Genomic DNA, 459001 nt, shown 5'->3' with positions numbered 1-459001 from the left:
GGAGGCGGCCTTCGTCGACATCGGGCGCGGCCGCAACGCCGTCCTGTACGCGGGCGAGGTCAACTGGGACACCACCGGCCTGGAGGGGCGGGCCCGGTCCATCGAGCAGGCCCTGCGCTCCGGCGACTCGGTGCTGGTGCAGGTCACCAAGGACCCGATCGGGCACAAGGGGGCCCGGCTGACCAGCCACATCGCGCTCTCCGGCCGGCACCTGGTCTACGTGCCGAACGGCAACGCCTCCGGCATCAGCCGCAAGCTGCCCGACACCGAGCGCAAGCGGCTGCGCGACGCGCTCAAGAAGCTGGTCCCGGACGGCGCGGGCGTGATCGTCCGTACGGCCGCCGAGGGGGCGAGCGAGGACGAGCTGGCCCGCGACGTCAAGCGCCTCCAGGCCCAGTGGGAGGACATCCAGGCCAAGGCCGCCTCCGGTGGCGCGCCGGTGCTGCTCTACGAGGAGCCGGACCTGGTCATCCGGGTCGTGCGGGACCTGTTCAACGAGGACTTCCGCGAGCTGGTGATCGAGGGCGACGAGTCGTACGGGATGGTCGAGTCGTACCTCTCGCACGTCTCCCCGGACCTGGTCGACCGGGTGCGCCGGCACGCCGGCACGGCCGACGTGTTCGCCACCTACCGGATCGACGAGCAGATCCTCAAGGGCCTGGACCGGAAGGTCTTCCTGCCCTCCGGCGGCTCGCTGGTCATCGACCGCACCGAGGCGATGACCGTCATCGACGTCAACACCGGCAAGTACACCGGCTCCGGCGGGAACCTGGAGGAGACGGTCACCCGGAACAACCTGGAGGCGGCCGAGGAGATCGTCCGCCAGCTCCGGTTGCGCGACATCGGCGGCATCGTGGTGATCGACTTCATCGACATGGTGCTGGAGTCGAACCGTGAGCTGGTGCTGCGCCGGCTCACGGAGTGCCTCGGCCGGGACCGCACGAAGCACCAGGTCACCGAGATCACCTCGCTCGGCCTGGTGCAGATGACCCGTAAGCGCATCGGCGCGGGGCTGCTGGAGGCGTTCAGCGAGCCCTGCGAGTGCTGCAAGGGCCGGGGCCTGATCATCCACACCGAGCCGGTGCCGGAGAAGCCGCGTTCGGGCGGTGGCGCGGGGGAGAAGGTCAAGGCGGTCGCCTCGGCGGCCCCCGCTCCCGCCGCCGCCCCGGCTCCGGCCGAGCCGGTCGGCGGGGCGTCGTCGCGACGCCGGGCGCGCAAGAGCGCGGCCCCGGAGCGCACGGTCGTCGAGGTGGTCGAGGCCCCGGCCGACACCGACACCGACTACCACGACACGATGGGCTACGACCTGTCCCGGTACGAGGCGGACACCGCCGCCGCGCCGGCCGTGGCGGACAGCCAGCAGGGTGAGTCCGCCCGGCTGGCGGGCGCCGACGACCCGGACGCGCTCGGCGACGACGACGGCGACGGCGACGGCGGCGACACGGGCGGGGGCCGGCGGCGGTCCCGCCGGGGCGGCGCCCGGCGGCGTACCCGCCCGTGACCGGCTGACCGGCCGCGCGTTTCGCAGGACCCCTGCCCGGGTGACAGCACCGGGGCGGGGGTCCTGTCGCGTGCCCGACCCCGGTTAGGATCGGCCACCCCCGGTCAGGAGAAGAAGAATGCGTCGTCTGCTCGCCCTCACCGTCGCCGCGGTCGTCCTGTCGGCCACGGCGGCCTGTTCCGCCGGGCGTTCCGGCTCCGACCCCGCCGACGGGCCGGGCGGCTCCTCCCCGGCCCCGGCCGGCGGGGCCACCCCGGGCGGTGGGGGCGCGGCGCCGGGCGGGCCGCCCGCCGCGAGCGGCGCGGCCGGGGGGAACGCCCCGGAGGTCTGCGCCGCCGCCCAGCAGGCCAGCGGCACGGCGGTCCGCACGTACGTGGCGGAGCTGGGCCGGATGATCGGGGCGGTCGGCGCGAGCGACAGCGCCACGGCGGAGGTCGCCCGCAAGCGGGCGGAGGCGGCGCTGACCGGCTGGCGCACGGCGCTGCGGGAGCAGTCGACCCGGGCGACCGACCCGCAGCTGCGGACGCTCCTGGCCGATCTCGCCACCGAGGTGGGGATGCTCGGCACCGACGTGGACGCGATCGACGAGGAGGAGCTGGACGAGCTCCAGCAGCGCCTCGACCAGCTCTGCGCCCGCTGACCGGCCCGGTGCGGGTGGGCGGGGTGGCGCACCCCGGTTTGGGTGTCGCCCCGCCGATGGCGTACGCTATCTTGCGGCGCACTTTGGTGTGCCGAGTTCCCGCGTGCCCGCGCCGCCGCGCTTCTGCTACCCGGCGAGCCGCCGAGGGAACGACCGCCAGCAGCCTCAACGACAGGGAGTCCGCCTCCGATGTACGCGATCGTCAAGACCGGCGGCAAGCAGTACAAGGTCGCCGAGGGCGACGTGATCGAGGTCGAGAAGCTCGCCGGTGCCCCCGGCGACGCGGTGAAGCTCACCGCGGTGCTCCTCGTCGACGGTGACGACCTGGTGACCGACGCGGCGAAGCTTGCCGAGGTCGCGGTGTCCGGCGAGATCGCCGCGCACACCAAGGGCCCGAAGATCAAGATCCACAAGTTCAAGAACAAGACCGGCTACCACAAGCGCCAGGGTCACCGCCAGCCGCTGACCCAGGTCAAGGTGACCGGCATCTCCAGCGGGAAGTAGGTCGTCCTCAGATGGCTCACAAAAAGGGTGCGTCCAGCTCGCGTAACGGCCGTGACTCCGCGGCCCAGCGGCTCGGCGTGAAGCGCTTCGGTGGTCAGGTCGTCAGCGCGGGTGAGATCCTCATCCGGCAGCGTGGCACCAAGTTCCACCCCGGTGACCTGGTCGGCCGTGGCGGCGACGACACGCTCTTCGCGCTGGCCGCCGGCTCGGTCCTGTTCGGCACCAAGCGCGGTCGCAAGACCGTCAGCATCGTGCCGCAGCAGTAACTTCGACGCGTCGCGGGCCGCGGACCGGTTGGTCCCGGCCCGCTTCGCTTTTCTCGTACGTGCGGGGCGTCTCCCGCTGGAAGGATTGACGACGTGACGATGTTCGTGGACCGGGTCGTCCTGCACCTGCAGGCCGGCGACGGCGGGCACGGCTGTGTCTCGATCCACCGGGAGAAGTTCAAGCCGTTCGGCGGCCCCGACGGCGGCAACGGCGGGCACGGCGGCAGCGTGACGCTGGTCGTCGACCCGCAGGTGCACACCCTGCTCGACTTCCACTTCCACCCGCACGTCAAGGGCGAGAACGGCAAGGGCGGCGCGGGCTCGAACCGGGACGGCGCGAACGGGCGCGGCCTGGTGCTGAAGGTGCCCAACGGCACGGTCGTGCAGACCCCCGGCGGTGAGGTGCTGGCCGACATGGTCGGCGCCGGCACCACGTTCGAGGTGGCCCGGGGCGGCCGGGGCGGCCGGGGCAACGCCTCGCTGGCCAACGCCCGGCGCAAGGCGCCCGGCTTCGCCGAGCTCGGCGAGCCCGGCGAGCAGCTCGACGTGGTGCTGGAGCTCAAGAGCGTCGCCGACGTGGGCCTGGTCGGCTTCCCGTCGGCCGGCAAGTCGTCGCTGATCTCGGTCATCTCCGCGGCCAAGCCGAAGATCGCCGACTACCCCTTCACCACCCTCGTGCCGAACCTGGGCGTGGTCCGGGTCGACAACCACACCTTCACCGTGGCCGACGTGCCCGGCCTCATTCCCGGCGCGGCCACCGGCAAGGGCCTCGGGCTGGAGTTCCTCCGGCACGTCGAGCGCTGCGCGGTGCTGGTGCACGTGATCGACACGGCGACGCTGGAGCCGGGCCGGGATCCACTGGCCGACATCGACGCCATCGAGTCGGAGCTGAGCCAGTACGGCGGGCTGGCCGACCGGCCCCGCCTCGTCGCCCTCAACAAGATCGACGTGCCGGACGGCCGGGACCTCGCCGAGATCGTCCGCGCCGACCTGGAGGCCCGTGGCCTGCGGGTGTTCGAGGTCTCCGCGGCGACCCGCGAGGGCCTCAAGGAGCTGATGTTCGCCATGGCGGAGCTGGTCGAGAAGGCCCGCGCCGCCGCCCCGCCGGCCGAGCCGACCCGCATCGTCATCCGCCCGAGGGCGGTCGACGACACCGGGTTCACCATCACCGCCGAGCCGGACGGCTCGTTCACCGTGCGGGGCGACCGGCCGGAGCGCTGGGTGCGGCAGACCAACTTCGACAACGACGAGGCGGTGGGCTACCTGGCCGACCGGCTGGCCCGCCTCGGCGTCGAGGACAAGCTGGCCAAGGCCGGGGCCAACCCGGGCGACCTGGTGCGGATCGGCGAGCGCGAGTTCGACTGGCAGCCCACCCTCTACGCGGGCGTCGACTTCGTCCCCGGCAACCGGGGCACCGACGTGCGGCTGGAGGAGAAGTCGAGCCGCCCCTCGGCCGCCGAGCGGCTCGCCGCGCGCAAGGCCCGCCGGGTGCGGCCCGCCGACGAGCTGGGGGCCGACGTCAGCGACGACGAGCCGACCGCCGACGCGGACCCCGACGACGACCTCGACGACGAGAGGTAGGCCGGCGGGCGCGGGCAGGCCGGCGACGGGGACCGGCACGCCCGCGCGACCACGACCGCCCGCGGGGCCTCCGCCGGCGGGTCGCCCGCCGGAAACCTGCCGGAAATCCGCCGCGCCTAGCTTGACGGAATGCTGATCGAATCGCGGCCCACGACCGACCCGGAGATCGCCACCCTGGTCGTGGCGCAGCAGCGTGAGCTGCGCGAGGCCGACGGTGGGCTGGACGGGCAGGCGACCCTCACCCACGACGACATCCGCTACCTCGCCGTCGTCGACGCCGGCCGGGTCGTCGCGTGCGGCGGCATCCAGGAGCTGGACCCCCACACCGGCGAGCTGAAGCGGATGTACGTCCGGCCCGCCCACCGGGGGCGGGGGATCGCCCGCCAGCTGCTGGCCGCCCTGGAGGACCTGGCTTTCCAGCAGGGGTACGCCGAGCTGCGGCTGGAGACCGGCAGCTACCTGCCGGCGGCCATCGGCCTCTACACCTCCTGCGGGTACGCCCCCATCCCCGTGTACGGCGAGTACGTCGACAACCCGTACAGCCGCTGCTTCGCCAAGCGCCTCCCGGTGGCCGCCTGAGCGGGCAGGGGCGCGCCGGCCGGTCGGGCGGCCCGGTCAGGGGCGGTCGATCGGGTCGTCCAGCCGCCCGCCCGTGCCCACCCCGTTCGACAGCAACAGGCCCAGCGCGAGCATGCCGAGGCCGAGCAGCAGGTGCAGGAAGTCGTCCGCGCCGTTGAGCGGGATGAAGTTGGCCGCGCCCTGCTCGTTCTCGGCGAACTTGACGAACAGCCCGTAGAGGCAGAGGCCGAGGTAGAGCGCGCCGCCCCCGGCCAGGAAGAGCCGCGCCCCCGCGACGCTGCGGGCCAGGGCCAGCCCGGCCAGCCCGAAGAGCAGGTGCAGGGCGTTGTGCAGGACCGAGACCTGGAACAGCCCCATCAGCTTGGCGCCCGAGTGGTGCCCGGCGAAGGTCAGGTCGTCGTATCCGGTGGTGACGCCGGGGACGAAGCCGAGGACCCCGAGCAGGAGGAAGAGCGCGGCCACCGTGACGGCGGCCACCTGCACCCGGGCCCGTGGGCGGTGCCGGTCATGCGCCATCGGCGTCACCTCCGTGGATCAGCAGCCCTAGACGATCCTCCATTTTGGGTGCGCGGCGACACGCTCCGCAGCGAAACCGGGAATCAGGTGTGGGCCGCCGGAGCCAGGGTAGGTCAAAAGACGCCGGCCGGATTAACGCTGGCGAATCCCATGAATTGACTACCGCTACGACTTTACGAGCGGAAGGGACATCATGACCTACGATCTCTCCCCCACGACGTCCACGTACGGGCCGGAGTCGAGCAACGGCCACGGCGTACGCGATCAGGCCCGCCAGGTGGGCGCGGAGGCCGCGCACGCGGGCGGCGCGGTCGCGCAGACGGCCAGGGAGCAGGGCCGGGAGGTCGTCGACGAGGCGGCGCGGCAGGCCCGCAACCTCTACGGCGAGGCCCGCGACCAGCTCGCCGGGCAGGCCGGGGAGCAGCAGCGCCGGGCGGCCGGCGGGCTGCGCTCGCTGGCCGACGAGATGCGCGCCATGGCGCAGAACGGCGGCCGCTCCGGGCCGGTGACCGAGCTGGCCCACCAGGCCGCCGAGCGGGCCGACGGCGTGGCCGGCTGGCTGGAACAGCGGCAGCCCGGCGACATCCTCACCGAGGTCAAGGACTACGCCCGCCGCAACCCGGGCACCTTCCTCGTCGGCGCCGCCGTGCTCGGCGTGCTCGCCGGCCGGCTCACCCGGGGCCTGTCCGCGGCGTCCGACGCCACCGGCGGCGGCTCGACCGGGGCGGACGACCCGGAGCGCACCGCCGTCATCCCGACACCGCCTGCCCCGCGCGCCGTGCCGGACCAGATTCCCCCGGGCGGCTACCTCGACCCGACCCCCGAAGCCGGCCACACCGGCCAGGGCGCGGCCTACCCCGACCCCGGCACCACCACCGGCTACGCCGACCCGGCGGGCGGCACCGGAACGCCGCTGCCCCCGGTGACCCAGACCGACCCGCTGCCGGGCATGCCGTCCAGCGGCGCAGCCCGCCCGTGAGCCGCCGCGCCAGCCGAAGGGAGGCGACGGAATGACCGCGCCGACGCAGGATCCCGGACTGGACGCCGGGTACGACCCCACAGGTGCCCCGCACACCGCCGACGAGGTCAGGAGCAGCTCGGTGGGGGAGCTGCTGCGCCAGGTGACCACCGACCTGTCCACGCTGCTGCGTCAGGAGGTGGAGCTGGCCAAGGCCGAGATCCGCCAGGAGGGCAGGAAGGCGGGCAGGGCCGCCGGGCTGTTCGGCGGCGCCGGCTTCGGCGGGTACATGGTGGCGCTGTTCCTGTCCCTCGCGCTCTGGGCCGGGCTGTCCAACGTGCTGGACGCCGGCTGGGCCGCGCTGATCGTCGCCGTGCTCTGGGGCGCGCTCACCGCCGTCCTCTACTCCCTGGCCAAGCAGCACGCCCGGCGCGTCCGGGGCCTCAGGCAGACCAACGACAGCGTGCAGCGCATCCCCGACGCGCTCAAGCCCCACCCGGAGGGAGTCACCCGATGAGCACCGATCCCGACCAGATCCGCCGGGAGATCGAGGCCACCCGCAACAGCCTCAGCAGCGACGTGGACGCCCTGGCGTACAAGGTCAGCCCCGGCCGCATCGTCGACGACCGCAAGCAGCGGGCGCGCACCGCGCTCCAGAATGTGAGGGACAAGGTCATGGGCACCGCTTCCGACTACGGCCACAGCACCGGACACGCCGCCCACGCGGTCGCCGACCGGGCCTCGTCGGCCGCGTCCACGGTGAGCGACAAGGCGCACTCGGCGGCCACCACCGTCGGCGACGCCGCCCAGCGCGCGCCGCACGTGCTGCGGGAGAAGTCCGAGGGCAACCCGCTGGCCGCCGGCCTGATCGCCTTCGGCGTCGGCATGCTGGTCTCCTCCCTGATTCCGGCGAGCCGCCGCGAGCAGCAGGTGGCCACCCAGGTCAGGGAGCGGGCCGGCGCGCACGTCGGCGCGGTGCAGGAGAAGCTCGGCGAGGTCGCCGGCGAGCTGCGGGAGGAGCTGCGCGAGCCGGCGCAGCACGCGGGCGAGTCGGTGCGGGCCACCGCCCAGGACGCCGTGCACGCCGTCCGCGACGACACCCGGTCGGCCGCCCACGACGTGCGGGACCACGCCCAGCAGGCCAGAGAGCAGGCCCGGCACTGACGGGACACCCGGTGACGGCGTGGCCGCCCGCGTCGGGAGCGCCGCCCGTGTCGGGAGCGTTAGGAAGGGCCCCCTGTGCAACAGAATGCGTTAACGGGGGGCCCTTCCTTGCGCAGTCGTCAGGCGGTGCGGCGCACGTCGGTGACGACGAGGCCGCTCGGCGGCAGGGCGGGCATCCGCCGCAGGTCGATCGCGAGGTCCTGCGGCGGCACCTCGTAGCGGATGGTCGTGGTCAGGTTGGTGACGGCCCGCTTGAGCAGCTCGATCGTGATCCACTCGCCGGCGCAGCGGTGCCCGGTCAGGTGTTCGCCGCCGCCCTGCGGCACCAGCGCGAACGGGTCGCCGCGCCAGCCGGCGAAGCGCTCCGGGCGGAACCGCTCCGGCTCGGGCCAGAGCGCCTCGTGGTGGTTGGTGCCGTACAGGTCGAGCAGCACCCGCCGCCCCTGCGGGAAGTGGTGCCCCTGCCAGTCGAAGGAGCGCCGCACCCGGGCGGCGGCGACCGGGAAGAACGGGTAGTAGCGGCGGACCTCCTGCACGAAGCACTCGGTGGCGTCGTCGTCGCCGCGTACCTGGTCGCGCCACTGCGGGTGGTCGTGCAGGGCGAGCGCGGCGAAGACCACGAAACGGTCGACGGCGACGGTGGGGCGCAGCACGTTGAGCAGCTCCACGGCGGCGATCCGGCGGGGCAGCAGCCGCCCCTGGCCGTCCCGGTGTTCGGCGATCGCCCGCAGCGCGCTGCCGGGCGGGGCCGGCAGGACGCCCACCCGGGCGCGCTCGACGACCTCCCCGAGCCACCGCTCGCCGCGGCGGCGGCCGATCCGGCCCCGCCAGTGCCGGGGGCCGAACGCGGTGGGCCCCTCGATCATCGACCGCATCACCGCGGTGCGCCGGGGCACCTCGGCGTCGGCCAGCGGCACGCCCGCCCAGGCGCAGACGGCCCGGGTGAGCAGCGGGGCCACCTCGTCGTGCAGCACCACCCGGCCGGCGCGCTCCCAGACCGGCACCCGGGCCCGCCACTCGTCGTCGAAGAGCTGGCCGAGCTGCCGGACCGCCGACGGCGTCATGATCGACATGAACATGGCCTTGCGCTCGTGGTGGGCCGTCCCGTCGAGGCCCTGCACCCCGCCCACGCCGGTGAGGGTCCGCTGCATCCGCTTCGGCGCCGCGCCCGCCCGGACGAACCGCTCGGGGTCGTAGAAGAGCGCCGCCGCCGGTCGGCCGCGCAGGCAGATGGTCGGTTCGAGCAGCAGCCGGGTCTGGAAGATGTCCGTGCCGTACCGGTCGCAGCGGTCGCCGATGAACCGGTAGCCCTCGCGCAGCAGGGCCAGGGTGCTGTCCGGGCTGCGGTCGGCCGGCATGCTGGCCATCGGACCCCTCCTGGTGTTCCCCGCCCGGCGGCACCGCGCGGTGGGGGTTCGTCTACCCATCTCGCGGCGGCCGAATCCCCGCCGCCCCTGTCGAGCCCGGTCGAGGCCGGCGGCGTGGCGTCCGTCCGTGCGGCGCGCGCCGGCTGGCCCCTCCCAGGGCGGCGGGAACCTGGTTGGCTTGAGCGCACGGGCCGGCGACCGGTCGGCCCGGGGCGCTCAGGCCGCCGGTGGCGGGAGCGTCGGGTGATCACGACGGGGAGGGCACATGCGGGAGAACGCGTCGCGCTACTGGCGACAGCGGCGGGCGGTCGACGCGCTGGGCGCGGGCCGGGCCGGCGGCGGGGAGCCGCCGGGGCCGCTGCTCGCCCGGCCCCGCCGGGAGCAGCGGCCGCCGCGCTGGTTCACCGTGCATCTCGGCTTCGCCGCCGCCGGGCCCGACGCGGCCCGCGAGCTCGCCGTGACGTACGCCGAGGGGCTGAGCGTGCTCCGCCCCGAGCTGGCCCTCGGGGCCGCCGCGCTTTCCCCGGCCGACGCCTGGCACCAGGCCGAGCGGCTGTTCTGCGGGGCGGTCGGCCCCGACGGCGAGCGCTGCGCCGACGTGGCCGGTCACCCCGGCTTCCACCACGCCCCGGGGCCCGGCGGCCTCGGCTGGGGCGACGGCGACTGACGGGCGGTTCGGGGCCGGGCCGGGACCGTCTGCTGCCCGGGGAAGGCGCACGTCGCGCCCCGTCCCCGGGGGTGGCAGGCGGTCCCGGCCCGGCGGCCCGTCGGCTCAGTCCAGGTCGAACTCGCCGTCCTGGGCCCCGGCGACGAACGCGTCCCACTCGGCCTGGGTGAAGACGAGCACCGGGCCGTCCGGCTCGGCGGAGTTGCGCATGCCGATCAGGTCGTCGACGAAGGCCACCTCGACAGCGCCTTCCGAGGTGTCGCCCTCGGCCCGCTGCCAGACCGCCCGGGACAGGTCGAAGTCGCCCTTGGGGTGCTGACCCATTGTTGCTTCCTCCATCGCATGCCGTGACGGGAAACGAGTGTGCTTCCCCATCGGGCAGGATAAGCGGATGCCGAGCCTGAGCCGTGTAGAGGCGACCGCGCGTGGCGCGTTGATTACCGTCGAGTCCTACCACGTGGACCTCGACCTGACCGCAGGCGACGAGCGGTTCCGCTCGCACGCCACGATCCGTTTCCGGGCGACCCCCGGCGCGGAGACCTTCGTCGAGGTGCTGCCCGCGCGGCTGCTGGGGGCGCGCCTGAACGGGCGACCGCTCGACCCGGCGACGCTCGCCGGCAACCGGCTGCCGCTGACCGGCCTCGCCGAGGCCAACACGCTGGTGGTCGAGGCCGAGATGGCCTACTCGAACACCGGCGAGGGGCTGCACCGGTTCGTCGACCCCGCCGACGGCGAGACCTACCTCTACGCGATGTCCTTCCTGGACAACGCGCAGCGCATCTTCGCCGCCTTCGACCAGCCCGACCTGAAGGCCCCGGTCCGGCTCGCCGTGACCGCCCCGCCGCGGTGGACGGTCGCCGCCAACGGCGCGCTGGCCGCCACGCCCCGGCCAGGGCGTTGGGAGTTCGCCCAGACGGCCCCGTTGGCACCGTACTTCGTCACGCTGATCGCCGGGCCGTGGCACGTGCGCCGTGCCGAGCACGACGGCGTCCCGCTGGGCGTCTGGTGCCGGCGCTCCCTCGCCGCCCACCTGGACGCCGACGTCGAGGAGATCCTCACCGTCACCCGGCAGTGCCTGGACCGGTTCCACGAGCTGTTCGCCGAGCGTTACCCCTTCGGCAAGTACGACCAGGCGTTCGTGCCGGAGTTCAACGCCGGCGCGATGGAGAACCCGGGCCTGGTCACCTTCCGCGACGACCTCGTGTTCCGCTCGGCGGTCACCGACACCCAGCGCGAGCTGCGGGCCACCACGATCGCTCACGAGATGGCCCACATGTGGTTCGGCGACCTGGTCACCATGCGCTGGTGGGACGACCTGTGGCTCAACGAGTCGTTCGCGGAGTACCTGGGGACCCGGGTCACCGCCGAGGCGACCCGGTTCGACCGCGCGTGGACGACGTTCGCGCTGCGCCGCAAGGGCTGGGGGTACGCGGCCGACCAGCGCCCCTCCACCCACCCCGTCGCGCCGGAGGAGGTCGCCGACGCCGCCCTGGCGCTGCTCAACTTCGACGGCATCTCGTACGCCAAGGGGGCCAGCGTCCTGCGCCAGCTCGTCGCCTGGCTCGGCGACGACACGTTCCTGGCCGGGCTGAACGCCCACTTCGCGGCGCACCGGTTCGGCAACGCCACCCTCGCCGACCTGCTCGGCGCGCTCTCCGCCGCCGCCGGGCGGGACCTGTCGGGCTGGGCCGAGCGCTGGCTGCGTTCGGCCCAGGTCAACACGCTGCGGGTCGACGTCACGCTCGACGCCGACGGGCGGTACGCGGACGCGGCGATCGTGCAGACCGCCCCGGTCGGTCACCCGGTGCTGCGCCCGCACCGCGTCGGCGTCGCCCGGTACGCCGCCGACGGCACCGTCACCCACGACGAGGTCGACCTCGACCCGGACGCCGACGGCGGCCGGACGGTCCTCGCCGGGCTGCGCGGGCAGCCGGCCGCCCGGCTGCTGCTGCCCAACGCCGGTGACCTCACCTTCGCCAAGATCCGTCTCGACCCCGCCTCCGTCGACGCGGTGCCGCTGGTGCTGCCGACGCTGGCCGACCCGCTGGCCCGGGCCCTGCTGTGGGGCGAGGCGCTGGACGCGGCCACCGACGGCGAGCGCCCCGTCGCCGCCCTGGTGGAGCTGGTCGCCACCGCGCTGCCCGGCGAGACCGAAGTGATCATCGTGGAGGACGTGCTGCGCAGCGTCCGGCCGCTGGTCGACCAGCACCTCGACCCCCTCGCCCGGGACGCGGCGCTGCTCCGGCTCGCCGACGCCTGCCAACGGCTGCTCGCCGCCGCCGAGCCGGGCGGGTCGCGGCAGCTCGCCGCCGCCCGGGGCCTGATCGGCGCGAGCACCGACGCCGACCTGCTCGCCGGCTGGCTGGCCGGCAAGGACGTCCCCGCCGGGCTGGCCGTGGACACCGAGCTGCGCTGGACGCTGCTCGGCCGGCTCGTCGTGCTCGGCGCGGCCGGGGCGGCCGAGATCGCCGCCGAGGCGGCGACCGACCCGAGCGCCACCGGCGCCGAGCGGGCCGCCCGGTGCCGGGCCGCGCTGCCCGACCCGGCCGCGAAGGAGGCGGCGTGGGAGGTCGTGGTGCGCAACACCGAGCTGTCCAACCGGCTGGTCGAGGCCGCCGCGCAGGGGTTCTGGCAGCCGGAGCAGGCCGAGCTGACCCGGCCGTACGTCGAGCGGTACTTCGCCGACATGCCGGCGGCGGCGCGCCGGCGTACCCCCTGGGTCGCCGACCAGGTCGCGGCCGACGCCTACCCCCGCTACGCGGTGGCGCAGCCCACCCGGGAGCTGGCCGCGGCGCTGCTGGCCCGCGACGACCTCACGCCCGGCCTGCGCCGGGTGGTCACCGACGCCGACGACGACTTGCGCCGCGCCCTGGTGGCCCGCACCGCCGTGGCCGCCGCCTCGGCCTGATCCGCCGCAGCCCGGGCCCGGAAAGCTCGTATCCGTCACGTTTTCGGCCGTCCCCCGGCCCTGGTCGCGTCCCGTGACCGGGGCCGGGGGAGGGGCCGCGCCCCGGGCCGGAGGCACCGCCGCGCGCGGCCCGCATACGATCGGCGGGTGCGGGAAGACATCCGGCGGGTCGGGATCATGGGCGGCACGTTCGACCCGATCCACCACGGTCACCTGGTCGCGGCCAGCGAGGTGGCCGACCGGTTCGGGCTGGACGAGGTCGTCTTCGTGCCGACCGGGCAGCCGTGGCAGAAGGCGGACCAGCCGGTCACCCCGGCCGAGGACCGCTACCTGATGACGGTGATCGCCACCGCGTCCAACCCCCGGTTCCAGGTCAGCCGGGTCGACATCGACCGGGGCGGGCCGACGTACACCGTCGACACGCTGCGCGACCTGCACGCCGAGCACGGGCCCGAGGTGCAGCTCTACTTCATCACCGGGGCGGACGCGCTGGAGCGGATCCTGTCCTGGAAGGACCTCGACGAGATCTTCGCGCTGGCCCACTTCATCGGGGTCACCCGCCCCGGCTTCGAGCTGACCGACGAGCACGTGCCCGCCGACACGGTGAGCCTGGTGCAGGTGCCTGCGATGGCCATCTCGTCGACGGACTGCCGCGCCCGGGTGGCCCGGGGCGAACCGGTCTGGTATCTGGTGCCCGACGGTGTGGTGCAGTACATCGCGAAACGGCGGCTCTATCAGCGGTGACCGCGCCGGATATGCGGTCGTTCGTCCCCGAAACCGGCCAGAACCGACAGGTCGTCACGTCAGCGGGTGTGAGACGCTTGGAGGGTCGCACGGTTGATCGAAGGAGAACGGTGACAGTTTCCGAACGCGCTCACGAGCTGGCGATGGCCGCCGCCCAGGCCGCGGCCGACAAGAAGGCGCAGGACATCGTCATCATCGACGTGGGTGACCAGCTCGCCATCACCGACGCGTTCCTGCTCGCCGCCGCCCCCAACGAGCGTCAGGTGCTGGCCATCGTCGACGCCATCGAGGAGCGGCTGCTGGAGCTGCCGGAGAAGGCCAAGCCGGTCCGGCGCGAGGGCGAGCGGGGCGGCCGCTGGGTGCTGCTCGACTACGTCGACATGGTGGTGCACGTCCAGCACACCGAGGAGCGCGAGTTCTACGCCCTCGACCGGCTCTGGAAGGACTGCCCGCAGATCCCGTTCGTCGACCGGGACCTGGTCGAGGCCGAGGCCGCCGCCGGCACCGCACCGGCCGAATGACCCGACTGATCGTCTGGCGGCACGGCAACACCGACTGGAACGCCGCGAGCCGGGTGCAGGGCCAGACCGACGTACCCCTCAACGACCTCGGCCGCGAGCAGGCCGCCGCCGCCGCGCCGCTGCTCGCGGCGCTGCGCCCCGACGCGATCGTGGCCAGCGACCTGCGCCGCGCCGCCGACACGGCCGCCGCCCTCGCCGCGCTCACCGGCCTGCCGGTGCGCCCCGACGCCCGGCTGCGCGAGCGGCACTTCGGGCGGTGGCAGGGGCTGGAGCTCGCCGAGGCGGCGCGGCTCTACCCCGACGAGCACGCCCGGTGGCGGGCCGGCGACCCCGACCCGGGCGCCGACATCGAGAGCCTCGACGACCTCGGCAAGCGGGTCGGCGCCGCCCTCCAGGAGGCGGCCGACGCCGGGCCCGGCGCGACGATCGTGATCGCCACCCACGGCGGCGCGGCCCGGCAGGGCTGTGGGCACCTGCTCGGCTGGGACCACGCGGTGCTGCGGGCCATCGGCTCGCTGCGCAACTGCCACTGGACCGAGCTGCGCGACAGCGGCACGCGCGGCTGGCACCTGCGGGCGCACAACGTCGGCGTGCTGACCACCACGGCGGCGGCCGAGGCGGTCTGACCCGACGCCCCCGGTTCACGGCTTCCCGGGCCGTGTCCTTCCAGGCCAGGGTCCCCGGGCGGCCGGTCGCGGGCCACCGCCTCCGGGTGGCCTTTCCGGGGCGGCCGGGTCGGGCGGCCACGGCGGTCCGGGCCCGGATCGGCTACGGTGCCGGAATGCCCGTCGCGGTCGTCACCGACTCCACCGCCTACCTCCCGCCCGAGCTGGTGCGCCGACACCGACTCACCGTCGTGCCGCTGACCGTGGTGCTCAACGGCGCGGAGGGGCTGGAGGGCGTCGAGATGTTCCCCGGCGACGCCACCCGGGCGCTCGGCGGCCGGCGGGTCACCGTCAGCACCTCCCGGCCGGCACCGGAGCAGTTCGCGCGGACGTACCGTGAGCTGCTCGACGCCGGCGCGGACGCGGTGGTCTCGGTGCACCTGTCGGCCGAGCTGTCCGGCACCGTCGAGGCCGCCCGGCTGGCCGCCGCGCAGGTCGGCGGCGACCGGGTCGCGGTCGTCGACAGCCGCTCCACCGGCATGGGCCTCGGCTTCCCCGCGCTCGCTGCCGCCATGGCCGCCGCCGACGGCGCCGACCTTCCGGGGGTACGCCGCGCGGCGGCCGACGCGATCGACCGCACCACGATCTACTTCTACGTCGACACGCTGGAGTTCCTGCGCCGGGGTGGCCGGATCGGGGCCGCCGAGGCGCTGCTCGGCACCGCCCTGTCGGTCAAGCCGATCATGCACATGCCGGACGGGGCGATCGTGCTCCGGGACAAGGTGCGCACCGCCAGCCGGGGCGTGGCCCGCCTGGTCGACCTTGCCGTCGAGGCGGCCGGCGACGCCGACGTCGACCTCGCCGTGCACCACCTCGCCGCCCCGCAACGCGCCGGGCACCTCCTCGCGGCGCTCACCGAGCGGCTCGGCGGCCGGGTGCGCTCGACGTACGTCACCGAGGCCGGCGCGGTGGTCGCCGCGCACGCCGGCCCGGGCCTGGCCTGCGTCGTCGTGCACCGCCGCCCCGGCCCGGCCGAGGCGGGTTCCGGCGCGGGCAGGGCCGGCGTGGACCCGCCCGGTGCGGCTTCGGCCGGCCTGGCTTCGGTCGATGAGCCGGAGGTCCGCTGACATCCTGCTGCGTAGGGAGCTGAGTCGAACACGACATCACCAGACCTGGCAGCAGCCAACGCCGACACCGCTCCCCACGGGCACGCCCCTGGCCCGTCGATCAAGAGAAGGCGGCAGAGTTGATCTCTGCGATGACGCAGACCTCTTGACCACCGGGCGGGGTGGGGCGGGCATATAGCACATGGTGGGCATGATCAGGTGATTGTCCACAGAGGCTTTCGTTGTCCACAGGTGGCGGCCGGTGGGCCCCGGAGGGACCTGTCGCCGGCCTAACCTCGCGCCGTGTCAGACGACGAGGAGACGGTCGTACGGCGGCGGCTGCGATGGTTGGCGGGTGGACCGCCGGCGACCACGCCCCCGGTACGCCCAGCTGTGCCGGCAGCGCCGGCCGAACCGGTCGCGCCACCGACAACCGGGTGGCCCGAGGCGGCCGGGCCGCCGCCGGGGCCGATGGGCGGGCCTGCTGTCGGGCGGGCCCTCGTGGTGCCGCCGGAGGACCGGTGGCCGCTCGCCGGCGAGCGGCTGGCCGAGCGGCCGGTGCCCTGGCCGGGGGAGCGGCATCCCGGCTCGGGCCGACGGGTCGCCCGCGCGTCGTCTCCCGTCCCGGGCTCGCTCGGGGGCGGTGGCCTGGGCCGGGCTGGCGCGCTCGGAGATGACGGTCTGGGGCGCGTCGGCCTGCCCGGGGGCGAGGGTCTGGGGCGCGACGGTCCGCTCGGGGGCGACGATCCGGGGCGTACCGGTGGGTCGACATTCGGCCCCGACGGCGAGCCGGCGTCCGGGTGGTCGTCGCGGCTGCCGGGGCCCGGCGCGTTCGACCCCGGCCGGCGGGGCGTGCGGGCGTTGGCGGCGGTCGCCGTCGCGGTGGTGCTCGGTGCCGGCTTCTGGGCGTGGCGCTCCCGCCCGCAGGCCGAACCGGTCCGGGCCGGGCCGTCCGCCGCCGCCGGCTTCGACGCGGCGCCGGAGGCGGGAGCGCCGGCCGCCGCCCCGACGCCGGGCGGCGAGCTGGTGGTGGCGGTAGCCGGAAAGGTGCGCCGCCCCGGGCTGGTCCGGGTGCCGGCGGGCGCGCGGGTCGGCGACGCCGTGCAGGCGGCCGGCGGCGCGTTGCCCGGTGTCGACGTGGCGTTGCTCAACCCGGCCCGCAAGGTCGCCGACGGCGAGCTGATCCTGGTCGGCGTCACCGCCCCGCCGGGCCAGCCCGGTGCCGCCCCGGCCGCCCCCGGGCAGCCGGCCGGCGGGGGTCCGGCGGCTCCCGCCGGGCTGGTCAACCTGAACACGGCCACCCTCGCCCAGCTCGACACGCTGCCCGGGGTGGGGCCGGTGCTGGCCCAGCGCATCCTCGACCACCGCGACCGCACCGGCGGGTTCCGTTCGGTGGGCGACCTGCGCCAGGTGGAGGGCATCGGCGATTCCCGGTACGAGCAGCTCAAGGAACTGGTGACGGTGTGAGCGCAAGCGCGGGGCCGCCGGCGGCGGGCGCGTCGCCGGGCCACGGCGGCGCGGTCGTCACCGCCCCCGGTGCCCCGGCCGGGGTCGGCACGGCGGGCGATGCGCCGGCCGAGCGGGCCGCCGGCGCCGTGGACGGGCCCGACCTGCGGCTGGCCGGGCTGGCCGTGGCCGCCTGGCTGGCCGCGCTGGTGAGCCTGCACCTGAGCGCCCGCGCGGCGGCGCTGCTCGCCGCCGGGGCGGCCGGGCTGGCCGCGCTCGTCGCGGCGCACCTGCTCGGTCGGTGGGGACGCCCGGCGGGCCCCGTCCGGCGGCACGGATGGATCGCCGTGGCCGTGCTGCTCGGCGTGGTGTGCGGGGCGACGGCGACGGCCGCCAGGCTCGGCGTGCGGGACGCCCCCGCCGTCCGCGCGCTCGTCGACGACCGGGCCACGGTCGGCGTCGACCTGATCGTCCGGGCCGACCCCCGTCCGGTCCGGGGCGTCGCCGGCCGGCCCGCCACCCTGCTGGTCCGGGCCGAGCTGGTCGCCCTGACCGGCCCCGACGGCGTCCGGGTCGGCGCGCCGCTGCGGGTCCTGCTGCTCGCCACCGACCCGGCCTGGCGGGCGGTGCTCCCCGGGCAGCGGCTCAGCGCCGAGGGGCGGCTCGGCGCGCCGCGCGGCGGCGACCTGACCGCTGCGGTGCTCACGGTGCGCGGCCCGCCGACGCCGCACGGGCCGCCCCCGTGGGCGCAGCGGGCCGCCGGCACCCTCCGGGCCGGCCTGCAACGCGTCTGCGAGCCGCTGCCCGACGAGCAGGGCGGGCTGCTGCCCGGCCTCGTGGTGGGCGACACCAGCCGACTGCTGCCGGCCGTGGAGGAGGACTTCCGCACGACCGGGATGACCCACCTGAACGCCGTCTCGGGCTCCAACGTGGCGATCGTCGTCGGCGCGGTGCTGCTGCTGGCCCGGTGGTCCAGGGCCGGCCCCCGGGTGGCCGCCGGGCTGTGTGTGCTGGCCCTGGTCGGGTTCGTCATCCTGGTCCGCCCCTCGCCGAGCGTGGTGCGCGCCGCGACCATGGGCGCGATCGGGTTGGCGGCGCTCGCCGCCGGCCGGCCCCGGGCCGCCCTGCCGGCGCTCGCCGCGGCGGTGGCCGCGCTGGTGCTGTTCGACCCGGACCTGGCCGGCGACCCGGGGTTCGCCCTGTCCGTGCTGGCCACGGCCGGGCTGCTGCTGCTCGCCCCGGGCTGGCGCGACGGGCTGCGCCGGCGGGGCGTGCCACCCGGGTTCGCCGAGGCGCTGGCCGTGCCGGCCGCCGCGCAGCTCGCCTGCGGCCCGGTGGTCGCCGGGATCTCCGGCACGGTGAGCCTGGTGGCGGTCCCGGCGAACCTGCTGGCCGTCCCGGCGATCGCGCCCGCCACGGTGCTCGGCGTGGCGGCGGCGGTGCTCTCCCCGGTCTGGCCCTCCGGCGCGGGGTTGGCGGCCTGGTTGGCGAGTTGGCCGGCCTGGTGGCTGGTCACCGTCGCCCGGTACGGTGCCCGGCTGCCGGCCGGCACGCTGCCCTGGCCGGACGGCGCGCCGGGCGCGCTGCTGCTGGCCGGGCTGACCGTGGCGCTGCTGGTCGCCACCCGGCGGCCGGTGGTGCGCCGGCTGGTGGCGGTGGTCGCCGTCGCGGTGGTCGCCGGCACCCTGCCGGTCCGCCTCGTCGCCGGCGGCTGGCCGCCCGAGGGCTGGGTGGCGGCGGCGTGCGCGGTGGGCCAGGGCGACGCGCTGGTGCTGCCGGTGGCGGTCGGCCGGGCGGTGGTGGTCGACGCCGGTCCCGACCCGGCGGCGGTGGACGGCTGCCTGCGGCGGCTGGGCGTACGGGAGGTGCCGCTGCTGCTGTTCAGCCACTTCCACGCCGACCACACCGGTGGGGTCGCCGGGGTGTTCCGGGGCCGCCGGGTCGCGGCGGTACGCACCCCGCAGTGGCCCGAGCCCGCCGCCGGGCGGGACCTGGTGCGGGCCGTCGCAGCGGCGGGCGGGGCGGCGGTGGCCCCGGCGGGGGCCGGGTGGGCGTACCGGGGCGGCGGGGCGGAACTGGTCGTGCTCGGGCCGCCGTATCCGCTGCGGGGCACCCGGTCGGACCCGAACAACAACTCGCTGGTGCTGCGCGCCACGGTCGCCGGAGTGCGGATCCTGCTCGCCGGGGACGCCGAGACGGAGGAGCAGCGGGCGCTGCTGGACCACACGGCGGCCGGTGGCCTCCGGGCCGACGTGCTGAAGGTCGCCCATCACGGGTCGGCCTACCAGGATCCGGCGTTCCTGGACGCCGTCCGGCCGAGCGTGGCGCTGGTGCCGGTCGGGGCCGGCAACTCGTACGGGCACCCGAACGCCGCCGTGCTCGCCCGGCTGGCGCGGGGCGGAGCCCGGGTGCTGCGCACGGACACCGACGGGGACGTGGCGGTGGTGCGCGGCGGCGGCGACCGGATGGCCGTGGTGGTCAGGGGCGTGCCGGCCGGGAGCCGCCCGTGAGGACCCTGGGCATTGGCGGCATTGATGGTGGAGAGAGTTGAATGTCTAGATTTGCGTTGAGTGCGGGGTCTGCCGTCACGGGGCTCGACGAGCAGGCACGCGCGGCGGAGCGGACGTGCGAACATGGGCGGCGTGACCGCGCCCGACCTTGCCCCCATTCTGCTGGTCCTCGGCGACGAGGAGCTGCTCGCCACGCGCGCGGTGACCGAAGCGGTGACCCGGGTCCGCGCCGTCGACGCGGGCGTGGACGTCCGGGAATACCAGGCCGGCACACTGGCCGTCGGCGAGATCGCCGAGATGCTCAGCCCGTCGCTGTTCGGCGGCCGGCGGGTGCTGGTCCTGCGCTCCGGTCAGGACGCCCGCAAGGACCTGGTCGCCGCCCTGCTGGCGTACGCGAAGAACCCCGACCCCGAGGTCCACCTCGTGGTGCTGCACCTCGGGGCGGCCAAGGGCAAGGCGTTCGCGGACGGGCTGCGGGCGGCCGGCGCGACCGTGGTGCCGGCGGCGAAGCTCAAGGGGCACCGCGAGCGGGTGGCCTTCGTCCGCGACGAGGTCCGCCGGGCCGGCGGCAAATGCACCGACGACGCGGCGGAGGCGCTCATCGCGGCGGTCGGCACCGACCTGCGCGAGCTGGCCGCCGCGTGCTCCCAACTGGTCGCCGACACCGACGGCCGGATCGGCGCGGACACCGTGGCCCGCTACTACAAGGGGCGGGTGGAGGTGAGCGGCTTCACCGTCGCCGACGCCACCATGGTCGGCGACGTGCCGGCGGCGCTGGAGGCGCTGCGCTGGGCGTTGCATGTCGGCGTGGACCCGGTCCCGATCGCCGACGCGCTCGCCGACGGCGTGCGCACCGTCGCCCGGGTCGCGGCGGCGGGGCGGGGTGACCCGTACCAGCTGGCGAGCAGCCTCGGCATGCCGGCGTGGAAGGTCAGGAGCGCCCAGCAGCGGGCCCGGGGCTGGACCCCGGAGGGGCTGGTGCGGGCGATGCAGGCGGCCGCCGAGTGCAACGCGGCGGTCAAGGGCGGCTCGGACGACCGGGCGTACGCCCTGGAGCGGGCGGTCTTCTCGGTCGCGGCGGCCCGGCAGGGCGGCGCCCGGTGACCCGGCCGGTCCGGGCGTCGTGGGCGACAGTGCCCACCGAGGAGGAGCGCTACCGTCCCCTCTACGCCCGGGCCCTGGGCCTCCGGTTCGTCAACCCCGGCGGGGTGCTCTGCTTCCTCTTCTTCGAGGGGGCCGTCTCGCTGGCCGCCCTGCTCGCCCTGGCCGAGCTGGTGACCTGGTGGGCGGTGCTGGTCCTGCCCGCCGCCGTGGCCGTGATGGTCAAGCTCAACGACATGGTCGCCGAGTTGGTGGTCCGGACGGCCGCCCTGGTGCCCGAGCAGGAGCGGGACCGCTTCCGCCGGCAGCTGGCACCTGTCGTCGGCCGCGCCACGGTGCGGAGCGCGGCGGCAGCGCCGTTCGGCAGCCCGGGTGCCTCTTTCGGCGACCCCGCTGCGTCGGCCCGGAACGTCGGTGTGACCGTGCCCGGTGCCGGCGGCCACGCTGGTGCGGCCGGCGCGGCAGGCGCCCGGGGCCGGGTCGCCATCAGCGGCATGCGGTCCGGCGGACCGCCCGTGACTCCGGGCGTGGGCACCGACTCCCGGTTCGCCGGCTCCGAGTTCGCCGGGTTCGGGCCGGCACCCTGGGTGGAGGAGACCCGACCCGACCGGTGATCCGACTCCCGGTCCGGGAAGCGGGATCCTCCGGAGATGCGCGATCCTCCAGGACGGGCGATCCGCTGGACGCACGATCCCGCGCTGGGCCGGTGGCGGACTGAGGTGATCGACTCCATGTCGCCGACATGGTGGTATCAGCGCCGCCGGAAGGCCCCATGTCGCCGACATGGCAGTGCCGGCGCCGTCGGGAAGGCCCCGCGCGTCCGGAGGGCCCCGCGCGTCCGGAGGGCCGGCACGCGGAAAGCCGGAAGCCCCGGTGATCCCGGGGCTTCCGGCTCAGGTCCGTGTTCGCCGCGTCAGGCGGAGAGCGAGACCACGCGCTTGGCGATCGCCGACTTGCGGTTGGCCGCCTGGTTGGAGTGGATCACGCCCTTGCTGACCGCCTTGTCCAGCTTGCGCGAGGCATCCCGCATGAGAACGGCAGCCTTCTCGGCGTCGCCAGCCTCAGCGGCCTCGTGGAACTTCCGGATGGCGGTCTTCAGCGACGACTTGACCGACTTGTTACGCAGCCGGCGCTTCTCGTTCTGCCGGTTGCGCTTGATCTGGGACTTGATGTTCGCCACGCGACAGCCTCGTCTTGATAGCTCGGGTTGGTCTGCTTGTGCGCGCGACGAGCATGCGTCATCGCTGCGCGAAGAGCCAGGTTACCAGGTCCGTCGGGACGAGCCAAAACGGCCCCGTCGCGCCCCGCCGGACAGGGTGCCGCGGGCCGGTCGGGGCCGGGCGGCGCCGTCCCGGCCCGGTGGCCGGCGTCGCACGTCGCCGGGTGGCGAGATCCCCACCCCGTCCGGTGGGGCGTCGCAGGTGGTCAGGCGGGGAGGTCCGGGCCCCGTCAGGTGGCGAGGTCCCAGCCCTGGCGGGCGGCGAGCCAGCCGAGGGCCTGCTCGCCGCTCCAGCGCTGGTGGGCCCGCAGGTGCGGGGACGCGTCGGTCGGTCCGGCGGCCGCCGAGGTGAGCAGGTATCCCGAGAGCGCGGCGAGGGTGACGTCGAGGGCGTCCGCGGGCGCCCCGGCCGTCGCCGGGTGCCCCGCGAAGCGCGCGTCGGCGTCGAGGCCGCCGGCGTGGGCGGTGATCAGCAGGCTGACCAGGTCGAACCAGGCCGGCCCGTGGCAGAGCCAGTTCCAGTCGCAGAACCAGGCCCGCCCGGCCGGGTCGACGAGGACGTTGTCCAGGCGCAGGTCGCCGTGGGCGAGGCCGCCGCGGGCGGCGTAGTCGGGGAGGTGGGACTCCAGCGCGACCAGGTCGGGCAGCCGCCGCCGCGCCCCGGGCGGCAGGTCCGGGGCCGGCTCCCGGCCGGCGGCCACCTCGCCCCACCAGAGGATGTCCTCCCGGGCCAGGTCGGCCAGCCGGGGCAGGCCGAGCGCGACCAGGCCGGGCGGCGGGTCGGCCAGGGCCGCCGCCACCTCGGCGTAGCCGGCCAGGGCGGCGTCGAGGTCGGCGCGCGCCCAGGGCAACGTGGGCGTCCGCCCGTCGATGGCGTCCAGGCCGAGGGCGTACCAGCCGGCCGCCGCGACCGTCCAGCGCGGGCGGGGGACCGGCAGGCCGGCGGGGAGCCGGTCGAGCACGGCGGCCTCCCGGGCGTACCAGTCGACGAGGTGACGCTGCTCGGTGAGCGACGCCGCCTTGACGAACACGCGCCGGCCGTCGGCCCCCGCCACCACGGCGGCGAAGCCCCGGGTGAACCCGGCGCCGGCCACCTTCACCTCCGACACGGGCGCGCCCAGCCGGGCGGTCACCGCCGCCCGCAGCCCCGCCGGCAGGTCGGCCCAGGAGGGCCGCTGGGCGGTCGCGTCGTACGACACCGGGGGGAGCGCGCTCGGGGTCACCAGCCCATGCTGCCCCACCCCGCCCACTCCCGCCGTACCGTGTCGCCCGCCGGCGTCGGACGGCTCTGCCAGACTGCCTGACCATGAGGACCGACGACTTCTGGCAGTTGATCGACCAGGCCCGGGCCGGCGGGGGCGGCGCGGCCGGCGCGGTCGCCGCCCGGGCGGTCGCGCTGCTGGCCGAGCGCGACGCCGCCGACATCATCGGGTACGCGCGGCACCAGCGCCGGGTGATGGCGGCCTCCTACCGGGCCGAGCTCTGGGGCGCGGCCTACCTGATCAACGGCGGCGCGTCCGACGACGGGTTCGAGTACTTCCGGGGTTGGCTGATGACCCAGGGCCGGCAGGTCTTCGCCCGTGCCGTGGCCGACCCGGACTCGCTGGCCGAGCTGCCGAAGATCCGTCAGGCGGCGCTCACCGGGGAGGAGTTCGAGGCGGAGGCGATGCTGACGGTCGCGGAGGAGGCGTACCGGAAGGCGACCGCCGCAGAGCTGCCGCCGGTGGAGGACGTCCCCTACCCGGAGTTGGGCGAGTTCTGGGACTTCGACGACGAGGACGAGGCCCGCCGCCAGTTGCCGAAGCTCGCCGCCCTGTTCGTGGAGGCCCCGGCGGAGTGAGCCAGGGCGTCGGGAGGAGTGATCCGACCGCCCCCGGGGCGACGTGGGAGCATAGAGCGGGCTGGCGTCCGCGCCGGCCCGCTCACGTCAGCCGACCAGAACGGACCGCTGTGCCACCGACGCTCGATTCCGGCGCGAACGCTCCTGGTGCCACCGACCCGGCGCGCATCCGGAACTTCTGCATCATCGCCCACATCGACCATGGGAAGTCGACCCTGGCCGACCGGATGTTGCAGCTCACCGGTGTGGTCGACCCCCGGCAGATGCGCGCGCAGTACCTGGACCGGATGGACATCGAGCGCGAGCGCGGCATCACCATCAAGAGCCAGGCCGTGCGGATGCCGTGGACGATCCGGGAGGGCGACCGGGCCGGCGAGCAGGCCGTCCTCAACATGATCGACACCCCGGGGCACGTCGACTTCACGTACGAGGTGTCCCGGTCCCTGGCCGCCTGCGAGGGCGCGCTGCTGCTGGTGGACGCCGCGCAGGGCATCGAGGCGCAGACCCTGGCGAACCTCTACCTGGCGCTCGAGAACGATCTGAAGATCATTCCGGTGCTCAACAAGATCGACCTGCCGGCCGCCCAGCCCGAGAAGTACGCCGAGGAGCTGGCCCACCTGATCGGCGGCGACCCGGCGGACTGCATCCGGGTCTCCGGCAAGACCGGCGACGGGGTGCCGTACCTGCTCGACGAGATCGTCCGGCAGTTCGTCCCGCCGGTCGGCGACGCCGCCGCGCCCGCCCGCGCGATGATCTTCGACTCGGTGTACGACGTCTACCGGGGCGTGGTCACCTACGTCCGGGTGATCGACGGTCGGATCAGCGCCCGGGACCGGATCAAGATGATGTCGACCGGCGCGGTCCACGAGCTGCTGGAGATCGGCGTCATCTCCCCGGAGATGGTGAAGGCCGACGCGCTCGGCGTCGGCGAGGTGGGTTACCTGATCACCGGCGTGAAGGACGTCCGCCAGTCCCGGGTCGGTGACACCGTCACCATCAACGGCAGGCCCGCGACCCAGGCCCTCGGCGGCTACAAGGACCCGAAGCCGATGGTCTACTCCGGCCTCTACCCGATCGACGGGTCCGACTACCCCAACCTGCGCGAGGCGCTGGACAAGCTCAAGCTCAACGACGCCGCGCTGGACTACGAGCCGGAGACCTCGGGCGCGCTCGGGTTCGGCTTCCGCTGCGGCTTCCTCGGCCTGCTGCATCTGGAGATCATCCGGGAGCGGCTGGAGCGGGAGTACAACCTCGACCTGATCTCCACCGCCCCGAACGTGGTCTACCGGGCCATCACCGAGGACGGCCAGGAGCTGGTGGTGACCAACCCGAGCGAGTACCCCACCGGCAGGATCGCCGAGGTGTACGAGCCGGTGGTGCGGGCCACGGTCCTGACCCCGAACGACTACGTCGGCGCGGTCATGGAGCTGTGCCAGGGCCGCCGGGGCAGCCTGCTCGGCATGGACTACCTTTCGACCGACCGCGTCGAGCTGCGCTACACCCTGCCCCTGGCCGAGATCATCTTCGACTTCTTCGACCAGCTCAAGAGCCGCACCAAGGGCTACGCCTCGCTGGACTACGAGCCCTCCGGCGAGCAGGCGTCCGACCTGGTGAAGGTGGACATCCTGCTGCACGGCGAGCCGGTGGACGCGTTCAGCGCCATCGTGCACAAGGACAAGGCGTACAACTACGGCGTCACCATCGCCGCGAAGCTGCGCAACCTGATCCCGCGCCAGCAGTTCGAGGTGCCGATCCAGGCGGCTATCGGCAGCCGGGTGATCGCCCGGGAGACCATCCGGGCGATCCGCAAGGACGTGCTCGCCAAGTGCTACGGCGGCGACATCAGCCGCAAGCGCAAGCTGCTGGAGAAGCAGAAGGAGGGCAAGAAGCGGATGAAGATGGTGGGCCGGGTCGAGGTCCCCCAGGAGGCGTTCATCGCCGCCCTCTCGTCCGACGCCGGCGACGGCAAGGCCGCCGGCAAGAAGTGAGTGGTGTCGCCACTGCGCGACACCGACCCGGCCGGGGCGCGACGCCCCGGCCGGGTTTGGGATTTCGGGCCCCCGGGAACTTAGCGGTCACGACAGCTTCAACACACCGTTGTGACACTTCCTGAGGAGGAGGACGACCGTGGAGCTCACCGTTTGGGGCATCATCACCGCCATCGTCGTTGGTCTCATCGTCGGCGCGCTGGGCCGCCTGGTCGTCCCGGGTCGGCAGAACATGCCGATCTGGCTGCACATGCTGATCGGCATCGGCGCGGCCCTGCTCGGCACCGTGCTCGCCCGGGCGATGGGCATCGCCACCGAGACCGCCGGCGTGGACTGGGGCGAGCTGCTGGTCCAGGTCGTCCTGGCCGCCATCGCCGTGGCCCTGGTCGCCGGGGTGGGCCGCCGCCGCAGCGTCACCCACCGGTAACGACACATCGCTTGGCCCGACGGGCGTCCGACCATTCCGGTCGGGCGCCCGTCCGCATTCCGGTCGGTGCCTGCGGCCGGCGCAGGCGCGCCGCGACGACGCCTTGCCAAATACATCCCGCGATGACGGGTTTGAATTTCCGGCGGCCCGGGAACTTGATGGTCGCGACAGTGAACAAGCCTTTCTGAGCTTTCTGAGGAGAACGACCATGACCGTTGTCGGAATCATCACCGCGCTCATCGTCGGTCTGATCGTGGGCGCGCTGGGCCGCCTGGTCGTCCCGGGTCGGCAGAACATGCCGATCTGGCTGCACATGCTGATCGGCGTGGGCGCGGCCCTGCTCGGCACCGTGCTCGCCCGGGCGGTGGGCATCGCCACCGAGACCGCCGGCATCGACTGGGCCGAGCTGCTCGTGCAGGTCGTGGTCGCCGCCATCGCGGTCGCGGTCGTGGCCGGGGTCGGCGGTCGCCGCAGCGTCACCCACCGGTAAGCATCCCACAGCGCACGAACGGGCGTCCGGCCTCCGGGTCGGACGCCCGTTCGCGTGCGTACGCCCGGCTTTGCCCCCTTGTTGGGCTGCCCTCGACCGCCTGGCCTGCGGTACGGTCGCCTCGCCCCCGCCCGCCCCCTGTCGTAAAGGAATTTTACCTACTAGGGTGCGGCAGAGAAGGTTAGTGCCAGGACGGCGCGAGGGAGATGTGGCGTGAACAGGTGGAAACGGCTGGCCCCGGTCACCGCCGTGGTGGCGTCGGCCGCGATGGTGCTCGCCGGCTGCGGCGGCTCGGGCGACGACGAGGCCGCCGACGGCGGCAAGCTGACCGTCTGGATGATGGGCGAGGGCAGCGAGGCGCAGACGGCGTTCCTCGACGGCGTCGAGGCCGAGTTCCAGAAGAAGCACCCCGACACCGACGTCGTCGTCCAGTACATCCCCTGGCTCGAGGCGCCCAAGAAGTTCCAGGCGGCGCTCGCCGGCGGCGAAGGCCCCGACGTGACCGAGCTCGGCAACACCGAGACCCAGGGCTGGGCCGCCCAGGAGGCGCTCGCCGACGTCACCGCCAAGTTCGCCGCCTGGCCCGAGGGCAAGGACATCCTGCCCGACCTCGTCCGCAACGCCCAGCTCGACGGCAAGCAGTACGGCGTGCCGTGGTACGCCGGCGTCCGCGCCCTCTACTACCGCACCGACTGGTTCGCCGAGGCCGGCGTCAAGCCGCCGACGAACTGGGACGAGCTGGTCGCCGCCGCCAAGGCCGTGCAGGCCAAGAAGCCGGGCACCTACGGCATCGCGCTGCCGGGCAACTCGGAGCTGCCCTTCTACTCCTTCCTCTGGGGCGCGGGCGGCGAGATCGCCACCCGGCAGGGGGACGCCTGGAAGTCCGGCTACACCAGCCCGCAGGCCCAGCAGGCGGTCAAGTTCTGGACCGACCTCGTCACCGTGCACAAGGTCGCCCCGCCCGCCGCCGCCGGGTGGAACGAGATCGACGCCCGCACCCAGTTCGCCACCGGCAAGGCGGCGATGGCCTTCGCCGGCAGCTGGCAGGCCGGCGCCATCAAGAAGGACAACCCCGAGATCGAGAAGGTCTGGGGCACCTTCCCCGTCCCCGGCCCGGACGGCAAGCCGGCCCCGGCCTTCGCCGGCGGCTCGGACGTCGCCCTGTGGCAGGACAGCAAGAAGCAGGACCTCGCCTGGGACTACCTGACCGCGCTGCTGAGCAAGCAGAAGGACAAGGAGTTCGCCAGCAGCCTCGGCTTCTTTCCGGTCTACTCCGACCTCGTCGGCGGCGGCGAGTACGCCAACGACAAGATCATGGCCGCGTTCGCCACCTCGTTGCAGAACACCAGGCTGACCCCGCTCACCCCGAAGTGGGTCGAGGTCAGCCGCACCAAGACGGTGACCCAGGCTATGAACAGCTCGGTCATCAAGGGTCAGAAGACGGTCGAACAGGCCACCGCCGACGCGGCCGCCGAGATGGAAAGCATCCTCAACGCGAAGTGACCACGCTGACCCAGACGCCGGAGACGCCCGCCGCGCGGGAGACCCCCGCGCGGCGGCGTCGCCGGGTCGACCGCCTGCCCTACCTGCTGCTCCTGCCCTGCCTGGCGATCATCGGCGTCCTGCTGCTGTGGCCGCTCGGCCAGGTCGTGACGATGTCCTTCTTCCGGCTCGACAACGTCCGGCAACTGCGCGGCGACCGGGACTGGCCGTGGGTCGGGCTCGGCAACTACGCCGAGATCCTCGGCGACCCGTTCTTCCGCACCGTGCTGCGCAACACGGTGCTCTTCGCCGCGGCCAACGTCGCCCTCACGATGGTCCTCGGCACGCTGGTCGGGCTGCTGCTCAACCGGCTCGGCCGGCGGATGGCCACCTTCGTCGGGAGTTGCGTGATGCTGGCCTGGGCCACCCCGGCGCTGACCGGCACCATCGTGTGGAAGTGGCTGTTCGACGACACCTCGGGCCTGGTGACCTGGCTGTTCAACGCCCTGCCCGACGGGCTGTCGAACGCGCTGTTCGGCCGCGCCGACTGGACCGGGTACGGCTGGTTCAACTCGCCGCTGATGTTCTTCTCGATCCTCACCCTCGTGGTGGTCTGGCACTCGTTCCCGTTCATCGCGGTGAGCGTGCTGGCGGGGCTCAAGAGCGTGCCGAGCGAGCTGCACGAGGCCGCCCGGGTCGACGGGGCCGGCCCGTGGAAGGTCTTCTGGAAGATCACCTTCCCGCTGCTGCGGCCCGTCTTCGGCATCCTGGTGGTGCTCTCCACGATCTGGGACTTCAAGGTGTTCACCCAGCAGTTCGTGCTGGCCGGGGGCACCCAGGACCGGCCGACGTTCATGCTGTCGATCTACTCGTACGCCGAGGCGTTCTCCCCGCCACCCAAGTACGGCCTCGGCGCGGCGATCGCCGTCATCCTCACGCTGATCCTGCTGGTGGTGACCGGCCTCTACGTGCGGATGGTGCTCAAGCAGGAGGAGGACGCGTGAAGCGCGGCGCGGTGGTGAAGCGGATCGCCCTCAACGGGGCGGGCCTGCTGGTGGCGCTCTTCGCGGCGTTCCCCGTCTACTGGATGGTCGCGACGTCGCTCAAGCCCAACCGGGAGATCTTCTCGGCCACGCCCCGGCCGGTGCCGACCGCGCCGACGCTGGAGCACTACCGGGAGATCCTCACCGGCAACCTCATCCCCGGCGTGACGTTCCTGGACTTCTTCCTCAACTCCGTGCTCGTGGCGGTGTCGACCGTGGTGCTCAGCGGCCTCGTCGCGCTGCTCGCCGCGACGGCGGTGGCCCGGTTCCGGTTCAAGCTGCGCACCAGCTTCCTGATCATGCTGCTGGTGGTGCAGATGATCCCGCTGGAGGCGCTGGTCATCCCGCTGTTCCTGATGATCCAGCGGCTCGGCCTCTACAACACGCTGCCCAGCCTCGTCCTGACGTACCTCGGGTTCTCGCTGCCGTTCGCGGTCTGGATGCTGCGCGGGTTCGTGGCCGCGGTGCCCAAGGAACTGGAGGAGGCCGCGGCGATCGACGGCGCGAGCCGCGCCCAGACCTTCCGCCGCGTCCTGTTCCCGCTGGTCGCGCCGGGCCTGGTGGCCACCAGCATCTTCTCCTTCATCACCGCCTGGAACGAGCTGATCTTCGCGCTGACCTTCGTCAACGACCAGGACCGCTACACCCTGCCGGTGGCGATGACGTTCTTCTTCGGCCGCGACGACACCGCCTGGGGGCCGGTGATGGCCGCCTCGACGCTGTTCACCCTGCCGGTGATCGTCTTCTTCCTGCTGGTGCAACGCCGGATTGTCTCCGGCCTGGTGGCGGGCGCCGTCAAGGGCTGAGGTGCAAGGAAGGGCCCCTTGTTAACGCATTCTGTCGAGAAGGGTCCCCTTCTCACGCCCCGTCGGGCGGACGGGCCGCGTCGGGCGGGGATCGGCGGGCCGCGATGCCGCCGTAGGCTGTCGCCATGACGGGCAGGCTGGTGACGGTGAACCTCGGCGCGGCGACCGAGGCGGAGTGGGCGGGCGACGCGAGCGGCCGCAGCGGCATCGACAAGCGGCCTGCGGACGGGCCGGTGCTGCTGCGCGTCGACGGGGTGGCCGGCGACTTCATCGGCGAGCGGGCGCACCACGGCGGGCCCGACCAGACGGTCTACGCGTACGCCGAGGAGGACGCCGCGTGGTGGGCGGTCGAGCTGGGCCGCGACATCCCGCCGGGGGCCTTCGGCGAGAACCTGACGACGTACGCGGTGGACGTGACCGGCGCGGTCGTCGGCGAGCGGTGGCAGGTCGGGTCGGCCCTGCTGGAGGTGACCAAGCCGCGCACGCCGTGCCGGACGTTCGCCGGGTTCTGGGGCGTGCCGGATCTGATCAGGCGGTTCACGGCGCGCGCCGCCCCCGGGGCGTACCTGCGGGTGCTGCGGGAGGGCGAGGTCGGCGCGGGCGACCCGGTGGAGGTGGTGGAGCGGCCGGAGCACGGCGTGACCGTCGGCGAGGTGTTCCGGGCGACCACGCTCGAACCGGAGCTGCTGCCCCGGCTGCTCGACGTGCCCGAGCTGCCCGAGTCGCTGCGGCGGAAGGTCGAACGCAGGCTCGCCACGCCCGACGCCTGAGGGTCCCGGCGGCCCCAGGGGCGCCGCGCCCGAGCGCCGCTCGCCGCGCCCGCCCCGCCGCCGATCGCCGTGCCCAGGCGTTAACAAGGGCCCCCTGCTATGCGGAATGCGTTAACAGGGGGCCCTTCCTTACACCGTCAGCGGAGCCAGGGGATGCTGCGGTCGAGCAGGCCGCGCTCCTTGAGCTCCTTGCGCAGCGGGATCTCGTCGTCGATGTACCCGTTCCAGTTGATGCCCCAGTAGTTGGCGGTGTGGGTGCCCTCGCCGCAGAGCTGGCGCTGCACCGGCGTGCGGTTGGCCCACCACTCGCCGTCGGTGTCGATGTGCAGCTCGTCCAGCGGGCGGATCCACCGGTAGGTGTAGCCGACGAAGAGCATCTTGCGGGTGATGTTCGACAGGTTCGTCGACCGGGAGTGCCACTGGCGGCGGTCGAAGATGAACGCGTCGCCCGGGTTCGCGGTGATCTCCACCGTGCCCTCCGGGTCCGGGTTGTGCACCGTCAGGTCCGCCGGGCGGGGCAGCGAGTTCCACAGGTGGCTGCCCGGGATCACCTTGGTCGCGCCGCGGCCGGTCTCCGACAGGTCGGAGAGCACGTACGCCACCTTCAGCGAGAACATCGGCCGGGGCAGGTTCGGGTCCATCGTCTCCGGGTCGGAGTTCTGCCGGTAGCCGTCCTGGTGCCACCCCCAGTACGGCTTCTCCGGCTCCAGCGCCGGCGGGGTGACGTCGAGGTGGTTGTGGTGGGTGTAGATGTTCCACCCGGCCAGGCCCCACATGTACGGGAAGGCGATCGGGTGGGTCAGCAGCTGGCCGAAGAGCTCGTCGCGCTCCAGGAAGCCCAGCAGGTGCAGGGTGCCGTCCTTGGTGGTGTTGCCCTTGGCCTTCTCCTCCGCGTACACGCGGTCGACGGCCTCCTCCAGGGCGGCCCGGTGGTCCTCCGTCAGCACGTTCCGCAGCAGGAGGAAGCCCTGCTCGTGGAACTCCTTGCGGTCGGTGTCGCTGATCGGTTCGTAGCCGGTCCGGCCGTCGTAATCGAACACCGCGTAGTACCCCTCCCCATGAGGTGAAACCATTTCTGGCACAGGACGCCGATGCTACTGCGCCCCTTCAGGGGGGTGCGGAGCGCGCCCGACGGTGTGGGGGAGTGCTCGGACCGTTGGCACCCGGTTGGGTGCGGAGAGTGAGAATGGGTGTTTGTTCGGCGGCTTTCGCCGGATATGGAGGATTGTGCGGTAACCGTCGGTGTGGAGAATCGCGACCGCTCAGGCGTCGGCGAAGACCTCGGCGAGCACCTCGCCGTCGTTCGCCGTCGCGTCGCCCACCCGGCCCCAGGTGCCGGCCTTCGCGGTCCACTCCAGGCCGGCGAAGCGCACCCGCTTCACGCCGTGGTCGGAGGCGTGCGAGACCAGCCAGTGCGCGTACCGCCAGCCGTCGCGCCGGTCGTCGGCCGGCACCGCGACGCCGGTCAGCTCGGCCGGGGACGCGGCCTCCGGCAGCCCCCAGTCCAGGCGCAGGCCCCGGGTCAGCGCGGCTGCGGCGGCCGCGCCCCGCATCACCGGCGTCGCGCCGACCGTGCAGGCCACCGCGCCGGTCGCCTCGCCGAGCAGCGCCCGTGTCAGCACCTCCGACTCGTCCGCCCACTTCTGGTACGCCTCGGGGAACGCCGAGCGCTGCACCTTCTGCGCCGCGTCGGTGACCCGCATCTTCTCCCAGCCGCGTACCCGCTTGAGGGCGGCGTAGAACTTCCTGGTCGAATACCGGGGGTCGGCGATCTGCGCCTCGGTGCCCCAGCCCTGGCTCGGCCGCTGCTGGAACAGGCCCAGCGAGTCCCGGTCGCCGCCGGAGAGGTTGCGCAGCCCGGACTCCTGGTAGGCCGTGGCGAGGGCGACCACCACCGCCCGCTCGGGCATCTTCCGCTGGACGCCGATGGCGGCGATCGTGGCGGCGTTGGCCATCTGGTCGGCGTCCAGCCGCACCTGGCCGTCGGCCTGCACCGTGCAGGTGCGGCTGGCCAGGGACAACGGCAGGCGTAGCTGCCCGCCGGCCTGGCGGACGACGAGCCAGATCCCCACCGCGGCGATCACGGCGACGACGACACCGGTCGCGACGACTGCCCGACTTCGCACCCGCACCCCCTGTTCGACGGCGTCCGCCAAGAGTACGTCTCCGCCGCCGCCGTCCGGCCCGTCCGACCGGTTCGCTCCGTTCCGTGGCGGGTCGGCCGCGAGGCGTGTCCGCCTTCCCGGTGCTCCGGCCCGGAAACCGCCAGCCAGTCGGCCGGCCGGCCCGGACACCACCAAGCGGCCCGGACACCACCAAGCGGCCCGGAAACCGTCAGGCGGCAAGGAAACCGTCAGCCGGCCCGGGGCCGGTCAGTCCGTCGGCACCCAGCTCGCGTCGCGCTTCTCCCGGAACGCCAGCACGCCCTCGCGCCCCTCGTCGGAGAGGAAGAACCCGGTCGACAGGGCGGCCAGCTCGGCGGTCCCGGCCCGCAGGTCGGCCGCCGGCGGGCGGCGCAGCAGCGCCTTCGCCCCGGCCAGCGCGTTCGGCGCGCCCCGCACCAGCGAGGCGCAGGCCCGTGCCACCGCCGCGTCCAGCGCGTCCGCGGGCACCGCCGTGCTGACCAGGCCGATCTCGGCGGCCCGCCGCCCGTCGAAGGTGTCGCCGGTGAGGTACAGCTCGGCGGCGGCCCGGGACGTCAGCCGGGGCAGCACGGTCGCCGAGATCACCGCCGGGATCACCCCGATCCGCACCTCGGTGAACGCGAACGTCGCCTCCTGCGCGCAGATCGCCAGGTCGGCCGCCGCGATCAGGCCCAGCCCGCCGGCCCGCGCCGGCCCGGCGACCCGGGCCACCACCGGCTTCGGGCACTCCCAGACCGCCGCGAGCACGTCGCCGAGCAGCCCGGCCGGGACCGTCCCGCTGGCGTACGCGGCGGCGGTCTCCTTCAGGTCCGCGCCGGAGCAGAAGACGGGGCCGGCGTGGTCGAGCACCACCACCCGGACCGCGTCGTCGGCCACGGCGGCGGCCAGCCCGGCCAGCAGCTCGGTCATCAGCGGCGTGGAGAGCGCGTTGCGGTTGTGCGGGCTGTCCAGGGTGAGGGTGGTCACCCCACGGGCCGTGGCGACCCGCACGAGCGCGGCGGTGGAGGTCATGCCGGGCACACTAGTGGCCATGCCCGGCGTCCTTCCAGAAGGCGAGCCCGTCCCGGCCGACGGCTCGCTGCCCGCCACCGCGACCCGCGCCGTCGGCGCGCGCGGCTTCGGCGTGTACGTGCACGTGCCGTTCTGCGCCAGCCGCTGCGGCTACTGCGACTTCAACACCTACACCGCCGACGAGCTGGGCGGCGGGGCGAGCCGCGAGGCGTACGCCGACACGGTGCTCGCCGAGCTGGCGCTGGCCGCCCGGGTGCTCGGCGACGCCCCGCCGCCCCGGGTCGACACCGTCTTCGTCGGCGGCGGCACCCCCACCCTGCTGCCCGCCGACGACCTGGCCCGCATCCTCGACGGCATCGACCGCGCCTGGGGGCTGGCCGCCGACGCGGAGGTGACCACCGAGGCCAACCCCGAGTCGGTGACGCCGGAGTCGCTGAAGACCCTGCGGTCCGCCGGGTACACCCGGATCTCGCTGGGCATGCAGTCGGCCGCGCCGGGGGTGCTGGCGATCCTCGACCGCCGGCACCGCGCCGGCCGGGCCACCGAGGCCGCCCGGGAGGCCCGCGACGCCGGGTTCGACCACGTCAACCTCGACCTGATCTACGGTACGCCGGGGGAGAACGCCGACGACTTCGCCGCGTCCCTGGCGCAGGTGGTGGCCGCCGGGGTGGACCACGTCAGCGCGTACGCCCTGATCGTGGAGGACGGCACCCGGCTGGCCGCGCGGATGCGGCGCGGCGAGCTGCCGTACCCCTCCGACGACGTGGCGGCGGACCGCTACCTGGCCGCGGAGGCGGCCCTCGACGCGGCCGGCTTCTCCTGGTACGAGGTGTCCAACTGGGCCCGCACGCCGGCCGGCCGGTGCCGGCACAACCTGCTCTACTGGACCGGCGGCGACTGGTGGGGCCTCGGGCCGGGGGCGCACAGCCACGTCGGCGGGGTGCGCTGGTGGAACGTCAAGCACCCGGCCGCGTACGCGAAGCGCCTCGCGGCGGGGGAGTCGCCCGGCCTGGCCCGGGAGGTGCTCACGCCCGACGAGGCCCACACGGAGGACGTGATGCTGCGGCTGCGGCTCGCCTCGGGGCTGCCCCTGGCCGTGCTGGACGACGCGGGCCGCGCCGCGGCCCGGCGGGCCCTCGCAGACGGCCTGCTCGACCCGGCGGGGCACGCGGAGGGCCGGGCGGTGCTCACGCTGCGCGGCCGGCTGCTGGCCGACGCGGTCGTGAGAGACCTGCTGCCCTGACGGGGGTGGCCCCGACCGGCCGGGGGAGCGGCCGGTCGGGGTCACGTGACCAGCGGGGTCACTTGATCAGGTTGACGGTCATCGGGTAGCGGTAGGGGCTGCCCTCGTTCGCCTTGATGCCGGCGACGATGCCGAAGATGATGCCCACGATCATCGCGCCGAACCCGATCAGGAGCCCCACCAGGATGCAGGTGAGGATCCAGCCGATCAGGGCGATGACCGACCAGAGGAGCTGGAAGTTCAGCGCCGCCACCGCGTGCGCGCGGACCGTCGGCGACTGGTTGCCCCGGGCGAGCAGGGCGATCAGCGGCGCGAGCCAGCCGAGCACGCCGCCGCCGAGGAACATCCCCGCCGCGCCGCCGAAGTGGGCCACCAGGACCCAGGTCTTGTCCTCGTTGTTGGCGTAGCCGCCGGAGGGCGGGCCGTACGCGCCGCCGGTCGGGTAGCCGCCACCGGGCGGGGGGAAGCCGCCCGCCCCGGGCGGCGGGTAGCCGGCCGACGGCGGCTGGTCGCCGGTGGGCGGCGGATAGCCACCGGGCGGGGGATAGCCGCCCGTCCCGGGCGCGCCGGACAGTGGTGCGGTGGGCTCGTGCCCCGGCGAGCCGTACGGTGCCGACGGGTTCGGCTCCGGCGGGTAGCCGCCGGGGTCGCCCGATCCGGGAGGGCGAGGTGGTTCAGTCATGCACGTCACGGTAGGGGTTGCGGGCAAGTCGGCACCAGTGCGACACCAGCTCGGCGGGGCGGATCCTCGGCCCGCGTGCGCAGGTGACGGCCCGCGCCGGGCGGCCGTCGACCGGTCGGCACGCGCCCGCGCGGCGGCCACCGCACGCACGGTCCGTCGTTGATCTTACCCAGGACGGGGCAGCCGACGTAGACTGGCACTCGTTACAGTCGAGTGCCAGGCGTCGACGCGCCGGCGGAGCGCCGACCTGCGGTGCCGCCGCGCCGCCGGGCCCGACATGCGACAGGAGGTGGCAGGGTGGGTCTGGACGACCGCAAGCTCGCCGTGCTCCGCGCGATCGTCGAGGACTACGTCGCCACCCAGGAGCCGGTCGGCAGCAAGGCGCTGGTCGAGCGGCACCAGCTCGGCGTCTCCCCCGCGACGGTCCGCAACGACATGGCGGTGCTGGAGGAGGAGGGCTACATCCGGCAGCCGCACACCAGCGCCGGCCGGGTCCCCACCGACCGGGGCTACCGCCTCTTCGTCGACCGGCTGTCCCGGGTCAAGCCGCTCAGCCCGGCCGAGCGCCGGGCGATCGAGCGCTTCCTGGTCGGCGCGGTCGACCTCGACGACGTGGTGCACCGCACGGTGCGGCTGCTGGCGCAGCTCACCCGGCAGGTCGCCGTGGTGCAGTATCCCTCGCTGGCCCGCTCGTCGGTGCGGCACCTGGAGCTGGTGCCGATCTCCACCACCCGGCTGATGCTGGTGATGATCGCCGACACGGGCCGGGTCGAGCAGCGGCTGGTCGAGCTGCCCGCGCCGGTGAGCGCCGACGACGTCACCGACCTGCGTCGGCTGGTCAACGAGAAGCTCGTCGGCAGCCGGCTGTCGGAGACCCCGCCGCTGGTGCAGGCGCTGGTCGAGGAGGTGACCCCGCGCCTGCGCGGCGCGATGACCACGCTCTCCACCGTGCTGCTGGAGACGCTGGTCGAGCGGCACGAGGAGCGCATCGCGCTGGCCGGCACCGCCAACCTGACCCGGGGCGGCCTGCTCGACTTCCAGGGGTCCCTGCGGCCCATCCTGGAGGCGCTGGAGGAGGAGGTGGTGATGCTCAAGCTCATCGGCGAGGCCGAGTCGACCACCACCCGCGTGCTGATCGGCGACGAGAACGAGATCGACAACCTGCGGGCCGCCTCGGTGGTCAGCACCGGCTACGGCCCGGGGGCGACCGCGCTCGGCGGACTGGGCGTGGTCGGCCCCACCCGGATGGACTACCCCGGCACCATCGCCACGGTGCGGGCCGTGGCACGCTACGTGGGCGAGCTGCTGGCCCAGAACTGACCAGTCAGGGCCGACGGCCGGCTCCGGCCGACGACCGGCGCAACGCGACAAGAACATGAGGACACGGGACGCAGTGGCCAGGGACTACTACGGCATCCTCGGCGTGAGCCGGGAGGCCTCCGACGACGAGATCAAGCGCGCCTACCGCAAGCTGGCGCGGCAGTTCCACCCGGACGTCAATCCGGACCCGGAGGCACAGGAGAAGTTCAAGGACATCAACGCCGCGTACGAGGTCCTCTCGGACGACCGGAAACGGCAGATCGTCGACCTCGGCGGCGACCCCCTCGCCCCCGGCGGCGGTGGCATGGGCGGCCCGGGCGGGCCCGGCGGGGCCGGCCCGTTCGTCGGCTTCCAGGACATCATGGACGCCTTCTTCGGCGGGGCGGCCGGCGGCTCCCGGGGCCCGCGCCCGCGCACCCGGCCCGGCGCGGACGCGATCCTGCGCCTGGAGCTGGACCTGCACGAGACGGCGTTCGGCGTCGAGGCCCCGATCACCGTCGACACGGCGGTGCTCTGCACCACCTGCTCCGGGGCGGGCACGGCGGCCGGCACCCACCTGGCCACCTGCGAGGCGTGCGGCGGCCGGGGCGAGGTCCAGTCGGTGCAGCGCACCTTCCTCGGCCAGGTGGTCTCCGCCCGGCCGTGCACGGTCTGCCAGGGCTACGGCACCACCATCCCGCACCCCTGCCCGACCTGCACCGGCGACGGTCGGGTGCGCACCCGCCGCTCGCTGACCGTCAAGATCCCCGCCGGGGTCGAGGACGGCATGCGCATCCGGCTCGCCCAGCAGGGCGAGGTCGGCCCGGGCGGCGGCACCGCCGGCGACCTCTACGTCGAGATCCACGAGCGCCCGCACGACGTCTACTCCCGCAAGGGCGACGACCTGCACTGCCGGGTCACCGTCCCGATGACCGCCGCCGCGCTCGGCACCCGGCTGACCATCAAGACCCTCGACAGCGAGGAGACGGTCGACGTCAAGGCCGGCACCCAGCCGGGCAGCACCCTGCGGCTGCGCGCCCGGGGCGTGCCGCACCTGCGCGGCACCGGCCGGGGCGACCTCTACGTCCACCTCGACGTGCGCACCCCGACCAAGCTCGACGCCGACCAGGAGAAGATGCTGCGCGACTTCGCCAAGACCCGGGGCGAGGAGGTCGCCGAGCTGAGCAAGCAGGGCGGCTTCTTCTCCCGGATGCGCGACGCCTTCAACGGGCACGCCTGAGGTGTCGGCGCCGCTGTTCCTGGTCGACGCGCTGCCCACCGGCGACTCGCTGACCCTCGGCGGCCCGGAGGGGCACCACGCGGCCACCGTGCAGCGGCTGCGCGCCGGCGAGGAACTGCTGCTGGCCGACGGCCGGGGCGGCACGGCCACCGCCGTGGTCACCGCCGTCGGCCGGGGCGCCCTCGACCTGCGGGTCACCTCCCGGGGGTACGTCGACGCGCCCGTCCCCCGGCTCGTCGTGGCGCAGGGCATCGCCAAGGGCGACCGGGGCGAACTGGCCGTGCAGGCGATGACCGAGGTCGGGGTCGACGAGATCGTGCCCTGGGCGGCGGCCCGCTCCGTGGCGCAGTGGCGCGGCGACCGGGGCGTACGGGCCCGGGAGAAGTGGGCGGCGACCGCCCGGGAGGCGGCGAAGCAGGCCCGCCGGGCGTGGCTGCCCGTGGTGGCCGGCGCCCCCGACGAGTCCACGGCCACGGTGGCCCGCCGGATCGCGGGGGCCGCCGCCGCGTTCGTCCTGCACGAGGAGGCGCAGGAGCCGCTGACCGCCGCCGCGCTGCCCGCCACGGGCGAGATCGTGCTGGTCGTCGGCCCTGAGGGCGGCATCACCGACGCGGAGGTGACCGCGTTCACCCAGGCCGGCGCCCGCCCGGTGCGCCTCGGCCCGTACGTGCTGCGCACCTCCACGGCGGGCGTCGCCGCCCTCTGCGTCCTGGCGACCCGCCTGTCCCGCTGGTGACCCGCCTGTCCTGTCGGTGACCTGCCTGTCCCGCCGGCGATCCGCCTGTCCCGTCGGGGACCTGCCTGTCCCGCTGCTGAACCCCGGCCGGGTCAGGTGCGCAGGTAGGACGCGCCGTTGAGGTCGACGACCGTGCCGGAGGCCCACTCCGCCTCCGCCGACGCGAGCCAGTGGACCGCCGCCGCGATCTCCTCCGGGCGGGCCACCCGGCCGAACGGGCTCTGCGCCCGGATCGCCGCGCCGCCCTCGCCGGCCAGGTGCTCGGTGGTCATGTCCGTCTCCACGAAGCCGGGGGCCACCGTCGCGACCGCGATGCCGTACGGGGCCAGCGCCACCGCGAGGGACTGGCCGAGCGCGTTGAGCCCCGCCTTGCTCGCCCCGTACGCCGGCTGCTCCGGCTCGCCCCGGAACGCGCCCCGCGACGACACGTTGACGACCCGGCCGCCCCGCCCCCGCATGTGCTGGGCCGCGCACCAGGTCACGTTGGCCGCCCCCGTCAGGTTGGTCTCCAGCACCAGCCGCCAGCGCCGCTGCCAGTCGGCGTAGGACGTGCCGAACACCGGGTGCGGCGCGTTCCGCTCGCCGTACACCCCGGCGTTGTTGACCAGCACGTCGAGCCCGCCGAGGCGGGCCGCCGCGTCGTCGACCATCACCCGTACCGCCTCGGGGTCGGCCAGGTCCGCGCGGACCACGACGTGACCGTCGCCCGGCAGCTCCGCGCGCAGCCGCTCGGCCAGCTCCCCGGAGCCCCGGTGGTGGATCGCCACCCGGTCCCCGCCGGCCGCGAACCGCGTCGCCACCGCGCGCCCGATGCCCCGCGAGGCCCCCGTCACCAGCACCGCCCGTGAAGTCACGCGGCCATCATGCCCCAGCCGCCCGGCACCACTTACCATGCCCCGATGGGATCCGACTGCCTGTTCTGCCGCATCGTCGCCGGGGAGATTCCGGCCACCGTCGTCCGGGAGACCGCCACCACCCTCGCCTTCCGCGACATCGACCCGAAGGCCCCGGTGCACGTGCTGGTCATCCCCAAGGAGCACTACGCCGACGTGGCGACCCTCGGCCAGGGCGACCCGGCGCTCGCCGGCGAGCTGCTGGCCACGGCCGCCGCCGTCGCCGAGGACGAGGGGCTGCTCGGCGACGGCTTCCGGCTGATGTTCAACACCGGGGCGTACGGCGGCCAGGAGGTCTTCCACGTGCACGCGCACCTGCTCGGCGGCGCGCCGCTGGGCCCGATGCTCTGCCGCTGAGGGAGCGGGCGCGCCCGTCGCGGAGGCGTCCGTCGCGGACGCGCCCCGCGCCGAGGTGTTAGGAAGGGGCCCTTCCTATGCAGAATGCGTTAACAAGGGGCCCCTCCTTACACTGCGGGCGTGGGTGGAATCGGCGAGCGGCTCGGGCGGATGGTGCGGCGGGTCCAGGCCGAGGGGCGGGTGCCGGCGGTCGCCGCGGCCCTGCACCGGGCGGACCGCCCGCTCTGGACCGGCGAGGCCGGCGGCACCGGCAACGACACCGCGCTCGGCCCGCAGACGCTGTTCCGGATCGGCTCGGTCACCAAGACGTTCACCGCCGTGCTGGTCATGCAGTGCCGTGACGCCGGCCTGCTCGACCTCGACGACCCCGTCGGCGCGCACCTCGACGTGCCCGCGCACGGCGAGCTGACCGTGCGCCGGCTGCTGTCGCACACCGCCGGCCTGCAACGGGAGCCGCACGGCGACGTCTGGGACACCCTGCGCGCCCCCGGGGCGGACGAGCTGCTGGCCGACCTGGCCCGCGCCGAGCGGGTCCTGCCGCCGGCCCGCCGCTTCCACTACTCCAACCTGGGCCTGGCGGTGCTCGGCCAGCTCGTCGCCCGGCTGCGCGGCGGCACCTGGGCCGAGGTGCTCGCCGACCGGGTGCTCGCCCCCCTCGCCCTGACCGCCACCACCGACCGGCCGGGCCCGGCGGCGGCCACCGGGTTCCTCGTCGACGCGTACTCCGACGAGGCGCACCCGGAGCCGCCGACCGACTTCGGCGCGGTCGGCCCGGCCGCCCAGCTCTGGAGCACCGCCGCCGACATGGCCCGCTGGGCGGCGTTCCTGGCCGACCCGGCGGCGCTCGACCCCACCGGCGCGGTGCTCGCCCCGGCGACGCTCGACGAGATGCGCTGGCCGCTGACCGTCACCGACGAGACGTCCTGGGGCGCCGGCTTCGGGCTGGGGCTGATCCTGCTGCCGCAGGGCGGTCGGGTGGTGCACGTCGGCCACGACGGGGCGATGCCCGGCTTCCTCGCCGCCGTCTACGGCCGCCGGGGCGGCGACGGCACCCCCGGCGCGATGGGCGCGGCGGTGCTCGGCTCGTCCGGGACCGGCGTGGACGTGATCGACCTGCCGCACCGGCTGCTCGCCGCCGCCGTCGAGCACGACCCGGCCGACGTCGTGCCGTGGCGGCCGGGCCCGCCGGCCCCGCCGCACCTGCGCGGCATGCTGGGCCACTGGTGGGGCGAGGGCTTCGCGTACGTCTTCACCTGGCACGACGGCACCCTGCGGGCCCGGGGCGTCGACGACCCGGCCGGCAAGCCCCCGGCGGTCTTCGCCCCGCTGCCGGACCGGCCCGACGTGTTCCGCACCGTCTCCGGGCGGGAGACCGGCGAGCTGCTGCGGCTGACCCGGGACGCGACCGGGGCGGTGGTCCGGCTGCACTGGGCGACCTACCGCTTCACCCGGGGCCAGGAGACCTTCGACGGGTACGACTTCCGGCGCTGACCCCCGCCCCCGCCGCCCGCCGCCGGCCGGGGGAAATGGGCGAGGTGCCGCCGGGCGGGAAACGTTACGATGGGGGGTAACGTCCGACCGCCGCGCCAGCAGGGCCCGGCGCCGAGATCGAGAGCAGGTGCGCAGGGCCCCTCGGCCCGACCCATGACCGGCACCCCACCTCCCGGCCCGCCCCGGGTGCAGACCAGGATCACCGTCCCCGACTCGAAGATCATGGTCAACCTGCTGGGCGCGGGCGACGAGATCCTGCGACTCGTCGAGCGTTCGGTCGACAGCGACGTGCACGTCCGCGGCAACGAGATCACCATCACCGGTGCCCCGGCGGACAACGCCATCGCCGAGCGCCTCTTCAGCGAGCTGCTCGAACTGATCGAGAAAGGCGAGACCCTGACCACTGACGCCGTGCGGCGCACCGTCGGGATGCTGGAGCAGGGCGGCACCGAGCGGCCCGCCGAGGTCCTGACGCTCAACATCCTCTCCCGGCGCGGGCGCACCATCCGCCCCAAGACGCTCGGGCAGAAGAAGTACGTCGACGCGATCGACGCGCACACCATCGTCTTCGGCATCGGCCCCGCCGGCACCGGCAAGACCTACCTGGCGATGGCGAAGGCGGTCCAGGCGCTCCAGGCCAAGCAGGTCAACCGGATCATCCTGACCCGGCCGGCGGTCGAGGCGGGGGAGCGGCTGGGCTTCCTGCCCGGCACGCTCAACGAGAAGATCGACCCCTACCTGCGCCCGCTCTACGACGCGCTGCACGACATGCTCGACCCGGAGACGATCCCGAAGCTGATGGCGGCCGGGACGATCGAGGTCGCGCCCCTGGCATACATGAGGGGGCGTACCTTGAATGATGCGTTCATCATCCTCGACGAGGCGCAGAACACCACGCCCGAGCAGATGAAGATGTTCCTCACCCGGCTCGGCTTCGGTTCCAAGATCGTGGTCACCGGCGACGTCACCCAGGTGGACCTTCCGGGCGGGACGACCAGCGGCCTGCGGGTGGTCCGGGAGATCCTGGAGAACGTGGAGGACGTGCACTTCGCGCAGTTGTCCAGCTCCGACGTGGTGCGGCACCGGCTGGTCGGGGAGATCGTCGACGCGTACGCCCGCTGGGACGCCGAGCGGGAGAACCAGCAGGCGCAGGGCGTGCACGCCGTGCCGGGGCGCACCGCCCAGGGCGGCCGGGCCGGCCGGCGCCGTCAGACCTAGGGAACCCAGTTGTCCATCGAGATCGCCAACGAGTCCGGTGTCGACGTCGACACCGACGCCGTGCTCGCCGTCGCCCGGCACGCCCTCGACGAGATGGGGGTCAACCCCCTCGCCGAGCTGTCCGTGCTGCTGGTCGACATCGACTACATGACCGAGCTGAACCACCGCTGGATGGGCGGCGACGGCCCGACCGACGTGCTCGCCTTCCCCATGGACGAGGGCAGCGTCGACCACGGGCCGGGCGAGTCCACCGCGGCCGGCGGCGAGCCGGCGCTGCTGGGCGACATCGTGCTCTGCCCGGAGGTGGCGGCCAAGCAGGCCGCGACGGCCGGTCACTCCTCGGCCGACGAGCTGCACCTGCTCACCGTGCACGGGGTGCTGCACCTGCTCGGTTACGACCACGCCGAGCCGGAGGAGGAGCGGGAGATGTTCGAGCTCCAGGCCCGGCTGCTGGCCAGCTGGCGGTCGACCCGGTCCGCGTGATGCCCCTCCAGGTGTCGGCTGCCGGCGCGGCCGCCGGCCTGCCCGACCTGCAACTGCTCGTCTTCGCGGCCGGGCTGGTGGTGCTCGCCGGCCTGATCGCGATGACCGAGGCGGCGCTGGCCGCCGTGTCACCGGCCCGCGCGGCCGAGCTGGCCCGCGACGGGGCCCGGGGCGCGCGCACGCTCCAGGCCGTCGCCGGTGACGTGGTCCGCCACCTCAACCTGCTGCTGCTGTTGCGGCTGCTGGCCGAGCTGACCGCCACCACGCTGGTCGCCCTGGTGGCGGTCGACACGTTCGGCGCGGGCTGGCGGGCGGCGCTGGTCACCGCCGGCGCGATGACCGTGATCAGCTTCGTGGTGGTCGGGGTCGGGCCGCGCACCCTCGGCCGGCAGCACGCGTACGCGGTCGGCCGGGCCGTCGCGCCGCTGGTGCGCTGGCTGGGCCGGGCGCTCAACCCGCTGGCTTCCCTGCTGATCCTGATCGGCAACGCGGTAACCCCGGGGCGCGGCTTCCGGGAGGGGCCGTTCGCCACCCAGGTGGAGCTGCGCGAGCTGGTCGACCTGGCCGAGCAGCGGGGCGTCGTCGAGCACGGCGAGCGGCAGATGATCCACTCGGTGTTCGCGCTCGGCGACACCATCGCCCGCGAGGTGATGGTGCCGCGCACCGAGATGGTGTGGATCGAGGAGAGCAAGACCCTCTCGCAGGCCCTCGCCCTGTTCCTGCGTTCCGGGTTCTCCCGCATCCCGGTGATCGGGGAGAGCGTCGACGACGTGCTCGGCGTGCTCTACCTCAAGGACCTGATCCGCCGCACCCAGGGCGGCGACCCGGCGGCGTCCCGGCTGCCGGTGGCGGAGCTGATGCGCCCGGCGACGTTCGTCCCGGAGTCCAAGCCGGTCGACGACCTGCTGTCGGAGATGCAGGCCGCGCGCAACCACCTGGTCATCGTCGTCGACGAGTACGGCGGCACCGGCGGCCTCGTCACGATCGAGGACATCCTGGAGGAGATCGTCGGCGAGATCACCGACGAGTACGATGTCGAACGCCCGCCGGTCGAGCGGCTGGCGGACGGCGCGGTGCGGGTCACCGCCCGGCTGCCCGTCGAGACCCTCGGCGAGCTGTTCGACGTCGAGCTGCCCGCCGACGAGGTCGAGACGGTCGGCGGCCTGCTCGCGCAGGCCCTCGGCCGGGTCCCGATCCCCGGCGCGGAGGCCGAGGTGGCCGGGCTGCGCCTGGTCGCCGAGGGCACCACGGGCCGGCGCAACCGGATCGACACCGTGCTGGTGAGCCGGGTCGAGCCGACCGACCACCCCGACCCGACCCCCGGGCGCGGCGAGCCCGCCGAGGCCCGGGGCACCCAGAACCGAGCCGAGGAGAGGCAACCCGCCGATGCCTGAGTCACCCGCCGCGCCCGCCGCGCTACCCACCCCGTCCGCGCCGGTCGAGCTGAGCGCCGAGGACGGCAAGCTGGTCATCCTCGCCCGGGGGGCCCGGGGCCGGGTGGGCGCCGTGGAGGGCGCCGCGGTACGCGACCAGGACGGCCGGACGTACGCGGCGGCGAGCGTGTCGCTGCCCTCGCTGACCCTCACCGCCCTCCAGCTCGCGGTGGCCTCCGCCGTGGCGGCCGGGGCGACCCGGCTGGAGGCCGCCGTCGTGGTGACGGAGGCGTCGACCCTGGACGGGGCGGGGCACGCCGCCGTCCGTGACCTCGCCGCCGACGCGCCGATCCACGTGGCCGCGCCGGACGGCGCCGTCCTCGGCACGGTGGTCGAGTGAGCGACGTGCGGAGTGGCCGGCCGGGCGACGCCGGCGTCGGCGGGGCGCGTCCCTACCGGGCGGGGTTCGCCTGCTTCGTGGGCCGTCCGAACGCCGGCAAGTCGACGCTGACCAACGCGATCGTCGGCACGAAGATCGCGATCACCTCGAACAAGCCGCAGACCACCCGGCACGTCATCCGGGCCGTGCTGCACCGGCCGGAGTCGCAGCTCGTGCTGGTCGACACCCCCGGGCTGCACCGCCCGCGTACGCTGCTCGGCGAGCGCCTCAACGACCTGGTCCGCTCCACCTGGAGCGAGGTCGACGTGATCGGCCTGTGCATCCCGGCCGACGAGCCGGTCGGCCGGGGCGACCGGTTCATCACCGGGGAGCTGGCCGAGCTGAAGGCGACCGTGCTGGCGGTGGTGACCAAGACGGACCTGGTCGACAAGAAGCGGCTGGCGGAGCAGCTGCTGGCGGTCAGCGAGCTGGGCGAGTTCGCCGCCGTGGTGCCGGTCAGCGCGGTCTCCGGGCACCAGCTCGACACGCTGGTCGACGTGATGACCGGCTACCTGCCCGAGTCGCCGCAGCTCTACCCGGACGACATGCTCACCGACGACCCGGAGCAGGTGCTGGTCGCCGAGCTGATCCGGGAGGCGGCCCTGGAGGGGGTCCGCGACGAGCTGCCGCACTCCATCGCCGTGGTGGTGGAGGAGATGATCCCCGAGGGCAACCTCATGAAGATCTACGCCGACGTGTACGTCGAGCGGCCCAGCCAGAAGGCCATCGTGATCGGCCACCGGGCGAGCCGGCTCAAGGAGGTCGGCACCACCGCCCGCCGGCAGATCGAGGAGCTGCTCGGCACCCGCATCTACCTGGACCTGCACGTCCGGGTGGCCAAGGACTGGCAACGCGACCCCAGACAACTCCGCAAACTGGGCTTCTGACCCCGCCCACCCCACCCCGCCCCATCCTCCCCCCATCGCACGCCGCTCCGTCCGGCCCCGGGCCGGTCACCGGGGTGGGTGGGGAGGATGGGGTTTCTCACTTTCGGGGTGGTTTGCTGGCCGTTTTGCGGGGGAGGGCCGGAGGGTAGGTAGCCATTGCCCCCTTTGCTCCCGACCGGAAGCCGGCTGATGCGAAACCGGTACCTGGATCTGCTCCGTGCCCTGGCGATCGTCCGTGTCGTCGTCTACCACGTGACCGGTTGGGCCACGCTGACCCTGGTCTTCCCGGCCATGTCGGTGATGTTCGCGCTCGCCGGGTCGCTGATGGCGGCGTCGCTGGACCGGTCCGGCCCGTCGGCGGTCGGCCGGCGGCTGCGCCGCCTGCTGCCCTCGCTGTGGGTGCTGGCCGCGATCTTCGTCCCCGCCATGCTGCTCACCGGGCTGCCGCTGACGCCGAAGGTGCTGCTGTGGGCGTTCCCGGTCGCCGACCCGCCCGCCAACTACTGGGGGGCGCTGGCGCTCAGCGTGATCTGGTACCTGCGCGACTACCTGTGGTTCGTGTTCGCCTCGCCCGTCGCGCTGTGGCTGTTCCGGCGGGCCCCGTGGCCCACCCTGCTCGCCCCGTACGCGCTGCTGACCACCATCGAGTTCGGACTGTTGCCCGCCGCGCCCACCGTGCTGCGGGAGTTCGGCCTCTACTTCGGCGCGTGGCTGCTCGGCTTCGCCCACCACGACGGGCTGCTGCGGCGTACGGCCAATCGGGTGCTGGTCCCGGCGGCGCTGGCCCTCGGCGTCGCCGGGGCGGCGTGGATCGTCACCCACCCCGGCCCGCGCGGGTACGACCTGAACGACATCCCGCTGGGCAACGCGCTCTGGTCGGCGGCGTTCATCCTGGTGGCGATCGGCCGGGCCCCGGCGTCGGCGGCCTGGGTGGACCGTTCCGCCGTGGCGGGCCGGGCGGTGACGGTGCTGAACCGGCGGGCGCTCACCGTCTACCTGTGGCACATGCCGTTCGTGGTGGCGCTCACCCCGCTGGTCGACGTGGTCGGTTGGTCCCATCAGGACCCGGTGGGCCTGGCGATCCGGGTGGTGCTGGTCTTCGCGCTGGTCGGCGCGGTCACCGTGCTGGTCGGCTGGGTGGAGGACGTCGCGGCCCGCCGGCCCCCGGAGCTGTTCCCCGGGGAGGCCCGCCCCGTGCCGGCCCGAGGGGTCGCCGCCGGCCGCCCCGTGCCGGCCGGCGGCGCCCCCGTGCCCGTCAGCCCCGCGCCGGCCGGGTCCGGCCGGGCAGCGCTGCCCGCGCCCCGCGCCCCCGAGGAGCACACGCTCAAGCTCAGCGCGCGGTGACCGCCACGTCGCCGCTGTCGGCGGCCAGGTCGAGCAGCAGCGACGCGCCCGGATCGTCCACGATGCCCAGCTCGGTCTCGCCGGAGCCGACGTCCGAGCGCACCCGGTACCGGCCCGCGGGCACGACGACCTGCACGTCGCCGCTGCCGGCGTGCGCCCGCACCGAGGCCGGGGCGGACAGTTCGACGGTGACGTCGCCGGAGTCGGTCTCGGCGTCCACCTGGCCGCCCAGGCGGCTGCCCGTGACGTTGCCCGACCCGGCGCGCAGGGTGGCCGGGCCGCGGACGTCGTCGACCTCGACGTTGCCGGAGTCGGTCTCGGCGCGTACGGGGCCCGTCGCCCGGGTGATCTCCAGGTTCCCGGAGCCGAGCCGCACGTCCACCACGCCGACCCGGCTCAGCACGACGTTGCCCGACCCGGTCTCGCCGCTCACGGCGATGCCCTCCGGGGCGGTCACCTCGTAGGAGATCGAGCAGCGGTCACCGCAGTCGGAGTCGAGCACCAGCTCGTCGCCCCGGATCTCGTACCGGGCCCCGGGCTGGTCGCCGTGGTAGCGCAGCACCCGCTTGATCCGGACCTGGCCGGCGGGGCCGCTGCCGACGACCGTCACGTCGCCCGAGCCCGGCAGCACGGTGACCCGGGCGATCCGCGTCGACTCGACGTCGTCGAAGTCCAGCCGGCGCAGCGACAGGTTGTCGCAGCCGGCGAGGAGGACCAGGGTGGCGGCCGCCCCGACGGCGACGGCGCGGGTGGGGAGGGCGGGGCGCGTGGCGTGGACGGTCCGGTGCGAGGCCATGATCGGCACGCTACGGCCGTCCCGGCCCGCCGCGCATCGGGGATCACCCGCCGGGCACCCCGATTCGACCCTGATTCCGCCCGTCGGGGGAGAATGATCGGATGGCCGGGTACCGCCGACAGCTCTACCGCGACGACGCGGTGGTCCTGCGCGTGCAGAAGCTCGGCGAGTCCGACCGGATCATCACCCTGCTGACCCGCCGGCACGGGCGGCTGCGCGCGGTGGCCCGGGGGGTCCGCCGCACCACCAGCAAGTTCGGCGCGCGGCTGGAGCCGTTCGGCCACGTCGACGTGCAGCTCGCCGGCGACCCGAAGGGCAACATCGGCAGCTCGCTGCACAGCGTCAGCCAGGTCGAGGGGATCGACCTGTACGGCAAGCGGTTCCTCGGCGACTATCCGCGCTACACGGCGGCCAGCGCGATCGCCGAGACCGCCGAGCGGCTCACCCCGGTCGAGCGGGAGCCGTCGCTGCGGCTGTTCCAGCTCACCCTCGGCGCGCTCAAGTCGCTCGCCCGGGGCGAGCACGCCACCACGCTGGTGCTCGACGCGTACCTGCTGCGGGGGATGGCCCTGGCGGGCTGGGCCCCCGCGCTGACGGCCTGCGCGGTCTGCGGCACCCCGGGCCGGCACCGGGCGTTCTCCGTGCCGGCCGGCGGCGCGGTCTGCCCGGACTGCCGGCCCCCCGGCGCGGCCCACCCGGCCCCGGCGACCGTCGACCTGATGTCCGCGCTCACCACCGGCGACTGGGTGCTCGCCGACGCCACCGAGACCGGCGTACGCCGGGAGTGCAGCGGCCTGGTCGCGGCGCACCTGCAGTGGCACCTGGAGCGCGCGCTACGCTCGCTGCCGCTGGTCGACCGGGGCGGCCCGACGGCCGGCGGTGCCGCCGCCGTGGACAGGGGGAAGACCGAGTGATCCGTTCGATGAGGGCCGGCCGGCGCGAGCCGGTGCCGCCGACTCCGCACCCGTCGGGCGCCCGGCCCCCGGCGCTGCCGGGCGACGCGCTGCCGAAGCACGTCGCGATCGTCATGGACGGCAACGGCCGGTGGGCCAAGGAGCGGGGGCTGCCCCGCACGAAGGGCCACGAGCAGGGCGAGCACAGCCTCTTCGACACCGTCGAGGGCGCGATCGAGCTGGGCATCCCCTACCTGTCGGCGTACGCGTTCTCCACCGAGAACTGGCGGCGCTCCCCGGACGAGGTCCGGTTCCTGATGGGCTTCAACCGGGACGTCATCCGTCGCCGCCGCGACCAGCTCGTCGACCTGGGCGTGCGGGTCGTCTGGTCGGGCCGGGCCGGCCGGCTGTGGAAGAGCGTCATCTCCGAGTTGCAGACCGCCGAGGAGATGTCGCGCGGCAACTCGACGCTGACGCTGCAGTTCTGCGTCAACTACGGCGGGCAGGCCGAGATCGCCGACGCGGCCGCCGCGATCGCCCGCGACGTGGCGGCGGGCCGGCTCGACCCGGGCAAGGTCACCGAGAAGACCGTGGCGAAGTACCTCTACCACCCGGAGGTCCCCGACGTGGACCTCTTCCTCCGCCCGTCCGGCGAGGAGCGGATCTCCAACTTCCTGCTCTGGCAGACCGCGTACGCGGAGCTGGTGTTCCTCGACACCCTCTGGCCCGACTTCGACCGCCGGCACCTGTGGTACGCGTGCGAGCTGTACGCCCAGCGGGACCGCCGGTTCGGCGGGGCGCTGCCCAACCCGGTCGCCCCGCCGCAGCCCTGACCCGCCGTAGCCCTGACCCGCCGCAGCCCGAGTCCTGCCGACCGAACCCGATTGCGCCGACCCGACCGCGCCGGTGCCGCCCCCGAACCCTGGGGGCGGCACCGGCGCGGTGGCGTCGCGGCTCAGGCCTCCACTTCGGCGCGGCCCTCGGTGGCCCACAGGGTGTGGAACGAGCCGTCCCGGTCCACCCGGCGGTAGGTGTGCGCGCCGAAGTTGTCCCGCAGCCCCTGCAACAGCGCGGCGGGCAGCCGCTCGGCGCGCAGCCCGTCGAAGTACGCCAGCGACGACGAGAACGCCGGCGTCGGCACCCCGGCCCGCGCCGCGTCGACGACGACCCGCCGCCAGCTCGGCACGCCCGCGCTGACCGCCTCGGCGAAGTACGGCGCGACCAGCAGCGACGGCAGCTCCGGCTCGGCGTCGTACGCCTCCTTGATCCGGTCCAGGAAGCGGGCCCGGATGATGCAGCCGCCCCGCCAGATCGTGGCGGTGCCGCCCAGGTCGATGTCCCAGTCGTACTCGCTGCTGCCGGCGCGGATGTGGTCGAAGCCCTGCGCGTACGCGACGATCTTGCTGGCCAGCAGCGCGCGCCGTACGTCCTCGACGAAGGTGTCGCGGTCCTCGACCTGCCACTTCTCCCCGGCGTCGCCGAAGGCGCGGCGGGCGGCCTCGCGCTGGCCGGCGTGCCCGGACAGCGACCGGGCGAACGTCGCCTCGGCGATGCCGGTGATCGGGATGCCCAGGTCGAGCGCGCTCTGCACCGTCCAGCGGCCGGTGCCCTTCTGCTCGGCCTGGTCGAGCACCACGTCCACGAAGGCCCGGCCGGTCGCCGCGTCGGTGTGCCCGAGGACCTCGGCGGTGATCTCGATGAGGAACGACTCCAGCTCGCCGGTGTTCCACTCCCGGAAGATCTCCGCGATCTCCGCCGGGCTCGCCGACAGCCCCGCCCGCAGCAGGTCGTACGCCTCGGCGATGAGCTGCATGTCGGCGTACTCGATGCCGTTGTGGACCATCTTGACGAAGTGGCCGGCGCCGTCGGGGCCGATGTGCCGGCAGCACGAGGTGCCGTCCACCTGCGCGGCGATCTTCTCGAACATCGGGCCGAGCTTCGCGTACGACTCGGCGGAGCCGCCCGGCATGATGCTGGGCCCGAGCAGCGCGCCCTCCTCGCCGCCGGACACGCCGGTGCCGGAGAAGTGCAGCCCCTTGGCGCGCAGCGCCTCCTCCCGCCGCCGCGTGTCGGCGAAGTGGGCGTTGCCGCAGTCGACGATGATGTCGCCCTCGTCGAGCAGCGGCACCAGCTCGTCGATCACCGCGTCGGTCGGTGCGCCCGCCTTGACCATGATGATCACGGCGCGGGGGCGTTCCAGCGAGCCGACGAAGTCCGCCAGGGACTCGGACGGCACGAACGTCCCCTCGTCACCGTGCTCGGCGACCAGGCTGCGGGTCCGCTCCGGCGACCGGTTGTGCACCGCCACCGTGAACCCGTTCCGGGCCAGGTTCCGGGCCAGGTTCCGGCCCATCACCGCCAGCCCCGTCACGCCGATCTGCGCCGTCGCCTGTTGCGTCATCCGTACCCGCCACCTCTCGCGTCGCCTGTAGTGCTGCGACGGTATCGCGCCGCCGGGCGGACCGGGACCGGTGGGCGACGCGGTGTCACAGTGTGGTGGCGTCCGCGCCGTGGCCGCCGCGCTGACCTGCGGGTCAGCCGATCAGCGGGCGGAACGTGCCCAGGGCGACGCTGACCGCCAGCGCCGCGCCGGCCAGCGCCGCCGCCCCGGCGACCAGCAGCCCGTCGGCGGGGCCGAACCGCTGCCGCCGGGCGACCGTGCGGGGCGTGGCCGCGTCGAAGCCCCGGGCGTCCATCGCCACGGCCAGCCGGGTGCCCCGCCGGATCGCGCCGACCAGCAGCGCGAACGCGGTCGAGACGAACAGCCGCAGCCGGGCCACCGGGTTGCGGCCGGCGTCCACCCCGCGCGCCCGCCGGGCCATGCTGATCATCTGCCACTCCTGGCCGAGCAGCGGCACCAGCCGGAACGCCGCCAGCGCCCCGATCGCGAAGCGGGCCGGGGCCCTCGCGTTCTGCACCAGCGCGTCGGCCAGGTCGGTCGGGTCGGTGGTGGCGAAGACCATCACCCCGGGCAGCGCCACCGCGAGCATGCGCAGGGCCAGCCCGAGCGCGGTCAGCAGCACCCCGCTGGTGACCGCCACCGGCCCCGCCTCGACCAGCGTCCGGCCGGTGCGCTCGGCGGCGAACAGGACCAGGGTCACCACGATGCCGGCGGCGCTGAGCAGCAGCGGCGCGGCCCGCCGGGCGAGCACCCCGTAGCGGATGCCGAACAGCGGCAGCACGGCCAGCTCCACGCCGATGGCGACGGCCGGCGCGACCGGGTCGAGGGTGGCGAGCAGGGTGAACGAGAAGACCAGCGCGGCGGCGACCTTCGCCACGGGGTTGCGCCGGGCCAGCGGGGCGCCGGGCACGGCCACCGGAGAGATGCTGATCACGCCGCCACCGCCCGTCGCCGGCCCGCGCCGCGGCCGGTGCCGGTCACGCCGCCACCGCCGCCGGGTCGCGGGTGAGGGTGAGCCGCCGGTCGGCCAGGGCCGCCACGAAGTCCGCGTCGTGGGTGACGGCGACGACGCCGTGCCCGTCGTCGCGCAGCTCGGCGAACAGGTCCACCAGCTCCAGCCAGGTGCGCCGGTCCTGGCCGAAGGTGGGTTCGTCGCAGACCAGCAGGCGGGGCGCGGTGGCCAGGGCCGTCGCCACGCTCAGCCGCCGCGCCTCCCCACCCGAGAGGGTGTACGGGTTCGCGCGCGCCAACCGCGCCAGGCGCAGCCGGTCCAGCAGCCCGTCCACGGTGGCCCGGACGGCGGCCTCGCCGTGGCCGGTGCGGCGCGGGCCGAGGGCCAGCTCGTCGTAGACCGTGCCGGTGACGAACTGGTGCTCCGGGTCCTGGAACACCGACCCGATCCGGCGGGCCAGGGCGGGCGCCCGCCAGCGGTGCGGCGCGGTGGCGGCGTCCCGCCCGGCCAGCTCCCGGGTCGCCGCCACCCGCCCCGCCCCGGGCCGCAGCAGGCCGCCCAGCAGCAGCGCCAGCGTCGACTTGCCCGCCCCGTTCGGGCCGAGGACGGCGAGCGCCTCGCCGGCGCGTACCGCCAGGTCGGTCGGGGCGAGGCGGGGCGGCAGGGCGGCCCCGTCGGCGGTGAGCAGCGCCGCGCCGGGGGCGGCGGCGGCCCGCCGGGGCGGCACCGTCCGGCCGGGCACCCAGACCCCCTCGGCGGCGAGCGCGTCGCCGTGGGCGGCGAAGACGGCCTCCGGCGGCCCGTCGGCGCGCACGCCGCCGCCCGGCTCCAGCATTACCACCCGGTCGACCAGCGGCAGCGCCTCGGTGACCCGGTGCTCGACCAGGACCAGCGCGGTGTCGGCGGTGACGGCGTCGGCCACGGCCCGGCGGACCAGCGCCGCGCCGGCCGGGTCGAGGTTGGCGGTCGGCTCGTCGAGCAGCAGCAGCCCCGGCCGCGGGGCGAGCGCCCCGGCCAGCGCGAGCCGCTGCTGCTCGCCGCCGGAGAGGGCGGCGGTCGCGCGGTCCCGGTGGTAGGGGAAGCCGACCCGGCGCAGCGTCTCGTCCACCCGGGGCCAGATCTCGCCGGCGGGCACGCCCCGGTTCTCCAGCCCGAACGCGACGTCGTCGCCGCAGCGGGCCATCACGAGCTGGCTCTCCGGGTCCTGGAAGACGATGCCGACCCGGTCCCGGTCGGCGCGGGGGTCGACGCCGTCGACCTCGACGGTGCCCTCCTGCTCGCCCGAGTCGGCGGAGAGCAGCCCGGCCAGGGCGGCCAGCAGCGTGCTCTTGCCGGCCCCGGAGGGCCCCAGCAGCAGCACCCGCTCGCCGGCCCCGACGCTCAGGTCGACCCCGCGCACCGCCCAGGCCCGCCGCCCGGCGTGCCGCCACCCGAACCCCCGCACCACCACCCGCGCCGTCACCCGTCCCCCTCCCCGGTCGGCATGTGGATCGATCGCGCTAGATCGGGGTGCGGGTGCGGGCGGCGGGGAAGCGGTCCAGGACGCCCGTGGTGAGCAGGGCGCGCAGGAGGGCCCACGCGCCCGCGCCCGCGATGACCGTGGCGCTGACCACGGTGAGCAGGGCGTACGGGAGTCGGTAGCCGGTCAGGTCGTACTCGGCGTTCCACACGAGGAAGTCGAACAGGGCGGCGCCCACGCCGGTGAGCGCCCCGGCGAGCAGCGCGGTCGGCAGCCGGAACGAGCGGTAGCGGAACGCGGCGAACGCCAGCTCCGCGCCGAGGCCCTGGACCATGCCCTGCGGGATCACCGTGCCGGCCCACTGGCTGCCCAGCAGGGCGGACAGGACGGCGGCGACGGTCTCGCAGTACAGGGCCGCGCCCGGCTTGCGGATCACCAGGCCGCCGAGCACGGCCGGCATCAGCCAGACGCCGTAGAGCAGGGTCTGCGCGGGCGGGAAGAACGCGAACGCCCCCTCGGTGGCGCTCCAGACCAGGCCCCAGGCCCAGAAGATGACGCCGAAGGCGACGGCGATCACCGAGGCGACCACGATGTCGATCGTGCGCCAGCGGTTGCTGTCGGTGTGGTTCATGGTGGCTCCCAGTCCTTGACGAACCAGGAGAAGACGCACGCCGCGCCCGGTGGCACCGGACGTCGACGCGGCTGGAGGTCGACCGAACTCCCTGCGCTGGCATTACCCAGATCAGGTTCGAGGGTCTGCGGGCGGTGCCCGCACTCTCAGCGCTGTGCGCTCCCCTGTCGGATGTGAAGTTGTCTTCCCGACGCTAACACCCGGGAAGATCACCGGGCAAAGTGATCTTTCCGCAGCTCACGAGGGAGGATCGGCGGAACCCGGTCACCGCCGTTCCGGCGTCGTCCGTCGACCCGGCCCGCCGGGCGCGATAGTGTCGCGCCGCCGGACCTCACCCGCCTCCAGGGAGCAGACCGTGGCGTCGACGACCGACAGCTCCGCGCCGCCCGCCGGCCCCGACGGGCGGGCCCCGGCGACGGGGCCGGGCGGCGGGGACCGGCCGGACGTACCGGAGCGGGAGGCGGCGTCGGGCGGGCCGCGACGGCCGGTCGGCGGCCGGATCGGCTCGGTCGAGGTGCTGGCCGCGCTGCTGGTCCTGCTGATCGTGTTCCGCGCGCCGCTGGCCGGCGCGCTGTCCGCGCCCCGGTTGCAGACCTGGACGACGGTCTTCGTCTCGGTGCTGGTGCAGGCCGTGCCCTTCCTCGTCTTCGGGGTGCTGCTCTCGGCGGTGATCGCGGTCTTCGTGCCGCGCTCGTTCTGGGCCCGGGCGCTGCCCCGGCACCCCGCCCTCGCGGTGCCGGTGGCCAGCGCCGCCGGCGTGGTGCTGCCCGGCTGCGAGTGCGGCTCGGTGCCGATCGCCGGGTCGCTGATCCGGCGCGGCGTCACCCCGGCGGCGGCCCTGGCGTTCCTGCTCGCCGCCCCGGCGGTCAACCCGGTCGTGCTCGCCGCCACCGCCGTCGCCTTCCCCGGCGCGCCGGAGATGGTGCTCGGCCGGGCGGTCGCCAGCCTGGTCGTCGCCATGGTCATGGGGTGGCTCTGGCTGCGGCTCGGCCGCGCCGACTGGATCCGGCTGCCGCGCCGGCCCGAGCTCGACGGCGCGTCGCGGGGCGCGGCCTTCTGGGCGGCCGTGCGGCACGACGTCGTGCATGCCGGGGGCTTCCTGGTCGTCGGCGCGATGGCCGCCGCCAGCATCAACGTGCTGGTGCCGGAGCGCTGGTTGCAGACCCTGGCCGACTCCCCGGTGCTGTCGGTGCTCGCCCTGGCCGTGCTCGCCGTGCTGCTGTCCATCTGCTCGGAGGCCGACGCCTTCGTCGCGGCGTCGCTGTCGCAGTTCTCCCTCACCTCCCGGCTCGTCTTCCTGGTGGTCGGTCCGATGGTCGATCTCAAGCTGATCTCCATGCAGGCCGGCGTCTTCGGCCGCCGGTTCGCGGTCCGGTTCGCCCCGGCGACGTTCGTGGTCGCCGTCGGCGTGGCCGGCCTCGCCGGGGCGGTGCTGCTGTGAACCGGCAGGCGCAGGCCGTCGTCCTGCTGCTGCTCGGCGGCGCGGTGGTCCGGGCCAGCGTCACCGACCTCTACCTGCGCTACGTCAAGGAGGGGCTGCGGCCGTTCCTGATCGCCGCCGGGCTCGTGCTGGTCGCCGCCGCGGTCATGACCCTGTGGTACGACCTGCGCCCCGCCCCGCGCGGCGACGCCCACGGCGCCGACGACGGGCCCGCGTCCGGCTCCGGGCCCGGCGGGCACCCGGCCGACGACGACGGGCACGGGCACGGCCACCACGGGCCGCGCGTCGGCTGGCTGCTCCTGCTGCCGGTGCTCGGGCTGCTGCTGGTCGCCCCGCCGGCCCTCGGCTCGTACGCGGTGGGCCAGTCCGGCACCGCGCTCGCCGGCCAGCAGCAGTCGGACTACCCGCCGCTGCCGCCGGGCGACCCGGCCCCGGTCACCGTCCTCGACTACGCGTCCCGCGCCCTGTTCGAGCGGGGCGCGTCGATCGGCGAGCGGCGGGTCCGGCTCACCGGGTTCGTCGCGCCCGGCCCCGACGGTCAGCCGATCCTGGCCCGCATGGTGCTCTCCTGCTGCGCCGCCGACGGCCGCCCCGTCAAGCTGGGGATGACCGGCGACGTGCCCCAGGGGCTGCCGCCCGACACCTGGGTCGAGGTCACCGGCCGCTACAGCGACCGGGTCGGGCGGGACCCGGTCAACGACGCCGAGATCCCCTACCTCGCGGTGGAGTCCTGGCGGGAGGTGCCCACCCCGAGGAACCCGTACGAATGACCCACCCCGCCCTGGGTAGGCTGCCGATCATGCGGATCGATGCGCGAGGGCTGACGTTCGAGGTGCGCACGGGCGGGCCGGCCGACGGCGAGCCGGTGCTGCTGCTGCACGGTTTCCCCCAGCACAGCGGCGAGTGGGACGAGGTCACCCCGGCGCTGCACGCCGCCGGGCTGCGCACGTACGCGCTCGACCAGCGTGGCTACTCGCCCGGTGCCCGGCCGGCGGAGGTCGAGGCGTACCGCATCCCGGAGCCGGTCGCCGACGCGGCGGCGGTGCTCGACGCGCTGGGCGTCGACGCGGCCCACGTGGTCGGGCACGACTGGGGCGCGATCGTCGCCTGGGGGCTGGCCGCCGCCCACCCCGACCGGGTGCGCACCCTCACCGCCGTGTCGGTCCCGCACCCCGCCGCGATGGCGCACGCGCTGGCCACCGACGCCCGGCAGAAGGCCCGCTCGTCGTACATGGCGTTGTTCCGCAAGCCCGGCACGGCCGAGCGGGTGCTGCTGGCGTTCCGGGCCGCCGCCCTGCGCCGGCTGCTCGGCGACGTCGGCGACGCCACCCGGGTCGCCCGGTACGCCGACCCGATGCGCGCCCCGGGCGCGCTGACCGCCGCGCTGAACTGGTACCGCGCGATGTCCGGGAGGGACCTGGCGGCGGTCGGGCCGGTGCCGGTGCCGACCACCTACGTGTGGAGCGACCGCGACTCGGCGGTCGGCCGGGCCGCCGCCGGGGCCTGCGCCGCCCACGTCACCGGCGACTACCGCATGGTCACGCTGGCCGGGGTGTCGCACTGGATCCCCGACGCCGCACCCGGTCCGCTGGCCGAGGCGATCCTGGCCCGCGTGGCCACGGCCCGATGACGCCGAGGCCGGCCGCCCGGCCGCACACCCGCGCCTCGCTCGCCGCGCAGCTCACCGACCTGGGGGTACGCCCCGGCGCGGTGCTCCTCGTGCACGCCGGGCTGAAGGCGCTCGGGTTCGTCTGCGGCGGCGCGCAGGCGGTGGCCCTCGCCCTGCGCGACGCGCTCGGCGAGCGGGGCACGGTCGTGGTGCCCACCCACACGCCGGAGAACAGCGACCCGGCCGAATGGACCAACCCGCCGGTGCCGGCGCAGTGGTGGCCGGTGATCCGGGCCGAGACGCCCGGCTTCGACCCGGCGGTCACCCCGAGCCGGTTCATGGGGGCGCTGGCCGAGACCGTCCGGGGCTGGCCGGGTGCCCGGCGCAGCGACCACCCGCAGGTCTCCTTCGCCGCCCTCGGGCCCGCCGCCGGGCGGATCGTGGCCGGGCACCCGCTGGCCGGGATGCTCGGCGAGGACTCCCCGCTGGGCCGGCTCTACGCCGCCGACGCCGACGTGCTGCTGCTCGGCGTCGGCCACGACTCGAACACGTCGCTGCACCTGGCCGAATACCGGCAGCCCGCCCCGCCGACCCGGCGGGAGGGCGCGGCGGTGCGCACCCCGGACGGCGGCCGGCGCTGGGCGCGGTGGGACGACGTCGTGCTCGACGAGAGCGACTTCCCCCGGCTCGGGGCCGACCTGGAGGCGACCGGCGCGGTTCGGGTCGGCCCGGTCGGCGACGGGACGGGGCGGCTGATGCGCCAGCGGGCCGCGGTCGACTTCGCGGTCGACTGGCTGGCCCGCCACCGGGCAACGGCGGCCGGCGGCCGGGGAAGGACCGACGCTACCGGCGGGACGGCGGACGGCAGCCGAGGGACGGAGGACGCATGACGGTCAGCGCCGAGGACTACCTGGCGGTGGTGACGGAGACGGTCGGCCGGGTGTCGGCCAGCCAACGGGAGGCGGTGGGCCGGGCGGCCGACCTGATCGCCGACGCGCTGCGCGCCGACGGGGTGGTCCACGCGTTCGGCACGGGCCACTCCGAGGCCCTCGCCATGGAGATCGCCGGCCGGGCCGGCGGCCTGGTGCCGACCAACCGGATCGCGCTGCGCGACGTGGTGCTGCGCGGCGGGGCGTCGGCCGACGTCCTGGGCCCGCGGCTGGAGCGGGACCCGGCGGTGGCCCACCGCCTCTACGAGCTGGCCCCGGTCCACCCGTCCGACGTGTTCGTGGTGGCCTCCAACTCCGGGGTCAACGGGGCGGTCGTGGAGTTCGCGGCGCTGGTGACCGGGCGGGGGCACCGGCTGGTCGCCATCACGTCGGCGCAGCACTCGGCGCGGATGGCGTCCCGGCACCCGTCGGGGCGCAAGCTGGCCGACTTCGCCGACGTGGTGCTGGACAACGGCGCGCCGTACGGCGACGCGACCCTGCCGCTGCCCGGCGGCGGCGCGGTCGGCGCGGTCTCCTCGATCACGGCGGCCCTGCTCGCGCAGCAGATCACGGTCGAGGTGGTGGCCCGGATGCTCGCGGCGGGGGAGCCGCCCCCGGTCTACCTGTCGGCCAACATCGCCGGCGGCGACGCGCACAACGACGCCCTGGAGGCCCGGTACGCGGGCCGGATCCGCCGGGGGGCGTGACCGCTTCCGATCGGGCCCGACCGCGCCCCGCCGTCGCGCGTGGGCCGGGTGTGAACGGGTTTCGCCGTCGGACCGATCGGGCAATGGCGATGCTGCCGGCGGGCCGCACCCGCCGGCACCATCGTCGCCCCGGAGGTAACGCGTGTCCAAGGAAACCGAGCGGCAGCGCTGGCAGCGCAACTTCGCCGACCTGCTCCAGGAGTTGCGGGTCGCGCAGACCGGCGTGCAGATCCTCTTCGCCTTCCTGCTGACGCTGCCGTTCAGCAACGGTTTCACCCGGACCAGCGACTTCCAGAAGGACGTCTACATCGTCGCGCTGCTGTCGGCGGCCGCCGCCACCGCGATGATCATCTCGCCGGTGGCCTTCCACCGGGCGCTGTTCCGGCAGGGCCGCAAGCCGGAGCTGGTCCGCTTCGCGCACCGGATGGCCAGCGGCGGGCTCGGGTTCATGCTCGTCTCGATGGTCAGCGCGGTCCTGCTGATCACCGACTTCGTGCTGGACCGGGGCATCGCGTTCGTGCTCACCGCGGTCACCGCCGTGTGGTTCCTGACCTTCTGGGTCCTCCTGCCGTTCGCCCGCCGCAACTGGGGCGAGGACGACATCGACGACGACGATGACGACCCGCAGACGCTGACGGGCGACTGACCGCGTTCGCTCCGACCAGCGGCGACGCGGTCGGAGATCCGAGGTGCACGCGACGCTACCCCTGGGTAACAACCGGGGGTAGCGTCGCTCGTGAGTCGAGCACGTTGACGCATCCGGACCGAGGTTCGAGGAGGCCGCCGTGACCACGACGCAGAACAGCCGACCCGCGCCCGACCCGGCCGAGCGGGCCACCCCGGACGCCGGCCCGCCGCCGGCGCAGGGGAGCGCGGGGGCGGACGACGCCGGCCCGCCGCCGGCCCCGGGCGGCACCGGCCCGCTGCCGGCGGAGGCCGGGCAGGTGTCCGAGAAGGAGGCCCGGCAGGTCGCCGAGGCGGCCCGCGAATCCGCCTGGGACCGGCCCAGCTTCGGCAGGGAGCTGTTCCTCGGGCGGTTCCGGCTCGACCTGATCCACCCGTGGCCGCGCACCGATCCGGCCGAGGACGCCCGCGCCGAGGAGTTCCTGGGGCGGCTGCGGGCGTACCTGGCCGCCGAGGTCGACGGCGCGGCGATCGAGCGGGACGCCCGCATCCCCGACGAGGTGTTCCGGGGCCTGGCCCGGCTCGGCGCGTTCGGCATGAAGATCGACCGGAAGTACGGCGGGCTCGGGCTGAGCAACCTGCACTACTGCCGGGCGCTGATGCTGGCCGGCTCGGTCAGCCCCGCGATCGGCGCGCTGCTGTCGGCGCACCAGTCGATCGGCGTGCCGCAGCCGCTCAAGATGTTCGGCACCGCCGAGCAGAAGCAGCGCTTCCTGCCCCGGCTCGCCGCTGGCGAGGTGTCGGCGTTCCTGCTCACCGAGCCGGACGTCGGTTCCGACCCGGCGCGGCTGGCGACGACCGCCGAGCCGACCGCGGACGGTGCCGGCTACCGGCTCAACGGGGTGAAGCTCTGGGCCACCAACGGCACCGTGGCCACGCTGCTGGTGGTGATGGCCCGGGTGCCGGCGACGCAGGGGCGGCGCGGCGGGATCACCGCGTTCGTCGTCGACGGCGACGCCGAGGGCATCACCGTGGAGCGGCGCAACGAGTTCACCGGCCTGCGCGGCCTGGAGAACAGCCTCACCCGGTTCCACGACGTGTTCGTGCCGGCAGAGAACGTCATCGGCGGCGAGGGCAAGGGCCTCAAGATCGCCCTGACCACCCTCAACACGGGGCGGCTCTCGCTGCCGGCGATGTGCGTCGGCGCGGGCAAGTGGTCGCTGAACGTGGCCCGGGAGTGGGCCGCCGACCGCGTCCAGTGGGGCCGGCCGGTGGGCGAGCACGAGGCGGTGGCCCAGAAGCTCGCCTTCGTCGCCGCCACCACGTACGGCATGGAGACCATGCTCGACCTGTGCTGCCTGCTCGCCGACGACGACCGCAACGACATCCGGATCGAGGCGGCGCTGGTCAAGCTGTACGCCAGCGAGATGGCCTGGAAGATCGGCGACGAGCTGATCCAGATCCGGGGCGGGCGCGGCTACGAGACCGCAGACTCCCTGGCCGCCCGGGGCGAGCGCCCGGCGGCGGTCGAGCAGTTGCTGCGGGACCTGCGGATCAACCGGATCTTCGAGGGCTCCACCGAGATCATGCACCTGCTGATCGCCCGGGAGGCCGTCGACGCCCACCTCTCCGTGGCCGGCGACATCATCGACCCGGACGCCGGGCTCGGCCGCAAGGCGAAGGCGGGCGCGCGGGCGGGCGCGTTCTACGCGCGGTGGCTGCCGACCCTCGCCGTCGGCCGGGGCCAGGCCCCGACGGCGTACGCGGAGTTCGGTCCGCTCGCCGGGCACCTGCGGCAGGTCGAGCGGTACAGCCGCAAGCTGGCCCGGTCGACGTTCTACGCGATGTCCCGCTGGCAGGGGAAGATGGAGCGCAAGCAGGCGTTCCTCGGCCGGGTGGTGGACATCGGGGCGGAGCTGTTCGCGATGAGCGCGGTCTGCGTCCGGGCGTACGCGGAGAAGGACACCCGCCCGGAGAACGTCGAGCTGGCCGACCTGTTCTGCCGCCAGGCCCGGCTGCGGGTCGACGCCCTGTTCACCGGCCTGTGGGCCAACACCGACTCGGTCGACGTGGCGGCGGCGCGGCGGATCCTCGCCGGCCGGTACGCCGCCCTGGAGGACGGGGTGATCACGCCGCCGGCCGACCTGCCCTGGGTGGCCCGCTGGACGCCGGGCCCGTCCACCGCCGACGACGTCCGCCGCCGCATCCCGTGAAAGGAAGGGCCCCCTGTTAACGCATTCTGCATAGCAGGGGGCCCCTGTTAACCACCGGGCCGCGCGGGCCGGACCGCCGCGCCGGGCGGGGGTGTCAGCGGGCGACCGTCCAGGCCAGCACGGCCGCCAGGATGAGCCCGTTGAGCAGCGCCAGCACCAGGTACGCCTGCGGCGGGATCTTGCGGCCCCGCTTGACGAAGCTGACCAGCACGGCGGCGTACGCCAGCAGCAGCACGGCGACGACGATCAGGAAGTAGAGCACCGCTCCACCCTAGACGAGCGGCCCGGCGGCCGGCCGACGGTCGGCCGCCGAGCTGGGCCGGGCGGCGGGCACGGGCGGGTAGCATGCGCGTATGAATCGAATTTCATCAATCAATAGGTGGGGCGCGGCGTACCGGCGCGCCGCCGGGGTGGTCGCGATCGCGCTGGCCGTCCTGGCGGGCGGGGTGGCCGTCGCGGCAGGCGCCGCCACGGCGGCGGCCACGGGCTGCCGGGTCGACTACAAGGTCACCAGCGAGTGGCAGGGCGGCTTCGGCGCGGACGTCACCGTCACCAACCTCGGCGACCCGGTCTCCGGCTGGACGCTCACCTGGTCCTTCGCCACGGGGCAGCGGGTCACCCAGGCGTGGAACGCCACCGTCACCCAGAGCGGGGCGGCGGTCAGCGCCAGGGACGTCGGCTACAACGGCGCGATCGCCACCAACGCCAGCGTCGGCTTCGGCTTCAACGGCGCGTGGACCACGGCCAACCCGGCGCCGACGGCGTTCTCGCTCAATGGGACCCCGTGCACCGGTGCGCCCACCGCCACGCCGTGCGCGCCGCCGTCGACCCCGTCGTCGCCGTCGGCCACCCCGTCCCGCACGCCGACCCCGACGCCCTCCACGCAGGCCCCCGTCACCGTCTGGCTGGCCGGCGACTCGACGGTCGCCAACCCGTCCTCAAGCGGGGCCTGCCCGGTCGGCTGGGGCAACCAGTTCGGCCAGTACCTCAACGCCAACGCGACCGTGGTGAACAGCGCGGTCGGCGGGCGCAGCATCCAGACCTGGCTGTACGACCCGAACGTCACCACCACGAAGAACTCGGCCGGGGAGTGCGTGGTCAGCCCGGAGACGTACTCGACCCGCTGGCAGGCCATGCTGAACTCCGGCACCGGGATGAAGGCCGGCGACTACCTGTTCATCCAGTTCGGCATCAACGACGGCGACCCCAACTGCAACCGGCACGTCGGCTCCGCGCGGTACAAGCAACTGCTCGGCGTGATGGCCAACGCGGCCAAGCAGCGCGGCGCGCGCCCGGTCTTCCTCACCCCGGCCGCCGCGATCACCTGCTCGGGCGGCACCGCCGTCGGCAACCGCGGCTTCCTCACCGAGACGTTCGACGCGGGCGCGGCCAACAACGTGCCGGTCATCGACCTGCACCGGCTGAGCTACACGCTCTACAACCGGCTCGGGCTGTGCCCGAACAACGGCGACTACGGCTCGGGTGCGGTGGGCGCGTTCTTCTGCAACGACCACACGCACTTCGAGACGGCGGGGGCCCGGCAGATCGCCGGCGTGGTCGCCACCGCGTTGCGCGACCAGCAGATCGGCCTGGCGGCCTACCTGCGCTGACGACGGGTGCGAAGGGTCAGGAGAGCGCGCAGGCGGTGCCGTTGAGGGTGAACGCGGTCGGCCGGTTGTTCGCGCCGGGGGCGTCGGCCAGGAAGCCGAAGCTCACCGTCGCGCCGGCCGCGATCGTGCCGTTCCAGCTCGCGTTGGTCGCCCGCACGGTGCCGCCGCTCTGCGTGTAGCCGGCGTTCCACGCCTGGCTGATCCGCTGGCCGTCGGCGAACGTCCACTGCACCGTCCAGCCGTCGACCGGCGCGGCTCCGGTGTTGCGGACGGTCACCTCGCCCTGGAAGCCGCCCTGCCACTGGCCGGTGACCGCGTACCCGACGAAGCAGCCCGTCGTGCCGGCCGGCGGCGTGGTGGCGGGCGGGGTGGTGGCCGGTGGGGTGGTGGCGGGCGGCGTGGTGGCGGGTGGGGTGGTGGCCGGTGGGGTGGTGGCGGGCGTCGGGGTGCCGCCCAGCTTCGCGGCGACGACCGGGGCGAGCCGGGCCGCGATCGCCCGGTGCCCGGCGTCGTTCGGGTGCACCGAGTCGCTCAGCCCGTCGGCCGGCAGCCAGCCGGTGGTGTCCACATAGAACACGTTGCGGTCCCCGCCGCCGGTCACCGCCGCGACGGCGGCGGCCGTCTCCGCGGCGTACCGGCCGCTGAAGGTGCGCAGGGCGAAGATCGCCGCGCGCGGGTACTTGCCCCGCACGGTACGGATGAACGTGGCGTACTGGCTCTGGAAGTCCGCCCCGCTCACCCCGTGGCCGCGGTCGTTGGTGCCCAGGTTGATCACGACGGCGTCGGCCTGGTAGCGGCTGAAGTCCCAGTTCGGGCTGGTGGCCGCGTACCCGGTCTTGAGGAACTGCGCGGCCACGCTGACGCAGCCGTCGGCGGTGGCCACCAGGCAGCCGCCGCCGTAGCCGAGCTGGGTGTGCTCGGTGCCGAGCTGCTCGCCGGTCAGCCAGCCGTACGCGGTCAGCGCCACCCGCGACGACGTGGTGCCGAGCGTGATGGAGTCGCCGACGAACTCGATCAGCCGGGGCCGCACCGGGGTCGGCAGGGTGGTCGCGCCGGAGTCGAGGGTCAGCCCCTGGAACACCGCGTCCCCGGTGTACGAGCCGCCCACCACCCGGTACGACACCAGCAGCGTGTGGTTGCCGGCGCGCAGCGGGGTCGGTGTCAGGTTGACGGTGCCGCTGACGTTGGTCAGGTAGGTGAAGTCGGCCCCGTCGATGCTGTAGTAGAGGTCGATGGTGCGGCGTTGCCGCAGCTTGACCGTGGTGCCGGTGAACCCGGTCCGCAGGTAGGCCCCGGCCCAGTTCGGCACGTACGCGGTGCTGTTGCTCCTGTCCCAGCGGCCGACGAACACGATGTTCGGGTCCGTGGGTGAGCCGTCGCCGGTCGCCGCCCGTGCCGGCGGCAGCCCGAGGAGCGTGGCGGCGAGCATCGCCACCACGCCGACGACGCCGGCCGCGACGATCGACCGCCTGCGAGACACGGACATGGGTCGCTCCCTCCCGGCACCCGGCACCGGCGTGGGGCAGGCATCCCAAGGCGCACGCATCGACGTCTATCTAATCCTCTTCCGCTGGGGCGCACAACCGCGGCGGACGCGACGGTCGTGGCGGCGCTTGCGGGGTGGCGGGCTGGCCCGCGTGGTGGTCGCCCTCCGCAACGGGTTGCCGCTGCTTTCTCGTGCTGATCGATCTGACCCTGCGTCACGGCCTCGCCGTGCCCGACACGTCTCCTCGCTCCCTTTGCTCTGCACCCATCCACGCAACACCCGGCTTGAGCAGCCGGGGTGCAAGATCGCGGCCCCGTCGAGGGGGCGGCGTGCGGTCGCGCTGCGTGACTGCTGCGCATGTGGGTGCAGAGCAAAGGGAGCGGAGGGGGTGGCGGCGTCGGGGCGGCGGGTCACGCGGTGTCACGTGCCGCCGGGGCGTCGGCGCGGAGGCCCGACGCCCGCCGGTCCACCCGACAGGCCGGCAGGCGCGCCGGTCCGCCCGAGAGGCCAGCGGGCCCGACGCTCCCCGGTCCGCCCGGCACGCCCGATGCACGCCGGTCCGCCCGGCAGCCCGGCCGCCCGGTCAGCGGCCCGTGCGCAGGCCGAGCCGGCGCAGCTCCAGCGCCGCGAGCGCGTCGACGGTGGCGTCGTCGCCGCGCCGCCACGCCTCGGCCACGTCCGGGGCGATCCGGGCCAGCTTGCCCAGCGGCTGCCCGGCCAGCGCCCGCAGGGCCAGCAGGTCCCGCCCGGCGGGGGCGACGGCCAGCGCCTTCGCCGAGGCGGCGCGGCGCATCCAGCGCAGCCGCAGCGGCAGCCAGCCGAACAGCACCAGGCCGAGCGGGAAGACCAGCACCGCGATGCTGAGCGCCAGCGCGAGCTGGCCGACGAGGTCCTGCTGGTCGCGGCCCGCCTCGGCGACGGCCCGCGCCGCGTCGGCGGCCTTCGTGAACGGGGCGGTCAGCTCGTCGCCCACCAGCGGCAGCCGGCCGACCTTGCCGCCGGCCTCGGCCAGGTTGTCGGCCAGGCCGCCGCCGGCCCCCTCCAGCTTCTGCCCCGGCACGGCGAGCTTCTGCACCAGGTCGTGCACCCAGAAGGCGAAGCGGATCGCGGCGTACACCCAGGCGAGGACGAGCAGGTCGGTAAGCAACTGACGGGCGGCGGTCGGGAAGCGATCGGCGTAGATTTTCACGCCGCACAGCGTGCCACGGCCGCCCCGGCTCGGCACGGGTCGGAATTGTCAGCCGGTGCAGGCCGGGCAGGTGCCGAAGATCTCGAGGGTGTGGCTGACGTCGGCGTACCCGTGCTGCGCGGCCACCCGCTCCGCCCAGGTCTCCACCGTCGGCCCCGCGACCTCGACCGTGCGCCCGCAGACCCGGCACACGAGGTGGTGGTGGTGGCCCTCGCTGCACCGCCGGTAGAGGTGCTCGCCGCCCGGCGGGCGCATCACGTCGATCTCGCCCGCGTCGGCGAGCCCCTGGAGGGTGCGGTAGACCGTGGTCAGCCCCACCCGCTCGCCGCGCTCGCGGAGCATGGCGTGCAGGTCCTGCGCGCTGTGGAAGCCCTCCACCTCGCCCAGCAGCGCGCTCACCGCGGAGCGTTGCCGGGTGTTCCGGACGGCGGTGCCCTCGCTCATGATGCCTCCCCGGCGTGACTGACCGCGTCGGCCACGATGTGCGCGACGTGCTCGTCGACCAACGCGTACGCGATCTCGCGGCCACGCCGGGAGCCCCGGACCACGCCGGCCCCGCGCAGCACCCGCAGGTGCTGGGAGACCAGCGGCTGGGCGGCCCCGAGCTTCTCCACCAGCTCGTGCACGCACCGTTCACCCTGCGCCAGCTCGCTCACGATCGCCAGTCGGATGGGGGCCGAGAGCGCGCGCAGCAGCTCACCGGCGCCCTCGTATGCCTCGTACCCTGATCCGCTGGTCACTGGACAACGGTAACCAATACCGCCGACACGCCGGGGCGCAGGATCAACGAAGCACCACCTCGTGGGGCTCCGGTGCCGGCGCGCAGGACTCCGCGCGCCGGCGGCGCAGCGCCCGCCAGGCCGCCGCGGCGACCGCGACGACGAGGAAGGAGGCGATCGCCAGCAGCACCACGGACGCCCCCGGCGCGGTGTCGGCGTTCGCGGCGACCCAGACGCCGGAGCCGGCGGCGAACAGCCCGAGCGCCATGGCCGCCGTCATCGTGGCCCGGAACCCCCGGGTGACCTGCTGGGCGGTGGCCACCGGGACCACCATCAGCGCGCTGATCAGCAGCACCCCCACGGCCCGCATGGCGATCGTCACGGTGACCGCGGTGCCGACCGCCAGCAGCAGGTTCAGCGCCCGCACCGGCAGGCCGGCGACCCGGGCGTACTCCTCGTCGTGGCAGACCGCGAACAGCGCCGGGCGCAGCGCCAGCATGGTGACCAGGATCGCCGCGCCGAGCACCACGATGGTGGTCAGGTCCTGCGGCGAGATGGTGGTCAGCGACCCGAACAGGTACGCGTTGAGGTTGGCGCTGGTGGCGTCGGAGAGCCCCACCAGCATCACCCCGCCGGCGATGCCGCCGTAGAACAGCAGCGCCAGCGCGAGGTCGCCGGAGGTGCGGCCCCGGGCCCGGACCAGCTCGATGGCGACCGCACCGAGCGTCGCCACGACCACCGCCACCAGCACGGGGGAGCGGTTGAGCAGCAGCCCCGCGCCGACCCCGGTCAGCGCCACGTGCCCCACCCCGTCGCCGATCAGCGCCAGCCGGCGCTGCACCAGGTAGATGCCGAGCGCCGGGGCTGCCAGGCCGATGACCAGCGCGCCGATCAGGGCCCGCTGCATGTACGGGTACTGGAAAAGCTCCATGCTCAACTGCTCCACAGCCCTGCGGGCTCGTCGGGTGCGTGCGGGTGCACGTGGTCGTGGTCGGGGTCGGCGTGGTGCCCGGCCGGTTCGGGGACCGCCCCGTCGTGCGCGATCCCGCCCTGGTGCACCACCACGGCGCGGCTGATCAGCGGGCGCAGCGGACCGAGCTCGTGGGCGACCAGCAGCACCGTTCCGCCGCCGTCGAGGAAGCCGCGCAGCGCCCCCGCGAACGCCTCCTGGCTGGCCGCGTCGACCCCGGCGGTCGGCTCGTCGAGGACCAGCAGCTCCGGCTCGCCGGCCAGCGCCCGGGCGATCAGGGTGCGCTGCTGCTGGCCGCCGGAGAGGGTGGCCACCGGATCGCCGGCCCGGTCGGCCAGGCCCACCGACGCCAGCGCGGCGTCGACCGCCGCCCGGTCGGCCCGCCCCGGTGGGCGCAGCACGCCCCGGCGGGCCAGCCGGCCGGAGGCGACCACCTCGCGGACCGTGGCGGGGACCCCGCCGCCCGCGCCGAGCCGCTGCGGGACGTACCCGATGCGTTTCCACTGCCGGAACCGGCGCAGCGGGGTGCCGAACAGCGAGACGGACCCGGCGTGCAGCGGGACCAGCCCGAGCACCGCGCGGATCAGGGTGGACTTGCCGGAGCCGTTGGCGCCGAGGACGGCGACGACCTCGCCGGCGTCGACGGCGAGGGAGACGTCCCGCAGCACGGGGCGGCCGTCGTAGCCGACCACCCCGTGCGCGACGGTGATGACAGGTTCGGTCACGAGCAGCTCAACGCCGTCCTCAGGGTCTGCAGGTTGGTGCGCATCACCGAAAGGTAGTCCTGCCCGCCGCCGTCGGCCGACAGCCCCTCCAGCGGGTCGAGCACCGCGGTCTGCGCGCCGATCTCGCGGGCGATGGTCTCGGCGACCTTCGGGCTGACCAGGGTCTCGAAGAAGATCGTGGTCGCGCCGTGCTCGCGGGCCTCCCCGGCCACCTCGGCGAGGCGCTGCGGGGAGGGCTCGGTCTCCGGGGTGAGCCCGGTGATGCCGACCTGTTCGAGCCGGTAGCGCTCGGCGAGGTAGCCGAACGCGGTGTGGCTCACCACGATCTCCCGCCGCTGGCAGGTCTTCAGCCCGGCGGCGAAGTCGGCGTCCAGCTTCTCCAGGTCGGCGCGCAGGGTCTTCGCCCGCGCGGTGTAGTCGGCGGCGCGCTCCGGGTCGGCCCTGCCGAGCCGCTCGGCGAGCTGGTCGGCGACGCCGGCGAGCCGGGTCGGGTCGAGCCACAGGTGCGGGTCCTTGCCGCCGTTGCCCTCCTCGTCGGCGTGCTCCTGCTGGCCCGCGCCCTCGCCCCCGTGGTCGTGGCCGCCGGCGCTCGCGGCCAGCAGCGGCTGCACCCCGGCCACGTCGAAGGCCCGGTCGCCGTCGCTCTGCGCGATCGCCTCGTCCACGGCCGGCTGGAAGCCCTTGAGGTAGACGATCAGCTCGGCCCGGTTGACCTCGCCGACCTGGCTCGGGGTGAGCTCCAGGTCGTGCGGCTCGGCGCCGGGCTTGGTCAGGTTCGTCACCCGGACCGCGTCGCCGCCGACCCGCTCGGCGACGAACTGGAGCGGGTAGAAGGCGGCGGCCACGTCGACCCGCTGCGGGTCGGCGCCGGCCGTGCCGTCGTCTGCGCAGGCGGTGGCGGCACCGAGCGCGACCAGGGCGGTCGCGGCGGCCAGGACACGTACGGTGGGGCGGCGGAGCATCATGCCCCCAACTCTCCGCGATAACGAAATTGATTGTCAAAAACGCATGCTTGCATGCGAGCGGGTCTTCTGCTAATGCCGACTCTGCCACCCGGGCAGGGCGGCTCAGAGCAGCTTCGCCAGCGCCACGGCCACCAGCAGGGTGAGCATCACCAGCCGGATCACCCGGGTCGCCGGGGCCTGCACCGGCCAGGTGGTGACCAGCAGCGCCACCAGCGCGGCGGCGAGCGCCAGCAGCAGCGCCCCGCCGAGCGCCCCCGGCGCGAACAGCCCCACCAGCACCAGCACCAGGGCGACCAGGAAGACCGTCGTCGGGTTCGCCCGGGCCAGCCGGAGCGGCAGGGAGCGCTGCGTACGCTGCATCCCACAGACTCTACGAGGCTCACCCCCACCGGCCCTACGAGGAGGACCCGGGTGCTGGTCACCAACCGGTTCGTGGTCGACGAGGACGTCGCCCCCGCCTTCACCGAACGCGCGCACGCCGCCCTCGCCGCGCTCGCCGCCCGCCCCGGCTACCTGCGCGGGGAGCTGCTGCGGGCCCTCGACGACCCCCGCCACTGGTGCCTGGTCACCGAGTGGGAGTCCGTCGGGACGTACCGGCGGGCGCTCGGCGGCTTCGACGTGAAGGTGCACGCCACGCCGCTGCTGGCCGAGTCGCTGGACGAGCCGTCCGCGTACGAGACGCTGGCCGGCGCGGCCCCCGGCGGGGCCGTGGAGGTCAACCCCAGTGATCGGGCCGCTGATCCGCTGCGCTGAGCCGCCGGGCACTACCCTGCACCTATGACCGCACCCGGACCGTCCGGTCCACCCCCGTACCCCGTGGCGCCCGGGCCCGACGGCCCGCCGGCCCCCGGCGTGCCGCCGACGCCGTCGGAGCCGCAGGTCCCCGCGCCCCCGGCCGGCCCCGGGGTGGTCCCGCCGTTCGCCGCGCCCCCCACCGAGGGACGCCGCGCCCGCCTGTGGCTCGGCCTCGGCGCGGGGGCGCTCGCGGTGCTGATCTGCTGCGGCGGGGGCGGCACGGCCGTGGTGGGCCTCGCGGTCAGCAACGTGCAGGCCGTACGCGAGCAGGGCCGGTCGGTCACCGACGACTACTACCGGGGGCTGGCCGAGCGCAAGTACGACCAGTCGTACGACGCGCTCTGCGACGACGCGCAGCGGCGCGAGTCCCGCCAGGAGTTCGAGCGACGGGTCGCCGCCGAGCCGCAGGTCGACTCGTACCGGGTGGGCGACGTCGACACGGTCAACCTCACCGTGCCGGTCTCGGTCACCTTCAGCGGCGGCGACCGGGGCGAGCAGGAGGTCACCCTCACCCCCGACGGGGAGACCGGCGCCATGGAGGTCTGCGGGGTGAGCTGACCACCGCCCCCGGTATTCTGCTGGGCCCGGGGTCCCCACGGTCGTACCGTGGGTCCCGAACCGACCGTTCCATCCACCGCGCGCCCCCGCCGACCGCCAGCCGGCGTAGGAGGAAACAACATGCCAGCCGACCGTATCGACGCCGTCGTCAGCCTCGCCAAGCGCCGGGGCTTCGTCTTCCCCTCCAGTGAGATCTACGGGGGCACCCGGTCGGCGTGGGACTACGGCCCGCTCGGCGTGGAGCTGAAGGAGAACGTCCGCCGGCAGTGGTGGCGGACCATGGTCCAGCAGCGCGACGACGTCGTCGGCCTGGACTCGGCGGTCATCCTGGCCCGCAAGGTCTGGGAGGCCAGCGGCCACATCGCCGAGTTCGTCGACCCGCTCACCGAGTGCCAGTCCTGCCACAAGCGGTTCCGCGCCGACCACCTGGAGGAGGCGTACGAGGCCAAGCACGGCAAGCCGCTGACCTCGCTGACGGAGCTGAACTGCCCCAACTGCGGCAACAAGGGCACCTTCACCGAGCCGAAGATGTTCAACGGCCTGATGAAGACCTACCTCGGCCCGGTGGAGAGCGACGAGGGCCTGCACTACCTGCGCCCCGAGACCGCCCAGGGCATCTTCGTCAACTACAAGAACGTCGAGACGGTCGCCCGCAAGAAGCCGCCGTTCGGCATCGCGCAGACCGGCAAGTCGTTCCGCAACGAGATCACCCCGGGCAACTTCATCTTCCGCACCCGCGAGTTCGAGCAGATGGAGATGGAGTTCTTCGTCGAGCCGGGCACCGACGAGCAGTGGCACGAGTACTGGCTTTCCGAGCGCTGGAACTGGTATCTCGACCTCGGCCTGTCGGAGGAGAACCTGCGCTTCTACGAGCACCCCAAGGAGAAGCTCTCCCACTACTCGAAGCGCACCGTCGACATCGAGTACAGGTTCCAGTTCGGCGGCAGCGAGTTCGCCGAGCTGGAGGGCATCGCCAACCGCACCGACTTCGACCTGTCCACGCACAGCAAGCACTCCGGCGTCGACCTGTCGTACTTCGACCAGGGCAAGGGCGAGCGCTGGATCCCGTACGTGATCGAGCCGGCCGCCGGCCTCACCCGCGCGGTGCTCGCGTTCCTGCTGGAGGCGTACGACGAGGACGAGGCCCCGAACACCAAGGGCGGGGTGGACAAGCGCACCGTCATGCGCTTCGACCCGCGCCTGGCCCCGGTGAAGGTGGCCGTGCTGCCGCTGTCGCGCAACGAGGCGCTCTCGCCGAAGGCCAAGCAGCTCGCCGCCGACCTGCGCAAGCGCTGGGTGGTCGAGTTCGACGACTCGCAGGCCATCGGCCGCCGCTACCGCCGCCAGGACGAGATCGGCACCCCGTTCTGCGTGACCGTCGACTTCGACACCCTCGACGACAACGCGGTGACGGTGCGCAACCGGGACACCATGGCCCAGGAGCGCATCGGCCTGGACCAGGTGGAGCGCTACCTGATCGAGCGTCTCCCCGGCTGCTGACGGTGCAAGGAAGGGCCCCTTCTTAACGTTTCCGGTATAGAAGGGGCCCCTTCTCACCGCCCCTCCCCGGGGGGCGGGGCGTCCGCCGGGGGCGGGGCGTCGGCGGGGCGGGGCTCCACGCGCACCCGGGTCGTCGCGCCGAGGCCGCGCCGCGACTCGTACGCGTCCTCCACCATGCGGCGCACGCGCTCCGGCTCCCGGCGGATCTGCGCCGGCGTGAAGTGCAGGATCAGCACCCCGTGCCGGCTCAGCTCGTTGTGCCGGTCCAGCGTCCGCGCCCAGTCGGCCGGGCTGAAGTGGAACTCCTGCGAGTCCACCTCCAGGGCCACCGCCGCGTCGGCCAGGTAGCCGTCCGGGGTCGGCAGCGCGACGCCGTCGCCGCTGACCAGGCGCGCGTTCCACCGGATCTGCGGCACCACCCGGCTGCCGGCGAGGCACTCCCGCAGCTCGGCCTCCGGCGCCGACCGGGTGCCGTCGACGACCTCCGCGAACGCCTTCCGGACCAGCGCCGTCCGGCTGCGCCGCGCCCGGCGGATCTCCTCGTCCAGCGCGGTCAGGTCGGCGTACCCCCGTTGCACCGCCTCGGCGACGATCGCGCGGACCGGCCGCAGCTCGCGCAGGTCGCGGGCCGCGTCGACCACGGCGCGGGCGGGCGAGCACACCGGGTAGAGCGCCGTCCGCCGGGCCCGCTCGTCGAGCGCCAGCGCCCGGGAGATCACTGCGTGCCCGGCCGACCGGCGTCGCGCGTGGTGCGGCACGATCAGGTGTACGTCGTCGCTGCGCGGGCTGTAGCGGAAGCCGTACCAGGTCAGGGCGGCCAGCCCGGTGAGCTGCGCCTGCCCGCCCGCGTAGAGGGCGGCGGAGATGCGCCGCTGCTCGTCGGTCAGCGCGCCGGTGAACAGGGCGTACGTGGCCGGGAGGACCCGCTGCCAGCGGCCCCGGCGGGCCTGCCGGTAGAGGTGCATGTCGTCGAAGCCGGCGGCGAGCAGCTGCGCCCGCGTGACGATCTGCTGCTGGCCCTGCGCGGCCCGGTCCAGCTCGGGTGAGAAGTCGGCCATGCCCCGCAGCATGGCCGCGCCGCCTCGGCACTGTCCCGCCCGACGGCCCTGCCTGTGGACAACCCCCGGCCCTGTGGACAACCCCCGCCAGCCCGGCGGGTGTGCTACGGGCGGTTGTTAACAGGGGTCCCCTGCTATGCAAAAGGCGTTAACAGGGGGCCCCTCCTTACACTTGGCGGGTGAGTGGGAGCGGAAGGCAGGGGAGCGGGCCGGGCGGCGGGCTGCGCATCGGGCGGCACGAGGTGTGGCCGCCGGTGGTGCTCGCCCCGATGGCCGGGATCACCAACGTCGGCTTCCGCCGGCTGTGCCGGGAGCAGGGCGGCGGCATCTACGTCTGCGAGATGATCACCACGGTCGCGTTGGTCGAGCGGAACCCGAAGACGCTGCGGATGATCGCCTTCGGCGACGACGAGCGGCCGCGCAGCCTCCAGCTCTACGGCACCGACCCGGAGATCACCGCCGCCGCCGTGCGGATCGTGGTGGAGAAGGATCTCGCCGACCACATCGACCTCAACTTCGGCTGCCCCGTCCCGAAGGTCACCCGCAAGGGCGGCGGGTCGGCCCTGCCCTGGCGACGCCGGCTCTTCGCCCGCCTCGTCCGGGCCGCCGTGGACGCCGCCTCGCCCGCCGGGGTGCCGGTCACCGTGAAGATGCGCAAGGGCATCGACGACGACCACCTGACGTACGTCGAGGCGGGGCTCGCCGCCCAGGACGCCGGGGTCGCGGCGGTGGCCCTGCACGGGCGTACGGCCGCGCAGCGCTATTCGGGCACCGCCGACTGGGACGCCATCGCCACCCTCAAGCAGGCGCTCGACGTGCCGGTGCTCGGCAACGGCGACATCTGGGAGGCCGACGACGCGCTGCGGATGGTGGCCCACACCGGCGTCGACGGCGTGGTGATCGGGCGCGGCTGCCTGGGCCGGCCGTGGCTGTTCGCCGACCTGGAGGCCGCGTTCGAGGGCCGGCCGGAGCGGCGGCTGCCCACCCTCGGCGAGGTGGCGGCGACCATGCGCCGGCACGCGGAGCTGCTGGTCGACCAGTTCACGGCGGGCGCGCGCAACCCGGCCCGGGGCGAGCGGGACGGCTGCACGGACTTCCGCAAGCACGTGGCCTGGTATCTCAAGGGCTTCCCGGTCGGCAGCGAGCTGCGCCGCGAGCTGGCGATGATCGAGGGCCTGGCCCAGCTCGACGACCTGCTCGGCAAGCTCGACCCGGCCGAGCCGTTCCCGGTGGCGACGCTGGGTCAGCCGCGCGGCCGGACGAACTCGCCCGGCAAGGTCTTCCTGCCCGACGGCTGGCTGGCCAGCCGGGACGACGACACGGTTCCGGAGGGCGCGGAGCTGGCCGACTCCGGCGGCTGACGGTTTGTTTGCAGGGGCCCCCTGTACAACAGAAAGCGTTAACAAGGGGCCCTTCCTTACGCCGAAGGGCCCGACCCCGGTGGGGGTCGGGCCCTTCGTGCTCGTGTTTTGACCATCGGGGGGATTTGTGGTGGTCGAGGTCTAGCGGAATGGGGAGGACCCTGTCCATGATCTGAGTTCTCACACAAAGATCATCAATGGGCAGGGTCCTCGATGAGGAGAGTAACGGCTACTGGTGCTGGTGACGGCGAGCTGGGCCGGATCTTGTTGGATGCGTGGCGGCGGGAGTTGTACGAGGGCGTCCTGGTGTCCCGGTCACGGACGTTGTTCACGCTGGTCGACGAGCTGGCCGCCGATCAGGGCCGGTGTGGCTGTCCGGCGCATCTGTCGCTGGGCGCCGTCACCGGGCACGCCGCGGCGTACAGGGCGTTGCGCGACGGTGAGGTGGACACCGGCCGGGCGTTGCGGGCGGCGTGTCGGATCGCCGCTCGGTCCGGCCTGCCCCGGGTGTATGCCGTCGACACCACCGCGTGGCCACGGCCGAACGCGGCCACCAGCCCGGACCGGCAGCCGCAGTACACCCCGGGCGGCCCGCGTGGCGCGGCGCTGATCAGGACCGGGTGGCGGTATCAGCACGTCGTCCGGTTGACGCTGACCCCGGACTCGTGGGTCGTGCCGGTCCTGACCGACCGGATCGCCTCCGGCGACGACCTGGTGGAGGTCACCGTGGACCACATCGCCCGGGTCTGCGCCCAGGACGGGGCCCGCCCGGCCGATCCGTCGCTGTTCCTGCTGGATTCCGGCTATCCCGCGGCCCGGATCACCCATCTGCTGCGCGAGCGCGGGATTCCCGCGGACGTCCTGGTCAGGCTGGCGACCTCGCAGACCATGTGGACCCGACCCGAACGCCGGGCCGCTCACCCACTCGGAGGCCGGCCCCGCCGGCACGGGTTCCGGCTGGCCCTACGCGAACCCGACCTGACCCCGGACGCCGGTGTCAGCGGACCACTCGACATCTACGGCATCGTCACCGTTCGGGCCTGGCATCAGGTCCACCCCAAACTCACCCGCGCCAGCCGCGGATTCACCGACCCGGGTACCCTCCCGATCGTCGAGGGCACCGTGCTACTCGCCCGGGTCCAGCACCTGCGCCCCAGCCGCCGCGCCGGCGACCTCGCACTCTGGTACTCCGGCCACCGCCGCGACCTGCTCACCCTGGTCATGACCTACCTGGCCCGCTTCGACGTCGAGCACTACTTCCGCTACTTGAAAACCACCGCCCAGGCCCCGGACTTCCACCCCCGCCAGCCCGGCACCCTGACCACCTGGCTCCGCCTGCACGCCTACGCCTACCTGCACCTGTTCTGCGCCCGCAACCACATCACCCACCACCGGCTGCCCTGGGAACCCGCCACCACCACAACCCCGACCCCCGGCCAGACACGCCGACAGGTTTCGCCCGCTCTGCGCAACGCCTGGCAACCACCAGGACACGCGAAACCCGGGCACCCCGGACCCGGACGCCCTGCCGGAAGACGCCGCAAACGCCGCACTCGCTATCCGGTCATCCGCAAGAACGCCGTCCACAAGGGCAAATGACAGCCCTCAACCACACCACCACGAACACACCCACACCACACCGCCAGACCACCCTGCCCACAGAACGGTCAAAACACGAGGCCGAAGGGCCCGACCCCGGTGGGGGTCGGGCCCTTCGTGCGGTGCGTCAGGAGGCGTAGCCGCGGCTGGCGATCCAGTGCGCCAGGGCGTCGACGTCGATGCGGTAGCTGGCCTGGTCCGGGTTGGCCGAGTCGGCGATCGTCACGGTCTTCCCGCCCTCGGAGTAGCCGACGACGCTGATGTAGTGGCCGCCCTCGAAGGAGTGGCTGACGCCGTCGGTGTCGGTGGCGGTGCCGGCGATGTTGGCCACCACGGCCCGGCCGTCGTCGACCGCGCGCACGACGTCGGCGCGCAGCTTGTCGATGCTCTTGCCGTCGACCTTGTCGGCCGGCAGCTCCGTGCTGTGGTACGCCTTGCGGCCGGTCTCCTTGTTCAGCACGGGGGTGATGTCGTTGATGGAGTCGGTGCCGGCCTCGGTGGTGCCCATCTCCTTGGCCATGGTGTCCACGTCGATGTCCTTGCCCTGCACGCTCAGCGCGTTACGCGCCGCCGCCGGGCCACAGTAGAAGAAGTTGGGCTGCGCCTCGTAGCGCACGTCCAGCTGACGCTCACCCGCCGGCCGACGCTCCGCCTGCACCGACACGGCGGCCCGCTCCGCGGGAGCGGCCTGCGCGGCCAGCGCCGGCCCCGCGATCCCACCAGCGGTCGCAGCGACACCAGCAACGGTCAGAACGGTACGACGAATCAGATCGGTACGCATAACGGCGACTCCTCTGCTCGGGGGAGAAGACACGGCACCGCGAAGGGGACACGCGCGGCGGCACCGCGAAGAAAAGTCCGGGGGAAGGACGACCCGGCGGCGGGGGCCTGCTCGGGCGTCCAGAGGGTGCAACGACCCCGACCCCACCGGCATTCCGGGGTTCCCGGCCCCCGGCATCCCGGCGCGCGGGGCGGAGGCGGGGCGGTTCAAGGGCCCGACCGGGCGGCAGAGCCCCGGTCGCATGCCAGATACAACGCCCCCACCCCCACCCCGATTCCGCCGTCGCGGTGACCCGGGCCACGGGACGCGGCGGCGCAAACCGGGCATCCCTCGCGTCAGGGCAGGTCGGCCGTGGGTGCGGTCGGCTGCGACGCCCGACGAGGGCTGGGGAGCCCGGTGGGGCCAGTGGTCGGCCAGGGGATCTCCGGGGCGGGGTGGAAGGTGATGCCGGCGGTGTGCCAGCGGGGGCCGTGCCCGGCGAGGCGACGGCGGAAGGACGCCCAGTCGTGGGTGTGCCGGGGCGACCAGCCCAGCTCGGCGAGGGCGGGCAGCCGGGGCAGCAGCATGAACTCGATCTCGGCCAGCGAGGTCACCGACTCGGTCCAGAGCGGGGCCTCCACGCCGAGCACCGCGTCCGCCGGGACCCCGGCCAGGTGCGTCCCCGGATCCCAGCCGTACGCCCGTTCCACGTCGACGAGGCCCGCCCAGTCGTGCCCGATCGGGGTGTCCGGGGCGTACTTCATGTCCAGGTATGCGTGGTTTCCCGGGGAGAGGATGACCCGCGCGCCGCGCCGGACCGCCTCGGCCGTCGCGGGGTCGTCGCCCGTGGTGCCCCACCACTGGAGGACCCGCCCGTCGGCGTGCCCGGCCGGGGCGATCTGGTGCCAGCCGACCACGGTCTTGCCGGTGCCGGCGACGATGCCCTGCGCCCGCTCGACGAAGCGGGCGTACGCGTCGGCCGGGACCTTGAACGCCTCGTCCCCGCCGATGTGCAGCCACGGCCCGGGGGTGAGCGCGGCGACCTCGCCGAGCACGTCGGCGACGAAGGCGTACGTGCGCTCGTCGTCCGGGTCGAGATAGCTGAAGCCGACCTCGGTGCCCGTGTACGGCGGCGGCGCGACCCCGTCCGGCGCGAGCTGCGGATACGCCGTCAGCGCCGCGTTGGTGTGGCCGGGCAGGTCGATCTCCGGGACGACGGTGACGTGCCGGCGGGCGGCGTAGGAGACGATGCGCCGGTAGTCGGCCCGGGAGTATGCCCCGCCGGGGCCGCCGCCGACCTGGGTCGCCCCGCCGACGGTGGCCAGCCCCGGCCAGCCGTCGACGGCGATCCGCCAGCCCTGGTCGTCGGTGAGGTGCAGGTGCAGGTGGTTGAGCTTGTACCGGGCCAGGTGGTCGATCACCCGCAGCACGTCGGCGACGCCGAAGAAGTGCCGCGCCACGTCGAGCATCGCGCCCCGGTAGGGGAACCGGGGCCGGTCGACGATCACCCCGCCGGGCACCGCCCACCGGGCGGCCACGGGGGCGGGGCTCTCGATCGCGGGCGGCAGGAGCTGACGCAGGGTCTGCACGCCGTGCAGGAGGCCGGCCGGGGTGGCGGCGGTGATGCGTACCGCGTCGGGGGTCACGTCGAGCCGGTAGCCCTCCGCGCCGAGCTCGGCGACCGGGCCCGGGGTGGCGGGCCCGGCGACCGGGCCGTCGCCGGGCGCGGCGGAGAGCTGGAGGGCCAGGCCCTCGGCGGGCGGCGCGGCGTCGGTCACCGGGAGCGGGTAGCCGGTGGCGGGCCGCAGCAGGTCGGCGAGCTGCTCGGCGACGTCCCGGGCGGCCGGGTCGGGGCTGACCCGGACGGCCGCGTCGGCGGGGAGCGTGAAGTCGGCGGCCGGGTCGGGCTCGACCCGTTCCGGGGCGGGGACCACGTCGCCCAGCCCGACGGGGGCCGGCGGCGCGAGCCGGTCGGCGGCGGCGCGGGCGGCGGCGCGGGCCAGGTCGGCGGCGGCCGGCTCGTGGCCGGTCGGGCCGACAGCCGGGCCGGTCGGGTCGAGCGGGCGGCGGCCGGGCTCGGCGGGGCGGGGCGGGGTGGGCGGCACGGTGCGGACTCCGGGGGTGTATTCGCGAGGGATATGGCAAAGGTGAAGTTCGGCAGAACCGGTGCGCTCAAGAGTACGAGGGGACCCGAGAATTGCGTGATCGTGCGCGTGGAAACGTTCCCAACAACCGGTACGGACGCGGATAGTCGTGATGGCTGTGCCGATTGTCACCAAGTAGCCCCAGGTCACGCGATGTTCGCTTAGCCTTCGCCCACCGATCGGCGACGACACCGGATTAGCGGTGGTCAGCCCTGGGGTATCGGAAAACTGAACCTTCGTTAAGTGTCAGTCCGGCGCGCGTGGGAGGCTCTGGTGACAGCGCAAGAGACGGTCGATCACAAGTACGTCTACGACTTCGCCGAGGGCAACAGGGACCTCAAGGACCTGCTCGGCGGCAAGGGGGCCAACCTCGCCGAGATGACGAACCTCGGCCTGCCGGTGCCGCCCGGCTTCACCATCACCACCGAGGCCTGTCAGGCGTACCTCGCCACCGGACGGGAGCCGGACGGGCTCGCCGGCCAGATCGAGGCGCACCTGGAGTCGCTGGAGCGGGGCATGGGCCGCCGCCTCGGCGACCCGCACGACCCGCTGCTGGTCTCCGTGCGCTCCGGGGCGAAGTTCTCCATGCCGGGCATGATGGAGACCGTCCTCAACGTCGGCCTCAACGACCGCAGCGTCGTCGGGCTCGCCGCCCAGGCTGGCGGCAACGAACGGTTCGCCTGGGACTCCTACCGCCGGCTGATCCAGATGTTCGGCAAGACCGTCTGCGAGGTGCCGGGCGAGGAGTTCGAGCACGCGCTCGACGAGGCCAAGCGCGCCCGGGGCACCACCAGCGACCTCGACCTGGACGCCGACGACCTGCGGGGGCTGGTCGACGCGTACAAGAAGATCTTCCTCAAGCACACCGGGCGCGACTTCCCGCAGGAGCCCCGCGAGCAGCTCGACCTGGCCATCCGCGCGGTCTTCGAGTCGTGGAACGCCGAGCGCGCGGTGCTCTACCGCCGGCAGGAGCGCATCCCCGCCGACCTCGGCACCGCCGTCAACGTGGTGGCCATGGTCTTCGGCAACCTCGGCCCGGACTCCGGCACCGGCGTCGCCTTCACCCGCGACCCGGCCAGCGGCGCGCAGGGCATCTACGGCGACTACCTGGCCAACGCCCAGGGCGAGGACGTCGTCGCCGGCATCCGCAACACCGTGCCGTTGCAGGACCTGGAACGCCTCGACAAGCGGTCCTACGACGAGCTGCTCGACATCATGGCCCGGCTGGAGGGGCACTACCGGGACCTGTGCGACATCGAGTTCACCATCGAGCGCGGCAAGCTCTGGATGCTCCAGACCCGGGTCGGCAAGCGCACCGCCGCGGCGGCGTTCGTCATCGCCGGCCAGCTCGTCGACGAGGGCCTGATCGACCTCGACGAGGCGCTGCACCGGGTCAACGGCGCGCAGCTCGCCCAGCTCATGTTCCCCCGGTTCCAGCTCGACCACGACTTCGAGCCGGTCGCCAGGGGCGTCGGGGCGTCGCCGGGCGCGGCGTCCGGCAAGGTGGTCTTCACCTCCGCCCGCGCCGTCGAGCTGGCCGCCGAGGGCGAGGCGGTGATCCTGGTCCGTCGGGAGACCAACCCCGACGACCTCAACGGCATGATCGCCGCGAAGGGCATCCTCACCTCGCGCGGCGGCAAGACCAGCCATGCCGCCGTGGTCGCCCGGGGCATGGGCAAGACCTGCGTGTCCGGTGCCGACGAGATCGACGTCAACGTGCCCGCGAAGCGGTTCACCGTCGCCGGACAGACCGTGCACGAGGGCGACGTCGTCTCGATCGACGGCACCACCGGCAAGGTCTACCTCGGCGAGGTGCCGGTCACGCCGTCGGAGGTGGTGCGCTACTTCGAGGGCACGCTCGACCCCGACGAGGCCGACGACGCGCTGGTCAAGGCCGTACACCGGATCATGACGCACGCCGACGCGGCCCGGCGGCTGGCGGTGCGCGCGAACGCCGACACGGGGGCGGACGCCGCCCGGGCCCGCCGCTTCGGCGCGCAGGGCATCGGGCTGTGCCGCACCGAGCACATGTTCCTCGGCGACCGGCGCGAGCTGGTCGAGCGGCTGATCCTGGCCCGCACCGACACCGAACGCGCCGACGCCCTCGCCGCGCTGCTGCCGTTGCAGCGCGACGACTTCGTGGAGATCTTCCGCGAGATGGACGGCCTGCCGGTCACGGTGCGGCTGATCGACCCGCCGCTGCACGAGTTCCTGCCCCCGCTGGAACAGCTCGCGGTCGACGTCGCCGTCGCCCAGGAACGCGGCGAGGACGTGGCGAAGGAGGAGGCGCTGCTCGCCGCCGTCCGGCGGATGCACGAGGAGAACCCGATGCTGGGCCTGCGCGGGGTGCGGCTCGGCCTGGTCATCCCCGGCCTGTTCGCCATGCAGGTGCGGGCGATCGCCGAGGCCGCCGTGCGGGTCACCCGCGACGGCGGGTCGGCCTGCCCGGAGATCATGGTCCCGCTGGTCGGGGCGGTGCAGGAGCTGGAGACGGTGCGCGCGGAGGCCGAGAAGATCATCGCCGAGGTGGTCGGGGACAGCGGCGTCGAGGTGCTGATCGGCACGATGATCGAGGTGCCCCGGGCGGCGCTGACCGCCGGCCAGATCGCCGAGGCGGCGCAGTTCTTCTCCTTCGGCACCAACGACCTGACCCAGATGGGCTGGGGCTTCTCCCGCGACGACGTGGAGGGGGCCTTCTTCTGGCGCTACCTGGAGCTGGGCATCTTCGGCATCTCGCCGTTCGAGTCGATCGACCGTGACGGCGTGGGCCGGCTGGTGCGGATCGCCGCCGAGGAGGGCCGGGCCGCCCGGCCGGGGCTGAAGCTCGGCGTCTGCGGCGAGCACGGCGGCGACCCGGAGTCCGTCCACTTCTTCCACTCCGTCGGCCTGGACTATGTCTCCTGCTCGCCGTTCCGGGTGCCGGTGGCCCGCCTGGAGGCCGGTCGCGCGGCGGTCGAGACGGTCGGCTCCGACAGCCGCTGAGCCGTCGGCCAGGCGCCGGCCCCGGTGGGGAAGCCGCACGCATCCCGCACCGGGGCCGGCGGGCTCAGATCGGCGGACGCCGCCAGCCGGTCGCGCGGGGCGCGTTCGGCGTGCGCCCCGGCAGCGTCGCCATCGGGGTCCGCATGGCCAGCGGCGCGCGCGGGTCGGGCGCGGGCATGCTGACGGGCGCGCTGCGCTCCTGGTCGAAGGCCGAGCCGGTCCGGGCGGCCACCTCGCGGGCCTCCCGGTGCAGGGCCTCCAGGTCGGTGCGGGCCCCGGTGACCAGGGTCAGCAGGGCGTGCCGGCCGGCCGGGTAGGTCACTACGCAGCCCCGGGCGGTGAACACGACCGACTCCTGGAACTCGCCGTGCCGGACCGTGTCGGCGACCCGGTGGCCGAGGCCGAAGCTGGCCGCGGCCAGGGCCGCCAGGTGGGTGGCGTCGGTCGTCGGCAGGTCGCTGGAGATGAGCAGGCCGTCGGTGCCGGCGAGCACGCCCCCGGCGACCTCCGGCCGGCGCTGGCGTAGCCCCCGGAGTTCCGTTTCCAGCACCGTGTCAGCGTCCACGAGCGTCACTTCCCGTCGTCCGATTCATCAGGTTCGGATCTGATTCAGGTGGGCGGATCATCGGTAACGTTCTGCTCTGGGAACGCTACCGGTCGCCATGGTGGACCGCGACCCGTCACGGTCGGCAATTAGCCGACAACTCTCGACTGATCGGCTGTTGCGCGCCGCCGGGCGGGGACTCGTCGCGCGCCGCCGGGGGCGGGGAGCCGGCACCGCGCCACCGGTGGTCGTCGGGCGTAGCCTGGTGGCTCTCGCGAAGGATGTCGCAGCACCGGTGGAGGGTGGACCGCATGACCAGCGCCCGGGACGCGGGCTCCGCCGGCCACCCGGGCGGCTCCGACTGCTCCGCCGGCCACCCGGGCGGCTCCGACTGCTCCGCCGGCCACCCGGGCGGCCCCGACCGGCACCGCCGGGGCGGCTGCGGCGGCGCGCGGTGGGTCGACGAGCCGGCGAAGGACACCGGCGCCGGCCGCTCGCCGTACGAGCGGGACCGGGCGCGCGTGCTGCACTCGGCCGCGTTCCGCCGGCTCGCCGCGAAGACCCAGGTGCACACCGCCGGCACCGACGACTTCCTGCGCACCCGGCTCACCCACTCGCTGGAGGTGGCGCAGATCGCCCGCGAGATGGGCGCCCGGCTGGGCTGCGACCCCGACGTGGTGGACACCGCCGGGCTGGCCCACGACCTCGGCCACCCGCCGTTCGGGCACAACGGCGAGGCCGCCCTCGACCAGCTCGCCGCCGCGTGCGGCGGCTTCGAGGGCAACGCGCAGACGCTGCGGGTGCTCACCCGGCTGGAGGCCAAGGTGCTCGCCCCGGGCGGCGGGTCCGCCGGGCTCAACCTGACCCGGGCGTCGCTCGACGCCACCACGAAGTACCCGTGGCCGCGCCGGCCGGCGGGCGGCAAGTTCGGGGTGTACGCCGACGACCGGCCGGTCTTCGACTGGCTGCGCGCCGGCGCGCCGGCCGGGGGGCGGCGCTGCCTGGAGGCGCAGGTGATGGACTGGGCCGACGACGTGGCGTACTCGGTGCACGACGTCGAGGACGGCGTCCACGGCGGGTACGTGGGCCTCGGCCCGCTGCTGGCCGACCCCGACGAGCGGGCCGCGCTCTGCGCCGACGTGGCGGCCACGTACTCCGGGGAGTCCCCGGCGGACCTGGCCGCCGTGCTGGTCGAGCTGCTCGCCGACCCGGTGCTCGCCCCCCTCGCCGGCTACGACGGCAGCCACCGGGCCCAGGCCGCGCTGAAGGCGACTACCAGCGTGCTCACCGGCCGGTTCGTCTCGACGGTGGTGGCCGCCACCCGGGAGCGCTGCGGGCCCGGCCCGCTGCGCCGCTACGCGGCCGACCTGGTGGTGCCGCGCCGGGTCCGGGCCGAGTGCGCGCTGCTCAAGGGCCTGGCGCTGCGCTACGTGATGCGCCGCCCCGGTGCCCGGCACCGCTACGAGCGGCAGCGGGAGGTCCTCACCGAGCTGGTCACCGCCCTGACCCGGCGGGCCCCCGAGGCGCTGGACCCGGTCTTCGCCCCGCTGTGGCGCGACGCCCCGGACGACGCCGCCCGGCTGCGCGTGGTGATCGACCAGGTCGCCTCGCTCACCGACCCGGCCGCCGTCGCCTGGCACGAGCGGCTGCGCGTCGGCTGAACGCCGGGGCCGGGTGCGGGCGGGCCGCCGACCCGGCCGGTGGGCGACCTGGCGAGCTTAGGCTAGCCTAAGCCGCATGACGGAGCGCCCGAAGAAGGTCACCACCGCGCGGGTCCTGCGGACCTGGCGGCCCACCCCGCACGTGATCCGGCTGGTGCTCGGCGGGGAGGAGCTGACCGGCCTCCCGGTGGGCGAGCACACCGACCACTACGTGAAGCTCGTCTTCCCGCCGGACGGGGTGACCTATCCGGAGCCGGTCGACCTCGCGGCGATCCGCCGCCTGCCCGCCGACCAGTGGCCGCGGCTGCGCGCGTACACGGTGCGAGCCTTCGACGCGGCGGCCAACGAGCTGACCATCGACGTGGTGCACCACGGCGACGAGGGGGTGGCCGGCCCCTGGGCGGCCCGGCTGCGGCCCGGCGACCCGGTGCGGTTCGTCGGCCCCGGCGGGGCGTACGCGCCGAGCCCCGACGCCGACTGGCACCTGCTGGTGGGCGACGAGAGCGCGCTGCCGGCGATCGCCGCCGCCCTGGAACGGCTCCCGGCGGACGCGCCGGCGCGGGTCTTCCTGGAGGTGGCCGACGCCGCCGAGGAGCAGCCGCTGCCCAGCAAGGGCGACGTCGAGCTGACCTGGCTGCACCGGGGCGACCGGCCGGTCGGCGAGGCGCTGGTGGCGGCGGTGCGGGCGCTGGACTTCCCGCCCGGCACCGTGCACGCCTTCGTGCACGGCGAGGCGAACTTCGTCCGCGAGCTGCGCCGGCTGCTGCGCGTCGAGCGCGGCGTGCCCCGCGAGTGGCTGTCGATCTCCGGCTACTGGCGGCGGGGGATGGACGACGAGGGCTGGCGCTCGACCAAGCCCGACTGGAACCGGCAGGTCGAGGCCGACGAGGCCACCACGCCCGCCTGACGCGGTGATCCGGGGCGGCGCGGGACGCGCCCGCCCGCCGTCCCCCCGACGCCGCGCGGGTCACCCCGGCAGGGCAGGATGTAGGGCCGAGGGGGGTGGCGAATGGCTGGGCGGATCCGCGACGAGGACATCGCGCTGGTCCGGGAGCGCACCTCGATCGCCGAGGTCATCTCGGACACCGTGACGCTCCGGTCGGCGGGCGGCGGCAACCTCAAGGGGCTGTGCCCGTTCCACGACGAGAAGAGTCCGTCGTTCAACGTCTCGCCCGCCCGCAACGTCTGGTACTGCTTCGGCTGCGGGGCCGGCGGCGACGCGATCAAGTTCCTGATGGACGCCGACCACCTCAGCTTCGTCGAGTCCGTCGAGCGGCTCGCGGCCCGCGCCGGCATCCAGCTGCGGTACGTCGAGAACGACCAGTCCGCCCCGCGCGCCGCCCGCCCCCAGCAGGGGCAACGGCAGCGCCTGGTGGCCGCGCACGCCGCCGCCGTCGAGTTCTACCAGGCGCAGCTCGGCACGGCCGGGGCCCGACCGGCCCGGGAGTTCCTCGCCCAGCGGGGCTTCGACCGGGCCGCCGCCCAGCGCTACGCCTGCGGCTTCGCCCCGGACGCCTGGGACCTGCTCACCAAGCACCTGCGGCAGCAGGGCTTCACCCACGACGAGCTGGTCACGGCCGGGCTGTCCCGCCCGTCGCGCTCCGGCACCCTGATCGACCGGTTCCGTCGCCGGCTGATGTGGCCGATCCGCGACATCACCGGCGACCCGATCGGGTTCGGCGCCCGCAAGCTGTTCGACGACGACGACGGCCCGAAATACCTGAACACCCCCGAGACGCCGATCTACAAGAAGTCGCACGTCCTCTACGGCATCGACCAGGCCAAGCGGGAGATCGCCAAGCAGGGCAAGGTGGTCGTCGTCGAGGGCTACACCGACGTGATGGCCTGCCACCTGGCCGACGTCCCGACGGCGGTGGCGACCTGCGGCACGGCGTTCGGCGCGGACCACATCTCGGTGCTGCGCCGGCTGCTGCTGGACACCGACGACGTGGCCGGCGAGATCATCTTCACCTTCGACGGCGACGCCGCCGGGCAGAAGGCGGCGCTGCGCGCGTTCGACGACGACCAGCGCTTCGTCGGGCGCACCTTCATCGCGGTCAGCCCCGACAACATGGACCCGTGCGACCTGCGCCTGGCAAAGGGCGACCTGGCCGTGCGCGACCTGGTCGCCCGCCGCGAGCCGCTTGTCGACTTCGCGCTGCGCCACGTGATCAACCGGTACGACCTGGACACCGTCGACGGCCGGGTGGAGGCGATGCGCCGGGCCGCGCCGATCGTCGCGAAGATCAAGGACCGGGAGAAGCGCCCCGAGTACGTCCGCAAGCTCGCCGGCGACCTCGGCATGGAGATCGAGCCGGTGCAGCGGGCCGTGCTCGCCGCCGCCTCCGGCCAGCCCGCCGGCGGCGCGGCGGCGGCACCGGCGCGCGCCGCCCGGCCCGCGCCCGCCACGGACAGCCCGATGTCGCTGGTCGAGCGGGAGGCGCTGAAGCTCGCCCTCCAGGAGCCGGTGCTGGCCGGGCCGATGTTCGACGCGGTCGAGGCGGCGGAATACCACCACCCGGTGCACGTGGCCGTGCGGGAGGCGATCGCGGCGGCCGGCGGGGCCGCCGCCGCCACGCAGGGCGCGGTCTGGGTCGAGGCGGTCCGCGACGCCTGCGCCGACCTCGCCGCCCAGGCCCTCGTGGGCGAGCTGGCCGTGGAGCCGCTGCGCATCGACGGGGAGCCCGACCCCCGGTACGTCTCGGTGACCATCGCCCGGTTGCAGTGGGGCTCGGTGACCGGCCGGATCCGGGATCTCAAGTCGAAGATCCAGCGGGTCAACCCGGTCAGCAACAAGGACGAGTACTTCGCGCTGTTCGGGGAGCTGCTGTCGTTGGAGCAGCACGCGCGGGCGCTGCGCGAGCAGGCCGCGGGAGGGCTGTGATGGGGCTGTTGCGCCGTAAGCCGAAGCTTCCTCCGGCGGCGCGTCCGCCGCTGTCCGACGCCGAGCGGGTGCTGGCCTGGGCCGCCGCCGGACCGGGCACGGCCGGTGCCGAGGGCGGGGGCGGTGCCGAGGGCGGTGACGGTGGCGTGCTGGTCGCCACCAACCTGGGGCTCTGGCTGCCGGGGCGGGACGCCCGGTTGGGCTGGCACGACGTCCTCAAGGCCGTCTGGTCGGGGCGGGAGCTGACCGTCACCCCGGCCGAGCGGGTCGCCGAGCGCGCCGGGTACGTGGTGGTGGCCGACGGCCCGGCCGAGACGTACCTGCTGCTCGCGCCGGCCGAGCTGCCGCACCAGGTGCGGGCGCGGGTGACGCGCTCGGTGGCGTACACCCAGCACCACCCGGTGCCCGGCGGCGCGGGCCGGATCGCCGCCCGCCGCGTGCCCGGGGTGGATGGTCTGACCTGGACGGTGCGCTACGACCCGGGGACCCCGACCGACGACGAGCCGGTGGTCGCGGAGACCGACCGCCTGGTCGCCGCCGCCCGCGCCGCCACGGCCCCCACCGACCTCTAGGGCCCGCCGACGGGGCCGGCGACGCCTGCCCGGCAGGTCACGCAGCGCCACCCGGCGGCCGGGAGCCGCCCCTGGTTCCCGGCCCTTTGCTCTGCACCCACCGACGCGTCGGGTCACGCAGCGCTACCCGACATCCGCGGGCCCGCCCGCCGCGAGGTCGTAGCTGCCCTGTTCGGTCGGGCGCTGCGTGCGTGGGTGCAGAGCAAAGGGAACACGGCCTGTTGTGCCAGTTCGACAGGCCGCCACGCAGCGTGAGTTTCCGCCGTGACCCGCTCCAGCGGGTCCGTCTTCACGCACGGTGACGCGGGCGGTGGCGAGCGGGGTCCCGGCCGTCCGTTGTCCGCATCTCCCTCGACTTTTCTAGATCGACTACTTGCTTTTGTTCGAACGGACGAAAGTTGTGGTCGGATTGGCCGAAGCTCTGGACAGTGGCCGCAGAACACTTCTACTGTGTCGCACACAACACGTCGCGATTTCGTCGATGTGAACGACTCCGATGCGGAGGTGAGTTGCCGGTGCGAACGGTGGAGCCCCTGCACCTGCGGCTGTTGCGGTTGCTCCGCGACGAGGGAGCCGTGTCCCGGGCGGAGCTGGGCGACCGGCTGGAGATGGCGCGCCCCCGGCTGCTCGCCGAGCTGGAGCGGCTGGTGGACCTCGGCTACGTCGCCGAGGCCGGCCTCGCGGCGTCGCGGGGCGGGCGCCGGTCGACCCTGGTCGAGCTCAACCCGCAGCTGCGCTTCGCGGCGGTGGACCTCGGCGCGAGTTCGATCGACGTCGAGGTGGTCAACGGGCGGCTGGAGCCGATCGCCGCGTACGCGGAGCCGGCCGACATCCGCAACGGTCCGAAGGTGACCCTCCAGCGGGTCAACGAGCTGCTGCACAAGTTCCGGGTCGACGGGGCGTACGAGCGGCTGCACGCCGTGGGCATCGGCGTCCCCGGGCCCGTGAGCTTCCGCGACGGGGTGCCGGTCTCGCCGCCGATCATGCCGGGCTGGGACCGCTTCCCCGTCCGCGAGCTGCTGACCCGCGAGCACGGCTGCCCCGCGGTGGTCGACAACGACGTCAACATCATGGCGATCGGCGAGCGGCACGGCGGCGTCGCCCACTCGGTGGACGACTTCCTGTTCGTCAAGATCGGCACCGGCATCGGGTGCGGGATCTACCTCAGCGGCGAGGTCTACCGGGGCACCGACGGCTGCGCCGGGGACATCGGCCACATTCAGGTCGACACGCACGGGCCGACGTGCTCCTGCGGCAACGCCGGCTGCCTGGAGGCGCTGTTCAGCGGGGCCGCCCTGGCCCGCGACGCGAACGCCGCCGCGCGCAACGGCTCCTCGCCGGCGCTGGCCGAGCGACTGTCCACCCGGGGCACCGTAACGGCGGAGGACGTCGCCGAGGGCGCCATCGAGGGCGACGTGGTCTGCATCCAGCTCATCCGCGACGGCGGCCGGCGGGTCGGCGGCGTGCTGGCCGGGCTGGTCAGCTTCACCAACCCGTCGATGATCGTGATCGGCGGCGGGCTGGCCAGGCTGGGCCACATCCTGCTCGCCGAGATCCGCAGCGTGGTCTACCGCCGGTCGCTGCCGCTGGCCACCGGCAACCTGCCGGTCGTCCTGTCCGAGTTGGGCGCGCGCGCCGGGGTGGCCGGCGCCGCCGTGCTCGCCAGCGATGTGGCCTTCGGGGAGGCGTCATGAGCCAGGACGACAACGCGGCCCCGCTGGTCGAGGCCCCCGCCGACACCGTCGCGGGCGAGGTGGTGCTGCGGCTGACCGACGTGGTGAAGACCTTCCCCGGCGTACGGGCGCTGGGCGGGGTGCAGCTCGAGGTGCGGGCCGGCGAGGTGCACTGCCTGCTCGGCCAGAACGGCGCGGGCAAGTCCACCCTGATCAAGGTCCTCGCCGGGGTGCACCGCCCGGACTCGGGCCAGGTGCAGTGGCGGGGCCAGCCGGTCGAGTTCGCCAACCCGCAGGCCGCCATGCGCGCCGGCATCGCCACGATCTACCAGGAGCTCGACCTGGTCGACGACCTGTCGGTCGCCGAGAACGCGTTCCTCGGCCACGAGCCGCGCCGGGGCGGTTTCGTCCGCCGCGGCCACATGGCCCGCCGGACCCGGGAGATCCTGGGCCGGCTCGGCCACGGCGAGATCCCGCCGGGCCGGATGGTGCGGGCGCTGCCGGCGGCCGGCAAGCAGATCGTCAGCATGGCCCGGGCGCTCTCCCACGAGGCCCGACTGATCATCATGGACGAGCCGAGCGCGGTGCTGGCCCACGACGAGGTGGGCAACCTGTTCCGGATCATCCGTGAGCTGACCGCGCAGGGCATCGCCGTCATCTACATCTCCCACCGCATGGAGGAGATCCGCGAGATCGGCGACCGGGTGACCGTACTCAAGGACGGCCGGACCACGGCGGCGAACCTGCCGGCGCGCGACACCCCGACCAGCGAGCTGGTCGCGAAGATGACGGGCCGCAACATCGAGTACGTCTTCCCGGACCGTCCCGCCGACACCGGCGCCGGCGCGGAGCTGCTCCAGGTCGACGGGCTGACCCGGGCCGGGGAGTTCGCCGACGTGTCGCTGCGCGTGCGGGCCGGCGAGATCCTCGGCATCGCGGGGCTGGTCGGCTCCGGCCGCTCCGAGCTGCTGGAGACCATCTACGGCGCCCGTCGCGCGGATGCCGGCACGGTCCGGATGGGCGGGCGCGCGTTGCGCCCCGGCAGCGTCGGGGCGGCGGTACGGGCCGGCATGGGGATGGCCCCCGAGGAGCGCAAGAGCCAGGCGCTGCTGCTCGGTGAGCCGATCTTCCGCAACGTCACGCTGGCCACGTTCGGCCGGTTCGCCCGCCTCGGCTTCACCGACGCCGGGCGGGAGCGGGCCGAGGCGGAGGGGGTCGCCGACTCCCTGGAGCTGCGTCCCCGCGACGTGCGCCGGCCGGTGCGGACCCTGTCCGGCGGCAACCAGCAGAAGGTCGTGGTCGGGCGCTGGCTGCTCGGCGGCACGAAGCTGCTGCTGCTCGACGAGCCCACCCGGGGCGTCGACGTGGGCGCCCGGGCGGAGCTGTACCAGGTGATCCGGGGGCTGGCCGCCCAGGGCGTCGGGGTGCTGCTGGTCTCCAGCGAGGTGCCCGAGGTGCTCGGCCTGGCCGATCGGGTGCTGGTGATGCGCGAAGGCCGGATGGTGCGCGAGGCGCCCGCCGGCGAACTGGACGAAGACACGGTGCTCGACCTCGTCATGGCGGGGTCGCTGATGGAAGGCGCACCAGCATGACCGATAGCACACCCACCGCCACACCGGAGCGGCCGGCGGAGCTGCCGGCCCAGTCCCCGCCCGTGGACCCCGCCGCGACGGCGGCGACCGCCAAGAGCCCCGGTCATCACGGGGCCGCCCCGGCCGCCGGCCGGCTCTCCTTCTGGCGCGGCGACAGCGGCGAGGGCGCCCGGCGCAACCTCGGCCTGATCGGCGTCCTCGTCGTGCTGGTCGTGATCGGCATCGCCACCCGCCCCGACCTGTACGGCAACTCGAGCTGGGTGTGGGACAACATCCTCACCATCCTCAAGCTCGCGTCCGTGGTCGGCGTGGTCACCGTCGGCATGACGTTCGTGATCATCGGCGGCGGCATCGACCTGTCGGTCGGCGCGATCGTGGCGCTGGCCGGGGTGTGGGCCACCACGCTGGCCACCCAGAGCTACGGCGCGGGCGGCATGATCTTCACGGCGCTCGCCGTCGGGCTGGGCGTCGGCCTGGTCAACGGCCTGCTCGTGTCGTACGGGAAGCTGGTGCCGTTCATCGCGACCCTGGCCATGATGGTGGCCGCCCGGGGCCTGGCGGCGGAGATCTCCGACAAGCAGACCCAGGTGTCGGGCAACAGCGTGATCAACGGGATCGCCAGCACCAGCCCGCTCGGCATCCCCCTGCTGGTCTACATCCTCGCCGCCGTGGTGATCGCCGGCTGGGTGCTGCTCAACCGGACGACGTTCGGCCGGCGCACCGTCGCCGTCGGCGGCAACCCGGAGGCGGCCCGGCTCGCCGGCATCAACGTGCGGCGGCACACCGTGCTGCTCTACGCGCTGTCCGGCCTCTGCTGCGGCATCGCCGCGATCATGCTGACCGCGCAGGCCAACTCCGCCCAGGCCGCGATGGCGAACCTCTACGAGCTGGACGCGATCGCCGCCGCGATCATCGGCGGCACGCTGCTCAGCGGCGGGCGGGGGACCATCGTCGGCTCCCTGCTCGGGGTGATCATCTTCTCCACCATCACCAACCTCTTCGCCATCAACGGCCTCTCCACCGAGGCCCAGAACATGGTCAAGGGCGGGATCATCGTGGCCGCCGTCCTGATCCAGCAGTTCCAGTTCCGCAGCTTCACCCAGTTCCTCGGCCGCAACCGCCTCACCACCACCTGATCCGCCCGAGGCACCCGAGCACCACCCGCACCACCACCCGAGGCACCACACCGCCCAGCACATCCGGCGACCGTCGCACCGACGGTGGCTCGGCGCACCACACCCTTCTTCCGCCCACCACCCTCTTCCAGGAGGTCGTCATGACCCAGCACAGTCGGGACCTGTCCCGTCGGCGGCTGCTGTTCGGCGGGGCCGCGCTCGGCGCGGGCGCGCTGCTCACCGCGTGCACCAGCAACGAGGCGGCGCCCACGGCGGCGCAGACCAAGGTGGCCGAGGCCGCCTCAGGCGGCAACAGCACCCCGGGCAAGCAGGTGACCATCGGCTTCTCCGCCCCGGCCGCCGACCACGGCTGGATCGCCGCCATCACCAACAACGCCAAGGCGCAGGCCGGCGCGTACTCCGACGTGAAGTTCACGTCGGTCGAGGCCGGCGCGGACGCGGCGGCCCAGCGCGCGGCGCTGTCCACCCTGGTCGCCCAGAAGCCGGACGTCATCGTGCTGCTGCCGCACGACGGCAAGGAGCTCAACGCCTTCGGCCTGGAGGCCATGAAGGCCGGCATCCCCGTGGTCAACCTGGACCGGGCCTTCCCGGACGCCCGGGCCTACCGGCTCCAGATCAAGGGCGACAACTACGGCATGGGGGTGGCCGCGGCCACCTTCATCATCGACCAGCTCAAGGCCAAGGGCGTCAGCAACCCGATCATCGGCGAGATCCCCGGCATCGACTCGCTGGAGCTGACCCAGGAGCGCTCGAAGGGCTTCGCGGACACGCTCGCCGCGAGCGGCTTCAAGGTGGCCAACCGGCGGCCGGCGGAGTTCACGGCGGACTCCGGCCAGCAGGCCGCCACCGGCCTGTTCCAGGCGCTGCCGAAGATCGACGCGGTCTGGAACCACGACGACGACCAGGGCATCGGGGTGCTCGCCGCCGTCAACCAGGCCAACCGCAAGGAGTTCTTCATGGTCGGCGGCGCCGGCTCGAAGAAGGCGATGGAGGACATCCAGGCCGACAACACGGTCCTGAAGGCCACCGTCACCTACAGCCCGTCGATGGCGTCCTCCGCGATCTCGCTCGCCCGGCTCATCGGCCAGGGCAAGGGCATGTCCGACCTGGTGGAGCTCCAGGTGCCCAAGGAGATCGTGCTGGCGTCCGAGACGATCACCAAGGAGAACGCGAGCAACTACCTCAAGCTCGGGTTCTGACACACGGGGGGAGACCCACCTTGTCCACTCACCACAGTCAACTGCGGGTCGGGATGGTCGGCTACGCGTTCATGGGCGCCGCGCACTCACAGGCGTGGCGCACCGTGAACCGGGTGTACGACCTGCCGGCGCAGGTGCGGATGTCGTTGGTCTGCGGCCGGGACACCGGCAAGGTGGCCGAGGCCGCCGACCGGCTCGGCTGGGACGGGTACACCACGGACTGGCGTAGCCTCGTCGAGTCCGACGAGATCGACGTGGTCGACATCTGCACACCGGGGGACAGCCACGCCGAGATCGCGCTGGCCGCGCTGGCCGCCGGCAAGCACGTGCTCTGCGAGAAGCCGCTGGCCAACACGGTCGCCGAGGCCCGCGAGATGGCCGCCGCGGCGGTCGCCGCGCAGGCGTCGGGGGTCCGGTCCATGTGCGGCTTCACCTACCGCCGGGTCCCGGCGGTCACCCTGATGCGGCAGATGATCGCCGACGGAAGACTCGGCACCATCCGCCACGTCCGGGCGGCGTACCTCCAGGACTGGATCGTCGACCCGCAGTTCCCGCTGGTCTGGCGGTTGCAGAGGGACAAGGCGGGCTCCGGCGCGCTGGGTGACATCGGTGCGCACATCATCGACATGACCCAGTACGTCACGGGCCAGCGGATCACGGGGGTCAGCGCGATCACCGAGACGTTCGTCAAGCAGCGTCCGTTGCCGGCGGAGTACAGCGGCCTGGCCGCGCAGGCCGCCGGCGACGGCGCGGCCGACGGGCCGGGCCCGGAGACGGGACCGGTCACCGTGGACGACGCGGCGGTCTTCGTGGCCCGGCTCGCCGACGGCGCGCTGGCCACGTACGAGGCGAGCCGCTTCGCCACCGGCCGCAAGAACGCGCTGCGGATCGAGATCAACGGTTCGCTGGGCACCCTGGTCTTCGACCTGGAACGCCTCAACGAGCTGGAGTTCTACGACGCGACGCGGCCCGCCGCCGAGCAGGGCTTCACGCGCATCCTGGTGACCGAGGCCGAGCACCCGTACATGTCGGCGTGGTGGCCGCCGGGCCACATCATCGGCTACGAGCACAGCTTCACCCACCAGGCGCGCGACCTCGTCGAGGCGATCGCCACCGGCGTCGACCCCGCGCCGTCGTTCGTCGACGGGTTGCAGGTCCAGCTCGTGCTGGACGCGGTGACCCGCTCGGCGGAGCAGGGCTCCAGCTGGACCGACGTGGAGCCGGCGTTGGAGGCGGTCGCCGCCTGACCGGACGGCGGTGCGGCCCGCGGGCCGCACCGCCCGACCAGAGGCTTTCCGGACCGGCCGGCGAGGGACCCGCCGCGGTTGCGCCCCGCGGCGGGGACGGGGTCGGCTCCGGAGGGCGTGCGTCGGCGGGCACCCGCCCGGCGCGCACGACAGCACGACGGCTTCTCCGGCGCGGCCGGACCGGGATTCCCCGGTCGCGCCGGAGGGCCGGGCACCACGCACTGCGGGGGAGACAGGGACGGGACGCCGACCGACCCTGCCTGCCAGCTCCGTCCGCCGCCCGATCCGGCGAACCCGCCCGGCACCGTTGTCGCCGCTTTCGGCGCCGGACGTGGGGAGTCGGGCCGGGCGGCCGGGCGGGGCGCATAACATCGACGTTGATCTATGCTGGGACCACTGGCGGAAGGAGCACCATGCGTACGGGTGTCTGGCTGGTGGGGGCGCGCGGCTCGGTCGCGACCACCAGCATCGTCGGGGCGCTCGCCCTGCGGGCCGGGCTCACCGGCCCGACCGGCTGCGTCACCGAGTTGTCCGAGCTGCGGGGCCCCGCGTGGCCCTCGTTCGCCGATCTCGTGTTCGGCGGTCACGACGTGGCCGCCACCCCGCTGGCCAAGCGGGCCGAGGCCCTGGCCGACGCCGGGGTGGTCCCGGCCCGGCTGGTCGCCGCGCTCGGCGAGGAGCTGGCCGCCGTCGACGACGACGTGCGTCCCGCCCCGGTGGGCGGGACCCAGGCCGACCGGGCCGCGGCCGTCGTCGCCGACCTCGCCGCGTTCCGCGGGCGGCACGGGCTGGACCGGGTGGTGGTGGTCAACGTCTCGGCCACCGAGCCGGCCGCCCGCCCGCACCCCGCGCACGCCGACCCCGACGCCCTGGCCGCCGCGCTCGCCGCCGGCGAGGAGGTGCTGCCGCCCAGCTCGCTGTACGCGTACGCGGCGTTCACCGCCGGCTGCCCCTACGTGGACTTCACCCCGTCGACCGGGGCCCGGCTGCCCGCCCTCGCGGCGCTGGCCGCCCGGCACGCCGTGCCCTACGCGGGGCACGACGGCAAGACCGGGGAGACCCTGCTCAAGTCGGTGCTCGCCCCGATGTTCGCGATGCGGCACCTCGCGGTGCGCTCCTGGTCCGGCACGAACCTGCTCGGCGGCGGCGACGGCGCGACCCTGGCCCAGCCGGACGCCAACGCCGCCAAGGTCGCCAGCAAGCAGCGCGTCCTCGGCGAGATCCTCGGCTACGTCCCGCAGGGCGACACCCGCATCGACTACGTCGAGGAGCTGGGCGACTTCAAGACCGCCTGGGATCTGATCACCTTCGCCGGCTTCCTCGGCACCGGCATGCGGCTGGAGTTCACCTGGCACGGCTGCGACTCCGCGCTGGCCGCCCCGCTCGTGCTCGACCTGGCCCGGATCACCGCCGCCGCGCACGCCGCCGGCCGGCACGGGCCCCTGACCGACCTGGCGTTCTTCTTCAAGGACCCGCTCGGCCCCGCCGACTCCGGGCCGGACGCGGGTGCGACCGCCGACCGCGCCCCCGGTCACGCGCTGGGCGAGCAGTGGGCCCGGCTGGCCGCGTTCGCCGCCGACCTGCACGCCGGGGCCGGGACACCGCCGGCCGGCGGTGCCGCGTGAGCACCCTCGGCGACCTGGCCGAGCTGGTCCGCGCCCCGGCCGGGCTCTCCGTGCCCGGCGACGTGATGGCCGGCGCGGCGGCGGCCGGCGCGCTCGGTCGACGTACGCCCGGCCTGGCCGCCGCGTCGGTGCTGCTCTACTGGGCCGGGATGGCCGCCAACGACTGGGCCGACCGGGGCCTCGACGCGGTCGAGCGCCCGGAGCGGCCCATCCCCAGCGGCCGGGTCAGCCCGCCCGCCGCGCTCGGCGTCGCCGCCGGCCTCACCGCCGCCGGGGTGGCCCTGGCCGCCGCGGCGGGCGGCCGGCGCGCCGCCGCCGTCGCCGTGCCGCTGGCCGCCGCCGTCTGGGCGTACGACCTGGCGGCGAAGAACACCGCCGCCGGCCCCGCCGTGATGGCGGCCTGCCGGGGGCTGGACGTGCTGCTCGGCGCGACCGGCGGCCGGCTGTCCCGGGCCGTGCCGGCGGCGGCCACCGTCGCCGCGCACACCTGGACGGTCACCGCCCTGTCCCGCCGCGAGGTCGGCGGGACCGACCGGGTCCTGCCCGGCGCGACCCTCGCCGGCACGGCCCTCGTCGCCGCCGCCGCGGTGGGCCCCCGGCCCGCCGCCGCCCCGGCGGCCCTCGCCGCCGGCTACCTCGCCCGCTACGGTGGGGCGCAGGCCCGGGTGCTCGCCGACGGTTCGGCGGGGCGGGTCCGGGCCGCCGTCGGCGCGGGCATCACCGGGCTGCCCGCGTTGCAGGGCGCGCTGACCGCCCGGGCCGGCGCGGGGCTGCTGGGCCTCGCGGTCGCCGCCGCCGCGCCGCTGGGCCGGCTGCTGGCCCGGAAGGTGTCCCCGACGTGACCGCCGACCCGCCGGCCGACCCCGCCGCCGGCCGACCCGCCACCGCCGACCGACCCGCCGCCCCGGCCGGGCCCGGCTCGCTGCGGTTCGGCTACGGCACGAACGGCTTCGCCAACCACCGGCTCGACGACGCGCTCGCCGTCGTCGCCGACCTCGGCTACCGGGGGGTGGCGCTCACCCTCGACCACGACCACCTCGACCCGTTCGCCCCCGACCTGGCCCGCCGCACGGCCGCCGTGGCCCGCCGCCTCGACGCGCTCGGGCTCGCCGTGGTGGTCGAGACGGGGGCCCGGTTCCTGCTCGACCCGTGGCACAAGCACGCGCCGACCCTGCTGCACGACGACCCGGCCCGCCGGGTCGAGTTCCTCCGCCGGGCCGTCGCGGTCGGCGCGGACCTGGGCGCCGAGGCGGTCTCCTTCTGGGCCGGGGTGCGCCCCGCCGACGTCGCGCCGGCCGTCGCCTGGGACCGTCTCGTGGCCGGCTGCGCCACCGTCTGCGCGGCGGCCGACGCCGCCGGGGTGCGGCTCGGCTTCGAGCCGGAGCCGGGGATGCTCGTCGAGGACATCGCCGGCTGGCGGCGGCTGCGCGACGCCCTGGGCCGCCCGGCGGCGTTCGGCCTCACCCTCGACATCGGACACTGCCGCTGCCTGGAGCCGGTCGACGTGCCCGACTGCGTCCGGTCCGTCGGCGCGCACCTGGTCAACGTGCAGATCGACGACATGCGCCGGGGCGTGCACGAGCACCTGGAGTTCGGCGCCGGCGAGATCGACTTCCCGCCGGTGCTCGCCGCGCTCGCCGAGGTCGGCTACGCCGGGCTGGTCGCCGTGGAGCTGCCCCGGCACTCGCACGCCGCCCCGCAGGTGGCCGCCCGGTCCCTCGACTTCCTCCGCGCCGCCGCCGAGCGCGCCGTGGCCGCCGGGCACGCCCCCGCCGGGCACGCCGCCGTGGCGCGTGCCGCCGCCGGGCCCGGCACCCCGTCCGACCACCCCGGCGGCGGCTGAGCACCGTCCGCACCAGCTCGGAAGGGAGAGCGGGATGACACCCGAACGACTACGCGCCGCCCTGCGCGGCGTACCGGACCCGGAGTGGCTGGACGCGGCGGTCGAGCGCGTCGCGGCCGAGCCGGCGACGGTCGCGCGGTTCGTCGCCGCCGCCGCGCGCCGCTGCGGCCGGGGCCCGCTGCCCGACGCCCCCGGCTGGACGGCCGACGAGGCGGCCCGCGTGCTGCTGCTGGCGGCGCTGCCCGCCGACCACGCCGGCCACGCCGCCGACGTCTACCGGCACGGCGACGCCGCCGAGAAGCGGGCCGTGCTGCGGGCCCTGCCGCTGCTGCCGATCGGCGCGGAGTGCGAGCCGCTGCTGCACGACGCGATCCGCACCAACGACACCCGGCTGATCGCCGCCGCCCTCGGCCCCTACTCCCGGCACCTCGACGCGGACGCCTGGCGGCAGGCCGTGCTCAAGTGCGTCTTCACCGGCGTGCCGCTGGCCGTGGTGCACGACCTCGACGCCCGCGCCGACGCCGGGCTGGCCGCCATGCTGGGCGGGTTCGCCGTCGAGCGGCGCGCCGCCGGCCGGGAGGTGCCGGCCGACGCCGCCGCCCTGCTCGACCGGCTCACCGCCACCGCGAGCCCCGCCGCGAGCCCGGTCGCGGACCCCGCCGTACCGTCCGACGCCCGGAAGGCGTGACCATGCGCATCTTCGACCCGCACATCCACATGACCTCCCGCACCACGGACGACTACGAGCGGATGGCCGCCGCCGGGGTCCGGGCCGTGGTCGAGCCGGCGTTCTGGCTGGGCCAGCCGCGCACCAGCCCGGACAGCTTCGCCGACTACTTCGACTCGATCATCGGGTGGGAGCCGTTCCGGGCCGCGCAGTTCGGCGTCCGGCACCACGCCACCATCGCGCTGAACCCGAAGGAGGCCAACGACCCGCGCTGCCGGCCGGTGCTCGACCTGCTGCCCCGCTACCTGGAGAAGGACGGCGTGGTCGCGGTCGGCGAGATCGGGTACGACTCGATGACCCCGGCCGAGGACGAGGCGTTCGCCGCCCAGCTCGCCCTGGCCGTCGACCACGAGCTGCCGGCCATGGTGCACACCCCGCACCGGGACAAGGCCCGGGGCGTGGAGCGCAGCCTCGCGGTGGTCGCCGAGTCCGGCATCGACCCGGGCCGGGTGGTGCTCGACCACCTCAACGAGGTGACCGCCGGCCTGGTCCGGGACTCCGGCTGCTGGCTGGGCTTCTCCATCTATCCCGACACCAAGATGTCGCCGCCGCGGATGGTGGAGCTGCTGCGGCTGTACGGCACCGAGCGGATGCTGGTCAACTCGGCCGCCGACTGGGGCCGGTCCGACCCGCTGCTGACCCGGGCCACCGGCGAGGCGATGCTGCTGGCCGGGTTCACCGCCGACGACGTCGACCGGGTGCTGTGGCGCAACCCGGTCGAGTTCTACGCCCAGTCCGGCCGGCTCGACCTGACCGGCGTCGACGACGCCGACGCGCCGGCCGGGGCCGGCGGGCAGCCGGGGCCGGGCGGCGCCGGCGGGGCGGCCCCGGCCGGCGGCACGTTCGCCGGCAACTCGATCCTGCGCGGCGGCAGCTGATGCGGCTGCGCCACGGCGGCGGCGAGACCGTCCACCTCGGCTACTGCACCAACGTGCACCCCGCCGAGGACCTCGCCGGCATCCTCGCCCAACTGGACACCTACGCCGTGCCGGTGCGCCGCGCCCTCGACTCCGACCGGCTCGGGCTGGGGCTGTGGCTGGCCGCCCCGGTGGCCGCCGCGCTCGCCGCCGACGAGGGCCTGCGCCGCCGGCTGCGCGCCGAGCTGACCGCGCGCGGGCTGGAGGTGGTGACGCTCAACGGCTTCCCGTACGCGGCGTTCCAGGCCCCGGTGGTGAAGCACGCCGTCTACCACCCGGACTGGACGACGCCCGAGCGGCTCGCGTACACCCTGGACCTGGCCCGGGTGCTGGCCGACCTGCTGCCCGACGACGCGGCCCGGGGCTCGGTGTCCACCCTGCCGCTGGCCTGGCGCACCCCGTGGGACACCGACCGGGCCGACGCGGCGCGGCGGCGGCTCGACGCGCTGGCCGCCGGGCTGGCCGGGATCGAGCGCGACACCGGCCGCACCGTGCGGGTCGGCTTCGAGCCGGAGCCGGGCTGCGTGGTGGAGTCCACCGGCCAGGCCGCCGCCCTGCTCGCCGGCACCGACCCGGCGCGGCTCGGCGTCTGCCTGGACCTGGCCCACCTGGCCTGCGCGTGGGAGGAGCCGGCCGCCGCCCTGGGCCGGCTCGCCGCCGCCGGGCTGCCGGTGGTGAAGGTGCAGGTGTCCGCCGCGATCGAGGCCCCGGCCGGCGCGGTGGAGGCGCTGCGCCCGTGGGTGGAGCCGCGTTTCCTGCACCAGACCCGCGCGGCCGGCTGCGGCCACGCCGCCGACCCGGCCGACCCGGCGTACGCCGCCGACGACCTCGACGCGGCCCTGGCCGCGTCGCTGCCCGGCGCGTGGCGGGTGCACTACCACGTGCCGCTGCACGCCCCGCCCGAGCCGCCGCTGACCGCGACCGTGCCGGTGCTGCGCGCCGCGCTGGCCGCGCTGTTCGCCGGCCCGGTCGCCGGCTGCGACCACCTCGACGTCGAGACGTACACCTGGGGGGTGCTGCCGGCGGCGCGGCGGCCCCGCGACGCGGCCGAGCTGGCCGCCGGGATCGCCGCCGAACTGGCCTTCGCCCGCGACGAACTGGTCGCCGTGGGTCTCACATCACTCGGGACGGGGGTGCTGCGGTGAGCAAGCGACTGGTGGTGCTGGACGTGGTGGGCCTGACCCCACGCCTGCTGGCCCACATGCCCCGGCTGCGGTCGGTGGCCGACGGCGGCTTCACCGCCCCGCTGGGCACGGTGCTGCCGGCGGTCACCTGCGCGGTGCAGTCCACGTTCCTCACCGGCGAGCCGCCGGCCGGGCACGGCATCGTCGGCAACGGCTGGTATTTCCGGGAGCTCGGCGAGGTGCTGCTCTGGCGGCAGCACAACGCCCTGGTCGGCGGGGAGAAGCTGTGGCAGGCCGCCCGCAAGGTCGAGCCTGGCTACACGGTGGCCAACGTGTGCTGGTGGTACGCCATGGGCGCGGACGTGGACTGGACGGTCACCCCCCGCCCGGTCTACTACGCCGACGGCCGCAAGGAGCCGGACTGCTACACCGACCCGCCCGAGCTGCACGACGCGTTGACCGCGAAGCTGGGCACGTTCCCGCTGTTCACGTACTGGGGGCCGGGGGCCGGGCTGCCGTCGTCGGCGTGGATCTGCCGGGCGGCCGAGCAGATCCTCGCCGACCACGCCCCCGACCTGACCCTGGTCTACGTCCCGCACCTGGACTACGACCTGCAACGGTTCGGGCCGTCCTCGCCGCAGGCCGCCGCCGCGGCGGCGGAGCTGGACAAGGTGCTCGGCCCGCTGATCGACGCCGCCCGCGCCAAGGGCGCCACGGTGGTGGCCCTGTCCGAGTACGGCATCACCGACGTCGCCTGCCCGGTGGACGTCAACCGGCTGCTGCGCGCCGAGGGGCTGCTGCGGGTCCACACCCAGGACGGCATGGAGTACCTGGACCCATGGACGTCCCGGGCGTTCGCCGTCGCCGACCACCAGATCGCCCACGTGTACGTCCGCGACCCGGCCGACGTGCCGGCGGTGGCGAAGCTCTGCGCGGGGCTGCCCGGGGTGGCCGAGGTGCTCGACGCCGAGGGCCAGGCCGCGTACGGGCTGGCGCACCCGCGCAGCGGCGAGCTGGTGCTGGTGGCCGAGCCGGACGCCTGGTTCACGTACTACTACTGGCTCGACGACGCCCGTGCCCCCGACTTCGCCCGGCTCGTGGAGATCCACCGCAAGCCCGGCTACGACCCCGCCGAGTTGTTCTTCGACCCGGCCGCCCCCGGGGCGGCGAAGCGCCGGGCCGCGACCGCGCTGGCCCGGAAGAAGTTGGGTATGCGGTACCTGATGAGCGTGGTGGGGCTGGACGCCGGCGCGCGGGCGGTGCGCGGGTCGCACGGCCGTCTGCCGGCAGACCCGGCCGACGGTCCGGTGCTGCTCTGCTCCGACCCCGGCCCGGCCCGCGACGCGGTGGCGGCGACCGAGGTGAAGGCGCTGCTGCTGGAGCTGGCCGGCCTGACCCGCCACGGGTGAGCCGGCCTCGCCACTGAACAGGGAGAAACAACATGACGGTGACGGCCGCGCCCAGCGACGCGAGCGGCCTGCGCACCCGGGTCGACACCGAGCTGGCCGCCTTCCTCGACCGGCAGGCCCCCGACTGGCCCGACGGCGCGCCGCGGGGCATCTTCGCGGCCCTGCACCGGTTCGTCCTGGCCGGCGGCAAGCGGCTGCGGCCCCAGTTCTGCTACTGGGGCTGGCGGGCGGCCGGCGGCCAGGACGACGGCGGGGACGGCACTCCGATCCTGGTCGCCTCGGCGGCGTTGGAGCTGTTCCACGCCTTCGCGCTGATCCACGACGACATCCTCGACCACAGCGACCGGCGGCGGGGCGCGCCGTCGGTGCACCGCATCTTCGCCGACCTGCACACCCGCTCCGCGTGGCGGGGCGACCCGGAGGCGTACGGGCGCAACACCGCCCTGCTCTGCGGTGACCTCTGCGCCGCGTGGGCGGACCAGATGTTCCACGAGTGCGGGCTGGGCCGCGACGAGCTGCAACGCGGCTACGCGGTGTTCGCGCTGATGCGTACCGAGGTGATCGCGGGGGAGTACCTGGACCTGGTCTCCGGGGTGGGCGACGGCTCGGTGGCCAGCGCGCTCACCGTGATCCGGCTCAAGGCCGCCCGGTACACGGTGACCCGGCCGTTGCAGATCGGCGCGGCCCTGGCCGGCGGCCCGCCGGAGCTGGCGGAGGCGCTGGCGGAGTTCGGCGACCCGCTCGGCGACGCCTTCCAGCTCCGCGACGACGTGCTGGGCGTCTTCGGCGACCCGCAGGTCACCGGCAAGTCCATCCTGGACGACCTGCGGGAGGGCAAGCCGACGGTGATGATGGCGCTGGCCCGGCAGGCGGCGGACCGGGCGCAGAGCGCCCGGCTGCGGGAGTTGTTCGGCAACGCCGACCTGGACGACGACGGCGCCGCCGAGCTGCGGGCCATCATCGAGGCCACGGGGGCCCGGGACGAGATCGAGCGGATGATCCGGATGCGCGCCAAGGCGGGCCTGCGGGCCCTGGCCGACGCGCCGCTCGCCCCCGCCGCCCGGGAGGCGCTCGCCGGGCTGGCCGCCCGGACCATCGTCCGGACGGTCTGACGCCCCCCGCCGGGCCGCCGGTGCTGGGCGGCAGCCCGCTCGTGCGGCGCCGGCGGCAGCCGCACATTTTCGAAACATCCTCGACACAACCGCGCACATAGATTAATGTAAATGTGCTGCGAACCGGTTCGACGAGGTGTTTCCAGTGGGCACGGTGCCCTCGTCGACGAGCTGCCGGCCGCCATCTCCGTCCCCGCGTGCCGACGGTCTCGTCCCTGTCGACGAGCGCAGCCCGCCGAGGAACGTCCACCGCTGTGCCGAAGGGACGTCCGCCGCGGCAGCCGGCGCGACGACGCGCCCCCACCACCGGCCAGAGAGGGCACCCCTGCATGTATAGAAGACTTCGCCTCCACCGCCGCGCCACCGGTCACCACGGCCCGGCCCGCAGCTGGGCGGCGGCGGGCACCGCCCTGCTCACGGTGTTCGCCGCGGCCACCGCCGTGACCGTGTCGGCGGCGCCGGCCGCCGCGCACACCATCAACGCCAGCGACTTCCAGCAGGTCGAGCTGGCCCGCGGCGTCTCCGAGATGGGCGAGCCGATGTCGCTGGCCGTGCTGCCGGACCGGTCGGTGCTGCACACCGCCCGCAACGGCACGGTGCGGCGCACCGACGCCACCGGCACCACCCGGACCATCGGCACGATCCCCGTCTACACCCACGACGAGGACGGGATGCAGAGCCTCGGGGTCGACCCGAACTTCGCCACCAACCGGCACATCTACCTCTTCTACGCCCCGCCGCTGTCCACCCCCGGCGGCGACGCGCCCGCCACCGGCACCAACTGGTCCGCCTGGCAGGGCGTCAACCGGCTGTCCCGCTTCACCCTGAACTCCGACTTCACCATCAACATGTCCAGCAAGGTCGACATCCTCGACGTCGGCACCGACCGGGGCATCTGCTGCCACGTCGGCAGCGACATGGACTTCGACGCCGCCGGCAACCTCTACCTGTCCACCGGCGACGACAGCAACCCGTTCGACTCCGCCGGCTACTCGCCGCTGGACGAGCGGACCAACCGCAACCCGGCGTACGACGCGCAGCGCAGCGCCGGCAACACCAACGACCTGCGGGGCAAGCTCCTGCGGATCAAGGTGAACGCCGACGGCACGTACTCGATCCCGGCCGGCAACCTCTTCGCCCCCGGCACCGCGAAGACCCGCCCCGAGATCTACGCGATGGGCTTCCGCAACCCGTTCCGGATCAGCGTCGACAAGGCCACCGGCATCGTCTACGTCGGCGACTACGGGCCGGACGCCGGCAGCACCAACTCCAACCGGGGCCCCTCCGGCCAGGTCGAGTTCAACCGGGTCACCGGCCCCGGCAACTACGGCTGGCCGTACTGCACCGGCACCAACACCACCGCCGAGACCTACAACGAGTGGGACTTCGCCAGCAACTCCACCGGCCCCAAGTTCAACTGCACCGGCGGGCCGACCAACAACTCGTTCCGCAACACCGGCCTGAGCACCCTCCCGCCGGCCAAACCCTCCTGGATCAAGTACGGCGGCGACTCCGGCAGCCCGCCCGCGTTCGGCAGCGGCTCCGAGTCGCCGGCGGCCGGCCCGGTCTACCGGTTCGACGCCAACAACCCCTCGGCGACGAAGTTCCCGCAGTCCTTCGACGGGCAGTTCTTCGCCACCGAGTTCGGCCGGGGCTGGATCAAGCCGATCCACCTCAACACCGACGGGTCGCCCGGCACCATCGACAGCTTCCCGTGGGTCGGCAAGCAGGTGATGGACTCCGCGTTCGGCCCCGACGGGGCGTACTACGTGCTCGACTACGGCACCGGCTACTACAACGGCGACGCCAACTCGGCGCTGTACCGCTTCGACTACGTCGGCGTCGGCAACCGGGCGCCGGTCGCCCGCGCCGGCGCGGACCGGACCTCCGGGCCGGCCCCGCTGACCGTGAACTTCTCCTCCGCCGGGTCCGCCGACCCGGAGGGCGGGGCGCTGACCTACTCGTGGGCGTTCGGCGACGGCACCACCTCCACGGCGGCCAACCCGACGAAGACGTACACCACGGACGGGTCGTACACCGCGACGCTGACCGTGCGCGACCCGCAGGGCGCGACCGGCTCCAGCAGCGTCACGGTCAACGTCGGCAACACCGCCCCGACGGTCACCATCACCGGGCCGGCCAACGGCAGCCTGTTCTCCTTCGGTGACACCGTGCCGTTCAGCATCACCGTCACCGACCCCGAGGACGGCTCGATCGACTGCGCCAAGGTCAAGATGACCTACGTGCTCGGCCACGACCAGCACGGCCACCAGATCGCCTCACAGAACGGCTGCTCCGGCACCATCACCATCCCCGTCGACGGCGAGCACGACGACGCGGCGAACATCTTCGCCGTCTTCGACGCCGAGTACACCGACCTCGGCGGCCTGACCACGCACACCCAGCACATCCTCCAGCCCCGGCACCGGCAGGCCGAGCACTTCAAGACCTCGTCCGGCATCAGCACCTACGACAAGACCACCGCCGAGGGCGGCAAGACCGTGGGCGACATCCAGAACGGGGAGTGGATCGCCTTCGAGCCGTACCGGATCGGCAACGTCACCTCCTTCACCGCCCGGGTCTCCTCGGCCGGCGCGGGCGGCACCCTCCAGGTCCGCACCGGCTCGGCGACCGGCACGGTGCTCGGCTCGGTGACCGTCCCGGTGACCGGGTCGTGGGAGACCTTCACCACCGTCACCGGGTCGATCTCCAACCCGCCGACCGGCACCACCACGCTCTACCTCACCTTCGCCGGTGGCTCCGGGACGCTGTACGACGTCGACGCGTTCACCCTGAACACCGGCACCGTGACGCCGCCGACCGGCACCGGGCGGATCGTCGGGTTGGCCGGCAAGTGCCTGGACGTGCGCAACGGCTCCTCGACCGACGGCACGCAGGTGCAGTTGTTCACCTGCAACGGCGCCGCCGGCCAGCAGTGGACGGTGGGCAGCGACGCCACGATCCGGTCGCTGGGCAAGTGCCTCGACGTCAACGGCGGCGCTACGGCCGACGGGACGAAGGTGCAGCTCTGGTCGTGCAACGGCGGCAACGCCCAGCGGTGGGCGGCGCAGTCCGACGGCTCGCTGCGCAACACCCCGTCGGGCAAGTGCCTGGACGTCTCCGGCAACAACTCCGCCGACGGCACGGTCGTGCACCTGTGGACCTGCAACGGCGGGGCCAACCAGAAGTGGACCCTGCCCTAAGGCACCTCCGCGGTCTCCCTGCGGTCCCCCGCCCCGGGCGGGGGACCGCACCGCCACCACACCCAGGAGAACGACATGCGAAGACTCCTCCGTCCCCTCCTCGGCGCGGCCACCGCCGCCCTGGCCGTGCTCGCCTGCACCACCCCGGCCACCCCGGCGTCGGCCGCCGACGCCCCGTACGACGTGCTGGTCTTCTCCAAGACCGCCGGCTTCCGGCACGACTCCATCGCCGTCGGCACCCAGGCCATCCGTGACCTCGGCGCGGCCAACAGCTTCACCGTCACCGCCACCGAGGACGCCGCCCAGTTCACCACCGCCAACCTGGCCCGCTTCGAGGCGGTGATCTTCCTCAACACCACCGGCGACGTGCTCAACGACAGCCAGCAGGCGGCGTTCGAGTCGTACATCGGGGCCGGCGGCGGCTACGTCGGCGTGCACGCCGCCGCCGACACCGAATACAACTGGCCGTTCTACGGCAACCTCGTCGGCGCGTGGTTCGCCTCCCACCCGGCCATCCAGCAGGCCCGGGTGAAGGTGGAGGACCGGGCGCACGCCGCCACCGCCCACCTCGGCCAGACCTGGACCCGCACCGACGAGTGGTACGACTTCCGCACCAACGCCCGCTCCACCGCGCACGTGCTGGCCAGCCTCGACGAGTCGTCGTACTCGGGCGGGGCGATGGGCGGCGACCACCCGCACGCCTGGTGCAAGACCTACAACGGCGGCCGGTCCTTCTACACCGGCGGCGGCCACAGCCAGTCGTCGTACTCCGAGGCGGCGTTCCGCGCCCACCTGCTCGGCGGCATCCGGTACGCGGCCGGGCGCACGAAGGCCGACTGCCGGCCCGAGACCGGCTACACCGCCCTCTACAACGGCTCCACGACTGGCTGGAGCCAGGCGGGGCCGGGCGGCTTCACCAACACCGACGCCACCCTCAGCTCCTCCGGCGGCCTCGGCCTGTACTGGTACAGCGCGAAGCAGTTCACCAACTACTCGCTGAAGCTGGACTGGCGGATCCCCGGGGACGACAACTCCGGGGTCTTCGTCGGCTTCCCCGCCTCCACCGACCCGAACTCGGCGATGACCAACGGGTACGAGGTGCAGATCGACGCCACCGACTCCGACGACCGCACCACCGGCTCGATCTACGGGGTCAAGTCCGCCGACCTGGCCGCCCGCGACGCCGCGCTCAACCCGCCGGGGGAGTGGAACACCTACGAGCTGCTGGTCGAGGGGGAGCGGCTCCAGGTCCTGCTCAACGGCGTGAAGATCAACGACTTCACCAACACCGACCCGGCCCGCTCGCTCGCCGGCTACGTCGGCGTCCAGAACCACGGCACCGGCGACGACGTGTCGTTCCGCAACATCCGGATCAAGGAGCTGGGCGGCACCAACCCGCCGACCCGCACCGGGCGGATCGTCGGGCTGGCCGGCAAGTGCCTGGACGTGCGCAACGGCTCGTCGGCCGACGGCACCCAGATCCAGCTGTTCACCTGCAACGGCGCCGCCGGCCAGCAGTGGACGGTGGGCACGGACAGCACGCTGCGGTCGCTGGGCAAGTGCCTGGACGTCAACGGCGGCTCCTCGGCCGACGGGGCGAAGGTGCAGCTCTGGTCGTGCAACGGCGGCGGCGCCCAGCGGTGGGCGGCGCAGTCCGACGGGAGCCTGCGCAACACGCAGTCGGGCAAGTGCCTGGACGTCTCCGGCAACAACTCGGCCGACGGCGCGGTCGTGCACCAGTGGAGCTGCCACGGCGGCACCAACCAGAAGTGGACCCTGCCCAGCTAGGCATGCAAGGAAGGGCCCCCTGTTAACGCATTCTGTTGCACAGGGGGCCCTTCCTAACCGCCGCAGGCGGCCATAGAGTGAGCGGCGGCGACCGTACGCGGTTGCCGGTGACCCGGCGGGAGGCGCAACCCGCTGGGCCCAGGCGCTCCTTCGCGCCCACCGGCACCGGCCACCGGCCGCCACGCACCAGCCCGGCCCCGCCCGGTCACCCTCGCCCGGTCACGCACACGGAATCCCCCATCATCACCACAGGGGAGTAGGACTCATGGCGCGACCCATCACGCTCTTCACCGGCCAGTGGGCCGATCTTCCGTTCGACGAGGTCTGCCGACTCGCCTCCGAGTGGGGCTACGACGGGCTGGAGATCGCCTGCTGGGGCGACCACTTCGAGGTCGACAAGGCCCTCGCCGACGACTCGTACGTCGAGCGGAAGCTCGCGACCCTGGCGAAGCACAACCTGAAGGTCTTCACGATCTCCAACCACCTGGTCGGCCAGGCCGTCTGCGACCACCCGATCGACGAGCGGCACCAGGGCATCCTGCCCGCCCGGATCTGGGGCGACGGCGAGCCCGAAGGGGTACGCCAGCGGGCCGCCGAGGAGATCAAGGACACCGCGCGGGCGGCGGCGAAGCTGGGCGTGGACACCGTCGTCGGGTTCACCGGCTCGTCGGTCTGGCACACCCTGGCGATGTTCCCGCCGGTGCCGCCGGAGATGATCGAGCGCGGCTACCAGGACTTCGCCGACCGGTGGAACCCGATCCTCGACGTCTTCGACGAGGTGGGGGTGCGCTTCGCCCACGAGGTCCACCCCAGCGAGATCGCCTACGACTACTACACCACGAAGCGGACGCTGGAGGCGATCGGTCACCGGCCCGCGTTCGGGCTGAACTGGGACCCGTCGCACTTCGTGTGGCAGGAGCTGGACCCGGTGAACTTCATCTTCGACTTCGCCGACCGGATCTACCACGTCGACTGCAAGGACGCGAAGGTCCGCACCGGCGACGGCCGGCGCGGCCGGCTGGCGTCCCACCTGCCCTGGGCCGACCTGCGCCGGGGCTGGGACTTCGTCTCCACCGGGCACGGCGACGTGCCGTGGGAGGACTCCTTCCGGGCGCTGAACGCGATCGGCTACTCCGGCCCCATCTCCATCGAGTGGGAGGACGCCGGGATGGACCGCCTGGTGGGCGCGCCCGAGGCGTTGCAGTTCGTCCGGCGGCTCGCCTTCGACGCCCCGTCGGCGGCCTTCGACGCGGCGTTCAGCAGCAAGGACTGACGCTCGGCAGCGCCGAGGACCGAGCCGGCCGCGCCGGCCGGGCCCCTGGGTCCGGCCGGCCGCGCCGGTCAGGACGCGACGTGGACGGCGGAGCCAACCGAGCCGGTCACGCCGCGCCGAAGACGTCGTCGCTGGCCAGGCGGGCCGCGCCCACCACCCCGGCGGTGTCGTCCAGGTCGGACAGCACGATCGGCAGGTTGCCGGTGGCCAGCGGCGGCGACCGCCGGTAGACCACCGACCGGATCTCGGCGAGCATGGTCGGCCCGAGGCCCACGGCCGTCCCGCCGATGATCACGATGCCGGGGTTGACGAAGTTGACCAGGCCGACCAGTACGCGGCCGAGCCGCCGGGCCGCGTCGCGGACCAGCGCCTGCGCGGCGGGGTCGCCGGCCACCGTCGCCCGGCCCACGTCCGCGACGGTGAGCATGCCGGCCTCGGCGAGCCGGGCGGCGAGCGCCGGCGACCGGCCGTCCTCGACCGCCGCGCGCGCCTCCCGGACCAGGGCCGCGTCCGAGCAGTACGCCTCCAGACAACCCGTCTCGCCGCACGCGCAGGTCGGGCCGTCGTCGCCCTGCCGCAGGTGCGCGATGCCACCCGCGCCGCTGGTGGCCCCCCGGTGCAGCGCGCCGCCGAGCACCAGGCCGCAGCCGATGGCGGTGCCCAGCTTGACGTAGAGGAAGTCGTCGAAGGCGCGGCCGGTGCCGGCGTGCTGCTCGCCGAGCGCCATCACGTTGGCGTCGTTGTCGACCAGCACCGGGCAGCCCAGCTCGGCGGCGAGCGCGTCGCGGACGCCGTACCCGTGCCAGCCGGGCAGGGCCGGCGGGGAGATCGGGGACCCCTCGCGGAACGCGACCGGGGCGGGCAGGGCCACCCCCACCCCGGTCAGCCCGCCCAGGCCGAGGTTCGCCCGGACCTTGCCGAGCAGTTCGAGCGTACGGGCGATGGTCGCCTCCGGGCCGAGGCGGACGTCGACGGGCTCGCGGCGTCGGGCCAGGACGGACAGCTCGCCGTCGGTGACCGCGACGTCGATCTGCCGGGGACCGATCGTGACCCCGGCGAAGCGGACCGAGCCGGCGACGCGCAGCAGCGACGAGCGGCGGCCGCCCCGGGACGCGGCCGGGCCGGCGGTCTCCACCAGGCCCAGGGCGACCAGGCGGTCGACCTCCGCGACGAGCCGGGCCCGGGTGAGCCCCGCGGCGTCGCCGAGCTCGACCCGGGACCGCGGGCCGTCGTCGCGGAGCAACCGCAGCAGCCGGGCCTGGTCGGCGTTGTCCGGGCCGTCGTACGTCATGTCGTGACCACCTCCGTCCGGAATCCTCCCTCGTCGTCCCCCGGCCGCGCCCGTCGAGGGCGACAACGAGTGCCAGGTCACCCCGGACGCGGGGCGGGGCCGCACCCGGTCGTCCCGGACGCGGCCCCCCTCGGGGTCGGATCGGCTCAGCCGCGCAGGCCCGACATGTGCCGGTGGCTGATCCCGGCGTACTGGAGTGACCTGCGGGGGTCGCCGGCTGAGCCGGGCCGACGCCCCGCCTGCGGCCGGCGACGGCAAGCGGCGGGCCGGTCACCCGGAGGTGACCGGCCCGCCGTGAGCCGTGAGTCAGACGGTGCTGCCGTTGGTGCCCGTGCCGGACGGCTTCGTCGGCCGGGCCGAGCCGCCCGTGGCCGACCCGGACGCGCCGGCGCCCGACGCGCCGCCCGCCTTCGCGCCGACCGTCGCCGGGGTGCCCGCGAAGGGCTTGTCGGCGGCGGTCAGCTCGTGCTTGCCGCTGTCGCCGCTGCCGTTGCCGCCGCCCAGCTTCTCGCCGAGCCGCGACTGGCTGAGCTTGTCCCTGCCCTCGCTGTAGAGCCGGTTGGCCTGGGCCTGCGCGACGCCGGCCGCCTCCTGGACGGTCGGGTGGTCGAGCACCTTGCGGCCCCGGACGACCAGCTCCTCGTACTTCTCCCGGCCGGCGCGGGCGCCCAGGACGAATCCCGCAGCCAGCCCGCCAAGAAACATGATCTTTCCGCGCATGGCGGCTCCTTCCGTGCCTGACGCGCCGTCGCCTCCCCGGGGCGGACCCCGCTGGCGACGAGCATTTCGCGCCTAGTCCTCTGTCGGCAGCTAACTACCCATCCTCCACCGCGCTCATGCCTGGTTGTGCCCGGATGACGAATTGTCCGCCTGCCGGGAGCTTCGGACGCCCCCACCGCCGCCGCGGGTTGCGTCCACGGGAGTGGTGTACGACTTGCCCGTGATGGGCGTGTTGCGTAGATGAGAGACGGCCATCGCGTCGATCCTTCAAGACGACCAAGTCAGAGAAGGAAGAGAGAGCGCGATGGCCGCTTCAGAGAGTGTGAACCCTGTTGACCTGCTGCGCGAGCAGATTGAGGGCGCGTCGCCGGATGTGTTGCAGGCGATGATCCGCACGTTCGCGCAGGCGGTGATGTCCGCCGAGGCGGATGCCATCTGCGGCGCCGGCTACGGGCAACGCAGCGACGAGCGGGTCAACTCGCGCAACGGCTACCGGCCTCGGGAGTGGGACACCCGCGCCGGAACGATCGACCTGGCGATCCCCAAGCTCCGTCAGGGCAGCTACTTCCCCGACTGGCTGCTGACGCATCGGCGACGGGCCGAGCAGGCCCTGGTCTCGGTGGTGGCCACGAGTTATCTGCTCGGGGTCTCGACGCGGCGGGTGGAGAAGCTGGTCGAGCAGCTCGGGATCCGGCAGCTGTCGAAGTCGCAGGTCTCGGAGATGGCCGCCCACCTCGACGCCCAGGTCGAGGCGTTCCGCAACCGGCCCCTGGACGCCGCGCACTACACGTTTGTGTGGATGGACGCGCTGACCATGAAGGTCCGCGAACACGGCCGGACCGTCAACGTCCACGCCCTGGTCGCGGTCGGGGTCAACGCCGACGGCCAGCGTGAAGTCCTCGGCGTCGACGTCGCCTCGGACGAGGACGGCGCCGGCTGGCTGGCGTTCCTGCGATCCCTGACCGCCCGCGGACTCTCCGGCGTCCAACTGGTCATCTCCGACGCCCACCGCGGCCTCGTCGCCGCGATCGGCGCAGCCCTGCCCGGCACCACCTGGCAACGATGCCGCACCCACTACCTGCGCAACCTGCTCACGAAGGTGCCGAAGTCGGCGCAGCCGTGGATCGCGACCCTTGTGCGCACGATCTTCGACCAGCCTGATGCCGACGCCGTCCGAGCCCAGTTCCAGCGGGTCGTGGCGACGATCGAAGCGAAGTTCCCCACCGCGGCCGAGCACCTCGACGCCGCCCGCGACGACCTCCTGGCGTTCACCAGTTTCCCGCGCGAGATCTGGCGTCAGATCTGGTCGAACAACCCGCAAGAGCGCCTGAACAAAGAGATCCGCCGGCGCACCGACGTCGTCGGGATCTTCCCGAACCGGGCGGCGATCATCCGCCTCGTCGGTGCTGTCCTGGCCGAGCAGACCGATGAATGGACCGAAGGACGCCGCTACATGGGCCTGGAACTACTGGCCAAAGCCCGCCTGATCACCGTCGACACCAGCCAACACGACACCGACCAACCCGACCCCACCCCGATCGCCGCATAGCATCAGACCGGATCACGCGATGGCCGTCTCTTACACCACCAGCGCGGACGTGACCCCGCCGCGCCCCGCGTCGGAACCCCCTGGACCAAACCCCGGGTGAATCCTGTACTCTTGTGCCGTCGCCGGGGGTGCCGGAGAGATCCGATCCGGGCGACGAGCGATCCCCCGTAGCTCAATTGGCAGAGCAGCCGGCTGTTAACCGGCAGGTTTTTGGTTCGAGTCCAAACGGGGGAGCAGACAGCGAGGAGGCCCGCCGGCCCAGCCGGCGGGCCTCCTCGCATGCGCTTGACGCAAGGAAGGGCCCCCTCTTAACGCCTGCGGTAGAGCGGGGTGCCCCGCTCACCCCCGTGGACCCGGCAGGCGGGCGCGGAGCCCGCGCGCCGCGTCAGGGCCGGCCGGGCGGGGGTATCGGGGCCGTTTCGGCCCGCCTGGGCGCACCCGGCCGGCAGGATGGTCGATGTCGACTTAGACTCCCGCTGCGTCGATCGCTGCGTCGATTCAAGAGGTGGGTGGGTGGGATGGCCGGAAGACGGGGCGGCACCGCCACGCTTGTCGCTGCGCTGGTCGTCATCGGCTGGCTGGTCGTCGGCGGGTTCGCCGGGCCCTACGCCGGGAAGCTGGGGGACGTCTCCACCAACGACAACGCCTCCTTCCTGCCCGCCGACGCCGAGGCCACCCGGGCGCAGGACCTGACCGCCCAGTTCGCCGACCAGCAGACCACCCCGGCGCTCGTCGTCTACGCGCGGACCACCGGCATCACCGACGCCGACCGGCAGCGGGCCGCCGCCGACGCCGCCCGGTTCGCCCGGGTCCCCGGCGTCGTCACACCGATCCCGCCACCCGTGCCCAGCCAGGACGGCCAGGCCCTCCAGGTGGTCGTGCCCATCGACGAGGCCGAAGGGGAGCGGATCGGGCAGGTCGTCGACGAGCTGCGCGCCATCGCCGGCGCCGACCGGGACGGCCTCACCGTGGACGTCGCCGGGCCCGCCGGGCTGCTCGCCGACCTCATCGAGGTCTTCGGCGCCATCGACGGGCCGCTGCTCCTGGTCACCCTCAGCGTGGTGCTGGTCATCCTGCTGGTCGTCTACCGCAGCCCGGTGCTGTGGGTCTTCCCGCTGCTCGCCGCCGGCACCTCGTACGCCCTCGCGGCCGTCTTCGTCTACCTCCTCGCCGACCACGACATCGTCAAGCTCAACGGCCAGGCGCAGGGCATCCTCACCGTCCTCGTCTTCGGCGCGGGCACCGACTACGCGCTGCTGCTCATCGCCCGCTACCGGGAGGAGCTGCACCGGCACGAGCGTCCCTGGGCCGCCATGCGGGCCGCCTGGCGGGGCGCCGCCCCCGCGATCGTCGCCTCCGGCGGCACCGTCATCCTCAGCCTGCTCTGCCTGCTGCTGTCCAGCCTCAACTCCAACCGGGCGCTCGGCCCGATCGCCGCCGTCGGCATCGCCGCCACCCTGCTGGTCATGCTGACCTTCCTGCCCGCCCTGCTGGTGCTCGGCGGGCGCTGGGCGTTCTGGCCGCGCCGCCCCGCCGTCGACCAGGCCGACCCGCAGACCGAGCACGGCCTCTGGAGCCGCGTCGCCGGCTTCGTCGCCCGCCGCGCCCGGGTCGTCTGGCTCACCACCGCCGCCGTGCTGGCCCTGCTCACCATCGGCCTCACCCAGCTCGGCGTCACCACCCTCGGCCAGACCGACCTGTTCACCCAGCGCACCGACTCCGTCGCCGGCCAGGACGTGATCGCCGCCCACTACCCGGCCGGCACCGGCAGCCCGGCCACCATCTTCACCAACCAGGCCAGCGCCCAGCAGGTCGCCGAGGTGGCCCAGCGGGTGCCCGGCGTCGCCGCCGTCCGCCCCGTCACCCAGGGCAGCCAGGCCGGCCCGCCCGACCCGAACGGCGCGCCGAAGGTGGTCGACGGCCGCGTCGAGTTCGAGGCCACCCTCGCCGACCCGCCCGACAGCAACGGCGCGGAGCGCACCATCCGCGACCTGCGCGAGGCGGTGCACGGCGTGCCCGGCTCGGACTCCGTCGTCGGCGGGTTCACCGCGATCAACGTGGACACCTCCGACGCGTCCGCCCGCGACCGCAACGTGATCATCCCCGTGGTGCTCCTGGTGATCGCCGTCATCCTGGCCCTGCTGCTGCGCGCCCTGCTCGCCCCGCTGCTGCTCATCGCGACCGTGGTGCTGTCGTTCCTCGCCACCCTCGGGCTGTGCGCGCTGATCTTCCGCCACCTGCTCGACTACCCGGGCGTCGACCAGTCGTTCCCGCTGTTCGCGTTCGTCTTCCTCGTCGCCCTCGGCATCGACTACAACATCTTCCTGATGAGCCGCGTCCGCGAGGAGTCGGTGCACCGGGGCACCCGCCCCGGCGTCCTCGCCGGCCTCGCCGTCACCGGCGGCGTCATCACCTCCGCCGGCATCGTGCTCGCCGCGACGTTCTCCGCGCTCGCCGTGCTGCCGCTGGTCGTCCTCGTCGAGCTGGGCGTCGCCGTCGCCGTCGGGGTCCTGCTCGACACCATCGTCGTCCGGTCGCTGCTGGTGCCCGCCCTGTCGTACGACATCGGGGCCCGGATCTGGTGGCCCGGCCGGCTCGGCCGCACGGACCGGAAGGCGCGCCATGCCCGCTGAACACGACGTCGTCATCGTCGGCGGCGGCCTCGCCGGGCTCGCCGCCGCCCGCCGGCTGCACCGCGCCGGCGTGTCCTGGCGGCTGGTGGAGGCCGGCGACCGGCTCGGCGGCCGGGTCGCCACCGACACGGTCGACGGGTACCTGATCGACCGGGGCTTCCAGGTGCTCAACACCGCGTACCCCCGGCTCGGCACGCTGCTCGACCTGGCCACCCTCGACCTGGGCTGGTTCACCCCCGGGGTGCTGGTCCGGCGCGGCGCGACCGTCGCCCGGCTGGTCAACCCGCTGCGCGAGCCGGCCGGGGCGGCGGGCACCGCGCGGGCCGGCGTCGGCTCGCTGCGCGACCGGCTCCGGTTCGCGGCGCTCGCCGCCGGCTGCGCCACCCTGCCGCCCGGCCGGCTGCTCGACGCCCCCGAGACCACCGCCGAGGCGGCGCTGCGCCGCGCCGGCCTCTCCAGCGCGATCATCGAGGAGCTGCTGCGGCCCTTCCTGTCCGGCGTGCTCGTCGACCGGGCGCTGGAGACCTCCAGCCACGTGCTCGCGATGGTGCTGCGCTCGTTCGCCCGGGGGCGCATCGGCGTGCCGGCGCAGGGGATGGGGGCGCTGCCCCGGGCCATCGCCGCGCCGCTGCCCGCCGACCTGGTCGAGCTGCGCACGCCCGTCACCGGGGTCGACCCCCACCGGGTACGCACCCAGGCCGGAGAGCTGCGCTGCCGCGCCGTGCTCGTCGCCGTCGACCCGCCCACCGCCGGCACGCTGCTGCCGGCCCTCGACCGGGTACGCATGCACGCCTACACCACCTACTACCACGCCACCGACACCCCGCCCCTGGACGAGCCGATCCTGCTCGTCGACGGCGACCGTCGGGAACTCGTCGCCAACACCGTCGTGCTGAGCCACGCCGCGCCCACGTACGCGCCCGCCGGGCGGCACCTCGTCGCCACCTCCGTCGTCGGCCCGTCCGCGCCGCCCGAGCCGGTCGTCCGCGCCGAGCTGGCCCGCCTCTACGGCCGCCCCACGGCGGACTGGGAGCACCTGACCACCGTCGACGTCCCCGCCGCGCTGCCCGCCGCACCGCCGCCGCAGGGGCGGCTGCGCAAACCGGTGGCGCTCGGCGGCGGCCTCTTCGTCGCCGGGGACCACCGCGACAGCCCGTCCATCCAGGGCGCGCTGGCCAGCGGCTGGCGGGCGGCCGGGGCGGTGTTGGCCGAGCTGCGCGCGCCGGGCTGAGGCCGTCGCGGACCGCTGCGTGCTGTTATCCTCGCGTTGCCCATCGTGCTGGATCATCGATCCGTCGCCGACGGGTGGGGCCGTTTCGTGCTGGCCGGTGTTCGCCGGGCGGGTTACGATCCGGCGCGGTTGCGGGGCGGTAGCTCAGCGGGTTAGAGCAGGGGACTCATAATCCCTCGGTCACGGGTTCGAGTCCCGTCCGCCCCACCGCGTAACATGATCTCGCTGTTGACCTGTGCTTCCACGGTTCGCATGAGTGAAGCACGGCCTGGCGTGTATAGCCTGAGCTATAGTTTTCCCGTGACCAATGGGCCGGCCAACCGCTGGGCGATCAGGACGACAGGCGATGTCCGTGACTGGTTACGGGCCCTGCGTCGGACCGACCCGGCGGCGTACCGGTCAGTGAACGCGGCGATCGACATGCTCGCCGAGACCGGTCCGGGCCTGGGGCGTCCGCTGGTCGACACCCTCCGGGGTTCGAGCATCAGCAACCTCAAGGAGCTGCGGCCGAGATCCGGCCGCGACGTCGCCATCCGGCTTCTGTTCGTCTTTGATCCATGGTCGCAGGCGGTGCTGTTGGTCGCCGGCAACAAGGCCGGAGACTGGACGCGGTGGTACGAGAACGCGATCCCGATCGCCGAGGTCGCCTACGAGGGTTGGCTGGCCTTCGAGAGGAAACGGAGGGAGGGCTGATGGTCGACTTCCATGACTGGGACGACATCCGCGCCGAGTTGCACGACGGGGACGACGCCGCGCTCGATGTGGAGCGCGCCCGCACCGAGGCGTGGGTCAGCGCGTTCCACCTCGCCGAGGAGCGCAGGCGTCTCGGTCTCACCCAGCGGCAGGTGGCCGAGCTGATGGGGGTCACGCCCGGTCGGGTGAGCCAGATCGAAAACGGCGACCTGGACGCCAACGAGGTGGCGACCCTCAGCCGGTACGCGCGAGCGCTCGGCGCCCGGATGCGGATCATCTTCGACTACGGCAGCGACCTCCGTCAGATTGCCTGATCCCGCGAGCCTCAGCCGACATCCCCCGCGACGAGGCGAGTCGTTCGCATTGGTGAGATCTCCGGCCCACTGCCCTCGGTTTCAGCATGGCGGGGAGCCGTGGTCGTCGCGATGAGTAGTCGGATTGGCCATGATTCTGACCGGTCGCTAAAGTGGTTGGCATGGAGACCATTCCGATCACGGAAGCCAAGGCCCGGATCGCTGAACTCGCCGACCGGGTCGCGCGGGAGCATGATCACTTCACGATCACCCGTAACGGCCGGGCCGACGTGATGCTGATCTCGGTGGCCGAGTACGAGTCGATGCGGGAGACGTTGGACCTGCTGTCCGACGACGAGACCCTCGCGGACCTGCGCCAGTCGCGGGAGGATTTCGCGGCCGGCGACACGTTCTCGGTGGACGAGGTTCGTGCCGAGCTGGAGCGGCGTCGAAGCAGGGCGGCCTGATGCCTCCAGGAGGCAGGCGGTCCGACGACCACATCGACGAACCGCTCAGTCCGTACACGGTGATGTTCTCCCGTCAGGCTCGCCGCAACCTGCACGAGGACCTGCCGCTGGAGGTCGCGGTCGCGGCGACGGAGGCCATCCAACGGGCGATCGCGGTCAACCCGTACCGGGTGGGCAAGCCTCTCGACGAACCCTTCGACGGCTTCCACTCCGCCCGGCGTGGCACCTACCGGATCGTCTGCCGGATCAACGAGGCGAAACGAGTCGTGGAGATCCACTCGATCCGCCACCGGCGCGACGCCTACCGTTGGTAGGACCCCTCCAGGAGCGGGTCTGACCGAGCCGCCTCCGTGCCCCTGGCGGCATGACTCCTCAGCTGGGCTGACGGCGCCGCGAGCTGCCTGAGTTTGGTGGGAGCGATCACCACCGGGTACGGCCAGGCGTCGTGGACGGGGTGCTGGGTCAGTCCGTCGCGTTTCGGGCGCGTTCCAGGCCGTCCAGGATCAGTTCCAGGCCGTAGGTGAACTGGGCGGAGTGGTCGTAGCCCGGCCGCAGGATGACGTCGCTGCCGAGCCTGGCCAGATGCGGGTAGTCCTCGGGACGGAACTGTTCCATGATCGAGCCGGTCAGCTCGATCAGTTCGCCGGGGGTGTTGAACGGCAGGCTGACCTCCTGCGCCGCAAAGCCGTAGATGTAGCTGTCCAGCAGCGAGAAAGCGCGGGCGGCCAGGTCCAGCGAGAAGCCCCCCCGGCACAGGCTGCCGATGACCGAGTCAAGGTTCCGCAGCATCGCCGGCCCGGGGCGGCTGCGGCTGAGCAGAACGGTCCAGCACGGGTGGCGGGCCAGCGCGGCGCGGGCTGAGACCGCGCGTCTGCGCATGCCCTCCCGCCAGTCCACGTCCTCGGTCGGCAGCTCGAACTCACTCAGCACGAGCTCGGCTATGCCGTCGAGCACGTCGTTCTTGTGGGCCACGTGCTTGTACAGCGACATCGCCTCGACGCCCAACTCCTGCCCCAGTCGGCGCATCGTCAGCGCGCCGAGGCCGTCCCGGTCGGCGAGAGTGAGAGCGGCCAGCAGGACCCGCTCCCGGCACAACGGCCGGCGCTGTCCGGTGTCGGTTCGGATCGGCATACCCACCTCCGTTGACAGCTTACTTAGTAGGCCGTAGCTTACAAAGTAAGCTCGATCTGGGGGGAAGCCACCATGGAAAGCGCACCGAGGCCCACCATGAAAGCCGTCATCCAGCGCGAGTACGGCCCGCCCGACGTGCTCCGCCGCGCCGACCTCGACTTTCCCGCCGTCGTCGGCCCGGACGAGGTGCGCATCCGGGTGTACGCGGCCGGCGTCGACCCCGGCGTCTGGTTCTTCCTGACCGGCCGGCCGTGGTTGGTCCGTGCCGCGGCGGGCATCCGCGCACCGCGGCACACGGTGCCTGGACGGGCTCTGGCCGGCCGGGTCGAGGCGGTCGGCGCGCAGGTCACCCGCTTCCGCGCGGGTGAGGATGTCTACGCCGAAGGGCTCGGCGCCTTCGCGGAGTACGCGGTCGTCGCCGAGCGGATGCTGGCCAGGAAGCCAGCGAACCTGACCTTCGAGCAGGCCGCCGCCATCCCGATATCGGCGACCACCGCACTGCAGGGCCTGCGCGACACCGGCCGCCTGCGGGCCGGCCAACACGTGCTGGTCAATGGCGCGACGGGTGGGGTCGGCACGTTCGCGGTGCAGATCGCCAAGGCGCTGGGCGCGGAGGTCACCGCGGTCTGCGCGCCGAACGCGGTCGAGCTGGTCCGCTCTCTCGGCGCTGACCATGTCGTCGACTACACCCGAGAGGACTTCAGCGCCGGCACCCGGCGATACGACGTGGTGTTCGACCTGGTCGGCAGCCACTCGCTGGCACAATGCCGCCGGGTGCTCGCCCCGGACGGCCGACTGGTGCTCTCCGCTGGCCCGCCAGCGCCGTGGCTGCGCCGCCGGCTCGCCGCACTCGTCCTGTCACCACTCGTGAGCCGCGCGATGGCGGCTCTCGACGCGCGACCGAACGCCGCCGACCTCGACGCCCTCCGCGACTTGGTGGAGACCGGGCAGGTCACCCCCGTGATCGACCGCGTATTTCCACTGGAAGACGTCGTCGACGCGCTGCGCCACTACGGCTCGGGCCACGCCCGTGGCAAGACGGTGTTGTCGATCCGGTAGTTCGTCGTACGGGGATCCTGCCGACCGCTGGCCGGACGACTCCGATCCGCCACCGGCGTGAGGCCTGCCGTTGGGAAGACGCCCTTCCAGGGTGAATCTGGCCGAGACCGCCGTTGTGCACCGATTCCGCAGGGCGCCCCACCCCTCGGCCGGGCCGACAGCGGTGCGCCCATTCCCAGGAGGGTGTCCCGCAGGGCCGGCGCGTGCGCATCCGATCCTGCGCGCCAGGTCGGCAATTCTGATCCACCAAAGACTGTAATTTCGTGACAAACAGTAACCCGGTCCGCTCCGGGTGTCAGGTTTGCAGCGTTCAGATGGTGATAGGCGGCTACCGATCTCGACGCCAATCGTCTTACTGTCTGTGAGCACGGCAATGCAAAGGGGGAGAGGGGCCTTGTGCCACTCGCGCCCACGTTCGGCGCTCACGGAAGATTCCCGCATGGTCGATGTCGGGCCGATGCCGCACCAAACCTGGGCCGCGTAAGAATCCCAGGCTCGCCAATGCCATTTCGTTGTTGATGCAAGCGTGTCCCCGAAAGACGGCCGTACCCCGTCCCGTGCTGTCGTCATGTCGTGTCGAAGCGGCTGTTCCGTGCGCGGAAACAGCCCGTCTCCACCGTGCCTCATGGTGTGCCAAGACGTAATGGCCAGCCCGCTTGGGTTGAGCGGCCGACAAGACCTGCGATGGAGAGAGCGTGGACATTTCCTATGACTGCGACACCGCTCTGGCGTCGGCCGCGCCGAGGGCCCGTGCCATCTCGGCCGTGCGCGCCCTCGGGCGGATCGCGGCCTACCCGACACTGGTCGTCGCCATGGTCGTGGTCGGCGTGGCCGCCCTGCGGTACGGGTGGAACCTCGGCGCCGTCAACTTCGCCTTTCTGGTCGGTTCGCTCACCTATTTCGCGATCCTTGAGCGCCTGATCCCGTACGAACCGGCCTGGCATCCGAGCCTGCGTGAATGGCGCTGGTACGGGACCTACTTTCTGCTCACGGTGCTCGGCGGCGGGCTGGCCCAGTTGCCGATCATGGCGGTGGTCGGGGTGGTCGCCGTGCCCCAGGGGTGGCTCCCGCTGTGGGCGGAGCTGCCGTTCGCGGTGCTGCTCGGCTCGCTGGCCAGCTATGTCATGCACCGGCTCGGGCACACCAACGCGTGGCTGTGGCGACTCCACGGGGTGCACCACGTGCCGGACAAGGTCAACGTCGGCAACAACGGCGTCAACCACATCTTCGACATCGTGCTCGCCCAGGGCGCGGTGCAGTTGGCGCTCGCCTTCGCCGGATTCTCCGAGCCGGCCGTGTTCGCCATCGGCTTGTTCGTCATCGTCCAGGGTTACTTCATCCACGCCAACATCGATGTGCGCATCGGTTGGCTGAACCATGTTTTCAGCAGCCCTGAGCAGCACCGTCTCCATCACAGCACGGACCTCGCCGAGGCCGGCAATTTCGGCTCCGATCTTTCCATCTGGGATCAGCTCTTCGGCACCTTCACGTGGCGTTCGGGACGCCGTCCGGCTGCGGTCGGGCTGCACGATCCGAAATCGTTCCCACCGACCGGTCAAATCGTCGCCAGCCTGTTGCACCCGTGGCGCTCCCGAGCCGGTGCCCGAGGTGCGCGTGGCTGACGCCCCGCATGCGTGTCTTCCGTTCGTCCCGTCCGCGACCCAGAAGGACTCGACAATGACGTATTCCCGTGCTGCCGGTGCGCAAGAGCAGAACTCGTCGGGCGCCGGCGACTCGGAAAAGATCGCCATCATCGGTATCGGGTGTCGTATGCCCGGTGGCGCATCGGACTATCGGACCTTCTGGCAGAACGTCCTCGCCGGCAAGGACTGCATTACCGAGACACCCGTGGATCGCTACGATATCGCCACGCTCGGTAGCCGGGACCGGGCCAAGCCGGGGCGGCTGGTCGGCGGTCGGGGCGGCTACATCGACGGAATCGCCGAATTCGACCCCGCCTTCTTCGGCATCAGCCCGCGCGAGGCCGAGCACATGGATCCGCAGCAGCGCAAGCTGCTGGAGGTCAGCTGGGAGGCGCTGGAGGACGGTGGGCAGAAGCCGGCGGAGCTGGCCGGACGGAACGTCGGGGTGTTCGTCGGCGCGTTCACCCTGGACTACAAGATCCTCCAGTTCTCGGACCTGAGCTTCGAGACCCTGGCGGCGCACACGGCGACCGGAACCATGATGACCATGGTGTCGAACCGCATCTCGTACTGCTTCGACTTCCGGGGCCCGAGCATGTCGATCGACACCGCGTGCAGTTCCTCCCTGGTCGCCGTGCACCTGGCCCGGCAGAGCCTGTTGCGCGGCGAGATCGACCTTGCGCTCGCCGGCGGGACACTGCTGCACCTGACCCCGCAGTACACCATCGCCGAGACGAAAGGCGGATTCCTGTCCCCGCAGGGCCGCTCGCGCACCTTCGACGCGTCGGCCGACGGGTACGTCCGGGCCGAGGGCGTCGGGGCGGTCGCGTTGAAGCGGCTGCCGGACGCGCTACGGGACGGCGATCCGATCCACGCGGTGATCATCGGCAGCGGCGTCAACCAGGACGGCCGCACCAACGGCATCACCGTGCCGAGCGCCGACGCCCAGGTCACCCTCATCGAGCGGGTGTGTGCCGAGGCCGGGATCGCCCCCGGCAGCCTCCAGTACGTGGAGGCGCACGGCACCTCCACCCCGGTGGGCGACCCCATCGAGGCCAACGCGCTGGGCCGGGCGCTGGCGATCGGCCGCCGGCCCGGGGAGACCTGCTACGTCGGGTCGGTGAAGACGAACATCGGGCACACCGAGTCAGCCGCCGGCGTCGCGGGCCTGATCAAGACCGCGATGTCCGTCAAGCACCGCGTCATCGCCCCGCACATCAATCTCGACCAGGTCAACTCGGAGATCGACCTGGCCTCCCTGCCGTTCGAGATCCCCACCGCGCCCACACCGTGGCCGCGGCACCGGGGGCCGGCCCGCGCCGGGGTCAACTCCTTCGGCTTCGGCGGCACCAACGCGCACGTGCTGATCGAGGAGGCACCACGACGACCGGCCCCGGCCGCGCCCCCGGCCGGCGCACCGGCGTACACGATCCTTCCCCTGACCGCGCGCGACCCCGCCGCCCTCCCGGAGCTCGCCGCGGGCATCCGCGAGGAGCTGGCCGGGGCCGGCGGACCCGACGCCGTCGCGCTGGCCGATCTCGGCTACACGCTGGCCCGCCGCCGCCAGCACCACGAGCACCGCCTGTCCGTCGTGTATCCCACGGCGGCGGACGCGAACCGGGCCTCGGTGGACGAGGCGCTGGGCGCCTACCTGCGCGGCGAGCCGCACCCACACGTGCTCACCGGCCACCGGCACGACGCGGCCGAGCGCGGGCTGGTCTGGGTGTTCACCGGCATGGGCCCGCAGTGGTGGGCGATGGGCCGCCAGCTCTACGCCGACGAGCCGGTGTACCGGGAGGCGGTCGACCGCTGCGACCGGGAGATCCGGCGGATCACCGGCTGGTCGTTGACCGACGAGCTGAACGCCGACGAGGCCGACTCGCGGATGGCCGAGACCTGGCTCGCGCAGCCGGCCAACTTCGCGGTCCAGGTCGGCCTGGCGGCCCTGTGGCGCAGCTACGGCGTACGTCCCGACGCGATCGTGGGGCACAGCACCGGTGAGGTCGCCGCCTTCTACGAGGCCGGCGTCTACTCCCTCGAAGAGGCGGTAAGGATCGTCGTGCACCGCAGCCGGTTGCAGCAGAAGCTCGTCGGGACCGGCACCATGCTCGCGGTCGGGCTGACCGAGGCCGAGGCCGGGCAGCGGAGCCGGCGCTACGGCGGCCGGGTCTCCGTGGCCGCGGTCAACAGCCCCGGCGCGGTGACCCTCGCCGGTGACGAGAGCGCACTCGCCGAGCTGGCCGCCGAGCTCGCCGCGGAACAGACGTTCGCCAAGTTCGTCGCGGTGCGCGTGCCGTACCACAGCGCCGCCATGGACATGATCAAGGACGAGCTGCTCACCTCGCTGCACGGCCTCGCCCCGCGCCCGACCCGGGTGCCCGTCTACCTCACCGGGCAGGACGGGGTGGCCCGCGGCCCCGAACTCGACGCCGACTACTGGTGGCGCAACGTCCGCGACAGCGTGCGGTTCCGTGGTGCGGTCGACCGGCTCGCCGACGACGGGTACCGCCTCTTCCTCGAGATCGGCCCGCACCCGGTCCTCGGCTACTCCATCCAGGAGTGCCTCGCCGGCAGGGGCCTGCAGGGTCGCACCCTGCCGTCGATCCGGCGCGGGGAGGACGAGTCGGCGCGCATGCTCCTGTCCCTCGCCGCCCTGCACAACCTCGGCGTGGAGATCGCCTGGGACGTCCTGCACCCGGCCGGAACGCCGGTGCCGCTGCCCCGCTACCCCTTCCGGCGCGACCGATACTGGGCGGAGCCGCGCCCCGTCGCGCAGGTCAGGCTCGGGCAGCGGGACCATCCGCTGCTCGGCCGGCGGTTGGCCAGCGCCGAACCCACCTGGGAGGTGCGGCTCGACACCGAGGGCCTGCCGTACCTCGACGACCATCGCATCCAGGGAAACGCGGTGTTCCCGGCGGCCGGCTACCTCGAGATGGCGGCGCAGGCGGTCCGCGCGCTCACCGACGGCGGCGCGGCGACGCTGGCCGGCATCGAACTGCGCAAGGCACTGTTCCTGTCCGCCAGCGAGTCCCGGACCGTGCAGCTGTCGGTGGCCGCCAACTCCGGCGAGTTCACCGTGGCCTCGATCGTCGCCGACTCGCCCGAGCCTGCCGTGCACGCCACCGGCGCCCTGCTCGCCGGCCAACCCGGCCGGCGCGTCTCCCGGCTGGCCGTCGACGCGGTGACGCAACGCCTGGCACACCACCTCGACGGCGCGCGGTGTTACGCGGACCTCGCCGCCCTCGGCTACCACTACGGCCCGGCCTTCCGGGGGATCGAGCAGGTGTGGATCGGCCCGGGCGAGGCTCTGGCGCGGATCCGACCCCCGGCCGTGCTCGACGGCTCCGCCGCCGGCCACCACGTCCACCCGGTGCTGCTCGACGCCTGCTTCCAGACCCTGCTGACCCCGCAACTGCTCGACGCCGCAGATCCGGACGACGGGCACACCGGCATCCGGTTGCCGCTGTCGATCGCGGAGGTGCGCCTCGACCCGGTCGGCGACCAGGCGCTGTGGGCTCACGCGACGATCGTGCGGCGCGACGCCGACGAGCTGGTCGGCGACATCGCGGTCTACGCCGACGACGGCACCCCGCTGGGCCACGTCGGAGGCTTCCGCGCCGCGGACGTGGAGAAGGCCACCGCCGCCGTCGGCGTCGGCACGATCGACAGCTGGCTCGCCGAACTCCGGTGGGTGCGGCGGGAACCGCTGGCCGACCCCGAGCCGCGACCCGGGAGCACCGACCTGGCCGGCGACCGGTGGCTGGTCCTCGCCGACCGGGACGGTCTGGCCGAGGAACTGGCCGATCTGGTGGCGGCCCGCGGTGGTCACTGCCACCTGGTCCGGCCGGGACCCGGCTACCACCTCGACCGCGAGGGTACGGGCTCGACCGTGCGGCCGGGCCACGCCGACGACATGCACCGCCTCCTCACCGAGTTGCGCGCGGCCAGCTCCGGACCGTCGCACGACGTCGTGCACCTGTGGGGCCTGGACCTGCCGCCGCTGGACCACGTCGCCGCCGGTGAGGTCGCCGAGCACACCAGCCTCGGCGTCTACTCCCTGGTGGCGCTCGCCCAGGCGCTACAGGCCCAGGGGACCGACGGCCGGCTGCACGTCGTCGCCAGGGGCACGCAGGCGGTGCGGGACACGGACCCGGTGCGGCCGCTGGGCGCGCCCGCCTGGGGCGTCTGCCGGGTGCTGCGCCACCAGGAACTGCTCAACCACCCGGGCAAGCTGGTCGACCTCGACCCGGCCGGCGGCCGGGACCGGGCCGCCCGACGGGCGGAGGCGGCGGCCCTGCTCCGGGAACTGGCCGTCGCCGACGAGGACGAGATCGCCCTGCGCGGCGACGGCCGGTTCACCAGCCGGTTGCGCCCGGCCGACGAACTGACCCGCCCGCTGCCGCTGCGCCTGCGCGCCGACGGCGCCTACCTGGTGACCGGCGCGTTCGGCGCGCTGGGCCGGCTGCTGTGCCGCACCCTCGTGCGCCGGGGGGCCCGCCGGCTCGTCCTCCTCGGGCGCAGCCCGGTCCCGCCCCGGCAGCGGTGGGGCGAGCCGGGCTGGGACGACGCGACCCGCGACCGCATCACCTTCCTCATGGAGTTGGAGATGCTCGGCTGCCAACCGGTCCTGGCCCGGCTCGACGTCACCGACGAGACCGCGATCACCGGCTGGCTGGCCGACTACCGCGCCAGCCAGGCGCCGCCGATCCGGGGCGTGTTCCACCTCGCCGGCCAGGTCCGCGACACGCTGCTCGCCGACACCGACCGGGTGGCGTTCGACACCGCGTACGGGCCGAAGGTGCTCGGCGCCTACCTGCTGCACCGCCACCTGAGCGACGAGCCGCTGGAGCACTTCGTGCTGTTCGCCTCGATCGCCTCGCTGCTCACCACCGCCGGGCAGAGCAACTACGCCGCCGGCAACGCCTTCCTGGACGCGCTGGCGCAGCACCGCCGCGCCAGCGGGCTGCCGGCGCTGAGCCTGGACTGGGGGCCGTGGGCCACCGGCATGATCACCGAACTCGGCCTGGTCCACCACTACCGGCACAGCCGCGGCATGAGCTCGCTGTCGCCGGAGGCGGGGATGGCGGTGCTCGAACGGGTGATCGGGCAGGACCGGGCGCAGTTGCTGGTGGCCACCATCGTGGACTGGCCGACCTTCCTGGCCTGGTACCCCTCCGCTCCGCCGCTGGTGGCCGACCTCGCCGTGACGGCGGCGCAGCCGCCGGACGCCGACCGCGACAGCTTCCTGGACGCGTTCCGCGCCGCCGACGCCGACCAGCGGCGGCTGCTGCTCGGAGAGCGGTTCACCGCGGTGGTGGCGGCCGTGCTCAGGGTGCCCCCGGAGCGGGTGACCCCGGCGGCCAACGTCACCGCCCTGGGCCTGGACTCGCTGCTCGCGATGGAGCTGCGCGCCCGCGTCGCCGCCGAGATGCACGTGTCGCTGCCGGTGGTGGCGCTGCTCAGCGGCGCGCCGTTGGCCGACCTGATCGAGCAGGCGTACGAGGGACTGGTCGACCTGCTCGCCGCGGACACCGCCACGGGCGGCGCCGACGTGGAGGTCCACACCGACGAGCAGTGCTATCCGTTGACCCAGAACCAGCAGGCGCTGTGGTTCCTCAAGCAGCTCAACCCCGACGGCTTCGCCTACAACATCGGGGGCGCGGTCGAGGTGCGGGTCGAACTGGACCCGGAGTTGATGTTCGAGGCCGTCCGGGTCCTCGTCGCGCGTCATCCCAGCCTGCGGGCGAACTTCCTGCTCGAACAGGGCCGGCCGGTGCAGCGGATCCACCCGCAGGGCCGGGCGGACGTCGCCCTGTTCGACGTGCGTGACCAGGCGTGGGCCGACACCTACCAGACGATCATCCAGGAGTACCGACGCCCGTACGACCTCGAACGCGACCCGTTGGTGCGCTTCCGGCTGTTCCGGCTCGGCCCGCAGCGGTGGGTCATCATGAAGGCCGTCCACCACATCGTCTCGGACGCCATCTCCACCTTCACCTTCATCGAGGAACTGCTCGCCGTCTACGAGGGGTTGCGTCAGGGCAGACCCGCGCAGCTCCCCCCGGTGCCCGCCCGCTACCTGGACTTCCTCAACTGGCAGAACCGGTTCCTCGGCAGCCCGCAGGCCCGCAGGTCGCTCGACTACTGGCGGGCGCACCTGCCGGCGGAGGTGCCGATCCTCAACCTGCCCACCGACAAGCCACGTCCGGTGGTGCAGACCAACAACGGCGCGTCGGAGTTCTTCACCCTGGACCCGGGCCTGACCGCACGGGTGCACGCGATGGCCCGCGACCACAACGCGACCGTGTTCATGGTGCTGCTGTGCGCCTACTACGTCCTGCTGCACCGCTACTGCGGGCAGGACGACGTCATCGTGGGCAGCCCGGTGACCGGGCGGACGGAGGAGGAGTTCGCCTCGACCTACGGATACTTCGTCAACCCGTTGCCGCTGCGCGCGGACCTGTCCGGCGACCCCTCGATCGCCGATCTGCTGGCCCAGGTGCGCACCACGGTGCTCAACGGGCTGGACAACCAGGAGTACCCGTTCGTGCTGCTGGTCGAGCAGTTGGGCCTGCAACACGACCCGAGCCGCTCGGCGGTCTTCCAGGTGATGTTCATCCTGCTCACCCACAAGGTGGCGACCGAGAAGTACGGCTACCGGCTGGAGTACATCGAACTGCCGGAGGAGGAGGGGCAGTTCGACCTGACCCTGTCGGTCTACGAGGACGAGGCCGACCATCAGTTCCACTGCGTCCTCAAGTACAACACCGACCTGTTCCTGTCGGAGACGGTGCGACGGATCGCGCGGCACTACGTCCAGCTGCTCGACACGATGACCCGGTCGGCGGCCGAGCAGCCGGTCCGCCGGCTGGAACTGCTCGGCACGGACGAGCGCGAACTCCTGCTCGACGACTGGAGCGGCGCACGGCGGCAGGCCCCGTGCGACACCCCGGTCCACGAGCTGGTCTCCAGGATCGCCGCGCAGCGGCCGGACGCCGTCGCCGTCGTGGCGCCGGCCGGCTCCGGCGGCGCGGCCGCCACCCGCCGGCTCGACTACGCCACCCTGGAACGGCGCTCGCAGCAGCTCGCCCACCGGCTGCGCCACCTCGGTGTGCGCGACGGCGCGGTGGTCGCGCTCTGCCTGGACAAGTCCCCGGAGCTGGTCGTCGCGGTGCTCGCGGTGCTCCGGGCCGGCGGCGCCTACCTGCCGCTCGACGCCGACTATCCGCAGGAGCGGCTGGCGTACATGCTGCGCAACGCCGGGGCCGCCCTGGTGCTCGCCGACGGCGCGGCCCGCGACAGCCTCACCGAGGCGTCCGGAGCGGCTGCCCGGGTGCTCGACCTGCACGCGTTGCTGCGGGAGGCCGAGAGCGAGCCCGCCGCCGCACCCGACGTGCGCGTCGGCCCGGACGACCCCGCCTACGTCATCTACACCTCCGGTTCGACCGGTCTGCCGAAGGCCGTCCAGGTCACCCACCGCAACCTGGCCGCGGTGTACGGCGGCTGGCGGCAGGAGTACCGCCTCGACGAGGTGCGGGTGCACCTGCAGATGGCCAGCTTCGCGTTCGACGTGTTCGCCGGCGACCTCGTCCGCGCCCTCTGCTCCGGTGGCACCCTGGTCCTGGTCACCCGTGACCTGTTGTTCAACACCGACCGGCTGTACCGCACGATGGTCGGCGAACGCGTCGACTGCGGCGAGTTCGTCCCCGCCGTCGCCCGGGGGCTGCTCAGCTACTGCGAGCGGGAGGGGCGCCGGCTGGAGTTCATGCGCCTGTTGATCGTCGGCTCCGACGTCTGGACGGTCGAGGAGTACCAGCGCCTACGCGCACTCGGCGGTCCGCACACCCGCGTGATCAACTCGTACGGCCTGAGCGAGGCGACCATCGACAGCACCTACTTCGAGGGCCCGCTGGACACCCTCGACCCCGGCCACGTCGTGCCGATCGGGCGGCCGTTCCCGAACAGCGCCGTCTACCTGCTCGACGAGCAGGGCGAACCGGTGCCGCCCGGCGTACCCGGCGAGTTGTGGGTCGGTGGCCACGGCGTGGCGACCGGCTATGTCGGCGACGCCGAGCAGACCGGGCAGCGCTTCGTCACCCGGACGTTGAGCCGCCGGCCGGGTGCCGCCCCGGTGCGCCTCTACCGCACCGGGGACCTGGCCCGCTGGGGCGCCGGCGGCGTCCTGCACCTGCTCGGTCGGGCCGACACCCAGGTCAAGGTACGCGGACACCGGGTCGAGACCGGTGAGGTCGAGTCCTGTCTCAAGGCGCTGCCCAGCGTGGCGGAGGCGGTGGTGGTGGTCCGCCCGGACGCCGCAGGCGAGCCCGTCCTCTGCGCGTACTGCGTGCCGGCCGACGGCGCGGTGCTGGACCGGCGGGAGCTGCGCGGCCACCTCGCCGACCACCTGCCCACGTTCATGATCCCGGCACACCTGGACCAGCTGCCGGCACTGCCGCTGACCCCCAACGGCAAGGTCGACCAGGCGGCGCTCCCGCCGCCCGGGCCGGACCCCGAGCAGGGGCGGTACGACCCGCCGGTGACGCTGTACGAGACCCGGATGGCCGAACACTGGCGGGCGCTGCTCGGCCTCGACGAGGTCGGGCTCCAGCAGGACTTCTTCGCGGTCGGGGGAAGCTCCATCAAGCTCGTCGAGCTGATCTACGGCCTCCAGGTCGAGTTCAACGTCGAGATCCCGGTCAGCCGCCTCTTCCAGATCACCACCCTGCACGGCATGTCGAAGACGCTGGAGCTCATCGTCACCGGCCGCCTCGCCGGCGGGCGACCGTACCTGACGTTCAACCCGGCGGACCGACCGACGCTGTTCTGCTTCCCGCCGGCCGGCGGGCACGGCCTGGTCTACCGGCAGTTCGTCAGGCACCTGCCGGAGTACCACGTCGTGGGGTTCAACCACGTTCCCGGCGACGACAAGGTCGTCCGGTACGCGGACCTGGTCGACGAACTACAGCCGGACGGGGCCTGCCGGCTGCTCGGCTACTCGCTCGGCGGGAACGTCGCCTTCGAGGTGGCGAAGGAGCTCGAACGCCGGGGCCGGACGGTGCGGCACGTGATAATCGTCGACTCCTACCGCATCGGCGCGGAGTTCGAGTTCGGCCCGGAGCAGTTCGCGGCGTTCGAGCGGGAACTCGCCGAGCACCTGCGCCGGCACACCGGCTCGGAGATCGTCGCCCGGGAAACCCGGGAACAGGCCCGCGAGTACATCGGGTTCTGCGCCCGTACGCCGAACCTGGGCACCGTCGCGGCGCCGGTGACGGTGATCAGCGACCAGCACCGGGTGGAGTTCTACGCGGCAGGTGCGCACGGCAGCTGGGCCGGCGCGTCGCGCAGCCGGGACGGGCTGCTCGCCGGGTTCGGCACGCACGCCGAGATGTTCGACCAGGAGTACGTCTCCCGCAACGCCGGCCTGGTCCGTGACGTCCTCGCCGGCACCGACCACGCCGCGACCCGCAACCCATCGCTCGCCCCGGTGGACTGACCATGGAGGAGACACCGACTATGCCAGGACCGAGCACCGCCAGGGAAACGATGATCATCATCGGTGGTGGTCTGGGTGGTCTCTCCACCGGCTGCTACGCCCAGATGAACGGCTACCGCACGCGGACGTTCGAGATGCACGAGCTGCCGGGCGGCTGCTGCACCGCCTGGGACCAGGGCGAGTTCACCTTCGACTGGTGCGTGAGCTGGCTGCTCGGCAGCGGGCCGGGCAACGACATGCACCAGATCTGGCTCGAACTCGGCGCGCTCCAGGGGAAGGAGATGCGCGACTTCGAGACGTTCAACATCGTGCGCGGCCGGGACGGGCGGACCGTCTACTTCTATTCCGATCCCGACCGGTTGCAGGAGCACCTGCTGTGGCACTCGCCCGCCGACGCGCGCCTCATCCGCGACTTCTGCGCCGGGATCCGCACGTTCAAGAAGCTGCTCAACGCCTACCCGTTCCTCAAGCCGGTCGGCCTGATGCGGCCGTGGGAACGGTGGCGGATGCTCGCCGCCTTCCTGCCGCACTTCAACACCATCCGGAAGTCGATCACGACGTTGATGACCGACTACTCCGCCAGGTTCAAGGATCCGCTGCTGCGGGAGGCGTTCAACTTCATCCTGTACGAGCGGCATGCCAGCTTCCCGGTGCTGCCGTTCTACTTCCAGCTCGCGGCGCACGCCGGGCGCACCGCCGGCGTGCCGCAGGGGGGGTCGCTGGGGTTGGCCCGCTCGATCGAGCAGCGCTACCTGCGCCTCGGCGGCGAGATCACGTACAACGCCAAGGTCGACGAGGTGCTGGTCGAGGACGACCGCGCCGTCGGCGTCCGGCTCAGCGACGGCAGTGAGCACCGCGCCGACATCGTCGTCGCCGCCTGCGACGGTCACACGACGGTCACCAGGCTCCTCGGCGGCCGCTACCTCAACGAGACCTACCGGCGTCTCTACACCGAGACCATCGACGAGCCCGGCCAGGTCTACCCCGGGTACGTCAGCGCGTTCTTCGGCCTCAACCGGCCCTATCCGGACGCCGACCCGTGCACCACCCACCTGCTGACCCCGCAGGAGGCGACGGACCTGGTCGGCGTCGGCGAACACCCCAGCATCAACGTGCAGTTCCGCAGCCGGCACTATCCCGAGCTCTCCCCGGCGCAGACCTCGGTCGTGTTCGTCACCTTCTTCTCCGACACCGACGCCTGGCGGCAACTGGTGGAAGGACCGGAACAGGCCAGCCGGGTGCGCAAGGGCGAGCTGCTGCACACCCTGCGGGTGCGGCGGGGCCGGGCCTACTACGCCGCGAAGCGACAGGTGCGCAACGCCCTGCTCGGCCTGCTGGACCAGCGCTACCCCGGATTCGCCGACGCGGTCGTCGCCCACGACATCGCGACGCCGCTGACCCAGATCCGCTACACCGCCAACTACGCCGGCTCGATCGCCGGCTGGCAGCCGTTCGTCGACGGCGGCGAGACGATGGAGAAGGAACTGGAGAAGCACGGCCCGGTGCTGCCCGGGTTGGCCAACTTCTACCTGGCCGGCGTCTGGACCACGATCGGCGGCCTCATCCGGGCCGCCGCCAGCGGCCGGCATGTCGTGCAGTTCATCTGCCGCGACGACGGCCGGCCCTTCACGGCCCACGTCGACGACGCGGCGCCGCCGCCCACGCAGGTGGTGGTGCCCGTGCCGGCCAAGTCCTCGCCGGCCTCCGCGGCCGAGGGGCACCCGTCCGTCCTCACCCGGCAAGGAGCCTGAGTTGAAGTTCGAGAAGTGGGTCGTGCGCGAGCATGTCGACGGCGTCCCGGACGCCGGCCGGATCTACGAGAAGGTGATCGAGGAGGCGCCGGTCGCGCTGGGCGACGACGAGATGCTGTTCCAGACCCGGTACGTCTCCGTCGACCCGTACCTGCACGGGCTCGCGCTGGAGACGCCGGTCGGGCAGCACATGGTCGGCGACTCGATCATGGAGGTGGTCGAGGCCGGACCGGACGCCCGTTTCCAGGTGGGCGACCTGGTCCAGGGCTACGGCGGCTGGCGCAGCCACGTCGTCGGCACCGGCGGCGAGGTGCTGTGGCAGGGGGAGACTTTCCCGATGGTGTTCCCCGCCTACCGCAAGCTGGATCCGCAGCACTACGACGATGTGCTGCCGGTGACGACGGCGCTGGGGATCATGGGAGGTCCCGGCGTGACCGCGTGGGGCACGCTGGCGCACTTCATGACGGTCCGCCCGGGTGACACGGTGGTGATCAGCGGTGCCTCGGGCGCCATCGGGACGCTGGTCGGGCAGCTCGCCAAGCGGCTCGGCGCCCGCGTGGTGGGCAGCACCGCGTCCGTGGAGAAGGTCCCGTTCCTCACCGAGCTCGGCTTCGACGCCGTGGTCGAGTACCGGCACGGTGACGAGCCGGGACGGGTGCGGGAGAAGCTGGTCGAGGCAGCCCCGGACGGCGTCGACAAGTACTTCGACAACCTGGGCGGCACGATCACCGACATGGTCTTCACGATGCTGAACGTGCACAGCCAGGTGGCGGTCTGCTGGCAGTGGTCCACCCAGGTGGGCCGCGAGCAGACCGGGCTGCGCCTGCTGCCGATGATCATGTATCCCCGGACGACCATCCGCGGCATCTTCGCCCACGAGTGGTTCACCGAGGAGAACCTGTCGAGGATGCGCGACGAACTCGGCGGCATGATCCGTCGCGGGGAGCTGACCTACCAGCAGACCGTCCACCACGGCTTCGACGAGATACCCAACGCCTACCACAGCCTCTACCACGACCGGGGAGGAAACCGGGGCAAGGTCCTGGTCGCCGTGTAACGGCAGGAATCTCGTCGGTGCCCGGCTGAACTGCCCGACGCCGCAGGCCACGGCCGATGCCGTGGCCCTGCCGCCGACTGCGTGTCCGCAGTGGTGGACGCGTGGGTCAGTCCTGGCCGGGGCTGGCTACGGGCAGTCCTGCTTCCTTGGCGCATTCGAGCAGTCGCCGGTCGTAGGTGACGAAGGCGATGAGTGCCGTTCCGGACTCGTTGGTCAGAAGCTGGGCGGTGGCCAGATGGATGGCGTCGAGGCTGCGCAGGGTCGGCTCACCGAACGCGGCCGCGGTCGCGCGGATCGTGCTGTCGATCTCCAGTCGGAAGAGCCGTCCGACTGCCGCCGGCACGCCGATCAAGGCTTGCGGCGCCGACCGGCGCAACGCTCGGGGCACCTCCACCTCGACGAGCGCGGAGGAGACCAACGGCGCATCGTCGTGAGCGTTGAGCCAGGAGACAAGGTCGGCACTGAATGCCTCCTGCCGGACCAACTTGACGACGGCGGCGGAATCGAGGTAGATCACCAACGCTCCTCGTCGCGCATCGCGGCGAGCGTGGCGGCTACGTCCACATCCTCGTCGCCGAGCTTCGGTGGAAGCGGGACAGGGCCGCCGCCGGTCGGGGCGACGGCCCGCCCCGCAGCCACCAGCCTGGCCAGCGTCGACCGGTCGTCACCAACTGGAACAAGCCGGGCGATCGGGTGCCCGCGGTCGGTGATCTCGACGGTCTCGCCGCGGCTCACCCGGGCCAGCACCTGGCTCGTGTTCTGGTTCAGCTCCCGGACACCGATGCGCTCCATGGGCAAACTGTAGAATGGGATGTTCTACCTTTCCAGCTCCTGGCGTCATCAGGGCTGTCTCGTTCGGGCGCGCCGGGAAGAGCTCGTCCATCACACCTTGAGGACGTCCACGTCGTACAGCGCTATCGATGCGTCGCGGGTGGCCAGCGTCAGACCCTCGGTGATCGCCTGCGCCACCAGCATGCGGTCGAAGGGGTCGCGGTGGTGGGGCGGCAGGCGGCCGGCGGCGATGGCGTGGGCATGGGTCACCGGGAGCTCACGGAAGCCCATCTCCCTTACCCGCTCGGCGAGGTCAGGCGGCCCGACGAGCTTTCCCGCGCCCTGCTTGATGGTGATCTCCCACAAGGTGACGGGGGAGAGGAAGATGTCTGGGTCGTGGCGAAGCTGGTCGAGGAAATCGACGCCGAGGGTCGCATCACCGGTGATGGCCCAGAGCGCGACGTGCGTGTCCAGCAGCAGGGTCATGCGCCGATGCCGAAGTCGGCGGCGATCTCGGCGTTGGTCTGGGGGGAGTCCCAGTCGCCGGAGAGGTCCACCTGTCCGGCGAGGGAGCCGACCGCGGTGCGGTTGGCCCGTCGTACGAGCGGCACCACCTTCGCCACCGGGGTGCCGGCCCGGTCGATGATGATCTCTTCGCCGCGTTCCACCCGTTCGATGATGCGTGACAGGTGGGTCTTGGCGTCATGCATGTTGTAGTGCACGGCGTCAGCCGACATCATTCGACCTCCTCGTTTAGCTAACAACTTAGTCGACTCGACCCGATGGCGTCACCGATGCACCAGATGGGCTGCGCAAACTCGTCGGTAGCGGGTCGCCGGCCGTGGAACTCGACCACTGCCGACGTGTGCTGGTCAGCCCGTCGGCTGGCCCACCGACCCTTGCCCAGGCGGACGGACCGCTTCTCGAACTCCTCGCGAATTAGCGGGTGCCCGGCCGGTGAGCCCCGGTTCCCGGGTGTCGGCCGGCACGACCAGCGGCGCGCCGGTGACCGGGTCGGGGACGACCTGGTTCGGCATCCCGAAGACCTCGGTGACGAGTCCGCTGCCGACCGTCGTGGCGGGTGGGCCCTCGGCCACGATCCGGCCGTCGCGCATCGCCACGAGGTGGGTGGCGTACCGGGCGGCGTGGTTGAGGTCGTGCAGCACGGCCACGACGGTGCGGCCCTGGGTGACCAGGCGGTGCAGCACGTTGAGCACGTCGATCTGGTGGGCGACGTCCAGGTAGGTGGTGGGCTCGTCGAGCAGCACGAGCGGCGTCTCCTGGGCCAGCACCATGGCGATCCAGGCGCGTTGCCGCTGCCCGCCGGAGAGCTCGTCGGCCCGGCGGTCGGCCAGGTCGGTCGTGCCGGTCGAGTCCAGGGCCGCTTCGACGGCCGCCTCGTCGGCCCGGGAGAAGCGGCGGAGCACCCGCTGGTGGGCGTAGCGGCCCCGGCCGACCAGCTCCCGGACGGTGATCCCCTCGGGCGCGGTCATGGTCTGCGGCAGGAGCGCGAGCCGGCGGGCGCGTTCCTTCGCCGGCAGGGCGACCAGGTCCGAGCCGTCCAGCAGGACGCGGCCCGCGGCGGGGCGGAGCAGCCCGGACAGCGCCCGCAGGAGCGTCGACTTGCCGCACGCGTTCGGGCCGATGAGCACGGTGAACGAGCCGTCCGGCACCGCGAACGACAGCTCCTCGCTGACGATCCGCTGGTCGTAGCGGAGGGTGACGCGTTCCGCGCGGAGCCGGGCGTTCAGTTGGTCGACCATCGGTTCCTCCTGAACTCGTGGACGAGCAGCCAGAGCAGGTACCCGCCGCCGAGGGTGACCGTGACGACCCCCACCGGCACGGTCAGCGGGATCACGTGCTGGGCGACCAGGTCTGCGCCGAGCAGCAGCGCCGCCCCCACCCCGGCGGTGGCGGCGAGCGGCAGGCCCGGTGCCCGGACGACCCGGCGGGCGATCTGCGGGGCGGCCAGGGCCACGAAGGAGATCGGGCCGGCGACGGTGGTGACGGCGCTGACCAGGACGACCGCGACCAGGACGAGGGCGGCGCGGTCCCGGTCGACCGCGACCCCGCTGGCGGCGGCGACGTCGTCGCCCAGTTCGAGCTGGGCCAGGGCCGCCGCCCACAGGGGGGTGACCGCCAGCAGCGCCAGGACCACCCCGGCGGCGGGCCAGACCACCTCGGCGGTGGCGGTGTTGAGGGAGCCGGCGCCCCAGGCGGCGGCGAAGAGCGCCGTCTCCAGGTCGGCGCGGAGCAGCAGCCAGGTGTTGGTGGCGGCGAGCATCGAGGAGACCCCGACCCCGACGACGATGAACCGGAACCCGGAGAGGCCGTCCCGGTAGGCGAGCAGGTAGATCGCCAGGGCGGCCAGCAGACCACCGGCGAGCGAGCCGAGCATCAGCAGGTGCCAGCCGCCGCCGAGCAGCAGCAGGGCGATCAGCATGCCGCAGAACGAGCCGTTGGCCAGGCCGATGATGTCCGGGCTGGCCAACGGGTTGCGGGTGATGGTCTGGAAGATCGCCCCGGCGACGCCGAGCGCCGCGCCGAAGGCGATGGCGGCGGCGACGCGGGGCAGCCGCCACTCCAGCACGACGGTGCGGGTCAGCCCGCCGGTCCGGCCGCCGAGCACGCCGAGGACCTCGTCGAAGCGGAGCGGGAAGTCGCCCAGCCAGAGGCCGACCACCGCCAGCGCGGCGACGACGAGCGCGGCGACGCCGCAGACGGCGGCCTCGCGTACGCCGACGGCCACGTGGGCGCGGTCGGTGCCGAGCACCAGCCGGCGGCGCCCGGCGGCGCGGCGGACCGGCCGGCTCCCGGCGCTCACAGCGCGGTGGCCCGTCGCCGCCGGGCCAGCGCGATCAGCACCGGCGCGCCCACGAACGCGGTGACGATGCCGACCGGCATCTCGCTGGGCAGGACGGCGATCCGGCCGAGCACGTCGGCGAGCAGCACCAGGATCCCGCCGGCCAGCACGGAGCCGGCGAGGATCCGGCGCTGGTCGGTGCCGACGCCCCAGCGCACCAGGTGCGGCACCACGAGCCCGACGAACGAGATGGGGCCGGCGACGGCGCTCGCCCCACCGGCGAGCAGGGTCACCGCGCCCAGCACGAGCAGCCGGGTCCGGACGAGGCTGACGCCCTGCGCGGCGGCCAGGTCCGGGCCGAGCGCGAGCGCGTTGAGGCTGCGCGCCGCAACCAGCGCCGCGACCAGCCCGGCCACGATCAGCGGCAGCACCGGCAGCACCACGGCGGTGTCGCGTTCGAGCAGGCTGCCGGCGTTCCAGCCGCGCATCCGGTCGAAGGTGTCGGGGTGGGTGAGGGTGACCGCGGTGGTCAGCCCGGACAGCACCGCGCCCGCCGCCACGCCGGTCACCAGCAGTCGGGTGGGGGTGGCCCGCAGGTCGGCGGCGCCGCCGACGGCGTACACGGCGAGGGCGACCAGGAGCGCGCCCAGCAGGGCGAGCCACATGTAGCCGGCCGGCGAGGTGACCCCGAAGAAGGCGATGCCCACGGCGACGAACGCCGCGGCTCCGGCGTTGACGCCGAGGATGCCCGGTTCGGCGAGCGCGTTGCGGGTGAACGCCTGCATCAGGGCGCCCGCGAGCCCGAGCGCGGCGCCGACCAGCAGCCCGGCCAGGGTGCGCGGCAGGCGCTGCCCCCAGACGACGTACTGCGCGGCGTCGGTGCCGGCGCCCCGCAGCGCCGCCCAGACGTCCGACGGGGGCACCGGGTTCGCGCCCACGAAGATCGACAGCACAAACGACCCGAGGAGTACGGCGACCGCGCCGGCCAGCCACCGCCGGGTGGTACGGCGACGCGCGGCACGGCCGTGGACCGGCCGTGCCGCGCGGGCGGATGCGGTGGTGGTCAACTCGACGCGGCGAGGATGCGTTCGAGGTCGTCGAGGACGGCCTGCCCACCGACCGTGCCGACCCCGGTGATCCAGAAGGACTGGTCGACCAGGTGCAGGCGGGGGAAGGCGGCGGCGTTGGCGTCGACCGAGGCCGGGATGGTGCTGCGGTCGTTGACGTCGACGGTGGTGACGAAGACGTGGTCGGCCTTGGCCTCCAGCACCCGCTCGGGGGAGATGTCGACCGAGATGGAGTTCTCCCAGTCGCGCTGGGGGGTCTTGAAGCCGACGCACTCCAGCGTGCTGCCGGCGAACGAGGTGGGCCCGTACAGCGTGAGGACGCCGTCGCGGGGGCGGATGAGCTGCGCGGTCTTCCCGGCGGTGCCGAACTTCTTGGCGATCTCCGCGCACCGCTGCTGGTAGCCGGTGAGCAGCTTGCCGGCGGAGTCCGCGCCGCCGAGCGCGGTGGCGGTGAACGTCACGTTGTCCTGCCACGGGTCGGCCTGGGACGCCATGAAGACGGTCGGGGCGACGTCGGTGAGCTGGTCGTAGAGGGCGGAGTGGCGGGACTCGGTGCCGATGATCAGGTCGGGCTTGAGGGCCGCGATCTTCTGCACGTTGGGTTCCTGGACGGTGCCGACGGTGGTGATGCCGGCGGCCTTGTCCCCGAGGTACTTGGGCACGCCCGCGGCCTCGTTGAGCACGGCCGCGCCGACCGGGGTGATCTCCAGGGCGATGGCGGTGTCGAGCTGCACCGGTTCGAGGACGACGACCCGGGTCGGCGTGGCCGGCACGTCGGTCTTGCCGCGCGCGTGCTCGACGCTTCTGGTGTCGCCGACGCTGCCCGCCGGGTCGGAGTCGGCGGAGCCGCAGGCGGCCACGACGAGCGCCGTCGCCGAGGCGACCGTGAGGGCGAGGAGACGTCGGCGGGCTGTTCGAGGGGGTGTCGAGCGCATGGTGCAGGTTCCCGTCTGGTGACTTACGGTGATGTCAGAGTGGTAGGATTAGGTTAGCGTAACCTAATCTGTGATCTCCTCGCGGGTGGGGCGGTCGTGCCAGTACCCCTGCGTGTGGACCCGCTCCGGGGCGATGTGCGCCTCCGTGAAGAGCCGGCGCAGGTGCGCGATCCTGCTACTCTCCGTAGCCGCCCAGGCGTAGAAGCGGCTGCCCGCCCCGGCCGCCGCCGCGCCGTGCTCGGCCAGCCAGTCGCCCACCATGGCGGCCAGCGCCGTCCCGCCCCGGACCCCGTCGCGCAGCCGGACCTCGACCGAGTGGCCGGCGGTCACGTCGTCGAGGGTGGCGGCGTCCGCCGCCGTGCCGGCCTCCAGCAGGACGGTCGCCCGCACCCCCGGCCCGAGGCTGGGCAGGATGCCCCGCACCGCCGGGTACGCCGTCTCGTCCGCCGCGATCAGCACCCGCGTCGCCGGCCCCGGCTCCCACTGCACGCCGTAGCCGGGCTGACCGGCCCGCACGTGCGGACCCGACAGCATCAGCCGGTCGCCCGGCCGGGCCCCCGCCGCCCAGCCGCTCGCCGGGCCGTGCGGCTGGTGCAGGTAGAAGTCGAGGTCCAACTCGCCCGCCGCCGGCCGGGCCCGGTGCGCGGTGTAGCTGCGCAGCAACGGCCGCTCGCGGTCGGGCGTGGACCGCCACTCGCGCCGCCAGCCCTGCTCGGGCAGCCCCGCCCGCAGCCCGGCCGGGTAGTCGCCGCCGACCGGCAGCATGATCTTGATGCGCTGGTCGCGCTGGTGCGGGGCCATGTCCCGCAGCCGGTCGTCGCCGAGCGTGATGCGGACGAATCCGGGCGACAGTCGCCGGGTCGCCGTCACGGTCGTCTCGAACAGGACGTTGGGCGAGTTGCGGAAGGTCGACATGCCGGCAAAGGTTAGCCTAACCTGACCAGCGGCTCATCGGGCTGGTGCTGCTTGGCGCCGCGTCCGGCTCCCGGGTGCGCCGCCGGCCTCGCCGACCGGTGCCCGACTCGGCGCGGGCAGGGCGGTGGTCTCAGGCGTTCGTGGCCTGCCAGGGGTCGATGACTCCGATCCCCGTATCGGCGAAGTCCTTGATGTTGCGGGTGGCGAGGGCGGCGGCTTGGGTTCGGCAGATGGCGGCGATCTGGGCGTCGAACCCGTCGATCGGGCGGCCGAGCCTTTCCCTGCCGGCGACCACGTCGGCGTAGGCGCCGGCTGCCGCGAGGTCGAAGGGCAGCACCTGTCGAGGGGAGGCGGCGAAGATCTCGTTGGCGGCTTGGTGCAGCGATTCCCGACGCTGGCCCTCGGGCAGCCGAGCGATGCCGTAGCGGATCTCGGCGACAGTGACGACCGTGGTGTGGAGGCCGGCGCCTGAACTCTGTCGGAGCCAGGTGAGCACCGCCGGCGCGGGCTCGGCCCGCATCAGTTCGGAGACGACGCTGGTGTCGAGAACGATCACCATTCGGGCAGGCTCGCCGCGCGGGGTGAGGTGGAACGCGACGGCAACTCCAGGTCGACGCCGCCCAGCCGGGCGAAGCGCTCGGCGAGTGCGCTGAACAGGTCGGTCGCTGGCGTGTCCTCGGCGACGGCCGCGGTGAGGATGTCCCGGATCTCGGCTTCCATGGACTTGCCGTGCTGCGCGGCGCGGATGCGCAGCTTCTCCCGCACCGCGTCGTCGAGATCTCTGATGCTGAGGGCCGCCATTGCCTGTCCTTCGATCAGGGTTATGAGAGCAATGCTAGCGCCCTACGCTGGGTGGCCCCGCCTCCGAAGGTTTGCGGTGGCGATACGCCTCAAGTAGCGTCACCGATCGTGAACACCGGACCGGCATCTCGCCACGCACGGATCGGCGACCCGGTGGAGGGCTGACCGCACGGCGGGCGCCGGCAGGGCACCCCCCAGGCTCGGCACGCGGACCTCCCGGCGGCCTGTGCACCGCAGGTCCCCATCCGTGTCGAGCACCGCGAGGTCAACCCGATGTCAGTCACGTTCAACCACACCATCATCGCCGCCAGGGACCGCGCCGAGTCGGCCCGGTTCTTCCGCCAGTTGCTGGAGCTGCCGGAAGCGCCGTCCTGGGGCCCGTTCACCAACATCCAGCTCACCGACGGCGTGCTGCTCCAGTTCGCCGAGCCGCCGGTGGAGATCCAGATGCAGCACTACGCGTTCCTGGTCGACGACGACCTGTTCGACCGGGCGTACGCACGGCTGTGCGAGCAGGGCATCGAGCACTGGGCCGATCCGCAGATGCGCCGCCCCGGCGAGACCAACACCGAGCACGGCGGCCGGGGCGTCTACTTCAAGGACCCGGCGGGCCACGCCATCGAGCTGATCACCCGCCCGTACCTGTAGCCGGTTCTGCGGCCGGGCGGCCCGTCCACCGTCCGGCCGTCGGCCCGGGTGACCGGCGCCCCGGGCCAGCCGGTGACCTGTACGCCGTCAGCCCACGAGGCGGCGTTCCCAGGCCCAGGCGGCGATCTCCACCCGGTTGCGGGCGTCCAGCTTCGCCTGCACGCTGCCGAGGTGCGTCTTGACCGTGCCGACGGAGATGAACAGCTTCGCGGCGATCTCCGCGTTGGTCGCGCCCCGCGCCACCAGCCGCACCACGTCCAGCTCCCGCGGCGACAGCCCCGCCGGGTCGGGGCGCGCCGGCGCCGGCGGACTGAGCTGCCGCAGCAGTCGTACGGTGATCGACGGGCTGATCAGGGCCTCGCCGGAGACGGCGGCCCGGACCGCCTCCACCAGCAGGGCGGGGCCGGAGTCCTTCAGCAGGAACCCGCACGCGCCGCTGCGCAGCGCGGCGTGCACGTACTCGTCCAGGTCGAAGGTGGTCACCACGACCACCCGCACCGGGTCGACGACGCCGGGACCGGCGAGCCGGCGCAGGGCGTCCAGCCCGTTCAGCCTCGGCATGCGGATGTCCAGCAGCACGACGTCGGGGCGCAGCCGGCGGGCCAGCTCGACCGCCTCGACGCCGTCGGCCGCCTCGCCGGCCAGCTCCATGTCCGGCTGCGCGTCGATGATCATCCCGAACCCGGTGCGCACCATCGCCTGGTCGTCGGCCACCAGCACCCGGATCACCGGCCGCCCTCCCCGCCCGCGGGCCCCCGAGCCGCCGGGCCGGAAAGGCCCCGCCCGGCGGGCGACCCGCCGCCCAGCGGCAGCGCCGCGTCGACCAGCCATCCGCCGTCGACGCCGGGGCCCGCCCGCAGCCGGCCGCCGAGCGCGCCCACCCGCTCGGTCAGCCCGGTCAGCCCGAACCCCGGCCGGCCGCCGCGCTGCCCCCGCCCGTCGTCGGCCACCCGCACCGACAACCACTGCGGCGTACGGCTGACCAGCACGTCCACCCGCCGTGCCCCGGTGGCGTGCCGCCGGACGTTCGTCAGCGCCTCCATCACCACCCGGTAGGCCGAGGTGGTCACCTCGACCGGCAGGTCGCCGAGCGGCGCGTCGGCGTGCAGGTGGGCCGGGACCGGGCCGGCCGCGGTGAACGCCGCGACCAGCTCCGCCAGGTCGGCCGCCCCGGCCAGGGGCGTCACCGGGACGTCGGCCGCCCCGCCCTGACCGCGCAGCATCCCGATCATGCGGCGCATCGCCGTCATGGCCTCCGCGCCGGCCCGCTCGATCTGCTCCAGCGCGGCGACGGCCCGCTGCGGGTCCCGCTCGGCGACGTAGCGCGCGCCCTGGGCCTGCACCACGATCCCGGTGACGTGGTGGGCGACGAAGTCGTGCAGGTCCCGGGCGAACTCGGCGCGCTGCTCGGCGCGTACCGTCGCGAGCTGGCGCTCCCGGGCGGTCTCCGTGAGCCGCAGGTACATGCCGGCGGCGGCGGCCCCGGCCGCGAGCAACGCGTAGGCCATGCCGATGATCAGGTGGTCGGCGTCGACCTCGGCGCGCAGCGGCAGCGCGGCGGCGGCGAGGCCGGTCGCGGCCACGGCGGCCAGGGCGGGCAGCGGGGCGGCCCGCCGGGCCAGCACGAAGACCACCCCGAGCAGCCCGACCGACTCGGCCAGCCCCCACAGGTGGGCCGATTCCCGCACCGGCACGCGGCCGTCCAGGCCGTAGGTGCCGCGCAGGGTGGCGCACGCCACCGTCGTCGCCAGCGACCAGGCCGCCACCGCGCCGCCGGCCGCCGCCAGCCGGCGGGAGCCCTGCCGGTGGGCGGGCAGCCACACCGCCGCGGTGGCGACGGCCAGCGCGACCTGCGCCAGCGCGACCGGCACGGCCAGCGCGCCGTCGACGGGGAAGATCCGGTCGCCGACGACGTCGACCAGCCCGAGCAGGGCCATGCCGGCCAGGGCGGCGGCCTGCCCGGCCCGCCGCCACCCGCCGCTGAGGGTCCCGGTCATCGCATCCCACCGTAGCCACCCGGCCGGGCCGGCGGATCTGCCGAAAGTCGGAGCCGGCGGGCGCGGACCCGACTCCGGACGGATGCGCCGCCGGCCCCCGTGCCGGGAGGCTCGGCGGCGTCCCGGTGACCGGCACCGGAGGTGGAGGAGACATGACGACGCACCATCCTGACCCCACGGCGGCCGTCGCGGCGGTCGACCTGGTCAAGGTGTACGGCAGGGGAGCCACGGCGGTACGCGCCCTCGACGGCGTGACGGTGGGCTTCCGGCGCGCCGCGTTCACGGCGATCATGGGCCCGTCCGGCTCCGGCAAGTCCACCCTCATGCACTGCCTGGCGGGCCTCGACCCGGCCACCTCCGGGCAGGTGCTGCTCGGCGGCACCGACCTCGGCCGGCAGTCCGACCGGGTGCTGACCCGGGTCCGCCGGGAGCGCATCGGGTTCGTCTTCCAGTCGTTCAACCTGCTGCCCCAGCTCACCGCCGCGCAGAACGTCACCCTGCCGCTCGACCTCGCCGGGCGCGGCGTCGACCGGGAGTTCCTCGACCACGTGGTGGACGCGCTCGGCATCGGCGACCGGCTGGCGCACCGCCCCAGCGAGCTGTCCGGGGGCCAGCAGCAGCGGGTCGCCCTCGCCCGGGCCCTGGTGTCCCGCCCCGAGGTCGTCTTCGCCGACGAGCCGACGGGCAACCTCGACTCCCGCGCCGGCGCCGAGGTGCTCGGCCTGCTGCGCGACTGCGTGCGTACCCTCGGGCAGACCGTCGTCATGGTGACCCACGACCCGGTCGCCGCCGCGTACGCCGACCGGGTGGTGCTGCTCGCGGACGGCCGGGTCGCCGGCGACCTGGCCGAGCCCGACCGGGGCGCGGTCACCGCCGCCCTGCACGGCCTGGCGGCGGCCCGGTGAGCCGGCGCGCCGTGCTGCTGCGCGCGCAGCTCGTCGAGGCGGCCCGCCGCCCCGCCCGGACGCTGCTGATGGGCCTGGCCGTGATCGTCGCGGCGTTCGTCGTGTTCGGCACCGTGCTGGCCTACCAGGTCACCGAGCGGACCGTGCTCGCCGGCTTCAGCGGGACCCCGGCGGCGGCCGACCTGGTCGTCACCGGCGGCGACGGCGTCTCCCTGCGGACGCTGGACGCGGCCCGCCGGCTGCCCGGCGTCGCCGAGGCGGTCGGCCGCACGGACGCCTTCCACGAGTTCGCCGACGACCGGGGCGCGGGCCTGTCCGTGTACGCCGACCCCGGCTCCGGGCCGCTCGCCACGGCCCGCGTCGTGCAGGGGCGGTACCCGGCCACGGCGGGCGAACTGGCCGTCACCCGGCGCACCGTCGACCGGCTCGGGCTGGCCGTCGGCGGCACCGTGCGGCTCGCGGGGGCCGCGCCGGACCGGCCGGTCGGGCTGACCGTCGTCGGCGTGGTGGACGCGCCGGACGACTCGGAGGAGGCCGCCTACACCACGGAGGCGTTCGCCGCCCGGCTCGGCGGCTCCGACCAGCTCCGGCAGGTCGAGGTGCGGCTCGCCCCCGACGCCGACCCCGACGCCGTGTCCGCCGCGCTGACCCGCGCCGCGTCGGCCTCCGGTGCGTCGGCTCCCGGTGCGTCGGCAGGCCCGTCCGAGCGCGTCGGTGACGGCGTCGTCGTCCGCACCGGGGCGGAGGCCCGCCGCGCGGAGGCCGACGAGGTCAGCGGGCGTGTCCAGGACCTCTTCGCCCTCGTCACGATGTTCGTGGCGATCGCCGTCGTGGCGGCGGTGCTGGTCGCCACCTCCACGTTCCGGATCGTCTTCGCCCAGCGGATGCGGCAGCTCGCCCTGCTGCGCGCCGTCGGGGCGCCCCGCGCCGGCCTGTTCGGGGCGCTGGTCGTCGAGGGGGCGGGCACCGGCATCGTCGCGGGCCTGGCCGGCGTGCTGGCCGCGTACGGCGTCGGGCACGGGCTGCCGCCGGTGCTGCGGGCGTTCGGCCTCGCCGTGGCCTCGCCCGGCCACCCGATCGCGGCGGCGGTCGCCGTGGCGCTCGGCGCGGCCCTGGTCACGGCGCTGGCGGTGCTCGCCCCGGCGGTCACCGCCGCCCGGGTCGCCCCGCTGGAGGCGCTGCGCACCGCCAGCACCACGGCCGGCCGGCGCGGCATCGGCTGGGCGCGCGCCGGAGCCGGCGTCCTGCTCGCGGCCGGCGCGGTGCTGGCCGCCCTGCTGGTGGCGAGCCGGCTGCCCGGCCCCGACACGGAGAACTACGACCCGGCGGGGCCGCTGCTGGCGATCGTGGCGTCCGGCGCGCTCGCGTACGCCGCGCTGGTGGCCCTCGGCCCGCTGCTGGTGCGCCCGGTGCTGGCCGTCGTCGGCTGGCCGCTGCGCCGCCTCGGCCCGCTCGGCCGGCTGGCCGTCGGCGGGGTCGGCGGTGCGCCCCGCCGGGCGTCGGCCGTCAGCGTCGTCGTCGCGCTCGGGGTCACCCTGGTCGCGGGCGCGCTCGTCGGCAGCGCCTCGCTCGGGACGCTGCTCAAGCGGGAACTCGCCGGCATGGCGCCGGCCGATGTCGCCGTGACCGCCCGGGGCGACGGGCCGCTGCCGGCCGGGCTCGTGCAGCGGGTCCGGGGCATCGGCGAGCTGGACCGGGTGGTGCCGTACCGCAGCAGCCCCGACGTGCGCGTCGCCGGCGCGGAGGTCGACGGGCTCACCGCCACCGACCTGGACCTGCGCGCGCTGGCCACCTGGGCGGACTTCGGCGCGAGCGCCGGCCGGCTCACCGACGCCGGCCCCGGGCGGGTGGTGCTGCTGCGGTTCCTCGCCGACGAGGCGGGCGCGCGGCCGGGCGACGAGGTGACCGTCACCCGGGGCGACCGGTCGGTGCGGCTGCGGGTGGCCGCGACCATGGCGAACACCCCGGTCGGCGCGGGGCTGCTGGTCGACCCGGCGGACCTGGACCGCCTCGGTGTGCCGGCCGGCCCGACCGGACTGCTGGCCGACGTGGCGGGCGACGACGAGCAGGCCCGCACGGCGGCGGTGCGGGCCCTGCGCGCCGCCGGCGGTCAGCAGGTGGGCATCGTCGTGACCGCCGACGACCGCGACGAGCTGGACGGCCAGCTCGGCGCGCTGCTGGGGGTGCTGCTGGGGGTGCTGGGCCTGACCGTGGTCGTCGCCGTGGTCGGCGTCGGCACCACCACGGCGCTGTCCGTGGTGGAACGCACCCGGGAGTCCGGCCTGCTGCGGGCCGTCGGGATGTCGCGTCGCCGGCTCGGGGCGATGCTGACGGTCGAGGCGGGCCTGTACGGCGTCCTCGGCGCGGCCCTCGGACTGCTGCTGGCGTTGCCCTACTCGTGGCTGACCGTCGCGGCGCTGGGCCAGGACGCGCCCGTCGAGTTCCCGGCGGGGCAGCTCGCCGGGGTGGTGCTGGCCCTCGCGGTGGCGACGGCGCTCGCCGGGCTGCTGCCGGCGCGCCGGGCGGCCCGGGTGAGCCCGGTGGCCGCCCTGGGCGCGGGCGACTGACCCCACCGGCCCCGCCGGCCCGCGCCCGGTCGGGACCGGTCGGGCCTGGCCTGGTCCGCGCCGGGCCGCGCCGGGCCGCGCCGGGCCGCGCCGCGCCGGGCCGCGCCGCGCCGGGCCGCGCCGGGCCGTGCCTGGTCGGGCCGCCGCCGTGGGCCCGGGGTGTCAGTAGGCGAGCTCGACCGGGCGGCCGAGCAGCTGGCTGCCGTTGTTGCCCAGCCAGCCCTCGGCCGCCGCCGCGTGCTGCGAGAACGTGTGGATGTCCCGGAACCGGCGCTGCACGGGCGAGGAGTCCCGTGCCGCGCCGCCCCCGGCCGCCCGGTAACAGGCGTCCACGGCGGCGGTGGCGATCTCGGTGACCCAGGGCAGGCTGGCCGAGATGCGCGGCTGCAACCCGGCGAGCGCGACCGGGCCGCCGTCGTGCGCCGCCCGGAACAGGTCGTCGGCCAGCGACCGCAGCAGCGCCCGGGCCGCCCGGACGTGCAGGTCGGCCCGGCCCAGCCGCTCCCGGAAGGCCGGCGAGTCGGCCAGCGGCTGCCGGGCGTAGAGCCGCCGTCGGTCGCCGTCGAGCAGGGCGACCGTGTCGTCCAGGGCGCCCTGGGCGATCCCGACGGCCACCGCGCCCAGGTGCAGGACGAACTGGGCCAGCGGCGCGACGAAGCCCGGCCCCGGCACGCACGGCACCCCGGCGAACAGGTCGAAGCTCCGCTCGACCGGGCAGTAGATCCAGTCGGCCCGCACGTCGTGACTGCCGGTGCCGCGCAGCCCGAGGGCGTGCCAGGTGTCCGCCACCGTCACCTGCCCGGCCGGCAACAGCATCGAGCGGACCTCCACCGGCTGGCCGGCCGGGCCGGGCAGCGGCTGACCGTCGCCGGTGAGCACGCAGTTGCCGAAGATCCAGTCGGCGTGCCGGGATCCGCTGGCGAACGCCCACCGCCCCGTCACCTGGAACCCGCCGTCGGCCAGTTCCGCCCGCCCCTGCGGGGCGAAGCCGCCGGCCACCACGACGTCGGGGCCGTGGGCGTACAGCTTGTCGAACTGGTCCCGGGACAGCATCGCCAGCAGGTGCGGGGTCTCCGCGCCGATCATCACCGTCCAGCCCGTCGACCCGTCCGCACGGGCCAGCGCCTCCAGCACCGTCAGCCCGGTGTGCGGGTCGGCGTCGTACCCGCCGTGGCTGCGCGGCACGAACATCCGGAAGCAGCCGGCGGCCCGCAGCCGGTCGAGCAGGTCGACGGGCAGCTCCCTGGCCGCCTCGATCTCCTCCGCCCGCCGGGCCAGCTCCGGGGCCAGCTCCCGCACGGCCCCGGTCAGGCGAATCCGGTCCTGGTCGTCCACTGCGGCCTCCTGCTCACCCCTGACCCGCGACGCCCCTGCGACGCCACGGTCCGCGACGCCGACGTCGACGCCCTCGGCACAGACGGTCCGTCGCCCGACGTCCCGGCGGGAAGGGACAGCGGTACCGGCGGTCCGGGCCCGCGGCGCGCTGCGGAAGTTCCCGACCGGCCGGGACGGCACGCACCAGGCGCCCGGGACACCGGGACCGGCATGCTCGAACGGGCCGGGGCCGTCGCCGGCAGCGCTCCGTCGGTCCGCCCGCCAGCCGCCAGAACCCGGAGGTTCCCGTGCCCGTCAGCGGCCACCCCGTCCCCGCCCGCCGGTGGACGACTGTCGCGGGACCGACAGCCGCCCTGGAGCAACGGGCCATCGGCAACCGACGATCCGGCTGACAGGATCACGTCATGCTGGCCGACCCGCCGCCGCGTGCCCGCCCCGTCCCGGGCGCCGGCGACGACCACCGCCGCCCCGTCGCCGCCCGGGCCGTCGCCGTCGCCTGCGCGCTGCTGTTCACCGGCACCGCGCTGTGCTGGGCGCTGGCCCACCGCCCGTGGGGGCTGGCCCAGCTCTACTTCCTCGTCGACTTCACCGACTGCGCCGTCTACGGGGCGGTGGCCTGGCTGGTCCTGCTGCGCCGGGGGCATCCGGTCGCCTGGCTGCTGGCCGTGACCGGGATCGGCGGCGGGGTCTCCGCCCTGGGCGCCCAGTACGCCGACCTGGTCCGGGTGCACCCCGAGCTGCCCGAGCTCACCTGGCTCACCTCGGCCCGGCACTGGGGCTGGGCGCCGGGCATGCTGTCGCTGATCGTGGTGCTGCCGTGGCTGGTGCGGGAGGGGCGGCTGCCGACGCCGGCGCGGGCGGCGGTGACGACGGGCGCGGTGGTCGTGGCCGCCTTCGAACTGGGCCAGCTCACCTGGCCCGGCCCGGGCGCCACCGGCTCCACGTCGCCGCTGCCGATCCGCAGCGCCGCCTGGGCGACGCTGGTCGAGCTGGCACTGCCCGTGCTCGCCGCCCTGGTGCCGGTGCTCGGGCTGGTCGCCGCCGGTGGGCTGCTGTGGCGGCGACGGGTCGCGCCGACCACCGAACGGGTCGGGCTGGGCTGGCTCGCCGTGGGCACGGCGCTGCTCGCGGTCAGCTTCGCCCCGGTGGCGCTGCCCCCCGACCGGGCGCACCTGGTGCCGCCCTGGCTGCCGCCGACGGGCATGCTGGCCGCCCAGGCGTTCTTCCCGGCCGCCGTGCTGGCCGTCGTGCTGCGGCAGCGGCTGTGGGGGATCGAGATCGCCGTCCGCCGTACGCTGGTCTGGTTCCTGCTGACGTTCCTGCTGGTCGCCGCGTACGTCGTCGGGGTGACCACCCTGGACGCCCTGCTCCCGGCCAGCCGGGCGGTGCCCGGGGTGCTGGTCACGGCCCTCGTCGCCGCCGCCGTGCAGCCGGGCCGCTGGTGGGTGCAGCGGCGGGTGGACCGGCTCATCCACGGCGCCGCCGCCGAGCCGCTCGGGGTGGTGCGGGGCGTGGGGGACCGGATCAGCGCCAGCGAGGACCCGGCCGACGTGCTGACCGGGGTGGCGCGGAGCCTCACCGACTCGCTGCGGCTGGGCGCGTGCGGCATCGAGGTGGACGGGCCCGAGCCCTGCACCGCCCACTGCGCCTCGACCGGGCCGGTGGGCGAGCCGCTGGTGCTGCCGCTGCGGCGGGGCGAACGGGAGGTCGGGCGGCTCACCGCGTGGGCACGGGCCGGCGAGCGGCTCGACGGGCGTACCCGATCGGCGCTGGTCGACCTGACGCCCGTGGTCGCCTCGGCGGCCAGCCTCGCGGCCACCAGCCGGGCGCTGGTGGCCTCGCGGTCCCGGCTGGCCGAGGCCCGCGACTCGGAACGCCGCAAGCTGCGCCGGGACCTGCACGACGGCCTCGGCCCCACCCTCGCCGGGGTGGCGCTCGGCCTCCAGGCGGCCCGCAACCTGCTCGGGGTCGACCCGGCCGCCGCCGGCCGGCTGCTGGACCGGCTGCGCGACGAGACGGACCAGGGCGTCGAGCAGGTCCGTGACCTGGCCCGCGGCCTGCTGCCGCCGGTCCTCGGCGAGCGCGGGCTGGCCCCCGCCCTGCACGAGCTGGCCGGGCGGTACGACGGCTCGGGGCTGGCCGTGCAGGTCGAGGCCCCGCCGCTGCCGCTGCCCGAGCCGGTGGCCACCGCCGTGTACGGCATCGTCGCCGAGGCCGTCCGCAACGCCCAACGGCATTCGGGTGCGTCGGTCTGCACGGTGCTGGTCGAGCGCGACGCCGACGGGCTCGCCGTGCGGGTCGCCGACGCCGGGCGGGGCATCGGGGCGGGCATCGCGGCCGGGGTCGGCATGCTCTCGATGCGGGAGCGGGCCGAGGGGATCGGCGGGGTGTGCGCGGTCGGCCCGGGTCCGGACGGCGGGACGGTCGTCAGCGTGCACGTGCCCGCCGCCCGGCTCGCGCCGCCCCCGCCGCCCCTGGTCGGGCTCCCGGCCGGCGGTGTGCGGCCGGCGGGTGGTACGCCGCCGGTGGCCGCCGCGGTGGGCGGTGCGCGGCCGGTGGACGCTCCGCGCCTGGCGGGCGGTCGGCTGCCGGTGGACGCCGCGGTGGATGGTGCGCGGCCGGTGGGGGCCGCGTCGGGCGGGTCGGAGGTGACCGTTCGTGGGCGGTGACGAGGCGGCGATCCGGGTGGTGGTCGTCGACGACCATCCCGTGTTCCGGCTCGGCATGACGGCGCTGCTGGCGTCGACGCCGGGGCTGGAGGTCGTCGGCGAGGCCGCGGACGCCGACGGGGCCCGCCGGGTCGCCGACCTCACCCGCCCGGACGTGATCATCATGGATCTCCACCTCGGCGGCGGCCGGTCCGGCGTGGAGGCCACCCGCGAGATCGTCGGCCGGCACCCGGGGACCGGGGTGCTGGTGGTGACGATGCTGGACGACGACGACTCCGTCTTCGCCGCGCTGCGCGCCGGGGCCCGGGGCTACCTGCTCAAGGGTGCCGCGCCGGGCGAGGTGGACCGCGCCGTCCGGGCGGTGGCCAACGGGGAGGTGCTGCTCGGGCCGGTGGTGGCGAGCCGGGCGATCGGCTTCCTGGCCGGGGGCCGGGCGAGCGGCCCGACGCCCTTCCCCGGGCTGACCGACCGGGAGCGCGAGGTGCTCGACCTGGTCGCGCAGGGGCTGAGCAACCTCGTCGTCGCCCGCCGGCTGACCCTGAGCCCGAAGACCGTCCGCAACCACCTGTCCAACGTGCTCGGCAAGCTCCAGGTCGCCGACCGCAGCCAGGCCATCCGGCGGGCCCGCGAGGCCGGCCTCGGCCAGCCCTGACCCGCGTGTGCGGGGCGTGAGAGGGGTTCCCTTCTCTACCGGAGGCGTTAACAGGGGGCCCTTCCTTGCGACTCCCTATGCTCGGGGGATGGAACTGCGGATCTTCACCGAACCCCAGCAGGGCGCCACCTACGACCAGCTCCTCGCCGTGGCCCGCTGCGCCGAGGACGCCGGCTACGGCGCGTTCTTCCGGTCCGACCACTACCTGAAGATGGGCTCGGTCAGCGGCGACCCCGGCCCCACCGACGCCTGGACCACGCTCGCCGGCCTGGCCCGGGACACCTCCCGGATCCGGCTGGGCACGCTGATGACGGCCGCCACCTTCCGGTTCCCCGGGCCCCTCGCGATCACCGTCGCGCAGGTCGACCAGATGAGCGGCGGGCGGGTGGAGCTGGGCATCGGCGCCGGCTGGTTCGCCGAGGAGCACAGCGCGTACGGCATCCCGTTCCCGCCGCTGGGGGAGCGGTTCGACCGGCTGGAGGAGCAGCTCGCCGTCATCACCGGGCTCTGGGAGACCCCGGCCGGTGAGACCTTCGACCACGCCGGGCGTTACTACCCGGTGCAGGGTTCGCCGGCCCTGCCGAAGCCGGTGCAGCAGCCGCGCCCGCCGATCCTGCTCGGCGGGAAGGGGGCGAAGCGCACGCCGCGCCTCGCGGCCCGGTACGCCGACGAGTTCAACCTGCCGTTCGTCTCGGTCGAGGAGACGGCCGCGCAGTTCGAGCGGGTCCGGGCCGCGTGCGCGGAGATCGACCGGGACCCGGCCGGGATGAACTGGTCCAACGCCCTGGTGCTGTGCTGCGGGCGGGACGAGGCGGAGGTGCGGCGGCGGGCCGAGCGGATCGGGCGGGAGCCGGCCGAGCTGCGCGAGAACGGCCTCGCCGGCACCCCCGCCGAGGTCGTCGACACGATCGGCCGGTTCGCCGGGATCGGCAGCGGCCGGATCTACCTCCAGGTCCTCGACCTGGCCGACCTGGACCACGTCGAGCTGGTCGCCGCCGAGGTGATGCCCCAGCTCTAGCAGCCACCCGGCCGGGGACCCGGCCACCCGGCGCGGTACCCGGCCCTCACCGGCGCGGTACCCGGCCCCCGGCGGGGGAGCCGGCCGTCGGCGCGAGTTCGCCGGATCCGCTGACACCGGGGCCCCGCTGATGGAACCTGCGAGGGGAGCTTCGGGCGGAGGTGGGGCGCGTGGGCCGCAGGCAGGTCTGGCTGCTCGTCCTCACCGGCCTTTTTCCCACCGTCGAGGCCGTCGTGCTCGTGGCGATGGGCTTCGTGGCCGCCGAGGGGCTCGCGCCGCAGACCGGCGCGGTCTGGCCGTACGACACCTACCACGACCTGCGGTGGATGTTCGTCTACCACCAGTCGTGGCCGGAGTTCCTGACGACGTTCTGGCTGGTGATGCTGGCCCGCACGGGCTACCACACCCTCATGGTGCGGCTGGCGTGGCCGGACGGGATGCCGATGCCGTCGGTGCGCCGGATGCTGCGGCGGGCGTTCATCCTCGCCGTGGTGGTCACGGTCGTCGTCTCGCCGTGGGCGGTGATCTCGGTGGCCGCGTCGGTGGTGGCGCTGTCCTGGGTGCTGCTCGCGTCCCTGCTGCCGATGTTCCTGATCGCTCCGTTCATGCAGCGGGTGGCCATGGTTGACCCGTGGTGGGGCGGCCTGCCGTCGATCAGGCTGGTCGGCTGGTCGCTGCTGAACCTCGTGGCGCTCACGGTGGCCGGCGCGGCGGCGTGGAGCGTGCCGAGCTGGTGGACGGTGCCGGTGGCCGCCGTGGCGGGCGTGGTGAACGGGCTGCTGTGGGTCCGGATCGTCCGGGCGGCCCTGCTCGCGCCGCCGCCGAGGTGGGCCCGGGTGCCCGTGACGCCGTTCGTGGTGCTGGTCGCGTTCGCCGTGCCGGTGCTGATCCCGCTGGCGGTGGACGCGGTGCCGGCGAGCCTGCGGGCCGAGCGGGTGCTGCTCGACGAGCCGCTGCCACCGGAGATCACCCAGGCGGTGGTGGTGCTGGCCGGCTACGGCTCCGCGTACGGGGGCGTGCGGCCGGACGACCCGAGGGTGGAGTGGTTCTCCTACCGGGGGCTGGGCCCCGACGGTGAGCCCCGGCCCTACGGGCCGACGGACACCACGATCTCGATGGCCGAGAGCGTGGAGCTGCTCGCCGCGCAGGTGGAGCGGCTGCACCGGCGTACCGGCCGGAAGGTGGCCCTGGTGGGGGAGAGCGAGGGGGCGCTCGTGGCCCGCACCTACCTCGCCCGGCGGCCCCATCCGGCGGTCGACGCGCTGGTCATGTTCAGCCCGCTGGTCGGGGCCGGCCGGGCCTACTATCCGCCGCCGGGCGCGCGCCGGGGGTGGGGCCTGGTCACCGGCTGGTACCTGCGGGCCCTCTTCGAACCCGTCCGCCTCACCGGCGGGCCCGGCAAGGGGCCGGACGAGCCGTTCATCCGGTCGCTGCTCGACGACGCGCCGTTCTACCGCAACCGGTTCATGTGCCCGGTGCCCGGCGTGCGGATGGTCGCCTTCCTGCCGTACACGACGGCCGCCGAGGCGCCGCCGGGCGACTACACCGGCATCCCGGTCTTCCAGACCGTGGGCGTGCACGGCGGCCTGCTCGACCGGACGCAGGTGCGGGACAACCTGGTCGCCTTCCTCGCGGGCACGCCGGTGCAGCGGACCCGGCCCGAGTACACGCTGATCCAGCGGCTCACCGCCGGCTGGCAGGCGCCGCCGCTGGACATCTCGGCCAATCCGGCGTGGGCGGACGTCCGGGAGCCGGATCCGGCGTTCACCGGCCGGGTCTGCGTGCCGGGCCGGTGACGGGCGGGGGCGTCCGGGCGGGTCTGCGTCCCGGGCCGGTGGCCCACAGGAGCGCCGGGGCGGGCCCGGCCGGTGGGGGCCGCGCGGGTCACAGCGGCGGCGGGCCGCACACCTTCCAGCCGCCGTCCTGCTTCTTGAGGTGGAACTGCACCTCCCTGCTCGGGTGGCCCGGGTAGGTGACCTCGGCGGTCACGACGTGCTGCGTGGGGGCGTCGCTGCTCCGCCGGACGGCGACGTCGGTGATGCGGAACCCGGTCGGTTCGACGATCACGCTGGCGGTGGCGTCCCAGTCCGCCCGGGACCGCCCGCGCTGTTCGGCCGCGCAGAGCAGGTCGTACGCCGTGCCGTTGTCGCCCCGCACGGCGGCGTCGAGGTACGCCTCGCCGGCGGCGCGCATGCCCGGCTCGTCCGCCTTGTCCTTGCGTTGGAGATAGAAGCCGCTGATCGGCGTGCCGCAGCAGACCAGCGCGACGACGACGAAGAGCGTGATCACGAATCCCCGGGTGGACATGTTCGCCTCGTCGGCCATGGCCGCGAGGATAGGGACGCCCGGCAACGCCCCGGCGTCGGGCGGCGCGGGCGGCGCGGGCGGCGCGGGCGGCGCGGGCGGCGGTGGCGCTGCCCCTCAGCCCGTCGGGCGCGGGTCCCGGACGACGGTGTCGAGGCGGCCGTCGCGGTCGCTGTCCAGGTAGGTGATGTCCGGGACGCCGTCGCCGTCGAGGTCGAACTGCACCACGTCGGCGATGCCGTCGCCGTCGAGGTCGGTGACCACCTCGGTCGAGCCGTCGAGGTGGTGGGTGACGATCGAGTGCGACCCGACCGGCGGGCGCGGGGCCGGCCCCGGCGACGGCGCGGGCACCGGCCTCGGCGCGAACCCGGGGCCGGGCGACGGCGCGGGGCCGGGCGACGGCGCGGGGTACGCCCCGACGGCCGGGCCGGCCTGCGGATACGCCCCGAGCGGCGCGTCGGTCTGCGGGTCCGGGCCGACGCCGGTCGGGTCGATCTCCTCCTCGGACGGGTACACGTCGCCGCGCAGGGCGGGATCCGGGTAGCTGCTCATGGGCGTATGGTTCCCCGACGACGCCCCGGGCAACCAGTGCCCGGCCCGCCGGTGCCGCCCGGGTGTCGACCCGACGACGCCGAGTGACGGGAGAGGCCACGTGGACGCGAGCGACGGGAAGCCGGGCGGCGGCGGGCCGGACGACGCCGGGGTGCCGGAGCGCAACTGGGCCGGCAACGTCCGCTACGCGGCGGCGCGGCGGCACCGCCCGGCCGGGCTGGACGAGCTGCGCCGGCTGGTCGCCGGCAGCGACCGGATCCGGGCGGTCGGCTCGGGCCACTCGTTCAACCGGCTCGGCGACACCGCCGGTGACCTGGTGTCGTTGGCCGGGCTGCCGCAGACGGTCGAGGTCGACCGGGAGCGGGCGACGGTCACCGTCGCCGCCGCCATGCGCTATGGCGACCTGGCCACCCGGCTGCACGCCGCCGGCTTCGCGCTGCCGACGATGGCGTCGCTGCCGCACATCTCGGTGGCCGGCGCGGTGGCCACCGCCACCCACGGCTCGGGCGACGGGATCGGCAACCTGGCCACCGCCGTCTCGGCGCTGGAGCTGGTCACGGCCGACGGCGACCTGCTGACCGTACGCCGGGACGAAGGCGGCGACCGGTTCGCCGGGATGGTGGTGGCGCTCGGCGCGCTGGGCGTGGTCACCCGGCTCACCCTGGACGTCGTGCCCGCCTTCGAGGTGCGCCAGTACGTCCGGCTCGGCCTGCCGCGCGCGGCGCTGGACGAGGCGTTCGCGTCGGCGTACAGCGTCAGCCTCTTCACCGACTGGCGCGGCGGGGGCGACGGCCGGATCGGCCAGGTGTGGCGCAAGCAGCTCGCCGACGCCCCACCGCCGCCGGCCGACTGGCTCGGCACCACGGCGGCGGCCGAACCCGTGCACCCGGTGCCGGGCATGCCGGCGCGCAACTGCACCGCCCAGCTCGGCGAGCCGGGGCCGTGGCACGAGCGGCTGCCGCACTTCCAGCTCGGCTTCACCCCGAGCAGCGGCGACGAGCTCCAGTCGGAGTACCACCTGCCGCGGGCGGCGGCGGCCGGGGCGCTGGCCGCGCTGGACCCGCTGGCGGACCGGATCGCCGCCGTGCTCCAGATCTGCGAGCTGCGTACGGTCGCCGCCGACGAGCTGTGGCTGAGCCCGCAGCACGGGCGCGACAGCCTCGCCGTGCACTTCACCTGGATCGGCGACGGCGACGCGGTGGCCCCCGTGCTCGCCGAGGTGGAACGGGCGCTCGCCCCGTTCACGCCCCGGCCGCACTGGGGCAAGGTGTTCACGGTCGAACCGGCGGCGGTCGCCGCCGCGTACCCCCGGTTCGCCGACTTCGCGGCGCTGGCTCGCGAGCTGGACCCGGCGGGCAAGTTCCGCACCGACCTGCTGGACCGCTACCTGCCCCGCTGACGGGGGCCGCCGGGCGGCGGGCATAACCCGGTGACAGGGGCGCGGTGGGATTGGCACGCCCCGAGCGGGGCGAGAGAAACTGACGCATGTCGATTGATCTCGTCCCGCCTTCCGCCGTCCGCGCGCCCGGCCGCCCCCGGTCGACAGCGTCGCGCCGCCCGTGGCGCGTGGTCGCCGCGCTGGCCACGACCCTCGCCCTGGCCGTCGCCGGCCCGACCCCCGCCCACGCCGACAACCCCTACGAGCGCGGCCCCGACCCCACCGTGGCGAGCATCGAGGCGACCACCGGCCCGTTCGCCACCGCCCAGCTCACCGTCGCGCGCTCCGCCGTGACCGGCTTCGGCGGCGGCACCGTGTGGTATCCGACGAGCACCGCCGAGGGCACCTTCGGCGCGATCGCCATCGCGCCCGGCTTCACCAACACCCAGTCCGCCGTGGCGTGGCTCGGCCCCCGCCTCGCCTCCCAGGGCTTCGTCGTGGTCACCATCGACACCCTCACGGTGTACGACCAGCCGGCGAGCCGGGGCACCCAGCTCCTCGCGGCCCTGGACTACCTGGTCGGCGTCAGCGCCGTGCGCAGCCGCATCGACCGCAACCGGCTCGCCGTGATGGGCTACTCCATGGGCGGCGGCGGCACCCTGTCGGCGGCGAACACCCGGCCCTCGCTCCAGGCGGCGATCCCGCTGACCGGCTGGCACACCACCAAGAACTGGTCCGGCGTGCGCGTGCCGACCCTCGTCGTCGGCGCCGAGAACGACACGACGGCCCCCGTCGCCTCGCACTCCGAGCCGTTCTACACCAGCCTGCCGGCCAGCCTCGACAAGGCGTACCTGGAGCTGAACGCCGCCACCCACTCCGCGCCCACCTCGCCGAACGTGACCATCGCGAAGTACAGCATCTCCTGGCTCAAGCGGTTCGTGGACGACGACACCCGCTACGAACAGTTCCTCTGCCCCGCCCCGCGCGGCAGCGCGATCCAGGAGTACCGCGACACCTGCCCGCACTCCTGACCCGCCCGCTCAGCATCCGCCCGCTCAGCCGCCCGCCCGCGTCGCCTGGTCGCGGAGGTTGCCGCGCTGCACCGCCCGGCTGATGTCGCTGGGCGAGACGATCCCGACCAGCCGCCCGCCGGCCACCACCAGCGCCCGGCCGTCGGCGCACTCGCTGAGCCGGGGCAGCAGGTCGGTGAGCTGCTCGTCCGGGTCGGCCAGCACGAGCTGGTCGGCCCGGCAGGCCACCTCGGCCAGCCTGGTCGCCGACCGCGCCTCGGCCGGGATGCCGCGTACCCGGTCGAGGGTGACCAGGCCGACCGGCCGCCCGTCGTCGGTCAGCGGCAGCGCCGAGTGCCGGTACGCGAAGAGGTAGTGGTCGACGAAGTCGGCCACGGTCATGTCGCCCGACGCGGTCTGCGGCTGCGGGGTCATCACGTCGGCGACCCGCACCCCGCGCAGCGCGCTGCCCACCCGGGCCTGCCGCTCCTCCATCCCGGCGGCCCCGATCAGGAACCAGCCGATCAGCGCCAGCCACAGCCCGCCGGCCCCGGTCCCGCGCAGGAACTGCCACAGGCCCAGCCCGATCAGCAGCGCGCCGAGGACCCAGCCCGCGCGGGCCGCCACCACCGACGCCCGCGCCCGGTCGCCGGTGGCCTTCCACACGGCGGCCCGCAGCAGCCGGCCCCCGTCCAGCGGGGCGGCCGGCAGCACGTTGAAGACCGCCAGCAGGACGTTGATGCCGGCCAGCCAGGCCAGCGCGCCGAGCAGCAGCCCGTGCACCCCGGCCAGGGCGAGCAGCGCCGCGACGCCGCCGAAGAACACGCCGACGACCAGGCTGACCAGCGGCCCGACGCCGGCGATGCGCAGCTCCGCCCCCGGGTCGCGGGCCTCCCCGCGCAGCTCGGCGACCCCGCCGAACAGCCACAGGGTGATCCCGGAGACCTCCAGCCCGTTGCGCTTGGCGACCACGGCGTGCGACACCTCGTGGGCGAGCAGCCCGAGGAAGAACACCACCGCCGCGCTCAGCCCCGCGAGCACGTACGCCCAGGTCGGCCGGTCCGGGTACGACCGGGGGAACTGGCTGCCCGCCAGCCCCCAGGCGATCAGCGCGAAGATGACCAGGACGCTCCAGTTGACCCCGACGGGTACGCCCGCGATCCGGCCGATCCGGAAACTCGCCCTCATCCGCCCGTCATACCCCGCGAGACACCGCCCATGCCAGGGCCGACGGCCCCCTTGTCCGAATGCCGGGGGGCGGCGCCAGGGTTGACCCGGCCGGGAATAGTGGCAAACGTGACGAGGCTGACGGACACCGACGACGACCCGTACCGCTGGCTGGAGGACCTGCACGGCCCGGACGCCGCCGGCTGGGTGCGCGACCGCAACGCCGAGACCATGGCCGCCCTCACCGGCGGCGACCGGTTCGCCGCCCTGCGGGCCGAGATCCGCGAGGTGCTCGACGCCGACGACCGCATCCCCTACCCGAGCTGGCGCGGCGACCACCTCTACTACAACTACTGGATCGACGCGGCCCACCCCCGGGGGATCTGGCGGCGCACCACCGGCGACGAGTACCGCCGGCCCGAGCCGCAGTGGGACGTCCTGCTCGACGTCGACGCGCTCGCCGCGCAGGAGGGCGAGAACTGGACCTGGCAGGGGGTGACGGTGCTGCGCCCCGGGCACGACCGCTGCCTGGTCAGCCTCTCCCGGGGCGGCTCCGACGCCACCGTCGTGCGCGAGTTCGACCTGGTCCGCCGGGCCTTCGTCGCCGACGGCTTCACCCTCGCCGAGGCCAAGAGCGACGTCGTCTGGGTCGACGCGGACCACATCCTCGTCGCCACCGACTTCGGCCCCGGCTCGCTCACCACCTCCGGCTACCCCCGCACGGTCCGCCGGTGGCGGCGGGGCACGCCACTGCCGTCCGCCGAGGTCGTCTTCGCCGGCCAGGTCGACGACGTCTCCGCGTACGCCTCGCACGACCACACGCCCGGCTTCGAGCGCACCTTCGTGGGCCGCCGCCTCGACTTCTTCCGCTCGGAGCCGTACCTGCTGACGCCCGCCGGGGAACTGGTGCGCATCGACGTGCCGGCCGACGCCCACTGGGACGCGCACCGGGAGTGGCTGCTGATCGGCCTGCGCTCGCCGTGGACGGTCGACGGGGTGACCCATCCCGCGGGCGCGCTGCTGGCGGCCCGGTTCGACGCGTTCCTCGCCGGCGGGCGGGAGCTGACGACGCTGTTCACCCCGGACGAGCGCACCGCGCTGAGCTACCACGCGTGGACCCGCGACCACCTGATCCTGGCCACCCTCGCCGACGTGCGCAGCAGACTGGAGGTGCTCACCCCCGGCGTCCCCGGCGCTCCCGACTCGGCGGCTGGCGCTTCCGACTCGGCGGTCGGCGCTTCCGGTTCGGCGGGGGCGTGGCGGCGGGAGCCGCTCGCCGGCGTGCCGGAGTTCGCGCACACCCGGCTCGTGGACACCGACCCCGACGTCGGCGACGCGTACCTGCTGGCCTCCGAGGGGTTCCGGCAGCCGGCGACGCTGCGGCTCGGGCAGGTCGGCGGCCCGGTCGAGACGCTCAAGCGGGCCCCGGCGTTCTTCGACGCCTCCCGCCTGACCGAACGCCAGCACTTCGCCACCTCCGCCGACGGGACCCGGGTGCCGTACTTCCTGGTCGGCGACCCCGACGCGGCCGGCGGGCCGACCCTGCTCACCGGGTACGGCGGCTTCGAGGTCCCCGAGCTGCCGCACTACAGCGGCATCGTCGGCCGGGGCTGGCTGGCCCGGGGCGGCAGCTACGTGGTGGCGAACATCCGGGGCGGCGGCGAATACGGCCCCGCGTGGCACCGGGCCGCGCTGCGGGAGAACCGACCCAGGGCGTACGAGGACTTCGCCGCCGTCGCCGCCGACCTGGTGGCCCGGGGCATCACCACCCCGGCGCGCCTCGGCATGGAGGGCGGCAGCAACGGCGGCCTGCTGGCGGGGGTGATGCTGACCCGCTATCCGGAGCTGTTCGGCGCGGTCGTCGCGCACGTGCCGCTGCTGGACATGCGCCGCTACCACAAGCTGCTCGCCGGGGCGTCCTGGATGGCCGAGTACGGCGACCCCGACGACCCCGCCGACTGGGCCTACCTGCGCGAATACTCGCCGTACCACAACGTCGACGAAGACCGGGCGTACCCGCCGACGCTGCTGGTCACCTCCACCCGCGACGACCGGGTGCACCCCGGGCACGCCCGCAAGATGGCCGCCCGGCTGCGCGAGCGCGGGCACGACGTGGCGTACTACGAGAACGTGGAGGGCGGGCACGGCGCGGCGGCGAACAACGCGCAACGGGCGTTCGTGTGGGCCCTGACCCTGGAGTTCCTCTGGCACCATCTGACCGGGCCGGCGTAACGCCCCCTGCGGCTGCGCCCTTGTCTCTGCCGGTTGCCGCGGCTGCGCCACACCCGGGGTTTGGGCATGACGGGCCGAGGCCGCCTCCTCCTGCCGCTCGCGCTGATCTTGCACTTGAGGCCCCGCAGAAGGGCGCTTCACACCTTTTGCCGGGGCCCGAACTGCAAGATCAGCGCGAGCGGGGCGGGCCGGGGCGGGGCGGGAGGTGCCCCGCTGGGGTCTCCTGCGCGGGGGCGCGGGCGGTTCGGCCATGATCGTCTGCTGATTACCGAGACGACACGCCGCCGCACCTCTCCATAATCAGCAGACGATCATGGCTGTTGCCGCTTGCCCCTGTTGCTGCGTGTCCCGAGGAACGCGCCGCTATGCCGGAGGTGCTCCGACTGGAACGGATCGGCACCGCGCGTGCGGGTCGGCTCGCGACGTCCACTCTGCGTCCATCACGCTCAGCTTCGACTGCATCGGGTAGGGCAACGCGAGCAACGCGATCGACTCCGGGGCGGTGCCGGGACCAGCAGCGAGATCTTGGACAACTGGCGTCGATGACAGTTCATCGATGACAGCAACCGTCCAAGATCTGTGCTGGCGGGAGACCTGCGGGGTGCTGGCTCGGCACCACACGGGCGATGCCCGCAAGGACCACCCCGCGTACGCGGGAACAGAGCGGAGAAGCAGCTTCAGGAGCTGAACGACGCGGATCACCTCGCATACGGAGAACAGAAGCGGGGCCCGCTCTCGGGATCATCCTCGCGGGATCACCCCGCCTGCGCGGGGAACAGCATCACGTCAGTCTCTTAGGTCTCACGGGGCCAGGATCACCCCCGCATGCGCGGGGAACAGCCCCTTGCCTGTGCGCCAGGGGGCTTCCGGCAGGGCTCACCCCCGCATGCGCGGGGAACAGGGTCTGCAGCGCCGACGCCAGCCCCGCCTGCGTCGGCTCACCCCCGCATGCGCGGGGAACAGGCCGATCACCCTCCGCATGGTGTGCCAGTTCGTGGCTCACCCCCGCATGCGCGGGGAACAGGCGGTCACGGTGGCCGGGTGCCGGCGCAGCGCGGGCTCACCCCCGCATGCGCGGGGAACAGATTCTGGCGGTCATGGTCGCACCCTTGCTGTTGGGCTCACCCCCGCATGCGCGGGGAACAGGCGGACGGTGGCCGAGTGACCGCCATCGAGGATGGGCTCACCCCCGCATGCGCGGGGAACAGATCACCCCCGCATGCGCGGGGAACAGATCACCCCCGCGTGCGCGGGGAACAGGCTGGCTCGGGTCGTCCGGCGGGAGTGTCGTGGGGATCACCCCCGCGTGCGCGGGGAACAGCCGGAGGACCCCATGCACCCGGCTCTCGACGACGGATCACCCCCGCGTGCGCGGGGAACAGCTGCTGCACGTCATCCCCACCAACCAGGACATGGGATCACCCCCGCGTGCGCGGGGAACAGAGCCCGACGGCAACGATCGAATGGTTACGTGAGGGATCACCCCCGCGTGCGCGGGGAACAGAGGGCTTCCGGCCCCTCAGCCGTCACAAACGAAGGATCACCCCCGCGTGCGCGGGGAACAGGGGTGGACGCGGGCGTACTCGTCGCGGGTGACCGGATCACCCCCGCGTGCGCGGGGAACAGCAATCATCTATATCATTGGCGGTCTAGTCATCGGGATCACCCCCGCGTGCGCGGGGAACAGACCCGTTCGCTCCGATCGCATCTTGACGACACCGGATCACCCCCGCGTGCGCGGGGAACAGGACCTTCATTGTGGCGTCCCTTTCGCGTTGACGGGATCACCCCCGCGTGCGCGGGGAACAGTAATCGCGCGTCCCGCGCTTTTATCTCTCTCGGGGATCACCCCCGCGTGCGCGGGGAACAGTAATCGCGCGTCCCGCGCTTTTATCTCTCTCGGGGATCACCCCCGCGTGCGCGGGGAACAGGTACCCGTAGGCACGCCGAACCATGTCGTTCCAGGATCACCCCCGCGTGCGCGGGGAACAGAGGGCGGAGATAATGCGATCCATGACTGACCCCGGATCACCCCCGCGTGCGCGGGGAACAGACTCCCGCGAGCCTCTTGTCGGTTTTGGGCGTGGGATCACCCCCGCGTGCGCGGGGAACAGGCCGAGAAGCTCAATCTAAAGGAGTAATCACAGGGATCACCCCCGCGTGCGCGGGGAACAGGCTTCCTGACCTGGGGCGCTATAGATCAACTGTGCAGATTTCATTCACTTTGCTGGTCAAGATCACATCCCGAGTGGTGGCTGGGTCACCAAGGCTGGTGTGTGCAGCGTACGAGCTGACCGGCGTTGTCGGGTGGGCAGGAGGGATCCGTGGTGCAGGCCCTTGCCATCCTCAGTGGCCAAGTGGCTGGACCTTGACGTCCTCGATGAAGGTGGCCCAGGACGACGGGGTGAAGGTCAGCACCGGCCCGGATGGGTCTTTGCTGTCGCGTAGTCCGACGATGCCAGGGAGGTTGTCGGCGACCTCGATGCAGTCGCCGCCGTTGTTGCTCCGGGTGGACTTGCGCCAGACGGCACCAGTCAGGTCAGGCACGGGAGTACTCCTCTGCGATCTGCTGGATCATGCTCTTGGACTGGGATTCGTTCAACGCGCGGCCTGCCATGTCTGCCCAGATGCTGTTGTAGGCGGCGATCTCGTGCGCCTTGTCGAGATAGATCGCGCCGGTGGCGGCTTCGAGGTAGGTCACCGGTGGCTCCACCTCCTTGCCGTTGCTGTCCTGCGGGAAGTCCATGATCGAGAATGCCCCGCTCATCGCTCCCGCGTGCAAGCCCGCCGAGAATTTCAGCACCTGCACGGTTACGTTCGGTAGCTCTGCGGCCTTCAAGATCTGGTGGAGTTGCTCGGTCATGATGGCGCCGCTGCCCACGGGCCGACGCAACACCGCCTCGTTGATTATCACGCTGAGTTGTGGTGCGGCGAATCGGGTGAGTAGCCCTTGGCGTTCCATCCTGAGCTGGATGGCGCGCGCCTGCTCGTCGTGGTCCTTGGCGTCGATCGAGCCCCCGGGCATCTGGAAGACCTGCTCCGCGTAGGCGCGAGTCTGGAACAGGCCGGGGACCAACTCGGGCTGGTACTTGCGAATCCTCGATGCGGCGGCTTCGAGTCCGATGTAGAGCTGAAACCAGCGTGGCAGGCCCGAGCCGATGTAGTCGTGCCACCAGTTTTTGTTCTCTCGGGTGGCTGCTGCCATTGCCAGGACCAACTCGGTGTCGTCGTGGCCGGCACCGTAGAGAGTGAGCATCTCCCTGACGTCCGCAGCGCGGAAGCGGACGTTCTCGGCGCCGTTTTCGATGCGGTAGAGAGTCGCTCGCGCTCGGTCCAGCTGCTCGGCTGCCTGCTCCATCGTCAATCCGGCTGCCTTGCGGAGCGCTTCGAGCTTCCTGCCGAGCTGCCGACGGAGCATGGTCGAGCCCGTTGCTGTCTGTGACACCCTGCCTCCGCCTTGCTGGTCATGGTTGACGTGCGACCGCCCAATTAAACGCCAGCTGTGTATCAGAAACAATAAACACGTCACTCTCCGTTCGGGTGACGGTGCTTGCCCTCCCTGATGTGATCTCTGTTAGACGTTGCATTTTGGCTTGATGCGGTGCTTCACTTCGTTTGGCAACCACTGTGGAGTTTCCGCTGCTCAGTGGTCATGGGCGCCCTGCTGTCGTACCCGCTGATCGAAGGCTGCGGTGGCAGGTGCCGGATGGGTCCGCCGGTGCGCGGCGGGCCGGCGGCCTCATCCCTCCACAGGTCGATCTCGACGAGAGGCAGGTCCTGTCATGCGCGTCTTCCTCTTCCTCTTCCGCCGGGCCCGGTCGGGTCGCCGGCCGCCGGCCCACGGCGCGGCCGGGCGTCAGCCGGCGGTGGGTCGCCGGCTGCTGCCCTGGCAGGTGCGCGAGTGGCGGTTCCGGCCGGCCCGGTTCGGTCGGCGCGGGCTCGACCCGCAGGAGGTACGGGGGTTCCTGGAGCGGGTCGCCGTCGAGTTGGCCGCCGCGCACGAGGCGCTCGCGCAGAGCCGCCGGGAGACCAGTCAGGCCAAGCTTGCGCTGTGCCGGTTGCGCGCCGAGGCGTCGCCCGCCCGCAACGAGCGGGGGTGGGGCCGGTGAGTGAGCGTTTCGTCATCCACCTGCCGGTGGTCGCCAACGACCTGCTCTCGGCTCAGCGGCTGGCGCGGGTGGTGGCGCACTGGACGCACGTGTTGCCGCAGACCGAGCCCGGGGGCGCGACCGTCTCCCGCGAGGACGACCAGAACGTACGACACTGGGTCTTCTGCGACCGGATCATGGACGGTGGCCGGCGGTGCCTGCTGCGGCCGGACCACGACGGCGCGTGTGCCCGCCGGCCCCGGCGGCGGTGAGCGTGCGGCGTCTGCCGGCGGCCGTAGTCGGTGCCGGCACCGGCGTCGGTCACGCTGTCGGGGGTGGGGTGGGCAGGGCGTCCACGACGAGCACGACGCTGCCCGGCCGCACCTCGGCGAGCAGTTGGCGCTGGCCGCTGCGGGTCAGCCGGATGCAGCCGTTGGTGACGTCCTCGCCGAGGGTGTCGTCGTCCTGCCAGGCGTGCAGGCCGATGTGCGCGCCGGCCAGGCCCGGCGGGATGGCGTCCGGGTCGTCGGGGATCGCGCCGAGGGCGAAGACGTCGACGCCGCCGTACACGGCCTCGGGTGGCGGCGTGCGGCCGAGGACGAAGGTGCGGCCCAGCGGGGTTTCCTGGCCGCGCATGCCGAGGCTGACCGGCCACGATCGCACGGCGTGTCCGTCGCGGAACCAGGTGAGCCGGTGCGGCCGGCGCTCCACGACGATCTGGTCGCGCAGCGGCACGGTGGCCCAGTCGCCGTCGGGCGGCAGCCAGGCGATCCGCCGGGTGGCCGAGGGCAGCAGCACGGCCGTCCAGCCGGTGCGGCGCTCGACGATCGGCACGGTCACCTCGACGCCGTTGATGGTGGGGGCGAGGAAGGCCAGCGGCCGGCCGCCGGGCGCGTCGTACGCGGCGACCTTGCGGGTCGGCGTCAGCCCCTCCGTGAGCGGGGTGGCGTCGGCCGGGCTCGGGTCGGCGGGGAAGCCGGCGGGCGCCGGGTCGTAGGTGACGACCGGCAGGGTGGCCGGCGCGGGCGCGGCGGTGGGCACCGGCTCGCCGGTGGGCGCGGCCGCCGTGGCGGGCGCGGTGGGGGCGGCGGGCGGCGGGGACACCCGCGCCGGCTCCGGGGTGAGCGCCCGGGCCGTGACCAGGCCGGTCGCCAGAAGCAGGGGTACGCCGAGCGCGGCGGCCAGCCAGCCCAGCCCCCACCGCGAGACAATCCGGTCAAACAGCACAAAACGTACTGTAGGTGTTGGTGGGCGGCGGCGGGGCGTGATTGCAGGGGGCCCCTCCTATACAGAAAGCGTTAAGAAGGGGCCCTTCCTTGCACCTCGGCGCGCCGTGCGCGGCGCGTTCAGCTCAGCTCAGCTTGGCGGCGGTGTGGATGGCTATCGCGTCGTGGGCCGGGACGTCCGCCGTGAACCAGCCGTTCGCGTCCACCGTGATCACCGGGCCGCTGCACGTGCCGCCCGTGAAGTCGCCGTGGATCACGTCGCAGTACCGGCCGGCGGGCAGCCCCGTGTAGTACGAGCGCCCCGTGACCGCCCCGTCCTCGTCGTTCATCGTGAGGTAGCCCCTGCCGGCGCGGCTGAACGCGATGTGGTTGTTGCCGTTGTCGTACCAGTTGGCGACGCCCGCGCCCTGGGTGGCGTTGGCGAAGCCGACCATGTTGGCGACGACCCGCCAGCGGTGTTCGCACTCCCAGCCCGAGTAGCAGGTGGTGTTCAGCGTCTTGTTGTTGGCGTCGGAGGGCGGGCCGGCGTCCCGGTCGCTGAAGGTGTAGCTGGACATGACCGTGGGGGAGCCGTACGGCCAGGCCAGCATGAAGGCGTTGGCCAGGGCGTAGATGCCCCGGTCGCGGTAGGTGAGCACCCCGCCGACGTCGCGCTGGGTGTCGTGGTTGTCGACGAAGACCGCCGCCGAGCCGCTGGGCAGGTGGCCCCACCCCTCGCCGAAGTTCTTCAGGTACGCGAGCTTCTCGCTGCGGAACACCCGGGCGAGGTCCTTGCCGTAGCGGAACTCGTGCACGTCGCCGTTGCCGGTGTACTCGGTCGGCTGGATCGGCTCGCCCGCGCCGTAGATGACCTCCTGCACGAGGTACGCCGAGCGGGACAGCTTGCCCTTGATGGCGGCGATGTCGGCGGCCGGCATGTGCTTGCTGGCGTCGAGGCGGAACCCGTCGACGCCGAGGGAGAGCAGGTCGTTGAGGTACCCGGCGATCTTCGACCGGACGTAGTCGGACTCGGTGGCGAGGTCCGACAGGTTGACCAGCTCGCAGTTCTGCACCTCGTACCGGTCGTTGTAGTTGGCGATGTCGTCGCCGCCGTTGCGCCCGCAGTGGTGGAAGTCCTGCGTCTGGTAGATCCCGGGGTAGTCGTAGTGGCCGTAGGGGGAGCCGGCCCAGCCGGTGCCGCCGGCGTCCTGGCCGGACATGTGGTTGACGACGGCGTCGACGATCACCTTCACGCCGGCGGCGTGGCAGGTGTTCACCATGGACTGGAACTGCGCCCGGGTGCCCTTGCGGGACTCGATGCGGTAGCTGACCGGCTGGTACGCCAGCCACCACTGGTTGCCCCGGACGTGCTCCTGGGGCGGGGAGACCTGCACGTAGCCGTAGCCGGCCGGGCCGAGCACGGTCGTGCACTCGCTGGCCACCGACGGCCAGTTCCACTCGAACAGGTTGGCGATGACCTTCTTCGTGCCGGACGGGGCGGCGGCGGCCGGGGGCGCCGCCACGGCGGTCGGTGCGAGCAGGCCGGCGATCACGCCCAGGGCGAGGACCGCCGAGCGGCATCGACGTCGATGCATCGGGGACTCCTGACGGGGGTCGGGGGAGGGGCGGACTGCTGCTTGCCGGCATCTTGCAGTCGGGATTGAAATTTTCGGAAAGGTTACAAGCGCGTTGCGGCGGGTGTCAACGGATGGACGGGCGTCGCTGCGCGGGGTGCCCTACACGCAGCCCACGGCGGAACGGTTCGACGGCGCCACGGAAAAAGCCCGGGAAAATTCACGACCCGGCTGATCCGTTGAACCCGGTGCTCCGTACTCGATGGGGGAGCAGGGTCGGCCGGTGGGGGCGCCGCCGCTACACGATCGAGGAGCAGATGGCTCGGGCACAGCAGAACACCAAGGCCACGACCGTCCGTACCACGAGCAGCAGCCGCGGGGTGCGGACCAGGTCCAAGACCTCCATCGCACTGATGGCCGGGTCGGCGCTCGCGATCGTCTGGGCCGGCATCGAGCTGGCCGGCGCCGGCACGGCGATGTACGCCTACGGCTTCTTCTTCACCGAGTTCTTCGCCGGCGTCGTCGCCCTGGTGTCGCTCAGCCTCACCGTGATGATGGGCCTGCTCGCCACCGACCGGCTCGTGCTGCGCATCCCGCACCGGGTGCTGTTGCAGTCGGCGCACCGGGCCACCGGCATCCTCGGCGTCGCCGGGCTGGTGTTCCACGTCATCACCAAGATCGCCATCGGCCGGGCCGGGCCCACCGACGCCCTCGTGCCGTTCATCGGGGGGCGGGGGCTCTACGTCGGGCTCGGCACGGTGGCGTCGTTCCTCATGGTCAGCGTGCTGTGGACCGGCATCATCCGGGCCCGGTTCGTCGGTGTCGGCCCCAGGTGGTTCTGGCGGGGGCTGCACTCGATGGCGTACCTGGCCTGGCCGTTCGCCCTGTTCCACGGCCTGAACGCGGGCCGGCCGGCGGCGTCCTGGGTGACCCTGAGCTACTTCGCCTGCGTGCTGCTCGTGGTGCTGGCGCTGATGGTCCGGCTCTCCGTGCACCTCGGCAAGCGCAGCCGCGAGCAGCACCAGGCCGCCGCCCTGAACAAGGCGATGGCCGGCAAGTCCACCGACGACGGCAAGACGACCACGCTGCTGCTCAGCAAGATCGGCCGCAAGCGCGACGACGCCGAGGAGAAGCGCGAGAACCGCGCCGGGCGCGCCCGCGTCGCCGGCGGCTGGGCGGAGACCACCGCCACCACCGGCTCCTGGGCGATGCCGACCGGCACCGCCCGCGGGCGACGCGACCCCGAGCGGTTCACCGTGCCGGTGGTGCCCGAGCCGGGCACCCTGCGCGAGCCGGTACGGCCCACCCGCCGCCGCGACGAGGAACTGGACGCCCCGGCCCGGCGCGGCGAGCGCGAGCTGGAGCCCATCTCCCGACGTACCGCCGAGCCGGCCCCCGACCGGTCGAGCCGGCGGCGGCGCGACGCGGACGCCCCCGTCTCCGCCCCCCGCCGCTCGCGCTCCGAGGAGGACGTCGCCCCGGTCTCCAGTCCCCGCCGCTCCCGCCGCGACGAGGACGTGGCCCCGGTGTCGGGCGGCCGCCGGGCGCGCTACGACGAGGACGTCGCACCCGTGTCCGGTGGCCGGCGCTCCCGCTACGACGAGGACGCGGCCCCGGTGTCGGGCGGCCGCCGGGCGCGCTACGACGAGGACGTCGCACCCGTGTCGGGCGGCCGGCGCTCCCGCTACGACGAGGACGTCGCCCCGGTGTCGTCCGGCCGGCGCTCGCGCCGCGACGACGACCTCGTCGCCCGCTACTCCTCGCCGCCGCAGCGCGCCGAAGAGCCCGAGGAGCCGTGGGACAGCCCGCGCCGCTGGGAGTCCTCGACGCCCGTCTCCGCCGAACCGATCTCCGCGACCCCGCGCAGCGGGTCCGGCCGGCACAGCGTCGACGACGAGCTCCCGGAGGAGCCCGACTACTGGCGGCCCCCGGCCCGGTTCGTCGCCGAGGACCTGCCGCCCATGGACGACACCCCGACCCTGGTCGACCTGGCCTCCCGGCGCGCGCTGCGGGCCGCCGGGGACGGCCGGCCCGGCCGCCGCAAGCGGGACCGGGACCGCGACCGGGCCAACGCCGACGCCGTCGACGGCGCGTACTGGGCCGGGCTGCGGGGTGAGGCGAAGTGATGCGCACGACGGTGCCCCCCGTGGCGTGCGTCGGCGAGCCCCGGCTCACCGCCGGCTTCGCCGAGTTCGGCCGCCTCGACCTGATGGCCCACGAGGAGGTGCACGGCCCCATCGGGCCGATGGAGCCGGCGAACCTGCTCCGGCTCGCCGAGGCCATCCAGCTCAAGGGCAAGGGCGGGGCGGGGTTCCCGTTCGCCCGCAAGCTGCGCGCCGTGCTGGAGTCCTGCGAGCGGCAGGACGCCTCCGCCATCGTCGTGGTCAACGCCACCGAGGGCGAGCCGGCGAGCTGGAAGGACAAGGTGCTGCTCACCCGGGCCCCGCACCTCATCCTCGACGGCGCGGCCCTGGTCGCGTACGCGCTGGACGCCGACGAGATCGTCATCGGCGTCGCCGACGACGACGTGGGCCGGCCGTCGCTGACCGAGGCGCTCCAGGAACGCCGGATGCCGGTGCCCACCAGCATCGTCACCGTGCCGCACCGGTTCATCTCCGGCGAGGGCGGCGCGCTCGTCAACGGCATCAACGGGCTGCCGCACATCCCGCCGGGCACCAAGAAGCGTTCCAGCGACTCCGGCGTCGGCGGCCTGCCCACCCTGCTGTCCAACGCCGAGACGTACGCGCAGCTCGCCGTCGCCGCCCGGCTCGGCCCGTACGAGTACGCGGCGCTCGGCACCGACGACGAACCCGGCACCGTGCTGCTCACGGTGACCGGCGCGGCCAAGCGGCCCGCCGTCGTCGAGTGCGCGGCCGGCACCCCGCTGCGCGACATCCTCGAACTGTGCGAGGTGCCCGACGGGCCGGGCATCCTCATGGGCGGGTACCACGGCAAGTGGATCACCGCCGCGGCCGCGCAGCGGGCCGAGGTGTCCCGCAAGGGCCTCACCGCCGTCGGCGGCACCCTCGGCGCGGGCATCATCGTGCCGCTGGCCCGCGACACCTGCCCCCTCGGCGAGGCCGCCCAGGTGGTCCGCTACCTGGCCGGCGAGTCCGCCGGGCAGTGCGGCCCCTGCAAGATGGGCCTGCCCGACCTGGCCCGCGCCGTCGACCTGGCCGTCTCCGGCAGCGCCCCCGTCGAGATCGTCCGCGCCGCCGCCGGGGACGTGAAGGGCCGCGGCGCGTGCAGCCACCCCGACGGCACCGCCCGGTTCGCCCTCTCCGCCATGGAGGTCTTCGCCGACGACCTGAAGCTGCACACCACGGGCGAGGGGTGCGGCAAGCGGACCAAGGGCGTCATGGGCCTGCCCGGCGCACCCGACGCCGACCCGAGGAAGCTGACCCTGGACTGGTCCCGGTGCGACGGTCACGGGCTCTGCGCCCACGTCGTGCCCGACTTCATCCGGCTCGACGGCAACGGCTACCCCGCCTTCCCCACCACCCCCGTGCCGACCTGGCTGCGGGAGGGTGCCATGAAGGCCGTCAAGGTGTGCCCCGAACTCGCGCTGCGGTTGGTCAAGGCCGAGTAGCGCACCCCGGGACCGGCGGAGACCGGAGCGCCGCCGTGGTGCCCCGCCCCGCGCGGCCCACTACCGAAGGGAGACGCGGATGCGATTGTTCCGCCGGCCGTCGCGCCGCCGGGCCACCCCGGGTGGACGGTCGCCCCGCCGACGGCGGGCCGGCACAGCCGCCGCGCTGGTCGCCGCCCTGTCCGCCGCCCTGCCGGGCGCGGCGTCCTGCGCCGTCGACACCCCGGGACCGCCGGTCGACGCGGCCGCCGCCGCGCCCGCCGACGCCGGCGACCCCACGGCGACCCCGGCCGGTACGCCCACCGGCGCGCCGCCGACGCCGGCCGCCCCGGCCCGGGTGCCGGAGAGCCTCCGGTTCACCGGCACCACCCTCGACGGCAAGCCGTTCGCCGCCGCCGACCTGGCCGGCGGGCCGGTGGTGCTGTGGTTCTGGGCCCCCTGGTGCGCCACCTGCGCCAGCCAGGCGTGGACGGTCGCCGAGATCGCCCCGCAATACCGTGACCGGGTGCCGATCGTCGGCGTCGCCGGCCTCGGGCAGCGCACGGCGATGCGGGACTTCGTGACCGAGTTCGAGCTGGGCGGCACCCTCCAGCTCGACGACGCGGCCGGGAAGCTGTGGCGGCGCTTCGAGGTCGTCGAGCAGAGCACCTTCCTGATCATCGACCGGGACGGGAAGGTGATCCACCAGGGCTTCCTCGACGGGGAGGACCTCACCCGCCGGGTCGCCGCCCTGGCCGCCCAGGCCGGCTGATGGCCGCCCCGCTCCCGCCGCCGGTCGGCCTGGCCGTCCCGCTGTTGGCCGTCCCGCCGCTGGCCGTTCCGCTGCTGACCGCCCCGGCCGCCTGATGGACGCCCCGGTGCTGCTGGCGCTGACCGCCGGGATGCTCGGCGCGGTCAACCCGTGCGGGTTCGCGATGCTGCCCGCGTACCTGTCGATCCTGGTGGCCGGGCCCGGCGACGGACGCGGCGCCGTCGGCCGGGCGCTCACCGCCGCCGCCGGCCTCACCTGCGGCTACGTGCTGGTCTTCGGCGCGTTCGGGCTGGCCTTCGCGCCGCTGGCCGGCTGGCTGCGCCCCCGGCTGCCCTGGCTCACCGTCACCCTCGGGGTGGGGCTGGTGCTGCTCGGCTGCTGGCTGCTCGCCGGGCGGCGGCTGCCCGCCCCGCGCCCGCTGACCCGAGCGCCCCGGCTGACCCGCACGCTGCCGTCGATGGTGCTGTTCGGCGCGGCGTACGCGCTGGCGTCGCTGACCTGCGCCATCGCCCCGTTCCTGGCGATCGTGGCGACCAGCCTCCAGGCCGGCTCGACGCCGCGCGGGTTGGCGCTGTTCGTCGCGTACGCCCTCGGGATGGGTCTCGTGGTGGCCGTGGCCGCCCTCGGCGTCGCGCTGCTGCGCGACCGGGTGGTGGCCCGGCTGCGCGGGGCCGGCCGGTGGGTGCCCCGGCTCAGCGGCCTGGTGCTGCTGGCCGCCGGCGGCTACGTCGCCTGGTACGGCTGGTACGAGGTGCGACTCGCCGAGGGCCGGCACGACGCGTTCGGCGACCCGGTGGTGGCCGCCGCGGCCCGCGTCCAGCAGGCCCTCGTCGGCGTGCTGGACGCGGCCGGCCCGGCCCTGCTGGCCGCCGCCCTGGTTGCCCTCGCTGCGCTCGGGCTGGTAAGGAAGGGCCCCCTGTTAACGCATTCTGTAGAGCAGGGGCCCCTTCTTAACGCCTCCGGCAGGGCACGGGGTCGCAACGAAAGCGGCGGGGGCCGGGTTGCCCCGACCCCCGCCGACGGTGTGCCGGTCAGCGACCCGGCGTGAGCCGGTCGGTGCCCACCCGGTCGCGGAGCACCTCCGGCACCAGCACCGAGCCGTCGGGCTGCTGGAACTGCTCCAGGATCGCCGGGAACAGCCGGCTGGTGGCCAGCGCCGAGCCGTTGAGGGTGTGCACGAAGCGGGTCTGCTTGCCGCCCGCCTCCCGGTACCGGATGGCGGCCCGGCGGGCCTGGTAGTCGCCGGCCCAGGACACCGACGACACCTCCTTGTACTTGCCGGTGCTCGGCATCCACACCTCGATGTCGAGGGTCTTCTTCATCGAGGCGCTGGCGTCGCCGGCCGACAGCAGGCTGGTCTGGTGGTGCAGGCCCAGCCGGGCGACCAGGCCCTCCACGTGGGCGACCATCTGCTCCAACGCGGCGGCGGCCTGCTCGGGCAGCGTGAACTGGAAGATCTCCACCTTGTTGAACTGGTGGCCCCGCACGGTGCCGCGCTCGTCGGAGTGCGAACCGGCCGCCTCCCGCCGGTAGCACGGGGTGTACGCGAACCGCTTCAGCGGCAGGGTCGCCGTGTCCAGGATCTCGTCCTGGTAGGCCCCCAGGATCGCCGTCTCCGCCGTGGGCAGCAGGAACTGCCCGCGCGGGGCGGACTCCCGGTCGAGGTGGTAGACGTCGTCGTAGAACTTGGGGAACTGGCCGGCGGCGAAGCCGGCGGTGTCCAGCAGCAGGTGCGGCGGGAGCAGGAAGTCGTAGCCGGCCGCGACGTTCTGGTCGATCAACCAGTTCAGCAGCGCCCACTCCAGCCGGGCCCCCACGCCCGTGTACATCCAGAAGCCGGAGCCGCCGAGCTTGACGCCCCGCTCGTGGTCGACCAGGCCCAGCAGACGGCTCAGCTCGACGTGGTCCCGCACCTTCTCGATCGCCGGCGGCTCGCCGAACGTGCGGACGACCCGGTTGGCCTCCTTGCCGCCGGGGACGACGTCGTCGGCGGGCAGGTTCGGCAGCTCGCTCATCCGCTCACGCAGCCGGGACTGCACCTCGTCGAGCTGGGACTCCAACTCGGCGAGCTGCTTGCGCTCGGCCTCCGGGGCGACGCTCTCCGGCGCGGTGCCGGCCCGCTTCGCCGCCGCGTACGCCCGCGCCTCCGCCTTGCGGCGCTGCCGCTCGGCGTCGATCTCCGTGATGAGGGCGCGGCGCTCCTGGTCGAGCCGCTGGAGCTCGTCCAGCGCCCGGTTGACCTCGGCGGGATCCAGTCGCTTCGCCAGCGCGGTCGCCACCGCCTCGCGATCCTTCCGGATCAACTCCATGTCGAGCATGCGCTCCGTACGCCTCCGTCCGGGAATCTCAGGTGGGAACCCACCGATGCTACCGTCGCCGCCTCCCACGCCCGGCCCCGGCCGTGAGCCCACCGGCCGGGGCCGTCGCGCCGCGATGCGGTCTCGCCATGTCGGCGACATCGCGGGTTCCCTGGTGCGGGAAGCCGCGATGTCGCCGACATGGCGCGCCGGCACCGACGGGGCGCGGCCCGCGCGGCACCGACGCGGCGCGGCGCGGCGTCGGCTCAGAGCCGGATCGGCATCAGGATCGAGTACGCGTCCGCGTCGTCCGGGCGGCGCACCGCCAGCGGGGTGATCGGCCCGTCCAGCTCCAGCAGGAGCTGCCCCCGGTCGCCCGCGTCGAGGGCGTCGAGCAGGTAGCGCCCGTTGACGCCGAGCCGCACCGCGTCCGGCGCGGCGTCGGCCAGCGCAACGTCGTCGAGGACCCGCAGGCCGCCCGCGTCGTCCAGGCCCAGCACGGTCACCGGCACGTCGACGCCCTCGTGCCGCAGCACCCGCGCCGGCGGGCGGCCGGCGACCTGCGCGCGCAGCGCCGGCACGTCCACCGTGATCCGGTACGCGGGCACGCGCGTGCCCAGCAGCCGCTGGTAGTCGGGGAACTCGTCGGGCAGGGCGGCCCCGCCGACCTCCCGGCCAGCCACGGTGACCGTGAGGCCGTCGCCGTCCAGCAGCAGGTGGGCGTCGCCCCCGCCGCCGCCCGACAGCACGCGGACGGCGTCGCCGGCGCTGCCCGGCACCGCGCCCCCGTCGCCGCCCAGCGGCGTGCCCCCGTCGCCGGCGCCGACCGGCAGCGCGCTCCCGTCGCCGGTGCCGCCCAGCAGTTCGCGGACGGCGTCGACGAGGGCCACCGGGGCGAGGAGTCGCCGGGTCGGCCCGTCGACCGTGCCGGGGACCCGGGCCACCGCCATCCGGTGCCGGTCGGTGGCTACCAGGCGTACGCCGTCGGCGACGTCGAACAGGACGCCGGAGAGCACCGGCAGCTCCGGGTCGGTGCCGACCGCGAAGCGGACCGCGTCGATCGCGGCGGCGAGGTCGGCGCGGGACAGGACGAGACGGGTGGTCATGGGGTGCTCCTCGTGGTCGATCAGGGCTCGGACCCGGGAGAGCTCGCGGCGGGCGTCGGTGAGGCCGTCCTCCAGCCGGCGCAGGTGCGCGTCGAGCAGCCGGCCCACCACGGCCGGCTCGGCCCGGTGCCGCACGGCGGCGGCGATCTCCGCCAGCGGCATCCCGACCCGGCGCAGCCCGGCCACCAGCCGGGCCGGCACGACCTGCTCGTCGGCGTACCAGCGGTAACCGGTCACCGGGTCGACCAGCGCGGGCACCAGCACCCCGGAGCGGTCGTAGAACCGCAGGGCGCTGACGGTCAGGCCGCTGGCGCGGGCCAGCTCGCCGATGCTGCGCAGTTCGCTCTCCACGCCGAGGATCCTGTGCCCTCCACCAGGTCGAGGGTCAAGCCGCGCCCACGCCGCCCCTGCCGCTCGTCGGGCGGCGATGTTTGCAGGGGACCCTTCCTATACCGAAAGCGTTAACAGGGGGCCCCTCCTTGCACCTCCAGCGTGCGGAAGGCGATGCCGGCGGCGGTGAGGCGGCGCAGCAGCGCGTCGCCCATCGCGGTCACCGGGGTCACCTGGCCCGCGACGGGCGGCAGGCCGTCGTCGAGGGCCAGGCAGAGGGCGGACTCGGCGAGCATCTTCGCCGTCTCGTCGTACCCGGGGTCGCCGCCGGTCACCTCGGTGACCACCCGCCGGCCCCCGGCGGAGCCGACGAAGCGCACCCGGAACCACGACTTCGCCCGCTGCTCGGCGCTGGGCCCCTGCCCGGAGGCGAGCCGGCCGAGCAGCCACCGCCGGGCCGGGGGCACCTTCACCAGCCCGGTCAGCCCGGCGAGCCCGACCGCGCCGACGACGATCGTGGGCAGCCGCCGCACGGCGGCGAAGTGCCGGTAGCGGAAGTCCGGCCCGTACTCCGGCCGGGCCGCCGCCGACCGGCGGACCACCTGCGGGTCGATGGTCGGCAGCGGCACCGCCCAGCTGCCCAGCTCCGCCGACCGGCCGACCCTGCCGTGCACCGCCCGGACCCGGCGGCCCGGCGGGCGCGGCTCGACGGCGCGCCGCTCCCGCGCCGCCCGGCTCGCCTCGGCGGCCCGGGAGAACGCGGTGAGCGCCGAATGGTACGTGCCGGCGGAGAACCGGCCGCCCGCCCGGACGAACCCGTCCACCGTGACCGGCCCGTCGGCCGGCAGTTGTGTGACCGTGTACCAGACGCCCAGGTCGTGCGGGACCGAGTCGAAGCCGCAGGCGTGCACGAGGCGGGCCCCGGTGCGGACGGCCTCGGCGTGGTGCCGCACGTACGTGGTGTCCACGAACTCCGGCTCGCCGGTGATGTCGACGTAGTCGGTGCCGGCCCGCGCGCACGCGGCGACCAGCGGCTCCCCGTGCCGCACGTACGGCCCGACGGTGCTGGCCACGACGCGGGCGTCCCCGGCGACCCGGCGCAGCGTCTCCGGGTCGCCGGCGTCGGCGGTGAGCAGCGGCAGCCCGGCCAGGGCCGGGTCGATGCCGGCGAGCCGGTCCCGGACGGCCGACAGCTTGGCCGGGTTACGTCCGGCCAGCGCCCAGCGCAGCCCCGGCGGCGCGTGCCGGGCGAGGTACTCGGCGGTGAGCCCGCCGGTGAATCCGGTCGCCCCGAACAGCACGACGTCGTACGCCCGATCCTCACGCATCCCGCGAGTCTGCCACCGGCGGGCGGCACCGGCACCACGATGGGCGCTCAGGGCGCTCAGGGCGCTCAGGGCGCTCAGGGCGCTCAGAGCGCTCAGGGCGTGAAGACCGTGCGCAGGCAGCCGTCGGCGCGGGTGCGGAACAGGTCGTAGCCGAGCGCGCCCTGCTCCAGGGGCAGGTGATGGGTCGCCAGGTGCCCCGTGTGGATCTCGCCGCGGGCCATCCGGTCCAGCAGCATCGGGATCGAGCGCTGCCCGTGCTGCCGGGCGGCGCGCACGGTCAGCCCCTTCTGCATGACCGCGCCCAGCGGGAACGTGTCGACGAACCCGGTGAACGTGCCGAGCACCACCACCGTGCCGCCCTTGCGGCAGGCGTGCACCGCCTCGCGTACCGCGATGGGCCGGTCGTGGGCGGCGCCGGGCCACGCGGCGGCGAACCGCTCGGCCAGCGACCGGGGCTCCCCGCCGTCCCAGGCCATGCCGACGGCCTCCACGCACACGTCGGGGCCCCGCCCGCCGCTGCGTTCCCGCAGCTCGGCCGGGACGTCGACGCTCAGGTAGTCGAGGGTCTCCGCGCCGAGGTGCCGCTGCGCCAGGCTCAGCCGCTGCGGGTAGCGGTCGATCACCACCACCCGGTCCGCGCCGCGCAGCAGCGCCGCCTGCGCGGCCATCTGGCCCACCGCGCCCGCGCCCCAGACCGCCACCACGTCGCCCGGGGACACCTCGCCCAGCTCGGCGGCGAGCCAGCCGGCCGGCACCGCGTCCGAGGCGAAGACCGCCCGGTCGTCGTCCACCGGCTCCGGCACCGGGAACGCCCCGACGTCGGCGTACGGCACCCGGACGTACTCGGCGTGACTGCCGGCGAAGCCCCCGGCCGACCGGGGCTGGCCGAAGCAGCCGCCGGTGGGCTGCCCCCACGCCGCCTCGGCGGCCGCCGGCCCGGTGCTGCCGTTGTCGCAGCAGGCGAAGAGGCCCTGCCGGCAGTACCAGCAGTTGCCGCAGGCCACGGCCGCGCAGACCACCACCCGGTCGCCGATGCGGTGCCGCCTGACCCCGGGGCCGACCTCCACCACGTCGCCGAGGAACTCGTGCCCGAGCACGTCGCCGACGGACAGCGCCGCCGTTCGCCCGGCGAGCAGCGGCAGGTCCGCCCCGCAGGTGGCGCTGCGCCGCACCCGGACGATGGCGTCGGCGGAGTTGCGCAGCTCGGGGTCGGGCACCTGGCGCACCGCGAGGCCGTCCGCGCCGAGCCAGCACAGCGCCCTCATCCGGGCACCGCCGGGTCGCCGCCGGGCCCCACCGGGCCGGGCCCGGCCGCCCCGGGCCACCCGGTCCCGGGCCCGGCCGGGGCGGACCGCGCCGGTCGGGGTCCCTCCACCGGGGAACGGTCCGCGCGCAGCAGCTCACCGGTCTCGGCGAGCTGCTTGGCCTGGCGCAGCGCCTCACGGACCAGCGGCGCGGGGTCGCCGCCGACGAGGTGGGCGGCCATCCCGGTGACCGGCACGCCGCGTACCGGCCGGGCCGCCAGCTCGGTGCCGCGCCCGCCGGGCGCGGGCCCCTGCGCCACCTCCACCGCCCCGTCGAGCCGGCGCAGCGGCTCCGGCCACCGCCCGCCGGGCAGGACCCGCTCCGGCGGCCGGTCGATCGTGACCACCTGCCAGCCGTCGCGCGGGCCGGCCTCGCGCGGGCGGCCGCCCCGGAACGGCGCGCGCAGCACCCGCGCCACCGTCACCCCGGCGACCGCGCCGGCCACCACCCCGGCGGTACGGGCCAGCGCCCGACCGCCCCGCCTGCCCCGTCCCATCCGTCCCACCCGCCTCTCCACTGCGGCCGCCGACGGGCCCGTCCAGCCGGTCCGCCGTCGGCACGGCGGGACCCGCGCGGCCGACGACCGGTGCCCCCAGCCTCGGCGGCGGCCGGGTGAACCGGGATCCCCCCGAAGGGGTGAACCGGCCGGGGCCGGGTAACCGCCCGCCGCACGAGCCGGGGAGGGACGCGTGGCGTGGGGGTGCCGCATGACGCAGCACGAGGTGGACGGCGCGACGATGGTTGCCGGCGGCGACCCCGGGCCGGTGGGGCCGCTGCTGGCGTCCCGGCTCACGCCGGCCCCGCCGCCCGAGCCGGTGCTGGTCCGGCCCCGCCTGCTGCGCCGGCTGGACGAGGGCGTCGCCGGGGCACTCACCCTGGTCACCGCGCCCGCCGGCTGGGGCAAGACCACGCTGCTCGGGTCGTGGGCCCGGACCGTCGAGCCGGCACCGGCGTGGGTGTCGGTGGAGGCGGGCGACACGGGGGCGCGGCTGTGGGCGTACCTGACGGCGGCCCTGCACCCGCACGCGCCCGCCGGTGACCCGGCCCGGCCCGACCGGCTGGAACTGCTGGCCGCCGCGCTGGCCGCCCGGGACCGCCCGGTGCTGCTGGTCCTCGACGACGTGCACCGGGTCCCCGACCCGGCGGCGCTGACCGGCCTGGAGTTCCTGCTCCGCCACGCCGGGGGGCGGCTGCGGGTGGTGGCCGGGGCCCGCACCGACCCGCCGGCGGGGCTGCACCGGCTGCGGCTCGCCGGTGAGCTGACCACGGTGGGCCCCGCCGAGCTGGCCTTCACCGACGACGAGGTGGCCGACCTGCTCGTCGCGCACGGCGTGCTCCTGCCGGCCGCGGCGGTGCCCCGGCTGCGCGCGCGTACCGGCGGCTGGGCGGCCGGGCTGCGGCTGGCCGCGCTGGCCGCGCGGGACCGGCCGGACCCGGTGCGCTGGCTGGAGCAGTTCGGCGGCGACGAGCCGGACGTGGCCGGCTACCTGCGCGCGGAGGTGCTCGACCCGCTCGACGCCGCGGCCCGGGACGCGCTGCGCCGCAGCACGGTGGCCGACGCCGTCAGCGCCGACCTGGTCGACGCGTTGACCGGCCGGTCCGACGCCGGGCGGGCGCTGACCGCGCTGGCCGCGGCCGGCGGCTTCGTGGACCGCGACGACAGCCGGCCGCCCTGGTACCGCTGCCATCCGCTGCTGGCCGACCTGCTCCGCGCCGAGCTGGGCGAGCTGACCGACGCGGAGCGCCGGGACCTGCACCGGCGGGCGGCCGACTGGTACGCCGGGCACGCCCGCCCCGCCGAGGCGCTGCGGCACGCCCTCGCCGCCGGGCGCTGGGACGCGGCCACCGAGCTGCTGGTCACCGGCTGGCCGGACCTCGTGCCGTACGACCGGGAGGGCGCGGGCGGGCCCGTCCCCGCCGCGCCCCCGGAGGCCGCCGTCCGGCGGGACCCCGAGCTGGCGCTGGCCGCCGCCGCCGAGCGGGCCCACGCGGGCGACGCCGACGCCGCCGCCGCGCAGCTGCACCGGGCCGCCGGGCACGCGCGGTCGCTGCCCGTGCCGCGCCGGGACCGGTTCCGTCGGCTGGCCGTCGCCCTGGAGGTCACCCTCGCCCGGCTGGCCGGCGACCCCGACGAGGTACGCCGGGCGGCGGCGCGCCTGCTCGCCACGCGTACCCCCGAGGGGTCGGCGGACGACCCGCGCACCGGCGCCGCCGACGACGCCGACGTGCGGGCGACGGCCGGGGCGGCCCTCGGCCTGGTGGCGCTCTCCGGCGGCGACCTGCGCGGCGCGGCGGCCGAATTCGACGCCGCGCTCGTGGCGGCCCGGGCGGCCGGTCGGGCGCGCACCGAGCTGCTCTGCGCGAGCCGGTCCGCCCTGCTGCACGCGGCCCTCGGGGAGCTGCGGGCCGCCGAGCGGGCCGCCGGGGAAGCCCTGGCGATGCCGCCCGGTCAGGGCTGGTCCTGCCGCACCGACTGCGCGTACGCCCACCTGTCGCTGGCCGTCGTCGCGCTGCACCGGGACCGGCCCGACGACGCGGAGGCGCACCTGGCGCTGGCCGGCCCGGCCGCCGACGAGCCGGCGGCGGCGGCGCTCGCCGCGCTGTGCCGGGCGACGCTGCTGCGCGACCGGGGCGACCCGGCCGCCGGCCGACGCCTGCTGGCGGCGGCCCGGGACGCCCTCGCCCCACCGACGACCGGCGACGGCCCCGCACCCGCCGTCGACCGGTCCGCGCCCGCGCCCGCCGATGGCCGGTCCGGGTCCGTGCTGGTCGTCGACCGGTCCGGGCCCGCTTGGGTCGCCGGCCGGTCCGCGTCTGCGTCGGCCGTCGGCCGGTCCGCGCCCGCGCCGGCCGGGCGGGGTGGTGGCGCGGGGGAGCTGGCCGGCTGGCTGCTGGCCGCCGAGGCGGACCTGCGGGCCGCCCACGGCGACGCCGACGCCGCCCGGGAGCTGCTGGCCGGCGCGCCGGGCCGGCCGGACGGCCCGGCCGGGGCGGCCGCCGTGGCCCTGGCCCGGGTCGAGCTGCGCGCCGGCGACCCGGCCGCCGCCGCCCGCGCCCTGCCGCGCTGGGACGGCCCGGAGGCCGCCGCGTGGCCGCTGCCGGTGCGCCTCGACGCCGGCCTGCTCGACGCGGCGCTCGCCGCGCGGGCCGGGGACGCCCGACGGGCCGGGCGGACGCTGGAGCGGGTCCTGGAGCTGGCCGCCGACGAGGGGTTCCGCCGGCCGTTCACCCGGGCCGAGCCCGGGGTGCGGGACCTGCTCGCGGCGCACCTCGACTCCGGCACGGCCCACTGGCCGACGGTGAGCGACCTGGTCCGGGCGGCACAGGAGCCGCCCGCGCGGCCGGGCCCCGCGCCGGGCCCCGCGCCGGACCGGGCGCTCGACGAGCCGCTCACCGAGCGGGAGCTGACCATCCTGCGCTACCTCCAGAGCATCCTGTCCAACGTGGAGATCGCCGCCGAGCTGTCCCTGTCGGTGAACACCGTCAAGACGCACGTGCGCAACATCTACCGCAAGCTGGACGCCACCCGCCGCCGGGAGGCCGTCCGCCGCGCCCGCGAGCTGCGCCTGATCTGACGGCCCGCCCGTGCCGCTCCCCGGGCCGCGTGGTTAGGAGGGGGCCCTTCCTATGCAGAAAGCGTTAAGAAGGGGCCCTTCCTTGCAGTGATGATGGTCGACAAGACGGCGGGCGGTCCGGCACGATCTGGGGCGGCGTTGACCGTCGGGAGCGGGGAGCAGGCGATGGGTGAGGTTGGCGAGGCGGCACCGGTCGACGTCACCGGGCCGCCGGCGGCCGTCGGTCGGGGGCGGGCGGTGGCCGGACGGCTCGCCCGGTTCGCCCGGCACGAGTGGACCCTCGCGGTGCTCGGGTCGCTGCTGCTGGCCGTGGTGCTGACCTGGCCGACGGTGCGCGACCTGACCGGCACCATCCCGCAGGACGTCGGCGACCCGACCTTGCAGGCGTGGCAGGTCGCCTGGGGCGGGCACGCGGTGCTCACCAACCCGACGCAGCTCTGGCACTCGAACACGTTCTGGCCGGAGCCGTACACGTACGCGTACTCGGACACGCTGCTCGGCTACGCCCCGTTCGGCTTCTTCGGCGAGGGGCCGGTCGCCGCCGTGGCCCGCTACAACCTGCTGTACGTGCTGGTGCACGCGCTCGCCTTCGTCGGCGCGTACGCGCTGTCGCGGCAGCTCGGCGCGGGCCGGGCGGGCGCGGCGGTGGCCGGGGCGTCCTTCGCGTACGCGCCGTGGAAGCTGGCCCAGGCCGGGCACCTGCACGTGCTCAGCATCGGCGGGATCGCCCTGGCGCTGGCCATGCTGGCCCGGGGCCACGGCTGGTCGTTGCGGCACGGCTACCGCCCCGAGCGGGCGCGCCCCGGCTGGGCGGTGGCGGGCTGGGCGGCCGCCGCCTGGCAGGTCAGCCTCGGCTTCGGCATCGGCCTGCCCTTCGCGTACGCGCTGGCGCTGCTCTGCCTCGGCGCGGCCGGCGGGTACGGCTGGTCGTGGTGGCGGCACCGGCGGCGGCCGGCGTTCGGCCGCCGGCTGCTGGTGGCGGACCTGGCGGGCGGCGTGTTCTTCGCCGGGGTGACCCTGCTGATGGCCGCGCCCTACTTCGAGGTGGTGGCCCGGCACCCGGACGGCCGGCGCACGGTCGAGCAGATCGCGATGTTCTCCCCGCCGCTGCGCGGTTTTCTCACCGCGCCGCCGGAGTCGTGGCTGTGGGGGGAGCGGCACGAGGCGGCGCGGGCCTCGCTGACCTTCGCCGGGGAGATGACGCTGCTGCCCGGGATGGTGCTGATCGGGCTCGCCGCCGCCGGGCTGTTCGTGTCGGCGTGGCGGGTGCGGCACCGGGTGGCGCTGGCCGCCGGGGCGCTGGTGACCGTGGCGCTGGCCGCCGGCACCACGCTGGGCGGGGACGGCGACCCGGGGTACGTCACGCTGGTGGAGCACGTGCCGGGCTGGGACGGGGTCCGCACCCCGGGCCGGCTGGTGCTGTGGACGACGCTGCTGCTGGGCGTGCTGGCCGCCGGGGCGCTGACCGTGGGCGACACCGATTCGGAGCCGGGCGCGGAGAAGGCGGGGCGGCCGGGCGGCGGGTGGCGGCGCTGGGGGCGGCTGGTGCTGGTGCTGCCGGTGCTGCTGGTGCTCGCCGAGGGCGTCAACCGGACGCCGCACGTGCCGGCCCCGGTCGCGCCGGCGGCGATGCACGGGCTGCGCGGCCCGGCGCTGGTGCTGCCCAGCGACGGCATCCGGGAGTTCCACGTGATGCTCTGGTCCACCGACGGCTTCCCGAAGATCGTCAACGGGCTGGCGTCGTTCGTGCCGGCCAAGCAGCAGGAGATCCGGGCGGCGAGCACGGGCTTCCCGGACGCCGCGTCGGTGGCGTACCTGCGGGGCGTCGGGGTGCGCACGGTGGTGGTGCTGCCGGCCTACACGGCGGGCACCCCGTGGCAGGGCGCGGAGACCCGGCCGGTCGACGGGCTGGGCGTGCGGCGCGAGGCCGTCGGCGACGGATACGTCTACCACCTCGACTGAGACTGGCACGTCTCCCACCTCGACTGATCGGCCGTCGCCGTCCCGCCGGCCGGGCGAGTTTGTTTGGAGTGCTTCCTAACTCGGCCCGGTAGAGGTTACCGTGAATGCCTTCCTCGGCAGCGGGAGCCGCGCGCGCCGGTGGGAAGCCCGGGCAGGCTTCCCGCGCCCCGACGTCGGGCCTGGGCACGGTCGTCCGTCGACCGCCGACGTCGTGCTCGTCCCACCATCACGGGCATCCCCGAGAGGAAACCGCAGATGCGGAGAGGTCTTGTCGGCGCGGTCACCACCGTGCTGGCCGCCGCCACGGCAGTCGTGGCCGTTCAGTTCACCGTCGCCCCGTCCACCGAGGCGGTTGCGGCCGCCTCGGAGCCGTACTCCTTCAAGAACGTACGGATCGACGGTGGCGGCTTCGTCCCCGGCGTCGTCTTCAACCCCACCGAGAAGAACCTGATCTACGCCCGCACCGACATCGGCGGCCTGTACCGCTGGGAGCAGGCCAGCCAGTCCTGGACGCCGCTGCTGGACTGGGTCGGCGCGGACAAGTGGGGCTACAACGGCGTGGTCAGCGTCGCCACCGACCCGGTGCAGACCAACCGGGTGTACGCCGCCGTCGGCATGTACACCAACGACTGGGACCCGAACAACGGCGCGATCCTGCGCTCGTCGGACAAGGGCGCGACCTGGCAGGCCACCGAGCTGCCGTTCAAGAACGGCGGCAACATGCCCGGCCGGGGCATGGGTGAGCGCCTCGCCGTCGACCCGAACAAGAACAGCACTATCTACTACGGCGCCGAGGGCGGCAACGGCCTGTGGCGCAGCACCGACTACGGCGCGACCTGGGCCAAGGTCGCCAACTTCCCCAACGTCGGCAACTACAAGGCCGACCCGAACGACACCACCGGCTACCAGAGCCAGAACCAGGGCCTGACCTGGGTGTCGTTCGACAAGAGCACGGGCACGGCCGGCAACGCCACCCAGACGATCTACGTCGGCGTGGCCGACAAGGCCAACCCGGTCTACCGCAGCACCAACGGCGGCGCCACCTGGGAGCGGATCCCCGGCCAGCCGACCGGCTACCTCGCCCACAAGGGCGTCGTGGACCCGGTGGGCGGCTACCTCTACATCGCCACCAGCGACACCGGCGGCCCGTACGACGGGGCCAAGGGCGACGTGTGGAAGTTCAACCGGGCCACCGGCGCGTGGACGCAGATCAGCCCGATCCCGTCGTCCAGCTCCGACGCGTACTTCGGCTACTCCGGCCTGACCATCGACCGGCAGAAGCCGAACACCCTGATGGTGGCCACCCAGATCTCCTGGTGGCCGGACGCGATCTTCTGGCGCAGCACCGACGGGGGCGCGACCTGGTCCCGGATCTGGGAGTTCACCAGCTACCCGGACCGCAGCAAGAAGTACACCATGGACATCTCCTCGGTGCCGTGGCTGACCTTCGGCACCAACCCGGCCCCGCCGGAGGAGACGCCGAAGCTGGGCTGGATGAACGAGTCGGTCGAGATCGACCCGCACGACTCCAACCGGTTCATGTACGGCACCGGCGCGACCATCTACGGCAGCACCGACCTGACCAAGTGGGACACCGGCGGCCAGCTCACCATCAAGCCGATGGTCAAGGGCCTGGAGGAGACCGCCGTGCTCGACCTGATCAGCCCGCCCACCGGGGCCCCGCTGGTCAGCGCGCTCGGCGACCTCGGCGGCTTCCGGCACACCGACCTCGACGCCGTGCCGGCGAAGATCTTCAGCCAGCCGGTCTTCACCAGCACCACCAGCATCGACTACGCCGAGGCCAACCCGGCTACGATGGTGCGGGCCGGCAACTTCACCGACGCCGACCGCCCCAACGACAGCCACGTCGCGTTCTCCACCGACGGCGGAGCCAACTGGTTCCAGGGCAGCGAGCCGGGCGGGATCAACAACGGCGGCACCGTCGCCGCGTCCGCCGACGGCAGCCAGTTCGTCTGGTCGCCGGGCGACGCCGGCCAGCAGGTCGTCCGCTCGGTGGGCTTCGGCAACTCGTGGACCGCGGCGACCGGGATCCCGGCCAACGCCGTCGTCGAGTCCGACCGGGTCAACAAGAACAAGTTCTACGGCTTCTCCGGCGGCAGGTTCTACGTCAGCACCAACGGCGGGGCGAGCTTCACCGCGTCGGCGGCCACCGGGCTGCCGAGCACCGGGAACGTGAAGTTCAAGGCGGTGCCCGGCAAGGAGGGCGACATCTGGCTGGCCGGCGAGGGCGGGCTGTGGCGCTCGACCGACTCCGGGGCCACCTTCGTCAAGCAGGCCGGCGTGTCGTCGGCGGTGAACGTGGGCTTCGGCAAGGCGGCCCCCGGGCAGACGTACCCGGCGCTGTTCGTCTTCGGCACCGTCGACGGGCAGGCCGGCCTGTTCCGGTCGGACAACACCGGCGCGGCCTGGGTCCGGATCAACGACGACAAGCACCAGTACGGCAACGCGGGCGAGGCCCTGACCGGCGACCCGCGCGTCTACGGGCGGGCCTACCTGGGCACCAACGGGCGGGGCATCATCGTCGCCGACCGGCTCGGCGGGGCGACCACCCCGCCGGCGACGACGCCCCCGGTCACGACCCCGCCGGCGACCACCCCGCCCGCGACGACCCCGCCGGCCACCACGCCCCCGGCCACCACGCCTCCGGTCACGACGCCCCCGGCGACCCCGACGGGCACGCCCGTGCCGGCCGGGGCCTGCTCGGCGACGTACAAGGTGACGACCTCCTGGTCCGGTGGCTTCCAGGGCGAGGTGACCGTGAAGAACAACAGCGGCTCGGCGAAGAGCTTCTGGAGCGTGGTCTGGAACTTCCCCGGCGGCCAGCAGATCACCCAGCTCTGGGGCGGCACCTACACCCAGACCGGGGCGCAGGTCGTGGTGCGGGACGCGGGCTGGAACGGGGCGCTGCCGGTCGGCGGCAGCACCACCTTCGGCTTCGTCGCCAGCGGGACCGGGGCCAACTCGACCCCGGCGATCCTGACCTGCACGGCCAACTGACCGCACACTGACCGCCCCGCGCGGTCCCGAGACGCCGGGCCGGCCTCCCCGCACGGAGGCCGGCCCGGTTCGCGTCTCGAAGGGGTTCGGGCGCTCGCCGGGCCGCGGGTGCTCCTCGGCGGACCGGCGGCGACGGCCGGCCGGTGACGCCCAGCCGCCCGGGACTCAGCCGTCCAGGCCGACCGGGGAGTTGGGCCGGTCGACGTCGACGAACTCGATCTCCTCGACGTCGCGCTCGCCCCGCCGCCCGGCGGCCCGCGCCGCCGAACCGGCGGCCCAGCCGATCGCCGCCCCGGCCAGGGCGGCCCCGACCAGCAGCGCCCAGGGCAGGGCGGGCCGGCGACCGGCGAGCGCGTCGAAGGCCCGCACCGCCCGGCGGCGCGCCTCGTCGGCCGCGGAGCCGACCAGGTCGCCCGCGTCGTCGGCGAGGCCCGAGCCGCTGCGCCGGGCGGAGCGGGCGGTGTCGCGCACGCTGTCCCCGGCGGAGACGACGGCGGAGGCCAGGTGCTGCCAGGCCTGGTCCGCGATCCGCTCCGGCTTGCTGCGGCGCTCCAGCAGGTTGGTTCCGAACATCGTGCTACCTCCTCGGGTGCCGAAGCTTGCGGCCACTTCGGACTGCGGCGTGGGACCGGTGGGCGGCCGACGCGCCGGGCACTGTCCCGGCGCGGTCCGCCCACCGGGGCAGTGCCCCGCCCGCCGCCGCCGCAAACCCCGGCGCGTCGCCCCGTGCCCTCAGCGTACGGACACCACCGCCGCGCCCCGGGCGAAGTCGTCGTCGTCATCGTCGTCGTCGTCCCCGGCGCCGCCGAAGCCGCAGGCCAGCATGAGTGCGAGCAGCGCGCCGACGCCGGCCAGGCCGGCCAGTCTCCGGATCATGGGGGTGGTCCCTTCCGTGCTACGGGTGTGGACGCCGCCGATGCTAGGAGGGGCGGGCAACGGCGGCGGGTCCGGCCGGTGACGGAAGGTGGTCACACGCCCGGGGTGCGGGGTGCGCGCAAAGGTCGGGGGAGACCGCTACCCTGGGTCGGCGACACCGGCCCCGGGCCGGTCGTCCGGCAAACAGGATCTGAAAAGTCCGGATAAGGGCAGCGTGTTTTGCCCTGATCCACGAATTGCTCATCCCGAGGGGTGGCGACCGAGGCCATCGGAGGAATACTCTCGGTCGCGGCCCGCGTACTGATGAGGCGCCCGTCAACGGGCGAGTGGAGGTGCTCGCGTGAGCCTGTCGATCGTGAAGTCGGTTCTTTCCGGTGGTGTCATCGAAATCGCCCCGCGCGGTGAGATCGACGTCGACACCGCGTACGAGGTGCGTGAAGCCATCGCCGAGGTGCTCACCAAGGGGCGGCCCGCCCGCATCGAGCTGAACATGCGTCTCGTCACCTTCATCGACTCCGTCGGCATCAGTGCGATGGTGGCCGGGTTCCAGACCGCCGAGGTCAGCGGGGTGAAGCTGGTCGTCACCGAGCCGAGCCGGTTCGTGCACCGGCAGCTCTGGGTGACCGGCCTGCTCGGCCTCTTCGGCGCCCCGGAGCCCTACCTCGCGGGCACGGCCACCCCCGAGGTGCTGCCGGGCGCCTGACGCGGCCGCCGGCGCAGGTCCACGCGCCGGGGCGTTCGGCCCTTCCCCCACGCCCCCGGGTGGGGGACGATCGACGGATGCCCCGGCGCGACAGCTTCCAGTACTCGGTCCAGGCCCGCTGCCCGCGGGCGGAGGCGGTGGCGCTGCTCAGTGACCCCGCCCGGCAGACCGAGCTGCATCCGTTGATCACGCGGGTGCGCCGGCTGCCGCCCCGGCCGGGCGCCCTGGCCAGCTACGCGATCACCGACCAGCTCGCCGCCGGGCCGGTGCGCTTCGGCGTGACGTACCAGGCGGACGTGCTGACGGTGACCGACGACGAGATCGTCACGGTGGCCCGGCAGCGGCCGGCCACGACGGTGCGTAACCACACCCGGCTGCGCGACGAGCCGGACGGCCTCCTCCGCGTCGACGTGGAGATCACCCTGGCCGCGCCGACGCCGCTGTTCGGCTACGCCTTCCGGCAGGCCCGCTCGGCGCACCTCGGGCTGGCCCGCCGGCTCGGCGAGGTGCTCGGCCGGGCGGCGTAGCGCCCGGCGACCCGCCCCGGTGGGGGAGGGCCGCCGGGGCGCGGTGGCTCAGATCACCGACAGGTGCACGTGGTTGGTGTGGTCGCTGGACGGGTCGCCGTTTCCGCCGCTGTACGCCTTCCAGCCGCTGCTGGGCAGCCAGATCTGCTTGAACCAGATCACGTAGAGCACGGCGAGCCGGTCGGCGTTGCGCACGAAGTACGCCGCCAGGTTGTTGCCGTAGGTGCGGTCCCCGCCGCTGGCCACGCCGCCGAAGCCGCCCTTCTGCGCGGCGAAGTCGCAGGCCCGGCCCTTCGGGTGCTCGCCGGAGCCGCCGGGGCGGTAGCAGGAGACGTACCGGGTGAAGCCGGCGGCCTTGGCCTGGTTGAGCGCGTGCAGGGTGCGCGGGGTGATGCAGCCGTTGGCCGGGGTGGGGTCGTTGACGCTGCACGACTCCGCCGGCCAGGAGCCGTCGGAGTTGCGCTTCGCGGGGGTGGCGTTCGCGCTGGAGGTGCCGCCCGGGCTGGACCCGCCGCCGCTGCTGCTGGCCTTGTCGTTGGCCACGGTGAGGGCCCGTTCGGCCTGCTCCTTGCGCTTGCCCATCAGCGCGACCTGCTTGCGCTGCTCGCGGATCTCGCCGTCGAGGGCCTGCCGGGTCTTCGTCGCCTCGTCCCGGGTGGTCAGCAGCTCGCGCAGCGCCCGGTCCTCGTTCGCGGCGATCGTGTCGAGCGCGGCGGCCCGGTCGAGGAACCCCTCGGGGGAGCTGCTGTCGAGCAGCACCGAGGCGGCGGTGAGCCGGCCCTTCTTGTACGCCACCCCGGCGATCTCGCCGACCTTGGCGCCCCGGGTGACCAGCTCGGCCTCGACCGTCTTGAGCTGGCCGCCGAGCTGCTGCTGCCGCTTCACCGAGCGGTCGAGGGCGGTCTTGGCCTCCAGGTAGCCCTTGCTGGCCGCCTCGAGCTGGGCGCGCAGGGCGGGCGTGCCGCCCTCCTCGTCGTCGCCGGGCGCGGCGAGCAGGCCGACCGGCGGCGCGGCCCCGGCCGGCGTCACCGGCGCGACCCCGAGGCCGACGGCGAGCGTCAGCGCCAGCGCCGCCGCCACCCGGGCGGCGATCCTTCCTACAGGTGCCACTGCTGGCATGTGCGTGTCCTTCCGTCAGCCGCCGACCGGGTTAGCTGACGGGTTCGGGACGGAAGATCCCTACCGCTGGAGCGGATGCACCCCACACACATGGTTCCCCGGCTCGCCCACGGGCGATTAGGCGGCGGCCACCACAGGCGCCGGAGGGCGCCGCCCGGCGGTGGCCGGGGCTGAGCCTACCGGTGCAGATGGGGCCAGCGCTGCCTCCGTGACGGAGGGTACGCGGATGAAACCTGTCAAGTCGGCCATTCGGCCGCGAATGTCGCAAAAATTGCTGGATTCCCGTCTCACCAGCCGGCCGGGCCGCAGCCGTCGCGGGCCGCTCCGGGCTCGACCTGCAACGTGGCGTGCTCGATGTGGAAGTCCTCGTGCAGGGCGGTGCGGGCGGCGGTCAGCACCGCGCCGACCTCCGCGCCGGGCGCCATGGTCAGGTGGGCCGAGGCGACCTCCATGCCGGAGGTCAGCGTCCAGACGTGCAGGTCGTGCACCTCGACCACGCCGGGCACGGCGGCCAGCCGGTCGTGCACGGCGGTCACCTGGAGGTGCTCCGGCGCGGCCTGCACCAGGATGCGCACCGCGGCCCGCCCGAGCCGCCAGGTGCGGGGCAGGATGAACACGCCGATCGCGACGGCCACCGCCGGGTCCGCCCACCACCAGCCGGTCGCCATGATCAGCACCGCCGCGCCGATCACGCCGACCGACCCGAGCAGGTCGCCCAGCACCTCCAGGTACGCCCCGCGCATGTTGATGCTCTCCTTCGCCCCGCTGCGCAGCAGGGCGAACGCGGCGACGTTGGCGAGCAGGCCAAGCACCGCCACCACGAGCATCGGGCCGGTGGTCACCTCGGGCGGGTCGCCGAAACGGCGGACGGCCTCGACGAGGACGTAGACGGCGACGCCGCTGAGCAGCAGGGCGTTGCCGAGCGCGGCGAGCACCTCCAGCCGGTAGAGCCCGAAGGTGCGCTGCGGGTCGGCGGTGGCCCGGCGGGTGGCGGTGATCGCGGCGAGCGCCATGCCGATGCCGAGCACGTCGGTGAACATGTGCCCGGCGTCGGAGAGCAGTGCCAGCGAGCCGGTGCCGAGCGCGGTCGCCGCCTCGACGATCATCAGCGCGGCGAGCAGCGCGAACGCCGCCCAGAGCCGCCCCGAGTGGCGGTCCGCCACGTTCGCCGCCCCGTGGTGGTGGTCATGCCCTGCGCCCACGCCCGCGCCCTCCGTCCGTGATCCCCACCCGGCCCAATCTATGCTCACATCGCAATGTGTGCAAGTGATCGACAGTGGTCCGGCCCGGGAACGGCCGGGGCGGGCGGTCAGCCCGTCGGGTCGATCGTGACGAGGCGCTGGGTCGCCCGGGACAGCGCCACGTACAGCGTCCGCACGCCCGAGCCCGGGTCGGCCCGGATCTCGCCCGGGGCGACCAGCACCACCCCGTCGTACTCCATGCCCTTGGCCTGGAGGCTGGTCACCACCTGCAGGCGCGGCGCGGCCCGGCCCGCCAGCCAGCCCGCGACCTCGTCGCGGCGCGGCACCGGCGTGATCACCCCGACCGTGCCCTCCACCTCGCCGAGCAGCTCGCCGACCGCCGCGACGGTCGCCGCTTCCAGCCCGGCCGCCGGCACGGTCAGCTCGACCGGGGCCACGCCGGTCGACCGCACCGCCCGGGGCAGCGCCAGGTCCGGGTAGAGCCGGCGGATCTCCGCCGCCGCCACCGCGAAGATCTCCGCCGAGTTGCGGTAGTTGGTGGTCAGCTCGAACTCGTGCCGCCGCCGCCGGCCCAGCGCCGCGTCCCGCGCCCGGGTCAGCTCCTGCGGGTCCCCCGTCCACGCGGTCTGCGCCGGGTCGCCCACCACCGTCCAGGACGCCAGCCGGCCGCGCCGGCCGATCATCCGCCACTGCATCGGCGACACGTCCTGCGCCTCGTCGACCACCACGTGCGCGAAGTCGCGGTAGTCCTCCGGCCGCTCCCGGGCCGCCTCCCGCGCCGCCCGCTGCCGGTCGGCGTGCGTGCTCAGCTCGCGGACCCCCCCGGCGAGCTGGAACGGGTCGCGCTTCGCCCGCTTCGGCTGCACCGGCTTGCCCAGCAGCGCGTCCAGCTCGTCGAGCAGGGCGACGTCGGCGATCGTGAGCCCCTCGGCGTCCAGCGTCCGGTACGCCTCGACGAGCAGGCCGACCTCCGCCCGGGACAGCACCCCGGCGGCGTACCGCCGCAGCCGGTCGGGGCGGGCCAGCCAGCCCAGCACGTGCCGGGGGTGCAGCCGCGGCCACCACGCCTTGAGGAACTCGCGGAACTCGGGCCGCTCGGCGATCTCGTCCTCGAACGCGCGCTGCTCCGGCAGCCGGCCGATGCCGAGCCGCCGGGCCTGCGCCCACAGCGCCGCGAACACCCCGTCGAAGCCCGCCCGGCGCGACTCGTTGCGGCGGGCGCCCCGGCCCAGCGCCCGGTCCCGGATGCCGTCGAGCTCCCGGCGGTCGAGCCGCAGCAGCTCCCCCCGGTAGAGCAGGCGCAGCTCGCCCGGCCCACCCGGCACCGCGTCCCGCACCGCCCGCTCCAGCACCCGGCGCATCCGCAGCGACCCCTTCACCGCCGCCACCTCCGGCGGGTCGGTGCGCGTCGCGCCCATCCCCGGGAACAACGACCCCAGCGAGCGCAGCGTCGCCGTCTCCTCGCCCAGCGACGGCAGCACCGAGGCGATGTACTCCACGAACACCGCCGACGGGCCCACCACCAGGATGCCGCCGCCCGCATAGCGGCTCCGGTCGGAATAGAGCAGGTACGCCGCCCGGTGCAGGGCCACCGCCGTCTTGCCCGTGCCCGGCCCGCCCGAGACGATCGTCACCCCGGAGGAGGGGGAGCGGATCGCCTCGTCCTGCTCGCGCTGGATCGTGGCCACGATGTCGCGCATCCCCCGGCCGGTGGCCCGGGACAGCGTCGCCAGCAGCCCGCCGTCGCCCACCACCGCCATGTCCGGCGGGGCCGCCGCCGGGTCCAGCAGGTCGTCCTCGATCCGGGTCACCCGCTCCGCCGACGAGGAGATCGTGCGGCGCCGCACCACGCCCAGCGGCTGGGCCGGCGTCGCCTGGTAGAAGGCGGCGGCGGCCGGGGCCCGCCAGTCCACCACCAGGGTCTCGGCGTCCTCGCCGCGCACCCCCAGCCGCCCCACGTGCAGCACCTGCCCCTCGCGCAGGTCCAGCCGGCCGAAGACCAGCCCCTCGTGCTCGGCGTCGAGCACGTGCCGGCGCTGCGCGGCGTGGAAGACCATCGCGTCCCGCTCGACGAGCGCCCCGAAGTTGCCCACCCGGGCCAGGCGGTAGCCGTCCTTCTCGGCCTGCGCGGCGAAGCGGCGCAGCTCGGCGAGGCGGGCGTACACCCGGTCGAGGTGCCGCTGCTCGGCGGCGATCTCCTGCTCCAGGGTCGTGCGGTCGGTCAACGTACGGGCTCCTCGCAGACGGCGGCATCGGCCGCGCCAGGGGCGCGGCGGCGCGCCGGGGTGACCGGGTGAGGGTACGGCCAGCAGCCGACGGGTTCGCGGGGCCATGCCGCCGCCGCGATCCACCCCACGTCCGGGGCGACCGGCGCGGGTCCCCCGGTCAGCGCCACCGCGGCCCCGCTCAGGCCCCGTCGGGGCCCCGGTCAGCGCGGCGCGGACGCCTCCGGCACGCCCGCCAGCACCCGGTCCAGCACCCCGGTCAGGGCGGCGTTGACCTGCGCGGGCCGCTCCATCATCAGCATGTGCCCGGCGCCCGGGCAGACCGTCAGCTCCGTCGCCGGCAGGGCCGCCGCGATCGACTCCGCGCACGGCGGCGGGGTGAGCCGGTCCCGGTCGCCGACCAGCGCCGCCGCCGGCAGGTGGGCCAGCGCGGCGAGGGTGTCCAGCCGGTGCTGGGCCCCGATCGACGCCCGGAACCCGCCGATCGAGCGCAGCGTGGCCCGGGCCACCGCCGAGGTGACCAGCCGGATGTCGGTCGGGTCGCAGCGGTCGCCGAAGAGCATCCAGCGGATGCTGGGCCGCAGGGCGCGCAGCAGGGCCCGGGGCGGCCGCCACGCGCCGCAGCGGGCCAGCACCCCCGCGCCGGTGGTCTCGGCCAGCCGGATCAGCCGGGCGATGCGGGGGGAGAGGCCGTACACGGTGTGGGTGTGCCCCTCGGCGGTGGTCGAGACGAACACCAGCCCCGCCGCGCGGGCGGCGAAGTGGCCGGGGTGCCGGTGCGCGTACTCCATGATCGTCATGCCGCCCATCGAGTGCCCGACCAGCACCACCGGCCCGGCCGGCGCGACGGCGTCGAGCACGGCGGCCAGGTCGTCGCCGAGCTGGGCCAGGGTGGCGGTACGCAGCGCCATGCAGCCGGACCGGCCGTGCCCCCGGGCGTCGTAGGTGACCACCCGGACCCGGTCGCCGAACCGCTCGCGCAGCTCGGCGAGCTGCCGGTGCCAGCTGCGCCCGTCGAGAGTCCAGCCGTGCAGCAGGACGGCGGTGACCTCGGCGTCGACCGGCCCGGACGCCTCCACGTGCAGGCGCACGTCGTCCGCGAGCCGCACCTCCACGTGTTCCGGCATCGCCGCCTCCCCTCGGGCCGCCACGGGAACTTCACCGCCGGGTGACCCGGCGGTAACAAACCGACTACCCGCCATGACACCACGCCAACCCTGTGCAAGGAAGGGCCCCTTCTTAACGCCTGCGGTAGAGAAGGGTCCCCTTCTCACCTTTCCCGTGCGTGGGGGCGGGGCGCAGACGGCGAACCGCCCGCCGGGTGGCCCGGCGGGCGGTTCGGGGTGGCGCAGGTGAAGCGGGTGTCGCGCAGGTGAAGCGGTCGAGCGGGTGTCGCGGGCGGGCTCAGCCGCCGAAGACACCGGCCTCGGCGAGGCGCTTCTCGGTGGCGTCCCAGCCGTGGTCGGGGTGGGCGGCCGCGAGGTTGTTCAGCTCGGCCCGGATCTTGGCGGCGTGGCCGGCGGCGGCCAGCGTCCGGATCTCCTCGACGAAGGCGTCGGAGTCGGTGCGCAGGTGCGCGGTCTTGCCGTTGGTCAGGTTCCGCACGTAGGCGTGCTTGCCGCCGTTGAGCGGGATCAGGTACTTGAACTCGCCCAGCACGCTGAGGGCCCCACCCTGGCCAGCCTGGCCGGCCCGGACTGACGCGCGCGCGGTCTTAGAGGTGTTGCTCGCCACGGAGGTACTCCTTGGAGACGTACGGGAGGACGGGAACGTCCGGGGGCTGTGACGGGTGACGCCCGGGAAGAGCCTCGCCCCGCCGAAGATGTGCGCGGCACAAGCCGCCGAGAGAACTGTACACGACCACGATGCCTGGCTGGTCACCGCGACTGTCGCCAGGGCACAACCGAGGCCGCCGGCCCGGCATTCCGGCCGGGGGCGGGGAACGGCGACGCCCGTCGCGCCCGATCCGCGGCGGCGGATTTTCCGATTCCCTGGCGCACCATCCGTCCCACCAGTCATCATGTGTTCCAACAGCCACTCGGGTGTCGAGGTCGTAGGGGAAGACGCACCTCGCTCTCCGGGAGGTCACCGTGCCAACGCGTGGCGTCGTATACGTCCACTCGACCCCGCTCGCCGTGTGCTCACACGTCGAGTGGGCGATCGCGCGCGTCCTTGCCGCGCCGGTCAACCTGCAGTGGACGGCCCAGCCCGTCGATCCCGGCGCCCGCCGGGCCGAGTGCGGGTGGACCGGTCGCCCGGGGACGGGCGCCGAGCTGGCTGCTGCCCTCCGGCAGTGGCCCATGATCCGTTTCGAGGTGACCGAGGAACCAAGCGCGGGCGTCGACGGCGAACGCTTCATGTACGTTCCGGGGCGAGGGCTGTTCCGGGCGACCGTCGGCGCGGCCGGCGACATCCAGCTCGGCGAGGACCGGCTGCGCGGCATCATGGCCGCCGCCCGGGCCCCCGAGGCCCTCGCGCACGCGCTCGACAAGGCGCTCGGCACCGCCTGGGACGCCGAGCTGGAGCCCTACCGGTACGCGGGCGACGGCGCGCCGGTGACGCTGCTCACCCGGGTCGGCTGAGCGCCGCCCCACGCGCGTCCCTCCCGGGGAGGTGGCGCCCCACGGGAGTCCCGCCCGGGCCGGCTGGCGGCGTTCCCCGGGAGCCCGCCGCGGACACGCGGCCGACCGTCCCCGGTCCCCGGCGCGGTGACTTGACCGGGCCGAGTTGCCCCGATAAGGGGTGAACTGGTGGGATGGACCGCGTGTCGAACTCCCCGCGACGTGCCGGCGTCGCGCTCGCCGTCCTGACCGCCGTGCTGCTCACCGGGTGCACGGGGGAGCCGGACCGGCCCCGCCCCGCCCCGTCGGCCAGCCCCGCCGCGGCCGACCCGACCCCGTCGGGCGCGCCGACGCCGACGGCCGCCGACCCGGCCGCCCGCGCCGCCGCCCTGGTCGCCACCCTCGCCGACGAGGACCTGGTCGGCCAGGTCCTGATGCCCTACGCGTACGGCGACAACGCCACGAAGGTCTCCACCGGCTCCGCCGCCGGCAACCGGGCCCTCGCCGGGGTGGACACCCCGGCCGAGATGGTGGCGAAGTACCGGCTGGGCGGGCTGATCCTGGTCGGCTTCAGCGCCGACGACCCGACCTCCGGCAACCAGGAGACCACCAACGTCGACAACCCGCAGCAGGTCCGCGAGCTGACCACCGGCCTGCGCGACGCCGCCGGGAAGCTGCCCGCCGGCGCGGCCCCGCTGCTGATCGGCACCGACCAGGAGTACGGGGTGGTCACCCGGATCACCGACGGGGTCACCCTGCTGCCCAGCCCGCTGGCCGCCGGGGCGGCCGGGGACCCGGCGCTGACCGAGGCCGCCTGGCGGGCCGCCGGTCAGGAGCTGGCCGCGATGGGGATCAACCTCGACTTCGCCCCCGTCGCCGACGTGCTGGTCACCCGGAGCACGGTGATCGGCTCCCGGTCGTTCGGCGCGGACCCGAAGCGCGCCTCGGCCCAGGTGGCCGGCGCGGTGCGCGGGTTGCAGGGCGCCGGGGTGGCGGCCAGCGTCAAGCACTTCCCGGGCCACGGCCTGAGCGCCGCCGACTCCCACGAGGAGCTGCCGGTGATCGGCCAGAGCCGCAAGGTCCTCGACGCCACGGCGTTCCCGCCGTTCTCCGCCGGCATCGACGCCGGGGCCCTCGCCGTGATGTCCGCCCACCTCGACGTCACCGCCGTCGACCCGGGCACCCCGGCGACGTTCTCCCACAAGCTGCTCACCGGCGTGCTGCGCGGCCAGCTCGGCTTCAAGGGCGTGGTGATCACCGACGGCATGAACATGGCCCCCGCCAAGCGCTGGTCGCCGGGGGAGGCGGCGGTGCGGGCGCTCAAGGCCGGCAACGACCTGATCCTGATGCCGCCCAACGTCACCCAGGCGTACGACGGGCTGCTCGCCGCCCTGCGCGACGGCTCGCTGCCCCGGGCCCGGCTGGTCGAGGCGGTAACCCGGGTGCTGACCATGAAGTTCACCGTGGCGGGCACGCCCGCCCCGGCGATGTCCACCCTGAACGACGCGGAGCACCGCCGGGCCGCCGAGGCGCTCGCCGCCGGCGCGGTCACCGTGCTGCGCGGCTCCTGCACGAAGGGGGTCGCCGGCCCCGTCACGGTCACCTCCTCCGGCGGCCGGGAGAAGACCCGCGACCTGCTGACGCAGGCGCTCACCGCCGCCGGGGTGCAGGTGGTGCCGAGCGGCGGCACCCGGGTGCACCTCGTCGGGTACGGCGACGGCAGCGGCGACCTCGCCGCCGACGCGGCGGTGACCGTGGCGATGGACACCCCGTACGTGCTGGCGAAGGCGAAGTCGCCGACGCTGCTGGCGACGTACTCCTCCAGCGCCGCGTCGATGACCGCGCTGGCGAACGTGCTCGCCGGCCGGGCCCGCCCGACCGGCCGCTCCCCGGTGCCGGTGTCGGGGCTGCCCGCGACGACCTGCGGAAACTGACCACCGGCGGCGGCCGGCGGTCGGCGCGCACGGGCCTTGCGGGCCTGGCCCGGCTGGTAGCGTGCGGCTGTCCGAGCGCCGCAGACGAGACGGAGGCGAGCCCCGTGACGCCACCGGAGCCGGCGCTGTCGGTCGTGGTGCCGATGTTCAACGAGGAGAGCGTGCTGCCGCTGTTCGCCCCGCGGCTGCGGGCCGTCCTCGACGCGCTCGGCGAGCCGTACGAGGTGCTGGTGGTCGACGACGGCAGCACCGACGGCACCCCCGCCGGCCTGGCCGGGCTGCGCGCCCGCTGGCCGCAGCTGCGGGTGCTGCGGCTGCGCCGCAACAGCGGCCACCAGGCCGCCCTGGTCGCCGGGGTGCTGCGGGCCCGGGGCCGGTGGGTGGTCAGCCTCGACGCCGACCTCCAGGATCCGCCCGAGACCGTCGCCGAGATGCTGCGCCGGGCCCGCGCCGACGACCTCGACATCGTCTACGGGGTGCGCGCCGACCGCAGCCGCGACACCCGCTTCAAGCGGTGGACCGCCGCCGGCTACTACCGGCTGATGCGCCGGCTCGTCGGCAAGCAGGTGCCCGCGCAGGCCGGCGACTTCCGGCTGCTCAGCCGGGCGGCCGTGGAGGCCCTGCGCGAGCTGCCCGAGCGCAGCCCCGTGCTGCGGCTGGTGGTGCCCTGGCTCGGCTTCCCGAGCGGCGAGGTCACCTACCAGCGCGAGGAGCGGGCCGCCGGCCGCACGAAGTACCCGCTGTCCCGGATGGCGGGGCTGGCCGCCGAGAGCGTCACCAGCTTCTCCGCCGCGCCGCTGCGCGTGGCCACCTGGCTGGGGCTGGTCGGGGTGGCCGTGTGCGGGGTGCTGGTGGTGGTCGCCGTCGCCGCCTGGCTGGTCGGTTCGACGGTCACCGGCTGGCCCTCGCTCTACGTGGCGATCCTCTTCCTCGGCGCGGTGCAGCTGCTCTGCCTCGGCCTGCTCGGCGAGTACGTGGCCCGGATCTACACGGCCGTGCAGGGCCGCCCCGCGTACTTCGTGGCCAGCGACACCGCCGGGCCCGGCGCGGCCGACGCCGCCGGTCCGGCGGCCGGCGACGCGGCCGAGCTGGCCGACAGCCTCCGGTGACCGCGCTCGCCACCGGCGGCGGCGACCCGACCGGCCCCCGCCGCCCCGCCGCCACGCCGGCCCCCGCGACCGCCGACGCCGCACCCGCCCCGGCCACGCGGGCCGGCGGCGACGGGCCGACCCGGCGTCCCGCCGCCCTGCGGTACGCCCCGGCCGTCGCCGGCTACGCCGTCGTCGCCGCCGCGCTGCTGGCCACCGGCACCCCCGTGGCCGACCTGGCCCGCTGGACCGGGTACGCGCTGCTGGCCGTGCTGCTGCCGGGCACGCTGGTGTTCCGCGCGCTGCGCCGCCGCCCGCACACCCTCGTCGAGGACGTGGCGTTCGGCGCGGCCGTCGGCCTGGTGCTGGAGCTGGCCGGGTGGGCGGCGTTCACCGCCGCCGGCCTGCCCCACCTGCTGTGGCTGTGGCCCCTGGCGGTGCTCGGGCCGTTCGCCGTCGTGCCCCGGCTGCGCCGGCACTGGCGGGCCACCGGGCACACCCCGGTGCCGACGGGCTGGGCCTGGGCCCTCGCCGGGGTGGTCGCCGGCTTCACCTTCTACCTCTACGAGTCGTTCCTGCGGGTCAACCCGGTGCTGCCCACCGACGAGGGGCAGGCGCAATACATCGACCTCGCGTTCCAGCTCTCCCTGGCCGGGGCGGCCACCCACCAGGTGCCGCTGGACGTGCCGCAGGTCGCCGGGGAGCCCCTGCACTACCACTGGTTCGGCTTCGCCCACTTCGCGGCGGCCAGCCTGGTCAGCGGCGTGGACCTGCCGACGGTCTTCTTCCGGCTGGGCGTGCCGACGCTCTGCGCGCTGGCGGCCGTGCTGGCGGCGGTGGCCGGCTGGCGGGTCACCGGGCGGCCGTACGCGGGGGTGGCCGCCGCCGCGCTGATGTTCACCGTCGGCGAGTTCGGCTACGAGAACGGGATCCGCCAGCTCTTCGGCACCCAGGCCACGTTCATCGTGTGGGGCAGCCCGTCGATGACGTACAGCTGGGTGTTGCTCCTGCCGCTGGTGGCGGCGCTCGGCGAGCTGGTCGGGCGGGCCCGGGGCTCGACGGTGCCGCCGCTGGGGCGCGGCGCGTGGGTGCTCGCGGCGCTGTTCCTGGCCGCCTCGACCGGGGCGAAGGCCAGCTCGGTGCCGGTGGCGCTGGCGGCGCTGGCGTTCACCGCGGCGGTGTCGCTGGCGTTCCGGCGCACCCTGCCCCGGGCGGTGCTGGCGGCGGCCGGGCTGGCGCTGGCCGCGCAGCTGTTCGCCACGGCCGTGCTGTTCGCGTTCGAGAGCCACGGGGTGACCGTCGACCCGTTCTCGGGGCTGCGGCCCTACGTTCCGACGGGCCGCCCGGCGGGGACGACCGCGCTGCTGTGGGTGGCGGTGTCCGTCGCGTTCCTGCTCAACCTCCAGCTCCGGCTGGCGGGGGTGGTGGCGCTGCTGCGGCTGCGCCGGTGGCGGCTGGAGCCGGTGCAGGTGTTCCTGCTCGGCGGGGCGCTCGCCGGCCCGGCGATCTACCTGCTGGTGGGGCACCCGGGCAGCAGCAACCAGTACTTCACCCGGGCCGGCTTCGCGTTCGGGGTGGTCCTGTCGGCGTGGGGCTGGGCCGAGCTGGTCGACTCCGCCGCGCTGGGCGCGCGGGGCCGGGCGCTGCTCGGCGCGGGCGCGGCCGGGCTCGCCGTGCTGCTCACCGCCGTCCAGCTCTGGCGTCCGGCGGCGTCGCCGTCGACCCCGTCGTACGCGCCGGTGCTGCCGCTGCTGACCTGGGCGGCGGCGCTGGCGGCGGTGGCGCTGCTGGTCGGGCTGTGCTGGCCGGCGCTGGTCGGCCGCTGGCCGGGGCTCGCCGGCCGGGGCGGGGCGGTGCTGCTCACGGCCGCCCTGGTCGCGGGCGCGCCGGGGCTGGTGCTGGACGCCGCCGCCGCGCACCGGTTCCCCAACGGCGGGGCCTACCCGGTGGAGCGGATGCCGGCGACCCGGGTGGCGGCGGCCCGCTACGTGCAGGAGCACAGCGCGCCCGGCGACGTGGTGGCCACCAACGCGCACTGCCGGGCGGTGGTCAACGGCTGGTGCGACGCCCGGTCGTTCTGGGTCAGCGCCTACACGGAGCGTTCGGTGCTGGTGGAGGGGTGGGCGTTCGCGCCCCGGATGGTGGGCCTGCCCGGCGGCCCGTACGCCCCGTTCTGGGACGCCGGACGGCTGCGCGCCAACGACGCCGCGTTCACCGCGCCCACGGCCGACGGGCTGGCCGACCTGCGCGACACGTACGGTGTGCGCTGGCTGCTGGTGGACCGGCGGGTCGCGCCGGAGTCCCCGGCGCTGGCCACGCTCGCCGACCTGCGCTACACGAACGCCCGGACGGCGGTCTACCGCCTCCGCTGAGGCGCGCCCCGGCCCAGGTGTTAGGAGGGGCCCCTTATACAACAGAATGCGTTAACAAGGGGCCCCTCCTTTCACCAGGGTCAGCGCAGCGGGAGGCTGCGGGCCAGGGCCGCGCCGTGCGACTCGTACGCGACCAGCAGGGCGGTCGGCCGGCCCGAGGCGACCGGCACGACGACCGTCACCGACCGGTTCGCCTTCAGCTCGACCGTCCGGTCACCGAGGGCGGCGGAGCCGTCCCAGGCGTACAGGTAGGCCGTGCCGGACCGGTCGGCGCGCAGGGTGACCTTCACCCCGCCGGGGACCCGGCGCTGGTCGGTCAGCCGCAGCGCCTTCTCGGGCAGCCGCGCCACGGCGGCCGGGGCCACCCCGTCGACCGCCGACTGGGCGATGGTCTGCGGGCTGTGCACGCTGCGCGCGGCGGTGTCCGGGAAGACCGGGGCGCTGGGCTGCCGCGCCGCCGGGGTGTAGCCGGGCAGGGTCGCCAGGCCGTAGCGGTACGGGTCGGCCCGCACGCCGGTGAACGTGGACCAGCCCAGCCGGGACTGGGAGCTGAGGTCCTGGGTGTCCGAGTCGTAGACGAGGACGTTGAAGCCCATCCGCTCCGGGTCCACCGCGTCGGGCAGCACCGCGAACGGGATGCTGGCCTCGATGGTGTAGCCGGCGTACGGGCTGGTCACCTTGCTGACCACGGTCATGCCCGGCGCGGTCGTCGCCCCCGGGCCCTGCCGGTTGTCGGCGTCGCGCTGCCAGCACGGCGGGTCACCGTTGGCCGGGTCGTCGGTGACGGGGAAGATGCCGGCCTTGAACACCGTGGAGGTGTCGGTCGAGTTCCCCTTCGGGTCGACGATGATCTCGACGCTGTCGGTGCGCCGCTGCCGCTTGCAGTCCTGCGGCACGACCTTGCGGCCGAGCACGTCGTCGGTGACCTGGACGAACACCTTCAGGGCGTCGGCGGTCCAGGCGATGCGGCCCTTCGCGGAGGCGTCCTGCGGCGTGGTGGCCTGCCCCTCCCAGATGCGGGAGAAGTCCAGCTCCTCGCCGGGGTACTCGCCGGCCGAGGCCACCCCGTCGACGGCGTGGCCGGCGCCGGCCTGCGGGACCTCGGTGGTCGGCACGATCTCCAGCGCGCCGGTCTCGACGGTGCTGCCGGCGGCGCTGGTGGTGGTGATGGTGATGCCGTAGTCGCCGTCCGTCCCGCCCTCGTTGGCGGTGGGCAGGGTGGCGTCGGTGTTGGTGACGGTGAAGGTGACCGCCCCGGTCGCGCCGGGGGCCAGGCGGGTGTAGCTCTTGGTCGCCGCGTCGGCGGTGAAGCCGGCGGGCAGGCCGAGGGTGACGGTGCCGCTGCGGGTGGCCTTGCCGTGGTTGCGCAGGTCGACGCGGACGGACCGGCTCTTGCCGGAGCCGATGGTGAGCACCGGCTTGATCAGGGTGTCGAGCTGCGGGTACCCGCCCTCGCCGGCCCACTCGCGGAACACGCCCACCTCGGGCAGCGGCTCCAGGGTGCCGCGCACGTCGGCGACGACCCGCACGGCCCGGTCGGTGCGTCCGACGCCCTGGCGGGTGGTCAGGGTCGCGCCGACGAGCTGCTGCTGGTTGGTGTCGGCGTCGGCGGGGACGGTGACGGTGAAGGTCGCGGTCCGTTCCTTGCCCGCCGGTACGCTGCCGCGCAGCGCGCCGGTGCCCTTGGCGGTCCAGCCCTGCGGCAGCCGCAGGTCGATCCGCGGCGCGGCCAGTGCCCGGTCCCGGGGCGCTCGCACGTGCGCGGTGACCTTGACGGTCTCGCCGGGGGCGAGGTCGAACCGGTCGGTGGTGAGGTACAGCTCGGTGCCCCGGGGCAGCCCGCCGGCCGCGTTCGGCAGCACGGAGCCGCGCAGGATCGCCTCGGGCGAGGTGTCGGCCGGGTCGTACGGGACGCGGCTGTCGACCAGGGTGTAGAAGTCGCAGCGCACCTTCGTCGGGTCGGTGGGGGCGGCGGCGGTGCCGGCCCAGCCCTGGGTGACGTACTCCCGGCGGGCGTCGACCTCGATCTCGGCCCAGGTCTTGCCGGTGGCGCTCGGCGTGCCCTCCCAGACCCCGAAGACCTGGTCGGTGGGGACGGTCGGCACGAAGCTCGACGCGCACTCGGGCCCGGCGGCCGAGGTGCCGGTGCCACCCGTACGCAGGAACTTCGCGGCCCGGAACGGCTTGAGGCCCTCCTTGCGGAGCTGCTCGGGGAACGCCTTCGGGTCGGCGGCGGCGTGGAACGCCTCGGCGGCGAACCGGGCGGCCTGCTGGTGGTTGCCGTGGTTGCCCGGGGTCGGCGAGGGGTTCATGGTCATGACGATCTCGGGCCGGGTCTGCCGGATCACCCGGACGATCTGGCCGAGCGTGTCGTCGTGTCCCCAGATCCGCTCGGACAGCGGCGCGGACGCCGTGTACCAGAAGTCGACCCGGTCGAGGTTGTAGAGGTTCTCCACCCCGGCCCGGCCGATCGCGGTGCGCTCCTCGCGTTCGCGGATGATGCCGAGCGGGGGGCCCTCTTCGAGGCCGACGGCGTTGCCGCCGCCCTCGCCACGGGTGATGGTGACGACGCCGGCCCTGGCGCCGTGCTTCTCCTTCCACTGCCCGAGGGTGGCGAGGCTGCCGGCCTCGTCGTCGGGGTGGGCGCTGACGAAGAGGACGTCGAGGTCGACGGCGTCGCCCGCCCGGCCGCCGTGGCGGTCGGCGGCTGCGTCGGCGGGGGAGGCGAGGGCGGCGGCGGGCACCCCGGACAGGGCCAGGGCGAGCGCCGTGGGTAGCAGGAACGCCTTGATGCGCATGCGGATCCTTCCGGAACTGTCCCGGGTCCGGGCAGCGGCCATCGCCGTCGGACGCGGGGCGTCGACGCCGGGTCGCCGGTCGGGTGGCGGGACGGTGGGGCGGAGACGGTGGCCATCGGCGACGGGCGCCGGGCCACGGGGGGTACGGCAGCGGCGCGGACTCCGTCACCGGGTACAGCGGCGACGCGGGTGTCCGTACACACTGGAAGGCCTTCGCCCGGTGACGCTAGGGACCGGCGCGGCGGCCCGTCAATGCTTTGCAAGGTCTTTCTTCCTTTGCGGAAGAAATAAATCCAGGTCGGTCCACCTCTCCCGGCCGCCCGACCGCCGCGCGCCCGCGCTCCGACACCGGTGCCGAAGCGGGACGTTTCCCCTGTTCGTGGGGGTGCCTCGGGCGGGCCGAGACGTTTTCGTTACTTGACTCGATAGTTCGTTCGCCGTAGGAAGGAAGTGTGACTGACGTGGTGACGCCACCAACGAGCCCGGTGAGCCGGGAGCGGTCGAAGGAGATCAAGCGGTTGTCCGTGATCTCCACCGCCCGCCAGGTGCGGGTGCTCTCCCGCGCCGAGCTGACCGAGCTCACCGGTCTGAGCCCCGCCACGCTCACCCCCCTCGTGCGCGAGCTGATCGCCGAGGGCTACCTCATCGAGCGGGGGCCGGGAGCGTCCCGCGCCGGCCGCCCCCGGGCGATGCTGGAGTTCAACCCGCGCGCCGAGCTGGTCGCCGCCGTCTCCCTGGAGCCGTCCCGGCTGAGCTGCGAGATCGCCGACAGCGACGGCACGGTCGTCGCCCACCGCACCGTCCGCCTCGCCGGCGACATCATCGACACCATCTGCCGGTCGGTGCCCGAGCTGGCCGGCGACGGCCTGCCGGCGCTGCGCGGGGTCGCCATCGCCGCGCCCGGCGTCTCCTCCGGCGGGGCCGTCCGGCTCGCCCCCTCGGTCGGCCTCGTGGAGGGCCGGCCGATAGGGGAGGCGGTGCAGCGGCACCTCGGCGTGCCGGTGGTGGTCGACAACGATGTCAACCTCATGGCGGCCGGCGAGCACGCGGCCGGCGCGGGCAGCGACGTCGCCGACCTGCTGCTGCTGCACGTCGCCGACGGCATCGGCGCGGGGCTGGTGCTCGACGGCCAGGTCCGCCGGGGCGCGGGCGGGGCGGCCGGCGAGGTCGGCTTCCTGCCGCTGGACCCGGCCGACCGGGGGCACGACGGGATCGGCCCGTTCGAGGCCCGCTGGTCGGAGAACGCCGTCGCCGAGCGGATGGTGGCCCTGGCCCCCGGCCGGCGGCCCGACGCCCCGGTGGCCGCCCTGGTCGAGCTGGCGCGCGCCGACGGCCGCGCCGCCGCGTACCTCGACGAGGTGCTGACCGCGTGGTCCCGGCTTATCGTCTCCTGCGTCTGCGTCATCGACCCCGGCCGGGTGCTGCTCAGCGGCGCGGCCGCCCAGCTCGACGACCCGGCCGTCGACCGGCTCCAGGCCCTGGTCGCCGCCGCCGCGCCGAGCACCACCGAGGTACGCCGGGCCGTGCTCGGCGACCGGGCCGTGCTGCACGGCGCGGTCAGCTACGCCCTCTCCGCGGCGGCCACCGGGCTGCCCACCCTGCTTCCCACCCCCTAGCTCCGCCCCTTAGCTGCCCACCCCCTAGCTCCGCCCGACCCGAACCCCTCGGAGGTACCCCATGAGACGTCGCCTTCTCCTCGCCGGTGCGCTGGCCACAGTCCTCGCCGCAGGCACCGCCTGCGGCGGCGGTGGCGACGACGCGTCCGGCGACGCGGGCGCCGAGAAGCTCACCATCTACACGGCCCGCGACAAGAAGGTCTCCACGTTCGTGGTGGACCAGTTCACCGCCAAGTACCCCGAGTACAAGGGCAAGGTGGAGATCCTCAACCTGGGCGCGCAGGAGATCCTGGAGCGGGTCCGGGCCGAGAAGGCCAACCCGCAGGCCGACGTCTGGTGGGGCGGCACCCAGCAGGGGCTCTCCGCGGGTGCGTCCGAGGACCTGCTGACCGGCTGGCAGCCGGCGTTCGCCGCCAAGATGGACGCGAAGTACAAGGACGCCGAGGGCCGCTGGTTCGGGGAGATCCTGCTGCCCGAGGTCATCATGTACAACAACAAGGCGCTCACCCCGGAGCAGGCCCCGAAGGACTGGGACGACCTGCTGAAGCCGGAGTGGAAGGACAAGATCGTCATCCGCGACGTCGCCGCGTCCGGCACCATGCGGTCGATCTACGCGGCGATGATCATGCGGCAGTCGCCGGACGGCAGCAACCCGCAGCCCGGATACGACTGGCTGAAGAAGCTGGACGCCAACACCGGCTCGTACGCGGCCAACCCCGCCGACCTCTACCTCAAGCTCTCCCGCCAGCAGGGCGTGCTCAGCGCCTGGAACCTCCAGGACATCCTGCTCCAGGCCAACCAGTCGAACATGCCGTTCGGCTACGTGATGCCGGCCTCCGGCGCCCCGGTGCTCGTCGACGGCATCGCCGCCGTCAAGGGCGGCAACACCACCGGCGCGCAGAAGTTCATGGAGTTCCTCTTCGACGACGCGCTCCGCGCCGACCTGGCCAAGGACTACTACCAGATCCCGGCCGTGGAGATCGCCGAGAAGCCGCAGTGGCTGGCCGAGCTCAACCTCAAGCCGCTGGACGTCAGCTGGGACGTGATCGGCAAGAACGAGACCGAGTGGATCAACCACTGGAACAGCCAGATCAAGAACAAGGGCTGACCACGGCGGCACCGGGGCGGGCGCGGCGTGTGCCGGGCCCTGCCCAGCGGGGGTGAGAAGGGGACCCTTCTCTACCGCAGGCGTTAACAGGGGGCCCTTCCTTGCACAGCGGCCGCCCCGGGACCACCCAGTCACCACAGGAGAGGACGCCATGATCGATGTCACGCTGGAGTCGGTGAGCAAGCGCTTCGCGCGCGGCGGCGACACCGCCGCCGTGGCCGACGTCGACATCACCATCGCCGCCGGGGAGTTCTTCACCCTGCTCGGCCCGAGCGGCTGCGGCAAGACCACCACCCTGCGCATGGTGGCCGGGTTCTACTTCCCCACCTCCGGCCGGATCCGGTTCGGCACGGAGGACGTCACCCGGCGTCCGCCGAACAAGCGCGACACCGGCATGGTGTTCCAGAACTACGCGCTCTTCCCGCACCTGTCCGTCGCGCAGAACGTCGCGTACGGGCTGAAGATCCGCAAGGTCGGCCGCGCCGAGTCGAAGCGGCGCGTCGAGGAGGCCCTCGGCCAGGTGCACCTCGCCGGGTACGGCGACCGGCGCATCGACGAGCTCTCCGGCGGCCAGCAGCAGCGGGTGGCCCTGGCCCGCGCCCTGGTGATCCGGCCGAAGACGCTGCTGCTCGACGAGCCGCTGTCCAACCTCGACGCGAAGCTGCGCGAGGAGACCCGCACGGAGATCCGCCGCATCCAGCAGGAGGCCGGCACCACCGGCATCTACGTCACCCACGACCAGGCCGAGGCGATGGCCATGTCGGACCGGATCGCGGTCATGCAGGCGGGCCGGGTGCAGCAGATCGGCGCGCCGCAGGAGATCTACCACCGCCCGGCGACCAGCTTCGTGGCCCGGTTCATCGGGCGCAGCAACGTGCTCACCCTGCCGGTGCTGGGCGGCACGGAGCGGACCGTGACGGTGGGGCTGCCCGGCGGCGGCGAGATCGACGTGCCGGCCCCGGCCGACCACGGGCTGCGCCAGGGCGGGACCGCCCAGGTGTCGGTGCGCCCCGAGCACATCGGCCTGACCTCCACCACGGAGGCGGGCGCGCTGCCCGGCCGGATCGTCGAGCTGGAGTTCACCGGGATGGCCACCAACCTGGTGGTCGACACCGCCGGCGAGCGGATGCAGGTGGCCGCCGTCGACGTGCCGGCCGGCATCGCCGTCGGCGACCAGGTCGGGCTGCGGCTCAACCGGGACCGGATGTGGGTGGTGCGTCCGTGACCACCATCCCCGCCGCCCCGGGCCCGGCCACCGTCGCCCCGGCCACGAAGGAGCCGACGCCGCCGCCGGGACCGCGCCGCCGGCTGGCCGACCGGTTCGCCGGGGGCGCCGGCTCCCGCTGGTTCCCCTACGTGCTGGTCTTCCCGCTCGCGCTGGTGCTCTTCGGGTACGTCGTGCAGCCCATGTTCGCCACCTTCGCCGAGAGCGTCGGCGTGGACGGGGTGGAGAACTACGGCAGCTTCCTCACCGGCGACGGGGTGGCCCGGTCGTCGCTGGTCACCTCGCTGATCATCTCGGCGGCCAGCGTGCTGCTCTGCGGGATCGTCGGCGTGGCGATGGCGTTCCTGCTCAAGCGCTTCTCGTTTCCCGGCCGCAAGCTGATCGAGGCGATCATCCTGGTGCCGGCGGCCCTGCCGCCGCTGATCGGGGCGATCTCGTTCCAGCTCCTCTACAGCGAGACCGGCATCCTGCCGCGCGGCCTGCAACAGCTCTTCGGCGCGGAGAACCCGGTGCTGCCGTTCAGCGGCATCGCCGGGGTGCTGGTGGTGCACACGTTCACCATGTACCCGTACTTCTACCTCTCCGCGTCCGCCGCCCTCGGCGGGATGGACCCGTCGGTGGAGGAGGCCGCCTACAACCTGGGCGCCGGGCGGGTGCGGGTGTGGCGCACCGTGCTGCTGCCGATGCTCACCCCGGCGCTGGTGTCGGCGTCGCTGCTGGTGTTCATGACGTCGCTGGCGTCGTACACCGCCCCGCTGCTGTTCGGGGTGGACCAGACGATGACCATGCAGATCTACATCAACCGCACCAACGGCGACCTGCCGATGGCGTCGACCTACGCGTCGGTGCTCGGCGTCGTCTCGGTGCTGTTCCTGCTCGGCATGCGCTGGTACGAGGGGCGGCGCAGCTACCGCTCCCAGTCCAAGGGCGTCGCCGCCCACCGGCGGGAGATCACCAATCCGCTCGGCCGCTGGCTCGCCCTGGCCGCGTCCCTGCTGGCCACGGCCGTGCTGCTCGCGCCGGTGGCGACGATCGCCCTGGTGGCGTTCTCCCGGGACGGCTCGTGGACCACCGAGGTGATCCCGGCGCGGTACACGACGCAGAACTTCGTCACGATCTTCGCGGAGCCGAGGGCGTTCCAGCCGATCCTCAACTCGCTCAAGATGAGCCTCATCGCCACCGTCGCCTGCGTCGTGGTCGGCGTGCTCATCGCGTACGCGGTGCGCCGGCTGGACTTCCGCGGCCGGGGCCTGCTGGACGTGGCGGTCATGCTGGCCTGGGCGCTGCCCGGCACGGTGGTGGCGATCAACCTGATCTCGGCGTTCAGCACCGGCAACGCGTTCAGCTTCGGGCAGGTGCTCATCGGCACCTTCTGGATCATGCCGCTGGCGTACTTCGTGCGGTTCCTGCCGCTGGTGTTCCGCTCCAGCTCGGCCGCCCTGGCGCAGCTCGACCCGTCGCTGGAGGAGGCCGCCCGCAACCTCGGGGCGTCCTGGTGGCGGGCGTTCCGCACGGTCACCCTGCGGCTGATGCTGCCGGGCGTGCTGGCCGGCGCGCTGCTCGCCTTCGTGCACGGGGTCGGCGAGTTCGTCGCCTCGGTGCTCATCTACACCTCGGAGACCGCGCCCATCTCCGTGGAGATCAACAACCGGATGTACTCGTTCGAGGTCGGCACCGCCGCCGCGTACGGCATGCTCCAGGTGGTCCTGATCTTCGTGGTGATGGTGGTCTCCGGCCGCCTGGAGGGCGGCCGGCGCTCGACCCGGGAGGCGGCGCGATGGACGGCGTGACGACGACACCGGCCGGCGGCCACGTGGCCGAGTGGCTCGCCCACGGCGGGCTGGTCCCGGTCGCCCGGGTCCCCGGCGGGGAGCTGGCGGCGGTCGCCGCCGCGGCCGACTTCGCGGTGCTGCCGGTCGGCGCGGTCGAGTGGCACGGCCCGCACCTGCCGCTGGGCACCGACCTGATCCTCGCCGAGGGCTTCGCCGCCGAGAGCGCGCAGGCCTCCGCAGACGGCGCGGCCCCGTCCGGCGGCGGGACCCCGGACGGGGCCGCGCCCCCGGCGGCGGGCCCGCGCGGGGTGCTCTTCCCCGCCGTCGCGTACGCCGCCTGCCCCGGCCAGACCCGGCCGTGGCCCGGCACCGTGGCGATCCGCCCGGAGGTCGCCGTCGGCTACCTCGCCGACGTGATCGAGGGCATCGTGGCGGCCGGCTTCCCCCGGCTGCTGATCGTCAACGGGCACGACGCCAACATGTCCACCGTCCGGGCCGCGATGGAGTGGGTGTCCGGCCGGCGCACCGCGAGCCTGCTGCTGGTCAACTGGTTCCAGCTCGTCACCCCCGCCGAGACCACCGAGCTGTACGGGCCGCAGGTCTCCCGCGGCCACGGCGGCGCGTACGAGACGTCCGGGGTGCTCGGGTTCGACCCCGGCGCGGTCCGGCTCGGCGCGGTCGACGACCTCCCGCCGAAGCCGAAGCTGCCGGTGACCCACCCGTACGTGCTGGTGGAGTCCCGGCCCGACCCGTGGCAGGGCTGGTCCGGGCACGTGTCGCTGGCCGACGAGCCCGCCGGCCGGCGGGTGCGCGAGCTGGCCGGGACGCGGCTGCGGGAGGTCGTCGCCGCCTGGGTGGCCGCCGCCCCGCCCGCCCCGCCCACCGCCGACCCGCTGCCGGACTCGCCGCCCGGCGTCGGGCCGCTGCCTCCGGAGGGGGGATCGTGACCGTCGACCGGGGACTCGACATCGTCGACTTCCACCTGCACTTCCGCATCGCCGCCGACCCGACGATCCAGGCGTGCGAGCACGCCGCCGGGATGCACCCCGGCGGGGGGCACGAGCGGGCCGTCCGCGCCGCCGGCTCCGCCCCGTACGCGGCGAAGTGGCGGCGGGCGTGGGCCTTCGCCGACCCGGAGCCCCCGGCCCCGCGCTGGGAGGACGAGGCGGACCGGTGGGCCGAGGAGCTGCGCCGGGTGAACGTGCGGCGGGCCGTGTTCGTCACCGGCGGCGGCAACGACACCGTCGCCGACGTCGTCGACCGCCACCCCGACCTGCTGCTCGGCCTCGCCCACCACGACCCGTACTCCCCGGGGGCCGCCGCCGAGCTGGAACGCGCCGTCACCGAACGCGGCCTGCGCGGGCTGAAGCTGTTCGCCCCGCTGCTGCGCGGCCCCCTCGACCACGCCGACCTCGACCCGCTCTGGGCCACCGCCCAGCGCCTCGGCGTGCCCGTGCTGATCCACATCGGGCACTACGGCAGCGCGGGCGGGCTGAGCTTCGGCCGGCACGGCGGCCCCGACGAGCTGGCCCGGATGGCCCGGCGCTCCCCCGAGCTGGCCGTGGTGGTGCCGCACTTCGGCGTCCAGCACGTGCAGGACCTGCTCTTCGCCGCCTGGGGCTGCCCGAACATCCACGTCGACACGTCCGGCTCCAACCAGTGGGTGCGCTGGATGCCCTACAAGCTGACGCTGGAGGACCTGTTCCGGCGCTGCTACGAGACCATCGGCCCGCACCGCATTGTCTACGGCAGCGACTCGTCGTGGTTCCCGCGCGGCTACGTCACCCGCTACCTCGACGACCAGCTCCGCGTCTGCCACGAGCTGGGCCTGCCCGACGACCACCTGCGTGCGATCTTCGCCGGCAACGCCGAGCGCCTGCTCGGCCTGGACACCACGACCGGCTGACGTCCCGGGCGCGGCGAGCGGCGTCGCGCCCGGCCCGCGTTCGCGCCCGGCACCGGAAGGAAGCAGAGACCCTGATGAGCACACCCGCGCTGACCACCTACCAGCGGCACCACCTGCGGCCCACGTACGACCACCACGTCGGGCGGCTCTTCCCGGCGATGGTGCGGGCCAGCCAGGCGCACGTGGTGATGCTGACCGAGCAGGGGCTGATCCCCGCCGAGCGGGGCGCCCGGCTGCTGCGCGGGCTGGCGGAGCTGCGTGCCGACACCAGCGCCGCGCCGCCGTTCGACGGCACCTTCGAGGACACGTACTACCTGCTGGAGAAGCGGCTGGCCGCCGCGTGCGGCGTGCCGGCGTCCGAGCTGGACGTGCAGATGGCCCGCAGCCGCAACGACCTCGACGCCGGGGTGTTCCGGATCCTGCTGCGCGACCAGCTCGTCGGCGTCCTCGACCGGGTGCTCGCCACCGGGGCCACCGCCCTGGCCGCCGCCGACCGGTACGCCGAGGTGGTGATCACCGGCTACACCCACCGCCGGCCCGCCCAGCCCACCACGATCGGCCACGCCCTCGCCGGGTACGCCGAGGCCCTCGCCGGCGAGGCCGCCGCGTACGCCGACCTGATCGACGCGCTCAACGTCTCGCCGCTGGGCTCCTGCGCGTTCGCCGGCACCGACCTGGACATCGACCCGGCCCGGGTGGCCGAGCTGCTCGGCTTCGCCGGCCTGGTCGTCAACTCGTACGAGGCGGTGGCCGGCGCGGACCACCTGGTGCGGGTCGGCACGCTCAACGCGCAGGCCCTCGCCACCGGGGCGCGGCTGGCCCGCACCCTGATGGACTGGCTGAGCTGGCGCTGGGTGACCACCCCCGGCGACTTCACCCAGGGCAGCAGCATCATGCCGCAGAAACGCAACCCGGTGGTGCTGGAACACCTCGTCTCGTACGCCGGGGCCACCGCCGCCGACGCCGCGAGTGTGCTCAACAACGTCGGCGCGGCCTGGTGGGAGGACTCCAACAACGCCACCACCGACGTGCAGGTGCGGCTCTGGGAGAGCAACGACCGCACCGACCGGTTCTTCGCCCTGCTCGGCGGCTTCCTCGCCGAGATCGAGCCGCTGGAGCCCCCGTCGGCGGAGGAGATCGTCGCCTCCGGGGCCACCACGACCGCCGCCGCGGACGCGCTGACCCGGCACGGCGTGCCGTTCCGCGCGGCCCACTCGGTCGTCGGCCGGCTGGTCCGCGCCGGCGCGCCCGACACCTGGACCGCCGAGGGGGTCCGGGCGGCGGCGCAGGGCATCACCGACCGGCTCGACGACGACGCGGTCGCCGACCTGCTCGCGGCCGCCGTCCGCCCCGAGCTGGTGCTCGACCGGGCGCAGGTCGACGGCCCCGGACGGTGCGCCGTCCGCAACCAGGTGGCCGCGCTGCGCAGCCGGTTCGACACCGTCGCCGGCCGGCTCGCCGCCGTACGGGCCCGGCTCGCCACCGCCGACGAGGCGCTCGACGCCGTCGCCGCCGAACGGGCCGCCCGGTGAGCGCGCGCGCCACCACGACCGAGGGGACCGGCCCGTGAACCTGCGGCTGGACGGCCCCGCCACCCCGCCCGCCCCGCGCACCGGCGACGCGGAGGTGACCGGCGACGCGCGGGTGACCGGCGACGACGGCGTGCTGCTCGGCATCGACTTCGGCGGCACCAAGATGGCCGTCGGGGTCGCCGACGCGGCGGGCCGGCTGCTGGCCCGCGAGCGGGTGCCCACGTACGCCGAACGGGGTGCCCCGCAGGCCCTGGACCGCGCCCTGGAGTTGGCCGCGAAGCTGGTGGGGCAGGCCGGCGGGCCGCTCGCGGCGGCGGGCGTCGCCTCGCCCGGGGTGGTCCGGCCCGACGGCATCGACCTGGCCCCGAACGTGCCCGGCTGGGACCGGCTGCGGCTGGCCGACGCGGTGCGCGACCGGCTCGGCGCGCCCGTCGTCGCCGTCGACAACGACCTGAACGCCGCCGCCCTGGCCGAGCTGCGCCTCGGCGCGCTCCGCGACGCCGACCCCGGCCTGGTCGTCGGCATCGGCACCGGCGTCGCGGCGGCGCTCACCGTGCGCGGGGCCGTGCTGCCCGGCCACCACGGGGCGGCCGGCGAGATCGGGTACGCCGTGGCCGGCGGCCCCTGGCCCGGCACCATGCTGGAGCTGGACTTCTCCGGCCGGGCGCTGGACCGGCTCGCCGACGACCTCGGCGTGCCCGGGTCGGCCGCCGGGCTGGCCGCCGCCGCCGCCTCGCCCGGCCCGGCCCGGGACGCGCTGACCGCCCGCGTCGACGAGCTGGCCCGCCACCTGGTCACCTGCTGCCTGCTGGTCGACCCGCAGCGGGTGGTGCTGGTCGGCGGGGTGGCCGGCAGCGACCTGATCCGTGGTCTGCTCGTCGAGCGGCTCGCCGCCGTGCTGCCGTACCGGCCGGAGGTGGTGCTCTCCGGCTTCGCCGACGACGCCGCGCTGCTCGGCGCGGTCGTGCTGGCCCGCGAGGCGGTCCCGGTGATCCCGGGGAGCCCTGCGGCCCCTGCGGTCCCGGCGGCTCCTGCGGTCCCGGGGAACCCGGCGGTCCCGACGGCCCCGGCGGTCAGTTGACCTGGAGCGTCCGCGTCGCCAGCCGGTAGGCCGGGAACATCGCCTCGAACTCGTCGGTGTCCATCCCGCCGAGGGTCAGCAGCACCGGCCCGCCGGCCGGGGTGTCCGCCACCAGCGCCCGCTGCCGGTTCGGGCCACTGAACTCGCTGCGTTGCAGGAACGTAGCCTCCGTCAGCTCCAGCGGGCCGCCCGGCACCCGCCGGTACTCGATCTCGCTGACCCGGCCGTAGTCGGCGAGGAACCCCTCCAGCGTGGCGCGGCCGTCCCCGGTGGACCCGTCGGCCGCCCACACCCGCAGGAAGCCCACACTGCCGGCGGGCTTCGCGTCGACCTCGCAGCGCAGCCGGGCCCCGCCCAGCGTGATCGTGGCCTCCTGCGCCACCGCCTCGGGGGTCCACCCGGCCGGCAGCGAGAACGTGACCGGCAGCTCGCACGGGCTGCCCGGCGCGCCGACGGTGACGCCGGCCTCGGCGGGGGCCACCTCGTCGTACCAGGGTGGGCCCGTCACCACCGGCGACGGGCCGCCGCCCGCCGCCGCGCGCGTCCCGTCGTCGGCGCAGCCCGCCGCCGGCACCGTGCAGAGGACGGCCAGCAGGGCCGCCCCGATCCGTCGCAACACCGCTCGCACATCCCCCGTGGTCGTCCACACCGCCCGGTCCACCCCGGACGGGCCGATGGATGGTAACGGTGGGTGGTCAGGCTGGTCGGTGGCAGGGCGGTGCGCGTGACGGTGAGTCGTCGGCGGGGCCGGCGGTACGGCCACCGGGCGGCGGGGCGGTGCGGTGCGGTCAGGCGGTGGCGGTGTGGTGCGGCCTGGTGGCGTGGTGTGGTCGGCGGCCTGGCGGTGTCGGTGTGTGGTGCGGCCTGGTGGCGTGGTGTGGTGCGGTCAGGCGGTGGCGGTGGTGGTGCGGCCTGGTGGCGTGGTGTGGTGCGGTCAGGCGGTGGCGGGGCGGTGGGCGCGCAGCATCAGCGACACCCCCGGCAGCGCCCGCACCGGCAGGTGCCGCTCGGCGGTGACGACAGCCCGCAACCCCAGGTTGACCAGCGGGTTCAGCTCGTTCAGGTCGCTGCCGGTGGACGAGCGCCGCCGCCACGCCGCGACCGGGCGCAGCAGCACGTTCCAGCTCCACAGCTCGTCGACGACCAGCCCGGCCTTCTCCACCACGGCCCGTAGCGACGCCCGGTCGTAGCGGCGGACGTGGCCGACCGCTACGTCGTGTGCCGACCACAGCGCCATGTCGGCCGGCACGGCGATCAGCGCCACGCCCCCGGGCCGCAGCGTGCGGCGGATCTCGGCGGCGGCCAGGTGGTCCTCGTCGAAGTGCTCCAGGATGTCGAACGCGGTGACCAGGCCCAGGCTCGCCGACGGCAGCGGCAGATGCCGGGCGTCGGCCCGGATCACGTCGAGCCCGCGTTCCCGGGCCACCCCGGCGCCCTCCGCGCTGTATTCCAGCGCCACCGGCCGCCAGCCGTGCGCGCGCAGCACCCGCGTGTTGCCGCCGCCCGCCGCGCCGACGTCGAGCGCCCGCCCGGGGACGTGGCCGGCGGCGGCCAGCCGGCGCAGCGCCCGGGCCAGCAGGACCCGCCGCTCCCGGTACCACCAGTGGGTGTCCTCCAGAGCGGCGAGCTTGCGGATCTCGGTCGCTTCCACGGCATGCTCCTAGCGCGATCTCGGCGAACCTCACCCTAGACGAGCACCCCCGACCCCAGCACCCAACGCCCCGCCCTCCCGCCCCGCCCCCGCGGCGATCTTGCACTTTGGGCCCCGCGAATGGGTGTTTCGCCCCTTTTGCTGGGGCCGCAAGTGCAAGATCGCCGCGACTGAGGAGGCTGCCAGCCGGCCTGCGTCTCCTCGCGGGGTCACGTCCAGTCCGGCCATGATCGTCTGTCGTGCATGGAGACGACACGCCGCCGTTCGTCTCGATATTCAGCAGACGATCATCGTTGGTTTCGACACGCCGCCTGCCCTGTTGCTGCGCGTGGGTCGATCTGCGACCTCCAGCCTGCGGCCGACCCGCCTCAACTGGATCGGTCGGGGCAACGCGAGCCGCGCGTTCGCTTCCGGGCTGTGGGTGCGCCGGCCGACGCCGCCTCAACTGCGGCGGCGGGCCCAGCGTAGGAAGCGGCGGAACAGCTCGCTGGTCGGCGGCGGGTTCTCCGGGTGCAGCGCCCGCAGGTCCTCGGCGGCGTCGAACATCCGCCAGGCCAGGAACAGGCACAGCCCGACGCGGTCCCCGGCGTAGGCGGCCAGCAGGTCGTCGCGGGCCTGCGGACAGGGCCACGGGGCCAGGCACGCCCGGCACAGCCACAGCGGGCGCAGGGGCGGGTGCGGCCGGCGTCGGTCGCCGTCGCGTCGGTGCTCTGCCACGCGCCTGCCTCCTCGTCGGTGGGGGAGGGCCGCCCCGCAAGGGGGGTGCGGGGCGGCCCGCGCTGGCCCGGCCGCCGGGCATCGCCTCCACCAGCCGGACCGCGTGGTTCCACCCTGGACCGGGTCGGGCCGGACAAACAGGACCGCCGGGAGTACGGTGCACAGCGTGATCGACGTGGAACCATCAGTGAGGAGTGGTGAGGAGTGAGCGCGTATCTCGCCCTCGTGCTGAAGCACGAGCGGGGCAAGCGGGGGCTGACCCAGGACCAGGTCGCCGAGGCGGTGCACGTCTCCGGCTCGCTGATCGCGATGTTCGAGACGGGGCGGCGCGTCCCGCAGCCCGACACGGCCCGCCGGCTCGACGAGCTGCTGGGCACCGGCGACCTGATCGCCCGGATGGCCGTCGAGGCGCGCCGGGACGCCCAGCCCGGCTGGTTCCGCCCGTGGGCGGAGGTGGAACGGGAGGCCACCTCGCTGCGCTGCTTCGAGCCGATCATCATCCCGGGGCTGCTCCAGACCGAGGCGTACGCCCGCGCGGCCCTCGCCAGCGGCCTGTTCGTGCCCGAGAAGGTGGAGGAGCACGTCGCCTTCCGGCTGGAGCGGCAGGCGCTGCTCGACCGCAAGGAGCCGCCGCTGACCACGTTCGTCGTCGACGAGGCGGCGCTGCGCCGGGGCGAGCCGGCGGTGCTCAAGGAGCAGCTCCTGCACCTCGCCGAGGTGGGGCTGCGGCCCCGGGTGCTGATCCACGTCGTGCCCTGCGACGCGGGCCCCTACCTGGGCCAGTCCGGCCCGTTCACGCTCGCCGAGGCGGCCGGCGGCGAGCACCTGGCGTTCCTGGAGGACCAGTTGGAGGGGCGGGTGCTCGCCGACCCGAAGCGGGTTTCCGCGCTGGCGCGGGCGTGGGAAGCTGTGCGTGCGGTCGCCCTGCCGCGCGACCGGTCGAGAGACCTGATCCTGAAGCAGGTGAACGAGCTGTGAGCACCCACCACCCCCGCTGGCGCACCGCCACCCGCAGCAACACCAACGGCGGAAACTGCGTCGAGGTCGCCGACAACCTGCCGGGCGTCGTGCTGGTGCGCGACTCCAAGGCCCGCGACGCCGGCACCCTCACCTTCGCCCCGTCGGCCTGGCGCGCCTTCGTCGCCGACCTCCGCACCCCCGCCTGACCGCACCCGAGCCCCCTCCTCCGGCCCCTTCCTCCGGCAGTGCCCCCGGGTGCGCCGCGTGCACCGCCGCGGCGCGCCGCGTGCGCCGCCGTAGCCGAAATCGGATGCGCGGTGGCGGCGGGGGTGCGAGGGTGCCGGGCGTGGCAGAGGCACAGGGATTCGCGTACGCCGAACGGGCGGACGGCACGGTGGTGATCACGCACCACGGGCGGGTCGCCGGGACGCTGCGGGGCGGCCGGGCGGCGCAGTTCCTCGCCGAGGTCGACGACGACCCGCAGCTGGTGATGGCCAGGTGGACGGGCAACTACCGCCGGGGCAACGAACGGCAGGCGCGCCGGCACCCCCGCAACCGCCCCTAGCTCTCCCGGCTGCGCCCGGGGATCCGAAGCCGGTGCCGCCGTGCACCCGGTCACGGTCGGGTGCACGGCGGCAGCGCTCAGAACCGGGGCGGGGTGGGGCTGGTCGGGGTGAGGATGCCGCCGGCCCGCGTACGGACGGCGTGCGCCGCAGCCGCCGCGTTGCGCACGATCGTGCCGGCGTCGTGGCTGACCATCTCCCGGTTCCGTTTCACGATCCGGCCGTCGATCAGCACGGTGTCGATGTTGGCCGGGGTGGCCGACCGCACGACGGTCGACTCCAGGTCGCCGATCGGGGCGATGTTCAGGTCGTCCGCCCGGATCAGGACGATGTCGGCCCGCTTGCCGGGGGTGATCGACCCGGTCACCGCCTGTAGGCCGAGCGCCTTCGCGCCGTTGATCGTGGCCATCTCGATCGCCTGCCGGAACACCACCGGCGGCAGGTCGGCGGTGTCCGTGCCCACCCACGGGATGCCCAGGTTCCAGGCTACGTTCATCGACTCGAACATGTTGATCGGGGCGAGCGAGCTGGCGTCGAACGACAGCGAGACGGTGACCCCGGCGGCCAGCATCCGCAGCAGCTGCCCGTGGAACCCACCGGCGGTGCCGAGGCGCAGTTCGGAGTGGACGGAGAAGCTGACCGGCGCGTTCGTGCGTACCATCGCCTGCCGGTCCGCCTCGTCGAACGGCAGCGCGTGGCAGAGCAGGAAGTCCGGGCCGAGGAAGCCCATCTTCTCCAGGTCGGCGGCGTGCACCGCCGTGGTCGGTCCCTGCCCGGAGTGCACCGAGATCGGCAGCTTCCGCTTGCTGACCTCCGCCATCTCCGCCAGGAACGTCGGCAGCTGGCCGGGCCCGCGCAGGTTCACCCCGAGGTGCACCAGGCCGTCGAACGGCGACTTCTTGCCGAACCACGTGGCCGAGACCCGGTCGATGTCCGCGAAGTCGATCGGCTGGGTGGCCGGTTGGCCGTCCCGGTGACCGTACGAGTAGCGCGCCCGTACGAGGCCGTCGGCGTGGGCGTGCAGCTCCGCGTCGGCGTACTCCGGTCCGCGTACGTTGTGCGACCAGTTGTTGACGGTGGTGATGCCCGCGCTCGCGCACTCGACGAGGCCGAGCAGCACGCTGTGGTAGAAATCGTCCGGCTGATACGCGGCGACGGTTGCCGACTTCGCCGCGAAGTATTCGAATCCGGTGGAGACGAAATTGCGACCGAGGGCGCTCCACATGTGATAGTGGGTTTCGACGAAACCGGGCATCGCAATCATTTTCGACGCGTCGATGACCCGCGCGCCGCGTGCCTTCAGGTTCGGGCCGACCTGGACGATCCGCCCGTCACACACCTCGATGTCGGCCTTGGCCTGGTTGCCGATGGCCGGGTCGACGGAGACCAGCGCGGCACCCTTGATCAGGTAGTGCCCGCGTTGCGGGCGTCGGCCGGGCTTCCCGCTGGGGGCGTGCGGGCCGGGGGAGGCGGCGACGGCCGGAGCGCCGAACGCGAGCGGGGCGATGGCGGCGGCACCGGCGGCGGCGAGCAGCGCGCGGCGGCCGACCGAATGCGCGGGAACGGGCCGTCCGCAGTCGTCGACAATTGTCGCTGTGTGGTCGTCGCCGTTTTCCGGCGTCGACAGTGGATCTTTTGTGGGGGGCATGCGGGAAAGCTAGGTAGCACCGATTTCCCGCTCATTGCCGGCTGGCTAGCATCGCGTGAACCCGCTGGTCGTGACCGCATGCCGGGAAGACCGCCGCCGACCGGGACGCAGCGACGCGACCCCGCTGCCGACCGTCACCCCGGGGCGGGGCGTTAAGAAGGGCCCCCTGCTATGCGGAAAGCGTTAACAGGGGGCCCTTCCTTGCGCCTCAGGGGCGGGTGAAGACCAGTGCCACGTTGTGGCCGCCGAAGCCGAACGCGTTGTTCAGCGCGGCGGGGATCTCCAGGTGCCGTGCCTTGTGCGCGGCCACGTCCATGTCCAGCCCGGCGTCCGGGTCGTCCAGGTTGATCGTCGGCGGGACGACGCCGTCGCGGATCGACAGGATGGTGGCGATGGACTCCAGCGCGCCGGCCGCGCCGAGCAGGTGACCGGTCATCGACTTGGTGGCGGTGAGCACCGGGTGGTCGCCGAGCGCGGCGCGCAGCGCGCCGATCTCCAGCATGTCGCCGACCGGCGTCGAGGTGGCGTGCGCGTTGACGTGCACGATGTCCTCACGGGCGATGTCGGCGTCCGCGATGGCCTTCTTGATCGCGCGGATCGCGCCCTCGCCCTCCGCGTGCGGCTGCACGATGTCGTACGCGTCGGAGGTGATCCCCGCGCCGGCCAGCCGCGCGTACACCCGGGCGCCCCGGGCGGCGGCGTGTTCGGCGCGTTCCAGGACCAGCACGCCCGCGCCCTCGCCGAGGACGAAGCCGTCGCGGCCGGTGTCCCACGGGCGGGAGGCCCGCTCGGGCTCGTCGTTGCGGGTGGACATGGCCCGCATCGAGGCGAACCCGGCGATCGGCAGCGCGTGGATGACCGCCTCGGTGCCGCCGGCCACCACCACGTCGGCCCGGCCGGAGCGGATGATGTCCAGCCCGAGGGCGATGGCCTCCGCGCCGGTGGCGCAGGCGCTCGCCACCGTGTGCACGCCGGCCTTCGCGCCCAGCTCCAGCCCCACCCAGGCGGCGGGGCCGTTCGGCATCAGCATCGGGATGGTGTGCGGGGACACCCGGCGGGGGCCGGACGCCTCCAGGATGTCGTCCTGGGCGAGCAGGGTGGTGGCCCCGCCGATGCCGGAGCCGACGCTGACGGCCAGCCGCTCCCCGTCCAGCCCGGAGCCGGCGAGGCCCGCGTCCGCCCAGGCCTGCCGGGCGGCGATGATCGCGATGGCCTCGGAGCGGTCGAGCCGGCGCATCTTCACCCTGTCCAGCACCTCGGACGGGTCGACGGCGAGCTGCGCGGCGATGCGCACCGGGAGCTGCGCCGCCCACTCCTGGGTGAGCGGACCCACCCCGGAGCGGCCGGCGAGCATGGCGTCCCAGGTCGATGCGACGTCCCCGCCCAACGGGGTGGTCGCGCCGAGCCCTGTGACGACGACGTCGGAACGACTCATGTCAGGACTGCGCCTCGATGTAGCTGACGGCGTCGCCCACGGTCTTCAGGTTCTGCACCTCGTTGTCGGGGATCTTGACGCCGAACTTCTCCTCGGCGGCGACCACGACCTCCACCATCGAGAGCGAGTCGACGTCGAGGTCGTCGGTGAAGGACTTGCCCTCGGCCACGTCGTCCGGGTTCACCCCGGCGACCTCTTCGAGGATCTCGGCGAGGCCGGAGGTGATCTCGTCACGGGTCATGGTTGGTGCGTTCCTCTCCTGGGTGTGGAATCGCCGGCGGCGCGCGCCGCGCGGCGTGCGAACGGCCCCGCTGGGGGCCGGACGTCTCAGGGGCAGCGGACGACCTGACCGGCGTAGGTCAGGCCGCCGCCGAAGCCGAAGAGCAGCACCGGGGCGCCCGAGGGCACCTCCCGCCGCTCGATGAGCTTGGACAGGGCCAGCGGCACGCTCGCCGCCGAGGTGTTGCCGGACTCGACGATGTCCTTCGCGATGATCGCGTCGGGGATGCCGAGCCGCTTGGCGATGCCGTCGATGATCCGGGAGTTGGCCTGGTGCGGCACGAAAGCGGCCAGCTCGGACGGGGCGACCCCGGCCCGCTCGCAGGCCTGGAGGGCCAGCGGGGCCAGCGCGGTGGTGGCCCAGCGGAAGACCGTCTGGCCCTCCTGCTTCACGTACGGCCGCCAGCCCTCGATGCGCACGGCGTCGCTCTTGTCCGGCACCGAGCCCCAGACGACCGGGCCGACCCCGGCCGGCTCGCCCTCGGCGGTGGCGGTGACCACCGCGGCGCCGGCGCCGTCGCCGAAGATGATGCAGGTGGAGCGGTCGGTCCAGTCGGTGAAGTCGGAGAGCTTCTCCGCGCCGATGACGATCGCGTTACGCGACGCCCCGGCCCGGATGGCGTGGTCGACGGTGCCCAGCGCGTACGCGAAGCCCGAGCATGCGGTGTTGATGTCGTACGCGCCGGGCGCGGTGATGCCGAGCTTGGCGGCGACCCGGCAGGCGACGTTCGGGCTGCGGTCGATGGACGTGCAGGTGGCGACGACGACGAGGTCGATGTCGGCGGCGGTGAGGCCGGAGTTGGCCAGCGCCTTGCCGGCGGCGGCCGCCGCCATGTCGGACACCGTCTCGTCGCCGGCGATGCGGCGGCTGGCGATGCCGACGCGGTCCCTGATCCACTCGTCGTTGGTCTCGACGAACTGCGCGATGTCGTCGTTGGTGACGATCCGGGAGGGCTGGTAGTGCCCCAGGGCGAGAATCCGGCTACCTGTCATGAGTGACCCCCGATCCGGGCGAGCGGTTGACCCGGGGCGACCGGGGCGTCGTGGTGGGCGAGCCACTCGGTGAGCGGGCCGCCGTCGTGCGCGGTCACCTCGACCGGGCCCCGCCCGGTGACGACGTGGCCGATGACCTGGCCGACCTTGAGCGCCTGGCCCTCGGTCAGCCCCTGCGTGGGCTGGAAGACACCCGGCGCGGGGGCCGTCACGACCCGGAACCGGGCGGTCGGCGCGGGGCGGGCGGCCGAGCCGTGCCGGGCGATCAGGTCGCGGGCGGCGGGCAGGTCGTCCGGCGTCTTCAGGGTGACGATCTCGGGCAGCGAGTCGGCGAGCTCCCGCTTGATCAGGCCGGCCAGGGTGCCGGCCGGCGGCAGCTCGACGACCCCGGTCACGCCGAGGTCGGCCAGGGTGCGCATGCACAGGTCCCACCGCACCGGGGAGGTGACCTGGCGGACCAGCCGCTGCACCAGCTCCGGGCCGTGGTCGACGACCGTGCCGTCGAGGTTGGACAGCAGGATCCGGGCCGGGCGGGCCGGGGTGATCCCGGCGGCCACGCCGGCCAGGGCGACCTCGGCGGGGGCCATGTAGGGGGTGTGGAACGCGCCGGCCACCTTCAGCCGGACGACCCGGGCCTTCGTGGGCGGCTCGGCGACGAGCGCGTCGATGCCGGCGGTCGACCCGGCGGCGACGATCTGGCCGGCCCCGTTGCGGTTGGCCGCGTGCAGCCCGTGCCGGTCGAGGGTGGCGAGCACCTCGTCGGTGTCGCCGCCCAGCACGGCGGCCATGCCGGTCGGCTCGATCGCGCAGGCGGCGGCCATCTCGCGGCCACGCACCCCGGCGAGGGTGATCGCGGTCTCGGCCGGCAGGACCCCGGCCAACGCCGCCGCACCCAGCTCGCCGACGCTGTGCCCGGCCGTGAGGGTGACGTCGTGCAGCGGCAGGTGCTCGGCGGCGAGCAGGGCCGCGGCGACCAGCAGCGGCTGGGTCCGGGCGGTGTCCTGGATCTCCTCCGCGCCGGCCGAGGTGCCCAGGTGGATCAGGTCGACGCCGGCCAGCGCCGACCACCAGCGCAGCCGTGCCTCGGCGCCGGTCAGGTCGAGCCACGGTGTCAGGAAGCCGGGTTTCTGCGAACCCTGCCCCGGTGAGAGTACGGCGAGCACGCCTATGACTCTTCCGGATACTCGCCAGTCACGGTGTTACCGGCCGCAACCAAACCGCACTAGAACCTTTGGAGGAACCCTACAGAAATAGGTGACCGTGATCATCTCTTTGCGGGGATTTGCCGGTTTTGTGGTGTTATGGGGGGAGGTGTCACGACGGGCACCACCGGGTCGAGCCGCCCCACGGTCAGCGCCACCTGCAACGCGAACGCGTCCCGGGGGATCAGCGGCGACAGCCCCGTCACGTCGGCGATCCGCCGCAGCCGGTAGCGCACCGTGTTGGGGTGCACGAACAGGGCCCGCGCCGCGCTCTCCAACGTGCCGCCGGCCGCGAAGAAGGCGTCCAGGGTCTCCAGCAGCTCGCCGCCCGCCCGGGCCAGCGTCGCGTACACGTCGTGGCGCAGCCGGCGGCGGGCCTCGGCGTCGCCGGCGAGGGCCCGCTCGGGCAGCAGGTCACCGGCCGGCACCGGGCGCGGCGCGGTCGGCCAGGCGGGAGCCGCCCGGTAGCCGGCGAGCGCGGCGCGGGCCGAGTCCGTCGCCTCGTCGAGGCTCGGCACCGCCGGCCCGACCACCACCGGCCCCTCCCCGAACGCGGGCAGCAGCTTCCCCGTCGCCGCCATCGGGTCGGCCGCGCCGCCGAGCACGATCACCAGCCGGTCGCCGTGCACCCCGCCGATCACCTCGACGCCGACGCGCCGGGCCAGCCGGTGGACCGTGTGCAGCACCGCGGCCACCTCGCCGCCCGGGGACCGGCCCACCGCCACCGCCACCGGCGGCGCGTCCGACCAGCCCAGCGCCGCGCCCCGGCTGGCCAGCACGTCCGGGGAGTCCCCGCGCAGCAGCGCGTCGACCAGCAGGGCCTGCAACCGGGCGTCCCAGGAGCCGCGCGACTCGGCGGCCCGCGCGTAGACCCGGGCGGCGGCGAAGGCGATCTCCCGGGAGAAGCGCAGCACCGCCTCCCGCAACTGCTGCTCCTCGCCCTCGGCGGCGAGGGTGCCCACCTGCTCCTCGACCACGTCGATCGTCACCTTGATCAACGCCACGGTCTGCTGGAGGCTGATCGAGCGGGCCAGGGCCAGCGGGGCGGTCGCGAAGACCTCGTCGGAGACCTCCTGGGTGCTGTCCGCCGTGCCGCCGCCGTCGCGCAGCCACTGCACCAGCGACCGCGCGCCGGCCTGGGCCACCAGCATCACCCAGGACCGCTGGTCGGCCGGCAGCGCCCGGAACCAGGGCAGCGTCTCGTCCATCCGGGCCACGCTGGCGGTGGCCAGCGCCCCCGCCGCCCGCTCGATGCGGCGCAGCGTGGCCGACAGCTCGATCCCGCCCGGCTCGCTCACCCCACCAGCCTTGCAGAGAAGGAGGGGCCCCCTGTCAACGCCCCCGGTAGCGAGGGGTGCCCCGCTCACCCCGCCCCACCCGGCGGCGGCGCGGGCGGCCCCACCGGCGGGGTCGGCGGCGGGACGGGCGGCGGGGGCAGGGCGAGCTCCTGGGCCAGGATCGCCGCCTGTACGCGGCTGCGCAGGTCGAGCTTCGCCAGGACCCGGCTGACGTGGGTCTTCGCGGTGCTCTCCGCCATCGCCAGCCGGTCGGCGAGCTGCTGGTTGGACAGGCCCAGCCCGAGGCAGGCCAGCACGTCGCGTTCCCGCGCGGTGAGCGTGGCGACCGCGTCCCGGGTGGCGGCCGGCGGCCCCGGCGCGGTGGCGGCGAACGCGCTGATCAGCCGTCGGGTCACCGTCGGGGCGATGATCCCCTCGCCCCGGGCCACGGTGCGCACGGCGGCGACCAGGGCGTCGGCGTCGGTGTCCTTCAGCAGGAAGCCGGCCGCGCCGGCGCGCAGCGCGCCGAAGACGTACTCGTCGAGGTCGAAGGTGGTCAGCACGAGCACGTCGGCGAGCCCGCCGGCGACGATCTCCCGGGTGGCGGAGATGCCGTCGAGCCGCGGCATCCGGACGTCCAGCACGGCGACGTCGGGGCGCAGGTCGGCGCAGAGCCGCACCGCCTCCTCGCCGTCGGCGGCCTCGCCGGCCACCTCGACGCCGGGCGCGGCGGCCAGGATCAGCGCCAGCCCGGCCCGCACCGCCGGCTGGTCGTCGGCGAGCACCACCCGCACCGGGTCCGTCCCGTCCGCCGCCCGCCCGGGGCTGGTCCGGCCGGTCACGCCGGCTCCCCGGTGGGCAGCCGCGCCCGGACCCGCCACCGCCCGTCCGCCGGGCCCGCCGTGAAGCCGCCGCCCAGCAGCACCGCGCGCTCGCGCATCCCGACCAGCCCGGCGCCCGCGCCGGGCGCCGCCGCGCCGCCCGCCCGCAGCGGATTCGTCACGGCCACCACCACCTCCGTCGGCCCGTACGTCACGACCAGCTCCGCCTCGCCCGCGCCGTGCTTGAGCGCGTTGGTCAGCGACTCCTGCACGATGCGGTACGCCGCCAGGTCCACCCCCACCGGCAGCGGACGCGCCCCGCCGGTCACCTCGGTCCGCACGTCCAGCCCGGCGGAGCGCATCCGGCCCACGAGCCGGTCCAGCTCGGCGAGGCGTACCCGGGTGGCCTCCTCGACCGCCTCCCCGGCGTCGCCCGGTGCGGGCCCGTCGCCCGTCGTGGGCTCCCGCAGCAGCCCGATGAGCTGCCGCATCTCCGCCAGGCCCCGCACGCTGTTCTCCCGGATGACCCGCAGCGACGAGGCCACCTGTTCCCGGTCCAGCCCGGGGACGGAGAGCGCGGCGGTGGCGTGGATGGCCACCGCGCTGAGGTGGTTGGCGACCACGTCGTGCAGTTCCCGGGCCATCCGGGACCGCTCGGCGTGGACCGCCTCGCGCCGGTCCAGCTCGGCGAGCCGGGCGGTCTGCTCGGCCCGGGCCCGTTCCTCCGCAGCCCGCGCCCGCTCCGCCGCCGCCTGGTCCCGGTACTGCCGCACGCTGATCCCGGTCAGCACCGGCACGACGCCGACCAGCACCACCGGCACGCCCAGCGCGACCCCGCGCCAGTGGCCGAACACCAGCACCCCGCCGGCGGCGGCGAGCAGGCTCAGCGCCACGGTGACCCGCAGGAGCCAGCGCCGTAGCCGGGGCGGGCCGTACACGCAGGAGTCGTAGAGCACCTGCGTGTAGATCAGCGCGGTGCCGAGGGTGGTGCCGAGGGCGACGTCGACGCCGAGCGCCGCCGTGCCGAGGGCCAGCCCCGTGCGGGTGGCCACCCGCCGCAGGGCCACCGCCGCCGACACGGCCACCAGCGACGGCAGGAAGGCCACCGCGGGCACGCCGGGCCGCGGGGTGATCGCCAGGTGCGTGCCGAGGCCGAGCAGCGCCAGCCCGCCCGCGAGGGCCACGCCGGCCAGCGCCAGGTCCCGGCCCGGGGCGCCGGGCCGGAGCCAGGGCAGCAGTCGCATGCCCCGATCCCACCACACCCGCCGCCGCACCGGCTCCGACCAGGGCACGAGGCCGTGTCCCCCGAAGGAGGTACGCCCCGACGCGGTCCATCGTTCGGCGTACGCGGATCTCGTCGCCCGGGTCGAGGGCGGGGCGCGCGGCAGGCGGCACGCTGGAGGCCACGGACAGGGGGAGGTCGTCGTGCTGGTCGCGGTCATCGTCGGGTGCGAGATCGGGTTCTGGGTGCTGCTGGTGGCGGGGCTCGTGGCCCGCTACCCGCTGCGCCGCCCCCGCCTCGGCGCGGCCCTGCTGCTCTGCGTACCCCTGGTCGACCTGGCGCTGCTCGCGGCGGCCGCGCTGGACCTGCGGCGCGGGGCCACCGCGGACGTCACGCACGGCCTGGCCGCCGCCTACCTCGGGTTCTCGGTCGCCTTCGGCCACTCGATGATCCGCTGGGCCGACCAGCGCTTCGCCCACCGGTTCGCCGGCGGGCCGCCCCCGGTCCGGCCGCCGCGCCACGGCTGGGCCCGCGCCCGGCACGAGTGGCGGGAGTGGGCCAAGGCCCTGCTCGGCTGGGCCGTGGCCTGCGCGTTGCTCGTGGCGGGGATCGCCTTCGTCGGTGACGCCGAACGCACCCGCGCCCTGTGGGACTTCGCCCGCACGCTCACCGTCGCCCTGCTGATCTGGCTGGTCGCGTTCCCGGTCTGGGAGACGATCTTTCCGAGCCGCCCCCGCCGCTGAGGTGGGGTACGCGCCGCACGCCGCGTCCGCCCGCCCCAGTACGGTGACAGGGCACGCGGGCCAGGGACCGGCCGGCGGGCGAGGAAGAGCGTGAGGAGACCGCCGATGGCGCACGGGGAGGCCGAGCCGGGCTGCGCCCAGGGGGAGTCCGGCAGGCCGGGCCACCACGAGCCGGCGGCGAAGCATCCCCGCCGGCTCACCGGGACGCCCCATCCTGCCGAGCCGGCCTGCGGCCGGGCCGCGGAGCCGAGTTACGGCCGGGCCGCGGAGGCACCCTACGGCCGGGCCGCGGAGGCACCCTACGGCCGGGCCGCGGAGCCGACCTGCGGCCGGGGCGCCGCGCCGGCCGACGAGGACGCCCCGGTGCCGCGCCAGCGTGCCGCCGAGCCGCCCGCCGACGATGAGTCGGACCGCGCCGGGGCCTGCCGCAGCGACCTGCCGGGCTGGGCCGGCGCGCACCGGCACGGCCCGGTCCGCCCCCGGCACCGGGCCCTGCGCCGGGAACGCCCGCCGCGCCGCTGGTGCTGACGGCACGCCGCCGCTGCTGAGGACCTCGCCGCTGGTGCCGAGGGCACGCCGGCCCCGCGCCGAGTGGCACGGGGCCGGGCCCGTCAGCGGGTGCGGCGGCGGATCAGCAGCGCGATCCCGGCCAGCCCGAGGGTGATCACCAGCATCACGCCGACGTTGAGCAGCAGCAGCCGCTGCAACTCGGCGAGCGCCTCGTCGATGTCGCCGGCCGGGTTGATCGAGTCGTCGGGCAGCACCCGCTCGCCGCCCCCGACGCCGCCGCTGACCGTGTCGAGCTGCCGCTCCAGCGGCACCCCGACCGTGCGCAGCGTCTCGGACATGCTGAGCCGGCCGAGGAACCAGCCGGCCTTGTCCTTGCGGGCCGGGTCCGGCTGCTTCGCCGGCCGGTAGACCCGGGGGCCGCCCTTGGCCAGCGGATAGAGGTCGTAGGTCTGGGTGGCGATCTCCCCGACCAGCACCACCACCGTGAACTTCGGCCCGAGGTCGGCGGCCTTCGGCCCCTTGTCGGCCCCGGTGCGGCCGAGCCAGCTCACCTGGTCGACGACCGCGACCACCTCGACGGGGTGGGTGGTGGCCCGCAGCCGCAGCGGCTCGGCCAGGCCCACGCCGGTGATGTCCACCCCGGCCGGCAGGGTCTTCCTGGGCACCTTGCGGGCCAGCGCCGTGCTGGCGGCGGCGGCGGCGTCGGCCAGCGCCGCGCCCGTCGTCGCCTGGCCGGTCGCCGCCGGACCCGTGGCCGTGCCGGCCGCCCGGGCCGGCCCCGCCAGCGTCGTGACCAGTGCCGTCACCAGCAGCGCTCCCGCCGCCGCCCGGCACGACCGCCGTACCTGTCGGACCATCGCCGCCTCCTCGCCCCGTTCGATTTGGATGGCTTCGCTGCAGGTCACGCGTTGGTCGGTCGATGGCGGTGACCATGCCCACAGGGCGGGGCGCCCACCTGAAAGACTGCGCAGAACGTCGATCGGTTGCAGCTGTTGGATCGGGAATTGGAACTATCTGCGATCTCGGCTCGACTAATCAGGCAGCCGTAGATCAGCGGGCGGATAGTACCTTTACGGAGGTGTACATGGGGGGCAGGTTCCCACGCGTGGCGCGTACCTGGTGGGTCGTGCTCGGCGTGGCGCTCGGTGTGTCGTTCGTGCTCCCGGCCGCGCCGGCCGCCGCGCACAACTCGCTGACCGGCAGCAACCCGGCCAACGGCGCGCGGATCGCCACCGCGCCGGAGCGGGTCGAGCTCCGTTTCCTGGCGAAACCCGCCCCGGGTACGACGAAGATCACAATCACCGGGCCGGACAACGTGGACGCCCTCGACGGTGAGCCGACCTTCTCCGGGACGCGGGTGCGCATCCCGTTCGCGCCCGGCAAGGCCGGCCTCTACATCGTCGGCTACCAGCTCGGCTCCGCCGACGGCCACCCGATCAAGGGCGAGGTGCGGTTCACCCTCACCACCGGCACCCCGGCCGAGCCCTCGTCGCCGTCGGCCGCCGCGCCCGAGCCCGTGCCGCCGTCGGACGCGCCGTCGGCCGCCGCGCCGTCGTCGGCCGCCCCGGCCACGGACGGCGGCGGCAGCGCCGTGCCGGCCGCCAGCGAGTCGACCGACGGGGGCCCGCCCGGCTGGCTCTGGGCGCTGGGCGGCGGCGTGCTGCTGCTCGTCGCCGCCGCCGTCGGGTTCACCGTGCGCCGCCGCCGCGCCGGCACCTGAGCGCCGGCGCGCACGACGCGTAGGGGCCCGCCGGCGAACCGGCGGGCCCCTACGGTCGCGTACCCGATCAGTCAGGCGTCGCGTGCCCCGGTCAGGGCAGGCGCAGGCGGGCGGCGCGCAACCGGGCGAGGGTGCGCTCGCGGCCCAGGACCTCCAGCGACTCGAACAGCGGCAGCCCGACGGTGCGGCCGGTGACCGCCACCCGGACGGGCGCCTGGGCCTTGCCGAGCTTGAGGCCGCGCTCCGCGCCGACCGCCTCCAGCGTCGCCTTCAGCGACTCGGCGTCCCACGACGTGAGCCCGTCGTACGCGGCGATCGCCGCGTCGAGCAGCTCGGCCGCGCCCTCCTTCATGGCCTTCGCCCACGCCGCCTCGTCGACGACCGGCGAGGCGAGGAAGAGGAAGTCGACGTTCGGCACGATCTCGCTGAGCACCGCGATGCGGGTCTGCGCCAGCGGGGCCACGGCGGCGAACGCGGCCTCGTCGAACTCCGCCGGCTGCCACGGCGGCGGCGCGACGGTGTCGGTGCCGGTCAGCCACGGCCGGCACGCGGCCACGAACTCGTCGACCGGCAGCGCCCGGATGTAGTCGCCGTTGAACGCGCGCAGCTTCTTCTCGTCGAAGAACGCGGGGGAGGGGTTGACCTCCTCCAGCCGGAACTCCTCCTCGATCACCGACCAGGGCACGATCTCCCGGTCGCCCGACGGCGCCCAGCCCAGCAGCATCAGGTAGTTGCGCATCGCGGCGGCGAGGTAGCCCTCGTCCCGGTACGCCTCCAGGGCGACCTTGTCCCGCCGCTTGGACAGCTTCTGCCGCTTCTCGTTGACCACCACGGGCACGTGCGCCCAGACCGGCGGCTTGACGCCCAGCGCGTCCCACAGGAGCTGCTGCTTGGGCGTGTTGGGCAGGTGCTCCTCGGCGCGGATCACGTGGGTGATCCCCATGGTCATGTCGTCGACCACGTTGGCCAGCAGGAAAACCGGCGACCCGTCGCCCCGGGCGATGACGAAGTCCTCGATCAGCCTGTTCTCGAACGTCGGCTCGCCCCGGATCAGGTCGACCACCACGGTCTCGCCGGTGTCCGGGGTGCGGAAGCGCAGCGCGCGCCCCTCGCCGGCCGCCAGGCCCCGGTCGCGGCAGAAGCCGTCGTAGCCGGTGTACTGCGAGCCGGTGCGCGCCTGCACGGCCTCGCGGGTGCAGTCGCAGTAGTACGCCCGGCCGCCCTCGTACAGCCGCTGCGCGGCGGCCCGGTGCTCGGCGGCGTACGAGGACTGGAAGTACGGGCCCTCGTAGCTGCCCCGGGCGATGCCGATCCAGTCCAGCGCCGACAGGATGCCCTCGGTCCACTCGGGCCTGTTGCGCGCGGCGTCGGTGTCCTCGACGCGGAGCACGAACACCCCGCCCTGCTGCCTGGCGTAGATCCAGTTCTGTAGGGCCGAGCGGGCGCCGCCGACGTGGAACATTCCGGTCGGAGAGGGGGCGAAGCGTACACGTACCGTCACGTCCCCAGCCTACGGCCGCCGGGAAGAGGTTTAAGGAGGGGCCCCTTGTTAACGCTTTCTGTAGGGGAAGGGCCCCCTGCAATCAGACCCGCGCCCGCCGCACCCCGCCAGCGTCGTCACGCCACGCCACGGATCCTGACGACGAGGGCGCTGCCGAGGACGGTGACCACCGCGGTGACCGCGTACAGGGTCGGGTAGCCGCCCAGGTGCACCACGATCGGGGCGGACAGCGCCGGGCCGAGCACCTGCGGCGCGGAGTTCGCGATGTTGATCACCCCGAGGTCCTTGGCCCGGTTCGTGGCCGCCGGCAGCACCTCGGTGATCAGCGCCGCGTCCACCGACAGGTAGACGCCGTAGCCCGCGCCGAGCAGCACCGCCGCGACCATCGCCATCGGCCAGACCGGCGCGACGGCCAGCAGCAGCGCGGCCACGGCCATCACCAGCCCGGAGACGATCACGTAGATCTTGCGCCGGCCGGAGCGGTCGGAGAGCCGGCCGGAGACCACGGCGGTGAGGATCATCCCGAGCGTGTAGAGCAGGATCAGCACCAGCAGCCCGCCCTCGGGGTCGGGGTAGCGCACCCCGTCGGCGAGGAAGTACAGCAGGTACAGGGTGCCCAGCGCGTTGCCGAGCTGCACCAGGAACCGGGTGAGCCAGGCCCAGGCGAAGTCCGGGTGCCGGCGCGGGCTGATCCACATCGAGGCGAGCAGCGCGCCCACCCGCAGCGGCGGCCGGTGCGTCCGGGGCAGCGGGTCGTCGGCGGTGAGCAGCGCGAACGGCAGCGCCAGCAGCAGCACGGCCAGCGCGACGGCGGCGTAGCCGGCGGCGTTGCCGGTGACCACGGCCGTCACCAGCACCGCGCCCAGCACCAGGCCGAGCGACTGCGGGATGCCCACCCAGCCGGAGACGCCGCCGCGCTGGAGCACCGGCACCCGGTCGGGGATGCCGGCGGTGAGGCTGGCCAGCATCGCGTTGAAGCAGACCTGGGCGGCGACCCAGCCGACCGCCACCCCGGCGATGGTGTCCTGCCGGGCCAGCAGCACCAGGGCGAGCGCGCCGAGCACCGCCCCGCCGGCCGTCCAGACGTGCCGGCGGCCCAGCTCCCGGCCGCCCAGCCGCAGGCAGGTGCGGTCCGACAGCGCCCCGGCGAGCGGGTTGGCCAGCACCGCGGCGAGCGCGCCGAGGCCGGTGACCACGGCGAACATGGCCTCCTTGTCGCCCGGGGCGATCCGCTCGATCTGCTGGGGCAGCAGCACCTGGATCGGGGTGAAGAAGGCCATCCAGACGCCGAGGTTCGCCGCGAAGATCAGCGCGATCCAGCTCCGCCGGACCGGGACGGTCGGCTCGGCGAGCGCGGCGGGCAGCGCCGCCGGCGTCGGGTCGACGGTGGTCACGGCGCTACTCCGCGTCGGCTGTGGCGCGGCGGGCGGCGGGCGCGGCGACGCCGGGGGGCGTGGGGGCCGCGCCGGGCCGGATCGCGGTGTCGCGCAGCCAGGCGTACGACGACTTCGGCGTGCGCGCCCCCGTGCCGAAGTCGACGTGCACGAGGCCGAACCGCTTGGTGAAGCCCTCCGCCCACTCCCAGTTGTCCAGCAGCGACCAGACGAAGTAGCCCGTGACGTCCACGCCGTCGTCGATCGCGGCCCGCAGGGCGCGCAGGTGGGCGTCGAGGTAGGCGATCCGGTCCGGGTCGTGGACCCGGCCCTCGGCGTCGGGTACGTCGTCGTAGGCGCAGCCGTTCTCGGTGACCTGGATCGGGGGCAGCCGGTCGCCGTACCGGTCGCGCAGGCCGGTGAGCAGCTCGCGCAGCCCGTCGGGGGCGACCGGCCAGCCGAACGCCGTGCGCGGGTACCCGGCGAGTTCCACCAGCTCGAACGGCAGCGGCGAGCCGGCCTCGGGCGCGCGTACCCCCGAGGGGTTGTAGTAGTTGACGCCGAGCACGTCGAGCGGCGCGGCGATGACGGCCAGGTCGTCGCCGCGCACGAGCCCCGGGTCGAGGTCGAGCAGGTCGGGGTAGCCGAGGCCGAGCAGCGGGTCGGTGAACAGCCGGTTGTGCAGCGCGTCGTACGCGGCGGCGGCGGCCAGGTCGGCGTCGGTGTCGCCGGCCGGGCGCACCGGCGAGTAGTTGTTGGCGATGGCGACCGGGCCGGCCGTGCGGGCGCGCAGCGCGGCGACGGCCAGCCCGTGCCCGAGGAGCTGGTGGTGGGCCGCCGGGAACGCGTCGAACAGCAGCGTCTGGCCGGGGGCGTGCTCGCCGGTGCCGTAGCCGAGGCTCATGTGGATGAACGGCTCGTTGAGGGTGATCCACAGCTTCACCCGGTCGCCGAGGCGGGCGGCGACCAGGTCGGCGTACTCGGCGAACCGGGTGGCGGTGTCCCGGTGCAGCCAGCCCCCGGCGTCCTGGAGGGGCTGCGGCAGGTCCCAGTGGTAGAGGGTGGCGACCGGGTCGATCCCGGCGGCGGCCAGGTCGTCCACGAGCCGGTCGTAGAAGTCGAGGCCGGCGGCGTTGGCGGGCCCGGACCCGCCGGGCTGGACCCGGGGCCAGGCCACCGAGAAGCGGTACGCCGACACCCCGAGCCCGGCCATCAGCGCGACGTCCTCGGCGTGCCGGTGCCAGTGGTCGCAGGCGACGTCGCCGGTGCTGCCGTCGGCGATCAGCCCGGGGGTGTGCGCGAAGGTGTCCCAGATGGAGGGCCCCCGGCCGGCGGCGGTCGCCCCGCCCTCGATCTGGTAGGCGGAGGTGGAGACTCCCCAGCGGAATCCGGCCGGGAACTCGGGCAGCGGCTCGGTGGTCATGCGCTCTCCAGGCGGCAGGGGGCCGGCGGCGTCCGCGGGCGCGGGACGCGCGACGTCCGACGTTCGTGCGGCCGTCCGGCCGGACGAACGTGAAACGTGTTCGGACTCTAGGCCGCGGCGGGAGTTTGCGCCATAGGTCGATTGCGATCGGGGCGCAAGGGTTTTCGGCGTGTCTTTTCCAAAGTTGTCCGGTTGCGTCCGATTTAGCGCATAGAGTGCCGAATATCGCGGATGTCCTCAGTGGGGGAAAGAACGAAATGATCCTCGTCGAACGCAGTGCGCACGTGATGGCGCCGGTGGAAGCGGTCTGGGAAGTCGTGCAGCGGGCCGAGCAGTTGCCGGCCTGGCTGGCGGGAGTTCGCGCGGCGGAGGTCCTCTCGGGGGAGGGCTTCGGCCGGCGGCAACTGGTCCAGGCCGGGCGCGGGTCGGCGCACGAGGCCGAGGTGATCGCCTACCAGGAGCCGACCCTGATCGGCTGGCGGGAACGCGCCAAGGGCGCCGGTGCCCGGGCCGAGGCCCGCACCGAGATCTACGTCCAGCTCACCGCGGACGAGGAGGAGGGCGGGACCATCGTGCGGCTCATCGTCGTACGCTGGCCCGCCGGCCCGGTCAAGGCCGCCCTCCTCCGGCTCGGTCTGCGGCGGGTCGGCGCCGACCTGGAGGACTCGCTGGCCCGGCTGACCGACCTGGCCGCCGTCGGCTGAGCGGGGCCCGTCTCACGGCGCCATCCGCGACGGCGGTGGCCCGGCGCGTCCCCACCAGGAACGCCCGGACCACCGCCGTCACACTGCCCGGCGTGGGAAGCCGTAGCCGGTACGCCGAGGGGCCCGGCGCGCGACGCGCGCCGGGCCCCTCCATCGTGCCTGTGGCTAGCTGTCGCCGCCGGTCTCGCCGACCGGCGCCGCGTTCACGTCGTCGATGGCGTACTTCTTCGCCGCCTCGGCCGGGGTCGACGCCGGCACCGTGCCGCGCAGGGCGAGCTGCCGCAGCGTCGCGACCGTCACCGACTCGGCGTCGACGTGGAAGTGCCGGCGCAGCGCGTGCCGGGTGTCGGACATGCCGAACCCGTCGGTGCCGAGCGAGGTGTAGTCGCCCGGTACCCAGCGGGCGATCAGGTCCGGTACGGCACGCATCCAGTCGCTGACCGCGACCTTCGGCCCGTCGGCGTCGGCCAGTTTCCGCTGGATGTACGGCACCCGCTGCTCCGCGCCCGGGTTGAGCAGGTTGTGCTCCTCGCACTCCACCGCGTCCCGGCGCAGCTCCGTCCAGGAGGTCACCGACCACACGTCGGCGGCCACCCCCCAGTCCTGGGCGAGGAGCTGCTGCGCCTTGAGCGCCCACTGCATGCCCGTGCCGGAGGCCAGGATGTTGGCCCGCGGCCCGTCGCCGTCGACCTTCGGGGCGGGGGAGTAGCGGTAGATGCCCTTGAGCAGCCCCTCGACGTCCACGTCGGCCGGCTCGGCCGGCTGGTGGATCGGCTCGTTGTAGATGGTCAGGTAGTAGAAGACGTTCTCCGGCTGCTCGCCGTACATCCGGTGCAGGCCGTTCTCCATGATGTGCGCCAGCTCGAACGCGAACGCCGCGTCGTAGGCCACCACCGCCGGGTTGGTGGCGGCGAGCAGCAGCGAGTGGCCGTCCTCGTGCTGGAGGCCCTCGCCGTTGAGCGTGGTCCGCCCGGCGGTCGCGCCGAGCACGAAGCCCCGCGCCATCTGGTCGGCCGCCGCCCAGAACCCGTCGCCGGTGCGCTGGAAGCCGAACATCGAGTAGAAGATGTAGAGCGGGATCATCGGCTCGCCGTGGGTGGCGTACGCGGTGCCGGCGGCGGTGAACGAGGCCACCGAGCCCGCCTCGTTGATCCCCTCGTGCAGGATCTGCCCGGTCGTCGCCTCCTTGTACGACAGGAACAGCTCCCGGTCGACCGAGGTGTAGCGCTGGCCGTGCGGCGAGTAGATCTTCTGCGTCGGGAACAGCGAGTCCATGCCGAACGTGCGGGCCTCGTCCGGGATGATCGGCACCCAGCGCTTGCCGAACTCCTTGTCCTTCATGATGTCCTTGAGCAGGCGGACGAAGGCCATCGTGGTGGCCACCTTCTGCTTGCCCGAACCGCGCTTGACGTCGGAGAACCGCTCGGTGCCCGGGATCGCCAGCGCCCTGCCGGCCCTCCGCCGCGACGGCAGGTAGCCGCCGAGCTGCTCCCGCCGCTCCCGCAGGTAGGCGATCTCCTCGGACTTCTCGCCCGGCGTGAAGTACGGCGGGAGGTAGGGGTTCTCCTCCAGCGTCTTGTCCGAGATGTCCAGGTAGAGCCGGTCGCGGAACAGCTTCAGGTCGTCCAGCGTCAGCTTCTTCATCTGGTGCGTGGCGTTGCGGCCCTCGAAGTGCGAGCCGAGCGTCCAGCCCTTGATCGTCTTGGCCAGGATCACCGTCGGCTGGCCGGTGTGCTCCATCGCCGCCTTGTAGGCCGCGTAGAGCTTGCGGTAGTCGTGCCCGCCCCGCTTGAGGTTCCAGATCTCGTCGTCGGTGAGCCCCTCGACCATCTTGCGGGTGCGCGCGTCGCGGCCGAAGAAGTGCTCCCGCACGTACGCCCCGGACTCCGCCTTGTAGGTCTGGTAGTCACCGTCGGGCGTGCTGTTCATCAGGTTGACCAGCGCGCCGTCGGTGTCGGCGGCGAGCAGCGGGTCCCACTCCCGGCCCCAGACCACCTTGATGACGTTCCAGCCGGCGCCCCGGAAGAACGCCTCCAGCTCCTGCATGATCTTGCCGTTGCCCCGGACCGGCCCGTCGAGCCGCTGGAGGTTGCAGTTGATCACGAAGGTGAGGTTGTCCAGCTCCTCGCGGGCGGCCACGCCGATCGCGCCGAGCGACTCGACCTCGTCCATCTCGCCGTCGCCGAGGAACGCCCACACGTGCTGCTGCGAGGTGTCCTTGATGCCCCGGTGGTGCAGGTAGCGGTTGAACCGGGCCTGGTAGATCGCGTTCAGCGGGCCGAGGCCCATCGAGACGGTCGGGAACTCCCAGAAGTCCGGCATCAGCCGCGGGTGCGGGTACGACGGCAGCCCGCCGCCCGGGTGGGACAGCTCCTGGCGGAACCCGTCGAGCTGGTTCTCGCTCAGCCGCCCCTCCAGGAACGCCCGCGCGTACATGCCCGGCGAGGCGTGGCCCTGGTAGAAGATGTGGTCGCCGCCGCCCGGGTGCTCCTTGCCCCGGAAGAAGTGGTTGAAGCCCACCTCGTAGAGCGACGCGGAGCTGGCGAACGTCGAGATGTGCCCGCCGACGCCGATCTCGGGGCGCTGCGCGCGGTGCACCAGCATCGCCGCGTTCCACCGGATGTACGCCCGGATCCGCCGCTCGATGTGCTCGTCGCCCGGGAACCACGGCTCGCGCTCCGGCGGGATGGTGTTGATGTAGTCGGTGGTCGTCAGCGACGGCACCCCGACCTGGCGCTCCCGCGCGCGCTCCAGCAGGCGCAGCATCACGTACCGGGCGCGTTTGGTTCCACGCTCGTCGATGACACCGTCCAGCGACTCGACCCATTCGCCGGTCTCTTCGGGGTCGATGTCCGGAAGCTGGCTCGGCAGACCGGCGGTGATCACCGGGCGCTTGCGTTCCGTGGCCACAGGCGTTCCCTCGGTTGTGTGTGGGATAGGTCTCTAGATGTTCATCCTGCCTTCTACCGACGGTTTTCGTCACGTCTGGCTCCCCCAGACGCGACGCTCAACACAGGTACCGGCCGGTAACTTCTGGTGGTTTGCGCTCGCCCCCTACCGTCGACCCATGACGATGCTGCGAGCCGTGGCGAGCGCACTCGTGCTGGCCGGAGCGCTCACCCTCCTGCTGTCGGTGCTCGGCCTCGCCGGCGGCCGACTGGACGCCGCCCCCGTGGGCCTGTTCGGCCTGGCCCTGCTCGCCGTGGGCCTGGTGCTGCTCAACCGCGCCGGCGGCCGGGGCGCCCGCTACGGCTACGCCACCACCACCGGCGACCCCGCCGCCTCGTACGGCTCCGGCGCGTACGGCGCGGGCGCCGGCCAGCCCGGCGCCGACTTCCACACCGGCGACGCCGGCGCCGGCTGGTCCGGCGACCCGGGGCCCGGCTGACGCGGGCGCTGCCGGCTCCCCGGCTGACGAGGGCCCGGCTGGCGCGGGCCCGCCGACACGACCGGCCCCGGCTGACAGACCCGGGTCCCGGCGGCAGAATGCGGCGTATGCGCACCGAGGTGATCACCGTCCAGACCGGCTCCCGACCGACCGTCCGGGACATCACCGCCGAGGCGGAACGGTTCGTCTCCGGCGCCGGCGACGGCCTGCTGCACGTCTTCGTGCCGCACGCCACCGCCGGCCTCGCCGTCATCGAGACCGGGGCCGGCTCCGACGACGACCTGCTCCGGGCGCTGGACGACCTGCTGCCCACCGACGACCGCTGGCGGCACCGGCACGGCTCGCGCGGCCACGGGCGCGACCACGTGCTGCCCGGCCTCGTCGCCCCGTACGCGACCCTGCCGGTGATCGACGGGCGGCTCGCGCTCGGCACCTGGCAGTCCATCTGCCTGGTCGACACCAACGGCGACAACCCCACCCGCAAGGTCCGCTTCTCGTTCCTCCCGGGCTGACCGCCTCCGGCCCGCGCGAGGTCCCCACCGCCGCCCGGGGCCCGCTCAGGGCCGCAGGGTCTCCGCCTCCACCGTCTGCCGGCCCAGGTCCACCCCGGCCCCCGGTACGGTGCGCGCGCCCGGCGCCGGCGGCCGGTCGTACGTCTGGTGCAGGCCCGGCACCCGGTCCTCGATCACGAACGTCGCCCGGGTGTAGGCCGGCGCGTCCGGCCGGCTCACGTACGGCACCACGTCGAAGTCGGCCGCCAGCTGCGCCGGGGTGATCGTCGTGCGGACGTACCCCCGGAGGTTGTTCTGGAAGCGCAGGTGCGGGTTGAACGCGAACCACGGGTGGGAGCCCGTCGCCGAGTCCGCGCCGTCGCCGGTCGACGTGACCGAGGAACAGACCAGCTCGCTGCCGACGGTGCGCGACGTGGGGTCGGCGTAGTCCAGCTTCAGGTCGCTGGCCCAGTGGGCGTGCACGTCGCCGGTGAGCACCACCGGATTGCGCACCCCGGCGGCCAGCCAGCCCCGGGTGATCCGGTCCCGGGAGGCCACGTACCCGTCCCAGGCGTCCATGCTGGTGACCGTGAGCGGCCCCGAGTTGTTGTCCCGCTGCGCGAAGAAGACCTGCTGGCCGAGGATGTCCCAGCGCGCGTCGGAGCGGCGGAACCCGTCGAGCAGCCACGCCTCCTGCTCCGCGCCCGTGATCGACCGGGCCTCCTCGGCCGCCGCGGCGCACTCCCTGTATCCGTCGCCGCACGCCTGGTCGTCGCGGTACTGCCGGGTGTCGAGCATGTGGAACGTGGCCAGCCGGCCCCAGCGCACCCGCCGGTACAGCTGCATGTCGATGCCGCGCGGCAGGGAGGTCCGCCGCAGCGGCATGTTCTCGTAGTACGCCTGGAACGCCGCCGCCCGCCGGGCGAGGAAGTCCGGGTCGGGCGCCTCCGGCACCTCGTCGGCCCAGTTGTTCTCCACCTCGTGGTCGTCGAAGACCACCACCCAGGGGGCCACCGCGTGCGCCGCCTGGAGGTCCGCGTCGGTCTTGTACTGGGCGTGCCGCTGCCGGTAGTTCGCCAGCGTCCGGGTCTCCGGACCCTCGTGGTCGCGCGGGTTCCCGCCCGGCACCGTGTAGGTGCCCTTCTCGTACTCGTACTGGTAGTCGCCCAGGTGCAGGATCAGCTCCGGCTCGGTCTCGGCCAGCCGCCGGTACGCGGTGAAGTAGCCGTGCTCGTACTGCGAGCAGGAGACGAAGCCCATCGCCAGGGCCGAGGGCAGGCTCTCCGGGGCCGGGGCGGTGCGGGTGCGCCCCACCGCGGACGCGTACCCCTCGGCCCGGAACCGGTAGAAGTACTCCCGGCCCGGCAGCAGCCCGCCCAGCTCCACGTGCACGCTGTGCGCCGCCTCAGGGCGGGCCTGCGCCACGCCCCGGCGTACCACGTGCCGCATCCCCTCGTCGGCGGCGACCTCCCAGGTCACCGCCACCGGCCGCGACGGCATGCCGCCGAGGCCGTCCTCCGTGAGGGGCTGCGGGGCCAGCCGCGTCCACAGCACGAAACCCTCGTGGTCGGGGTCGCCCGAGGCCACCCCGAGGGTGAACGGGTCCTGCCGCAGCGGGCGGGCGGCCGCCGCGCCGGCCGCCACGGGCAGCCCGGCCAGCGCGCCGGCCGCGCCGACCGCCGCGCCGGAGAGCAGGATCGTACGTCGGGACAGTGTCACGGTTTCCTCCCCAGAGTCCGTGTTGTTCGACTCCGGGGAGCGTCGCGTCCGCCGATGGCCGCCAGGTGAAAGGAAGGGCCCCTTGTTATCGCCTTTTGTCGAACAAGGGACCCCTGTTAACACCCGCCGGGCGGGCATGCCCGCGCGGGCCGGGCGGGCGCGGGCCGGGCGGGCGCGGGCCGGGCGGGCGCGGGCCGGGCGGGCGCGGCGGCTGCCGCGAAAGCGGGGGTGAGAAGGGAACCCTTCTCTACCGTAGGCGTTAACAAGGGGCCCTTCCTTCCCCCAAAGTGGTGGAGGTGGTCAACAGTTGGGGCGGCGTACGATTGCGCCATGGCGCAGCGCATCCCCACCGAGGCGACGCCGCACGCGGATGCCCGCGCCGACCTGGCCGGGGACGCCGTGCGCCGGATCCTGCACGTCGCCTCGGCCCTCCGGCACCGGCAGGACGCCGGGGTGGCCGGGCTGGGCCTCACGCCGGCCGTCGCCCGGGCGCTGCACGTGCTGGACCCGGACCGCCCGCTGCCGGCCCGCGACCTGGCCGAGCGGCTGCGCTGCGACCGCTCCAACGTCACCGCCCTGGTCGACAAGCTGGAGCAGGCGGGCCTCGTGGAGCGCCGGGCCGACCCGACCGACCGGCGGCAGAAGACCCTCGTGGTCACCGGGGACGGCCGGCGGGTGCGCGACCGCGTCCAGCGGGTGATGTCGGACTCCCGACTGCTCGACGGGCTCACCGACGCCGAGCTGGCCACCCTGCGCGAGCTGGTGTGGAAGGTCGCCGACGGCGGCTGCCCCGAGGAGCATGCCGTGCGCTGACGCGCCGCCGGGGCCGGTGGCGGCGGTGACCGGTCCCGGGCGGACCGTGTCTGAGTGGGCGACCGGCCGCCGCGTCGGTAATGCTGTCGGACGTGACCACCCCGCAAGATCTCGATGACCGGTTCCGGGAGGCCCTCGCCGGGCTCGCCGCCGCGCCCCGGCGACGTGATCCGGCCGAGCCGGTCCACGACGACGCGCCGCTGACCGGGGCGCAGTTGCTGGACCTCTTCGACGCCCAGGTCACCAGCCGGCAGTTGGACCTCGCCGGGCGGTGGCTGCGCAGCTTCGGCGAGGGCTTCTACACGATCGGCTCCGCCGGCCACGAGGGCAACGCCGCGGTGGCCGCCGCGCTGCGTCCCGGCGATCCGGCCCTGCTGCACTACCGTTCGGGCGCGTTCTACTGCCTGCGCGCCGCCCAGGCCGCCGGGGAGGTCGCCTTCCCGGTGCCGGAGGAGGAGGCCGCCGCACCGGCGTCCGGGGCGGAGCCCACGCCGTCGGAGCCCGGGGCCGGGATGCCCGGGGCCATGGGGCCCGTGGTCGGGACGCCCGAGCTCGGGGCCCCGCCGCCCGGGGCGCAGGGAGCGCCGTCCGGCACCGGGACCACGTCGCCCGGGGCCGAGCCCGAGGCGGTGGCGGAGGCCGGGGCGGTGGCGGAGGCCGGGGCGGTGGCGGAGGCCGGGGCCGGTGCGGCCGGCGGCCCGGCACCGGGCCGCGACCACCCGGCCGACGGGGACGACGCGGCCGTCGGGCAGGACGCGTCCGCCGGCGACGACGCGTCCGCCGGCGACGACGCGACCGTCCGGGAGGACGCGTACGCCGGGGCGGCCCGGGACGTGCTGCGCGGGATGGTCGCCTCGGCGCGGGAGCCGATCGCCGGGGGCCGGCACAAGGTCTTCGGCCGGGCCGACCTCGCGATCGTCCCGACCACCTCCACCATCGCCTCGCACCTGCCCCGGGCGGTCGGCGCGGGGCTGGCCCTGGAACGGCTGCGCCGCCGCGACCCGGCCGGGCGGCGGGCCGGGGCCGACCCGCTCGGCGACGTCGGGCAGCCGCCCCGCTCGCCGTGGCCGCCGGACGCCATCGTGGTCTGCTCGTTCGGCGACGCCTCGGTCAACCACGCCAGCGCCACCGCCGCGTTCAACACCGCCGGCTGGTACGACCACACCGGCCTGCGCATCCCGGTGCTGTTCGTGTGCGAGGACAACGGCCTCGGCATCAGCGTCCGGTCCCCGAAGGGCTGGGTGGAGGCGACCCTGCGGTCCAAGCCGGGCATCCGCTACTTCTCCGCCGACGGCACCGATCCGGTGCAGACGTACGCGGCGGCGGTGGAGGCGGCCGGCTGGGTGCGCCGGCACCGGCGGCCGGCGGTGCTGCACCTGAGCACCGTACGGCTGATGGGGCACGCCGGCGCGGACGCCGAGACGGCGTACCGCAGCGCCGGCGAGATCGCCGCGGACCTGGACCGGGACCCGGTGCTGGCCACCGCCCGGCTGCTGGTGGCGGCGGGCGTCGCCACGACCGACGAGCTGCTGGCCCGCTACGACGAGCGCGGCTGGCAGGTGCGCCGGATCGCGGAGGAGGTGCTCGGCGAACCGAAGCTCGCCTCCGCGGCCGAGGTGGTCGCGGAGCTCGCGCCCCGCCGTCCGGCCCGGGTGGCCCGCGCGGTCGCCGACGCGGCGGTCCGGGCCGGCGGACCCGGCGCGGCGGTCCGCGCGGACACGTTCGGCGGCCGGCTGCCTGAGGCGGCCGGCCCGCTCACCCTGGCGCAGAGCATCAACGCCGCCCTCGCCGACGGCATGCTCGACCACCCCGGCATGGTCGTCTTCGGCGAGGACGTCGCAGCCAGGGGCGGGGTGTACGGGGTGACGAAGGGGCTGCGGGACCGCTACGGCGCGGCCCGGGTCTTCGACACGCTGCTCGACGAGACGTCGATCCTCGGGCTCGGGCTGGGCGCGGGGCTGGCCGGGCTGCTGCCGGTCCCGGAGATCCAGTACCTGGCGTACCTGCACAACGCCGAGGACCAGTTGCGCGGCGAGGCGGCGACCATGCGGTTCTTCTCCTCGGGGGCGTTCCGCAACCCGATGGTGGTGCGGGTGCCGGGGCTGGCGTACCAGGAGGGCTTCGGCGGGCACTTCCACAACGACAACTCCCTGGCCGTGCTGCGGGACGTGCCGGGGCTGGTGGTCGCGGTGCCGGCGCGGCCGGACGACGCCGCCGCGATGGTGCGTACCTGCCTGGCGAGCGCGGCGGTCGACGGCAGCGTCTGCGTGCTGGTGGAGCCGATCGCGCTCTACCACACCCGCGACCTCTACGCCGAAGGTGACGGCGAGTGGTTGGCCGACTACGCCGGGCCGGGTGGGTGGGCCGCCGGCCACGCGCCGGTCGGCCGGGCCCGGGTGTACGGCGTCGGCTCCGCCGAGGACGTCACGATCGTCACTTTCGGTAACGGGGTGCCGATGTCGCTGCGCGCCGCCGCCACCCTCGCCGACGAGGGGGTCGGCAGCCGCGTCGTCGACCTGCGCTGGCTCGCCCCGCTGCCGGTCGCCGACCTCGTCCGGGAGGCGTCGGTGACCGGCCGGGTGCTGGTCGTGGACGAGACGCGCCGCTCCGGCGGGGTCGGCGAGGGGGTGCTCGCGGCGCTGGTCGACGGCGGATATGTCGGTGCGGCGCGCCGGGTGGCCGCAATCGACTCGTTTGTACCATTAGGTCCGGCAATGCGTGCCGTGCTGGTCACCGAGGATGCCATCACCCAGGGTGCCCGTACGCTGCTGGCACGGTAAATTCCGTTCCACCCGGTGCGCCACTTGCGCGGGGGGCTGCAAGTGTGTGGACTTTGCCTGACGGCGTCGCCGCGACGCCGCGAGCAGGGACGAGATGAGGAGGCACGCGACAGTGAGCGCGACCGCTGGTCAGGCCGCCGACGGGGTACGCAGCCTGGCGGACCGGTTCGGTATCGAGCCGGGGATGGTCGTCATGGAGATGGGGTACGACGAGGACGTCGACCAGGATCTCCGGGACGCCCTGACCGACCGCTGTGGAGAGCTGGTCGACGAGGACACCGACGAGGTGGTCGACGCGGTGCTGGTCTGGTACCGAGACGGCGACGGTGACCTCTTCGAGCTGCTCGTCGACGCCCTCGGCCCGCTGGCCGACAACGGCGTCGTGTGGCTGCTGACCCCCAAGGCCGGGCGGGAGGGCCACGTCGAGCCGAGCGAGATCGCGGAGTCCGCGCCCACCGCCGGCCTGCAACAGACGTCCACGGTCAACGCCGGCCGGGACTGGAGCGGCGCCCGCCTCGTGCTGCGCCGGGGGGTCAAGGGCAAGAAGTAGCCGAACCTGCCCCGGCCGTGGGGCCGGCCACACTCCGTGGCCCCGGCCCTCGGGTGTGGCAGGCTGATGCCACCTCCAGAATCGACCCAAGGAGCTCGCATGCCGATCGAGGTTGGCGCCGAGGCGCCGGACTTCGTGCTCAAGGACCAGAACAACCAGGAGGTCCGGCTGTCGGACTTCCGCGGCAAGCGCACCGTGCTGCTGGTCTTCTACCCGCTCGCCTTCACCGGCATCTGCCAGGGCGAGCTGTGCGAGGTGCGGGACAACCTCAACGAGTACGTCAACGACGACGTCCAGGTGCTCACCGTGAGCGTGGACTCGGTCTACGCCCACAAGATCTGGGCCGAGAAGGAGGGCTACCAGTTCCCGCTGCTGGCCGACTTCTGGCCGCACGGCGCGGTCGCCCAGGCGTACGGCGTCTTCAACGACGTCGCCGGCATCGCCAACCGCGGCACGTTCGTGATCGACAAGGCCGGCGTCGTCCGGTTCGCCGAGATGAACATGCCGGGCGAGGCGCGCGACCAGCAGGGCTGGCGCAAGGCGCTGGCGGACGCCGTCGCCGCCTGATCCCACCACGGGCACACCGACGCGGCGGGCCGGAACCGGCAGGGTAAGCTTGCCGGACTCCGGCCCGCCGCGCGGGCGTTCGGGGCGCGTAGCTCAGTGGGAGAGCACTCGCCTTACAAGCGAGGGGTCGCAGGTTCGAAACCTGCCGCGCCCACCCATCACCACCGGCGCGGGAACGCTTCCGAAGATCGAGAACCCGGCCGCCGGCAGTGACTACCGGAAGGTGACGTCACTCCTGTTGACCTTGCAGTTGGCGTCGTTCCAGCCCTCACCGAGGTAGCTGGGTTCGCTGCCCTTGGGCACGCCCTTGTACTTGCCGCAGATGGTGGCCGAGCCGATGACGACCACGCGGGTGATCGTCGCGGTGTCGTTCCAGTTGCTGTTGATGCCGGCGAGCATGTCGATGTCGTCGACGAGGACGTTGTCGATGCGCACGTGGCGGGTGTACGAGGTGGTGCAGTTGCCGCAGCCGCGGTACAGCTTGCCGGACCCCTTGAGGTAGAAGCCGGAGATGTTGACCGTGCCGTTGCCGTTGTGCTGGAAGGTCTTGTCGCTGCCGCTGCGCGCGCCGCCGCCGATGACGTAGGAGGTGCCGCCGTTGGTCTGCTTGAAGGTGGCGGCGTCCTCGCCGATGTCGTTCCACCACACGTTGCGCAGCGTGCAGGTGCCCTCGCAGTGCACGCCGTCGCCGGCGGGCGAACCGAGGATGACGTTCTGCAACGTGCCGCCGTTGGCGATCTTGAACATCGGGTCCTGCGACTCGCCCTGCCCACCGTCACCGATGCAGCAGTAGGTCTTCATCCCGCCGTCGAAGGTGCCGGAGACGTTGACCGTGCCCGAGATGCTCACCGAGCCGGCCGACGACGGCCACGCGCCGGTCGGCGTGCCGGGGTTGCTGGTCGGGCCGGACGTCGGACCGCTGGTGGGGCTGGTGGTGGGGCTGGTGGTCGGGGTCGACCCGCCGCTGGCGTACGTCTCGAACTCGGCGATCCGCGGGGCGCCGGACGCGCTGGTGATGACGAAGGAGATCTTCTTCAGCGACGTCGCGGAGAAGTTGACGGTGCCCGGGGCGCTGCTGCCGCTGGCCAGGACGGCGCCCGTGTCGTGGTTCGTGAGCTGCCAGCCGCTGATCGCGCCGCCGCCCGAGGCCTGCACGATGACGGCCGAGGACACCGTGGTGGCGCCGCCCCACTTGACCGAGATCGTGCCGGTCGAGCCGCTCGGCGACCAGAATGTGCTGGTGTTGCCGTCGATGACGTTGCCGTAGCTGGTGCCGCTGGCCTTGCTGGAGCCGTCGGCGCCGGCGCCGATGCTCAGGTTCGTGGCGGCCGAGGCGTGCGGGATCTGCAGCGCCAGCGCGGCGACGGCACCTGCGACCGCAGTGGCACCGCCGGCCAGCCATCGGGTAGCGACTTTGCGTCTCATCTGATCCGCCCTTCAATCATGAACACTCTGTTACGGAAAGCGCTTTCCGGTAACCATAGGGCCTTATCGATGGTGCGGCAAGATGGCGGCAGCAGGGCTGAACGGCGCGAGCCGAGGCCGGCCGGCGGCGGGCCGCCGGCCGGCCCGCCGCGCCTCGGCTCAGCTGCCGGGCCGCCCCTCAGCCTCCCCGGCGTCGCCGAGCAGTCCGCGCAGGACGCCGCGCACGGTCGCCTCGAACAGGTCGCGCTGTGCCGGCGGCGCCTGCGGCGCGGCGAGGGCGGCGGCCAGGTGGGGGAACGCCGCCGGGTCGATCCCGTCGAGGCGGGCCGGCGGGCCGGCGGCTTCGCTGCGGGCGAACAGCGACACCACGCCGGTCGTCATGGCGATCGCCTCGAACTTGGTGGTGGTCGCGGCCGGCACCGGCCGCAGGACGGCCAGGCAGTGATCGAAGAAGGCCAGGCTCTCCGGGCCGAGGGCGGTCGGCCGGGGCAGGATCTCCACCAGCCACCGGTGCCTGCGGTACAGCTCCAGTTGCCGGCGGGCGATGCGCAGCATCGCGTCCAGCCAGTCGCCGGTGGCCTCCGGGTAGGGGCGCAGCTCGCCCGCCGCCCGGTCGGCCATCAGGTCGAGCAGGTCGTCGCGGGAGGTCAGGTAGCGGTAGAGCGATCCCGCGCCGGTGTCGAGCGCGGTGGCGACGGCCCGCATCGAGACCGCGCCGAGGCCGTCGGCGTCCGCCACCGCGATCGCCGCGGCCACGATCTCGTCCCGGGTGTGCGTCGGCGCCGGGCCCCGGGCGCCCCGGGTCGGGCGGGACCAGATCGACGGCCGCACTGGTTCGGCGGATGAGGTCACCGGTACACTCTAAACTGCGAACGACGTTCGCGGTTTAGGGGAGGGTGACGTGGAACAGAGTTGGACCGTGCAACGGGTGCCCGCGGCCGACGGGGCCGAGATCGTGCTCCACTCCACCGGCGTCGGGCCGGGCATCGTCGTCGTGCACGGCGGCGGTGTCACCATCGAGATCTACCGACGGCTGGCCGACCGGCTGGCCGACCGCTTCACCGTGCACCTCTACAACCGCCGGGGCCGGGCCGACGCGGCCGCCCGCGCCGAGCCCTACGACGGCGAGCAGGACATCGACGACCTCGCGGCGCTGCTGACCCACACCGGGGCCCGCAACGTCATCGGCCACAGCGGCGGCGGCTTCATCGCCCTGCGCGCCGCCGCGCGGCGGCTGCCGATCGCCCGGCTCGCCCTCTACGACGCGGCGGTGCAGGTCGACGGCCTCTTCCCGGCCGCGTGGCTGCCGGCCGCGCGGGACGCCGCGCGGGCCGGCGACCTCGCCCGCGCGATGGCCCTCACCGGCGCCGGCCTCAACACCCAGTCGGCCACGTCGCGCCTGCCGCTGGGCCTCCAGGTCACCATGTGCCGGCTGTTCGTCCGCACGCCCATCGGGCGCACCATGGCCGAGCTGCTGCCCACCACCCTCGACGAGACCACGCTGATCTTCCGCCACGACGGCCCGCCGGAGCAGTGGGCCGGCGTCGACGCCGAGGTGCTGCTGGCCTGCGGCGGGGCCGGGCCGCCCTACTACCGGCCGACCAACGAGGCCCTGGCGGGGGCCCTGCCGCACGCCCGCACCCTGGTGGTGCCGCGCGCGGGTCACGACGCGCTCAACCGCGCCCCGCGCCACCTGGTCGACGCGCTCGCCGAGTTCTTCACCGCCCCGGTCGCCTCGGAGCGGGCCGGGTCGTGACGACCGTCGTCGCGGTCAGCGGCCCCGCTGGCGGACCTTGATGCTGTCGAGGTCCGTCGCCACCGACGTGAGGTCGCGGTGGCCCGCGCCCAGCCCGCGGACGGCGGCTGCGGCGAGGGCCTCCGCCCGGCCGGTCACCACGTCCTCGGCGTCGTCGGCCGTGGCCCGGACGACGCAGCGGAAGGTGAACCCGAGGAGGGCACGCTCGTAGGTCACCGTGCCCTCCTCGGTGAACCGCGCCGCGAACACGTCGTGCTCGTCGGCCCGGGCGAGCAGCGCGGCCCGCTGCCCGGCGTCGAGCGGCGCGAACCTGCCGCGCACGATGACCTGGTACGTCTTGTCCGTCATGTTGTGCTGCTCCCCGGTTGGTGGACGAAGTCACGACGCCGTCGGACGGCGGGTCCACCCGTCATCGTGCCGCGCCCACGGCGTACGGCAAGCGGTTTACCTGCCCGCCGCCACGACGGCGCGGGCCGCCGGGGGTGACCGGCGGCCCGCCGCGGGCGGGTCAGTTCGCGCAGACCGCGTACGCGCGCACCTTCCAGTTGCTGCTGAACCCGTTCTCGTCCTCCATGGCCCGGACGGTCACCGTGGTCGAGGAGGTGGCCCGCATCTCGGTCAGGCGCACCTGGCCCTCGCCGCCGACGATCTCGCCGCCCACCCCGTGCACGCGCGTGCCGGCCGGGCAGGTGGCCACCACCGACTGGACGGAGGCGGAACCGTAGGCGCTGTCGTCGACGACGCGCTGCTCGCCGGGGAGCGGGTCGGCGCAGATGGCGGTGGCGTCGAGCCACCAGGTGCCGGCGAAGCCGGTGTCGTCCTCGGCGCCGGCGACCACGACGCTGCTCTGCTGGATGCGCAGGTCCTCCAGGATCACCTCGCTGTTCGACGCCCCGACGACCGCGCCGCCGACCCCGATGGCGTGCTTGCCGGCGGGGCAGGACTTCTCGAACCAGTTGCTCGTGCCGAGGCTGGGCGCGGAGCTGCCGGAGACGGTGACCAGGCCGCTGGGGGCCGGGGCGCACACCGCGCTGGCGGTGACCGACCAGTCGCCGGCGACGCCGTTGCCGTCCTCGCGGCCGGTCACCGAGAACGCGCCGCCGCCGACCAGCGGACGCATGATGTCCATGCCGACCTGCCCGAGGCCGGAGCCGGTGACCGCGCCGCCGCCCCCGATGACGGTGGTGCCCGCCGGGCAGGTGGCGGCCTGCGACTTCGCGACGGAGTTGCTCGGGCCGGTGGTCGTCTTGAGGCTCAGGCCGGGCACCGCCGCCACGGGCCCGGTGAGGGCCAACTGGCCGAGCACGAGCGCGCTCAGCGTCGCCCCGCCCACGGCGGCCGTGCGACGCGTCCAGCGGCTCCGGTTCGATCCTTCTCGCATGTGTCTGACCCCTTGTCGGGAAAGCTCGGCGCGGCGGGTGACCGGCCGAGGGTTGGCGCGTTGACACCGGTGGGAGACACGAGGGGCCGGGACGCCAACAGAAAACCGCGGAGAAGTTTTCCGGGCCGGCCGGCGTACCGCCGGGGTCGGACCGGGAGCGGGAGGGGCGGACGGAGCCGGAGGTGGCCGGGGTGAGCTACGCGGAGGTCAACGGCCTGCGGCTGTGGCACGAGGTGCGCGGCTCGGGCCGCCCGCTGGTGCTGCTGCACGGGGGTTACGGCACGGCGGAGTCGTTCGGCCCGATCCTGCCGGCGTTCGCCGGCCGGCGGCGGGTGGTGACGGTGGACCTCCAGGGGCACGGCCGCACCGCCGACGTGGACCGTCCTTTGCGGTTCGAGACGATGGCCGACGACGTCGCCGCGCTGATCCGCCACCTGGGCCTCGGCGAGGCCGACGTGCTGGGCTACTCGCTGGGCGGCGGGGTGGCGCTGCGGATGGCGATCCAGCATCCCGCGCTGGTGCGCCGCCTCGTGGTGGTCTCCGCGCCGTGCCGCAGCGGGGGATGGTATCCGGAGGTGCTGGCCGCGATGGCGGCCCAGGACGCGGCGACGGGGGAGCGGATGCGGGGCACCCCGCCGCACGAGCTGTACGCCCGGGTCGCCCCCCGCCCGCAGGACTGGCCGGCGCTGTGGGCGAAGACGGGGGAGCTGCTGCGCCGCGGCTACGACTGGTCGGCGCAGGTCGCCGCCCTGGCGAAGCCGACCCTGCTGGTCTTCGCCGACGCCGACTCGGTCCCGACCGGCCACGTGGCGGAGTTCTTCGGGCTGCTCGGCGGCGGCCACCGGGACGCCGGCTGGGACGGCAGCGGTCGCCCCGCGTCGCGGCTGGCCGTCCTGCCGGGCCTGACCCACTACGAGATGCTCGACTCGCCCGCGCTGCCCGCCGCCGTGCTGCCGTTTCTCACCGCCCCGGTGCGCCCTCCGCAGTGACGCCCGCCCGCTCCGATGCCGCCGGGTCCGCCGCGCCGGCTGCCGCCGACGACGGGGCCGGCTCGGCGGCGTAGTGCAGGAGGACCAGGCCGCTGTCGAACGACCGCGTGCCGGTCAGCGTGAACCGGTGCGCCGCGAAGCCCCGGGCGGCCAGCGGGATGCCGCTGCCGGCCACGATCGGGTGCAGCTTGACGACGAGCTCGTCCACTTCGGGCAGGAGTTGCCCGGCGAGGTCCCCGCCGCCGCAGAGCCAGATGTCGCCCCCGGGTCGCCCCTTCAGCTCGCGGACGAAGGCCACCGGGTCGCCGGCGACGACCTCCGGCCCGGTGCCGGCCGACGGGGGCAGCGACCGGGAGAAGACGTACTGCCGCAGGTGGGCGTACGGGCTGGTGATGCCGACGCGCAGCGCCGGGTCGTAGGTGGCACGCCCCATCAGCACCGCGTCGAAGCGGCCGGTGGGCCGGTCGATGCCGAGCTGCGGGTGGCTGAACGTGGGGAAGGTCTGCGGCCATCCGGCGGTGAGGTGGGCGGCCACGTCCGGCTCCAGGGGGAGGAAGTCGTAGGACCCGTCGGGGGCCGCGATGAAGCCGTCGAGGGTGCTGGCCACGTAGTACACGAGCTTGCGCAAGGGGACTCCCATCAACCACTACTGTTGTCGTGGTTGGAACGTACTACACCTGTCGTGGTTGTTGCTACCGTGTGCACCATGGCCCGGAACCCCCAACGACGCGCCCTGCTCGCCGACGCCGGGCTGCGCGTGCTCGCCGCCGCCGGAGCGCGGGGCCTCACCCACCGCGCCGTCGACGCCGAGGCGGGCGTGCCCACCGGCACCGCCTCCAACTACTTCCCCACCCGCGACGCGCTGCTCGGCGCGCTCGGCGAGCGGGTCTTCGAGCGGTACGCCCCCGACGAGGCCGTCCTCGCCCGGCTCGCCGCCCGCGAGCCCTCGGTCGACCTCACCACCGACTACGTCCGCTACATCGTCGAGCGCACCACCCGCGAGCCGTACGTCACCCGGGCGCTGGTCGAGCTGCGGCTGGAGGCGGCCCGCCACCCCGAGCTGGGCCGGGGCCTGGCCGAGGTGCTCCGCCGGGGGTACGCCGACGACGTCGCGTTCCACGCCGCCGCCGGATTACCGGGTGGCGCGTTCGAGATCGCCCTGCTCCACTATGCGGTGGACGGGTTGCTGCTCGACCTGCTCACCACGTCGATCGACGCCGGCTTCGACGTCGACGAGGTGGTCTCCGCCCTGGTGTCCCGCCTCGTCGGCGGCGCCGCCCCGCGACCCGGGGCCGCCGGCGACTGACGGCGGTCCGCCCGGGCGCGGCGGGCGGCGCGCCCCCGGCCGTCCCGAGGAACCCGAAGGAGTCGCGTGTCGCTCACCCTCGCCCCGATGACCGACGACCAGCTCGCCCGCCTGCGGGTCGGGCTCGAACAGTCGTACGCCGAGAACCTCGCCGAGGCCCGGCGCCTGTCTCCGGAGGCGGCCCGGGCCGAGTCGCTGGCCCAGATCGGCCGGCTGCTGCCCGACGGGGTGGCCAGCCCGGGCGTCCTGCTGCGGGTTGCCCTGGTCGACGGCGAGGAGGTCGGCTGGATCTGGCTCACCCTGCCCGACGCCGACCGGCCGACGATGGCCTGGATCCACAACATCGAGGTGCACCCCGCCCACCGGGGGCGAGGGCACGCGCGGCGGATGATCCGGCTCGCCGAGGCCGAACTCGCCCGGCTCGGCGTGGACCGGCTCGGGCTGAACGTGTTCGGGCACAACACCGTGGCGATCCGGCTCTACGACAGCCTCGGCTTCCGGGTCGCCGCCCAGCAGATGGTCAAGCCGCTGCCACCGCCGGGCTGACCGCTCCCGCCGCGCTGACCCGCGCCGGCCCCTCGCGGAACGGGACGTGTGCCCCCGCGGTCAGCGGGAAACCCACCCGGAACGCGCATCCTGCGGGGAGGAGCGAGGCCAATGAGGGACCGCACCGCACCGACGATCGGCGTGCTCGGCTCGTACGGCGGTCGTAACCTCGGCGACGAGGCGATCCTGAGCGGCCTGCTGGCCGACCTGCGCTCACACGAGCCCGACGCGCGGATCATCGTCTTCTCCCGCAATCCGGCGCACACCGCCAAGGCACACCCCGATGTCGAGGCGGTGCCGTGGGAGGGGGTCAGCCGGGTCGACTCGGCCGAGGTGCTGGCCGAGCTGGACCTGCTGATCCTCGGCGGCGGCGGCATCCTCTACGACCGGGAGGCGCGCCGCTACCTGCGGGTCGTGCGGGTCGCCCAGGAGCGGGGGCTGCCCCTGCTCACGTACGCGGTCGGGGTGGGGCCGCTCAGCGACGGGGTGGACACCGGGATGGTGCGGGAGACCCTGGCCGGCGCCACCGAGGTCACCGTGCGGGACCAGGAGTCCCGGATGGTGCTGGAGGAGGCCGGGCTGCTCAACCCGATCACGGTGACCGCCGACCCCGCGTTCCTGCTGGAGCCGGAGGAGTTCCCCGCGCACCTGCTGCGCGAGGAGGGCGTGCCGAACGGCAAGCGGCTGGTGGGGCTCAGCGTGCGGGAGCCGGGCCGGGCCGCCGAGCGGCTCGACGTCGACGGCTACCACCGGCTGATCGCCCAGATCGCCGACTTCCTCATCCACCGGATCGACGCCCACGTGCTCTTCGTGCCGATGGAACGCGACGACATCCGGCACTCGCACGGCGTGATGTCGCACATGACGGCCGCCGACCGGGGCCGCATCCTGCACGGCGACTACTCGCCCCGGCAGGTGCTGGGGCTGATGCGGCACTTCGACCTCGCCGTCGGCATGCGACTGCACTTCCTGATCTTCTCGGCGATGGTCGGCACCCCGTTCCTGCCCCTGCCGTACGCCGGGAAGGTCTTCGACCTCGCCCAGCGGCTCGGCGTGCCCGCGCTGCGCGGCGTGGAACGCGAGGTCGAGGGGCCGCTGCTTGCCGAGGTCGACCGCCTGTGGGACGAGCGGCAGGCGCGCGCCGCGGAGACCGCCCGCCGGGTGGCGGAGGTCTGCGAGCAGGCCCGGGGCACCTCCCAGGTCACGGGCGCGGTGCTGGAGAGCCTGCGCTCGCGGACCCTGACCCGCGCCGGGGCGGCCTGACCCGTGTCGGGCGGCCTGACCCGCGCCGGGGTGGCGTGACCCGTGTCGGGGTGGCGTGGCCCGTGTCGGGGTGGCCTGACCCCACCACCGCCGCGGTGGCGGTAGGCGGTCAGACGGCTGGTCCCCGCCAGCGGTAGAGCCACCCCTGGTCCCCGCCGACGGTCGACTCCAACTCGTAGATCTCGGCCTCGGCCAGCCCGTGCCCGTCGAGGTGGTGGTGGGTCAGCGGCGGCCGGCCGTTGCTGTCCAGCTCCACCCTGACCGTCTGCCCGTCGGCGGTGCCGCCCGTCAGCGGGATCTCTGCCGTTGCTGCCATGGGCCCATCCTGCCCCGGCCACGGACGCCCCGTAGGGCCGTCACCCGGAGATCTTGGTGATTTTCGGCCCCTATGGGGGCACTTTCGTACCAAGATCTACGCCGGGCGGGGCCGTCGCGCGGGGCAGCACGACCAGAATCGGACACGTAGGGTGCGGAGATGGCGGAGATCAAGATCGACCCGACCCTCGGCCCCGTGCTGGCGCGCACCGGCGACGAACGCGCGGTGCTCGAATCCTTCCTCGACTTCCACCGGGGCATCGTGCTGCGCAAGGTGGCCGGGCTCTCCGACGCCGACGCCCGTCGCCGGCTGGTGCCCTCCCGCACCACCCTCGCCGGCCTGGTGAAGCACCTGACGCTGGTGGAGCGGAACTGGTTCCCGGCCCTGCTCGCCCCCGGGCCGGGCGACGTCCACGTCACCGGCGAGGCGGATGCGGCGGACAGCTTCACCCTCGACGGGTCCGACACCGTCGAGTCCCTGGTGGCCGGCTACGAGCGGGCGTGCGCCCGGTCCCGGGAGGTCGCGGCGCGCTTCGACCTCGACCACATGGTGCCGCAGCCGCAGCTCGGCGAGGTCTCCCTGCGCTGGATCCTGACGCACATGATCGAGGAGACGGCCCGGCACGCCGGGCACGCCGACATCCTGCGCGAGCTGACCGACGGCTCCACCGGCGCGATCTGACCACCGGCGGCCCGGGTGAACGGCCGGTGGCAGGTGTTCACCCCGGCCCGGTGCCCCGGTGGCCCCGTCGGGCCCGGCTATCCTCGGGGGTCGTCGGCGGAGGGGGAGCGGTGCTGGTCGTCCACGGGGCGTGGCTGCCCGGCGCGGGGCTCGTCGTCTGGGCGGAGGACAGCGCCCTGCCCCCGCAGGCGCCCCGCCGGCCGGGCCGGGCCCCCCGCGAGCGCCCCCACCCGTTCGCCGCCGACCACGCGGCCCTCGCCGCCGCCCTGGCGAGCGCCGGGCCGCAGACCGGCACCCCCTCGGCCCGCCCGGCGAGCGCCGGGCCGCAGCGCCCGGGGTCGCCGAGCACACCGCCACAGGGCACGGGACCCCAGGCCCCGGCTCCCGCCGAGACCGGGTCGGTGCTGCTGCGCCTGCCCACCCGGGCCGGCTCGCCGGCCGACTCCCCGGAACTGGTCCGCCCGGCCGTCGCCGAGCCGGGCCGGGGGCCGGTCACCCTCGCCGGCTGGCGCGCCCCCGCCCTCCGGTACGCCCCGGCGGAAGCGCTCGCGCTGCTGCGCGCTGCCGGTGACCGGGCCGGGGTGCCCGGCGCGACGCTGCGGCACCTCGCGGAGCTGGCCGGGTTCGCCGTCGACCTGGTCCGCCGGGGCCGGGTCCTGCCCGGCGTGGCCGGAGCACCCGAGCCCCGACCGACCGCCTTCCGTCCACTCGACGGTGTCTCCGCCGCGCCGCGCACCGCCGGTGCGGCGCGGCTCGCCGGTCGGGCCGCCGGGCGCACCGGGACCGGGGCGGGCGGGGTGCGTGCCGCCCGCCCGGGTCGCGCCGGCGCGGCGGGGGCGCGGGCGGTGTGGCGGCCCCTGCTCACCGGCGCCGACGCCGCCTGGGCCCGGTCGCTCGCCCTCGCCCTGCCCCCGGCCGGGCGGGCCGCTGCCGCCGACGTGCCGGCCGGGGAACTGGTCGCCGACGCCCTCGACGCGCTCACCGACGCCGCCGCGCGGGCGGCGCTGACCCGGACCGTGCTGACCCAGGGCGGCCGCCGGAGCGGCGCGGTGCCGGCCTGGCTGGCGGCGCTCACCGCGCCGGACGGCGGGTTCACCGCCGAGCGGGCCGCCCTCGACGCGCTCGCCGCCGAGCTGGACGACTGGCAGCGGGACGCGGCCGGCGGCGCGGTCCGGGCCAGCTTCCGCCTGGTGGAGCCGGCCGTCGACCCGGTCGCCGACGCCCTGGCCGCCGCGCTGGACCCGACCGCTGCCACCGCCACCCCCGTCGTCACCACCGCTGCCACCGCTGCCACGGCCACCGCTGCCACCGCCGGCGACGACGCCGGTGGTCCGGGCGGCGGCGCGGAGACCGGCTCCGACGCCGGGCGCTGGCGGGTGGAGTTCGGGCTCCAGGCCGCCGACGAGCCGGGACTGGTCGTGGACGCCGGGGACGTCTGGCGGTCCCCGCGCACCCCGCCCGGCCTCGCCGGCCGGCTCGACTCGCCACAGGAGACCCTGCTCGCGGAGCTGGGCCGGGCCAGCCGGCTCTGGCCCGAGCTGGACACCGCCCTGCGTACGGCGACGCCGGAGGCGCTGGAGCTGGACGTCGAGGGCGCGCACCGGTTCCTGCGCGAGGGCGCGCCGGTGCTGCACGCCGCCGGGTTCGGGGTGCTGCTGCCCGGGTGGTGGCGGCGGCCGTCGGCGCGGCTGGGCGCGCGGTTGCAGGCGCGCAGCCGTACCGCCCCCGGCACGGTCGCCGCCGCCGACGGCGGGTTCGGCCTGGACGCCCTGGTCGACTACCGGTGGGAGGTGTCCCTCGGCGACGAGCCGATCTCCGCCGCGGAACTGGCCGCGCTGGCGGAGCTGAAGACCCCGCTGGTGCGGCTGCGCGGGCGCTGGGTCGAGCTGGACCCGGGGCGGCTGGCCGCCGGGCTGCGGCTGCTGCGTTCGGCGGGCGAACTGACGGTGGCCGACCTGCTGCGGCTCGGGCTGGCCGAGGCCGACTCCGCCGACACGCTGCCGGTGCTGGAGGTCGTCGCCGACGGCGCGCTGGGCGACCTGCTCGCCGGGCAGGCCGAGCGCCGCCTCGTCCCGCTGGACCCGCCGCCGACCTTCGCCGGGACGCTGCGGCCGTACCAGCGGCGCGGGCTGGCCTGGCTGGCGTTCCTCCAGTCGCTCGGCCTGGGCGGGGTGCTCGCCGACGACATGGGGCTGGGCAAGACGGTGCAGCTGCTCGCGTTGCTCGCCGGGGACCCGCCGGACGCCGGCCCGACCCTGCTGGTCTGTCCGATGTCGCTGGTCGGCAACTGGCAGCGGGAGGCCGCCCGGTTCACCCCGAAGCTGCGCGTACACGTGCACCACGGTGCCGAGCGGGCGCGGGGCGACGACTTCGCCGCGGCCGTGCACGCGGCGGACCTGGTCCTCACCACCTACTCGGTGGCCGCCCGCGACGCGGTCGACCTCGCCGGCATCGACTGGCACCGGGTCGTCGTCGACGAGGCCCAGGCGATCAAGAACGCCTCGACCCGGCAGGCGGAGGCCGTGCGGGCGCTGCCGGCCCGGCACCGGATCGCGGTCACCGGCACGCCGGTGGAGAACCGGCTCGCCGACCTGTGGTCCATCATGCAGTTCGCCAACCCCGGCCTGCTCGGCCCGGCCGCCAGCTTCCGCAAGGCGTACGCCGAACCGATCGAGCGGCACGGCGACGCCGACGCCGCCGAGCGGCTGCGCCGGATGACCGGCCCGTTCGTGCTGCGTCGGCTCAAGACCGACTCCGCCATCATCTCCGACCTGCCCGAGAAGCTGGAGATGGAGGTGCTGTGCAACCTCACCGCCGAGCAGGCGGCGCTCTACCGGGCGGTGGTGGACGACATGCTGGCCCGCATCGAGTCCACCGACGGCATCGAGCGGCGCGGCCTGGTGCTGGCGGCGATGACCCGGCTCAAGCAGGTCTGCAACCATCCCGCCCAGCTCCTGCACGACGGCTCCGCCCTGCCCGGCCGCTCCGGCAAGCTGGCCCGGCTGGAGGAGATCCTCGACGAGGTGCTCGCGGCGGGGGAGAAGGCCCTGCTGTTCACCCAGTACGCCGAGTTCGGCGGGATGCTGCGCGGGCACCTGTCGGCCCGGTTCGGCCGCGAGGTGCTCTTCCTGCACGGCGGGGTCGGCAAGGCCGACCGGGACGCGCTGGTGACCCGGTTCCAGTCCGACGCGGGGCCGCCGCTGTTCGTGCTCTCCCTCAAGGCCGGCGGCACCGGGCTCACCCTCACCGCCGCCAACCACGTCGTGCACGTCGACCGGTGGTGGAACCCGGCGGTGGAGGACCAGGCCACCGACCGGGCGTTCCGCATCGGCCAGCGGCGGCGGGTGCAGGTCCGCAAGTTCGTCTGCGCCGGCACCGTGGAGGAGAAGGTCGCCGCGATGATCGCCGAGAAGCGGAGCCTCGCCGCGTCCGTGGTGGGCACCGGCGAGCAGTGGGTCACCGAGCTGTCCACCGAGCGGCTGCGCGAGCTGTTCGCCCTGGAGTCCGGGGCGGTGGTCGAGTGACCGGCCCGTTCGCCGACTACGGCAGGCCCCGCCGCGTCGAGGGCGGGCTGCGCGCCCGCAGCACCCGGGGCGCGATCGGCCGGTCCTGGTGGTCGCGCCGGTTCCTGGAGGTGCTGGAGTCGTTCGCGCTGGGCACCCGGCTCACCCGGGGCCGGTCGTACGCGCGGGCGGGCCAGGTGCTCGACCTCCACGTCGCCCCCGGCGTGGTGACCGCCCGGGTGCAGGGCTCGCGTCCCCGGCCCTACCAGGTGCGGATCGCGGTGGAGCCGTTCCCGGCGGCGCGGTGGGAACGGCTGGAGGCGGCGCTCGCGGCGCAGGCGTTCTTCAGCGCCCGGCTGCTCGCCGGCGACCTGCCGGCCGAGCTGGAGGAGGTGTTCGCGGCCACCGGCGCGCCCCTGTTCCCGGCCGGCGTCGACGAGCTGGACCAGCACTGCTCCTGCCCCGACCACGCGGTGCCGTGCAAGCACCTGGCCGCGACGTTCTACCTGCTCGCGGAGGCGTTCGACGCGGACCCGTTCGAGCTGCTGCACTGGCGGGGCCGCCGCCGCGCCGACCTGTTGGACCGGCTGCGGGCCCTGCGCGCCGCCGCCGGCCCAGGACGGGACGACTCCGACCCGGGGCGGGACGACGGCAGCGGCGGGACCGCCGCGCCGGCGTCCACCGGGGACGGCCGGGACGCGGCGCGCACGCCCGGCGACCAGGGCGCGCCGTCCACGGGCGACGGTCGGGCCGTGCCGGCCGTCGGCGCCGCGCGGGCGCTCGCCCCGCTGCCCGCCGCGCCGCTCGCCGACGCGGTCGACCGGTTCTGGGTCGCGCCGGTGCCGCTGCCGGACCGGCCGCCGAGTCTGGCGGCCGCGCCGGACCTGCTGCTGCGGCAGCTCGGCGCACCGGCGGCCGGGCTCGGCGGCCCCGGCCTGACCGAACGGCTGGGCCGGGCGTACCGGGAGTTCGGCCGGTTCCGCCCGGAGGCCGACCGCCCGGAGGCCGACCGCCCGGAGGCCGCCGACGAGGGGGCGGCTACCACCAGCGGCGGCGGAACCGCCACATGACGGCGGCGTTGGCCAGCAGCACCGCCGCGAAGATCGCCCCGGCCGGTCGGCCGGCCAGGACGGTCGCCGCCGGCAGCGAGGCCCACAGCACGACGGTCAACAGCATCAGGTACCGGCCGCGACGGGCCCGGGCCCGATGGTCCAGGCGGGCGAAGAACTCCGGGTCGCTCTCCCGGAGCTGACGGGTGATCTGTTCGAACCTGCGCTGATCCTCTTTGCTGAGCATGGCGGTGCCTTCCCCTCACGCGTTCAGCGGTTCGGCGGCATACCCGCTGTGGTGGCGGCTCACGCGCTCCTGCTGCTGCTACTTTCGGCGGAGCGGGTGCGCCGCCGGCCCGCGCGGCACCTGAGCGCCCGCTTATCCCCGACTTAAGTTTCCCTGTGGCAAGCAACGGCGTGGCCGGCCGGCCGGCCGGGCCGAAATGTCGCGGCCAGGGCCGGCGGGTTCGCTTCCGCCCTGCTGGGGACGCCGGCGGCGGCAGGGCCCGGACCGGATGGCCCGGCGTCGGCGTTGAGCGCCGTCTTAAGTGCCCTCCGCGGCCCTTCCGCAGCGTCTTGAAGCCGTCTCCCCCCGTCGTTAACTTCCTGGGAACTCCTTGGGCAACAGTCGCCGCACCCGCCCCACCCCCGGGCTGGGCCTCCGGCGCTTGACGAAAACGGGATTGGTACATGGCCGACCAGAACGTGCCACCGCGCCGACCGCGGGACGACCGCGCCTGGGACGGGCGACAGCACCCCAGCCCGGACGCCTACCGCGAGCACGGACCATCCACCGCCTACGGACCCACCGGCCACCAGCCGGGCCAGCTCCCGTACCACCAGGCCCCGTACCCCGGCCGCCCGCAGCCCGCGTACCCGACGGTCGCCGCGGCGGACCACGACGCGGCCCGCCGGGGCCCGCGCTGGGTGGGCCCCGACGGCCTCGGCGGGCCCGCGCGCCCCGACGGCCCCGGACTGCCCAACCTGGACGACGACGGCGACCCCGGCCGACGGGTGGGCCGCCGCCGCGCCCTCGCCGCGCTCGGCGGCACCGCCGCCGTGGTGGCCGGCGGCGCGGCCCTGGCGATGACCCCGCAGGTACGCGGCCTGCTCGACCTCGGCGACGCCCCGATCGGCGACGCCACCGGCACCACCGTCACCGACGGCAGCTCCGTGCGCCCCGGCGGCCAGCAGCCCAGCACCGTGCGCACCTACACGGAGCAGAACGAGAGCTACATGGGCTCCCGGGCCGGCGCGGCGCTGAAGCGGAACACGCCCACCGGTGGCCGCACCTTCTCCGGCCCGGCCGCCGCCGCCGAGGCGACCGAGGTGACGGTCAAGACGGTGCTCGCCAAGGACCCGGTGCGGCACCTGGCCAGCCGGGCCACCTTCGGCGCCACCCCGAAGCTGCTCGCCGACATCAAGCGGATGGGCATCGACGCGTGGGTCCGCCAGCAGCTCGAACCCGAGAAGATCGCGCCCAGCGCCGCCGAGCTGAAGCTGTCCGAGCTGCCCACCCTCAAGCTCAGCCCGCAGCAGCTGCGCGACCAGCGCGACGCGCTCAACGAGCGGGGCGCGCAGCCGGAACGCGAGCTGGTCGACGCCACCATCGCCCGGCAGATCTGGTCGGAGCGCCAGCTCCTCGAGGTGATGGTCGACTTCTGGAACGACTTCCTGCACGTCGCCGCCGACTTCGACGGCGGCGAGATCTACCGGGCGTCCTTCGACACCGACGTCGTGCGCAAGCACGCGCTGGGCAGCTACCCGGAGATGCTGGTCGCCGCGAACAGGCACCCCGCGCTGCTGCTCTACCTCAACCAGAACGACTCGCGCGCCGACGCGGTCAACGAGAACCTGGCCCGGGAGAACCTGGAGCTGTACTCCGTCGGCGTCGACGGCGGCTACACCGAGAAGGACGTGCGGCAGGCCGCCCTGCTCCAGACCGGCCGGGGCGTCAACGACGGGCAGTACGTGTTCCGCCCCGAGCGGCACTACCTGGGCAAGGTGAAGATCCTCGGCTTCAGCCACGCCAACGACTCCGACGACCCGAAGAAGGCCGACGCGGCCATCGACGCGTACATCGCGTACATCGCGCTGCACCCGTCGACCGCGAAGTACGTGGCGCAGAGCCTCGCCACCCGGTTCGTCTCGGACACCCCGCCGAAGTCCCTCGTGGACCGGCTCGCCAGGACGTACGCGGCGAACAAGGGCATGATCAAGCCGATGCTGATGACGCTGTTCAGCTCCTCGGAGTTCTGGGCGTCGGTCGGCCAGAAGGTGCGCCGCCCGCTGGAGTACCTCGTCGCCACGTACCGCAGCCTCGGCGTGTCCCCGCAGGCGTCGCCGGCCTTCCAGCAGGGCGACAACCGGCGCACCGCGTTCGCGCAGGGGCTGCGGCAGGTCCAGGACAAGATGCGCGAGCTGGGCCAGTATCCGATGGGCCAGCCCACCCCGGACGGCTACCCCGACGTCTACGTCGCCTGGACCTCCGCCGGCACCATGGTCAACGGCTGGAACGAGGCCGGCGAGCTGCTCGGCGGCCGGCGCACCCAGTTCACCTACACCCCGCCGGAGAAGCTGGTCGCGAAGCCGCCGGCCACCGCCGGGGCGTACGTGGACGCGCTGGCCCAGCGCCTCGTGCACCAGAAGCTCAGCGCCCGGGAACGGGAGCTGATCCTCGACGTGGCCGGCGTCTCGGCGGGCACCCGGGTCGACGCCACGTTCGACGGGGCCGTCGCCGCCGTCGCGCGGGCGATCCTCGCGTCCCCCCAGCACCACCTGCGGTGAGGCACCCGATGGAGAAGCCGACGAGGCACCCGATGGAGAAGACCGTGCACCCGTTCCCCCTGCACCCCGAATGCCCCGACGTGCGCCGCCTGGCCGACGACCCGGCCGAGGCGCTGCTGCGGGCCGAGGCCGACATCGTCGCCGCCGAGAACGCCGCCGAGGCCGACCGCTACCGCCGGCTGGAGGCGCTGGAGGAGGCCCAGCAGGACGGCCGGGGCGTCACCCGACGCACCTTCGTCGCCGGGGCCGCCGCCACCGCGACCGCCCTGGCCACCGCCCAGTTCGTCACCACCTCCGCCTCGTTCGCGGCGACGAAGACCGGCACCCTGATCCACGTCTTCCTCTACGGCGGGCTGGACGGGCTGAGCCTGGTCGCCCCGGCCGACGACCCGGTGCTCGCCAAGGCCCGACCCGACCTGCTGCTCGGCGACGACTCCCTGGCCCTGGGCCGCGGCTTCAAGCTGACCAGCGCGTTCGCCCCGCTGGAGAAGTGGCTCAAGGCCGGGCAGCTCGGCTTCGTGCCGGCGGTCTCCGACGAGCGGCTGTCCCGCAGCCACTTCCAGGCCGCCGACGCCTGCAACCTCGGCGGGCTGCCCAACGAGACGGGCGGCCGGGGCTGGCTGGACAGCCTCGTCGACAACCTCGGCAAGGGCACCGCGTTCCGCAGCGTCGGCATCGGCAGCACCCTGCCCCGGTCGCTGGTCGGCACCAACGGCGCGCTGGCCATCAACAGCGTCGGCTCGCTGCGGCTCAACGGCGACGAGAAGTACCGGGCGGCCACCGAGAAGGCGATCCGGGGCCTGTTCACCGGGATCAACCACCCCGTCCAGGAGGCGGTGCAGGACGGCCTCGGCGCGCTGGCCACCGCGCAGCAGCTCGCGGCGAAGCCCTACCAGCCGGCCGAGGGCGTGAAGTACGAGGGCGTCGGCTACGCGTTCGGGCAGCTCGCCCAGCTCATCAAGGGCGGGGCCAACGTCCGGGTCGCCACCGTCGGGATGGGCGGCTACGACACCCACGAGAACCAGGGCACCCGCCCCGGCGGGCAGCTCCACCGCCGCCTCGGCGAGCTGGCCGCCGCGCTGGCCGCGTTCTTCACCGACCTCGGCGACGCCGCCGCCGACGTCACGGTCATGGTGTCCAGCGAGTTCGGCCGCCGGGTCGCCTCCAACGGCGGCGGCACCGACCACGGGCACGGCGGCGTGGTCACCGTCCTGTCCGGCCGCAAGCTCGCCGGCTCGCTGCTGGGCGCGTGGAACGGCCTGAGCGACCTCGACTCCGGCGACGTGCCCGAGTACAACAACATGTTCGACGTGTACGGCTCCGTGGCGCAGGGCCGGTTCGGTCTCACCACCGCCGAGGTCGACAAGATCTTCCCCCGGCAGAAGTTCAGCCCCATGAAGCTGTACGCGTGACCCACCCGCAGACCCACACCGCCGGCCGCCGTACGGGCAACCCCGCCCCGCACGGCGGCCGGTCGGCTGCGCCCGTACCCCCGGCTGCGGTGCCCCGGCGCGGGCCCGGCGGCCGGCGGGCGCTGGTGGGCCTGTTCTGGGCGGGCCTGGTCGCCGCCGTGCTGCCGTGGTGGCTGGACACCCCCGCCGGCTCCCTGGACACCACCGCCGCCGCGCTGACCGCCGCCGGCCGGATCACCGGCCTCGTGGCCGGCTACCTGCTGCTGGTGCAGGTGCTGATGACGACCCGCCTCGGCGTGTTCGAGCGGTCGGCCGGCCCGGAACGGATCTCCCGCTGGCACCGGGACGTCGGCGCGACCCTGCTGGTCACGGTGCTGGCCCACCTGTCGCTGATCGTGGTCGGCTACGCCGCCGAGGGCGGCCGGTCGGTGCCCGGCCAGGCCGGCGAGCTGCTGGCCGACTACGAGGACATGGTGGGCGCGTTCGCCGCGGCCGGCATCCTGGTGCTGCTCGGCCTCACCGGGGTCCGCGCGCTGCGCCGGGCGCTGCCCTACGAGCTGTGGTACCACCTGCACCTGGCCAGCTACCTCGCCGTCGTGCTCGGGTTCGGCCACCAGTTCAGCAACGGCGCGCAGCTCTTTCCGCCCGGGCCGGTGCGCACCGGCTGGATCGCCGCGTACGCGCTGGTGGCCGCCGCCCTGATCGGGGGCCGGGTGGTCGCCCCGCTGCGATTCAACCTGCGGCACCGGCTGCGGGTGGCCGACGTCGTCGCGGAGAGCCGCGACACGGTGTCGATCTACCTGACGGGCCGGCGGCTGCACCGGCTCGACCTGCTCGGCGGGCAGTTCCTGCGCTGGCGGTTCCTCGCGCCGGGCTGCTGGTGGCAGTCGCACCCGTTCTCCGTCTCCGCCGCCGCGAACGGCCGCTGGCTGCGGCTGACCGTCAAGGTGGTCGGCGCGCACACCGCCGACCTGCGCGAGCTGGCGCAGGGCACCCGGGTGTGGGCGCAGGGCCCGGCGGGCACCTTCACCGCCGCCCACCGCCGCCGGGAGCGGGCCCTGCTGATCGCCGGCGGCAGCGGCATCGCCCCGCTGCGGGCCATGCTGGAGGAGCTGCCGCCGGGCGCGGCCCTGATCTACCGGGCCCGCACCCCCGACGACGTGCTGCTCCAGCGGGAGCTGGACTGGCTCGCCCAGGAACGCGGCACCGACGTCTGGTACGTCGTCGGCTCCCGCGACGACCCCGGCCCCCGGCAGGTGCTCAGCGCCCAGGGGCTGCGCGAGCTGGTGCCCGACGTGGCCCGCCGCGACGTCTACCTGTGCGGGCCGCCCGGCCTGGTCGCGCAGGCGGTCCGCGCGCTGCGGGCGGCCGGCGTGCCCCGCCGCCAGGTCCACCGCGCCACCTTCGAGCTGTAGTCCTTCGCCGAGAGGTCCCCCGCCATGCGTCGCGCGCTCCTCGCGATCACCGGCCTCGCCGCCGGCACCACCGCCCTGGTGGTGCTCAAGGGTTCCCCGGGCGTCGGCCAGGCCGCCCACGAGCCGCCGGCCGTCGCCGCCCCGTCGGGCGGGGCCACCCCGCCGGCCGGCACCGCCACCCTCGGCGCGAAGCCCCGCGCCCGCGCCACCACCCGCACCCCGTCGGCCCGCGCCACCACGGCCCGGTCCACCTCGGCCCCGCGCGCCACCACCGCCGCGCCGCGCGCGACGACCCGCCGGGTCACCGGGCCGGTCGTCGAGAACGAGTACGGCAACGTGCAGGTGCAGATCGTCGTCTCCGGCACCCGGATCGTCGACGCCGTGGCCCTGGAGCTGCCGCAGGAGACCGCGCAGTCCGACCGGCGCAGCGAGCAGGTCGACGGCCGCTACAGCGGCCCCTCGGGGCAGGTCGTGCAGCGGCAGAGCGCCGAGGTGGACACGGTCTCCGGGGCGACCGCCACCAGCGAGTCCTACCGGCGGTCGCTCCAGGCCGCCATCGACCGGGCCCGCTGAGGTGGCGGCGGCACCGACCCGGCCGGGCCTGCGCCGGGTCGAGCAGATCATGGGTACGGCGATCAGCCTCGACCTCGCCGACGACCTGCCCGCCGGGCGGCTGCACGAGCTGGCCGAGGAGACGTTCGCCTGGCTGCGGGAGGTCGACGCCCGGTTCAGCACCTACCGGGCCGACAGCGAGCTGCGCCGCTTCGACCGGGGCGAGGTGCTGCTGTCGGAGGCGTCGCCGGACCTGCGGGCCGTCCTGGGCCGCTGCGCCGACCTGTGGGGCGACACCGACGGCTTCTTCGACGCGTACGCGACCGGCGCGCTGGACCCGTCCGGCTACGTGAAGGGCTGGGCGGCGCAGGTCGCCTCCGACCGGCTGCTCGCCGCCGGCGCGCCGAACCACTGCGTGAACGCGGGCGGCGACGTGCGGGCGCGGGGACTGTCGGCGGGCGGCCGGCCGTGGCGGATCGGCGTGCGGCACCCGTGGGACGAGACCTCGACGTGCCTGGTGCTCACCGGCACCGACCTGGCGATCGCCACCTCCGGGGTGTACGAGCGCGGCCACCACGTGCTCGACCCGCGTCGGGGTGCCCCGGCCACCGGGCTGCGCTCGGTCACCGTGGTCGGGGCGGACCTCGGCGTCGCCGACGCGTACGCCACGGCGGCGGTGGCGATGGGCGTGGCCGGCATCGGCTGGCTGGACCGCCTGGCGGGCCACGAGCACGCGATCGTCACCGACGACGCCCGCCTCCTGCACTCGCCCCGCCTCCCGACCCTCCCCACCCTCCCGTCCTTCCCACCCTTCCCGACCCTCCCCACCCTCCCGTCCCTCCCGCCCCTCCCCACGGCTCCCTGACCGCCCATGCCCCCGCGATCTTGCAGTTGCGGCCCCGGTTTCGCGGCCTTCGTCCCGGCTTGCCCGGGCCCGAAGTGCAAGATCGCGGGCGGGGGTGGGCGGGGCGGGGGTGGGCGGGGGGTGGTCAGGCGGGGGGTGGTCAGGCGGTGGGGCGGCGGGTGCCGGCCGGGTGGGAGCCCAGCGGGCGGGGGCGGCCCGGGCGCGAACCCGGCGGACGGGTGGGCGGCCAGCGCCGTGGCCGGCGGTGGTGCGGCGGCGGTTCCGCCCCGTCGGGTCGGCGCGCCGCGTCATCCCTGGACATCAGACCCCCGATCGGGGCGCTGTCGCGCCCTCGCCCGGGTCAACGACGCCCGTGGCGGCCGGGACGCTGCCCGCCCGGCGTCCGCTCCCCGACAGCGGCCGTCCCGGGCCGCCCGCCGAGGGCGCGCGGCGTCCGTCGCCTACCAAGGATGTCACGCGTCGGCCGGCCGTCGAGGGCGCGTGGCGTCCGCCGCCCACCGAGGGCGTCACGCGTCGGTCGCCTGTCGGCGGCGGGCTGCGGCGGTCGCCTGCCGGCCGTGGCCCTCACCAGCCGCGCCGGGGCAGCGGCAGGTGACCGGGGAGCAGTTCGGCCGGCAGCGCCACGCCGGTGGCCCGCAGGGCGTCGACCAGCACGTTCTGCATGAGGTAGGAGTCCGGAAGCTGCCAGCGCGCCTGCTCCGGGGCGACCGCCCAGCGGACCGGGCCCTCCGGCAGCCGGGTCGGCGGGGCGGCGATCCACGAGCCGACGCCGTGCCGGACCACGTGGAAGCAGTGTTCCAGCTCGGGCCGGAGCGGGTCGCCCGGGCGGACCAGGAACATCCAGCGCCCGGTGGGGGTGACCAGCACCGGCCCCCGGACCCCGAGGCCGGCCGGGTGTGTCCCGACGGAGTCGAGCACGTGCCGCCCGAGGTGGGCCGGCACCTCCAGGACGTCGAAGGCGCGCCCGGTGGGCAGCAGCACCCCGTGCGGGCGGCTGCGCCACCAGGTCGCCACCCGGGCCGGGTCGGCCGTGGCGGCCCGCTCCCACTCCTGGAGGGCGGGGTGGCAGCCGACGGTGGGGCAGCCGGCCCGGCCGCACACGAAGCGACTGCGGGCCAGACACGCGCCGGGAGTCACCTCCCAGCCGTGCGCGGCGTAGCGGACGGCGACCCTCCGCAGCCGGACCCGTTCCAGCGGCGACAGCTGTGCGACCCGTGGGCCGACGTTCCCCCACATTCGTTCGTACTCCCTCCGCCGGGCATCCCTAGGTGCCAGGTCACATGTCGAGCGCCGTCACTGCCGTAGACCGCCGTCGTTGACCTGACGGAACAGTTGGTGCAAGTTGCACGAAAGCTATGAGGGTCACCCGTACGGCCGACGTACAGGCTGTGCGACCAGCGAAAACCTGAGGACGAACGGACTGCCGCGCCACCCGCGCAGGCGGCCGCCGGTGGCCGGTCGGCCCCCGGCAGGGGAGGGACGGGGAGATGGACGAGTTACCCATTGGCCGGCGGGTGGCCTACTGGCGCGGGCGGCGCAAGCTGTCCCAACAGGTCTTCGCCGACCGGCTCGGCAAGTCCAAGAGCTGGGTGGACAAGGTCGAGCGCGGGGTGCGCCGGCTCGACAAGTTCTCCGTCCTCTACGAGATCGCCTACATCCTCGAAGTCGACGTGCAGCTGCTGCTGGGCAAGGACCCGGAGCGGCGGGCCGACGCCCTCAACTGCATCGACCAGGTCGAGGTCCAGGAGATCCGGGCCGCCCTGGAGCGGTACGACTCGATGAGCGCCTACTTCGACGCGGCCCCTTACCCGCCGCCCCTGGTGGACATGCGCAAGGCGGTCAACCACGCCTGGCTCACCTACCAGTACGGCCGCTACGGGATGCTGACCCGGGCGCTGCCGAAGCTGCTGCGCGACGCCCAGGCCGCCGACGCCGGCCACGACGGCGACCACTCCCGGGAGGCGGCGCACCTGCTCGGCCAGGTCTACCAGATCGCCTCCTCGGTGCTGCGCAAGCTCGGCGAGTGCGACCTCGCCTGGTTGGCCGCCGACCGGTCGATGGCCGTCGCCCAGCGAGCCGACGACCCGCTGCTGGCCGGCATCGCCACCACCCGGGTCTGCAACGCGATGGTCGCGATGGGCCGCCCCCGTCCCGCGCTGGAGCTCAACCTCACCATCGCCAACCGGCTCGCCCCCGGTGGGGGCAACGACACCGACCCGGGGCGGCTCTCCGTCTACGGGCTGCTGCTGTTGCAGGGCGCGATGGCCGCCGCGCGGCTCGGCGACTCCGCCACCGTCGACGACCTGATCAACGGCGCCCACGAGGCGGCCCTGCTGCTGGGCAGCGACCAGAACCACTACTGGACGTCGTTCGGCCCGACCAACGTGGAGCTGCACCGGGCCGCCGCCGCCGTGGAGCTGGGCGACGGGGGGCGGGCGGTGGAGGTCCACCAGCAGCGCATCGCCGAGCCGGCGTTCAACACCCTGCTGCCCGAGCGCCGCGCCCACCACCTGCTCGACCTGGCCCGGGGCTTCGCCCAGATCGGCGACGTGGCCAACGCCGGGGAGATGCTGCTGCGCGGCGACCGGCTCGCCCCCTCGGAGATCCGCTGCCGTCCCATCGCCCACGAGGTGATGTCGGACGTCCTGCGTCGCACAAGGGGTGCGCCGCCTTCGCTGATCGCGGAGTTGGCTGAGCACATGGGAGTGGGAGTATGAGCGCGGCGGGGGTCGGGATCACCGATCCGCACCGCAGCAGCGAGCGCCGCGAGGTGCTCTACGTCATCGCCTGCGGGTCGCCGCTGGCCAGCCATGTCGGCCGGCTCGTGGAACTGGCCCAGCAGGACGGCTGGGACGTGTGCGTGGTCACCACGCCGGACGGCGCGAAGTTCGTCGACCGGCCGGCGCTGGCCCGCCAGACCGGTCATCCGGTCCGCAGCCGCTACAAGGACCCGGGCGACCCGGACGTGCTGCCCCCGGCCGACGCGATGGTCGTCTGCCCGGCGACGTCCAACACGGTCAACAAGTGGGCGGCCGGGATCACCGACACCCTCGCCCTCGGCCTGCTGGTCGAGGGGCAGGGCAAGGGGGTGCCGATCGTGGCGGTGCCGTTCACCAACGTCGCGATGGCCGGGCACCCGGCCTTCCGGGCCAGCCTGGCCCGGCTGGCCGAGTGGGGGGTCGACGTCGTCTTCGGCGACCACGTCGTCCCGCTGCACCCGCCCGGCACCGGCGAGCACCACCTGCACGCGTTCCCCTGGGCCGCCGTCCTGGCTGCCGTGCGCGGCCTGCGCTGCCCGGTGAGCCCGGCCGCCTGAGCCCGGCCGAGAAGCAGGGGCCCCTTGTCAGCGGATTCCGTCGGCCGAGGGGCCCCTGCCCACCGCCGAGGCCGTGACGCGCGGCCGACGCCGGTAAGCTGGCCCGCCGTGAGCACAACCGGGACACCGCCGCCGCCGACGACCGTGGCCGACGTGGTGGCGGCGCTCGCGCGCCGCTACCCGACCAGCTGGGCCGAGGAGTGGGACCGGGTGGGGTTGGTGCTCGGCGAGCCCACCGCCCCGGTGCGCCGGGTGGCCTGCGTGGTCGACGTGGTCCCCGAGACGGTCGCCGAGGCCCTCGCCGCCGGCGCCGACATGATCGTGGCCCACCATCCGCTGCTGCTGCGCGGGGTCTCCTCCGTCGCCCCGACGACGTTCAAGGGGCGCATCGTCCACGACCTGATCAAGGCCGACGTGGCGTTGTACGTCGCGCACACCAACGCCGACGTGGCCGACCCGGGCGTCTCCGACTCCCTCGCGGCCCGCTTCGGGCTGACCGGCCTGCGCCCGCTGCACCCGCCGGCCCCCGGCTCCCCGGCCGCCGGCGCGGGGCGGGGCATCGGCCGCATCGGCGAGCTGCCCCGGCCCATGACCCTCGCCGAGCTGACCCGGCACGCCGCCGCCGTGCTCCCCGTCACCGCCTGGGGCGTTCGCGCCGCCGGCGATCCCGGGCGTATGGTTCGTACCCTCGCGGTCAGCGGCGGCTCGGGGGACGCGTTCCTCGGCGCGGCGACCGCGGCCGGCGTCGACGCCTACCTGACCTCCGACCTGCGCCACCACCCCGCCGGCGAGCACCTCGCCGCCGGCGGCCCCGCCCTGCTGGACGCCGCCCACTGGGCGACCGAGCGACCCTGGCTCGACGACCTGGCCGCCGCCCTGCGGGCCGAGCTGGGCGTCGAGACCGTCGTGTCCGACCTGGACACCGACCCGTGGACGGTGCACGCCGCCGCCCCCACGGCTGCCGGCCCGGCAGCCACCCGCACCGTGCCCGGCGGCGCCGCCCCGGGACCCGCCGCCGACCCCGCCCCCGCCGCGGACGACAAGGAGCCCCGACGTGAAGGCTGACCCGAAGGTCCAGCGCCGCCTGCTCGACCTCCAGGCGATCGACACCACCCTCGCCCAGCTCGCCCACCGCCGCCGCACCCTGCCCGAGCTGGCCGAGCTGGAGGCCCTCGCCCGGGAGCTGTCCGCGCTGGAGGACGAGCGGGTCCGCGCCCAGGTCGCCGTCGACGACCTGGACCGCGACATCGCCCGCATCGAGAAGGACGTCGACCAGGTCCGGGCCCGCAAGAGCAAGGACGAGGCGCGGCTGGCCGCCGGCAGCGGCCCGGCCCGGGAGCTGGAGGCGCTCCAGCACGAGCTGGTCTCGCTCAACCGCCGGCAGAGCGACCTGGAGGACGCCGAGCTGGAGCTGATGGAGCAGCGGGAGACCGCCCAGGGCGTACTCGACGGGATCGAACGGCGGGCGGCCGAGGCGCGCGAGCGGCGGGCGGCGGCCGAGCAGCGGCGCGACGACGCCCTCGCCGAGATCGCCAAGGAGGAGGAGTTCAAGCGGCAGTCCCGCCAGCCCCTCGCCGGTGACCTCCCGGCGGACCTGGTCACCCTCTACGACAAGATCCGCGCCGACACGGGGCTCGGCGCGGCCCTGCTCACCGGCGGGCGCTGCGGCGGCTGCCGGCTGGAGCTCTACGGCGCGGACATGGCCCGCATCCGCAGGGCCGCGCCGGACGACGTGGTGCGCTGCGAGGAGTGCCGCCGCATCATGGTCCGCACCAACGAGTCGGGGCTGTAGCTCCGATGGCGGTGCGCGCGGTCGTCGTCGAGGCCGACGGCGGGTCCCGGGGCAACCCCGGCCCGGCCGGCTACGGCGCGGTGGTCCGGGACGCGGTCAGCGGCGAGGTGCTCGCCGAACGCTCCGCGGCGATCGGCACGGCCACCAACAACGTCGCCGAGTACCGGGGGCTGATCGCCGGCCTGGAGGCCGCCGCCGAGCTGGGCGCGGCCGAGGTCGACGCCCGGATGGACTCCAAGCTGGTGGTCGAGCAGATGTGCGGCCGCTGGCAGATCAAGCACCCGGGGCTGCGCCCGCTGGCCGCGCAGGCCGCGGCGCTGGTCGGCCGGTTCGCGGCGGTGCGCTTCCAGTGGATCCCCCGGGAGCGCAACCGGCACGCCGACGCCCTGGCCAACGCCGCGATGGACGCGGCGGCCACCGGCGGGAAGGCCCGGAAGGCCGACGCGGGCGGGGCGGCCCGGCCCGCCGCCGAGCCGCCCCGCGAGGTCGCCGCACCCGACTCGCCCGCCCGCGCCCTCGCCCGGGAGGCCGCCGCCCGCGCCGCCACGAAGCGGGCCGGCACCGACCCGGCGACCGCCCCCGCCTCCTGGGAGCCGCGCCCCAGCGACACCGCGACCCGGCTGATCCTGGTGCGGCACGGCGAGACCGAGTTCACCGAGCAGCGCCGCTACTCCGGCCGCGGCGACGTGCCGCTGTCCGCCCGGGGCCGCGCCCAGGTGCGGGCCACGGCCGCCCGGGTGGCCGCCCTCGCCCCGGCCGTCGCGGCCGTGGTCAGCTCGCCGTTGTCCCGGTGTACGGCCACCGCGCGGGCGATCGCCGGGGCGCTGCGCGAGCCCGTGCCGGTACGCACCGACGACGACCTGATCGAGTGCGACTTCGGGGCGTGGGAGGGGCGCACCTTCGCCGAGGTGCGCGCCGGCTGGCAGGGCGAGCTGGACGCGTGGCTCGCCTCGACCCGGGTCGCCCCGCCCGACGGGGAGTCGTTCACCGAGGTCGCCGCCCGGGTGACCCGGGCCACGGACGCGCTGGTCGGGGCGTACCCCGGGGAGACCGTGGTGGTGGTCTCGCACGTCTCGCCGATCAAGCTGGTGCTGCGCGAGGCCCTCGCCGCCGACGACGCGTTCCTGCACCGGCTCTACCTCGACGCGGCCGGCATCTCGGTGCTCGACCGGTGGCCCGACGGCGGCGTCGCGGTGCGCTCGGTCAACGACACCGCCCACCTCGCCGCGCTCTGACCCACCGCTCACCGGCGGCCGCCCGACGGGACGGCCGCCGGTCTCGTCTGCCCGCGACCGGAGAGACATCGACGGACATGCCGTTCGGCGCACCCGGCGGCCCGCTCGGCGCACCGTCCCACGCCGGTCGAACGTGACGCCCGTCACCACGTCGTAACGTCCGGCCGTCATGGGGAGACGAGACCACCGGAGGTGTGTCGTATGACCGCATCCGAACCGGAGGAACCCGGCTCGGCGTCGTCCAGGGCGAAGGACCACAGCCCCTGGAACTGGTTGCTGTTCGTCCCGATCGTGGTGCCGCTGATCCCGGTGTTCTTCAACGCCGACGCGCCGCGCGTGTTCGGGTTCCCGCGCTTCTACTGGCTGCAACTGGCCTACATCCTGCTCGGCGTGACCACCACCACGCTGGTCTACCGGCTGACCAGGAAGCGGGGCGGTCACTGATGTGGCGCGACCATCTGACCGAGATCATCGTCTTCACGGTGCTGTTCCTGCTGGTCAGCGTCATGGGTTTCGTGGCGGCCCGGTGGCGGGCGCCGAGGGACATGGCCCACCTCGACGAGTGGGGGCTGGGCGGGCGCAGCTTCGGCGGCTGGATCACCTGGTTCCTCGTCGGCGGTGACCTCTACACGGCGTACACGTTCGTGGCGGTGCCGGCGCTGGTGTTCGGCGCGGGCGCGATGGGCTTCTTCGCGGTGCCGTACACGATCGTGATCTACCCGATGGTGTTCCTGGTGCTGTGCCGGCTCTGGTCGGTGTCGCACCGGCACGGCTTCGTCACCCCCGCCGACTTCGTCCGCAGCCGGTTCGACTCGCCGGTGCTGGCGCTGGTCGTCGCGGTCACCGGCATCGTCGCCACCATGCCGTACATCGCGCTGCAACTCGTCGGCATCGAGGCGGTGCTCAAGACCATGGGGGTGACCGGCGAGAGCGCCCTCGCGCGGCACCTGCCGATCATCATCGCGTTCGCGATCCTGGCCGCCTACACCTACCAGTCGGGGCTGCGCGCGCCCGCGCTGATCGCGTTCGTCAAGGACACGCTGATCTACGTGGTGATCCTGGTGGCGGTGCTCTGGCTGCCGCAGAAGCTGGGCGGCTGGGGCTCGATCTTCGACGCCGCCGAGGCGAAGTTCCAGGCCACGGCGCAGAACCCCAACGACGGGATCCTGCTCAACGCCAACAACCAGCTCCAGTACGTCACCCTGGCGTTCGGCTCGGCGCTGGCGCTGTTCCTCTACCCGCACAGCATCACCGGCGTGCTGGCCAGCCGGAACCGGGACGTGATCAAGCGGAACATGTCGGCGCTGCCCGCGTACAGCCTGGTCCTCGGGTTGATCGCGCTGCTCGGCTACATGGCCATCGCGGCGGGGGTGAAGCCGCTGCCCGGGTCGACGCCCGGCAGCGCGGACGCGAACACGGTCGTGCCGGTGCTGTTCGACCAGCAGTTCCCCGACTGGTTCGCCGGGGTCGCGTACGCGGCCATCGGCATCGGGGCGCTGGTGCCGGCGGCGATCATGTCGATCGCGGCGGCGAACCTGTTCACCCGCAACATCTACAAGGAGTACCTGAAGCGGGACGCCAGCCCGGCCCAGGAGGCGAACGTCTCGAAGATCACCTCGCTGGTGGTGAAGGTCGGCGCGGTGGCCTGCATCGTCTTCCTCGACCCGCAGTTCTCCATCGACCTCCAGCTCATCGGCGGCGTGATCATCCTCCAGACGCTGCCGGCGGTGGCGCTGGGCCTCTACACCCGCTGGTTCCACCGGGGCGCGCTGATCGCCGGCTGGGCGGCCGGCATGGGGCTGGGCATGTGGATGCTCTACCAGATCCCCAACCCGGCGACGAAGCGCGCCCACTTCGGCGGCTCGGCGTTCCCGCTGAGCGACTTCGGCTTCGACACCAAGAAGACGATCTACGTGGGGATCGTGGCGGTGCTGGTGAACCTGCTGGTCGCCGCCCTGGTGACCCTGGCCCTGCGGGCGGCGAAGGTGGACGCGGGCCGCGACGGCACCACGCCGGACGACTACTTCGCCGACGAGGGCGACCCGCGCGTCACCCCGGGCCCGGCCCGCGACGCCGACGCCGCCCCTGTGGGGTAAGGAAGGGCCCCCTGTTAACGCATTCTGTTGTACAGGGGGCCCTTCCTAACGAGCTGCCGCCAGGCGCGCGCCCGGCGCGGCGGGAGGGCGCGGACGCCCGGCGGCGGTGCGTGCCCGGCGGCGGGGCGCGCTTGGCGGCGGCGGTCAGCGGCGGGTGCGGGCCCGGGTCTCCAGCGCCTCGTTGAGCCGGCGCAGCAGGTCGGCCAGGGTGTCGCGGTCGGCCGGGGCCCAGTCGGCGAGGACGTCGCCGTAGAGCCGGGTGCGGGCCGCCCGGACGGCGGCCATGCGGTGCAGCCCGGCCGGGGTGGGGGAGACGACGGTGCCCCGGCCGTCGCTCGGGTCGGGGGCGCGGGCGATCAGCCCGTCGCGCTGCATGGCGGAGACCTGCCGGGTGACCGTGGAGCCGTCCAGGTTGAGCCGGGCGGCGAGCGCCGAGACGTTCTGCGGGCCGGCGCTGTCGAGGTGCCGCAGGATCACGTACGCCGCGCGGTCCAGCACCCGGTGCTCGGCCGTGCCGGTGGCGCGCCGGGTCGCCTCGCCGAGTCGCATGAGGAGCGCCACCTCGGTCTCGATCCGCCCGAGTGTGACCTCTTCCGCAGTGCCTTCCGCAGTGCCGTCCTCGCTCATAGCTGTAGGATACAAGAAAACTAACTGTACGATACAGCTATCCGGGAGGCGGAGTGGACCGGCGCAACGAACCCCACCGCAGTGCCATCTACGCCACCACCCTGGTGGCCTTCCTCGCCATCGCCGGCATCGCCGTCGTCGACCCCATCCTGCCCGCCATCGGCGAGGCCATCGGCGTCACCGCCTGGCAGGTCGAGCTGCTGTTCACCGCGTACATCGCGGTCATGGCCCTGGGCATGATCCCCGCGACCCTGGCCAGCGGCCGGTTCGGCTTCAAGCCCGTGCTGATCACCGGCGTCTCCGTGGTCGGCCTGGCCGCCATCGGCGCCTCGTTCAGCAACGACATCGTGCAACTGTCGGTGCTGCGCGGCGTGTGGGGGCTGGGCAACGCCATGTTCTTCGCCACCGCCATGGTGGTACTGGTCAACCTCGCCAACGACCGCGAATGGGTGGTCGGCCTCTTCGAGACCGCGCTCGGCCTCGGCTTCGCCGTCGGCCCGCTGCTCGGCGGCCTGCTCGGCGAGGTGAGCTGGCGGCTGCCGTTCTTCGTCTGCGGCATCTTCATGGTCCTCGCGCTCGCCGTCGCGTCCCGCCGGCTCCGCGAGCCGGCAAACCCCCAACCTCCGGTACGCCTCGGCGCGATCTTCGCCACCTACCGCCGGCCCGCGTTCGTGGCCCTGTGCGCCGTCACCGCCGCCTACAACTTCGTCTTCTTCGTCGTGCTCGGCTACACGCCGCTCTTCCTCGGCCTCGACGTCATCCCGCTGGGCCTCGCGTTCACCGGCTGGGGCCTCGGCCTCGCCGCCGGCATCCTCGTGGTCGGCCACCGGCTCGCCCACCGCATCGGCGCGGTGCAGACCGTCGGCGTGGCCGTCGCCGGCCTGCTGGCCTGCATGGTGCTGTTCGCCACCTCGACCGGCACCGCCATGTCGCTGGTCGTGCTCGTCGTCGCCGGCCTGTTCATGGGCCTTGCCAACGCCAACCTCACCGACCTGGCCCTCGGCCTCGGCGCCGCCGACCGCCGGGTCGCCACCGGCGCGTTCAACCTGGTCCGCTGGGGCGCCGCCGCGCCCGCCCCGATCATCTCCGGCAAGCTCGCCGAGCACGGGCTCGCCCTGCCCTTCTGGGTCGGCCTCGGCGTCCTCGCCGCCGGCGCGCTGGTCTACCTCGCCACCGCACACCGGATGGCCGCCGGCCACGGCGAACGGGTGCTCTGGGCCCGCTGGAACCGCGCCGCTGCGCGCAACGAACACGCCCCGGAGGAGCCGGTCGGCGAGGCGTACTGAGCCTGTGGCGAGCCGGCCGGGGCGGCTCGGCGCACGTCGGTCCGGGCAGGTCGGCTCAGCGCACCGCGCGCCACAGCAGGTACAGGCCGATGGCCGTGCCGAACGCCACGATCAGCGTCTTCAGCACCACCGGCGGCAGCCGGCGCACCAGCCGCGCGCCGACGTACCCGCCGACCAGGGTCGCCGGGGCCACCACCCCGACGGCCGCCCAGTTCACCGGGCCGAACAGCGCGAACACCACGAGCGTGGTCAGCCCCACCGTCGCCGAGAGCAGGTTCTTCACCGCCGACACCCGGGCCAGCGTCGCGTCCAGCACCAGCGCCAGGCCGGCCACCAGCATCACCCCCAGGGCCGCGCCGAAATAGCCGCCGTACACCGCGCCGACCGCGACCATGGCCTGCACGGTGACCGTACGGCGGCGCGGCCCCAGCTCGGCCGGATGCCCGACGAGGCGGCGCAGCGGATCCTGGAACGCGAGCACGGCGGTCGCCCCGAGCACCAGGAACGGCACCACCAGCTCGAACGCCCGCGCCGGGGTGCCCAGCAACAGCAGGCACCCGACGATCGTGCCCACCACCGTGGTCGGCAGCAGCGCCCACAGCGCCCGCCCGCGCGGCAGGTCCGTGCGGCTGCCCGCCACGCTCGCCACGTACCCGGGGAACACCGCCACGGAGTTGCTCACGTTCGCCGGCACCGGCGGAAGGCCCGCCGCGATCATGGCCGGGAAGGTGATCAGCGAGCCGCCGCCGGCCACCGCGTTGACCGTGCCCGCGGCGAGACCGGCGGTGACCAGCAGCGCGGCGTCGGAGAAGTCCACGCCGCCGAGGCTAGCCCGCCCCGCCCCGCCCCGCCCGGCCCTGCCCCGTCCCCCCTTGCCCCGCCTCGCCCCGTCCGCTCTCCTTGATCATCTGCATGTCGGCGACATGGCGGTATCCGGAGCGCTGGGATCCCGCCATGTCGCCGACATGGTGTCGGCGGCCAGCCCGGAAGGCCGCGAAATGGGCGCGGCAGTGCGATCGTTAGGATGGGGGAGCGACGGACGAGTCGACCGGGCGGTCGCGTCGGCGGGCCAGGTGCCCGTCGCCGAGGAACGTCCGGACTCCACAGGGCAGGGTGGTTGCTAACGGCAACCCGGGGCGACCCGCGGGACAGTGCCACAGAGAACAGACCGCCGGCCCCCAACGGGGACGGTAAGGGTGAAACGGTGGGGTAAGAGCCCACCAGCATCCCGGGTGACCGGGATGGCTCGGTAAACCCCACCCGGAGCAAGGCCAAAATGGGCCGTCACCGCAAGATGACGACCTGCGCAGACGCCTGAGGGCTGCCCGCCCGATGTCTGCGGGTAGGCCGCTGGAGCCTGCCGGCGACGGCAGGCCTAGATGGATGGCCGCCGCTGGCGCGCAACCCCGCGAGGGGCGCGCGCCAGGCACAGAATCCGGCGTACAGGTCGACTCGTCCGTCGCCCACCAGCTCAGAGCCGTGATCATGGCTCTGAGCTGGTTCTATGTCGGGAGTCGATGGTCGTTCTTGGTCATCGTTAGGTGGCGTTTGACGGCCCGGTGACGGCCCAGACGGCCCAGAGACGGCCCAGGAATCCGATCAGTTGGACCCGTCTGCGGTGGCCTGCTGAGGGCTCGGTGGCGGCCTGGTCCTCGTCGACGGCGGACGGCCTGCGGGATGGGCCGGGTACGTCCTGGCGGTCGAGCTGCTGGCGTGACCCGGCTACCCGGTGGCAAGCCAGTCCCGGGGTTGGACTGGTGCGGCAGCCGGAAGCCCCGACCACGCGACCAGGCCGACCCCGCCGGCTTCCGTCACGGCCTCGCTGGCCTGGTCCCTCTGGTTGGTGGGGCGGTGTCCCGGCGGCTGTCGGCGGCTTGCCGCCCCGGTGCAGTAGGCGTCCAGGGCGGCTTGCCGCCGGCCGGGCTTGCCGCCCCGCACCGCGCGGAGCGCGGTGCCTTGATCTACAAAAGAACTATTCGGCAATTCCTTCCTGGCTGACCTTGCCGGCTGAATCATCTTCACGAGGTGGGTGCGCTCGACGCGCTCCGCTCACGTCAACGGCCCGTCGCAAATCCGACTGAAGGCTAATCTCTTCCTCTGTCAAATCCGGAAGATGCCGCACTGTGTTGTCAAGGCCGCTATCTGGATATTCCGACTCCGCTTGGTTCGATAACGTGGTCTGTTCCTTGCCTTTAGGGGGAAGAGTGGATCTGGTTCTGTTCAAGCTTCGTGATGATCTTGACGAGGGTGAGTGGGGTTTGAGGGCTGTAATCGACGAAGACTATAAAGAGGTTGCGGTCAAGGAGATCGAAGGCCTGGAAATCGGATTATATGTAAAATCTTCTAAAGTGAATGTGCCAAAATGGCAGGAAGACCTGATGCTGATAGCGCTTAATCAAAAGGATCAAGAGTTAATAGGGCTTAAGAATCAAAGCACGGGCGCGGTGGTCAAAGTTAAGCGTCATGGGCACAAATTCTTGCTTGTCTATGGAACGGGTCGCCATGCGGTTGATTCAAGCAAAATTGAAGCTGGGTTTGGCCTGAGGGTGGCGGCGAACGCAATTGATGCTGAGGCACTAAAAGGCGTTGATACACGCGCGATTGCCGGGTCGGGGCGTAGTCAGGTGGTTTCGATGCCGTCGGCTGGCTCTCTGCACCGTCTTGGCATTGAACCCACGGTTGACCTTGTGCGGTACCTGGAAGGCAAGCCGCCAGAAGAGATTGGCACCGGAATTGCAGGTGGCGACTCCCTGCGGCTTACGATGAAATCGTTCAGCTATACGTCGTTGCCCCAGAAGCTCGACGAGGTAGTTGCAGCATATGAGTCCCGGGAGTACAAGGAGAAGTTCCCTTTCCTTGACTACTTCACTCGCGTCCCTCGGACAAGAGGTGAACTCCACTCGAAGCTTAAAGCGAAGGTGGATGAACTCCTTCTTTCTGGCGGGGAGGGAGTGGATTTCATGAACCCTGACTCGGATCGTCTGGCTAGCCCTGACCGCTTTCTTCTCAAATGGGGAAGAAAGTCTCTTCAAATCCAAGGTGAGTTAAGCAGGAGCGTCATCCTGGAGGTTATGTCGCAGTGGGAGATTCCTGACCCGATGATGTCTCTCCAAGTGCACGCCTATTTTGATGGAATTGAGAGGTCAGTCAAGACCTCGCTCATGCCTTACCTAGTGACTGAGATTGAGTTGGGGGAGGAGGTGTACGCGCCTTGCTCTGGCGCTTGGTATCGTATTGACAAAGACCACCTTAGTGATCTGCAAGAGCGAGTCCGGAGCATACCTGATTTGACTGGCAATCTTCCTCTTCGTTCTTGGGTTGCGGGGGCGGAGGATGAGGGTAGGTATAACCTTAAAGCGTTGGTGGGCAATGATCATGTCGTGCTGGATAAGTCACTGTTCTATGCCAAGGGTGGCAAGAACCTGAAAGTGGAAGTCTGTGATCTGCTGACAAGGCGTAAGGAAATGATTTGTGTAAAGAAGATGGACCGATCGTCGCCTACTCTTTCGCATTTATTTGCCCAGGGGTCGGTGTCGGCGCGGCTCTTCAGGGACAATAGGCAATACCGGGGTGTCGTTCTTCAGCACCTTGGCAAATTGGTAGGAGTTCCTCGCGTCGGAGACTTTGAGGACTGGAAGGTCGTCTTTGCGATAGCTACGGACAGGCCGGGAAGGATCGCTGATTCGCTGTTCTTTTTCAGTAAGGTAAATCTGGACCTTGCGGTCCGTGCTATTCATGGGGCTGGACTGGGCGTTGCGCTGGCCAAAATCGATTTCATCAAGCCCGGCAGCGTCCCCTCTCCTCGTAGGTCTATAGGGGGAGGCAGGGGGGCAAGTGGCCCTCGCGACGATCGCAACGAGAACCTGCGGCTGTTCTGAGGCCGCAGATTATTCGATAATGTCGATTTTGCTCATCCTCCAAGCTGATAGTAATTTCGGTGTGCTCAACGCTGGGACTGAACGCCATTACGCCTGCAATCTGCGCCGCAAAAGTCATGGCGTCGTCGAGCGTTGAAGCGTTGAAGGGAAGGTGTATCATATAGCGCTCGGTGCTTTCTTCGTACTCGCTCGGCGACTGTGGCTTTCGGCCTTCGTGAGGTGCTGCATTCCTCGCTGCACGGTTATGGGGAAAGTCGGGCATCTCGCTCTCCTTCGTGATCGGTCGGGGTGTGGAGGCATGGAAGGACAGTCTGCACCCTGACCGTTGCCGCTCGCTCGCCTTATCCCGCGGTGGTCGTATCTGCGGTAAGATGCCGCGTCGACACAGCTTCTACTTTGCTAGGAGATATGCCACCAATGGATTGGGATCTAATTGTTCGAGGCTATGATCAAACGTTGCGGAGAAGCGGCTTTGCAAGGGTTTGCGACCAAGGAGCAGACTCCGGCCCGCTTGAGCTCTATAATCGCGCCCTGAATGCCGCTAAGGGTGAGTTGGAAATGCAGCGCTTTCTTGGTGCTCATCCGCATCTTGTCGCTCCAGATGATCTAGGCCTAGGGTGTTGTTGGGTCAAGCCCCACCCCTGGTTTGCGCGTGAATTTGAGCTTGACTTTATGGTGGCTCGCCTAAACAGCGGAGGGCTTTCCTGGCACATAATTGAGTTGCAGCGTCCTGATACTCATCTGTTCAATATCGGTAACCCGGATCGCGGAACTGGTAGGCGTAGGGGTGAGCCGTCCGGGCAACTGAGGGAGGGCATCGACCAGATTGAAAGGTGGCGAGGTTGGCTGAGGAGAGTAGGTCGGGACTCCCTTTCGTTGTCCTATCCGAATTTGGATACCACGGCGGTCGGTGTAGTAATTATCGGGCGTGCGCATAAACGCACGTTGGATGACAATGAGCGCATATCGGAACTGTTTCTTTCTCGCCCGAATCTAATGATTCGATCCTACGACTGGCTCGCGAGGGCGGAGAGGGCACGTCTGGGCAGGGGCGAGGTGGCCCAGGGTCCGGGCTGGTCGCGATGTGGCTTTGATCACGATAATGGGCGTTTTATTTTGTGATCTACGGTCCATTTCTTGCAATTGGAATTGTTTCTAATGATCTGTCGGTTAGAAAGTGCTACAGCTCGTCGATGGCGAAGGCCGCCGCCAAGTCAGCCATGCTGTCGATGACGGCGTCTGCGGCAGCGAACCGTTCGCGCTTGCCGGGCTTGTTGGCGTACCCGATGGCGGCGACTCCGGCGGCGTGGGCGGCCTCGACGTCGCTGACCGAGTCCCCGACCAGGACGCATTCCGCCGGATCGGCACGGAGTTCCCGCACGGCGTCCAGCACCGGGAACGGGTCCGGCTTCATCCGCTCGGGAGCGGCCTCGGGGCGACCGATAACCGGGTGCACGTATCCGATCAGTCGACGGGCGTGCATGTAGGCGTGAACCGAGTCGGCAGAGTTGTTCGACACCACGGCGACCCTGCGGCCGGTCTGGTGGGCGGCGACGATGACTTCCCGGGCGTATAAGGTCGGTTCGGCGGTGCGAGCCGCGGTGACTTCCTCGCGGGTCAGGGCCTTGTCGACCAGGCGGACGACGGAAGCACCTGCTGCCGTTCTTCGGCTCTCGGCAACTGGCGTCAATCAAGCCGGGTCACATCCGGGAGTGGGACGCGGCGATGGTCGGCAAGCTGGCTCCGGCAACCCGGGCCGTCGTCTTCGCGCACCTGCGGACCATCCTCGGTGCGGCCGTCGACGACGAGCGGATCGCCAAGAATCCATGTTCGGCAAAGTCGGCCACGCCGCCGCGACCGGTGCAGCGTCGGGTGGTGCCGTGGCGGTACGAACAGGTTTCGGCAATCCGCGGTGGCCTCGCCCGGCGGTACCGCCCGATGGTCGACCTCGGCGCGGGCTGCGGGCTCCGGCAGGGGGAGATCCTGGGGCTCGGTGTCGATGGCATCGACCTCGATGCGGGGTGGGTGCATGTCTCGCGTCAGGTCAAGCTCGTCCGGTCCCGGCTCGTCTTCGGGCTGCCCAAGAACGACCGTGACCGCCGGGGTGCCGTTGCCCGACTCCGTCGCCCAGGTGCTGCGCCAGCACCTCGACGACTTCGCCCCGGTGCCGCTCACCCTGCCGTGGGAGAACCCGGCCGACGACGAGCGGGTGACGGTGCCGCTGCTGTTCACCACTACCCGGCGGGGTGCGATCAACCAGCGCACCTTCGACAACAAGAGTTGGCGACCGGCTGTCGTGGCGGCCGGCATCACGCCGACCAGGGCCACCGGGATGCACGCGCTCCGCCACTTCTACGCCTCGTCGCTGCTCGACGCGGGGGAGAGCATCAAGGCGCTCGCGTCGTACCTCGGCCACGCCGACCCCGGCTTCACCCTCCGCGTCTACACGCACCTGATGCCGGCCAGCGAGGAACGCACCCGCAACGCGATCGACGAACTGTTTGCCTCGGGGATAAGCCCTGACGGCCCAGCGACGGCCCACAGCGGTTGTCGCCGGGCTCCGCCCCAGCTCAGCGGGCATTTCACCTTCGTAACCCGGCGTACAGGTCGACTCGTCCGTCGCCCACCAGCTCAGCGCCTCGATTGGGGCTCCGAGCTGGTGCTTTGTTGGGTTCTCCGTGTTCCGTGGCCGCTGTTGTTGCGAGGAGTGCGCAGCAACCTGACGGCTGCCTCCAACACGTACAACTCCCTCCGGGCCACGGCTTGGCCCCTCTCGTCCAACTGGTAGCCGTCGAGCCAGATCCAGCCGGCGTACGTGTGCAGTTCGGTGCGGACCTTGATGAGGCGGAAGAAGATCGGCCGTACGAACTGAGGGCTTGCCGCCCGGTTCAGGTGCAGCACGTCACCGGCCTTCACGTCGGCTCTTCCGGTCCCGCCACGCGCGCAGGGTCTCGCCGGCCGCCGCCAGGCGCGGGCATCCGTCGTCGGAGCACTTCGAGCAGACGGAACGGTGGTGGAAGTCGACGACGTAGCCGGCAATCAGGACGGCGAACGGGGGCTCTGGCTGCCGCCGGGGGATCGGCACCGTTCAGCTCTGGTCGAGCCGCTTGATGGCCTGCGCCGGACGCCCAGCGCCGACCCTGGCCATCAGCGGCCACAGCTGTGGTGTTGGGGCAGCGGCGCGGCCGATCCGCGCGTGCGCCCCCTGGCCGTTCCTGGTCGGGGTCGGCTCGCCGGCCACGTAGTCCACTGCTTGGCCGGTGCGCTGGAACCACTTGAATCTAGTCACGCGACAAGGGTAATCGACTAGTGCTCCAAACAACTAGTCCTCTATCAACGTGACACACGCCTAGTCGGCGCATGCCTAGCGTCAGCGACATGGGTAGGAGGCTGCGGTTGGTGGGTTCGGGGGAGATCCGGACCATGCTCGGCGGCGTCTCGCGGCAGCGCGTCTACCAGATCACCAGCCGGCGCGACTTCCCCGAGCCGGTGGCCACGCTCCAGATGGGCAACGTCTGGCTCGCCGAGGACGTCGAGGCGTGGATCGCCGCCAAGCGCGGGGACCTGGACTGACTCCCGTCGAGGAAGGGAGTGTGGGCGCTCAGGCGACCGTGTCGGAGTAGACCTCGACGTCGTAGAGCAACTGCACGTTACGCCGGCCGTTCGTGATGCCGACGAAGACCGGTTCGCCGGCCGGGGTGCGGCCCTGCCGCCACACCGCGTCCCGCGCCGCCTCCCGTGACTCGTGGTGGGTCTTGCCCTCCTGGTGCAGTTGCAGGATGCGTCGGGCGGTGACCCGGTCGCTGTCGAGGTGGACCCGCAGCAGAGGCACGACCCCACTCCCCTCGCCGATCATCGAAGCAACTTACCAACGTTAAGTTGCCTGTCCACCGTACTAGAATGAACTCCATGACCACCACGCCCCCGCCGGTCTGGCTGCGCGCGGAGCCGGCGCGCGCCCGGCGGAAGCCGCCGCTGACCCTCGACCGCATCGTGGGCGCGGCGGTGACCCTGCTCGACGCCGACGGCATCGAGGGCCTGACGATGCGCCGCCTCGCCCACCGGCTCGACGTGACGGCCACCGCGTTGTACTGGCACGTCAAGACGAAGGACGACGTCCTGGACCTGGCCGTCGACGGGGTCTTCGGCGACGTGCCGGTCCCCGAGGTGACCGACGACTGGCGACAGGACGTCCTCGTCCTCGTCCGCGCCTGGCGCGCCGCGATGCTGCGCCATCCCTGGGCGCCGGGGCTGATCGGGCGGCCGATGCTCGGGCCCAACGTCCTGGCCCGCACCGAGTTCCTCCAGGCGGCGCTGGTGCGCGGCGGCTGTGGGGGGCTCCGGCTCGCGGTGGCCACGCGGATGCTGGCCAACTACGTCATCGGCGCGTCGCTCACGGAGGCCACCTGGCGGCAGCACGCGGACCCCGGGGTGAGGGCCGCCGCCCGCCAGCACGTCGCCGCGAGCGCCGACGCCTATCCGACCCTCCACGCCTCCGGCCATCTGGACGACACCCGGTGGGACGACGACCTGCTGTTCGAGGAGGGCCTCGACGGCATTCTCCGGGCGGCGGCACGCGCGGGCACAGCGGGTCGACCGGGCCGGGCGGGGGCATCGGACTGACCGGGCCGGGCGGCCGTCAGGCGGGGGAGAGGGCGGCCACCAGCTCGGCCATGCTGTCGATGGTGGCGTCCGCCGTGGCGAGCCGGGCGCGTTTGCCGGGCTTGTTGGCGTACCCGATGGCGGCGACCCCGGCGGCGTGGGCGGCCTCGACGTCGGTGGCCGAGTCGCCGACCAGGACGCAGTCCGCCGGTTCGGCGTCCCACTCCCGCAGGGCCGCGAGCACCGGGTACGGGTCGGGCTTCATCCGCCCCGGCGCGCCCTCGGGGCGGCCGACGACCGGGTGCACGTACGAAGTGAGTCCGCGGGCGTCCAGGTAGGCGCGGACGCACGCGGCGGAGTTGTTCGACACCACGGCGACCCGGCGGCCGGCGCGGTGGGCGGCGACGATGGCCTCCCTGCCGTACGGGGTCGGCGCGGCGGTGCGGGCCGCGGTGACCTCCGCGCGGGTCAGCGCCTCGTCGACCAGCCGGACGACGGCGGGGCGGCCGAGCGTGGCGGTGAAGCGCAGCACGGCGAGCGGGTCGGGCTCGTGCCGGATCCCGGGCGGCAGGGGCACGCCCCGGCCGGCGAGCAGCCGGCGCAGCTCGTCGGCGACGGCCGACGCGGGGTGTCGGGCGAAGACGGCGCACACGGGCCCGTCGAAGTCGAGCAGGAGCACGCGGGCGCGGCCGACGAGGGAGGCGAGAACGGCGGTCACGGCCCGGCGGCCCCGTCGGGCTGCGCCGGGCCGGGCCGGGCCGCTGCGGGGGCGGTCCGGTCCTGGCCCGCAGGTTGCAGGGCGACGACCGCCGCGAGGATGAGTGCGCCGCCGAGCAGCGCCGGCGCGGTGAGCCGCTCACCCAGGAGCAGTGCCGCCAGGAGGGCGGCGGAGAGCGGCTCGACGAGGGTGGCCACCGTGGCGGCCGACCCGGACGTCGTCCGCAGCCCGGCGTAGAGCAGGCCGTACGCCAGGGCCATCGTCGCGACCCCGAGGTAGGCCAGCAGGGCGAGCGAGGCGGGGTCTGCCGTGAGCACCGGCTCGCCCGCGGCGAGGGCGATCCCGAGCCAGGGGAGCAGGGCCAGCGTCCCGGCGGCGGTGGCGCACGTGGTCAGGGCCACGGAGTCGACCCGCTGGGCCAGGGTGTGCCCGAGCAGCGTCGTCGCCGCGTACGTGGCCCCGGACGCGACGGCGAGGACGATCCCGAGCCCCGGCCGGCCGCCGGGGGCGGGTGAGCCGTGTCCGGCGGTCGCGCTGATCAGCACCAGCCCGGTGAGCGCCGCCGCCAGCACGGCCACCTCGCGCAGCGACGGGCGGGACCGGGCGGCGGCGTGCTCCCAGGCGGCGGTCAGGACCGGTGCCAGCCCGAGCGAGACGACGGTCGAGACGCTCACGCCGACCAGCAGGACGGAGCCGAAGTAGAGGGCCTGGTAGAGGGCGGTGCCGACGCCGACCACGACGGCCAGCACCGGGTGGGTGCGCAGCGTCGCGAGCACGACGCCCGACCGGCGGGTCACCGCGGCGAAGCCGACCAGGGCGACGGCGGCCAGCGCCATCCGCCATGCGCTGACCGTCATCGCGCCGAGGCCGTCGCGGTTGTGCAGCACGGTGACCACGAGCCCGCCGGTGCCCCACAGGACGCCGGCCGCGCAGACCTGGAGCAGCCCGATTCGGGTACGTCGGTGCGTGGCCCCCGCTGTCGTCGTCACGGCACCAACCTATGCGGCGCGGGAAGCCCGTTCGATCCGATTACGCCGCCGTGGTGCCATCCATGGCGGCACCGCTGTGCCAAGTTGGCTTGTTCGTGTGCCATAGATGTGCCATAGTGATGCCATGGACCTGACCTCCTACGTGAGCAACCTCGGGCGCGAGTTCGCCACCCTCGCCGAGGCCGGCGGCGACGAGTCGCGGTTGCTGGTCGAGCGCCTGACCGGGCCGCTGGAATCGGCGATCCGGATGACCCTGCTGGAGGCGCTGTCGGCCGCCGCCGACGAGATCACCCGGGACCTGGCCCCGGGTTCGGTGGAGCTGCGTCTGCGCGGGCGCGACCCCGACTTCGTCGTCACCCCGCCGCCCGCCGAGCCGCTCCAGCCCGCCGCGGCAGGCGTCGCGGCGGCGGGTGGCGGCACACCGGACGCCGTCCCGCCGATCGCCGAGGACGGCCCCGCCGCGCGGATCAACGTGCGCCTGCCCGAGCAGCTCAAGGCCGCGATCGAGGAGGCGGCGGCGCGGGAGGGCCGCTCGGTCAACGCCTGGCTGGTCCGCGCCGCCACCGCCGCCCTGCAACGGCCCGACCACGACCAGCGCCCCGAGCCCCGCGACAGCGGCAGGCGCGCCCGGCAGAGCTTCACCGGCTGGGTGCGCTGACCGCACCCGCCCCACGCCGCCCCGGGCGGCACCACGCCACGCCAGCCCGGGCGGCACCCGCCCCACGCCGCCCCGGGTAGCGGCACGGCACGCCGCACCGGGCGGCACCACCCTCATGCCGGGCCGCACCGCGCAGCACGCCGGGCGCGCCGCCCCGGCCGCACGTCCCCGACCTGCGGGGACGACCCACCCACCCACGATGTGGAGACGACCATGCCTACTTTCGAGACCCCCGAACCGATCTCCGTCACGCTGGAGCTCGGCGTGGCCCACGTGCGGGTCGCCGCGAGCGACCGGACCGACACCGTCGTCGAGGTCCGGCCCAGCGACGAGACCGACGAGTCCGACGTGCAGGCCGCCGCGCAGGTCCGGGTCGACTACGCCAACGGCGCGCTCCAGGTCACCGGCCCGAAGCGCACGTTCGACTTCTCCAAGAAGAGCAGGTCGGTGGAGGTCTCCATCGAACTGCCCAGCGGCTCCCCGCTCTCCGCCCACCTGGTGATGGGCGACGTCCGCTGCGCCGGCCGGCTCGGCGAGTGCCGGATCAGGACCACCGGCGACGTCCGGGTCGAACGGGCCGGCCCGCTGCGCCTGCACACGGGGATCGGTCACGTCACCGTCGACGCCGTCGCGGGCGACGCCGAGGTCTCCACCGGCTCCGGCAGGGTCGAGCTCGGCGAGGTCGAGGGGGCCGCGACGGTCAAGAACTCCAACGGCGACACCAGCATCGACGCGGCCACCGGCGACGCCCGGGTGCGCGCGGCCAACGGCGACATCCACGTCGAGCGGGCCGGTGCCGGCGTCGACGCGAAGACGTCCAACGGCAGCATCCGGCTCGGCGAGGTGGTCCGCGGCGCGATCGTGCTCGGCACCGCCGCCGGGAACCTGGACATCGGCATCGCCGAGGGCACCGCCGCCTGGCTGGAGGTCAACACCGGGTACGGGCACGTGCGCAACCTGCTGGAGAACACCGGCCGGCCCGGCGGGACCGAACAGACCGTCGAGGTCCGCGCCGCCACCTCCTACGGCGACATCACCATCCACCGCTCCTGACCCCCCTTGCGGCCCGAGGAGAGAACAACCATGTCCAGTACGCGAACCCGGCCGGCGATCGCCGCGACCGGCCTGCGGAAGTCGTTCGGCGACCAGGTCGTACTCGACGGTGTCGACCTGTCCGTGCCGGCCGGCACGGTCTTCGCGCTGCTCGGCGCGAACGGCGCGGGGAAGACCACCACCGTGCGGATCCTGTCCACCCTGCTCGTGGCCGACGCCGGTGACGTCCGGGTCGCCGGGCACGACCTGGCCCGTGAACCCGGCGCGGTGCGCGCCGCGATCGGGGTCACCGGCCAGTTCTCCGCCGTGGACAACCTGCTCACCGGCGAGGAGAACCTGCTGCTGATGGCGGACCTGCACCACCTGCCCCGGGCCGAGGGCCGGCGGCTCGCCGCCCGGCTGCTCGCCCGGTTCGACCTGACCGACGCGGCCCGCAGGCCGGCGTCGACCTACTCCGGTGGCATGCGGCGGCGGCTCGACCTGGCGATGACCCTGGTCGGCAGCCCGCGAGTGATCTTCCTCGACGAGCCGACGACCGGGCTGGACCCGCGCAGCCGCCGCACCATGTGGCAGCTCGTCCGGGAGCTGGTGGCCGGCGGCGTCACCATCTTCCTCACCACGCAGTACCTGGAGGAGGCCGACGAGCTGGCCGACCGGATCGCGGTCCTCGACCGGGGCCGGGTGGTCGCCGAGGGCACGGCGGAGGAGCTCAAGCGCCGCATCCCCGGCGGGCACGTCCGCCTGCGGTTCACCGACGAGCAGAGCCTCGACGCGGCCCGGCGCGTGCTCGGCCCGGTCCCGCGGGACGGCGACGCGCTGGCCCTGCGGGTGCCCGGCGACGGCAGCCTGCGTTCGCTGAGGACCCTGATCGGCCGGCTCGACGACCAGGCCGTCCAGGTCGACGAGCTGTCCGTGCACACCCCCGACCTCGACGACGTCTTCCTCGCCCTCACCGGCGGCCCCACCGACGAGAAGGTGACCACCCGATGACCACCCCCGCCCTCACCGGCCCCGCCCCGGCGGCCCTCCGCCTGCACCCGCTGCGCGACTCGGCGACGATGCTGCGCCGCAGCCTCCGGCGCATGCTGCGCTACCCGTCGATGACCGTGACGCTCGTCGCGATGCCCGTCGTCTTCCTGCTGCTGTTCGTCTACGTGTTCGGCGGCACGCTGGGCGCCGGGCTCGGCGGGGCGGTGCCCGGTGGCGCGGCCGGCGGGCGGGCCGCGTACGCCAACTACGTGGCCCCCGCGATCATCCTGATGACCGTGACGGCGGCGGTCCAGGGGACGGCGATCACCATCGCCATGGACCTGACCGAGGGGATCGTCGCCCGGTTCCGCACGATGCACATCGCCCGCGTCTCCGTGCTGACCGGACACGTCCTGGGCAGCATGATCCAGGCGGCGTTCAGCGTGGCGGTGGTGACCGGGGTGGCCCTGCTGGTCGGCTTCCGGCCCGCCGCCGGGCCGGGCGGGTGGCTGGCCGCGGCCGGCTTCCTGGCGGCGGTGGCCTTCGCGCTGGTCTGGTTGGCCGTCGCGCTCGGCCAGGTGAGCGGGAGCGTCGAGACCGCCAGCAACCTGCCCATGCCGTTGGTCCTGCTGCCCTTCCTCGGCAGCGGGTTCGTCCCCACCGACTCCATGCCGGCCGGGCTGCGCTGGTTCGCCGAGCACCAGCCGTTCACGCCGATCATCGAGACGCTGCGCGGCCTGCTGATGGACGAGCCGGTCGGCGGCGACGCGTGGGTGGCGCTCGCCTGGTGCGCGGCCATCGCGCTGGGCGGCTACCTCTGGTCCAGGCGGCTGTTCAACCGGGAGCCCGCGCGCTGACGGTGGAGTTCCCGGTGCGCCCATCGGACACCCCGATCAGCCCGCCTGGCGCGTAAAATCCAACTACTTCGATACGTTGGGTTGGTCTGCTCGGCGGGCCTGATGGGAGTGACGGTGCGGAACCTGCTGGCCCAGTTGCTCGGCATCGCGACCGCGATCTCGCTGGTCGCCGTCGGCGGCACCGCGCCGGTCCCCGAGAAGGCGGCCGACGTGCGGGGCGCGCCGACGGCGGCGGCGGACTCGCCGGACGATCTGACCGGCGACATCGACTTCTCAGTGCCGAGCGGCACGTTCCAGGGCGGGCTCTCCGTCTCGCTGGGCACGAGCGTGGCCGGCGCCGAGATCCGCTACACGACCGACGGGACGCTCCCCGGGCCGGACTCCCGCCGGTACGACGACACGCCCCTGCTGCTCTCCGGCACCACCCAGCTGCGGGCGCGGCCGTTCGCCGACGGCACGCCGGCCGGCGATCCCGGCACGGCGCTCTACCTGGCCCGGGCCACGGACGTGAGCCTCGACCTGCCGATCCTGGCGATCGACGGGTACGGGCAGGGAAAGCCGGGCCGGGACTACGTCGACGCGGCGGCCCTGCTCTTCGAGCCGACCGGGGGATACGCGTCGCTCTCGGCGACGCCGACCCTCGCCACCCGGATCGGCTACCACCTGCGCGGCACGTCGAGTTCCCTGTTCGACAAGGCCCCGTACCGGGTCGAGTTCCGGGACAACGAGGACGACGACGCCGACTATCCGGTGCTGGGGATGCCCGCGGAGTCCGACTGGGTGCTGCGGGGCCCGTACACCGACAAGGCGCTGATCCGGGAGGCGTTGACCTTCGACCTGGCCCGCCAGCTGGGGTACCAGGCGCCCCGGTACGCCTTCGTCGAGTTCTATCTCAACGTCGCCGACCGGCCGTTGGGCGCCGAGGACTACCAGGGCGTCTACATGATCGTGGAGACCATCAAGAACGCGAAGAACCGGCTCGACCTGAAGGAGCTCGATCCCGACGACGTCACCCTGCCGGCCATCTCCGGCGGGTACATCTTCAAGTTCGAGTGGCTGACGGCCGAGGAGCCGACCCTGGAGTGCGTGGGGCGGTCCGCGACCTGCTGGCACTACCTGGAGGTGGTCGACCCGTCGCCGCTGCAACCGGAGCAGCAGGCCTGGCTCACCGGCCACCTCCAGCAGTTCAACGACCTGATGCAGACCCGAAGCTTCGCCGACCCGACGACGGGCTATCCCGCCTGGATCGACGTCGGATCGTTCGTCGACTCGCTGATCCTCAACGAGCTGACCCGCAACTTCGACGCCTACGCCCGCAGCTCCTACTTCTACAAGGACCGGGGCGGCAAGATCACCGCCGGGCCGCTGTGGGACCTCGACATCACCTACGGCGTCGGTGGCGGGGACAACCTGGAGACGGCCGGCTGGCAGTACGAGCAGCCGCGCTGGCCGAAGCCCAACAACTGGATCAACCGGCTGGTCACGGACCCCGCGTTCGTCGGGTTGGTCCGGGCCCGCTGGGCCGAGCTGCGCCGGGGTCCGCTCTCCGGTGCGCAGCTCGACGCCCGGTTCGCCGCCATCACGGCCCCGCTGGTCAATGCCGCCGAACGGAACTTCCAGCGGTGGCCGAACCTGACCACCGAGAAGATCGGGCCCATCGTCACCCCGACCGCCGACACCTGGCAGGGGCAGGTCCGGTGCATGCGGGACTGGATGACCGAGCGGATGGCGTGGCTGGATTCGTCCGCCGGCTGGGGCGGGGCCGCCGCAGCCGGCGGGTGAGCACCACCCAGCCGTGATCATGTCGGCGAGACGGGGGCATCCGGCTGGTCGGGACACCCCCATCTCGCCGACATCGCGAACCGGACCCGGCCCGCCGGGCCAGGCCGGACCGCGGCCAGTCCAGGTCAGGCCGGACCGGGGTCAGTCCGCCGCGTCGACCGTGCGGGGCCGGTCGTCCTCCGCCGGACGCGGGGCGACGACGTGCACCGACACCCCCGCGTTGCGGTTGTGCGTCTCGATCCAGGTGTCCAGCGCGGTGCGGCAGGCGTGGTCGACGTGCCGCAGCCCGCGCAGGTCCAGCCGGACGGTCCGGTCGGCCGGCAGATCGTTGAGCGTGGTGAGGATGGTGGGCAACCGCAGGAAGGTGGCGTTCCCGGTGATCGCGACCTCGACCGGCCCCGGGCCGGCGTCGCCCGCGGCGGCGTCCCGCCCGGTGGGGCCGCCCGCGGCCGGGTCGGCCACGGTGGCGTCCCGCTCCGCAGGGTCGCCCGCCACCGGAACGTCGCGCACGGTGACCCGGACGTGCGAGATCTCCCACGCGGTCTTCACCACGGCCAGGCCGAGGCCGACGAGCACGCCGGTGAACATGTCGGTGGTGAGGATGGCCAGGGCCGTCACCGCCAGCACCACCGCCTCGCCCCGGTGCTGCCGCCACAGCTCCGGCAGCGCGCGCAGCGGCAGCAGCTTGACCCCGGCGTGCACGAGCACGGCGGCGAGCGCGGGCAGCGGCATCAGCCCGATCAGGCCGGGCGCGGCGGCGGCGAACAGCAGCAGCCACAGCCCGTGCAGCACCCGGGACGCCTTCGTCCGCGCGCCGGCCCGCACGTTGGCGGAGCTGCGGACGATGACGGCGGTCATCGGCAGGGCGCCGAGCAGGCCGCAGATCGTGTTGCCGGTGCCCTGCGCCACGAGTTCCCGGTCGAAGTCGGTGCGGGGGCCCCGGTGCAGCCGGTCGACGGCCGCCGCGCTGAACAGGCTCTCCGCCGAGGCGACCAGGGTGAACGTGGCGATCGTGGCCAGCACCCCGACGTCCGCGAGGGTGCCCCAGTGCCCCAGCGACGGCTGCATCGCCGCGAGCAGCCCCTCGACCTCGATGGTGTCGACGGGCAGCCCGAGCGCGGCGGTCACCCCGGCCGCCGCCACGACGGCGACGAGCGCGCCGGGGACCGTCCGCAGCCGACCGGGCAGCCTGTCCCAGCCCACCATCACGGCGATGGTGGCCACGCCCACGGCGAGCGAGACCCGCGCCTGCGCGGACGTGACGACCTCGCCCACCAGCCCCGGCAGGCCGGTGAACTTGCCCGGCCCGGTGTGTGGCGCGGCGACGCCGGCCAGGACGTAGAGCTGCCCGGCGATGAGCAGCAGGCCGATGCCGGCGAGCATGCCCTGCACCACCGACACGGTGATGGCGCGGAACCAGCGGCCGAGCCGCAGCAGCCCCAGGCCGACCTGGAGCAGCCCGGCGACCAGGACGATCGTGCCGAGGCCGGCGAGGCCGTAGCGGTCCACGGCCTCGGCGACCAGCACGGTCAGGCCGGCGGCGGGGCCGCTGACCTGCATGCTGCTGCCGGGCATGAACCCCACGACGAGGCCGCCGACGATGCCGGTGACCAGGCCGAGTTCGGCCGGCACACCGGAGGCGACGGCGATGCCCACGCAGAGCGGGAGGGCGACGAGGAAGACGACGACGGAGGCGGACAGGTCGGCGCGCAGGGTGCGCCAGGGCAGGGCGGGAGGCGACATCGTTCACATCCGGGGAAGGCGGGGCGAGCGGGCGACGGGTCGGCCGCCGACGCCGGCCGCCGGCTGGCCGCACCGCCGGCGGGGCCGGGGGTACGGGTGTCGGCGGCGCGGTGGCCGGCGGGTGACCGCGTGGTGGTCGGGGTTCGCGAAGGTGCCCGACGGGCCGGGGGGACGTCCGCGCCGCCCGCCGGCCGTACGCCGCCCGCGACGGCGGGCGGTCCGGTTTTCCGGCTGGCGTCGCTCAGCAGCGCAGGACGCGCAGCCGGATCGGGTCGGGTCCGGCGTCGGCGGTGGCGGGGCGACCGTCGGCGGTGCTGCCCCGGCGCACGGCGGCCTCGGGCAGGGCCGACCCGGCCTGCGGCCCGGGGTCGCGTCGGTCGGTGCCCTGGCTGCCCCGGCCGGACCGGCTGACCGAGCCGCACGCCTTCCCGTCGAAGCGGGGCACGACGGTGGGGTCCGGCGGCTGGTCGGTGTGCGCGGCGAGCGTGGTCACGAGGCGGTACGCCTCCAGGGCGACCCGCCCGGACCGTCCGGTGCGCGGCGGCACGCCGGCCCGGGGGGCCGCCGCGGACCGGGCGGTCGCGCGGACCGGGGTGCCGGGGTCGGCGGCCGACGCGGCGGCGACGGTGGCCGGGGCGACTGCGGGGTGCGGCGCGACGGCGACGGCGACGGCGTCGAGCGGGGCGCGGCAGGCGAGGCCGACGTGCAACAGGAGCGCGCAGACGAGCAGCGGGGCGAGGCGAACGGCGGTGCCGGGTCTGCGCTGCACCGCTCACCCCCAGGCCGGTACGCGTACACGCACGCCGCGTGCCACCACACCGTAGAGCCTCCGACCCGTGTTGCCGGTTACGCCCCTTTTAACGGAATGATGCGTACGGTGGGCGGCTGGCCGGGCCCGGACGCGGTGCGGCCCCGGAGCGACGGGCGCTCCGGGGCCGACCTGGGGCGAGGGGGATCAGCTGGTGGGGGAGACGTACAGCAGGCGGTTCGGGGAACCGGTGCCGGGGCTGGTGACCACGCCGGCGGTGGCCGTGCTGGTCAGGTACGAGGCGACCTGGGCCGGGGTCCAGGTCGGGTTGTTGGACAGCACGCGGGCGGCGGCGCCGGCCACGTGCGGCGAGGCCATCGAGGTGCCGCTGATGGTGTTGGTCGCCGTGTTGCTGCTGTACCAGGCCGAGAGGACGTCCACGCCCGGGGCGAAGATGTCCAGGCAGGTGCCGAAGTTGGAGAAGCTGGCGCGCGCGTCGTTGCTCTGCGTCGCCCCGACGGTGATCGCCGTGGGGACGGCGGCCGGCGAGGAGGTGCAGGCGTTGGCGTTGGAGTTGCCGGCGGCCACCGCGTAGGTGACCCCGTCGGCGATGGAGTTCGCCACGGCGGTGTCCAGCGACGAGTTCGCCCCGCCGCCGAGGCTCATGTTCGCCACCGCCGGCTGGCCGGCCTGGTGGTTGGAGGTCACCCAGTTGACGCCGCCGATGACGCCGGCGTTGGTGCCCCGGCCCCGGCAGTTGAGCACCCGGACGGCGACGAGCTTGACGTCCTTGGCCACGCCGTACGTGGTGCCGCCGACGGTGCCGGAGACGTGGGTGCCGTGGCCGTTGCAGTCGGCGGCCGGCAGCGCGTTGTCGACCGCGTCGTACCCGTCGACGGCCTGGCCGCCGAAGTCGTTGTGGTTGACGTTGATGCCGGTGTCGATGATGTACGCCGTCACGCCGGTGCCGGCGCTGGTGTAGTTGTACGACTTGCTCAGCGGCAGGGCGGCCTGGTCGGTGCGGTCCAGCCCCCACGGCGGGTTCGCCTGGGTGGTCTGGAGGCTGACCTCGTGGTTCTGCTCGACCCAGGCGACGGCCGGGTGCGCCGCGAGGCGCTTCGCGGCGGCCTCGGAGAGCCGCACCTCGAAGCCGTTGAGCGCCGCGCCGTACACCTGGGCGACGCTGCCGCCGAACTGCTTGGCGAGGCTGCCGGCGGAGCTGGCGACGGCGGCGGCCCGGGTGCCGGCCTTCCCGCCGACGGCGCTGTCCTTCAGGACCACGATGTAGCTGGAGGGAACGGCGGTGGCGCCACCGGCGTGGCGGATCTCGCCGGTCGCGGGCGCCGCGGACACCGGGCCGCCGATCATGGTGGCGGCCAGCGCCGAAGCAGTCAGCACGCCGAGGGTGGCGGCCTTGCGGTGGAGCGTCATCTATCGGTCTCCTCTGTCGTCGACCGCGTCGACCTGCGGGTACGCGGTCTGAGATCGTGAGGACAGGCTATCGAGAGATCCACAGCGAGCTATATATCGAATGGGTCATAGCATCGTGTTATCTCGTCGCGCACGGCCCGCTGGAACGCCCGGGCCGCCGCGCCGCCGGGTGGTCGGCCGCCGCGCCGCGCCGCGATCGCCCGCTCGATCAGGCCCGCCGCCGGGTGCCCCTGCCCGACCAGCCGCCGCCCCGCCGCCACCTTCGGCAGCCAGCCGCCGTCGCGGCAGCGCACCAGCGCGCGGCACGCGCCGAGCACCGCGTCCTCGGTGCCGGCCGCCGGCTCGTCGCCGGGCGGGGTCGGCAGCGCGAGCCACCAGGTCAGCGCGTCCACCAGCAGCCGGCGCAGGTCGGCCGGCGTCAGGTCGGCGAACGCCTCCCCGGCCGGCGGCCCGAGCAGGGCCAGGCCGCCGGCGTGCAGGATGCTGCGGTCCAGCCCGTACCAGAACCGGCCGTCGGCGGCCGCCCGCTCGTCGCCGGACCAGGTCACCCGGGGCGGCATCCGGGCGCCCGTGTTCAGCTCCACCTCGAAGCCCGGCTCCGGGGTGCCCGACCGGGCCACGTCCCGGCGGTAGACGACCAGCTCCAACCCGCGCGCCGGGCAGGGCAGCGCCTCGTGCCGCAGCCGGGCGACCAGCTCCCGCTTGCGCCCGGCGGGCAGGGGCCGCGCGCACAGCAGCGCCACGTCCACGTCGCTGCGCCCCGGCTGGTACGCGCCCAGCGCCACCGACCCGGCCACGTACGCGCCGACGAGGTCGTCGCCGAGCGCCTCCCCGGCCGCGGCGACCAGCTCCGTCAGGTAGCGCGCCACCTCGATGTCCACCGTCGCATTGTGGCGTCCCGGCCGATCAGGGGCGGTCCCGCTCCAGCAGGGCGGCGAGCCGCGCGGCGGTCGACGGCGCGTGCAGGTGCAGCCGGGCCACGTTGATGCTGTCCTGCCCCACGACGGCGAGCAGCGCCTGCCGGCTGACGGCGTAGACGCTCAGGTAGCCGTGGTCGTTGCGGACGGTGGACTGCTGGAACTCGCCCTGGCTCAGCCGCAGCCCCACCTGCCGGCCCAGTCCGTACGTGGTCGCGGCGAGCGCGGCCAGGTCGTTCGGGTCGACGTCGGTCTGCATGTTGTGGGTGATGAGCAGGCCGTCCACCCCGCCGAGGACGCAGCCGTGCACGCCGGGGATCTGCACCCGCAGGTCGGCCAGCTCCTGCCCGATCGCCGCGTACGGCAGCGCGGGGTCGCCCGCCAGCGAGGGCGGGAACGCCCGGGGCGTCGGCAGTTCCCCCGGCTGCCGCGCGGTGCGCCGGGGCAGGACGGTTCCGGTGCTGTCGACCACGCTCACAGCTCCAGGCTCTCCTCGATGACGCGGAGCTGGTGCCGGGCCATCGCCAGGTTGGCCCGGCTCTTGCTCACCATCAGGTAGAGGAACAGGCCCTTGCCCGTCCGGCTGGTGACCGGCCGGATCAGGTGGTACTGCGAACCGAGGGTGATGAGGATGTCCTCGATCTCGTCGTTCAGGTTCAGCATCTCGATCGTGCGCAGCTTGGCGCGGACCACGTCCGTGTTGCCGGCGGCGGCGATCGTCAGGTCGATCTCCCCGGTGCCGCCGGCCACGCCGAGCGTCATCCCGCTGTTGTAGTCGACCAGCGCGGCGCCGATCGCGCCATCGATGTTCATCGCACTCTTGAGCGCGACGTCAAGATTCGCCACGGTGTCGTCCCCCAGGTCGGGCGGCGGGCGTCGCCTCGGCGTTGCCGAGGGTCACCCGTCGGTGACGGGTGCGCCGCGCCGCGCAGAAGGTTTCGCAGAGGCTTGCACACGGCGCGGCGGGGCGCACCCGCGAGCGGACGTATCGACCTGAGCGGAGGTGTGAGCCGTCCGCCAGTCCCGTAAATGGGACCCGGTGACGGATGGCACGTTATCGTCCAGGCTGATATGAAGCCCCCCAGGCTGGGTGGTAGGGGACGGGACCGTTCTTACCGACCGGCGCGCGGGTTGCGCCGCGCCGCTGGGCCCGCGCCGGTCCGCCCGGCGACGGGTTCCGCCGTTTCGGCCCGGCGGCCGGTCAGCACGTCTACTGTGGAAGACGTCGGCGACCATTTGCCTGAACCGGTGGCGGCCGGGCGGTGCGCGGTGCACAGTGATCCCATGAGCGACAGCGGAAGTGGTGGGCACTACTACTGGTGCACCCGACACCACCGGGTCGAGACCGAGGCCGACGTCTGCGCGGCGCGGCACGTGCTCGGGCCGTACGCCTCGGCGGCCGACGCGGAGAACGCCCTGCAACAGGTGCGGGAGCGCAACGACGCGTGGGACGCCGAGGACGCCCGTTGGGCCGGGGAGGACAGATAAACGGCGCGGGACGGCCCGCGTCGAGGAACTCCGTGCCCCGAGAGGAGGCACGCGAGAGCATGTCCCCAAGGAGGGAACCACGATGGCCGAAGCACAAAAGGCCACCACCCGCCCGGCCGCCCAACGTACGACCGCGAAGAAGACCGCCGCGGCCGGACGGGCCACGGGCACGACCCGGGCCGCCGGCACGGCGACCCGGCGGCCGACCGTGACCAAGGCGTCCCCGAACGCCTCCGGCGCCGGGGCCGGCCGGGTCCCGGCGAAGAAGGCGGTCGCGAAGAAGGCCGCCGCGACGAAGGTGGCGGCCAGCAGGACCCCGGTCGGCAGCAGGACCACGGCGAAGAAGGCGCCCGCCACGCGGACGTCGGCGAAGAAGGCCCCGGCCGCCAAGAGCACGGCGGCGAAGAAGGCGTCCGCGACGGCGGCGAAGCGCACGGCCACCGCCGCGAAGCGGACCGGCGCGACGGCGGCGAAGAAGGCCCCCGCGAAGAAGACCACCGCCGCCCGCAAGGTCACCTCCACCGCGCGGAAGACCACCGCCACGGTCCGTGGCACGGGCGCGGCGGCGAAGAAGACCGGCACGGCGGCGGCGAAGCGGACGACGACGGCGGCGAAGAAGGCGCCCGCGACGGCGGCGAAGCGCACGGCCACCGCCGCGAAGAAGACCACGGCCGCCAAGAAGGCCCCGGCGACGAAGCGGACCACGGCGGCGAAGAAGGCCCCGGCGACGAAGCGGACCACGGCCGCGAAGAAGGCCCCGGCGGCGAAGCGGACCACGGCCGCGAAGAAGGCCCCGGCGGCGAAGAAGACCACGGCCCGGAAGACCACGGCGGCGGCCCGGTCCACCGGTGCCACCCGCACGGCCACCGCCAGGAAGGCGCCGGCGAAGAAGCCGACGTCCACCCGCACCCCCTGACCCGCGGGCGGGTGGGGGTGCCAGGATTGGGCCGTGCTGATCCGACGCGTCCTCGCGCCCCGCATCGACTTCGGCGCGCTGCGCCGCGAGCTGGAACTGCCCGACCGGTTCCCGCCCGCGGCGCAGCGTGAGGCCGAGGCGGCGGCCGCCGCGCCGCCCCGGCCCGCCGTCGACCGCACCGACGTCCCGTTCGTCACCGTCGACCCGGCCACCTCGCGGGACCTCGACCAGGCGATGCACCTCGCCCGCCGCCCCGGCGGCGGCTTCCGGGTCCGGTACGCCATCGCCGACGTCGCCGCCCACGTGCGCCCCGGCGGCGCGCTGGAGGAGGAGACCTGGCGGCGCGGGCAGACCGTCTACCTGCCCGACGGCAACGTCCCCCTGCACCCCGAGACCCTCAGCGAGAGGGCGGCCAGCCTGCTGCCCGACCAGGACCGGGCGGCCGTGCTGTGGACGATCGACCTCGCCCCCGACGGCGGCACGGTCGCCGTCGCGCTGGAACGCGCCCTGGTGCGCAGCCGCGCCAAGCTGGACTACGTCGGCGTCCAGGCCGCCGCCGACGCCGGCCGGCTGCCCGAGCCGATCGCCCTGCTCCCCGAGCTCGGCGCGCTGCTCACGGCGCGCGGCCTGCGCCGGGGCGCGGTCAACCTGCCGCTGCCCGAGCAGGACGTCGAATCCGACGGCGACGGGTGGCGGCTGGTGCTGCGCGGCCCGGCGCCGATGGAGGAGCACAACGCGCAGATCTCCCTGCTCACCGGGATGGCCGCCGCCGACATCATGCTGGCCGGCGGAGTCGGCCTGCTGCGCACGATGCCGCCGCCGAGGCCGGAGGCGGTGGCCCGGCTGCGCACCGCCGCCGCCCCGCTGGGCGTGCGCTGGCCGGACGGCGTCGGCGTCGGCGAGTTGCTCGCCGGGCTGGACGCCGCGGAGCCCCGGGCCGCCGCGTTCGTCGACCAGGCGGCCGAGCTGATGCGCGGCGCCGCGTACACCGCGTTCGACGGCGCGCTGCCCGAGCAGCCGGCGCACGGCGGGGTCGCCGCCGCGTACGCCCACGTCACGGCCCCGCTGCGGCGGCTGGCCGACCGGTACGCCACCGAGGTCTGCCTGGCCCTGCACGCCGACCGGCCGGTGCCCGACTGGGCCCGCGCGGCGCTGCCCAGGCTGCCGCAGGTGATGGCCGCGACCGACCGGACGGCCGGCGCGGCCACCCGGGGCGCGGTCGAGCTGGCCGAGGCGGTGCTGCTGGCGCACCGGGTCGGCGAGAGCTTCGACGCGGCGGTGCTGGACGTCGACGAGCCGCGGCCGGGCCGGCAGCCCGGCGGCACGGTGGCGCTGGACGCCCCGCCGGTGCGGGCCCGCTGCACGGGCGTGCTGCCGCTGGGCGAGCGGGTCCGGGTCCGGCTGGTCACCGCCGACCCGGCCACCCGGAAGGTCCTCTTCGCGCTGGCCTGACAGCCGTCGCGCGCCGGTGGGCCGCGCGGCGCCGGCGGGCCGCGCGCAGCGCCCGGAGCGGCCCGGCGGGCCTTCGCACCGTGCCCGACGCCGCTGCCGGCCCGCCTCGTTTGCGAGGATGGGGCCATGGCATACGACGCGAGCACGCTGCCCGACGTGTCCGGGCTGACCGTCGGCATCATCGGCGGCACCGGCGACCAGGGCCGGGGCCTGGCCTACCGGTTCGCCCGCGCCGGGCAGTCCGTGCTGATCGGCTCCCGGTCGGCCGAGCGGGCCGCCGAGGCCGCCGCCGAGATCGCCGCCCTGCGGGGCGTGCCCGCCGAGGCTGAGGTCGTGGGCGCGGGCAACGACGAGGTCGCCCGGCGCAGCGACGTGGTCGTGATCGCGGTGCCGTGGGACGGGCACGCCGCCACCGTCGCCGCCCTGGCCGGGCCGCTCGCCGGCAAGATCGTCGTCGACTGCGTCAACCCGCTCGGCTTCGACCGGCAGGGCCCGTACGCGCTGACCGTCGCCGAGGGCAGCGCCGTCCAGCAGGCCGCCGCCCTGCTGCCCGACTCGCGGGTCTGCGCGGCGTTCAACCACGTCAGCGCCCCGCTGCTGGCCGACCCGGAGGTCGACCGGATCGACCTCGACGTGCTGATCTGCACCGAGGACCGCGAGCTGGTGGACGTCGTCGGCGCGCTCGCCGCCCGGATCCCCGGGATGCGGGGCATCTACGCCGGCCGGCTGCGCAACGCCCACCAGATCGAGGCGTTCACGGCCAACCTGATCGCCATCAACAAGCGTTACCGGGCCCACGCCGGGCTCCGCGTCACCGACCTCTGAGCGACGCCCGCCCCGGGCCCGGCGGCTCCGGTCGGTCGTGGCGGGTCGGGCCGGTCGCTGCGGGTCGGGCCGCGCGATGTCGGCGACCTGGCGGTATCCCCACCGTCCGGATACCGCCATGTCGCCGACGTGGAGTCGATCACCACCGGGCTGCCGCGCCGGGGCGGCACACAGCGGCGGTGGAAGGCCGCCGGCGCACCCGCTCCGGCGCGCGGATCAGAGGTTCGGGTCGACGCCGACCTTCTTGCAGGCGGCGTTGGCCTTCGCGCCGGCCTTCTCCAGGGCGGCGCTGTCCTCGGCCGCGGCCTCGACGTCCGCGGCGTTCGCGATCCTGCGGGCCTCCGCGCCGACCGCGGCCAGCGCGACGGCGACCTCGCTGCCGGAGCCGCCCGTCGCGGGCGCCACCTCCGACATCTCGGTGAACGCCTTCTTCATCGCCGCCGCCGGGTCCCCGCCGTCCACGACGGCCTTCATCAGCGCCTTCTTCGAGTCGTCCGCGACCTTCTTCGCGGTCTCGCAGAGCTTCTTGTCGGCGGCCGGGTCGGCGGAGGCGGGGGCGGCGGCCGTCGGGGAGGCCGCACCGGTGGTCGGGGCGGCGGCGGTGGTAGCAGTGGCGGCGGCCGAGGTGGGCGCGGCCGTCGGGGCCGTCTCCTCCCCGCCGCACGCCGCGAGCGCCAGCACGGAAACGCAGGTCAGGACAACCGTTGAGATACGAACATGATCCACGAGCGGGTACCTTACCGTTGCGTCCGCTGGCCGGACGCCCGCGTCACCTCGGCCGCCTGCCGCCGCCGTCGGCGCGGGCCGCCGGGCGCCGCGGTGGACGACGTGGGGCACGCCGCCCGCCGCAGCGCCGGACGCGTCAGAAGGTGTGCTCGGCGGCCGGGAACTCGCCGTCCCGGACCTCGTCGGCGAACCGTCGGGTCGCCTCGGTCAACGCCCCGGCCAGGTCGGCGTAGCGCTTCACGAACCGGGGGGCCCGCCCCGTGCGCAGGCCGGCCATGTCCTGCCAGACCAGCACCTGCGCGTCGGTGTCCGGCCCGGCCCCGATGCCGACCGTCGGGATCGTCAGCTCACCGGTGATGCGCTTGGCCACCTCGCCCGGCACCATCTCCAGCACCACCGCGAACGCGCCCGCCTCGGCCACCGCGAGGGCGTCGGCGAACACCTCGTCGGCCGCGTCGCCGCGCCCCTGCACCCGGTACCCGCCGAGGGTGTGCTCGCTCTGCGGGGTGAAGCCGACGTGCGCCATCACCGGGATGCCGGCCCCGACGATCGCGGCGACCTGGTCGGCGCAGCGCCGGCCGCCCTCCAGCTTGACCGCGTGGCAGCCGCCCTCCTTCATGAACCGCACGGCGGTGCGCAGCGCCTGCGTCGGCCCCTCCTCGTACGAGCCGAACGGCAGGTCGCCGACGACCAGCGCCTGCCTCGTCGCCCGCACCACGGCGCGGACCAGCGGCAGCAGCTCCTCGGTGGTCACCGGCAGCGTCGTCTCGTAGCCGAAGACGTTGTTCGCCGCCGAGTCGCCGACCAGCAGCGCCGGGATCCCGGCGGCGTCGAAGATCGACGCGGTGTACTGGTCGTACGAGGTGAGCATCGACCACTTCTCGCCGCGCTCCTTGGCGGCGAGCAGGTCGCGGGTGCGCACCCGCCGGGTGGCCGGGCCGCCGTAGAGGGCGGTCACCTCGGTCGGGGTGGACTCCACCATGACTGTCTCCTTCCTCGAGGCCGCGCGCGCGGTCCCCGGGTCCGTCGCAAGCGTCGCACCGCGCGCCGGCCGACGGCAGGAGGCAGTGGAGGATTTCACTCCCCGGTGGGCCAGCCCGGCTCAGCCGTCCTCGCGCCAGCGGTTGGTGATCGGCAGCCGCCGGTCCCGCCCGAACGCCTTCATCGAGATCTTCGTGCCGGGCGCGGACTGCCGCCGCTTGTACTCCGCGGTGTCCACCATCCGCAGCACCCGGTCGACGACCGCCGGGTCGTGCCCGGACTCGACGAGCCCCGTGCGGCCCAGGTCGCCGTCGACGTATCCGATCAGGATCGGGTCGAGCACGTCGTAGTCCGGCAGCGTGTCGCTGTCGAGCTGGCCGGGGCTCAGCTCGGCGCTCGGCGGCTTGCCGATCGAGTTCTCCGGGATCGGCGGGGTCTCGCCCCGGCGGGCGGCATCGGCGTTGCGCCACTTCGCCAGCCGCCAGATCAGCGTCTTCCACACGTCCTTGACCGGGTTGAAGCCGCCGACCGAGTCGCCGTAGAGAGTGGAGTAGCCCACCGCCAGCTCGCTCTTGTTGCCGGTGGTGAGGACCAGGTGGCCCTCCTGGTTCGACAGCGCCATCAGGATCACCCCGCGCACCCGGGCCTGGAGGTTCTCCACCGTCACCCCGGACAGCGACAGGTTCGCCAGGAACGTGTCCACCATCGGCTGGATCGGCTCGACCCGGTAGTCCAGGCCGGTGCGCTTGGCCAGGTCCTCCGCGTCGGCCCGGGAGTGTTCCGACGAGTGCCGGCTGGGCAGCGAGACGCCGACCACCCGGTCCGGGCCGAGCGCGTCGACCGCGAGGGCCGCCACCACCGCCGAGTCGATGCCGCCGGAGAGCCCCAGCACCACCGACGGGAAGCGGTTCTTGTCGACGTAGTCGCGCAGGCCCAGCACCAGCGCCTGCCACACCTCCGCCTCGTCGGCCACCGGCTCGATGGTCCCGCCCACCGCCGCCGCGCCGCCGGGTGCCGGCGGGACATCGCCGACGGCGGCCCGCACGATCCGCATGCCCGCGGCCAGCTCGCCGCCGGCCGGCGCGGCCCCGCCGGCCAGGGCCGTGTCGCCGCCGGGCCCCTCGGCCGCCGGCAGCTCGACGTCGTGCACGAGCAGGTGTTCGACGAACTGGGGGGCGCGGGCCAGCAGCGTCCCGTCCGCGCCGACGATCAGCGAGTCGCCCTCGAAGACCAGCTCGTCCTGGCCGCCGACCATGTTGACGTACGCCACGGCGGCCCCCGCCTCGGCGGCCCGGCGGCGCACCAGCGGCAACCGGATGTCGTCCTTGTTCAGCTCGTACGGCGAGCCGTTGATCGTGACGACCAGGCCGACGCCGGCCTGCCGGGCCGCCGCGAACGGGCCCCCGGCCTGCCACATGTCCTCGCAGATGGTCAGGGCGACGTCCACCCCGCCGATGCGGACCACCGTCAGCGCGTCGCCCGGGACGAAGTAGCGGTCCTCGTCGAACACCCCGTAGTTGGGCAGGTGGTGCTTGAAGTAGGTGGCCACCACCTCGCCGCCGTGCAGCACCGCGGCGGCGTTGCGGGCCCCCCGGCCCGGCTCGGCGTCGGAGCTGACCTGCGGCGGACCGTCGGCGTCGAGGTAGCCGACCACCACCGGCACCCCGCCGAGGCCGTCGGCGGCCAGGTCGGCGGCGAGGCGGCGCAGCGCCGCCTGCGACGCGGCGACGAAGGACCGGCGGAACACCAGGTCCTCGACCGGGTACCCGGTGAGCACCATCTCCGGGAACAGGACGAGCTGGGCGCCGGCGTCGGCGGCGGTGCGGGTCCACCGGCGGACCAGGCCGGCGTTGCCGGCGAGGTCGCCGACGCTCGGGTTGACCTGGGACAGGGCGAGACGCAGGGTGGGCATGCCCACATCTTGCCCCAGCCGGGCGGCGGCGGCACCGGGGCTGCGCGGAGACGGCGGCCACTCGTGCGGCGACGCCGGTCGGGCCGGTCCGCCAGGGGGCGGGACACGACAGGACGTGGTCCAGGTCGGTCGCGTAACGTCTGCGTAAAGGAGCCGGTGGAGACTGGGCGGCCAGGCCCCACCGGTGGTGGAGACAGTGGCACGAGGGGTGGAAGTGGACCGTCAGCAGGAGTTCGTCCTCCGTACGCTGGAAGAGCGGGACATCCGGTTCGTCCGGCTGTGGTTCACCGACGTGCTGGGCACGCTCAAGAGCGTGTCGGTGGCCCCCGCCGAGCTGGAGGCCGCGTTCGAGGAGGGCATCGGGTTCGACGGCTCGGCGATCGAGGGCTTCGCCCGGGTCTTCGAGTCCGACATGGTGGCCATGCCCGACCCGACCACCTTCCAGGTGTTCCCCTTCGAGGGTGGCGTCAGCGGCGAGAGCGCCCGGATGTTCTGCGACATCCTGCTGCCCGACGGCGGCCCGTCCTGGGCCGACCCCCGGCACGTGCTGCGCCGGATGCTGTCCAAGGCCGCCGAGAAGGGCTTCACCTTCTACACCCACCCCGAGATCGAGTTCTTCCTGCTGGAGAACGGCCCGCAGGACGGCTCCGTGCCGACCCCCGTCGACACGGGCGGCTACTTCGAGCACACCACGCACGCGGTGGCGCGGGACTTCCGCCGCCAGGCCGTGCTGGCCCTGGAGCGCATCGGCATCTCGGTGGAGTTCAGCCACCACGAGGTCGCCCCCGGCCAGCAGGAGATCGACCTGCGGTACGCCGACGCGCTGACCACCGCCGACAACATCATGACCTTCCGGCACGTGGTCAAGGAGGTGGCGCTCTCCACCGGCGTGCAGGCCAGCTTCATGCCGAAGCCGTTCACCGACCAGCCGGGCAGCGGGATGCACACCCACCTGTCGCTGTTCGAGGGCGAGCGCAACGCGTTCCACGACGGCGGCGACCCGATGAAGCTGTCGAAGGTGGCGAAGTCGTTCATCGCCGGGCTGCTCACCCACGCCCGGGAATACACGGCGGTCACCAACCAGTGGGTCAACTCCTACAAGCGGCTGTTCCCGCAGGCGCTGCCCGACCGGATCACCGAGAGCCCCGCGTACGTCTGCTGGGGTCACCTCAACCGGTCGGCGCTGGTCCGCGTCCCGGCCTACGGCAAGCCGAACTCGGCCCGGGTGGAGGTCCGCTCGCTGGACTCGGCGACGAACCCCTACCTGGCGTTCGCGGTGCTGCTCGGCGCCGGCCTCAAGGGCATCGAGGAGGGCTACGAGCTGCCCCCGGGCGCGGAGGACGACGTCTGGTCGCTGAGCAGCGCCGAGCGCAAGGCGATGGGCTACGAGGCGCTGCCGGAGAACCTGGCCGAGGCGATCGACGTGATGGCCGGCTCCGAGCTGGTCGCCGAGGTGCTCGGCGAGCACGTCTTCGACTTCTTCCTGCGCAACAAGCGGTCCGAGTGGGAGCAGTACCGCCGCGAGGTCACCCCCTACGAGCGGCAGCGCTACCTGTCGCTCTGACGCCGCAGGCCGGCGCGGCCTGTCGGGGAGTTGCGGCGGGCCGCTATCGTCTCGATCACCGCGCCGGCACCCCCGCCGGGCGGCCGGTGGTGGTGGGAGGCAGTCGGTGCTGGAGGACCTGCTCAGCGGAGCATGGCAGAGCGTCGTGTTCGGGGTCGTCGGGGTGGGGCTGATGGCGGCCGGCTTCGGCCTGGTCGACCTGCTCACCCCCGGCAGGTTGCGGGAGCTGATCTGGGTGCGGCGCAACGGCAACGCGGCGCTGCTGCTCGCCGCGAACCAGCTCGGCATCGCCGGCATCGTGTTCACCGCGATCCTGACCAGCTACAGCGACTTCGCCAAGGGCCTGGCGTCCACGGTCGTCTTCGGGCTGATCGGCCTGCTGATCATGGCGTTGGCGTTCTTCGTGCTCGACATGCTGACCCCCGGCCGGCTCGGCGAGATCATCTGCTCCGACGAGCCGCACCCGGCGGCCCGGGTCAGCGCCGCCACCCACTTCGGGGCCGCGCTGATCGTGTGCGCCTGCATCGCCTGAGCCCGCCTGTCACACCCGGCGGCTAGGTTCGCCGGGTGAACCGCACGGACCGCCTCTACGCCCTGGTGGAGGAGCTGCGGGCGGTGTCGCCCCGGCCACGCAGCGCCCGCTGGCTCGCCGGCCGCTTCGAGGTCAGCTCCCGCACCATCGAGCGCGACATCGCCGCGTTGCAGCAGGCCGGGGTGCCGATCTGGGCCGAGCCGGGCCGCACCGGCGGTTACGTGGTCGACCGCGCGCACACCCTGCCGCCGGTGAACCTCACCGCCGTCGAGGCGGTGGCGATGGCCGTCGCGCTGCACCGCCTCGACGGCGGCCCGTTCGCCGCGGCGGGCGCGACGGCCCTGCGCAAGCTGCTCGCCGTCCTGCCGCCGGCCGACGCCGCCGAGGCCCGCCGGCTCGCCGGGCGGGTGCACCTGGTCGGCGGCGGGCCCGCCGCGCCCGTCCCGGCCGCCGTCGCCGGGGCGGTCACCGCCGCCCGGGTCCTGCGCATCGGCTACGCCGACCGGGCCGGCGTCGCCACCGAGCGGGTCGTCGAGCCGCTGGGCTTCCTCGGCAACCCCTGGCACTGGTATCTGCTGGCCTGGTGCCGGCTGCGCGACGGCCCCCGGGCGTTCCGCCTCGACCGGATCGCCGCGGTGACCGTGCTGACCGAGCCGGTGACCCGGGAGCTGCGCCCCGACGTGCTGGACATCCCGCGCCAGGTCGTCCGCCAGCTCACCCTCGCCTGAGCCACGCCGCCGGCTCCCGCCCGATCGGCGTCGGAAACACCGACAGGACGCTGTCGCGGCGCGGGGCGAGGCTGGGTCCCGGCGACGCCGGTCGACCGGCCGGCGCGACGAACGGGAGGCACTCCATGACCACGACCAACCCGATCACCTGGTTCGAGATCGGCACCGACCGGCCGGACGAGGCCGAGCGCTTCTACGGCGAGCTGTTCGGCTGGGAGTTCGCCGAGCAGGGCGCGCCGGGCCGGTCGTACCGGGTGACCGGCGGCGGGGCCGACGGCGCGGGGATCGGCGGGGCGATCCGCGCCTCCGACGGCAGCACGCCGAACTACGCGATCTTCTACGCCGAGGTGCCGGACGTGGCCGCCGCCGTGCGGCGGGCGGAGACGGCCGGCGGCCGGGTGCTGGTGCCCCCGTTCACCGCGCCGAGCGGGCTCGCCTTCGCCCACCTGCTCGACCCGTCGGGAAACCACTTCGGGGTGTTCACGCCGCCCCCGGGGCGGTGACCGGGGCGCGAGCACACCGGCGGGGCGGTGACCGGGGGGCGAGCACACCGGCGGGGCGGGACCGGAGACTCCGGCCCCGCCCCGCCGGCGGAGAGGGCGAATCAGGTGCGCGGCGTCACTCGCCGGCCGGGCCGCCGTGGCCCCGGCCCCAGCCGCCGGGGAAGCCGCCCCCGCCGGGGAAGACGCCGGCCTCGACGGCCTTCGTGATCGCGTCGGCCTGCTCCTGGGTGAGCTTGCCGTCCTTGACGGCCTGGGCCAGCCGCTCCTTCAGCGCGGCCTGCCGCTCGGCGGCGTCGGGGCGCTCACCCCGTTCACCCCGTTCGCCGCGCTCGCCCAGCCCCGGACGGTCGGCCTTGTGCTGCTCCCGGACCTTCTCCAGGGCGGCGGTCACCTTGTCGGTGGAGACGCCCAGCTCCTCGGCGAGCGCCTCGGCGAACTCCGACTGCCGCTCGGCCCGCTTCTCCTGCCGATCGGTGTGCTCGCTGCTGCTGGCGCCCGGCGACGAGGTGCCCTCCTCGGCGAACGCGATGGTCGGCGCCGCGATCCCCACGCCGAGCACGCCGGCCGCCGCGAGGCCGGCCAGCACGTGCTTCTTCGACATCTTGCGGGACATCCTGTGTCCTCCAGACTCGTTCGGATGCGATGACGTCACCGAGAGTGACTGACCTGGCTGGGTCGGAGCCGTGGCGACCCTGTCAGCGAGCTGAAAATCGGGCATTCAGGGGCGGACAAACCGGTTGCCGGGGGACACCGGGCACGGCAGGGTGGCCCGGAACCACACAGAGAGGCGGGTGCCCCGTGCCACAGCCCACCATCCGCGAGACCGTCCTGCCCGACCCGGACTGCGGGCCGTACGGGGTCGCCGTCGGGCCCGACGGCGCGCTCTGGGCGACGCTGGTCCGCTCCGGCGGGATCGCCCGGGTGAGCGCCGACGGCGCGGTGCGGGTCCACCCCGGCGACCCGGCGAGCCGGCCCCTCGTCGTCACCGCCGGCCCCGACGGCGCGCTCTGGTTCACCCGCTCCGGCGACGACCGGCTCGGCCGGATCACCACCGCCGGGGCGGCGACCTCCGTCGCGCTGCCGGCCGGCACCGGCCCCGGCGGCATCGCCGTCGGCCCCGACGGCGCCCTCTGGTACGCGGGAATGAGCAACGACACCGTCGGCCGGGTCGACGTCGACGGCGCCCACACGGCGTACCCGCTGCCGGTCGTCGGCGGGTTCCCGTCGATGATCACGGCGGGGCCCGACGAGGCCCTGTGGTTCACCCTCCACCAGGCCAACGCCGTCGGCCGGATCGCCCCCGACGGCGAGGTGACCCTGCACCCGTTGCCCACCGCCGCCGCCGGCCCGGTCGGCATCACCCTCGGCGTCGACGGGGCGCTGTGGTTCGTCGAGATCGCCGCCGGGCAGCTCGGCCGGATCACCACCGACGGGCGGATCGAGGAGTTCCCGCTGCCCGACCGCGCCGCCCGCCCGCACGCGATCGTCGCCGACCCTGCCGGCGGCTGCTGGTTCACCGAGTGGGCGGCCAACCGCATCGGCCACGTCACCGCCGCCGGCCGCGTCGACGCGTACGACCTGCCCACCCCCGGCTCGGAGCCGCACGGCCTGGCGGTCCTGCCCGACGGCACGGTCCACGCCGCCCTGGAGTCGGGCGCGATCGCCCACCTCACCCCGGCCTAGCCGACGACCCCGGCTCACCGCGATCTTGCAGTTCGGGCCCCCGGGACGGGTGGTTCGTGCCCTTTGCCCGGGCCGAAAGTGCAAGATCGCGGGGAGGGGTCAGCGGACGGCGGGGGCGGCGGTCAGGGTGCCGGCGGTGGCGTCGAGGGTGGCCTCGGTGCCGACGGGGATCGTGAGCTGGCCGTGGCCGTGGCCGATCGGCAGGCCGCCGAGGACCGGCACCCCGAGGTCGCCGAGGCGGTCGGTCAGCACGTCGACGACCGTGGTGTCCCAGCCGTCCGCGCAGTCGGTGAACTGGCCGACGGCCACCCCGGCCAGGCCGTCCAGCGCCCCGGAACGGCGCAGCTGGGTGAGCATCCGGTCGACCTTGTACGGGGGCTCCTGCACGTCCTCGATTAGCAGCACCGCGCCGGTCAGGTCCGGCATGTCGGCGGTGCCGAGGGTGGCGGTGAGCAGGCACAGGTTGCCGCCGAGCAGGGTGCCCGTGGCGCGACCGGGCACCCGTACCCCGAAGGTCTCCTCGCCGCCGACGGCGGCGACGGTGACCGGCGCGGTGGTCATCAGCGCGGCGTGCAGCGACTCGGCGGAGCGCAGCGGGGTGCGCTCGTCCCGCCAGGCCGCGCCGGGGCCGTGCACGCCGGCCAGCCGCGCGCCCCGCCACAGGGCGAGCTGCACCGCGGTGATGTCGGAGAAGCCGGCCACCACCTTCGGGTCCCGGCGCACCGCCGCCATGTCGATGGCGTCCACGATCCGCTGCGCGCCGTAGCCGCCCCGGGTGCAGATCACCCCGCGCACCCGCGGGTCGGCGAACGCGGCGTTCAGGTCGGCGGCGCGCAGCTCGTCCGCGCCGGCCAGGTAACCCCGCCGGGCGTACGCGTGCGCGGCGGGCACCGGCCGCAGCCCCCAGCCGGTGAGCAGCTCCACGCCCCGGGCCACCCGCTCGGGGCGGGTCGGCCCGGACGGCGACACCAGCAGCACCGTGTCGCCGGGGCGCAGGGCCGGTGGGTGCAGCACGGCGGCCGGGCGCGGCGCGGCGGCGTCGTCGGCGGTCACAGCCGCAGAGCCTAGCCGCCGGCCGGCTCCCCGCAGCGGGCGCTCCTGCACGGGACCGGACGCGCCCGGCGCGCGGGCCGAGGCGTTCCGGGCGGCGGTCGACGTACCCGATAGCCTCGACGGCGTGGGAACCGCGCTGGTGATCGAGAACGACCCGACCGACGACCCCCGCCGCCTGGGGGAGTGGCTGGTGGAGGGGGGCCTGGAGCTGCGCGTGCTGCGCCCGCACGCCGGCGACGACCTCCCCGACGACCTGGACGGGCACGTCGCGCTGGTGGTGCTCGGCGGCGACCAGCACGCCTACCCGGGCCCCGACGGCGCCCCCGGCGCACCCTGGTTCCCGAAACTGGAGGGGCTGCTGCGCAAGGCCGTCCGGCACCGGGTGCCCACCCTCGGCGTCTGCCTCGGCGCGCAGCTGCTCGCCACCGCCCACGCCGGCCTGGTCGAGCGCAGCCCGTCCGGGCCCGAGGTCGGCCCCGCCGTCGTCGGCCGCCGCGACGCCGCCGAGACCGACCCGCTGTTCCGGTACGTGCCGCTGATCCCCGACGTGCTCCAGTGGCACACCGACGAGATCACCGAGCTACCGCACGGGGCGACCCTGCTGGCCGCGTCCACCCGCTACCCGCACCAGGCGTTCCGGCTCGGCGACCGGGCCTGGGGCCTCCAGTTCCACGTCGAGTGCGACACCGCGATGATCGCCGACTGGGCGACCGGCTCCGCCCTGCTCGACGAGCTGGGCTACGACCCCGAGCTGGTGGTCGCCGCCTGCGACCGGGTGATGGCCGACGTCGAGGAGGTGTGGCAGCCGTTCGCGATCCGGTTCGCCGCCCTCGCCCTCGGCGAGCTGGGCGACGACAGCGTCCGGCGTCCGCTGCCGCTGCTGGGGCACTGAGGCGATGATGAGCAGACCCGCGCGGGGCCGGCTCGCCCGCTACGGCTTCGGCACCGACGACGGCTCCCGCGCCGCCGACCTGCTCGGCCCGGCCGGGCTCGGCCTGTGGCACCCGCAGGAGCAGGAGCCGGTCGACGACCGGGCCGCCGAGCTGCTGGCCGCGCTGTCCCGGGCCGCCGACCCCGACCTGGCCCTGCGCCAGCTGCACCGCCTCGTCGAGACCGAGCGCCGCACCACCGGAGGCGTCGCCGAAACCACCGGGGGCGACGGTGACCGGCCCGCCGGCTCGGCCGTGCTGGACGCCCTGCACGCCGACCCGGGGCTGCGCCGGCGGCTCGTCGCCGTGCTCGGCGCGTCCTCGGCCCTCGGCGACCACCTGGTGGCCAACCCCCGGCAGTGGCCGGTGCTCGCCACGGCCCCCGACGGGCTCGCCCCCGCCGCCGAGGGCCGGCTCGACCTGGCCGCCGCCGCCCGCGTCACCCCGTCCACCCAGCCGGTGGCGGTGCTGCGGCAGGCGTACCGGCTGGCCCTGCTGCGCATCGCGGCGGCCGACCTGACCGGCGGCCGGGCCCTGGAGCAGACCATGGCCGCGCTGTCCGCGCTGGCCGACGCCACCCTCGCGGCGGCGTACGACATCGCGGTGGGCGAGCTGCCCGAGGGGACCGCCGTGCCCCGCCTCGGCGTGGTGGCGATGGGCAAGTGCGGCGGCGGCGAGCTCAACTACGTCTCCGACGTCGACGTGATCTTCGTCTGCGCCGAGGACGACGAGCTGCCGGCGGCCACCACGATCGCCACCCGGCTGATCCACGTCTGCGGGCTGGTCGCCTGGCCGGTCGACGCGGCGCTGCGCCCGGAGGGCAACCGGGGGCCGCTGGTGCGCACCCTCGCCAGCCACCTGGCCTACTACCGGCGTTGGGCGCGCACCTGGGAGTTCCAGGCGCTGCTGAAGGCCCGCCCGGCGGCCGGCGACCTGGCGCTGTGCCAGGAGTGGATCGACCAGCTCGCCCCGCTGGTGTGGACCGCCGCCGAGCGCCCCGAGGCCGTCGACGACGTCCGGTCGATGCGCCGGAAGATCATCGACAACATCCCGCCGAAGGAGCTGGACCGCGAGATCAAGCGCGGCCCCGGCGGGCTGCGTGACATCGAGTTCGCCGTCCAGCTCCTGCAACTGGTGCACGGCCGCGGCGACGAGACGCTGCGCGTGCCCGGGACGATCCCCGCGCTGCGCGCCCTGGTGGCCGGCGGCTACGTGGGCCGCGCCGACGGGGAGGCGCTGCTGCGCGGCTACCGCTTCCTGCGCGGCGTCGAGCACCGGCTCCAGCTCCAGGGCTTGCGCCGCACCCACACCGTGCCGACCGAACCGGCCGCGCTGCGCTGGCTCGCCGCCGCCCTCGGCTACGCGGCCACGCCGGGCCGCAGCGCCGTCGAGGAGTTCCGCGCCGAGTGGGTCACCCACGCCACCGAAGTACGCCGGCTGCACGCCAAGCTGCTCTACCGCCCCCTGCTGGAGTCGGTCGCCCGCGTCCCCGCCGACGGGCTGCGGCTCACCCCCGAGGCGGCCCGGCACCGGCTGGAGATCCTCGGCTTCGCCGACCCCGCCGGGGCGCTGCGGCACCTCCAGGCCCTCACCGGCGGGGTGAGCCGCACGGCCGCCATCCAGCGCACCCTGCTGCCGGTGCTGCTCAGCGAGTTCGCCGACGCCCCCGAGCCGGACCGGGGGCTGCTCAACTACCGGCAGGTCTCCGACTCCCTCGGCAGCACCCCCTGGTACCTGCGGCTGCTGCGCGACTCCGGCCCGGTGGCCCGCCGGCTGGCCCGCGTCCTGTCCTCCTCCCGGTACGCGGCCGACCTGCTGGCCCGCGAGCCGGAGGCGCTGCGGCTGCTCGCCGAGGAGAACGAGCTGACCCCCCGTCCGCGCGCCGTCCTCTGCGAGGGCTTCGCCGCCGCGGCGGCCCGGCACGCCGCCGACCCCGTCGAGGCGACCCGCGCCGTACGCGCGCTGCGCCGCCGGGAACTGGTCCGCATCGCCTGCGCCGACATGCTGAGCCGGGCCGGGTCGCTGGCCCCCACCCCCGGCCGGGACGCGGACCGGGTGGCCGCTGGCCGGGACGCCGACCGGGCCGCCGCCGCGGGCCGCCCCGACGCCGACGGGCGGGCCGCGCTCGGCCTCGCCGACGTCACCGCCGTCGGCACCGCCCTGTCCGACGTCACCGACGCCACCCTCGCCGCCGCGCTGCGCGCCGCCCGGGCCGCCCAACCGGCCCTGCCCGGCCTGCGGTTCGCGGTGATCGGCATGGGCCGGCTCGGCGGGTACGAGTCCAACTACCTCTCCGACGCCGACGTGCTCTTCGTCTACGACCCGCCCGCCGGGGCCGACGAGGGCGCGGCCAGCGCCGCCGCCCACGCGATCGCCGAGGAGCTGCGCCGGCTGCTGTCCGCCCCCGCCCCCGACCCGGCGCTGGGCGTCGACGCCGACCTGCGCCCCGAGGGCCGGCAGGGCCCCCTCGTGCGCAGCCTCGCCGCGTACGCCCAGTACTACGCCCGTTGGTCGAAGGTGTGGGAGGCGCAGGCGCTCCTGCGCGCCCGGTTCGTCTGCGGCGACGCCGACCTGGGGACCGAGTTCGAGACGATGGTCGACCCCGTGCGCTATCCCGCCGAGGGGCTGACCCGGGAGCAGATCGTCGAGATCCGCCGGATCAAGGCGCGGGTGGAGACCGAGCGGCTGCCCCGGGGCGCCGACCCGGCGACCCACACCAAGCTGGGCCGGGGCGGGCTCGCCGACGTCGAGTGGGCGGTGCAGCTGGTCCAGCTCCGGCACGCCGGCCGACTGCCGGAGCTGCGCGGCACGCGTACCCTCGACGCGCTCGCGACGGCGGCCGGCGCGGGCCTGGTCGACCCGGCGGACGCCACGGCGATGGCCGCCGGCTGGACCCTCGCCGCGCAGGTCCGCAACGCGCTGATGCTGGTGCGGGGCCGCGCCGGCGACCAACTGCCCCGGCACGGCGTGGAACTGGCCGGGGTGGTGCGGCTGCTCGGCCGCGACGACCCGGGCGAGTTCCTCGACGAGTACCTGCGCACCGCTCGCCGCTCCCGCGCGGCGATGGAACGCGTCCTCGATGCCTGAGGCGCAAGGAAGGGCCCCTTCTTATCGCTTTCTGCATAGCAGGGGACCCCTGTTAACACCTGCCGTGGTGGCGGCCGGCGCGGCGGTGCTGCTCGCGGCGGCGTACCTGATCGCCCCGCCGATGGGCACCGACCTCGCCGCGCAGGTCGCCCGCGCCGGGTTCGCCGACCGGCACGGCGCAACCCCGGTCGACCTCGGCTGGTACGGCGGGGTCGACCAGTTCGGCTACAGCCTCTTCACCGCCCGGCTGGCCGCCTGGGTCGGGCCCCGCCCGCTCGGTGCCGCCGCCGCGGTGCTCGCCGCCGCCGCGCTGGGCCACCTTCTCGCCCGGCACCGGGCCCGCCGGCCGCTGCTCGCCGGGGTCCTCGGCGCGGTCGTGCTGGTCGGCAACCTGGCCAGCGGCCGGGTCACCTTCGCCGTCGGCCTGGCGCTGGGGCTGCTCGCGCTCTGCGCGGTCGGTGCCGACCCGGTGGGTCCACGCGGTTGGGCCCGCCCGGCGCGGCTGGCCCTGGCCGGGCTGCTCGCCGCGCTGGCCACCTGGGCCAGCCCCGTCGCCGGCCTGTTCACCGGCCTGGCCGGCGCGGCGCTGCTGCTGGCGAGCCTGCGCCGGGGCCCCGGGCCGGGGCGGGCGCTGCCCGCCGGATGGCGGGCTGACCGGCCGCTCGCCGAGAGCCTGACGCTGTGCCTCGCCCCGGCGGTCGCGCTCGCCCCGATGGCGCTGCTGTTCGGCAACGGCGGGACGCAGCCGTTCACCGCCGAGTCGATGCGGATCAACGTCGCCCTCGCCGTGGTCGTCTTCTTCGCGGTGCCGCGCCGCCGCCGCGCGCTGCGCGCCGGGGCCGCGCTGACCGTGCTGCTGCTGGTCGCCGCGCAGCTCGTGCCCAGCCCGATCGGCTCCAACGCCCTGCGGCTGCCGCTGCTGTTCACGCTGCCCCTGCTGGCCGGGTACGCGCCGCTGCCCGGCCCGTGGCTGGCCGGGCTGCTCGCCGCCTGCGTCTGGTGGCAGAACCCGGTGCTGACCAACGACCTCGCCCGCGCCGGTTCGCCCGAGAGCGCGGCGGCGTACTACCGGCCGCTGGCCGACGAGTTGGCCCGCCGGCAGCCGGTGGGCCGGGTCGAGGTGGTGCCGCTGCGCGACCACTGGGAGTCGGCGTACCTGCCGGACACCGTGCCGCTGGCGCGGGGCTGGGAGCGGCAGGTCGACACCGCCCGCAACCCCCTGTTCTACGGCGACGGCCTCACCGCCGACGCGTACGCCGGCTGGCTGCGCCGGGAGGCCGTGGCGTTCGTGGCGCTCGCCCCCGACAGCGGGCCCGACCGGTACGCCCGCCAGGAGGCCGCCCTCGTCGTCGCCGGCCAGCCGTACCTGCGCGAGGTGTGGCGGGACGCCACCTGGCGGCTGTACGCCGTGACCGACCCCGTGCCCCTGGTCGGGGCGCCGGGGCGACTGGACGGATCGGGCCGGGCTGCCGTCCGGTTCACCGTCGACGCGCCCGGCGACGTACCGGTGCGGGTGCGTTGGTCGCGCTGGCTGACCCTGACCGGGCCGGGTGGTTGCCTCGCGCCCACCCCGGACGGCTTCCTCACGGTGCGCGGGGCCACGCCGGGGTCGTACCGGGTCACCAGTGCCCTGCGGCCGTCCGGACAATGCTGACCGTGGACCGTCACCGTCTGATCCGTTACGCGGGGCTCGCCGGCTCCGCCCTGCTGTCGCTGTCGGGGTTCCTCGGCGGGGCGTTCCCCGGCGGCGACCTGCGTCCCACCCCGGTCAGCATCTGGCAGGGCCCGCACGGGCCGCTGATCATCGGGGCGTGGCTGGTCGGCACCGCGCTCATGGCGTGGGCCTGGTGGTCGTTGCGCGACGGCCCGCCGTCCGCGCGCTGGGCCCTGGTCACCGCCGGGCTCTGGCTGCTGCCGTTGCTGGTCGCGCCACCGATGGCCAGCCGCGACGTGTACGCGTACGCGTGCCAGGGGGCCAGCTTCGCCAACGGCATCAGCCCGTACGAGCAGGGCGTGTCGGCGTTGCCCTGCCCGTGGCTGGACACCATCTCGTACATCTGGCGGGACACCCCGGCCCCGTACGGACCGCTGTTCGTGGTGCTGGCCGGCGCGGTGGTGAAGGCGACCGGGTCGCTGACCGCGAGCATCGTGCTGTTCCGGCTGTTCGCCGTGGCCGGGCTGGCGCTGACCGCCGCCTGCCTGCCGGTGCTGGCCCGCCGCTGCGGGGTGCCGGTCGGCAAGGCGCTGTGGCTGGCGCTGGCCAGCCCGCTCATCGGCGTGCACCTGGTGGCCGGGGCGCACAACGACGCGATCATGGTCGGCCTGCTGGTCGCCGGGCTGGCCGTGGTGGCCGCCCGGCCGGGCCGTCCCGGGCCGATGCTGGCCGGGGGGGTGCTGCTCGGGCTGGCCGTGTCCATCAAGATCACTGGCGTGGTGGTGATCCCGTTCGCCGCGCTGGCCGCCATGTCCGGGCCGTACCGGATCCGCACGCTGCTGCGCGACGGCGGGTGGGTCGTCGCCGGTGCGGTCGCCACCGTGGTCGGGGTGACCTTCGCCGGCGGGCTGGACTTCGGCTGGGTCGGCGGGCTGTCCAAGGGCGGCGACGCGATCGCCTGGACCTCGCCGCCCACCGCCGTGGGGCAGACCGCCGGATACGTCGCGCTGATCTTCGGCGCGCACGTCGACGCGCTGCCCGTGGCTCGGGCGCTCGGCGTGGTGGTGCTCGCCGGGTTGCTGCTCTGGCTCTGGTGGCGGGCCCGCACGCGGGAGCCGCTGTGGCACGCCGGCCTCGCGCTGGCCGCCATGGTGGCGATGTCCCCGGTCGTGCACCCCTGGTACTGGATCTGGCCGCTGACCGTGCTCGCCGCGACGACCGTCCGCCCCGCCCGCTGGTACCTCGTCGTGGCGCTCGTCTCGGCGTTCCTGATCCTGCCGGACGGCACCGGGCTGGCCCGGTACACCAAGCTGCCCGGGGCGCCGCTGATGACGCTTCTGCTGATCTGGGCGGCCGTGCGGTTGGTACGGTCGGCGAGGGCGGACCGCGCGGCGGACCGTGCGCCGGACCCCGCCATCCGGGGAGCCGACTGAGCGAAGGGTGTGCCGGTGGCCGTCGTCGCCCGCTGGGCGGGACTGCTCGGTGCCGCTCTGCTCGCCGTCGCCGGCTGGCTGGGCGGGGCGCTGCCCGACCTGACCGGCGGCACGCCCGCCCAGGTGTGGCGGGGCCCGCACGGTCCGGCGGTGCTGGGCTGCTGGTTGGCCGGCACCGCGCTGATGGTCGGGGCGTGGTGGGCGCTGCGCGACGGCGCACCGTCGGGCCGGTGGGCGTACACGACCGCCGGGCTCTGGCTGCTGCCGCTGCTGGCGACGCCGCCGCTGGGCAGCCGCGACGTCTACTCGTACGCCTGCCAGGGCTGGTCGTACGCGCACGGGCGCGACCCGTACCGGTTGGGGGTGGCGGCGGCCGGCTGCCCGTGGCTGGACTCGGTCGCCCCGATCTGGCGGGACACCCCCGCGCCGTACGGGCCGCTGTTCGTGCTGCTCGCCGCGCTCGCGGTGACCGTCGGCGGCGGGCTCGCCGGTGCCGTCGCGCTCCTGCGGCTGTACGCCGTCGCGGGCGTGCTGCTGGCCGCGTACTGCCTGCCGGGGCTGGCCCGCGCGGCGGGCGTGCCGCTCCGGCGGGCCGCCTGGCTGGCGCTGGCCGCGCCCCTGGTCGGTGTGCACCTGGTGGCCGGGGCGCACAACGACGCGGTGGCCCTCGGCCTGCTGCTGGCCGGCCTGCGGGTCCTGCTCCGCCGGCCGGCGAGGTCACCCGCGCCGGCCGGGGTACCGGTGCCGGCCGGGGTCCTGAGGCCGACCGGGGGGCTGGTGCCGGCCAGGGTCCTGAGGCCGATCGGGGGCCTGGCGTCGGGCGGGGTGCTGCTGCTGGCCGGGGCGCTGCTCGGGCTGGCCGTGGCCGTGAAGGCGACCGCCGTGGTGGCGCTGCCGTTCGCGGCGCTGGCCGCCGTCGCCGGCCGACCCACCTGGCGGGCGCTGCTGCGCGGCGGGGGCTGGCTGGCCGGCGGCGCGCTGGCGGCGCTGCTGGCGACCTCCGTGGCGTCCGGGCTGGGCCTGGGCTGGGTCAAGGGGCTGGCCCGCAGCGGCGACTCCGCGCAGTGGACGTCGCCGCCGACGGCAGTCGGCTTCGTCGTCGACTACGCGGGGGAGTGGGCCGGGCGGCGGCCCGACGCCGTGCCGGTGACCCGGGCCGCCGGCCTGCTGCTGCTCGCGGCGACGCTGGTGGCCCTGTGGTGCTGGGCGTGGCGGTCGCTGCGCGCGCGCGACGGCGTACCCCAGGGGGCGGCTGCCCCGGCGGCTCGGCCCCGGGTGGCCCTGCTCGGCGCGGGGCTGGCGCTCGCCGCCACGGTCGCCCTCTCGCCGGTCTTCCACCCCTGGTACGCCACCTGGCCGCTGACCCTGCTCGCGATCTCGGTGGTCCGCCCGGCCCGGACCACGTGGTTCGTGCTGCCCAGCGCGGTGGCCGCCGTCCTCACCCTGCCCGACGGCACCAACCTGGCCCGCTCCACGAAGGCCCCGGGCGCGATCGCGATGACGGCGCTGGTGGGGGCGTTGCTGGCCTGGGCGGCCCGGGCGGGGAGGGCTTCCTCCCGTGCGAAGGCGGATACCCGCTGCGGCCCGTAGGGAGCTGAGTCGTCCGGACATCGGGTCCGGGGCGGCCAGCAACCGCCGACCGCCCCGGACCGGCGGTCAGAGCATGGCCGGTGCCCGCTCCGCGCCCAGCGGGACCACTCGCGCCCGACGCCGTGCCCAGGCCCGGGTGAGCGGGCTCTCCACCGCGCGGTACAGCACCCAGGCGGCGCCGATGCTCACCACGAGCGCGCAGACGGCGAGCAGCAGGCCGATGCCCGGCGCCGGGGTGTGCGGGCCCAGCAGCCGGCCCAGCCCGGTGAGCAGGATGTCGTGGACCATGTAGAAGGCGAAGGAGACCTCGCCGAGCAGCACGACGCGGGGATGACCCAGCAGCCCTCCGCGACCTCGTTCGTCGAGGGTGGCCACCGCCGGGATCAGCAACGCGATCGGGATGACGAAGCTGGCGTTGAGCTGGTATTCCAGGGGCTGGGCCAGGCTGACCAGGTAGGCCACCAGGACCAGCCCGGCCACCGGCAGGGCAGGCAGGCCCGGCCATCGACCGGCTCGGACGATCGAGGCCATCAGCATGCCCAGGGCGAAGTCGAGCAGCCGGACGGGCGGGAACGCGTACAGGAACCAGACCTGGTGCATCGAGTGCTGGTACAGCGGCGAGTTGCGGTGGGCCTCGCCGAAGACCTCGCCGGCTGGCAGGAGCCCGGCAACCGCGGGCAGCACCAGGATGGCCGCCATCACCAGGCCGGCGACCGGCCAGAGCAGCCGGTCGGGAATCCGGCGCAACCCGAACCACAGCGCCGGAAACATGAGGTAGAAGAACAACTCGGTGGACAACGACCAGCTCGGGTGGTTGATGCTGAAGAAGCTGGTGTCCCGCGGCACCCAGGCGTGCAGGAGGGCCAGGTTGCCCACCGCCTCCAGGGCCGAGGCCCCGGCCAGCCCGAAGAGGGCGAAGGCGATCACGAAGGTGACCAGGTGGTTGGGGTAGATCTTGACCAGCCGTCGGGCGACGAACTCCCGGTAGGTGTCGCGGGGCCGGACCGACCAGGTGAGCACGAAGCCGCTGAGCACGAAGAAGAAGGTGACCCCGAACCAGCCGGCGTTCTTCAGCAGCCCCCGGTAGGCGTCCGGCAGGCTGCCTTCCCCGAGCAGATGCCGGTTGAGCGACAGGTGGAAGCCGAACACGAGCAGGGCGGCGAGGAAGCGCAGACCGGTGAGGCTCTGCAACCGGGACGCGGGCCGGCGTACGTCGATCTTGACCGATTCCATCACGACGCCCCGCTCAGTTGGCCGGCCGGATGGACTGGGCGTGCCGGAAGACGTTGCGCGGATCCCACCGCGCCTTGACCTGTTGCAGCCGCGGGTAGTTCCCCTTGTAGTAGAGGTCGTGCCAGGCGACGCCGGAGGTGTTCCAGGCGGGGTCGTTCAGGTCGACGTCGGCGTAGTTGACGAAGCAGCCGTCGGTCACCTCGTTGGGCACCGGCACCCCACCGGTCGCGCCGTAGAGCTCCCGGTAGAACTCCCGGACCCAGGCGACGTTCGCCTCGTCGTCGCGGGCGTCGTTCCAGAGCGTCACGCACTGCATCTTGATCACGGAGTCCCGCTGCGGCACCGCCGTGTCGCCCGGTTGCAGGGTGTTCACCCGGCCGCCGTACGAGGCGATCATCATCAGCGCCGTCGGGTTGTGGTAGTCGGTGCGGGTCAGGTGCCGATACATGACGGCGATCTGCTCCGTCGGGTAGTTGCCCCGCAGATAGGCGGACTTGCCCTTGAACCGGATGGTCGGGTCGGGGCCGGTGAAGCCCGGCCACTGGGTGGCGTGCAGCCAGGGCACCAGCCGGTGCTGCCGGGTCTGCGCCGGGACGCCCACACCGGCGCCCACCGCGGCGACGTAGTCCTGCAGCATCCGCTCGGCGTGGGGCGCGCCGGCGTCGACCTGGGTGACCATCGTGATCGCGCCGTTGGCGCGGTGCCAGGGCTTCAGCTGGCTGAACAGGTTGACATAGGGCGAGTCGGGAGCGCTGTGCTGCGCGTGCCAACGCCCGTGGTTGCGCATGAGCCGGGTGAACCCGGCCTCGGTGATCGACTCCCACGGCCAGGCGACCTCGTTGACCCACACCTGCGACGGCGGCCGGGGAAGCAGCCGCGCCGGTTCACTGCTGGTGACCCCGGGGGAGCGCAGCCAGTACCGGGTGACCACGCCGAAGTTGCCACCGCCGCCACCGGTGTGTGCCCACCACAGGTCGTGGTGCGGGTCGGTGGTCTCCCGGGTGGCGACGACCGCGCGGGCGGTGCCCGAGGCGTCGACCACGACCACCTCGACGGCGTAGAGGTGGTCGACGGCAAGGCCGTTGCGGCGGGCCAGGGAGCCGTAGCCGCCGCCGGCGATGTGGCCCCCCGCGCAGACGGTCGGGCAGTTGCCGGCCGGCAGGAAAACGCCCCACCGCTTGTAGAGCGTCTCGTACACCTTGCCCAGGGTGGCCCCCGCCTCGACGGCGAACGCCCGGCGGCCGGGGTCGTAGTAGACGTCGGAGAGCTGCGACAGGTCCAACACCACCCGGATGTCGGAGCTGGTGGTGAAGTCCTCGTAGCAGTGCCCGCCGCTGCGCACCGCGAGCCGCCTGCCGGCGCTGACCGCCTCCTGCACGGCGCGTACCGCCTGCGCGGTGGAGGTGATCAGGCGGACCTCGTCGGGCCGGCCGACCCAGCGTTGGTTGGTGCCCCGGACCAGATCCGGATAGCGGGGGTCGGTGGCCGAGACCGTCACCGGTGCCGGCGCTGCCGGCGCTGCCGGTGCTGCCGGTGCGGCCGGTGCTGCCGGTGCGGCCGGTGCTGCCGGTGCGGCCGGTGCGGCCGGCGCTGCCGGGCCGGTGGCGACCAGCAGGCCACCGCCGACGGCTGCGGTGCCGGCCAGCACGCGCCGGCGAGTCACCTTGCTCATGATGCTTTGTCCTCCCCTGTTTGTCGTGCGCGACTGATCAGACCGGCTGCCCGGCCCAGGCCGGCGTGCGCAGGATCCGCAGCACCGCACCGGTCCAGGTGAAGCCGGCCCCCACCCCCAGCAGCAGGACGTGCTGCCCCGGACGCAGCTCGCCGGTCTCGGCGAGATGGTTCAGCCCGGCGAGTTGGTCGCCGGCGCCCAGGTGCCCGACCTGCCGCGAGAAGTCCCACGTGGTACGGCCCAGATCGGTGATGCCCAGCGGATCGAGGATCTGTCGCCGGGTCAGCCAGAGGCCGAAGTGCGGCACGACGAAGCGGTCCACCTCGCCGCCCGTGATCCCGGCCTCCTCCAGCACCTGTGCGCAGGTGCTGCGTATCCCGGCGTCGAGGCGGCGCCAGATCTCCTCCCGGCCGATCTCGCCGAGGAAGTGCCGGTGCCGCCGGTCCAGGTCCACCGGCTCCAGCGGCCCGGTGCCGATCCCGTCCAGCCGATCCGCTCCACGGTGCATGCCTTCCAGTTCCGGGTCGGTGCGGGTGACCATGGCGACCAGTCGGGCGAACCCGTCGGTGCGGGAGAGCGTCACGGCGGCGGCGCCGTCGGCGTAGACGATGCGGTCGGCCTTCCACCGGTCGAAGTAGGGCTCCGGCCACCGGTCGCCGGCGCTGACCACCGCCACCCCCGTCTCCTCGTGGGCCCGCAGGTAGGCGGCGGCTGTCTCCACCGCCACCAGCCCGCCGTTGGAACCGCTGCGGATCTCCGCCACGAAGGCGTCCGGCCGGGCGACCGACCGCTGGATGTACGAGCCGAGGTTCCACACGTCCAGCCCCGCGTGGAGCACCACCGAGTGGAACACCGCGGCGACGTCACCGGCGGCGCTGCCGGAGCGGACGAGCGCCTGGCGGGCTGCACCGACGGCCATGTCGGGCAGGTGCTCGTCCGGCTCGGCGACGGTGACCGAGAGCTGGGCGCTGCGCTCGGCCGACTCGGCCGGGTACCGCCCCTGGGCTACGGCCCCGTCGACGCCGACGGCCTTGGGCAGCCACGCTCCGGTGCCGGACACATACAGGTCGTTCCACCGCATCTCTTCGTCCTCACTCTTGTCGGACAGGGTGGTCAGGGACGGTCGGTCCAGCGGTACGGGCCGGGCGTGGCCCGTCGGGCGCTGGTCAGCGACTCGTACGGCAGCTCACCGTCGGGCATCCGGACGATCTCCATCTGGATGCCGATCGGGGTGCGGAAGTAGACCCAGCGGTCGCCGGCGATCGGACCGTCGGCGATGGTCTCCGGATCGCCCATCACCTCCACGCCGGGGGCCTGGCGCAGCCAGGCCGCTGCCGCGTCCACGTCGTCGACGTAGAAGGCGAGGTGGTGCCCGCCGACGTCGCTGTTGCGGGGAGGCTCGCCGACGGCGTGTGGCGCGGGGGAGTAGAGCTCGACGTTAGCGGTGGGACCCACCCGCAGCGCCGCGCGCCGGCGGACGGCAGCGGCCGGCGTCCACGGTTCGGGGCAGGGCTCGGTCAGCGCCGACAGCAGTTCGGCACCGAGCACGTCGACGAAGAACGCCACGGCGGCATCGAGGTCCCCGACCGTACGCCCGAAGTGTTCCACTCCGTGCAGACCTGGCAGCCCGGTCCAGCCGGTCGGCGGGGCAGGTGGGCGGAAGCGGCGGTCGGTTCGCGGCGTCGGACCGGCTTCGCGCAGGAGCAGCCACATTCCCCAGTCGGCGCGGCACCAGGCCGACGGCCCGTCCGCACCGGTGGGTGCGGAGCGAACGACGTGGATGCCGGGGACCTGGGCAAGCCGTCGCGTGGCGGCGGCCAGCTCCTGCACCTGGAGTGCGAGGTAGGCGCCGCCGGGCGCGGTGGGTTCCGGCGCGGTGGTCACCTGGTCGGGTGCGGTGTAGCCGAAGAGCTCGATGTTGGCGAAGTCGCGCAGGCGCACCAGGGCCACCTGCGCGCGGGCCCGAGGGTGGACGCCGAGCTTGCGGGTCATCCAGTCGCCCGTCGGGTCCTGCACCGGCCCCTCCTGGTAGCAGAGCTCCCCGCCGAGCACCTCGGTGAAGAAGCCGATGGCGCGCGGCAGGTCGGACACGGTGAAGGCGTAGTGGTCGAGCGTTCGGGCGGTGGGGATGCCGGCGCGGTGATGCGCCGGGATGGCTTCCTCGGTCGGGTCGGCGAGGGGCATCGCGGGGCCTCCGGAGAACGCAACGGGGTGCGCGACGTGGCGGAGCGGGCCCGGCTGGCAGGGGACGGGCCGGTTCCACGCGCGGTGGCAGGCGTCAATCTATGGCTAGATGCATGTGCCCGCAAGTAAAAGTTCCATAGCCCACAGCTGCTGTTCGGGCACTCAGGGTCAAATCCCTGCATGATGGGTGGTCGGACTCCCGCGCATTGGTCGAAAGCGGCTAACATTGCATGGGAGTGCATCTTTCGGATGCGTGCCGGCCTGGGTGACCATGGCGCTGAGGAAGTGGTGATCTTCGGTGGTGCAGCGACGGGGTGACGAGGTGGAGCTCTGGAAGCAGCTCTCAGTCCTGGTGGCGGAGGTGAGCAATCAGCTCGACAGGAAGCTGTCCCGGCTGGCGGGCATCGGTCTGAGTGAGTTCCTGGCCCTCAACACGCTTGCCGCCGGTGATCCTGCTGGCATGCGCATGCAACTGCTCGCCGACGCCCTGGGGTTGAACCAGTCTTCGGTCAGCCGGCTGGTCACCCGGCTCGAAGACCGGGGCCTGGCCCGCCGGTCGACCCCGGAGGGGGACCGGCGGGGGGTGCTCGCCGCCATCACGGAGCAGGGGCGCGAGGTCAACCGCGAGGCCAACGCCATGTTCGGCAAGGAGATCGCGCTCGCGCTCGACCTCGCCTCGATCGACGGTCGCACCGCTACCGTCGTCGCGCGTCTGCGCTACTCGCCGCCCGACTCTCCCAAGGTCGAATAGCCGCTACGCCGGTCCGCCTGGGCGGCGCGTCCGGGCCCCGAGCGGCGGCGTGCCCCGCTGGGGGCCGCTCCTGCCCGCCCTGCCTCGTGGGCGCTCGCTCCGGTCCCGGAGTCGCCGACGGCTCGGCGGGCGTCCGTTGCTCCGGGCTTCCGGGGGATGGCTCTCGGTAACGAACTTTTAACCCTCTTCCTCTTTACTGAGAATATGCATGCGCCTACATTGCATGATGCCTGTCGGTGCGGCGACTCGTCCGAGCAGCGGCAGGCAGGCACCCTGCTCTTCAGCCGCGCCCCGTCCCATCGGCGGGGCCACGCCCCTGCACCTACCCTGCCCTCTGCCGGGGCAGGGCAGACCTCAAGGAGCGCAGATGCAACGGGACCTCCTCACTGCCGACGCCCCGCGAAGCGACGGGCTGGTAGCCGTCGGCAGCCCGGTGTCGTACTGGTCCGTCCAGGCCGTCAAGCACGTCAACTACGAGGTTCGAGTGACCGAGAACCTCCTCGACCCCGGGAACGACGTCATCCTGGAGAACGTCACCGGGAGCGTACGACCCCGGCGGTTCGTCGTGACGGACACGACCGTGGAACGCCTGTACGGCGACCGCATCCGGGCCTACCTCACCCACCACGGCGTCGAGCACCGCCTGCTGGTGCTGCCCGAGGGCGAGCCCAGCAAGGACATGGACAACGTGCTGAGCATCGTCCGGGCGCTCGACGAGTTCGGCATCGACCGTCGCCGCGAGCCCATTCTCGCCATCGGCGGCGGCGTCCTGCTGGACATGGTCGGGCTGGCCAGCAGCCTGTACCGTCGCGCGTTGCCCTACATCCGCATCCCCACCACGCTCATCGGCCTGGTCGACGCGGGTGTCGGTGCGAAGACCGGGGTCAACCACAACGGCCACAAGAACCGGTTGGGCACCTACTTCCCGGCGGAGCGGACGCTGCTCGACCGGACCTTCCTGACCACGCTGCCGCGACGGCACCTCAGCAACGGCCTGGCCGAGATCATGAAGATCGCCCTGATCAAGGACATCCGGCTCTTCGACCTCCTGGAGGAGCACGGACCAGCCCTGCTGGACAACCGACTGCAACGCCCCGCGCTGGTGGACGACCTCGCCAGCGCCCCGGTCTCCGAGCGGCTCTCGTTGGAGGAGCCGCACCTCGATCCGGCGACCGAGGTGTTGGAGCGGGCCATCCACGGCATGCTCCAGGAACTCCAGCCCAACCTCTGGGAGCAGGTGCTGGAGCGGGTCGTCGACTACGGCCACACCTTCAGCCCGGTCATCGAGATGCGCGCGCTGCCGGAGCTGCTGCACGGCGAGGCCGTGGCGGTCGACATGGCGCTGACCACCGTGCTGGCCACCCGCCGGGGCCTGGTCAGCCGGGCGCAGTGCCGGCGGATCCTGCGTGCCATGGCCGCGCTCGACCTGCCGACCTGGCATCCGCTGTGCACCCCCGAGGTGCTCGTCCCCGCGCTGCTGGACACGGTGCGGCACCGCGACGGGCAGCAGCGCCTGCCGCTGCCGGTCGGAATCGGCAGCGCCGTGTTCGTCAACGACGTGACCGAGGCGGAGCTGGCCGCGGCGGCCCAGGAACTGGCCGCCATGAACCTGGCGGCGGCCCGATGAGCGCCGGGTCGGCCGTGCGCACCGGGTCCGCGGGTGCCGGCCCGGCCGCGGTGGGCACCACCGCGGTCAGCGCCGACGTCCACGGCGTGCACGGCGCCGCCGGGCGGACGCGCTGGAAGGCGTTCGCCGGGCGGCGGCAGCTCAGGTCGCCCGTCGAGGCCGTGGAGTGGGCGTCGATCCCGCCGGGCGGGGTCAGCGGCGAGCACCGCCACACCCGCACCGAGGAGATGTATCTCATCCTTTCCGGCACCGGTGAGCTGCTGCTCAACGGCGTCGCGCACCCGGTGCGGGCGGGCATGCTCGCGCTCACCGGGATCGGCAACATCCACGGGCTGCGCAACACCGGCGCCACCGACCTCGACTGGTGGGTCATCGAGACCCTGCCGCCCGTCACCACCGCAGTCCTGACCGGATCACGATCGCCCCAAGGAGGTTGTCCGGTGAGCAACGCCGCCGTCTTCGATCTCTTCGCCCAACGTCGCGTCGACACTGCGGGCATCTTCTCCGGGCCGCTGAAGCGGATCGAGTACGTCGAGGTGCCCGCCGGCGGACGGGAGACCCTGGGCTCGCCGGACGCCGAGCTCGCGGTCTACGTGCACTCCGGAACCGGCACCGCGCACAGCGACGCCGCCGACGACGTCGCGCTGACCACGGACACCTGCCTGCTGGTGCCCGCAGGCAGCCGGCTCACCGTGTCGGCAACGGCCGACCTGCGGTTCAGCGCGGTCACGCTCCGGCTGCCGGCGACGGAGGCCGACCGGTGATCGTGAACCGGGCGGTCGCGGACGTGGCCGTGACCGCAGGCGACACCCAGGCCGGCTGGCAGTGCCTGATCCGTCGCGGCATGCTGCACAGCGAGTGCGAGAGCGTGGAGTACTGGCGGCTGCGCCCCGACGCCGTCCTGCCGGTCCACGCCGAGCACGGCGTCGAGGAGGCCATCCTCGTACTCGACGGCGCGGCGGTCCTGCGGGTCGACGACGGCACGGCCCTGCGCGCCGGCCGCGGCGCCGTACTGCTGGTGCCGCACGGCACCGCCGGCACGGTGCAGGCGGCCTCGTCCGGGGCGCGACTGGTGACGGTCCGGGTGCTGGCCGCGTCCGTCTGCCGGGCGCTGCCGCCGCGGGTGCCCGAACTGGTCGACCAGACCTGATCCACCACTCTCCCGCCGGGTGCCGGTCGACCGACCCGCGTGCGCGTCGGCCGGCACCCACACCAACCCGATCGGAAAGGTCATGTCATGCGCGCAGTGCTGCTCTCCGCCTTCGGCGAACCCGACCGACTCGCCACCGCGGAGTGGCCCGTTCCCGAACCGGGACCGGACGACATCCTGATCCGCACGGCCGGTGCCGGCGTCAATCCGGTGGACCTGCAGACCCGGGCCGGCCAGCACGCCGCGCACAGCAAGGTGGAGCTGCCGATGGTGCTCGGCTGGGACGTGGCCGGCACCGTCGTCGAGGTGGGCGCCCGGGTGCGTCGGTTCGCGCCCGGCGACCCGGTCGTGGCGATGTCCGCGCAGATGGCCACCGGCCGCGGCACGTACGCCGACCACGTCGTCGTCGCCGCGGACATCGCCGCCCCGGCGCCGCGCAGCATCGCCCTCGCCGACGCGGCTGCTCTGCCGTTGGCTGGCCTCACCGCCGACCAGGCCCTGGACCTGCTCGACACGCCCCCGGGCGGCACGCTGCTGGTCACCGGCGCCGCGGGAGCGGTGGGCGGGTTCGTCGTCCAGCTCGCGGTCGCCCGTGGGCTGCGCGTGCTCGCCGTGGCGCGGGCGCGGGACGAGGCCCTGCTCAAGGAACTGGGCGCCGAACGGGTGGTCACCGACGAGACGATCCCGCGCGGAGCCGCCGACGCCCTCGTGGAGACGGCCGGCCTGCCCGGCGCGATCGCCGGCGTCCGGGACGGCGGCACCGCGATCTCGATCGTGCCGACCCGCCCGCCCCTGACGGAACGTGGCATCGATGTCCGGATGTCCTTCGTGGAGCAGGACGGCACCCGGCTCGCGCGGCTGGTCGGCCTGGTCGACGAGGGCACGCTCACCGTCCGGGTCGCCGAGCGGCTCGACTTCTCCGCCGCTGCGGAGGCGCACCGCAGGCTGGCCGCCGGCGGCGTACGCGGCAAGCTGGTCCTCGTGCCGGCACGCTGATCCACCACCCCGTCGACCCTGGGAGCCTCCGATGCCGGTGCGGCTGACCGGGCTGCTGCTGAGTGTCTTCTGTCTCGGCACGGCCGAATACATGATCGCCGGGCTGCTGCCCGATCTCGCGCAGAGCCTCGCGGTGTCGATACCCGCCGCCGGGCTGCTGGTGACCGGTTACGCCCTGACCGTGGTGGTCGGTGGCCCGCTGCTGACCCTCGCGACCAGCCGGCTGCCCCGCAAGTCACTGATGCTCGCCCTGATGGTGGTCTTCGCGGCCGGCAACTGTGCCGCCGCCCTGGCCCCCAGCTTCCCCGTGCTGCTGGCCGCCCGGGTCGTCTCCGCGCTCGCCCACTGCACACTGTTCGCGCTGGCCCTGGTGCTGGCCAACCGGCTGGTCGCGCCGGAGAAGTCGGCCAGTGCCGTGGCCATGGTGGCGGTCAGCCTCAACCTCGCCACCATCCTCGGGGTGCCGCTGGGCATCGCCGTCGCGGAGCTGTGGAGCTGGCGGGCGTCGTTCTGGGGGGTCGCCGCGCTCACCGTCGTCGGCGCGCTCTTCGCCGCGGTCACCGTGCCCCGCGATCAGGCCCGTGGTGGCGGCGCGGCCTCTGAACTGCGGGTGCTGGGCAACCGCCGCGTACGGCAGTCGGTGCTGATCACCGTGCTGGGCACGGCTGGCGGATATCTCGCGTACACCTTCGTCGCGCCCCTGCTCACCGAGGTCGGTGGCTTCAGTTCGGCGGCGGTCAGCCCGCTCCTGCTGGTCTTCGGCGCGGGTTCCCTACTCGGCAGCGTGCTGGGTGGCCGGCTGGCGGACCGCGCGCTGATGCCGTCCCTGACCGGGCTACTGGCGCTCCTGGTGGCAACGATCACGCTGTTCGGCGCGGTGGTGGCCGTGCCGGCGCTCGCGGTCGGTGCTCTCTTCCTCTTCGGCCTGGCGTTCTTCTCGATCGTCCCGGCGCTCGGCGCGCGGGTGATGGCCGCCGCCGCGACGGACGCGCCGACGCTGGCGGTGGCGGTCAACATCGCCGCGTTCAACGCCAGCATCGCCTTTGCCAGCTGGGCGGGCGGCCGACTGCTCGACGCTGGGCTGAGTCTGCGGGAGACGGTGTTCGTCGGCGCGGCGATCACGGCGGTGGGCTTCGTCGTCAGCTATCGGCAGTGGCGGGCGGAGGAGGCGGCATCGGGCCTGGGCGGTGGGTCGAGGCTGGCCCCGGGGCGGGCCGACGTGGTGCCGGGCTGAGCCGTACGGGCCCCCGGTCGGTCGAGTTGCGGTCCCGGCACTCGACCGACCGGGCTACGCCGGCCGAGTGCCGGGTGGACGTGCCGGGCGCGTGGTCAGGCGGCGCGCAGCGCGAAGGGCGTGCTCCGGCTGAGCAGATCGAGCCAGAGCTCGGTGAGACGGGACTGCCCGCCGGTGGTCCAGGACAACAGGTCGAACGACCACTGGTCGGTCGGTGGACAACCGATCAGAGTGCTCGCTCGCTGGAGTGCGGGATGCCCCATCACCTCCATGGACCGTCCCAGCAGGACCGCACCCCACCATCCTTCTGCCGGGTCGTCGATCCAGGTCATGGCGATCACGTCGACGGGGCGGTCGACTCCGGACTCCTCGTGGCCGAGCAGGTGGCGCTGTAGCGACTCGACCGTCTGCGATGAATCGGCAAGGCTCCATCGCACCACTACGGCGTACATCGTCCCTCCGGGACACATCCGTGTGCCGGCGGGGACGAAATCCCCGCCGGCACGAGACCAGTCGGATCTACAGCTGCGAACCACCGGTGGCGTCGATGACCTGGCCGGTGATCCAACGGGCGTCGTCGGAGGCCAGGAAGGCCACGACGTCGGCGACATCCTCCGGAGCGCCGACGCGGTTGAACGCGGAGAGGCTGGCGGCGAACTGGTTGGCCTCCTCGTTGCCCCGCAGCCAGGAGGCGTTGATGTCGGTGTCGATGATGCCCGGGGCGACGGAGTTGACCGTGATCCCGCGGCTGCCGACGGCCTTTGCCAGGGCGAGGGTGAAGGTGTCGAGGGCACCCTTGGTCATCGCGTACGCGATGATCTCCGGGTAGGCGATCCGGGTGGCGCCGGACGAGATGTTGATGATGCGCCCACCGTCCTGGAGCCGCTTGAGGCCGTGCTGCACGAGGAAGAACGGGGCGCGTACGTTGACGGCGAACTGCTGGTCCAGGATCTCCTCGGTCGTCTCCTCGATGTGGCCCCGCAGGGTGATGCCCGCGTTGTTGACCAGGATGTCCAGGCCGGGCCGGTCGGTGTAGGCGCCGAGCTGGGCGTCGAACGACGCCCAGAGCGCGTCGATGTCGCCGGGCACCCCCAGTTCGGCGCCGACTGCGAACGCCTGTCCGCCGGCCTCGCGGATCCCCGCGACGACGGCCTGGGCGGCCGCCTCGTTGCGGCCGTAGTGCACTGCCACGAGCGCACCCCTGCTGGCCAGTCGTTCGGCCGTGGCCCGGCCGATCCCGCGGCTGGCACCGGTGACGAGCGCGGTCTTGCCGGTAAGCACGCTCATCATGTCCTCCTTCTGTAGTGGTTGCTACACAAAGAGCGTACCAGATTCCTAGCGGTCGCTATAGAATTGGGTGATGAATGCTTCACGAGGGCGTCCACGGGGTTTCGACCGGGACGCCGCGCTGGTCGCCGCGACCCTCCTGTTCTGGGAACGCGGATATGAGGCGACCTCCATCGCCGACCTCACCCGGGCGATGGGCATCAACGCGCCCAGTCTCTACGCGGCCTTCACCGACAAGCGTCACCTGTTCCAGGAGGTCGTCGAGGCCTACGGCCGCACGTTCGGCGCCTTCATGGGACGGGCGTTCGCGGAGGAGACCCGGGCCTACGACGCCTTCGCCCGGATGCTCCGCGAGGCGGCCGTCGAATACAGCGACCCGTCGCATCCGGCAGGGTGCCTGGTGATCAGCGCCGCCACCAACATCCCGCCGAACAACATAGAGGTGCAGCAGACGCTGCGCGACCAGCGCAACGGCAACGTGCTGGCCTTCGAGTCGCGCCTGCGCAGCGCCGTCTCCAGCGGCGAACTGCCGCCCGGGACCGACGCCCGGGGCCTCTCGCTGTTCTACGCGGCCGTCATCCAGGGCATGTCGCAGCAGGCGCGGGACGGGCGCGGGCAGGCGGAGCTGATGCTCATCGCCGAGTTGGCGCTGACCGCCTGGCCCGCCCCGCCGCCGGTCCGCCCGGCGTCGAACGCCGGGCGGGGCGTGTCCCCGCAGCGCTGACCCGACATCGTCCACCCGCCGGTGCGTCGCACCGGGGAAACGGCCGGGCCGACCCCGCGTGTCGCGGAGCCGGCCCGGCCGGTGCTTCTCAGTGCGCTGATCCGAGGATCAGCATCCCGAACTCAGCAGTCGAAGTACATCGCGAACTCGTGCGGGGTCGGGCGCAGGCGCACCGGGTCGACCTCGTTGGCCCGCTTCCACTCCACCCAGGTGGAGATCAGGTCCGGCGTGAAGACGCCGCCGTCGAGCAGGTAGTCGTGGTCGGCCTCGAGGGCGTCGAGCACCTCGGGCAGCGAGCCCGGAACCTGCTTGACCGAGCCCCACTCCTCCGGCGGCAGGTCGTACAGGTCCTTGTCGATCGGCGCCGGCGGCTCGATCTTGCTCTTGATGCCGTCGAGGCCGGCCATCATCATCGCCGAGAAGGCGAGGTACGGGTTGCTCGACGGGTCCGGCACGCGGAACTCGACGCGCTTGGCCTTCGCGTTGCTGCCCGTCACCGGGATGCGGGTGCAGGCGGAGCGGTTGCGCTGCGAGTAGACCAGGTTCACCGGGGCCTCGTAGCCGGGCACCAGGCGACGGTACGAGTTGACGGTCGGGTTGGTGAACGCCAGCAGCGACGGGGCGTGGTGCAGCAGGCCACCGATGTACCAGCGGGCGGTGTCCGACAGGCCGGCGTAGCCGGTCTCGTCGTAGAACAGCGGCTCGCCGTTCAGCCACAGGCTCTGGTGGGTGTGCATGCCCGAGCCGTTGTCGCCGAAGAGCGGCTTCGGCATGAACGTGGCGGTCTTGCCGTTGGCCCAGGCCTCGTTCTTGATCAGGTACTTGAAGAGCTGGAGCTGGTCGGCCGAGTGCAGCAGGGTGGAGAACTTGTAGTTGATCTCCGACTGGCCGGCGGTGCCGACCTCGTGGTGCGAGCGCTCCACGGTGAAGCCGGCGTCGACCAGGCGGCGGACCATGCCGTCACGCAGGTCGGCGTAGTGGTCGACCGGCGGCACCGGGAAGTAACCGCCCTTGTACGCGGTCTTGTAGCCGCGGTTGCCGCCCGCCTCCTCGCGGCCCGTGTTCCAGGCGCCCTCGATCGAGTCGATGTAGTAGAACGACTGGTGGGCCGAGGTCTCGTGGCGGATCGAGTCGAAGATGTAGAACTCCGCCTCGGCGCCGAAGTAGGCGGTGTCGGCGATGCCGCTCGCGGCGAGGTACGCCTCGGCCTTCTTCGCCACGTTCCGCGGGTCCCGGGAGTAGGCCTCACGGGTGAACGGGTCGTGGATGAAGAAGTTGAGCGCGAGGGTCTTCTGCGCGCGGAAGGGGTCGATGAAAGCGGTCGCGACGTCCGGGAGCAGGAGCATGTCCGACTCGTGGATCGCCTGGAAGCCGCGGATCGACGACCCGTCGAAGGCGAGACCGTCGTTGAAGACGCTGTCGTCGAAGGACTCCACCGGCAGGTTGAAGTGCTGCATCACGCCGGGCAGGTCACAGAAACGTACGTCGACGAACTTCACGTCCTCGTTCTTGAGGTATCGCAGCAGTTCCTCGGGATTGGCGAACACACGTCCTCCTGGCACGTCCACGGGTGGCTGGCTGGTGGCGACGCTATGGCCGCGCGGTTGCCCGGCCGTATCTGCTGTGTTTCTGTCGTGTTACGTCGCTCGCGCTGCGTCATAAGCGCCGGTCAGTCGCCGTCGGGTGACCGTTCGGACGATACCCGGCGCGGCAGTTTGCCGCAGATCAACGCCTTTTGTCTGGTTGGGCGGCGGGTGTGCTTCCGGCCACGTCCGGGCCCCTGACTACCCTTGGCGGTCGTGACCATGCCGCAGCCCCCCGCGCCGCCCGCCGCCGACCCCGCGTTCGCGCCGCCCACGCTGGGCCGCCGGTTCGGCGCACTGGTGATCGACTGGGTGCTCTGCCTGCTGGTGTCCAACTTCTTCGCCGACCCGGTCCGCGACGGCTGGGCCCCGGTCGCGGTGCTGATCGTCGAGTACGGCTTCTTCCTCGGCCTGTTCGCGCAGACCCCCGGCATGTACGTCACCCGGATCCGCTGCCTCTCCTGGGCCGACGGCGGCCGGATCGGGCTGGCCAGGGCGCTGCTGCGCGGCCTCCTGCTCGCCCTGGTCGTCCCGGCCCTGATCATGGACGAGCACCGCCGCGGCCTGCACGACCGCCTCACCGGCTCGGTGATCGTCGCCGCGCCGCGCGGATAGGGCCTCAGCGGCCCCGGGTCTGCCGGAACGCGCCACGCGGCGGGCGCATGTTCTTCGGGATCGCGCCCTTGGGCATCTGCGGCCGGGCGGTGAGTGCCTTGAGCCGCCTGTCGAGGGCGTTGACGTCCTTGCCGCTGAGGGCGCGCGGCAGCCGCATCAGCGTCATCCGCAGCTTGCGGATCGGCAGCTCACCCTCCTCCTGGCCGATCACGTAGTCGTGCAGCGGCGCGGAGCCGATCACCTTGGCCAGCCGCCGCTTCTCCTGCCCCAGCAGGCCGCGGACGCGCTGCGGGTTCCCCTCGGCCAGCAGGATCACGCCGGGACGGCCGATCACCAGGTGCACCATGTCCATCTGCGTGGTCGCGCTGACGGCCGGGGACACCCGCCAGTCGCCGCGCATGCTCTCCATGATCTGCGCCGCCGCGCCGGGCTGCCCCTCGGCGGCGTTCATCATCGCCGCGTTGGACCGCAGGTTGAGCACGATCAGCAGCGCGAGCAGGGCGAGCAGGATGCCCAGCGGCAGCCACAGCCAACCCCAGAGGAGCACCGCGACCACGGTCAGCGCGAGCGGGATCAGCACCGCGCCGGCGGCCAGCGGGGCGAACCACCTGTCCTGCTTGGCGGTGAACCTGAACACCATCCCGATCTGCTTCAGCCGCTGGCCGAACGAGACCTTCTCCTGGGGCTTAGCCATGTCGCAGAGTCTAGGTGGTCGCCGCCCACCCCGTTGATCCGCGCCCGCCAGTCACGGGCGGCGGGGCAGCACCGGGGCGGCCCGGCCCGTGCCGTGCCGTCCGTCGGCCGAGGCGGAGGACGACGACGCGTCCGCCTGCTCGTGGTATTCCTCCTCGACGTTGACCTCCCACACGTCGTGGCCGGCGTCGTCGAGGATGTTCTCCACGGTCAGCATCGCCGTGAGCATCGAGTGGTCCTGGTTGTTGTAGCGGTGCATGCCGTTGCGGCCCACCGGGTGCACGTTCGGCAGCGCCTCGGCGAGCCAGTCGCGCATGGTCTCGACGGCCTGCTCGTAGCCGGAGTCGTACACCGGGTACGCCTTCGGCATCCGCACCACGTAACCGGCCGAGACCGCCCCGGGACGGACCAGCCCGAGCGCCTCCAGCTCGGCCGTGCCCCGGGCGATCAGGTCGTCGTCGGCCGACTCCCACAGGTCGTCGCCCTCGTCGACGAAGTATTCCAGCCCGAGGCAGGTGAACCCGTCCCGCACCAGGAACGGCGACCAGGAGCCGAAGTTCTGGATCCGGCCCACCCGTACCCCCGGGGTGTGCACGTAGATCCAGTTGTCGGGGAAGCCGGCGTCGGCCGGCACGACCAGCGCCACGGTGAGGAAGTCGCGGTGCCGCAGCGCGTCGGCGGCGGCCAGCACCGGCGGCGGCGCGGGCGGGTCCACGGCCCGGACCAGCTCCGGCAGCGGCATGCTGGAGATCACGTGGTCGGCCTCGATGCGGCGCTCGCCGTCCGGCCCCGCCACGGTCACCGCGACCGCCCGGCCGTCGGCCCGGTGCACCCGCGCCACCGACGTGCCCATCGTCACCGTGCCGCCGGCCTTCGTGACCAGCTCGGCGCAGCGCTCCCACATCATCCCCGGGCCGAGCTTCGGATACTGGAACTCCTCGATCAGGCTGGTGATGTCGGCGCGGGCCCGGCGGGGCAGCAGCGCGTTGCGCACCGCGCCGGCCAGCGAGAGGTTGCGGATCCGCTGGGCCGCCCAGTCCGCCTGCAGCTCCGTGGCCGGGAAACCCCAGACCTTCTCGGTGTACGTCTTGAAGAACATCCGGTACAGCCGGGTGCCGAAGCGGGCCGACACCCAGCCCTCGAAGTGGCTCTGGTCCGCCGGTGGCCGCAGCCGCGCCCACACGTACGACCCGACGCAGCGCACCGCCTCGACGATGCCCAGGTTGCCCAGCGCGTTGCCGGCCCGCAGCGGGTAGTCGAACAGCTTGCCGCGGTAGTGGATCCGGCTCATCCGGGGGCGCAGCAGGAAGTCGCCGTCGGGCAGCACCTCGTGCCAGAACTCCTCGACCCGGGCGACCTTGGTGAAGAACCGGTGCCCGCCGATGTCGAACCGCCACCCGTCCCGCTCGACGGTGCGGCTGATCCCGCCCACGACGTCGTCGGCCTCCACCACCTCCGCGGGGGCGTTGCGTCGAGTCAGCTCGTACGCGGCGGTGAGGCCGGCGGGACCGGCGCCGATGATGACGGTGTGCGGCAGGGGCATGACTAAATTCACCACCATCGACGTATCGATGGCAATAGCCGCCCCGTTTGTTGGGACATCATCCGAACAGGTGGATCTAGGGCGCCCGGGGCGTCGCTCAGGCGTGGACGGCCTCGCGGGCGTCGAGGGCCTGCCGGTAGAGCCGGCCCGCCCGGTACGACGAGCGCACCAGCGGCCCGCTCATCACCCCGGCGAAGCCGATCTCCTCGGCCTCCTCGCGCAGCTCCACGAACTCCTCCGGCTTCACCCACCGGGTCACCGGGTGGTGCCGGGGCGACGGGCGCAGATACTGCGTGATGGTGATCAGCTCGCAGCCGGCGTCGTGCAGGTCCCGCAGCGCCTGCGACACCTCGGCCCGCTCCTCGCCCATGCCGAGGATCAGGTTGCTCTTGGTGACGAGGCCGTCGGCGCGGGCCTGCCGGATCACGTCGAGCGACCGCTCGTAGCGGAACGCCGGCCGGATCCGCTTGAAGATCCTCGGCACCGTCTCGACGTTGTGCGCCAGCACCTCCGGGCGGGAGCCGAACACCTCGGCGAGCTGCTCCGGGACGGCGTTGAAGTCGGGGATCAGCAGCTCGACCCCGCAGCCCGGCTGGAGGGCGTGGATCTGGCGGACCGTCTCCGCGTACAGCCAGGCACCGCCGTCGGGCAGGTCGTCGCGGGCGACGCCGGTGATCGTGGCGTACCGCAGGCCCATCGACACGACCGACTCGGCGACCCGGCGCGGCTCGTCGGCGTCGAACTCGGCCGGCTTGCCCGTGTCGATCTGGCAGAAGTCACAGCGCCGGGTGCACTGGTCGCCGCCGATGAGGAAGGTGGCCTCCCGGTCCTCCCAGCACTCGTAGATGTTGGGGCAGCCGGCCTCCTGGCAGACGGTGTGCAGCCCCTCGCGCGAGACGAGCCCGCGCAGCTGGGTGTACTCCGGCCCCATCTTGGCCTTCACCTTGATCCACGGCGGTTTGCGCTCGATCGGCGTCTCGGCGTTGCGCGCCTCGATGCGCAGCAGGCGTCGCCCCTCGGGGGCGACCGTCGCGGTACGCGAGGCGGGGCTGGTCGTCGGCTGCTCGGTCGTCGTCGGCGTCGTCGACGCGGCGTGCTCGATCGTCACAAAACCGAGCCTACGCCCGACGGCAGCCGTCGATGAACGGGACGCGACGCCCGTCACCTCCCATTCCCTGTGACCCCGCCCACCGTCCCCGCGCAAGGAAGGGCCCCTTGTTAACGCTTTCTGTAGAGGAAGGGTCCCCTCCTAACAACCCGGCGGCGAAAACCGCTCCCCCTGCGCCGGCCGGGCCGGTAGCTTGCGGCGCAAAGCTGCGACGGAACCGAGTAGCGCGCCGCCCCGCCAGTCCAGAGAGCCGCCGAACGCTGCGAGGCGGTCTGGCGACGGCGCGCGAAGACCCTCCCGAGCTGCGGGAAGAACGGCGCTGTCCGCCGCGACGCGCGCCCAGTAGAACCCGCCCGGCTGGCCCCGGTCACCAGGCGACGAACGAGGCCCCCGCATGCGGGGGCGAAGGTGTGGTGGCACCGCGAGGACCCGCTCGCCCACACCTCCCGGCGCCGCGCTGGGCACGCTGGGCGTGACGGTGCCGCAGGTGCCGGTGAGTATCCCCGCCGTCCATTTCACCGAGGCCCTGGCCATCGCCGGAGCGCCGGCCGACGAGCCGGACCTGGCCCCCGCCCACGAGCGGGCGCTGGGGGAGTGGGCCCGCCGCGAACACGGCAGCGAGTTCGTCTTTGTCACCGGGTACCCGATGGCGAAGCGGCCCTTCTACACCCAGCCCGACCCGGCACGGCCCGCGTACTCGAACGGGTTCGACCTGCTGTTCCGCGGCCTTGAGCTGGTCACGGGCGGGCAGCGCCTGCATCGGCACGACGACTACCTGGCGGCGCTCGCGGCGCGCGGCGAGCCGGTCGAGCCGTACGCCGGGTACGTCGACGCGTTCCGGCACGGCATGCCGCCGCACGGCGGCTTTGCGATCGGCCTGGAACGCTTCGTCGCCCGCCTGGTCGGCGCGGCCAACGTCCGCGAGGTCACGGCCTTTCCCCGCGACCTGCACCGCCTCACCCCCTGACGCGCCCGCCCCGCCTGGCCGGCAACCCGGTGTGACGACTCGCGGACCTCGCGGCCAATGTGACCCTGGGTGATGGAATGACGCTCCTGGGGCGCGGTCATCCCGGTCGCGTCCCAGCTGGAGGTCGCTGACCTGGCCTACCTTGCCGACCTCACACGACCCGTTCTCGGCCCTTTGCTCTGCACCCGTATACGCAACAGTCGCCCTCCGTTGCCGCTGCGTGGGTGGGTGCAGAGCAAAGGGGAAGGAACGGGGTGTGGGTCGGAGGACACCGGTCACGTTGAGTGCGCAGCGTTGCCCCCCGGCGCCCGGCGCCGGGCGCCCGGCGCGCGAGTGCCCCGACGCGCGCCGCGTCAGTCGGGTCAGTCGGGTCAGGCCGGGCCGAGCAGGTCCCAGGGGTTGCCGGCGATGTCGCGGAAGACGGCCACCCGGCCGTACGGCTCGGCGCGCGGCGGCCGGAGGAACTCCACGCCCGCGTCGGCGAGACGGCGATGAGCGGCGTCGAAGTCGTCGACCCGCAGGAAGAAGCCGACCCGCCCGGCCGTCTGGGTGCCGACTGCCGCCTCCTGCCGTTCGCCGTCAGCGCGGGCCAGCAGCAGGCCGGTCTGCGCGCCCGGCGGGCGGACCACCACCCACCGCTTCGGGCGGCCGTCGGTGGTCTGCGCCGGGGAGTCCTCGACCAGCTCGAAGCCGAGGACCTCCGTGAAGAAGGCGATGGCCGGGTCGTACTCGGCGACGACGAGGGTGACGAGGTCGATCTGCACCCGCCGAGCCTAGAGCGTGACCAGGGCCTAGAGCGTGACCAGGGCCTAGAGCGTGACCAGCGTGGGCAGGTGGCGCTCCACCACCGGCAGCACGTCGGCCACGGTGACGGGGCGGCCCAGCTCCGCGGTGAGCGAGGTGACCCCGGCGTCGCGGATGCCGCAGGGCACGATCCGGTCGAAGTAGCCCAGGTCGCAGTCGCAGTTGATCGAGAAGCCGTGCTGGGTGACCCCGCGGGCGACCCGGATGCCGATGGCGGCGACCTTGCGGGCGGGGCCCCGGTCGTCCTCGGGCACCCAGACGCCGCTGCGCCCCGCGACCCGGTCGGCGGCGAGGCCGAACTCGGCGCAGACGTCGATCAGCAGCTGCTCGGTGCGGCGCACGTACGCGACGACGTCCACCGGGTCGGGCAGCTTCACGATCGGGTAGCCGACCAGCTGCCCCGGGCCGTGCCAGGTGATCTTGCCGCCGCGGTCCACGTCGACGACGGGGGTGCCGTCCAGCGGCCGGTCCCACGGCTCGGTGCGCTTGCCGGCCGTGTAGACGCTCGGGTGCTCCAGCAGCAGCACCGTGTCGCCGCGCTCGCCGGCCACCACCGCCTCGTGGAGCCGCCGCTGCTCGTCCCACGCGGCCTGGTAGTCGAGCACCCCTGCACGGACGGCGGTCAGCCCCGGAATCGTCGCGGTCACGCCCACCAGCCTAGTCCCGCACCCGCCGGTCAGGCCGGTGGCACCCGCCACAGCCACACGTCGTCGACGCGCTGCGGCGGGCCGAGCAGGGCGGTGGCGGTGCGGCGCAGCGCGTCCTCGTCGAGGTCATACTTCGCGCCCTCCACCCGGTCGGCGAGCACCACCACCTCGACCCCCCAGTACCGCAGGTCGGCCAGGGACAGCCGGATGCTGCCCTCGGTGACGATCGGCACGAGCCCCGTGCGGCCCGCCTGGTCCATCAGCGTGTCGAAGGTGCGCGGCGGCGGCCCGATCCGGCCCCGGCCGTCCGGGCCGCCGGGGCCGAGGAAGAACCCCGCCGGGAGGCGGAACTCACCCTGCCGGTGGGCGAGCGCGTACGCCTGCCAGCGCTGCCCGTCCGGGGTCACGTCGAGGGTCAGCGGCAGCGGGGTGAGCGTCCCGCCCGGGGAGACGTACTCCTTCCAGGTGCCGGCGGTGATGAACGCCGGCACCGGCTCGCGGACCCGGGTCAGCAGCGGCGTGGGCAGCAGCGGTAGCAGCGCCGCCACGAGGCCGAGCCCCCAGGCGGCCCGCGCGGCCCGGCGGCGCGGCAGGTCGGCCCGCAGCCGGTCGACGGTGTACGCCAGCAGCACCCCGATCACCGGGGCCACGATCAGGGCCAACCGGGCCGGCAGAGCGGCGTTGACCACCGGCAGGTCGTCCAGCAGGAGGAACGGCAGCGGGGTGTCGGTGTGCCGGCCGGCCCACTTGGCCCGGGGCCCCCAGGACAGCACGGTGAACACGACGGCGGTGCCGCCGAGGGCGGCGAGGGTGGCCCGCAGGGCCCGGTCCCGCCGCCACAGCCAGCCGAGGCAGACCGCGGCGAGCAGCAGCAGCGGCACCCCGAAGAAGGAGTTCTCCTCGGTCGGGTTGGGCGCGAGCGAGGTGCCCAGCCCCGCCTCGCCGGCGAGGGACCGGCGCGGGTACGCCGCGTACGCGGCGATGTCCTCGGCGTGGATGACCGGGTCGAAGCCGGTGCCGTGGAAGCGCTGCGGGCCGGCGAAGTGCAGCCACAGCGGGTACGCCAGCAGCACCCCGGCGGTCAGCGCGGTCACGCCCAGCCCGCGCGTGAAGGCGGGCAGCGCCGCACGGGCCCGCGCCCGCCGCTCGGGGTGCAGCGCCCAGACCGGCAGGAACACGCCGAGCGCGAGGGCGGTGAAGAACAGCCCCTCGGCGGCGATCGAGAAGGCGACCGCCACGGCGACGCCGAGCACGACCCCGTTGCGCAGCCAGCGCCCCGGCTCGCGCAGCGCGAACACCCGCCACAGCAGCAGCGGCACCAGCCACCCGGCGGTCCAGTTCAGGTGGGCGTTGGCGTGCGACACCATCCCCGGGGAGAACGCCACGAACAGCGCGCCGACGCCCGCCGCGAGCCGGCTGCGCACGAACTGCCGGGACAGCAGCAGGTACCAGGCCAGCGCGGTGGCGGCGAGGTTGAGGGTCAGGATCACCAGGAACGTCGCGGGCGGCCCGATCAGGTACGTCAGCGGCGCGAACACGGCGGCGTACACCGTGATCGAGGTGTTGACCGCGAGGTTCACCCCGTCGGGGACGTTGAGCAGGGTCGTGAAGAGCGGGTTCTCGCCGTGCGTCAGCGCGTGCGCGCCGAAGGCGAGCAGCCACTCGAACAGCGCCTGGTCGCTGGAGTTGACGGTGATCACCCGCTGGTCGGGGCCCAGCCACAGCCCGCTGGTGACCCAGCCGGCGAGGGCCAGCGCGGCCACCGCGAACAGCGCGTCGGCGCGCCGGTCGCGGCGGCGGCCGGGGGCGTCGGCGGGGGCGGGGGGAGGTCCGGCGGCCGGGGGCGGGGAGGACGGCACGCAGCGGACGTTACCAACCGGACCCGGGCACGCCGGGGCGACACGGGCGCGTCGGGCCCTGCCCCTGGGCCGTCGGGTGGCGCACACGTCGACGGCGGCGAATGTGTGACCGGCGACCATGTCGGCGCGAGGAAACGCGGACGTAACCTCGCGGCAACTCGGAAGTGACTCAGTTCACAATCCGCGACAGGAGGTCGCCGTGCGCCGCTCCACCATCTCGCTCACCCGGCTCGCCGGGGCGGTCGCCGGGGCCGCGCTCGCCGCGGCGACCCTGGTCGCCGTCGTCGCCGCGCCCGCCCGGGCCGCCACCCTCACCCAGGTCACCGGCTTCGGCACCAACCCCGGAAACCTCGCCATGTACGCCTACCGGCCCGACGGCCTCCCGGCGAACGCGCCCGCCGTCGTCCTGCTGCACGGCTGCACCCAGAACGCCGCCGGCTACGTCGCCAACTCCGGCTGGCAGAAGTACGCCGACCAGTGGAAGTTCGCCCTGATCGTGCCCCAGCAGTCCACCGCCAACCAGGCGCTGACCTGCTTCAACTGGTTCACCGAGGGCGACATCGCCCGGGGCCGGGGCGAGGCGGCGTCGATCGCGCAGATGGTCGGGTACGCGAAGACCACGTACGGCCTCGACGGCAGCCGCATCGCCATCAGCGGGCTCTCGGCGGGCGGGGCGATGGTCTCGGTCATGCTCGCCGCGTACCCCGAGCTGTTCGCCGCCGGCTCGGTCATCGCCGGGGTGCCCTACCGCTGCTCCCCGCCCGCGTCCACCAGCGTCTGCCAGTACAGCGGGGTCGACAAGACCCCCGCCGCGTGGGGCGACCTCGTCCGGGCCGCGTACCCCGGGTACGCCGGCCGCCGGCCCCGGGTGGCCATCTGGCACGGCACCGCCGACAGCACCGTCGTGCCGGCCAACGCCGTCGAGTCGCGCGACCAGTGGACCGACGTGCTCGGCGTCGCGCAGACCCCCACCGGCACGGCGTCGCTGCCCGCCGGCACCAGCCTCGAGGTGTACGGCGACGACGCCGTCCGCCTCTACCGGGTCGCGGGGATGGGCCACGGCACCCCCGTCGACCCCGGCGCCGGCGCCGACCAGTGCGGCACCGCGGCGGCGTACTTCCTCGACACGATCTGCTCGACGTACCGCGACGCGCTCTTCTTCGGCCTCGACGGCGGCGGCGCGTCGCCCAGCCCGACCCCGACGGCCACCGCGTCGCCCACCCCCACCCCGACGGCCTCGCCGACCGCGTCGCCCACCGTGTCGCCCACCGCCTCGCCCACCCCGACCGCGTCGCCGACGTGCGTCACGGCCAGCAACTACGCCCACGTCGCCGCCGGGCGCGCCTACCAGTCCGGCGGCTACGCGTACGCCCTGGGCAGCAACCAGCGGCTGGGCCTCTACAACGTCTTCTACGTCTCGACGCTGAAGCAGACCGCCCCCGGCTACTGGGTGCTCGGCTGCTGACCCGCGTGATTGCAGGGGCCCCCTGCTATGCAGAATGCGTTAACAGGGGGCCCTTCCTTTCAGTCGTTGAGGGCGGCGTGCAGGGCGCTCGGCAGGTCCGGGTGGTGGTACGCGAAGCCGGCCCGGGTCAGCACGGCGGGCAGCACCCGGGCGCTGGTGAGCGCCTCCTGGGCGAAGCCGCCCAGGGCCACCTTCAGGGCCAGCGCCGGGATCGGCACGACCGCCGGGCGGTGCACCTGGCGGGCCAGCTCCCGGGTGAACTCGGCGTTCGTGACCGGGGCGGGGCCGACGACGTTGACCGCCCCGGCCACGTCGTCGCGGTCCAGCAGGAACCGCGCCGCCCGCAGCCAGTCGGCCATCGAGATCCACGGCAGCCACTGCCGGCCGCTGCCCAGCCTCCCGGCGATGCCCAGCCGGAACGGCAGCAGCTGCGGCTTGAGCAGCCCGCCGTCGCGGTGCAGCGGCAGCCCGGTGCGCAGCCGGACGACCCGCACCCCGGCGTCCTCGGCGGGGCGGGTGGCCGCCTCCCAGACCCGGCACACGTCGGCGAGGAAGCCCTCGCCCGCCGGGGCGTCCTCCTCGACCACCCGGTCGCCCGTGTTGCCGTACCAGCCGACGGCCGAGGCGTTCAGCAGCACCGTCGGCCGGTCGGCGGCGGGCAGGCCCGCGATCGTGATGGCCAGCGTGGTGGTCGAGTCGACCCGGCTGGACCGGATCAGCCTCTTGTACGCGTCGTTCCACCGCTTGTCGCCGACGCCCGCGCCGGCCAGGTTGACCACGGCGTCGGCGTCGGCGACCACCGCCGGGTCGAGCTGCGCGGCGGTCGGGTTCCACCGCCGCTCGTCGCCGGTGCGCGCCGGCCGCCGGACCAGGCGGGTCACCCGGTGGCCGTCCGCGGTGAGGTGGTCGGCCAACCGGGTGCCCAGGAAGCCGGACGCGCCGGCCAGGAGGATCCGCATGCCCCCATCTTCGGTCACGTGCGGGCGGTTGGATGCGGTGAGCGGGATGAAGGAGCCCGCTCACCGCACGGGCCGCCCGGCCGGTCAGCCCCGATGCCGCCTGCCGGTCAGCTCCCGACGCCCGCCGGGCGCAGGTCGGCCAGGAGACGCTCCACCTCCGCGAACGCGTCGGCCGGCAGCGGGCCGAGGGCGAGCGTGGCGAAGTTCTCCTCCGCCTGGGCCACGGTGCGGCAGCCGGGGATCGGCAGCGTCCGGTCGCTGCGGGCCAGCAGCCACCCCAGCGCGCCCTGCGCGAGCGTACGGCCGTCGGCCGTCAGCGCCTGGCGCACCTCGGCGACCCGGGCCGCCCACTGCGGCGTCGGCCGGCCGTCGGTGAACCACGCCAGCCACTCCGGGGCCCTCCCGCGCACGTCGTCGTCGCCCAGCGCCGCCTGACTGCCCTGGTAGCGGCCGGTGAGCAGGCCCATCGCGAGCGGCCCCCGGTTGAGACTGGCCTGGTCCAGCTCGGCGCAGACGGCGAACATCGCCGCGTTGTCCTTCAGCACCGACTGGTCGTGCTGGATCGCCGCGCAGTGCGCGCCCGCCTCGGCGAACGCCCGCGCCGAGGCCGGGTTGTCGGTGCTCCACCCGTACGCCCGGATCTTGCCCTGGGTGACGAGGCCCTCCAGGGTGTCGACGAGGTCGAGCGCGGCGGGCACCGGCAGGTCGTTGAGGTGCAGCTGGTAGAGGTCGACGTGGTCGGTGCCGAGCCGGCGCAGCGACCCCTCCAGGCTCTCCACCGCGTAGCCGGGGGAGGCGTCCGCGCCGGTGGCCAGCCGGGTCGCCTCCTCGGAGCGGTTGCCGAACTTGGTGGCGATCACCACCTCGTCCCGGCGGCCCGCGAGGGCCCGGCCGAGGACCCGCTCGCTGTGCCCGGCGCCGTAGTTGCTGGCCGTGTCGAACAGCGTCACCCCCAGGTCGAGGGCCCGGTGCACGGTGCGGATCGACTCGTCGTCGTCGACCTCGCCCCACCCGTACGGCTGCCCGTCGTCGCCCCAGAGCGGCCCGCCGATCGCCCAGCACCCCATGCCGATGGCGCTGACCTCGATCCCGCTGCGGCCCAGTGTCCGTGTCGTCGTCATGCGCCCAGTTTTCTACCTGGAGCGCGCTCCAGGTCAAGCGCTACTGTGCGTCGGTGACCGGATACGCCCCCTCGGAAGCCGCCCGCCGCAGCGGGTTCAGCCTCGACACCCTGCGTTACTACGAGAAGATCGGCCTGCTCAGCGGCGTCGGCCGCACCTCGGCCGGGCGTCGGGTGTTCACCGACGAGGACCTGGGCTGGCTGACGCTGTTCCGCTGCCTGCGCGACACGGGCATGCCGATCGCCGAGATGTGCCGGTACGCCGAGCTGGCCCGCGCGGGCGACCACACGACCGGGCAGCGCCGGGCGCTGCTGGTGCGGCACGCGGACCGGGTCGAGGAGCAGATGCGTCTGCTCCAGCGCCAGTACGACCACCTGCGCGAGAAGATCGACTACTACGACACCCTGGGCTGAGCGGGCGCCGGCCGCGCCGCGTTATCCGGTCGACCGCCCCGGTGACTGGTGGCAGGATGCCCCGGATGTCGGCATCCCGTGGTGACCTGGTCCGGTGGCAGTTCGACCTGACCTGGGCCCTCTTCGAATACCACCTCGAACGGCTGGAGCCGGCCGACTTCCGCTGGGAGCCGGCCGCGCACTGCTGGACCGTGCGGCCCGGCCCGGCCGGCACGTGGGTCCCGGACTGGGCGCAGACGGAGCCCGACCCGACGCCGGTGCCCACGATCGCCTGGCTCACCTGGCACATCGGGTGGTGGTGGTCGGCGGCGGGGGAGCACCTCCAGGGGCGGCCCGTGCCCCCGCACACCGAGGTCGCCTGGCCGGGTGCCGGCGCGGCGACGATCGAGTGGCTGCGCGACCTGCGACGGCAGTGGCTCGGGCATCTCGACGGGCTTGCCGACGCCGACCTTGACCGGGTGGCCGCGTACCCGTGGCCGGCCGACGCCGGGCACACCGTCGCCCACCTGCTCGGGTGGGTCAACGCCGAGCTGATGAAGAACGTCGCCGAGATCGGGCAGCTCCGGCTGCTGCGAGCAGGCACATGAACTGGGGCGACAGCAGGTGGCCGACCACATCACCCAACCGGAACCGCCCGGCCGCGCACCCCGCAATCCGTCGACGTGGAGGGGCCTAGCTGAGCTCGGGCCGCCGCACCGCTTCGACCGTCACCAGGTCCGTCAGCCCCGCGAAGTCGGTCGGGTTGGTGGTGTAGAGCGGCAAGCCGTGCACGTGGGCGATCGAAGCGATCATCAGATCCGCTGTGCGGCGGCGGGTACCGCGGGCGGTGGCGAGGACGGCTGCGGCGGCCAGGCCGAATGCTCGGGCGGCCTCGCCGTCGAACGGCAGCGGGTCGAACGTCGCCTCGACGTGCTGGAGAACGCTCATCCGGCGGGCCCGCTCACGCGGGTCGTCGGTGTGGTGCGGTCCGGCGGACAACTCAGCGAGGGTGACCGCACTGATGACCATCTCGTCGGGAAGCTGATCCGAGTCGAGCGCGGCGAGGTGGATGACGATGTTCGTGTCGATCAGGCCACGGCGGGGCAGGTCACCACTCACGTTCGGGGAGGTCCTGGTCGATCGTCGCGTCGAGGTCGCTGCGGAACCGCGACTCGTCCAGCACGGGCGCGGTGGCGAAGGCCGCCAGCACCTCGGCCCGGGGCACGAACGTGCGCCGCCTGATCGGGATCAGGCGGCCGATCGGCGTGCCGTTGCGGGTGATGGTGAAGGATTCCCCACGCTCCACCCCACGCATGATGGCACCCGAGTCGTTGCGCAGCTCGCGCTGGCTGATCTCTCGATGGGCATGCTCGCTCACGCTGGCAGTCTACCGCCGTGTGCTACGAAGTGCTACGCGACCGGGCCCAGCCGAGGAAGCGCGCGAAGAGCTGCACCGGCTCCGGGGCGTCGTGCTCGATCAGCTGGATCTCTATCCCGCGCAGACGCTGGACGTCCTCCATCGGCAGGCCCGCGCATACCGGAGAGAGCCGACCACCGTGCCGGGCCTGCTCGTGCTGCCCGGTCGCACGGGGGTGCCGCAGTTCGCGGCCGAGGTCCGCAGGCACCTCTGAGGTCGACGGGCAGGCGTGATCACGGCGTTGGCGTGCCCGTGTCAGGGGGCGAGGCGGCGTAGGACCGGGGTGAGCGGGTCGAGGGCGTCGGCGCGTACCACGAAGCGGGTGACGCCCCAGCGGCGCTCGTGCGCGGCCACCGCCGCGACGATCTCGTCCTCGGTGCCGATCAGCACGAACGGAGTGGCCAGCAGCTCCGGGCCGGTCAGGCCGGCGGCGGCCGCGTGCTGCGCCGCGACGGCCTCCGCGTCGTCGGTCACCGCGACCGTCTGCACCAGCGCCTCCAGCGCCGGTGGCCGCGCCCGGCCCGCCGCGCCCTCGGCGACGCGGTCGAGCTGCGCCTCGATCTGGTCGGCCCGCCACCGGGCCTCGTGCCGGTGGCCGTCGTCGAGGGTACGGCCGAAGCCGGCCAGCCCCACGACGTCGGCGTGCGCGCCGGCCCAGCGCAGCAGCGTGGAGTTGGACGTGCCGACGGTCAGCGGCACGCGCCCCTGGACCGGCCGGGGCGACTCCAGTCGGGCGGCGCGCACGGTCAGCTCGGGGGAGTCCACGGTCACCTCCTCCCCGTCGAGCAGGGCGCGCACCGCCCCGGCGACGGCGACGCAGCGGCGGACCCGGCCGGCGACGTCGGGGCGGTCCCGGCCGACCGCGCGCCACTCGGCGGGGGTGTGGCCGGCCCCGACGCCGAGGCGGGCCCGCCCGCCGGAGACGACGTCGAGGGTGGCCACGGCGGTGGCGAGCAGCATCGGCTCGCGGACGCCGAGGTTCGACACGTACGAGCCGAGGCCGATGGTCGTGGTGACCGACGCGGCGGCGGCCAGCGCGACGAACGGGTCGCCGCACGAGCCGGGGTGGTCGGCGGCGAGCAGCGCGTCGAAGCCGGCGGCCTCGGCCCGGCGGGCCAGGTCGAGCCAGCCCGCCGCGTCGGTCGGGCCGGACTGGAGCGAGAAGGTGGCCATCGGCCCAGCGTCCGGCACCGGCGACCGGCGGGCAACGCGCCGGGGGCCGATTCTGCCGACCGGCGAATCCGCCGAGCGCTGAACCCGCCCCGCCGCCACCGTAGCCCGGCCCGCCCGCAGCCCCGGCACTCGGCAGCCCTCGTCACTCCTCGTCCGGGCCGCCCTCGTGCCAGCGTTGCCGCCACTGCGCCTCCCGCGCCTCGTGGGCGGTCCGCTCGGCGAAGACCGCCTCGCGCAGCGCGTACCGGGAGTCGGCCATCGTCACCACCTCCACGGCCACCAGGCCGACGCAGACGCCGGTGAGCAGGATGATCGCGGCCAGCGCCGGCAGCCGGCCGGCGACCGGCACCAGGGCCACGATCAGCAGGACCGTGCCGACGCGGGCCCAGGTGAGGGTGCGCAGCGTGCGGAGCTGGAAGAGGATGTCGCCGGACAGGTAGCAGGCCACCCCGCCGTAGAGCAGCGGGACCCCCGGGCGGTGCAGCGACTCCTCCAGGGGCAGGTGCGGCTGGCCGAGCAGGTTCAGGATCTCCTCCGCCCCGAGGGAGAACAGGATCAGCCCCGTGATCATCGGCAGGAAGAGGTAGGCGTACGCGTCGCGGGCCAGCCCCACCCGGGCCCGGCCCCGGGCGGCGTGCAGGGCGATGCGGGCCGCCGGGCCGATCACGTCGAAGTGCAGCCACCACAGCGTCGCGGCCAGGACGATGCCGATGCCGGCGGCGGTGATCGCCTGCCAGTTGATCGGCCGACTGGCCAGGTTGATGCCGACGCCCACGGAGATCACCGACTCGCCGAGCGCGATCATCAGGATCAGGTCGTACCGTTCGGTCCAGTGCTCGGCCGAGGTCACCCCGCCGCCCCCGGTGCCGGCGAGCAGCCCGGTGGCGTACTGCGAGACGACCACGACGGCCCAGAGCCCGTCGCGGACCAGCGCGGCGTCGCCGGGGTCGGCCAGGTGGGCGGGGACGAGGGCGGCGGCGAGCAGCAGCATGGTGCTGAGCACCAGCTCCGGCGCGAGCTTCATCAGGTGCCGGCTCTCCACCGGCTGGGTCCGCATGACGTGCCAGTAGACCCACAGGTGGACGACCCGGATGACCAGGTAGCTCACCGCGACGGTGAGCGGGCCGGCCAGCCCCTGCCCGTGTGCGGCGATCGTCTGCGGCACGGCCAGGGCGAACGCGAACACCGCGGCCATCCCGACCACCATGACCACCGGCACGAAGCCCTCGCCGAGGCGGACCCGGGTGGCGACGATGCTGTGGATGACCCAGACCCACCAGAGGACCGCCAGCACGAGGAAGCCGTGCAGCAGGGTATGGCCGGTGATGTCGGTGGCCGTGGCCCGCACGATGGCGAAGAACGAGAAGACGAAGACCAGGTCGAAGAAGACCTCGAACCGGTCCACCCGGGCGCCGGGCGCGATCGCCACGGCGGGCCCGAGGCTGCCCCGCCGCCGTTCGCCGCGCACCCATCCACTCTCGCAGCGTCCGCCGGGCCGCCGGGCGGATTCGGCGCAGCCGCTGCCGGGCCGGGAGACCCCGGCGGGTACGCCGACGGGCGCCCCGGTCGAGGTGACCGGAGCGCCCGTCGGAAGGGGCAGCGGTGGTTACAGGCCCAGCTCGGCCTCGAAGTTGCCGCCCTCCAGCCGCTCCTTGACCGCGACGAGGAAGCGGGCCGCGTCGGCGCCGTCGATCAGCCGGTGGTCGTACGACATGGCCAGGTAGACCATCGAGCGGACCGCGACGACCTCGCCCAGCTCCGGGTCGTTGACCACGACGGGGCGCTTCACCACGGCGCCCGTGCCGAGCATCGCCGACTGCGGCGACGGCACGATCGGGGTGTCGAACAGCGCGCCCCGGCTGCCGGTGTTGGTCAGCGTGAACGTGGCCCCGGCGATCTCGTCCGGGCTGATCTTGTTGGTGCGGGTGCGCTCGGCCAGGTCGGCGACCCGCTTCGCCAGGCCGCCCAGGTTGAGGTCGCCCGCCCCGTGGATCACCGGCACCATGAGGCCGCGCTCGGTGTCCACCGCGATGCCGAGGTTCTCGGCGTCCGGGTAGGTGATCGTCCCGGCGTCGAGGTCCATGCTGGCGTTGACGATCGGGAACGTCTGGAGCGCCTCGACCGCCGCGAGGGCGAAGAACGGCAGGAACGACAGCTTCACGCCGTGCCGGGCCAGGAACGAGTCCTTGGCGCGGGCCCGCAGCTTGGCGACCTTGGTGACGTCCACCTCGACGACCGTGGTGAGCTGCGCCATCTCGTGCAGCGACTGCTGCATCCGCTTGGCGATCGTGGCCCGGATCCGGGGCAGCTTCTCGGTGGTGCCGCGCTTCGCGCTCGGCTGCGGCTTCGCGGCCGGCTTCGCCGGTGCCGCCGCGGCGGCGGGCTGCGCCGCCGGTGCCGGTGCCGCCTTCGCCGCCTTGGCCTTCTCGGCGGCCTCCAGGACGTCCTGCTTGCGGATGCGGCCACCCACACCGGTGCCCTTGACCGAGGCGAGCTCGACGCCGTGCTCGGCGGCGAGCTTGCGGACCAACGGGGTCACGTACCCGGCGGCCTCCTCGCCGCCGCCCTGGGCGGGCGCGCTCGGGCGGGCCGGGGCGGCGGTCGGCGCGGGCGGCTGCGCCTGCTGCTCGGCCTGGGCCGGCTTGGCGGCGGTCTCGGCCTCGGCCGCCGGCTCGTTGTAGGACGAACCCGGGGTCGGCTCCTCGGCCTTGGCGGCCGGGGCGGCCTCGGCCTTCGGCTCCGGCGCGGGCTCGGCCTTGGGCTCCGGCTTCGGCTCGGCCTTCGGCTGGGCCGGGGCGGCGCCGGCCGCGCCGACGACCGCCAGGTCGGCCCCGACGGCGGCGGTCTCGTCCTCGGCGACCTTGATCTCCAGCAGCGTGCCGGCGACCGGGGACGGGATCTCCGTGTCGACCTTGTCGGTGGAGACCTCCAGCAGGGGCTCGTCGACCTCGACGGTGTCGCCGACCTGCTTGAGCCAGCGGGTGACGGTGCCCTCGGTGACGCTCTCGCCCAGGGCGGGCATCTTCACCGGGGTGCCCTCCCCCGCCGGGGCCGGGGCGGCCTGCGCGGCCGGCGGCTCCTCGACGGCCGGCTGCTCCGCCTCGGCCTGCGGCTCGGCGGCGGCCTCGGCGGCCTCCTCGGCCGGCTCCTCCTGCGGCGCGGCGGCCTCGCCACCGCCGGCAGCCCCGCCACCGCCCGCGGACTCGCCCTCGCCGGCGATGACGGCCAGCTCGCTGCCCACCTCGGCGGTCTCGTCCTCGCCCACCACGATCCGGCTCAGCACGCCCGCCGCCGGGGACGGGATCTCCGTGTCGACCTTGTCCGTCGAGACCTCGAGCAGCGGCTCGTCGACCTCGACGGTGTCACCCTCCTGCTTGAGCCAGCGGGTGACGGTGCCCTCGGTGACGCTCTCGCCGAGCCGAGGCATGGTGACCGATACCGGCATCTTCTAAGACTCCTTCTTCCCCTGGTGCGATCTCGCCCGTCTGCCGCCGGACGCCGCGGAATGAGTTCTCGATCAGGCGTGCGCGTGCAGCGGCTTGCCGGCGAGGGCGAGGTGCGCCTCGCCCAGGGCCTCGTTCTGGGTCGGGTGGGCGTGCACAAGCTGCGCCACCTCGGCCGGGTACGCCTCCCAGTTGTAGATGAGCTGCGCCTCGCCGACCAGCTCGCCGACCCGCGCGCCGACCATGTGCACGCCGACGACGGGGCCGTCCTCCACCCGGACCAGCTTCACGAAACCGGCGGTCTTGAGGATCTGGCTCTTGCCGTTGCCGCCCAGGTTGTAGTTGTACGTCTTGATCTTGTCGGCGCCGTACTGCTCCTTGGCCTTCGCCTCGGTGAGGCCGACCGACGCCAGCTCGGGGTCGCAGTAGGTGACCCGGGGGATGCCGGCCTCGTCGATCACGGCCGGGTTCTGGCCGGCGATCTCCTCGGCGACGAAGATCCCCTGCTGGAAGCCCCGGTGGGCGAGCTGGAGACCGGGCACGATGTCGCCGACCGCGTAGACGTTCGGCACGCCGGTGCGCAGCCGCTCGTCGGTCAGCACGTATCCGCGGTCCATCCGGACGCCCTGCTCCTCGTAGCCGAGGTCGGCGGTGTTCGGGCCGCGGCCCACGGCGACCAGCAGCAGCTCGGCCTCGACGGTCTCGCCGCCGGCGATGGTGACCTTGACGCCGTTGTCGGTCTTCTCGACCTTCTCGAACGGCTTGCCCACCTTGAAGTTGATCTTCCGCTTGCGGAACGCCCGCTCCAGCGCCTTCGACGACTCCTCGTCCTCGGCGGCGACCAGCCGGGGCAGCGCCTCGACGATCGTCACGTCCACGCCGAAGGACTTCCACACGCTGGCGAACTCGACGCCGATCACGCCGCCGCCCAGCACGATCGCCGAGGACGGGACCCGGTCCAGGACGAGCGCGTGGTCGCTGGTGATGATCCGCTCGCCGTCGACCTCCAGGCCGGGCAGGCTCTTCGCGTACGAGCCGGAGGCCAGCACGACGTTGCGGCCGGTGTAGCGCTTGCCGTCGACCTCGACGGCGTTCGGGGCGACCAGCCGGCCGTGGCCCTCGACGATGGTGATCGCCTTGTTGCCCTTGAGCATCCCCTGGAGGCCCTTGTAGAGGCGGGAGATCACGCCGTCCTTGTAGGCGTTGACGCCGGCCATGTCGATGCCGACCAGCTCGGCCTTCACGCCGAACTGCTCCGACTCCCGGGTGGAGTCGGCGATCTCGGCGGCGTGCAGCAGGGCCTTCGTCGGGATGCACCCGTTGTGCAGGCAGGTCCCGCCGAGCTTGCCCTTCTCGACCAGCGCCACGGTCAGGCCCAGCTGGACGGCGCGCAGGGCGGTCGCGTAGCCGCCGCTGCCACCTCCGAGGATGACGATGTCGAAGGTCGCTTCGTTCGGCTCGCTCACGTCCAACTCCCAGTTCGCGTCACTGCATCGGGGGTCACGGCAGGGGTGGCACGGACAGACCCCACCTCGGTCATCTTGTCACCACCGCGTACCGGGCGCGTAGTGAGGTGCCCAACGACACGTCCCCGACACGTACGCTTGGCACCGGTTTCGATCGCGGATGTGGGGGAGACGGGCGGTGGCGCTGTTCCGACGACGCAAGAAGGCGCGCCCGGCGGGGCCCGACCGCGCGCCCGACCGCGCCGATCTCGACCACCTTGCGAACTTCGTCCGCACCCGGCGGGGGGTCGAGGCGTTCATCGAGCCCCGCACCACCGTCACCGAGACCACGGTGATCCTCATCGCCGACGACGGGGAGTGGACCCGCCGGCGCGTCGACGGCCCCGAGGGGGCCCGCCGGTTCGCGCACAAGCTGGCCATCCCGATCTACGACGTGCGGCTCATGGGCTACCCGCAGCGGATGCGGGACTACAACGAGCGTCGCAAGCGCCGCCCCGAGCTGTACTGAGTCGCCGGCCGGAGCTGCGCTGAGCCGCCGCCCCGAGCTGCGCCGAGCCGCCGCCCCGGCCCCGTGCCGGGCCGCGCGGCGGAGGGCCCCCACCGGGCGGGGGGACCCTTCCGCGCGACCGCGTCAGCCGTTGGCGGCGACGTCCTCCACCAGGTGCACGAGGGTACGCACCGGAACGCCCGTGCCGCCCTTGGTCCAGTAGCCGGTCGCCTCACCCGAGTGGTAGCTGGGGCCGGCGATGTCGAGGTGCGCCCAGGCCACGTCGTCGGTGACGAACTCGCGCAGGAACACCCCGCCCTGCAACATGTGCCCCGCCCGGTCCATCCCGGCGTTGACCTGGGAGATGTCGGCGACGTCGGACTCCATGCCCTTGCGCACCTCGTCGGGCAGCGGCATCGGCCAGGCCGGCTCGCCGACCGCGTCGCCGGCCGCCCGGACCCGCTCGCACAGCTCCGGGGTGCCCATCACGCCCGAGATCCGCTTGCCCAGCGAGACCACCTGCCCGCCGGTGAGGGTGGAGACCTCGAACAGGTAGTCGGCGCCGTCCTCGCAGGCCCGCGCCATGGCGTCGCCCAGGACCATCCGGCCCTCGGCGTCGGTGTTGAGCACCTCCACCTTCTTGCCGTTGTACATGGTGATCACGTCGCCCGGCCGGTAGCTCGTGCCCGACGGCATGTTCTCGGCCATCGGCAGGTAGCCCGTCACCGTCACCGCCGGCTTGAGCGCGGCGATCGCCAGCATGGCCGCGCCGACCGCCGCCGCGCCGCCCATGTCGGACTTCATCTCCCACATGCCCTGCGCCGGCTTGATCGAGATGCCGCCGGTGTCGAAGGTGATGCCCTTGCCGACCAGCGCCACCCGCTTGCCGCTGCCCCCGCCCTCGGGCGTGTAGGTGAGCGTGACCAGGCGCGGCGGGGCCTCCGAGCCCTGCCCGACGGCCAGGATGCCGCCGTAGCCGCCGGCCGCCAGGGCCGCCTCGTCGAGCACCTCGACGGCGAGCCCGGCCGCGCGGGCCGCCTCGGCCACCGCGTCGGCGAACCCCGGCGGGCGCAGCAGGTTCGGGGCCATGTTGACCCAGTCGCGGGTCAGCCGGACCGCGCCCGCCACCGCGTGCGCCCGCTCGATCTCGGCGCGGGCGCCCGCGTCGCCGGCCTCCGGCACCGCGACCAGCACCTCGGCGACCGGCTCCCGCCGGGCCGGCTGCGGGCGGGTCTTGTACCCGGCGAACCGGTAGCCGCCGAGCAGCGCCCCCTCGGCCACCGCGCGCAGCGCGTCGGCGGCGTCGGCGTCGTCGGGCAGCGGCAGGCTCAGCGCCACCCGGCGCGCCCCCGCCAGGGCCCGGACCGCCGAGCCGGCGGCCCGGCGCAGCGTCTCCGGCGCGGGGGCGGCCCCCGTCGGCTCGGGGCCGAGGCCGACCGCCGCGACCACCGGGGCGGTGACGGTGCCCAGCGTGGCCAGCTTGATCACCTCGCCCGGCGCCCCGGTCGCGCCGAGCAGCGCCAGCGTCTCGGTGAGCTTGCCGTCGAAGGCGGCGGCGATGCTCTCGGCGCCGCTGGCGAGCAGCAGCGCCCCGGCGGGGTCGCCGGCGGCGGCCTGCTCACCGGTCTGGCTGTGCAGGCCGATCACGATCGCGTCGACGGCGAGCTCGGCGGGGTCTGTGTCGACCAGGCTGAGGGTGGTGCTGGGCGATGTCACTGAAGCTACTCCGGGCGGGCCGGGCCGGCCGCGTCGTCGCGTACCGGCGGTGAAGGTCTCCGGCGGCAACCTACCCGCCGGACGGTGGGCTGTCCCGCCGAACACCGCCGACGGGGGTCCCGCCGATGCTAACCAGACGTTCAGCCCCCGGTAAGTTGCCACCCATGACCGACGCGACCTCCGCCGCCGCCGCGACCCGGCTGCGCCGTTCCCCGCTGCACGAGCGGCACACCGCCCTCGGCGCCAAGTTCGCCCCCTTCGGTGGCTGGGAGATGCCCCTGGAGTACGCCGGCGGCGGGGTGCTCCGGGAGCACGCGGCGGTCCGCACCGGGGTCGGCGTGTTCGACGTGTCGCACCTGGGCAAGGCGCGGGTCACCGGCCCCGGCGCGGCGGGCTTCGTCAACGCCTGCCTCAGCAACGACCTCGGCCGGATCGGCCCCGGCCAGGCGCAGTACACCCTGTGCTGCGACGACGCCACCGGCGGCGTGGTGGACGACGTCATCGCCTACCTGCACGCCGACGACCACGTCTTCCTCGTCCCGAACGCCGCGAACACCGCCGAGGTGGTGCGCCGGCTGCGCGCCGCCGCGCCCGAGCACGTCGTCGTCGACGACGAACACGACGCACACGCCGTCCTGGCGGTGCAGGGCCCGCGCTCGGCCGAGCTGCTCGCCGCGCTGGGCCTGCCCACCGACCACGACTACATGAGCTTCCGCACCGCCACCCTCGCCGACGCCGAGCTGACCGTCTGCCGCACCGGCTACACCGGCGAGCTGGGCTACGAGCTGGTGGTGCCGGCCGGGCACGCCCTCGCCGTCTGGGACGCGCTGACCGCCGCCGGCGCGGCGTACGAGCTGCGGGCCTGCGGGCTGGCCGCGCGGGACACCCTGCGCACCGAGATGGGCTACCCGCTGCACGGGCAGGACCTGTCGCCGGAGATCACCCCCGTGCAGGCCCGCTCCGGCTGGGCCGTCGGCTGGGACAAGCCGGCGTTCTGGGGCCGCGACGCGCTGCGCGCCGAGAAGGCCGCCGGTCCCGCGCGTACGCTGCGCGGCCTGGTCGCCGTCGACCGGGCGATCCCGCGCCCCGGCATGAAGCTCTACGTCGGCGACGCCTGCGTCGGCACGGTCACCAGCGGCACCTTCAGCCCGACGCGCAAGCAGGGCATCGCCCTGGCCCTGCTCGACACGGCCGCCGGCCTCGCCGACGGCGACCGGGTGGACGTCGACATCCGGGGCCGCCGCGCCGCCCTGACCCTCACCCGCCCCCCGTTCGTGACCCCCTCGGTGCGCTAGTCCCCGCTCGACGGGGTGGGGCGTTCGCCGGCGTCGAGGACGGCCTGGGTCCAGCCGCCCTCGATGACGCCCGTCGCGCCCAGCACGGCCCAGTCGACGACGTCCGCCGCCTCGACCACCACGGGCGCGCCGATGCGCACCGCCGGGTCGGTGCCGGCGTCGCTGGCGCTCGCCCCGACGATCCGCTCCGGGGCGTCCCACGACGTCACGCCCGCCCAGACGTACTCGGGGCCCTCGTCGCCCGGCAGGCCGTACTTGACCACGAGCTGCGACTCCGCCGGCAGCCGGCCCGCCAGGAACCGGGCCCGCACGTCGTCCAGGCCGGCCCGGGCGGTGGCGATCGCCCGGCTCATGGCGTCGCCGGGGCGGGCGTAGCGCACGTCCGGCGCGATGCCGTCGAACAGCGTGGCGCAGGCCGCCGCGAAGTAGCGCCCGTCCGGGCCCGGGTGCCCCGGCGGCGGGCGCAGGCTCAGGAACGAGTCGGCGTCCGGGTCGGTGGCCGGGTCCAGCTCCAGCCGCAGCAGCACCGGCGCGGTCGCCCCGTGCTGCTCCGGGTTGCCGTAGGCGACCGCGATGTCGTGCCCGGTGACCGTGGCCAGCACCGGGAGCTGCACGAACGCCGGCACCTCGTCGCCGGCCAGCCCGTCGGTCCAGGCCCGCAGCAGCCGGCGGGCGGCCCCGGTGAGCACCGCGCCCCAGGCCCGGGTGAGGTGGTCGGGCACCCCCTGGGTCTGCAACTCCAGCAGCCCGAAGCGGCGCAGCCCCTTCGTGGTGAACCACAGCCCCTCGGCGTCGGAGGAGTAGGGCACCAGCACCCAGTCGACCAGCCGGATCCGGCCCTGCTCGTCCGGCAGCGACCGCAGCGCCGTGGCCGGGTCGAGGAACTGGAGGCCGAAGACGTCCACGACGTCCCCGCCCGCGCTCTCGGCGACGGCGGCGGCGACCGCCCGCGCCGCCCACTCGTGCGCGGGCGGCCAGCCCGGCCGGTACTCCGCCTGCACCACCACCAGGTGGGTGGCCGCGGCGAGCCGGTCGAGCTGCGCCTGGCCCGCCCCGAACGCGGTCAGCAGGTCCGGCGGCAGCGCCGGGAACTCGGCGACCGGCCGGGTGTCCACGCTCATCAGCGGGCTGTCCAGCATCTGCGTCGCCAGCCCGTGCACCGGCTCGGCGAGCCGACCGGCCAGCGCCCGCACGGCCGTCTTCACGCCGACCTTCGGCAGGCCCACCATCGGCACCAGGTAGGTGGCGGTGAGCGACTCGGGGACCGGGACGGGCAGGAAGTCGTCGGTGATGAGCATGTGGTCCCCTGTCTGCCCCGTGCCGGCCTGTCGCCCGAAACGCTACCCGCCCCGGCGCGTCCGGATCAGCGGGTCGCCGCCAGCCCCAGGTAGACCAGCGTGGTCACCACCTCCACGGTCGCGCCGAGCACGTCGCCGGTGATGCCGCCGAGGCGGCGTACCAGGTGGCGCAGCAGCAGCACCGCGACGGCGAGCGCGGCGAGCACGGCGACCGGCCCCTGCCACGGGCGGCCCGGCACGGCGGCGACGGCGACGGCCGCGACGGCGGCCACGCCGACCCCCGCCGCGACCGGGCCGACGGTGCCCGCGACCAGCGCGCCCAGCCCGTCGGGCCGGGCCGCCGGCACGCCGCGCCGGCAGGCCAGGGTGACCCCGAGCCGCCCGGCCGCCGTCGCCGCCACCACCCCCGCGAGCGCCGCCGGCCACGACCGGGCCGCCAGCTCGGCGAGGACCGCGGCCTGCGTCAGGAGTACGACCACCAGCGCGGCCACCCCGAACGGCCCCACGTCCGGCTTCTTCATGATCTCCAGCGCGGCGGCGCCCCGCCGGTACGACCCCAGCGCGTCGACGGTGTCGGCGAGCCCGTCCAGGTGCAGCCCCCGGGTGAGCAGCGCGCCCGCCCCGAGGGTCACCGCCGCGGCGACCAGCGGCGCGGCGACTGCCCCGACGAGCAGCAGCACCCCGGCCAGCGCCGCCCCGAGCAGGGCGCCGACCGCCGGGGCGGACGCCATCGCGACGCCCGCCGTGGCGCGGTCGACCCGGCCGGCGCGCACCGGCCAGACGGTGAACGTGGTCAGCGCCAGCCGCAGGCCGTCGCCGACGCGCCCCCCGCCACCCGGGTGGGGATCAGTCGGCACGCCGCCCGGCCGGATCCGGCTCCGGCCCGGCCGGCTCGGCGGCCCCGGCGGACGCGGTGGTGCCCGTGGACGCGGTGGTGGCCGTGGGCGCGGTGGTGGCCGGGCCCGGGCCGGCCGGCTCCGGCTCGACGAACTCCGCGCCGCCGTCGTCGCCGTCCGTGTCACGGTCGGCGGCGGCGTCGCCTGCACCGTCGCCGTCGCCCGCACCGTCGCCGCCTGCACCGTCGCCGTCGCCGTCGCCGCCCGCACCGTCGCCGTCCGCGCCTGCGGCAGCCGCCTCGTCCGCCACGGTCGCGGCGTCGTCCGGGCCCGGCCGGGCGGGCAGCGCGGCGGCCAGCGACAGCACCGAGCGCAGCAGCGGCAGCGCGGTCAACGCGTTCGCCCCCTCGCCGAGGTCGAGCCGCAGGTCCAGCAGGGGATCGAGGCCCAGCACGTCGGCGGCGAGCCGGACCGCCGGGTGGCCGCCGTGGTCGGCCAGCAGGCACCAGTGCCGGGCCTGCCCGGCCAGGTCCCGGCTGACCATGCCGGCCGCCAGGCCGACCGGGCCGTCCAGCAGCACCGGCAGCCGGCGGGCGGTCGCGCCGAGCAGCACGCCGGTCGCCACCGCGATGTCCCCGCCGCCCAGCTCGGCCAGCACGTCCTTGGCGTCGCGGGGCGAGCGCCGGGTGCGGTGCAGCGCGTCCCGGACCGCCGCGCAGCGTCGCATCCACGCCGCGTCGTCGATCTCGCCGCCCGCCGTCACCACCCGGCCGAGCACCGCCGGTGGCTCCGCGCCGGCCGTCGCCGCGAGCACCGCCGCCGCGGCGGCGTCCGTGCCGGCTCCGCACGCCGCCAGCACCAGCAGCCGTACGCCCGCCTCGGCGGCCTCCTCGGCCAGCCGCCAGCCGTACCGCAGGGCCTGCTCGACCTGCTCGTGGTCCAGGGCCGGCAGGCGCTCGATGGGCTCGGACGCCGGCGTCTCGACGACCTGGAGGCTCGCGCCGTTCTCGGCGGCCAGCCGGGCCAGCACGCCCTGCCCGGCGCGGGCCTGCGCCGCCCGTCGGGCCGACTCCCCGGGCGGGGCGCCGGCGGCGGCCCCACCGGCGTGGTCGCCGTGCAGCAGCAGCACCCGCACGCTGTCCCAGGGCTTCGGCGTCGGCGTGCCCTGGGTGGCCGCGGCGAAGCCGACCACCCGCTCCAGCACGCCCAGCCCGGCCCCGGGCACGTCCAGGGTGGCCAGCCGCTCGACGGCCTGCGGCCCGGTGTACTCGTCGGGCATCGGCAGCTCCATGCCGGGCTGGATGACCAGGCCCGTGGCGACCACCGGCAGCGCCATCGTCGGCGCGGCCCAGGGCGCGCCGGCCGGCTCCGGCGCCGTGGTCGGGGTCAGCACCTGCGGCAGCGCCGCGCGGTCGTCGTGCCCACCGCCGGCCGCCGTAGCCGTCGCCTGGGCGGCCGCCCCCTGCGCGGCCGTCGCCTGGGCGGCCGTCGTCGCGGCCGGAGCCGGGACCGCCGCCTGCGGGGCGGGGACCGCCCCGGCCCCGCCGCCCGGCGCGGCGGGGGCCTTGAGCCAGCACGCCTGGCCGGCGACCACCAGCACCACCGCGTCGCAGACGTCGGCGACCGCCCGGTTGGCCGCGCCGAGCGCGTCGACGAACGCCCGCCCCAACGGGGTGGTCGGCACCAGCGACAGCCCCACCTCGGGACTGACCAGCACCAACCGCGCCGGGCAGGCCCGCACCGCGTCGGCCAGCTCGGCGATGGTCGCCGTGTCGTCCGCCGGCTGGTGGGCCGGGTCGAGCAGCACGGTCACCCAGCCGCCGAGGTCGTCGACGAGCAGCGTCTCGTTCGGCCCGGCCGACGCGACGACGTCGGCCAGCCGGCGCGGGTCGTCGGCGGTCTCCTCGGTGGTCCACGACCCCGGCCGCCGGGCGCGATGCGCCTCCAGGCGGGCCGCCCACTCGGCGTCGGTCGGGTCGCCGGCAGCCGAGGTCGCCACGTAGCGGACCGTGGGCGCCTCGGCGACCAGGGACTCCGCGAACTCGGACTTGCCGGAGCGGATCCCGCCGAGCACCAGGACCGTGTTCCACCCGTCAACGGACATGCCCCGTACCTTAAGGCCGCCGCGGCCCGCGCCGCCGGTCGGCCCGCGCCGGTGACCACGGTTCGGGCGGACGGGGCGGGGCCCCGGGCGGCCCCGCCGCCGCCGGCGGCCCGGCCGGCGGGTGGAGCGGCGGGCCGTCCGGCACGGGGCCGACTACGCTTGCGGGGGTTCGTCCCAGGGGGACTTCAGCGGCGAGGGGAGACGCGGCATGGCGTGGAGCTGGCGGTACGAGGGCGCGGACGGCGCGGCGGCCGAGGGGCCGGCGGAGACGTTCGGGAGCCAGGCGGACGCCGAGTCCTGGATCGGCCAGACCTGGCGGGAGCTCGCGGCATCCGGCGTCACGACGGTCACGCTCGTCGAGGACGACCGGGTGGACTACCGGATGAGCCTCCAGCCCCCGGCCGAGTGATGACACCGGGCCGCCCGGGCGGCGGCGAGCCGCTGGTGCTCGGGGTGCCCCGGGCGGCCTTCCGGCCCAGCCCGGTGTTCCTGGCGTTGGTCGCGCTCTTCGCGGCCAGCGGCGTCATGGCCTGGAACCGGTTCGGCAACGTCCGGTTCGACGTGTTCCTCTTCGTCGTCTCGGGCTGGCTCGTCTCGCTGTGCCTGCACGAATACGCGCACGCGGTGGTCGCCTACCGGGCCGGGGACCGCGACATCGCCCACCGGGGCTACCTGACGCTCAACCCGTTCAAGTACACCCACCCGCTGCTGTCGATCGTGCTGCCCGTGGTGGTGGTGCTGCTCGGCGGCATCGGCCTGCCCGGCGGCGCGGTGTGGGTGGACCGGCACGCCATCCCGGGGCGGCTGCGGCACACCCTGGTCAGCCTCGCCGGCCCGGCCACCAACGTGCTGTTCACCCTGGTGCTGGTGGCGGTGCTGCGGGTCGGCTTCGGCGGCGGCGGGTCGGTGGAGTTCTGGGCGGGCCTGGCGCTGCTGGCGTTCCTCCAGCTCACCGCCAGCGTGCTCAACCTGCTGCCGGTGCCCGGCCTCGACGGCGGCAACATGATCCAGCCGTGGCTGAACCCGCAGTGGCGACGGATGTACGACCTGTTCGCCCCGTTCGGGTTCATCCTGCTGTTCGCGCTGCTGTGGAACCCGCGCCTCGGCGGCTGGTTCTTCGACGCGGTCTTCGCCGTGGCGAACCTGCTCGGCCTGCCCCCGTGGCTCTACGCCGCCGGCCTCGACCTGATCCGCTTCTGGCAGGGCTGACCCGCACCCGAACGGCGGTGGCGGGCCCGGTCCGGCCGGCGTGCCGCGCCGACCGGACCGGGACGCCTCACGGCCGCTTCGCGGGGGACTGCGTCTTGCCCGGGTCCCGCTCGACGACCGGGTCGACGACGGCGTCGATCGCCTTGAGCAGGTCGGCGTCGAGCTTCACCCCGGCCGCCTTCACGTTGTCGTGCACCTGCTCGGGACGGGACGCCCCGACGATCGCCGAGGAGACGTTCGGGTTCTGCAACACCCAGGCGATGGCGAGCTGCGGCATGCTCAGCCCGGCCTGCTCGGCCAACGGCTTGAGCTGCTGCACCCGGGTCAGCACCTCGTCGGTGAGCAACCGGGCGATGAAGTTCGCCCCCGACTTCTCGTCGGTGGCCCGGGAACCGGCCGGCGGCGGCTGGCCAGGAAGGTATTTGCCCGACAGCACGCCCTGCGCGATCGGCGACCAGACGATCTGCCCGATGCCCAGCTCCTCGCAGGTCGGCACCACCTCGGCCTCGATGACCCGCCACAGCATCGAATATTGCGGCTGGCTGGACACCAGCGGGATGCGCAGCTCCCGGGCGAGCCGGTGGCCGGCCCGGATCTGCTCCGCCGTCCACTCCGAGACGCCGATGTAGTGGGCCTTGCCGGAGTGCACGACGTCGGCGAACGCCTCCATCGTCTCCTCCAGCGGAGTGCTGTGGTCGTACCGGTGGGCCTGGTAGAGGTCCACGTAGTCGGTCTGCAGCCGGCGCAGCGAGCCGTTGATCGACTCCATGATGTGCTTGCGGGACAGGCCCCGGTCGTTGCGACCGGGACCGGTCGGCCAGAAGACCTTCGTGAAGATCTCCAGCCCCTCGCGGCGCTCGCCCTTCAGCGCCCGGCCGAGCACCTCCTCGGCCTTCGTGCCGGCGTACGTGTCGGCGGTGTCGAACGTGGTGATGCCCGTCTCCAGCGCGGCCCGGACGCAGGCGGTCGCCGCGTCCTCCTCGACCTGCGACCCGTGGGTGATCCAGTTGCCGTACGAGATCTCGCTGACCAGCAGGCCCGAACGGCCCAGGTGTCGGAAGTCCATGGTGCGACCCTAGCCCGCCCGCGTCATGGTCACCTGCCCGCAGGGCGCGCGGCGGCTCGGGTCAGACCAGCGGGCTGGCGTCGGCGAGCAGGTGGTCGATCTGCTCGACCACCCGGTCGCGGCTCGGATGCACCGGGTCGATCAGCGGCGCGCCCCGCCGGTCCAGCGCGCCCCAGCGGCCGAGGCCGTCGCCGACCAGGTACGCCACCGGGTGCACCACCAGCGCCGGGTGCGCCGGGGCCACCAGCACCCGGCCCGTGCGGTCCACCACCCCGCGTCGGCCGTTCAACTCCACCACGGCCAGCCCCTCGTCGGTGAAGCCGTCGACGTAGCGGCCGTCGAACAGGGCCGTGGTGAAGCCGTGGTAGCGGGTGGGCACCACCACCGTGCCGGTGCGGTCGACCGCCCCCCAGCCCCCGCCGACGCGGACCGCCGCCACCCCGCCCCGGAACGGCCGCACGTCGTCGAAACCGGGCGGAATCACCACCATGTTGGACGGATCCACCGCCATCCAGTTGCCGGTGCCGTCCATCGACACCCAGGCGAGGCCGTCGGAGAACGAACCGACCGACCGGTAGCCGTTGTTGGCCTGGATCAGCGTGCGGCCCGAGTCGTCGATCAGCGCCCACCGGGTGCCCTCCGGCCGGCGTACCCAGGCCACGCCCTCCCGGAACGGCTGCGCCTCGGCGTAGTCGGTGCCGATCACCAGGTTGCCGTCGGCGTCGGCGTAGCCCCACCGGTCCAGGTCCTCGTCGTACGTCGGCACCGGCGGCCGGGGCGTCCGCAGGATCTCCGACCGCCCGCGTGGATAGGGGCCGAAGCCGTCCCGCCGGGCCCGCTCGGCGACCGCGTCCAGCGCGATCCGGGTGCGGGCGAGCAGCTCCGGATCGGCGGACCGTTGCAGGTCGAGGGCCCGCTCGAAGTGCTGGCACGCCTCGATCAGCCGGCCCTGGTCGTAGCAGCAGCGGCCGGCGTGCTCGTGCAGGGCCGCGCGCAGCGGGTCGGGCAGCTCCGTCGAGTTGGCCTCCGCGAAGAGCCGGTCGGCCTCGGCGAACTCGCCCCGCCAGCGCAGCACGTGGGCCAGGCGCGCCCGCGCCAGCGCGGTCCGCCGCAACTCGCCGGTGGCCTCGGCGTACGTCAGCGCCAGCCGGGCGTCGTCGGCCGCGTCCCCCAGGTCGCCGAGCAGGCGCGACGCCACCGCCCGCAGGCTCAGCAGCCGGGCCCGGGACCGGTTGTCCAGGGCGACGTCGAGCTTGGCGGTCAGCCCCTCCCGTACGCTGCGCAGCAGCTCCGGGTCGTCGGCCTCCTCGCGCAGGGTCTCCGGGTGCAGCCGCCACCGCAGGGCCGCGAGCGTCTGCTCCGGGTCGGCCGGAGCGGCCCGCCGCTCCTGGCCGGGCCGTGGCTCCGCCCCGACGACGGACCCGGCCGGCGACACGGGCTGCGCGGGCACACCGGACACGGGCTGTGCAGGTACGCCGGACACCGGCCGGGCGGATTCGCCGGACCCGGGATACGCGGGCGGTGCCGAGGCGGGACGTGGCTGCTCCGGCACCGGCTGAGCGCCGGGCGACGCGGACAGGGCCGGCGGCGCGGACACGGGGGGCGCGGACACGGGCGGGGCGGACACGGGCCGGGTGGACACTGGCGGGGCGGACACGGGCGGGGCGGACACGGGCGGGGCGGACACGGGCCGGGTGGATACCGGCGGGGTGGGCACGGGCGGCGCGGACAGCGGCGGCGGTGCGGACGCCGGTGACGCGGGCGCGGCGCTCACCGGGCGCGGGTCGACACCCCGGTCGGCCGGGACCGGAGCCTGCGGCGTCGCCGGGCGCGCGTCGGCGTCGGCCGGACCGCCGGTGTGCTGCGGCTCGGGCGTCGCCGGCACCGGGTCGGCCGGAGCCGGAACCCGGGTCGACGAGGCCGGCACCGCAGCCGGGGTCGGTGCCGGGGTGGGGGGCGAGACCTGCGCCGGGACCGGAGTGGGGACCGGGTCCGCAGCGGCGGCGGGAGCGGCCGGCTCGGGGACCGGCGACACCGGTCTGTTCGGGCGGAACCACGCGTCGGACTGCTCCGGCGGGGGCGACGTCGCCGCGCCTGCCGGCCCCGGGGACGGCCGTTCGTCGACCGCCCGAGGCCGGTCGGCCCCGCCGGGGGTGGCGTCGTCCGGTGCCCCGGCCGCCCGCGCCCGGCCGGCCGGCACGTCGACGATCGAGGCGATCACGCTCTCGTCCCGGTCGGTGGTGTCGTCCCGGCCGGTGGTCCCCGCCGGCGCGGGGTCCCCGGCCGGATCGGCGGGAACGGTCGGCGGGCGGGCGGCATCCGGGACCGCGGCGACGACCGGTTCGCCGGCCACGTCCGGGCCGGTCGTGACGCCCGGCTCGGCGGACCCGGCAGCGGCTTCGGGCCCGGTGGCTTCGGGCCCGGTGGCTTCGGGCCCGGTGGCCTCGGGCCCGGTGGCGGCCCGGGACTCGACGGCGGGCCCGGGCTGCACGGTGCGCTCGGGCCCCGCGGTGCCTTCGGGCTCGGCGGTGGCGTCGGGTTCGACCACGGGTGCGGGCTCGGCGGCTGCCCCGGGCCTGGCTGCGGATCCGGGCGTGGCGGAGCCCCCGGGGCCGGTCGGGACGGGCGCGTCCACCGGTACGGCAGCCGGCGGCTCGTCCGGCCCCTGGGCGGCCTGCGGTTCGGGGGCGTCGGCCGGCGGTTCCGGCGTCGGATCCGTCGACTCCGGAGCGACGGACGGCACCGGCGGCACGGGCTGCTCCGGTCGCGGGCGGCTCGATGGCTCGGCAGACCGCGGAGCGGCGACCGGGGCGGTCGCGGCCGGGGCGTCCGGGCGTACCGTGTCGCCCCCGGCGGCCGGTGGACCGCCGGGCACGGTCCGGGGCTCGGCCGGCGCGGGGGCGGGCAGGAACTCCAGCCGCAGCCGGGCGGCGGGCGGCGCGGGGACGGGCTCGGCGGGTGGCACGGGAACCGGCCGTGCCGGGGGGACGGGCTCGGTCGGTGGCGCGGAGACCGGTGCCGACGGCGCGGGTGGCGTCGGCACGATGCGCGTCGGTGCGGGTGGCACGGGCGGCGCGGAGACCGGTGCCGCCGACGCGGCCGGCGTGAGCTCGGTCGGCGGCGCGGAGACCGGCCTGGCCACCGGCGGTCCCGCGACGGGCCTGGTCACCGGCGGCCCCTGGGCCGGCCTGGCCACCGGCGGCACCGAGATCGGCCTGCCCGGCGGTCCGCTGGCGGGGGCGTCGCTCACGGGTACGCCGGTGGTGGGCGGTCCGCTGACGGGCGTGAGAGGCGTGCCGGGCCGTGCGGCCGGCGGCGCGTCGGCGGCCGGCTCGACCGGGCGACGCGGCTCGACCGGTGGGCGGATCGGCTCGACCGGCGGGCGGTGCGGGTGCGGCTCGACGGGGAACCGCGCCGGTCCGGCCGCCGGACGCCAGGGCTCCACCGGCGGGCGCAGCGACTCCGTCGGCGGGCGCAGCGGTTCGGCCGGGGGGCGGGGTGGCTCCACCGGTGCGCGGTGCGGTTCGACCGGCGGGCGGTGCGGCTCGACGGGCCGGTGCGGCGGGGGGCCGAACCGGGGGCCGGGGGCGCTGTCCTGCCTCGGTGGCGAGCCGGCGCGATCGACCGACGGGCGGGGCCCGTACCGGTCGGTGACCGGCCGTTCGTCGCCGCGGCCGTCGGCGGCCGGCCACTCGCCTCGGCGCGGGTCGCCCCGGCGCGGGTTCGCGGGGGCGGGGTTCCGGCCCAGGTCCGGACGGAGCTGGCCGGGCTGCGGCCAGGGCAGGGCACCGTCGCGCGGCGGGGCCGGCCGGACACCGGGCTCGCGGTGCTCCTCCGCCTGCGCGGCGGCGTCCCGCCCGTCCCGGTAGGGGCGGGCGTCCCGGTACTGCGCCGGTCCGCCCCGGTCGCCAGGGTGGCGCGGTGCGTCGGCGGTGGGGCGTGCGGGCAGGTCGGCGGGGTGGCGCGGCGCGTCGGCGGCGGGGCGTGCGGGCAGGTCGGCGGGGTGGCGTGGCGCGTCGGCGGGCCGGCCCTGCTGGCGGTCCAGCCGGTCCGCGCCCTGACCGGTGCCGGCCGCCGGGGGGCCCGGCCACCCGTCCGGGCCCGGTCCGACACGGCCGTCGCGGTCCAGCGTGGACCGGCGGCGTTCGGGCCAGCCGGCGGCGGCCGGCCCCGGCCGGTCGCCGTAGGGCCGGTTCGGGTGCTCGTCCGGCTCGGGCAACCATCCGGCATCGCTGCGGGCTGCGGGGGAGACCGGGGTCGCCTCGGCGGGCCCCGGCCGGCGGCCGGGGTCGGCGGGGCGTGGCTGGTCGTAGCGTGGCGGGTCGTGCCGGCCGACGGCCGCGTCGCGGTCCGGCGTCCAGCCGGGGGAGCGCCGGTCGTGCCGGCCGGGCTGGTCGGGCTGGTCGTGGGCGGGATGCCGCGGCGGGTACGCCTCGGCCGGCCCACGCTCCTCCCAGCCGCGCCGCGCCGGTCCCCACTCGTCCGGCGCGGGGGGCCGGCGGTACGGGGCGTGCTCGTCGGCGGCGCGGCGACGGTGCGGGGCCTGCTCGTCGGTTGCGGCGTGCCGGCGGTGCGGTGTGACGTCGTCGGATCCGGGTCGGCGGTGCGGTGCGGCGTCGTCGGGTGCGTGCCGGCGGTACGGTGCGGCGTCGCCCGGCGCGGGACGCCGGTACGGGGCGTGGGCGTCGGCGGCGGGGCGCGGGCGGTAGGGGTCGTGTTCCTCGGGCGCGGGTCGGCGGTGGCGGTCGCGCTCGTCCGGGGCGGCGCGTCGCCCGTCGTCCGCCGGCCGGCGGTACGGGTCGTGCTCGGTGCCGGGCCGGCGGTAGCCGTCCGGCTCGGTGACCGGACGACGGAAGGCGTCCTGCTCGCTCGGCCGTGGGTGGGCGTCCTGCTCCACCGGCCGGCGGTACGGGTCCTGCTCGGTGCCGGGACGCCGGTACGGGTCGTGGTCGGTGGTCGGGCGGCGGTACCGGTCGTGCTCGTCGGATCCGGGCCGGCGGTACGGGTCGTGCCCGTCCGGGGCGGGGCTGACCGGCTGCACCTCGGCCCGGCCGACGGCGGCGGCGCGGCCCCGGGGCGGGGGCGGCTGGTGCCGCAGGCCGATGTCGCCCGGGTAGCGCTGCCCCGGGAACTGCGGCTGCCATTCGGTGGTCGGCTCGAACACCCAGGACGGCTCGGCCGGATCGCGCCAGCGGTCGATGAAGTCGCCGCTCATCCGCAGGTCCCGTCGCCGCCCGCGTGGCGAGCCCCGGTGCCCGGCTCGCGTCGCTCGCTCACGGCGATGTCACCTCGTTGGAAATTGTCGAGCTGGGCACCTCACCTGCCGGTAAAGTCGCCCGGTCCGGCGCGGGTGGCTGCGGAAGGAGGGTAACGGCGTGGGCTCTGTCACCGCCACTGTGGCACCGCCCACCGAGTCAAACGTTATCCTATGGTTTCGGACATTCGGTGCGATAGTGCGATCCGGATTCCGCCGGTACGCCACGTACCGCCAGGCCGCGCTTGCCGGTGCCGTCACCAACATCGTCTTCGGTTTCCTGCGCTGCTACGTCCTGCTCGGCGCGGCGGGCGAGGCGGGCGCCGTGGCCGGGTACGACCGGGCGCAGTTCGCCACCTTCGTCTGGGCGGGGCAGGGCATGCTCGCGGTGATCCTGCTGTGGGGCCGGCCCGAGCTCGCCGAGCGGATCCGCACCGGCGACGTGGCCAGCGACCTGCTGCGCCCGGTCCACCCGGTGACCAGCTACCTCGCCACCGACCTGGGCCGGGCGGGCTGGGCGTGCGTGTCCCGGCTGCTGCCGCCGGTCCTGGTCGGCCCGCTCTTCTTCGACGTGCACCTGCCGGCCCGCTGGTCGACCGTGCCGCTGTTCGTGGTCTCCGCGACGGTCGCGGTGGTGCTCTGCTTCGGCTGCCGGTTCCTGGTCAACGCCACCGCGTACTGGCTCCAGGACGTCCGGGGCCCGCAGATCCTGTGGACCCTCGGCTCGGGGGTGCTCGCCGGTCTCTACTTCCCGCTGCCGTTCCTGCCCGACGGGCTGTTCCTGGCGTTGCAGCTGGCCACCCCGTTCCCGAGCCTCCTACAGACCCCGCTCGACGTGCTGGTCGAGCGGGATCCGACGGGCGTGCAGGTCGCGCTGGTCGGGGTGCAGGTCGGCTGGGCGGCGGCGATCCTCGCCCTGTGCCGGCTGGTGCAGCGCCGCGCCGAGCGCCGCCTGGTGGTGCAGGGTGGCTGACCACCGGCTGCGGGCGTACGGGGCGCTGCTCGGTGCGCAGGCCCGGTCGCAGGCCGCCTACCGGGCGTCGTTCGCGGTGGACCTGGTCGGCAACGTCGGGGCCACCGTCTTCGACGTGGTGACCGTCCTGGTGATCTTCGGGGTGACCCGGGAGCTGGGCGGGTTCACGCTGCGCGAGACGCTGGTCATGGTGGGCCTGTCGGCCTGCGCGTTCGCCACCGCCGACCTGCTCGTCGGCAACGTCGAGCGGCTGCCCGCGTACGTGCGCACCGGGCTGTTCGACGCGGTGCTGCTGCGCCCGCTCGGCGCGCTGCCCCAGCTGCTGCTGATGGACCTGCCGCTGCGCAAGGTGTCCCGGGCGGTGTTCGGCCTGGCCGTGCTGCTGGTGGCCCTGGCCCGCGCCGGCATCGAGTGGACCCCGGGCCGGGTGGCGCTGGCGGTGGCCGCCCCGCTGGCCGGGGTGGTCTTCTTCGGGTCGCTCTTCGTGGCCACCGCCACCGTGTCGTTCTACTGGACCGACTCGGGGGAGCTGGCCAACTCGGTCACCTACGGCGGGCGCGACTTCACGACGTACCCCGTCACGATCTTCGACGGCTGGTTCCGCGCGGCCTTCGCGTACGGGATGGGGTTCGCCTTCGTCAGTTACCAGCCGGCGCTGGCGCTGCTCGGCCGGGCCGACCCGCTCGGCCTGCCGGCCTGGGTCGGCTGGGTCTCGCCGGCCGTCGCGCTGGTCGCCGCCGCCCTCGCCGCCGCCGCCTGGCGCGTCGGGGTCCGCCACTACCGGAGTACGGGATCATGAGCGTCATCGACGTGCGCGACCTGCGCAAGGAGTTCACGGTCCGGGTCAAGGCCGGCCGGCTGCGCCGCGAGAAGCGCACCGTGGCGGCGGTGGCCGGGGTCGACCTGCGCGTCGAGCGCGGCGAGCTGCTCGGCTACATCGGCCCGAACGGCGCGGGCAAGTCCACCACCCTGAAGATGCTGACCGGCGTGCTGACCCCCACCTCCGGGCGGGTACGCGTGTGCGGGCTGCGCCCGGTGCCCGAGCGCACCCGGCTGGCGCTGCGCGTCGGCGTGGTCTTCGGCCAGCGGTCCCAGCTCTGGTGGGACCTGCCGCTGCGGGAGTCGTTCGACCTGCTGCGGCACGTCTACCGGGTGCCGGCCGCCGCGCACGCCGCCCGGCTGCGCCGCTGCCGCGACCTGCTCGACCTGGACGCCTTCGCCGACATCCCGGTGCGGCAGCTCTCCCTCGGCCAGCGGATGCGCGGCGAGCTGACCGCCGCCCTGCTGCACGGCCCGGAGGTGCTCTTCCTCGACGAGCCGACGATCGGGCTGGACGTGGTGAGCCGGCAGGCCGTGCGGGGCTTCCTGGCCGAGCTCGGCCGCACCGGCGACACCACCCTCGTGCTCACCACGCACGACCTGGCCGACATCGAGCGGCTGTGCCCGCGCCTCGTGGTGATCGACCACGGCCGGGTGGTGCACGACGGCTCGATCGCCGCCCTGCACGACCGCTACGGCTCCCGCCGCCTCGTCGTCGCCGACCTGGACACCGCCCTGCCACAGCCGCCGGAGCTGCCGGGCGCCCCGCTGCTGCGGGTGGAGGCCGACGGGCACCGGCTGGTCTTCGCGCTGGAGTCGGCGGGCGTCGCCGACGTGGTGGCCGCCCTGGCCGGGCGGGCCGCCCTGCGGGACGTGTCGATCGTCGAGCCGGACATCGAGGACGTCGTCGCCCGCCTGTACGCGGGTAAGGAGGGGCCCCTTGTTAACGCTTCCGGTATGGCAGGGGCCCCTTCTTAACCAGCGCTGGGTCGAGCGCCGGCACGCGGCGCGAGCGCGCCCGCGTGCGGGGGGACAGCCGTCAGACCGGGTCGCCGATGTTGACGCGGGGCTCCGGGGCGCGCATCCGGCGGAAGGTGATCGACCGCATGATCGCGTACAGGTAGAGGGAGCCGAGGCGCTGGTCGGACTTGGGGAAGCGCTCCCGCACCAGCTTCTTGATCTTGCGGCTGATCAGGACCGAGTCGATCACCACGCCGAGGGCGAGCGCCCCCCACAGGATGTTGGACAGCAGCCGGACGACCGGCGGCATCGCCTGGTTGGAGCCGAGCAGCACGATCAGCGCCCCGCCGAAGAACCAGGTGCCCACCGTGCGCCGGGAGTCGACCACGTTGCGGGCCAACAGCCGCTCCGGGCCCCGGTCGCGCGGGCCGCCCTCGCGGCGGAACTCGGAGGCGGACTCGGCGCGCAACTGCCGCCGCCGCTCCCGGGCCTCCTCCTTGCTCAGCGGCTTGGTCGGGCCGGCGGGCCGACGCCCGGCCACCGGCCGCTTCGGCGTCTCGCGGCCCTTGGCCGGGGTGTAGCCCCGGCGGGCGCGCGCGGTCTCCTCGTCGGTCGTCACCGGGGTGACGGAATCCTCGACGAGGTCGGTTGACTTGCGGCGAAACAGCGACGGCACGCGGAAAGGGTAGCCAAACGCCCGCGCCCGGTGCACATCGCGGTGCACCGGGCGCGGGCGGACGTGAGCAGGATTACTGCGGGTGAGGCTACGGGCGCTCGGTGTGGGCGCCCAGGTCGGCCAGCTTCGCCTCGAAGTCCTCGTAGCCGCGGTTGATCAGGTCGACGCCGTACACCCGGGAGGTGCCCTCGGCGGCGAGCGCGGCGATCAGGTGGCTGAACCCGGCACGCAGGTCCGGGATGACCAGGTCGGCGGCGTGCAGCTTGCTCGGGCCGGCGATCACCGCCGAGTGCTTGAAGTTGCGCCGGCCGAACCGGCACGGGGTGCCGCCGAGGCAGTCGCGGTAGACCTGGATGTTCGCGCCCATCGTGTTGAGCGCCTCGGTGTAGCCGAGCCGCTGCTCGTAGACCGTCTCGTGGACGATCGACAGGCCCCGGGCCTGGGTCAGCGCCACGACGAGGGGCTGCTGCCAGTCGGTCATGAAGCCCGGGTGCACGTCGGTCTCCAGCGCCACGGCGTTCAGCTCGCCGCCCGGGTGCCAGAACCGGATGCCGCCCTCCTGGCCCGGGTCGCCCAGCTTCGGCGGCCGGGCGTCGGTCACCTCGTACTCGCCGCCGACGGAGCGGAAGATGTTGAGGAACGTCATCATGTCGGCCTGCTGCGCGCCGAGCACCTCGACGTGCCCGCGGGTGGCCAGCGCCGCCGCCGCCCAGCTCGCCGCCTCGATCCGGTCCGGGATCGGCCGGTGGGTGTAGCCGTGCAGCTTCGGCACGCCCTGGATCTCGATCACCCGGTCGGTGTGCACCTTGATGATCGCGCCCATCTTCTGCAGGATGCAGATCAGGTCGATGATCTCCGGCTCGACGGCGGCGTTGCGCAGCTCGGTGACGCCCTCGGCCATCACGGCGGTGAGCAGCACCTGCTCGGTCGCGCCCACGCTCGGGTACGGCAGCGCGAACTTGGTGCCGTGCAGCCCGTTGGGGGCCGACAGGTGCAGGCCCTCCGGGGTCTTGTCGACCGTGGCGCCGAACTCGCGCAGCGCCTGGAGGTGGAAGTCGATCGGGCGCGGCCCGATGTGGCAGCCACCCAGGTCGGGGATGAACGCGTGGCCGAGCCGGTGCAGCAGCGGCCCGCAGAACAGGATCGGGATGCGGCTGGAGCCGGCGTGCACGTTGATCTGGTCGGTGCTGGCGCTCTCGACGTTGGCCGGGTCGAAGACCAGCTCACCGTCCTCGGCGCCGTCGGTGACCTTGACGCCGTGCAGGCCGAGCAGCCCCCGCACGACCTCGACGTCGCGGATCCGCGGCACGTCGAACAGCCGGCTGGGGCTGTCGCCCAGCAGGGCGGCGACCATCGCCTTGGAAACCAGGTTCTTCGCGCCGCGCACGCGGATCCGCCCTTCGAGCGGAGTGCCTCCGTGTACGACCAGGACGTCGTCGGTCAACGCAACCTCCAGCGCGTCGGTGCTGCCGTAGTTGATGGTGATGCGGGCGATATGGGGGTTACCCGTGATGCGGCCGGATGAAAACGGGCGCGTGTGTCGTCGCCCCGGCAGCATAGCCCTCGGTGACGAAAATGGAGACGGTCACCGTGCGCCGGAGGGCACGAATCGGCGCTTCCGGCACCATAAGGTGCTGGACCGGTCACGCAGGGTGGTCAGGTGCTCGCCGGGGGCGGGGTGTCCGCGCCGGGGAGGGCGAGCATCCGGTCCAGTGCCACCCGGGCGTGGTGCGCGGTGTCGGCGTCCACGGTGATCTGGTTGACCACCCGGCCCGCCACCAGCTCCTCCAGGGCCCACACCAGGTGCGGCAGGTCGATCCGGTTCATCGTGGAGCAGTAGCAGACCGCCTTGTCCAGGAACATGATCTGCTTGTCCGGGTGGGCCAGCGCCAGCCGGCGCACCAGGTTCAGCTCGGTGCCGACCGCCCACGCCGAGCCGGCCGGGGCCGCCTCGATGGCCCGGATGATGTATTCCGTCGAGCCCACGTGGTCGGCGGCGGTGACCACCTCGTGCCGGCACTCCGGGTGCACCAGCACGTTGACCCCCGGCACCCGTGCCCGCACGTCCTCGACGCTGTCGAGGGTGAACCGGCCGTGCACCGAGCAGTGCCCGCGCCACAGGATCATCTTCGCGTCGCGCAGCTGCTCCGGGGTCAGCCCGCCGCCCGGCTTGTGCGGGTCGTAGAGGACGCAGTCGTCCAGCGACAGCCCCAGCTCCAGCACTGCGGTGTTGCGGCCGAGGTGCTGGTCGGGCAGGAACAGCACCTTCGACCCCTGCTCGAACGCCCAGTCCAGCGCCCGCTTCGCGTTCGACGAGGTGCACACCACGCCGCCGTTGCGGCCGACGAAGCCCTTGATGTCCGCCGACGAGTTCATGTAGGTCACCGGGACCGTCTGCGCCGCGACGCCCAGCTCGGTCAGCGTGTCCCAGGCGGACTCCACCTGGGTCAGCACGGCCATGTCCGCCATCGAGCAGCCGGCGGCCAGGTCGGGCAGGACCACCCGCTGCCGCTCGGAGGTGAGGATGTCGGCGCTCTCGGCCATGAAGTGCACGCCGCAGAAGACGATGTATTCCGCGTCCGGCCGGGCCGCCGCCTCGCGGGCCAGCTTGAACGAGTCGCCGGTCACGTCGGCGAACTGGATCACCTCGTCGCGCTGGTAGTGGTGGCCCAGCACGAAGACCTTGTCACCCAGCTTCGCCTTGGCCGCCGCGGCCCGCGCCACCAGGTCGGGGTCGCTGGGCGCCGGCAGGTCGCCCGGACACTCCACGCCACGCTCGGTGGCGGGGTCGCTGCCACGGCCGAGCAGCAGCAGGGCCGTCGCGGTGTTGGAGGGTTCCACCCAGGTCGAAGTCACGCCACTCATGGTTCCACAGCCGGGCGACAAGGCAGCCCGCGCCGGTGTGTGCTGCCACACTGCCCAGCGCCGATGTGGCCTGCCACACTGCTCGGCATGCGCGTGCTGCTCTGCCCCGACAAGTTCGCCGGAACGCTGCCCGCCCAGGAGGTCGCCGCCGCCGTGGCCGAGGGCTGGCGGGAGGTGGCCGACGGCGACGACCTGCTCATCCGCCCCCTCGCCGACGGCGGGCCCGGGTTCGTGGCCGTGCTCGCGGAGGCCCTCGGCGGGCGTCGGGTGCCGGTGCCGACCGTCGACCCGCTCGGTCGCCCCACCGACGGTGAGATCCTGGTCACCGACGACGGCACGGCCTACCTGGAGAGCGCCCAGGCGTGCGGCCTGCACCTGCTCGCCGCCGCCGAGCGCGACCCGAAGGCCACCACCTCGTACGGGCTGGGTGCGCTGGTCACCGCCGCCGTGGAGCACGGGGCCCGCACGGTGGTGGTCGGGCTGGGCGGATCCGGCACCAACGACGGCGGGGCCGGGCTGCTGACCGCGCTGGGCGTCACCCCGCTCGACGGGGCCGGCCGGGCCCTGCCGTACGGCGGGGCGGCGCTGGCGGCGGTCGCCGGGCTCGACGGCGCGCCCCGGCTGCGCGGGGCCACCCTCGTCGCCGCCACCGACGTCGACAACCCCCTGCTCGGGCTGCACGGGGCCAGCAACGTCTACGGCCCGCAGAAGGGCGCGACCCGCGAGGACGTGCTGCTGCTCGACGCCGCGCTGGAGCGCTTCGCGGGCGTACTCGAAAAGGACCTGCCGGGGTGCCCGCCCGGCCTCGGCGCGCTGCCCGGCGGGGGAGCGGCCGGGGGCCTCGGCGCGGCGATCCTCGCCCTCGGCGGCCGGTGCGCCTCCGGCATCGGCCTGGTCACCGAGGCCATCGGCCTGCCCGCCGCGCTCGACGCCGCCGACCTGGTGATCACCGGGGAGGGCTCCTTCGACCACCAGTCGCTGCGCGGCAAGGTCGTGGCCGGGGTGGCCGGGGCCGCCCGGGACCGGGGCGTGCCCTGCGTGGTGCTGGCGGGGCAGGTGAGCACCGGGCGGCGCGAGGCCGCCTCGGCGGGCGTCACCGACGCGTACAGCCTGGTGGAGCACTTCGGCGGCGAGGAGCGGGGCGGGCTCGACGCGGCGCTGAGCCGCCCGGCGGAGGGGCTGCGCCAGCTCGGCGCGCGGCTGGCCCGCCAGTGGAGCCGCTGAGCGCCCGCAGCGTGCCCGCCGCCCGGGGCCGGCCCGCCGCCGGGCAGGCCCGGCCTGGGGCCCCGGTCACGTCGACCGGGTGGTCCCGGCGGGGGCGGCGTACCATCGGATCTGCGAACACATCGGGAATCACTGGGCGACGGACGACGTTGGCCAGTGCGTCCAGACCCAGACCGCGCAGGGAGATTTCCACGTGACCACGCCAGCGCAGACCGAGTCGACCGAGGCCAAGGCCCCTACTTCCGTCGTCCTCACCGACGTCGCGGCGCAGAAGGTCAAGGCCCTGATCGAGCAGGAGGGCCGCGACGACCTGCGGCTCCGGGTGGCGGTGCAGCCGGGCGGCTGCTCCGGCCTGCGGTACCAGCTCTTCTTCGACGAGCGTTCGCTCGACGGTGACGTCGTCACCGACTACGACGGCGTCGAGGTCGTCGTCGACCGGATGAGCGCCCCCTACCTGGCCGGCGCCACGATCGACTTCGCCGACCGGATCGACGCCCAGGGCTTCACGATCGACAACCCCAACGCGGGCAACTCCTGCGCCTGCGGCGACTCGTTCAGCTGAGTCCCGCCTGACCTCAGCCGGTCGGCCTGGCCGCCTCCGGCTGGGTCCCGCTCGTCCGGCAACGGCGGGGCCGCCCCGGGACGGGGTGGCCCCGCCGTCCGTTTTTCCGCGCGGCCCTACCGTCCGTGTCTCCCGGCCACGGGCGTGACCGGCACGGATCCGTCCCGGCTCCGCGCAGGGTGACGGAAAGGTGAGCGGAAGGTGACCGCCGCCCGTCCGACCCCCGACCACGACACCGGGCGGACCGGTAGGCTGACCCGCGCCGTGCTCCCGACCGCGAGGGTTGACATGAAGATCGCCGTGACCGGCTCGATCGCGACCGACCACCTGATGAGCTTCCCCGGCCGGTTCGCCGACCAGCTCATCGCCGACCAGCTCGACAAGGTCTCGCTGTCCTTCCTGGTGGACGACCTGGTGCTGCGTCGCGGCGGGGTGGCCGCCAACATCGCCTTCGGCATGGGCCAGCTCGGCCTGCGCCCGATCCTGCTCGGCGCGGTCGGCGCGGACTTCGCCGACTACCGCTCGTGGCTGGAGCGCCACGGCGTCGACTGCGAGTCCGTGCACGTCAGCGAGGTGGCGCACACGGCCCGCTTCGTCTGCACCACCGACACCGACATGTGCCAGATCGCCTCCTTCTACGCGGGGGCGATGAGCGAGGCGCGCAACATCGAGCTGGCCCCGGTCGCGCAGCGGCTCGGCGGGCTCGACCTCGTCCTGGTGGGCGCCAACGACCCCGACGCGATGCTGCGGCACTCCGCCGAGTGCCGCGAGCGGGGGTACGCCTTCGTCGCCGACCCGTCGCAGCAGCTCGCCCGTATGGACGGCTCCGACGTGGTGGGGCTCATCGACGGCGCCGACTACCTCATGACCAACGAGTACGAGAAGTCGCTGCTCCAGAGCAAGGCGGGCCTGAGCGACGCGCAGCTGCTGGACCGGGTGAAGATCCGGGTGACCACGCTGGGCAGCAACGGGGTGGAGATCGCGGGCCGGGACTTCGACACGATCCACGTGCCGATCGCGCGCGAGGCGCAGGCCGTCGACCCGACGGGTGTCGGCGACGGCTTCCGGGCCGGCTTCTTCGCCGCCCTCTCCTGGGGGCTGGGCCTGGAGCGCGCCGCCCAGGTCGGCTCCCTGCTGGCCACCCTGGTGCTGGAGACGGTCGGCACCCAGGAATACGAGGTGCGCCCCGACGTGTTCGTCAAGCGCCTGGCGGAGTCCTACGGCGACCAGGCGGCCGGCGACATCCGCCCCCACCTCCTCCCGTAGCGGGGGTGCCGTAGCGGTAGTGATCGTCTGCGCCGCACCGGCAACCGCCTCGGCGTGTCGTGCCGGTGGGGCGCAGACGATCAGACGCTGCGCTTCGCATCCGCCCAGCGGCGTCGCCGGGAGGCGGCTCAGGGGTGGCGGCGTCGCCGGGGGGTGGCTCAGGGCTGGCGGGCGGTGGGGGCCGGCGCGCGGGTCGTCCAACATGGCTCACGGGATCGTGGCGGGTGGCAGGGCGTCGATCCAGATCAGGCGCAGCCGACGGCCGGTGCGGGCGAACAGCCGCAGCGCGCTCTCGGCGCTCGTGAAGTGCCCGGTCGCGCTCTGGTCGTCGCAGCGCAGCAGGGCACCCTCGGCGAACGCCATGCCCCAGGCGACGACCTCGCCGTCGACCCGGTCGCCGTGCTCCTCGCAGATCGCGAACCGGTGGGGCGCGAACTCTCTCACCAGCTCGACCAGCATCCGGTGGAGCTCCTCGGGCGTGCCGAGCGGTGGGGTGGGCGGCGGTGCGATGGGCGGCGGTTCGATGGGCGTGCCGGGCGGTGCGATGGGCGTGCCGAGCGGTGCGATCGTCGGATCGGGCATGGCCACCTCCAAAGGTCGGTTGCTATACGTATAGCGTGGATCCTTGCTCGATGGAAGTAGCGACGGCATGATGTTCTCGTCGGTACACGAGCATGGAGGCGATGCATGGGCACGCGAACGGATCCCTCGGCGCTGCGCTGGTTGATCGGGGCCGAGCTCAACCGCTACCGGCGTGAGGCACCGATGACGCTGACCGAGCTGGCGGCCAGCACCGGGATCGGCAAGCCGAAGCTCGGCCACATGGAGACCGGCCGCTACCAGCAGTTTCCCGAGGACATCGCGACCGTGCTGCGGGCCTGCGGCGCGGACGGGGCGGCCATCGAACGGCTCACCTCGCTCGCCAACCGCTCCGACGCGAAGACCTGGTGGGCGCCCTGGGCCGCCGTGATGCCGGACTGGTTCAAGACGTACGTCGGCCTGGAGGGGCTGGCCGACGGCGCGTTCGTGTTCGAGTCCATGGTCATCCCCGGCCTGCTCCAGACCGAGGAGTACGCCCAGGCGCTGACCCTGGGCACCGGCTTCGTCCGACCCGACCACGCCGAGCGGTTCGTGTCCTTCCGGCAGGCCCGCGCCCGGCGGCTCACCGACGACGAGCCGCTCACCCTGCACGCGGTGATCGGCGAGGCGGCGCTGCGGCTGCGGGTCGACGGCGACGCCACCCGGCGGGCGCAGCTCGCGCACCTGGCCGCCATGTCCGAGCTGCCGAACGTGACGGTGCAGGTGCTCCGCCCCGAGGACGGACCGCACGCGGCGACGCCGCTGGGCAAGTTCGTCCTGCTGGACTTCGCCAACGTGCGGCCGATCGCCTACACGGAGGTGCTGGACGGGGCGATGTACGTGCAGGACCCGGACGGCGTGCGGACCTATAGCATGGTGGCCGACAACCTGCGCCAGGTCGCCCTCTCACCCGCCGAGTCGCGCGCGTTGATCAGGGAGCTGGCCGGCGCGTCATAGCCCCTGGAGGCCGCCATGCCCACCACCCCCGACCTCGCCGCCGCCCGCTGGTTCACCAGCAGCCGCAGCGCCAACAACGGCGACTGCGTGGAGTGCGCCGTGCTGCCCGACGTGATGGCGGTGCGGGACAGCAAGGACCCGTCCGGCCCGACGCTCGTCTTCCCGTCCCATCAGTGGACGGCGTTCGTCACGGCAACCACGGCCGGCACCCTCACCCGGCTGCGCCCGGTCTCGTGATCGTCTGCGGCTGACCGGCGCGACACGCCGAGGCGAGCGCCGGTCAGCCGCAGACGATCAGACGCCGCGCTTCGCACCCGCCCAGCGGCGTCGCCGCGAGGCGGCTCAACCGACGCGGCGCACGTCGTAGCCCGGCCCCTCGGCGTGGGCGGCGACGAACTCCTGCCCGCGCATCCGGCACCACGCCGGGATGTCCACGGCCGCCGCCGGGTCGTCGGCGAGCACCCGCAGCACCGCGCCGACCGGCAGCTCCGGCAGCCGCCGGGCCAGCCTGATCACCGGCAGCGGGCACCGCTGCCCCCGGCAGTCCAGCACCTCCGCCGCAGCGGCGGCGGCCTCCTGTGCCGGAGTGCCGGCGGACCCCTCCACCGGCGCGGCGGCCGTTCCCTCCGCGGCTTCCTCCGCCGGTCCGACCCCCCGGCCCGGCCCGCTCACAGCCCCACCACCCCCGCCTCGGCGCGCAGCCCCGCGACGATCCCGGGCAGCTCGGCGAGGAACCGCTCCACGTCGGCGACCGTCGTCTCCCGGTGCAGCGAGACCCGCACGTTGCCGTGCGACAGCACCCCCATCGCCTCCAGCACGTGCGACGGGCGCAGCGTCGACGACGTGCACGACGAGCCGGAGGAGACCGCGAAGCCGCGCCGGTCCAGCGCGTGCAGCAGCGCCTCCCCGTCGACGTACAGGCAGGAGAACGTGACCAGGTGCGGCAGCCGGTCCACCGGGTCGCCGACCACCTCGACGTCGGGCACCTCCGCCGCCACCCGGGCCCGGATCCGGTCCACCAGCGGCGACAGCCGGGCCGCCTCGGCCGCCGCGTCGGCCGCCGCCGCGCGCAGGCTCGCCGCCGCCGCCACGACCGCCGGCAGGTTCACCACCCCGGGGGTACGCCCCGACTCCCGCTCGTCCGCCGGCCACGGCGACTCCCAGCGGGTGCCCTTGCGCACCACCAGCAGCCCGACGCCCGGCGGCCCGCCCCACTTGTGCGCGCTGGCGGTCAGCACCGACCAGCCCGCCGGCACCGGTGCCCGGCCCACGAGCTGCGCCGCGTCGACGTACAGCGGCACCCCGGCGGCGGCGCACGCGGCGGCTGCCCCAGCGACCGGCTGCACCGTGCCGACCTCGTGGCTGGCCCCGATCAGCGCCGCGAGGGCTACCCCCGGCGCGCGGACCGCGGCGGCGAACGCGTCCAGGTCGAGCCGGCCGAGCCGGTCCACCGGCACCGACACGGCGCTGCCGCCGCCGGCCACGTGCCGCTGCGCGGCGTGCAGAACGGCCGAGTGCTCGATCGCCGAGTGCACCACCGTCGCGCCCACCCGTCGCCGCCCGGCCAGGCCACCGAGCACCGCCGAGTGCGCCGCCGCCGTACCGCTGGGGGTGAAGGACAGCTCGTCGGCGCGGACGCCGAGCGTCGCCGCGGCGGCCTCCCGGGCGGCGTCGAGGAGCTGGCGGGCCCGGCGGGCCTGGCCGTAGAGCCGGGCCGGGTCCGCCCAGCCGTCGTCGAGGGCGGCCAGCAGCGCCTGCCGGGCGACCGGGTGCGGCGGGGCGGCGGTGGCCGCGTCCAGGTAGACCGGGGATGCGCTCACGGCCCGACGCTATCGCGCCGGCACGCCGACGATCCCCCCGAAGGGGGCGTACGGCCACCCCAACACGGCTCTGCCCGTCATGGTCGAGTAATCTGCGACCGTCGGTGACGCCTTTGCCGCTGGTACGGGGACAACCAACCGCCACGGCGCGCTAGGGAGGCAGGACCAGGTGGTCGCAAGGAGTTCGGAGGTACGGCCCCCGGCCGTACGGCACAGCGCTTCTCCGGGAGCCGGTGGACGCCGCCGGCGTGGCGCTGGTCGGCTCGCCGGGCTCGGCCTCGGCGGCGCGGCGCTGCTGGTCTCGCTCACGGGCTGCGACGTCGGCAAGACGTTCGGCGGCTTCGGCTGGCCGCAGGGCGGGATCACGCCCGAGGCGAACCGGATGTACGACCTGTGGATCGCGTCCTGCATCGCGGCGCTCGCGGTCGGCGTGTTCGTCTGGGGCCTGATCTTCTGGTGCGTCGTGCGCTACCGCAAGCGGGGCAACGAGCTGCCGGTGCAGACCCGCTACAACCTGCCGATGGAGTTCCTCTACACGATCGCCCCGATCCTGATCGTGTCGGTTCTCTTCTACTACACGGCGGTCGTGCAGACCGACGTGGTGCGCACGACGAAGAACCCGGACGTCACCGTCGAGATCGTCGCCTTCAAGTGGAACTGGCAGTTCAACTACCGCGACGGCCAGGGCAAGGACGCCAACACCGTGGCGTCGGTGCTCGGCACCAGCGAGGTCATCCCGATCCTGGTCCTGCCGACCGGCCGGTCCATCCGGTTCGAGGAGACCAGCAAGGACGTCGTGCACTCCTTCTGGGTGCCGGAGATGCTGTTCAAGCGGGACGTCATGCCCGGCAACATCCGCAACGTCTTCGAGGTCTCCAGCCTCGACGCCGAGGGCGCCTACGTGGGCCGCTGCGCCGAGCTGTGCGGCAGCTACCACGCCTTCATGAACTTCGAGCTGCGCGTCGTCTCCCCGCAGCAGTACGACCAGTTCCTTGCCGCCAAGCGCGACGGCAAGTCGACGCAGGAGGCGCTCACCGCCATCGGCGAGGACCCGTACGCCAGCACGACCAAGCCGTTCGACACGCGGCGCAACACGGCCAACTTCAACCCCGACGACGTCGCGGCCGGCACGGGAAGCTGAGGGAACGGGCATGAAGACCGAGTGGCGTATCTTCCTGATCATCGCCGGGTTCCTCCTCGGCGCGACGATCCTCTACGGCGCCTGGACGTACGGCGACTCCGGCGGCCAGGTCGAGTGGGTCGGCACCGTGGCGCTGCTGCTGTCGTTCCTGCTCTGCTCGATGTGCGGCGGCTTCTTCTGGTTCGTCTCCCGCCGCATCGACCTGCGCCCGGAGGACCGGCCCGACGGCGAGATCGCCGACGGCGCGGGCGAGATCGGCTTCTTCAGCCCGGGCAGCTACTGGCCGTTCGGGCTGGCGCTGGCCGCCGCGCTCGCCGGCCTGGGCCTGGTCTTCTGGCAGTTCTGGCTGCTGGGCCTGGGTCTGGTGGCGGTCGTCTTCGCCGCCTGCGGCCTGCTCTTCGAGTACTACAGCGGCACCCGGCGCACCGCCGAGCACTGAGCACCCGCCGGCTTATGGAAGAAGCCCGCGTCCCCGGTGAGGGGACGCGGGCTTCTCCGCGTCGGGGACCGGCCGGGGCGAGAGGACGCTTCGCGGCGTGTGGTCGGACCGATGATCGACTCCATGTCGCCGACATGGCGGTGTCAGCGGGGCCCGGTTACCGCCATGTCGCCGACATGGCCGACACCCATCCGGGTCGGGCCGGGTCAGGCCGCGCGGCGGGGGGCGTGGGCGGTGCCGGTGGCGAGCCGGGTCGCCGGGAACGTGAACGTGGCGATCAGCAGCGCCGTGCCGCAGCCGGTGCAGACCAGCTCCGGGCAGTCGACGCCGTGGCCGTCGGCGCACGGCGGGGTCTCGAACGGCCGCACGCCCTCGCAGGTGTCGCAGTGGAGCTCGCGGTCGGACACGGCGTCTCCTCTCCTGGCCGGGGCATGAGAATCACTCGGCTGTAGTTTCCCACGGGAGTCCGACAATTCCCGTCAGGGGCGGGCCGAACGGCGCTCGCGTCGGCGGAGCGGGCTGGACGGCGCTCGCGTCGGCGGGGCGGGCCGAGGCGGCGGCTCAGGCGGAGCGGGCCACCTCGACCCAGCGGTCCAGCACCGCCGCGGCGGCCCCGGAGTCGATCGACGCGGCGGCGCGGGCCATCCCGGCGCGCAGCGCCTCGGTCAGGTCGCCGCCCAGCGGCCCCTGGGTGGCCAGCGCGGCGGCGGCGTTGACCAGCACCGCGTCGCGGACCGGGCCCGCCTCGCCGGCCAGCAGCCGACGGGCCACCCCGGCGTTGTACGCCGCGTCACCGCCCCGCAGGTCGGCGAGGGTCACCCGGGGCACCCCGAGGTCCGCCGAGTCCAGCAGCGCCTCCCGCACGGTGCCGCCCTGGGCCGCCCAGACCCGGGTCGGCGCGGCGGTGGTGAACTCGTCGAGGCCGTCCTCGCCGCGCAGCACCAGCACCGAATCGCCCCGGGCGGCGAAGACGGCGGCCATCACCGGGGCCATCCGCGGGTCGAAGCAGCCGACCGCGCCGGCCCGGGGCCGGGCCGGGTTGGTCAGCGGGCCGAGGAAGTTGAAGAACGTCGGGACGCCCAGCTCACGCCGGACGGGGCCGGCGTGCCGCATGCCCGGGTGGAACCGGCCGGCGAAGCAGAAGCCGATGCCGGCCTCGGTCACGCAGCGGGCCACCCCCTCCGGGGTCAGGTCCAGCGGCACGCCCAGGAACTCCAGCAGGTCGGCGGTGCCGCAGGACGACGAGGCGGCGCGGTTGCCGTGCTTGACCACGCGGACGCCCGCGCCGGCCACCACGAGGGCGGCCATGGTGGAGATGTTCACGGTGTGGGCGAGGTCACCGCCGGTGCCGACCACGTCGAGCGCCGACGACCGCAGCTCCTCCGGCAGCTCGACCGGGACCGCCTCGCCGAGCATCGCCTCGACCAGCCCGGCGACCTCGGCCGGCGTCTCGCCCTTGGCCCGCAGCGCGACGGCGAAGCCGGCGATCTGGGCCGGCGCCGCCGAGCCGGACATGATCTCGCCCATCGCCCAGGCGGTGTCCGCGGTGGTGAGTTCCTCCCCGCGCAGCAGCGCGCCGAGCAGGTACGGCCAGTTCCGTTCGCCCATGGCGGGCCTCCCGAGCGGGCGTGGGGGTGCGGAGGGACGGGTGCCGCCCGGGGCGCGGGCCGGCACGACCGGGCCGGCGACGCCGGTGGCGTGCGGGCCGGGGCGACCCAGGTGGGGGCGACTCAGGCGGGGGCGTGGCTGCGCAGCAGCTCGGCCACGGTGGCGCCGGTGGTCACCGGGTCGAGCGGGTGCACGAGGGTGGCGTCGACCTCGGCGTACGCGGCCAGCCAGCGGTCGGCGGCACGGGCGATCACCAGGCAGGTCGGGGGAGCGTCGTCCCGGTCGTCCTTGATCTGCCGGGCGATGCCGAGGCCGCCGCCGGGGCTCGCCTCGCCGTCGAGCAGCATCAGGTCGATCTCGTACTCGTCGACCAGCCGCACGCACCCGGCGTAGTCGGAGGCGTCGACGAACTCGACGCGCAGCCCGGGGGCCGGGCGGGTGCCGACGGCCAGCCGCATCCGGTCACGGACCTGCGGGTCGTCGCTGTAGAGCAGGACGGTGCAAAGACGATCGCTCATCGCTGGCTGACTCCCACCTCGTAGCTGCCGAGCATCGTACCCGCCACCGCCGGGCAGCCGATGTCCTGCCCGGGCGGGCCGGTGGTCGTACCGGAATCCGCTGGTCAGGCCGGGGACTTCGCGGCCTGGTCGGCGCGCTCGCGGGCCTCCTGGCGGTCCAGCTCGCGGTCGAGCCGGCGGGCCTCCCGCTCCGACTGGCGCACCCACTGCACCACCAGGACCGCGAGCATCGTCACGCTGACGAACTCGCCGCCGGCCCACAGGATGCCCCCGGCGACCACCTGGTCGGCGGCGGGGTCGGACCAGGTGAGGCCGAGCGACGGGTACCAGTCGCCGCCGAACAGCGTGGTGCTCTGCATGATCGTGAGCCCGAGCACGGTGTGGAACGGCACCGACAGCACCATCAGCAGCGCCCGCGCCGGGTACGGCCAGCGCCCCGGCAGCGGGTCGAGCCCGAGCAGCGGCCAGAAGAACACGCAGCCGGTCATGATGAAGTGCGCGTGCACCAGCTCGTGCGCCCAGGCGTGTTCGAGGGTGTAGCGGTAGAGGTCGCTGAAGTAGAGCGCGAACGGGTTCACCACGAAGATGGCGAACGCCACCAGCGGGAACGTGTAGACCCGGGCGACACGGCTGTGCACGATCGCCAGCAGCCGCTTGCGCGGCCCGACCGGCAGGGTGCGCAGCGCCAGGGTGACCGGCGCGCCGAGGGCCAGGAAGATGGGGGAGACCATCGACAGCACCATGTGCTGCACCATGTGCACCGACAGCAGCGCGGTGTCGTACGCGTGCAGGCCGCTGACGGTGACCGCCGCGATGCCGCCGAGGCCGGGGCCGAGGAAGAAGACGGTGCGGGAGACCGGCCAGCGGTCCCCGCGCAGCCGCAGCCGGTAGACCCCGTAGAGGTAGAGCCCGGCGGCGAGCACCAGCCCGAGGGCCAGCCAGCTGTCCAGCCGGGTCTCGGTGAACACGCGGGCCACGGTGAACGGCGGCGGCAGCGGGTCCCCGCCGGCCGCGAGCGCCCCGGGCGCGGCGACCGCCGAGGTGGCGGCGAGGATCTGAGCGACGTGCTGCACGCGTTTCAGGCTAGGCCAGGCGAACCGGACCGCCACGATCGGGCCACCGACGCCACGGGTTTGGCCCCCCGCTGATCGCCGGCCGTGGTCAGGGGCAATAATGACCGCGTGACTGCGGCCCCAGCCATTGACAAGAGCCGGATCCACTCCCTGACGCGGCCCAACATGGTCAGCGTCGGGACGATCGTGTGGCTCTCCAGCGAACTCATGTTCTTCGCGGCGCTGTTCGCGATGTACTTCTCCATCCGCGCGGCGGCGCCGGAGCAGTGGGCGAAGCACACCGAGCACCTCAACATCCCGTACGCGACCACCTTCACGGTGATCCTGGTGCTGTCCTCGGTGACCTGCCAGCTCGGGGTGTTCGCCGCCGAGAAGGGTGACGTCCACGCCCTGCGGCGCTGGTTCACGATCACCTTCGTGATGGGTCTGATCTTCGTGCTCGGTCAGCTGAACGAGTACGTGACCCTGGTGCACGAGGGCGTGAAGATCAACGCGGACGGGTACGGGTCGATGTTCTACCTGACCACCGGCTTCCACGGCCTGCACGTGACCGGCGGCCTGGTCGCCTTCATCATCTTCATGGTCCGCACGACCATGGGCCGGTTCACCCCGGCGCAGGCCACGTCGGCGATCGTCGTGTCGTACTACTGGCACTTCGTCGACGTCGTGTGGATCGGCCTCTACGCCATGATCTACTGGCTTCAGTGATCTTGGCGCGTCACAAACCGCGCCGCTGCCCCGTCCTCTGAGACAAGGTCCCACCGGTTAAGGACACAGGTCATGACTTCTGACAACGACCGCCGACGCGGTCTGCTCGCGCGGTTGCGCGGCGGGCGGTCCGCAGCGCGCAGCAGGGGCCGCCGCCGGCTGGGCGCCGCGGTCCGCCTGATCGCCGCGCTCACGCTGGCCGGCGGCGCCTACACCGTCTTCGCCCCCGGCGTGCAGGCGCAGGAAAACCCGCCGCTCACCGGCGCCGCCGCCGAGGGCAAGGCGCTGTTCGACGTGAGCTGCGTGACCTGCCACGGCCGTAACGCGCAGGGTGTCGAGGGTCGTGGCCCGAGCCTGATCGGGGTCGGCTCGGCCTCCGTCGAGTTCCAGGTGAGCTCCGGCCGGATGCCGATGGCCCGGCAGGAGGCGCAGGCCATGCGCAAGCCGCCGGTCTTCACCGACGAGCAGGTCCGCCAGCTCGGCCAGTACGTCCAGGAGCTCGGCGGGGGTCCGCAGGTCCCCGAGGGCGACCTGCGCGAGGGCGCCAACCTGGCCACCGGCGGCGAGCTGTTCCGGATCAACTGCTCGCAGTGCCACGCCTTCGGTGGCGGTGGCGGCGCGCTCTCCTCCGGCAAGTACGCGCCGAGCCTGCGCCCGGCCAGCGACCGCCAGATCTACGCCGCGATGCTCAGCGGCCCGCAGAACATGCCGGTGTTCGGCGACAACCAGATCACCCCGGAGCAGAAGGCGGACATCATCGCCTACATCCAGGACACCCTGAAGCACGACCAGGACCAGGGTGGCTTCAACCTCGGCCGGTACGGGCCGTCCACCGAGGGGCTGGCGATCTTCCTGATCGGCATCGTCGCGCTCGTCTTCGCCAGCCTGTGGATCGCGGGCAAGTCGTGACCGAGCGGATCATTCGATTCAGCGCTGCGGTGCCGCGGTCCGGCACCGCCCGTAGCGAGGTGACGGCATGAGCACCAAGACCGAGCACCAGGCCCACCAGGGCCCGGAGCCGCTCGACGTCCACGACCCGCGGCTGAGCCGGTTCGACATCGTCCGGGAGGGCGCGCGCCGGGACGACATCGAGATCGTCCACTACGAGGAGCAGGTCGTCCCGGGCAGCAAGGCCGAGCGCCGGCTGACCCGCACGGTCGCCTCGATGTTCCTGCTGACCGGCCTGGCCGCCACCGCCTTCCTGGTCGTCTACATCTGGTGGCCGTGGGAGTACGAGCCGGGCACCGGCGGGGACAAGTACTACACCCCGCTGCTCGGCCTCACCCTCGGCGTCGCCCTGCTGGGCATCGGCTTCGGCATCCTGACCTGGGGCAAGAAGCTGCTGCCCAAGGAGGTGTCGATCCAGGACCGGCACGAGAACGACCCGAACGTGGCGGAGAGCCGCAAGATCACCGGCGAGACGATGCTCTACCTCGCCGACGAGATGGGCGTGAAGCGTCGCCCGCTGCTGGGCATCTCGCTGCTCGCCGGCCTCGCGCCCGTCGGCGCGGTCGCGGCGGCCCCGCTGGTCGGCGGCCTGATCTCCAACCCGCACAAGAACAACCAGATGTTCACCACCGGCTTCGCGCCGGCCGACGGCCGCAAGATCCGGCTGGTCCGCGAGGACGGCCGGCCGATCCGCCCGGCGGACATCAGCGCCGGCGGCCAGCTCACCGTCTTCCCCGGCATCGAGCACGGGGTGAGCAACAAGCACGCCGACTCCCCGACGCTGCTGATCCACCTGCGGGAGTCCGACGCCCAGGTCTCCCGCGAGGCCAACCAGCGGGTCGGCCACGGGAACTACATGTGGGGCAACTACGCGGCGTTCTCCAAGATCTGCACGCACGCGGGCTGCCCGGCGAGCCTGTACGAGCAGCAGACCAACCGGCTGCTCTGCCCGTGCCACCAGTCGCAGTTCCTGATCACCGACAACGCCCGGCCGGTCTTCGGCCCCGCGAGCCGGCGGCTTCCGCAGCTGCCGATCGAGGTGGACGACGAGGGCTTCTTCGTGGCGCGGTCGGACTACACCGAGACCGTCGGGCCTGACTTCTGGGAGCGGCCGTGAAGCGTCGTAAGTTGGACATGGCCTCCGTTCCGGGCAAGGCCGCGGTGGGGGTGGACGACCGCTTCGGGGTCTCCACGCCGCTGCGCAAGCTGCTGAACAAGGTCTTCCCCGACCACTGGTCGTTCCTGCTCGGCGAGATCGCGCTGTTCTCGTTCGTCGTGCTGCTGCTGACCGGCGTCTTCCTGACGTTCTTCTACGAGCCGGCGATGACCGAGGTGGTCTACAACGGCAGCTACGCCCCGCTGCGGGGCACGCCGATGTCGGCCGCGTACGCCTCCAGCCTGGACATCTCGTTCGACGTCCGCGGCGGCCTGATCATGCGGCAGATGCACCACTGGTCGGCGCTGCTGTTCATGGCCGCGATCGTCGTGCACATGCTGCGGGTCTTCTTCACCGGCGCGTTCCGCAAGCCGCGCGAGACCAACTGGATCATCGGCTCGCTGCTGTTCTGGGTCGGCTTCCTGGCCGGCTTCACCGGCTACTCGCTGCCGGACGACGGCCTCTCCGGCACCGGTCTGCGGATCGCCTCCGGCATCATGCTGTCGATCCCGGTGATCGGCTCCTGGGTCACCTCGTCGATCTTCGGCGGGGAGTTCCCCGGCGAGATCATCATCAGCCGGTTCTTCATCGCCCACGTGCTGCTCATCCCGGGCCTGCTGGTGGCGCTGATCAGCGCCCACCTCGGCCTGGTCTTCAAGCAGAAGCACACCCAGTGGCCCGGCCCCGGCCGGACCAACGACAACGTGGTCGGCGAGCGGATGTTCCCGCGCTACGCGCTCAAGCAGGGCGGCTTCTTCATGGTCGTCTTCGGCGTGATCGCGCTGATGGGCGGCCTGTTCCAGATCAACCCGATCTGGTATTTCGGCCCGTACGAGGCGTGGGTGGTCTCGGCCGCCAGCCAGCCCGACTGGTACGTCATGTTCCTCGACGGCTCGACCCGCCTCATGCCCGCGTGGGAGATCAACATCCCGATCGGCGACGGGTACGTCATCCCGCCGCTGTTCTGGCCCACCGTCGTGCTGCCGGGCGTCCTGGTCGGCCTCTCCACGCTCTACCCGTTCGTGGAGGCCCGCCGGCTCAAGGACTACCGCAGCCACAACCTGCTCCAGCGCCCCCGCGACGTCCCCGAGCGGACCGCGATCGGCGCGATGGCGGTGGCGTTCTACATCGTGCTGACCCTCTCCGGCGGCAACGACGTGATCGCGGACAAGTTCCACATCAGCCTCAACGCGATGACCTGGGCGGGCCGGATCGGCCTGCTGGTGATCCCGCCGCTGGCGTACTACGTGACCTACCGGATCTGCCTCGGCCTCCAGCAGCACGACCGGGAGGTGCTGGCGCACGGCGTGGAGACCGGCATCATCCGCCGGCTGCCGGACGGCCGGTTCGAGGAGGTCCACCAGCCGCTGGCCGCCGGTGGCCACGACGGCCACGGCGAGCTGGAGTACGCCGGCTGGGTGGTGCCCAAGAAGATGAACCGGCTCGGTGCCCTCGGGCCCGCCATCCGGGGCTTCTTCTACCCCATCGAGAAGCCGGCCGAGGCGCCGGTCTCGCCGGGGCACCCGCCGGTCGAGCCCCGGCCGGAGCGCAAGGAGATCACCAGCGGGGACACCCGCCGCTGACCCTCCCGCAAGCCGCACGTGGCGTCCGCCGGTTCCTCGGCGGACGCCACGTCCCGTTTCCGCCCCCGGGCGTCCGCCGGGCGTCGCCGGCACCCCGGCGCCTCCCGCGAGGCGGCTGCGGGTTCGCAGGGTTAATCCGGGTCAGCCGGGTATCCGTGCGGTCCAACGAAAAAGGGGGAGGGAAACATGTTGGGTCTCAAGCGCCTCGGACTGCTCGCCGCCCTGGTGGTGGCGGGGCTGGCGCCCGCGGCGGCGGCTCAGGCCGCACAGCCGTCGACGCAGGACAGCCAGTACCTGCAGGCGCTGCACCAGGTGAACCTCGCGGAGATCGAATCCGGGAACCTGGCGCAGCAGAAGGGTCAGAACCAGCAGGTCAAGGACCTGGGTGCCCAGTTCGTGACGGACCACACCCAGCTCGACCAGACGGTGCAGGACACCGCGCAGCAGCTCAACGTCAAGCTGCCGGGTGCCCCGACCGCCGACCAGCAGAAGGTCATCAACAAGCTGAAGAAGCTCAGCGGCGCCGAGTTCGACAAGGCGTGGGTGACCGCCGAGCTGGCGGGTCACGTCCAGGCCATCCAGGCCACCCAGACGGAGATCTCGCAGGGCACCGAGCAGTCGGTGGTCCAGCTGGCCCAGAACGCCCTGCCGGTGCTCCAGGCGCACTACGACGCGCTGGTGGCCCTGGCCCAGACCCTCGGCGTCCCGGTCCCGCAGACCAGCGCCAGCGGCACGCCCAGCCCGGGCGCGACCACCACGACGCCCGCTCCGGGCGGCAGCAGCGAGGCCCCGACGCCGGGCGGCACCTTCGAGTCGCCGACCCCGGAGAACACCGAGACGCCGGCCCCGAGCGTGAGCTGACGTCGAGACACCCAGGCGGTAGCCAGTCCACCCGACCGGTGGGCTGGCTACCACCGTCGTGGCGTCGCAGGGCCGCGGCGGCGCGGGTCGGGTCAGTCGGTGCCGGCCAGCCCGATCGCGAACGCCTCCTCCAGGTCGTGCTGGGAGTAGGCCCGGAAGGCGATGTGCGACTCGGTGTTGATCACGCCGGGCACCTTGGAGATGCTGCCGGCGATGACCTGGGCGATCTGGTCGAACTCCCGCACCCGCACGATGGCGATCAGGTCGACGTGCCCGGCCACCGAGTAGACCTCGCTCACCCCGGGCAGGGCCGCCAGGTTCTCGGCCACCTCGGGGATCGAGTCGGTGGCGCAGTCGATCAGGACGATCGCGGTGATCACTGGTCTGCCCTTCGTCGCGCGGTGCACGCCACGCCGGTGGTGGCGTCGACGACCATCGTAGGCCCGTCCAACTGATCCTGGGCAGCGGTGGGGCGTGACCCGTCGGCGGCACCTGCGCCGGCTACTCTCCGCGATCGTCGTGAGGGCTCTCGCGGGCGCGGACTTGTCTCACTCTGCGCTACCGTCCTCGGGCCCCGGCCGACATCTCCCGCCTCCTTTGCTCTGCACCCACGGGCGCAACACCGCGTGGAGCTGCGTGAATGTGTGGCAGTGAGGTGGGTGGAGACGGTGACCCGATCACGTCGGGCGACCGATGCGTGGATGGGTGCAGAGCAAAGGGGACGGAAACAGCGGGTGGGGTCGGCGAGGCCCCGATCACGATCCGTCACGCACTCGGGCGCGACCTGGATACCGCAGCCGATCAAAGCGGGCCGGGGCAGGCCGAGGCGGACCGGGCGGGCCGGGGGCAGGCCGAGGCGGACCGGGCGGGCCGGGGCAGGTCGGGGCGGGGGACCCGAGCCGGCCGGGGTGGGCCAGGGCTCAGCGGGGCTCCGCCGCGACGGTCAGGCCCCCGGCGACGCGGACCACCCCGGTCAGGTGCTCCCCGGCGGCCACCTCCGCGCCCGGCCAGAGCACCGACCGGGTCACCTCGCCCCGCACGGTGGCCCCCGCGCCCACCACCGCCTCCCGGCAGCGGCCGGTGACCGAGGCGGTCGGGTCGACCAGGTTGCCGCCGCCCGCCGCGTGCAGGTTGGCCGCCAGGTAGTCGGCGGGCGTGCCGGTGTCGTAGAAGGTGCCGGCGTAGGGCACGACGGTCAGCGCCCCGGCCGCCTCGGCCGGCCGCCACACCGCCCGGACCAGGTCGCCCGGCTCTGCCGTGAGGCCCCGCACCAGCCGCCACGGCAGCAGCGAGAAGCCGGTGAAGCGGTGGCCCGAGAAGGTGCCGGGGGCGGCCGGGTCGTCGGCGGGCTGGCCGAGCAGGCGTACGGTCTCGCCGTCCCAGCCGGCGAGCAGCGCGGCGACGTCCGGCCCCGGGCCGGCCGCCGGGTCGGCGAGGTACGCGTCGGCGTTGCCGACCAGCACACCCCGGCCGGCGATCCAGTCCCGCAGGTTGCCCACCCCGCCGGCCGTGCCGAGCGGGGCGCCCGGCTCGACCGAGAGGTGGGCCCGGTCGCCGACGTGCGCGACGACCTGGTCGCCGAGGTAGCAGGCGTTCACCGCCACCCGGGCCGGGCCGGCGAGGCCGAGCCCGGCGAGCCGGGCCAACGCCCGGTCGAGCAGCGGCACGTTGCCCACCGGGCAGAGCGCCTTCGGTAGCCGTGCGGTGAGCGGACGCAGCCGGGTCCCCTCGCCGGCGGCGAGCACCACCGCGCAGACCTCCGGCGCGCCGGCCGGGCCCACCGAGCGCCCCGGCCCGCCGGCCGCCGGGGTGGTCACGCCGCCGGCCCGGACGGTGCCTCGCCGGCGCGCGGCCCGATGCCGTAGCGGCCCAGCAGGTTCGCCGTGGCGCGGCTCAGCCTCGGCAGGTCGTCCAACGGGTGCCAGGCGGCCTCGAAGACCTCGGCGCCGTCGACCGTCAGCTTCGTCGTCGACGCCGGCACCTCCGCCTCGAAGACGACGTCCACCCAGCCCTTCGCGTGCACCACGGCGTTCGGCACCGCCGGGCGCAGCCGGTCGGGGGAGAGCCGGACCCCGGACTCCTCGAACAGCTCGCGGGCCGCGCCGACGACCGGCTCCTCGCCGCGTTGCAGCAGGCCCGCCGGCAGTGTCCAGCTGTGGCCGGGGGGCTGGCGCAGCAGCAGCAGGCGGCCGGGGCCGTCGGCCTCGGCGTCGCGGACCAGGGTGACCGCCCCGACGATGTACTTCGGTGTGGCGAGCCGGACCAGCCGGCGGCGCACCGACACGGGCAGTCGGTAGAAGACCTGATAGGCGAAGGCCCGTCCGGTGGCTCGGGAGCGGGGGATCATCGCCTAAGGCTAGTGGCCGGCGTCGGGCGGGTCGGGCACCGGGGGCGGAAGCGTCACTGGCGGTGGTCGACCAGGTCGATGAGCTGCCGGACCACCGCGTCCGGTTCGAGGGCCCGGTCGAAGACCGCCACCAGCAGGGTCTCCAGGTCGGGGTAGCCCAGCTCCTCCGACAGCCGCAGCAGCGGCAGGTCGTTGGCCAGCCCCCGGTCGTGCTTGCGCAGCGCCAGCCCGATCGTGGCCCGGCCGAGGCGGACCTTGTCGGCGATCGAGATGCCCGGCTCGGTGTGCTCGGCGAACCAGCGGTTGATCTGCATCTGCGCGTGCGGGGACTTGACGAAGCCGAGCCACTCCCGGCGGGGGCCCCGCGGGGCGACGTCCGCCTCGAAGCCGGACTCCGCATCGGACTCGGTGAAGATCTCCACCACGTCGCCCTCCTCCAGCTCGGAGGAGAGCGGGGCGAGCCGGCCGTTGATCCGGGCCGCCAGGCAGCGGTCGCCCCGGTCGGGGCCCAGCTCGTAGGCCACGTCGACCGGGGTGGCCCCCGCCGGCAGCACCACCTGCCGCCCCTCGACGACGACCTGGATCTGCGCCTCGGCCAGGTCGCAGCGCAGCGACTCCAGGAACTGCGCCGGGTCGGGGGCCTCCTGCTCCCAGTCGAGCACCCGGCGCAGCCAGTCGAGCTGCTCGGCCTGCCCGGCGGCCCCGGCGGGGCGCGGGAAGCGGAAGTCGGCGGCGATGCCGTACTCGGCGGCGCGGTGCATCTCCTCGGTGCGGATCAGCACCTCGACGGTGCGGTCCTTCGGCCCGCAGACGCTCGTGTGCAGGGACCGGTAGAGGTTGTTCTTCGGGGAGGCGATGAAGTCCTTGAACCGGCCCGGCACGGGCCGCCAGAGGCCGTGCACCGCGCCGAGGGCGGCGTAACAGTCGGTCGCCGGCCCGTCCACGACGATCACGATCCGGGGCAGGTCGAACGGGACGCCGTGCCCGCCGGCGACGGTGTCCTTCCAGATCGAGTAGAGGTGCCGGGGGCGGGGGGAGACCTGGGCGTCGACGCGGCTGCGGCGCAGCGCCACCTTCGCCTTGGCGACCACGTCGTCGAGGTATGCCGACCAGCCGGGCCGGTCGTGCACGAACCGCGCGATGCGGGCGTGCTCCTCGGGCTCCAGGTGCAGCAGCACCACGTCGTCCAGCTCGCGTTTGAGGGTCTGGATGCCGAGCCGGTCGCAGAGCGGGACCAGCACCTCCAGCGTCTTGCGGGCGATCCGCTCCCGCGACGCGGCCGAGCGCACCCCGAGGGTGCGCATGTTGTGCAGCCGGTCGGCCAGCTTGATGATCAGGACCCGGACGTCCTTGCCGGCCGCGACGATCATCTTGCGGGTGGTCTCCGCCTCGGCGGCCTTGCCGTAGAACGCCTTGTCGAACTTGGTCACCCCGTCGACCAGGTGGGCCACCTCGCCGCCGAAGTCCTCCGCGAGGGCCTGGAGGGTGTAGCGGGTGTCCTCCACCGTGTCGTGCAGCAGCGCGGCCACCAGCGTGGTGGCGTCCATGCCCAGCTCGGCGCAGATCTGGGCGACCGCGAGCGGGTGGGTGATGTACGGCTCGCCGCTCTTGCGGAACTGGCCGCGGTGCATGTTCTCCGCGATCGTGTACGCCCGGCGCAGCACCGACGCCTCGGTGCTCGGATGGATGCCCCGGTGCGTGCGGATCAGGTGGGTGACCGGGTCTGTCTCACCGGTGGGCCAGCTCAGCAGCGACCGCAGCCGGCGGGCCAGGGGCAGGTCGCCCGGCTGGGTCGGGAGCGCGCCCCCCAGGGCGGCGCCGTGTCCGGCGTCGACGTCCACGAGGGACACCTCCTCACCCCGGCCCCTCGGTCGCCGGGCACGGCGACGGGAGCAGGCCCACGAAACGGGCAGTACTGCACTTCCTTAACAGCCTAAGCGAGTCGGGGTCGTCCGATCGGTCACTTGGTCATGGGCGTTCGGTCGAGAGTTGGTGGGATGCGGCGGTCTCGATCTTACTGAGCAGGTCACGGAAGCGGGCCGCTCCGGCGGCCGGGGACGCCCAGCCGGAGGACATCTCCACCAACCGGGTCTCGGGTCGCTCCAACCAGGACAGGATGCGCTCGGACTCCTCGGCGGAGGCCCGGGGCACCGGGCCGGGGCCGGGCGGCACCGTCTCGGCGGTCGCCCGGATCAGCTCGATCGTCGGTCGCGGGTGGACGCCCGGCGGGGAGACCCCGGCCCCGGCCAGCCGGCCGTGCCGGACCAGGGCCAGCTCCCAGCCGCCCCGGGCGGCCGGCCGGGCGGCGGCCAGCTCGGCGATCCCGGCCAGCGCGGTCAACCGTTGCATCCGGACGGTGGCCCGCAGCACCGCCGCGAGCCGGGCCCGCACCACCGCCGCCTCCTCGTAGCGCTGGTCGGCCGCCAGCGCCCCGATCCGGGCCAGCAGGGCGTGCACCACGGACCCCGGGTCGGTGGCGGTGGCCGCGCGGAACGGGTCGACGGCGCGGGCCGCGTACTCCTCCGGGGTGATCCGGTGCTCGCAGGGCGCCGGGCAGCGGCCCAGCTCGGCCAGCGCGCACGCCGGGGTGACCGTGCGCAGCGACAACCGGTGGGTGCACTGGCGCAGCGGGAGCGCGTCGTGGAAGCCGGCGGCGGCCAGCTCCGCCGCCCGTCGGGAGCCGAACGGGCCGAGGTAGGCCTCGTCGCCGTCGGCCAGCGACCGCACCACCGACAGCCGGGGGTAGGGCCCGTCGGTGAGCTTGAGCCAGACCATCCGCTCGGGGAACTTCGACCGCCGGTTGTACGGCGGCGCGTGCGCGCCGATCAGCCGCAGCTCGCGCACCTCGGCCTCCAGCGAGTGGGCGCACTCGACCGCCTCCACCCGCTCGGCGGCGGCCAGCATCTCCGACATCCGGGCCCGCTTCTCGGCGGCCGTGAAGTAGCTGCGCACCCGGGTGGCGATGTCGCCGGAGGTGCCGACGTAGAGCGGCCGGTCGTCGGCGGCCCGGAAGATGTAGACGCCGGGGGCCTTCGGCAGCCCGTCGGCGAGGTGGCGCTTGCGCCGCTGCGTCGGGGTGACCGCCCGGGCGAACTCGATCGCCTCCCCGACGGTGTCGACCCGGTGTCCGCCGAGGCGCGCGATGAGGCCGTGCAGCACGTCGACGGTGGCCTTGGCGTCGTCGAGCGCCCGGTGGGTGGGCCGGGTGGCCGTGCGGAAGTAGGCCGACAGGGTGCCCAGCTTGCGGTTGGGCACCTCGTCGCGGCTGAGCACCCGCCGGGCCAGCGCCGCCGTGTCCAGCACCCGGGGGTTGGGCCAGCGGTAGCCGTGCCGGGCGCAGGCGGCCTTGAGGAAACCGACGTCGTACGGCGCGTTGTGGGCGACCAGCACCGCGTCGGCGACGAACTCCAGGAAGCTCGGCAGCACCTGCTCGATCGGCGGCGCGGGGACCAGCATGGCCTGGGTGATCCCGGTCAGCACGGTGATGAACGGCGGGATCGGCACGCCCGGGTTGACCAGGGTGGCCAGCACGCCCAGCTCCTCGCCGCCGCGCACCTTCACCGCGCCGATCTCGGTGATGCCGCCGCCGTCCGGCGCGCCGCCGGTGGTCTCCAGGTCGACCACCACGAACGTCGTCGCGTGCAGCGGCAACGCCGGATCCACGCCACCGCCCGCCGCCTGGCCCAGCCCGGCGAGCGCCTGCTGGACGTACTCCGCTCCGCCCACCCCGGGCACGGTAGACCCCCGGTCCGACACTCGTGTCACAACAGCCCCAGGGGCCACCCCTGGGGCTAGGATGAGAGATCAGCTCACTCACCGGGCGGTGGGCCCGGTCGCGGTGGGAGACTTGCCACATGCCCCTCGCCGAGCCGCACGACGACAGCCTCCCGCAGGAGGAGTCGGTCGACGCTGCGCGCCACCCCGGTGAGGAGGCCCCGGCCGCACGGGGGAGCGCTCCGCCCGCGCCGACGACGACGGCGGCCGGGTTCGGGCCGGGGGCCGAGCCGACGACGGCGGACCCGGTGGCCGAGCCGGAGCCCGGGGCAGAGCCCGAGCCGGAGCCGGAGCCGGAGTCCGAGTCCGAGCCAGCTTCGGAGTCCGAGCCCGAGCCAGCTTCGGAGTCCGAGCCCGAGCCAGCTTCGGAGTCCGAGCCAGAGTCGGAGTCCGAGCCGGAGCCGATGCTGCCGGAGCCCGTGCGGCAGCGGATCGTGGCGCTCACCGCCGCCGTCCTGCCGGTCCTGCCCGGCGACGAGGTGCCCGTGCCGCTGCGCCGGGTGGCCAAGTTCGCGCCCAACCGGCGGGCGCGGCTGGGCGCGCCGATGATCGCCGCCCAGCTCGCCGCCGACCCGCTGTTCCGGCAGCGGATCACCGCCCGGGTGCTCGCCGACTCCGGCGACCTCGGGGCCGCCGTGGTCGCCGGCACCGCCCCGGCCGCAGCCGACCCGGTCGAGGTCGCCGCCCTGGCCTACCTCGCCCGGCCCCGGGGCTGGCGGGCGTTGATCGACGTCAGCGGCGCGGCGGTGCGCGCCGAGGCGGACCGGGCCGTCGTCGACGAGCTGGTCCGCGAGGCCGAGCAGCGCGCCACCCGGGCCGAGCACGACCGGGCCGTGGCCCGGGTCGAGGCCGACAAGCTCCGCGACGAGCTGGCCCGGGTCCGCGACGAGCTCGGCCAGCTCCGCGAGGAGAACCGGCAGCTCGCCCGCACGCTGCGCGAGGCGCAGGCCCGGGAGCGCCGGGCCGCCGAGCTGCTGGCCACCGAGCGGGGCCGGGCCACCCGCGCCGCGACCGAGGCGGACGCCGAGCTGCGCCGCGCCCGGGCCCGGCTGGCCGAGGCCGAGGCGGCGGCCGGGGTGGCCCGCGCCAGCGCCAAGGAGGCCCGCTCCGTCGACGACGCGAAGCTCTGGCTGCTGCTGGAGACGATCGGGCAGGCCGCCGTCGGGCTGCGCCGCGAGCTGGCGCTCGACCCGGTCGACCGGTTCCCCGCCGACTTCGTGGCCGACGCCTTCGCCGACCAACCGAGCGCCACCCCGGCCGGCGCGGCCACCCGCGCCCGGGACACCGACGACCCCGCCCGGCTCGACCAGCTGCTCGCGCTGCCGAAGGCGCACCTGGTGGTGGACGGCTACAACGTGACGAAGCGGGGCTTCGGCGAGATGTCGCTGGAGCAGCAACGCAAGCGGCTGATCACCGGGCTGGGCGGGATCGCGGCGCAGACCGGCGACGAGGTCACGGTGGTCTTCGACGGCGCGGAGCGGATGCACGGCCTGCCGCCGACGCCGCGCGGCGTCCGGGTGCTCTTCTCCCGCAAGGGGGAGACCGCCGACGAGCTGATCCGCCGGCTGGTCCGCGCCGAACCGGCCGGCCGCCCGGTCGTCGTGGTCTCCTCCGACCGCGAGGTCGCCGACGGGGTACGCCGGCACGGCGCCTACCCGCTCGGGGCCGACTCGCTGCTGCGTCGCCTCGCCCGGTCCTGACCGGCCACGCCGCGTAGCGCCCGCCGGGTCGGGCCCGCCATGTCGGCGACATGGCGGGGTCGCGGACGTGCCGATACCGCCATGTCCCCGGCATGACGACGTGACCACCCCGGTCGGCCCCGCCGCCGCCGGCAATAGGATGAGCGCTCACGGCGGGAGGAGCGACGGATGGGGCGCGCACGAGGCGAGCGCGGGGTGGCCCGGTGACGCCGCGCGGCTGGGCGGTGCTCACCCTCGCCGGGCTCACCGTCGCGCTCCTCGTCGCCGTCGCCCTGCTCGTGCCCTGGCACCGGCCGCCCGCCCCGCGCGCCGACCAGCTCGCCGCCCTGCGGGACCTCCCGGCCGAACAGGTCGCCCGGGCCCGCGCCTTCCGTGGCGCGCTGCGCCCCGGCGGCTGGGCCGCCCTCGCCGTGGGCCTGCTGGTGGCCCTGGCGGTCGGCCTGACCCCGCTGGGCGGTCGCCTGGTGGAGCTGGCAGCCCGCCCGTTCGGCGGCCACTGGGTCGCCCAGGCCGTGCTCGGCGGGCTCGCCGTGCTGCTGGTCGCCGACCTGCTCACCCTGCCGTTCGCCGCCTGGCGGCAGACGGTCCTCACCCGCTACGGGCTGAGCACCCAGGGCTGGGGCGGCTGGACGGCCGACCTGCTCAAGTCGTACGCCGTCAGCGCCGTGATCGGCGCGCTCGCCCTGCTCGGCTTCTACACCGTCGTCCGGCTCGCCCCGCGCTGGTGGTGGGCCTTCGGCGCGGCCGGCGCCGCCGGGCTGGTGGTGCTGCTGTCGTTCGTGCTGCCGGTGCTGGTGGAGCCGGTGTTCAACCGGTTCACCCCGATGGAGCAGGGCCCGCTGCGCACCGAGCTGACGGCCCTGGCGGCCCGCGACGGGGTGCCGGTGCGCGACGTGCTCGTCGCCGACGCGTCCCGACGCACCCGCGCCGTCAACGCGTACGTCTCCGGGCTCGGGCCGACCCGCCGGGTCGTCGTCTACGACACGCTGCTGCGCGAGGCGACCCCGGCCGAGGTGACCAGCGTCGTCGCGCACGAGCTGGGACACGCCAAGGACCGCGACGTCTGGACGGGCACGCTCACCGGGGCGCTGGGCGCCGCGCTGGGCGTGGTCGTGCTCTACCTGCTCGGCTCCGCCGGCCCGCTGCTGCGCCTGGCCGGCGTCGACTCGATCGCCGAGCCGCGCGCGTTCCCGCTGCTGCTGGCGCTGGTCACGGTGGCGGGCCTGGTGACCGCCCCGGCCCAGGCGCTGGTGTCCCGCCGGGTCGAGGCGCGGGCCGACGCGCACGCCCTGGCCCTCACCGGCGACCCGGCCACCTTCGAGGCGATGCAGCGTCGCCTGGCCGGGGTGAACCTGGCCGACCCCGACCCGCCCCGCTGGGAGTACCTCTACTCGGCGTCGCACCCGTCCACGGTCGAGCGGATGGCCGCCGCCCGCGCCTACGCCAGGGAGACCGGCAGATGAGCCGCACGCTGCTGATCACCAACGACTTCCCGCCCCGCCCGGGCGGCATCCAGTCCTTCGTGCACAACCTCGCCGTGCGCCAGCCCACCGGCTCCGTGGTGGTCTACGCCTCCAGCTGGCGGGGGGCCGAGAAGTTCGACGCGGACCAGCCGTTCGAGGTGGTCCGGGAACGCACCAAGGTGCTGCTGCCCACCCCGCTGATCGCCCGCCGGGCCGCCCGGCTGGCCCGCCGGCACGACTGCGACACGGTCTGGTTCGGGGCGGCGGCCCCGCTCGGGCTGCTCGCCGCCGGGCTGCGCCGCCGCGCCGGGGTCCGCCGGGCGGTCGCCCTGACCCACGGGCACGAGGTGGGGTGGGCGGCGCTGCCCGTGGCCCGCGCGGCGCTGCGCCGGATCGGCCGCGGCGCGGACGTGGTCACCTACCTGGGCGAGTACACCCGGGTCCGGCTGGAGCGGGCGCTGCACGGGCTGACCGAGCTGCACCGGCTGGCCCCCGGGGTCGACGTCGACACGTACCATCCGGAGGTCGACGGCGGGCCGGTGCGGGCCCGGCTCGGCCTCGCGGACCGGCCGGTCGTGGTCTGCGTCTCCCGCCTGGTGCCGCGCAAGGGCCAGGACATGCTGATCCGGGCCCTGCCGGAGATCCGCCGCCGGGTGCCCGACGCGGCGCTGCTGGTCGTCGGCGGCGGCCCCTACCGGGGCGACCTGGAGAAGCTGGCCCGGCAGGCCGGCGTCGAGCGGGACGTCGTCTTCACCGGCTCGGTGCCCACGGCGGAGCTGCCGGCCCACTACGCCGCCGGCGACGTCTACGCGATGCCCTGCCGCACCCGCAACCGGGGCCTCGACGTCGAGGGCCTCGGCATCGTCTACCTGGAGGCGTCGGCGACCGGGCTGCCGGTGGTGGCCGGCGACTCCGGCGGCGCGCCGGACGCCGTCCGCGAGGGCGAGACGGGATACGTGGTCCCCGGCCGCGACGTCGCCCAGCTCGCCGACCGGGTGGCCACCCTGCTCGCCGACCGGGACCTGGCCCGGCAGCTCGGCGCGGCGGGCCGGGCGTGGGTGGAGCGGGAGTGGCGCTGGGAGACCCAGGCCGCCCGGCTGGCCGCCCTCCTCGCCGGCTGACCGCGCCGCCTCAGCCGGCGGCGGACAGGCGCTCCAGCAGGCGCGCGGCGGGCTCCGGCTTGCCGAAGTGCCAGCCCTGGGCGGCGTCGCAGCCGATGGCCCGCAGCCGGTCGGCCTGCCCCTCGGTCTCGACCCCCTCGGCCGTCACGGTGAGGTTCAGCGCGCGCGCCAGCGAGACCAGGGAGGCGAGGATCCGCTCGTCGGTGCGGCTCGCCGGGTCGTCCGCCGGGGCGCGCAGCCCCGCCACGAACTCCCCGGCGATCTTCAGCTCGGTCACCGGCAGGTCCCGCAGGTACGTCAGGTTGCAGTAGCCGGTGCCGAAGTCGTCGATGGCGATCCGCACGCCCATGTCGGCAAGCACCCGCAGGGCGCGCACCGGCTCCTCCACCGCGCTCATCATGGTGCTCTCGGTGACCTCCAGCTGGAGCCGCTCGGGCGGCAGGCCGGTGCGGTCGAGCACCTCGCGCACCTCCCGCACCAGCCCGGGACGGTGCACCTGGCGGACCGCCAGGTTGACGCTGACGAACGGCGCGGCGGCGCCGAACGACGACCAGGTCGCCGCCTCCCGGCACGCCTCGGCGAGCACCCAGCTGCCCAGCGGCACGATCAGCCCGGTCTCCTCGGCCAGCTCGATGAACGTGCCCGGGTAGAGCTTGCCCAGCTCGGGGTGCCGCCAGCGGACCAGCGCCTCCACGCCGAGCACCCGGCCGTCGCGCAGGGACGTCAGCGGCTGGTAGTCGAGGTGGAACTCGCCCCGGTCGAGGGCCGCCGGTATCGCCGCGGACAGGGCGTACCGGGCCAGCTCGCGGCGGCTGCGCTCGACGTCGAACAGCGACCAGCGCGCGCCGCCGTCGGCCTTGGCCCAGTGCAGCGTGGCGTCGGCGGCCCGCATCAGGTCGACCGGGGTGGTGCCGGCCACCGGGCGCTCGACGATGCCGATGCTCGCCGACACCGTCAGCTCGTGCCCGTCGACCAGGGCCGGCTCGCTGACCGCCGCGAGCGCCGTCTCGGCCACCTTCACCACGTCGTCGGTGCCCGCCGTGCGTTCGACCAGGATGACGAACTCGTCGCCGCCGAGGCGGGCGACCAGGTGCTCGCCGAGCGCGCGGCGCAGCCGGTCGGCCACCGACACCAGCAGCATGTCGCCGACCTGGTGGCCGAGGGAGTCGTTGACCACCTTGAAGCGGTCCAGGTCGAGGAAGCACACCCCGACCCGGTCCGCGCCCCGGCCGGGGGAGTCGATCGCGGCGGCCAGCCGCTCGGTGAACAGCGTGCGGTTGGGCAGGTCGGTCAGCGGGTCGTGGGTGGCCTGGTGGCGGAACCGGGCCTCGCTGTCGCGCAGGGCCCGCTCGGCCTCCGCGCGGGCCACCATCGCGGCCCGGCGGATCGACTCCTGCTCGTCGAGCGTCCGGTCCCGCAGCGCGCGGGCGTAGCCGGTCGCCACGGTGGCCAGCAGCCGGGCCATCCGGTCCTCGGCGTCCTCGGTGACCAGCCCCAGGTCGCGCAGCAGCCGGAGCTGGATGACCTCGATGGTCCGGCCCAGGCCCTCGGCGGAGGCGATGTGCGCCGCCACCAGCTCGGCGCCGACCTGGTGGCCGACCCGCACGTCGAACGGCTCGGACACCAGCGCCTCGGCCAGCCGCCCGGTGAGCCGGTGCAGCAGCGCCTCCAGCTGGGCCTGCGTCATCGGCAGGTAGCTGGTGCCGGAGACCGCCTTCGCCCAGGCCCGGGCGAACAGGCTCGGGCAGCTGGCGGGAACCCCCGGACCGCAGGCGTGGCCGTCGGGGGCTGACGGGCCGGACGTGCCGTCGGAGTGCTCACCCACCGAGCCGCCCGACGCCACCCATGAAGACCGCCTTCTCGGCGTCCTCGGCGCTCTCCGGGGTCTCGGGCCGCCACTGCGGCACCCAGACGACGCCCGGGTCGACCAGCCCGAAGCCGTCGAAGAGGGCGGTCAGCTCCCGCCGGCTGCGGATGACCAGCGGGTTGTCGGTGCGCTGGTAGACCGCCTCGGCCTCCTCGCGTTCCCCGGTGTCGCGCCGGTCGTCGTCGCTGGCCTGGGACATCACCAGGTAGCTGCCCGGGGCGAGCGCCGCCCGCAGGGTCCGCAGGATCTCGTCGGGGCGGTCCTCGTCGGGCACGAAGTGCAGCACCGCCACGATCATCACCGCGACCGGCTGGGAGAAGTCGAGCATCCGGGTGACCTCGGGGTGGGCCAGGATCCGCTCCGGGTGGCGCAGGTCCTCCTGGAGGACGGCCGCCCGGTCGTTGCCGCTGAGGATCTCCCGGCTGTGCGCCACGGCCACCGGGTCGACGTCGACGTAGACCACCCGGGACTCCGGGGCGATCCGCTGGGCGATCTCGTGCACGTTGCCGACGGTCGGGATGCCGGAGCCGATGTCGAGGAACTGGCGGATGCCCGCCTCGGCGAGGAACTGCACCGCCCGGCGCAGGAACGCCCGGTTGGCCTGGGCCATCAGCGGGGCCTCGGGCACCGCGTCGACCATCGCCCGCGCGGCGGCCCGGTCGGCGGCGAAGTTGTGCGAGCCGCCGAGATAGTAGTCGTACATGCGGGCCACGCTGGGACGCTCGATGTCGATCGTGTCGGGTGCCCAGTCCGGCCGCTGCATGCCCTACCCCTTATGTCAACGACGCGGGACACGCCGCCCGCGCGGGTCACCCGCGTATTCTGCCCCGCCTGCGGGGCAGGTGACCAGAGAGGGCCGCCGTCGCCCCGTCTGCCCGGCCGGAGGGTCCCGTTGACCGGACCCGCCGGCCGTCGCGCAAACCCCCCGGCCGGTGGCCGCCGGCCGGGCGGGACGGCGTCAGAACTTCGGGGCGTCGGGGGCTTCGAGCAGGCCGAGCCGCAGGGCCGTCATCAGCGCCTGCGCCCGGTTGGCCGCGCCCAGCTTCTCGTAGAGCTTCGAGATGTGGGTCTTGGCCGTCGACTCGCTGACGAAGAGCTGCTTGGCGATGCCGGCCACGCTCATCCCGTCGGCGAGCAGCCGCAGCACCTGACCCTCGCGGGGGGAGAGCTGCGGGCCGGACGGCGCGAGCCGCCGCTTCATCGCCTCGGCCAGGTCGGCGGCCGTGAACGCGCTCGGCGAGGAGGCGGCGTGCCGGGCGGCGGCCACGACCTCGTCAGCCGGGGCCGTCTTCGGCACGAACGCGCTCGCGCCGGCCTCCAGCGCGCCGAAGAGCTGGTCGTCGCCCGCGTACATGGTGAGCACGACGATGCCCATCGACGCGCTGGACTTGCGGAGCGCGCGGGTGGCCTCCAGGCCACTGCCGTCGGGCAGCCGAAGGTCCATGATCACCACGTCGGGCTGGAGGGCGCCGGCCTGCCGGACCCCCTCCGCCGCCGTGGCGGCCTCACCGACGACCTCGAACTGCCGGTCCCGCTCGAAGGCGTGCCGCAGCCCCTTGCGGATCAGATCGTGATCGTCGACAAGGAGGACCTTGGTGCGGGTCGCCGGTGTCGGGCTTGTGGTCATCCTCGGGTTACTCCCCTTCTGCTGCTGCCGCCTTGCCGCGCACCCTATCGCGCCGGGGCGACGAACCGAGCACCACCGCCACGGTCGTGCCACTGGGCTGGCGCGGCCTGATCTCCAATCGGCCCCGGATACGTTCCGCTCTCTCGGCCATGATCGCAAGCCCGTAGTGACCGTCCGTGCGCTGGTCAGCGATGCCCTGACCGTCATCCGACACTTCAATTTGCGCGTACGGGGGGTCCACCTCGCAGGTGACCCACAGATTTGCGGCCCCGGCGTGCTTGCGGGCGTTGGTGACCGCCTCCTGCGCGATGCGCAACAGCTCGGCCTCGGTCGCGGCGGGCAGCCGCGCGGTGGACTCGTCCAGCGACAGGTGCACCCGCAGCCCGCCGGACGCCCCGACGGTGCGCGCGTACTCGGCGATGGCGGCGGCCAGCCCGCCGTGCCGGTCCACCTCGCTGCGCAGCTCGAACAGGCTCAGCCGCAGCTCGGTGATGACCCGGGTCACCTCGCCGCGCAGGGTGCGCAGCGCCTCGGCCGTCTCCTTCGGGTCCTCCTCCACGTACGCCAGGGCGTTGTCGATGCCGTACCCGACCATGACCAGCTCCTGGGCGACCCCGTCGTGGATCTCCCGGGCCAGCCGCTGCCGCTCCTCGTTGGTGGCCAGCGAACGCACCTCGTCGAACAGGAGCGCGGCCTCCAGCCGCAGCGCCGCCGGGCGGGTCAGCGCGGTCACCCGGGACACCACCGGCGGCGGGTACGCCTGCGCGACGTCCGCCTCCATCACCAGCATGCCGACCGTGCGGACCCCGGCGACCAGCGGCACGATCAGCGCCGAGACGTCGCCGCCGGTGTGCGAGCGGGCCTGCGAGCGGCTGGCGGTCTGCGGCTGCTGGCTGGCCCAGGCGTCGGCGATCGCCGAGTCGGCGTCGAGCGTGGTCTCCCAGTCGACCCGGTCCACGCCCACCTGGGCGAGCACCACCAGCCGGCCGCCGCCGCTGGCGGAGAGCACCGCCGCCCGCTCGGCCCGGGCCACGGTGCGCAGCTCCTCCAGCAGGTGCTCGGAGATGCCGCCCGGGTCGAGGGTCGCCCCCGGAAGCTGCCGGGCCACCGTGCGCAGCTGGGTCAGCAGCCGGGTCGCCTCCGCGTACGGCTGGGGCTTGCCCTCGCTGCGGACCCGGATCACCCGGTGCAGGGTGCCGGCGGTGTAGAGGCCCAGGCCGGCGAGGATCAGCCACTGGGCGCAGACCGCCAGGTAGCCCGGCTGGCCGAGCTGCCGTCCGCCGTCGACCTGGGTGAGGGCGGCGCTGGTCACCAGGGTGGCGGCGGTGACGGCGAGCAGCGCCGCGCCCTCGCGGAACCGGCGGCGCAGCGCGGTCACCGTCACCGGGACGGCGAGGTACGGCAGCACGGCCGACGCGCCGAGGCCGCCGATCGTGCCGTTGAGGGTGGTCACCGCGGCGACCTGGCTCGCGGCCAGCCCCAGCACCACCACCTCGGCGAAGCGGCTGAGCGGGCCGAGCAGCCGGTGCTGGGGGGCGAGCGCGGCGGGCAGCCCGGCGACGCCGAGCAGCGCGATCCACCAGAGCCGACCGGCGTCGTGGGTGGCGAAGAGGGTGAGGACGGCGACCAGCACGAGCATCACCACGCGGGCGGCGGTGGCGAGCGGCTGCGTCGGCGGCCGGGCGGGTGTCGAGGAGTCGGGCACGTGACGGATCGTAGTCAGCGACGGTAGATCTCGGCGATCTCCGCCGCGTACGTGCTGTGCACGACCTGCCGCTTGACCTTCAGCGACGGGGTGAGCTCCCCGGTGGCCTCGGTGAAGTCGCGCGGCAGGATCCGGAACACCTTGATCGCCTCGGCCTTGGAGACGGACTGGTTGGCCTGGTCGACCGCGCCCTGCACCTCGGCGCGCAGCGCCTCGTCGTCGCGCAACTCGTCGACGCCGGTGCCCTCGGGGCGGCCGTGGGCGGCAAGCCACTTCGGCAGCGCCTCCTCGTCGATGGTGACCAGCGCGGCGATGAACGGCTGCCGGTCGCCGACGACGACGCACTGGCTGATCAGCGGGTGCGCCCGGACCTGGTCCTCCAGCACCGCCGGGGCGACGTTCTTGCCGCCGGCCGTCACGATGATCTCCTTCTTGCGGCCGGTGATGCTGAGGAAGCCGTCGGCGTCGAGCTGGCCGAGGTCGCCGGTGCGGAACCAGCCGTCGGCGCTGAGCGCCTCGGCGGTGGCCTCGTCGTTGCGCCAGTAGCCCTGGAAGATCAGGTCGCCGGAGATCAGGATCTCGCCGTCGTCGGCGATCCGGATGGTCACGCCGGGCAGCGGCCGGCCGACCGTGCCGATCTTCGTGGCGCCGGGCAGGTTCGCGGCGGCGGCGGGGGAGGTCTCGGTCAGCCCGTACCCCTCGCAGATGGTCACCCCGATGCCCCGGAAGAAGTGCCCGAGCCGGGCCCCGAGCGGCGCGCCGCCGGAGATCGCGTCGCGGCACCGGCCGCCGAGGGCCGCCCGCAGCTTGCGGTAGACCAGCTTGTCGAAGACCGCGTGCTGGACGCGCAGCGCCAGGCCCGGCCCGTCCGGCGACTCCAGCGCCTCGCTGAAGGCCACCGCGACCTGCTCGGCCCGGTCGAAGATCCGGCCCTTGCCGTCGGCCTCGGCCTTCTGCCGGGCCCCGTTGTAGACCTTCTCGAAGACCCGGGGCACCGACAGCACGAAGGTCGGGCGGAACTCCTGGAGCTCGGCGACCAGGTTCCTGGTGTCGGCGCAGTGCGCCATGGTGGCCCGCGCCTGCACCACGCCGATCTGGATGAGCCGGGCGAAGGCGTGCGCGAGGGGGAGGAACAGCAGGGTCGACGCGCCCGGACGCAGGAAGAGGTTGGGCAGCACCGGGACGGCGTTGGCGATGTCGGCGTACATGTTGCGGTGGGTCAGCACGCAGCCCTTGGGGCGGCCGGTGGTGCCGCTGGTGTAGATGATGGTGGCGACGTCGTCGGCCTTGACCGCCGTGCGCCGCCGGTCGATCTCGACCGGGTCGACCGCGGCCCCGGCGGCGACCAGCTCGTCGACCGCGCCCAGCTCGATCTGCCACAGGTGGGCCAGCTCGGGGAGCCGGTCGCGGACGCCCTCGACGAGGGTGGCGTGGGCGGTCGTCTCGACCACGGCGGCGACCGCGCCGGAGTCGGCCAGGATCCAGGCGGCCTGCTCGGCGCTGGACGTCTCGTAGATCGGCACGGTGACCGCGCCGGCCGCCCAGATGGCGTAGTCGAACAGGGTCCACTCGTAGCGGGTGCGGCTCATCAGGCCGACCCGGTCGCCGGGGGAGATGCCGGCGGCGACCAGGCCCCGGGCCACCGCGACCACCTCGTCGCGGAACTGCCGGCAGGTCACCTCGACCCAGCCGGTGGCGGGCGCGACGGCGGGGCGGGCGAACTGGACGGCGTCCGGGGCGGTCTCGGCATTGTCCCAGACCGGGTCGGTGAGGCTGGCCGAGTCGCCGACGGTGACGATCGGCGGGACGGAGAACTCGCGCACCTGCACTCCCTCGTGCTCGCACTGGCCGGGCGGGCCGGGGCCCCGGAGGGGTCGGCTCTGTCGAAACCTACCCGCCCGACCAGGTGGGTGCGCCAGGCAGGTTGCCGGGTAGCCTCCCCCCATGGCGGACTCCTCCACCCAGTCGATCGTCGTGGGCGCGTCACCGGAGCGGGTGGCGGCGGTCATCTGCGACTTCGCGCGCTACCCCGAATGGACCGACGCGGTGCGCCGGACCGAGGTCGTGGAGGAGTACGAGGACGGCTACGCCAGCCAGGTCCGCTTCACCCTCGACGCCGGGGTGCTGGCCGACGAGTACGTGCTGGCCTACGAGTACGCCGAGGACATCTCCCGGATCGAGTGGCACCTGGTGGCGCCCTCGAAGATGCAGCGCTCCCAGCGCGGGTCGTACGACCTCGTCGGCAACCCCGACGGCACGACCACGGTGACCTACACCCTGGAGGTGGAGCTCTCCGTGGGCATGCTCGGCATGTTTCGCCGCAAGGCCGAGAAAATGATCATGGATGCGGCGTTGAAGCAGCTCAAGCGCCGGGTAGAAGACACCGGTGCGGCGCGGTGACGCGACCGGCTGCGGCACGCCCGGCACGGTAGAGGAGCCGACCATGGGGGGTACGGATCCGGGCTCGGCCCGGGAAGAGGCGGAGCGGCTGGTCGCCACGGTGATCGCGGCGGCGAGGCTGGCCGCCGCGGGCGCCGGATCGGGCGGCGGCTCCGGGGCGGGGCCGTGGGGTCCGCTCGGTGGGATCGTGTCCAGTGTCCTCGGTCACAGCGGGGGCGGCCCCGCGGCGGCCCGGCCGGCCGGCGGCGGGCACGGCGGTTTCGCCACCGGTGCGGCCGAATGCTGCATCTGTCCGCTCTGCCGCGGTATCGCGGCGTTGCGCGACCCGAGTCCGGAATTCGCCGAGCGGCTCGCCACGGGGGCCGGCGATCTGGCCGCCGGGGTGGCCAGCCTGCTGCGCGCGTTCGCGTCGGCCGACGAGCCGGCCGCCGGTGGCACACCGGCCGCCGACACCGCCGCGCCGTCGCCCCGACCGGCGGCTGACCAGGCATCGGGCGATCATGTGTGGCGCGAGGCCACCCGCACCGGGCATGATTCTCACCCGGCGCCGGATGAGGACGTGTGGTCCGCCGCGACCCGGGGGGAGGGTCCGGGCGTTCCGGCCGCCGCCGTGCCGCCCGCCGACGACGCCGGGCCGGACGTGCCGGGGGCTCCCCGGCCGCCGGCCGGCCGACCCGTGGTGCCCGCGTCGCGGGCCCCCGGTGGCGCGGGAGGGGACGCACCAGGCGACGGGGCCTGACCACCGGACATCCCGTCCCACCGGCACGGCGGACCGCCGTGCCGGTGCCGGGCAGCACAGCAGAGGGGAGTGGCAGCGGTGACGCTGACCATCGGAGTCGACGTCGGTGGCACGAAGGTGGCCGGCGGTGTCGTCGACGACACCGGCAACGTACTCGTGCAGGCCCGACGGGACACCCCCGCCGACAACGTGGGCAAGACCCGCGACGTCATCATCGAGGTGGTCAGCGAACTCTCCGCCGGCCGGCAGATCGACGCCGTCGGCATCGGCGCGGCCGGCTGGATCGACGCCACCCGCTCCACCGTCCTCTTCGCGCCCAACCTGGCCTGGCGCGACGAGCCCCTGCGCGAGTACGTCAGCCGGGCCACCGGCCTGCCGGTGATCGTCGAGAACGACGGGAACGTCGCCGCCTGGGCCGAGTTCCGCTACGGCGCGGCCCGGCACGCCGACGACTCCATGGTCATGTTCACCATCGGCACCGGCGTCGGCGGCGGCATCGTGCTCGGCGGCGAGCTGGTGCGCGGCGCCCACGGCATCGCCGCCGAGCTGGGCCACATGCTCACCGTCCCCGACGGACACCAGTGCGGCTGCGGCCGGCTCGGCTGCATCGAGCAGTACGCCAGCGGCAGCGCCCTGGTGCGCTTCGCCCGCGCCGCCGCCCGCCAGGAGCCGCACCGGGCCGTCGCCCTGCTGGAGCTGGCCGGCGGCGAGGCCGAGGCGGTCACCGGCCCGATGGTGACCGCCGCCGCCCAGGGCGGCGACCCCGTCTCCGCCGAGGCGTTCGCGCAGGTCGGGCGCTGGCTCGGCACCAGCCTCGCCGACATGGCGCAGATCCTCGACCCGCAGGTCCTCGTCGTCGGCGGCGGCGTCGTCGAGGCGGGCGACCTGCTGCTCGGCCCGACCCGGCGCTCGTTCACCGACGCGCTGGCCCAGCGCAGCCGGCTCCCCGTCGCCGAGGTGCTCCCCGCCGAGCTGGGCAACACCGCCGGCGTGATCGGCGCCGCCGACCTGGCCCGCCGGCTGTAGGGGGCCGGGATGACGGAGACGGGCCGGGGGCCCGGGACCCCGGGCGGCGTGCCGCTGCGCGTCGTGTCGTACAACGTGCACAGCCAGCGCGACGACCAGGCCGCGCTGGCCGCGGTGGTCCGCGCGGCCGCCCCCGACGTGGTGATCGTGCAGGAGGCGCCCCGGCGGTTCCGGTGGCGGCAGAAGTGCGCGTCGCTGGCCGAGTCGTTCGGGCTGGTCGTCGCCGCCGGCGGCCTGCCGTCGCTGGGCAACCTGCTGCTGACCAGCCTGCGGGTGCGGGTGGCCGACACCCGCTGCCAGCGCTACCCGCTCACCCCGGGCCGGCACATGCGCGGGGCGGCGTACGCCGAATGCCGCGTCGGCGGCACCCGGTTCCTGCTGGCCGGCTCGCACCTGTCCACCGACCCGGCCGAGCGCCCCGCGCAGGCGGCGGCGTTCAAGCGGGAGCTGGCCGCCGCCGACCTGCCCGTGGTGGCCGCCGCCGACCTCAACGAGGGCCCGGACGGCCCGGCCTGGGCGACCGTCGGCGCGGGGCTGACCGACGCGGCGGTCGCGGCCGACCGCGCCGACCGGCTCACCTACTCGTGCGCCGACCCGCGCCGCCGCATCGACGCCGTCTTCGTCGACCCCCGGATCACGGTCGTCGACTACGACGTGGTCGACACGCCGCAGGCCCGCCGGGCCAGCGACCACTTCCCCGTCGTGGTCGACCTGCTGCTGCCCGCCGCCGGCTGACGCGGCGCGCGGACCCACCGTCCACAAGGACTGGACAAACCGGTCGGGTTACCGGAAGGATTTCGCAGCGACCCGGCACTCGTGCCGCACAAAGGAGAATCCGGTGTCCCCCTCCACCGACCCCGGCCGTCCCGAGCCGGACGCGACGACGCTCGCCCCGCCCCGGGACGCCCGACCGGTCTCCGACCGAGGCGACACGGTCTGCGTCATCGGGGCCGGGGCCAGCGGCCTCACCGCCGTGAAGAACCTGCGCGAGCACGGCTTCGGCGTCGACTGCTACGAGCGGGAGACCGGCGTCGGCGGCGCGTGGAACTGGCGGCACGACCGCAGCCCCGTCTACGCCAGCACCCACCTGATCTCGTCGCGGCCGTTCACCCAGTTCCCCGACTTCCCGATGCCGGACGACTGGCCGGACTACCCGCACCACAGCCAGGTGCTCACCTACTTCGAGCGCTACGCCGACCACTTCGACCTGCGCCAGCACATCTGGTTCGGCACCGAGGTGATCCGGGTCGAGCCGGTCGACGGCGACCGCTGGGACGTCACCACCCGCAGCACCGGCGGCTACGGCCCCGAGCGCACCTCCCGGTACGCCGCCGTGGTCGTCGCCAACGGCCACAACTGGTCGCCGAAGCTGCCCCGCTACGAGGGGCTGGAGGAGTTCCGGGGCGAGATCATGCACGCCTCGTCGTACAAGGACCCGGCGCAGCTGCGCGGCAAGCGGGTGCTGGTCGTCGGGGCCGGCAACACCGGCTGCGACATCGCCGTCGAGGCGGCCCAGCAGGCGTCCCACTGCTGGCACTCCACCCGCCGCGGCTACTGGTACGCCCCCAAGTACGTCCTCGGCCGCCCCGCCGACCAGGTCAACGACACCCTGCTCGCCCTGCGGGTGCCGCTGCGCGTGCGGCAGTGGCTCTACCACTGGACGCTGCGGCTCACCGTCGGCGACCTGACCCGGTTCGGCCTGCCCAGGCCCGACCACCGGGTCTACGAGACCCACCCCATCGCCAACAGCCAGCTCGTCTACCACGTCGGCCACGGCCAGATCACCCCCGTGCCGGACGTGGCCCGGTTCCACGCCAAGGCCGTCGAGCTGACCGACGGCCGCGAGATCGACCCCGAGCTGGTCGTCTTCGCCACCGGCTACCTGCCGCGCTTCGAGTTCCTCGACCCCCGGGTGCTCGGCGCGGACGAGGCGGGTCGGCCCCGGCTGTGGCTCAACGCGCTCGTCCCCGGCCACCCGACGCTCGCCGTCGCCGGCCTGGTCCAGCCCGACTCGGGCATCTTCACCCTGTCGCACTGGCAGACCGTCCTGTTCGCCCGGCTGCTCGCCCTGCGGGTGCGCCGGCCGGAGCGGGCCGCCGCGTTCGCGCAGCGGGTCACCGCCGGGGCCGGCGAGCGCTACTCGGGGAAGGTCAAGGACAGCAGCCGGCACTGGTTCGAGGTGGGCCACGCCGACTACCTGCGCGCCATCCAGCGCGCCATGCACGAGCTGGAGGAGAAGTGAGCCAGCAGCAGCGGGTGCGGATCATGCGCGGCCGGGAGTGGGCCCGGCCCGTCCGCCCGGCCCGGCGCGAGGTGCTCAGCGTGCTCCCCGAGGTCGAGCAGGGCCGCCCGCCGCTGCTGTTCGTGCCCGGCTTCGGCCACGGCGCGTGGGCGTTCGCCGAACACTGGCTGGGCCACGTCGCCGGTCGCGGCTTCCCGGCGTACGCGCTGAGCCTGCGCGGGCACGGCGGCAGCGAGCCGGCGCCGGAGGCGACGCTGCGGGCGTACACCCATGACGTGACGCAGGTGGCGGCGGGCCTGCCGCGCCAGGCGGTGCTGGTGGGGCACGGCGCCGGGGCACTGGTGGTGCGGCACGCGCTGGCCCGCTATCCGGCGCGGGCGGCGGTGCTGGTGGCCCCGGTGCTCGGCGACTGGGCGACGCTCGGCACGGCGCTGCGCCGCAACCCCGGCGGCACCCTGCCCGCGTTCGTCGGCGCGGGCCTGCGGCTGAGCCGACGGCAGCTGTTCAGCCGCGAGCTGCCCGACGCCGACGCCCGCCGGTACGCCGCCCGCCTCGGGCGCGCCGGCCGGCGCGCCCAGTGGCAGCTGCTCACCCACCGCGACCCGGAGCCTGCCGTGGGCGACCCGCCCGTGCTGGTCCTGGGCAGCCCCGACGACCGGGTGGTCCCGCCGGCCGCGCTGACCCGGGCCGCCCGGCTGCACGGCGGCGCGCCGCTGCTCTTCCCCGGCATGGGGCACGACCTGATGCTCGACGTCCGCTGGCGGGAGCCGATCGACGCGATCCTGGACTGGCTGGAGAAGGAACACCCGCCGGCCTGACCCGCTGCCGGCGCGACCCGTCGACCGGGGCGCGCCAGCAGCGGCCGGGCGGGGCGGAACGCCCGGTCAGCCGGTGGGGGCGAGGTGGGTCAGCAGCGACCCGCCGTCGTCGAGGGCGCTGAGGTAGGAGCGGGCCCACGCCCGGATGTCGTTGCGGTGCAGGTGTTCGCGCATCGCCCGCATCCGCGGCGTGACGTCGGCCGGGTCGGCCTCGAGCGCCGAGAGCAGCCCCTGCTTGAGCCCCTCCAGGTCGTGCGGGTTGACCAGGTACGCCTGCGGCAGCTCGGCCGCCGCCCCGGCGAACTCGCTGAGCAGCAGCGCACCCGTGTCGTCGACCCGGGCCGCCACGTACTCCTTGGCGACCAGGTTCATCCCGTCGCGCAGCGGGGTCACCGCCATCACGTCGGCGACCCGGTAGAGCGCCGCCAGCTCGGCCCGGTCGAACGGCTGGGTGAGGTAGTGGATGGCGGGCTCGCCGACCCGGCCGAACTCGCCGTTGATCCGCCCCACCTCGCGCTCGACCCGGTCGCGCAGGATCTGGTACTGCGTGACCCGTTCCCGGCTGGGCACCGCCACCTGCACCAGCACCGTGTCGCGCACCTTGACGTGCCCGCTGGCCAGCAGCTCGCTGTAGGCCTTGAGGCGCTGCTCGATGCCCTTGGTGTAGTCCATCCGGTCGACGCTGAGGATGACGTGGCCGGGGTCGCCGAGGTCGTGGCGCAGCCGCTGGGCCCGGGCCGCCACGTCGGGGCGGCCCGCGAGGGCGGCCATCTCGGCGGTGTCGATCGAGACCGGGAACGCCCCGATGCGGACCACCCGGTCGTCGACACCGACGCGCCGGTCCGTCGCCGGCAGCTCCAGCACCTTGGCGACGAGCTGGGCGAAGTTGTGCGCGGCCTGGGCGCGCTGGAAGCCGATCAGGTCGGCGCCGAGCATGCCGCGCAGCAGCTCGGCCCGGCGGGGGAGCTGCATGAACAGCTCCGGTGGGGGGAACGGCACGTGCAGGAAGAAGCCGATCCGCAGGTCGGGACGCAGCTCCCGCAGCAGGCCGGGCACCAGTTGCAGGTGGTAGTCCTGGATCCAGACCACCGCGCCCTGCTCGGCCGCCTCGGCGGTCGCCTCCGCGAACCGCTGGTTGACCCGCTGGTACGCCTCCCACCAGCGGCGGTGGTATTCCGGCTGCTCCACCGCGTCGTGATAGAGCGGCCACAGGGTCGAGTTGGCGAAGCCCTCGTAGTGGTCGCGGAAGTCCTCGCTGCTCAGCGGCACGGTGCGCATCCGCACGCTGCCGATGTCGGGCAGGCTCGGCGCCGGCCCGGTGCCGCCGGCCCAGCCGACCCAGGTGGCCGGCGTGTGGCGGAGCAGGGGATGCAGGGCGCTCACCAGCCCGCCGGGGCTGCGTCGCCATTCACAGGCGCCGTCGGGCGCCACACTGTCGTCGATGGGCAGGCGGTTGGCCACCACCACGAGGGAACTCTGTCGCATCTCGGGCATTCCGATCAGCAGAGACCGACCACCGCGAGCAAGGAACAACCGGGCAGCCAGTGCGGGAAGTGACGTACAGCGGTATTCCTACTGACAGTAAGTTACACCACTGTTACGCCTCCCGCCGGGGGCGGTGCGCGTCCCGCAATTCGGGCATCCGCCGTCCGCCTGTGGGGACGGGCCGCTACCCGGAGTATGGGGCGGGTCAGACCCGGGCGCCGTCGTCGGGGTCGTCGTCGGAGTCGCCGGGGCGCAGCCGCCAGATCAGCGTCACGAAGCCGGCGAGGATGCCGGTGAAGCCGAGCAGGGTCACCACGGAGGAGTCCACCGGCAGCAGCGTCGGCTCCAGGAAGAGCACGAACCCGGCGACGATGGCCAGCACGCCGGCCACCGCGTACTTGGAGACGCGGGGCAGCGGCGGTGGCGGCGGCGGGGTGTAGCGCTCGTCGGCGTCGTCGGGCAGGCCGGCGCCGAACGTGTCCAGCCCGTCCAGCAGGGACGGCTCGTCCTGCCGGCTCCCGCCGACGGAGACGCCCGAGACGTCGGCGGCCCACGGCAGCCGGCGTACGTCGGTGGCGGTGCCACCCTCGTCGGCGCCGACCCGGCCGGTCGTGCCGGCCGGCCGCTCGTCGGGCTCGTCGTCGATGTCCTCGGCGGCGGGCCAGGGATGCGCGCCGGCGGCCGGGGCGGTGTGGAAGCCGGCGACGATGCGGGCCCACTCGGCGTCGACGTCGGGCTCGTCGCGGGACGGGCCGGCGGGGGCCTCCTCGGCGAGCTGGGTGAGGTAGTCGCGTGCGGTCGTCAGGTGGGAGCGGTCGACGTAGAGCCGGTCCACGGGGCGGGCCGGGACGGTGGTGGTGCGGGTGACCGGGTTCAGGTCGGCCGAGGGTTGCAGGTACGCGGCGATGCCGCCCGCGGCCAGGACGTCGAGCAGGTGCTCACCCACGCGCGGATCCACGTCGCCGGCGACCGCGTACTCGCTCGCGTCGAGCCCGTTGTCCCGCCGTCCCCGGCGGGCCCTACCCGCTGACACCGGACATCCTCCCTCGCGCACCTCCCGGTGCGATCGCCCCCGGCGCCCCGCACGCCGTGCCCTGAATCGTGACACGTCAGGGCCCCCTTCCGGGAGTGCGTTGTGGCGCGCCGTACGAAGTAAGGACCCTCCCGCAGGTCGGGGCGGGGCCTCAATGTCGGTTTTCGCTAATCGCTTGCCAACAGAAGCCGTGGCCCGGCCCGCCACCAGCACCGCCCAGGCCGACCTGCCCCTGCCGACACCTACACAGCTGAGTCGAATACGACATCACCCACCCCCACCCCACCCCACCCCACCCCGCCGTCCCGCCGTCCCCCCCCGTCCCACCGTCCCCCGGGCCGGTGATCAAGAGAAAAGCGTCAGAGTTGATCTCTGCGATGACACAATTCTCTTGATCACCGGCCCGGGGCAGCACGGGCGGGGGCCGGCAGGCAGGGGGGAGGGGCGGGGCGCGGGGGCGCGGGCGGGGAGAGGGCATCGGGTGTCGGTGATGTCGTATGTGACTCAGCTGCGTAGGTGCCGCATCGCAGGAGCGGCTCTCGCGTTGTCGCGTTCTCGCACTTGATGGCGGAGGGCGGTTGCCCGGCCGGGCGGCCTGTCTCGTCCTCAGTGGTCGGGCGGGTCGCCCTTGTCGCCCGTGAATCCGGTGGACGCGGTATGCCGGTGGACCTGGCAAGCCCGGTGGATCCCGTTGACCGGGGGATCCGTCGCCGGGCCTGGTCGCCGGGCCTGGTCGCCGGCCCGGTCGGCGGGCCCGGTCGACAGGGCTAGTCGGCGAGGCTAGTCGGTGGTGCCGGCGAGGCGGAGCAGGCCCGGGGCGTGGTTGCGGGCCGCGAACCCGCGCACCTCGGCCAGCACCTGCGCCGCGCCCGCCGGGTCCACCTCGCGCAGGGTGGGCACCGACAGCGCGGCGGCGAGCACGTGGTCGGTCAGGTCGCCCATCCGCCGGTACTGCTCGGCGGCCGAGCGGAACAGCTCGGCGGCGGCCCGGGCGTCGCCGGCCGAGGCGGCCAGCGCGGCCTCCGCCGCCTGCCCGGCGGCCCGGGCCCAGGGCGTCATCCGGGGCGCGGAGGTCAGCAGCCGGCGCACCCGGCGGGCCGCGTCCCCGCCGAGCACCACGGCGACGTGGCCGATCGCCGGCACCCACTCGGCGAACGGGATCTCCCGGGTCCGCCGCCAGTCCTCGTCCAGCTCGGCGAGCAGCCGCAGCGCCTCGGCCTCGCGCCCCTGCACGGCACGGCACAGCGCGGCGTGGGCCAACGTGGACCGCAGCACCCGGTGGAAGCCGGACCGCCGCCCGGCGGCCACCGCCCGCTCCACCTGGTCCGGGCCGCCGCCGTCGGCCGGGGCCTCCGGGTCGCCGCGCAGCGTCCGCATCCAGCCGGACACCGCGACGATGTGCATGTCCCACTCGCCGGTCGGCCGGCGCGTCGACTCGGCCGCCAGGTCCGCCGCCGCACCCCAGTCCCCGGCGTAGTACGACCGGGCCCACTGGTCCTCGAAGCTCGCGGTGAGGCTGTGCTCGCCGCCGAGGTCCAGCGAGCGCTGCTCGTCCACCAGCCGCGCCGAGCCGGCCAGGTCGCCCTCCTCCTGCAACGCCCAGGCCAGGTTGTGCACGGCCCGCCGGCGGCTGGCCAGCCGCTCCACCCGGCAGTGCTCGGTGATCTCGACCAGCTCCGCGTACGCCTCCGGCACCCCCGACAGGTAGCGGGCCACCGCGAGCGTGATCCGGGCGCTCGCGCTGACCTCCCGCAGCTGGAGCCGCTCGGCCAGGCTCGCCGCGGTCCGGGCCGCCGCGCAGGCCGGCTCGGTCTCCGCGTTGAGCATGTGCACCCGGGCCAGCTCCAGCAGGGCGCTCGCCTTCTCCTCGCTGTCGGGCAGGTCGGTGTAGATGCCGATGGCCCGGTCCAGGCAGCGCAGCGTCTCGGCCCGGTCCGCCCGCCGCCACGCGGCGGTGGCGAGCAGCGTCCAGGCCCGCGCCGCCCCCGTCGGCTCGCCGGCCCCGGCCAGCTCGCCGGCCAGCCGGGCCAGCCGCTGCGCGCCGCCGTCGACGAGGAACGCGTCCCCGTCGCGGAACAGCGCCAGCTCGGCGTCGAACAGCTCCAGCATGGGCTCGGGCCCGCCGGGCAGGACCAGCGCCCGCCCCATCAGCGTCGCGGCGGTGTCCAGCGCGTGCAGCTCGTACGCCCGGCGGGCCGCCCGGTGCAGCGCGGCCCGCGCCGCCGGGGCGTAGGGCACGGTGTCCAGGCCGACGGTGCGGGCGATCTCGTGCGCCGCCCAGCGGTGGTTGGCCAGCACCTCGACCAGGTCCTGCTGCCGGCCGTCGGTGACCTGCTCCAGCCAGTCGGCGGTGCTCTGGTGGCGCGCCACCCGCTCGGTGCGGGGCAGCCGCTGATAGCACACGTCGCGCACCAGGACGTGCCGGAAGCGGTACTCGGGCTGGCCGGGCATCGTCGAGCTGGGCTGCTCGTAGACCAGGTCCCGGCGCTGCAACCGGCCCAGCGCCCGCTCCACCCACCGCACCGGGCGACCCAGCGCGGTGGCCACCGGCCCCGGCCAGAACTGCACGCCGACGACGGCGGCGGCCTGAAGCACCGCCCGGTCGGCCGGGTCGAGCAGGTCGAGCCGGTTGGCGATGACCGCCTGCACCGTGCGCGGCATCTCCGGCGTACGGGCCGGGTCGGCCCGCCCGGCGGGGTCGACGAGCCCGCCGTCGAGCAGCATCCGCGCGTACTCCTGGGCGTAGAGCGGGTTGCCGTCGGCGAACTCGATCAGCGGCCCCCGGGACGCGGGCAGCAGCGCGGACTGCCCGAGCAGCAGCGCGTAGAGGGTGTCGATGTCGGAGTCGTGCATCGGCGGCACCGAGATCGACATCGCCCCGCTGATCGTGCCCGTCCAGGCCGGGTGCCGCTCCCGCAGCTCCGGCCGCGCCGTCGCCAGCACCAGCAGCGGCACGCCCCGGGCCGCCGCGCCGAGCTGCTCGACGAAGGCGAGCATCGCCTGGTCGGCCCAGTGCATGTCCTCGAACACCAGCACCGTCGGGCCCGCCTCGGCCAGGGCGAGCAGGAACCGCCGCCAGGACGTCTCGGTCTCGCCCGGGGTGAGCCGCTCGCCGGGCAGGCCGATGAGCGGGCCGAGCGGATCGGCCAGCCGCACCGCGTGCGGGTCGCCCAGCCGGGCCAACCGCTGCCGCAGCCGGTCGCCGAGCGCCGCCGGGTCGTCGACGTTCGCCACGCCGACCCAGCCCTTCACGATGTCGGCGAGCGCCGCGTACGTGACGTTCTCGCCGAACGGCGGGCACTGCCCGACCAGCCAGGTGATCGGCGGACCGGGCAGGCCGGCGGCGTGCCGGGCCAGCTCCCGCAGCAGCCGGCTCTTGCCCACCCCCGCCGAGCCGAACACCGTGACGAGCTGCGAGGTGCGCTCGGTCACCGTGCGGTGCAGGGCGTTGACCAGCAGGCCGCGCTCGTGTTCCCGGTTGACCATCGGGGTCAGCTCGGCGGTGGTCAGGTCCCGCTGGGGCAGCGCCCGCACCGCCAGCCAGATCCGGCTGACCGCGGAGCGGCCCCGCAGCGTCACCGGCGGCCGGTCGGCGTACTCCATGTCGTGCCGGGTCGCCGCCCAGGTGCTCTCGTCGACGACCACGCCGCCCGACGGCGCGAGCGACTGCAACCGGGAGGCGGTGTTGACCACGTCCCCGGTGACGAAGCCCTGCCCGCCGTCGCGGGCGGCGGACAGGTCGACCAGCGCCTCGCCGGTGGCGATGCCGACCCGGAAGCCGAGCGGCGGGTGCGGCCCGGCCGGCTGGCGGGCCAGGTTGCGTTGCAGCTCCAGCCCCGCCCGGACGCAGCGCAGCGCGTCGTTGTCGGTGGCCACGGGCGCCCCGAACAGCGCCATCACCGCGTCGCCGATGAACTTCTCGACCACCCCGCCGTACTGGTGCACCAGCCGCCGTACGGTGGCGAAGTAGCCCTGCTGGAGGTTGCGGGCCTGCTCCGGGTCGGCCCGCTCCGCGTACGTGGTGAAGTCGACGATGTCGATGAACAGGACGCTGACCTGCCGGCGGTCCTCCTGCACCACCATCGGCCGGTCCCGCAGCGGCTGCCCGCAGCTGGTGCAGAAGTTGGCCTCGACGCTGTTGGCGTGCCCGCAGGCGGCGCAGCCACGGGTCAGGGCCTGCCCGCACCCACCGCAGAAGCGGTCGTCCGGACCGGCTTCGCGTGAGCAGTGTCCACACTTGAGGTCGATGGTCGGCTCCAGAGCGCGAGGTGGGCCCAGTATCGCGCCAGGCGGCAGAGTCGGCTACCCGATATGCAGGCGGATCGTGCGCCCGACCGGGTCAGACTAACCTTCCGCTCAGGACATGGACGCCAGGAGAGTGCCGTGCACGTACGACTGTCAGCCGCGTGGACGGACCCGCGAGGCACCCTGTGGGCCCCGGGCGACACGGTCGACGTCGACGCCGTCACTCTCGCCGCATTGGAGGAGCAGGGCATGGTAGACACGCCGGACGGTCAGGGAACCGCCCCCGACCAGGGCAGCACGAAGACCACGACGACCAAGCCGACCGACCCGTCGAAGATCGGCCCCGGCCCGAGCGCGCCGCCCGCGGACGAGCCGGGCAAGTGACCCGTCGCTGACGCCGGCCGCGCCCACCGGGGGAGCGGCCGGCGTCAGCGGTCGCCCGGGCCGGCCTCGACCGCCGCTCGGGCCGGCGTCAGCGGTCCGTCGACGGCCCGTCAGCGGTCGCTCATGCCGGCGCGGCGGCGCAGCGCCGCCACGTCGGTGACCACGATCCGGCGGCCCTCCGTGCGCAGCCAGCCCCGGCTGGCGAAGGACCCGATCGCCTGGTTGACGCTCTGCCGTGAGCCGCCGGCCATCTCGGCGAGCTGGCTCTGGTTGAGCTCGATGGTGATCATCGGGGCCTGGCTCTCGCCGGCCAGCCGCACCAGCGTCTTGGCCACCCGGCCGGGCAGGTCGAGGAAGACGTGGTCGGCGTTCTGCTCGGTCAGCCGACGGATCAGCCCGCCGAGCGAGCGCATCACCGCGTCGAGGATGCGCGGGTTGGAGTGCACCAGCTCCATGAACGCCGGCCGGGACAGCGCGAGGGCGGCGCAGTCCTCGATCGCCTCGGCCGACGCCGAGCGGGTGGAGGCGTCGAGCAGCGAGACCTCGCCCAGCACGTCCGGCGGTCGGATCACCGACAGCACGGCCCGCTCGCCGGTCGGCGCGGTGCGGAACACGGCCACCGCGCCCCGGCGCAGCACGATCAGGGACTCGCCGGGGTCGTTCTCGACGAAGAGCAACTGGCCCTTGCGGTACGTGCGCGGCACCGCCGCCGCGATCACCCGCTGCCGCACCTCCGGCTCCAGGCCGGCGAACATCTCGACACCCGTGAGCGCGTCACCCGGCTCCGGCAGGCGCATCTCCACGGCCCAACCCCTCCCCGGTAAAGGACCTCAACTCGCGGCCGGGTGAAACCCGTCAGCCCCGCCGCGAGGTCGCGAACCGGTTCGGTGTCCGGTAGCGGCACTCATCAGATCATGACGGCCCGGTCGCCCGCTGTACACCCCCGGCGACACTTCCGTAACAGTCCCGAGCTGCGGCGCAGGGCAGGTCGCGGCGTACGCGCCCCCGGCTGGCGGCGGGTGGCGTCGGTGGGCGAGGATGGCGGGCGATGGTATACCGCTACTTCTACGACTGCGAGTTCATCGAGGACGGGCGCACCGTCGACCTCGTGTCGATCGGCGTCGTCGACGAGAACGGGCGCGAGTTCTACGCCGTCTCCACGGAGTTCGACGACTCCCGCGCCGTGCCCTGGGTGCGCCGCAACGTCCTGGACCGGCTCCCCTCGCCGGCCGACCGGGCCTGGCGGTCGCGGGAGCGGATCCGCGACGACCTCTACGACTTCCTCATGGAGCCGATCCGGGGCCGGCCGGGCGAGCAGCTGGAGCTGTGGGCCTGGTACGCCGCGTACGACCACGTGGTGCTGGCCCAGCTCTGGGGCTCGATGCCGGGGCTGCCCCGGGAGATCCCCCGGTTCACCAAGGAGCTGCGCCAGCTCTGGGACGACCGGGGCCGGCCGCCCCTGCCGAACGCCGACGCGGCCCGGCACGACGCGCTCGTCGACGCCCGGCACAACCTCGCCCGCTGGCGCGCGATGACGGCCCGCTGATCAGGTTTGGCGGGTGCTCTGCGGGGCACCGGGTCGGCGTCGAGTCGATCGAGGGAGTGCCGCCATGAGCAGTGAGCCGTCCAGCGCCGTCGACGCCCGCAGCCGGGTGACCGAGCTGGTCCGCGCCGCGCGGATCTGCATGCTGACCACCACCGGACTGGACGGCCGGCTGGTCAGCCGGCCCATGGGGCTCCAGGAGGCGGAGTTCGACGGCGACCTGTGGTTCTTCGCGTACGCCGACTCGGCCAAGGTGCGCCAGCTCCGGGTCAACCCGGAGGTCAACGTCGCCTTCGCCGACCAGCGCAACCACGCCTGGGTGTCGATCGCCGGCACCGCCCAGGAGGGCTACGACCGCCGGCACGCCGAGCGGCTGTGGCACCCGCTGCTGAAGACCTGGTTCCCCGCCGGCCTGGACACCCCGGGGCTGACCCTGATCAAGGTGCACGCCGGCTCGGCCGAGTACTGGGACTCCCCGGGCGGCGCCGTCGTCAACCTGCTCGGCCTCGCCCGGGCGGCGGTGACGGGGAAGCCGCCGCGGGCGGGGGAGAACCGCGAGGTGGCGTTCTGAGCCCCGGCGGCGTCCGCGCCGAGCTTCGGCGGCGGCTGCCTGCCCGGGGCGCGCTGCCGGCGGATTGTCGCGGCGGCTACAGTTCGCAGGGACGGCCCGCCCCGGGCCGGCAACGGTGCCGAGGTCTGATCCGACACTTATCCTGGGGCAAATCGGGCTTCACCTGATGCTCCAGGAGGATGAGCAGATCATGCGTATCGGCGTGCTCACCGGCGGCGGCGACTGCCCGGGTCTCAACGCGGTCATTCGGGCGGTGGTCCGCAAGGGCGTCGCCACCTACGGTCACGAGTTCGTGGGCTTCCGGGACGGCTGGAAGGGCCCGCTGGAGGGCCTGTCCAAGCCGCTCGGCATCGCCGAGGTGCGGGGCATCCTGCCGCGCGGCGGCACCATCCTCGGCTCGTCCCGCACCAACCCGTTCAAGATCGAGAACGGCGTGGAGCGGATCAAGGAGAACCTCGCCGCGCAGGGCGTGGACGCGCTGATCGCGATCGGCGGCGAGGACACCCTGGGCGTCGCCACCAAGCTGCACGAGCTGGGCGTCAACGTCGTCGGCGTGCCCAAGACGATCGACAACGACCTCGGCGCGACCGACTACACGTTCGGCTTCGACACCGCCGTCAACATCGCCATGGAGGCGATCGACCGGCTGCACACCACCGCCGAGAGCCACCACCGCACCCTCGTCGTCGAGGTCATGGGCCGGCACGCCGGCTGGATCGCCCTGCACGCCGGCCTGGCCGGCGGCGCCAACGTCATCCTGCTGCCCGAGCGCAAGTTCGACGTCGAGCAGGTCGCCGGGTACGTCGAGAAGCGCTTCCAGCACCAGTACGCCCCGATCGTCGTGGTCGCCGAGGGCGCCCAGCCGCTCGACGGCCAGATGATCCTGCACAACCAGGAGCTCGACGCGTTCGGCCACGTCCGCCTCGGCGGCATCGGCCAGTGGCTCGCCGAGCAGCTCGAGGCCAAGACCGGCAAGGAGGCCCGCACCGTCGTGCTGGGCCACATCCAGCGCGGCGGCACCCCGACCGCCTTCGACCGGGTGCTCGCCACCCGGCTCGGCCTCCAGGCGATCGACGCCGCCCACGAGGGCGACTGGGGCAAGATGGTCGCCATGCAGAGCACGGACATCGTCCGGGTGCCGCTGGCCGACGCCACGGCCGAGCTGAAGACCGTGCCGCTGGAGCGCTACGAAGAGGCCGAGGTCTTCTTCGGCAGCTGACGCCGACCCGGCGCGCGCGGCGGTTCCCCGGGGAACCGCCGCGCGCGCCGCCGGGCCCCGCCGCACGGCGGGCCACGAAAGGGGTACGACATGGCGGTGGGCGACCACACCGTAGCGGTGATCGGCGCGGGCAAGATCGGCGAGCTGATGCTCTCCGGGCTGCTGCGCTCCGGCTGGCCGGTGGGCCGGCTGCTGGCCACGGCCCGGCGGCCGATCCGCGCCGAGGAGCTGGCCACCCGCTACGGCGTGCAGGTGGTCGACAACCTGACCGCCGTCGGCGAGGCCGACGTGCTGGCCATCTCCGTCAAGCCGCAGGACGCCGCCGCCCTGCTCGACGAGATCGGGCCGAAGGTGCCCGCCGACAAGCTGGTCATCTCGCTCTGCGCCGGCCTGCCGACCAGCTTCTTCAACCGGCGGCTGCCCGAGGGCACCCCCGTGGTGCGGGTCATGACCAACACCCCGGCCCTGGTCGACCAGGCGATGAGCGCCATCTCGGCCGGCGCGCACGCCACCGGCGAGCACCTCGCCCTGGCCGAGGAGATGTTCACCCCGCTGGGCGCGACCGTCCGGGTCCCCGAGTCGCAGCAGGACGCCGTCACCGCCCTGTCCGGCTCCGGGCCGGCCTACTTCTACCTCCTCGTCGAGGCGATGGTCGACGCCGGCATCCTGCTCGGCCTGCCCCGTCAGGTCGCCCACGAGCTGATCGTGCAGACCGCGATCGGCTCGGCGGTCATGCTGCGCGACTCCGGCGAGCACCCGGTCAAGCTGCGCGAGGCGGTCACCTCGCCCGCCGGCACCACCATCTCCGCGATCCGCGAGCTGGAGAACCACGGCGTACGCGCGGCGATGCTCGCGGCCCTCGAAGCGGCCCGCGACCGCGCCCGGGAACTGGCCGCCCAGTCCGAGTGAGGCCGGCAGGCGATGTCGGGCGCAGCGGCTGACGGCGTGCCGGAGCTCGGCCCGCCCCCCGAGCGCACCGCCGTCGACGTGGGCCAGGTGCGCCGCCTCGTCGCCGCCCAGTTCCCGCACTGGGCCGACCTGCCGGTCGAGCCGGTCGCCCACGGCGGCTGGGACAACTGGACCTTCCACCTCGGCACCACCATGTCGGTACGCCTGCCGAGCGCGCCCGAGTACGCCGAGGCGGTCGCCAAGGAACACCGGTGGCTCCCCGTGCTCGCGCCGCGCCTCCCGCTGCCCGTCCCGACCCCGCTGGCGCAGGGCGGGCCCGGCGAGGGCTACCCGTATGCCTGGTCGGTCTACCGCTGGCTCGACGGCGAGACGGCGCGGGCGGACCGCATCGCCGACCCGGTCCGGTTCGCGCTCGACCTGGCCGGGTTCGTCGTGGCCCTGCGCGGCGTCGACACCGCTGACGGCCCCCGACCTGGCCGGCACAACTGGTATCGGGGCGGCACCCTGCGCACCTACGCCGGGAAGGCCGACCGGGCGCTCACGGCTCTCGACGGCCGGATCGACGTGGGCCTGGCCGGCGAGATCTGGCGACGCGCACTGGACGCGCGCTGGGACGGTGCGGAGCGCTGGTTCCACGGCGACCTCGCGCAGGGAAACCTCCTGCTCGACGCCGGGCACCTCGCGGCGGTCATCGACTTCGGCACCTGCGGCGTCGGCGACCCGTCCTGCGACCTGGCCATCGCCTGGACGCTGCTGACCGCCGAGGGCCGGCGGGCCTTCCGGGAGCGGCTGGCCGTCGACGACGCGACCTGGGCGCGCGGGCGTGGCTGGGCGCTCTGGAAGACCCTGGTCAGCTATGCGAACGAGCTCGACGACGGCGAGGCGGCGGCAGGCTCACGGAGGATCCTCGACGAGATCTGCGCCGAGTACACCGACGGGACAAGCCGGTAGAACCCTGCGCCGACGAAGGGTAGCTCAGCGATCTTGGTACGGAACGGCCCCCAGAGGGGCCCCTCCAGGGGCCAGAATATACCAAGATCTATTAGTATCGGGCCCTGACGTTTCGCCGTGACGGCTGCCTGATGCAGAAGCGAGTACTGGTAGCTCAGTCCGAGTGACGATCGGGCTTCCGTGGGATTCGGGTCGCCATGCAATCTCAGCGTGGGCCGTGCGCAACCCCGTTGATCAGATAGCGGAAACCGCCGTCGGTAGCAGCGGCCACGGCATTGTCGAGGCGCTGCCAGACGTAGGGGCGAAGAGCCGCCCTGGCGTCATCCTGTGAAATGAAACGGAATTCCAGCAGCTCACCGTCCGCCAGCCGCAGTGATCTTGCCTGTTCGCCGGTAACCGTGCCGCAGTCGAAAACGAACATCAAGCTGTCGTCCCACGGGCCGTGCGGAGCCACCCAGTCCACCACCAGCAGCCGTCCGGCCCTCACCTCGACTCCCAGTTCCTCGCGCAACTCGCGCTCGGCGGCCTGGTGGGGAGTCTCGTTCGCCTCGACCATCCCGCCGGGAAGGTCCCAATCCGGCTTGTACCGCGGGTTGACGAGCAGGACGTGGCCCTGCTCGTTTCTGATCAGGACGTCTGCGCCGACCCGCTTGCGGGCCTGCTTCGCGTTGCCCTCCGCCAGATATGCCTGCCAAGCAACCGGATCCCGCTCGTAGAGCGGGCGATCATCCGAGCTGTTCGTCACCGACTGCTCCTGACCGTAGCTCACCCACTGTGCCGATCCATGATCGCTCATGGATCGTGTCGCGGAGACGGTCAAGGAGTGGCGGAACCTCGGCACACGCCTTCGCGTGAGATCCGAAGAGTATCGAAGCGTGTTGTAGTTGATCGATGATGATGCCTGATCCGAGACCAGCGATCGCGTCCAGCACAGCATGGGTTGCGACGCACGCCTCGTCGATCTGGCCCTTGCCGAGCAAGACCGTGACCAACATGAGCTGAGCCAACGCGCGACTTCTGACCCTATCGGCCGGGCTGACGGCCAGCGCGGCCTGGAGCCGGCGTTGGGACTCGGCCAGATCCCCGACGCGAAGGAGGCAGCGCGCAGCCTCGATGGCGAACGAAGTCACGTCGAAGGGACTCAACCACTCTGATGTGCCCGTGATCGGCTTGTGCAACGACGCCTCCGCGTCGGCGAGCACTTGGGTGGCGTCGACCGGTTGGCCGCCAATGGCGAACCCGCGTGCCTGCATCGCCAAGAGACGGGCCTGGAGCCGGCCGTGCGACGGAGCCTGCCGAAGATGTTCCAGTCCGTTCCGGGCGTGGAACAGCGCCCCGCGCGCGTCGCCGCAGTGGTTGGCGAGATGACTCAGCCCTGCGTGAATCTGCGCTACGAGCTGGTGGTCATGGCTCTTCTCCGCCAGGGTGAGGGCTTCGCCGAGGTGTCGGCGGGCAGGACCTGCGGCACCGGAGTCGTGCGCCATCCACCCGGCCATCTCGTTGAGCGAGGCGGCAGCAGCTAGTGCTGCCTTCCCTGGTGTGCTGGCCCCACCAGGTACTGTTTCGGCGACCCTGCCTGCAAGATAGGCCGTTACTGTGGCGTACAGATGACCGCCGCCAACTCGGCGGTCAGCCAGCCGGAGTGACCGTACGAAGTTCAGGTGCTCGTCTCTCGCCCCCCGCCGTTGGCGATCTCTGGTGCTGGCCGAATCCGCGTTGGGGTTGATCTCGCGGTTGTTCCTCGTTGACGTGAGGCTCGGCTTGCCCACCCCGGCGAAGCTGATGGTCTTCCCGCCCTCATGATCTGCGGGCAACGCGAACCACAACAGGCGAGCGGGGATCTGTAGGAGCTGCGCCCAATGCGCGAGGCGGTCGAGGTGGACGACCGCTGGGCCGTTCTCGATTCGGCTGAGCTGGGCCTGCGAGAGGCCGAGCCAACGGGCCACGATTTCTTGCGGCAGTGGGTGACGGCCGTGGTAAGGGTGGCAGCGGTAGGCCCGGATGGCCCGCCCCAAGTGCCGTGCGGCCAGCGCCTGCCGGATCGGCCCGTGGTCCCAGAAGGAGTCTGGCAGGGCAGGCGGCGAGACAACGCGGTTTCGTTCGGCTGCCTGGCATGGCCCGCAGCGCCCGCTGGTGTTGTCGCGGGCAAGCCTTCCGCCGCAGCGGGGACAGCTTGCGTCACGTCCCGGCGATCTCGCCATGGTCGGGCGTCTCCGTCCATCGTGGGCCGTGCTGAGCCTATCCATTCAACTCGTCGCGTGAGCGCTCGACATACGCCGTGTGCATATCGGAGAGCTCCACTTGCGTGGGATGCGTGTCGACCATCTGTTGGCAGTCATGACGCTGGCTCTCGCGTGCCGCGAACCTGTCGGCATGGCCCGGGGCGGGTGCCGGCTCCGGCAGGGCGCGGCCCCCAGCGCGTCCGCCGTCCCCGCCCGCCCCGGTGCCGTCTCACCTCGCGATCCCGACGGAAGGACTCTCCATGACAACGATGCCGGGCACCTGGCGGTGGGCGTGACCGGGCTCGGGCCGTACCCCGTCGAAGCGCTCGGATCGGCGGGGGTGCGCGACGCGGTGGCCCGCTGGCTGCGGCTGGTGGCGGCGGACGCCGAGCTGGCGCCGTACCTCATCGGGGTTGATCGGGCCCGGCTCGCCGGGCACCTGGCACTGACCCTCACGGTGGCGCTCGGCGGGCCGGCGGGCGACATCGCGCGGCCGGCGGCCGGGGCGTGGCGCGGCCTGGGCCTGACCGAGGAGCAGCACCGCCGCGTGGTCGACTATCTGGCCGGGGTGCTGTGGGCGCTCGACGTGCCGGCCGGCGCGGTGGACGCGGCCCGGCGGGCCTTCGCCGACGAGGCCGGCGCGTGACCGCCGCCCTGGCCGCGTCGTGGTCCACCCTGCTGCGGTACGCCCGCGCGGCGGCCGACGACTTCTGGTGCGCGGTCGAGGAGCGCTGCCCGGGGCGGCTGCCGGCGAAGGAGGCGGCCGTGTTCCTCGCGGCGCTGGGGCGGCTGGCCTCCGGCGGCGACGACCCGGCGGGGCGGGCGGCGCTGCTGGCCGTGCTCGGCCACGCCTACCGCCGCCATCGCCTGCTGCCGCACCAGCATGCGGTGGAGGCCGCGCTCGCCGCCACCGTTGCCCGGCACGCGCCCGGCACGCCGGAGCTGGCGGCGGCCTGGGCGCAGGCCGCGCGGCGGGCTTCGGCGGCGGTGACCCGCGCCGCCGAGCGGGCCGGCGGCGGCCCGGCCTGGTGGCCGGCGCAGGTCATCGGCCACGACCGGCCCGCCGACGGCGTCGCGATCCTGACCGTGCGCCCCTGGCGACGCCTGCCCTTCCGACCCGGCCAGGCGGTGCCGGTCTGCACCGAGCGCTGGCCCGGCCGGTGGCGCTGGTACTCCCCGGCCAACGCGCCGCGCCCCGACGGCACGATCGAACTGCACGTCCGGGCGGTCGCGGCCGTCTCCCGCGCCCTGGTCCACGCGGTACGCCCCGGCGACCCGCTCTGGCTCGGCCCGCCGCGCGACGTCGGGCTGGGTCTCGACCCGGCCCTGCGGGCGGCCCTGCTGCTGGTGGCCGGGGGCACCGGCCTCGCGCCGCTGCGCTCCCTCGTCGAGCAGGTCGCCGCAGCCCCGGCCGGGCGGCGGGTGACCCTGGTCGTCGGCGCGCGCGCCTTCGGCGACCTCTACGACTCGGTCAGCCTCGACAAGCTCCAGCGCGCCCACGACTGGCTGACCCTGGTGCCGGCGTTGTCGCACGACCCGTTCGCCGGGGCGGGGGAGCGGGGCGACGCGCTGACCGTGGCCCTGGACCACTACCGGCCGGGGCAGGAGGTCCATCTGTGCGGGCCGCCGCCGATGCTGGCCGGGTCGCGGCTGCGGCTGCTCGCCGCCGGGGTCCCGGCCGAGCGCATCCACCTGCCGTTTTGTCCGTTTACGAGGTCTGAAGCCTAAGGAATTCCGGAGGAATTCCTTACAGATCCCGCAGGGGTGTGTAGGGTTTCTCCGGTGAGGCGAGGGGGAGAGGTTGAAGAAGCGTCAATGCGTTCGTTGCCGGTAACCTTCAGCTACTCGCAGGCCCTGGAAGCCGGCCTGACACGGTGGCGGCTCTACCGATTGCGGGACCAAGGGCTGATAGAGCGCATGGGCCATGGGCTCTATCGACGCCACGACGCCGAGGCCGCAGACATCGACCTCGTCGAGCTTGCCCACCGGGCTCCGCCTGCCACCCTGTGCCTGACGAGCGCACTGGCTCGTCACGGCCTCACCGACGAGATTCCCTCCCGCATCGATGTCGCGCTGCCGCGCGGCCGACATCGACCGGCGACGGCCGCCCCGGTCGCCTGGCACGCGTTCGACCCGGCCACCTTCGAGGTCGGCCGCGCGGAGTTGCCACTCGATCCGGAGACCTCGATCGGCCTGTACGGGCCCGAGCGCAGCATCATCGATGCCCTTCGCCTCCGGCACCGCGAGGGCCCGGAGCTGGCGTACCCGGCTTTGCGTCGGTGGCTGAGACGCGACGGCGCGGCACCGGCGAAGTTGCTGGCGATGGCTCGATACTTCCCGCAGGCCGAACGACCACTCCGAGAGGCTCTGGAGATCCTGCTGTGACCGTGCGCCCGACCCGAGCCACCCCGGCCGGTCGCGCCTACCTCGACCTTCAGAATCTCGCGCGCCGCACTGGCCGCCCCACCGATGAACTGCACCAGGTCTATGCCCTGGAGGGCTTCCTCGCCCGCTTGGCCCGATCCCCGTACGCGGACAAGCTGGTCCTCAAGGGCGGCGTGCTGCTGGCCGCCTACGCCGCCCGCCGGCCGACCCGGGACGTGGATCTCCAGGGCCGATGGATTTCGAACGACGCCGAACAGGTGCTCGGTATCGTCCGTCGCATCAGCGCCCTGGACCTCGACGACGGCCTGACGCTCAATGCGGCGAGCGCAACGGCGGAAACCATCCGGGACGACGACGTCTACACCGGCGTGCGGGTCAGCCTCAGCGGCCACCTCGCCGCTGCCCGCCTGTCCTTCCATGTCGACGTCAACGTCGGCGACCCGATCTGGCCTGATCCAAAGCCGATCAAGCTGCCACGCCTGCTCGACGGTGAGATCATGGTGACGGGCTATCCGCTCTCCATGGTGTACGCGGAGAAGCTGGTGACAGCGTTGCAGCGGGGCGCGGCAAACACCCGTTGGCGCGACTTCGCCGACGTCTACCTGCTCTCCGGCCTGCACGACGTCGATGGCGACGAGCTGGCCGCAGCCGTGCAACGGGTGGCCGAGTACCGCGAGGTGACGCTCGCGCCGCTGAGCCAGGCTCTCGACGGCTACGCGACGCTCGCGCAGCGGCGGTGGGCCGCCTGGCGACGTAAGCATCGCCTCGATGATCGGTTGCCGCAGAGCTTCGACGAGGTGTTGCAGCGGGTCTTCGCGCTGGCTGATCCCGCCTTGACCCCGCTTTCCGGTGGTGGGGAAAAGCGGTCGAGAGCACGCCGTGAGGCACTGGACGAGTTGACGGCGGACGCGATCGACATGGGTGCCTACGACGAAGCGATTCGGCGTGGTCGCCAGCTCTCGCACGACCAGCCGGACGAGTGACCGCCCACCAACCTTGGAGCCTGGCCGCCTGCCGGTGCGGATGGTCTGCTGACGGCCGGGCCGGAGTGGGACGACCAACTGTCGCCCGGACCGTGGAGCAGCCGGGCGACCGTCCTTGTCCAGGCGGTGCGCAACGTGGCGCGGTGAGAATCAGTGGGGCGGGGTGCGGGCGTTGGCCGGGGCCGACACCCCTGCGCGAGACGTGACCCGTGCCCCATACTGGCGCGGTGTTCACCCTCGCTCAGGCGCGTCACCTCGTGGCCACCCTGCAACCGCGCATCGACGAGTTGATCCGGCTCCGTGCCGACCTCGCCGAGCTGCGCGCCGACCTCGCCGACGGCGGGCTGAGTCCGCTCGGCGGCCTCGCCGAGGTCAAGGGCCTGGAGGCCCGGCTGCACGGGGTCGTGGACGAGTTGCACGAGCACGACATCCAGGTCAAGAGCATCGCCCCGGTGCTGCTGGACTTCCCCGGCGAGCGGGCCGGCCGCCCGGTGCTGTGGTGCTGGCTGGAGGGCGACTCGGACGTGCGCTGGTACCACCGCGTCGAGTGCGGCTTCGCCGGCCGCCGCCGCGTGTGAAAGGAAGGGCCCCCTGTTAACGCATACGGTCGAGAAGGGCACCCTTCTCACACCCATGCGGCGGGGCGGCTCAGCGCAGGGTGGCCAGCGCCGCCGGTGAGACGTTGCCGCCGCTGAGCACCAGCACCACCCGGGTGCACGACGCGGCGCTGACCAGGCCGGTGCGCAGCGCCGCGTAGGTGACGGCGGCGGAGGGCTCGACCAGGAGCTTCGTGGCGTCCAGCAGCTCCCACCACGCGCCCCAGATCGCGTCCTCGGCGACCTCCACCACGTCGTCCACGAGGGCCTGGATGTGGGCCAGGGTGTGCCGGCCGGCGAAGGGGGCGGCCAGCCCGTCGGCCATCGACCGGGGCGGCGTCGCCGGGGCCGCGCCCCCGGTGCGCAGGGCGTGCCCGACGGCGTTGGCGGTGGCCGGCTCCACCCCGACGATCCGCGCCGCCGGTGCCGCCGCCCGTACCGCCGCGGCCACCCCGCTGATCAGCCCGCCGCCGCCCACCGGCACCAGGACCAGCCCCGGCGGCGGGCCGTCGGCCAGGATCTCCCGGCCGATGGTGGCCTGGCCGGCGATGACGTCCGGGTCGTCGAACGGCGGCAGCAGGTGGTATCCGCGTTCCGCCGCGATGGCCTCGCAGGTGCCGAGCAGGTCGTCGGTGAGCACGACCTCCCCGCCGTACCGGCGGACCGCCTCGATCTTGGTCGGCACCGCGTGCGGCGGCATGCAGACCACGGTGGGCAGGGCGTACGCCTGGCCGGCGTACGCCACGGCCATCGCGTGGTTGCCGGCCGAGAAGGCGGCCAGGCCGGCCGGTCGACCGGCGCGTTCGGTGAGCGCGAGCAGCGCGTTGAGCACCCCGCGCGTCTTGAAGCTGCCGGTGTGTTGCAGGTTCTCCGCCTTGACCCAGAGGTCGAGGCCGTACTCGTCGCCGATGTGCGTGCAGGCCAGCAGCGGGGTGCGGACGACCCGCCCGCCGATCCGCCGCTGCGCCGCCGTGATGTCGTCCGCGCTCACCAACTGCACACGGCGCAGCCTAGCCGCCACCTCACACCGCCTCACGCCCTCGCACCCACCACGGGGCCCGGCCGGGCCGCCCCGCGCCCCGCCGGGTCAGCCGCCGCACCCGGTCGGGGTCAGCCGCGCGGGGCCGTCTCCAGGGGCCACTCGGTGCTGACCGTCCTGTCGATGCCCCGCCGGTCGAAGGAGAGCTGGAGTCCCCGGGCCTGCTCGGCGTGCCAGCCGACCTGCGCCCGGTGCAGCGCGTCCGGCCGCATCCGGGCGATGGGCTCGTGCCGGGCGGCGATCGAGCGGGCCAGGTCGGCGGCGGCCCGCGCGTCGCTGGCGGCGTCGTGGGCGTTGTCGAGCGTGACCTCGTAGTACCGGCACAGGTCGCCGAGCTGCCGGCGGCCGTACCACCGGGGTTCGACCTGCTGGTGCAGCACGGACGGGTCGATGACGACGGCCCGGTCCCAGTCGATGGCCGGCAGGCCGTGCCGGGCCAGCTCGGTGTGCAGGGCCGTCACGTCGTACGGGGCGCAGAAGGCCACCAGCGGCGTGGCGTCGGCGATCAGCTTGGCCACCGCCGTGCCCAGCTCCGCGAGCGCCTCGCGGGCCGGGCGGCCGTCGGCGCGCACCTTCTCGTCCGTGATGCGGTGCCGGGCCGTCGCGTCGGCGGGGATCGGCACGCCCGGGTCGACGAGCCACTCCTGCGTCGTGCCGTCGCTGTGCACCAGGGCCGCGGAGACGATCCGGGTCTGCGTCGGATCGGGCAGCGTGCCCTCCAGGTCGAAGCCGACGACCGGCAGGTCGTGCCACCCGCTGTGGGGTCCGACGGGCGGCGCGACCCGGGCCGGCAGGCACCCGTCGTGGTACGTGTTCCAGACCCCGTTGGCGCTGGCGCGCCGGCCGGCGCCGGCCGCCACGGGGGCGTGGCAGGTGGCGCAGCGCCCGGCGTACTTGTTGATCACTGAGCTGTCTCCTGTGGGGTGTCGACGAACAGGAGACGATCTTCGGGTACGCGCCCGGCGGGCATCCTGCCGCACACGCCGACGAACGGGCGGATTTCCGCCTCTTGTGGACGGTCGCGTGACCCCTACCGGGCACCCCTGTTAGAGGATCGGTGATCTTCCATTTGACCTGCATTCAGTGATATCTATCTCACACCACCACTTCCCACCCCCAGGAGTGCGACGTGCGGAGATCCCGTCTCGTTACCCTCGCCGTGAGTCTCGCGGCGTCCATCGGCGCCACGCTCGCGCTGGCCGTCCCCGCCCAGGCCGCGCCCAGCGACCGCTACGTCGCCCTCGGCGACTCGTACGCCTCCGGCGTCGGCGCCGGCAGCTACACCTCGGAGAGCGGAAGCTGCCAGCGCAGCACCAACGCGTACCCGGCGCTCTACAACGCCAACGTCAAGCCCGCGTCGTACAAGTCGGTGGCCTGCTCCGGGGCGACCACCACGGACGTGATCAACAACCAGCTCTCCGCGCTGTCGTCGACCACCACGCTGGTCAGCGTCACCATCGGCGGCAACGACGTCGGCTTCGCCAACATCATGACCACCTGCGTGCTCTACGGCGAGAGCCAGTGCGTCGCCGCCGTGCAGGCCGCCGAGGACAAGGCGCGCGCCGAGCTGTCCGGCAAGCTCGCGAAGGTCTACAGCGGAATCCGGTCCAAGGCCCCGTCGGCACGGGTGGTGGTGGTCGGCTACCCGGTCTTCTACCAGCTCGGCACCGTCTGCGTCGGCCTGAGCGCGAACTCCCGGGCGAAGATCAACGAGGGCATCAACCTGGTCGACGACATCACCCGCAGCGCCGCGGCCTCGGCCGGCTTCACGTTCGCCGACGTCCGCTCCATCTTCGTCGGCCACCAGCTGTGCAGCTACGGCGAGAAGTGGCTGCACGCGCTCAACTTCGCCAGCATCGGCATCTCGTACCACCCGACGGCGGCCGGCCAGTCCGGCGGCTACTACCCGGTGTTCCGCTCCGCCGCCGGCTGACCCGGCCGGTGTTCCCGCGGGCCCGGGACGGCTCTCCGCCGTCCCGGGCCCGTCCGCTTCCGCGGCTCAGGCCGGCAGGACCTTCTCGACCGCCGCGCGCAGCTCGGGGGAGTCCGGCGTGACGGTCGGGGCGAACCGGGCCGCCACCGTGCCGTCCGGGGCCACCAGGAACTTCTCGAAGTTCCACCGCACGTCGCCGGTGTGCCCGTCGCCGTCCGCCGCGGTCACCAGCGCCGCGTAGAGCGGGTGCCGGTCGGGGCCGTTGACGTCGACCTTCGCCGTGAGCGGGAAGGTGACCCCGTAGTTGACCTGGCAGAACTCGCCGATCTCGGCGGACGTGCCGGGCTCCTGGCCGGCGAACTGGTTGCACGGCACGCCGAGCACCACCAGGCCCCGGTCGGCGTACTCGGCGTGCAGGGCCTGGAGGCCGGCGTACTGCGGGGTGAGGCCGCAGCGGGAGGCCACGTTCACCACCAGCAGCGCCCTGCCCCGGTAGCGGGCGAGGTCGGCCGGGCCGCCGGTGAGGGCGTCGATCTCGGTGTCGAAGACGGTCATGGGGCGAGGCTACCCAGGTGATCCCCGGCCGGCGTCGCGGCGGCCGTCGGCCCGGATTCCCGCGACTATCGACGCATGTGCATCTTGACGAACTGATGACGGCGTGAGTAGCGTCTCACCATCCTTTTGGAAAGTTTCCTAACTGTTTGGGGAGCCGCCACATGAAGAGATCGCTCCGCCGGGCCCTCTGGGCCGGTGCCGTGGTCGCGGTGACCGCCGCGGTGGTCCCGGTGACCTCGGCGTTCGGCGCCGGCAGTGTGACCGCCACGTTCGCCAAGGCGCAGGACTGGGGAACCGGCCACGAGACCCGGGTCACCGTCACCAACGGTTCCGCCGCCAGCGTCAGCACCTGGCGCATCGAGTTCGACCTGCCCGCCGGCACCACCATCAGCAGCGCCTGGGACGCCGACGTCACGAGCAGCGGCAACCACTGGGTCGCGGTGAAGAAGAGCTGGGCCGGCCCGCTCGCCCCCGGGGCGACCTTCAGCTGGGGCTACAACGGCACCGGGGCCTACAAGGCGCCGCTGAACTGCACCATCAACGGCGCGCCGTGCGGCGGGGGGACCACCCCCACCACCGCCCCGCCGACGACCGCCCCGCCCACCACCGCACCCCCGACGACCGCGCCGCCCACCACCCCGCCGCCGACCACCACCCCGCCCACCGGCGGCGGCAAGAAGGTCGTCGGCTACTTCGCCGAGTGGGGCGTCTACGGCCGCAACTACCACGTCAAGAACATCCACACCAGCGGCTCCGCCGCGAAGCTCACCCACATCCTCTACGCCTTCGGCAACACCACCGGCGGGCGCTGCGCCATCGGCGACAGCTACGCGGACTACGAGAAGGCGTACACGGCGGCCGACAGTGTCGACGGCGTCGCCGACACCTGGGACCAGCCGCTGCGCGGCAGCTTCAACCAGCTCCGCAAGCTGAAGAAGATGTACCCGCACCTCAAGGTCATCTGGTCCTTCGGCGGCTGGACCTGGTCGGGCGGCTTCACCCAGGCCGCGCAGAACCCGGCCGCCTTCGCCGAGAGCTGCTACAACCTGGTCGAGGACCCGCGCTGGGCCGACGTCTTCGACGGCATCGACGTCGACTGGGAGTACCCGAACGCCTGCGGCCTCACCTGCGACTCCAGCGGCCCGAACGCGTTCAAGAACGTGATCTCGGCGCTGCGGTCGAAGTTCGGCTCCTCGGCCCTGGTCACCGCCGCCATCACCGCCGACGGCAGCAACGGCGGCAAGATCGACGCCACCGACTACGCCGGGGCGATCGGCAACCTCAACTGGCTCATGCCGATGACGTACGACTACTTCGGCGCCTTCAACGCGCAGGGCCCCACCGCCCCGCACTCCCCGCTCTACTCCTACACCGGCATCCCGCAGGCGGGCTTCAACTCCGACGCCGCGATCCAGAAGCTCAAGGGCAAGGGGATCCCGGCCGACAAGCTGCTGCTCGGCATCGGCTTCTACGGCCGGGGCTGGACCGGGGTCACCCAGTCCGCGCCGGGCGGCTCCGCCACCGGGGCGGCGCCGGGCACCTACGAGGCCGGCATCGAGGACTACAAGGTGCTCAAGAACACCTGCCCGGCCACGGGCACGGTCGGCGGCACCGCGTACGCCAAGTGCGGCAGCAACTGGTGGAGCTACGACACCCCGTCGACCATCGGCGGAAAGATGACGTACGCGAAGAACCAGGGCCTCGGCGGCGCGTTCTTCTGGGAGCTGTCCGGCGACACCACCAACGGCGAGCTGATCGGCGCGATCCGCGGCGGCCTCGGCTGATGAAAGGAAGGGCCCCCTGTTAACGCATTCTGCATAGCAAGGGTCCCCTGCAAACACCCCCGAGGCCCGGGAACCGTCCGCACGGCGGTTCCCGGGCCTCGGCGCGCGGGGGCGCGGCCCGGCGTGGGCGTGGCGCGGGGGTGATGTGTCAGACTCGCCCATCGGCGGCGTCCCCGGTGCCGGGGCCGAGAGGGAGGGACGGATGGGCGTGACGAACACCAGGGTGGCCGGCAGGGCGGCGCTGGTCGCGACACTCGCGGCCCTCCCGTTCGCCCTGCTCGGCTGCGGCGAGAGCGGGGGAGCGACCCAGCAGCCCGGCCGGGCGCCCGCCGAGGAGGCCGCCGCGAAGTCCCGGGAGCGGGTCCAGGCGTACCTCGACGCGATGATCGCCAAGGACGTGGCCGCCGGGCGCGGCCAGCTGTGCGCCCCCTCCCAGGAGGCCTTCGACGCCGCCGCGACCGGACCGAACGGCGACTTCGCCGACCACTTCACCGTGACCGGGGCGACGATCACCGACGTCCGTCCGGGCGCGGGCGGGCAGGAGGTCAGCACGGAGATCACCGTGACCGCCGGCTCCCGCGAGGCCACCCGGCCGCTGCTGTTCACCGTCACCCGCAGCGGCGCCGACTGGTGTGTGGCGAGCGAGGCGCCGGGCGGGAACACCCCGGAGCCGTCGGTCACCCCCTGACCACGCCCCGGGTCGGCGGTGATCTTCCAACTGCCGGAAACCGTCCCCCTCGCCCGTCGGCGGCCCGGGCGGTCGCCGTACGCTTTCCGTCATGCGCCATGAGTGGCATCAGCTGAGCCATCCCGCCGTGGGCAGCCCCGGCCTGCAGACCAGCCGCCCGACCGTCGACTCCGCCGAGGACGCCGCCCTCGGCCTCGACCGCTGGCGGGAGCTGCCCCGCGCGCAGGTCCCGCCGTGGCCCGACCAGGCCCAGGTCGCCGAGGTCTGCAAGGTCCTCGACACCGTGCCGTCGGTCGTCGCGCCGTACGAGGTCGACCAGTTGCGGCGCAAGCTCGCCCTGGTCTGCGAGGGCAAGGCGTTCCTGCTCCAGGGCGGCGACTGCGCCGAGACCTTCGCCGACAACACCGAGAGCCACCTGCTCGCCAACGCCCGCACCCTGCTCCAGATGGCGATCGTGCTCACCTACGGCGCGTCCCTGCCGGTGGTCAAGGTCGCCCGGGTGGCGGGGCAGTACACCAAGCCCCGGTCGCTGCCGACCGACGCCCGCGGGCTGCCGGCCTACCGCGGTGACCTGATCAACTCGCTGGAGGCCACCCCGGAGGCCCGGGTCGCCGACCCGCAGCGCATGATCCGGGCGTACGCGAACTCGGCCGCCGCCATGAACATGCTCCGGGCGTACCTGGCCGGCGGGCTGGCCGACCTGCACGCGGTGCACGACTGGAACAAGGGCTTCGTCAAGAACTCCCCGGCCGGCGAGCGCTACGAGGCGATCGCCCGGGAGATCGACCGGGCCATCGCGTTCATCCGGGCCTGCGGGATGACCGAGGACGACGCGCTGCGCACGGTCACCCTCTACTGCTCCCACGAGGCCCTGGCCCTGGAGTACGACCGGGCGCTCACCCGGGTCTCCGGCACCCGGGCGTACGGGCTGTCCGGGCACTTCCTGTGGATCGGCGAGCGCACCCGGCAGATCGACGGGGCGCACATCGACTTCATCTCCCGCATCGCCAACCCGATCGGCGTGAAGCTCGGCCCGACCACCACCCCCGACGAGGCGATCGAGCTCTGCGAGAAGCTCAACCCGGAGAACGTCCCCGGCCGGCTCACGCTGATCAGCCGGATGGGCAACCACAAGGTCCGCGACACCCTGCCGCCGATCGTGGCGAAGGTCACCGCCGCCGGCGCCAAGGTGGTCTGGCAGTGCGACCCGATGCACGGCAACACCCACGAGTCCTCCAACGGCTACAAGACGCGGCACTTCGACCGCATCGTCGACGAGGTGCTCGGCTACTTCGAGGTGCACCGGGGGCTGGAGACCCACCCGGGCGGCCTGCACGTCGAGCTGACCGGCGAGGACGTCACCGAGTGCCTCGGCGGCGCGCAGGGCATCGAGGACCTGGACCTGCCCGACCGCTACGAAACGGCCTGCGACCCCCGGCTGAACACCCAGCAGTCGCTGGAGCTGGCGTTCCTCGTGGCGGAGATGCTCCGTGGCTGACGCGAGGAGTGAGCTTGCGAGCCCCGCAGTCGGCGGCCGAGGGCGGAACCGTGGCTGATCGACTGGTCGTCGACCTGCGGTCGGACACCGTGACCCGGCCCACCGCCGGGATGCGGGAGGCGATGGCCGCCGCCGAGGTCGGCGACGACGTCTACGGCGAGGATCCCACGGTCAACGCCCTCGAAGCCGAGGTCGCCGCGCTGTTCGGGCACGAGGCGGCGCTGTTCGCCCCGACCGGGTCGATGGCCAACCAGATCGCCCTGCAACTGGTGGTGCCGCCCGGCGACGAGCTGCTCTGCGACGCCGACGCGCACGTGGTGACGTACGAGATCGGCGCGGCGGCGGCGTACGGCGGGATCTCGTCGCGGACGTGGCCGGCGGCCGGCGCGGACCTCGACCCCGGCGTGGTCGCCGGGATGGTCCGGCAGGACGGCTACTTCGCGGTCCCGACGCGGGCGATCGCCGTCGAGCAGACCCACAACCGGGGCGGCGGCGGGGTGATCCCCCTGGCCACGCTGCGCGAGCTGCGCCGGGTCGCCGACGCCGACGGGCTCGCCCTGCACTGCGACGGGGCCCGGATCTGGCACGCGCACGTGGCCGACCGGGTGCCCCTGGCGGAGTACGGCGCGCTGTTCGACACCCTGTCCGTCTGCCTGTCGAAGGGGCTCGGCGCGCCGGTCGGCTCGCTGGTGGTGGGCAGCGCGGAGCGGATCGGGCGGGCGCGGACGATCCGCAAGCGGATGGGCGGCGGGATGCGCCAGGCCGGGGTGCTCGCCGCCGCCGGCCGGTACGCTCTCGCGCACCACGTCGACCGGCTCGCCGACGACCACGCGAAGGCGGCCCGCCTGGCGGAGGCGCTCGCCCCGTTCGGGGTGCTCGCCTCGCCGGTGCGCACGAACCTGGTCCCGCTCGACCTGACGAAGACCGAGCTGGACGCGCGGGGCCTGGCCGCCGCGGCCCGTGCCGAGGGGGTGCTGATCTCGGTGCTCGGCCCGCGCCTCGCCCGCCTGGTCACCCACCTCGACGTCGACGACGCCGCGGTCGACCGCGCCGCCGCCGTCCTGACCTCGATCCTCCGCCGCTGACCCGGCCCGCCTCCGGGGCGGGGCAGCGGGGGTCAGGGGTGCAGGCGGTTCAGGGTGGCGATGTCGGCGGCGTGGCCCTCGTGCTTCTCCGTCGGGGTCTCCACCACGATCGGGAGGCCCGCCGTGGCGGGGTGGGCCATCAGCTCGGCGAACGCCGGCTCGCCGATGCTGCCCTTGCCGATGTTCTCGTGCCGGTCCCGGGTCGAGCCGCACAGGTCCTTCGAGTCGTTGGCGTGCACCAGCCGCAGCCGGTCGGGCCCGACCGTGGCCACCAGCGTGTCGAGGCAGGCCGTCATGCCGCCCTCGGCGGCCAGGTCGTGCCCGGCGGCCCAGGCGTGGCAGGTGTCGAAGCAGACGCCCAGGCCGGGGTGCCGGTCGACCGCGTCGAGGTAGGGGCCGAGGTGCTCCACCCGGGAGGCCAGGGACCGGCCGCCGCCCGCGCTGGGCTCCACCAGCAGCAGCGGCCCGCCCGCGGCCGTGGCCTCGTCGAGCAGCGGCAGCAGCGCCTCGCGCACCTGGCGCATGGCCGCGTCGGCGTGGCCGGCGTCGACGGCGCTGCCGGCGTGGAAGACCACCCCCTGAGCGCCGATCGCCCGCCCCCGGCGCAGCGCGTGGGCCAGGGTCTGCGCGGAGCGCTCGACCGTGGCCGGGGTGGGTGAGCCCAGGTTCACCAGCAGGGACGCGTGGATGAACACGGGCACCCCGCGCGCGGCGCAGCCGTCGCGGAACAGCGCGTCCTGGGCCGGGTCGCCCGCCGGCAGCGCCCAGCCCCGGGAGTTGGACACGTAGACCTGGACGACCTCGGAGCCGGCGGCGTCGACGTACGGCAGGGCGGCCTTGGCCAGCCCGCCCGAGGTGGGGGTGTGCGAGCCGACCGGGCGGCGGGGCGCGGGCGTGCTCACAGGCACCCGATCGTGACGGGGGTGCCGGGCGGCACCTGCGAGTTCTCTCCCGGGTTCTGGTACCGGACGGTGCCGTTGGGGTTGAACTGCACGGTCACCGGGTGGCCCTGGCCCTCCAGTTGCTGCTTGGCCTGCTGGCAGGGCAGGTCGACCACCCGGGGCACGACGACCTGCGGCGGGCCCTCGCTGACGTCGAGCTTGACCTGGGCGCCCTTCTCCACGCCGGTGCCGCTGGCGGGGCTCTGCCCGAGGATCTCGTCGCGCGGCTTGTCCGACTTCTTGTAGGTCTCCACCGGCACCAGGCCGAGCTGGGCCAGGGCGGTGCGGGCCTCGGCGAGGTTCTTGCCGACCAGGTTGGGCACCGAGATCGGCGCCTTGCCCTTGCTGAGGGTGACGGTGACCTTCGCGCCGGGCTTCACCTCGGTGCCGACCTTCGGGTCGGTGGCCACCACGACGCCCTCGGGCAGGGTGTCGTCGTAGCGGGAGCCGCCCTTGACCACCACCAGTTCGGCGTTGGTCAGGTCGTCCTTGGCCAGGTCGAAGTCCTTGCCGACCACGTCGGGCACCGGCAGCCGCTCCGGGCCCCGGGACAGGGTGAGGGTGATCGTGCCGCCCTTGACGATCCGGGCCGCCGAGGCCGGCTCCTGCGTCAGCACGGCGTCGCGGGGGACCTGCTCGTCGTAGCGGGGCTCGGCGTAGCGCAGCACGAACCCGCCCCGGCCGGCCTGCCCCTCCGCCTCGGCCTTGGTGAGGCCGACCAGCTCCGGGGCCACCGTGTAGCGGCCCATCCCGAACCACCAGCCGGTGACCGCGACGACCAGGCCGAGGACCACCAGGGCCGCGAGGACTCCCTTGCGGCCGCGCGGGTCGCCCATGATCCGGGTACGCAGCGCGGCGAGCCCCGCCATCGGCCCCTCGGGCTCGGGGGTGGCCCGCCGCCGGTGCGGGCGCTGCGGTTCGGGCTCGGGCAGCCGCGCCCAGGCGGGCCGCTGCGCCGGTCGGACCGCCGCGACCGCCATGGTCGGCTGCGCCATGGCGCTGGTCTCGTCGGCCACCGGGCGCAGCACGGCGGTGTGCGTGTTGGCGTCGCCCAGGTCGTCGCGGGCCACCTGGACCTCGGCCAGCAGGGCGCCGGCGTCGGTGGGGCGCGCGCCCGGGTCGCGGCGGGTGGCCCGGGCGACCAGGTCGTCGAGCGCCCGGGGCAGGCCGGGCACCAGCGTGGACGGGGCGGGCACGTCCCGGTCGACGTGCTGCCAGGCGACGTCCACCGGGCGGTCGCCGTCGTAGGGGACCCGGCCGGTGAGCATCTCGAACAGCACGATGCCGGCCGAGTAGACGTCGGTGCGGGTGTCGGAGCGGCCGTCGGTGACCAGCTCCGGGGCGACGTACGCCACGGTGGCCATGAGCTGGTTGCCCGGCTCCTCCTCGGAGCTGGCCTCCACGGCCCGGGCCAGCCCGAAGTCGGCGACCTTGACGACGCTGTCGACGAGGTTCGCCACGCCGCCGGTGGGCGCCTCGGCGACCAGCACGTTCTCCGGCTTGACGTCGCGGTGGACCAGGCCGGCGCGGTGCGCGGCGGCGATCGCGGCGAGCATCTGCTCCATGATCGCCAGCGCCTCGTCGGGGTTGAGCCGGCGGCGCTCGGCGAGCACGTCGCGCAGGGTCCGGCCCCGTACGTACTCCATGACCAGGTACGGCAGGCCGGCGTGGGTGCCCTGGTCGTAGACCGCGACCACGTTCGGGTGGGTCAGCCGGGCGATGGTCTTCGCCTCGTCGGTGAAGCGCGCCAGGAACCCGGCCATCCGGGTCCGCGCGTCGGGGGCCTGGGTCGGGTGGATGATCTTGACGGCGACGGTGCGCTCCAGGCGCTCGTCGGTGGCGGTGTACACGGTCGCCATGCCACCACGGGCCACGCGACCGCGAATGCGGTAGCGCCCGTCGAGCAGCGAGCCCAGCAACGTGTCGGCGACCTGTGTGTCCATCGGCAGGCAGTCTATGTCTCCGGAGGGTGGAGGTTGCACCGGATGCTACAGCCGGATGGCCGGGGTCCCACCACGCCGCGCGCGTGGACCGGCCCCGGCGCCCCCGCCGACCTGCTCGCCCGCGGGCCGAGGGGGGTGCCGCGCGCCTCCCGGGCGGGGGCGTGGCAGGGTGATCGGGTGACCGACTCCGCACCCTCCGGCCAGGCCGCCTCCGACGCCGGCCCCGCCGGCCCGACCGACCCGGCCGCCTGGCTGGCCCTGCCGGACGTCGCCGAGCGCCTCGACCTGTCGATCAGCAAGGTGCACCAGATGATCCGGGACCGCGAGCTGCTCGCCGTGCGCCGCGACGGCGTGCGCCGGGTGCCCGCCGACCTGGTGGCCAACCGCACCGTGCTCAAGCACCTGCCCGGCGTGCTCACCCTGCTCGCCGACGCCGGCTACGACGACGAGGCGGCGCTGCGCTGGCTCTACGAGCCCGACGACACGCTCTCCGGCGGCACCCCGGCGGCCACCCTCGGCGGCGACCACGCCCGCGAGGTCAAGCGCCGCGCCCAGGCCCTCGGCTTCTGACGGCCCTCCCGGCCGACCTCCGCACCCGGCCGGTCCGCGCGGCGGGCCGGCTTGGTCGGTCGGCGGGGCGGACCAGACCGGTCGGCCGGTGGCGTCCGGCCGGGTCGGTCGGCTGACGGTCCGGACCGGGCGGCTGACGGACCGGACCGGGCGGGTCGGCCGGCGGGACGGGTCAGTCGGTGCGGCGGGTGGCGGCGATGGCCAGGTCCACCAGCGCCTGCCGGGCCTCCGTCTCCAGGTCGACGGCCGACAGCGCGGCGAGCGCCGTCTCCGTCAGCGCCGCGATCCGCTCCTCGGTGCGGGCCAGCGCGCCGGTCGAGGTGATCACCTCGCGCAGCCGGGCCACCCCGTCGGCGTCCAGCTCCGGATCGCCGAGCCGGCCGAGCAGCAGGGCGCGGCCCGCGTCGTCGCTCGCCGCCACGGCTGCCGCCACGAGGTACGTCCGCTTGCCCTCGCGCAGGTCGTCGCCGGCCGGCTTGCCGGTCTGCGCCGGGTCGCCGAACACCCCGAGCACGTCGTCGCGGAGCTGGAACGCCTCGCCCAGCGGCAGCCCGTACGCCGAGTAGGCCGCCCGCACGTGGGCGGGCGCGTCGGCCAGCGCCGCGCCCAGCAGCAGCGGACGCTCGACGGTGTACTTGGCCGACTTGTACCGGGCGACCTTGCCCGCGCGCTCCACCGACGTGTCGCCGGTGACCTGCGTCAGCACGTCGAGGTACTGCCCGACGGTGACCTCGGTGCGCATCTCGTCGAAGACGGGCCGGGCCCGGGCGACGACGCGCGGGTCCAGCCCGGCGGAGTGCAGCAGCTCGTCGGACCAGACGAGGCACAGGTCGCCGAGGAGGATCGCCGCCGCGTCGCCGAAGCCGTCGGCGTCGCCGCCCCAGCCGGCCCCCCGGTGCCGGGCGGCGAACCGCCGGTGCACCGCCGGCTCGCCGCGCCGGGTGTCCGAGCGGTCCATCAGGTCGTCGTGGATCAGTGCGCTGGCCTGCACGAACTCCAGCGCAGCCAGGGCGGTGACCACCTGGTCGGCGTCGCCGCCGCCCGCGCCCCGGAACCCCCAGTACGCGAACGCGGGGCGCAGCCGCTTGCCGCCGCCCAGCACGAACGCCTCGATCGCCTCGGCCACCGGCACCAGGGCCTCGTCGACGGCCGTCAGCCAGGTGCGCTGGCCGGCGAGGAAGCCGGCGAGGGCCGTGTCGATCCGCTGGCGCAGGCCGGCCCGGTCGACGGGGGATACGGGAGCAGCGTGGTTCACGCCCCGACGCTATCGGGTCGCCCGGCGGCTGCCGCATCGGCGGTGCGTGGCGTGTCACCGGCCGCTCGTGCCGGGGCGCTGGGGCGTCCGGGTGACGGGACGCCGCGGGGCCGACGATCCGGGGTCGGCGGCCCGGAGCCGATCCCGCCGGGTGGGCGCGCCGCCGACGGTGCGTGACGCTCGCTCGGGTATCGAACATTACGACTTGACGAACGGCGTGTTATCGCTCACAGTCGATGGTCAAGGACGACGACGCCCACGGCTGCCGGGCAAGCCGCTTCGTTGGTCTTGGATTGGCGTGCGCCAGGCCTGCGTACGTGATGTTAGCGCTCACATCATCGACGCGCGCGGCCGTCCCCGCGCTGCCCATCTCTGGTCATCTGAAGGAGGATCATGTCTGCCATTGGTGGATCGCCATCGATCGCACCGCCGCCACAGCGGCGACGCGGGTGGCTGTCTCGGGTCGTCGCCGCCGGCGTGTCGACGGTGGTGCTCGGCGTGGCCGCCGCGGCCGCGGTGTCGACGCCCGCCGCCGCTGCTTCGGTCGACACGAACGCGTGGTACGTGTTGGTCAACCGCAACAGCGGCAAGGCCCTGGACGTCTACAACCTCGCCACGAGCGACGGGGCGCGGATCACCCAGTGGACGCGTAACAACGGCAACCAGCAGCAGTGGCAGTTCGTGGACTCGGGCGGCGGCTACTACCGGCTGAAGTCGCGGCTGTCCGGCAAGGTGCTGGACGTCTACAACTTCTCCACCGCCAACGGCGGCAGCATCGTGCAGTGGAGCGACCTGAACGGCACCAACCAGCAGTTCCGCCTGGCCGACTCCGACGGGGGCTACGTCCGGTTCATCAACCGGAACAGCAACAAGGTCGTCGAGGTGCAGGGCGCGTCGACCGCCGACGGCGGCAACATCGTGCAGTACGACGACTGGAACGGCAGCAACCAGCAGTGGCAGCTCGTCCGCGTCGACGGTGGGACGAACCCCACCACCCCGCCGCCGACGACGCCCCCGCCGGGCGGCACGTGCAACCTGCCGACGTCCTACCGGTGGTCGTCGACCGGCCCGCTGGCGCAGCCGAAGGCCGGCTGGGCGTCGCTGAAGGACTTCACCATCGCCCCCTACCAGGGCAAGCAGTTGGTGTACGCCACCACCCACAGCAGCAGCGCCACCGGCGGCTGGGGTTCGATGAACTTCGGCCTGGTCGACAACCTCAACCAGCTCGGCTCGGCCCCCCAGAACACCATGAGCCAGAGCACCGTGGCGCCGTCGCTGTTCTACTTCGCGCCGAAGAACATCTGGGTGCTGGCCTACCAGTGGGGCGGGACGGCGTTCTCGTACCGCACGTCGACCGACCCGGCCAACGCCAACGGCTGGTCGGCCCCGCAGACGCTGTCGACCGCGACGATCACCGACTCGGGCACCGGGCCGATCGACCAGACGATCATCGGCGACGACCAGAACATGTACCTGTTCTTCGCCGGTGACAACGGCAAGATCTACCGTCAGATCATGCCGATCGGGAACTTCCCGGGCAGCTTCGGCTCCAGCTACACGACCATCATGAGCGACACCTCGGAGAACATCTTCGAGGCGCCGCAGGTCTACAAGGTGCAGGGCCGCAACCAGTACCTGATGATCATCGAGGCCAGGACCAGTTCCTGGGAGCGCTACTTCCGCTCGTTCACGGCGACCAGCCTGAGCGGCACCTGGACGCCGAACGCGACGACCTACAACAACCCGTTCGCGGGCAAGGCCAACAGCGGCGCCACCTGGACCAACGACATCAGCCACGGCGAGCTGCTACGCACCAGCGCGGATCAGACGAACACGATCGACCCGTGCAACCTGCAGCTGCTGTACCAAGGCCGCGCCACCAACTCGGGCGGCGACTACGGCCTCCTGCCGTACCGGCCGGGTCTGCTGACCCTGCAACGCTGACCGCGTGAACCGACGCTGACGGCGTGAGTCAGCGGCCGGCGTGAGTTCGATCGAGCGGTGGGTCCGGCGTAGGCCGGGCCCACCGCTCGACCGTTCGGCGTCAGTGGCGTCAGTGGCGAGTCAGCGGCGGCAGGGCGTCAGGCGGGCCGGTCGGGCCGGCTGCGCCGCCGGGCGGGGCGGGTGGCGTGCCGGGGCGGGCGCAGCCGCTCCGGGCCCGTCGGCCGCAGGCCGGCGCGGGGCGTCGGGCCGCCGGCCGGTGGGCGTGCCGGGGCGGCCGGCAGCGCCCGGCGCGCGTGCCGGGCGTGCCCGGCGGCGTCGGCCAGCAGCTCCGCCGGCACGGCCAGGACCACGGCCAGCCAGCCCAGCCAGAAGCCTCCCGGCACCCGGAGCTGCCGCTCCCAGCGGGACACCTCGTGCCGGCTCAGCGTGGGCACGCCCGAGGCGGCGCACAGCTCGGCGGCGAGGGCCTGCTGGCTGCGGCCCCGGGCCCGCCGGAGCCGGGCGAGCAACGGCCCGAGCGGCTCCGGGCCGGGTGGCGTGGGCGGCGTCATGGGTCCTCCGGCAGGGTCGGCGCGAGGGCGGCGTCGACCCGCGCACCAGGCGGGACCGGCGCGCCGCCGGTCGGTGCTGACCCCCGCGCGGGCCCCGTCCGCGCTACGCCTGTCTACCCCGGGGGTACGACGTTCCGCCCGGCCCGCCGCCGCGCCGCGACTCCGTGCCGTGTCCGTGCGATTACCCCAGGTCGTCTCGCGCCCGTCCCGCGTGGCGGTCGGGGGCGGTCGCGTCAGGTGGGAAGGTCCTGGGTGCGGTGCCGCCCGGCCGCTAGAGTCGGACCATGGCTCTCGGTCTACCATCGGTCCTCCCCAACCCGCAGCCGGCGATCGGGGAGCTGATCCGTGACCGGCAGCCCACCTTCTCGTTCGAGTTCTTCCCGCCCAAGACAGCCCAGGGCGAGCGGCTGCTGTGGCAGGCGATCCGCGAGCTGGAGCCGCTGCGTCCCTCGTTCGTCTCGATCACCTACGGGGCCGGCGGGTCGACCCGGGACACCACGGTCGCGGTGACCGAGCGGATCGCCACCGAGACCACCCTGCTGCCGATGGCGCACCTCACCGCCGTCAACCACTCCGTCGCCGAGCTGCGCAACGTCATCGGCCGGCTGGCCGGCGTCGGGGTGCGCAACGTGCTCGCCGTGCGGGGCGACCCGCCCGGCGACCCGGGCGGCGAGTGGGTCCGCCACCCCGAGGGGGTGCTCTACGCCGAGGACCTGGTGCGGCTGGTGCGCGACTCCGGTGACTTCAGCGTCGGCGTGGCCGCCTTCCCCTACAAGCACCCCCGCTCACCCGACGTGGCCAGCGACACCGCGCACTTCGTGCGCAAGTGCCGGGCCGGGGCGGAGTTCGCGGTCACCCAGATGTTCTTCGACGCCGACGACTACCTGCGGCTGCGGGACCGGGTGGCGGCGGCCGGCTGCGACACCCCGATCCTGGCCGGGGTGATGCCGGTCACCCAGCTCAGCACCATCGAGCGGTCCGTGCAGCTGTCCGGGGCCCCGTTCCCGCCGGCCCTGGCCGCGCGCTTCGCCGAGGTGGCCGACGACCCGGAGGCGGTCCGCCGGCTCGGCATCGAGCAGGCGGCCGAGATGTGCCGGCGGCTGCTCGACGAGGGCGTGCCCGGCATCCACTTCATCACCCTCAACCGGTCCACGGCGACCCGCGAGGTCTGGCAGCAGTTGCAGGTCGGCGCGCAGGTGTGACCCCAGTGGCGCGACACCACAGCGCCGGTGCGACGGTTGTTCCGTGGTGGGCACTTCGCTGAACTGGGACGAGTACGCGACGGCGTGGGCGCGGCTGCACGGGGGGTTCGACCCCCGGGCGGCGGCCCCGGTGGTCCGTGCCTGGCTGCGGTTCGCCTACCACGTCGGCTATGTGCTGGGCCGGCTCCGGGTCACCCCGACCGCCGTCACCGTGGCGGGGGTGCTGCTCTGCCTCTGCGTGCCGCTGTTCGCCGTCCGGCCGGTGAGCGGGCCGGTGCTCGCCGCGCTGTTCGTGCTGGCCGCGTCCGTGGCCGACAGCGTCGACGGCGCGGTGGCGGTGGCCACCAACCGCACCACCCGGCTCGGCTACGTCTACGACTCGGTGGCCGACCGGCTCGGCGAGGCCGCCTGGCTGGCCGCGTTCTGGCTGGTGGGCGCGCCGGGCGCGCTGGTCGCCGCCGCCGGCGGGCTGTCCTGGCTGCACGAGTACGTCCGGGCCCGCTCCGTGTCGGCCGGGATGCGGGAGATCGGCGCGGTCACCGTGGGGGAGCGGCCCACCCGGGTCTGCGTGGCCCTGGTCGGGCTGCTGCTGTCCGGCCTGGCCGGGCTGATCGACCCGGACCTGACCGCCGGCACGATCACCATGGCCACCGCCGTCTGGGTGCTGCTGGCCGGCTTCGGGCTGGGGCAGTTGCTCGCCGCCGTCCGCCGCGCCCTCATCGAGGCCGGCTGACCCTGCGCAGCGCTCCGCCGTGCCGCCCGGCCCCGCCGCAGCGGAGCGTGAAGAAGGGGCCCCTGCTCTACAGAATGCGTTAACAAGGTGCCCCTCCTTACCCCCAATCCGGGCCGATGGCGTCGGCGACGATCTGCGCGGAGAGGGTGACCATCGGCAGGCCGCCGCCCGGGTGGGCGGAGCCGCCGACCAGCCACAGGCCGGCCGCCGGGCCCCGGTTCGCCGGCCGCAGCAGCCCGCCCGCGGTGCCGTAGATCGCGCCGCCGGGCGCGCCCGTGGCGGCGTCCAGGTCGGCCGGGGTGCGGACCTCCCGGAACACCAGCCGGTCGCGCACGTCGACGCCGCGTTCGGCGAGCACGTCGAGGACCCGGTCGGCGTACGCGTCGGCCAGGCCCGGCCGCCGCCAGTCCACCGCGCCCGTGGCGGTGCCGTGGCGGGGCGCGTTGACCAGCACGAACCATGCCTCGTGCCCGGCGGGGCGCACCGCCGGGTCGTCGGCGACGGTGACGAAGACGGTCGGGTCGGAGGCCGGCCGGGCCCGCACGCCCCGCCCGGGGTGGCCGAAGACCGCGTCGAACTCGGCGTCGTAGTCGCGCGGGAAGAACACGTTGTGGTGGGCCAGGCCGCTCTCGCCGGCCACCCCGAGCAGCAGCACGAAGCCGGCGAGGCTGCGGTCGGTCAGCCCGGCCAGCCGGCGCGGGCTGGGCAGCAGGTCCCGGTAGAGGGTCAGCGCGTCGACGTTGGCGACCACCACGTCGGCGGGCACGGGCGCGGCGACGCCGGCGAGGCGTACCCCGTGGACCCGGCCGCCCGCCGCGTCGATCCGGGTGACCGCGGTGCCGGTCTGCACGACCACGCCCAGGTCCAGGCAGCGGGTCAGCAGCGCGTCGGCGAGGGTGCCCAGGCCGCCGCGCAGGTACCAGCCGCCGAACGCCAGCTCCGCGTACGGGACGGCGACCAGCGCCGCCGGGGCCCGGCGCGGGTCGGCCCCGGTGTAGGTGGCGTACCGGTCCAGCAGCATCCGCAGCCGGGGGTCGGCCAGGTGCCGGCGGCCCAGCCCGCGCAGGGTGCGCCCGGGGGCGATGGCGGCGAGGTCGCCCAGCCGCCAGGCCAGCGCGGCCAGGTCCAACGGCGAGTCGATGGGCCGGCGCAGGATGTCGCGCTGCGAGGCGCCCCAGACCCGGGCGGCGCGCCGCCACAGCCGCTGCCAGTCGGCGGCGGCCCGGTCGCCGAACGCCGCGCCGACGCGGCCGGCGAACTCGGCCGGGTCGGCGCAGGAGTCGAGGGCGGGCCCGTCGCCGGGGAAGACGTGCCGGACGATCGGGTCCAGCGGGGTCAGGTCGAGATACTCGTCGAGCTTCGCGCCGGTCGCCTCGAACAGGTCGTGGAAGACCTCCGGAAGGGTGAGCAGGCTGGGCCCGGTGTCGAAGTGGAACGCGCCGGCCGGGGTGTCGTGGACGTACCGGCCGAGCTTGCCGCCGACCGTGCCGGCCTGTTCGAAGACGGTCACCTCGTGCCCGGTGGCGGCCAGCCGGGCGGCGGTGGCCAGCCCACCCACCCCGGCACCGACGACCACGATCCGCGCCATGACGTGCCCTCCTAGCTGACCGGGCGACCCCGCCAGGACAGGCGACGCCGCTTCCGCAGATGGTACGACCGCGCGGTCAGCCAGCCGAGGACCACGACCGACACGGGGTGGCCGAGCGCGTCGGGCCACCACCGGCCGCCGGTGGCGCGGGCGCTGACCGCCCGCCCGGCCACCCCGAGCAGCCAGGCCAGCGCCGCCACCGCCGCCACCGCCGGGGCACCCGCGACCAGGGCGGCCAGCGCGACCAGCGGGGGAGCCGTGTAGAGCAGCAGCAGGGCCGCCAGCACGGCCGCCGCCGCCGTCGGGTGGCCGAACGAGGCCCACAGCGACTTGGTGTAGCCGTCGCGCAGCTGCGGCCAGTCGTCGTACATCCGGCAGGTGGCCAGCCGGGAGCCGTCGGCCAGGGCGATCCGGCCGCCGGAGCGCTTGACCGCGCGGGCCAGCTCGATGTCCTCCAGCACCCGGTCGGCCACGGCGGCGTGGCCGCCCGCCGCCGCGTAGCCGGCCCGGTCGACCACGAGGAACTGCCCGCCGGCCGCCGCCAGCGACGGCCGCGGCGAGCGCTCCATCGCCCGCAGCGGCAGGAAGGTCAGCCACAGCCACTGCAACAGCGGCTGCACCAGCCGGTCCGCCGGGGTCCGGGTCACGATCTGCGGGTACGGCGACAGCAGCGTCGCCCGCGCGGCGCGCAGCTCGGCGACGGCCGCCGCCACCGCGTACGGGGCGAGGACGACGTCGGCGTCGACGAAGGCCAGCGCGGTGGCGGCCGGGTCGGCGCGGGTGGCGAGCTGGTGGCAGGCGTGCGGCTTGCCCAGCCAGCCCGGCGGCGGGGCGACGCCGGTGAGCAGGGTGACCCGGTCGTCGCCGCCGGCGACGGCGCGGACCACGTCGGCGGTGTCGTCGGTGGAGCCGTCGTCGAGCACCACGATGCGCAGCCCGGGCACGCCGCGCTGGGCGAGCAGCGCCTGGAGGCACGGGGTGACCCGGTCGGCCTCGTCGCGCAGCGGCAGCAGCACCGCGACGGCCTCGGCGACCTCGACGGGCCCGCCGGCCGGGCGGCGCAGCCACCGGGTCGCGTTGACCCAGGTGTGCGCGGTGAGCGCGGCGACGGCGGCGAGCAGCAGCAGGACGCCGGTCATGCGGTCGCGTCGGCGGGCGGGCCCTGCTGGGGCTGCCGGTCCTGCCGGCGGTCGCGGTCCTGCCGGTCCGGTCGGCGGTCGCGGCCCAGCGCCAGGGCCAGCGGGACGGCGGCGACCGCCATGCCGGCCGCGCCCCACGCCGCCGACGCGGGCAGGCCGAGGAACACCGCGTGCGCCAGGACGCTGGAGGCGTACGTCCACAGGTAGAGCGCGAACATCGGGGCGTCGCCGGGGCCGGCCCGGTCGACGGCCGGCCCGGCCAGCGGGCGCAGCGCCGCCATCAGCAGCACCGCGAACAGCAGCCAGCCGAGGTAGTTGCTGACGGGCACGCCGGGCAGGCCGGGCAGCGCGGGGGTGGCGTCCCGCCACACCCAGTAGCCCTCGGCGACCATCTGCGGGTCGAGGAACAGGTCCCACGCGGCGAGCCCGACGGCGGCGAGGGCCACCCGGGCGACGCCGGGGGCGACGAGCCGGGCCGCCGTGAGCCACGCGGGCCAGGCCATCCAGGTCCAGGCCAGGGGGATGACCAGCGGCACCCCGGCCAGCTTCGGGCCCAGCTCGCCGGAGTAGTCGTAGCTGCCGAACGGGAAGCCGGTGGCCACCCCGAGCGCCTCGATGGCGAAGCCGCCCCCGGTGGCCACCGCGACCAGCGCCGCCGCCGCGCGGGGCCCCCGGGTCAGCAGCGCGTGGCCGACCGAGAGGGCGTAGCCGAGCACGACGGTGGCCACGGTCAGCCCGGCCCGGGTGGCGTCGGCGGTGAGCGGATAGCAGATCTGGGCCAGGACCAGCGCGCCCAGCCCCACCCAGGGCAGCAGCGGCCGGAGGCCGGTCCGGGTCACGGCGCGGCCGGTCCCGGTGCCGGGCCGGCCTGCGCGGGGGCGCCGGAACCGGCCCGGTCGGCGGCGGCCGGGCCGGCCGGGGTGAGCGGGAGGTCCCGGCCGAGGATGCCGAACGGGCGCTCGTCGCCGGGGAAGTGGAAGTGGCGCAGCACGTCGACGAAGCCGAACCGGCGGTACAGCCGCCAGGCCCGGGACCGCTGCTCGTCGGCCTCGGGCGTGGAGAGCAGGGTGGTGCCGCCCGGCGCCATGGTGAGCAGCGCGGTGAGCTGCCGGGTGCCCAGGCGGTGCCCCTGGGCGGGCGGCCGGACGTGCAACTCGACCACCTCGAAGCAGTCGGTGAGCCAGCGCCGCCGGGCTCCGGCGGTCAGCGCCCGGTGCACCTGGTCGTGCCACCACTGGCCGGGCGTGCCGAGATAGCCGTAGCCGAAGCCGGCCAGGTGCCCCTCCGAGGTGAGGCTGGCCACGGCGCGGAAGCCGGGGCGGCGCACGTGGGTGGCGATGTAGCCGCGCCGCGCCTCCAGCAGGTCGGCCCGGTAGTTCATCGCCTCGCCGTAGACGGCCACCACGTCGTCCAGCCGTCGGACCAGGTCGTCCGGCGTCCAGCGCACCAACCTCATGCCCGTCCATCCTTCGCCGTTGCCGCGTCGCCGTCGGCGACCCACCCCAGCACCGCCCGGTCGCCGACCACGTCGCGCACCTCGAACCGCGCGAAGAGCTCCTCCGCGTACCACCCCTCGGTGGGGGTGCGCGCGATGGCGGCGCGGTGCTCGGGGTGACGGTACGCGAACGCGACGAGGTCCGCCGGATCGCGCCACACGCTGACCGTGCCCTGCCAGCCCAGCGGGGCCTCGCCGACGCCGAACCGGGCCAGCAGGCCGGGCGCGGCGTGCAGGGCGGCGGCCACCGGCGGGACGGCCCGCCAGAAGGTGGCCGCCCGGCGGGCCCGCAGCCGGGCCCGGGTCAGCGCCAGCACCGGGCCGGCGACCCGGCCGCCGGACGGCTCGCCGAAGGGCCGCCGCCCGGACCACTCGCCCCGGCTGGTCAGCGGGCGCAGGTCGACCCGCGCCGCCGAGCGGGCGACGCGGGCCCAGGAGCGGCCCACCGGCGAGGCGTCGAAGCCGGCGGCGTCGGCCGCGCGGTCCCAGACGGCGAGGGCCGCCCAGCGGGTCGGGTCGGCGTCGCCGGGGCCGAAGCCGGTGCCCGTCCCGGTGCCGAGCAGCTTGCCGAACCGGACCCCGGGGGTGCGGCGCAGCCGGGCCGGGTGCGTCGCCATCCGGCCCAGCGCGCCGGGCAGGGCCGCCCGCCCGATCCGCCAGACGTGCAGGGTGACCAGCTCGGGGACGCCGCTCACGCCACCTCGGTCGCGGTGCCGGCGGTGATCCGCAGCAGCTCCGCGTACGTCGTGGGGAAGACCGCCTGGGGCACCCCGCCGGCCGCCCAGACCTCGTCGTGGCCCGCCAGGGCCACGTCGACGAGGGTGCGCAGCGGCCCG

408 protein-coding genes, 3 tRNA genes, 1 other RNA gene, 6 pseudogenes, 1 CRISPR repeat array and 2 riboswitches (2 of these 421 cut by a window edge) are annotated in these 459001 nt (G+C 74.4%); of the genes and pseudogenes, 243 read left to right on the top strand and 175 right to left on the bottom strand.

From position 1 onward, the window contains the following. The 6 genes from O7633_RS12045 to O7633_RS12020 all read left to right on the top strand — a co-directional run. Positions 1 to 1501, top strand: the end of a protein-coding gene (locus O7633_RS12045; RefSeq protein WP_282327884.1) for an Rne/Rng family ribonuclease. It extends 1799 nt beyond the left edge of the window; the window shows 1501 of its 3300 coding nt (coding positions 1800-3300); its start codon lies beyond the left edge, outside the window; the stop codon is at positions 1499 to 1501. A 118-nt stretch (positions 1502 to 1619) separates the two neighbouring features. After that, a complete protein-coding gene (locus O7633_RS12040) occupies positions 1620 to 2141 on the top strand; it encodes a hypothetical protein (protein ID WP_282327883.1) in 522 nt (173 codons plus the stop codon). 189 nt (positions 2142 to 2330) lie between these two features. Next, positions 2331 to 2645, top strand: coding sequence for a 50S ribosomal protein L21 (gene rplU, locus O7633_RS12035; protein WP_007072512.1), 315 nt, complete (start codon positions 2331 to 2333; stop codon positions 2643 to 2645). A gap of 11 nt (positions 2646 to 2656) precedes the next feature. Further along, the gene (rpmA, locus tag O7633_RS12030) at positions 2657 to 2911 is read left to right on the top strand and encodes a 50S ribosomal protein L27 (protein WP_043966727.1); all 255 of its coding nucleotides are present in this window, start codon (positions 2657 to 2659) and stop codon (positions 2909 to 2911) included. Positions 2912 to 3004: 93 nt separating this feature from the next. Next, positions 3005 to 4492 carry a GTPase ObgE gene (gene obgE, locus O7633_RS12025; RefSeq protein WP_282327882.1) on the top strand — a complete coding sequence of 496 codons (1488 nt, stop codon included), beginning with the start codon at positions 3005 to 3007 and terminating at the stop codon, positions 4490 to 4492. A gap of 129 nt (positions 4493 to 4621) precedes the next feature. Further along, positions 4622 to 5071 carry a GNAT family N-acetyltransferase gene (locus O7633_RS12020; RefSeq protein WP_282327881.1) on the top strand — a complete coding sequence of 150 codons (450 nt, stop codon included), beginning with the start codon at positions 4622 to 4624 and terminating at the stop codon, positions 5069 to 5071. A 36-nt stretch (positions 5072 to 5107) separates the two neighbouring features. Here O7633_RS12020 and O7633_RS12015 read toward each other — a convergent pair whose 3' ends face one another. After that, entirely contained in the window at positions 5108 to 5587 is a 480-nt protein-coding gene (locus O7633_RS12015; protein ID WP_282327880.1) for a DUF4383 domain-containing protein, read from the bottom strand. A 193-nt stretch (positions 5588 to 5780) separates the two neighbouring features. Between O7633_RS12015 and O7633_RS12010 the strand changes: the two genes are divergently transcribed. From O7633_RS12010 to O7633_RS12000, 3 genes are read left to right on the top strand one after another with little or no spacing between them, the layout of a single operon-like run. Then, positions 5781 to 6566, top strand: coding sequence for a hypothetical protein (locus tag O7633_RS12010; protein ID WP_282327879.1), 786 nt, complete (start codon positions 5781 to 5783; stop codon positions 6564 to 6566). A 31-nt stretch (positions 6567 to 6597) separates the two neighbouring features. Continuing rightward, positions 6598 to 7062, top strand: a complete 465-nt coding sequence (locus O7633_RS12005) for a phage holin family protein (protein ID WP_282327878.1) — start codon at positions 6598 to 6600, stop codon at positions 7060 to 7062. Then, positions 7059 to 7709: a DUF3618 domain-containing protein gene (locus O7633_RS12000; protein WP_282327877.1), complete on the top strand. Its 651-nt coding sequence runs from the start codon at positions 7059 to 7061 to the stop codon at positions 7707 to 7709. The genes O7633_RS12005 and O7633_RS12000 overlap by 4 nt, the downstream gene beginning before the upstream one ends. Positions 7710 to 7828: 119 nt before the next feature. Here O7633_RS12000 and O7633_RS11995 read toward each other — a convergent pair whose 3' ends face one another. Beyond that, positions 7829 to 9076 (bottom strand): cytochrome P450, encoded by a 1248-nt coding sequence (locus O7633_RS11995; protein ID WP_074474559.1) that lies wholly within the window; start codon positions 9074 to 9076, stop codon positions 7829 to 7831. Positions 9077 to 9341: 265 nt separating this feature from the next. Here O7633_RS11995 and O7633_RS11990 point away from each other — a divergent pair, with 265 nt between their 5' ends. Beyond that, positions 9342 to 9743: a hypothetical protein gene (locus O7633_RS11990; protein ID WP_282327876.1), complete on the top strand. Its 402-nt coding sequence runs from the start codon at positions 9342 to 9344 to the stop codon at positions 9741 to 9743. Between the two features lie 105 nt (positions 9744 to 9848). Here O7633_RS11990 and O7633_RS11985 read toward each other — a convergent pair whose 3' ends face one another. Continuing rightward, positions 9849 to 10067 carry a DUF397 domain-containing protein gene (locus O7633_RS11985; RefSeq protein WP_013287999.1) on the bottom strand — a complete coding sequence of 73 codons (219 nt, stop codon included), beginning with the start codon at positions 10065 to 10067 and terminating at the stop codon, positions 9849 to 9851. 67 nt (positions 10068 to 10134) lie between these two features. Here O7633_RS11985 and pepN point away from each other — a divergent pair, with 67 nt between their 5' ends. The 9 genes and pseudogenes from pepN to O7633_RS11940 form a co-directional block, all read left to right on the top strand. Next, positions 10135 to 12651: an aminopeptidase N gene (gene pepN / locus O7633_RS11980; RefSeq protein ID WP_282327875.1), complete on the top strand. Its 2517-nt coding sequence runs from the start codon at positions 10135 to 10137 to the stop codon at positions 12649 to 12651. 147 nt (positions 12652 to 12798) lie between these two features. Next, positions 12799 to 13395 carry a nicotinate-nucleotide adenylyltransferase gene (nadD, locus tag O7633_RS11975; protein WP_282327874.1) on the top strand — a complete coding sequence of 199 codons (597 nt, stop codon included), beginning with the start codon at positions 12799 to 12801 and terminating at the stop codon, positions 13393 to 13395. Positions 13396 to 13505: 110 nt separating this feature from the next. Next, positions 13506 to 13916: a ribosome silencing factor gene (gene rsfS / locus O7633_RS11970; protein WP_178066109.1), complete on the top strand. Its 411-nt coding sequence runs from the start codon at positions 13506 to 13508 to the stop codon at positions 13914 to 13916. Next, the gene (locus O7633_RS11965) at positions 13913 to 14542 is read left to right on the top strand and encodes a histidine phosphatase family protein (RefSeq protein WP_282327873.1); all 630 of its coding nucleotides are present in this window, start codon (positions 13913 to 13915) and stop codon (positions 14540 to 14542) included. Before rsfS ends, O7633_RS11965 begins: the two co-directional genes overlap by 4 nt. A gap of 155 nt (positions 14543 to 14697) precedes the next feature. Next, positions 14698 to 15648, top strand: coding sequence for a DegV family protein (locus O7633_RS11960; protein WP_282327872.1), 951 nt, complete (start codon positions 14698 to 14700; stop codon positions 15646 to 15648). A gap of 450 nt (positions 15649 to 16098) precedes the next feature. Next, on the top strand, positions 16099 to 17094 hold the full coding sequence (locus O7633_RS11955) for a ComEA family DNA-binding protein (protein WP_282327871.1): 996 nt from the start codon (positions 16099 to 16101) through the stop codon (positions 17092 to 17094). Positions 17095 to 17222: 128 nt separating this feature from the next. Then, a complete protein-coding gene (locus tag O7633_RS11950; protein ID WP_282328537.1) occupies positions 17223 to 19583 on the top strand; it encodes a ComEC/Rec2 family competence protein in 2361 nt (786 codons plus the stop codon). Positions 19584 to 19706: 123 nt separating this feature from the next. Beyond that, positions 19707 to 20687: a DNA polymerase III subunit delta gene (gene holA / locus O7633_RS11945; protein ID WP_282327870.1), complete on the top strand. Its 981-nt coding sequence runs from the start codon at positions 19707 to 19709 to the stop codon at positions 20685 to 20687. After that, a pseudogene (locus O7633_RS11940) lies at positions 20684 to 21010 on the top strand (hypothetical protein); the annotation flags it as partial. The gene holA and the pseudogene O7633_RS11940, both read left to right, overlap by 4 nt. Before the next feature lie 587 nt (positions 21011 to 21597). Here the strand turns inward: O7633_RS11940 and rpsT are convergent. Beyond that, positions 21598 to 21864, bottom strand: a complete 267-nt coding sequence (gene rpsT / locus O7633_RS11935) for a 30S ribosomal protein S20 (protein ID WP_043966753.1) — start codon at positions 21862 to 21864, stop codon at positions 21598 to 21600. 269 nt (positions 21865 to 22133) lie between these two features. Beyond that, positions 22134 to 23126 (bottom strand): phosphotransferase, encoded by a 993-nt coding sequence (locus O7633_RS11930; protein WP_282327869.1) that lies wholly within the window; start codon positions 23124 to 23126, stop codon positions 22134 to 22136. Between the two features lie 83 nt (positions 23127 to 23209). Here O7633_RS11930 and O7633_RS11925 point away from each other — a divergent pair, with 83 nt between their 5' ends. From O7633_RS11925 to O7633_RS11890, 8 genes are all read left to right on the top strand, one after another. Then, positions 23210 to 23743 (top strand): DUF4240 domain-containing protein, encoded by a 534-nt coding sequence (locus tag O7633_RS11925; protein ID WP_178066104.1) that lies wholly within the window; start codon positions 23210 to 23212, stop codon positions 23741 to 23743. A gap of 110 nt (positions 23744 to 23853) precedes the next feature. Continuing rightward, positions 23854 to 25731: a translation elongation factor 4 gene (gene lepA, locus O7633_RS11920; RefSeq protein WP_278128755.1), complete on the top strand. Its 1878-nt coding sequence runs from the start codon at positions 23854 to 23856 to the stop codon at positions 25729 to 25731. A 139-nt stretch (positions 25732 to 25870) separates the two neighbouring features. Continuing rightward, positions 25871 to 26158 (top strand): GlsB/YeaQ/YmgE family stress response membrane protein, encoded by a 288-nt coding sequence (locus tag O7633_RS11915; RefSeq protein ID WP_043966762.1) that lies wholly within the window; start codon positions 25871 to 25873, stop codon positions 26156 to 26158. A gap of 208 nt (positions 26159 to 26366) precedes the next feature. Next, positions 26367 to 26648 (top strand): GlsB/YeaQ/YmgE family stress response membrane protein, encoded by a 282-nt coding sequence (locus O7633_RS11910; protein WP_282327868.1) that lies wholly within the window; start codon positions 26367 to 26369, stop codon positions 26646 to 26648. Positions 26649 to 26861: 213 nt separating this feature from the next. Then, positions 26862 to 28151 carry a sugar ABC transporter substrate-binding protein gene (locus O7633_RS11905; RefSeq protein WP_282327867.1) on the top strand — a complete coding sequence of 430 codons (1290 nt, stop codon included), beginning with the start codon at positions 26862 to 26864 and terminating at the stop codon, positions 28149 to 28151. Continuing rightward, complete coding sequence (locus O7633_RS11900) at positions 28148 to 29134, top strand: sugar ABC transporter permease (RefSeq protein WP_282327866.1); 987 nt, start codon at positions 28148 to 28150, stop codon at positions 29132 to 29134. The genes O7633_RS11905 and O7633_RS11900 overlap by 4 nt, the downstream gene beginning before the upstream one ends. Before the next feature lie 11 nt (positions 29135 to 29145). Next, a complete protein-coding gene (locus O7633_RS11895) occupies positions 29146 to 29979 on the top strand; it encodes a carbohydrate ABC transporter permease (RefSeq protein ID WP_282328536.1) in 834 nt (277 codons plus the stop codon). Positions 29980 to 30104: 125 nt separating this feature from the next. After that, entirely contained in the window at positions 30105 to 30749 is a 645-nt protein-coding gene (locus tag O7633_RS11890; protein ID WP_282327865.1) for an MOSC domain-containing protein, read from the top strand. Between the two features lie 137 nt (positions 30750 to 30886). Here O7633_RS11890 and O7633_RS11885 read toward each other — a convergent pair whose 3' ends face one another. From O7633_RS11885 to O7633_RS11875, 3 genes are all read right to left on the bottom strand, one after another. Next, positions 30887 to 31789 (bottom strand): phytanoyl-CoA dioxygenase family protein, encoded by a 903-nt coding sequence (locus tag O7633_RS11885; RefSeq protein ID WP_228986774.1) that lies wholly within the window; start codon positions 31787 to 31789, stop codon positions 30887 to 30889. A gap of 222 nt (positions 31790 to 32011) precedes the next feature. Continuing rightward, complete coding sequence (locus O7633_RS11880; protein ID WP_282328535.1) at positions 32012 to 32881, bottom strand: hypothetical protein; 870 nt, start codon at positions 32879 to 32881, stop codon at positions 32012 to 32014. A 240-nt stretch (positions 32882 to 33121) separates the two neighbouring features. Then, complete coding sequence (locus O7633_RS11875) at positions 33122 to 33904, bottom strand: enoyl-CoA hydratase-related protein (protein ID WP_282328534.1); 783 nt, start codon at positions 33902 to 33904, stop codon at positions 33122 to 33124. A 19-nt stretch (positions 33905 to 33923) separates the two neighbouring features. On the opposite strand from O7633_RS11875, the gene hemW reads away from it, so the two are divergent. Then, positions 33924 to 35147, top strand: a complete 1224-nt coding sequence (hemW, locus tag O7633_RS11870) for a radical SAM family heme chaperone HemW (RefSeq protein WP_282327864.1) — start codon at positions 33924 to 33926, stop codon at positions 35145 to 35147. A 58-nt stretch (positions 35148 to 35205) separates the two neighbouring features. On the opposite strand, the gene O7633_RS11865 is transcribed toward hemW, so the two are convergent. Further along, the gene (locus O7633_RS11865; RefSeq protein ID WP_282327862.1) at positions 35206 to 35829 is read right to left on the bottom strand and encodes a DUF4870 domain-containing protein; all 624 of its coding nucleotides are present in this window, start codon (positions 35827 to 35829) and stop codon (positions 35206 to 35208) included. Between the two features lie 297 nt (positions 35830 to 36126). Here O7633_RS11865 and hrcA point away from each other — a divergent pair, with 297 nt between their 5' ends. The 3 genes from hrcA to O7633_RS11850 all read left to right on the top strand — a co-directional run bounded on the left by hrcA (position 36127) and on the right by O7633_RS11850 (position 39104). Then, entirely contained in the window at positions 36127 to 37149 is a 1023-nt protein-coding gene (hrcA, locus tag O7633_RS11860) for a heat-inducible transcriptional repressor HrcA (RefSeq protein WP_282327861.1), read from the top strand. Positions 37150 to 37222: 73 nt separating this feature from the next. Beyond that, positions 37223 to 38368: a molecular chaperone DnaJ gene (gene dnaJ, locus O7633_RS11855; protein WP_176734858.1), complete on the top strand. Its 1146-nt coding sequence runs from the start codon at positions 37223 to 37225 to the stop codon at positions 38366 to 38368. Position 38369: 1 nt separating this feature from the next. Further along, on the top strand, positions 38370 to 39104 hold the full coding sequence (locus tag O7633_RS11850) for a 16S rRNA (uracil(1498)-N(3))-methyltransferase (protein WP_282327860.1): 735 nt from the start codon (positions 38370 to 38372) through the stop codon (positions 39102 to 39104). Positions 39105 to 39196: 92 nt separating this feature from the next. Here O7633_RS11850 and O7633_RS11845 read toward each other — a convergent pair whose 3' ends face one another. Next, positions 39197 to 39958: an SDR family oxidoreductase gene (locus tag O7633_RS11845; protein ID WP_282327859.1), complete on the bottom strand. Its 762-nt coding sequence runs from the start codon at positions 39956 to 39958 to the stop codon at positions 39197 to 39199. 45 nt (positions 39959 to 40003) lie between these two features. Between O7633_RS11845 and O7633_RS11840 the strand changes: the two genes are divergently transcribed. The 8 genes from O7633_RS11840 (at position 40004) to O7633_RS11805 (ending at position 47589) form a co-directional block, all read left to right on the top strand. Next, positions 40004 to 40354: a histidine triad nucleotide-binding protein gene (locus O7633_RS11840; protein ID WP_282327858.1), complete on the top strand. Its 351-nt coding sequence runs from the start codon at positions 40004 to 40006 to the stop codon at positions 40352 to 40354. Between the two features lie 120 nt (positions 40355 to 40474). Beyond that, positions 40475 to 41845 (top strand): serine hydrolase domain-containing protein, encoded by a 1371-nt coding sequence (locus O7633_RS11835; RefSeq protein WP_282327857.1) that lies wholly within the window; start codon positions 40475 to 40477, stop codon positions 41843 to 41845. Between the two features lie 153 nt (positions 41846 to 41998). After that, complete coding sequence (locus O7633_RS11830) at positions 41999 to 43063, top strand: PhoH family protein (protein ID WP_074474581.1); 1065 nt, start codon at positions 41999 to 42001, stop codon at positions 43061 to 43063. A gap of 9 nt (positions 43064 to 43072) precedes the next feature. Beyond that, positions 43073 to 43546, top strand: coding sequence for an rRNA maturation RNase YbeY (gene ybeY / locus O7633_RS11825; RefSeq protein ID WP_282327856.1), 474 nt, complete (start codon positions 43073 to 43075; stop codon positions 43544 to 43546). Continuing rightward, positions 43522 to 44940 carry a hemolysin family protein gene (locus O7633_RS11820; protein WP_282328533.1) on the top strand — a complete coding sequence of 473 codons (1419 nt, stop codon included), beginning with the start codon at positions 43522 to 43524 and terminating at the stop codon, positions 44938 to 44940. Before ybeY ends, O7633_RS11820 begins: the two co-directional genes overlap by 25 nt. Continuing rightward, positions 44933 to 45319, top strand: a complete 387-nt coding sequence (locus O7633_RS11815; protein WP_074474584.1) for a cytidine deaminase — start codon at positions 44933 to 44935, stop codon at positions 45317 to 45319. The genes O7633_RS11820 and O7633_RS11815 overlap by 8 nt, the downstream gene beginning before the upstream one ends. Positions 45320 to 45324: 5 nt before the next feature. Continuing rightward, positions 45325 to 46245 (top strand): GTPase Era, encoded by a 921-nt coding sequence (gene era, locus O7633_RS11810; protein WP_282328532.1) that lies wholly within the window; start codon positions 45325 to 45327, stop codon positions 46243 to 46245. A gap of 189 nt (positions 46246 to 46434) precedes the next feature. Beyond that, on the top strand, positions 46435 to 47589 hold the full coding sequence (locus O7633_RS11805) for an acyltransferase (protein WP_282327854.1): 1155 nt from the start codon (positions 46435 to 46437) through the stop codon (positions 47587 to 47589). Here the strand turns inward: O7633_RS11805 and O7633_RS11800 are convergent. After that, positions 47576 to 48385, bottom strand: coding sequence for a DUF4097 family beta strand repeat-containing protein (locus tag O7633_RS11800; protein WP_282327852.1), 810 nt, complete (start codon positions 48383 to 48385; stop codon positions 47576 to 47578). The two genes, O7633_RS11805 and O7633_RS11800, sit on opposite strands and share 14 nt — an antisense overlap. Positions 48386 to 48486: 101 nt before the next feature. On the opposite strand from O7633_RS11800, the gene recO reads away from it, so the two are divergent. Next, the gene (gene recO / locus O7633_RS11795; protein WP_278128724.1) at positions 48487 to 49299 is read left to right on the top strand and encodes a DNA repair protein RecO; all 813 of its coding nucleotides are present in this window, start codon (positions 48487 to 48489) and stop codon (positions 49297 to 49299) included. 8 nt (positions 49300 to 49307) lie between these two features. Continuing rightward, positions 49308 to 50111 carry an isoprenyl transferase gene (locus tag O7633_RS11790; RefSeq protein WP_141723764.1) on the top strand — a complete coding sequence of 268 codons (804 nt, stop codon included), beginning with the start codon at positions 49308 to 49310 and terminating at the stop codon, positions 50109 to 50111. Positions 50112 to 50233: 122 nt separating this feature from the next. On the opposite strand, the gene gndA is transcribed toward O7633_RS11790, so the two are convergent. The 4 genes from gndA to O7633_RS11770 form a co-directional block, all read right to left on the bottom strand. Then, on the bottom strand, positions 50234 to 51679 hold the full coding sequence (gndA, locus tag O7633_RS11785; protein ID WP_178066088.1) for an NADP-dependent phosphogluconate dehydrogenase: 1446 nt from the start codon (positions 51677 to 51679) through the stop codon (positions 50234 to 50236). Between the two features lie 133 nt (positions 51680 to 51812). Further along, positions 51813 to 52613 (bottom strand): energy-coupling factor transporter transmembrane component T, encoded by an 801-nt coding sequence (locus O7633_RS11780; protein ID WP_282327849.1) that lies wholly within the window; start codon positions 52611 to 52613, stop codon positions 51813 to 51815. A 43-nt stretch (positions 52614 to 52656) separates the two neighbouring features. Further along, a complete protein-coding gene (locus tag O7633_RS11775) occupies positions 52657 to 54093 on the bottom strand; it encodes an ABC transporter ATP-binding protein (RefSeq protein WP_282327847.1) in 1437 nt (478 codons plus the stop codon). A 37-nt stretch (positions 54094 to 54130) separates the two neighbouring features. Further along, on the bottom strand, positions 54131 to 54721 hold the full coding sequence (locus O7633_RS11770) for an ECF transporter S component (RefSeq protein ID WP_278128718.1): 591 nt from the start codon (positions 54719 to 54721) through the stop codon (positions 54131 to 54133). A 70-nt stretch (positions 54722 to 54791) separates the two neighbouring features. Beyond that, a riboswitch (TPP riboswitch) is annotated at positions 54792 to 54897 on the bottom strand. A 323-nt stretch (positions 54898 to 55220) separates the two neighbouring features. Between O7633_RS11770 and O7633_RS11765 the strand changes: the two genes are divergently transcribed. The 7 genes from O7633_RS11765 (at position 55221) to O7633_RS11735 (ending at position 62244) form a co-directional block, all read left to right on the top strand. After that, on the top strand, positions 55221 to 56162 hold the full coding sequence (locus O7633_RS11765; RefSeq protein WP_282328531.1) for a permease: 942 nt from the start codon (positions 55221 to 55223) through the stop codon (positions 56160 to 56162). Beyond that, entirely contained in the window at positions 56159 to 56932 is a 774-nt protein-coding gene (locus tag O7633_RS11760; protein WP_282327845.1) for a TIGR03943 family protein, read from the top strand. Before O7633_RS11765 ends, O7633_RS11760 begins: the two co-directional genes overlap by 4 nt. Before the next feature lie 29 nt (positions 56933 to 56961). Continuing rightward, on the top strand, positions 56962 to 57792 hold the full coding sequence (locus O7633_RS11755) for an alpha/beta fold hydrolase (RefSeq protein WP_282327844.1): 831 nt from the start codon (positions 56962 to 56964) through the stop codon (positions 57790 to 57792). Further along, positions 57789 to 58661, top strand: a complete 873-nt coding sequence (locus O7633_RS11750; RefSeq protein WP_282327843.1) for an AAC(3) family N-acetyltransferase — start codon at positions 57789 to 57791, stop codon at positions 58659 to 58661. The genes O7633_RS11755 and O7633_RS11750 overlap by 4 nt, the downstream gene beginning before the upstream one ends. After that, positions 58658 to 59407 (top strand): SIS domain-containing protein, encoded by a 750-nt coding sequence (locus tag O7633_RS11745; protein ID WP_282327841.1) that lies wholly within the window; start codon positions 58658 to 58660, stop codon positions 59405 to 59407. The genes O7633_RS11750 and O7633_RS11745 overlap by 4 nt, the downstream gene beginning before the upstream one ends. A 142-nt stretch (positions 59408 to 59549) precedes the next feature. Continuing rightward, a complete protein-coding gene (locus O7633_RS11740) occupies positions 59550 to 60053 on the top strand; it encodes a DUF6328 family protein (protein WP_074474597.1) in 504 nt (167 codons plus the stop codon). Positions 60054 to 60330: 277 nt separating this feature from the next. Continuing rightward, a complete protein-coding gene (locus O7633_RS11735; protein WP_282328530.1) occupies positions 60331 to 62244 on the top strand; it encodes an acyl-CoA dehydrogenase family protein in 1914 nt (637 codons plus the stop codon). Positions 62245 to 62338: 94 nt separating this feature from the next. Here the strand turns inward: O7633_RS11735 and O7633_RS11730 are convergent, their stop codons facing one another. Continuing rightward, positions 62339 to 62506: a hypothetical protein gene (locus O7633_RS11730; RefSeq protein ID WP_282327839.1), complete on the bottom strand. Its 168-nt coding sequence runs from the start codon at positions 62504 to 62506 to the stop codon at positions 62339 to 62341. Between the two features lie 91 nt (positions 62507 to 62597). On the opposite strand from O7633_RS11730, the gene O7633_RS11725 reads away from it, so the two are divergent. Beyond that, positions 62598 to 63854: a cellulose binding domain-containing protein gene (locus O7633_RS11725; protein ID WP_282327838.1), complete on the top strand. Its 1257-nt coding sequence runs from the start codon at positions 62598 to 62600 to the stop codon at positions 63852 to 63854. Positions 63855 to 63870: 16 nt separating this feature from the next. Here the strand turns inward: O7633_RS11725 and O7633_RS11720 are convergent, their stop codons facing one another. The 8 genes from O7633_RS11720 to O7633_RS11685 all read right to left on the bottom strand — a co-directional run bounded on the left by O7633_RS11720 (position 63871) and on the right by O7633_RS11685 (position 70385). Then, complete coding sequence (locus O7633_RS11720; RefSeq protein ID WP_282327836.1) at positions 63871 to 65340, bottom strand: cellulose binding domain-containing protein; 1470 nt, start codon at positions 65338 to 65340, stop codon at positions 63871 to 63873. 583 nt (positions 65341 to 65923) lie between these two features. Further along, positions 65924 to 66529, bottom strand: a complete 606-nt coding sequence (locus O7633_RS11715; protein WP_282327835.1) for a hypothetical protein — start codon at positions 66527 to 66529, stop codon at positions 65924 to 65926. Positions 66530 to 66577: 48 nt separating this feature from the next. Next, on the bottom strand, positions 66578 to 66973 hold the full coding sequence (locus O7633_RS11710) for a transcriptional repressor (RefSeq protein ID WP_074474599.1): 396 nt from the start codon (positions 66971 to 66973) through the stop codon (positions 66578 to 66580). Continuing rightward, positions 66970 to 67269 (bottom strand): metalloregulator ArsR/SmtB family transcription factor, encoded by a 300-nt coding sequence (locus O7633_RS11705; protein WP_043966807.1) that lies wholly within the window; start codon positions 67267 to 67269, stop codon positions 66970 to 66972. The genes O7633_RS11710 and O7633_RS11705 overlap by 4 nt, the downstream gene beginning before the upstream one ends. A gap of 43 nt (positions 67270 to 67312) precedes the next feature. Beyond that, complete coding sequence (locus tag O7633_RS11700) at positions 67313 to 68179, bottom strand: metal ABC transporter permease (RefSeq protein ID WP_074474600.1); 867 nt, start codon at positions 68177 to 68179, stop codon at positions 67313 to 67315. Between the two features lie 2 nt (positions 68180 to 68181). After that, the gene (locus O7633_RS11695) at positions 68182 to 68943 is read right to left on the bottom strand and encodes a metal ABC transporter ATP-binding protein (protein WP_074474601.1); all 762 of its coding nucleotides are present in this window, start codon (positions 68941 to 68943) and stop codon (positions 68182 to 68184) included. Next, positions 68940 to 69908 carry a metal ABC transporter substrate-binding protein gene (locus tag O7633_RS11690; protein ID WP_282327832.1) on the bottom strand — a complete coding sequence of 323 codons (969 nt, stop codon included), beginning with the start codon at positions 69906 to 69908 and terminating at the stop codon, positions 68940 to 68942. Before O7633_RS11690 ends, O7633_RS11695 begins: the two co-directional genes overlap by 4 nt. A 102-nt stretch (positions 69909 to 70010) precedes the next feature. Next, positions 70011 to 70385, bottom strand: coding sequence for a DUF6703 family protein (locus tag O7633_RS11685; RefSeq protein WP_347405147.1), 375 nt, complete (start codon positions 70383 to 70385; stop codon positions 70011 to 70013). Here O7633_RS11685 and O7633_RS11680 point away from each other — a divergent pair. The 3 genes from O7633_RS11680 (at position 70320) to O7633_RS11670 (ending at position 72761) form a co-directional block, all read left to right on the top strand. Beyond that, a complete protein-coding gene (locus tag O7633_RS11680; RefSeq protein ID WP_074474604.1) occupies positions 70320 to 70661 on the top strand; it encodes an antibiotic biosynthesis monooxygenase family protein in 342 nt (113 codons plus the stop codon). The genes O7633_RS11685 and O7633_RS11680 overlap by 66 nt on opposite strands. Positions 70662 to 70685: 24 nt before the next feature. Beyond that, positions 70686 to 71261, top strand: a complete 576-nt coding sequence (locus O7633_RS11675; protein ID WP_218107339.1) for a hypothetical protein — start codon at positions 70686 to 70688, stop codon at positions 71259 to 71261. A 120-nt stretch (positions 71262 to 71381) separates the two neighbouring features. Beyond that, positions 71382 to 72761 carry a glycine--tRNA ligase gene (locus O7633_RS11670; protein WP_282327831.1) on the top strand — a complete coding sequence of 460 codons (1380 nt, stop codon included), beginning with the start codon at positions 71382 to 71384 and terminating at the stop codon, positions 72759 to 72761. Positions 72762 to 72814: 53 nt separating this feature from the next. Here O7633_RS11670 and O7633_RS11665 read toward each other — a convergent pair whose 3' ends face one another. Next, positions 72815 to 73819, bottom strand: coding sequence for a type IV toxin-antitoxin system AbiEi family antitoxin domain-containing protein (locus tag O7633_RS11665; protein WP_282327830.1), 1005 nt, complete (start codon positions 73817 to 73819; stop codon positions 72815 to 72817). Positions 73820 to 74040: 221 nt separating this feature from the next. Between O7633_RS11665 and dusB the strand changes: the two genes are divergently transcribed. Both dusB and O7633_RS11655 read left to right on the top strand, forming a co-directional pair. Next, entirely contained in the window at positions 74041 to 75180 is a 1140-nt protein-coding gene (dusB, locus tag O7633_RS11660) for a tRNA dihydrouridine synthase DusB (RefSeq protein WP_282328529.1), read from the top strand. Between the two features lie 213 nt (positions 75181 to 75393). Continuing rightward, positions 75394 to 76779 carry a hypothetical protein gene (locus O7633_RS11655; protein ID WP_282323395.1) on the top strand — a complete coding sequence of 462 codons (1386 nt, stop codon included), beginning with the start codon at positions 75394 to 75396 and terminating at the stop codon, positions 76777 to 76779. A 127-nt stretch (positions 76780 to 76906) separates the two neighbouring features. Here the strand turns inward: O7633_RS11655 and O7633_RS11650 are convergent, their stop codons facing one another. Both O7633_RS11650 and O7633_RS11645 read right to left on the bottom strand, forming a co-directional pair. After that, positions 76907 to 77560: a C39 family peptidase gene (locus O7633_RS11650; RefSeq protein ID WP_282327829.1), complete on the bottom strand. Its 654-nt coding sequence runs from the start codon at positions 77558 to 77560 to the stop codon at positions 76907 to 76909. 335 nt (positions 77561 to 77895) lie between these two features. Then, positions 77896 to 79644 carry a beta-N-acetylhexosaminidase gene (locus O7633_RS11645; protein ID WP_282327828.1) on the bottom strand — a complete coding sequence of 583 codons (1749 nt, stop codon included), beginning with the start codon at positions 79642 to 79644 and terminating at the stop codon, positions 77896 to 77898. A 312-nt stretch (positions 79645 to 79956) separates the two neighbouring features. Between O7633_RS11645 and ppdK the strand changes: the two genes are divergently transcribed. Next, positions 79957 to 82665 (top strand): pyruvate, phosphate dikinase, encoded by a 2709-nt coding sequence (gene ppdK / locus O7633_RS11640; RefSeq protein WP_282327826.1) that lies wholly within the window; start codon positions 79957 to 79959, stop codon positions 82663 to 82665. A 64-nt stretch (positions 82666 to 82729) separates the two neighbouring features. Here ppdK and O7633_RS11635 read toward each other — a convergent pair whose 3' ends face one another. Further along, positions 82730 to 83230: a roadblock/LC7 domain-containing protein gene (locus O7633_RS11635; protein WP_074474930.1), complete on the bottom strand. Its 501-nt coding sequence runs from the start codon at positions 83228 to 83230 to the stop codon at positions 82730 to 82732. Between the two features lie 290 nt (positions 83231 to 83520). Between O7633_RS11635 and O7633_RS11630 the strand changes: the two genes are divergently transcribed. From O7633_RS11630 to O7633_RS11535, 20 genes are all read left to right on the top strand, one after another. Then, positions 83521 to 84870 (top strand): deoxyguanosinetriphosphate triphosphohydrolase, encoded by a 1350-nt coding sequence (locus tag O7633_RS11630; RefSeq protein WP_282327825.1) that lies wholly within the window; start codon positions 83521 to 83523, stop codon positions 84868 to 84870. Positions 84871 to 84946: 76 nt separating this feature from the next. After that, complete coding sequence (locus tag O7633_RS11625; RefSeq protein ID WP_278128686.1) at positions 84947 to 85777, top strand: siderophore-interacting protein; 831 nt, start codon at positions 84947 to 84949, stop codon at positions 85775 to 85777. A 102-nt stretch (positions 85778 to 85879) separates the two neighbouring features. Further along, a complete protein-coding gene (gene dnaG, locus O7633_RS11620) occupies positions 85880 to 87754 on the top strand; it encodes a DNA primase (protein WP_278128684.1) in 1875 nt (624 codons plus the stop codon). Continuing rightward, entirely contained in the window at positions 87754 to 88326 is a 573-nt protein-coding gene (locus tag O7633_RS11615; RefSeq protein WP_282327823.1) for a hypothetical protein, read from the top strand. The genes dnaG and O7633_RS11615 overlap by 1 nt, the downstream gene beginning before the upstream one ends. A 515-nt stretch (positions 88327 to 88841) precedes the next feature. Continuing rightward, on the top strand, positions 88842 to 90020 hold the full coding sequence (locus tag O7633_RS11610; RefSeq protein ID WP_282327822.1) for an ROK family protein: 1179 nt from the start codon (positions 88842 to 88844) through the stop codon (positions 90018 to 90020). Next, a complete protein-coding gene (locus O7633_RS11605) occupies positions 90017 to 91591 on the top strand; it encodes a sugar ABC transporter ATP-binding protein (RefSeq protein ID WP_074474615.1) in 1575 nt (524 codons plus the stop codon). Before O7633_RS11610 ends, O7633_RS11605 begins: the two co-directional genes overlap by 4 nt. Further along, positions 91588 to 92727, top strand: coding sequence for an ABC transporter permease (locus O7633_RS11600; protein WP_282327821.1), 1140 nt, complete (start codon positions 91588 to 91590; stop codon positions 92725 to 92727). Before O7633_RS11605 ends, O7633_RS11600 begins: the two co-directional genes overlap by 4 nt. Before the next feature lie 140 nt (positions 92728 to 92867). Continuing rightward, a complete protein-coding gene (locus O7633_RS11595; RefSeq protein ID WP_278128676.1) occupies positions 92868 to 93926 on the top strand; it encodes a substrate-binding domain-containing protein in 1059 nt (352 codons plus the stop codon). A gap of 20 nt (positions 93927 to 93946) precedes the next feature. Continuing rightward, complete coding sequence (locus tag O7633_RS11590) at positions 93947 to 95173, top strand: Gfo/Idh/MocA family oxidoreductase (RefSeq protein ID WP_282327818.1); 1227 nt, start codon at positions 93947 to 93949, stop codon at positions 95171 to 95173. 413 nt (positions 95174 to 95586) lie between these two features. Next, positions 95587 to 96798 carry an inositol-3-phosphate synthase gene (locus O7633_RS11585; RefSeq protein WP_282327816.1) on the top strand — a complete coding sequence of 404 codons (1212 nt, stop codon included), beginning with the start codon at positions 95587 to 95589 and terminating at the stop codon, positions 96796 to 96798. Next, on the top strand, positions 96795 to 97640 hold the full coding sequence (locus tag O7633_RS11580; protein ID WP_282327815.1) for an SCO3242 family prenyltransferase: 846 nt from the start codon (positions 96795 to 96797) through the stop codon (positions 97638 to 97640). The genes O7633_RS11585 and O7633_RS11580 overlap by 4 nt, the downstream gene beginning before the upstream one ends. Before the next feature lie 80 nt (positions 97641 to 97720). Next, positions 97721 to 98641: a sugar phosphate isomerase/epimerase family protein gene (locus tag O7633_RS11575; RefSeq protein WP_282328528.1), complete on the top strand. Its 921-nt coding sequence runs from the start codon at positions 97721 to 97723 to the stop codon at positions 98639 to 98641. Between the two features lie 34 nt (positions 98642 to 98675). After that, positions 98676 to 99329 (top strand): EboA domain-containing protein, encoded by a 654-nt coding sequence (locus tag O7633_RS11570; RefSeq protein WP_282327814.1) that lies wholly within the window; start codon positions 98676 to 98678, stop codon positions 99327 to 99329. 2 nt (positions 99330 to 99331) lie between these two features. Continuing rightward, entirely contained in the window at positions 99332 to 100246 is a 915-nt protein-coding gene (locus tag O7633_RS11565; RefSeq protein ID WP_282327813.1) for a TatD family hydrolase, read from the top strand. Continuing rightward, positions 100246 to 101430 carry a metabolite traffic protein EboE gene (eboE, locus tag O7633_RS11560; RefSeq protein ID WP_282327812.1) on the top strand — a complete coding sequence of 395 codons (1185 nt, stop codon included), beginning with the start codon at positions 100246 to 100248 and terminating at the stop codon, positions 101428 to 101430. Before O7633_RS11565 ends, eboE begins: the two co-directional genes overlap by 1 nt. Further along, on the top strand, positions 101427 to 102818 hold the full coding sequence (locus O7633_RS11555; RefSeq protein WP_282327811.1) for a nucleotide pyrophosphatase/phosphodiesterase family protein: 1392 nt from the start codon (positions 101427 to 101429) through the stop codon (positions 102816 to 102818). Before eboE ends, O7633_RS11555 begins: the two co-directional genes overlap by 4 nt. A gap of 32 nt (positions 102819 to 102850) precedes the next feature. Continuing rightward, complete coding sequence (locus O7633_RS11550; RefSeq protein ID WP_282327808.1) at positions 102851 to 103930, top strand: polyprenyl synthetase family protein; 1080 nt, start codon at positions 102851 to 102853, stop codon at positions 103928 to 103930. Positions 103931 to 104259: 329 nt separating this feature from the next. Beyond that, positions 104260 to 107133 (top strand): lectin, encoded by a 2874-nt coding sequence (locus O7633_RS11545; protein WP_282327806.1) that lies wholly within the window; start codon positions 104260 to 104262, stop codon positions 107131 to 107133. Positions 107134 to 107208: 75 nt separating this feature from the next. Continuing rightward, the gene (locus tag O7633_RS11540) at positions 107209 to 108921 is read left to right on the top strand and encodes a ThuA domain-containing protein (RefSeq protein ID WP_282327805.1); all 1713 of its coding nucleotides are present in this window, start codon (positions 107209 to 107211) and stop codon (positions 108919 to 108921) included. Positions 108922 to 109186: 265 nt separating this feature from the next. After that, on the top strand, positions 109187 to 110194 hold the full coding sequence (locus O7633_RS11535) for a sugar phosphate isomerase/epimerase family protein (protein ID WP_178066056.1): 1008 nt from the start codon (positions 109187 to 109189) through the stop codon (positions 110192 to 110194). Between the two features lie 106 nt (positions 110195 to 110300). On the opposite strand, the gene O7633_RS11530 is transcribed toward O7633_RS11535, so the two are convergent. After that, positions 110301 to 111485, bottom strand: coding sequence for an ROK family transcriptional regulator (locus tag O7633_RS11530; RefSeq protein WP_282327803.1), 1185 nt, complete (start codon positions 111483 to 111485; stop codon positions 110301 to 110303). A 306-nt stretch (positions 111486 to 111791) separates the two neighbouring features. Next, the gene (locus O7633_RS11525; protein WP_282327802.1) at positions 111792 to 112205 is read right to left on the bottom strand and encodes a hypothetical protein; all 414 of its coding nucleotides are present in this window, start codon (positions 112203 to 112205) and stop codon (positions 111792 to 111794) included. Between the two features lie 304 nt (positions 112206 to 112509). Between O7633_RS11525 and O7633_RS11520 the strand changes: the two genes are divergently transcribed. The 9 genes from O7633_RS11520 (at position 112510) to O7633_RS11480 (ending at position 119385) form a co-directional block, all read left to right on the top strand. Next, positions 112510 to 113754, top strand: a complete 1245-nt coding sequence (locus O7633_RS11520; RefSeq protein WP_282325287.1) for an IS256 family transposase — start codon at positions 112510 to 112512, stop codon at positions 113752 to 113754. Positions 113755 to 113915: 161 nt separating this feature from the next. Then, positions 113916 to 113988: transfer RNA gene (locus O7633_RS11515), tRNA-Asn, on the top strand. A gap of 284 nt (positions 113989 to 114272) precedes the next feature. Next, complete coding sequence (locus tag O7633_RS11510) at positions 114273 to 116387, top strand: MMPL family transporter (RefSeq protein ID WP_282327800.1); 2115 nt, start codon at positions 114273 to 114275, stop codon at positions 116385 to 116387. Beyond that, the gene (locus O7633_RS11505) at positions 116377 to 117618 is read left to right on the top strand and encodes an NAD(P)/FAD-dependent oxidoreductase (protein WP_282327799.1); all 1242 of its coding nucleotides are present in this window, start codon (positions 116377 to 116379) and stop codon (positions 117616 to 117618) included. Before O7633_RS11510 ends, O7633_RS11505 begins: the two co-directional genes overlap by 11 nt. A gap of 133 nt (positions 117619 to 117751) precedes the next feature. Continuing rightward, a tRNA-Ile gene (locus tag O7633_RS11500) sits at positions 117752 to 117825 on the top strand. 93 nt (positions 117826 to 117918) lie between these two features. Further along, positions 117919 to 118311 (top strand): type II toxin-antitoxin system RelE/ParE family toxin, encoded by a 393-nt coding sequence (locus O7633_RS11495; protein WP_282328527.1) that lies wholly within the window; start codon positions 117919 to 117921, stop codon positions 118309 to 118311. Further along, entirely contained in the window at positions 118311 to 118625 is a 315-nt protein-coding gene (locus tag O7633_RS11490; protein WP_282327798.1) for a helix-turn-helix transcriptional regulator, read from the top strand. The genes O7633_RS11495 and O7633_RS11490 overlap by 1 nt, the downstream gene beginning before the upstream one ends. Before the next feature lie 161 nt (positions 118626 to 118786). Beyond that, entirely contained in the window at positions 118787 to 119071 is a 285-nt protein-coding gene (locus O7633_RS11485) for a type II toxin-antitoxin system Phd/YefM family antitoxin (RefSeq protein WP_077938803.1), read from the top strand. Further along, positions 119071 to 119385, top strand: a complete 315-nt coding sequence (locus tag O7633_RS11480; protein ID WP_282327794.1) for a type II toxin-antitoxin system RelE/ParE family toxin — start codon at positions 119071 to 119073, stop codon at positions 119383 to 119385. The genes O7633_RS11485 and O7633_RS11480 overlap by 1 nt, the downstream gene beginning before the upstream one ends. A 148-nt stretch (positions 119386 to 119533) precedes the next feature. Here O7633_RS11480 and O7633_RS11475 read toward each other — a convergent pair whose 3' ends face one another. Then, positions 119534 to 120202, bottom strand: coding sequence for a TetR/AcrR family transcriptional regulator (locus O7633_RS11475; RefSeq protein ID WP_282327792.1), 669 nt, complete (start codon positions 120200 to 120202; stop codon positions 119534 to 119536). A gap of 96 nt (positions 120203 to 120298) precedes the next feature. On the opposite strand from O7633_RS11475, the gene O7633_RS11470 reads away from it, so the two are divergent. From O7633_RS11470 to O7633_RS11450, 5 genes are all read left to right on the top strand, one after another. Continuing rightward, a complete protein-coding gene (locus O7633_RS11470; protein WP_282327791.1) occupies positions 120299 to 121261 on the top strand; it encodes an NAD(P)-dependent alcohol dehydrogenase in 963 nt (320 codons plus the stop codon). A 695-nt stretch (positions 121262 to 121956) separates the two neighbouring features. After that, entirely contained in the window at positions 121957 to 122883 is a 927-nt protein-coding gene (locus tag O7633_RS11465; RefSeq protein WP_282327790.1) for a sterol desaturase family protein, read from the top strand. Between the two features lie 55 nt (positions 122884 to 122938). Beyond that, the gene (locus O7633_RS11460; RefSeq protein ID WP_282327789.1) at positions 122939 to 132397 is read left to right on the top strand and encodes a non-ribosomal peptide synthetase/type I polyketide synthase; all 9459 of its coding nucleotides are present in this window, start codon (positions 122939 to 122941) and stop codon (positions 132395 to 132397) included. A gap of 20 nt (positions 132398 to 132417) precedes the next feature. Next, positions 132418 to 134148 (top strand): NAD(P)/FAD-dependent oxidoreductase, encoded by a 1731-nt coding sequence (locus tag O7633_RS11455; RefSeq protein ID WP_282327788.1) that lies wholly within the window; start codon positions 132418 to 132420, stop codon positions 134146 to 134148. A gap of 1 nt (position 134149) precedes the next feature. Then, the gene (locus O7633_RS11450) at positions 134150 to 135205 is read left to right on the top strand and encodes an NADP-dependent oxidoreductase (protein WP_282327787.1); all 1056 of its coding nucleotides are present in this window, start codon (positions 134150 to 134152) and stop codon (positions 135203 to 135205) included. Positions 135206 to 135311: 106 nt separating this feature from the next. On the opposite strand, the gene O7633_RS11445 is transcribed toward O7633_RS11450, so the two are convergent. From O7633_RS11445 to O7633_RS11395, 11 genes are all read right to left on the bottom strand, one after another. Continuing rightward, positions 135312 to 135722 carry a type II toxin-antitoxin system VapC family toxin gene (locus tag O7633_RS11445; RefSeq protein ID WP_278128630.1) on the bottom strand — a complete coding sequence of 137 codons (411 nt, stop codon included), beginning with the start codon at positions 135720 to 135722 and terminating at the stop codon, positions 135312 to 135314. After that, positions 135719 to 135997, bottom strand: a complete 279-nt coding sequence (locus O7633_RS11440) for a type II toxin-antitoxin system prevent-host-death family antitoxin (RefSeq protein ID WP_282327784.1) — start codon at positions 135995 to 135997, stop codon at positions 135719 to 135721. Before O7633_RS11440 ends, O7633_RS11445 begins: the two co-directional genes overlap by 4 nt. Positions 135998 to 136087: 90 nt before the next feature. After that, positions 136088 to 136462, bottom strand: coding sequence for a type II toxin-antitoxin system VapC family toxin (locus O7633_RS11435; RefSeq protein ID WP_282327782.1), 375 nt, complete (start codon positions 136460 to 136462; stop codon positions 136088 to 136090). Beyond that, positions 136459 to 136713, bottom strand: a complete 255-nt coding sequence (locus O7633_RS11430) for a type II toxin-antitoxin system prevent-host-death family antitoxin (protein WP_178067727.1) — start codon at positions 136711 to 136713, stop codon at positions 136459 to 136461. The genes O7633_RS11435 and O7633_RS11430 overlap by 4 nt, the downstream gene beginning before the upstream one ends. 135 nt (positions 136714 to 136848) lie before the next feature. After that, positions 136849 to 137727, bottom strand: coding sequence for an ABC transporter ATP-binding protein (locus tag O7633_RS11425; protein WP_282328526.1), 879 nt, complete (start codon positions 137725 to 137727; stop codon positions 136849 to 136851). Then, positions 137724 to 138800: an iron chelate uptake ABC transporter family permease subunit gene (locus tag O7633_RS11420; protein WP_282327778.1), complete on the bottom strand. Its 1077-nt coding sequence runs from the start codon at positions 138798 to 138800 to the stop codon at positions 137724 to 137726. The genes O7633_RS11425 and O7633_RS11420 overlap by 4 nt, the downstream gene beginning before the upstream one ends. Beyond that, positions 138797 to 139846 carry an iron chelate uptake ABC transporter family permease subunit gene (locus tag O7633_RS11415; protein WP_282327777.1) on the bottom strand — a complete coding sequence of 350 codons (1050 nt, stop codon included), beginning with the start codon at positions 139844 to 139846 and terminating at the stop codon, positions 138797 to 138799. The genes O7633_RS11420 and O7633_RS11415 overlap by 4 nt, the downstream gene beginning before the upstream one ends. After that, complete coding sequence (locus O7633_RS11410) at positions 139843 to 140781, bottom strand: iron-siderophore ABC transporter substrate-binding protein (RefSeq protein WP_282327776.1); 939 nt, start codon at positions 140779 to 140781, stop codon at positions 139843 to 139845. Before O7633_RS11410 ends, O7633_RS11415 begins: the two co-directional genes overlap by 4 nt. A gap of 63 nt (positions 140782 to 140844) precedes the next feature. Further along, positions 140845 to 141696 (bottom strand): siderophore-interacting protein, encoded by an 852-nt coding sequence (locus tag O7633_RS11405; RefSeq protein ID WP_282327775.1) that lies wholly within the window; start codon positions 141694 to 141696, stop codon positions 140845 to 140847. A 130-nt stretch (positions 141697 to 141826) separates the two neighbouring features. Further along, the gene (locus tag O7633_RS11400; protein WP_282327773.1) at positions 141827 to 142255 is read right to left on the bottom strand and encodes a type II toxin-antitoxin system VapC family toxin; all 429 of its coding nucleotides are present in this window, start codon (positions 142253 to 142255) and stop codon (positions 141827 to 141829) included. Next, positions 142249 to 142497: an Arc family DNA-binding protein gene (locus tag O7633_RS11395; protein WP_282327771.1), complete on the bottom strand. Its 249-nt coding sequence runs from the start codon at positions 142495 to 142497 to the stop codon at positions 142249 to 142251. Before O7633_RS11395 ends, O7633_RS11400 begins: the two co-directional genes overlap by 7 nt. A 273-nt stretch (positions 142498 to 142770) precedes the next feature. Between O7633_RS11395 and O7633_RS11390 the strand changes: the two genes are divergently transcribed. Next, a complete protein-coding gene (locus tag O7633_RS11390; RefSeq protein WP_282327769.1) occupies positions 142771 to 143145 on the top strand; it encodes a VOC family protein in 375 nt (124 codons plus the stop codon). Positions 143146 to 143232: 87 nt separating this feature from the next. Here the strand turns inward: O7633_RS11390 and O7633_RS11385 are convergent, their stop codons facing one another. Together O7633_RS11385 and O7633_RS11380 are read right to left on the bottom strand one after the other, a co-directional pair. Continuing rightward, a complete protein-coding gene (locus tag O7633_RS11385) occupies positions 143233 to 143874 on the bottom strand; it encodes a response regulator transcription factor (protein ID WP_282327768.1) in 642 nt (213 codons plus the stop codon). Next, on the bottom strand, positions 143871 to 145142 hold the full coding sequence (locus tag O7633_RS11380; protein ID WP_282327766.1) for a histidine kinase: 1272 nt from the start codon (positions 145140 to 145142) through the stop codon (positions 143871 to 143873). The genes O7633_RS11385 and O7633_RS11380 overlap by 4 nt, the downstream gene beginning before the upstream one ends. A 152-nt stretch (positions 145143 to 145294) precedes the next feature. On the opposite strand from O7633_RS11380, the gene O7633_RS11375 reads away from it, so the two are divergent. After that, positions 145295 to 146047 (top strand): ABC transporter ATP-binding protein, encoded by a 753-nt coding sequence (locus O7633_RS11375; RefSeq protein ID WP_282327764.1) that lies wholly within the window; start codon positions 145295 to 145297, stop codon positions 146045 to 146047. After that, the gene (locus tag O7633_RS11370; protein ID WP_282327763.1) at positions 146044 to 148614 is read left to right on the top strand and encodes an ABC transporter permease; all 2571 of its coding nucleotides are present in this window, start codon (positions 146044 to 146046) and stop codon (positions 148612 to 148614) included. Before O7633_RS11375 ends, O7633_RS11370 begins: the two co-directional genes overlap by 4 nt. 162 nt (positions 148615 to 148776) lie before the next feature. Here O7633_RS11370 and O7633_RS11365 read toward each other — a convergent pair whose 3' ends face one another. Then, positions 148777 to 149949 carry an acyl-CoA dehydrogenase family protein gene (locus O7633_RS11365; RefSeq protein ID WP_282327762.1) on the bottom strand — a complete coding sequence of 391 codons (1173 nt, stop codon included), beginning with the start codon at positions 149947 to 149949 and terminating at the stop codon, positions 148777 to 148779. Positions 149950 to 150353: 404 nt separating this feature from the next. On the opposite strand from O7633_RS11365, the gene O7633_RS11360 reads away from it, so the two are divergent. The 4 genes from O7633_RS11360 (at position 150354) to O7633_RS11345 (ending at position 156084) form a co-directional block, all read left to right on the top strand. Continuing rightward, positions 150354 to 152618, top strand: a complete 2265-nt coding sequence (locus tag O7633_RS11360; protein ID WP_282327760.1) for a histidine kinase — start codon at positions 150354 to 150356, stop codon at positions 152616 to 152618. Then, complete coding sequence (locus tag O7633_RS11355; RefSeq protein ID WP_282327759.1) at positions 152608 to 153270, top strand: response regulator transcription factor; 663 nt, start codon at positions 152608 to 152610, stop codon at positions 153268 to 153270. Before O7633_RS11360 ends, O7633_RS11355 begins: the two co-directional genes overlap by 11 nt. Before the next feature lie 88 nt (positions 153271 to 153358). Continuing rightward, positions 153359 to 154288: an LLM class F420-dependent oxidoreductase gene (locus O7633_RS11350; protein WP_282327757.1), complete on the top strand. Its 930-nt coding sequence runs from the start codon at positions 153359 to 153361 to the stop codon at positions 154286 to 154288. Positions 154289 to 154458: 170 nt separating this feature from the next. Then, entirely contained in the window at positions 154459 to 156084 is a 1626-nt protein-coding gene (locus tag O7633_RS11345; protein WP_282327755.1) for a hypothetical protein, read from the top strand. 88 nt (positions 156085 to 156172) lie between these two features. On the opposite strand, the gene O7633_RS11340 is transcribed toward O7633_RS11345, so the two are convergent. Beyond that, a complete protein-coding gene (locus O7633_RS11340) occupies positions 156173 to 156613 on the bottom strand; it encodes a hypothetical protein (RefSeq protein WP_278128602.1) in 441 nt (146 codons plus the stop codon). 96 nt (positions 156614 to 156709) lie between these two features. Then, positions 156710 to 157144, bottom strand: coding sequence for a hypothetical protein (locus O7633_RS11335; protein WP_278128600.1), 435 nt, complete (start codon positions 157142 to 157144; stop codon positions 156710 to 156712). Positions 157145 to 157295: 151 nt separating this feature from the next. On the opposite strand from O7633_RS11335, the gene O7633_RS11330 reads away from it, so the two are divergent. Together O7633_RS11330 and O7633_RS11325 are read left to right on the top strand one after the other, a co-directional pair. After that, on the top strand, positions 157296 to 158543 hold the full coding sequence (locus O7633_RS11330; protein ID WP_282328525.1) for a D-arabinono-1,4-lactone oxidase: 1248 nt from the start codon (positions 157296 to 157298) through the stop codon (positions 158541 to 158543). Between the two features lie 86 nt (positions 158544 to 158629). Further along, complete coding sequence (locus O7633_RS11325; protein ID WP_282327752.1) at positions 158630 to 159553, top strand: dienelactone hydrolase family protein; 924 nt, start codon at positions 158630 to 158632, stop codon at positions 159551 to 159553. A 24-nt stretch (positions 159554 to 159577) separates the two neighbouring features. Here the strand turns inward: O7633_RS11325 and O7633_RS11320 are convergent, their stop codons facing one another. After that, positions 159578 to 160720 carry a site-2 protease family protein gene (locus O7633_RS11320; protein WP_282327751.1) on the bottom strand — a complete coding sequence of 381 codons (1143 nt, stop codon included), beginning with the start codon at positions 160718 to 160720 and terminating at the stop codon, positions 159578 to 159580. 108 nt (positions 160721 to 160828) lie between these two features. Between O7633_RS11320 and O7633_RS11315 the strand changes: the two genes are divergently transcribed. Then, complete coding sequence (locus O7633_RS11315; protein WP_282327750.1) at positions 160829 to 162931, top strand: prolyl oligopeptidase family serine peptidase; 2103 nt, start codon at positions 160829 to 160831, stop codon at positions 162929 to 162931. A gap of 751 nt (positions 162932 to 163682) precedes the next feature. Continuing rightward, positions 163683 to 165106: direct repeats of the CRISPR family, unit length 28 nt; unit sequence GGATCACCCCCGCGTGCGCGGGGAACAG. Between the two features lie 171 nt (positions 165107 to 165277). On the opposite strand, the gene O7633_RS11310 is transcribed toward O7633_RS11315, so the two are convergent. Both O7633_RS11310 and O7633_RS11305 read right to left on the bottom strand, forming a co-directional pair. Then, on the bottom strand, positions 165278 to 165478 hold the full coding sequence (locus tag O7633_RS11310; protein WP_282327748.1) for a DUF397 domain-containing protein: 201 nt from the start codon (positions 165476 to 165478) through the stop codon (positions 165278 to 165280). Further along, positions 165471 to 166349, bottom strand: a complete 879-nt coding sequence (locus tag O7633_RS11305) for a helix-turn-helix transcriptional regulator (RefSeq protein WP_282328524.1) — start codon at positions 166347 to 166349, stop codon at positions 165471 to 165473. Before O7633_RS11305 ends, O7633_RS11310 begins: the two co-directional genes overlap by 8 nt. Before the next feature lie 364 nt (positions 166350 to 166713). On the opposite strand from O7633_RS11305, the gene O7633_RS11300 reads away from it, so the two are divergent. Both O7633_RS11300 and O7633_RS11295 read left to right on the top strand, forming a co-directional pair. Beyond that, complete coding sequence (locus O7633_RS11300) at positions 166714 to 167040, top strand: DivIVA domain-containing protein (protein WP_282327746.1); 327 nt, start codon at positions 166714 to 166716, stop codon at positions 167038 to 167040. Beyond that, positions 167037 to 167291 carry a hypothetical protein gene (locus O7633_RS11295; protein WP_282327744.1) on the top strand — a complete coding sequence of 85 codons (255 nt, stop codon included), beginning with the start codon at positions 167037 to 167039 and terminating at the stop codon, positions 167289 to 167291. The genes O7633_RS11300 and O7633_RS11295 overlap by 4 nt, the downstream gene beginning before the upstream one ends. Before the next feature lie 49 nt (positions 167292 to 167340). Here the strand turns inward: O7633_RS11295 and O7633_RS11290 are convergent, their stop codons facing one another. Beyond that, a complete protein-coding gene (locus O7633_RS11290; protein WP_282327742.1) occupies positions 167341 to 168246 on the bottom strand; it encodes a L,D-transpeptidase in 906 nt (301 codons plus the stop codon). Between the two features lie 124 nt (positions 168247 to 168370). Next, complete coding sequence (locus O7633_RS11285) at positions 168371 to 169819, bottom strand: alpha-amylase family glycosyl hydrolase (RefSeq protein ID WP_282327741.1); 1449 nt, start codon at positions 169817 to 169819, stop codon at positions 168371 to 168373. A gap of 296 nt (positions 169820 to 170115) precedes the next feature. On the opposite strand from O7633_RS11285, the gene O7633_RS11280 reads away from it, so the two are divergent. The 4 genes from O7633_RS11280 to O7633_RS11265 all read left to right on the top strand — a co-directional run bounded on the left by O7633_RS11280 (position 170116) and on the right by O7633_RS11265 (position 175186). Further along, positions 170116 to 171924, top strand: coding sequence for a hypothetical protein (locus O7633_RS11280; RefSeq protein WP_282327739.1), 1809 nt, complete (start codon positions 170116 to 170118; stop codon positions 171922 to 171924). Beyond that, positions 171921 to 173387 (top strand): NADH-quinone oxidoreductase subunit NuoF family protein, encoded by a 1467-nt coding sequence (locus O7633_RS11275; protein ID WP_278128576.1) that lies wholly within the window; start codon positions 171921 to 171923, stop codon positions 173385 to 173387. Before O7633_RS11280 ends, O7633_RS11275 begins: the two co-directional genes overlap by 4 nt. A gap of 79 nt (positions 173388 to 173466) precedes the next feature. After that, on the top strand, positions 173467 to 174138 hold the full coding sequence (locus tag O7633_RS11270; RefSeq protein WP_282327738.1) for a redoxin domain-containing protein: 672 nt from the start codon (positions 173467 to 173469) through the stop codon (positions 174136 to 174138). A gap of 94 nt (positions 174139 to 174232) precedes the next feature. Continuing rightward, positions 174233 to 175186: a cytochrome c biogenesis CcdA family protein gene (locus O7633_RS11265; protein WP_282327736.1), complete on the top strand. Its 954-nt coding sequence runs from the start codon at positions 174233 to 174235 to the stop codon at positions 175184 to 175186. Here O7633_RS11265 and serS read toward each other — a convergent pair. The 5 genes and pseudogenes from serS to O7633_RS11240 all read right to left on the bottom strand — a co-directional run. Beyond that, a complete protein-coding gene (serS, locus tag O7633_RS11260; protein WP_282327735.1) occupies positions 175170 to 176456 on the bottom strand; it encodes a serine--tRNA ligase in 1287 nt (428 codons plus the stop codon). The two genes, O7633_RS11265 and serS, sit on opposite strands and share 17 nt — an antisense overlap. Positions 176457 to 176701: 245 nt before the next feature. Then, complete coding sequence (locus O7633_RS11255; protein ID WP_282328523.1) at positions 176702 to 177880, bottom strand: MerR family transcriptional regulator; 1179 nt, start codon at positions 177878 to 177880, stop codon at positions 176702 to 176704. A gap of 122 nt (positions 177881 to 178002) precedes the next feature. Next, complete coding sequence (locus O7633_RS11250; RefSeq protein ID WP_282327732.1) at positions 178003 to 179199, bottom strand: saccharopine dehydrogenase NADP-binding domain-containing protein; 1197 nt, start codon at positions 179197 to 179199, stop codon at positions 178003 to 178005. Positions 179200 to 179291: 92 nt separating this feature from the next. Next, positions 179292 to 180464 carry an alcohol dehydrogenase catalytic domain-containing protein gene (locus tag O7633_RS11245; RefSeq protein WP_282327731.1) on the bottom strand — a complete coding sequence of 391 codons (1173 nt, stop codon included), beginning with the start codon at positions 180462 to 180464 and terminating at the stop codon, positions 179292 to 179294. A 113-nt stretch (positions 180465 to 180577) separates the two neighbouring features. Beyond that, positions 180578 to 180970 (bottom strand): annotated as a pseudogene (locus O7633_RS11240) (hypothetical protein); the annotation flags it as partial. 271 nt (positions 180971 to 181241) lie between these two features. Here O7633_RS11240 and O7633_RS11235 point away from each other — a divergent pair. From O7633_RS11235 to O7633_RS11225, 3 genes are all read left to right on the top strand, one after another. Next, positions 181242 to 184079 carry a LuxR family transcriptional regulator gene (locus tag O7633_RS11235; RefSeq protein WP_282328522.1) on the top strand — a complete coding sequence of 946 codons (2838 nt, stop codon included), beginning with the start codon at positions 181242 to 181244 and terminating at the stop codon, positions 184077 to 184079. A gap of 165 nt (positions 184080 to 184244) precedes the next feature. After that, the gene (locus O7633_RS11230) at positions 184245 to 186041 is read left to right on the top strand and encodes a hypothetical protein (RefSeq protein ID WP_282327730.1); all 1797 of its coding nucleotides are present in this window, start codon (positions 184245 to 184247) and stop codon (positions 186039 to 186041) included. A gap of 255 nt (positions 186042 to 186296) precedes the next feature. After that, complete coding sequence (locus tag O7633_RS11225) at positions 186297 to 189059, top strand: cellulose binding domain-containing protein (protein ID WP_282327729.1); 2763 nt, start codon at positions 186297 to 186299, stop codon at positions 189057 to 189059. 165 nt (positions 189060 to 189224) lie between these two features. Here the strand turns inward: O7633_RS11225 and O7633_RS11220 are convergent, their stop codons facing one another. After that, on the bottom strand, positions 189225 to 189632 hold the full coding sequence (locus O7633_RS11220) for a hypothetical protein (protein ID WP_074474671.1): 408 nt from the start codon (positions 189630 to 189632) through the stop codon (positions 189225 to 189227). Between the two features lie 159 nt (positions 189633 to 189791). Beyond that, a complete protein-coding gene (locus O7633_RS11215; RefSeq protein WP_158229444.1) occupies positions 189792 to 189935 on the bottom strand; it encodes a hypothetical protein in 144 nt (47 codons plus the stop codon). 340 nt (positions 189936 to 190275) lie between these two features. Here O7633_RS11215 and O7633_RS11210 point away from each other — a divergent pair, with 340 nt between their 5' ends. Together O7633_RS11210 and O7633_RS11205 are read left to right on the top strand one after the other, a co-directional pair. Further along, positions 190276 to 190638, top strand: a complete 363-nt coding sequence (locus tag O7633_RS11210) for an STAS domain-containing protein (RefSeq protein ID WP_043966924.1) — start codon at positions 190276 to 190278, stop codon at positions 190636 to 190638. A 77-nt stretch (positions 190639 to 190715) separates the two neighbouring features. Continuing rightward, positions 190716 to 191165, top strand: coding sequence for an SRPBCC family protein (locus O7633_RS11205; RefSeq protein WP_282327724.1), 450 nt, complete (start codon positions 190716 to 190718; stop codon positions 191163 to 191165). A 48-nt stretch (positions 191166 to 191213) separates the two neighbouring features. Here O7633_RS11205 and O7633_RS11200 read toward each other — a convergent pair whose 3' ends face one another. From O7633_RS11200 to O7633_RS11180, 5 genes are all read right to left on the bottom strand, one after another. After that, positions 191214 to 192284, bottom strand: coding sequence for a hypothetical protein (locus tag O7633_RS11200; protein ID WP_282327722.1), 1071 nt, complete (start codon positions 192282 to 192284; stop codon positions 191214 to 191216). A gap of 4 nt (positions 192285 to 192288) precedes the next feature. Then, positions 192289 to 192418, bottom strand: a riboswitch (cyclic di-AMP (ydaO/yuaA leader). A 153-nt stretch (positions 192419 to 192571) separates the two neighbouring features. Next, the gene (locus O7633_RS11195; protein ID WP_278128551.1) at positions 192572 to 193486 is read right to left on the bottom strand and encodes a cation diffusion facilitator family transporter; all 915 of its coding nucleotides are present in this window, start codon (positions 193484 to 193486) and stop codon (positions 192572 to 192574) included. Positions 193487 to 193593: 107 nt separating this feature from the next. Beyond that, on the bottom strand, positions 193594 to 195711 hold the full coding sequence (locus O7633_RS11190) for a UvrD-helicase domain-containing protein (RefSeq protein WP_282327718.1): 2118 nt from the start codon (positions 195709 to 195711) through the stop codon (positions 193594 to 193596). Positions 195712 to 195914: 203 nt separating this feature from the next. Then, positions 195915 to 196838 (bottom strand): alpha/beta hydrolase, encoded by a 924-nt coding sequence (locus O7633_RS11185; RefSeq protein ID WP_282327716.1) that lies wholly within the window; start codon positions 196836 to 196838, stop codon positions 195915 to 195917. Positions 196839 to 197115: 277 nt separating this feature from the next. Continuing rightward, complete coding sequence (locus O7633_RS11180; protein ID WP_282327715.1) at positions 197116 to 197445, bottom strand: hypothetical protein; 330 nt, start codon at positions 197443 to 197445, stop codon at positions 197116 to 197118. A gap of 356 nt (positions 197446 to 197801) precedes the next feature. Between O7633_RS11180 and O7633_RS11175 the strand changes: the two genes are divergently transcribed. The 4 genes from O7633_RS11175 to O7633_RS11160 all read left to right on the top strand — a co-directional run bounded on the left by O7633_RS11175 (position 197802) and on the right by O7633_RS11160 (position 203666). Beyond that, the gene (locus tag O7633_RS11175; protein WP_043966937.1) at positions 197802 to 198293 is read left to right on the top strand and encodes a DUF3145 domain-containing protein; all 492 of its coding nucleotides are present in this window, start codon (positions 197802 to 197804) and stop codon (positions 198291 to 198293) included. Positions 198294 to 198466: 173 nt separating this feature from the next. Then, complete coding sequence (locus O7633_RS11170) at positions 198467 to 200206, top strand: glycoside hydrolase family 3 N-terminal domain-containing protein (protein ID WP_282327709.1); 1740 nt, start codon at positions 198467 to 198469, stop codon at positions 200204 to 200206. A 104-nt stretch (positions 200207 to 200310) separates the two neighbouring features. After that, the gene (locus tag O7633_RS11165; RefSeq protein ID WP_282327707.1) at positions 200311 to 201315 is read left to right on the top strand and encodes a glycosyltransferase family 2 protein; all 1005 of its coding nucleotides are present in this window, start codon (positions 200311 to 200313) and stop codon (positions 201313 to 201315) included. Beyond that, positions 201312 to 203666, top strand: coding sequence for a hypothetical protein (locus O7633_RS11160; RefSeq protein WP_282327706.1), 2355 nt, complete (start codon positions 201312 to 201314; stop codon positions 203664 to 203666). The genes O7633_RS11165 and O7633_RS11160 overlap by 4 nt, the downstream gene beginning before the upstream one ends. Before the next feature lie 80 nt (positions 203667 to 203746). Here the strand turns inward: O7633_RS11160 and O7633_RS11155 are convergent, their stop codons facing one another. Further along, positions 203747 to 206464 carry a sugar-binding protein gene (locus O7633_RS11155; RefSeq protein ID WP_282327705.1) on the bottom strand — a complete coding sequence of 906 codons (2718 nt, stop codon included), beginning with the start codon at positions 206462 to 206464 and terminating at the stop codon, positions 203747 to 203749. Between the two features lie 452 nt (positions 206465 to 206916). Between O7633_RS11155 and O7633_RS11150 the strand changes: the two genes are divergently transcribed. The 8 genes from O7633_RS11150 (at position 206917) to O7633_RS11115 (ending at position 216704) form a co-directional block, all read left to right on the top strand. Beyond that, complete coding sequence (locus O7633_RS11150) at positions 206917 to 208080, top strand: ROK family protein (protein WP_278128540.1); 1164 nt, start codon at positions 206917 to 206919, stop codon at positions 208078 to 208080. Positions 208081 to 208141: 61 nt separating this feature from the next. Further along, on the top strand, positions 208142 to 209188 hold the full coding sequence (locus tag O7633_RS11145) for an extracellular solute-binding protein (protein WP_282327704.1): 1047 nt from the start codon (positions 208142 to 208144) through the stop codon (positions 209186 to 209188). A gap of 151 nt (positions 209189 to 209339) precedes the next feature. After that, positions 209340 to 210413, top strand: coding sequence for an ABC transporter ATP-binding protein (locus O7633_RS11140; protein WP_282327703.1), 1074 nt, complete (start codon positions 209340 to 209342; stop codon positions 210411 to 210413). Next, complete coding sequence (locus tag O7633_RS11135) at positions 210410 to 212203, top strand: iron ABC transporter permease (RefSeq protein WP_282327702.1); 1794 nt, start codon at positions 210410 to 210412, stop codon at positions 212201 to 212203. The genes O7633_RS11140 and O7633_RS11135 overlap by 4 nt, the downstream gene beginning before the upstream one ends. Beyond that, the gene (locus tag O7633_RS11130; RefSeq protein WP_282327701.1) at positions 212200 to 213132 is read left to right on the top strand and encodes a creatininase family protein; all 933 of its coding nucleotides are present in this window, start codon (positions 212200 to 212202) and stop codon (positions 213130 to 213132) included. The genes O7633_RS11135 and O7633_RS11130 overlap by 4 nt, the downstream gene beginning before the upstream one ends. Then, positions 213129 to 214091, top strand: a complete 963-nt coding sequence (locus O7633_RS11125) for an amidohydrolase family protein (protein ID WP_282327700.1) — start codon at positions 213129 to 213131, stop codon at positions 214089 to 214091. Before O7633_RS11130 ends, O7633_RS11125 begins: the two co-directional genes overlap by 4 nt. A 74-nt stretch (positions 214092 to 214165) precedes the next feature. Then, complete coding sequence (locus O7633_RS11120) at positions 214166 to 215623, top strand: lyase family protein (protein ID WP_282327699.1); 1458 nt, start codon at positions 214166 to 214168, stop codon at positions 215621 to 215623. Positions 215624 to 215657: 34 nt separating this feature from the next. After that, on the top strand, positions 215658 to 216704 hold the full coding sequence (locus O7633_RS11115) for an ROK family protein (RefSeq protein ID WP_282327698.1): 1047 nt from the start codon (positions 215658 to 215660) through the stop codon (positions 216702 to 216704). Here the strand turns inward: O7633_RS11115 and O7633_RS11110 are convergent. From O7633_RS11110 to O7633_RS11100, 3 genes are all read right to left on the bottom strand, one after another. Further along, positions 216697 to 217323 carry a lipoprotein gene (locus tag O7633_RS11110; protein ID WP_282327697.1) on the bottom strand — a complete coding sequence of 209 codons (627 nt, stop codon included), beginning with the start codon at positions 217321 to 217323 and terminating at the stop codon, positions 216697 to 216699. The two genes, O7633_RS11115 and O7633_RS11110, sit on opposite strands and share 8 nt — an antisense overlap. Before the next feature lie 315 nt (positions 217324 to 217638). After that, positions 217639 to 218355 (bottom strand): class I SAM-dependent methyltransferase, encoded by a 717-nt coding sequence (locus O7633_RS11105; RefSeq protein WP_074474688.1) that lies wholly within the window; start codon positions 218353 to 218355, stop codon positions 217639 to 217641. A 441-nt stretch (positions 218356 to 218796) separates the two neighbouring features. Next, entirely contained in the window at positions 218797 to 219072 is a 276-nt protein-coding gene (locus tag O7633_RS11100) for a hypothetical protein (protein ID WP_282327696.1), read from the bottom strand. Positions 219073 to 219276: 204 nt separating this feature from the next. On the opposite strand from O7633_RS11100, the gene O7633_RS11095 reads away from it, so the two are divergent. From O7633_RS11095 to O7633_RS11085, 3 genes are all read left to right on the top strand, one after another. Next, positions 219277 to 220050, top strand: coding sequence for a helix-turn-helix transcriptional regulator (locus O7633_RS11095; RefSeq protein WP_282327695.1), 774 nt, complete (start codon positions 219277 to 219279; stop codon positions 220048 to 220050). Further along, complete coding sequence (locus O7633_RS11090) at positions 220047 to 220238, top strand: DUF397 domain-containing protein (protein ID WP_282327694.1); 192 nt, start codon at positions 220047 to 220049, stop codon at positions 220236 to 220238. The genes O7633_RS11095 and O7633_RS11090 overlap by 4 nt, the downstream gene beginning before the upstream one ends. Positions 220239 to 220378: 140 nt before the next feature. Next, the gene (locus tag O7633_RS11085) at positions 220379 to 220597 is read left to right on the top strand and encodes a hypothetical protein (RefSeq protein ID WP_043969263.1); all 219 of its coding nucleotides are present in this window, start codon (positions 220379 to 220381) and stop codon (positions 220595 to 220597) included. A gap of 77 nt (positions 220598 to 220674) precedes the next feature. Here O7633_RS11085 and O7633_RS11080 read toward each other — a convergent pair whose 3' ends face one another. The 8 genes from O7633_RS11080 to O7633_RS11045 all read right to left on the bottom strand — a co-directional run bounded on the left by O7633_RS11080 (position 220675) and on the right by O7633_RS11045 (position 229494). Then, positions 220675 to 222243, bottom strand: coding sequence for an amidohydrolase family protein (locus O7633_RS11080; RefSeq protein ID WP_282327693.1), 1569 nt, complete (start codon positions 222241 to 222243; stop codon positions 220675 to 220677). A gap of 208 nt (positions 222244 to 222451) precedes the next feature. Beyond that, positions 222452 to 223678, bottom strand: a complete 1227-nt coding sequence (gene fabF / locus O7633_RS11075; protein WP_178065997.1) for a beta-ketoacyl-ACP synthase II — start codon at positions 223676 to 223678, stop codon at positions 222452 to 222454. A gap of 1 nt (position 223679) precedes the next feature. Continuing rightward, the gene (locus O7633_RS11070) at positions 223680 to 223919 is read right to left on the bottom strand and encodes an acyl carrier protein (RefSeq protein ID WP_074474691.1); all 240 of its coding nucleotides are present in this window, start codon (positions 223917 to 223919) and stop codon (positions 223680 to 223682) included. An 86-nt stretch (positions 223920 to 224005) separates the two neighbouring features. After that, complete coding sequence (locus O7633_RS11065) at positions 224006 to 224950, bottom strand: beta-ketoacyl-ACP synthase III (protein ID WP_043966966.1); 945 nt, start codon at positions 224948 to 224950, stop codon at positions 224006 to 224008. Continuing rightward, positions 224947 to 226113 (bottom strand): acyltransferase domain-containing protein, encoded by a 1167-nt coding sequence (locus O7633_RS11060; RefSeq protein WP_282327689.1) that lies wholly within the window; start codon positions 226111 to 226113, stop codon positions 224947 to 224949. Before O7633_RS11060 ends, O7633_RS11065 begins: the two co-directional genes overlap by 4 nt. 101 nt (positions 226114 to 226214) lie before the next feature. Continuing rightward, positions 226215 to 227450 (bottom strand): helix-turn-helix domain-containing protein, encoded by a 1236-nt coding sequence (locus O7633_RS11055; RefSeq protein WP_282327688.1) that lies wholly within the window; start codon positions 227448 to 227450, stop codon positions 226215 to 226217. A gap of 65 nt (positions 227451 to 227515) precedes the next feature. Further along, on the bottom strand, positions 227516 to 228271 hold the full coding sequence (locus tag O7633_RS11050) for a response regulator transcription factor (protein WP_282327687.1): 756 nt from the start codon (positions 228269 to 228271) through the stop codon (positions 227516 to 227518). Then, positions 228268 to 229494, bottom strand: coding sequence for a histidine kinase (locus O7633_RS11045; RefSeq protein ID WP_282327686.1), 1227 nt, complete (start codon positions 229492 to 229494; stop codon positions 228268 to 228270). Before O7633_RS11045 ends, O7633_RS11050 begins: the two co-directional genes overlap by 4 nt. A gap of 181 nt (positions 229495 to 229675) precedes the next feature. On the opposite strand from O7633_RS11045, the gene O7633_RS11040 reads away from it, so the two are divergent. Together O7633_RS11040 and O7633_RS11035 are read left to right on the top strand one after the other, a co-directional pair. Beyond that, the gene (locus O7633_RS11040) at positions 229676 to 230215 is read left to right on the top strand and encodes a hypothetical protein (protein ID WP_178065993.1); all 540 of its coding nucleotides are present in this window, start codon (positions 229676 to 229678) and stop codon (positions 230213 to 230215) included. A 105-nt stretch (positions 230216 to 230320) separates the two neighbouring features. Continuing rightward, a complete protein-coding gene (locus O7633_RS11035; RefSeq protein WP_282327684.1) occupies positions 230321 to 230743 on the top strand; it encodes a hypothetical protein in 423 nt (140 codons plus the stop codon). Between the two features lie 83 nt (positions 230744 to 230826). On the opposite strand, the gene O7633_RS11030 is transcribed toward O7633_RS11035, so the two are convergent. Continuing rightward, on the bottom strand, positions 230827 to 231582 hold the full coding sequence (locus O7633_RS11030; protein ID WP_282327682.1) for a hypothetical protein: 756 nt from the start codon (positions 231580 to 231582) through the stop codon (positions 230827 to 230829). A gap of 248 nt (positions 231583 to 231830) precedes the next feature. On the opposite strand from O7633_RS11030, the gene O7633_RS11025 reads away from it, so the two are divergent. Continuing rightward, positions 231831 to 232445 (top strand): copper resistance CopC family protein, encoded by a 615-nt coding sequence (locus tag O7633_RS11025; RefSeq protein ID WP_282327680.1) that lies wholly within the window; start codon positions 231831 to 231833, stop codon positions 232443 to 232445. Positions 232446 to 232536: 91 nt separating this feature from the next. Here the strand turns inward: O7633_RS11025 and gltX are convergent, their stop codons facing one another. The 3 genes from gltX to O7633_RS11010 all read right to left on the bottom strand — a co-directional run bounded on the left by gltX (position 232537) and on the right by O7633_RS11010 (position 236742). After that, positions 232537 to 233946 carry a glutamate--tRNA ligase gene (gene gltX / locus O7633_RS11020; protein WP_282327678.1) on the bottom strand — a complete coding sequence of 470 codons (1410 nt, stop codon included), beginning with the start codon at positions 233944 to 233946 and terminating at the stop codon, positions 232537 to 232539. Between the two features lie 116 nt (positions 233947 to 234062). Then, positions 234063 to 235340, bottom strand: coding sequence for an MFS transporter (locus tag O7633_RS11015; RefSeq protein ID WP_074474699.1), 1278 nt, complete (start codon positions 235338 to 235340; stop codon positions 234063 to 234065). Between the two features lie 4 nt (positions 235341 to 235344). Then, positions 235345 to 236742, bottom strand: a complete 1398-nt coding sequence (locus O7633_RS11010; protein ID WP_282327676.1) for a GH1 family beta-glucosidase — start codon at positions 236740 to 236742, stop codon at positions 235345 to 235347. Positions 236743 to 236999: 257 nt separating this feature from the next. Between O7633_RS11010 and O7633_RS11005 the strand changes: the two genes are divergently transcribed. Beyond that, positions 237000 to 237446 (top strand): SRPBCC family protein, encoded by a 447-nt coding sequence (locus tag O7633_RS11005; RefSeq protein WP_007072337.1) that lies wholly within the window; start codon positions 237000 to 237002, stop codon positions 237444 to 237446. A 165-nt stretch (positions 237447 to 237611) separates the two neighbouring features. Here O7633_RS11005 and aceE read toward each other — a convergent pair whose 3' ends face one another. Next, positions 237612 to 240356 carry a pyruvate dehydrogenase (acetyl-transferring), homodimeric type gene (aceE, locus tag O7633_RS11000; RefSeq protein ID WP_348776328.1) on the bottom strand — a complete coding sequence of 915 codons (2745 nt, stop codon included), beginning with the start codon at positions 240354 to 240356 and terminating at the stop codon, positions 237612 to 237614. Between the two features lie 157 nt (positions 240357 to 240513). Between aceE and O7633_RS10995 the strand changes: the two genes are divergently transcribed. Both O7633_RS10995 and O7633_RS10990 read left to right on the top strand, forming a co-directional pair. Further along, positions 240514 to 240834 (top strand): hypothetical protein, encoded by a 321-nt coding sequence (locus O7633_RS10995; RefSeq protein WP_074474701.1) that lies wholly within the window; start codon positions 240514 to 240516, stop codon positions 240832 to 240834. Positions 240835 to 240941: 107 nt separating this feature from the next. Then, the gene (locus O7633_RS10990; protein ID WP_282327671.1) at positions 240942 to 241346 is read left to right on the top strand and encodes a secondary thiamine-phosphate synthase enzyme YjbQ; all 405 of its coding nucleotides are present in this window, start codon (positions 240942 to 240944) and stop codon (positions 241344 to 241346) included. 45 nt (positions 241347 to 241391) lie between these two features. On the opposite strand, the gene O7633_RS10985 is transcribed toward O7633_RS10990, so the two are convergent. After that, positions 241392 to 243044, bottom strand: coding sequence for an alkaline phosphatase D family protein (locus tag O7633_RS10985; protein WP_282327669.1), 1653 nt, complete (start codon positions 243042 to 243044; stop codon positions 241392 to 241394). A gap of 330 nt (positions 243045 to 243374) precedes the next feature. Here O7633_RS10985 and O7633_RS10980 point away from each other — a divergent pair, with 330 nt between their 5' ends. The 6 genes and pseudogenes from O7633_RS10980 to O7633_RS10960 all read left to right on the top strand — a co-directional run bounded on the left by O7633_RS10980 (position 243375) and on the right by O7633_RS10960 (position 247908). Continuing rightward, positions 243375 to 243857 (top strand): MarR family transcriptional regulator, encoded by a 483-nt coding sequence (locus O7633_RS10980; protein WP_278128490.1) that lies wholly within the window; start codon positions 243375 to 243377, stop codon positions 243855 to 243857. A gap of 80 nt (positions 243858 to 243937) precedes the next feature. Beyond that, positions 243938 to 244276 (top strand): annotated as a pseudogene (locus O7633_RS33150) (transketolase); the annotation flags it as partial. A 393-nt stretch (positions 244277 to 244669) separates the two neighbouring features. Continuing rightward, positions 244670 to 246637 (top strand): annotated as a pseudogene (locus O7633_RS10975) (thiamine pyrophosphate-dependent enzyme); the annotation flags it as partial. Positions 246638 to 246749: 112 nt separating this feature from the next. Then, positions 246750 to 247187: a DUF3052 domain-containing protein gene (locus O7633_RS10970; RefSeq protein ID WP_282327666.1), complete on the top strand. Its 438-nt coding sequence runs from the start codon at positions 246750 to 246752 to the stop codon at positions 247185 to 247187. Between the two features lie 99 nt (positions 247188 to 247286). Further along, positions 247287 to 247754, top strand: coding sequence for a peroxiredoxin (locus tag O7633_RS10965; RefSeq protein ID WP_007072327.1), 468 nt, complete (start codon positions 247287 to 247289; stop codon positions 247752 to 247754). A gap of 82 nt (positions 247755 to 247836) precedes the next feature. Continuing rightward, positions 247837 to 247908, top strand: a tRNA-Val gene (locus tag O7633_RS10960). Between the two features lie 59 nt (positions 247909 to 247967). Here O7633_RS10960 and O7633_RS10955 read toward each other — a convergent pair. Together O7633_RS10955 and O7633_RS10950 are read right to left on the bottom strand one after the other, a co-directional pair. Continuing rightward, complete coding sequence (locus O7633_RS10955; RefSeq protein WP_278128485.1) at positions 247968 to 249179, bottom strand: pectate lyase; 1212 nt, start codon at positions 249177 to 249179, stop codon at positions 247968 to 247970. A 159-nt stretch (positions 249180 to 249338) separates the two neighbouring features. Further along, on the bottom strand, positions 249339 to 250031 hold the full coding sequence (locus O7633_RS10950; RefSeq protein WP_282327664.1) for a TetR/AcrR family transcriptional regulator C-terminal domain-containing protein: 693 nt from the start codon (positions 250029 to 250031) through the stop codon (positions 249339 to 249341). A 49-nt stretch (positions 250032 to 250080) separates the two neighbouring features. Between O7633_RS10950 and O7633_RS10945 the strand changes: the two genes are divergently transcribed. Beyond that, complete coding sequence (locus O7633_RS10945) at positions 250081 to 250935, top strand: alpha/beta hydrolase (protein ID WP_282327662.1); 855 nt, start codon at positions 250081 to 250083, stop codon at positions 250933 to 250935. 15 nt (positions 250936 to 250950) lie between these two features. On the opposite strand, the gene O7633_RS10940 is transcribed toward O7633_RS10945, so the two are convergent. Further along, positions 250951 to 251283: a DUF6204 family protein gene (locus O7633_RS10940; RefSeq protein ID WP_278128479.1), complete on the bottom strand. Its 333-nt coding sequence runs from the start codon at positions 251281 to 251283 to the stop codon at positions 250951 to 250953. 160 nt (positions 251284 to 251443) lie between these two features. Beyond that, positions 251444 to 252316 carry a hypothetical protein gene (locus O7633_RS10935; protein WP_282327660.1) on the bottom strand — a complete coding sequence of 291 codons (873 nt, stop codon included), beginning with the start codon at positions 252314 to 252316 and terminating at the stop codon, positions 251444 to 251446. A gap of 191 nt (positions 252317 to 252507) precedes the next feature. Between O7633_RS10935 and O7633_RS10930 the strand changes: the two genes are divergently transcribed. Further along, positions 252508 to 253305: an alpha/beta hydrolase gene (locus tag O7633_RS10930; protein WP_282327659.1), complete on the top strand. Its 798-nt coding sequence runs from the start codon at positions 252508 to 252510 to the stop codon at positions 253303 to 253305. On the opposite strand, the gene O7633_RS10925 is transcribed toward O7633_RS10930, so the two are convergent. Further along, positions 253277 to 253945, bottom strand: a complete 669-nt coding sequence (locus O7633_RS10925) for a dihydrofolate reductase family protein (protein ID WP_278128475.1) — start codon at positions 253943 to 253945, stop codon at positions 253277 to 253279. The two genes, O7633_RS10930 and O7633_RS10925, sit on opposite strands and share 29 nt — an antisense overlap. Before the next feature lie 66 nt (positions 253946 to 254011). Between O7633_RS10925 and O7633_RS10920 the strand changes: the two genes are divergently transcribed. From O7633_RS10920 to O7633_RS10910, 3 genes are all read left to right on the top strand, one after another. Next, complete coding sequence (locus O7633_RS10920; protein WP_282327656.1) at positions 254012 to 254611, top strand: TetR/AcrR family transcriptional regulator; 600 nt, start codon at positions 254012 to 254014, stop codon at positions 254609 to 254611. Between the two features lie 66 nt (positions 254612 to 254677). Continuing rightward, positions 254678 to 255157, top strand: a complete 480-nt coding sequence (locus O7633_RS10915; protein ID WP_282327655.1) for a GNAT family N-acetyltransferase — start codon at positions 254678 to 254680, stop codon at positions 255155 to 255157. 111 nt (positions 255158 to 255268) lie between these two features. After that, positions 255269 to 256420 (top strand): polysaccharide pyruvyl transferase family protein, encoded by a 1152-nt coding sequence (locus O7633_RS10910; RefSeq protein WP_282327654.1) that lies wholly within the window; start codon positions 255269 to 255271, stop codon positions 256418 to 256420. Between the two features lie 109 nt (positions 256421 to 256529). Here the strand turns inward: O7633_RS10910 and O7633_RS10905 are convergent, their stop codons facing one another. Beyond that, positions 256530 to 256736, bottom strand: a complete 207-nt coding sequence (locus O7633_RS10905) for a hypothetical protein (protein ID WP_282327653.1) — start codon at positions 256734 to 256736, stop codon at positions 256530 to 256532. 159 nt (positions 256737 to 256895) lie between these two features. Between O7633_RS10905 and O7633_RS10900 the strand changes: the two genes are divergently transcribed. From O7633_RS10900 to O7633_RS10890, 3 genes are all read left to right on the top strand, one after another. Further along, positions 256896 to 257417 carry a DinB family protein gene (locus tag O7633_RS10900; RefSeq protein ID WP_282327651.1) on the top strand — a complete coding sequence of 174 codons (522 nt, stop codon included), beginning with the start codon at positions 256896 to 256898 and terminating at the stop codon, positions 257415 to 257417. A gap of 110 nt (positions 257418 to 257527) precedes the next feature. Next, a complete protein-coding gene (locus O7633_RS10895; RefSeq protein WP_282327649.1) occupies positions 257528 to 260941 on the top strand; it encodes a DEAD/DEAH box helicase in 3414 nt (1137 codons plus the stop codon). Beyond that, positions 260938 to 261990, top strand: a complete 1053-nt coding sequence (locus tag O7633_RS10890; RefSeq protein WP_282327647.1) for an SWIM zinc finger family protein — start codon at positions 260938 to 260940, stop codon at positions 261988 to 261990. The genes O7633_RS10895 and O7633_RS10890 overlap by 4 nt, the downstream gene beginning before the upstream one ends. Here the strand turns inward: O7633_RS10890 and O7633_RS10885 are convergent. Continuing rightward, positions 261959 to 262216: a DUF3040 domain-containing protein gene (locus tag O7633_RS10885; RefSeq protein WP_043967006.1), complete on the bottom strand. Its 258-nt coding sequence runs from the start codon at positions 262214 to 262216 to the stop codon at positions 261959 to 261961. The two genes, O7633_RS10890 and O7633_RS10885, sit on opposite strands and share 32 nt — an antisense overlap. 443 nt (positions 262217 to 262659) lie before the next feature. On the opposite strand from O7633_RS10885, the gene O7633_RS10880 reads away from it, so the two are divergent. From O7633_RS10880 to O7633_RS10860, 5 genes are read left to right on the top strand one after another with little or no spacing between them, the layout of a single operon-like run. Further along, positions 262660 to 264756 carry a DUF1800 domain-containing protein gene (locus O7633_RS10880; RefSeq protein WP_282327645.1) on the top strand — a complete coding sequence of 699 codons (2097 nt, stop codon included), beginning with the start codon at positions 262660 to 262662 and terminating at the stop codon, positions 264754 to 264756. Between the two features lie 32 nt (positions 264757 to 264788). Continuing rightward, the gene (locus O7633_RS10875; protein WP_278128460.1) at positions 264789 to 266168 is read left to right on the top strand and encodes a DUF1501 domain-containing protein; all 1380 of its coding nucleotides are present in this window, start codon (positions 264789 to 264791) and stop codon (positions 266166 to 266168) included. Beyond that, positions 266165 to 267583 (top strand): ferric reductase-like transmembrane domain-containing protein, encoded by a 1419-nt coding sequence (locus O7633_RS10870; RefSeq protein ID WP_278128459.1) that lies wholly within the window; start codon positions 266165 to 266167, stop codon positions 267581 to 267583. Before O7633_RS10875 ends, O7633_RS10870 begins: the two co-directional genes overlap by 4 nt. Positions 267584 to 267607: 24 nt before the next feature. Continuing rightward, positions 267608 to 268156, top strand: a complete 549-nt coding sequence (locus O7633_RS10865; protein WP_282327643.1) for an FMN-binding protein — start codon at positions 267608 to 267610, stop codon at positions 268154 to 268156. Between the two features lie 49 nt (positions 268157 to 268205). Beyond that, entirely contained in the window at positions 268206 to 269000 is a 795-nt protein-coding gene (locus O7633_RS10860; protein ID WP_282328520.1) for an FAD:protein FMN transferase, read from the top strand. Between the two features lie 564 nt (positions 269001 to 269564). On the opposite strand, the gene O7633_RS10855 is transcribed toward O7633_RS10860, so the two are convergent. Further along, on the bottom strand, positions 269565 to 270236 hold the full coding sequence (locus tag O7633_RS10855; RefSeq protein ID WP_074474722.1) for a bifunctional DNA primase/polymerase: 672 nt from the start codon (positions 270234 to 270236) through the stop codon (positions 269565 to 269567). A 251-nt stretch (positions 270237 to 270487) separates the two neighbouring features. On the opposite strand from O7633_RS10855, the gene O7633_RS10850 reads away from it, so the two are divergent. From O7633_RS10850 to O7633_RS10820, 7 genes are all read left to right on the top strand, one after another. Further along, positions 270488 to 271717: a helix-turn-helix domain-containing protein gene (locus O7633_RS10850; protein ID WP_074474723.1), complete on the top strand. Its 1230-nt coding sequence runs from the start codon at positions 270488 to 270490 to the stop codon at positions 271715 to 271717. Further along, positions 271714 to 272316 carry a flavoprotein gene (locus O7633_RS10845; RefSeq protein ID WP_278128454.1) on the top strand — a complete coding sequence of 201 codons (603 nt, stop codon included), beginning with the start codon at positions 271714 to 271716 and terminating at the stop codon, positions 272314 to 272316. Before O7633_RS10850 ends, O7633_RS10845 begins: the two co-directional genes overlap by 4 nt. 108 nt (positions 272317 to 272424) lie before the next feature. Further along, a complete protein-coding gene (locus tag O7633_RS10840; protein WP_282327641.1) occupies positions 272425 to 273381 on the top strand; it encodes a Nif3-like dinuclear metal center hexameric protein in 957 nt (318 codons plus the stop codon). Beyond that, positions 273371 to 274108 (top strand): C4-type zinc ribbon domain-containing protein, encoded by a 738-nt coding sequence (locus O7633_RS10835; protein WP_074474726.1) that lies wholly within the window; start codon positions 273371 to 273373, stop codon positions 274106 to 274108. The genes O7633_RS10840 and O7633_RS10835 overlap by 11 nt, the downstream gene beginning before the upstream one ends. Before the next feature lie 5 nt (positions 274109 to 274113). Next, on the top strand, positions 274114 to 275343 hold the full coding sequence (locus O7633_RS10830; RefSeq protein ID WP_282327637.1) for a bifunctional RNase H/acid phosphatase: 1230 nt from the start codon (positions 274114 to 274116) through the stop codon (positions 275341 to 275343). 201 nt (positions 275344 to 275544) lie between these two features. Next, on the top strand, positions 275545 to 275787 hold the full coding sequence (locus tag O7633_RS10825; protein ID WP_278128451.1) for a DUF3311 domain-containing protein: 243 nt from the start codon (positions 275545 to 275547) through the stop codon (positions 275785 to 275787). Further along, on the top strand, positions 275787 to 277439 hold the full coding sequence (locus O7633_RS10820) for a sodium:solute symporter (protein ID WP_278128449.1): 1653 nt from the start codon (positions 275787 to 275789) through the stop codon (positions 277437 to 277439). The genes O7633_RS10825 and O7633_RS10820 overlap by 1 nt, the downstream gene beginning before the upstream one ends. Before the next feature lie 144 nt (positions 277440 to 277583). On the opposite strand, the gene O7633_RS10815 is transcribed toward O7633_RS10820, so the two are convergent. Further along, entirely contained in the window at positions 277584 to 278066 is a 483-nt protein-coding gene (locus O7633_RS10815) for a MarR family transcriptional regulator (RefSeq protein ID WP_278128447.1), read from the bottom strand. Positions 278067 to 278119: 53 nt separating this feature from the next. On the opposite strand from O7633_RS10815, the gene O7633_RS10810 reads away from it, so the two are divergent. Continuing rightward, positions 278120 to 279352 carry an MFS transporter gene (locus O7633_RS10810; RefSeq protein WP_278128445.1) on the top strand — a complete coding sequence of 411 codons (1233 nt, stop codon included), beginning with the start codon at positions 278120 to 278122 and terminating at the stop codon, positions 279350 to 279352. Positions 279353 to 279407: 55 nt separating this feature from the next. Here the strand turns inward: O7633_RS10810 and O7633_RS10805 are convergent, their stop codons facing one another. After that, positions 279408 to 280169 (bottom strand): sulfite exporter TauE/SafE family protein, encoded by a 762-nt coding sequence (locus O7633_RS10805; RefSeq protein ID WP_282327634.1) that lies wholly within the window; start codon positions 280167 to 280169, stop codon positions 279408 to 279410. 223 nt (positions 280170 to 280392) lie between these two features. On the opposite strand from O7633_RS10805, the gene rnpB reads away from it, so the two are divergent. Together rnpB and O7633_RS10795 are read left to right on the top strand one after the other, a co-directional pair. Then, positions 280393 to 280811: RNase P RNA component class A (rnpB, locus tag O7633_RS10800), an RNA gene on the top strand. Positions 280812 to 281556: 745 nt separating this feature from the next. Further along, a complete protein-coding gene (locus O7633_RS10795; protein WP_282327632.1) occupies positions 281557 to 283230 on the top strand; it encodes a DUF6119 family protein in 1674 nt (557 codons plus the stop codon). A 1180-nt stretch (positions 283231 to 284410) separates the two neighbouring features. Here O7633_RS10795 and O7633_RS10790 read toward each other — a convergent pair. Further along, positions 284411 to 284878 (bottom strand): annotated as a pseudogene (locus O7633_RS10790) (HAD family hydrolase); the annotation flags it as partial. Between the two features lie 38 nt (positions 284879 to 284916). Continuing rightward, positions 284917 to 285261, bottom strand: coding sequence for a hypothetical protein (locus O7633_RS10785; RefSeq protein ID WP_282327631.1), 345 nt, complete (start codon positions 285259 to 285261; stop codon positions 284917 to 284919). 61 nt (positions 285262 to 285322) lie between these two features. Here O7633_RS10785 and O7633_RS10780 point away from each other — a divergent pair, with 61 nt between their 5' ends. After that, complete coding sequence (locus O7633_RS10780; protein WP_282327629.1) at positions 285323 to 286018, top strand: tyrosine-type recombinase/integrase; 696 nt, start codon at positions 285323 to 285325, stop codon at positions 286016 to 286018. A gap of 300 nt (positions 286019 to 286318) precedes the next feature. Here O7633_RS10780 and O7633_RS10775 read toward each other — a convergent pair whose 3' ends face one another. Beyond that, positions 286319 to 286519, bottom strand: a complete 201-nt coding sequence (locus tag O7633_RS10775) for a hypothetical protein (protein WP_282327627.1) — start codon at positions 286517 to 286519, stop codon at positions 286319 to 286321. A gap of 71 nt (positions 286520 to 286590) precedes the next feature. Here O7633_RS10775 and O7633_RS10770 point away from each other — a divergent pair, with 71 nt between their 5' ends. Next, the gene (locus O7633_RS10770) at positions 286591 to 286803 is read left to right on the top strand and encodes a DNA-binding protein (RefSeq protein ID WP_278128413.1); all 213 of its coding nucleotides are present in this window, start codon (positions 286591 to 286593) and stop codon (positions 286801 to 286803) included. A gap of 28 nt (positions 286804 to 286831) precedes the next feature. On the opposite strand, the gene O7633_RS10765 is transcribed toward O7633_RS10770, so the two are convergent. Then, positions 286832 to 287062 carry a hypothetical protein gene (locus tag O7633_RS10765; RefSeq protein WP_278128411.1) on the bottom strand — a complete coding sequence of 77 codons (231 nt, stop codon included), beginning with the start codon at positions 287060 to 287062 and terminating at the stop codon, positions 286832 to 286834. A gap of 77 nt (positions 287063 to 287139) precedes the next feature. On the opposite strand from O7633_RS10765, the gene O7633_RS10760 reads away from it, so the two are divergent. Beyond that, positions 287140 to 287853 (top strand): TetR/AcrR family transcriptional regulator C-terminal domain-containing protein, encoded by a 714-nt coding sequence (locus O7633_RS10760; RefSeq protein ID WP_282327625.1) that lies wholly within the window; start codon positions 287140 to 287142, stop codon positions 287851 to 287853. 16 nt (positions 287854 to 287869) lie between these two features. Here O7633_RS10760 and O7633_RS10755 read toward each other — a convergent pair whose 3' ends face one another. After that, a complete protein-coding gene (locus O7633_RS10755) occupies positions 287870 to 288550 on the bottom strand; it encodes an HAD family hydrolase (RefSeq protein ID WP_282327624.1) in 681 nt (226 codons plus the stop codon). Further along, the gene (locus O7633_RS10750) at positions 288547 to 289539 is read right to left on the bottom strand and encodes an EamA family transporter (protein WP_282327622.1); all 993 of its coding nucleotides are present in this window, start codon (positions 289537 to 289539) and stop codon (positions 288547 to 288549) included. Before O7633_RS10750 ends, O7633_RS10755 begins: the two co-directional genes overlap by 4 nt. A gap of 124 nt (positions 289540 to 289663) precedes the next feature. Here O7633_RS10750 and O7633_RS10745 point away from each other — a divergent pair, with 124 nt between their 5' ends. From O7633_RS10745 to O7633_RS10725, 5 genes are all read left to right on the top strand, one after another. Then, positions 289664 to 290197, top strand: coding sequence for a YlcI/YnfO family protein (locus tag O7633_RS10745; protein WP_278128404.1), 534 nt, complete (start codon positions 289664 to 289666; stop codon positions 290195 to 290197). 213 nt (positions 290198 to 290410) lie between these two features. Continuing rightward, positions 290411 to 291250: a DUF4097 family beta strand repeat-containing protein gene (locus O7633_RS10740; RefSeq protein WP_282327621.1), complete on the top strand. Its 840-nt coding sequence runs from the start codon at positions 290411 to 290413 to the stop codon at positions 291248 to 291250. Positions 291251 to 291280: 30 nt separating this feature from the next. After that, entirely contained in the window at positions 291281 to 292240 is a 960-nt protein-coding gene (locus O7633_RS10735; RefSeq protein ID WP_278128401.1) for an ATP-binding cassette domain-containing protein, read from the top strand. Continuing rightward, positions 292237 to 293076 carry an ABC transporter permease gene (locus tag O7633_RS10730; protein WP_278128399.1) on the top strand — a complete coding sequence of 280 codons (840 nt, stop codon included), beginning with the start codon at positions 292237 to 292239 and terminating at the stop codon, positions 293074 to 293076. Before O7633_RS10735 ends, O7633_RS10730 begins: the two co-directional genes overlap by 4 nt. Before the next feature lie 114 nt (positions 293077 to 293190). Continuing rightward, a complete protein-coding gene (locus O7633_RS10725) occupies positions 293191 to 294858 on the top strand; it encodes a CotH kinase family protein (RefSeq protein WP_282327620.1) in 1668 nt (555 codons plus the stop codon). Positions 294859 to 294999: 141 nt separating this feature from the next. On the opposite strand, the gene O7633_RS10720 is transcribed toward O7633_RS10725, so the two are convergent. The 6 genes from O7633_RS10720 to O7633_RS10695 all read right to left on the bottom strand — a co-directional run bounded on the left by O7633_RS10720 (position 295000) and on the right by O7633_RS10695 (position 300543). Next, a complete protein-coding gene (locus O7633_RS10720; RefSeq protein ID WP_282327619.1) occupies positions 295000 to 296601 on the bottom strand; it encodes a SulP family inorganic anion transporter in 1602 nt (533 codons plus the stop codon). Between the two features lie 241 nt (positions 296602 to 296842). Next, positions 296843 to 297370, bottom strand: a complete 528-nt coding sequence (locus tag O7633_RS10715) for a hypothetical protein (RefSeq protein WP_282327618.1) — start codon at positions 297368 to 297370, stop codon at positions 296843 to 296845. 186 nt (positions 297371 to 297556) lie between these two features. Then, complete coding sequence (locus O7633_RS10710) at positions 297557 to 298780, bottom strand: S8 family peptidase (RefSeq protein ID WP_282327617.1); 1224 nt, start codon at positions 298778 to 298780, stop codon at positions 297557 to 297559. An 89-nt stretch (positions 298781 to 298869) separates the two neighbouring features. Beyond that, positions 298870 to 299661, bottom strand: a complete 792-nt coding sequence (locus O7633_RS10705; RefSeq protein ID WP_278128392.1) for a nucleotidyltransferase domain-containing protein — start codon at positions 299659 to 299661, stop codon at positions 298870 to 298872. A gap of 25 nt (positions 299662 to 299686) precedes the next feature. Continuing rightward, complete coding sequence (locus tag O7633_RS10700; RefSeq protein WP_282327616.1) at positions 299687 to 300175, bottom strand: roadblock/LC7 domain-containing protein; 489 nt, start codon at positions 300173 to 300175, stop codon at positions 299687 to 299689. Then, positions 300172 to 300543 carry a hypothetical protein gene (locus tag O7633_RS10695; protein ID WP_074474762.1) on the bottom strand — a complete coding sequence of 124 codons (372 nt, stop codon included), beginning with the start codon at positions 300541 to 300543 and terminating at the stop codon, positions 300172 to 300174. The genes O7633_RS10700 and O7633_RS10695 overlap by 4 nt, the downstream gene beginning before the upstream one ends. 438 nt (positions 300544 to 300981) lie before the next feature. Here O7633_RS10695 and O7633_RS10690 point away from each other — a divergent pair, with 438 nt between their 5' ends. The 4 genes from O7633_RS10690 to npdG all read left to right on the top strand — a co-directional run bounded on the left by O7633_RS10690 (position 300982) and on the right by npdG (position 304378). Then, positions 300982 to 301185: a hypothetical protein gene (locus O7633_RS10690; protein ID WP_036372683.1), complete on the top strand. Its 204-nt coding sequence runs from the start codon at positions 300982 to 300984 to the stop codon at positions 301183 to 301185. A gap of 82 nt (positions 301186 to 301267) precedes the next feature. Next, positions 301268 to 302101: a histone gene (locus O7633_RS10685; protein WP_282327613.1), complete on the top strand. Its 834-nt coding sequence runs from the start codon at positions 301268 to 301270 to the stop codon at positions 302099 to 302101. A gap of 33 nt (positions 302102 to 302134) precedes the next feature. Then, on the top strand, positions 302135 to 303553 hold the full coding sequence (locus tag O7633_RS10680; RefSeq protein WP_282327611.1) for an RNB domain-containing ribonuclease: 1419 nt from the start codon (positions 302135 to 302137) through the stop codon (positions 303551 to 303553). A gap of 126 nt (positions 303554 to 303679) precedes the next feature. Continuing rightward, positions 303680 to 304378, top strand: a complete 699-nt coding sequence (npdG, locus tag O7633_RS10675) for an NADPH-dependent F420 reductase (RefSeq protein WP_278128385.1) — start codon at positions 303680 to 303682, stop codon at positions 304376 to 304378. 216 nt (positions 304379 to 304594) lie between these two features. Here npdG and O7633_RS10670 read toward each other — a convergent pair whose 3' ends face one another. The 3 genes from O7633_RS10670 to O7633_RS10660 all read right to left on the bottom strand — a co-directional run bounded on the left by O7633_RS10670 (position 304595) and on the right by O7633_RS10660 (position 307997). Then, on the bottom strand, positions 304595 to 305059 hold the full coding sequence (locus O7633_RS10670) for a hypothetical protein (protein ID WP_282327608.1): 465 nt from the start codon (positions 305057 to 305059) through the stop codon (positions 304595 to 304597). A gap of 181 nt (positions 305060 to 305240) precedes the next feature. After that, positions 305241 to 306086 carry a 3-methyl-2-oxobutanoate hydroxymethyltransferase gene (gene panB / locus O7633_RS10665; RefSeq protein WP_282327607.1) on the bottom strand — a complete coding sequence of 282 codons (846 nt, stop codon included), beginning with the start codon at positions 306084 to 306086 and terminating at the stop codon, positions 305241 to 305243. Between the two features lie 120 nt (positions 306087 to 306206). Next, positions 306207 to 307997 (bottom strand): NAD+ synthase, encoded by a 1791-nt coding sequence (locus O7633_RS10660; RefSeq protein ID WP_282327606.1) that lies wholly within the window; start codon positions 307995 to 307997, stop codon positions 306207 to 306209. Between the two features lie 214 nt (positions 307998 to 308211). Here O7633_RS10660 and glnA (O7633_RS10655) point away from each other — a divergent pair, with 214 nt between their 5' ends. The 4 genes from glnA (O7633_RS10655) to O7633_RS10640 all read left to right on the top strand — a co-directional run bounded on the left by glnA (O7633_RS10655) (position 308212) and on the right by O7633_RS10640 (position 311324). Then, positions 308212 to 309561: a type I glutamate--ammonia ligase gene (glnA, locus tag O7633_RS10655; RefSeq protein ID WP_074474770.1), complete on the top strand. Its 1350-nt coding sequence runs from the start codon at positions 308212 to 308214 to the stop codon at positions 309559 to 309561. Positions 309562 to 309667: 106 nt separating this feature from the next. Next, the gene (locus O7633_RS10650) at positions 309668 to 310093 is read left to right on the top strand and encodes a DUF350 domain-containing protein (RefSeq protein WP_074474771.1); all 426 of its coding nucleotides are present in this window, start codon (positions 309668 to 309670) and stop codon (positions 310091 to 310093) included. Positions 310094 to 310128: 35 nt separating this feature from the next. Next, complete coding sequence (locus O7633_RS10645) at positions 310129 to 310821, top strand: WYL domain-containing protein (RefSeq protein WP_282327604.1); 693 nt, start codon at positions 310129 to 310131, stop codon at positions 310819 to 310821. A gap of 125 nt (positions 310822 to 310946) precedes the next feature. Further along, positions 310947 to 311324: a VOC family protein gene (locus O7633_RS10640; RefSeq protein ID WP_282327602.1), complete on the top strand. Its 378-nt coding sequence runs from the start codon at positions 310947 to 310949 to the stop codon at positions 311322 to 311324. A gap of 115 nt (positions 311325 to 311439) precedes the next feature. Here O7633_RS10640 and O7633_RS10635 read toward each other — a convergent pair whose 3' ends face one another. Further along, on the bottom strand, positions 311440 to 311937 hold the full coding sequence (locus O7633_RS10635) for a hypothetical protein (protein ID WP_282327600.1): 498 nt from the start codon (positions 311935 to 311937) through the stop codon (positions 311440 to 311442). A gap of 185 nt (positions 311938 to 312122) precedes the next feature. Here O7633_RS10635 and O7633_RS10630 point away from each other — a divergent pair, with 185 nt between their 5' ends. Beyond that, positions 312123 to 313007, top strand: coding sequence for a virginiamycin B lyase (locus O7633_RS10630; RefSeq protein ID WP_282327599.1), 885 nt, complete (start codon positions 312123 to 312125; stop codon positions 313005 to 313007). A gap of 99 nt (positions 313008 to 313106) precedes the next feature. Here the strand turns inward: O7633_RS10630 and O7633_RS10625 are convergent, their stop codons facing one another. Then, complete coding sequence (locus tag O7633_RS10625; RefSeq protein WP_282327597.1) at positions 313107 to 314060, bottom strand: LD-carboxypeptidase; 954 nt, start codon at positions 314058 to 314060, stop codon at positions 313107 to 313109. A 124-nt stretch (positions 314061 to 314184) separates the two neighbouring features. Between O7633_RS10625 and O7633_RS10620 the strand changes: the two genes are divergently transcribed. The 5 genes from O7633_RS10620 (at position 314185) to mptB (O7633_RS10600) (ending at position 322753) form a co-directional block, all read left to right on the top strand. Beyond that, the gene (locus O7633_RS10620; protein WP_074474775.1) at positions 314185 to 314952 is read left to right on the top strand and encodes a type 1 glutamine amidotransferase; all 768 of its coding nucleotides are present in this window, start codon (positions 314185 to 314187) and stop codon (positions 314950 to 314952) included. A gap of 7 nt (positions 314953 to 314959) precedes the next feature. Continuing rightward, positions 314960 to 318076, top strand: coding sequence for a bifunctional [glutamine synthetase] adenylyltransferase/[glutamine synthetase]-adenylyl-L-tyrosine phosphorylase (locus tag O7633_RS10615; RefSeq protein WP_282327595.1), 3117 nt, complete (start codon positions 314960 to 314962; stop codon positions 318074 to 318076). A gap of 67 nt (positions 318077 to 318143) precedes the next feature. Continuing rightward, on the top strand, positions 318144 to 319730 hold the full coding sequence (locus tag O7633_RS10610) for a hypothetical protein (RefSeq protein WP_282327593.1): 1587 nt from the start codon (positions 318144 to 318146) through the stop codon (positions 319728 to 319730). A 2-nt stretch (positions 319731 to 319732) separates the two neighbouring features. Then, on the top strand, positions 319733 to 321163 hold the full coding sequence (gene mptB, locus O7633_RS10605; protein WP_282327591.1) for a polyprenol phosphomannose-dependent alpha 1,6 mannosyltransferase MptB: 1431 nt from the start codon (positions 319733 to 319735) through the stop codon (positions 321161 to 321163). A gap of 9 nt (positions 321164 to 321172) precedes the next feature. Then, on the top strand, positions 321173 to 322753 hold the full coding sequence (mptB, locus tag O7633_RS10600) for a polyprenol phosphomannose-dependent alpha 1,6 mannosyltransferase MptB (RefSeq protein ID WP_282327589.1): 1581 nt from the start codon (positions 321173 to 321175) through the stop codon (positions 322751 to 322753). A 66-nt stretch (positions 322754 to 322819) separates the two neighbouring features. On the opposite strand, the gene O7633_RS10595 is transcribed toward mptB (O7633_RS10600), so the two are convergent. The 4 genes from O7633_RS10595 to O7633_RS10580 are packed head-to-tail and all read right to left on the bottom strand — an operon-like array spanning position 322820 to position 327842. Then, positions 322820 to 323986: an acyltransferase gene (locus O7633_RS10595; RefSeq protein ID WP_282327587.1), complete on the bottom strand. Its 1167-nt coding sequence runs from the start codon at positions 323984 to 323986 to the stop codon at positions 322820 to 322822. A 13-nt stretch (positions 323987 to 323999) separates the two neighbouring features. Then, the gene (locus tag O7633_RS10590) at positions 324000 to 325658 is read right to left on the bottom strand and encodes a BBE domain-containing protein (protein ID WP_282327586.1); all 1659 of its coding nucleotides are present in this window, start codon (positions 325656 to 325658) and stop codon (positions 324000 to 324002) included. Positions 325659 to 325695: 37 nt separating this feature from the next. After that, entirely contained in the window at positions 325696 to 326739 is a 1044-nt protein-coding gene (locus tag O7633_RS10585) for a ketoacyl-ACP synthase III family protein (RefSeq protein ID WP_282327585.1), read from the bottom strand. A 32-nt stretch (positions 326740 to 326771) separates the two neighbouring features. Next, a complete protein-coding gene (locus O7633_RS10580; RefSeq protein ID WP_282327584.1) occupies positions 326772 to 327842 on the bottom strand; it encodes a VOC family protein in 1071 nt (356 codons plus the stop codon). A gap of 322 nt (positions 327843 to 328164) precedes the next feature. On the opposite strand from O7633_RS10580, the gene O7633_RS10575 reads away from it, so the two are divergent. From O7633_RS10575 to O7633_RS10550, 6 genes are all read left to right on the top strand, one after another. Then, on the top strand, positions 328165 to 328593 hold the full coding sequence (locus tag O7633_RS10575) for a MarR family transcriptional regulator (protein WP_278128350.1): 429 nt from the start codon (positions 328165 to 328167) through the stop codon (positions 328591 to 328593). A gap of 367 nt (positions 328594 to 328960) precedes the next feature. After that, the gene (locus O7633_RS10570) at positions 328961 to 330220 is read left to right on the top strand and encodes a sedoheptulose 7-phosphate cyclase (RefSeq protein ID WP_278128348.1); all 1260 of its coding nucleotides are present in this window, start codon (positions 328961 to 328963) and stop codon (positions 330218 to 330220) included. Then, positions 330217 to 330984: a cupin domain-containing protein gene (locus O7633_RS10565; RefSeq protein WP_282327583.1), complete on the top strand. Its 768-nt coding sequence runs from the start codon at positions 330217 to 330219 to the stop codon at positions 330982 to 330984. Before O7633_RS10570 ends, O7633_RS10565 begins: the two co-directional genes overlap by 4 nt. Next, complete coding sequence (locus O7633_RS10560; protein ID WP_282327581.1) at positions 330981 to 331370, top strand: cupin domain-containing protein; 390 nt, start codon at positions 330981 to 330983, stop codon at positions 331368 to 331370. The genes O7633_RS10565 and O7633_RS10560 overlap by 4 nt, the downstream gene beginning before the upstream one ends. Before the next feature lie 87 nt (positions 331371 to 331457). Further along, positions 331458 to 332366: an NADP-dependent oxidoreductase gene (locus O7633_RS10555; RefSeq protein ID WP_282327579.1), complete on the top strand. Its 909-nt coding sequence runs from the start codon at positions 331458 to 331460 to the stop codon at positions 332364 to 332366. Between the two features lie 31 nt (positions 332367 to 332397). Beyond that, the gene (locus O7633_RS10550; RefSeq protein WP_278128340.1) at positions 332398 to 333600 is read left to right on the top strand and encodes an MFS transporter; all 1203 of its coding nucleotides are present in this window, start codon (positions 332398 to 332400) and stop codon (positions 333598 to 333600) included. Positions 333601 to 333695: 95 nt separating this feature from the next. On the opposite strand, the gene O7633_RS10545 is transcribed toward O7633_RS10550, so the two are convergent. Both O7633_RS10545 and O7633_RS10540 read right to left on the bottom strand, forming a co-directional pair. Next, positions 333696 to 334052, bottom strand: coding sequence for a hypothetical protein (locus O7633_RS10545; RefSeq protein ID WP_282327577.1), 357 nt, complete (start codon positions 334050 to 334052; stop codon positions 333696 to 333698). 67 nt (positions 334053 to 334119) lie between these two features. After that, on the bottom strand, positions 334120 to 334887 hold the full coding sequence (locus O7633_RS10540; protein ID WP_278128336.1) for an SDR family oxidoreductase: 768 nt from the start codon (positions 334885 to 334887) through the stop codon (positions 334120 to 334122). Positions 334888 to 334960: 73 nt separating this feature from the next. Here O7633_RS10540 and O7633_RS10535 point away from each other — a divergent pair, with 73 nt between their 5' ends. Further along, the gene (locus O7633_RS10535) at positions 334961 to 335611 is read left to right on the top strand and encodes a TetR/AcrR family transcriptional regulator (RefSeq protein ID WP_282327575.1); all 651 of its coding nucleotides are present in this window, start codon (positions 334961 to 334963) and stop codon (positions 335609 to 335611) included. 122 nt (positions 335612 to 335733) lie between these two features. Here O7633_RS10535 and glnA (O7633_RS10530) read toward each other — a convergent pair whose 3' ends face one another. After that, positions 335734 to 337158, bottom strand: coding sequence for a type I glutamate--ammonia ligase (gene glnA / locus O7633_RS10530; protein WP_282327573.1), 1425 nt, complete (start codon positions 337156 to 337158; stop codon positions 335734 to 335736). A 258-nt stretch (positions 337159 to 337416) separates the two neighbouring features. Here glnA (O7633_RS10530) and O7633_RS10525 point away from each other — a divergent pair, with 258 nt between their 5' ends. Then, entirely contained in the window at positions 337417 to 337809 is a 393-nt protein-coding gene (locus O7633_RS10525; protein WP_074474779.1) for an RDD family protein, read from the top strand. 4 nt (positions 337810 to 337813) lie between these two features. Here O7633_RS10525 and O7633_RS10520 read toward each other — a convergent pair whose 3' ends face one another. The 3 genes from O7633_RS10520 to lipA form a co-directional block, all read right to left on the bottom strand. Then, positions 337814 to 338503 carry a DUF4191 domain-containing protein gene (locus O7633_RS10520; protein ID WP_282327571.1) on the bottom strand — a complete coding sequence of 230 codons (690 nt, stop codon included), beginning with the start codon at positions 338501 to 338503 and terminating at the stop codon, positions 337814 to 337816. A 51-nt stretch (positions 338504 to 338554) separates the two neighbouring features. Next, positions 338555 to 340045 carry an NAD(P)/FAD-dependent oxidoreductase gene (locus O7633_RS10515; RefSeq protein WP_278128331.1) on the bottom strand — a complete coding sequence of 497 codons (1491 nt, stop codon included), beginning with the start codon at positions 340043 to 340045 and terminating at the stop codon, positions 338555 to 338557. 97 nt (positions 340046 to 340142) lie between these two features. Continuing rightward, positions 340143 to 341210 (bottom strand): lipoyl synthase, encoded by a 1068-nt coding sequence (lipA, locus tag O7633_RS10510; protein ID WP_282327570.1) that lies wholly within the window; start codon positions 341208 to 341210, stop codon positions 340143 to 340145. A 391-nt stretch (positions 341211 to 341601) separates the two neighbouring features. Between lipA and O7633_RS10505 the strand changes: the two are divergent. Next, positions 341602 to 342120: pseudogene (locus tag O7633_RS10505) on the top strand (amino acid--tRNA ligase-related protein); the annotation flags it as partial. Positions 342121 to 342491: 371 nt separating this feature from the next. Here the strand turns inward: O7633_RS10505 and O7633_RS10500 are convergent. The 3 genes from O7633_RS10500 to O7633_RS10490 are packed head-to-tail and all read right to left on the bottom strand — an operon-like array spanning position 342492 to position 345550. Continuing rightward, positions 342492 to 342884, bottom strand: coding sequence for a VOC family protein (locus O7633_RS10500; protein ID WP_278128328.1), 393 nt, complete (start codon positions 342882 to 342884; stop codon positions 342492 to 342494). A gap of 45 nt (positions 342885 to 342929) precedes the next feature. Next, positions 342930 to 343571: a lipoyl(octanoyl) transferase LipB gene (gene lipB / locus O7633_RS10495; protein ID WP_282327568.1), complete on the bottom strand. Its 642-nt coding sequence runs from the start codon at positions 343569 to 343571 to the stop codon at positions 342930 to 342932. A 29-nt stretch (positions 343572 to 343600) separates the two neighbouring features. Continuing rightward, complete coding sequence (locus O7633_RS10490) at positions 343601 to 345550, bottom strand: DUF2079 domain-containing protein (protein ID WP_282327567.1); 1950 nt, start codon at positions 345548 to 345550, stop codon at positions 343601 to 343603. A 79-nt stretch (positions 345551 to 345629) separates the two neighbouring features. Between O7633_RS10490 and O7633_RS10485 the strand changes: the two genes are divergently transcribed. Continuing rightward, entirely contained in the window at positions 345630 to 346895 is a 1266-nt protein-coding gene (locus tag O7633_RS10485; RefSeq protein ID WP_282327566.1) for a PHB depolymerase family esterase, read from the top strand. A 59-nt stretch (positions 346896 to 346954) separates the two neighbouring features. Here O7633_RS10485 and O7633_RS10480 read toward each other — a convergent pair whose 3' ends face one another. Then, positions 346955 to 347854: a TIGR01777 family oxidoreductase gene (locus tag O7633_RS10480; protein WP_282327565.1), complete on the bottom strand. Its 900-nt coding sequence runs from the start codon at positions 347852 to 347854 to the stop codon at positions 346955 to 346957. Between the two features lie 107 nt (positions 347855 to 347961). Continuing rightward, a complete protein-coding gene (locus O7633_RS10475) occupies positions 347962 to 348975 on the bottom strand; it encodes an aldo/keto reductase (protein ID WP_282327564.1) in 1014 nt (337 codons plus the stop codon). Between the two features lie 53 nt (positions 348976 to 349028). Here O7633_RS10475 and O7633_RS10470 point away from each other — a divergent pair, with 53 nt between their 5' ends. Then, positions 349029 to 349388 (top strand): MerR family transcriptional regulator, encoded by a 360-nt coding sequence (locus tag O7633_RS10470; protein ID WP_178065918.1) that lies wholly within the window; start codon positions 349029 to 349031, stop codon positions 349386 to 349388. A 65-nt stretch (positions 349389 to 349453) separates the two neighbouring features. Further along, a complete protein-coding gene (locus O7633_RS10465; RefSeq protein WP_348776327.1) occupies positions 349454 to 349975 on the top strand; it encodes a DinB family protein in 522 nt (173 codons plus the stop codon). A gap of 85 nt (positions 349976 to 350060) precedes the next feature. Here the strand turns inward: O7633_RS10465 and O7633_RS10460 are convergent, their stop codons facing one another. Together O7633_RS10460 and O7633_RS10455 are read right to left on the bottom strand one after the other, a co-directional pair. Continuing rightward, positions 350061 to 350486, bottom strand: coding sequence for a type II toxin-antitoxin system VapC family toxin (locus O7633_RS10460; RefSeq protein WP_282327562.1), 426 nt, complete (start codon positions 350484 to 350486; stop codon positions 350061 to 350063). Continuing rightward, a complete protein-coding gene (locus tag O7633_RS10455; RefSeq protein WP_282327561.1) occupies positions 350476 to 350745 on the bottom strand; it encodes a type II toxin-antitoxin system prevent-host-death family antitoxin in 270 nt (89 codons plus the stop codon). The genes O7633_RS10460 and O7633_RS10455 overlap by 11 nt, the downstream gene beginning before the upstream one ends. A 91-nt stretch (positions 350746 to 350836) precedes the next feature. On the opposite strand from O7633_RS10455, the gene O7633_RS10450 reads away from it, so the two are divergent. Then, the gene (locus O7633_RS10450) at positions 350837 to 350998 is read left to right on the top strand and encodes a hypothetical protein (RefSeq protein WP_282327560.1); all 162 of its coding nucleotides are present in this window, start codon (positions 350837 to 350839) and stop codon (positions 350996 to 350998) included. 41 nt (positions 350999 to 351039) lie between these two features. On the opposite strand, the gene O7633_RS10445 is transcribed toward O7633_RS10450, so the two are convergent. The 4 genes from O7633_RS10445 to lpdA form a co-directional block, all read right to left on the bottom strand. After that, positions 351040 to 351957 (bottom strand): LLM class flavin-dependent oxidoreductase, encoded by a 918-nt coding sequence (locus O7633_RS10445; RefSeq protein ID WP_282327559.1) that lies wholly within the window; start codon positions 351955 to 351957, stop codon positions 351040 to 351042. Positions 351958 to 352099: 142 nt separating this feature from the next. After that, complete coding sequence (locus O7633_RS10440) at positions 352100 to 353425, bottom strand: low temperature requirement protein A (RefSeq protein ID WP_282327557.1); 1326 nt, start codon at positions 353423 to 353425, stop codon at positions 352100 to 352102. 138 nt (positions 353426 to 353563) lie between these two features. Next, on the bottom strand, positions 353564 to 355402 hold the full coding sequence (gene sucB / locus O7633_RS10435) for a 2-oxoglutarate dehydrogenase, E2 component, dihydrolipoamide succinyltransferase (RefSeq protein ID WP_282327556.1): 1839 nt from the start codon (positions 355400 to 355402) through the stop codon (positions 353564 to 353566). A gap of 72 nt (positions 355403 to 355474) precedes the next feature. Then, the gene (gene lpdA, locus O7633_RS10430) at positions 355475 to 356866 is read right to left on the bottom strand and encodes a dihydrolipoyl dehydrogenase (protein ID WP_282327555.1); all 1392 of its coding nucleotides are present in this window, start codon (positions 356864 to 356866) and stop codon (positions 355475 to 355477) included. 178 nt (positions 356867 to 357044) lie between these two features. Between lpdA and O7633_RS10425 the strand changes: the two genes are divergently transcribed. Then, positions 357045 to 357374, top strand: coding sequence for a hypothetical protein (locus tag O7633_RS10425; RefSeq protein ID WP_074474796.1), 330 nt, complete (start codon positions 357045 to 357047; stop codon positions 357372 to 357374). 123 nt (positions 357375 to 357497) lie between these two features. Here O7633_RS10425 and O7633_RS10420 read toward each other — a convergent pair whose 3' ends face one another. Beyond that, positions 357498 to 359069 carry a leucyl aminopeptidase gene (locus O7633_RS10420; RefSeq protein WP_282327554.1) on the bottom strand — a complete coding sequence of 524 codons (1572 nt, stop codon included), beginning with the start codon at positions 359067 to 359069 and terminating at the stop codon, positions 357498 to 357500. Positions 359070 to 359233: 164 nt separating this feature from the next. Between O7633_RS10420 and gcvT the strand changes: the two genes are divergently transcribed. Further along, the gene (gene gcvT, locus O7633_RS10415) at positions 359234 to 360364 is read left to right on the top strand and encodes a glycine cleavage system aminomethyltransferase GcvT (RefSeq protein ID WP_282327552.1); all 1131 of its coding nucleotides are present in this window, start codon (positions 359234 to 359236) and stop codon (positions 360362 to 360364) included. Here gcvT and O7633_RS10410 read toward each other — a convergent pair. From O7633_RS10410 to O7633_RS10400, 3 genes are all read right to left on the bottom strand, one after another. Beyond that, on the bottom strand, positions 360361 to 361662 hold the full coding sequence (locus O7633_RS10410; protein WP_278128303.1) for a DUF2314 domain-containing protein: 1302 nt from the start codon (positions 361660 to 361662) through the stop codon (positions 360361 to 360363). The genes gcvT and O7633_RS10410 overlap by 4 nt on opposite strands. Before the next feature lie 65 nt (positions 361663 to 361727). Further along, positions 361728 to 362519 (bottom strand): adenosylcobinamide-GDP ribazoletransferase, encoded by a 792-nt coding sequence (locus O7633_RS10405; RefSeq protein ID WP_282327551.1) that lies wholly within the window; start codon positions 362517 to 362519, stop codon positions 361728 to 361730. Further along, on the bottom strand, positions 362509 to 364602 hold the full coding sequence (locus tag O7633_RS10400) for a bifunctional adenosylcobinamide kinase/adenosylcobinamide-phosphate guanylyltransferase (protein WP_282327550.1): 2094 nt from the start codon (positions 364600 to 364602) through the stop codon (positions 362509 to 362511). The genes O7633_RS10405 and O7633_RS10400 overlap by 11 nt, the downstream gene beginning before the upstream one ends. A gap of 208 nt (positions 364603 to 364810) precedes the next feature. Between O7633_RS10400 and O7633_RS10395 the strand changes: the two genes are divergently transcribed. Both O7633_RS10395 and O7633_RS10390 read left to right on the top strand, forming a co-directional pair. After that, complete coding sequence (locus tag O7633_RS10395; protein ID WP_074474959.1) at positions 364811 to 365011, top strand: hypothetical protein; 201 nt, start codon at positions 364811 to 364813, stop codon at positions 365009 to 365011. After that, a complete protein-coding gene (locus O7633_RS10390; RefSeq protein ID WP_074474801.1) occupies positions 365011 to 365811 on the top strand; it encodes a site-2 protease family protein in 801 nt (266 codons plus the stop codon). The genes O7633_RS10395 and O7633_RS10390 overlap by 1 nt, the downstream gene beginning before the upstream one ends. Before the next feature lie 67 nt (positions 365812 to 365878). Here the strand turns inward: O7633_RS10390 and O7633_RS10385 are convergent, their stop codons facing one another. After that, a complete protein-coding gene (locus O7633_RS10385) occupies positions 365879 to 366877 on the bottom strand; it encodes an aldo/keto reductase family protein (RefSeq protein WP_282327549.1) in 999 nt (332 codons plus the stop codon). A 61-nt stretch (positions 366878 to 366938) separates the two neighbouring features. Beyond that, positions 366939 to 372092 carry a WG repeat-containing protein gene (locus O7633_RS10380; RefSeq protein ID WP_282327548.1) on the bottom strand — a complete coding sequence of 1718 codons (5154 nt, stop codon included), beginning with the start codon at positions 372090 to 372092 and terminating at the stop codon, positions 366939 to 366941. A gap of 238 nt (positions 372093 to 372330) precedes the next feature. Between O7633_RS10380 and O7633_RS10375 the strand changes: the two genes are divergently transcribed. Genes O7633_RS10375 through O7633_RS10365 form a run of 3 tightly spaced genes read left to right on the top strand, consistent with a single transcriptional unit; the run spans position 372331 to position 374901 of the window. After that, positions 372331 to 373104, top strand: coding sequence for an ABC-2 family transporter protein (locus tag O7633_RS10375; protein ID WP_282327547.1), 774 nt, complete (start codon positions 372331 to 372333; stop codon positions 373102 to 373104). Then, complete coding sequence (locus tag O7633_RS10370) at positions 373097 to 373903, top strand: ABC-2 family transporter protein (protein ID WP_282327546.1); 807 nt, start codon at positions 373097 to 373099, stop codon at positions 373901 to 373903. The genes O7633_RS10375 and O7633_RS10370 overlap by 8 nt, the downstream gene beginning before the upstream one ends. Next, positions 373900 to 374901, top strand: a complete 1002-nt coding sequence (locus O7633_RS10365; protein ID WP_282327544.1) for an ATP-binding cassette domain-containing protein — start codon at positions 373900 to 373902, stop codon at positions 374899 to 374901. The genes O7633_RS10370 and O7633_RS10365 overlap by 4 nt, the downstream gene beginning before the upstream one ends. Positions 374902 to 374962: 61 nt before the next feature. On the opposite strand, the gene O7633_RS10360 is transcribed toward O7633_RS10365, so the two are convergent. From O7633_RS10360 to nadA, 3 genes are all read right to left on the bottom strand, one after another. Beyond that, positions 374963 to 375559 (bottom strand): DUF3043 domain-containing protein, encoded by a 597-nt coding sequence (locus tag O7633_RS10360; RefSeq protein WP_074474806.1) that lies wholly within the window; start codon positions 375557 to 375559, stop codon positions 374963 to 374965. 88 nt (positions 375560 to 375647) lie between these two features. Then, on the bottom strand, positions 375648 to 377003 hold the full coding sequence (gene murA, locus O7633_RS10355) for a UDP-N-acetylglucosamine 1-carboxyvinyltransferase (RefSeq protein WP_074474807.1): 1356 nt from the start codon (positions 377001 to 377003) through the stop codon (positions 375648 to 375650). A gap of 212 nt (positions 377004 to 377215) precedes the next feature. Then, positions 377216 to 378415 (bottom strand): quinolinate synthase NadA, encoded by a 1200-nt coding sequence (gene nadA, locus O7633_RS10350; RefSeq protein WP_282327543.1) that lies wholly within the window; start codon positions 378413 to 378415, stop codon positions 377216 to 377218. Between the two features lie 72 nt (positions 378416 to 378487). Here nadA and O7633_RS10345 point away from each other — a divergent pair, with 72 nt between their 5' ends. From O7633_RS10345 to O7633_RS10335, 3 genes are all read left to right on the top strand, one after another. After that, positions 378488 to 379648: a glycerate kinase gene (locus O7633_RS10345; protein WP_176734854.1), complete on the top strand. Its 1161-nt coding sequence runs from the start codon at positions 378488 to 378490 to the stop codon at positions 379646 to 379648. A gap of 193 nt (positions 379649 to 379841) precedes the next feature. Further along, on the top strand, positions 379842 to 380210 hold the full coding sequence (gene erpA / locus O7633_RS10340) for an iron-sulfur cluster insertion protein ErpA (protein WP_013735179.1): 369 nt from the start codon (positions 379842 to 379844) through the stop codon (positions 380208 to 380210). A 288-nt stretch (positions 380211 to 380498) separates the two neighbouring features. Next, complete coding sequence (locus tag O7633_RS10335; RefSeq protein ID WP_282328519.1) at positions 380499 to 381476, top strand: carbohydrate kinase family protein; 978 nt, start codon at positions 380499 to 380501, stop codon at positions 381474 to 381476. Positions 381477 to 381683: 207 nt separating this feature from the next. Here O7633_RS10335 and O7633_RS10330 read toward each other — a convergent pair whose 3' ends face one another. Beyond that, positions 381684 to 382058 (bottom strand): hypothetical protein, encoded by a 375-nt coding sequence (locus O7633_RS10330; protein ID WP_282327542.1) that lies wholly within the window; start codon positions 382056 to 382058, stop codon positions 381684 to 381686. Positions 382059 to 382163: 105 nt separating this feature from the next. Here O7633_RS10330 and O7633_RS10325 point away from each other — a divergent pair, with 105 nt between their 5' ends. Both O7633_RS10325 and O7633_RS10320 read left to right on the top strand, forming a co-directional pair. Then, positions 382164 to 383012 carry a helix-turn-helix transcriptional regulator gene (locus tag O7633_RS10325; RefSeq protein WP_282327541.1) on the top strand — a complete coding sequence of 283 codons (849 nt, stop codon included), beginning with the start codon at positions 382164 to 382166 and terminating at the stop codon, positions 383010 to 383012. Between the two features lie 15 nt (positions 383013 to 383027). Further along, the gene (locus tag O7633_RS10320) at positions 383028 to 383249 is read left to right on the top strand and encodes a DUF397 domain-containing protein (RefSeq protein WP_282327540.1); all 222 of its coding nucleotides are present in this window, start codon (positions 383028 to 383030) and stop codon (positions 383247 to 383249) included. Positions 383250 to 383354: 105 nt separating this feature from the next. Here O7633_RS10320 and O7633_RS10315 read toward each other — a convergent pair whose 3' ends face one another. Together O7633_RS10315 and O7633_RS10310 are read right to left on the bottom strand one after the other, a co-directional pair. Beyond that, on the bottom strand, positions 383355 to 383618 hold the full coding sequence (locus tag O7633_RS10315; RefSeq protein ID WP_282328518.1) for a sulfurtransferase TusA family protein: 264 nt from the start codon (positions 383616 to 383618) through the stop codon (positions 383355 to 383357). 62 nt (positions 383619 to 383680) lie between these two features. Continuing rightward, complete coding sequence (locus tag O7633_RS10310; RefSeq protein WP_282327539.1) at positions 383681 to 384832, bottom strand: aminotransferase class V-fold PLP-dependent enzyme; 1152 nt, start codon at positions 384830 to 384832, stop codon at positions 383681 to 383683. A 169-nt stretch (positions 384833 to 385001) separates the two neighbouring features. Here O7633_RS10310 and coxB point away from each other — a divergent pair, with 169 nt between their 5' ends. Next, positions 385002 to 385973, top strand: a complete 972-nt coding sequence (gene coxB / locus O7633_RS10305) for a cytochrome c oxidase subunit II (protein WP_178065894.1) — start codon at positions 385002 to 385004, stop codon at positions 385971 to 385973. Between the two features lie 10 nt (positions 385974 to 385983). Continuing rightward, a complete protein-coding gene (locus O7633_RS10300) occupies positions 385984 to 386412 on the top strand; it encodes a cytochrome c oxidase subunit 4 (protein ID WP_282327538.1) in 429 nt (142 codons plus the stop codon). 206 nt (positions 386413 to 386618) lie between these two features. On the opposite strand, the gene O7633_RS10295 is transcribed toward O7633_RS10300, so the two are convergent. The 4 genes from O7633_RS10295 to O7633_RS10280 form a co-directional block, all read right to left on the bottom strand. Further along, a complete protein-coding gene (locus tag O7633_RS10295; RefSeq protein ID WP_282327537.1) occupies positions 386619 to 386819 on the bottom strand; it encodes a hypothetical protein in 201 nt (66 codons plus the stop codon). Between the two features lie 154 nt (positions 386820 to 386973). Further along, positions 386974 to 388020 (bottom strand): anthranilate phosphoribosyltransferase, encoded by a 1047-nt coding sequence (trpD, locus tag O7633_RS10290; RefSeq protein ID WP_282327536.1) that lies wholly within the window; start codon positions 388018 to 388020, stop codon positions 386974 to 386976. 122 nt (positions 388021 to 388142) lie between these two features. After that, positions 388143 to 388538, bottom strand: a complete 396-nt coding sequence (locus tag O7633_RS10285) for a hypothetical protein (RefSeq protein ID WP_043967169.1) — start codon at positions 388536 to 388538, stop codon at positions 388143 to 388145. Positions 388539 to 388642: 104 nt separating this feature from the next. Then, positions 388643 to 389620 carry a cytochrome c oxidase assembly protein gene (locus tag O7633_RS10280; protein WP_178067696.1) on the bottom strand — a complete coding sequence of 326 codons (978 nt, stop codon included), beginning with the start codon at positions 389618 to 389620 and terminating at the stop codon, positions 388643 to 388645. A gap of 99 nt (positions 389621 to 389719) precedes the next feature. Between O7633_RS10280 and O7633_RS10275 the strand changes: the two genes are divergently transcribed. From O7633_RS10275 to O7633_RS10255, 5 genes are all read left to right on the top strand, one after another. Beyond that, a complete protein-coding gene (locus O7633_RS10275) occupies positions 389720 to 390319 on the top strand; it encodes a heme-copper oxidase subunit III (protein ID WP_043967173.1) in 600 nt (199 codons plus the stop codon). A gap of 72 nt (positions 390320 to 390391) precedes the next feature. Next, positions 390392 to 391228: a cytochrome c gene (locus tag O7633_RS10270; protein WP_282327533.1), complete on the top strand. Its 837-nt coding sequence runs from the start codon at positions 390392 to 390394 to the stop codon at positions 391226 to 391228. 67 nt (positions 391229 to 391295) lie between these two features. Further along, on the top strand, positions 391296 to 392384 hold the full coding sequence (locus O7633_RS10265; RefSeq protein ID WP_043967176.1) for a Rieske 2Fe-2S domain-containing protein: 1089 nt from the start codon (positions 391296 to 391298) through the stop codon (positions 392382 to 392384). After that, positions 392381 to 394006: a ubiquinol-cytochrome c reductase cytochrome b subunit gene (locus O7633_RS10260; protein WP_074474820.1), complete on the top strand. Its 1626-nt coding sequence runs from the start codon at positions 392381 to 392383 to the stop codon at positions 394004 to 394006. Before O7633_RS10265 ends, O7633_RS10260 begins: the two co-directional genes overlap by 4 nt. 186 nt (positions 394007 to 394192) lie before the next feature. Further along, entirely contained in the window at positions 394193 to 394867 is a 675-nt protein-coding gene (locus O7633_RS10255) for a DUF4142 domain-containing protein (protein WP_282327531.1), read from the top strand. Positions 394868 to 394959: 92 nt separating this feature from the next. On the opposite strand, the gene O7633_RS10250 is transcribed toward O7633_RS10255, so the two are convergent. From O7633_RS10250 to O7633_RS10230, 5 genes are all read right to left on the bottom strand, one after another. Continuing rightward, entirely contained in the window at positions 394960 to 395247 is a 288-nt protein-coding gene (locus tag O7633_RS10250) for an Lrp/AsnC ligand binding domain-containing protein (protein ID WP_043967181.1), read from the bottom strand. Between the two features lie 540 nt (positions 395248 to 395787). Then, positions 395788 to 396684 (bottom strand): sugar phosphate nucleotidyltransferase, encoded by an 897-nt coding sequence (locus tag O7633_RS10245; protein WP_282327530.1) that lies wholly within the window; start codon positions 396682 to 396684, stop codon positions 395788 to 395790. Beyond that, the gene (locus O7633_RS10240; RefSeq protein ID WP_282327528.1) at positions 396681 to 397214 is read right to left on the bottom strand and encodes an NUDIX domain-containing protein; all 534 of its coding nucleotides are present in this window, start codon (positions 397212 to 397214) and stop codon (positions 396681 to 396683) included. Before O7633_RS10240 ends, O7633_RS10245 begins: the two co-directional genes overlap by 4 nt. 53 nt (positions 397215 to 397267) lie before the next feature. Further along, on the bottom strand, positions 397268 to 399055 hold the full coding sequence (locus O7633_RS10235; protein ID WP_278136196.1) for an HD domain-containing protein: 1788 nt from the start codon (positions 399053 to 399055) through the stop codon (positions 397268 to 397270). Between the two features lie 127 nt (positions 399056 to 399182). Beyond that, positions 399183 to 400940, bottom strand: coding sequence for a DEDD exonuclease domain-containing protein (locus tag O7633_RS10230; protein WP_278128268.1), 1758 nt, complete (start codon positions 400938 to 400940; stop codon positions 399183 to 399185). A gap of 128 nt (positions 400941 to 401068) precedes the next feature. Between O7633_RS10230 and O7633_RS10225 the strand changes: the two genes are divergently transcribed. The 3 genes from O7633_RS10225 to O7633_RS10215 all read left to right on the top strand — a co-directional run bounded on the left by O7633_RS10225 (position 401069) and on the right by O7633_RS10215 (position 405272). Continuing rightward, positions 401069 to 402688, top strand: a complete 1620-nt coding sequence (locus O7633_RS10225) for an NYN domain-containing protein (protein WP_282327526.1) — start codon at positions 401069 to 401071, stop codon at positions 402686 to 402688. Between the two features lie 203 nt (positions 402689 to 402891). Further along, entirely contained in the window at positions 402892 to 404151 is a 1260-nt protein-coding gene (locus tag O7633_RS10220) for a M48 family metallopeptidase (RefSeq protein ID WP_282327524.1), read from the top strand. Beyond that, positions 404148 to 405272: a glycosyltransferase family 4 protein gene (locus O7633_RS10215; RefSeq protein ID WP_282327523.1), complete on the top strand. Its 1125-nt coding sequence runs from the start codon at positions 404148 to 404150 to the stop codon at positions 405270 to 405272. The genes O7633_RS10220 and O7633_RS10215 overlap by 4 nt, the downstream gene beginning before the upstream one ends. Before the next feature lie 10 nt (positions 405273 to 405282). Here the strand turns inward: O7633_RS10215 and O7633_RS10210 are convergent, their stop codons facing one another. From O7633_RS10210 to O7633_RS10190, 5 genes are all read right to left on the bottom strand, one after another. Beyond that, positions 405283 to 406959, bottom strand: a complete 1677-nt coding sequence (locus tag O7633_RS10210; RefSeq protein WP_282328517.1) for a bifunctional diguanylate cyclase/phosphodiesterase — start codon at positions 406957 to 406959, stop codon at positions 405283 to 405285. A gap of 130 nt (positions 406960 to 407089) precedes the next feature. Continuing rightward, the gene (locus tag O7633_RS10205; protein WP_278128264.1) at positions 407090 to 407902 is read right to left on the bottom strand and encodes an SAM-dependent methyltransferase; all 813 of its coding nucleotides are present in this window, start codon (positions 407900 to 407902) and stop codon (positions 407090 to 407092) included. Between the two features lie 195 nt (positions 407903 to 408097). Then, on the bottom strand, positions 408098 to 408766 hold the full coding sequence (locus tag O7633_RS10200) for a response regulator transcription factor (RefSeq protein ID WP_007072219.1): 669 nt from the start codon (positions 408764 to 408766) through the stop codon (positions 408098 to 408100). A 7-nt stretch (positions 408767 to 408773) separates the two neighbouring features. Further along, positions 408774 to 410411, bottom strand: coding sequence for a GAF domain-containing sensor histidine kinase (locus O7633_RS10195; protein ID WP_282328516.1), 1638 nt, complete (start codon positions 410409 to 410411; stop codon positions 408774 to 408776). Between the two features lie 74 nt (positions 410412 to 410485). Beyond that, the gene (locus tag O7633_RS10190; RefSeq protein ID WP_282327521.1) at positions 410486 to 412294 is read right to left on the bottom strand and encodes an AMP-dependent synthetase/ligase; all 1809 of its coding nucleotides are present in this window, start codon (positions 412292 to 412294) and stop codon (positions 410486 to 410488) included. A gap of 121 nt (positions 412295 to 412415) precedes the next feature. Between O7633_RS10190 and O7633_RS10185 the strand changes: the two genes are divergently transcribed. The 6 genes from O7633_RS10185 (at position 412416) to O7633_RS10160 (ending at position 417696) form a co-directional block, all read left to right on the top strand. Further along, positions 412416 to 412871 (top strand): SRPBCC family protein, encoded by a 456-nt coding sequence (locus tag O7633_RS10185; RefSeq protein WP_074474830.1) that lies wholly within the window; start codon positions 412416 to 412418, stop codon positions 412869 to 412871. Between the two features lie 43 nt (positions 412872 to 412914). Next, positions 412915 to 413610 (top strand): hypothetical protein, encoded by a 696-nt coding sequence (locus tag O7633_RS10180; RefSeq protein WP_282327519.1) that lies wholly within the window; start codon positions 412915 to 412917, stop codon positions 413608 to 413610. 69 nt (positions 413611 to 413679) lie between these two features. Continuing rightward, positions 413680 to 414636: an ROK family glucokinase gene (locus O7633_RS10175; protein ID WP_176734855.1), complete on the top strand. Its 957-nt coding sequence runs from the start codon at positions 413680 to 413682 to the stop codon at positions 414634 to 414636. Positions 414637 to 414645: 9 nt separating this feature from the next. Beyond that, positions 414646 to 415371, top strand: coding sequence for an endonuclease/exonuclease/phosphatase family protein (locus tag O7633_RS10170; protein ID WP_278128257.1), 726 nt, complete (start codon positions 414646 to 414648; stop codon positions 415369 to 415371). A gap of 103 nt (positions 415372 to 415474) precedes the next feature. Beyond that, a complete protein-coding gene (locus tag O7633_RS10165; protein ID WP_278128255.1) occupies positions 415475 to 416878 on the top strand; it encodes an NAD(P)-binding domain-containing protein in 1404 nt (467 codons plus the stop codon). A gap of 23 nt (positions 416879 to 416901) precedes the next feature. Continuing rightward, entirely contained in the window at positions 416902 to 417696 is a 795-nt protein-coding gene (locus O7633_RS10160; RefSeq protein ID WP_282328515.1) for an alpha/beta fold hydrolase, read from the top strand. 66 nt (positions 417697 to 417762) lie between these two features. On the opposite strand, the gene O7633_RS10155 is transcribed toward O7633_RS10160, so the two are convergent. From O7633_RS10155 to O7633_RS10145, 3 genes are all read right to left on the bottom strand, one after another. Beyond that, positions 417763 to 419181, bottom strand: a complete 1419-nt coding sequence (locus O7633_RS10155) for a trehalose-6-phosphate synthase (RefSeq protein ID WP_074474968.1) — start codon at positions 419179 to 419181, stop codon at positions 417763 to 417765. A gap of 205 nt (positions 419182 to 419386) precedes the next feature. Continuing rightward, the gene (locus O7633_RS10150; RefSeq protein WP_282327516.1) at positions 419387 to 420214 is read right to left on the bottom strand and encodes a DUF308 domain-containing protein; all 828 of its coding nucleotides are present in this window, start codon (positions 420212 to 420214) and stop codon (positions 419387 to 419389) included. 780 nt (positions 420215 to 420994) lie between these two features. Next, positions 420995 to 424462, bottom strand: a complete 3468-nt coding sequence (locus O7633_RS10145) for an adenylate/guanylate cyclase domain-containing protein (RefSeq protein WP_282328514.1) — start codon at positions 424460 to 424462, stop codon at positions 420995 to 420997. A gap of 135 nt (positions 424463 to 424597) precedes the next feature. Between O7633_RS10145 and O7633_RS10140 the strand changes: the two genes are divergently transcribed. Then, entirely contained in the window at positions 424598 to 424843 is a 246-nt protein-coding gene (locus tag O7633_RS10140; protein ID WP_074474836.1) for a hypothetical protein, read from the top strand. 110 nt (positions 424844 to 424953) lie between these two features. Here the strand turns inward: O7633_RS10140 and O7633_RS10135 are convergent, their stop codons facing one another. Beyond that, positions 424954 to 425646 carry a Crp/Fnr family transcriptional regulator gene (locus tag O7633_RS10135; RefSeq protein WP_043967208.1) on the bottom strand — a complete coding sequence of 231 codons (693 nt, stop codon included), beginning with the start codon at positions 425644 to 425646 and terminating at the stop codon, positions 424954 to 424956. Between the two features lie 245 nt (positions 425647 to 425891). Here O7633_RS10135 and O7633_RS10130 point away from each other — a divergent pair, with 245 nt between their 5' ends. The 5 genes from O7633_RS10130 (at position 425892) to O7633_RS10110 (ending at position 430036) form a co-directional block, all read left to right on the top strand. Beyond that, positions 425892 to 426389 (top strand): polyadenylate-specific 3'-exoribonuclease AS, encoded by a 498-nt coding sequence (locus O7633_RS10130; RefSeq protein WP_043967210.1) that lies wholly within the window; start codon positions 425892 to 425894, stop codon positions 426387 to 426389. Between the two features lie 64 nt (positions 426390 to 426453). Beyond that, positions 426454 to 426957, top strand: coding sequence for a pyridoxamine 5'-phosphate oxidase family protein (locus tag O7633_RS10125; RefSeq protein ID WP_282327514.1), 504 nt, complete (start codon positions 426454 to 426456; stop codon positions 426955 to 426957). A 190-nt stretch (positions 426958 to 427147) separates the two neighbouring features. Next, positions 427148 to 428176 carry a 6-phosphofructokinase gene (locus O7633_RS10120; RefSeq protein WP_074474839.1) on the top strand — a complete coding sequence of 343 codons (1029 nt, stop codon included), beginning with the start codon at positions 427148 to 427150 and terminating at the stop codon, positions 428174 to 428176. Positions 428177 to 428266: 90 nt separating this feature from the next. Next, positions 428267 to 429085 (top strand): pyrroline-5-carboxylate reductase, encoded by an 819-nt coding sequence (gene proC / locus O7633_RS10115; protein ID WP_074474840.1) that lies wholly within the window; start codon positions 428267 to 428269, stop codon positions 429083 to 429085. A 12-nt stretch (positions 429086 to 429097) separates the two neighbouring features. Continuing rightward, on the top strand, positions 429098 to 430036 hold the full coding sequence (locus O7633_RS10110; protein WP_278128248.1) for an aminoglycoside phosphotransferase family protein: 939 nt from the start codon (positions 429098 to 429100) through the stop codon (positions 430034 to 430036). A gap of 205 nt (positions 430037 to 430241) precedes the next feature. On the opposite strand, the gene O7633_RS10105 is transcribed toward O7633_RS10110, so the two are convergent. Together O7633_RS10105 and O7633_RS10100 are read right to left on the bottom strand one after the other, a co-directional pair. Next, positions 430242 to 430781: an NUDIX hydrolase gene (locus O7633_RS10105; RefSeq protein ID WP_278128246.1), complete on the bottom strand. Its 540-nt coding sequence runs from the start codon at positions 430779 to 430781 to the stop codon at positions 430242 to 430244. After that, positions 430762 to 431982, bottom strand: coding sequence for a helix-turn-helix transcriptional regulator (locus O7633_RS10100; RefSeq protein ID WP_282327513.1), 1221 nt, complete (start codon positions 431980 to 431982; stop codon positions 430762 to 430764). The genes O7633_RS10105 and O7633_RS10100 overlap by 20 nt, the downstream gene beginning before the upstream one ends. A 568-nt stretch (positions 431983 to 432550) precedes the next feature. Between O7633_RS10100 and O7633_RS10095 the strand changes: the two genes are divergently transcribed. The 5 genes from O7633_RS10095 (at position 432551) to O7633_RS10075 (ending at position 436204) form a co-directional block, all read left to right on the top strand. Next, a complete protein-coding gene (locus O7633_RS10095; protein ID WP_091278453.1) occupies positions 432551 to 432904 on the top strand; it encodes a hypothetical protein in 354 nt (117 codons plus the stop codon). Beyond that, entirely contained in the window at positions 432901 to 433986 is a 1086-nt protein-coding gene (locus tag O7633_RS10090) for an oxidoreductase (RefSeq protein WP_282327509.1), read from the top strand. Before O7633_RS10095 ends, O7633_RS10090 begins: the two co-directional genes overlap by 4 nt. 87 nt (positions 433987 to 434073) lie before the next feature. Further along, positions 434074 to 434643, top strand: coding sequence for a type IV toxin-antitoxin system AbiEi family antitoxin domain-containing protein (locus O7633_RS10085; RefSeq protein WP_043967222.1), 570 nt, complete (start codon positions 434074 to 434076; stop codon positions 434641 to 434643). Further along, the gene (locus O7633_RS10080) at positions 434640 to 435626 is read left to right on the top strand and encodes a nucleotidyl transferase AbiEii/AbiGii toxin family protein (RefSeq protein ID WP_278128240.1); all 987 of its coding nucleotides are present in this window, start codon (positions 434640 to 434642) and stop codon (positions 435624 to 435626) included. Before O7633_RS10085 ends, O7633_RS10080 begins: the two co-directional genes overlap by 4 nt. A gap of 227 nt (positions 435627 to 435853) precedes the next feature. Then, positions 435854 to 436204, top strand: a complete 351-nt coding sequence (locus O7633_RS10075; RefSeq protein WP_074474845.1) for a DUF2203 domain-containing protein — start codon at positions 435854 to 435856, stop codon at positions 436202 to 436204. A 70-nt stretch (positions 436205 to 436274) separates the two neighbouring features. Here O7633_RS10075 and O7633_RS10070 read toward each other — a convergent pair whose 3' ends face one another. Both O7633_RS10070 and O7633_RS10065 read right to left on the bottom strand, forming a co-directional pair. Beyond that, positions 436275 to 437222, bottom strand: a complete 948-nt coding sequence (locus O7633_RS10070; protein WP_074474846.1) for a threonine/serine dehydratase — start codon at positions 437220 to 437222, stop codon at positions 436275 to 436277. A 110-nt stretch (positions 437223 to 437332) separates the two neighbouring features. Next, the gene (locus tag O7633_RS10065) at positions 437333 to 438166 is read right to left on the bottom strand and encodes an exonuclease domain-containing protein (protein WP_282327507.1); all 834 of its coding nucleotides are present in this window, start codon (positions 438164 to 438166) and stop codon (positions 437333 to 437335) included. A gap of 224 nt (positions 438167 to 438390) precedes the next feature. On the opposite strand from O7633_RS10065, the gene O7633_RS10060 reads away from it, so the two are divergent. After that, a complete protein-coding gene (locus O7633_RS10060; protein ID WP_282327505.1) occupies positions 438391 to 439194 on the top strand; it encodes an SGNH/GDSL hydrolase family protein in 804 nt (267 codons plus the stop codon). A 66-nt stretch (positions 439195 to 439260) separates the two neighbouring features. Here O7633_RS10060 and O7633_RS10055 read toward each other — a convergent pair whose 3' ends face one another. After that, positions 439261 to 439749 carry a glutathione peroxidase gene (locus tag O7633_RS10055; protein WP_074474849.1) on the bottom strand — a complete coding sequence of 163 codons (489 nt, stop codon included), beginning with the start codon at positions 439747 to 439749 and terminating at the stop codon, positions 439261 to 439263. 161 nt (positions 439750 to 439910) lie between these two features. Here O7633_RS10055 and O7633_RS10050 point away from each other — a divergent pair, with 161 nt between their 5' ends. From O7633_RS10050 to O7633_RS10035, 4 genes are all read left to right on the top strand, one after another. Then, complete coding sequence (locus tag O7633_RS10050; protein WP_178065877.1) at positions 439911 to 441533, top strand: glycosyl hydrolase family 18 protein; 1623 nt, start codon at positions 439911 to 439913, stop codon at positions 441531 to 441533. A gap of 202 nt (positions 441534 to 441735) precedes the next feature. Further along, a complete protein-coding gene (locus O7633_RS10045) occupies positions 441736 to 442221 on the top strand; it encodes a hypothetical protein (protein ID WP_282327503.1) in 486 nt (161 codons plus the stop codon). A gap of 91 nt (positions 442222 to 442312) precedes the next feature. Beyond that, positions 442313 to 443719, top strand: coding sequence for a 3-deoxy-7-phosphoheptulonate synthase class II (locus O7633_RS10040; protein WP_074474852.1), 1407 nt, complete (start codon positions 442313 to 442315; stop codon positions 443717 to 443719). 50 nt (positions 443720 to 443769) lie between these two features. After that, positions 443770 to 444804: a GntG family PLP-dependent aldolase gene (locus O7633_RS10035; RefSeq protein ID WP_282327501.1), complete on the top strand. Its 1035-nt coding sequence runs from the start codon at positions 443770 to 443772 to the stop codon at positions 444802 to 444804. Between the two features lie 32 nt (positions 444805 to 444836). Here the strand turns inward: O7633_RS10035 and O7633_RS10030 are convergent, their stop codons facing one another. Further along, positions 444837 to 445706 carry a deoxyribonuclease IV gene (locus tag O7633_RS10030; RefSeq protein WP_278128232.1) on the bottom strand — a complete coding sequence of 290 codons (870 nt, stop codon included), beginning with the start codon at positions 445704 to 445706 and terminating at the stop codon, positions 444837 to 444839. Then, positions 445703 to 447688: a Stk1 family PASTA domain-containing Ser/Thr kinase gene (gene pknB / locus O7633_RS10025; RefSeq protein WP_278128230.1), complete on the bottom strand. Its 1986-nt coding sequence runs from the start codon at positions 447686 to 447688 to the stop codon at positions 445703 to 445705. Before pknB ends, O7633_RS10030 begins: the two co-directional genes overlap by 4 nt. Before the next feature lie 177 nt (positions 447689 to 447865). On the opposite strand from pknB, the gene O7633_RS10020 reads away from it, so the two are divergent. Next, the gene (locus tag O7633_RS10020) at positions 447866 to 448258 is read left to right on the top strand and encodes an Rv2175c family DNA-binding protein (protein ID WP_278128228.1); all 393 of its coding nucleotides are present in this window, start codon (positions 447866 to 447868) and stop codon (positions 448256 to 448258) included. Between the two features lie 172 nt (positions 448259 to 448430). Here the strand turns inward: O7633_RS10020 and O7633_RS10015 are convergent, their stop codons facing one another. Beyond that, positions 448431 to 449513, bottom strand: a complete 1083-nt coding sequence (locus O7633_RS10015) for a polyprenyl synthetase family protein (protein WP_282327499.1) — start codon at positions 449511 to 449513, stop codon at positions 448431 to 448433. A gap of 393 nt (positions 449514 to 449906) precedes the next feature. Between O7633_RS10015 and O7633_RS10010 the strand changes: the two genes are divergently transcribed. After that, a complete protein-coding gene (locus O7633_RS10010) occupies positions 449907 to 451457 on the top strand; it encodes a non-reducing end alpha-L-arabinofuranosidase family hydrolase (protein WP_282327498.1) in 1551 nt (516 codons plus the stop codon). A gap of 137 nt (positions 451458 to 451594) precedes the next feature. On the opposite strand, the gene O7633_RS10005 is transcribed toward O7633_RS10010, so the two are convergent. After that, the gene (locus O7633_RS10005; protein WP_278128222.1) at positions 451595 to 452008 is read right to left on the bottom strand and encodes a helix-turn-helix domain-containing protein; all 414 of its coding nucleotides are present in this window, start codon (positions 452006 to 452008) and stop codon (positions 451595 to 451597) included. Between the two features lie 284 nt (positions 452009 to 452292). Between O7633_RS10005 and metF the strand changes: the two genes are divergently transcribed. Continuing rightward, positions 452293 to 453210 (top strand): methylenetetrahydrofolate reductase [NAD(P)H], encoded by a 918-nt coding sequence (gene metF, locus O7633_RS10000; RefSeq protein WP_074474483.1) that lies wholly within the window; start codon positions 452293 to 452295, stop codon positions 453208 to 453210. 43 nt (positions 453211 to 453253) lie between these two features. Next, on the top strand, positions 453254 to 453943 hold the full coding sequence (locus O7633_RS09995) for a CDP-alcohol phosphatidyltransferase family protein (protein WP_278128218.1): 690 nt from the start codon (positions 453254 to 453256) through the stop codon (positions 453941 to 453943). 97 nt (positions 453944 to 454040) lie between these two features. Here O7633_RS09995 and crtI read toward each other — a convergent pair whose 3' ends face one another. The 6 genes in view from crtI to O7633_RS09965 are tightly spaced (at most 11 nt apart) and all read right to left on the bottom strand, a layout consistent with a single transcriptional unit that may run on beyond the window. Next, positions 454041 to 455531: a phytoene desaturase family protein gene (gene crtI, locus O7633_RS09990; RefSeq protein WP_282327494.1), complete on the bottom strand. Its 1491-nt coding sequence runs from the start codon at positions 455529 to 455531 to the stop codon at positions 454041 to 454043. Positions 455532 to 455542: 11 nt separating this feature from the next. Beyond that, positions 455543 to 456670 (bottom strand): glycosyltransferase, encoded by a 1128-nt coding sequence (locus O7633_RS09985; RefSeq protein ID WP_282327492.1) that lies wholly within the window; start codon positions 456668 to 456670, stop codon positions 455543 to 455545. Beyond that, complete coding sequence (locus O7633_RS09980) at positions 456667 to 457509, bottom strand: carotenoid biosynthesis protein (protein ID WP_282327490.1); 843 nt, start codon at positions 457507 to 457509, stop codon at positions 456667 to 456669. Before O7633_RS09980 ends, O7633_RS09985 begins: the two co-directional genes overlap by 4 nt. Further along, the gene (locus O7633_RS09975; protein ID WP_282327488.1) at positions 457506 to 458126 is read right to left on the bottom strand and encodes a GNAT family N-acetyltransferase; all 621 of its coding nucleotides are present in this window, start codon (positions 458124 to 458126) and stop codon (positions 457506 to 457508) included. Before O7633_RS09975 ends, O7633_RS09980 begins: the two co-directional genes overlap by 4 nt. After that, entirely contained in the window at positions 458123 to 458860 is a 738-nt protein-coding gene (locus O7633_RS09970) for a monooxygenase (protein WP_278128213.1), read from the bottom strand. The genes O7633_RS09975 and O7633_RS09970 overlap by 4 nt, the downstream gene beginning before the upstream one ends. Continuing rightward, positions 458857 to 459001, bottom strand: partial view of a YbaK/EbsC family protein gene (locus tag O7633_RS09965; RefSeq protein ID WP_074474476.1) — the 3' end only. Its footprint extends 344 nt past the window's final position; the window shows 145 of its 489 coding nt (coding positions 345-489); its start codon lies off the right edge, out of view; its stop codon occupies positions 458857 to 458859. The genes O7633_RS09970 and O7633_RS09965 overlap by 4 nt, the downstream gene beginning before the upstream one ends.

Source organism: Micromonospora sp. WMMD712 (assembly GCF_029581295.1).
GTDB classification, from domain to species: Bacteria; Actinomycetota; Actinomycetes; order Mycobacteriales; family Micromonosporaceae; genus Micromonospora; species Micromonospora carbonacea.
The sequence above is the reverse complement of the archived record's forward strand: the minus strand, read 5'-3'. Positions and strand labels throughout refer to the sequence as shown.

What these genes read in the sequence shown, in the direction of transcription:
- O7633_RS12040 (WP_282327883.1), top strand. Translation starts at nt 1,620, where the DNA reads ATGCGTCGTCTGCTCGCCCTCACCGTCGCCGCGGTCGTCCTGTCGGCC.
- rplU (WP_007072512.1), top strand. Translation starts at nt 2,331, where the DNA reads ATGTACGCGATCGTCAAGACCGGCGGCAAGCAGTACAAGGTCGCCGAG.
- rpmA (WP_043966727.1), top strand. Translation starts at nt 2,657, where the DNA reads ATGGCTCACAAAAAGGGTGCGTCCAGCTCGCGTAACGGCCGTGACTCC.
- O7633_RS12020 (WP_282327881.1), top strand. Translation starts at nt 4,622, where the DNA reads ATGCTGATCGAATCGCGGCCCACGACCGACCCGGAGATCGCCACCCTG.
- O7633_RS12015 (WP_282327880.1), bottom strand. Translation starts at nt 5,587, where the DNA reads ATGGCGCATGACCGGCACCGCCCACGGGCCCGGGTGCAGGTGGCCGCC.
- O7633_RS12010 (WP_282327879.1), top strand. Translation starts at nt 5,781, where the DNA reads ATGACCTACGATCTCTCCCCCACGACGTCCACGTACGGGCCGGAGTCG.
- O7633_RS12005 (WP_282327878.1), top strand. Translation starts at nt 6,598, where the DNA reads ATGACCGCGCCGACGCAGGATCCCGGACTGGACGCCGGGTACGACCCC.
- O7633_RS12000 (WP_282327877.1), top strand. Translation starts at nt 7,059, where the DNA reads ATGAGCACCGATCCCGACCAGATCCGCCGGGAGATCGAGGCCACCCGC.
- O7633_RS11995 (WP_074474559.1), bottom strand. Translation starts at nt 9,076, where the DNA reads ATGGCCAGCATGCCGGCCGACCGCAGCCCGGACAGCACCCTGGCCCTG.
- O7633_RS11990 (WP_282327876.1), top strand. Translation starts at nt 9,342, where the DNA reads ATGCGGGAGAACGCGTCGCGCTACTGGCGACAGCGGCGGGCGGTCGAC.
- O7633_RS11985 (WP_013287999.1), bottom strand. Translation starts at nt 10,067, where the DNA reads ATGGGTCAGCACCCCAAGGGCGACTTCGACCTGTCCCGGGCGGTCTGG.
- pepN (WP_282327875.1), top strand. Translation starts at nt 10,135, where the DNA reads ATGCCGAGCCTGAGCCGTGTAGAGGCGACCGCGCGTGGCGCGTTGATT.
- O7633_RS11965 (WP_282327873.1), top strand. Translation starts at nt 13,913, where the DNA reads ATGACCCGACTGATCGTCTGGCGGCACGGCAACACCGACTGGAACGCC.
- O7633_RS11960 (WP_282327872.1), top strand. Translation starts at nt 14,698, where the DNA reads ATGCCCGTCGCGGTCGTCACCGACTCCACCGCCTACCTCCCGCCCGAG.
- O7633_RS11955 (WP_282327871.1), top strand. Translation starts at nt 16,099, where the DNA reads ATGGGCGGGCCTGCTGTCGGGCGGGCCCTCGTGGTGCCGCCGGAGGAC.
- holA (WP_282327870.1), top strand. Translation starts at nt 19,707, where the DNA reads ATGGGCGGCGTGACCGCGCCCGACCTTGCCCCCATTCTGCTGGTCCTC.
- O7633_RS11925 (WP_178066104.1), top strand. Translation starts at nt 23,210, where the DNA reads ATGAGGACCGACGACTTCTGGCAGTTGATCGACCAGGCCCGGGCCGGC.
- O7633_RS11910 (WP_282327868.1), top strand. Translation starts at nt 26,367, where the DNA reads ATGACCGTTGTCGGAATCATCACCGCGCTCATCGTCGGTCTGATCGTG.
- O7633_RS11890 (WP_282327865.1), top strand. Translation starts at nt 30,105, where the DNA reads ATGACGGGCAGGCTGGTGACGGTGAACCTCGGCGCGGCGACCGAGGCG.
- O7633_RS11875 (WP_282328534.1), bottom strand. Translation starts at nt 33,904, where the DNA reads ATGACCTCCACCGCCGCGCTCGTGCGGGTCGCCACGGCCCGTGGGGTG.
- hemW (WP_282327864.1), top strand. Translation starts at nt 33,924, where the DNA reads ATGCCCGGCGTCCTTCCAGAAGGCGAGCCCGTCCCGGCCGACGGCTCG.
- O7633_RS11865 (WP_282327862.1), bottom strand. Translation starts at nt 35,829, where the DNA reads ATGACTGAACCACCTCGCCCTCCCGGATCGGGCGACCCCGGCGGCTAC.
- O7633_RS11840 (WP_282327858.1), top strand. Translation starts at nt 40,004, where the DNA reads ATGGGATCCGACTGCCTGTTCTGCCGCATCGTCGCCGGGGAGATTCCG.
- O7633_RS11830 (WP_074474581.1), top strand. Translation starts at nt 41,999, where the DNA reads ATGACCGGCACCCCACCTCCCGGCCCGCCCCGGGTGCAGACCAGGATC.
- O7633_RS11815 (WP_074474584.1), top strand. Translation starts at nt 44,933, where the DNA reads ATGCCTGAGTCACCCGCCGCGCCCGCCGCGCTACCCACCCCGTCCGCG.
- O7633_RS11805 (WP_282327854.1), top strand. Translation starts at nt 46,435, where the DNA reads ATGCGAAACCGGTACCTGGATCTGCTCCGTGCCCTGGCGATCGTCCGT.
- O7633_RS11800 (WP_282327852.1), bottom strand. Translation starts at nt 48,385, where the DNA reads ATGGCCTCGCACCGGACCGTCCACGCCACGCGCCCCGCCCTCCCCACC.
- recO (WP_278128724.1), top strand. Translation starts at nt 48,487, where the DNA reads ATGGCCGGGTACCGCCGACAGCTCTACCGCGACGACGCGGTGGTCCTG.
- O7633_RS11790 (WP_141723764.1), top strand. Translation starts at nt 49,308, where the DNA reads ATGAGGGCCGGCCGGCGCGAGCCGGTGCCGCCGACTCCGCACCCGTCG.
- gndA (WP_178066088.1), bottom strand. Translation starts at nt 51,679, where the DNA reads ATGACGCAACAGGCGACGGCGCAGATCGGCGTGACGGGGCTGGCGGTG.
- O7633_RS11770 (WP_278128718.1), bottom strand. Translation starts at nt 54,721, where the DNA reads ATGAACCACACCGACAGCAACCGCTGGCGCACGATCGACATCGTGGTC.
- O7633_RS11755 (WP_282327844.1), top strand. Translation starts at nt 56,962, where the DNA reads ATGCGGATCGATGCGCGAGGGCTGACGTTCGAGGTGCGCACGGGCGGG.
- O7633_RS11750 (WP_282327843.1), top strand. Translation starts at nt 57,789, where the DNA reads ATGACGCCGAGGCCGGCCGCCCGGCCGCACACCCGCGCCTCGCTCGCC.
- O7633_RS11745 (WP_282327841.1), top strand. Translation starts at nt 58,658, where the DNA reads ATGACGGTCAGCGCCGAGGACTACCTGGCGGTGGTGACGGAGACGGTC.
- O7633_RS11725 (WP_282327838.1), top strand. Translation starts at nt 62,598, where the DNA reads ATGAATCGAATTTCATCAATCAATAGGTGGGGCGCGGCGTACCGGCGC.
- O7633_RS11720 (WP_282327836.1), bottom strand. Translation starts at nt 65,340, where the DNA reads ATGTCCGTGTCTCGCAGGCGGTCGATCGTCGCGGCCGGCGTCGTCGGC.
- O7633_RS11710 (WP_074474599.1), bottom strand. Translation starts at nt 66,973, where the DNA reads ATGAGCGAGGGCACCGCCGTCCGGAACACCCGGCAACGCTCCGCGGTG.
- O7633_RS11700 (WP_074474600.1), bottom strand. Translation starts at nt 68,179, where the DNA reads ATGGAGCTTTTCCAGTACCCGTACATGCAGCGGGCCCTGATCGGCGCG.
- O7633_RS11690 (WP_282327832.1), bottom strand. Translation starts at nt 69,908, where the DNA reads ATGATGCTCCGCCGCCCCACCGTACGTGTCCTGGCCGCCGCGACCGCC.
- O7633_RS11675 (WP_218107339.1), top strand. Translation starts at nt 70,686, where the DNA reads ATGACCGCACCCGGACCGTCCGGTCCACCCCCGTACCCCGTGGCGCCC.
- O7633_RS11670 (WP_282327831.1), top strand. Translation starts at nt 71,382, where the DNA reads ATGCCAGCCGACCGTATCGACGCCGTCGTCAGCCTCGCCAAGCGCCGG.
- O7633_RS11665 (WP_282327830.1), bottom strand. Translation starts at nt 73,819, where the DNA reads ATGGCCGACTTCTCACCCGAGCTGGACCGGGCCGCGCAGGGCCAGCAG.
- O7633_RS11655 (WP_282323395.1), top strand. Translation starts at nt 75,394, where the DNA reads ATGAGGAGAGTAACGGCTACTGGTGCTGGTGACGGCGAGCTGGGCCGG.
- O7633_RS11650 (WP_282327829.1), bottom strand. Translation starts at nt 77,560, where the DNA reads ATGCGTACCGATCTGATTCGTCGTACCGTTCTGACCGTTGCTGGTGTC.
- O7633_RS11630 (WP_282327825.1), top strand. Translation starts at nt 83,521, where the DNA reads ATGACCAGCGCCCGGGACGCGGGCTCCGCCGGCCACCCGGGCGGCTCC.
- O7633_RS11625 (WP_278128686.1), top strand. Translation starts at nt 84,947, where the DNA reads ATGACGGAGCGCCCGAAGAAGGTCACCACCGCGCGGGTCCTGCGGACC.
- dnaG (WP_278128684.1), top strand. Translation starts at nt 85,880, where the DNA reads ATGGCTGGGCGGATCCGCGACGAGGACATCGCGCTGGTCCGGGAGCGC.
- O7633_RS11615 (WP_282327823.1), top strand. Translation starts at nt 87,754, where the DNA reads ATGGGGCTGTTGCGCCGTAAGCCGAAGCTTCCTCCGGCGGCGCGTCCG.
- O7633_RS11605 (WP_074474615.1), top strand. Translation starts at nt 90,017, where the DNA reads ATGAGCCAGGACGACAACGCGGCCCCGCTGGTCGAGGCCCCCGCCGAC.
- O7633_RS11600 (WP_282327821.1), top strand. Translation starts at nt 91,588, where the DNA reads ATGACCGATAGCACACCCACCGCCACACCGGAGCGGCCGGCGGAGCTG.
- O7633_RS11595 (WP_278128676.1), top strand. Translation starts at nt 92,868, where the DNA reads ATGACCCAGCACAGTCGGGACCTGTCCCGTCGGCGGCTGCTGTTCGGC.
- O7633_RS11585 (WP_282327816.1), top strand. Translation starts at nt 95,587, where the DNA reads ATGCGTACGGGTGTCTGGCTGGTGGGGGCGCGCGGCTCGGTCGCGACC.
- O7633_RS11570 (WP_282327814.1), top strand. Translation starts at nt 98,676, where the DNA reads ATGACACCCGAACGACTACGCGCCGCCCTGCGCGGCGTACCGGACCCG.
- O7633_RS11565 (WP_282327813.1), top strand. Translation starts at nt 99,332, where the DNA reads ATGCGCATCTTCGACCCGCACATCCACATGACCTCCCGCACCACGGAC.
- eboE (WP_282327812.1), top strand. Translation starts at nt 100,246, where the DNA reads ATGCGGCTGCGCCACGGCGGCGGCGAGACCGTCCACCTCGGCTACTGC.
- O7633_RS11550 (WP_282327808.1), top strand. Translation starts at nt 102,851, where the DNA reads ATGACGGTGACGGCCGCGCCCAGCGACGCGAGCGGCCTGCGCACCCGG.
- O7633_RS11545 (WP_282327806.1), top strand. Translation starts at nt 104,260, where the DNA reads ATGTATAGAAGACTTCGCCTCCACCGCCGCGCCACCGGTCACCACGGC.
- O7633_RS11540 (WP_282327805.1), top strand. Translation starts at nt 107,209, where the DNA reads ATGCGAAGACTCCTCCGTCCCCTCCTCGGCGCGGCCACCGCCGCCCTG.
- O7633_RS11535 (WP_178066056.1), top strand. Translation starts at nt 109,187, where the DNA reads ATGGCGCGACCCATCACGCTCTTCACCGGCCAGTGGGCCGATCTTCCG.
- O7633_RS11530 (WP_282327803.1), bottom strand. Translation starts at nt 111,485, where the DNA reads ATGACGTACGACGGCCCGGACAACGCCGACCAGGCCCGGCTGCTGCGG.
- O7633_RS11525 (WP_282327802.1), bottom strand. Translation starts at nt 112,205, where the DNA reads ATGCGCGGAAAGATCATGTTTCTTGGCGGGCTGGCTGCGGGATTCGTC.
- O7633_RS11520 (WP_282325287.1), top strand. Translation starts at nt 112,510, where the DNA reads ATGGCCGCTTCAGAGAGTGTGAACCCTGTTGACCTGCTGCGCGAGCAG.
- O7633_RS11510 (WP_282327800.1), top strand. Translation starts at nt 114,273, where the DNA reads ATGGCCGGAAGACGGGGCGGCACCGCCACGCTTGTCGCTGCGCTGGTC.
- O7633_RS11505 (WP_282327799.1), top strand. Translation starts at nt 116,377, where the DNA reads ATGCCCGCTGAACACGACGTCGTCATCGTCGGCGGCGGCCTCGCCGGG.
- O7633_RS11490 (WP_282327798.1), top strand. Translation starts at nt 118,311, where the DNA reads ATGGTCGACTTCCATGACTGGGACGACATCCGCGCCGAGTTGCACGAC.
- O7633_RS11485 (WP_077938803.1), top strand. Translation starts at nt 118,787, where the DNA reads ATGGAGACCATTCCGATCACGGAAGCCAAGGCCCGGATCGCTGAACTC.
- O7633_RS11480 (WP_282327794.1), top strand. Translation starts at nt 119,071, where the DNA reads ATGCCTCCAGGAGGCAGGCGGTCCGACGACCACATCGACGAACCGCTC.
- O7633_RS11475 (WP_282327792.1), bottom strand. Translation starts at nt 120,202, where the DNA reads ATGCCGATCCGAACCGACACCGGACAGCGCCGGCCGTTGTGCCGGGAG.
- O7633_RS11470 (WP_282327791.1), top strand. Translation starts at nt 120,299, where the DNA reads ATGAAAGCCGTCATCCAGCGCGAGTACGGCCCGCCCGACGTGCTCCGC.
- O7633_RS11460 (WP_282327789.1), top strand. Translation starts at nt 122,939, where the DNA reads ATGACGTATTCCCGTGCTGCCGGTGCGCAAGAGCAGAACTCGTCGGGC.
- O7633_RS11455 (WP_282327788.1), top strand. Translation starts at nt 132,418, where the DNA reads ATGCCAGGACCGAGCACCGCCAGGGAAACGATGATCATCATCGGTGGT.
- O7633_RS11440 (WP_282327784.1), bottom strand. Translation starts at nt 135,997, where the DNA reads ATGGAGCGCATCGGTGTCCGGGAGCTGAACCAGAACACGAGCCAGGTG.
- O7633_RS11435 (WP_282327782.1), bottom strand. Translation starts at nt 136,462, where the DNA reads ATGACCCTGCTGCTGGACACGCACGTCGCGCTCTGGGCCATCACCGGT.
- O7633_RS11430 (WP_178067727.1), bottom strand. Translation starts at nt 136,713, where the DNA reads ATGTCGGCTGACGCCGTGCACTACAACATGCATGACGCCAAGACCCAC.
- O7633_RS11410 (WP_282327776.1), bottom strand. Translation starts at nt 140,781, where the DNA reads ATGCGCTCGACACCCCCTCGAACAGCCCGCCGACGTCTCCTCGCCCTC.
- O7633_RS11405 (WP_282327775.1), bottom strand. Translation starts at nt 141,696, where the DNA reads ATGTCGACCTTCCGCAACTCGCCCAACGTCCTGTTCGAGACGACCGTG.
- O7633_RS11400 (WP_282327773.1), bottom strand. Translation starts at nt 142,255, where the DNA reads ATGGTGATCGTTCTCGACACCAGCGTCGTCTCCGAACTGATGCGGGCC.
- O7633_RS11395 (WP_282327771.1), bottom strand. Translation starts at nt 142,497, where the DNA reads ATGGCGGCCCTCAGCATCAGAGATCTCGACGACGCGGTGCGGGAGAAG.
- O7633_RS11390 (WP_282327769.1), top strand. Translation starts at nt 142,771, where the DNA reads ATGTCAGTCACGTTCAACCACACCATCATCGCCGCCAGGGACCGCGCC.
- O7633_RS11380 (WP_282327766.1), bottom strand. Translation starts at nt 145,142, where the DNA reads ATGACCGGGACCCTCAGCGGCGGGTGGCGGCGGGCCGGGCAGGCCGCC.
- O7633_RS11375 (WP_282327764.1), top strand. Translation starts at nt 145,295, where the DNA reads ATGACGACGCACCATCCTGACCCCACGGCGGCCGTCGCGGCGGTCGAC.
- O7633_RS11360 (WP_282327760.1), top strand. Translation starts at nt 150,354, where the DNA reads ATGCTGGCCGACCCGCCGCCGCGTGCCCGCCCCGTCCCGGGCGCCGGC.
- O7633_RS11350 (WP_282327757.1), top strand. Translation starts at nt 153,359, where the DNA reads ATGGAACTGCGGATCTTCACCGAACCCCAGCAGGGCGCCACCTACGAC.
- O7633_RS11340 (WP_278128602.1), bottom strand. Translation starts at nt 156,613, where the DNA reads ATGGCCGACGAGGCGAACATGTCCACCCGGGGATTCGTGATCACGCTC.
- O7633_RS11335 (WP_278128600.1), bottom strand. Translation starts at nt 157,144, where the DNA reads ATGAGCAGCTACCCGGATCCCGCCCTGCGCGGCGACGTGTACCCGTCC.
- O7633_RS11325 (WP_282327752.1), top strand. Translation starts at nt 158,630, where the DNA reads ATGTCGATTGATCTCGTCCCGCCTTCCGCCGTCCGCGCGCCCGGCCGC.
- O7633_RS11320 (WP_282327751.1), bottom strand. Translation starts at nt 160,720, where the DNA reads ATGAGGGCGAGTTTCCGGATCGGCCGGATCGCGGGCGTACCCGTCGGG.
- O7633_RS11305 (WP_282328524.1), bottom strand. Translation starts at nt 166,349, where the DNA reads ATGCTCCGTCGGCAGCTCGGCAGGAAGCTCGAAGCGCTCCGCAAGGCA.
- O7633_RS11300 (WP_282327746.1), top strand. Translation starts at nt 166,714, where the DNA reads ATGCGCGTCTTCCTCTTCCTCTTCCGCCGGGCCCGGTCGGGTCGCCGG.
- O7633_RS11285 (WP_282327741.1), bottom strand. Translation starts at nt 169,819, where the DNA reads ATGCATCGACGTCGATGCCGCTCGGCGGTCCTCGCCCTGGGCGTGATC.
- O7633_RS11280 (WP_282327739.1), top strand. Translation starts at nt 170,116, where the DNA reads ATGGCTCGGGCACAGCAGAACACCAAGGCCACGACCGTCCGTACCACG.
- O7633_RS11270 (WP_282327738.1), top strand. Translation starts at nt 173,467, where the DNA reads ATGCGATTGTTCCGCCGGCCGTCGCGCCGCCGGGCCACCCCGGGTGGA.
- O7633_RS11265 (WP_282327736.1), top strand. Translation starts at nt 174,233, where the DNA reads ATGGACGCCCCGGTGCTGCTGGCGCTGACCGCCGGGATGCTCGGCGCG.
- serS (WP_282327735.1), bottom strand. Translation starts at nt 176,456, where the DNA reads ATGCTCGACATGGAGTTGATCCGGAAGGATCGCGAGGCGGTGGCGACC.
- O7633_RS11250 (WP_282327732.1), bottom strand. Translation starts at nt 179,199, where the DNA reads ATGCGTGAGGATCGGGCGTACGACGTCGTGCTGTTCGGGGCGACCGGA.
- O7633_RS11245 (WP_282327731.1), bottom strand. Translation starts at nt 180,464, where the DNA reads ATGAGGGCGCTGTGCTGGCTCGGCGCGGACGGCCTCGCGGTGCGCCAG.
- O7633_RS11235 (WP_282328522.1), top strand. Translation starts at nt 181,242, where the DNA reads ATGGTTGCCGGCGGCGACCCCGGGCCGGTGGGGCCGCTGCTGGCGTCC.
- O7633_RS11230 (WP_282327730.1), top strand. Translation starts at nt 184,245, where the DNA reads ATGGGTGAGGTTGGCGAGGCGGCACCGGTCGACGTCACCGGGCCGCCG.
- O7633_RS11225 (WP_282327729.1), top strand. Translation starts at nt 186,297, where the DNA reads ATGCGGAGAGGTCTTGTCGGCGCGGTCACCACCGTGCTGGCCGCCGCC.
- O7633_RS11220 (WP_074474671.1), bottom strand. Translation starts at nt 189,632, where the DNA reads ATGTTCGGAACCAACCTGCTGGAGCGCCGCAGCAAGCCGGAGCGGATC.
- O7633_RS11215 (WP_158229444.1), bottom strand. Translation starts at nt 189,935, where the DNA reads ATGATCCGGAGACTGGCCGGCCTGGCCGGCGTCGGCGCGCTGCTCGCA.
- O7633_RS11205 (WP_282327724.1), top strand. Translation starts at nt 190,716, where the DNA reads ATGCCCCGGCGCGACAGCTTCCAGTACTCGGTCCAGGCCCGCTGCCCG.
- O7633_RS11200 (WP_282327722.1), bottom strand. Translation starts at nt 192,284, where the DNA reads ATGCCAGCAGTGGCACCTGTAGGAAGGATCGCCGCCCGGGTGGCGGCG.
- O7633_RS11185 (WP_282327716.1), bottom strand. Translation starts at nt 196,838, where the DNA reads ATGCCGGAACACGTGGAGGTGCGGCTCGCGGACGACGTGCGCCTGCAC.
- O7633_RS11170 (WP_282327709.1), top strand. Translation starts at nt 198,467, where the DNA reads ATGGACCGCGTGTCGAACTCCCCGCGACGTGCCGGCGTCGCGCTCGCC.
- O7633_RS11155 (WP_282327705.1), bottom strand. Translation starts at nt 206,464, where the DNA reads ATGCGCATCAAGGCGTTCCTGCTACCCACGGCGCTCGCCCTGGCCCTG.
- O7633_RS11145 (WP_282327704.1), top strand. Translation starts at nt 208,142, where the DNA reads ATGAGACGTCGCCTTCTCCTCGCCGGTGCGCTGGCCACAGTCCTCGCC.
- O7633_RS11140 (WP_282327703.1), top strand. Translation starts at nt 209,340, where the DNA reads ATGATCGATGTCACGCTGGAGTCGGTGAGCAAGCGCTTCGCGCGCGGC.
- O7633_RS11120 (WP_282327699.1), top strand. Translation starts at nt 214,166, where the DNA reads ATGAGCACACCCGCGCTGACCACCTACCAGCGGCACCACCTGCGGCCC.
- O7633_RS11080 (WP_282327693.1), bottom strand. Translation starts at nt 222,243, where the DNA reads ATGCCCCCCACAAAAGATCCACTGTCGACGCCGGAAAACGGCGACGAC.
- fabF (WP_178065997.1), bottom strand. Translation starts at nt 223,678, where the DNA reads ATGAGTCGTTCCGACGTCGTCGTCACAGGGCTCGGCGCGACCACCCCG.
- O7633_RS11070 (WP_074474691.1), bottom strand. Translation starts at nt 223,919, where the DNA reads ATGACCCGTGACGAGATCACCTCCGGCCTCGCCGAGATCCTCGAAGAG.
- O7633_RS11065 (WP_043966966.1), bottom strand. Translation starts at nt 224,950, where the DNA reads ATGACAGGTAGCCGGATTCTCGCCCTGGGGCACTACCAGCCCTCCCGG.
- O7633_RS11045 (WP_282327686.1), bottom strand. Translation starts at nt 229,494, where the DNA reads ATGCGACTGCTGCCCTGGCTCCGGCCCGGCGCCCCGGGCCGGGACCTG.
- O7633_RS11035 (WP_282327684.1), top strand. Translation starts at nt 230,321, where the DNA reads ATGGCGCACGGGGAGGCCGAGCCGGGCTGCGCCCAGGGGGAGTCCGGC.
- O7633_RS11030 (WP_282327682.1), bottom strand. Translation starts at nt 231,582, where the DNA reads ATGGTCCGACAGGTACGGCGGTCGTGCCGGGCGGCGGCGGGAGCGCTG.
- O7633_RS11010 (WP_282327676.1), bottom strand. Translation starts at nt 236,742, where the DNA reads ATGACCACCGAGCCGCTGCCCGAGTTCCCGGCCGGATTCCGCTGGGGA.
- O7633_RS11005 (WP_007072337.1), top strand. Translation starts at nt 237,000, where the DNA reads ATGATCCTCGTCGAACGCAGTGCGCACGTGATGGCGCCGGTGGAAGCG.
- O7633_RS10995 (WP_074474701.1), top strand. Translation starts at nt 240,514, where the DNA reads ATGACGATGCTGCGAGCCGTGGCGAGCGCACTCGTGCTGGCCGGAGCG.
- O7633_RS10990 (WP_282327671.1), top strand. Translation starts at nt 240,942, where the DNA reads ATGCGCACCGAGGTGATCACCGTCCAGACCGGCTCCCGACCGACCGTC.
- O7633_RS10980 (WP_278128490.1), top strand. Translation starts at nt 243,375, where the DNA reads ATGGCGCAGCGCATCCCCACCGAGGCGACGCCGCACGCGGATGCCCGC.
- O7633_RS10965 (WP_007072327.1), top strand. Translation starts at nt 247,287, where the DNA reads ATGCCGATCGAGGTTGGCGCCGAGGCGCCGGACTTCGTGCTCAAGGAC.
- O7633_RS10955 (WP_278128485.1), bottom strand. Translation starts at nt 249,179, where the DNA reads ATGAGACGCAAAGTCGCTACCCGATGGCTGGCCGGCGGTGCCACTGCG.
- O7633_RS10940 (WP_278128479.1), bottom strand. Translation starts at nt 251,283, where the DNA reads ATGACGGACAAGACGTACCAGGTCATCGTGCGCGGCAGGTTCGCGCCG.
- O7633_RS10935 (WP_282327660.1), bottom strand. Translation starts at nt 252,316, where the DNA reads ATGCGAGAAGGATCGAACCGGAGCCGCTGGACGCGTCGCACGGCCGCC.
- O7633_RS10925 (WP_278128475.1), bottom strand. Translation starts at nt 253,945, where the DNA reads ATGGGAGTCCCCTTGCGCAAGCTCGTGTACTACGTGGCCAGCACCCTC.
- O7633_RS10920 (WP_282327656.1), top strand. Translation starts at nt 254,012, where the DNA reads ATGGCCCGGAACCCCCAACGACGCGCCCTGCTCGCCGACGCCGGGCTG.
- O7633_RS10910 (WP_282327654.1), top strand. Translation starts at nt 255,269, where the DNA reads ATGAGGGACCGCACCGCACCGACGATCGGCGTGCTCGGCTCGTACGGC.
- O7633_RS10905 (WP_282327653.1), bottom strand. Translation starts at nt 256,736, where the DNA reads ATGGCAGCAACGGCAGAGATCCCGCTGACGGGCGGCACCGCCGACGGG.
- O7633_RS10900 (WP_282327651.1), top strand. Translation starts at nt 256,896, where the DNA reads ATGGCGGAGATCAAGATCGACCCGACCCTCGGCCCCGTGCTGGCGCGC.
- O7633_RS10885 (WP_043967006.1), bottom strand. Translation starts at nt 262,216, where the DNA reads ATGCTCAGCAAAGAGGATCAGCGCAGGTTCGAACAGATCACCCGTCAG.
- O7633_RS10880 (WP_282327645.1), top strand. Translation starts at nt 262,660, where the DNA reads ATGGCCGACCAGAACGTGCCACCGCGCCGACCGCGGGACGACCGCGCC.
- O7633_RS10875 (WP_278128460.1), top strand. Translation starts at nt 264,789, where the DNA reads ATGGAGAAGACCGTGCACCCGTTCCCCCTGCACCCCGAATGCCCCGAC.
- O7633_RS10865 (WP_282327643.1), top strand. Translation starts at nt 267,608, where the DNA reads ATGCGTCGCGCGCTCCTCGCGATCACCGGCCTCGCCGCCGGCACCACC.
- O7633_RS10860 (WP_282328520.1), top strand. Translation starts at nt 268,206, where the DNA reads ATGGGTACGGCGATCAGCCTCGACCTCGCCGACGACCTGCCCGCCGGG.
- O7633_RS10855 (WP_074474722.1), bottom strand. Translation starts at nt 270,236, where the DNA reads ATGTGGGGGAACGTCGGCCCACGGGTCGCACAGCTGTCGCCGCTGGAA.
- O7633_RS10850 (WP_074474723.1), top strand. Translation starts at nt 270,488, where the DNA reads ATGGACGAGTTACCCATTGGCCGGCGGGTGGCCTACTGGCGCGGGCGG.
- O7633_RS10845 (WP_278128454.1), top strand. Translation starts at nt 271,714, where the DNA reads ATGAGCGCGGCGGGGGTCGGGATCACCGATCCGCACCGCAGCAGCGAG.
- O7633_RS10830 (WP_282327637.1), top strand. Translation starts at nt 274,114, where the DNA reads ATGGCGGTGCGCGCGGTCGTCGTCGAGGCCGACGGCGGGTCCCGGGGC.
- O7633_RS10825 (WP_278128451.1), top strand. Translation starts at nt 275,545, where the DNA reads ATGACCGCATCCGAACCGGAGGAACCCGGCTCGGCGTCGTCCAGGGCG.
- O7633_RS10820 (WP_278128449.1), top strand. Translation starts at nt 275,787, where the DNA reads ATGTGGCGCGACCATCTGACCGAGATCATCGTCTTCACGGTGCTGTTC.
- O7633_RS10815 (WP_278128447.1), bottom strand. Translation starts at nt 278,066, where the DNA reads ATGAGCGAGGACGGCACTGCGGAAGGCACTGCGGAAGAGGTCACACTC.
- O7633_RS10785 (WP_282327631.1), bottom strand. Translation starts at nt 285,261, where the DNA reads ATGCACCCACCCCGCATCGAGGTCGATGCCATCGACACCGAGCCCCAG.
- O7633_RS10770 (WP_278128413.1), top strand. Translation starts at nt 286,591, where the DNA reads ATGCCTAGCGTCAGCGACATGGGTAGGAGGCTGCGGTTGGTGGGTTCG.
- O7633_RS10760 (WP_282327625.1), top strand. Translation starts at nt 287,140, where the DNA reads ATGACCACCACGCCCCCGCCGGTCTGGCTGCGCGCGGAGCCGGCGCGC.
- O7633_RS10745 (WP_278128404.1), top strand. Translation starts at nt 289,664, where the DNA reads ATGGACCTGACCTCCTACGTGAGCAACCTCGGGCGCGAGTTCGCCACC.
- O7633_RS10740 (WP_282327621.1), top strand. Translation starts at nt 290,411, where the DNA reads ATGCCTACTTTCGAGACCCCCGAACCGATCTCCGTCACGCTGGAGCTC.
- O7633_RS10735 (WP_278128401.1), top strand. Translation starts at nt 291,281, where the DNA reads ATGTCCAGTACGCGAACCCGGCCGGCGATCGCCGCGACCGGCCTGCGG.
- O7633_RS10730 (WP_278128399.1), top strand. Translation starts at nt 292,237, where the DNA reads ATGACCACCCCCGCCCTCACCGGCCCCGCCCCGGCGGCCCTCCGCCTG.
- O7633_RS10720 (WP_282327619.1), bottom strand. Translation starts at nt 296,601, where the DNA reads ATGTCGCCTCCCGCCCTGCCCTGGCGCACCCTGCGCGCCGACCTGTCC.
- O7633_RS10710 (WP_282327617.1), bottom strand. Translation starts at nt 298,780, where the DNA reads ATGACGCTCCACCGCAAGGCCGCCACCCTCGGCGTGCTGACTGCTTCG.
- O7633_RS10690 (WP_036372683.1), top strand. Translation starts at nt 300,982, where the DNA reads ATGAGCGACAGCGGAAGTGGTGGGCACTACTACTGGTGCACCCGACAC.
- O7633_RS10685 (WP_282327613.1), top strand. Translation starts at nt 301,268, where the DNA reads ATGGCCGAAGCACAAAAGGCCACCACCCGCCCGGCCGCCCAACGTACG.
- npdG (WP_278128385.1), top strand. Translation starts at nt 303,680, where the DNA reads ATGGCATACGACGCGAGCACGCTGCCCGACGTGTCCGGGCTGACCGTC.
- panB (WP_282327607.1), bottom strand. Translation starts at nt 306,086, where the DNA reads ATGGTGGAGTCCACCCCGACCGAGGTGACCGCCCTCTACGGCGGCCCG.
- O7633_RS10660 (WP_282327606.1), bottom strand. Translation starts at nt 307,997, where the DNA reads ATGCCCACCCTGCGTCTCGCCCTGTCCCAGGTCAACCCGAGCGTCGGC.
- O7633_RS10640 (WP_282327602.1), top strand. Translation starts at nt 310,947, where the DNA reads ATGACCACGACCAACCCGATCACCTGGTTCGAGATCGGCACCGACCGG.
- O7633_RS10635 (WP_282327600.1), bottom strand. Translation starts at nt 311,937, where the DNA reads ATGTCCCGCAAGATGTCGAAGAAGCACGTGCTGGCCGGCCTCGCGGCG.
- O7633_RS10615 (WP_282327595.1), top strand. Translation starts at nt 314,960, where the DNA reads ATGAGCAGACCCGCGCGGGGCCGGCTCGCCCGCTACGGCTTCGGCACC.
- O7633_RS10595 (WP_282327587.1), bottom strand. Translation starts at nt 323,986, where the DNA reads ATGGAATCGGTCAAGATCGACGTACGCCGGCCCGCGTCCCGGTTGCAG.
- O7633_RS10590 (WP_282327586.1), bottom strand. Translation starts at nt 325,658, where the DNA reads ATGAGCAAGGTGACTCGCCGGCGCGTGCTGGCCGGCACCGCAGCCGTC.
- O7633_RS10585 (WP_282327585.1), bottom strand. Translation starts at nt 326,739, where the DNA reads ATGCGGTGGAACGACCTGTATGTGTCCGGCACCGGAGCGTGGCTGCCC.
- O7633_RS10580 (WP_282327584.1), bottom strand. Translation starts at nt 327,842, where the DNA reads ATGCCCCTCGCCGACCCGACCGAGGAAGCCATCCCGGCGCATCACCGC.
- O7633_RS10570 (WP_278128348.1), top strand. Translation starts at nt 328,961, where the DNA reads ATGCAACGGGACCTCCTCACTGCCGACGCCCCGCGAAGCGACGGGCTG.
- O7633_RS10565 (WP_282327583.1), top strand. Translation starts at nt 330,217, where the DNA reads ATGAGCGCCGGGTCGGCCGTGCGCACCGGGTCCGCGGGTGCCGGCCCG.
- O7633_RS10555 (WP_282327579.1), top strand. Translation starts at nt 331,458, where the DNA reads ATGCGCGCAGTGCTGCTCTCCGCCTTCGGCGAACCCGACCGACTCGCC.
- O7633_RS10550 (WP_278128340.1), top strand. Translation starts at nt 332,398, where the DNA reads ATGCCGGTGCGGCTGACCGGGCTGCTGCTGAGTGTCTTCTGTCTCGGC.
- O7633_RS10545 (WP_282327577.1), bottom strand. Translation starts at nt 334,052, where the DNA reads ATGTACGCCGTAGTGGTGCGATGGAGCCTTGCCGATTCATCGCAGACG.
- O7633_RS10540 (WP_278128336.1), bottom strand. Translation starts at nt 334,887, where the DNA reads ATGAGCGTGCTTACCGGCAAGACCGCGCTCGTCACCGGTGCCAGCCGC.
- O7633_RS10535 (WP_282327575.1), top strand. Translation starts at nt 334,961, where the DNA reads ATGAATGCTTCACGAGGGCGTCCACGGGGTTTCGACCGGGACGCCGCG.
- O7633_RS10525 (WP_074474779.1), top strand. Translation starts at nt 337,417, where the DNA reads ATGCCGCAGCCCCCCGCGCCGCCCGCCGCCGACCCCGCGTTCGCGCCG.
- O7633_RS10520 (WP_282327571.1), bottom strand. Translation starts at nt 338,503, where the DNA reads ATGGCTAAGCCCCAGGAGAAGGTCTCGTTCGGCCAGCGGCTGAAGCAG.
- O7633_RS10515 (WP_278128331.1), bottom strand. Translation starts at nt 340,045, where the DNA reads ATGCCCCTGCCGCACACCGTCATCATCGGCGCCGGTCCCGCCGGCCTC.
- O7633_RS10490 (WP_282327567.1), bottom strand. Translation starts at nt 345,550, where the DNA reads ATGGTCGCCGGTCACACATTCGCCGCCGTCGACGTGTGCGCCACCCGA.
- O7633_RS10480 (WP_282327565.1), bottom strand. Translation starts at nt 347,854, where the DNA reads ATGCGGATCCTCCTGGCCGGCGCGTCCGGCTTCCTGGGCACCCGGTTG.
- O7633_RS10475 (WP_282327564.1), bottom strand. Translation starts at nt 348,975, where the DNA reads ATGACGACGACACGGACACTGGGCCGCAGCGGGATCGAGGTCAGCGCC.
- O7633_RS10465 (WP_348776327.1), top strand. Translation starts at nt 349,454, where the DNA reads ATGTCGGCATCCCGTGGTGACCTGGTCCGGTGGCAGTTCGACCTGACC.
- O7633_RS10445 (WP_282327559.1), bottom strand. Translation starts at nt 351,957, where the DNA reads ATGGCCACCTTCTCGCTCCAGTCCGGCCCGACCGACGCGGCGGGCTGG.
- sucB (WP_282327556.1), bottom strand. Translation starts at nt 355,402, where the DNA reads ATGCCGGTATCGGTCACCATGCCTCGGCTCGGCGAGAGCGTCACCGAG.
- gcvT (WP_282327552.1), top strand. Translation starts at nt 359,234, where the DNA reads ATGACCGACGCGACCTCCGCCGCCGCCGCGACCCGGCTGCGCCGTTCC.
- O7633_RS10410 (WP_278128303.1), bottom strand. Translation starts at nt 361,662, where the DNA reads ATGCTCATCACCGACGACTTCCTGCCCGTCCCGGTCCCCGAGTCGCTC.
- O7633_RS10400 (WP_282327550.1), bottom strand. Translation starts at nt 364,602, where the DNA reads ATGTCCGTTGACGGGTGGAACACGGTCCTGGTGCTCGGCGGGATCCGC.
- O7633_RS10395 (WP_074474959.1), top strand. Translation starts at nt 364,811, where the DNA reads ATGGCGTGGAGCTGGCGGTACGAGGGCGCGGACGGCGCGGCGGCCGAG.
- O7633_RS10390 (WP_074474801.1), top strand. Translation starts at nt 365,011, where the DNA reads ATGACACCGGGCCGCCCGGGCGGCGGCGAGCCGCTGGTGCTCGGGGTG.
- O7633_RS10385 (WP_282327549.1), bottom strand. Translation starts at nt 366,877, where the DNA reads ATGGACTTCCGACACCTGGGCCGTTCGGGCCTGCTGGTCAGCGAGATC.
- O7633_RS10380 (WP_282327548.1), bottom strand. Translation starts at nt 372,092, where the DNA reads ATGAGCGGCGACTTCATCGACCGCTGGCGCGATCCGGCCGAGCCGTCC.
- O7633_RS10365 (WP_282327544.1), top strand. Translation starts at nt 373,900, where the DNA reads ATGAGCGTCATCGACGTGCGCGACCTGCGCAAGGAGTTCACGGTCCGG.
- O7633_RS10345 (WP_176734854.1), top strand. Translation starts at nt 378,488, where the DNA reads ATGTGGCCTGCCACACTGCTCGGCATGCGCGTGCTGCTCTGCCCCGAC.
- O7633_RS10335 (WP_282328519.1), top strand. Translation starts at nt 380,499, where the DNA reads ATGAAGATCGCCGTGACCGGCTCGATCGCGACCGACCACCTGATGAGC.
- O7633_RS10330 (WP_282327542.1), bottom strand. Translation starts at nt 382,058, where the DNA reads ATGCCCGATCCGACGATCGCACCGCTCGGCACGCCCATCGCACCGCCC.
- O7633_RS10325 (WP_282327541.1), top strand. Translation starts at nt 382,164, where the DNA reads ATGGGCACGCGAACGGATCCCTCGGCGCTGCGCTGGTTGATCGGGGCC.
- O7633_RS10320 (WP_282327540.1), top strand. Translation starts at nt 383,028, where the DNA reads ATGCCCACCACCCCCGACCTCGCCGCCGCCCGCTGGTTCACCAGCAGC.
- O7633_RS10300 (WP_282327538.1), top strand. Translation starts at nt 385,984, where the DNA reads ATGAAGACCGAGTGGCGTATCTTCCTGATCATCGCCGGGTTCCTCCTC.
- trpD (WP_282327536.1), bottom strand. Translation starts at nt 388,020, where the DNA reads ATGGGCGAACGGAACTGGCCGTACCTGCTCGGCGCGCTGCTGCGCGGG.
- O7633_RS10285 (WP_043967169.1), bottom strand. Translation starts at nt 388,538, where the DNA reads ATGAGCGATCGTCTTTGCACCGTCCTGCTCTACAGCGACGACCCGCAG.
- O7633_RS10270 (WP_282327533.1), top strand. Translation starts at nt 390,392, where the DNA reads ATGACTTCTGACAACGACCGCCGACGCGGTCTGCTCGCGCGGTTGCGC.
- O7633_RS10265 (WP_043967176.1), top strand. Translation starts at nt 391,296, where the DNA reads ATGAGCACCAAGACCGAGCACCAGGCCCACCAGGGCCCGGAGCCGCTC.
- O7633_RS10255 (WP_282327531.1), top strand. Translation starts at nt 394,193, where the DNA reads ATGTTGGGTCTCAAGCGCCTCGGACTGCTCGCCGCCCTGGTGGTGGCG.
- O7633_RS10240 (WP_282327528.1), bottom strand. Translation starts at nt 397,214, where the DNA reads ATGATCCCCCGCTCCCGAGCCACCGGACGGGCCTTCGCCTATCAGGTC.
- O7633_RS10225 (WP_282327526.1), top strand. Translation starts at nt 401,069, where the DNA reads ATGCCCCTCGCCGAGCCGCACGACGACAGCCTCCCGCAGGAGGAGTCG.
- O7633_RS10215 (WP_282327523.1), top strand. Translation starts at nt 404,148, where the DNA reads ATGAGCCGCACGCTGCTGATCACCAACGACTTCCCGCCCCGCCCGGGC.
- O7633_RS10210 (WP_282328517.1), bottom strand. Translation starts at nt 406,959, where the DNA reads ATGACGCAGGCCCAGCTGGAGGCGCTGCTGCACCGGCTCACCGGGCGG.
- O7633_RS10205 (WP_278128264.1), bottom strand. Translation starts at nt 407,902, where the DNA reads ATGCAGCGGCCGGACTGGGCACCCGACACGATCGACATCGAGCGTCCC.
- O7633_RS10200 (WP_007072219.1), bottom strand. Translation starts at nt 408,766, where the DNA reads ATGACCACAAGCCCGACACCGGCGACCCGCACCAAGGTCCTCCTTGTC.
- O7633_RS10185 (WP_074474830.1), top strand. Translation starts at nt 412,416, where the DNA reads ATGGCGGACTCCTCCACCCAGTCGATCGTCGTGGGCGCGTCACCGGAG.
- O7633_RS10180 (WP_282327519.1), top strand. Translation starts at nt 412,915, where the DNA reads ATGGGGGGTACGGATCCGGGCTCGGCCCGGGAAGAGGCGGAGCGGCTG.
- O7633_RS10170 (WP_278128257.1), top strand. Translation starts at nt 414,646, where the DNA reads ATGACGGAGACGGGCCGGGGGCCCGGGACCCCGGGCGGCGTGCCGCTG.
- O7633_RS10160 (WP_282328515.1), top strand. Translation starts at nt 416,902, where the DNA reads ATGCGCGGCCGGGAGTGGGCCCGGCCCGTCCGCCCGGCCCGGCGCGAG.
- O7633_RS10155 (WP_074474968.1), bottom strand. Translation starts at nt 419,181, where the DNA reads ATGCGACAGAGTTCCCTCGTGGTGGTGGCCAACCGCCTGCCCATCGAC.
- O7633_RS10130 (WP_043967210.1), top strand. Translation starts at nt 425,892, where the DNA reads ATGGTATACCGCTACTTCTACGACTGCGAGTTCATCGAGGACGGGCGC.
- O7633_RS10125 (WP_282327514.1), top strand. Translation starts at nt 426,454, where the DNA reads ATGAGCAGTGAGCCGTCCAGCGCCGTCGACGCCCGCAGCCGGGTGACC.
- O7633_RS10120 (WP_074474839.1), top strand. Translation starts at nt 427,148, where the DNA reads ATGCGTATCGGCGTGCTCACCGGCGGCGGCGACTGCCCGGGTCTCAAC.
- proC (WP_074474840.1), top strand. Translation starts at nt 428,267, where the DNA reads ATGGCGGTGGGCGACCACACCGTAGCGGTGATCGGCGCGGGCAAGATC.
- O7633_RS10110 (WP_278128248.1), top strand. Translation starts at nt 429,098, where the DNA reads ATGTCGGGCGCAGCGGCTGACGGCGTGCCGGAGCTCGGCCCGCCCCCC.
- O7633_RS10085 (WP_043967222.1), top strand. Translation starts at nt 434,074, where the DNA reads ATGCGTTCGTTGCCGGTAACCTTCAGCTACTCGCAGGCCCTGGAAGCC.
- O7633_RS10055 (WP_074474849.1), bottom strand. Translation starts at nt 439,749, where the DNA reads ATGACCGTCTTCGACACCGAGATCGACGCCCTCACCGGCGGCCCGGCC.
- O7633_RS10050 (WP_178065877.1), top strand. Translation starts at nt 439,911, where the DNA reads ATGAAGAGATCGCTCCGCCGGGCCCTCTGGGCCGGTGCCGTGGTCGCG.
- O7633_RS10045 (WP_282327503.1), top strand. Translation starts at nt 441,736, where the DNA reads ATGGGCGTGACGAACACCAGGGTGGCCGGCAGGGCGGCGCTGGTCGCG.
- O7633_RS10040 (WP_074474852.1), top strand. Translation starts at nt 442,313, where the DNA reads ATGCGCCATGAGTGGCATCAGCTGAGCCATCCCGCCGTGGGCAGCCCC.
- pknB (WP_278128230.1), bottom strand. Translation starts at nt 447,688, where the DNA reads ATGGACACACAGGTCGCCGACACGTTGCTGGGCTCGCTGCTCGACGGG.
- O7633_RS10010 (WP_282327498.1), top strand. Translation starts at nt 449,907, where the DNA reads ATGTCTGCCATTGGTGGATCGCCATCGATCGCACCGCCGCCACAGCGG.
- O7633_RS10005 (WP_278128222.1), bottom strand. Translation starts at nt 452,008, where the DNA reads ATGACGCCGCCCACGCCACCCGGCCCGGAGCCGCTCGGGCCGTTGCTC.
- metF (WP_074474483.1), top strand. Translation starts at nt 452,293, where the DNA reads ATGGCTCTCGGTCTACCATCGGTCCTCCCCAACCCGCAGCCGGCGATC.
- crtI (WP_282327494.1), bottom strand. Translation starts at nt 455,531, where the DNA reads ATGGCGCGGATCGTGGTCGTCGGTGCCGGGGTGGGTGGGCTGGCCACC.
- O7633_RS09985 (WP_282327492.1), bottom strand. Translation starts at nt 456,670, where the DNA reads ATGACCGGCGTCCTGCTGCTGCTCGCCGCCGTCGCCGCGCTCACCGCG.
- O7633_RS09975 (WP_282327488.1), bottom strand. Translation starts at nt 458,126, where the DNA reads ATGAGGTTGGTGCGCTGGACGCCGGACGACCTGGTCCGACGGCTGGAC.